At 72.4% G+C, this 461373-nt stretch carries 373 protein-coding genes, 6 tRNA genes, 1 other RNA gene, 17 pseudogenes and 1 riboswitch (1 of these 398 only partly in view); of the genes and pseudogenes, 196 read left to right on the forward strand and 201 right to left on the reverse strand.

The genetic code is table 11. The features are described from left to right. The 6 genes from ACGFYH_RS00370 to ACGFYH_RS00395 form a co-directional block, all read left to right on the forward strand. Positions 1-3910, forward strand: a 3910-nt coding sequence (locus ACGFYH_RS00370; RefSeq protein WP_393800890.1) for an Rne/Rng family ribonuclease, incomplete at its 5' end; no start/stop codon positions are given. Between the two features lie 393 nt (positions 3911-4303). Further along, a complete protein-coding gene (locus tag ACGFYH_RS00375; protein WP_393800891.1) occupies positions 4304-5419 on the forward strand; it encodes a DegT/DnrJ/EryC1/StrS family aminotransferase in 1116 nt (371 codons plus the stop codon). Then, positions 5416-6441 carry a Gfo/Idh/MocA family protein gene (locus ACGFYH_RS00380; protein WP_393800892.1) on the forward strand — a complete coding sequence of 342 codons (1026 nt, stop codon included), beginning with the start codon at positions 5416-5418 and terminating at the stop codon, positions 6439-6441. The genes ACGFYH_RS00375 and ACGFYH_RS00380 overlap by 4 nt, the downstream gene beginning before the upstream one ends. 75 nt (positions 6442-6516) lie before the next feature. Continuing rightward, entirely contained in the window at positions 6517-7800 is a 1284-nt protein-coding gene (locus ACGFYH_RS00385; protein WP_393800893.1) for a nucleotide sugar dehydrogenase, read from the forward strand. A gap of 57 nt (positions 7801-7857) precedes the next feature. Further along, the gene (locus ACGFYH_RS00390) at positions 7858-9237 is read left to right on the forward strand and encodes a glycosyl transferase (protein ID WP_393800894.1); all 1380 of its coding nucleotides are present in this window, start codon (positions 7858-7860) and stop codon (positions 9235-9237) included. Beyond that, positions 9237-11330, forward strand: coding sequence for a glycosyltransferase family 1 protein (locus ACGFYH_RS00395; RefSeq protein WP_393800895.1), 2094 nt, complete (start codon positions 9237-9239; stop codon positions 11328-11330). The genes ACGFYH_RS00390 and ACGFYH_RS00395 overlap by 1 nt, the downstream gene beginning before the upstream one ends. 112 nt (positions 11331-11442) lie before the next feature. On the opposite strand, the gene ACGFYH_RS00400 is transcribed toward ACGFYH_RS00395, so the two are convergent. After that, positions 11443-12039, reverse strand: a complete 597-nt coding sequence (locus ACGFYH_RS00400) for an acyltransferase (protein WP_393800896.1) — start codon at positions 12037-12039, stop codon at positions 11443-11445. A gap of 177 nt (positions 12040-12216) precedes the next feature. On the opposite strand from ACGFYH_RS00400, the gene ACGFYH_RS00405 reads away from it, so the two are divergent. The 4 genes from ACGFYH_RS00405 (at position 12217) to obgE (ending at position 14949) form a co-directional block, all read left to right on the forward strand. Continuing rightward, entirely contained in the window at positions 12217-12411 is a 195-nt protein-coding gene (locus ACGFYH_RS00405; protein ID WP_393800897.1) for a hypothetical protein, read from the forward strand. A gap of 394 nt (positions 12412-12805) precedes the next feature. After that, positions 12806-13126, forward strand: coding sequence for a 50S ribosomal protein L21 (rplU, locus tag ACGFYH_RS00410; protein WP_007449531.1), 321 nt, complete (start codon positions 12806-12808; stop codon positions 13124-13126). 14 nt (positions 13127-13140) lie between these two features. Then, the gene (gene rpmA / locus ACGFYH_RS00415; RefSeq protein ID WP_393800898.1) at positions 13141-13395 is read left to right on the forward strand and encodes a 50S ribosomal protein L27; all 255 of its coding nucleotides are present in this window, start codon (positions 13141-13143) and stop codon (positions 13393-13395) included. 111 nt (positions 13396-13506) lie between these two features. Continuing rightward, positions 13507-14949, forward strand: coding sequence for a GTPase ObgE (gene obgE, locus ACGFYH_RS00420; RefSeq protein WP_393800899.1), 1443 nt, complete (start codon positions 13507-13509; stop codon positions 14947-14949). Between the two features lie 27 nt (positions 14950-14976). Here the strand turns inward: obgE and ACGFYH_RS00425 are convergent, their stop codons facing one another. Together ACGFYH_RS00425 and ACGFYH_RS00430 are read right to left on the reverse strand one after the other, a co-directional pair. Continuing rightward, positions 14977-16365 carry a glycosyltransferase family 2 protein gene (locus ACGFYH_RS00425; RefSeq protein WP_393800900.1) on the reverse strand — a complete coding sequence of 463 codons (1389 nt, stop codon included), beginning with the start codon at positions 16363-16365 and terminating at the stop codon, positions 14977-14979. A gap of 138 nt (positions 16366-16503) precedes the next feature. Continuing rightward, a complete protein-coding gene (locus tag ACGFYH_RS00430; RefSeq protein ID WP_393800901.1) occupies positions 16504-17505 on the reverse strand; it encodes a CDP-alcohol phosphatidyltransferase family protein in 1002 nt (333 codons plus the stop codon). A gap of 437 nt (positions 17506-17942) precedes the next feature. Here ACGFYH_RS00430 and ACGFYH_RS00435 point away from each other — a divergent pair, with 437 nt between their 5' ends. Together ACGFYH_RS00435 and galE are read left to right on the forward strand one after the other, a co-directional pair. Beyond that, positions 17943-22352, forward strand: a complete 4410-nt coding sequence (locus ACGFYH_RS00435) for a glycosyltransferase (protein ID WP_393800902.1) — start codon at positions 17943-17945, stop codon at positions 22350-22352. Between the two features lie 7 nt (positions 22353-22359). Further along, the gene (gene galE, locus ACGFYH_RS00440; RefSeq protein WP_393800903.1) at positions 22360-23328 is read left to right on the forward strand and encodes a UDP-glucose 4-epimerase GalE; all 969 of its coding nucleotides are present in this window, start codon (positions 22360-22362) and stop codon (positions 23326-23328) included. A gap of 163 nt (positions 23329-23491) precedes the next feature. On the opposite strand, the gene ACGFYH_RS00445 is transcribed toward galE, so the two are convergent. The 3 genes from ACGFYH_RS00445 to ACGFYH_RS00455 all read right to left on the reverse strand — a co-directional run bounded on the left by ACGFYH_RS00445 (position 23492) and on the right by ACGFYH_RS00455 (position 31714). Continuing rightward, positions 23492-27085 carry a CDP-glycerol glycerophosphotransferase family protein gene (locus ACGFYH_RS00445; RefSeq protein WP_393800904.1) on the reverse strand — a complete coding sequence of 1198 codons (3594 nt, stop codon included), beginning with the start codon at positions 27083-27085 and terminating at the stop codon, positions 23492-23494. A gap of 24 nt (positions 27086-27109) precedes the next feature. Beyond that, positions 27110-29341: a CDP-glycerol glycerophosphotransferase family protein gene (locus tag ACGFYH_RS00450; RefSeq protein ID WP_393800905.1), complete on the reverse strand. Its 2232-nt coding sequence runs from the start codon at positions 29339-29341 to the stop codon at positions 27110-27112. A 222-nt stretch (positions 29342-29563) separates the two neighbouring features. Continuing rightward, positions 29564-31714 (reverse strand): hypothetical protein, encoded by a 2151-nt coding sequence (locus tag ACGFYH_RS00455; RefSeq protein ID WP_393800906.1) that lies wholly within the window; start codon positions 31712-31714, stop codon positions 29564-29566. A 207-nt stretch (positions 31715-31921) separates the two neighbouring features. On the opposite strand from ACGFYH_RS00455, the gene proB reads away from it, so the two are divergent. The 5 genes from proB (at position 31922) to ACGFYH_RS00480 (ending at position 37120) form a co-directional block, all read left to right on the forward strand. Next, the gene (gene proB, locus ACGFYH_RS00460; protein ID WP_393801498.1) at positions 31922-33025 is read left to right on the forward strand and encodes a glutamate 5-kinase; all 1104 of its coding nucleotides are present in this window, start codon (positions 31922-31924) and stop codon (positions 33023-33025) included. A 113-nt stretch (positions 33026-33138) separates the two neighbouring features. Further along, positions 33139-33672 (forward strand): hypothetical protein, encoded by a 534-nt coding sequence (locus ACGFYH_RS00465; protein ID WP_393800907.1) that lies wholly within the window; start codon positions 33139-33141, stop codon positions 33670-33672. 284 nt (positions 33673-33956) lie between these two features. Continuing rightward, positions 33957-35243, forward strand: a complete 1287-nt coding sequence (locus tag ACGFYH_RS00470) for a glutamate-5-semialdehyde dehydrogenase (RefSeq protein WP_393800908.1) — start codon at positions 33957-33959, stop codon at positions 35241-35243. 152 nt (positions 35244-35395) lie between these two features. Continuing rightward, entirely contained in the window at positions 35396-35965 is a 570-nt protein-coding gene (locus tag ACGFYH_RS00475) for a hypothetical protein (protein WP_393800909.1), read from the forward strand. Positions 35966-36049: 84 nt separating this feature from the next. Next, positions 36050-37120, forward strand: a complete 1071-nt coding sequence (locus tag ACGFYH_RS00480) for a hypothetical protein (RefSeq protein ID WP_393800910.1) — start codon at positions 36050-36052, stop codon at positions 37118-37120. Between the two features lie 51 nt (positions 37121-37171). Here the strand turns inward: ACGFYH_RS00480 and ACGFYH_RS00485 are convergent, their stop codons facing one another. Further along, on the reverse strand, positions 37172-38359 hold the full coding sequence (locus ACGFYH_RS00485; protein WP_393800911.1) for a M48 family metallopeptidase: 1188 nt from the start codon (positions 38357-38359) through the stop codon (positions 37172-37174). Positions 38360-38517: 158 nt separating this feature from the next. Here ACGFYH_RS00485 and ACGFYH_RS00490 point away from each other — a divergent pair, with 158 nt between their 5' ends. The 10 genes from ACGFYH_RS00490 (at position 38518) to ACGFYH_RS00535 (ending at position 43872) form a co-directional block, all read left to right on the forward strand. Next, positions 38518-38679, forward strand: coding sequence for a hypothetical protein (locus tag ACGFYH_RS00490; protein ID WP_393800912.1), 162 nt, complete (start codon positions 38518-38520; stop codon positions 38677-38679). 152 nt (positions 38680-38831) lie between these two features. Next, entirely contained in the window at positions 38832-38999 is a 168-nt protein-coding gene (locus tag ACGFYH_RS00495) for a hypothetical protein (protein WP_003976223.1), read from the forward strand. Between the two features lie 59 nt (positions 39000-39058). Continuing rightward, positions 39059-39751 carry a nicotinate-nucleotide adenylyltransferase gene (gene nadD, locus ACGFYH_RS00500; RefSeq protein ID WP_393800913.1) on the forward strand — a complete coding sequence of 231 codons (693 nt, stop codon included), beginning with the start codon at positions 39059-39061 and terminating at the stop codon, positions 39749-39751. Positions 39752-39767: 16 nt separating this feature from the next. Next, positions 39768-41633 (forward strand): LytR C-terminal domain-containing protein, encoded by a 1866-nt coding sequence (locus ACGFYH_RS00505; RefSeq protein ID WP_393800914.1) that lies wholly within the window; start codon positions 39768-39770, stop codon positions 41631-41633. 84 nt (positions 41634-41717) lie between these two features. Beyond that, on the forward strand, positions 41718-42164 hold the full coding sequence (gene rsfS, locus ACGFYH_RS00510) for a ribosome silencing factor (RefSeq protein WP_393800915.1): 447 nt from the start codon (positions 41718-41720) through the stop codon (positions 42162-42164). Next, complete coding sequence (locus ACGFYH_RS00515; RefSeq protein ID WP_393800916.1) at positions 42161-42832, forward strand: histidine phosphatase family protein; 672 nt, start codon at positions 42161-42163, stop codon at positions 42830-42832. Before rsfS ends, ACGFYH_RS00515 begins: the two co-directional genes overlap by 4 nt. Positions 42833-42988: 156 nt before the next feature. Continuing rightward, a tRNA-Ala gene (locus ACGFYH_RS00520) sits at positions 42989-43061 on the forward strand. A gap of 200 nt (positions 43062-43261) precedes the next feature. Next, positions 43262-43435, forward strand: a complete 174-nt coding sequence (locus ACGFYH_RS00525; protein WP_393800917.1) for a hypothetical protein — start codon at positions 43262-43264, stop codon at positions 43433-43435. A gap of 3 nt (positions 43436-43438) precedes the next feature. Next, the gene (locus tag ACGFYH_RS00530; protein ID WP_003976229.1) at positions 43439-43672 is read left to right on the forward strand and encodes a hypothetical protein; all 234 of its coding nucleotides are present in this window, start codon (positions 43439-43441) and stop codon (positions 43670-43672) included. Positions 43673-43799: 127 nt separating this feature from the next. Further along, positions 43800-43872 (forward strand) — tRNA-Ala (locus ACGFYH_RS00535). Positions 43873-43939: 67 nt separating this feature from the next. Here ACGFYH_RS00535 and ACGFYH_RS00540 read toward each other — a convergent pair. Together ACGFYH_RS00540 and ACGFYH_RS00545 are read right to left on the reverse strand one after the other, a co-directional pair. Beyond that, entirely contained in the window at positions 43940-45550 is a 1611-nt protein-coding gene (locus ACGFYH_RS00540) for an NADH-ubiquinone oxidoreductase-F iron-sulfur binding region domain-containing protein (RefSeq protein ID WP_393800918.1), read from the reverse strand. After that, positions 45547-46791 (reverse strand): cytochrome b/b6 domain-containing protein, encoded by a 1245-nt coding sequence (locus tag ACGFYH_RS00545; RefSeq protein WP_393800919.1) that lies wholly within the window; start codon positions 46789-46791, stop codon positions 45547-45549. The genes ACGFYH_RS00540 and ACGFYH_RS00545 overlap by 4 nt, the downstream gene beginning before the upstream one ends. 503 nt (positions 46792-47294) lie before the next feature. On the opposite strand from ACGFYH_RS00545, the gene leuS reads away from it, so the two are divergent. The 7 genes from leuS (at position 47295) to holA (ending at position 57462) form a co-directional block, all read left to right on the forward strand. Next, positions 47295-50189, forward strand: coding sequence for a leucine--tRNA ligase (gene leuS, locus ACGFYH_RS00550; protein ID WP_393800920.1), 2895 nt, complete (start codon positions 47295-47297; stop codon positions 50187-50189). A gap of 180 nt (positions 50190-50369) precedes the next feature. Further along, on the forward strand, positions 50370-51104 hold the full coding sequence (locus ACGFYH_RS00555; protein WP_393800921.1) for a hypothetical protein: 735 nt from the start codon (positions 50370-50372) through the stop codon (positions 51102-51104). 82 nt (positions 51105-51186) lie between these two features. Beyond that, positions 51187-52032, forward strand: coding sequence for a DegV family protein (locus ACGFYH_RS00560; RefSeq protein WP_393800922.1), 846 nt, complete (start codon positions 51187-51189; stop codon positions 52030-52032). A gap of 279 nt (positions 52033-52311) precedes the next feature. Then, on the forward strand, positions 52312-53388 hold the full coding sequence (locus tag ACGFYH_RS00565; RefSeq protein ID WP_393800923.1) for a helix-hairpin-helix domain-containing protein: 1077 nt from the start codon (positions 52312-52314) through the stop codon (positions 53386-53388). Next, complete coding sequence (locus ACGFYH_RS00570) at positions 53385-56015, forward strand: ComEC/Rec2 family competence protein (protein WP_393800924.1); 2631 nt, start codon at positions 53385-53387, stop codon at positions 56013-56015. Before ACGFYH_RS00565 ends, ACGFYH_RS00570 begins: the two co-directional genes overlap by 4 nt. Before the next feature lie 139 nt (positions 56016-56154). Then, positions 56155-56400 carry a hypothetical protein gene (locus ACGFYH_RS00575; RefSeq protein ID WP_393800925.1) on the forward strand — a complete coding sequence of 82 codons (246 nt, stop codon included), beginning with the start codon at positions 56155-56157 and terminating at the stop codon, positions 56398-56400. A gap of 72 nt (positions 56401-56472) precedes the next feature. Then, on the forward strand, positions 56473-57462 hold the full coding sequence (gene holA / locus ACGFYH_RS00580) for a DNA polymerase III subunit delta (RefSeq protein WP_393800926.1): 990 nt from the start codon (positions 56473-56475) through the stop codon (positions 57460-57462). Between the two features lie 403 nt (positions 57463-57865). On the opposite strand, the gene rpsT is transcribed toward holA, so the two are convergent. Further along, positions 57866-58132 (reverse strand): 30S ribosomal protein S20, encoded by a 267-nt coding sequence (rpsT, locus tag ACGFYH_RS00585; protein ID WP_388770081.1) that lies wholly within the window; start codon positions 58130-58132, stop codon positions 57866-57868. Positions 58133-58430: 298 nt separating this feature from the next. On the opposite strand from rpsT, the gene lepA reads away from it, so the two are divergent. The 4 genes from lepA (at position 58431) to hemW (ending at position 66395) form a co-directional block, all read left to right on the forward strand. Next, positions 58431-60299, forward strand: coding sequence for a translation elongation factor 4 (lepA, locus tag ACGFYH_RS00590; RefSeq protein ID WP_393800927.1), 1869 nt, complete (start codon positions 58431-58433; stop codon positions 60297-60299). 306 nt (positions 60300-60605) lie between these two features. After that, positions 60606-62483, forward strand: coding sequence for an AMP-dependent synthetase/ligase (locus ACGFYH_RS00595; RefSeq protein ID WP_393800928.1), 1878 nt, complete (start codon positions 60606-60608; stop codon positions 62481-62483). Between the two features lie 205 nt (positions 62484-62688). Next, positions 62689-65118, forward strand: a complete 2430-nt coding sequence (locus tag ACGFYH_RS00600) for a SpoIIE family protein phosphatase (RefSeq protein ID WP_393800929.1) — start codon at positions 62689-62691, stop codon at positions 65116-65118. A 44-nt stretch (positions 65119-65162) separates the two neighbouring features. Next, positions 65163-66395, forward strand: a complete 1233-nt coding sequence (gene hemW / locus ACGFYH_RS00605; protein WP_393800930.1) for a radical SAM family heme chaperone HemW — start codon at positions 65163-65165, stop codon at positions 66393-66395. 226 nt (positions 66396-66621) lie between these two features. On the opposite strand, the gene ACGFYH_RS00610 is transcribed toward hemW, so the two are convergent. Together ACGFYH_RS00610 and ACGFYH_RS00615 are read right to left on the reverse strand one after the other, a co-directional pair. Further along, positions 66622-67419: a DUF3097 domain-containing protein gene (locus ACGFYH_RS00610; RefSeq protein ID WP_393800931.1), complete on the reverse strand. Its 798-nt coding sequence runs from the start codon at positions 67417-67419 to the stop codon at positions 66622-66624. A 34-nt stretch (positions 67420-67453) separates the two neighbouring features. Then, the gene (locus tag ACGFYH_RS00615) at positions 67454-68188 is read right to left on the reverse strand and encodes an MBL fold metallo-hydrolase (protein WP_393800932.1); all 735 of its coding nucleotides are present in this window, start codon (positions 68186-68188) and stop codon (positions 67454-67456) included. 171 nt (positions 68189-68359) lie between these two features. Between ACGFYH_RS00615 and hrcA the strand changes: the two genes are divergently transcribed. The 9 genes from hrcA to ACGFYH_RS00660 all read left to right on the forward strand — a co-directional run bounded on the left by hrcA (position 68360) and on the right by ACGFYH_RS00660 (position 78992). Then, on the forward strand, positions 68360-69376 hold the full coding sequence (gene hrcA / locus ACGFYH_RS00620) for a heat-inducible transcriptional repressor HrcA (protein ID WP_393800933.1): 1017 nt from the start codon (positions 68360-68362) through the stop codon (positions 69374-69376). Continuing rightward, the gene (gene dnaJ, locus ACGFYH_RS00625; protein ID WP_393800934.1) at positions 69377-70513 is read left to right on the forward strand and encodes a molecular chaperone DnaJ; all 1137 of its coding nucleotides are present in this window, start codon (positions 69377-69379) and stop codon (positions 70511-70513) included. A gap of 120 nt (positions 70514-70633) precedes the next feature. Beyond that, positions 70634-71719, forward strand: a complete 1086-nt coding sequence (locus ACGFYH_RS00630) for a nitronate monooxygenase (RefSeq protein WP_393800935.1) — start codon at positions 70634-70636, stop codon at positions 71717-71719. Further along, on the forward strand, positions 71716-72465 hold the full coding sequence (locus ACGFYH_RS00635; RefSeq protein WP_393800936.1) for a 16S rRNA (uracil(1498)-N(3))-methyltransferase: 750 nt from the start codon (positions 71716-71718) through the stop codon (positions 72463-72465). The genes ACGFYH_RS00630 and ACGFYH_RS00635 overlap by 4 nt, the downstream gene beginning before the upstream one ends. A 247-nt stretch (positions 72466-72712) precedes the next feature. Beyond that, the gene (locus ACGFYH_RS00640) at positions 72713-73231 is read left to right on the forward strand and encodes a hypothetical protein (RefSeq protein WP_393800937.1); all 519 of its coding nucleotides are present in this window, start codon (positions 72713-72715) and stop codon (positions 73229-73231) included. A gap of 92 nt (positions 73232-73323) precedes the next feature. Then, complete coding sequence (locus tag ACGFYH_RS00645; RefSeq protein ID WP_393800938.1) at positions 73324-76521, forward strand: S41 family peptidase; 3198 nt, start codon at positions 73324-73326, stop codon at positions 76519-76521. A 177-nt stretch (positions 76522-76698) separates the two neighbouring features. After that, positions 76699-77052, forward strand: coding sequence for a histidine triad nucleotide-binding protein (locus ACGFYH_RS00650; RefSeq protein ID WP_393800939.1), 354 nt, complete (start codon positions 76699-76701; stop codon positions 77050-77052). Between the two features lie 15 nt (positions 77053-77067). Beyond that, positions 77068-77973 carry a ribonuclease Z gene (locus tag ACGFYH_RS00655; RefSeq protein WP_393800940.1) on the forward strand — a complete coding sequence of 302 codons (906 nt, stop codon included), beginning with the start codon at positions 77068-77070 and terminating at the stop codon, positions 77971-77973. 20 nt (positions 77974-77993) lie between these two features. After that, the gene (locus ACGFYH_RS00660) at positions 77994-78992 is read left to right on the forward strand and encodes an adenosine deaminase (RefSeq protein WP_393800941.1); all 999 of its coding nucleotides are present in this window, start codon (positions 77994-77996) and stop codon (positions 78990-78992) included. Positions 78993-79165: 173 nt separating this feature from the next. Here the strand turns inward: ACGFYH_RS00660 and ACGFYH_RS00665 are convergent. After that, positions 79166-79450: pseudogene (locus tag ACGFYH_RS00665) on the reverse strand (helix-turn-helix domain-containing protein); the annotation flags it as partial. A 125-nt stretch (positions 79451-79575) separates the two neighbouring features. Between ACGFYH_RS00665 and ACGFYH_RS00670 the strand changes: the two are divergent. The 3 genes and pseudogenes from ACGFYH_RS00670 (at position 79576) to ACGFYH_RS00680 (ending at position 82839) form a co-directional block, all read left to right on the forward strand. Continuing rightward, positions 79576-80102: pseudogene (locus ACGFYH_RS00670) on the forward strand (dihydrodipicolinate synthase family protein). Then, positions 80099-81445, forward strand: coding sequence for a glucarate dehydratase family protein (locus ACGFYH_RS00675; protein ID WP_393800942.1), 1347 nt, complete (start codon positions 80099-80101; stop codon positions 81443-81445). The pseudogene ACGFYH_RS00670 and the gene ACGFYH_RS00675 overlap by 4 nt, the downstream one beginning before the upstream one ends. A 260-nt stretch (positions 81446-81705) precedes the next feature. After that, positions 81706-82839 carry a carbohydrate kinase family protein gene (locus tag ACGFYH_RS00680; RefSeq protein ID WP_393801499.1) on the forward strand — a complete coding sequence of 378 codons (1134 nt, stop codon included), beginning with the start codon at positions 81706-81708 and terminating at the stop codon, positions 82837-82839. A 163-nt stretch (positions 82840-83002) separates the two neighbouring features. On the opposite strand, the gene era is transcribed toward ACGFYH_RS00680, so the two are convergent. Then, on the reverse strand, positions 83003-83956 hold the full coding sequence (era, locus tag ACGFYH_RS00685) for a GTPase Era (protein ID WP_393800943.1): 954 nt from the start codon (positions 83954-83956) through the stop codon (positions 83003-83005). 135 nt (positions 83957-84091) lie between these two features. Further along, positions 84092-87238: a DNRLRE domain-containing protein gene (locus tag ACGFYH_RS00690; protein ID WP_393800944.1), complete on the reverse strand. Its 3147-nt coding sequence runs from the start codon at positions 87236-87238 to the stop codon at positions 84092-84094. A gap of 546 nt (positions 87239-87784) precedes the next feature. On the opposite strand from ACGFYH_RS00690, the gene ACGFYH_RS00695 reads away from it, so the two are divergent. Together ACGFYH_RS00695 and ACGFYH_RS00700 are read left to right on the forward strand one after the other, a co-directional pair. Further along, entirely contained in the window at positions 87785-95536 is a 7752-nt protein-coding gene (locus ACGFYH_RS00695; RefSeq protein WP_393801500.1) for a ricin-type beta-trefoil lectin domain protein, read from the forward strand. Then, positions 95515-95994, forward strand: a complete 480-nt coding sequence (locus ACGFYH_RS00700) for a hypothetical protein (protein ID WP_393800945.1) — start codon at positions 95515-95517, stop codon at positions 95992-95994. The genes ACGFYH_RS00695 and ACGFYH_RS00700 overlap by 22 nt, the downstream gene beginning before the upstream one ends. A gap of 138 nt (positions 95995-96132) precedes the next feature. Here the strand turns inward: ACGFYH_RS00700 and ACGFYH_RS00705 are convergent, their stop codons facing one another. The 9 genes and pseudogenes from ACGFYH_RS00705 to ACGFYH_RS00745 form a co-directional block, all read right to left on the reverse strand. Next, the gene (locus ACGFYH_RS00705; RefSeq protein ID WP_393800946.1) at positions 96133-96486 is read right to left on the reverse strand and encodes a cytidine deaminase; all 354 of its coding nucleotides are present in this window, start codon (positions 96484-96486) and stop codon (positions 96133-96135) included. Between the two features lie 38 nt (positions 96487-96524). Beyond that, a pseudogene (locus ACGFYH_RS00710) lies at positions 96525-96693 on the reverse strand (XRE family transcriptional regulator); the annotation flags it as partial. Between the two features lie 186 nt (positions 96694-96879). After that, positions 96880-97251: an MmcQ/YjbR family DNA-binding protein gene (locus tag ACGFYH_RS00715; protein ID WP_393800947.1), complete on the reverse strand. Its 372-nt coding sequence runs from the start codon at positions 97249-97251 to the stop codon at positions 96880-96882. After that, positions 97248-98552, reverse strand: a complete 1305-nt coding sequence (locus tag ACGFYH_RS00720) for a hemolysin family protein (protein WP_393800948.1) — start codon at positions 98550-98552, stop codon at positions 97248-97250. Before ACGFYH_RS00720 ends, ACGFYH_RS00715 begins: the two co-directional genes overlap by 4 nt. After that, complete coding sequence (ybeY, locus tag ACGFYH_RS00725) at positions 98549-99046, reverse strand: rRNA maturation RNase YbeY (RefSeq protein ID WP_393800949.1); 498 nt, start codon at positions 99044-99046, stop codon at positions 98549-98551. The genes ACGFYH_RS00720 and ybeY overlap by 4 nt, the downstream gene beginning before the upstream one ends. 12 nt (positions 99047-99058) lie before the next feature. Beyond that, the gene (locus ACGFYH_RS00730) at positions 99059-100138 is read right to left on the reverse strand and encodes a PhoH family protein (protein WP_393800950.1); all 1080 of its coding nucleotides are present in this window, start codon (positions 100136-100138) and stop codon (positions 99059-99061) included. Between the two features lie 144 nt (positions 100139-100282). Next, positions 100283-101596 (reverse strand): GH1 family beta-glucosidase, encoded by a 1314-nt coding sequence (locus ACGFYH_RS00735; RefSeq protein ID WP_393800951.1) that lies wholly within the window; start codon positions 101594-101596, stop codon positions 100283-100285. Positions 101597-101653: 57 nt separating this feature from the next. Beyond that, positions 101654-101920, reverse strand: coding sequence for a protealysin inhibitor emfourin (locus tag ACGFYH_RS00740; RefSeq protein WP_393800952.1), 267 nt, complete (start codon positions 101918-101920; stop codon positions 101654-101656). A gap of 21 nt (positions 101921-101941) precedes the next feature. After that, positions 101942-103012, reverse strand: coding sequence for a M4 family metallopeptidase (locus ACGFYH_RS00745; protein ID WP_393800953.1), 1071 nt, complete (start codon positions 103010-103012; stop codon positions 101942-101944). A gap of 350 nt (positions 103013-103362) precedes the next feature. Between ACGFYH_RS00745 and leuA the strand changes: the two genes are divergently transcribed. Beyond that, on the forward strand, positions 103363-105084 hold the full coding sequence (gene leuA / locus ACGFYH_RS00750; protein ID WP_393800954.1) for a 2-isopropylmalate synthase: 1722 nt from the start codon (positions 103363-103365) through the stop codon (positions 105082-105084). A gap of 184 nt (positions 105085-105268) precedes the next feature. After that, on the forward strand, positions 105269-105964 hold the full coding sequence (locus ACGFYH_RS00755) for a TerB family tellurite resistance protein (RefSeq protein ID WP_393800955.1): 696 nt from the start codon (positions 105269-105271) through the stop codon (positions 105962-105964). Positions 105965-106133: 169 nt separating this feature from the next. On the opposite strand, the gene ACGFYH_RS00760 is transcribed toward ACGFYH_RS00755, so the two are convergent. Next, complete coding sequence (locus ACGFYH_RS00760) at positions 106134-106691, reverse strand: GNAT family N-acetyltransferase (RefSeq protein WP_393800956.1); 558 nt, start codon at positions 106689-106691, stop codon at positions 106134-106136. Between the two features lie 252 nt (positions 106692-106943). On the opposite strand from ACGFYH_RS00760, the gene ACGFYH_RS00765 reads away from it, so the two are divergent. From ACGFYH_RS00765 to ACGFYH_RS00805, 9 genes are all read left to right on the forward strand, one after another. Then, the gene (locus ACGFYH_RS00765) at positions 106944-107717 is read left to right on the forward strand and encodes an SCO2525 family SAM-dependent methyltransferase (protein ID WP_393800957.1); all 774 of its coding nucleotides are present in this window, start codon (positions 106944-106946) and stop codon (positions 107715-107717) included. Between the two features lie 54 nt (positions 107718-107771). Beyond that, entirely contained in the window at positions 107772-109616 is a 1845-nt protein-coding gene (locus tag ACGFYH_RS00770) for an SCO2524 family protein (protein WP_393800958.1), read from the forward strand. A gap of 2 nt (positions 109617-109618) precedes the next feature. Further along, on the forward strand, positions 109619-110536 hold the full coding sequence (locus ACGFYH_RS00775; protein WP_393801501.1) for an SCO2523 family variant P-loop protein: 918 nt from the start codon (positions 109619-109621) through the stop codon (positions 110534-110536). Continuing rightward, entirely contained in the window at positions 110533-111498 is a 966-nt protein-coding gene (locus tag ACGFYH_RS00780; protein ID WP_393800959.1) for an SCO2522 family protein, read from the forward strand. The genes ACGFYH_RS00775 and ACGFYH_RS00780 overlap by 4 nt, the downstream gene beginning before the upstream one ends. 1 nt (position 111499) lies before the next feature. Next, on the forward strand, positions 111500-112483 hold the full coding sequence (locus tag ACGFYH_RS00785) for an SCO2521 family protein (RefSeq protein ID WP_393800960.1): 984 nt from the start codon (positions 111500-111502) through the stop codon (positions 112481-112483). A 94-nt stretch (positions 112484-112577) separates the two neighbouring features. After that, positions 112578-113693: a hypothetical protein gene (locus ACGFYH_RS00790; protein ID WP_393800961.1), complete on the forward strand. Its 1116-nt coding sequence runs from the start codon at positions 112578-112580 to the stop codon at positions 113691-113693. Between the two features lie 146 nt (positions 113694-113839). Continuing rightward, positions 113840-115918, forward strand: a complete 2079-nt coding sequence (locus ACGFYH_RS00795; protein ID WP_393800962.1) for an MMPL family transporter — start codon at positions 113840-113842, stop codon at positions 115916-115918. 67 nt (positions 115919-115985) lie between these two features. Next, the gene (locus ACGFYH_RS00800) at positions 115986-117236 is read left to right on the forward strand and encodes a sensor histidine kinase (RefSeq protein WP_393800963.1); all 1251 of its coding nucleotides are present in this window, start codon (positions 115986-115988) and stop codon (positions 117234-117236) included. Beyond that, positions 117233-117910 carry a response regulator gene (locus ACGFYH_RS00805; protein WP_393800964.1) on the forward strand — a complete coding sequence of 226 codons (678 nt, stop codon included), beginning with the start codon at positions 117233-117235 and terminating at the stop codon, positions 117908-117910. Before ACGFYH_RS00800 ends, ACGFYH_RS00805 begins: the two co-directional genes overlap by 4 nt. 104 nt (positions 117911-118014) lie before the next feature. On the opposite strand, the gene ACGFYH_RS00810 is transcribed toward ACGFYH_RS00805, so the two are convergent. Continuing rightward, a complete protein-coding gene (locus ACGFYH_RS00810; RefSeq protein WP_393800965.1) occupies positions 118015-118209 on the reverse strand; it encodes a DUF397 domain-containing protein in 195 nt (64 codons plus the stop codon). Beyond that, entirely contained in the window at positions 118191-119024 is an 834-nt protein-coding gene (locus ACGFYH_RS00815) for a helix-turn-helix domain-containing protein (RefSeq protein WP_393800966.1), read from the reverse strand. The genes ACGFYH_RS00810 and ACGFYH_RS00815 overlap by 19 nt, the downstream gene beginning before the upstream one ends. 115 nt (positions 119025-119139) lie before the next feature. Between ACGFYH_RS00815 and ACGFYH_RS00820 the strand changes: the two genes are divergently transcribed. From ACGFYH_RS00820 to ACGFYH_RS00835, 4 genes are all read left to right on the forward strand, one after another. Then, complete coding sequence (locus ACGFYH_RS00820) at positions 119140-119346, forward strand: hypothetical protein (RefSeq protein ID WP_393800967.1); 207 nt, start codon at positions 119140-119142, stop codon at positions 119344-119346. Continuing rightward, a complete protein-coding gene (locus tag ACGFYH_RS00825; RefSeq protein WP_393801502.1) occupies positions 119346-119561 on the forward strand; it encodes a hypothetical protein in 216 nt (71 codons plus the stop codon). Before ACGFYH_RS00820 ends, ACGFYH_RS00825 begins: the two co-directional genes overlap by 1 nt. A gap of 22 nt (positions 119562-119583) precedes the next feature. After that, a complete protein-coding gene (recO, locus tag ACGFYH_RS00830) occupies positions 119584-120333 on the forward strand; it encodes a DNA repair protein RecO (RefSeq protein WP_393800968.1) in 750 nt (249 codons plus the stop codon). 120 nt (positions 120334-120453) lie between these two features. After that, positions 120454-121284: an isoprenyl transferase gene (locus ACGFYH_RS00835; RefSeq protein ID WP_393800969.1), complete on the forward strand. Its 831-nt coding sequence runs from the start codon at positions 120454-120456 to the stop codon at positions 121282-121284. A gap of 97 nt (positions 121285-121381) precedes the next feature. On the opposite strand, the gene ACGFYH_RS00840 is transcribed toward ACGFYH_RS00835, so the two are convergent. The 4 genes from ACGFYH_RS00840 to ACGFYH_RS00855 form a co-directional block, all read right to left on the reverse strand. Continuing rightward, the gene (locus ACGFYH_RS00840; RefSeq protein ID WP_393800970.1) at positions 121382-121801 is read right to left on the reverse strand and encodes a Fur family transcriptional regulator; all 420 of its coding nucleotides are present in this window, start codon (positions 121799-121801) and stop codon (positions 121382-121384) included. 62 nt (positions 121802-121863) lie between these two features. Beyond that, a complete protein-coding gene (locus ACGFYH_RS00845) occupies positions 121864-122766 on the reverse strand; it encodes a metal ABC transporter permease (RefSeq protein ID WP_393800971.1) in 903 nt (300 codons plus the stop codon). Between the two features lie 10 nt (positions 122767-122776). Next, complete coding sequence (locus ACGFYH_RS00850; protein ID WP_393800972.1) at positions 122777-123544, reverse strand: metal ABC transporter ATP-binding protein; 768 nt, start codon at positions 123542-123544, stop codon at positions 122777-122779. Between the two features lie 101 nt (positions 123545-123645). After that, positions 123646-124635 (reverse strand): metal ABC transporter substrate-binding protein, encoded by a 990-nt coding sequence (locus tag ACGFYH_RS00855; protein ID WP_393800973.1) that lies wholly within the window; start codon positions 124633-124635, stop codon positions 123646-123648. A 159-nt stretch (positions 124636-124794) separates the two neighbouring features. Here ACGFYH_RS00855 and ACGFYH_RS00860 point away from each other — a divergent pair, with 159 nt between their 5' ends. Continuing rightward, positions 124795-126177 (forward strand): glycine--tRNA ligase, encoded by a 1383-nt coding sequence (locus ACGFYH_RS00860; RefSeq protein WP_393800974.1) that lies wholly within the window; start codon positions 124795-124797, stop codon positions 126175-126177. A gap of 125 nt (positions 126178-126302) precedes the next feature. Here ACGFYH_RS00860 and ACGFYH_RS00865 read toward each other — a convergent pair. After that, positions 126303-126773, reverse strand: a pseudogene (locus ACGFYH_RS00865) (chitinase); the annotation flags it as partial. Continuing rightward, positions 126752-126942 (reverse strand): annotated as a pseudogene (locus tag ACGFYH_RS00870) (MFS transporter); the annotation flags it as partial. The pseudogenes ACGFYH_RS00870 and ACGFYH_RS00865, both read right to left, overlap by 22 nt. Before the next feature lie 191 nt (positions 126943-127133). Between ACGFYH_RS00870 and ACGFYH_RS00875 the strand changes: the two are divergent. Both ACGFYH_RS00875 and ACGFYH_RS00880 read left to right on the forward strand, forming a co-directional pair. Continuing rightward, complete coding sequence (locus tag ACGFYH_RS00875) at positions 127134-127967, forward strand: histone H1-like repetitive region-containing protein (RefSeq protein WP_393800975.1); 834 nt, start codon at positions 127134-127136, stop codon at positions 127965-127967. 15 nt (positions 127968-127982) lie between these two features. Next, a complete protein-coding gene (locus tag ACGFYH_RS00880; protein ID WP_393800976.1) occupies positions 127983-132620 on the forward strand; it encodes an HAD-IC family P-type ATPase in 4638 nt (1545 codons plus the stop codon). A 177-nt stretch (positions 132621-132797) separates the two neighbouring features. Here ACGFYH_RS00880 and ACGFYH_RS00885 read toward each other — a convergent pair whose 3' ends face one another. Further along, positions 132798-134243: an MFS transporter gene (locus ACGFYH_RS00885; protein WP_393800977.1), complete on the reverse strand. Its 1446-nt coding sequence runs from the start codon at positions 134241-134243 to the stop codon at positions 132798-132800. 108 nt (positions 134244-134351) lie between these two features. Between ACGFYH_RS00885 and dusB the strand changes: the two genes are divergently transcribed. Then, positions 134352-135518, forward strand: coding sequence for a tRNA dihydrouridine synthase DusB (gene dusB, locus ACGFYH_RS00890; protein WP_393800978.1), 1167 nt, complete (start codon positions 134352-134354; stop codon positions 135516-135518). Positions 135519-135558: 40 nt separating this feature from the next. Here the strand turns inward: dusB and ACGFYH_RS00895 are convergent, their stop codons facing one another. Then, entirely contained in the window at positions 135559-137493 is a 1935-nt protein-coding gene (locus ACGFYH_RS00895) for a CDP-alcohol phosphatidyltransferase (protein WP_393800979.1), read from the reverse strand. 480 nt (positions 137494-137973) lie between these two features. Here ACGFYH_RS00895 and ppdK point away from each other — a divergent pair, with 480 nt between their 5' ends. Further along, a complete protein-coding gene (ppdK, locus tag ACGFYH_RS00900) occupies positions 137974-140703 on the forward strand; it encodes a pyruvate, phosphate dikinase (protein ID WP_393800980.1) in 2730 nt (909 codons plus the stop codon). A gap of 250 nt (positions 140704-140953) precedes the next feature. Beyond that, a complete protein-coding gene (locus ACGFYH_RS00905; RefSeq protein WP_393800981.1) occupies positions 140954-142162 on the forward strand; it encodes an acyltransferase family protein in 1209 nt (402 codons plus the stop codon). Positions 142163-142193: 31 nt separating this feature from the next. Here ACGFYH_RS00905 and ACGFYH_RS00910 read toward each other — a convergent pair whose 3' ends face one another. Continuing rightward, complete coding sequence (locus tag ACGFYH_RS00910; RefSeq protein WP_393800982.1) at positions 142194-142652, reverse strand: LAETG motif-containing sortase-dependent surface protein; 459 nt, start codon at positions 142650-142652, stop codon at positions 142194-142196. A 187-nt stretch (positions 142653-142839) separates the two neighbouring features. On the opposite strand from ACGFYH_RS00910, the gene ACGFYH_RS00915 reads away from it, so the two are divergent. Beyond that, positions 142840-143772, forward strand: coding sequence for an oxidoreductase (locus tag ACGFYH_RS00915; RefSeq protein ID WP_393800983.1), 933 nt, complete (start codon positions 142840-142842; stop codon positions 143770-143772). A 220-nt stretch (positions 143773-143992) separates the two neighbouring features. On the opposite strand, the gene nirD is transcribed toward ACGFYH_RS00915, so the two are convergent. Genes nirD through ACGFYH_RS00930 form a run of 3 tightly spaced genes read right to left on the reverse strand, consistent with a single transcriptional unit; the run spans position 143993 to position 148250 of the window. After that, entirely contained in the window at positions 143993-144358 is a 366-nt protein-coding gene (gene nirD, locus ACGFYH_RS00920; RefSeq protein ID WP_393800984.1) for a nitrite reductase small subunit NirD, read from the reverse strand. Further along, positions 144355-146970 (reverse strand): nitrite reductase large subunit NirB, encoded by a 2616-nt coding sequence (gene nirB / locus ACGFYH_RS00925; RefSeq protein ID WP_393800985.1) that lies wholly within the window; start codon positions 146968-146970, stop codon positions 144355-144357. The genes nirD and nirB overlap by 4 nt, the downstream gene beginning before the upstream one ends. After that, a complete protein-coding gene (locus ACGFYH_RS00930) occupies positions 146970-148250 on the reverse strand; it encodes an NAD(P)/FAD-dependent oxidoreductase (protein WP_393800986.1) in 1281 nt (426 codons plus the stop codon). The genes nirB and ACGFYH_RS00930 overlap by 1 nt, the downstream gene beginning before the upstream one ends. A 166-nt stretch (positions 148251-148416) precedes the next feature. On the opposite strand from ACGFYH_RS00930, the gene ACGFYH_RS00935 reads away from it, so the two are divergent. Then, positions 148417-149199 carry a sulfite exporter TauE/SafE family protein gene (locus ACGFYH_RS00935; protein WP_393800987.1) on the forward strand — a complete coding sequence of 261 codons (783 nt, stop codon included), beginning with the start codon at positions 148417-148419 and terminating at the stop codon, positions 149197-149199. A gap of 296 nt (positions 149200-149495) precedes the next feature. On the opposite strand, the gene ACGFYH_RS00940 is transcribed toward ACGFYH_RS00935, so the two are convergent. Both ACGFYH_RS00940 and ACGFYH_RS00945 read right to left on the reverse strand, forming a co-directional pair. Then, positions 149496-150116 carry a class F sortase gene (locus tag ACGFYH_RS00940; RefSeq protein ID WP_393800988.1) on the reverse strand — a complete coding sequence of 207 codons (621 nt, stop codon included), beginning with the start codon at positions 150114-150116 and terminating at the stop codon, positions 149496-149498. Between the two features lie 119 nt (positions 150117-150235). Beyond that, the gene (locus ACGFYH_RS00945) at positions 150236-150772 is read right to left on the reverse strand and encodes a hypothetical protein (RefSeq protein WP_393800989.1); all 537 of its coding nucleotides are present in this window, start codon (positions 150770-150772) and stop codon (positions 150236-150238) included. Positions 150773-151089: 317 nt separating this feature from the next. On the opposite strand from ACGFYH_RS00945, the pseudogene ACGFYH_RS00950 reads away from it, so the two are divergent. From ACGFYH_RS00950 to ACGFYH_RS00960, 3 genes and pseudogenes are all read left to right on the forward strand, one after another. Beyond that, positions 151090-151677 (forward strand): annotated as a pseudogene (locus ACGFYH_RS00950) (NADPH-dependent FMN reductase). 110 nt (positions 151678-151787) lie between these two features. After that, complete coding sequence (locus ACGFYH_RS00955) at positions 151788-152555, forward strand: SDR family oxidoreductase (RefSeq protein ID WP_393800990.1); 768 nt, start codon at positions 151788-151790, stop codon at positions 152553-152555. A 59-nt stretch (positions 152556-152614) separates the two neighbouring features. Further along, positions 152615-153358, forward strand: coding sequence for an SDR family oxidoreductase (locus ACGFYH_RS00960; protein WP_393800991.1), 744 nt, complete (start codon positions 152615-152617; stop codon positions 153356-153358). Here the strand turns inward: ACGFYH_RS00960 and ACGFYH_RS00965 are convergent. The 3 genes from ACGFYH_RS00965 to ACGFYH_RS00975 form a co-directional block, all read right to left on the reverse strand. Next, positions 153307-154236, reverse strand: coding sequence for a LysR family transcriptional regulator (locus tag ACGFYH_RS00965; protein ID WP_393800992.1), 930 nt, complete (start codon positions 154234-154236; stop codon positions 153307-153309). The two genes, ACGFYH_RS00960 and ACGFYH_RS00965, sit on opposite strands and share 52 nt — an antisense overlap. Before the next feature lie 318 nt (positions 154237-154554). Beyond that, positions 154555-156648 carry a molybdopterin oxidoreductase family protein gene (locus ACGFYH_RS00970; RefSeq protein WP_393801503.1) on the reverse strand — a complete coding sequence of 698 codons (2094 nt, stop codon included), beginning with the start codon at positions 156646-156648 and terminating at the stop codon, positions 154555-154557. A 118-nt stretch (positions 156649-156766) separates the two neighbouring features. After that, a complete protein-coding gene (locus tag ACGFYH_RS00975; RefSeq protein ID WP_393800993.1) occupies positions 156767-157453 on the reverse strand; it encodes a vancomycin high temperature exclusion protein in 687 nt (228 codons plus the stop codon). A gap of 166 nt (positions 157454-157619) precedes the next feature. Between ACGFYH_RS00975 and ACGFYH_RS00980 the strand changes: the two genes are divergently transcribed. The 5 genes and pseudogenes from ACGFYH_RS00980 (at position 157620) to ACGFYH_RS01000 (ending at position 164723) form a co-directional block, all read left to right on the forward strand. After that, entirely contained in the window at positions 157620-158477 is an 858-nt protein-coding gene (locus ACGFYH_RS00980) for a sirohydrochlorin chelatase (RefSeq protein WP_393800994.1), read from the forward strand. A 148-nt stretch (positions 158478-158625) separates the two neighbouring features. Then, entirely contained in the window at positions 158626-159933 is a 1308-nt protein-coding gene (locus ACGFYH_RS00985) for a deoxyguanosinetriphosphate triphosphohydrolase (RefSeq protein WP_393800995.1), read from the forward strand. A gap of 213 nt (positions 159934-160146) precedes the next feature. Further along, positions 160147-161412 (forward strand): NAD(P)/FAD-dependent oxidoreductase, encoded by a 1266-nt coding sequence (locus ACGFYH_RS00990; protein ID WP_393800996.1) that lies wholly within the window; start codon positions 160147-160149, stop codon positions 161410-161412. A 29-nt stretch (positions 161413-161441) separates the two neighbouring features. Further along, the gene (dnaG, locus tag ACGFYH_RS00995; protein ID WP_393800997.1) at positions 161442-163367 is read left to right on the forward strand and encodes a DNA primase; all 1926 of its coding nucleotides are present in this window, start codon (positions 161442-161444) and stop codon (positions 163365-163367) included. A gap of 166 nt (positions 163368-163533) precedes the next feature. Next, positions 163534-164723, forward strand: a pseudogene (locus tag ACGFYH_RS01000) (RNA polymerase sigma factor). A gap of 49 nt (positions 164724-164772) precedes the next feature. Here ACGFYH_RS01000 and ACGFYH_RS01005 read toward each other — a convergent pair. The 4 genes from ACGFYH_RS01005 to ACGFYH_RS01020 form a co-directional block, all read right to left on the reverse strand. Continuing rightward, on the reverse strand, positions 164773-166701 hold the full coding sequence (locus tag ACGFYH_RS01005) for an ABC transporter ATP-binding protein (protein ID WP_393800998.1): 1929 nt from the start codon (positions 166699-166701) through the stop codon (positions 164773-164775). Next, a complete protein-coding gene (locus ACGFYH_RS01010; protein ID WP_393800999.1) occupies positions 166701-168434 on the reverse strand; it encodes an ABC transporter ATP-binding protein in 1734 nt (577 codons plus the stop codon). Before ACGFYH_RS01010 ends, ACGFYH_RS01005 begins: the two co-directional genes overlap by 1 nt. A gap of 152 nt (positions 168435-168586) precedes the next feature. Then, a complete protein-coding gene (locus tag ACGFYH_RS01015) occupies positions 168587-170041 on the reverse strand; it encodes an FGGY-family carbohydrate kinase (RefSeq protein ID WP_393801000.1) in 1455 nt (484 codons plus the stop codon). 86 nt (positions 170042-170127) lie between these two features. Continuing rightward, positions 170128-170433 carry a YtxH domain-containing protein gene (locus ACGFYH_RS01020; RefSeq protein WP_393801001.1) on the reverse strand — a complete coding sequence of 102 codons (306 nt, stop codon included), beginning with the start codon at positions 170431-170433 and terminating at the stop codon, positions 170128-170130. Positions 170434-170581: 148 nt separating this feature from the next. Between ACGFYH_RS01020 and ACGFYH_RS01025 the strand changes: the two genes are divergently transcribed. The 3 genes from ACGFYH_RS01025 to ACGFYH_RS01035 all read left to right on the forward strand — a co-directional run bounded on the left by ACGFYH_RS01025 (position 170582) and on the right by ACGFYH_RS01035 (position 170993). Further along, positions 170582-170654, forward strand: a tRNA-Asn gene (locus ACGFYH_RS01025). A gap of 5 nt (positions 170655-170659) precedes the next feature. Next, positions 170660-170732 (forward strand) — tRNA-Asn (locus ACGFYH_RS01030). 187 nt (positions 170733-170919) lie between these two features. Further along, positions 170920-170993, forward strand: a tRNA-Ile gene (locus ACGFYH_RS01035). A 191-nt stretch (positions 170994-171184) separates the two neighbouring features. Here the strand turns inward: ACGFYH_RS01035 and ACGFYH_RS01040 are convergent. Together ACGFYH_RS01040 and ACGFYH_RS01045 are read right to left on the reverse strand one after the other, a co-directional pair. After that, positions 171185-171598 (reverse strand): hypothetical protein, encoded by a 414-nt coding sequence (locus tag ACGFYH_RS01040; protein WP_393801002.1) that lies wholly within the window; start codon positions 171596-171598, stop codon positions 171185-171187. Continuing rightward, the gene (locus ACGFYH_RS01045) at positions 171595-171870 is read right to left on the reverse strand and encodes a hypothetical protein (RefSeq protein WP_393801003.1); all 276 of its coding nucleotides are present in this window, start codon (positions 171868-171870) and stop codon (positions 171595-171597) included. Before ACGFYH_RS01045 ends, ACGFYH_RS01040 begins: the two co-directional genes overlap by 4 nt. Positions 171871-172305: 435 nt before the next feature. Here ACGFYH_RS01045 and ACGFYH_RS01050 point away from each other — a divergent pair. Beyond that, positions 172306-172494, forward strand: a pseudogene (locus ACGFYH_RS01050) (GntR family transcriptional regulator); the annotation flags it as partial. 402 nt (positions 172495-172896) lie between these two features. Then, positions 172897-173328 (forward strand): annotated as a pseudogene (locus ACGFYH_RS01055) (transposase); the annotation flags it as partial. Positions 173329-173613: 285 nt separating this feature from the next. On the opposite strand, the gene ACGFYH_RS01060 reads toward ACGFYH_RS01055, so the two are convergent. The 7 genes from ACGFYH_RS01060 to ACGFYH_RS01090 all read right to left on the reverse strand — a co-directional run bounded on the left by ACGFYH_RS01060 (position 173614) and on the right by ACGFYH_RS01090 (position 184647). Continuing rightward, positions 173614-174303, reverse strand: a complete 690-nt coding sequence (locus ACGFYH_RS01060) for an ANTAR domain-containing protein (protein WP_393801504.1) — start codon at positions 174301-174303, stop codon at positions 173614-173616. A 209-nt stretch (positions 174304-174512) separates the two neighbouring features. Beyond that, entirely contained in the window at positions 174513-175958 is a 1446-nt protein-coding gene (locus ACGFYH_RS01065) for a GAF domain-containing sensor histidine kinase (RefSeq protein WP_393801004.1), read from the reverse strand. Between the two features lie 33 nt (positions 175959-175991). After that, on the reverse strand, positions 175992-177050 hold the full coding sequence (locus tag ACGFYH_RS01070; protein WP_393801005.1) for a rod shape-determining protein: 1059 nt from the start codon (positions 177048-177050) through the stop codon (positions 175992-175994). 228 nt (positions 177051-177278) lie between these two features. Continuing rightward, positions 177279-181289 carry an SAV_2336 N-terminal domain-related protein gene (locus ACGFYH_RS01075; RefSeq protein WP_393801006.1) on the reverse strand — a complete coding sequence of 1337 codons (4011 nt, stop codon included), beginning with the start codon at positions 181287-181289 and terminating at the stop codon, positions 177279-177281. Further along, on the reverse strand, positions 181289-182314 hold the full coding sequence (locus ACGFYH_RS01080; protein ID WP_393801007.1) for an AAA family ATPase: 1026 nt from the start codon (positions 182312-182314) through the stop codon (positions 181289-181291). The genes ACGFYH_RS01075 and ACGFYH_RS01080 overlap by 1 nt, the downstream gene beginning before the upstream one ends. A gap of 306 nt (positions 182315-182620) precedes the next feature. Further along, a complete protein-coding gene (locus ACGFYH_RS01085) occupies positions 182621-184291 on the reverse strand; it encodes a trypsin-like peptidase domain-containing protein (RefSeq protein WP_393801008.1) in 1671 nt (556 codons plus the stop codon). Further along, complete coding sequence (locus tag ACGFYH_RS01090) at positions 184288-184647, reverse strand: CU044_2847 family protein (protein ID WP_393801505.1); 360 nt, start codon at positions 184645-184647, stop codon at positions 184288-184290. Before ACGFYH_RS01090 ends, ACGFYH_RS01085 begins: the two co-directional genes overlap by 4 nt. A gap of 226 nt (positions 184648-184873) precedes the next feature. On the opposite strand from ACGFYH_RS01090, the gene ACGFYH_RS01095 reads away from it, so the two are divergent. Continuing rightward, positions 184874-188539 (forward strand): S8 family serine peptidase, encoded by a 3666-nt coding sequence (locus ACGFYH_RS01095; protein ID WP_393801009.1) that lies wholly within the window; start codon positions 184874-184876, stop codon positions 188537-188539. Positions 188540-188826: 287 nt separating this feature from the next. Here the strand turns inward: ACGFYH_RS01095 and ACGFYH_RS01100 are convergent, their stop codons facing one another. The 3 genes from ACGFYH_RS01100 to ACGFYH_RS01110 form a co-directional block, all read right to left on the reverse strand. Beyond that, the gene (locus ACGFYH_RS01100) at positions 188827-190197 is read right to left on the reverse strand and encodes a carboxyl transferase domain-containing protein (RefSeq protein WP_393801010.1); all 1371 of its coding nucleotides are present in this window, start codon (positions 190195-190197) and stop codon (positions 188827-188829) included. Continuing rightward, the gene (locus ACGFYH_RS01105) at positions 190190-191680 is read right to left on the reverse strand and encodes an acyl-CoA synthetase (RefSeq protein ID WP_393801011.1); all 1491 of its coding nucleotides are present in this window, start codon (positions 191678-191680) and stop codon (positions 190190-190192) included. Before ACGFYH_RS01105 ends, ACGFYH_RS01100 begins: the two co-directional genes overlap by 8 nt. 275 nt (positions 191681-191955) lie before the next feature. Next, on the reverse strand, positions 191956-192558 hold the full coding sequence (locus tag ACGFYH_RS01110) for a hypothetical protein (protein WP_393801012.1): 603 nt from the start codon (positions 192556-192558) through the stop codon (positions 191956-191958). Positions 192559-192712: 154 nt separating this feature from the next. Here ACGFYH_RS01110 and ACGFYH_RS01115 point away from each other — a divergent pair, with 154 nt between their 5' ends. Together ACGFYH_RS01115 and ACGFYH_RS01120 are read left to right on the forward strand one after the other, a co-directional pair. Then, the gene (locus ACGFYH_RS01115; RefSeq protein WP_393801013.1) at positions 192713-193486 is read left to right on the forward strand and encodes an IclR family transcriptional regulator; all 774 of its coding nucleotides are present in this window, start codon (positions 192713-192715) and stop codon (positions 193484-193486) included. Then, positions 193483-194388: an SMP-30/gluconolactonase/LRE family protein gene (locus tag ACGFYH_RS01120; RefSeq protein ID WP_393801014.1), complete on the forward strand. Its 906-nt coding sequence runs from the start codon at positions 193483-193485 to the stop codon at positions 194386-194388. Before ACGFYH_RS01115 ends, ACGFYH_RS01120 begins: the two co-directional genes overlap by 4 nt. 137 nt (positions 194389-194525) lie before the next feature. Here ACGFYH_RS01120 and ACGFYH_RS01125 read toward each other — a convergent pair whose 3' ends face one another. From ACGFYH_RS01125 to ACGFYH_RS01135, 3 genes are read right to left on the reverse strand one after another with little or no spacing between them, the layout of a single operon-like run. Beyond that, complete coding sequence (locus tag ACGFYH_RS01125) at positions 194526-195920, reverse strand: FAD-dependent oxidoreductase (RefSeq protein ID WP_393801015.1); 1395 nt, start codon at positions 195918-195920, stop codon at positions 194526-194528. Further along, positions 195917-197170, reverse strand: coding sequence for an MAB_1171c family putative transporter (locus ACGFYH_RS01130; protein ID WP_393801016.1), 1254 nt, complete (start codon positions 197168-197170; stop codon positions 195917-195919). The genes ACGFYH_RS01125 and ACGFYH_RS01130 overlap by 4 nt, the downstream gene beginning before the upstream one ends. Next, complete coding sequence (locus tag ACGFYH_RS01135) at positions 197167-197754, reverse strand: toxin-antitoxin system, toxin component family protein (protein WP_393801017.1); 588 nt, start codon at positions 197752-197754, stop codon at positions 197167-197169. The genes ACGFYH_RS01130 and ACGFYH_RS01135 overlap by 4 nt, the downstream gene beginning before the upstream one ends. 226 nt (positions 197755-197980) lie before the next feature. Between ACGFYH_RS01135 and ACGFYH_RS01140 the strand changes: the two are divergent. Next, a pseudogene (locus ACGFYH_RS01140) lies at positions 197981-198204 on the forward strand (sugar ABC transporter permease); the annotation flags it as partial. Positions 198205-198662: 458 nt separating this feature from the next. Beyond that, positions 198663-200168 (forward strand): alpha-N-arabinofuranosidase, encoded by a 1506-nt coding sequence (locus tag ACGFYH_RS01145; RefSeq protein ID WP_393801506.1) that lies wholly within the window; start codon positions 198663-198665, stop codon positions 200166-200168. Positions 200169-200179: 11 nt separating this feature from the next. Here the strand turns inward: ACGFYH_RS01145 and ACGFYH_RS01150 are convergent, their stop codons facing one another. Then, the gene (locus tag ACGFYH_RS01150; protein WP_393801018.1) at positions 200180-203167 is read right to left on the reverse strand and encodes a beta-galactosidase; all 2988 of its coding nucleotides are present in this window, start codon (positions 203165-203167) and stop codon (positions 200180-200182) included. 439 nt (positions 203168-203606) lie between these two features. Here ACGFYH_RS01150 and ACGFYH_RS01155 point away from each other — a divergent pair, with 439 nt between their 5' ends. Both ACGFYH_RS01155 and ACGFYH_RS01160 read left to right on the forward strand, forming a co-directional pair. Next, complete coding sequence (locus ACGFYH_RS01155; RefSeq protein ID WP_393801019.1) at positions 203607-204260, forward strand: DUF4360 domain-containing protein; 654 nt, start codon at positions 203607-203609, stop codon at positions 204258-204260. A 316-nt stretch (positions 204261-204576) separates the two neighbouring features. Beyond that, positions 204577-204774, forward strand: a pseudogene (locus ACGFYH_RS01160) (hypothetical protein); the annotation flags it as partial. Here the strand turns inward: ACGFYH_RS01160 and ACGFYH_RS01165 are convergent. The 4 genes from ACGFYH_RS01165 to ACGFYH_RS01180 form a co-directional block, all read right to left on the reverse strand. Further along, positions 204749-205975 (reverse strand): PucR family transcriptional regulator, encoded by a 1227-nt coding sequence (locus ACGFYH_RS01165; protein WP_393801020.1) that lies wholly within the window; start codon positions 205973-205975, stop codon positions 204749-204751. The pseudogene ACGFYH_RS01160 and the gene ACGFYH_RS01165 sit on opposite strands and share 26 nt — an antisense overlap. Before the next feature lie 183 nt (positions 205976-206158). After that, entirely contained in the window at positions 206159-207100 is a 942-nt protein-coding gene (locus ACGFYH_RS01170) for a hypothetical protein (protein ID WP_393801021.1), read from the reverse strand. 98 nt (positions 207101-207198) lie between these two features. Continuing rightward, positions 207199-208812: a DUF6801 domain-containing protein gene (locus tag ACGFYH_RS01175; protein ID WP_393801022.1), complete on the reverse strand. Its 1614-nt coding sequence runs from the start codon at positions 208810-208812 to the stop codon at positions 207199-207201. Positions 208813-208924: 112 nt separating this feature from the next. Continuing rightward, the gene (locus tag ACGFYH_RS01180; protein ID WP_393801023.1) at positions 208925-209566 is read right to left on the reverse strand and encodes a hypothetical protein; all 642 of its coding nucleotides are present in this window, start codon (positions 209564-209566) and stop codon (positions 208925-208927) included. A gap of 654 nt (positions 209567-210220) precedes the next feature. Between ACGFYH_RS01180 and ACGFYH_RS01185 the strand changes: the two genes are divergently transcribed. The 14 genes from ACGFYH_RS01185 to ACGFYH_RS01250 all read left to right on the forward strand — a co-directional run bounded on the left by ACGFYH_RS01185 (position 210221) and on the right by ACGFYH_RS01250 (position 223752). Further along, on the forward strand, positions 210221-211240 hold the full coding sequence (locus tag ACGFYH_RS01185) for an ABC transporter ATP-binding protein (RefSeq protein WP_393801024.1): 1020 nt from the start codon (positions 210221-210223) through the stop codon (positions 211238-211240). Beyond that, complete coding sequence (locus ACGFYH_RS01190) at positions 211237-212001, forward strand: MlaE family ABC transporter permease (RefSeq protein ID WP_393801025.1); 765 nt, start codon at positions 211237-211239, stop codon at positions 211999-212001. The genes ACGFYH_RS01185 and ACGFYH_RS01190 overlap by 4 nt, the downstream gene beginning before the upstream one ends. Positions 212002-212006: 5 nt before the next feature. Next, positions 212007-212813: an MlaE family ABC transporter permease gene (locus ACGFYH_RS01195; RefSeq protein WP_393801026.1), complete on the forward strand. Its 807-nt coding sequence runs from the start codon at positions 212007-212009 to the stop codon at positions 212811-212813. A gap of 1 nt (position 212814) precedes the next feature. Then, positions 212815-214071, forward strand: coding sequence for an MCE family protein (locus ACGFYH_RS01200; protein ID WP_393801027.1), 1257 nt, complete (start codon positions 212815-212817; stop codon positions 214069-214071). Then, positions 214068-215132 carry an MCE family protein gene (locus tag ACGFYH_RS01205; RefSeq protein ID WP_393801028.1) on the forward strand — a complete coding sequence of 355 codons (1065 nt, stop codon included), beginning with the start codon at positions 214068-214070 and terminating at the stop codon, positions 215130-215132. The genes ACGFYH_RS01200 and ACGFYH_RS01205 overlap by 4 nt, the downstream gene beginning before the upstream one ends. Continuing rightward, positions 215129-216172, forward strand: coding sequence for an MCE family protein (locus ACGFYH_RS01210; protein WP_393801029.1), 1044 nt, complete (start codon positions 215129-215131; stop codon positions 216170-216172). Before ACGFYH_RS01205 ends, ACGFYH_RS01210 begins: the two co-directional genes overlap by 4 nt. After that, positions 216169-217191 carry an MCE family protein gene (locus tag ACGFYH_RS01215; protein ID WP_393801030.1) on the forward strand — a complete coding sequence of 341 codons (1023 nt, stop codon included), beginning with the start codon at positions 216169-216171 and terminating at the stop codon, positions 217189-217191. The genes ACGFYH_RS01210 and ACGFYH_RS01215 overlap by 4 nt, the downstream gene beginning before the upstream one ends. After that, positions 217188-218369 (forward strand): MCE family protein, encoded by a 1182-nt coding sequence (locus ACGFYH_RS01220; RefSeq protein WP_393801031.1) that lies wholly within the window; start codon positions 217188-217190, stop codon positions 218367-218369. The genes ACGFYH_RS01215 and ACGFYH_RS01220 overlap by 4 nt, the downstream gene beginning before the upstream one ends. After that, a complete protein-coding gene (locus tag ACGFYH_RS01225; protein WP_393801032.1) occupies positions 218366-219652 on the forward strand; it encodes an MCE family protein in 1287 nt (428 codons plus the stop codon). Before ACGFYH_RS01220 ends, ACGFYH_RS01225 begins: the two co-directional genes overlap by 4 nt. After that, positions 219649-220200, forward strand: a complete 552-nt coding sequence (locus ACGFYH_RS01230) for a hypothetical protein (RefSeq protein WP_393801033.1) — start codon at positions 219649-219651, stop codon at positions 220198-220200. Before ACGFYH_RS01225 ends, ACGFYH_RS01230 begins: the two co-directional genes overlap by 4 nt. Further along, positions 220197-220922: a hypothetical protein gene (locus tag ACGFYH_RS01235; RefSeq protein WP_393801034.1), complete on the forward strand. Its 726-nt coding sequence runs from the start codon at positions 220197-220199 to the stop codon at positions 220920-220922. The genes ACGFYH_RS01230 and ACGFYH_RS01235 overlap by 4 nt, the downstream gene beginning before the upstream one ends. Positions 220923-220947: 25 nt before the next feature. Then, a complete protein-coding gene (locus ACGFYH_RS01240) occupies positions 220948-221496 on the forward strand; it encodes a hypothetical protein (protein ID WP_393801035.1) in 549 nt (182 codons plus the stop codon). Positions 221497-221543: 47 nt separating this feature from the next. Beyond that, positions 221544-222335 (forward strand): hypothetical protein, encoded by a 792-nt coding sequence (locus ACGFYH_RS01245; protein ID WP_393801036.1) that lies wholly within the window; start codon positions 221544-221546, stop codon positions 222333-222335. Positions 222336-222456: 121 nt separating this feature from the next. Further along, complete coding sequence (locus tag ACGFYH_RS01250) at positions 222457-223752, forward strand: lytic murein transglycosylase (protein ID WP_393801037.1); 1296 nt, start codon at positions 222457-222459, stop codon at positions 223750-223752. 16 nt (positions 223753-223768) lie between these two features. Here ACGFYH_RS01250 and ACGFYH_RS01255 read toward each other — a convergent pair whose 3' ends face one another. The 8 genes from ACGFYH_RS01255 to ACGFYH_RS01290 all read right to left on the reverse strand — a co-directional run bounded on the left by ACGFYH_RS01255 (position 223769) and on the right by ACGFYH_RS01290 (position 234145). Beyond that, a complete protein-coding gene (locus tag ACGFYH_RS01255) occupies positions 223769-225460 on the reverse strand; it encodes a pyridoxal phosphate-dependent aminotransferase (protein ID WP_393801038.1) in 1692 nt (563 codons plus the stop codon). 124 nt (positions 225461-225584) lie between these two features. Next, positions 225585-226733 carry an aldose epimerase family protein gene (locus tag ACGFYH_RS01260; RefSeq protein ID WP_393801039.1) on the reverse strand — a complete coding sequence of 383 codons (1149 nt, stop codon included), beginning with the start codon at positions 226731-226733 and terminating at the stop codon, positions 225585-225587. 61 nt (positions 226734-226794) lie between these two features. Continuing rightward, the gene (gene mmsB / locus ACGFYH_RS01265) at positions 226795-228039 is read right to left on the reverse strand and encodes a multiple monosaccharide ABC transporter permease (protein ID WP_393801040.1); all 1245 of its coding nucleotides are present in this window, start codon (positions 228037-228039) and stop codon (positions 226795-226797) included. After that, entirely contained in the window at positions 228036-229595 is a 1560-nt protein-coding gene (mmsA, locus tag ACGFYH_RS01270; RefSeq protein ID WP_393801041.1) for a multiple monosaccharide ABC transporter ATP-binding protein, read from the reverse strand. The genes mmsB and mmsA overlap by 4 nt, the downstream gene beginning before the upstream one ends. 32 nt (positions 229596-229627) lie before the next feature. Then, positions 229628-230734 (reverse strand): multiple monosaccharide ABC transporter substrate-binding protein, encoded by a 1107-nt coding sequence (chvE, locus tag ACGFYH_RS01275; protein WP_393801042.1) that lies wholly within the window; start codon positions 230732-230734, stop codon positions 229628-229630. Positions 230735-230874: 140 nt separating this feature from the next. Beyond that, positions 230875-231846, reverse strand: a complete 972-nt coding sequence (locus ACGFYH_RS01280; protein ID WP_393801043.1) for a hypothetical protein — start codon at positions 231844-231846, stop codon at positions 230875-230877. 119 nt (positions 231847-231965) lie between these two features. Then, the gene (locus ACGFYH_RS01285) at positions 231966-232982 is read right to left on the reverse strand and encodes a zinc-binding dehydrogenase (RefSeq protein WP_393801044.1); all 1017 of its coding nucleotides are present in this window, start codon (positions 232980-232982) and stop codon (positions 231966-231968) included. Continuing rightward, complete coding sequence (locus ACGFYH_RS01290; protein WP_393801045.1) at positions 232979-234145, reverse strand: mandelate racemase/muconate lactonizing enzyme family protein; 1167 nt, start codon at positions 234143-234145, stop codon at positions 232979-232981. The genes ACGFYH_RS01285 and ACGFYH_RS01290 overlap by 4 nt, the downstream gene beginning before the upstream one ends. Before the next feature lie 215 nt (positions 234146-234360). Between ACGFYH_RS01290 and ACGFYH_RS01295 the strand changes: the two genes are divergently transcribed. Continuing rightward, the gene (locus ACGFYH_RS01295; RefSeq protein ID WP_393801046.1) at positions 234361-235083 is read left to right on the forward strand and encodes a hypothetical protein; all 723 of its coding nucleotides are present in this window, start codon (positions 234361-234363) and stop codon (positions 235081-235083) included. A 205-nt stretch (positions 235084-235288) separates the two neighbouring features. Here the strand turns inward: ACGFYH_RS01295 and ACGFYH_RS01300 are convergent, their stop codons facing one another. Beyond that, complete coding sequence (locus ACGFYH_RS01300; protein WP_393801047.1) at positions 235289-235729, reverse strand: MarR family winged helix-turn-helix transcriptional regulator; 441 nt, start codon at positions 235727-235729, stop codon at positions 235289-235291. 99 nt (positions 235730-235828) lie between these two features. On the opposite strand from ACGFYH_RS01300, the gene ACGFYH_RS01305 reads away from it, so the two are divergent. Together ACGFYH_RS01305 and ACGFYH_RS01310 are read left to right on the forward strand one after the other, a co-directional pair. Then, positions 235829-236851: an NADP-dependent oxidoreductase gene (locus ACGFYH_RS01305; protein ID WP_393801048.1), complete on the forward strand. Its 1023-nt coding sequence runs from the start codon at positions 235829-235831 to the stop codon at positions 236849-236851. 93 nt (positions 236852-236944) lie between these two features. After that, the gene (locus ACGFYH_RS01310; protein WP_393801049.1) at positions 236945-237364 is read left to right on the forward strand and encodes an organic hydroperoxide resistance protein; all 420 of its coding nucleotides are present in this window, start codon (positions 236945-236947) and stop codon (positions 237362-237364) included. Positions 237365-237399: 35 nt separating this feature from the next. On the opposite strand, the gene ACGFYH_RS01315 is transcribed toward ACGFYH_RS01310, so the two are convergent. Beyond that, positions 237400-238557 (reverse strand): serine hydrolase domain-containing protein, encoded by a 1158-nt coding sequence (locus ACGFYH_RS01315; RefSeq protein WP_393801050.1) that lies wholly within the window; start codon positions 238555-238557, stop codon positions 237400-237402. Between the two features lie 123 nt (positions 238558-238680). Between ACGFYH_RS01315 and ACGFYH_RS01320 the strand changes: the two genes are divergently transcribed. Beyond that, positions 238681-239568, forward strand: a complete 888-nt coding sequence (locus ACGFYH_RS01320) for an EI24 domain-containing protein (RefSeq protein WP_393801051.1) — start codon at positions 238681-238683, stop codon at positions 239566-239568. Here ACGFYH_RS01320 and ACGFYH_RS01325 read toward each other — a convergent pair. From ACGFYH_RS01325 to ACGFYH_RS01335, 3 genes and pseudogenes are all read right to left on the reverse strand, one after another. Beyond that, entirely contained in the window at positions 239540-240856 is a 1317-nt protein-coding gene (locus ACGFYH_RS01325) for a pyroglutamyl peptidase (RefSeq protein WP_393801507.1), read from the reverse strand. The genes ACGFYH_RS01320 and ACGFYH_RS01325 overlap by 29 nt on opposite strands. A 465-nt stretch (positions 240857-241321) precedes the next feature. Continuing rightward, positions 241322-242296: pseudogene (locus tag ACGFYH_RS01330) on the reverse strand (aldose epimerase family protein); the annotation flags it as partial. Between the two features lie 57 nt (positions 242297-242353). Beyond that, positions 242354-243265 carry an SGNH/GDSL hydrolase family protein gene (locus ACGFYH_RS01335; protein WP_393801052.1) on the reverse strand — a complete coding sequence of 304 codons (912 nt, stop codon included), beginning with the start codon at positions 243263-243265 and terminating at the stop codon, positions 242354-242356. A gap of 257 nt (positions 243266-243522) precedes the next feature. Here ACGFYH_RS01335 and ACGFYH_RS01340 point away from each other — a divergent pair, with 257 nt between their 5' ends. Then, positions 243523-244017: a DUF3145 domain-containing protein gene (locus ACGFYH_RS01340; RefSeq protein ID WP_393801053.1), complete on the forward strand. Its 495-nt coding sequence runs from the start codon at positions 243523-243525 to the stop codon at positions 244015-244017. 75 nt (positions 244018-244092) lie between these two features. On the opposite strand, the gene ACGFYH_RS01345 is transcribed toward ACGFYH_RS01340, so the two are convergent. The 5 genes from ACGFYH_RS01345 to fasR form a co-directional block, all read right to left on the reverse strand. Continuing rightward, positions 244093-245382 carry a beta-ketoacyl-[acyl-carrier-protein] synthase family protein gene (locus ACGFYH_RS01345; RefSeq protein ID WP_393801054.1) on the reverse strand — a complete coding sequence of 430 codons (1290 nt, stop codon included), beginning with the start codon at positions 245380-245382 and terminating at the stop codon, positions 244093-244095. Between the two features lie 101 nt (positions 245383-245483). Beyond that, a complete protein-coding gene (locus ACGFYH_RS01350; RefSeq protein WP_052842858.1) occupies positions 245484-245732 on the reverse strand; it encodes an acyl carrier protein in 249 nt (82 codons plus the stop codon). 103 nt (positions 245733-245835) lie between these two features. Beyond that, positions 245836-246867, reverse strand: coding sequence for a ketoacyl-ACP synthase III (locus ACGFYH_RS01355; RefSeq protein WP_393801055.1), 1032 nt, complete (start codon positions 246865-246867; stop codon positions 245836-245838). Positions 246868-246883: 16 nt separating this feature from the next. Beyond that, complete coding sequence (locus tag ACGFYH_RS01360) at positions 246884-247813, reverse strand: ACP S-malonyltransferase (RefSeq protein WP_393801056.1); 930 nt, start codon at positions 247811-247813, stop codon at positions 246884-246886. A gap of 89 nt (positions 247814-247902) precedes the next feature. After that, positions 247903-249108, reverse strand: a complete 1206-nt coding sequence (gene fasR, locus ACGFYH_RS01365) for a fatty acid biosynthesis transcriptional regulator FasR (protein WP_393801057.1) — start codon at positions 249106-249108, stop codon at positions 247903-247905. Between the two features lie 62 nt (positions 249109-249170). Here fasR and ACGFYH_RS01370 point away from each other — a divergent pair, with 62 nt between their 5' ends. Further along, positions 249171-249827: a pirin family protein gene (locus tag ACGFYH_RS01370; protein ID WP_393801058.1), complete on the forward strand. Its 657-nt coding sequence runs from the start codon at positions 249171-249173 to the stop codon at positions 249825-249827. Here the strand turns inward: ACGFYH_RS01370 and ACGFYH_RS01375 are convergent. The 3 genes and pseudogenes from ACGFYH_RS01375 to ACGFYH_RS01385 form a co-directional block, all read right to left on the reverse strand. Next, complete coding sequence (locus tag ACGFYH_RS01375; RefSeq protein WP_393801059.1) at positions 249751-249990, reverse strand: DUF397 domain-containing protein; 240 nt, start codon at positions 249988-249990, stop codon at positions 249751-249753. The genes ACGFYH_RS01370 and ACGFYH_RS01375 overlap by 77 nt on opposite strands. 162 nt (positions 249991-250152) lie before the next feature. After that, positions 250153-250974, reverse strand: a complete 822-nt coding sequence (locus ACGFYH_RS01380; protein ID WP_393801060.1) for a serine hydrolase domain-containing protein — start codon at positions 250972-250974, stop codon at positions 250153-250155. Between the two features lie 19 nt (positions 250975-250993). Further along, positions 250994-251245: pseudogene (locus ACGFYH_RS01385) on the reverse strand (GNAT family N-acetyltransferase); the annotation flags it as partial. Positions 251246-251305: 60 nt separating this feature from the next. Here ACGFYH_RS01385 and ACGFYH_RS01390 point away from each other — a divergent pair. Together ACGFYH_RS01390 and ACGFYH_RS01395 are read left to right on the forward strand one after the other, a co-directional pair. Continuing rightward, positions 251306-251827: a MerR family transcriptional regulator gene (locus ACGFYH_RS01390; RefSeq protein WP_393801061.1), complete on the forward strand. Its 522-nt coding sequence runs from the start codon at positions 251306-251308 to the stop codon at positions 251825-251827. Then, entirely contained in the window at positions 251824-252840 is a 1017-nt protein-coding gene (locus ACGFYH_RS01395) for an aldo/keto reductase (RefSeq protein WP_393801062.1), read from the forward strand. Before ACGFYH_RS01390 ends, ACGFYH_RS01395 begins: the two co-directional genes overlap by 4 nt. A gap of 80 nt (positions 252841-252920) precedes the next feature. Here ACGFYH_RS01395 and ACGFYH_RS01400 read toward each other — a convergent pair whose 3' ends face one another. The 3 genes from ACGFYH_RS01400 to ACGFYH_RS01410 all read right to left on the reverse strand — a co-directional run bounded on the left by ACGFYH_RS01400 (position 252921) and on the right by ACGFYH_RS01410 (position 255884). Continuing rightward, a complete protein-coding gene (locus ACGFYH_RS01400) occupies positions 252921-253814 on the reverse strand; it encodes a DUF4429 domain-containing protein (protein ID WP_393801063.1) in 894 nt (297 codons plus the stop codon). Between the two features lie 66 nt (positions 253815-253880). Continuing rightward, complete coding sequence (locus ACGFYH_RS01405; RefSeq protein WP_393801064.1) at positions 253881-255101, reverse strand: alpha/beta hydrolase family protein; 1221 nt, start codon at positions 255099-255101, stop codon at positions 253881-253883. Between the two features lie 72 nt (positions 255102-255173). Further along, positions 255174-255884, reverse strand: coding sequence for a TetR family transcriptional regulator (locus ACGFYH_RS01410; protein WP_393801065.1), 711 nt, complete (start codon positions 255882-255884; stop codon positions 255174-255176). 116 nt (positions 255885-256000) lie between these two features. Here ACGFYH_RS01410 and ACGFYH_RS01415 point away from each other — a divergent pair, with 116 nt between their 5' ends. Together ACGFYH_RS01415 and ACGFYH_RS01420 are read left to right on the forward strand one after the other, a co-directional pair. Then, entirely contained in the window at positions 256001-257614 is a 1614-nt protein-coding gene (locus ACGFYH_RS01415; protein ID WP_393801066.1) for an MFS transporter, read from the forward strand. A gap of 248 nt (positions 257615-257862) precedes the next feature. Further along, positions 257863-258168 (forward strand): annotated as a pseudogene (locus tag ACGFYH_RS01420) (small hydrophobic protein); the annotation flags it as partial. Between the two features lie 388 nt (positions 258169-258556). Here ACGFYH_RS01420 and aceE (ACGFYH_RS01425) read toward each other — a convergent pair. Then, positions 258557-261313, reverse strand: coding sequence for a pyruvate dehydrogenase (acetyl-transferring), homodimeric type (aceE, locus tag ACGFYH_RS01425; protein ID WP_393801067.1), 2757 nt, complete (start codon positions 261311-261313; stop codon positions 258557-258559). 387 nt (positions 261314-261700) lie between these two features. Here aceE (ACGFYH_RS01425) and ACGFYH_RS01430 point away from each other — a divergent pair, with 387 nt between their 5' ends. The 6 genes from ACGFYH_RS01430 to ACGFYH_RS01455 all read left to right on the forward strand — a co-directional run bounded on the left by ACGFYH_RS01430 (position 261701) and on the right by ACGFYH_RS01455 (position 266261). Continuing rightward, positions 261701-262138 carry a DUF3052 domain-containing protein gene (locus ACGFYH_RS01430; protein ID WP_007449195.1) on the forward strand — a complete coding sequence of 146 codons (438 nt, stop codon included), beginning with the start codon at positions 261701-261703 and terminating at the stop codon, positions 262136-262138. 127 nt (positions 262139-262265) lie between these two features. After that, on the forward strand, positions 262266-262724 hold the full coding sequence (locus ACGFYH_RS01435; RefSeq protein WP_393801068.1) for a peroxiredoxin: 459 nt from the start codon (positions 262266-262268) through the stop codon (positions 262722-262724). A gap of 141 nt (positions 262725-262865) precedes the next feature. Then, positions 262866-263441, forward strand: coding sequence for a calcium homeostasis/redox stress adaptation protein (locus tag ACGFYH_RS01440; RefSeq protein ID WP_393801069.1), 576 nt, complete (start codon positions 262866-262868; stop codon positions 263439-263441). Between the two features lie 136 nt (positions 263442-263577). Continuing rightward, positions 263578-264153: a TerD family protein gene (locus tag ACGFYH_RS01445; RefSeq protein ID WP_393801070.1), complete on the forward strand. Its 576-nt coding sequence runs from the start codon at positions 263578-263580 to the stop codon at positions 264151-264153. A gap of 77 nt (positions 264154-264230) precedes the next feature. Next, entirely contained in the window at positions 264231-265373 is a 1143-nt protein-coding gene (locus tag ACGFYH_RS01450) for a DUF475 domain-containing protein (protein ID WP_393801071.1), read from the forward strand. Between the two features lie 150 nt (positions 265374-265523). After that, complete coding sequence (locus ACGFYH_RS01455; RefSeq protein WP_393801072.1) at positions 265524-266261, forward strand: Tellurium resistance; 738 nt, start codon at positions 265524-265526, stop codon at positions 266259-266261. A gap of 72 nt (positions 266262-266333) precedes the next feature. Here the strand turns inward: ACGFYH_RS01455 and ACGFYH_RS01460 are convergent, their stop codons facing one another. Beyond that, positions 266334-267206 carry a TerD family protein gene (locus tag ACGFYH_RS01460; RefSeq protein ID WP_393801073.1) on the reverse strand — a complete coding sequence of 291 codons (873 nt, stop codon included), beginning with the start codon at positions 267204-267206 and terminating at the stop codon, positions 266334-266336. A gap of 208 nt (positions 267207-267414) precedes the next feature. Here ACGFYH_RS01460 and ACGFYH_RS01465 point away from each other — a divergent pair, with 208 nt between their 5' ends. The 3 genes from ACGFYH_RS01465 (at position 267415) to ACGFYH_RS01475 (ending at position 272085) form a co-directional block, all read left to right on the forward strand. Continuing rightward, complete coding sequence (locus ACGFYH_RS01465; protein ID WP_393801074.1) at positions 267415-268614, forward strand: HpcH/HpaI aldolase/citrate lyase family protein; 1200 nt, start codon at positions 267415-267417, stop codon at positions 268612-268614. 64 nt (positions 268615-268678) lie between these two features. Next, on the forward strand, positions 268679-271273 hold the full coding sequence (locus ACGFYH_RS01470) for a phosphoribosyltransferase domain-containing protein (protein WP_393801508.1): 2595 nt from the start codon (positions 268679-268681) through the stop codon (positions 271271-271273). Beyond that, positions 271273-272085, forward strand: a complete 813-nt coding sequence (locus ACGFYH_RS01475; RefSeq protein ID WP_393801075.1) for an HAD family hydrolase — start codon at positions 271273-271275, stop codon at positions 272083-272085. The genes ACGFYH_RS01470 and ACGFYH_RS01475 overlap by 1 nt, the downstream gene beginning before the upstream one ends. Here the strand turns inward: ACGFYH_RS01475 and ACGFYH_RS01480 are convergent. The 4 genes from ACGFYH_RS01480 to ACGFYH_RS01495 all read right to left on the reverse strand — a co-directional run bounded on the left by ACGFYH_RS01480 (position 272003) and on the right by ACGFYH_RS01495 (position 275545). Beyond that, positions 272003-272833, reverse strand: a complete 831-nt coding sequence (locus tag ACGFYH_RS01480) for a DedA family protein (protein WP_393801076.1) — start codon at positions 272831-272833, stop codon at positions 272003-272005. The two genes, ACGFYH_RS01475 and ACGFYH_RS01480, sit on opposite strands and share 83 nt — an antisense overlap. 191 nt (positions 272834-273024) lie before the next feature. Beyond that, positions 273025-273240, reverse strand: coding sequence for a zinc ribbon domain-containing protein (locus tag ACGFYH_RS01485; RefSeq protein WP_393801077.1), 216 nt, complete (start codon positions 273238-273240; stop codon positions 273025-273027). Between the two features lie 56 nt (positions 273241-273296). Then, positions 273297-274703 carry a hypothetical protein gene (locus tag ACGFYH_RS01490; RefSeq protein WP_393801078.1) on the reverse strand — a complete coding sequence of 469 codons (1407 nt, stop codon included), beginning with the start codon at positions 274701-274703 and terminating at the stop codon, positions 273297-273299. 71 nt (positions 274704-274774) lie between these two features. After that, positions 274775-275545, reverse strand: coding sequence for a DUF4097 family beta strand repeat-containing protein (locus tag ACGFYH_RS01495; protein ID WP_393801079.1), 771 nt, complete (start codon positions 275543-275545; stop codon positions 274775-274777). A 221-nt stretch (positions 275546-275766) separates the two neighbouring features. On the opposite strand from ACGFYH_RS01495, the gene ACGFYH_RS01500 reads away from it, so the two are divergent. The 3 genes from ACGFYH_RS01500 (at position 275767) to ACGFYH_RS01510 (ending at position 277238) form a co-directional block, all read left to right on the forward strand. Then, positions 275767-275841 (forward strand) — tRNA-Val (locus ACGFYH_RS01500). A 94-nt stretch (positions 275842-275935) separates the two neighbouring features. Next, the gene (locus ACGFYH_RS01505; protein WP_393801080.1) at positions 275936-276481 is read left to right on the forward strand and encodes a DUF6153 family protein; all 546 of its coding nucleotides are present in this window, start codon (positions 275936-275938) and stop codon (positions 276479-276481) included. An 85-nt stretch (positions 276482-276566) separates the two neighbouring features. After that, positions 276567-277238 carry a DUF305 domain-containing protein gene (locus tag ACGFYH_RS01510; RefSeq protein ID WP_393801081.1) on the forward strand — a complete coding sequence of 224 codons (672 nt, stop codon included), beginning with the start codon at positions 276567-276569 and terminating at the stop codon, positions 277236-277238. Positions 277239-277337: 99 nt separating this feature from the next. Here the strand turns inward: ACGFYH_RS01510 and ACGFYH_RS01515 are convergent, their stop codons facing one another. Continuing rightward, a complete protein-coding gene (locus ACGFYH_RS01515) occupies positions 277338-277697 on the reverse strand; it encodes a hypothetical protein (RefSeq protein ID WP_393801082.1) in 360 nt (119 codons plus the stop codon). A 114-nt stretch (positions 277698-277811) separates the two neighbouring features. Here ACGFYH_RS01515 and ACGFYH_RS01520 point away from each other — a divergent pair, with 114 nt between their 5' ends. After that, the gene (locus ACGFYH_RS01520) at positions 277812-278345 is read left to right on the forward strand and encodes a GNAT family N-acetyltransferase (RefSeq protein WP_393801083.1); all 534 of its coding nucleotides are present in this window, start codon (positions 277812-277814) and stop codon (positions 278343-278345) included. Between the two features lie 4 nt (positions 278346-278349). Further along, positions 278350-278583: a DUF2277 domain-containing protein gene (locus ACGFYH_RS01525; protein ID WP_393801084.1), complete on the forward strand. Its 234-nt coding sequence runs from the start codon at positions 278350-278352 to the stop codon at positions 278581-278583. A gap of 337 nt (positions 278584-278920) precedes the next feature. Here the strand turns inward: ACGFYH_RS01525 and ACGFYH_RS01530 are convergent, their stop codons facing one another. From ACGFYH_RS01530 to ACGFYH_RS01545, 4 genes are all read right to left on the reverse strand, one after another. Next, on the reverse strand, positions 278921-279595 hold the full coding sequence (locus ACGFYH_RS01530) for a DedA family protein (protein ID WP_393801085.1): 675 nt from the start codon (positions 279593-279595) through the stop codon (positions 278921-278923). 220 nt (positions 279596-279815) lie between these two features. Next, positions 279816-280277, reverse strand: a complete 462-nt coding sequence (locus tag ACGFYH_RS01535) for a DoxX family protein (protein ID WP_393801086.1) — start codon at positions 280275-280277, stop codon at positions 279816-279818. Positions 280278-280673: 396 nt separating this feature from the next. Continuing rightward, positions 280674-282371 (reverse strand): alkaline phosphatase D family protein, encoded by a 1698-nt coding sequence (locus ACGFYH_RS01540; RefSeq protein ID WP_393801087.1) that lies wholly within the window; start codon positions 282369-282371, stop codon positions 280674-280676. Between the two features lie 88 nt (positions 282372-282459). Beyond that, positions 282460-283104 carry an HNH endonuclease family protein gene (locus tag ACGFYH_RS01545; RefSeq protein ID WP_393801088.1) on the reverse strand — a complete coding sequence of 215 codons (645 nt, stop codon included), beginning with the start codon at positions 283102-283104 and terminating at the stop codon, positions 282460-282462. Positions 283105-283525: 421 nt separating this feature from the next. On the opposite strand from ACGFYH_RS01545, the gene ACGFYH_RS01550 reads away from it, so the two are divergent. Both ACGFYH_RS01550 and ACGFYH_RS01555 read left to right on the forward strand, forming a co-directional pair. After that, positions 283526-284107 carry a TMEM165/GDT1 family protein gene (locus ACGFYH_RS01550; RefSeq protein WP_393801089.1) on the forward strand — a complete coding sequence of 194 codons (582 nt, stop codon included), beginning with the start codon at positions 283526-283528 and terminating at the stop codon, positions 284105-284107. Positions 284108-284288: 181 nt separating this feature from the next. After that, positions 284289-284954 carry an HAD family hydrolase gene (locus ACGFYH_RS01555; RefSeq protein ID WP_393801090.1) on the forward strand — a complete coding sequence of 222 codons (666 nt, stop codon included), beginning with the start codon at positions 284289-284291 and terminating at the stop codon, positions 284952-284954. A gap of 285 nt (positions 284955-285239) precedes the next feature. On the opposite strand, the gene ACGFYH_RS01560 is transcribed toward ACGFYH_RS01555, so the two are convergent. Further along, the gene (locus tag ACGFYH_RS01560; RefSeq protein WP_393801091.1) at positions 285240-285935 is read right to left on the reverse strand and encodes a peptidoglycan-binding protein; all 696 of its coding nucleotides are present in this window, start codon (positions 285933-285935) and stop codon (positions 285240-285242) included. Between the two features lie 74 nt (positions 285936-286009). Then, positions 286010-286264: a hypothetical protein gene (locus ACGFYH_RS01565; RefSeq protein ID WP_393801092.1), complete on the reverse strand. Its 255-nt coding sequence runs from the start codon at positions 286262-286264 to the stop codon at positions 286010-286012. A 593-nt stretch (positions 286265-286857) separates the two neighbouring features. Between ACGFYH_RS01565 and ACGFYH_RS01570 the strand changes: the two genes are divergently transcribed. The 3 genes from ACGFYH_RS01570 to ACGFYH_RS01580 all read left to right on the forward strand — a co-directional run bounded on the left by ACGFYH_RS01570 (position 286858) and on the right by ACGFYH_RS01580 (position 290325). Then, complete coding sequence (locus ACGFYH_RS01570; protein ID WP_393801093.1) at positions 286858-288933, forward strand: DHA2 family efflux MFS transporter permease subunit; 2076 nt, start codon at positions 286858-286860, stop codon at positions 288931-288933. Between the two features lie 166 nt (positions 288934-289099). After that, on the forward strand, positions 289100-289765 hold the full coding sequence (locus tag ACGFYH_RS01575) for a hypothetical protein (protein WP_393801094.1): 666 nt from the start codon (positions 289100-289102) through the stop codon (positions 289763-289765). A 5-nt stretch (positions 289766-289770) separates the two neighbouring features. Beyond that, positions 289771-290325 carry a hypothetical protein gene (locus ACGFYH_RS01580; RefSeq protein WP_393801095.1) on the forward strand — a complete coding sequence of 185 codons (555 nt, stop codon included), beginning with the start codon at positions 289771-289773 and terminating at the stop codon, positions 290323-290325. 9 nt (positions 290326-290334) lie between these two features. Here the strand turns inward: ACGFYH_RS01580 and ACGFYH_RS01585 are convergent, their stop codons facing one another. Then, positions 290335-290742, reverse strand: coding sequence for a DUF1992 domain-containing protein (locus tag ACGFYH_RS01585; RefSeq protein WP_393801096.1), 408 nt, complete (start codon positions 290740-290742; stop codon positions 290335-290337). Between the two features lie 95 nt (positions 290743-290837). Here ACGFYH_RS01585 and ACGFYH_RS01590 point away from each other — a divergent pair, with 95 nt between their 5' ends. Continuing rightward, complete coding sequence (locus tag ACGFYH_RS01590; protein WP_393801097.1) at positions 290838-291230, forward strand: hypothetical protein; 393 nt, start codon at positions 290838-290840, stop codon at positions 291228-291230. Between the two features lie 60 nt (positions 291231-291290). On the opposite strand, the gene ACGFYH_RS01595 is transcribed toward ACGFYH_RS01590, so the two are convergent. Continuing rightward, positions 291291-291962: an O-methyltransferase gene (locus ACGFYH_RS01595; protein ID WP_393801098.1), complete on the reverse strand. Its 672-nt coding sequence runs from the start codon at positions 291960-291962 to the stop codon at positions 291291-291293. Between the two features lie 870 nt (positions 291963-292832). Between ACGFYH_RS01595 and ACGFYH_RS01600 the strand changes: the two genes are divergently transcribed. Next, on the forward strand, positions 292833-294983 hold the full coding sequence (locus tag ACGFYH_RS01600) for a bifunctional glycosyltransferase 87/phosphatase PAP2 family protein (protein ID WP_393801099.1): 2151 nt from the start codon (positions 292833-292835) through the stop codon (positions 294981-294983). Here the strand turns inward: ACGFYH_RS01600 and ACGFYH_RS01605 are convergent. From ACGFYH_RS01605 to ACGFYH_RS01630, 6 genes are all read right to left on the reverse strand, one after another. Next, positions 294937-296619 (reverse strand): hypothetical protein, encoded by a 1683-nt coding sequence (locus ACGFYH_RS01605; protein ID WP_393801100.1) that lies wholly within the window; start codon positions 296617-296619, stop codon positions 294937-294939. The two genes, ACGFYH_RS01600 and ACGFYH_RS01605, sit on opposite strands and share 47 nt — an antisense overlap. A gap of 112 nt (positions 296620-296731) precedes the next feature. Beyond that, a complete protein-coding gene (locus ACGFYH_RS01610) occupies positions 296732-297421 on the reverse strand; it encodes a hypothetical protein (RefSeq protein ID WP_393801101.1) in 690 nt (229 codons plus the stop codon). Next, entirely contained in the window at positions 297418-297864 is a 447-nt protein-coding gene (locus tag ACGFYH_RS01615) for a hypothetical protein (RefSeq protein ID WP_393801102.1), read from the reverse strand. The genes ACGFYH_RS01610 and ACGFYH_RS01615 overlap by 4 nt, the downstream gene beginning before the upstream one ends. Before the next feature lie 14 nt (positions 297865-297878). After that, on the reverse strand, positions 297879-300107 hold the full coding sequence (locus ACGFYH_RS01620; RefSeq protein ID WP_393801103.1) for a glycoside hydrolase domain-containing protein: 2229 nt from the start codon (positions 300105-300107) through the stop codon (positions 297879-297881). Positions 300108-300323: 216 nt separating this feature from the next. Then, complete coding sequence (locus ACGFYH_RS01625; protein WP_393801104.1) at positions 300324-300533, reverse strand: DUF397 domain-containing protein; 210 nt, start codon at positions 300531-300533, stop codon at positions 300324-300326. A gap of 34 nt (positions 300534-300567) precedes the next feature. After that, positions 300568-301416, reverse strand: coding sequence for a helix-turn-helix domain-containing protein (locus ACGFYH_RS01630; RefSeq protein WP_393801105.1), 849 nt, complete (start codon positions 301414-301416; stop codon positions 300568-300570). Between the two features lie 93 nt (positions 301417-301509). Here ACGFYH_RS01630 and ACGFYH_RS01635 point away from each other — a divergent pair, with 93 nt between their 5' ends. Next, entirely contained in the window at positions 301510-301986 is a 477-nt protein-coding gene (locus tag ACGFYH_RS01635) for an ATP-binding protein (RefSeq protein ID WP_393801106.1), read from the forward strand. Here ACGFYH_RS01635 and ACGFYH_RS01640 read toward each other — a convergent pair. Then, a complete protein-coding gene (locus ACGFYH_RS01640; protein ID WP_393801107.1) occupies positions 301968-302108 on the reverse strand; it encodes a hypothetical protein in 141 nt (46 codons plus the stop codon). The genes ACGFYH_RS01635 and ACGFYH_RS01640 overlap by 19 nt on opposite strands. A gap of 334 nt (positions 302109-302442) precedes the next feature. Between ACGFYH_RS01640 and ACGFYH_RS01645 the strand changes: the two genes are divergently transcribed. The 3 genes from ACGFYH_RS01645 to ACGFYH_RS01655 all read left to right on the forward strand — a co-directional run bounded on the left by ACGFYH_RS01645 (position 302443) and on the right by ACGFYH_RS01655 (position 313632). Beyond that, positions 302443-306039 (forward strand): LamG domain-containing protein, encoded by a 3597-nt coding sequence (locus ACGFYH_RS01645; protein WP_393801108.1) that lies wholly within the window; start codon positions 302443-302445, stop codon positions 306037-306039. A gap of 131 nt (positions 306040-306170) precedes the next feature. Continuing rightward, positions 306171-313142, forward strand: coding sequence for a polymorphic toxin-type HINT domain-containing protein (locus ACGFYH_RS01650; RefSeq protein WP_393801109.1), 6972 nt, complete (start codon positions 306171-306173; stop codon positions 313140-313142). A gap of 127 nt (positions 313143-313269) precedes the next feature. After that, positions 313270-313632: a hypothetical protein gene (locus ACGFYH_RS01655; RefSeq protein WP_393801110.1), complete on the forward strand. Its 363-nt coding sequence runs from the start codon at positions 313270-313272 to the stop codon at positions 313630-313632. A gap of 82 nt (positions 313633-313714) precedes the next feature. On the opposite strand, the gene ACGFYH_RS01660 is transcribed toward ACGFYH_RS01655, so the two are convergent. From ACGFYH_RS01660 to ACGFYH_RS01695, 8 genes are all read right to left on the reverse strand, one after another. Further along, positions 313715-314047, reverse strand: a complete 333-nt coding sequence (locus ACGFYH_RS01660; RefSeq protein ID WP_393801509.1) for a tyrosine-type recombinase/integrase — start codon at positions 314045-314047, stop codon at positions 313715-313717. Further along, on the reverse strand, positions 313962-314309 hold the full coding sequence (locus tag ACGFYH_RS01665; protein WP_393801510.1) for a tyrosine-type recombinase/integrase: 348 nt from the start codon (positions 314307-314309) through the stop codon (positions 313962-313964). The genes ACGFYH_RS01660 and ACGFYH_RS01665 overlap by 86 nt, the downstream gene beginning before the upstream one ends. 63 nt (positions 314310-314372) lie before the next feature. Then, positions 314373-314999: a hypothetical protein gene (locus ACGFYH_RS01670; protein WP_393801111.1), complete on the reverse strand. Its 627-nt coding sequence runs from the start codon at positions 314997-314999 to the stop codon at positions 314373-314375. Continuing rightward, entirely contained in the window at positions 314999-315223 is a 225-nt protein-coding gene (locus ACGFYH_RS01675; RefSeq protein WP_393801112.1) for a helix-turn-helix domain-containing protein, read from the reverse strand. Before ACGFYH_RS01675 ends, ACGFYH_RS01670 begins: the two co-directional genes overlap by 1 nt. Beyond that, a complete protein-coding gene (locus ACGFYH_RS01680; protein ID WP_393801113.1) occupies positions 315223-316668 on the reverse strand; it encodes a replication initiator in 1446 nt (481 codons plus the stop codon). Before ACGFYH_RS01680 ends, ACGFYH_RS01675 begins: the two co-directional genes overlap by 1 nt. Before the next feature lie 152 nt (positions 316669-316820). After that, a complete protein-coding gene (locus tag ACGFYH_RS01685) occupies positions 316821-317570 on the reverse strand; it encodes a DUF2637 domain-containing protein (RefSeq protein WP_393801114.1) in 750 nt (249 codons plus the stop codon). A gap of 36 nt (positions 317571-317606) precedes the next feature. Beyond that, positions 317607-319004 (reverse strand): cell division protein FtsK, encoded by a 1398-nt coding sequence (locus ACGFYH_RS01690; protein WP_393801115.1) that lies wholly within the window; start codon positions 319002-319004, stop codon positions 317607-317609. Between the two features lie 186 nt (positions 319005-319190). Then, positions 319191-319544 (reverse strand): hypothetical protein, encoded by a 354-nt coding sequence (locus ACGFYH_RS01695; RefSeq protein WP_393801116.1) that lies wholly within the window; start codon positions 319542-319544, stop codon positions 319191-319193. 178 nt (positions 319545-319722) lie between these two features. On the opposite strand from ACGFYH_RS01695, the gene ACGFYH_RS01700 reads away from it, so the two are divergent. Continuing rightward, the gene (locus ACGFYH_RS01700) at positions 319723-320589 is read left to right on the forward strand and encodes a GntR family transcriptional regulator (RefSeq protein WP_393801117.1); all 867 of its coding nucleotides are present in this window, start codon (positions 319723-319725) and stop codon (positions 320587-320589) included. A 518-nt stretch (positions 320590-321107) separates the two neighbouring features. Here the strand turns inward: ACGFYH_RS01700 and ACGFYH_RS01705 are convergent. Then, complete coding sequence (locus ACGFYH_RS01705; protein ID WP_393801118.1) at positions 321108-322187, reverse strand: transcriptional regulator; 1080 nt, start codon at positions 322185-322187, stop codon at positions 321108-321110. Positions 322188-322419: 232 nt separating this feature from the next. Here ACGFYH_RS01705 and ACGFYH_RS01710 point away from each other — a divergent pair, with 232 nt between their 5' ends. From ACGFYH_RS01710 to ACGFYH_RS01725, 4 genes are all read left to right on the forward strand, one after another. Continuing rightward, on the forward strand, positions 322420-322761 hold the full coding sequence (locus tag ACGFYH_RS01710) for a hypothetical protein (protein WP_393801119.1): 342 nt from the start codon (positions 322420-322422) through the stop codon (positions 322759-322761). After that, entirely contained in the window at positions 322754-323038 is a 285-nt protein-coding gene (locus tag ACGFYH_RS01715) for a hypothetical protein (protein WP_393801120.1), read from the forward strand. The genes ACGFYH_RS01710 and ACGFYH_RS01715 overlap by 8 nt, the downstream gene beginning before the upstream one ends. A gap of 536 nt (positions 323039-323574) precedes the next feature. Further along, on the forward strand, positions 323575-324117 hold the full coding sequence (locus ACGFYH_RS01720; protein WP_393801121.1) for a hypothetical protein: 543 nt from the start codon (positions 323575-323577) through the stop codon (positions 324115-324117). Between the two features lie 310 nt (positions 324118-324427). Further along, positions 324428-324895: a hypothetical protein gene (locus tag ACGFYH_RS01725; protein ID WP_393801122.1), complete on the forward strand. Its 468-nt coding sequence runs from the start codon at positions 324428-324430 to the stop codon at positions 324893-324895. A gap of 78 nt (positions 324896-324973) precedes the next feature. Here ACGFYH_RS01725 and ACGFYH_RS01730 read toward each other — a convergent pair whose 3' ends face one another. From ACGFYH_RS01730 to ACGFYH_RS01760, 7 genes are all read right to left on the reverse strand, one after another. Then, on the reverse strand, positions 324974-325387 hold the full coding sequence (locus ACGFYH_RS01730) for a transglycosylase SLT domain-containing protein (RefSeq protein ID WP_393801123.1): 414 nt from the start codon (positions 325385-325387) through the stop codon (positions 324974-324976). 270 nt (positions 325388-325657) lie between these two features. Continuing rightward, a complete protein-coding gene (locus ACGFYH_RS01735; protein ID WP_393801124.1) occupies positions 325658-326539 on the reverse strand; it encodes an ECF transporter S component in 882 nt (293 codons plus the stop codon). Further along, complete coding sequence (locus ACGFYH_RS01740; protein WP_393801125.1) at positions 326536-328227, reverse strand: ABC transporter ATP-binding protein; 1692 nt, start codon at positions 328225-328227, stop codon at positions 326536-326538. Before ACGFYH_RS01740 ends, ACGFYH_RS01735 begins: the two co-directional genes overlap by 4 nt. Then, positions 328224-329495, reverse strand: coding sequence for an energy-coupling factor transporter transmembrane component T (locus ACGFYH_RS01745; protein ID WP_393801126.1), 1272 nt, complete (start codon positions 329493-329495; stop codon positions 328224-328226). The genes ACGFYH_RS01740 and ACGFYH_RS01745 overlap by 4 nt, the downstream gene beginning before the upstream one ends. Continuing rightward, on the reverse strand, positions 329482-330132 hold the full coding sequence (locus ACGFYH_RS01750) for an SCO2322 family protein (RefSeq protein WP_393801127.1): 651 nt from the start codon (positions 330130-330132) through the stop codon (positions 329482-329484). The genes ACGFYH_RS01745 and ACGFYH_RS01750 overlap by 14 nt, the downstream gene beginning before the upstream one ends. Continuing rightward, positions 330129-331385 carry a prenyltransferase/squalene oxidase repeat-containing protein gene (locus tag ACGFYH_RS01755; RefSeq protein WP_393801128.1) on the reverse strand — a complete coding sequence of 419 codons (1257 nt, stop codon included), beginning with the start codon at positions 331383-331385 and terminating at the stop codon, positions 330129-330131. Before ACGFYH_RS01755 ends, ACGFYH_RS01750 begins: the two co-directional genes overlap by 4 nt. A gap of 128 nt (positions 331386-331513) precedes the next feature. Further along, positions 331514-331604: riboswitch (cobalamin riboswitch) on the reverse strand. Positions 331605-331820: 216 nt separating this feature from the next. Further along, on the reverse strand, positions 331821-332486 hold the full coding sequence (locus tag ACGFYH_RS01760; RefSeq protein ID WP_393801129.1) for a TetR family transcriptional regulator: 666 nt from the start codon (positions 332484-332486) through the stop codon (positions 331821-331823). A gap of 312 nt (positions 332487-332798) precedes the next feature. Here ACGFYH_RS01760 and ACGFYH_RS01765 point away from each other — a divergent pair, with 312 nt between their 5' ends. The 3 genes from ACGFYH_RS01765 to ACGFYH_RS01775 are packed head-to-tail and all read left to right on the forward strand — an operon-like array spanning position 332799 to position 336039. Continuing rightward, the gene (locus tag ACGFYH_RS01765) at positions 332799-334208 is read left to right on the forward strand and encodes a glycosyltransferase family 4 protein (RefSeq protein ID WP_393801130.1); all 1410 of its coding nucleotides are present in this window, start codon (positions 332799-332801) and stop codon (positions 334206-334208) included. Continuing rightward, positions 334202-334936, forward strand: coding sequence for a methyltransferase domain-containing protein (locus ACGFYH_RS01770; RefSeq protein ID WP_393801131.1), 735 nt, complete (start codon positions 334202-334204; stop codon positions 334934-334936). The genes ACGFYH_RS01765 and ACGFYH_RS01770 overlap by 7 nt, the downstream gene beginning before the upstream one ends. Then, positions 334933-336039, forward strand: coding sequence for a prenyltransferase (locus ACGFYH_RS01775; protein WP_393801132.1), 1107 nt, complete (start codon positions 334933-334935; stop codon positions 336037-336039). Before ACGFYH_RS01770 ends, ACGFYH_RS01775 begins: the two co-directional genes overlap by 4 nt. Before the next feature lie 12 nt (positions 336040-336051). On the opposite strand, the gene ACGFYH_RS01780 is transcribed toward ACGFYH_RS01775, so the two are convergent. The 5 genes from ACGFYH_RS01780 to ACGFYH_RS01800 all read right to left on the reverse strand — a co-directional run bounded on the left by ACGFYH_RS01780 (position 336052) and on the right by ACGFYH_RS01800 (position 341464). Continuing rightward, positions 336052-336345 carry a hypothetical protein gene (locus ACGFYH_RS01780; RefSeq protein ID WP_393801133.1) on the reverse strand — a complete coding sequence of 98 codons (294 nt, stop codon included), beginning with the start codon at positions 336343-336345 and terminating at the stop codon, positions 336052-336054. Between the two features lie 99 nt (positions 336346-336444). Continuing rightward, on the reverse strand, positions 336445-337326 hold the full coding sequence (locus ACGFYH_RS01785; protein WP_393801134.1) for a DUF5336 domain-containing protein: 882 nt from the start codon (positions 337324-337326) through the stop codon (positions 336445-336447). A gap of 270 nt (positions 337327-337596) precedes the next feature. After that, positions 337597-338589: an N-acetylmuramoyl-L-alanine amidase gene (locus ACGFYH_RS01790; protein ID WP_393801135.1), complete on the reverse strand. Its 993-nt coding sequence runs from the start codon at positions 338587-338589 to the stop codon at positions 337597-337599. A gap of 22 nt (positions 338590-338611) precedes the next feature. After that, on the reverse strand, positions 338612-339262 hold the full coding sequence (locus ACGFYH_RS01795) for a class I SAM-dependent methyltransferase (protein WP_393801136.1): 651 nt from the start codon (positions 339260-339262) through the stop codon (positions 338612-338614). Positions 339263-339703: 441 nt separating this feature from the next. Continuing rightward, on the reverse strand, positions 339704-341464 hold the full coding sequence (locus ACGFYH_RS01800; RefSeq protein ID WP_393801137.1) for an MFS transporter: 1761 nt from the start codon (positions 341462-341464) through the stop codon (positions 339704-339706). Between the two features lie 261 nt (positions 341465-341725). Between ACGFYH_RS01800 and ACGFYH_RS01805 the strand changes: the two genes are divergently transcribed. Beyond that, the gene (locus tag ACGFYH_RS01805; RefSeq protein ID WP_393801138.1) at positions 341726-343180 is read left to right on the forward strand and encodes an MFS transporter; all 1455 of its coding nucleotides are present in this window, start codon (positions 341726-341728) and stop codon (positions 343178-343180) included. A gap of 84 nt (positions 343181-343264) precedes the next feature. On the opposite strand, the gene ACGFYH_RS01810 is transcribed toward ACGFYH_RS01805, so the two are convergent. The 4 genes from ACGFYH_RS01810 to ACGFYH_RS01825 form a co-directional block, all read right to left on the reverse strand. Then, on the reverse strand, positions 343265-343897 hold the full coding sequence (locus tag ACGFYH_RS01810; RefSeq protein ID WP_393801139.1) for a response regulator: 633 nt from the start codon (positions 343895-343897) through the stop codon (positions 343265-343267). 34 nt (positions 343898-343931) lie between these two features. Next, the gene (locus ACGFYH_RS01815) at positions 343932-345155 is read right to left on the reverse strand and encodes a sensor histidine kinase (protein ID WP_393801140.1); all 1224 of its coding nucleotides are present in this window, start codon (positions 345153-345155) and stop codon (positions 343932-343934) included. Between the two features lie 98 nt (positions 345156-345253). Next, positions 345254-345985, reverse strand: coding sequence for an ABC transporter permease (locus tag ACGFYH_RS01820; protein WP_393801141.1), 732 nt, complete (start codon positions 345983-345985; stop codon positions 345254-345256). Further along, complete coding sequence (locus tag ACGFYH_RS01825; RefSeq protein WP_393801142.1) at positions 345982-346950, reverse strand: ABC transporter ATP-binding protein; 969 nt, start codon at positions 346948-346950, stop codon at positions 345982-345984. Before ACGFYH_RS01825 ends, ACGFYH_RS01820 begins: the two co-directional genes overlap by 4 nt. A gap of 298 nt (positions 346951-347248) precedes the next feature. Here ACGFYH_RS01825 and ACGFYH_RS01830 point away from each other — a divergent pair, with 298 nt between their 5' ends. Further along, entirely contained in the window at positions 347249-348229 is a 981-nt protein-coding gene (locus ACGFYH_RS01830; RefSeq protein WP_393801143.1) for a MaoC/PaaZ C-terminal domain-containing protein, read from the forward strand. 112 nt (positions 348230-348341) lie between these two features. Here ACGFYH_RS01830 and ACGFYH_RS01835 read toward each other — a convergent pair whose 3' ends face one another. Then, positions 348342-348509, reverse strand: a complete 168-nt coding sequence (locus ACGFYH_RS01835; protein ID WP_393801144.1) for a hypothetical protein — start codon at positions 348507-348509, stop codon at positions 348342-348344. A 97-nt stretch (positions 348510-348606) separates the two neighbouring features. Continuing rightward, entirely contained in the window at positions 348607-349821 is a 1215-nt protein-coding gene (locus ACGFYH_RS01840; RefSeq protein WP_393801145.1) for a hypothetical protein, read from the reverse strand. 231 nt (positions 349822-350052) lie between these two features. Between ACGFYH_RS01840 and ACGFYH_RS01845 the strand changes: the two genes are divergently transcribed. From ACGFYH_RS01845 to ACGFYH_RS01855, 3 genes are all read left to right on the forward strand, one after another. Beyond that, on the forward strand, positions 350053-350919 hold the full coding sequence (locus ACGFYH_RS01845; protein ID WP_393801146.1) for a Nif3-like dinuclear metal center hexameric protein: 867 nt from the start codon (positions 350053-350055) through the stop codon (positions 350917-350919). Beyond that, the gene (locus ACGFYH_RS01850) at positions 350916-351659 is read left to right on the forward strand and encodes a zinc ribbon domain-containing protein (protein ID WP_393801511.1); all 744 of its coding nucleotides are present in this window, start codon (positions 350916-350918) and stop codon (positions 351657-351659) included. The genes ACGFYH_RS01845 and ACGFYH_RS01850 overlap by 4 nt, the downstream gene beginning before the upstream one ends. A gap of 95 nt (positions 351660-351754) precedes the next feature. After that, a complete protein-coding gene (locus ACGFYH_RS01855; RefSeq protein ID WP_393801512.1) occupies positions 351755-353230 on the forward strand; it encodes a bifunctional RNase H/acid phosphatase in 1476 nt (491 codons plus the stop codon). On the opposite strand, the gene eda is transcribed toward ACGFYH_RS01855, so the two are convergent. From eda to ACGFYH_RS01875, 4 genes and pseudogenes are all read right to left on the reverse strand, one after another. Beyond that, a complete protein-coding gene (gene eda, locus ACGFYH_RS01860) occupies positions 353205-353864 on the reverse strand; it encodes a bifunctional 4-hydroxy-2-oxoglutarate aldolase/2-dehydro-3-deoxy-phosphogluconate aldolase (protein WP_393801147.1) in 660 nt (219 codons plus the stop codon). The two genes, ACGFYH_RS01855 and eda, sit on opposite strands and share 26 nt — an antisense overlap. A 106-nt stretch (positions 353865-353970) precedes the next feature. After that, positions 353971-354753 carry a peroxide stress protein YaaA gene (yaaA, locus tag ACGFYH_RS01865; RefSeq protein WP_393801148.1) on the reverse strand — a complete coding sequence of 261 codons (783 nt, stop codon included), beginning with the start codon at positions 354751-354753 and terminating at the stop codon, positions 353971-353973. 35 nt (positions 354754-354788) lie between these two features. After that, positions 354789-355241: pseudogene (locus ACGFYH_RS01870) on the reverse strand (hypothetical protein); the annotation flags it as partial. After that, positions 355234-355335: pseudogene (locus ACGFYH_RS01875) on the reverse strand (MerR family DNA-binding transcriptional regulator); the annotation flags it as partial. The pseudogenes ACGFYH_RS01870 and ACGFYH_RS01875, both read right to left, overlap by 8 nt. A gap of 228 nt (positions 355336-355563) precedes the next feature. On the opposite strand from ACGFYH_RS01875, the gene rnpB reads away from it, so the two are divergent. The 3 genes from rnpB to ACGFYH_RS01890 all read left to right on the forward strand — a co-directional run bounded on the left by rnpB (position 355564) and on the right by ACGFYH_RS01890 (position 359283). Then, positions 355564-355966, forward strand: an RNA gene (gene rnpB / locus ACGFYH_RS01880) — RNase P RNA component class A. A 1251-nt stretch (positions 355967-357217) separates the two neighbouring features. Then, positions 357218-358225, forward strand: coding sequence for a glycoside hydrolase family 11 protein (locus tag ACGFYH_RS01885; RefSeq protein WP_393801149.1), 1008 nt, complete (start codon positions 357218-357220; stop codon positions 358223-358225). A 44-nt stretch (positions 358226-358269) separates the two neighbouring features. Continuing rightward, the gene (locus ACGFYH_RS01890; RefSeq protein ID WP_393801150.1) at positions 358270-359283 is read left to right on the forward strand and encodes a polysaccharide deacetylase family protein; all 1014 of its coding nucleotides are present in this window, start codon (positions 358270-358272) and stop codon (positions 359281-359283) included. A 58-nt stretch (positions 359284-359341) separates the two neighbouring features. Here ACGFYH_RS01890 and ACGFYH_RS01895 read toward each other — a convergent pair whose 3' ends face one another. Both ACGFYH_RS01895 and ACGFYH_RS01900 read right to left on the reverse strand, forming a co-directional pair. Next, positions 359342-359680: a MazG-like family protein gene (locus tag ACGFYH_RS01895; RefSeq protein ID WP_393801151.1), complete on the reverse strand. Its 339-nt coding sequence runs from the start codon at positions 359678-359680 to the stop codon at positions 359342-359344. A 284-nt stretch (positions 359681-359964) separates the two neighbouring features. Further along, positions 359965-360507 (reverse strand): DoxX family protein, encoded by a 543-nt coding sequence (locus tag ACGFYH_RS01900; RefSeq protein WP_393801152.1) that lies wholly within the window; start codon positions 360505-360507, stop codon positions 359965-359967. Positions 360508-360639: 132 nt separating this feature from the next. Between ACGFYH_RS01900 and ACGFYH_RS01905 the strand changes: the two genes are divergently transcribed. Further along, positions 360640-360966, forward strand: coding sequence for a nuclear transport factor 2 family protein (locus ACGFYH_RS01905; protein ID WP_393801153.1), 327 nt, complete (start codon positions 360640-360642; stop codon positions 360964-360966). Positions 360967-361229: 263 nt separating this feature from the next. Here ACGFYH_RS01905 and ACGFYH_RS01910 read toward each other — a convergent pair whose 3' ends face one another. Then, positions 361230-362021, reverse strand: a complete 792-nt coding sequence (locus tag ACGFYH_RS01910; protein ID WP_393801154.1) for an SDR family oxidoreductase — start codon at positions 362019-362021, stop codon at positions 361230-361232. 131 nt (positions 362022-362152) lie between these two features. Between ACGFYH_RS01910 and ACGFYH_RS01915 the strand changes: the two genes are divergently transcribed. Further along, positions 362153-363823 carry an alkaline phosphatase D family protein gene (locus ACGFYH_RS01915; RefSeq protein ID WP_393801155.1) on the forward strand — a complete coding sequence of 557 codons (1671 nt, stop codon included), beginning with the start codon at positions 362153-362155 and terminating at the stop codon, positions 363821-363823. Here ACGFYH_RS01915 and ACGFYH_RS01920 read toward each other — a convergent pair. Continuing rightward, positions 363810-364832 (reverse strand): Gfo/Idh/MocA family protein, encoded by a 1023-nt coding sequence (locus tag ACGFYH_RS01920; RefSeq protein WP_393801156.1) that lies wholly within the window; start codon positions 364830-364832, stop codon positions 363810-363812. The genes ACGFYH_RS01915 and ACGFYH_RS01920 overlap by 14 nt on opposite strands. A gap of 106 nt (positions 364833-364938) precedes the next feature. On the opposite strand from ACGFYH_RS01920, the gene ACGFYH_RS01925 reads away from it, so the two are divergent. The 4 genes from ACGFYH_RS01925 (at position 364939) to ACGFYH_RS01940 (ending at position 369405) form a co-directional block, all read left to right on the forward strand. After that, positions 364939-366315: a multidrug effflux MFS transporter gene (locus ACGFYH_RS01925; RefSeq protein WP_393801157.1), complete on the forward strand. Its 1377-nt coding sequence runs from the start codon at positions 364939-364941 to the stop codon at positions 366313-366315. Beyond that, entirely contained in the window at positions 366267-367439 is a 1173-nt protein-coding gene (locus ACGFYH_RS01930) for a serine hydrolase domain-containing protein (protein ID WP_393801158.1), read from the forward strand. Before ACGFYH_RS01925 ends, ACGFYH_RS01930 begins: the two co-directional genes overlap by 49 nt. Positions 367440-367660: 221 nt before the next feature. Then, positions 367661-368650, forward strand: a complete 990-nt coding sequence (locus tag ACGFYH_RS01935) for a small ribosomal subunit Rsm22 family protein (RefSeq protein ID WP_393801159.1) — start codon at positions 367661-367663, stop codon at positions 368648-368650. Between the two features lie 92 nt (positions 368651-368742). After that, positions 368743-369405, forward strand: coding sequence for a response regulator transcription factor (locus ACGFYH_RS01940; protein WP_393801513.1), 663 nt, complete (start codon positions 368743-368745; stop codon positions 369403-369405). Between the two features lie 37 nt (positions 369406-369442). Here ACGFYH_RS01940 and ACGFYH_RS01945 read toward each other — a convergent pair whose 3' ends face one another. After that, a complete protein-coding gene (locus tag ACGFYH_RS01945; RefSeq protein ID WP_393801160.1) occupies positions 369443-369670 on the reverse strand; it encodes a DUF6243 family protein in 228 nt (75 codons plus the stop codon). A 103-nt stretch (positions 369671-369773) separates the two neighbouring features. Between ACGFYH_RS01945 and ACGFYH_RS01950 the strand changes: the two genes are divergently transcribed. Together ACGFYH_RS01950 and ACGFYH_RS01955 are read left to right on the forward strand one after the other, a co-directional pair. Beyond that, on the forward strand, positions 369774-370427 hold the full coding sequence (locus tag ACGFYH_RS01950; protein WP_393801161.1) for a TetR/AcrR family transcriptional regulator: 654 nt from the start codon (positions 369774-369776) through the stop codon (positions 370425-370427). A 185-nt stretch (positions 370428-370612) separates the two neighbouring features. Then, on the forward strand, positions 370613-371344 hold the full coding sequence (locus tag ACGFYH_RS01955; protein WP_393801162.1) for a bifunctional DNA primase/polymerase: 732 nt from the start codon (positions 370613-370615) through the stop codon (positions 371342-371344). A 20-nt stretch (positions 371345-371364) separates the two neighbouring features. Here ACGFYH_RS01955 and ACGFYH_RS01960 read toward each other — a convergent pair whose 3' ends face one another. The 4 genes from ACGFYH_RS01960 to efeO are packed head-to-tail and all read right to left on the reverse strand — an operon-like array spanning position 371365 to position 375634. After that, a complete protein-coding gene (locus ACGFYH_RS01960) occupies positions 371365-372366 on the reverse strand; it encodes a hypothetical protein (protein WP_393801163.1) in 1002 nt (333 codons plus the stop codon). Next, positions 372326-373198: an iron uptake transporter permease EfeU gene (gene efeU / locus ACGFYH_RS01965; protein WP_393801164.1), complete on the reverse strand. Its 873-nt coding sequence runs from the start codon at positions 373196-373198 to the stop codon at positions 372326-372328. Before efeU ends, ACGFYH_RS01960 begins: the two co-directional genes overlap by 41 nt. 2 nt (positions 373199-373200) lie before the next feature. After that, positions 373201-374463, reverse strand: coding sequence for an iron uptake transporter deferrochelatase/peroxidase subunit (gene efeB / locus ACGFYH_RS01970; protein WP_393801165.1), 1263 nt, complete (start codon positions 374461-374463; stop codon positions 373201-373203). Between the two features lie 16 nt (positions 374464-374479). Next, positions 374480-375634: an iron uptake system protein EfeO gene (gene efeO, locus ACGFYH_RS01975; protein WP_393801166.1), complete on the reverse strand. Its 1155-nt coding sequence runs from the start codon at positions 375632-375634 to the stop codon at positions 374480-374482. Between the two features lie 340 nt (positions 375635-375974). On the opposite strand from efeO, the gene ACGFYH_RS01980 reads away from it, so the two are divergent. Both ACGFYH_RS01980 and ACGFYH_RS01985 read left to right on the forward strand, forming a co-directional pair. Then, entirely contained in the window at positions 375975-376619 is a 645-nt protein-coding gene (locus ACGFYH_RS01980; RefSeq protein ID WP_393801167.1) for a PhzF family phenazine biosynthesis protein, read from the forward strand. A gap of 104 nt (positions 376620-376723) precedes the next feature. Further along, positions 376724-376933, forward strand: a complete 210-nt coding sequence (locus ACGFYH_RS01985) for a hypothetical protein (protein WP_393801168.1) — start codon at positions 376724-376726, stop codon at positions 376931-376933. Between the two features lie 93 nt (positions 376934-377026). Here ACGFYH_RS01985 and ACGFYH_RS01990 read toward each other — a convergent pair whose 3' ends face one another. Both ACGFYH_RS01990 and map read right to left on the reverse strand, forming a co-directional pair. Further along, entirely contained in the window at positions 377027-377674 is a 648-nt protein-coding gene (locus ACGFYH_RS01990; RefSeq protein WP_393801169.1) for a heme oxygenase (biliverdin-producing), read from the reverse strand. 163 nt (positions 377675-377837) lie between these two features. Beyond that, positions 377838-378695, reverse strand: a complete 858-nt coding sequence (gene map / locus ACGFYH_RS01995; RefSeq protein ID WP_393801170.1) for a type I methionyl aminopeptidase — start codon at positions 378693-378695, stop codon at positions 377838-377840. A 57-nt stretch (positions 378696-378752) separates the two neighbouring features. On the opposite strand from map, the gene ACGFYH_RS02000 reads away from it, so the two are divergent. Beyond that, positions 378753-378986 (forward strand): hypothetical protein, encoded by a 234-nt coding sequence (locus ACGFYH_RS02000; RefSeq protein WP_393801171.1) that lies wholly within the window; start codon positions 378753-378755, stop codon positions 378984-378986. Between the two features lie 100 nt (positions 378987-379086). On the opposite strand, the pseudogene ACGFYH_RS02005 reads toward ACGFYH_RS02000, so the two are convergent. Both ACGFYH_RS02005 and ACGFYH_RS02010 read right to left on the reverse strand, forming a co-directional pair. After that, a pseudogene (locus ACGFYH_RS02005) lies at positions 379087-379338 on the reverse strand (MFS transporter); the annotation flags it as partial. A gap of 59 nt (positions 379339-379397) precedes the next feature. Beyond that, on the reverse strand, positions 379398-380012 hold the full coding sequence (locus ACGFYH_RS02010) for a vWA domain-containing protein (RefSeq protein WP_393801172.1): 615 nt from the start codon (positions 380010-380012) through the stop codon (positions 379398-379400). A gap of 131 nt (positions 380013-380143) precedes the next feature. On the opposite strand from ACGFYH_RS02010, the gene npdG reads away from it, so the two are divergent. Both npdG and ACGFYH_RS02020 read left to right on the forward strand, forming a co-directional pair. After that, positions 380144-380851, forward strand: coding sequence for an NADPH-dependent F420 reductase (gene npdG / locus ACGFYH_RS02015; RefSeq protein WP_393801173.1), 708 nt, complete (start codon positions 380144-380146; stop codon positions 380849-380851). Positions 380852-380925: 74 nt separating this feature from the next. Continuing rightward, entirely contained in the window at positions 380926-381126 is a 201-nt protein-coding gene (locus tag ACGFYH_RS02020; protein WP_393801174.1) for a hypothetical protein, read from the forward strand. Positions 381127-381132: 6 nt separating this feature from the next. Here ACGFYH_RS02020 and ACGFYH_RS02025 read toward each other — a convergent pair whose 3' ends face one another. Continuing rightward, the gene (locus tag ACGFYH_RS02025) at positions 381133-381930 is read right to left on the reverse strand and encodes a site-2 protease family protein (RefSeq protein ID WP_393801175.1); all 798 of its coding nucleotides are present in this window, start codon (positions 381928-381930) and stop codon (positions 381133-381135) included. 254 nt (positions 381931-382184) lie between these two features. Between ACGFYH_RS02025 and ACGFYH_RS02030 the strand changes: the two genes are divergently transcribed. Further along, the gene (locus ACGFYH_RS02030; RefSeq protein ID WP_393801514.1) at positions 382185-386183 is read left to right on the forward strand and encodes a BTAD domain-containing putative transcriptional regulator; all 3999 of its coding nucleotides are present in this window, start codon (positions 382185-382187) and stop codon (positions 386181-386183) included. 12 nt (positions 386184-386195) lie between these two features. Here the strand turns inward: ACGFYH_RS02030 and ACGFYH_RS02035 are convergent, their stop codons facing one another. From ACGFYH_RS02035 to panB, 3 genes are all read right to left on the reverse strand, one after another. Next, positions 386196-387071: an ABC transporter permease gene (locus tag ACGFYH_RS02035; RefSeq protein WP_393801176.1), complete on the reverse strand. Its 876-nt coding sequence runs from the start codon at positions 387069-387071 to the stop codon at positions 386196-386198. Then, the gene (locus tag ACGFYH_RS02040) at positions 387068-388093 is read right to left on the reverse strand and encodes an ATP-binding cassette domain-containing protein (protein WP_393801177.1); all 1026 of its coding nucleotides are present in this window, start codon (positions 388091-388093) and stop codon (positions 387068-387070) included. The genes ACGFYH_RS02035 and ACGFYH_RS02040 overlap by 4 nt, the downstream gene beginning before the upstream one ends. Before the next feature lie 408 nt (positions 388094-388501). Continuing rightward, positions 388502-389377 (reverse strand): 3-methyl-2-oxobutanoate hydroxymethyltransferase, encoded by an 876-nt coding sequence (panB, locus tag ACGFYH_RS02045; RefSeq protein ID WP_393801178.1) that lies wholly within the window; start codon positions 389375-389377, stop codon positions 388502-388504. A gap of 320 nt (positions 389378-389697) precedes the next feature. On the opposite strand from panB, the gene ACGFYH_RS02050 reads away from it, so the two are divergent. The 3 genes from ACGFYH_RS02050 (at position 389698) to ACGFYH_RS02060 (ending at position 392614) form a co-directional block, all read left to right on the forward strand. Beyond that, positions 389698-390750, forward strand: coding sequence for an endonuclease/exonuclease/phosphatase family protein (locus ACGFYH_RS02050; RefSeq protein WP_393801179.1), 1053 nt, complete (start codon positions 389698-389700; stop codon positions 390748-390750). Between the two features lie 101 nt (positions 390751-390851). Next, positions 390852-392093 (forward strand): MFS transporter, encoded by a 1242-nt coding sequence (locus tag ACGFYH_RS02055; RefSeq protein WP_393801180.1) that lies wholly within the window; start codon positions 390852-390854, stop codon positions 392091-392093. Between the two features lie 266 nt (positions 392094-392359). Further along, positions 392360-392614: a DUF397 domain-containing protein gene (locus ACGFYH_RS02060; RefSeq protein WP_393801181.1), complete on the forward strand. Its 255-nt coding sequence runs from the start codon at positions 392360-392362 to the stop codon at positions 392612-392614. A 61-nt stretch (positions 392615-392675) separates the two neighbouring features. Here ACGFYH_RS02060 and ACGFYH_RS02065 read toward each other — a convergent pair whose 3' ends face one another. Next, positions 392676-394037, reverse strand: a complete 1362-nt coding sequence (locus ACGFYH_RS02065; RefSeq protein WP_393801182.1) for a glutamine synthetase family protein — start codon at positions 394035-394037, stop codon at positions 392676-392678. A 331-nt stretch (positions 394038-394368) separates the two neighbouring features. On the opposite strand from ACGFYH_RS02065, the gene ACGFYH_RS02070 reads away from it, so the two are divergent. After that, a complete protein-coding gene (locus tag ACGFYH_RS02070; protein WP_393801183.1) occupies positions 394369-396138 on the forward strand; it encodes an NAD+ synthase in 1770 nt (589 codons plus the stop codon). A 21-nt stretch (positions 396139-396159) separates the two neighbouring features. On the opposite strand, the gene ACGFYH_RS02075 is transcribed toward ACGFYH_RS02070, so the two are convergent. Genes ACGFYH_RS02075 through ACGFYH_RS02085 form a run of 3 tightly spaced genes read right to left on the reverse strand, consistent with a single transcriptional unit; the run spans position 396160 to position 397155 of the window. Continuing rightward, positions 396160-396606 (reverse strand): VOC family protein, encoded by a 447-nt coding sequence (locus ACGFYH_RS02075; RefSeq protein WP_393801184.1) that lies wholly within the window; start codon positions 396604-396606, stop codon positions 396160-396162. Between the two features lie 34 nt (positions 396607-396640). Next, positions 396641-396895 (reverse strand): Txe/YoeB family addiction module toxin, encoded by a 255-nt coding sequence (locus ACGFYH_RS02080; protein WP_393801185.1) that lies wholly within the window; start codon positions 396893-396895, stop codon positions 396641-396643. Beyond that, a complete protein-coding gene (locus ACGFYH_RS02085; protein ID WP_361007257.1) occupies positions 396892-397155 on the reverse strand; it encodes a type II toxin-antitoxin system prevent-host-death family antitoxin in 264 nt (87 codons plus the stop codon). The genes ACGFYH_RS02080 and ACGFYH_RS02085 overlap by 4 nt, the downstream gene beginning before the upstream one ends. A 171-nt stretch (positions 397156-397326) precedes the next feature. On the opposite strand from ACGFYH_RS02085, the gene ACGFYH_RS02090 reads away from it, so the two are divergent. Next, positions 397327-400365: a bifunctional [glutamine synthetase] adenylyltransferase/[glutamine synthetase]-adenylyl-L-tyrosine phosphorylase gene (locus tag ACGFYH_RS02090; protein WP_393801186.1), complete on the forward strand. Its 3039-nt coding sequence runs from the start codon at positions 397327-397329 to the stop codon at positions 400363-400365. A gap of 121 nt (positions 400366-400486) precedes the next feature. On the opposite strand, the gene ACGFYH_RS02095 is transcribed toward ACGFYH_RS02090, so the two are convergent. Beyond that, entirely contained in the window at positions 400487-401347 is an 861-nt protein-coding gene (locus ACGFYH_RS02095; RefSeq protein WP_393801187.1) for a phosphatase PAP2 family protein, read from the reverse strand. Between the two features lie 93 nt (positions 401348-401440). Beyond that, the gene (locus ACGFYH_RS02100; RefSeq protein ID WP_393801188.1) at positions 401441-402475 is read right to left on the reverse strand and encodes a LacI family DNA-binding transcriptional regulator; all 1035 of its coding nucleotides are present in this window, start codon (positions 402473-402475) and stop codon (positions 401441-401443) included. 391 nt (positions 402476-402866) lie between these two features. On the opposite strand from ACGFYH_RS02100, the gene ACGFYH_RS02105 reads away from it, so the two are divergent. The 6 genes from ACGFYH_RS02105 (at position 402867) to ACGFYH_RS02130 (ending at position 414321) form a co-directional block, all read left to right on the forward strand. Then, positions 402867-404138, forward strand: a complete 1272-nt coding sequence (locus ACGFYH_RS02105) for an extracellular solute-binding protein (RefSeq protein WP_393801189.1) — start codon at positions 402867-402869, stop codon at positions 404136-404138. A 102-nt stretch (positions 404139-404240) separates the two neighbouring features. Next, a complete protein-coding gene (locus ACGFYH_RS02110; protein ID WP_393801190.1) occupies positions 404241-405245 on the forward strand; it encodes a carbohydrate ABC transporter permease in 1005 nt (334 codons plus the stop codon). Between the two features lie 13 nt (positions 405246-405258). Next, complete coding sequence (locus ACGFYH_RS02115; protein ID WP_393801191.1) at positions 405259-406170, forward strand: sugar ABC transporter permease; 912 nt, start codon at positions 405259-405261, stop codon at positions 406168-406170. 110 nt (positions 406171-406280) lie between these two features. Beyond that, the gene (locus ACGFYH_RS02120; RefSeq protein ID WP_393801192.1) at positions 406281-407963 is read left to right on the forward strand and encodes a glycoside hydrolase family 13 protein; all 1683 of its coding nucleotides are present in this window, start codon (positions 406281-406283) and stop codon (positions 407961-407963) included. Between the two features lie 531 nt (positions 407964-408494). Further along, entirely contained in the window at positions 408495-413909 is a 5415-nt protein-coding gene (gene pulA, locus ACGFYH_RS02125; RefSeq protein WP_393801193.1) for a pullulanase-type alpha-1,6-glucosidase, read from the forward strand. Positions 413910-413964: 55 nt separating this feature from the next. Beyond that, positions 413965-414321, forward strand: coding sequence for a 5-carboxymethyl-2-hydroxymuconate Delta-isomerase (locus ACGFYH_RS02130; RefSeq protein ID WP_393801194.1), 357 nt, complete (start codon positions 413965-413967; stop codon positions 414319-414321). Here ACGFYH_RS02130 and ACGFYH_RS02135 read toward each other — a convergent pair. Beyond that, positions 414318-415007 carry a TetR/AcrR family transcriptional regulator gene (locus tag ACGFYH_RS02135; RefSeq protein WP_393801195.1) on the reverse strand — a complete coding sequence of 230 codons (690 nt, stop codon included), beginning with the start codon at positions 415005-415007 and terminating at the stop codon, positions 414318-414320. The two genes, ACGFYH_RS02130 and ACGFYH_RS02135, sit on opposite strands and share 4 nt — an antisense overlap. Before the next feature lie 103 nt (positions 415008-415110). Here ACGFYH_RS02135 and ACGFYH_RS02140 point away from each other — a divergent pair, with 103 nt between their 5' ends. Beyond that, positions 415111-415314 (forward strand): hypothetical protein, encoded by a 204-nt coding sequence (locus ACGFYH_RS02140; RefSeq protein WP_393801196.1) that lies wholly within the window; start codon positions 415111-415113, stop codon positions 415312-415314. Here ACGFYH_RS02140 and ACGFYH_RS02145 read toward each other — a convergent pair. Further along, positions 415311-417242 (reverse strand): hypothetical protein, encoded by a 1932-nt coding sequence (locus tag ACGFYH_RS02145; RefSeq protein WP_393801197.1) that lies wholly within the window; start codon positions 417240-417242, stop codon positions 415311-415313. The genes ACGFYH_RS02140 and ACGFYH_RS02145 overlap by 4 nt on opposite strands. Positions 417243-417299: 57 nt before the next feature. Then, positions 417300-417809: a tetratricopeptide repeat protein gene (locus ACGFYH_RS02150; RefSeq protein WP_393801198.1), complete on the reverse strand. Its 510-nt coding sequence runs from the start codon at positions 417807-417809 to the stop codon at positions 417300-417302. Positions 417810-417947: 138 nt separating this feature from the next. Here ACGFYH_RS02150 and ACGFYH_RS02155 point away from each other — a divergent pair, with 138 nt between their 5' ends. Continuing rightward, a complete protein-coding gene (locus ACGFYH_RS02155; protein WP_393801199.1) occupies positions 417948-418391 on the forward strand; it encodes a hypothetical protein in 444 nt (147 codons plus the stop codon). Between the two features lie 93 nt (positions 418392-418484). Here the strand turns inward: ACGFYH_RS02155 and ACGFYH_RS02160 are convergent, their stop codons facing one another. The 6 genes from ACGFYH_RS02160 to ACGFYH_RS02185 all read right to left on the reverse strand — a co-directional run bounded on the left by ACGFYH_RS02160 (position 418485) and on the right by ACGFYH_RS02185 (position 425560). Continuing rightward, positions 418485-420029 carry a DUF1996 domain-containing protein gene (locus ACGFYH_RS02160; RefSeq protein WP_393801200.1) on the reverse strand — a complete coding sequence of 515 codons (1545 nt, stop codon included), beginning with the start codon at positions 420027-420029 and terminating at the stop codon, positions 418485-418487. 297 nt (positions 420030-420326) lie between these two features. Further along, positions 420327-420980: a LuxR C-terminal-related transcriptional regulator gene (locus ACGFYH_RS02165; RefSeq protein WP_393801201.1), complete on the reverse strand. Its 654-nt coding sequence runs from the start codon at positions 420978-420980 to the stop codon at positions 420327-420329. Then, positions 420965-422242, reverse strand: coding sequence for a sensor histidine kinase (locus ACGFYH_RS02170; protein ID WP_393801202.1), 1278 nt, complete (start codon positions 422240-422242; stop codon positions 420965-420967). Before ACGFYH_RS02170 ends, ACGFYH_RS02165 begins: the two co-directional genes overlap by 16 nt. A gap of 69 nt (positions 422243-422311) precedes the next feature. Further along, the gene (locus tag ACGFYH_RS02175) at positions 422312-423322 is read right to left on the reverse strand and encodes an SDR family oxidoreductase (RefSeq protein WP_393801203.1); all 1011 of its coding nucleotides are present in this window, start codon (positions 423320-423322) and stop codon (positions 422312-422314) included. Between the two features lie 204 nt (positions 423323-423526). Continuing rightward, positions 423527-424558 (reverse strand): glutamine synthetase, encoded by a 1032-nt coding sequence (gene glnII, locus ACGFYH_RS02180; RefSeq protein WP_393801204.1) that lies wholly within the window; start codon positions 424556-424558, stop codon positions 423527-423529. A 642-nt stretch (positions 424559-425200) separates the two neighbouring features. Continuing rightward, positions 425201-425560: an arsenate reductase family protein gene (locus ACGFYH_RS02185; RefSeq protein ID WP_393801205.1), complete on the reverse strand. Its 360-nt coding sequence runs from the start codon at positions 425558-425560 to the stop codon at positions 425201-425203. A gap of 174 nt (positions 425561-425734) precedes the next feature. On the opposite strand from ACGFYH_RS02185, the gene ACGFYH_RS02190 reads away from it, so the two are divergent. Then, positions 425735-426049 (forward strand): hypothetical protein, encoded by a 315-nt coding sequence (locus ACGFYH_RS02190; protein WP_393801206.1) that lies wholly within the window; start codon positions 425735-425737, stop codon positions 426047-426049. A 220-nt stretch (positions 426050-426269) separates the two neighbouring features. Here the strand turns inward: ACGFYH_RS02190 and ACGFYH_RS02195 are convergent, their stop codons facing one another. From ACGFYH_RS02195 to glnA, 4 genes are all read right to left on the reverse strand, one after another. Continuing rightward, positions 426270-426848 carry a hypothetical protein gene (locus ACGFYH_RS02195; RefSeq protein WP_393801207.1) on the reverse strand — a complete coding sequence of 193 codons (579 nt, stop codon included), beginning with the start codon at positions 426846-426848 and terminating at the stop codon, positions 426270-426272. 23 nt (positions 426849-426871) lie between these two features. After that, positions 426872-427786, reverse strand: coding sequence for a zinc metalloprotease HtpX (gene htpX, locus ACGFYH_RS02200; protein WP_393801208.1), 915 nt, complete (start codon positions 427784-427786; stop codon positions 426872-426874). A 61-nt stretch (positions 427787-427847) separates the two neighbouring features. Beyond that, on the reverse strand, positions 427848-428108 hold the full coding sequence (locus ACGFYH_RS02205) for a hypothetical protein (protein ID WP_393801209.1): 261 nt from the start codon (positions 428106-428108) through the stop codon (positions 427848-427850). A gap of 195 nt (positions 428109-428303) precedes the next feature. Next, positions 428304-429713, reverse strand: coding sequence for a type I glutamate--ammonia ligase (gene glnA, locus ACGFYH_RS02210; protein ID WP_393801210.1), 1410 nt, complete (start codon positions 429711-429713; stop codon positions 428304-428306). A gap of 296 nt (positions 429714-430009) precedes the next feature. Between glnA and ACGFYH_RS02215 the strand changes: the two genes are divergently transcribed. Continuing rightward, the gene (locus ACGFYH_RS02215) at positions 430010-430477 is read left to right on the forward strand and encodes an RDD family protein (protein ID WP_393801211.1); all 468 of its coding nucleotides are present in this window, start codon (positions 430010-430012) and stop codon (positions 430475-430477) included. A 121-nt stretch (positions 430478-430598) separates the two neighbouring features. On the opposite strand, the gene ACGFYH_RS02220 is transcribed toward ACGFYH_RS02215, so the two are convergent. From ACGFYH_RS02220 to lipB, 4 genes are all read right to left on the reverse strand, one after another. Beyond that, complete coding sequence (locus ACGFYH_RS02220) at positions 430599-431303, reverse strand: DUF4191 domain-containing protein (RefSeq protein ID WP_393801212.1); 705 nt, start codon at positions 431301-431303, stop codon at positions 430599-430601. A 93-nt stretch (positions 431304-431396) separates the two neighbouring features. Next, the gene (locus tag ACGFYH_RS02225) at positions 431397-431627 is read right to left on the reverse strand and encodes a hypothetical protein (RefSeq protein WP_393801213.1); all 231 of its coding nucleotides are present in this window, start codon (positions 431625-431627) and stop codon (positions 431397-431399) included. Between the two features lie 230 nt (positions 431628-431857). Further along, positions 431858-432811, reverse strand: coding sequence for a lipoyl synthase (gene lipA / locus ACGFYH_RS02230; protein WP_393801214.1), 954 nt, complete (start codon positions 432809-432811; stop codon positions 431858-431860). Between the two features lie 196 nt (positions 432812-433007). Continuing rightward, positions 433008-433808, reverse strand: a complete 801-nt coding sequence (gene lipB / locus ACGFYH_RS02235; protein WP_393801215.1) for a lipoyl(octanoyl) transferase LipB — start codon at positions 433806-433808, stop codon at positions 433008-433010. 236 nt (positions 433809-434044) lie between these two features. On the opposite strand from lipB, the gene ACGFYH_RS02240 reads away from it, so the two are divergent. Beyond that, positions 434045-435508: a regulator gene (locus ACGFYH_RS02240; RefSeq protein ID WP_393801216.1), complete on the forward strand. Its 1464-nt coding sequence runs from the start codon at positions 434045-434047 to the stop codon at positions 435506-435508. A gap of 221 nt (positions 435509-435729) precedes the next feature. Here the strand turns inward: ACGFYH_RS02240 and ACGFYH_RS02245 are convergent, their stop codons facing one another. Both ACGFYH_RS02245 and ACGFYH_RS02250 read right to left on the reverse strand, forming a co-directional pair. After that, positions 435730-437133: an NAD(P)/FAD-dependent oxidoreductase gene (locus ACGFYH_RS02245; RefSeq protein WP_393801217.1), complete on the reverse strand. Its 1404-nt coding sequence runs from the start codon at positions 437131-437133 to the stop codon at positions 435730-435732. Between the two features lie 336 nt (positions 437134-437469). Continuing rightward, positions 437470-438387: a TIGR01777 family oxidoreductase gene (locus tag ACGFYH_RS02250; protein WP_393801218.1), complete on the reverse strand. Its 918-nt coding sequence runs from the start codon at positions 438385-438387 to the stop codon at positions 437470-437472. A 72-nt stretch (positions 438388-438459) separates the two neighbouring features. Between ACGFYH_RS02250 and ACGFYH_RS02255 the strand changes: the two genes are divergently transcribed. After that, positions 438460-439002, forward strand: a complete 543-nt coding sequence (locus ACGFYH_RS02255; RefSeq protein WP_393801219.1) for a GNAT family N-acetyltransferase — start codon at positions 438460-438462, stop codon at positions 439000-439002. Here the strand turns inward: ACGFYH_RS02255 and ACGFYH_RS02260 are convergent. Further along, positions 438992-440176 (reverse strand): MarP family serine protease, encoded by a 1185-nt coding sequence (locus tag ACGFYH_RS02260; protein WP_393801220.1) that lies wholly within the window; start codon positions 440174-440176, stop codon positions 438992-438994. The two genes, ACGFYH_RS02255 and ACGFYH_RS02260, sit on opposite strands and share 11 nt — an antisense overlap. A 145-nt stretch (positions 440177-440321) precedes the next feature. On the opposite strand from ACGFYH_RS02260, the gene ACGFYH_RS02265 reads away from it, so the two are divergent. Next, on the forward strand, positions 440322-441203 hold the full coding sequence (locus tag ACGFYH_RS02265) for a peptidoglycan recognition protein (protein WP_393801221.1): 882 nt from the start codon (positions 440322-440324) through the stop codon (positions 441201-441203). A 23-nt stretch (positions 441204-441226) separates the two neighbouring features. On the opposite strand, the gene ACGFYH_RS02270 is transcribed toward ACGFYH_RS02265, so the two are convergent. From ACGFYH_RS02270 to ACGFYH_RS02300, 7 genes are all read right to left on the reverse strand, one after another. Further along, positions 441227-441748 (reverse strand): DUF4240 domain-containing protein, encoded by a 522-nt coding sequence (locus tag ACGFYH_RS02270; RefSeq protein WP_393801515.1) that lies wholly within the window; start codon positions 441746-441748, stop codon positions 441227-441229. 91 nt (positions 441749-441839) lie between these two features. Further along, complete coding sequence (locus ACGFYH_RS02275) at positions 441840-442841, reverse strand: helix-turn-helix transcriptional regulator (protein WP_393801222.1); 1002 nt, start codon at positions 442839-442841, stop codon at positions 441840-441842. 70 nt (positions 442842-442911) lie between these two features. Further along, positions 442912-445614, reverse strand: a complete 2703-nt coding sequence (gene aceE, locus ACGFYH_RS02280) for a pyruvate dehydrogenase (acetyl-transferring), homodimeric type (protein WP_393801223.1) — start codon at positions 445612-445614, stop codon at positions 442912-442914. 440 nt (positions 445615-446054) lie between these two features. Next, positions 446055-446678 carry a GntR family transcriptional regulator gene (locus tag ACGFYH_RS02285; protein WP_393801224.1) on the reverse strand — a complete coding sequence of 208 codons (624 nt, stop codon included), beginning with the start codon at positions 446676-446678 and terminating at the stop codon, positions 446055-446057. Between the two features lie 209 nt (positions 446679-446887). Next, the gene (gene sucB / locus ACGFYH_RS02290) at positions 446888-448708 is read right to left on the reverse strand and encodes a 2-oxoglutarate dehydrogenase, E2 component, dihydrolipoamide succinyltransferase (RefSeq protein ID WP_393801225.1); all 1821 of its coding nucleotides are present in this window, start codon (positions 448706-448708) and stop codon (positions 446888-446890) included. Positions 448709-448771: 63 nt separating this feature from the next. Then, positions 448772-450160 (reverse strand): dihydrolipoyl dehydrogenase, encoded by a 1389-nt coding sequence (gene lpdA / locus ACGFYH_RS02295; RefSeq protein WP_393801226.1) that lies wholly within the window; start codon positions 450158-450160, stop codon positions 448772-448774. A gap of 286 nt (positions 450161-450446) precedes the next feature. Next, on the reverse strand, positions 450447-451970 hold the full coding sequence (locus tag ACGFYH_RS02300) for a leucyl aminopeptidase (RefSeq protein WP_393801227.1): 1524 nt from the start codon (positions 451968-451970) through the stop codon (positions 450447-450449). A 246-nt stretch (positions 451971-452216) separates the two neighbouring features. Between ACGFYH_RS02300 and ACGFYH_RS02305 the strand changes: the two genes are divergently transcribed. Continuing rightward, entirely contained in the window at positions 452217-453005 is a 789-nt protein-coding gene (locus tag ACGFYH_RS02305) for an endo alpha-1,4 polygalactosaminidase (RefSeq protein WP_393801228.1), read from the forward strand. Between the two features lie 42 nt (positions 453006-453047). Here the strand turns inward: ACGFYH_RS02305 and ACGFYH_RS02310 are convergent, their stop codons facing one another. Continuing rightward, positions 453048-453830 carry an adenosylcobinamide-GDP ribazoletransferase gene (locus tag ACGFYH_RS02310; RefSeq protein WP_393801229.1) on the reverse strand — a complete coding sequence of 261 codons (783 nt, stop codon included), beginning with the start codon at positions 453828-453830 and terminating at the stop codon, positions 453048-453050. A gap of 140 nt (positions 453831-453970) precedes the next feature. Here ACGFYH_RS02310 and ACGFYH_RS02315 point away from each other — a divergent pair, with 140 nt between their 5' ends. Continuing rightward, entirely contained in the window at positions 453971-454711 is a 741-nt protein-coding gene (locus ACGFYH_RS02315; RefSeq protein ID WP_393801230.1) for a hypothetical protein, read from the forward strand. A 448-nt stretch (positions 454712-455159) separates the two neighbouring features. On the opposite strand, the gene cobT is transcribed toward ACGFYH_RS02315, so the two are convergent. Continuing rightward, positions 455160-456236, reverse strand: coding sequence for a nicotinate-nucleotide--dimethylbenzimidazole phosphoribosyltransferase (gene cobT / locus ACGFYH_RS02320; RefSeq protein WP_393801231.1), 1077 nt, complete (start codon positions 456234-456236; stop codon positions 455160-455162). 174 nt (positions 456237-456410) lie between these two features. Here cobT and ACGFYH_RS02325 point away from each other — a divergent pair, with 174 nt between their 5' ends. Beyond that, positions 456411-457130 (forward strand): class I SAM-dependent methyltransferase, encoded by a 720-nt coding sequence (locus ACGFYH_RS02325; RefSeq protein WP_393801232.1) that lies wholly within the window; start codon positions 456411-456413, stop codon positions 457128-457130. Here the strand turns inward: ACGFYH_RS02325 and ACGFYH_RS02330 are convergent. Further along, complete coding sequence (locus ACGFYH_RS02330; protein ID WP_393801233.1) at positions 457119-458318, reverse strand: bifunctional adenosylcobinamide kinase/adenosylcobinamide-phosphate guanylyltransferase; 1200 nt, start codon at positions 458316-458318, stop codon at positions 457119-457121. The two genes, ACGFYH_RS02325 and ACGFYH_RS02330, sit on opposite strands and share 12 nt — an antisense overlap. Positions 458319-458499: 181 nt before the next feature. Here ACGFYH_RS02330 and ACGFYH_RS02335 point away from each other — a divergent pair, with 181 nt between their 5' ends. Then, complete coding sequence (locus tag ACGFYH_RS02335; RefSeq protein WP_393801234.1) at positions 458500-458754, forward strand: hypothetical protein; 255 nt, start codon at positions 458500-458502, stop codon at positions 458752-458754. A 51-nt stretch (positions 458755-458805) separates the two neighbouring features. Here the strand turns inward: ACGFYH_RS02335 and ACGFYH_RS02340 are convergent, their stop codons facing one another. The 3 genes from ACGFYH_RS02340 to ACGFYH_RS02350 form a co-directional block, all read right to left on the reverse strand. After that, on the reverse strand, positions 458806-459894 hold the full coding sequence (locus ACGFYH_RS02340; protein ID WP_393801235.1) for a S1C family serine protease: 1089 nt from the start codon (positions 459892-459894) through the stop codon (positions 458806-458808). Between the two features lie 258 nt (positions 459895-460152). Continuing rightward, on the reverse strand, positions 460153-460854 hold the full coding sequence (locus ACGFYH_RS02345) for a class I SAM-dependent methyltransferase (protein WP_393801236.1): 702 nt from the start codon (positions 460852-460854) through the stop codon (positions 460153-460155). An 83-nt stretch (positions 460855-460937) separates the two neighbouring features. After that, positions 460938-461373, reverse strand: partial view of a DUF3043 domain-containing protein gene (locus ACGFYH_RS02350; protein ID WP_393801516.1) — the 3' portion only. It continues 203 nt past the right edge of the window; 436 of the gene's 639 nt are visible here — the last part of the coding sequence; its start codon lies off the right edge, out of view; its stop codon occupies positions 460938-460940.

Below are 461373 nucleotides of genomic sequence, written 5' to 3' on the forward strand. Positions count from 1 at the left end.
TGCTCGTCGTCGTGCCACGCGTGGTGTGGCTTCGGCCGCTGAGCCGGCTGTCGCCGAGTCTGCGGCCAGGGCCTCGGAGTCGGTCGAGGAGGCCGTGCCCGTCGAGGCAGAGGCCGTCACATCCGAGCCGGCCGCCGAGGATGCCGCTCCGCGGCGTGCTCGTCGTCGTGCCACGCGTGGTGTGGCTTCGGCCGCTGAGCCGGCTGTCGCCGAGTCTGCGGCCAGGGCCTCGGAGTCGGTCGAGGAGGCCGCGCCCGTCGAGGCAGAGGCCGTCACATCCGAGCCGGCCGCTGAGGATGTCGCTCCGCGGCCGCGGCGTGCTCGTCGTCGTGCCACGCGTGGTGTGGCTTCGGCCGCTGAGCCGGCTGTCGCCGAGTCTGCCGCCAGGGCCTCGGAGTCGGCCGAGGAGGCCGTGCCCGTCGAGGCAGAGGCCGAGGCCGCCGCGCCCAAGGGCCGTACCCGCCGTCGTGCCACGCGCCGCGTGTCCGCCCCGAGCGAGGCGCCCGCCGAGGCCGCCGCCGAAGCGAGCGAGCCGGTGCCCGAGGCCGCCCCGGCATCCGAGGCCGCGAACACGCCCGAGCCCGCGAAGACCACCGAGCCCGTCGAGTCCGGTGAGGACGCCGCTCCGCGCCGTGCGCGCCGCCGGTCCACCCGTAAGGCCGCCACCGGGTTCGCCGCCCCGGCGCAGAGCGCCGCCGCGGAGTCCGACGAGGCGGATGCGCCCAAGCGCCCGTCGCGTCCCGCGGTCGCCGTGTTCCGGGCGCCCGTGTTCGCGGAGCCCCAGTTCCAGACGCCCGAGCGGGCCGCGGCCGAGGCCGCCGCGGAGGCGGCCGATGCCGAGCCGGCGAAGCCGGTCGAGGAGAGCGCGGAGTCCCCGGAGGAGCAGCCCTCCGGGTCGCGCCGCCGTCGCAAGCGCCGGGGGGCCGCCGCCGAGGAGGCCGCCGAGGAGCGGGCCACCGCCGGCACCCGGGGCGGGCCCGAGGCCGGGACGGATTCCGACGCCGACGCCGACGCCGACGCCGACGCCGAGGACGAAGTGGAGGCCGACTCCGACGGGTCGGGCGAGGACCACGACGACGCCGAGGGCTACGAGGAGTCCGGTTCGCGCCGTCGCCGTCGCCGGGGCGGCCGTCGCCGCCGCAGGGGCGACTCCGCCGACGGCGACCTGACGGACGGCGAGACCGAGCACGCCGCCGCCGAGGAGGGCGAGGACACCGCCGAGCAGTCGGAGGAGGACGCCGAGGAGGGCGAGGACGCCTCCGGCGAGAGCGGTGGCTCCAGCAGCAGCCGTCGCCGCCGTCGCCGTCGCCGCCGCGCCGGGGACGGCTCCGGTGAGGCCGAGTCCTCCGACGACGACCCCGAGCGCACCGTCGTCAAGGTCCGCGAGCCGCGGCCTGCGCGGGAGAAGAACTACGAGCCGTCCGACGAGGTGCAGTCCATCAAGGGCTCCACCCGCCTGGAGGCCAAGAAGCAGCGCCGCCGGGAGGGCCGCGAGCAGGGCCGCCGGCGTGTGCCGATCATCACCGAGGCCGAGTTCCTGGCCCGCCGCGAGGCCGTCGAGCGCGTCATGGTCGTCCGCCAGCACGGCGAGCGCACCCAGATCGGCGTCCTGGAGGACGGGGTGCTCGTCGAGCACTACGTCAACAAGGAGCAGGCCACCTCGTACGTCGGCAACGTCTACCTCGGCAAGGTGCAGAACGTACTGCCGTCGATGGAGGCCGCCTTCATCGACATCGGCAAGGGCCGCAACGCCGTCCTGTACGCCGGTGAGGTCAACTTCGAGGCGCTGGGCATGGCGAACGGCCCGCGGCGCATCGAGTCCGCCCTCAAGTCAGGCCAGTCGGTCCTCGTGCAGGTCACCAAGGACCCGATCGGTCACAAGGGTGCCCGCCTGACCAGCCAGGTCTCGCTGCCCGGCCGCTACCTGGTCTACGTGCCCGAGGGCTCGATGACCGGCATCAGCCGCAAGCTGCCCGACACCGAGCGCTCCCGGCTGAAGACGATCCTGAAGAAGATCGTCCCCGAGGACGCGGGCGTCATCGTGCGCACCGCCGCCGAGGGCGCCAGCGAGGACGAGCTGCGCCGTGACGTCGAACGGCTCCAGGGGCAGTGGGAGGACATCCAGAAGAAGGCGAAGAGCGGCGGCAGCTCCAACGCGCCCACGCTGCTCTACGGCGAGCCGGACATGACCGTCCGGGTCGTGCGCGACATCTTCAACGAGGACTTCTCCAAGGTCGTCGTCAGCGGTGACGAGGCCTGGCAGACCATCCACGGCTACGTGGCCCACGTGGCGCCCGACCTCGCCGACCGGCTGTCCAGGTGGAGCAGCGAGGTCGACGTCTTCGCCACGTACCGGATCGACGAGCAGCTCGCCAAGGCGCTGGACCGCAAGGTGTGGCTGCCGAGTGGCGGTTCGCTGGTGATCGACCGGACCGAGGCGATGGTCGTCATCGACGTCAACACCGGCAAGTTCACCGGTCAGGGCGGCAACCTCGAGGAGACGGTCACCAGGAACAACCTGGAGGCGGCCGAGGAGATCGTGCGCCAGCTCAGGCTGCGCGACCTCGGCGGCATCATCGTCATCGACTTCATCGACATGGTGCTGGAGTCCAACCGCGACCTGGTGCTGCGGCGCCTGCTGGAGTGCCTGGGCCGGGACCGGACCAAGCACCAGGTCGCCGAGGTGACCTCGCTGGGCCTGGTCCAGATGACCCGCAAGCGGGTCGGCCAGGGCCTGCTGGAGTCGTTCTCGGAGACCTGCGTCCACTGCAACGGGCGCGGTGTCATCGTCCACCTCGACCAGCCGGCGTCGGCCGGTGGCGGCGGCGGTGGCGGCGGCAAGCGCCGCAAGCGGGCGCGGGCCGGGGCCGAACAGCCACACGAGCACGAGCACGAGGCCGTCGCCGGGGTCGAGACCGGTCCGACGGCGGAGCAGGAGGCGGACACCGAGTCCGAGTCCGAGGTGGCCGCCGAGGTGGCCGAGCCGGTCGCGCTCCCGGCGCCCGACTTCAGCGCGGACGAGGAGCTGTACAGCAGCGCCGCCGAGGCCGAGGCCGCCGCCACGCGTGGTCGTGGCCGGCGTCGCGCCAGTCGGCGGGCATCGGCCCCGGCCGGTGCACCCAAGGCCGCGAAGGGCGAGGCCGCGAAGGGCGAGGCCCCGACCGCGCAGGACGTCACGGCGGAGGAAGAGGTCGAGCGTCCCGTGCGGCGCGAGCCCGCCGCCGAGGTGCTGGCCGAGCCCGCGGCCGCCGAGGACGCGGTCTCCGGCGCCCCGGCCCCGGCGCCCGTGTCGGATGAGGCCGCGCCCAAGGGCCGTACCCGTCGTCGGGCCACCCGGAAGGTGTCCGCACCGGCCGGTTCCCCCACGGGAACCGAGGCCGCCGTGCTGACGGTCCCGGAGACCACGGCGTCCCAGCAGCCCGAGCAGACCGAGCAGGCACCTGAGGTCCCGGCCGCCGCCGAGGCGTCCGCGGAGCCGTCGGATACGGCCGCCGAGAGCGCCGCCCCGGCCCGTCCGCGGCGCCGTGCGGTGCGCAAGCCCACCACGTCCACCGCGTCCGAGGAGGCGGCCGTCGTGGTCGTCCCGTCGGCCGCGGCTCAGGACCCGGCCGGGCAGGCCGCGACGGTGGCGGCACCGGACGCGCAGGCCGACGGGCGGACCGACGCCGAGGAGGCCGCCCCGACCAAGAAGGCGGCGGCCCGCAAGACGGCCAAGAAGGCGACGGCGAAGAAGGCCGCCACCAAGAAGACCGCGGCCAAGAAGACGACGACCGCGAAGAAGGCCACGGCCAAGAAGGCGGCCAAGACGACGACCGCCAAGAAGGCCACGGCCAAGAAGACGGCGTCGAAGAAGACCGCGGCGGCCGCCCAGCAGGCACCGTCGTCGGTCACGGCCGACACCGAGAGCTGACGACGGCACACACAAGAAGCACAGGCACGGCGCGGGTCCCGGTATCCACCGGAACCCGCGCCGTGTCGTCGTGGGCCGCGCGATCGCCTGTCGTGCAGGTTGCCCGGAGGTGACAGGGAGGGGAACGCATGTGCACCTCCTGCTAATCTGATCGGCGGATCGGCTGCTGATCGCGGGTAGGTCGACGACGCCGGCCGATGAACACCCCGAAGCGTGTGGTGCTCGTGGCCGCCCCCGTCCCGCAAGGCATCCGGGGGCCTCCTGGGGGGAGCCGTTCGCCGTCTGCGCGCTCGGGCGATCCGAGGGGAACGTGAACGCGTCACACCGGGACGACTTCCGTTCTCCGATCCGTACAGAGTCAGTGCCGACCGGCCGCTGAAGAGGAGGATGTCGATGACCGACGCCCCTGAGTCCATCCCGGCCGCCCGGCCGGTGATCGACGAAGAGGAGATCGAGGCCGCTGTGCGTGTGCTGCGCAGCGGCAGGGTCGTGCAGGGGCCGGAGGTCGCCGCCTTCGAGGAGGAGTTCTCCCGGCTGGTGGACGGACGCCACAGCGTGGCGGTGAACTCCGGCACGTCCGCGCTGCACCTGACGCTCATGGCTCTCGGTCTCGGCCCGGGCGACGAGGTCATCGTGCCCTCCTTCTCCTTCGCCGCCTCCGCCAACGCCGTGCGGCTGGTCGGGGCCGACGTGGTCTTCGCCGACATCGAACCCGGCAGCTTCTGCCTGGACCCGGCGGCGGTCGAGGCCGCCGTCACGCCGCGGACCGCCGCCATCATGCCGGTCCACCTGTACGGGCACCCGGCCGCGATGGACCGCCTGACGCCGATCGCCGAGAAGCACGGCCTCGCCGTCGTCGAAGACGCCTGCCAGGCACACGCCGCCGAGCTGAACGGCACTCCGGTCGGCGCGTTCGGGACCGCGGGAACGTTCAGCTTCTACCCGACGAAGAACATGCACGCCCTCGAAGGCGGCATGATCACCACCGCCGACGCCCAACTGGCGCGCACCCTGCGGCTGCTGCGCAACCAGGGCATGGAGCAGCGCTACGCGAACGAGATCGTCGGCGCCAACATGCGCATGACGGACGTGGCCGCCGCCATCGGCCGGGTCCAGCTCGGCCGGCTGGCGGGATGGACGGACCGCCGCCGCGCCAACGCCGCCCACTTCGACGAGCGTCTCACCGCTCTGGCCACCCCTCCGGTCGCCGAGGGCGCGCGTCACGTCTACCACCAGTACACCGTGCGGGTCCCGGAGGGCATGGACCGGGACGCGGTGCAGGAGCGGCTCACGGCCGCCGGGGTGGGCAACGCCGTCTATTACCCCACCCCCATCCACCGGCTCAAGCCGTACTGGGAGCCGGACCAGAAGGCCGGCCGTACCTGGGACCTGCCGGAGACCGAGCGGGCCGCCGCCCAGGTGGTCTCCCTGCCGGTCCACCCCTCGCTGACCGACGCGGACCTGGCCCGCATCGTGGACGCGGTGAACACCCTGGGAGAAGCGCTGTGAGCAAGGCGAAACTGCGGGCCGGCCTGGTCGGCCTCGGATCGATGGGCCGCCACCACTGCAGAGTCCTGTCGGAACTGGACGGCGTGGAACTGGTCGCCGTGGTCGACCCGATGGGCGACAAGTTCGGCGTCGCGCGCGGCATACCGGTACTGGAGTCCGTGGAGCAGCTCATCGCGCAGGGCGTCGACTACACCGTGGTGGCCTGCCCGACCGCGCTCCACGAGGAGGTCGGCCTGCGGCTGGCCGAGGCGGGGGTGCACGCGCTGGTCGAGAAGCCGGTGGCGGACACCGTCGACGGCGCGCGGCGCCTGGTCGAGGCCTTCGAGAGCCGGGGCCTGGTGGCCGGCGTCGGGCACATCGAGCGGTACAACCCGGCGCTGCAGAACCTGCGGGCCCGCCTGGAAGCCGGCGAACTGGGCGAGGTCTTCCAGGTCGTGACCCGGCGTCAGGGCCCCTTCCCGCACCGCATAGCCGACGTCGGTGTCGTCAAGGACCTGGCCACGCACGACATCGACCTGACCGCATGGGTCACCGGCACTCCGTACGTGTCGATCTCCGCGCACACCGTCTCCAAGAGCGGCCGCCCGCACGAGGACATGGTCGCCGCCGTCGGGCAGCTCTCCGACGGCACCATGGTCAGCCACCTGGTCAACTGGCTGAGCCCGCTCAAGGAGCGGTTCACCTCGGTCACCGGCGAGCGCGGCTGCTTCATCGCCGACACGCTCACCGCGGACCTGACCTTCCACTCCAACGCGGCCGTCGCCACCGAGTGGGAGGCCCTGCAGGCGTTTCGCGGGGTCGCCCAGGGCGACATGATCCGCTACGCGATCCCCAAGCGGGAGCCGCTCCTGGTCGAGCACGAGTTCTTCCGGGACGCCGTGCTCGGCGTCTCGCACGAGATCTCCACGCTGCGGGAGGGCCTGCGGACCGTCGAGGTGGCCGCGGCCGTGCTGCAGTCCGCCGCGAGCGGTGCCACCGTGCGGCTGGACACGGCCGTCGACGCCGTGCCGTCCGGCGCCTGATCCGCAGACATCGTTACCGTCCGGGTCTCGTGTCCCGGCCCCGCAGACCGCCCCGAGAAAGAAGCACCCCCGTCCATGAACATCTGCGTAGTCGCCCTCGGGAAGATCGGCCTGCCGCTCGCCGTGCAGTTCGCCACCAAGGGCCACCGGGTGATCGGCGCCGACGTCAACGAGAAGGTCGTCGACCTGGTCAACGCCGGCACCGAGCCGTTTCCCGGCGAGCACGACCTCGACGTCCGCCTCAAGAACGCCGTCGACCAGGGGCTGCTCTCCGCTACCACCGACACCGCCGACGCGGTGGCACGGTCCGAGGCCGTCGTCGTGGTCGTACCGCTGTTCGTGGACGCCGAGGGCGTCCCCGACTTCGGCTGGATGGACGCGGCGACCAAGGCCATCGCGCAGGGCTTGAAGCCGGGCACGCTGGTGTCGTACGAGACCACGCTCCCCGTCGGCACGACCCGGGATCGCTGGGCACCGATGCTGGCCGAGGGCTCGGGTCTGACCGCGGGCGAGGACTTCCACCTGGTGTTCTCCCCGGAGCGGGTCCTCACCGGCCGCGTCTTCGCCGACCTGCGGCGCTACCCGAAACTGGTCGGTGGCATCGACGAGGCGTCCACGCGTCGGGGCGTGGACTTCTACCGGCAGGTCCTGGACTTCGACGAGCGTGACGACCTGCCGCGGCCCAACGGCGTGTGGGACCTGGGCACCTCGGAGGCGTCCGAGATGGCCAAGCTCGCCGAGACCACGTACCGGGACGTCAACATCGGCCTGGCCAACCAGTTCGCGCGCTTCGCGGACACCGCGGGCATCGACGTCAAGAAGGTCATCGAGGCCTGCAACAGCCAGCCGTACAGCCACATCCACCAGCCGGGCATCGCCGTCGGCGGCCACTGCATCCCGATCTACCCGCGGATGTACCTGTGGAACGACCCGCAGGCCACCGTGGTCAGCGCCGCGCGCGAGGCCAACGCCGCGATGCCGGCGTACGCCGTCGACCTCCTCGCGGCCGCCCACGGTGACCTGACCGGTGTCAACGTCCTGGTACTGGGCGCCGCCTACCGCGGCGGTGTGAAGGAGACCGCGTTCTCCGGCGTCTACGGGACGGTGGAGGCACTGCGTGAGCGCGGTGCGGTGCCCTACGTCTCCGACCCGATGTACACCGCCGAGGAACTGGCGGCGCACGGCCTGCCCCCGCACGAGGGCCAGACCGTGACCGCCGCGATCCTCCAGGCCGACCACGCCGAGTACCGCGAGCTGTCCGCAACCGACCTGCCCGACGTGCGCGTCCTCGTGGACGGCCGCCGCACCACGGACCCGGCCCGCTGGGAGGGCGTGCGGCGGGTCGTCATCGGGGGCTGACACCAAGCGGCACGGTCAGCCGCCCCACGCGTCACATCTCCAGCCGAGGAAGCTCTCTTGTCAACCGCTGAACCTGCACCAAAGGCGGCCGACGACCGCCCCCACCTGCTGTATTTCGCCATCGGTTTCCCGCCTGCGGCCAAGAGCTGCGTGTTCCGCATGCGGGAGACGGCCAATCAGTTCGCCTCGCTGGGATGGCGTGTCACCGTCGTCACCATCGAGGACGAGGGATGGCTGGGCGACTGCGGCATCGACCAGACGCTCACCGCGTCCGTCGACCCCCGGATCGACATCCTGAAGCTGCCACTGTCCCGGGACGACCTGGAGACCGACCTGCGCCAGTTCTCGCGGGAGCGGGCCATCGACCCGCAGCAGTGGCACACCACCATGCGGGATCAGGCGTCCGCGGTCTTCCCCGATCCCGTCTTCGGCGGTTGGCGATACCACCTCGAAGAGGCTGCGCTGCGCATCCATCGAGAGAACCCGGTGACGCTGTCCCTGGCCAGCTGCGTTCCCTATGTCCAACTGGCCGCAGTCCGGCGCCTGTACGAGGAATGCGAAGTTCCCTACGCGGTGGATTTCCGGGACGGCTGGTCCATCGACGTGGTGGACGATGTGGAGGCCTTCCCCCGGGACTCCGAGGCGGGCAAGTGGGAAGAGCGGGTGATCGCCGACGCGGTGTCCTTCTGGTGCGTCAACGATCCCATCGCCGAGCACTACCGAAACCGCTATCCCGAGCACCGCGCGCGCATACACGTCGTCCGCAACGGCTACGACGCCGACAGCGTGGATCTGCCGGCCCGGCAGCGGTCCGGTGATGAACCTCTGGTCTTCGGTCACCTGGGCACGATCAGCTTCTCGGTACGGTTGCTGGAGAAGGTCCTGGAGGCGTGGCGCGCCGCACGGGCCCGTGATCCGCTCGTCGCCTCCGCCAGGCTGGAGGTGCGCGGACACATCGGTGTCGGCGCCAACCGCGGAGCCAACAAGCACATGGAGCTGCTGCGCGAGGCCGCAGACGACGGGGTCGTGGTCGACGGGCCGGTACCCAAGGCCGAGGTGGCCAAGGTCTACGGCGGCTGGGACGCCCTGGTGCTCGTCATCCTGGGTGGCCGGCACATGACCTCCGGCAAGGTCTACGAGTACATGAGCACCGGCCTCCCGATCGTGTCCATGCATGAACGGGAGCACGACGCGTCCCATCTCCTGGACGGTCACCCCCTGTGGACCGGAGCGCACGGTCTCGACGTCGAGAAGCTGACTGAGTCCTTCTGTCGCGCCGCCCACCTCGCTGCGTCGGCCACCGACGGACAGCGCCGCGCGGCACGTGCGCACGGCGAGGCCTATGAACGTGGAGCTCTCATGAGGCCCGCGGTGCAGGCTCTTACGGAACTGGTCACGGGAGCGGCTTCCGGGGCCGGGGAGAAGGAGGAATCGTGATGGACGTGCTTGTCGTGGTGGGGCGCACGCCCAACACCGACACCCTCTCCGCGTTCGTCGCCGAGCTGAAGGAGATCGACGCACGCGTTCATGTCGTCGGTACCTTCTCCGAGCGCGCCATCGACCCCGACTGGGGGCTGGGCAGTGTGCTACGGGTGGCGACAGACGGCGCCAACCTGCACTGGCGTGCCAGGGCTCACGCGCTGGAGGCCCACCCGCACGAGCGCTTCTGGGCCTACGTGGGCGCTGACCAGAACGTACTGCGCCTGGCCAAGACCGCCGACGTGATCGTCGCTGTCGACACCAAGGCCTACTACAGCGCCTGGGAACTCGCCCGGCTCAACCCGGGGGCGCATGCGTGCGTGGGCTTTGCCGCGGCGCAGCGAACGGCGCATGCGCTGCGTGAGGGTACGGCCGAGCCGCCCCTCACCGAGCGGCGAAGCGAGCCGGACGGGGGGCGGGAGGAGCGTGCTTCGGACCTCGCCCTTCTCCTGGGCAACGAGAAGCTGCTGGGGAGCAAGGTCGGTGCGGCCCTCGCCCGGCGTGTGCCGCTTCTTCCGCTCAGCGAGAAGACCCGTATCGACATGACCCGCAACCTGGTGCTCGGTCTGTTCGCCACCAAGCGGAACCAGGCGGCGCTGGCGACCGCGTCCGCGACGGCAAGCAGGTTGCGCGATACTCGGGCACGCTCCGAGGTACTGCGCGCAGCGACCCGGCGCGCGCTGGTGCAGGGGTCCACGCCGGACACTCTGCTGGCGTCGGCCGAGGCGGACCTCGCCCACGCCGATCACTTGTACGAGGCGCAGGACCCGGCCGGCGCGGCGGAGTTCGTCAACCATGCTCTGACCACGGCCTTCCACCGGGTGGCTCACATCGATCAGCGCAAGAGCCCGCTGACCACTCGGGCGGAGGAGTTCGCCCGGCTGACCTCTGCGTCGACGGCCGCGTCCGCCGTGGCGGGGGAACGCGGCCGGGCGCGTCCGGCGGCGGAGCCGGAGCCCGGCAGGCCGCGCCGACTGCTGGTCGTGACGGACGGCAACGACAACTTCCTCGGTCTGATCAGGGACCACTACGAGTCGAATCCGGATGTCGAGCTGAGATTCCTCGACATCGCCGACCATCCCGGCATCAAACGACTCGCCGGCAACCGCCGTCGGCTCATGGAGTACCGCCTGGGTGGCGACGCGATGTACGGCTTCACAGCCGAGCAGCACCTGCGCCCCCACCTCGACTGGGCCGATACGGTCTTCATCGACTGGTGTGCCGCCGCGGCGGCGCTGTTCACCTCTGTGGACCCGGGTACCGCACGCATCGTGGTGCGGCTGCACAGCTACGAGGCGTTCTCCCACTGGCCCCGGCTGACGGACTTCTCCCGCGTCGATGACCTGGTCTTCGTCGCGGACCACATCCGTGACCTCGCTCTGGGCTCCGTCCCGGCCCTGGCCGGGCCGCGTGCGCCGCGCACGCACATCGTCGACAACGGCATGGACCTCGCGGGTTTCGCTCTCCCGAAAAGCGCCGACGCCCGCTTCACCGTGGGCATGGTGGGCATCGGGCAGGTCGCCAAGGACCCTCTGTGGGCCCTGCGTGTCATCCGGGAGCTCCGCCGCCGCGACGAGCGCTACCGGCTGGTGCTCATCGGCGGCGACATGAACACCAAGGCCAGCCGGGCGGTGGCCGCCTACGAGCGCTCCTTCCGGCGCAAGCTGACCCCGTTGGTACAGGAGGGCGCCGTCGAGCGCCGGGGGGCCACCACCGACGTGCCCGGCAGCCTGCGGGACGTCGGCGTCATCCTCAGCAGCTCCGTGCGGGAGGGCTGCCACGTCGGTGTGATGGAGGGTGCCGCCAGCGGAGCGGTCCCCGTCGTCCGCGACTGGCCCTTCTTCGCCGGGCAGAAGCACGGCGCCTCGACCCTGTATCCGGCGGACTGGGTGGTGAGCACTCCGGAGGCGGCCGCAGACCGGATCCTGGCCGTCACCGCCGACGAGGAGACGTGGTCGCAGCACTGCCGGGCGAGTGAGAAGCATGCCCTGGCCTCGTGGGACTGGCCGGTGGTGCGGGGTGAGTTCGACCGGCTCTTCGGGATCGGCTGACACCGGCGGACGCCGGTCGCCCGGAGGGCGACGCGGAGCGGCCCGTGGCCCGCAGGAGGACTCTGCGGGCCACGGGCCGCTCGCGTACGGGTGCGCGCCCGTCAGGCGCCCGTCAGGCGTCGCGCTCGGTGAGAACACCGTCCTGCTCGTCGTACAGCGCACCCGACTCCGGGCACTGCCACACTCCGGACTCCTTCTGCACGAGCTTGTGCCCGGCGCGCCCCACCCACCCGGTCTGCCGCGCCGGCACGCCCATCACCAGGGCGAAGTCGGGCACGTCCTTGGTGACGACCGCCCCGGCGGCGACCATGGCCCAGCGGCCCACGCGGACCGGGGCGACGCACACCGACCGGGCCCCGACGGAAGCTCCCTCGGCCACCGTGACGCCCACGGCCTCCCAGTCGCCGCCCCGCTTCTGCCGGCCCTCCGGGTCGACGGAACGGGGATTGTGGTCGTTGGTGAACACGGCGGCGGGGCCGACGAAGACGCCGTCGCCCAGCTCGGCCGGCTCGTAGACGAGGGCGTAGTTCTGCACCTTGACGTTGTCGCCCATACGCACACCCGTGCCGATGTAGGCACCGCGTCCGACGACGCAGCCCTCGCCGAGGCGGGCCTGCTCGCGGATCTGCGCGAGGTCCCAGACGCTGCTGCCCGCACCTATCTCGGCACTCGCGTCCACCTGCGCGCTGGGCTGGACCCTGTAGTTCACTCTTGTTCGCCTTCCGCTGTCCGGCTACGGCTGCCGAGCATACGGGGACTGGGCAGGCCGCCCCCCTCCAGCCGGTGTCGTGCACGGCGGCCTCGGCCGCCTCCCCCTCAGCCGGTCACGAGGTGATCCGTCGTCCAGAACGCGGGGACGTCCGACCAGTACCTCAGCAAGGGAAGAGTGATCTTCGAGTCTCAGCTCGGGGGTGACGTCTGGTGCGCACCCACCAACCTCGCGGAGGGGAGAACCGCGGGGTGTTACGCGCCGACGGTGCAGGTGGGCAACTGTTGGCGCACCACCAGCGCCACGGTGGAGCTCACGCTCACCAGGATGACCGCCGCGACGGCCAACGGTCAGTACGTTCCCTGCGACTGAGCTGCCCCGCGATGCCCGATGCCCGATGCCCGATGCCCGCTGATCGAAGCGGGCGGGACGCCGGCTCCGGCGTACGGCCGCGGCGTCCCCGCAGAACGCGGGTTGCGCATGGGCACGCGGAGAGGCGGGTCCCGCTTGGCACACGCGCGGAGAGCGACGAGAAGCTGCTCACGTTCCGCAGGGACGCCGTCGGTCGCACGGGGCCCGGTTTGACCCCCCTGGTCGAGACCCGTAACCTTGACCGTCGGCGTGTCGACTGACGCGTCACATCCCCGTAAACCTCTTTCCTTCCGGGTGCGGGCCCTCGCGGGCCCCGGCCGGGAGAGGCTGTCCGTGTGTCACCGGGTGGCTGGACTGCGGGGGTGCCGTTCCCGAGCGAGAGAGTGAGATCCGCGTGTACGCCATCGTGCGCAGCGGTGGTCGCCAGCACAAGGTTGCTGTCGGCGACATCGTTGAGGTTGACAAGATTTCCACCGCCCAGGTAGGCGACACGGTCGAGCTCTCGACCCTGCTCGTTGTCGACGGCGACGCTGTGACCAGCGACCCGTGGGTGCTGGCCGGCATCAAGGTCCAGGCCGAGGTCGTGGACCACCACAAGGGCCAGAAGATCGACATTCTGCGCTACAAGAACAAGACCGGCTACCGCCGTCGTCAGGGCCACCGCCAGCAGTACACGGCGATCAAGGTCACTGAGATCCCCGCGGCCGCGAAGTAAGGGACTGAGGAGACATGGCACACAAGAAGGGCGCATCGTCCACCCGGAACGGTCGCGACTCGAATGCCCAGCGGCTCGGCGTGAAGCGCTTCGGCGGTCAGGTCGTCAACGCGGGTGAGATCCTGGTCCGCCAGCGCGGCACCCACTTCCACCCGGGCGCCGGTGTCGGCCGCGGTGGCGACGACACGCTGTTCGCGCTGCAGCCCGGCTCGGTGCAGTTCGGCACCAACCGTGGCCGCAAGGTCGTGAACATCGTTCCGGTCGCCTGACCGGAAACTTTCGCGAGGCGGGCCTCACTTCCCCGAAGGGAAGCGGGTCCGCCTTTCGCGTGTTACCCAAGAGACATTCCCGGCAGTGAGCAGTAACTGGAGGCACATCCCATGACCACCTTCGTGGACCGCGTCGAACTGCACGTCGCCGCGGGTAACGGAGGCCACGGCTGTGCCTCCGTCCACCGGGAGAAGTTCAAGCCGCTCGGCGGCCCGGACGGCGGCAACGGCGGCCGGGGCGGCGACGTGATCCTCACCGTCGACCAGTCCGTGACCACGCTCCTCGAGTACCACCACTCCCCGCACCGCAAGGCCACCAACGGCAAGCCCGGCGAGGGCGGCAACCGTTCCGGCAAGGACGGCCAGGACCTGGTCCTGCCCGTGCCCGACGGCACCGTGGTCCTCGACGGCGCGGGCAACGTGCTGGCCGACCTGGTCGGCCACGGCACCTCCTATGTCGCCGCGCAGGGCGGCCGGGGCGGCCTCGGCAACGCGGCGCTGGCCTCCGCGCGGCGCAAGGCCCCCGGTTTCGCGCTGCTCGGGGTGCCCGGAGATGTCCAGGACATCCACCTGGAGCTGAAGACCGTCGCCGACGTGGCGCTGGTCGGCTACCCGAGCGCCGGCAAGTCCTCGCTGATCTCCGTACTGAGTGCGGCCAAGCCGAAGATCGCCGACTACCCCTTCACGACCCTCGTCCCGAACCTGGGCGTGGTGACCGCCGGCGAGACCGTGTACACCGTCGCGGACGTCCCCGGTCTCATCCCCGGCGCCAGCCAGGGCAAGGGCCTGGGCCTGGAGTTCCTGCGGCACGTGGAGCGGTGCAGCGTGCTGGTGCACGTCCTGGACACGGCGACGCTGGAGTCCGAGCGCGACCCGGTCTCCGACCTGGACGTCATCGAGGCCGAGCTGAGCGAGTACGGCGGCCTGGACAACCGGCCCCGGATCGTGGTCCTGAACAAGATCGACGTGCCGGACGGCAAGGACCTCGCCGAGATGGTCCGCCCGGACCTTCAGGCGCGCGGCTACCGGGTCTTCGAGGTGTCCGCGGTGGCCCACATGGGCCTCAAGGAGCTGTCCTTCGCGCTGGCCGAGCTGGTCGCCGCGGCACGTGCCGCCCGGCCGAAGGAGGAGGCCACGCGGATCGTCATCCGGCCCCAGGCCGTGGACGACGCGGGCTTCACCGTCACCCGCGAGGAGGACGGCCTGTTCCGGGTGCGCGGCGAGAAGCCCGAACGCTGGGTGCGGCAGACCGACTTCAGCAACGACGAGGCCGTCGGCTACCTCGCCGACCGGCTCAACCGCCTCGGTGTGGAGGAGCGGTTGATGAAGGCGGGCGCCCGCAACGGCGACGGCGTCGCCATCGGTCCCGAGGACAACGCGGTCGTCTTCGACTGGGAGCCCTCCGTGTCGGCCGGCGCCGAGATGCTCGGCCGCCGCGGCGAGGACCACCGCTTCGAGGCGCCCCGCCCGGCCGCCCAGCGACGCCGGGACCGCCAGGCCGAGAAGGACGAGGCGGACGGGGAGTACGAAGGGTTCGACCCCTTCGCCTCGTAGGAGACCGGCTCGCGGCGTCGTGGCCGGTCAGCCGGCGGGTACCGGCTCCGGCAGCGGCCACGTCATCGCCGACAGGTCGACCCAGCCCGGCAGCACCTCCATGCGCGGCAGCGACAGCGTCAGCACGCCGCCCTCGGAGATCTGCAGTGTGGCCACGTTGAGAGTGGACGCCGGCAGCGTCTGGAGCAGCGCGACACCGCGATGCGTGCGGGCCGGGCTCACCGCGGTGTCCAGTACGGCGCTGATGGGCGTCGTACTGGAGGTCCAACGGGACCCGAACCCGCGGCCGTCGACTGTGGCGACCGTACCGCCGAGTTCGACGCGGTCGCCGTCCAGCCGGTAGCGGGGCGGGAGGCCCTGGGCGGTGACGGCGGGGTTGAGCGGCAGTTCCCGCCACTCGCCGTCGGCCGGCCGGCTCCCCTCCAGCGGCAGCGGCCGGGGAGCGGCGAGCCGGTCGCCGAGGGAGCCCGCCTTCGCCGCCGTCTGCAGTGCGGCGTCCCGGCGGCTCGTGACGAACTCCCGCAGGACGTCGTCGCGGATGCCCTGGTAGAGCCTGTGCACGTCGGGCAGGAGCGCCGCGACATCCAGGTCGGGCGGCGCCTCGGGCAGCCTCCTGAGGAAGCCGAGATAGGTGAGGGCCGCGTAGCGCTCCATCAGCCGTCGCACCTCGGGGCCGTGCCGCGTGCCCAGGTCGAGCAGGTGCAGGTTGAGATCGAGGTGGTCGCGGTAGTTGCCCGCGTTCCGTCGCAGCGAGTCCATGATCGAGGAGCCGTCGCCGCGCTGCCGGTACACGTAGACGGGGCGGTCGAGCAGGTTCACGCGACGGGCCGACAGCAGGGCCGGGACGCTGAACCAGGCGTCCTCGAAGAGCACACCCTCCGGGAAGGCGGCCTTGGTGCGCCGCAGGAACGGCACGGAGAACAGCTTGTTCCACACGCTCGCGGAGAACACCAGGTCCGGGTGGTCGGTGATGCTCCCGACACACCGGTCACCGGCGCCGAAACAGCGCTTCCAGCGGCCGTACGGCCGCAGCGGCACATTGGTGAAATCCGCCACGACCAGGTCGGCGTCGTTGCGCCGGGCGGAGGCCAGCATGGCGGAGAGCCCGTCGGGCACCAGCACGTCGTCGGCGTCGGCGAAGGCGACATGGCCGGCACGGACCTCGCGCAGACCGCGGTTGCGGGCGGCCCCGGGACCCTTGTTCGGCTGGGTGATCAGCTGCACGTGCGGATGCCGGCCGGCGAACCCGGCGAGCAGCTCGTGGGTGCCGTCCGTCGACCCGTCGTCGACGAGGATCACCTGAGTCCGGTCGAAGCCGTCGAGGGCGGCGACCGACGCCAGGAAGGACGGCAGGTGCTCCGCCACGTTGAAACATGGCACGACGAGTGCGGCGTCGTGCGGGCGCTGGTCCGTCACCGGGGGCTCCAGTACTGGAAGTGCGGGGGAGGGCCGGCCCTTGTCGGCCGCCGGTCGCGGCCGGGTCCGGAAACACGCCGACGCCGGTCTCCGGGGTGCTGGGAGACCGGCGCGGCGGCGTACTGGTACGAGGGGGCGTCAGGCGTCGGCCGGTGCCCTCACCGCGACCTGCTCCGGCACGGTGGGCGCGGGGTCGGCCAGGATGCGGTTGTAGGAGGCCATCGCGCGCTCGAAGTCGCGGGTCGACAGCATCAGCTTGTAGATGATGGCCAGCTCGAACAGCACCAGCAGCGCGCCGGCCACGATGGTCACACCCATGATCGCGCCCACGAGCGGGCCGATGATGAACACCGCCATCTGAAATTCGATGCCGCTGACCAGGTGGGTGCGGATGCGGTGGTTGATCAGGAAGTCCCGGATCTTCGCGTAGTGCGTGAACCGGCGGAGGAACGACTGCTGCGTGACGACGCCCAGCGCGGGGGCGTCGGCCTTGCCTGCGGACGAGCCGCCCTCGGCCTTGTCCTCCTCGACGGCCTCGAAGCCCGCGGGCTCGTCCCTGGCCTCGGCGGCGATGCGCTCGGCCAGACCCTGCTGGGGCGCGGGAACCTGGGTCACCTCGGCGACCTCTTCGGCAGCCTGCCGGAGCTTGGCCCGCATACCCTGGCGCACCTTGAAGATCTGCAGCGCGTCGATGTAGCGGAGCGCGTCCAGGAACACGACGACCAGGGCCAGCCAGACGTAGGCCACCTCACCGGTACGCTCGTACTGGCCGCTCATGAGGGCGATGGCGCAGATGAGGACCCGGATGCGGTCGAAGACGTAGTCGAGCCACGCGCCGAACTCGGAGCCGTTGCCGGTGAGGCGGGCCAGCTTCCCGTCCATGCAGTCCAGGATGAAGCTGACGTGGTACACGGCCGCGCCGACGACCAGCCACAGCCACTCACCCTGGGCGAAGCAGGCCGCCGCACCTATGCCGAGCACGAGCGCCGCCCACGTTATCTGGTTCGGCGTGACCCTGGTCCACTTGGCCGTCCAGCGCACCAGCGGCGTAGCCACCGGATCGACGAGGAGGACGGTCCACCAGGCGTCCCGCTTCTTCTCAGTGCGGCGGCGCACTTCGGCGAGCGGAGGTATGTCCATGGTTGGGGGGAAGCCCTTTCGAGGGGGTCCTCGGCGAGGCACCGAGGAGCGCGCGGAGGTGGTCGGTCGTGCCGCGAGATGTCACCGCTGGGCGGGTTGGGCGCGGCCAACGATACGCCGTTCTCTCAGACTTAAGACAATGGTCTGCCGCGGATGGTTGCGGTGCTCACACAGCCCTGTGTGGTGAATCACATGTGACTGGATGATAAGCGGACTTGTGTCCGTCTTGGGGGCAAATTTTGGAGGGCTTGACACGCCCGGTGAGTTAATCTGCTCAACAGTCGGTCGCTGCCCCGCGATGCTCGGCCTTTGCCGCCCGACACGGCCTCGTGGCATGGTCCCCCGGGAGTCTCCGTGCCGCGCTGGCCGAGGTTCGAGTGGCCTCCACGGCGCGGGAGGTGTGATCTCCGACTTTCATCCCTGGTAATGGAGGCGTGATGTCCCCGCGCGTGGATGCTGTACCGAGCATCACCGTCGTCGTCCCCGCGTACAATGCCGCGGCCACTCTTGGCCGGGCCCTCGACTCCCTGGTCGTGCAGACGTGTCAGGATCTCGAGGTCCTGGTCGTCGACGACGCGTCCCAGGACAGCAGCCGGGTGGTCGCGGAGAGTTACGCGGACCGGATCCCACGCCTGAGGCTCATACCCAGGCAGACGAACAGCGGAGGCGTGGGCGCCCCCCGAAACGACGGAATCCGTGCCGCACAGGGCGAATACGTCATGTTCCTCGACTCCGACGACGAACTGCCCGTCAAGGCATGCGAGCTGCTGCTGGAATCGGCCCGGAACACCGGGGCGGACATCACCGCCGGCCGCGCCCACCGGATCAACCCGCAGCGCGGCACCACCCAGGTGTGGCAGCCCCTGCTCTACGGCGCCGACCGGAGCGTGGACGGCATCCGGAACTGGCCCGAGCTGATCAACGACCCCATCGCCGCGGCGAAGCTCTACCGGCGGGACTTCCTGCTCGGCAACGAGATCTTCTTCCCCGAGGGCCTCTTCTACGAGGACACCTTCTTCTCGGCCAAGTCCTACACGCTCGCTTCCGGGATCACCGTCCTCGCCGAGCCGGTCTACCGGTGGTATTGGGAGGACGCACAGGACGGCTCCGCCTCGATCACCAACCGGCGTGCGGAGATACGCAGCATCTCCGACCGGGTCGAGGTGCACCGGCGGGCGGACGCGTTCCTGCGCGACGCCGGTGCCGAGGAGGTCAAGACCTACAAGGACGCCCGCTTCATCAGCCATGACGTGAGGCTCTACGGCAAGGAGCTCCGCTCCGGCGACGAGCGGTACCGCACAGCCTTCCTCGACATCGTCTCGGAGTACCTGACCGAGATCGACGAGCGGGCCTACGCGCTGTGCGGGCCGCTGGACCGGGTGCGCGCCTTCTACCTCCGGCACCGGCTGGCCGACGCCGCCCTCACGGTCAGCGACTTCGAACAGCGGCGCGGCGTCATCTCCACCGACCTGGTGCGCCGGGGGGACCGCGTGTACTGGTCGGCCCGGCACGCCGATCTCCCCGGCGCGGACGAGTACCTGGACGTGACCGAACTCGGCCTGCAGGACGAGAAGTTCGAGACCTCCAAGCTGTTCAACCAGGTCACCTCCCTCGCCGCCGACGGCGGGACGGTCACGTTCGAGGGCCGGATCCTCAACCAGTTCCAGCGCATCAGGCCCGACGACGACCTGCGGCTGGCACTGCACGTGCGCGCCAAGGACACGGGCGAGCGGATCGTCGTGGACGTGCCGGACGTGCGGGTCGACGAGTCCCACATCACCTACCGGGTCTCCCTCGACAGCGGTGCGGCCGCGGCGGTTCTCTCCTCGCCCAGCCTCGTCAACCTGAACGTGCAGGTGCTGTGGGAGGGACGCAAGCACACCACGGCTATGTGCGTGCACGGCGTCGACCTCGCGCCGCTCGACCACGTGCTGAAATCCGCCGGCCTGTGGGCGGACGTCACGGGCAGCGGCAACATCGTCTGGCGCCCCGTCGGCCAGAACGTCGCCAAGACGGCCGCACGCGAGGCGCCGAGTCCGGAGCACTGGCAGTGGTGGCGTACGGGCGAGCTGCCGGCGAAGGTTCCCGCGCCCGCCGCGCCCGCCGTGAGCGTCGTGGTCTTCTGCACCGGATACGGCGACGACGCGCTGCGGGCCGCCCTGACCTCCCTCGCCTGCCAGAAGGAGTTCGGCCGGACGCAGGTGCTCCTGGTCACGGCAGGTGCCGACCCGGACACGCCGGTCGCCGTCGAGTTCGCCGACCGCTACGGCAACACGAGTGTCGTCCGTGTCGAGGACACCCGTGCCGGCCAGGACGTGCGGCACCTGGTACTCGACCGGCTGGCCGGACCGTACACGGCCTTCATGGACGGATCCGGAGTGCTTGCCGAGGGCGCGCTGACCAGGCTCCTCGCCGGGGCGGCCACGGACGACCCCGACGTCGTCGTGGCCGACACCTGGCAGGACTCGGAGGTGCTGGTCGAGGCCGACACGTTCCTACGCGGGTGCTTCACATCCGGCGACCGGACCGTCGACGGCCTCACCGACGCCCCCGAGCTGCTTTTCGCCGCCTCGCCCGGCGGCAAGTTGTTCCGCTCCGACCTGCTGCGCGAACACGGCTTCCACGTCGGGGACGGCTGGGACCTCGAACACATCACCTTCGTCGCCACCCTCCTGCTGGCCGCGCGCCGCATCCGGGTGACCGACGCGCTCGTGTACGGCGTCACCGCCGAGGCCAGGGCCGGGTTCGCCACCCGCAACCGCCTCGAGACCGCCCGGGACCTGCTGGCCCTGCACCAGTCGCTGCTGGACGCCCACGCGGCCTCGGGGCGCGAACAGCGGGCGGCGCTTCAGCGCTTCGTGGCCGGAAGCTTCCACCCGTACCTGGCGAGCCTGCCCAAGGCGGGGGTCGTCGAAGAGCTGGAGGCGCTCTTCCCGCGGCTGCGGACCCTCTACCGGGACATCCCGGACGACGTGGTCCTGGAGTACGCCGGCCCGAACGCCTCCCTGCTCCCGCACCACGCCGTGAAGGCCGGCAACATCAGGCTCTTCGCCCGGCCGTTCGAGGAGCCCCGCTTCCTGCCCGAACTGGCCGTCGCCGATCCCGTGGTCTTCCGCCGAACCGAGGGCGACGTGGACGATTCCACGCTGCTGCGCGTCGAAACCCCGTCGGCGCAGGCGGAGTCCGTCCGGGTCGTCGACGACGTGTTGCGCGTAGAGGGTTTCCTCGCGCTCGACCAGGTCGACATCGACGAGGACTTCGGCAACCGTCTGGAACTCGTGTTCACCGCGCCCGGTGGCCGGGAACGCGCCGTGCGGGCGCGGCAGGTGTACCGGCGCGACCGCTGGCACATCCGCAAGCAGCGGGACCTGTACAGCGGCTGGCGGGCCGACCTCGGCCCCGACGAGCTGTCGGCGCTGCACGGCGGCGCGTACTCCCTCTCGGTGCGACTGCACGGACCGGGCGGTTTCGTCGACATCCCGGTGACGAGCCGGCCGGCGTTCCACCGTTTCAAGGGCGTCGACCGCATCGGTGCCTTCCGCTACGAGGTGTCGGCGGACCCGGAGGGCAGGGCACACGTGAGGGTGGCCCGCGGGCGCTCGGCCGCGGGCGTCGCCGACAGGCTGCGCCGCCTGGGCCGTGAGGCCGGCCGGATCGCCGCGCGCAGGCCCGGCTGGCTGCTGCGGCTGCTCTACTGGCTCACCCGGCCCGTCCTCGCCCGCCGGAACATCTGGATCGTCGGCGAGCGCCATGACACCGCGCAGGACAACGGCCACCACTTCTTCCGCTGGGTGCGCCAGAACCAGCCCCGGCGCAACGTCTACTACGTCATCGACGCGAAGGCGGCCGACCGTGCGAAGGTCCAGGACTGCGGCAACGTCCTCGCCCTCGGTTCGCTCAAGCACCGGCTCTACCTGCTCAACGCCACGCGGCTGATATCGCCGTACGACCTGGAGGCGTATCTCGCGCCGCCCAGCATGAGCAAGGTCAACTACCTGCGCATCTTCGGCGACCTGCTGAACTACCGCCGGGTCTTCCTCCAGCACGGCGTGACCTACAACGACGTGTCGCAGTCCGCACACCGGCAGGCCACGAGCGTCGACCTGTTCGTGGCCGCGTCCGAGGACGAGGCCGCCTACATCCGCGAGGAGATGGGCTACGCGCCCGACGAGGTGCAGGCCCTTGGCTTCCCCCGGTTCGACAAGCTGCAGCCGATCGAGGGACCGCGCACCGTGCTGCTCATGCCGACGTGGCGCCGCGACATCGTGGTGCCGTCGTACAACCGCAGACTGCGGCCGCGGGTCCAGTTCGCGGCCTCGGAGTACTTCCGGTTCTTCTCGCAGCTGCTGGAGGACGAGAGGCTGCGGGCCGCGCTGGAACGCGCCGACGTCAAGCTGGAGTTCTACCCGCACTACGAGATCCGCCCGCACCTGCGCCACTTCAAGGTCGACCACCCCAGCATCACCGTCGCCGACCAGACCAAGCGTGGTGTGCAGGAGGCGATGAGGCAGTGCTCGCTTCTCGTCACCGACTACTCGTCCGTCTTCTTCGACGTGGCCTACATGGGCAAGCCCCTCGTCTACGTGCCCTTCGACGAGGACGACTTCTACGGCCGGCACTACCGCCGCGGCTACTACGACCTGACCCGTGACGGGTTCGGACCGGTGTGCCGGTCGGTGGAGGGGGCCGTCGACGAGATCGTCGCGGCGATAGACCGCGGGTTCTCGGTCGGTGAGCCGTACGCCCAGCGCGTCGAGCACTTCTTCGGCCAGCGCGACACGGAGAACTGCGCGCGCGTCTTCAGGGCCGTCGACGGGCTGGACACACGGCGCCACGGGAAGGGATGACTCAGGCATGTGGATGATCACGGGCGGTGCCGGCTTCATCGGAGCGCACGTCGTGCGCGCGATGACCGAGGGCGGCCGGCAGGTCGTGGTGTACGACGACCTCTCGACCGGCAGCCGGGCCCGGGTGCCCGAAGGTGTGCCCCTGGTGGTCGGCAGCGTGCTCGACGGGTCCCGGCTGGACGCCGCGATCCGTGAGCACGGCGTGCGGGGCGTCGTGCACGTCGCCGGCAAGAAGCAGGTCGGCGAGTCCGTGCAGCGCCCCTTCTACTACTACCGGGAGAACGTCACCGGCCTGCAGACACTGCTGGAGACGATGACCGCGAACGGAGTCGACCGGCTGGTCTTCTCCTCGTCGGCCGCCGTGTACGGCATGCCGGACGTCGACCTGGTCACCGAGGAGACCGACTGCCGGCCGCTGAGCCCGTACGGCGAGAGCAAGCTCGTGGGCGAGTGGCTCATCAACGCCGCCGCCCGTGCGCACGGCCTGCGCAGCGCCTCCCTGCGGTACTTCAACGTCGCCGGTTGTGCCGGTCCCGAACTGGCCGACACCGGCGTGTTCAACCTCGTCCCCATGGTCTTCGAACGCCTGGAGGCCGGCGCGGCACCACGGATCTTCGGGGACGACTACGCCACCCCCGACGGCACGTGCGTACGCGACTACATCCACGTCGAGGACATCGCCTCCGCCCACCTGGCGGCCGCCGTCCGGCTGGAGTCGGCGGCGGAGGGCACCGCCCTCACGCTCAACGTCGGCCGGGGTGAGGGCAGCTCCGTGAGCGAGATGGTGGACCGCATCCTCAAGGTCGCCGACAAGCGGGGCGTCGACCCCGAGGTCACCGACCGCAGGCCGGGCGACGCCGCCCGCGTCGTCGCTTCGGCCGACCGCATCCGCGCGGAACTCGGCTGGTCGGCCCGGTACGGCCTGGACGACATGATCGAGTCGGCCTGGCAGGGCTGGTGCCGCCGGCATGCGTGACTCGGCCGGCGCGTGACGGGCTCGGCGTACGGCCCGGGTCCCGGACGGGCTTCGTGACGGTCGTCCGCCCCCGCGACAACCGCAGCCGGGTCCGGCGCGGTGCCGGATCCGGCTGCCTCATAGACGACGACGCGCGGGGGAAGCCGCTCCGGGCGAGCGGTCCTCAGACCTCCCGCGCCTGCTCCAGCATCAGGTCCACGACGCGCGCCGCGGCCCTGCCGTCATCGAGTTCGCAGAACAGCCGCTGGAAACGCCGGTAGCGGTCCGCGTACTCGGCCGACACCTTGTCCAGGTCGCCCAGAGCGCTCACCAGGTCCTCCGAGGTACGAATCAGGGGGCCCGGGGCGTCGTTCTCGAAATCGAAGTAGAAGCCGCGCAGTCTGTCCCGGTAGTGCTCCAGGTCGTACGTGAAGAACAGCATGGGCCGCTTCAGGTGCGCGTAGTCGAACATCACCGAGGAGTAGTCGGTCACCAGCACGTCGGCGACGAGATACAGGTCCGCGATGTCCGGATACTCCGAGACGTCGTGTACGAAGCCGTTGCCCGCGCCGGGAATGCTGTCCACGACGTTGGAGTGCCGGCGGATCAGCAGTACGTGGTCGTCACCCAGGCGCGCGCGGGCGTCCTCCGTATCGACGCGCAGGTCGAACTTGAACTGCCCCTGCCGGTGCGACAGGTCGTCCCGCCAGGTCGGGGCGTAGAGGATCACCCGCTTGTCGGACGGCAGACCGAGCCGCTCCTTGATCTCCCGGGCGCGCTCGGCGAGATCCGGCGCGTAGAGGTAGTCGTTGCGCGGATACCCGGTCTCGATGATCTTCCCGTCGAAGCCCATGGCCCGCTTGAGGATCGGCGTGCTGAAGCGGTTGGAGGACACCAGCATCGTCCAGTTGCGGGCCTCCTGGATCAACCGCTCGTGGTACTGGGGGTCGAACTTCGGCGCCTCGATGTCCAGGCCGATCTTCTTCAGCATGGTGCCGTGCCACGTCTGCACGATCACCTGTCCCGGGCGGCGTTCCATCCAGTGCGGCAGGTGGGCGTTGGTGACGATGTAGCGGCAGCGGGCCAGGGCCTCGTACCACTCGGTGCTCCAGAACCGCACCTTGCGCGCGGTGTCGGGCAGATCCACCTGACCGTCCCGGACGAGCCACAGGTACTCCAGGTCGGCCCCCCGGCGCAGCAGCTCCTCGTGCATCGCACGCGGGGAGTCCGAGTACTGCTTGCCGTTGTAGCTGACGAACAGCACCGCGTCCCGCAGCGGCTTGCTCCGGCCCGCTTCGTACACGTCCTTGCGCAGCCGCTCCTGACGGTAGGCGCCGCGCTCCAGGACGGAGAGGTCGGACGGGCAGTGCAGTTGCGGGAAGTTGTACCAGCGGGACTCGAACTCGTACTCCCGGTCCTTGGCGGTGCCGAGCACGGGGAAGGCGCCCACGGCGAGCCGGTCGACGAGGAACGGGATGTCGTTGCCGTGGGGAGTGCGCAGGAAGAGGTTCCAACGCCCGCTCCTGAGCGGCAGCGTCCCGTCGGGGCCGGACATGGACGCGGGGGTGAACTCGGCGCTGAACGAACCGTCCGGTGACGTCCGCAGGGCCACGGTCTTCTCGTCGAACCGGTCCCGTGCCTTGACGACGAGGTCCGCTCCGTCGATGTCGGCTGCGGTCACGCCCTCAACGACATAGCGGTCACCGCTCCAGCGCACCGAGGTGATCTTCGCCTGCAAGGGGCGGCCGGAGAGCTTCAGATAGCCGTTGTGCCCCGAGACCAAAGCGATCTCGTTGCGGTCGGCGTTCTCCGCGAGGGACGCCGGAAGCCGCATCTCCCCGTCCGCGAGTCCCTCACGGACCACGGTCGAGAAACGACGCTCGCCTCCGTCGGGAGCGACCGCCACGAGCTGCGTGCTCCAGTTGCGCCGGGAGGCCGCCGCGGGGTCGGCTCCGCCGGCGGCGTTCTCCTCCTTCACGACGTCCTGGTGCTCCGGCAGCAGGGCGACGTCCCGCATGGGCACCCGCACGGTGAACGGGGTGTGCGCGCCCTCGGCCGCGCTCAGCGTGACGGGGTAGTGCAGCCGTTCGCCGCTCTTCTTGTTGGTGACGCGCAGCGAGACGCTCTCACCCTCGCCGAGCGGTACGCGGATCTCCCCGTCGATCTCGATGTCCGCGCCGGCGGCCCGGTGGCCCGTGACCAGCGCGCGTACCCGCTCGACGGTGAGCCGCAACGCTCCCCTGGCCGGTGTGGGCAGCAGGCGGAAGTTCTCGTCGAGCCACTGGTAGGGCGGGTGGTTGGCCCGCGACGGCCCCTTGACCTGGACCGCGCGCTTGCGCAGGAGACCGGAGGTGGCGATGCCGATGCCGACCCGCCAGGTGCCCTCTTCCCACTGGGAGCCCCTGCGGAGCTTGAGGGGGTCGAGGTCCGCCTCCCAGCCCGACCAGTCGTGGTTGGTGTGCCGCCCCCCGGACAGCGACGTGGCCTCCGGGACGTAGGTGTTGCGCAGCCGCAGGACCGTGGCCCTGCGGGAGCCGTCCTTCTTCAGCACGAGTATCTTGGCCGCGCTGCGCCTGCCGGCCTGGTCGATCCGATCGATCCACGCATGCCCGGCCAGCCGCAGTCGGCCGCCGTCCCAACGGATGTCCTGCAGCGGAGCGTGCAGCCTGAGATCGGGATCGATGCGGCGCGCCCTCTTCGGCAGGCGGGTGGCGGCCGTGTCCAGCACCGGGTGGTCGACGTACTTGCGGACGAGGCCGGTGATCCGCACGGCGTCACCGCGCCGCTCCGCCTTGATCAGTTCCACGAGGTCGTCCAGCGCGTGTCTGCGGACGAGCAGCCACATGATGCGGGCGGTTGCCGGCAGCTCCATGACCACGCGCGGGTCGACCTGGTCCAGGTACTTGTTGATCACACGCAGGAACTCGGCGCGGAACTCCGCGTCACCGTCCGGCAGGACGTTCAGGAAGATGCGCAGGTCGCCGGTGAGAGCGGTGTGGTCGTACGCGTGCTTCAGCTCGGCGCTCGACTCGCCGGGCCGGGAGGCGAGGAACCGGCTGACGGCCTCCACGGCCGCGGCACGGTCCCGGACGGCCTTCGGCTCGGTCCGGCGCTGGGTGATGGAGGGGGCGGCTTCGCCCTCGCGCAGCCGCCAGTAGTACGTGGGCTCGCTGATGATGTCCACGGCTTCGGCGAGGAACTGCGCCGGGAGGATCACCGGGACGTCCTCGTACAGCACGCCCTCGGGGAAGGAGAGGCCGTGCTTCTCCCAGAACGAGCGCCGGAACACCTTGTTGCAGGCTATTCGGTCGGTCAGCAGCTTCCTGTTCCGGGATATGTGCGTCCGTTTGACCGCACCGCCGGCGAGGATGCGGTGCATGGGCGACTGCCAGATCTTGGTGCTGTTGATGTGCTGGACGTTGCCCGTGACGAAATCCGAGCCGCTGTCGTCGAGACTGTCCACCATGAGCCGGTAGGCGTTCGGCGGAATCATGTCGTCGCTGTCCACGAAGGCCACGTACTCGGACCCGGGTGCCAGCCGCGTCATCCCCGTGTTCCGCGCCGCGCCGAGACCGGCGTTCTGCTTGCGGATCAGCCGGAACCGGGAGTCGCGGGCCTCGTAGTCGGCGGCGATCGAGGCCGAGTCGTCCGGTGAACCGTCGTCCACCATCAGGACCTCGATGTCGCGGAAGGTCTGCGCGGCCAACGAGTCCAGGCAGGCGGGGAGATAACGTTCCACGTCGTAGATCGGGACGATGACACTGAGCCGAGGGGCCATGGCTTGGTGCGGTTCCTTCCGTGGTCAGTCCCGCTCGACCGGTTCGAGCGCCTGGGTGGGGGCCGGGGCGTGGGAACGGTCGTCGAACGGAACGACGGGCAGCAGGCTCTCCTCACCCAGGAAAACACGTCGTACGACTCGTTCCGCCGCGTGCCCGTCGTCGAATTCGCAGAAGCGCCTGCGGAAGCCGTCCCGGCGCTTGGTCGTCTCCGGGCTGTCGTACGCGCCCGAGGCGAGCAGCCCCAGCAGTTCCGCCTGGGTGGTGGCCACCGTGCCGGGTGGTTCCCGGAGCAGGTCGAAGTAGGTGCCGCGCACCGTGGAGTAGATGTCCCAGTCGGGAACGTAGCTGATGATCGGGCGGTCCAGGACCGCGTAGTCGAACATCGCCGAGGAGTAGTCCGTGATCAGGGCGTCGGCGGCGAGGTACAGCTCCTCCACCCGGGCGTGTCCCGAGACGTCGACGACACGGCCGGTGCGGCGCGACTCGTCGACGTGCGGCGCGCTGCCGTAGAAGTAGTGGCCGCGCACCAGCAACGTCACGTCCGGACCGAGTTCACGGGCGAACCGGGCCAGATCCAGCGGGGAGGTGAACTCCGGCTGGTACTCGCGGTGGGTCGGCATGTACAGGAACGCCTTGACGCCGTCGGCCAGTCCGAGCGCGGCACGGGCCGCGCGCACGTCCTCGGCGGTGGCGTTGACGAGGACGTCGTTGCGCGGGTAGCCGGTCTCCAGCGTGGTGTACGGGCAGGGGTAGACCCGCTCCCAGATCACGGTCGAGAAGCGGTTGGCGCTGATGCTGTAGTCCCAGCGGTCGCACCGCTGAAGGAGCTCGTCGAAGTCCATGTCGGTGGAGGCCGGGTACTTCTGCTGGTCCAGGCCCATGGTCTTCAGCGGTGTGCCGTGATGGGTCTGGACGTGGATCTGGCCCACGCGCTTGACCACGGAGTCCGCGAAGTTCACGTTGTTCACGAGGTACTTGGCACGGGCCAAGGCCGCCCAGTACTCGCGCGAGCCCACACGCACCACCCGTACGCCCTTGGGCACCCGGTCCGCGTGGTCCGCGTGGACGGCCCAGACACGACGCAGGTGCGGCGCCCGCCTGGCCAGTTCGGCGTCGATGGCGGCCGGGTTGCAGGAGACGCCGCGGCTCCAGTAGGCGGAGAACAGCACCAGGCTGTCGTCGAGCGGAAGCCGGAGCTGGGACTGGTAGAAGACGCGCATCGCGCCGCTCTTGGACCGGTTGACCGCGGCGCGGACGCCCTTCTTCACCCGTTGGCGCGCCTTCACCGCGGCGAGCGCGCTCACCAGGGCCGTGTAGGCGTCGCGCTCCAGCATCGCGTACTTGTGGCCGCGACCGCCGCCCGGCCGGGTGAAGCCCTCCGGCACGCGGGCGCGGTAGTTGGCGGCCGCGCGGTGGAAGAACTCCGCCCGCGCGGTCGGCGGCAGCCGGTCCGGACGTTCCAGAATGGTCAGGTAGTGGTCGATCATCTTGCGGAACAACGATCCGCGCCACTCGGCCAGTTCCTCGTGCTCATCGAGGTAACCGAAGATGCGCTCGTACTGCTCGAAGACGTCGAAGTGCTTGCGGCTGACCGTCTTGAGGATGTTGCCGCCCTCACGCCGCTGCCGGTAGTACACACAGACCCGGTCCAGCACGGCGATCCGCTCGGCGCTGACCAGGAGGCAGAACGTCCAGGGCGCGTCCTCGTAGTAACCGGGAGGAAAGGTGAGCCCGGTACGGGCGATGAAGTCGCGTCGGTACGCCTTGTTCCAGACGATCTGGAGCAGGTCCAGCAGTTGCGGACGGTCGGCGAGGGAGAACACGTCCGGGCCCTTGTGCTCCAGCAGGTCCGCCCGCTGATTGCGGGTGACCCGGCCGTTCCAGTAGGTGCGGGCGTAGTCGTGGACGAGCAGTTCGGGATCGTCCGTGGCCCCGAGGCGGTCCGCTATCGCCGTGAGCGCACCCGGGGCCAGGGTGTCGTCACTGTCCAGGAACAGTACGTAGTCGCCCTGCGCCCTTTCCATGCCCGCGTTCCGCGCGCGGCCCAGTCCCACGTTCTCCGTGAGGTGCACCACCCGAATGCGCGCGTCGTGCCTCGCGTAGTCGTCGAGGATGGCTCCCGAACCGTCCGGCGAGCAGTCGTCGACCGCGATGACCTCGAAATCGCCGTAGTCCTGCCCGAGTACCGAGTCGAGGCATTCGGGCAGGTAGCCCTGCACCTTGTACACCGGGACGATGAGGGAGAACCTGGGCATCCTTGCAACCTGTTCGCAGGGGGAAGCTGTCCGTGCGTTGCCGCGTACCGTAGCGGGAGAGCCTGTGATGCGAGGCCAAGCGTAACGGGCCTGTTGATGGGGTATGTCCGATCTTGCCCTAACGGATCTTATGAGTATCCACACATGAACCCGGGATTCCCACAGGGCTGTTTCAACTTCTGCTCACGCCCCCGAGCCGGTCCGGCGGCGTGACGGACACTCTCAACGCCCGCCGGGCAGGGCGGTGGTGTCGCTTCCCGCCCGGGGGCCGGGTACGGAGAGGTCCGCGGCGAGGCGCTCGGCCCTGCGGGCCCGGTGGGCGCCCGCCTCCGCGCACAGGTCCCCTACCGCACCGGCGAGGCGCTCCTGGGACGGCGGTTCGGCCGGGCCCAGCAGACGCAGGGCCAACGCGGCGCGCTCCCCGGCCAGTTCGTCGAGCTCCGGATGCCGCACCGTCTCCAGCAGCGCCGCCACCCCCGACGCGTCCGGCGCCAGCACGGTCGCCGCCGCCACGGTCGGGAACGACTTGCGGAACACGTCCTCGCCCAGCGCGCTGGTGTTGGCCACCGCGTACGGCTTGCCGCTCGCCAGGAAGTCGCTGATCACGCTCGACACGTCGCTGATCAGCACGTCGGCCCGGTTGAAGCAGGCGTAGAGCGGCGGCCGGGCGTCCGTGACGACCTGGTGCTCCCAGTCGGGCAGCGAGGCCCAGTACGCCTCCTCCCACGCGGCCGTCGCCCGCCGGACCGCCGCGGCCCGCCCGGGTTCCGGCGCCGGCTGCCGCAGCATCCGTTCCACCTGGTCAGCCGCCGACCGGAAACCGGCCGCGGTGAGCCGGTCGAGCTCCGCCGCCCGCCGCGCCAGGCCGTTGGCCGCCGACGCGTCGGGGCGGGGCCCGCCCCGCTCCCGGTTCGCCGCCCGCACCAGCTCGCGGATACGCAGATCGGCGGCCCGGGCCCGCGGGTCCACCGACCCCGTCAGCGGGTGCGGCTTGTACAGCAGCCGTACGCCCGGGTCCGCGAGCAGCGCCCGCACCAGGTTCTCGCCGGCCTCGACCACCGAGGTGTTGCCGGGGTTGCCGTCCCAGCCCTCCCAGGTCGGCGCGTACAGGACGGTCGTGAACGCCCCGGGCGCGGGCGGCCCCGCGTACGGCAGCACGGTGTCCAGCTGCGGGCGGCCGATCTCCACCACGTCCTTGTCCTCGACGCCGACCTCCGCCAGCGCGTACCGCTCGCGCGCCGCGGGACCCGCCACCCACACCTCGTCGTACGCCTTGGCGTACGGGTTGCACGAGGACAGCTTGTCGCTCTCCCCGTGGTTGACGAACGCGTGCTTGATCGTGGGGATGCGCAGGACCTGCGAGGTCTTCCCGGAGTTCGAGGGGTGCAGGAGGACGCGGAGCGTGGAGTGCTCGAGGCGCATCAGCGTGGACACCTTCGGCAGGCACACCACCGGGATGTCGGTCGCCGCGATCCGCTGCACCATGAACCGCTCCCGCAGCACGATCACCGGCCGCCCCTCCAGCCGCGCCAGTGGCTCCAGCCACATGTTCGCCTGGTACGCCGAGGACGCCCCGCCCGAGAAGTACAGGCCGACCGTGGGCCGGTACTCCGCAAGCCACGCCTCGAACCAGTCGAGCACCTCCTGCTCACCCGCGGGCCGGCGCCCCGGCAGCAGCCGCAGCAGCAGCGTGCCCAGGCCCATCAGCGCGACCGCCAGGGACAGGGCGAGCCCGGCCGCCCCGTACACCGGCGCGTCGGTCGCCGCCGTCGCCAGCAGCCCGGCCGTCGCAGGCAGCCCGAAGGCCGCCAGCCGGTGCCCGGGGCGGCGCAGCAGCACCGGAGGGGCCGGGCTCAGCCGCAGTGCCGAGGCGTCGATGTTCCGGGTCACCACGGGCAGCGTCCGGGTGTGCCGGACCAGGACGGACACCGCCTGGATCGCCCAGTGCAGCGCGTAGAAGACGAGCAGACCGGCGACGAGCGGGGCGTACACCCCCTCCCGGTGCTGCTCGCCGAGGCGCAGCAGGCCCACCACGAGCAGCAGGTCCCGCAGCACGTGCCGGACCGTGACATCGGCGTGCGACTTGGCGAACAACGACACCATGCCCTGCTGCCACCGGTACAGCGCCCCCTCGGCGGCCAGCGAACCGGCGCTCGCCGCGAGCAGCAGCGGCACGTGCGGCAGCAGCGCACCGACGGCCTGCGCGGCGAAGGCGGCCGCCAGCACGCCGAGGACGAGCAGCTTCACGGCGGTCCGCCGCCCGGGCAGGCCGAAACGGAGGCCACGGGGCGGGCGGGGCAACCGGGGCAGTCGGGGGAGACGGCGGCGGGGCGGGGAAAGGGGCACTGCGGTCGCTCCAGGCTCGTCGCGCATCGGACGACCGGGTTAACGCGCGGTGACCGCCCGACGACACGCGCGTGTTGACCGCACCCGTGACGCGGCGGCACGCACGCCCCCTGTCCGCAGCCCGGAACGTGGTGCGGCGCGCGTTCGCCGTCGCGTAGATTGCCTGGCGAGCGCAGGGATCGGCGCGTGTCGACGGGAGAGGCGGACGGGGCCGTGGCAGGGGCAAGGCAGGCCGTGGGCGAGGCCCGCAGGATCGTCGTCAAGGTCGGTTCGTCCTCGCTCACCACCGCGGCGGGCGGCCTGGACGCCGACCGGGTCGACGCGCTCGTCGACGTGCTCGCCAAGGTGCGGGGCGCGGACAAGGAAGTCGTCCTCGTCTCCTCCGGCGCCATCGCCGCCGGTCTCTCCCCGCTGGGCCTGCGCCGCCGCCCCCGGGACCTGGCCCGCCAGCAGGCCGCCGCCAGCGTCGGCCAGGGGCTGCTGGTCGCCCGCTACACCGCCTCCTTCGCGCGCTACGGCGTCCGCGTCGGCCAGGTGCTGCTGACCAGCGACGACATGAGCCGCCGCGCCCACCACCGCAACGCCTCCCGCACCCTGGACAAGCTGCTGGCCATGGGCGCCTTCCCGATCGTCAACGAGAACGACACCGTCGCCACCGACGAGATCCGCTTCGGCGACAACGACCGGCTCGCCGCCCTCGTCGCCCACCTGGTCCGCGCCGACCTGCTGGTGCTGCTGTCCGACGTGGACGGCGTGTACGACGGCGACCCGGGCAGGCCGGGCACCTCGCGGCTCGCCGAGGTGCGGGACATGGCCGACCTCGCGGGCGTCGACATCGGCAGCGCGGGCAAGGCCGGCGTCGGCACCGGCGGCATGGTCACCAAGGTCGAGGCGGCCCGGATCGCCGCGGCCGCCGGTATCCCGGTGGTGCTGACCAGCACGGTCCACGCGGCCGACGCGCTGGCCGGGGGCGACACCGGCACCTACTTCCACGCCACCGGCAAGCGCTCCGCCGACCGGCTGCTGTGGCTCCAGCACGCCTCCACCCCCCAGGGGGCGCTCGTCCTCGACGACGGTGCGGTCCGCGCGGTCGTCGAGGGCCGCAAGTCGCTGCTGCCTGCCGGGATCGCCGGTGCCGAGGGCGAGTTCGCCGCGGGCGACCCGGTCGAACTGCGGGACGGCACGGGCCGGGCGGTGGCCCGGGGGCTGGTCAACTTCGACGCCAAGGAGATGCCCAGGCTGATCGGCCGCTCCACCCGGGAACTGGCGCGCGAACTCGGCCCCGCGTACGAACGTGAGGTCGTACACAGGGACGATCTGGTGATCCTGCACCCGTAATGGGTCGAAACGTCCCCGAATCAGCGGTGGACGTTCCGCAAAACCGCCCCGCGATCTCGCGCGGCCTGCTCAACTTTCCTCAGGGACAAGTCCGGCCGACCACCGGGCCGACCGTGTGCGTGAAGGAGGCCGTCGTGAGCGGAGTGCGCCCTGGGACGGCGGCGTCCCGCGGTGGTACCGCCTCCCGCGGCGGCACCGGCGCGCGCCCCGGCGGCGCCCGGGGCGCGCCCCGCGCGGCCGGCGAGGAGCGCGCCCTGACCAGCGTCGCGGCCGGTGACCGCTTCCGCGGCGAGGAGCCCGAGCACACGCCGCGCCTGTGGCACGTCACCCTCAGTGTCTCCGGCACCCGCGCCCCGCTCACCGAGGTGCGCCGGGCGCTCGAACAGCTCGCGCACGACCACCCCTTCCTGCTGACCAGCAGATACGCCGACGATCACGCGGAAATCCGGTACTGGGAGGAGGCCCGCGACCTGCACGACGCCGCCGCCGTCGCCCTGCGCCTGTGGGGCGAGCACCGGCAGACCGCGGGACTGCCGCCCTGGGAGATCGTCGGCCTGGAGGTCATCGACCGGGCCACCTACCACCAGCGCATCGCCGCCGGATACGGTCCCGCCCCGGCGACTCCCGTCGGTGTCCACCCCTTCTAGGCCACTTCTAGGCCCTGTCGTCGAACCTCCCGTCTGCCCGGCGACGTCATGCACGCACTCTCGCCGTACCGGACCCTGACCCGGGTACATCCGGTACGAGGCCCGGGACCCGGCACGCCGAGAGCACGCACCCGACGCCGCGGGGGCCGCCCTCCGGGCGGCGACGCGAGTTCGACGACAGGACCTGGCGCGTCCCGTGTACCGTCCGCCTGCCGTCCGCAACGCGTGTCTCGGGGTTCGGGACGACCCGTGGGAGGCCCTGCCGGGCCCATTACGCTTCCCTCATGACCACGCTCTCGCCGTACGACTCGATGTCACCCGTCACCCGGGCCGCCTACCGGGCCAAGTCCGCCGCGGCCGACCTCGCGCCGCTGCCGCGGGCCGCCAAGGACGACGCCCTGCTCGCCGTCGCGGACGCGCTGGAGGTCCGTACGAGCGAGATCGTCGAGGCCAACGCCCAGGACGTGGCCAAGGCCCGCGCCGCCGGGACCGGCGAGGCCGTCATCGACCGGCTCGCCCTGACCCCGGAGCGGGTCCGCGCCATCGCCTCCGACGTGCGCGACGTGGTCGCGCTGCCCGACCCGGTCGGCGAGGTCGTGCGCGGTTCCACCCTGCCCAACGGCATCGACCTGCGCCAGGTCCGCGTGCCGCTCGGCGTGGTCGGCATCGTCTACGAGGGCCGGCCGAACGTGACCGTCGACGCCGCCGCCCTGTGCCTGAAGTCCGGCAACGCGGTCCTGCTGCGCGGCTCGTCCTCCGCCTACCGGTCCAACACCGCCCTGGTCCGGGTGGTCCGCGACGCCGTGGGCGGGGCCGGGCTGCCCGCCGACGCCGTGCAGCTGGTGCCCGGTGAGAACCGCGAGAGCGTGCGCGAGCTGATGCGGGCCCGCGGTCTGGTGGACGTGCTCATCCCGCGCGGCGGCGCCTCGCTGATCAGCACGGTCGTCCAGGAGTCCACCGTCCCCGTCATCGAGACCGGCACCGGCAACTGCCACGTCTACGTCGACGCGCAGGCCGACCTCGACATGGCCGTCGACATCCTGATCAACTCCAAGGCCCAGCGGGTCGGCGTCTGCAACGCCGCCGAGACCCTCCTGGTCCACCAGGACATCGCCGCCGACTTCCTGCCCCGCGCGCTGGACGCCCTGGCGAAGGCCGGGGTCACCGTGCACGCCGACGAGCGCGTGCTGGCGTACGCCGAGGACTCCCGGGCGACCGTCGTCGAGGCGACCCCCGAGGACTGGGAGACCGAGTACCTCTCGTACGACATCGCGGCCGCCGTCGTCGACTCCCTGGACCGGGCCGTCGAGCACATCCGGCTGTGGACCTCCGGCCACACCGAGGCCATCGTGACCACCTCGCAGCAGGCCGCCCGGCGCTTCACCCAGCTGGTCGACTCCACGACGGTCGCGGTGAACACCTCCACCCGCTTCACCGACGGCGGCCAGTTCGGCTTCGGCGCCGAGATCGGCATCTCCACGCAGAAGCTGCACGCCCGCGGTCCGATGGGACTGCCGGAGCTGACCAGCACCAAGTACATCGTCACCGGTGACGGGCACGTGCGGCGCTGACCGGCTCGTCCCACCCCTGGAGCGCACGCCGGAGGCATATGTGACGGGCATGCGCCCCCGGGCGTACCCGTGAGCCGATCGGGGCATCTCACCCACCGGATGATTTTCCCCGCCGTCTGCCCAAAACGCCCCCCCAGGTCTACCCTGGAGCTGTGCCGGAGGACGTGGGGGGCGGGCCGTTCCCTGACGGCTGGGAGCCCGACGACGATCACGACCGCGGGGTGTCGGACGAAGAGTTCGCCTCCGTGGTCTTCGACGAGGCCTTCGTGCAGGCGGCCGCGGTGCACGAGCCGACCGCCGTCGAGCGTCTCCTGGCCGCCGCGCAGGCCAGAGCCGAGGCCACCGAGGCGGAGGCGGCCCGCCGCGGCCGCAGCAGAGCCGAGCGCCACGACGACGGGTACGGCGATTTCGGCCATGATCCCGACTTCTACGACCCGGACGACGACCGCGACCTCCTGGACCGCCCGTACGGCGCTCCCGCGGCCTGTGGCAAGCAGGTCCGCTGGCACCGGCCCGTCGCCTGGATGCTCGCCCTCGTGATGGGCGTGGGCATGGTCGCGCTGGCCTTCGTGGCCGTCTACCGGGGGGCGTCCTCGGGCGGCGGACCGCAGCCGGTGCCGCCCCCCGCCTCGACCGGCCCCGAACAGGGCGGCACCGCGACGCCCTCCGCCTCCGCGGACTACTCCCGGCCCGCCGTGTCGGTGATTCCGCGCAGCCCCTGACCTCCCCCGGGGCGGCGCCAAGCTGTCCCAACTTGACCTGCACCGGCGCGTTTACGCGACCTTCCGCAGACCTACCCTGAAGGTATGGCAGGGCTTGGCGATCCGCCCGGAGGAACGCCCGAGGGTGTCCCCGGAGGCGGTGAGGAAGAGTACCGATCCGTCGTTTTCGACGAATCGTTCGTGCGCGCTGCCCGGCTCCAGGAGTTCTCCGCCCAGGAGCGCATCACCGACCACGCCCCCGCCGTACGCCGCCGTCCGCCGCTGCGCCGGGCCGGACTGTCCCGGCAGGCGCTGCTCCTCGTCGTACTGATCGCCGTCGCCTTCGGCACCGCCATCTACATGGGCGTACGGCACCCGTACCAGAATCCGTCCGGGGAGCGGGCCGCCGAGCCGGTGCGGATGACCGTCGTCCCGCTCGCGCCCAGGGACCGGGTGCCCGGTGCCGACGACGCCGCCTTCCTGTACGAGCACAGCCCCGCCGCGCACTTCCGGACCGCGGCCGAGGGTATTCCGGTGCCGGGGGCCCGGCGCACGGCGCACTTCTCCGAGGACCAGGTGCTCAACGCCCTGACCACGGCCAAGAACTACATCGTCCGCTCGGCGCTCGACCCGGGCGTGCTCGGCGGCGGAGAGGTCCGCTCGGTGCGGGTGCTGCTCGACCCGGAGCAGCTCCACCAGTTCGACGAGAGCTTCGAGAAGCCCGCCGCGGACGGCCACCACGCGCCCACCGGGTGGCTGGTCCGCTTCGACCCGGCCCGGGCCGAGCTGGCCGACCCGGAGATCCGGGTGGACGGCAGTCTGCGGGTCGTGGAGAGCAACGCGTCGACCCTGGAGGTCACCACCGACCACACCATGGTGTACGCGCTGCGACCGGCGGGCGACGCCCGGGCCCAGACGTCGCTGTTCACCGTCCGGCGCGAGCTCCACTTCCGCTACGACCGGGACGACCTGCGGATGCACCAGACCCAGCTCGTCGCCTCGTACGTGCAGGCCGGGCCGCTCTCCTGCGCCGAGAACTCGGCGAACCACCTCCGCCCGCTGCTGGCCGGCCGGACGGCCGGGACCGGCACCCCCGCGGGCACCGACCCGTACGCCTCGGACAACGCCACGGCGCTGTGCGGCACCCTCGCGACGGGCGCCCAGCCGAAGGTGTGAGTGCCGGGGGCCCCGGGATCAGGCGGTGGGTGCCGTGCCGGGAGCCCAAGATCAGGCGCCGTCGCGCGGCGGGCGGTTCTGCGAGGACCCCGTACCGTCGCCACCCGGGCCCTCCGGGCCCTCGCCTCCCGGGCCCTCCGGGCCCCCGGGATCCTCCGGGCCTTCCGTGGGCCCGCCCCGTTCCCCGGCCGGTCCCGGCTGGGAGGCCGTGAAGCCGCCGAAGCCCCGCCGCATCCGGTCGCCGAGGTCACCGGCCCCGCCCGCGATGTCGTTGACCAGCTTCATCAGCGGATCCTTGGAGTTGCGCACATGCGTGGCGTAGCTGGACGCCGACTCCCGGAACGAGTCCCGGACCGAGGTGTCCCTGTCCTCGTCACGCCGCGGGTAGTGACCGTCCATGGTCCGCTGGTACTCCCGGGAGGCCGCCCACTTCTTCAGCTCGGCGGCCCGCACCGTGGTGAACGGGTGCGAGCGGGGCAGCACGTTCAGGATCTTCAGCACCGAGTCGCGCAGGTCGCCGCCGGCCTCGTACTCCTCGGCCTGGTCCAGGAACGCGTCCACGTTCATCTCGTGCAGGTGGTTGCCGCCCGCGATCTTCATCAGGCCCCGCATGGAGGCCCGCAGGTCCTGGCCGACCAGCAGTCCCGCGCGGTCGGCGGACAGCTCCGACTTGCGGAACCACTCGCGCAGCGCGGTCACGATCGCCATGATCGCCACGTTGCCCAGCGGGATCCAGGCGACCCGGACCGCGAGGGAGGTCAGGAAGAGCAGGATGGTCCGGTAGACCGAGTGGCCGGACAGGGCGTGCCCCACCTCGTGCCCGACGACCGCCCGCATCTCCTCCTCGTCCAGCAGCTCGACCAGGCCCGTGGTGACGACGATGATCGGCTCGTCCAGGCCGATGCACATCGCGTTCGGCTTCGGATCCTGGCTGACGTACATCGCCGGGACCTTCTCCAGGTCCAGGATGTAGCAGGCGTCGCGCAGCATGACGTGCAGATGGGCGAACTGGCGGTCCGAGACGCGCACCGAGTCGGACAGGAACAGCAGCCGCAGGCTCCGCTCGGGGAGCAGGCCGCTGAGCGCCTTGAAGACCGTGTCGAAGCCGCTCAGCCTGCGCAGCGCCACCAGGGCGCTGCGGTCGGCCGGATGCTCGTACGCGCGCGAGGAGATTCCGGGGAAGCGCCTGCGCTGTCTGCTCGGCACGTTCTCGTGCCCGTGGTGATGGCCGTCGGACATGTCTTCCCCCAGGTGCGTGTGTGTGGCCTGTACCTGTGCGTGGCCGGTACGTGAGTCCGCCCTTTGCGAATCCTTGTGCGGTCCTTTGCGCCCCCGGAGCAGGGCCCAGCCTAGGCGGAGATACCGTGGACGGGCAGTACGTCGAAGGAGTCCACGCCATGCAGCACATCCCCCACGCCGACCGGCTCGCCGCGGCCGCGACCGCCGCCGGGCAGCAGGGGACGGGGAATCTGCTCCGGGTCGTCCTGATCGTCATGGTGGTGGGCTGTGTGCTGACCGCGTGGTTCCTGCTGCGGGGGTACAAGCGGAAGGACGACTGAGGCGGCCCGAAGGTTCCCCGGGCCGCTCCGGGCCCCGTCCCGTCGCGCCTCGGCCACTTCCCAACGGCGGAGTCGGCGTGATCGCCCGCGAGGCGCCCGCATACGATGGGCCGACGTCTTGTCCCGCCCACACCGGATAGGTCCTGCCGAAGATGAGCCTTCCCCTCAGCGCCGCCCAGTTCGTCACCCTCGCCGCCGAGGGCGGCGAGGAGCACGGCGGCAACCACGAGAGCCTCAGCCCCTACGTCACCGGCATCGGCGCGTTCGTCATCCTGCTGCTCCTGCTGTGGATCACCACCCGGTTCAACCGCGACCGCTGAGCACGCGGCTCCGTGGGGGCGGCCGGGCCGCCCCGGGCTGGCCGGTAGGGTCTGCTCGCATGGGAGAGCACGACACGCCTACCGGCCCGGCGCACGCGCCGGCGCGCGGCACGCAGAACGCGGTGCCCGCCCGCGCCACCGGTCCGGGCAGCGGCCCAGCGTCGGGCAGGCGCCGCCTGGGCGTCATGGGCGGCACCTTCGACCCGATCCACCACGGTCACCTCGTCGCGGCCAGCGAGGTCACCGCGCAGTTCCGGCTCGACGAGGTGGTGTTCGTGCCGACCGGGCAGCCGTGGCAGAAGAGCCACCGCGCGGTCTCCGCGGCCGAGGACCGCTACCTGATGACGGTGGTCGCGACCGTCGAGAACCCGCAGTTCTCGGTCAGCCGCATCGACATCGACCGCGGCGGCCCCACCTACACCGTCGACACCCTGCGTGACCTGCGCTCCCTCAACCCGGACGCGAACCTGTTCTTCATCACCGGTGCCGACGCCCTCGCCCAGATCCTCACCTGGCGCGACAGCGAGGAACTGTTCTCCCTCGCGCACTTCATCGGCGTCACCCGGCCCGGCCACACCCTCACGGACGCCGGGCTCCCCAAGGGCGGTGTCTCGCTCGTCGAGGTCCCCGCTCTCGCCATCTCCTCCACGGACTGCCGTGCGAGAGTCGCCAAGGGCGATCCCGTCTGGTACCTGGTGCCGGACGGCGTCGTGCGCTATATCGACAAACGCCAGCTGTACCGCGGCGAGTGAGCCGAGAGGGGCACCGGTGAACGACGGATACGACGCGGGACACGGCGACGACCAGTACGTACTCGTCGGCTACGACGAGTACGGACGGCCCGTGTACCGCCCGGCCCAGGGCCACCCACAGGGCCACTTCCAGGGCTCGGGCCCGGCCCAGCCCGGCGGGCAGCAGCCGTACGACCCGTACGACCCGTACGACCCGTACGCCCAGGAGCAGGGACAGCCGGGACAGCAGTACGGACAGCAGGGCTACGGCTACGACCCGTACGCCACGGGCACCCAGCAGCCCGTCCAGCAGCCGTACGACCCCTACGGCTCCCAGGGCGGCTACGACACCGGTCAGCAGCCGCCCACGCCCGGCTACGACACCGGTCAGCAGCCCGCCACGCCCGGCTACGGCGCCTATGAGGGCCATTACTCCGGCCCGCACGGAGGCGGTCCGCACCCGCACCCGCAGTCGTCGTACGACCCGTACGACCCGTACGGTCAGGCCGCGGCCGGCGGCCGGCAGACCCGGGCCGCCGAACAGACCGCCCACATCCCGCAGCAGGCGGGCCCGCCGGAGGAGCGGGAGCCGGCGGACGCCGCCGAGGCGGCCGGACCCGGCGGGGAGTACCGGACCGAGCAGTTCGCCTTCGTCGAGGAGCCGACCGGCGATTCCGAGGACGTCATCGACTGGATGAAGTTCACGGAGAACCGCACCGAACGCCGCGAGGAGGCCCGACGGCGTGCACGCACGCGTGTCGTCGCCCTGGTCGTCGTCCTGGCGCTGGTCGCGGTCGGCGGCGTCGGCTACCTCTGGTACGCCGGGAAGCTGCCCGGACTCTCCTCCTCCTCCGACGACAAGGCGGGCGGTACGACGACCGCCGGCGCCCAGAAACGCGACGTGATCGCCGTCCATCTGCACGACACCAAGGGCGGCGGTACCTCCACCGCGCTGCTCGTGAACAACGCCACCACCGAGCAGGGCACCGCCGTACTGGTGCCCAACTCGCTCGCCCTGACCGGCGACGACGGCAGCACCACCACGCTCGCGGAGTCCGTCGACGACGAGGGTCCCGACGCGACCCGGACCGCGCTCGACTCCGCCCTCGGCACCGACATCGAGGGCACCTGGCGCCTGGACACGCCGTACCTCCAGATCCTCGTCGACCTGGTCGGCAACATCGACGTCGACACCGACGCGGACGTCCCCGACCCGGAGGCCAAGGACAAGGGCGGCGCCCCCCTCGTGCACAAGGGCGAGGGCCGGACCCTCAGCGGCAAGATGGCCGTCGCCTACGCCACCCACCGCGGCTCCGGCGAGGACGCCACCGCCCAGCTGCGGCGTTTCGGGCAGGTCGTGCAGGGCGTGCTGCGCAAGCTGTCCTCCGACCCGCAGGCCGCGACGACCACCGTCCAGACCCTCGGGATGATCCTGGACCCGCCGCTGACCGAGAAGGATCTCGGCACCTTCCTCGCCGGCCTCTCCGACCGTGCCAAGGGCGGCGACTTCACCACCGCGCTGCTGCCCGTCCAGGACGGCGGCGGGCTCAGCGCCGAGGCCGCAGACAGCGTCGTCAAGGACGTCCTCGGCGGCACCGCGAAGAGCCCCGACAAGGACGCGGCCGTCAGCGTCTCCGTGCGCAACGCCACCGGTGACGAGGACCGCACGGGCAAGGCCCGCGTCGTCCTCCTCAACGGCGGCTTCACCTTCGTCTCCGGCGGCACCGCCTCAGGCACCGAGGCCACGTCCGAGGTCGTCTACGCGGAGGCCGCCGACAAGGAGAACGCCGTCCAGGTCGCCAAGACCCTGGGACTGCCCACCGACTCCGTCACACGGGGCAAGATCTCCGCGAACGCCCGGGTCTCGGTGGTGCTCGGCCAGGACTACGAACCGGCGTCGTAGCGGGGCGGGAGGTTTCCGCGTGGGCCGCCCTCGGCGGTCGTGAGACCCTTGAGGTCAACCGACCGCCGACCCGAAAGCCAGGCAGTGACCGCGACCGACCGCTCCATCGAACTCATCAACGCCGCCGCCCAGGCGGCGGCCGACAAGCTCGCGCACGACATCATCGCCTACGACGTCAGCGACGTGCTGTCGATCACGGACGCCTTCCTGCTGGCCTCCGCGCCCAACGACCGCCAGGTCAAGTCGATCGTCGACGAGATCGAGGAGCGGCTGAACAAGGAGCTCGGCGCCAAGCCGGTGCGCCGTGAGGGCGACCGCGAGGCCCGCTGGGTCCTGCTCGACTACGTCGACATCGTCGTCCACGTCCAGCACAGCGAGGAGCGCGTCTTCTACGCCCTGGAGCGGCTGTGGAAGGACTGCCCCGAGCTGGACCTGCCCGCCGAGGCCAAGGAGACCCGCGGCAAGGCGGAGGAGCACGCCAAGCTCCAGGCCGCGGAGGAGGCGACGCGGACCGACGAGGACTGGCGATGAGCGCCACCGGCGAGGTGACGGCGGGAAAGCCGGGCCGCGGCCGGCGCGTCATCCTCTGGCGGCACGGCCAGACCGCGTGGAACGTGGAGCGTCGCTTCCAGGGCAGCACGGACGTCGAGCTGACCGGGACCGGCGTCGCCCAGGCCCGCCGCGCGGCCCAGCTGCTCGTGCACCTGAAGCCCGACGCGATCGTCTCCTCCGACCTCGCGCGCGCCGCGGACACGGCCGCCGAGCTGGCCGTGCTCACCGGCCTCGAGGTGACCCTGGAGGAGGGCCTGCGGGAGACCTACGCGGGCGTCTGGCAGGGGCTGACCCACGAGGAGATCATCGCCCGGCACGGCGAGGAGTACACGGCCTGGAAGCGCGGCGAGCCCGTGCGGCGCGGCGGCGGCGAGCTGGAGACCGAGGTCGCCGACCGCGCCGCCCCCGTGGTGCTCCGGCACGCCGAGAAGCTCGCCGAGGACGGAACCCTCGTCGTGGTCAGCCACGGCGGCACGATCCGCACCACCATCGGCCGCCTGCTCGGCCTCGAACCGCACAGCTGGGAGAGCCTCGGCGGCCTGACCAACTGCTGTTGGTCCGTCCTCGGCGAGGGCGCCCGCGGCTGGCGTCTGCTGGAGCACAACGCCGGCACGCTGCCGGAACCGGTACTCGGCGACGACGACTGATCCGGCGACTGATCCGACGGCCGGTCCGGCGACTGAGCCCGGGTCGGCGGCCCGGGAACCGGATTTCACTTTCCGGCAGGTCGCAGGCTAAAGTTCTTCTTGTTCGCCCCGCCGAGCGGAGCGAAAGAGACCATGCGGCTCCGCCGCGTGGGACCAGGGGCTATAGCTCAGTTGGTAGAGCGCCTGCATGGCATGCAGGAGGTCAGGAGTTCAATTCTCCTTAGCTCCACAACCCACGGACGAATCCCGTCCCCTTCGGGGGGCGGGATTTTTCGTCTCCGCCCTCTTGAGCAACAGGCGTCCCACAGGCGTATACGTCGGTGGGACGCCGTGTCCGGACCGGTACTCAGGCGTCGCTGACCGTATTGGCCCGGTCGTGGCAGAATCAAACGGCCGGAAGGGACCGCGGCCCGACGGGAGGGAGTGGCGATGCCTGGGAGCATCCTCGAGGAGGTCGGTCACCTCCTCGGCGGAGCGATGGCGAGGAACACGCTCACCCGTCTCAGCTGTCCCTCCTGCGGTTCCGGGCATGTGGCCCAAGTCCTCGGCGACAACGGCGGAATCTCGTACGTGTGCACGGCCTGCGGCCACAGCTGGAGCTGATCGATGGGTGCACACAGGCGGAAGTGCGACTGGTGCGGCAGCGGTACGCCCATCGTGCGCGACATGGAGCCGGTCAACCCGGACTACCAGTACTGGTGCGAGGAGTGCGCACGGGCGCTGATCATAAAAGGCGACCCCATCGAGACGTACCGCGAACTCGAGGGCGAGCCGATCTACGGACGGCTCCTCGAGGAGCACTGCACGCTCAAGCGGTTCTACTCGTTCGTGACGGCCTAGGGGCACCCTGTGGTCTGACGGCCGCACAAGAGGGTAAAACGGGCAAACCGGAAACGATTTGGTGTTGTGCCCGGCCGACCGTGTAATGTTGGCGTCGCCGCCGGGGAGACCGGGCGGCAGACGGCAAGGGGCTATAGCTCAGTTGGTAGAGCGCCTGCATGGCATGCAGGAGGTCAGGAGTTCAATTCTCCTTAGCTCCACAAGAACAGTGAACGAGGGACCCCCCGGATCAGCGATCCGGGGGGTTTTCTCGTACGCGAAGGCCGCTCAGCGGCCGATGGCCCGGCGGCCCCTGCCCTGGGACAGCACCGGCAGGTTGGTGCGCGAGGACGGCGCCTGGCCGCGGGTGTCCTCCTCGATGCGCAGGGCCAGCGCCGGGCAGCGGCGCACCGCGCGCATCGCCTTGGCCTCCGCGAAACGCGGCACCTCGGCCTGGGCGACGGTCGGGAAGCCGTCGGCGCCGAGCTCGAAGACCTCCGGCAGGATGTCCGCGCACAGCCCGTGGCCCCGGCACAGCGTCCAGTCGACGTAGATCTTCTGGCGGCTGGGGCCGTTCTCCTCCCCGCCGCCCGGGATGCCCGTCGGCGCCTTGCCGCCCTCGAAGAGCGGCAGAACTCCCTCCACGGGGCGTCCGCAGCCGTTGCCCAGGACGTGGGCGGCCAGGTCGTCCGTGAACGCCTTGACGGTCGACTCCAGGAACATCGCCGAGCCGTCCGGGTGTGAGCAGGCGCCGCGCCGCTTCACGTTCCGCGCGACCTGCTTGACCGCCTCCAGAGCGGCCGGGCCGCCGCCGTTCAGAATGTCCTCCAGGCCCCGCGCGGCGGCCGGCAGACCGAGGTAGCAGGGCCCGCACTGGCCGGCGCTCTCCTCCGCCAGCCACTGCGCCACCCGCAGCGACTCGCCCAGTGGGCAGGTGTCCTGACCGACCGGCAGGATCGCGCCCGCGCCGAGCGAGCCGCCCACCTGCTGCAGGGAGTTGCGGGAGACGATCGCCTCGTCGACGGTCGCCGCGTCGATCCACTTGCCGTGGTAGCCGCCGGTCAGCACACCCTGCGGTACCGGCGGAGCGCCGGCCAGCTGGAGGACGTAGCGCAACGGCACGCCCGTCGGGACCTCGATCACCATCGGGCGGGCGACCGACCCGGAAACGGTGAGCATGACGGTGCCCGGCTCGTCGTACAGGCCGGTGTTCCCGTAGCGCTCCGGGCCGATGCGGGCGGCGATCGCCAGCTGGGCGAAGGTCTCGGCGTTGGACAGCAGGGTCGGGGCGCCGCCGACGCCGCTCTTCGAAGCGCTGACCTTGCGGCCGGGCGGGATCGCCGGGCCGCCGTCGATGGAGCGGATCAGCGAGGCCGCCGCGCCGGTGACCATGCGCACCGGGTTGCGCTGCACGCGCGCGCGGAGGGCGGACCGGCGCCCGTTGCTCAGCCCGCGTTCGGCGAGGGCGGCCTCCATGGAGCGCTGCGTGGACTCGCGGGTGACCCCGATGACGAGCGTGCGGGCGCCCATGGCCTCGGCGCACAGCAGCGCGCCGTCCAGGATCAGGTGCGGGGCCCGGTTGATCAGCACCGTGTCCTTGCGGCAGGCCGGCTCGTCCTCGCTGCCGTTGACGACCACGACCGGCCGTACGCCGCGCTTGATCGCGGCCTCGGCGACGGAGCGCAGCTTCTTGTGGAAGGGGAAGCCCGCGCCGCCGCGGCCTCGCAGGTTGATGCGTTCGGAGAGCTGCGCGAGCTGTTCGCCGCCCAGCGGTTCGAGTGGACCGTGCACTTTGAGGTGCATCGGCAGATCCAGGCGCTCGACAAGGTCGAAGCCCGACGTGAGCTGGGGAAGCCCGACCACGCGGACCTCTGGGACGTCGGGCAGGGCCTCGTTCACTTAAAGCCTCCGGAAGGCGTGTTCCAGGGTTCGCCGGAACCCGGTGCGTCGAAGTCGTAGGACGACGACGGCGCACCGGGGCTTGGTTCAGGGGCGGGACCGCTGTTGTACGTGTCGTTCGGGTAGTACGTGTCGTAGACCGCGTTCGTCTCACGGGTGTCGTACACGTCACTCGATCCGTAGCCCGAGGAGTAGCTCGCGGTGTCCGTGTTGCCGTAGACCGGGATGGTGTGTCCCGTGTCGTTGAGCGGGTCGTAGGCCGACGGCGGCGCCTCGCCGACCGGTGGCGGCGACGGTATGGGCCAGCTGCCCGAGGTGCTGCCGCCGCCGTCCGCCACCGGCATCGCCTCGGCCGGCCGCAGGTCGGGCGGCTGCTGGGCGGACCCGGCCGGGTCGGCCGTCAGCGGCGCCCGGCGTGCGCCCGAGGGGCCGGACACGGCGCGGTAGGCCGCCGCGAAGCCGTTGGCGGGCTCCGGGGGTGTGAGCCGCTCCGCGGGCTCGTAGAGCGGGCCGGACGGGGGCGCGACGCGCGCGCGGGACGCCCCGGCGTGCTCGTAGCCGGGCAGGGCGGAGGTGTCCCGCGGCCGGTCCTCCGCCTGCTCCTCACGGGCCGGGCGCTCCCCGGTCCCCAGGAGGCCGGCGATCCGGTCGGCGGCCTTGCGCCTGACCGGGCGGGGCGCCGCGCGCAGCGCCAGGGCCGCCATGACGCCGACCACGGACAGGGCGTACAGGACCGTGAAGAGCGGCTTCGCCGCGCGACCCGCGTAGAGCCCGTGCAGCAGGGCCATGCACCAGGCCGGGTAGGCGAGCATGTGCATCGCCCGCCAGCGGGCGGCCACGGGGGCCGGGGACGCGAAGCGGTTGCGCAGGGCGCCGGTGACGCCCACGAAGATCATGAGCATGCTGGCCAGGGTGCCGAAGCCGATGAGGACGGCCCGGCCGCCGAACTCCTCGTCGTCCGTGGCCAGCAGCCCGAACGGGAGGACCGCGGCGACCCAGGTGGTGTGGTCGAGCGCCAGCTTGACCACGATGTGCACCAGCAGGAACACGACCGAGGCGACCGCGGTGGTCCGGTGCACCGCCTGGGCCAGGATCCGCTGCCGGGTGTCGAGAACGATCCGGTCCTGGGCGAGGAGTCCCCAGATCACCGAGCAGCTGAGGAAGACCAGGGAGAGGACGCCGGCGCCGAAGTCGAGGAACTGGGCGAAGGTGTCGTCCACCGTGCTGTCGTTCGTCACCACGGCATGCCTCCCCACGTCAGGGACGTGAGGGGTGGCGGCGAGCCGGTGTCGTGTGGGTGGGTCGGGGGAGGGTTCATGGGGGCAACTCCGGAGCGGTTCGGGAAAGCGGTCCCGCTGCCGCACTCTAAGTGGCGCCATACCCGCGGGTACGAGGTTTGAGTTATTGCGTTGTTATCAAACGACAGTGTGCTCGTAGTGATGTCCCCATAGTGGTTGTTACGCGAAGTAATCTTTGACCTTGGTTCAGGCCGGGCACCGGTCCCGGTGGCCGGAAGCCCGTCGCGGCCCGCTCGACGACTGCGGTACCCTGACGCCATGCGTGCCGTACGCCTTCTGCTTAGCGAGCCGCGCTGATCAGGCCCGACCCCGGTCGTAGTCCGGTGGCCGGAATCGGCGCGGCGTCCCCTCCTGTGCGAGGGGATTTTTCATTTCCCGGCAATCGCAGCCGCTGGTCATGGATGTCGCAGCCGCTGGCAGAGACGATCGATGGAGCTTTGAGGATCATGAGCGAGACGAACCCCGCGGCGACCGCCCCTGTGCCGGCGGACGCCGCGCCGCACCGCTACACGGCCGCCATGGCCGCCGAGATCGAGGCGCGCTGGCAGGACTTCTGGGACGCCGAGGGGACGTACGCCGCGCCGAACCCCAAGGGTGACCTGGCGGGCGACCCGGAGTTGGCCGCCCGGCCCAAAAAGTTCGTCATGGACATGTTCCCGTATCCCTCCGGCGCGGGCCTGCACGTGGGCCACCCGCTGGGTTACATCGCCACGGACGTCTTCGCCCGCTTCCAGCGGATGACCGGCCACAACGTCCTGCACACCCTGGGCTTCGACGCCTTCGGCCTGCCCGCCGAGCAGTACGCGGTGCAGACCGGCACGCACCCGCGCGTGTCGACCGAGGCCAACATGGAGAACATGAGGTCCCAGCTGCGCCGGCTGGGCCTGGGCCACGACAAGCGCCGCTCGTTCGCCACGATCGACCCCGAGTACTACAAGTGGACCCAGTGGATCTTCCTGCAGATCTTCGACTCCTGGTACGACGACGAGGCGCGCAGGGCCCGCCCGATCAGCGAGCTGGTCGCGCAGTTCGACTCCGGTGAGCGGGCGGTGCCCGGCGGGCGCACCTGGAGCGCGCTGAACGAGGCCGAGCGCGCCGACGTCCTGGGCGGTTACCGCCTGGCCTACGCCTCCGACGCGCCCGTCAACTGGTGCCCAGGACTGGGCACCGTGCTGGCCAACGAGGAGGTCACCGCCGACGGCCGCTCCGAGCGCGGCAACTTCCCCGTCTTCAAGTCCAAGCTGCGCCAGTGGAACATGCGCATCACCGCCTACGCCGACCGGCTGCTGGACGACCTGGACGAGCTGGACTGGCCCGAGGCCATCAAGCTGCAGCAGCGCAACTGGATCGGCCGCTCCGAGGGCGCCCGCGTCGACTTCCCCGTCGACGGCGAGCGCATCACCGTCTTCACCACCCGTCCCGACACCCTGTTCGGCGCGACCTACATGGTGCTGGCGCCCGAGCACCCGCTGGTCGAGAAGTTCACCCCGAACGCCTGGCCCGAGGGCACCCACGACGTGTGGACCGGCGGCCACGCCACCCCGGCCGAGGCCGTCGCCGCGTACCGCGCGCAGGCCGCCGCCAAGTCCGACGTCGAGCGGCAGGCCGAGGCCAAGGACAAGACCGGCGTCTTCATCGGCGCGTACGCGACCAACCCGGTGAACGGCGAGCAGGTCCCGGTCTTCATCGCCGACTACGTGCTGATGGGCTACGGCACCGGCGCGATCATGGCCGTTCCGGCGGGCGACCAGCGCGACTTCGAGTTCGCGCGCGCCTTCGAGCTGCCGGTCCGCTGCGTCGTCGAGCCGACCGACGGCCGCGGCACCGACCCCGCGACGTGGGAGGACGCCTTCGGCTCCCACGACGCGAAGATCATGAACTCGTCCAACGACGAGGTCAGCCTGGACGGCCTGGCCGTGACCGAGGCCAAGGAGCGCGTCACCGCGTGGCTGGAACGCGCCGGCGCCGGTGAGGGCACCGTCAACTTCCGCCTGCGCGACTGGCTGTTCAGCCGCCAGCGCTACTGGGGCGAGCCCTTCCCGATCGTCTACGACGAGGACGGCATCGCCCACCCCCTGCCCGCGTCGATGCTGCCGCTGGAGCTGCCCGAGGTCGAGGACTACTCCCCGCGCACCTTCGACCCGGACGACGCCTTCACCGAGCCCGAGACCCCGCTGTCCCGCAACGAGGACTGGGTCAACGTCACCCTGGACCTGGGCGACGGCCGCGGCCCGCGCAAGTACCGCCGCGAGACCAACACCATGCCGAACTGGGCCGGTTCCTGCTGGTACGAGCTGCGCTACCTGGACCCGCACAACAGCGAGCGGCTGGTCGACCCCGAGATCGAGAAGTACTGGATGGGCCCGCGCGAGGGCCTGCCGCACGGCGGCGTCGACCTGTACGTCGGCGGCGCCGAGCACGCCGTGCTGCACCTGCTGTACGCGCGCTTCTGGTCCAAGGTCCTGTTCGACCTGGGGTACGTCTCCTCGGCCGAGCCGTTCCACAAGCTGTTCAACCAGGGCATGATCCAGGCGTACGTCTACCGCGACGCGCGCGGAATCGCCGTACCCGCCGCCGAGGTCGAGGAACGCGACGGGGCGTACTACCACCAGGGCGAGAAGGTCTCCCGGCTGCTGGGCAAGATGGGCAAGTCCCTGAAGAACGCGGTCACCCCGGACGAGATCTGCGCCGAGTACGGTGCCGACACGCTGCGCCTGTACGAGATGGCGATGGGCCCGCTGGACGTCTCCCGGCCGTGGGACACCCGCGCGGTGGTCGGCCAGTTCCGGCTGCTGCAGCGGCTGTGGCGCAACGTCGTCGACGAGAACACCGGCGAGCCGGCCGTGGCGGACGTCGCGGACACCGACGTCGACACGGACACCCTGCGTGCCCTGCACAAGGCCATCGACGGCGTGCGGCAGGACCTGGAGGGCATGCGGTTCAACACCGCCATCGCCAAGGTCACCGAGCTGAACAACCACCTGACCAAGGCCGGCGGCGCGGTCCCGCGGCCGGTCGCCGAGCGTCTGGTACTGCTGGTCGCGCCGCTGGCCCCGCACGTCGCCGAGGAACTGTGGCGCAAGCTGGGCCACACCGACTCGGTCGTCCACCAGGACTTCCCGGTCGCCGACCCGGCCTACGTCGTCGACGAGACCGTGACCTGCGTCGTGCAGGTCAAGGGCAAGGTCAAGGCGCGGCTGGAGGTCGCCCCCTCCATCTCCGAGGGCGACCTGGAGAAGGCGGCGCTGGCCGACGAGAAGGTCGTGGCCGCGCTGGGCGGGGCCGGGATCCGCAAGGTGATCGTGCGGGCGCCGAAGCTGGTGAACATCGTCCCCGCGTAGGCGGTGACCGGGGACGTTCCGGCGCGCTTGAGGGCGTCCCCTACGGGCCGGGTGCGGGCAGGTTCGGGGTTCCGGCGGAACCCTGGGCCTGCCCGTTGCGTTTACCGTGGAAGAGCGGCGCGACGGGTGCCGCGCCGTGGCCCGCCGGCCCGCGGGCCGGACGCTCGGAGGAGGAGCTTCGTGGAAGCAGCCATCACAGTCTTCGTCCTGCTCTTCCTGCTCGCCGTCGTGCTGGGTGTCTACGCCACGGTGAAGGCCGTCGGGGCCGCCAAGCGCAGCGTGGACCGCGGCATCACCCAGGCCCGCCGCACGGTCGAGGACCACACACTGCGTGCCAAGTCCCTCGTCCAGACCGGCCCGGTGGGCGAGCTGGCCCAGCTGCGGCTGAGGCTGCGCACCTCCATGCGGGCCACACAGGACGCGCTGCACGCGGGCGCGGACGAGGACGAGTCCCTCAAGGAATCCGTCGCCCTCTTCGAGCGGCTCAGCGCGCACGGTTTCGAGCTGGACGGCGAACTGAGGCGCCTGGAGTCCGAGCCCGACCGCGCCACGCTCGCCGAGCACCTCCCCGCGCTGCGCGAGCGCACCGAGCGCATCACCAGGTCGGCTGAGGCCCTGCGCTGGGCGACCCGCGACCGCGCCCGCCGCTTCGCGGACGACGACCTGGACTCGCTGAGCGCACAGATCGACGTGGAGGCCGGTGCGCTGCGGCACTGGACGGAGACGGAGCCCGCCGCCGCGCCGCCGCCCTGGCCCGAGGCCCCGCCCGCCGACGCCCCGTCCACCCGGCAGACCTGGCCGGACCCTTCGGCGCAGGAGACGGCGGAGGACCACGCGCGCCCCGCCATCAGCCCGCCCGCCGCGAGCCCCGTGTACCCCTGGCAGAAGAAGGCCCGCCCGGAGAGCACCACCTGACCGCCCCGGGCACGTCCCTGTGAACGCCCGGTCGCCGGGGCCGGACTGCCGTACGGGCACCACGCCAGGTAACCTCCAGCTCATGTCCCGCCATGTCGCTATCGTCACGGATTCAACGGCCTACCTCCCGGCCCGGACGATGGAGCGGCACGGCATCACCGCGGTACCCCTGACCGTCGTCCTGGGCGACCGGGCCCTGGAGGAGGGCACCGAGATCTCGACCCGCTCCCTGGCGCAGGCCCTGCAGAAACGGCGACCGGTCACCACCTCGCGCCCCAGTCCCGGACTCTTCGCCGAGACCTACCGGAGGATCGCCGAGTCCGGCGCCGACGGCATCGTCTCCCTCCACCTCTCCGCCGAACTCTCCGGCACGCACGACGCGGCCGTCGTCGCGGCGCGCGAGGCGGCGGTCCCGGTACGGGTCGTGGACACGGGGATGATCGCGATGGCCCTCGGGTTCTGCGCGCTCGCCGCTGCGGAGGCGGCGGAGGCGGGCGGCACGGTGGACGACGCCGTCACGGCCGCCGAGAAGCGGGCCGCGGGCACCGCCGCCTACTTCTACGTCGACACCCTCGACTATCTGCGCCGGGGCGGCCGGATCGGGGCGGCCCAGGCCCTGTTCGGCTCCGCGCTCGCGGTGAAGCCGCTGCTGCGGCTGGAGGGCGGCCGCATCGAGCCCCTGGAGAAGGTGCGGACGGCCTCCAAGGCCATCGCCAGGCTGGAGGAGATCGTCGCGGACCGTGCGGGCAGCGCGCCCGTCGACATCGCCGTCCACCATCTCGCCGCCCCCGACCGGGCGTCGGCCCTCGCGGACCGCCTGCGAAGCCGGGTGCCCGGGCTGGCCGACCTGCATGTGAGCGAGGTCGGTGCGGTGATCGGGGCGCACACGGGGCCGGGGTTGTTGGGGGTCGTGGTCTCGTCGCGGTGAGTGGCGGTGGCGGTGGCGGTGGCGGTGGCGGTGGCGGTGGTGGTGGTGGGTGTGAGCGGTGGGGCGCGGTGAGTGGTGCGGTGGGGTGCGAACGGTGAGGTGGCGCGGGGAGTGTGAGTGGTGGGGCGTGGTGAGCGGCGTGGTGCGGTGGGGCTGGTTGGTGCGGTGAGCGGTGCCGTGTCACCCGTGCGGGGGCCGGAGTTTTCCACAACCCGCGGGTAGTCCCCGGGAATCGAGCATGATCATCGCGGTTGTGGCGGCGTGCCCGATCCTCGTCGCATGACTTTTCGATCACGCTCACGCACCGCGTCCGCGACCAGCGGCCCGGGCCGCGCCCCGGCCTCCGACGGCCGCCTCGGCCACCGCCGCGCCCCCGGCTCCCGCGCCCGCTCCCACGCCCGGCACGGCCGCCGGCACGCGCCCCCGGAGGAGTTGCGGCGGCGGGCGGAGGCGCTCTTCACCGAGCGCTCCAGGGGTTCGGAGCACGCCGAGCACGCCGAGCACGCCGGAGGGTCCGAGCCCCCCGAGCACGGTGGGTCGCAGGGGGAGTCGGGGAAGGGACCGCCGTCGCCCGGCGCCGGTGTCTCCGACGGCGTCGGGGTGACCTGGCGGGAGCGGACCGGGCAGGCGGTGCGGGAGCGGATGCCGGTGTGGCTGCAGACGCGCTGCGGCCTGGAGCGGCGCAGCGTGGCCGCGCTCACGGTGCTGCTCGTCGTCGCGGCGGTCGTCGCGGCGCAGCATTTCCGGACCGGTCGCACCCAGCCGGTGGCGGCACCCGAGGTGGTGCGGGAGGCGGCGGCATACGGAGCGGCGGAAGCGGGGCCGACGGCCGGAGCGCGCGAGCCCGGGGCCGAGGCGGCGAGCGCGGCCGCGACCACGGCGGGGCCCGAGATCGTGGTCGACGTCGGCGGCAAGGTCCGCGAACCCGGAGTCCACAGCCTCCCGGCCGGTTCACGGGTCGCGGACGCCCTGCGTGCCGCCGGAGGCGTGCGGCCCGGTACGAAGACCGACGGGCTGAACCGGGCCCGCTTCCTGGTGGACGGCGAGCAGGTGATCGTCGGAGCGCCCGCACCCGCGACCGGAGCGGGGGCCGGGCCCGGCGGACCCGGCGGACCCGGCGCGCCGGGCGGACCGGGCGGGGCGCCGGCGGGAGCGGCGCCCGCGGCACCGGTCGCCCTCAGCACGGCGACCGCCGACCAGCTCGACACACTCCCGGGCGTCGGCCCGGTGCTCGCCCAGCACATCATCGACTACCGCACCCGGCACGGCGGTTTCCGCTCGGTGGCCGAGCTGCGCGAGGTCAACGGCATCGGCGAGCGCCGCTTCGCCGACCTGCGGGACCTCGTGCGGCCATGAGCACGGACCCGGGCACCGACGTGAGCGGGCCGGGGCAGCCGCGTGGGCCAGGGGAGCCCACTGGCCGGGCCGTGTCCACACGTGCCTCCGTGCACGCCGCCTCGGGCCACCGGCTCGGCGCGGCCCACCCGAGGCAGGAGGGCCCCGCGGACCTGCGCCTGGTGCTGCCCGCCCTCGCGGCCTGGGCGACGGCGGCGCTGGTGTTGGACGTGCCGGTCGGCTGGGCGGTGGGCGTGGTGACGGGCAGCCTGATCCTGGCCGGGGCGCTGCTGCCGAGGTCGGCGAGGGGACGGCGGACGGCCCCCGGAGGCCCCCGCGCCGCGCTCTCCGCCGTACTCCTCTGCGTCGCCGCCTCCGCCGCCTCGGCCGCGCTGCACGGCGCCGACCTGCACAGGGGGCCCGTGCCGGAGCTGGCGCGGCGGTACGCCACCGTCACCGCCGAGGTGGAGGTCACGGCCGACCCCCGCCTCACCCGGCCGGGGGTCCGGGGCAACCGTGCCGTGCCGCCCACGGTGCTGATCGAGGCCGACGTGCGACGGGTGGCGGAGGCGGGCGGGCCGACAGCGGCCACCCGGACCCCGGTACTGGTGCTCGTCGATGTCGGCGAGGGGGACGCGAACCGCGCCTCCGAGGGCTCGGGGGCGTCCCTCGCGGCGCCCGGTGCCTCCCGCTGGCTGGCGCTGCTGCCGACGACGCGGCTCCGCGTCACCGCCCGGGCGGCGCCCCCGAGGGCGGGCGGGGACCGGATCGCCGCCGTGCTGCGAGTCCGGGCCGGCCGGCAGACACCGAAGACGCTGCCGAAGGTGGTGGCGGAGCCGTCGGGAGCACAGCGCCTGGCGGGACGGCTGCGGACCGGCCTGCGTGAGGCGACCGAGGACCTGCCGGCGGACGCGAGGGCGCTGCTGCCGGGACTGGTCGTGGGGGACACCGCGCGCATCACGCCTGAGCTGGAGGAGGCGTTCAAGGAAACCGACCTGGCGCACACGCTGGCCGTATCCGGAGCCAACTTCACCATCGTGCTCGCGCTGCTGCTCGGGCCGCCGGGACTGGCCCAGCGCAGCGAGCGCCGAGGCCTGGCCCCCCGACTCGGCCTGCACCTGCGGACGACCGCGCTGCTCGGCGGGGTGCTCGCACTCGGCTTCGTCGTCGTGTGCCGGCCCGACCCGAGCGTGCTGCGGGCGGCCGCCTGCGGGTCCGTCGCCCTGCTCGCCCTGGCCACCGGACGCCGCAGATCACTCCTCCCGGCACTGGCGACGGCGGTACTGCTGCTGGTGCTGTACGACCCCCGGCTGGCCCGCAGCTACGGCTTCCTGCTCTCCGTGCTCGCCACGGGGGCGCTGCTCACGCTCGCTCCACGCTGGAGTGCGGCGTTGCGCCGGCGCCGGGTGCCGCCCCGGCTCGCGGAGGCGCTGGCCGCCGCGGGGGCCGCCCAGGCCGTGTGCGCACCGGTCGTCGTCGTGCTGTCGGATCGGGTGAGCCTGGTCGGTGTGCCGTGCAATCTGCTGGCGGAGTTCGCGGTGGCCCCGGCCACCGTGCTCGGCTTCGCGGCACTGGCGACGGCGCCGGTGGCGATGCCGTCGGCCAAGGTCCTGGCCTGGTGCGGGGGCTGGCCGGCCGAGTGGATCGCGTGGATCGCCCGCACGGGGGCCGCGCTGCCGGGCGCGGGAGTGGACTGGCCGGGCAGCTGGCCCGGGGCGGCGCTGCTCGCCCTCCTCACGGTGGGCGTCCTGCTGGTGGGCCGGCGCTTGTCGCGGCACCCGTGGTGGTGTGGCGCCTGCGCCCTGCTGCTGGTCCTCGCGGTGGTGCAGCCGCCTCCGCTGGCCCGGGTGATCAAGGGGTGGCCCCCACCGGGCTGGCGGATGGTGATGTGCGACGTGGGCCAGGGTGACGCGCTGGTCCTCGCCGCGGGAAAGGGGACGGGTGTGGTCGTGGACGCGGGACCCGACCCGGCCCTGATCGACCACTGCCTGCGCTCCCTCGGCATCACCCGCGTCCCCCTCGTGCTGCTGACCCACTTCCACGCCGACCACGTGGCGGGTCTGCCCGGGGTGCTGCGGGGCCGCTCGGTGGGCGCGATCGAGGCAACCGCCTTCGAAGAGCCCGCTGACCAGGCCGAGTTCGTCCGCAGACAGGCGAGCGCCCGACGCATCCCCCTGCGGCACGCCGCCGCCGGAGAGCGGCGACGCTCCGGCCCACTTTCCTGGCAGGTGGTGTGGCCCCCGCCGAGCCCACCGACGGGCGTGGCGCCGGGTACGGGGGGCGGCCCCAACGACGCCAGCGTCACCCTCCTGGTGCGAACGTCGGGGATTCGCCTGCTCCTGCTCGGCGACCTGGAGCCCCCGGCCCAGCAGGAGCTGGCCCGCTCCCCGGCGGCAGCGGAGCTGGAGGGCGTCGACGTGCTGAAGGTCGCCCATCACGGCTCGGCGCACCAGCATTTCGGCCTCATACGCAAGGTGGCCCCACGCCTGGCGCTCATCAGCTGCGGTGAGGACAACACCTACGGCCACCCGGCCCCCGGCACGGTCGCGGCACTGCGCGCCCAGGGGGCGACGGTGCTGCGCACGGACCGCGACGGGGCGCTGGCCGTCGCCGGCACGGGCAGGGCGTTGCGGGTGGCGGAGGGATGAGCCGGCAGACGGTGCCGGCCCGCGGTGTCGCCGTGGCCGGGCCCGGCATCCGCATCGGCACCGATGCGCGGACCCCGCCCGTGGGCTGGCCCGGGGGACCCGCGCGCCGCCCGCTGACCGGTGTCCGACAATGACACCCGTGAGCGACGTGAGACATGTGCTGGTGCTGCCCGACCGCGACGCCGCGGAGGAGGTGGCCCGGGCACTCGGGGAGCGGTTCGGGGTCGACGAGGAACCCCGGCTCGTCCGGGACGCCCTGGCCGGCGAGGACGACGCCGAGGACGCCCAGTGGCTCGTCGTCCTGTGTGACGAGCGGGAGCTGCTCGACCCCGGCGAGCTGGACGCGTTCGCGGGGGAGTGGGAAGGCTGGCGCGAGGAGCCGTAGGCGGGGGAGCGAGGTGCCCACCGCGGTGCCGGACGGGCCTCGTTGTCACTGGTGCGTGCGATGCTTGTCCCGATGGCCAGGAAGACTGCGAATGACGACCCTCTCGCCCCGGTGACCCTTGCCGTGGGCCAGGAGGACCTCCTGCTCGACCGTGCCGTGCAGGAGGTGGTGACCGCCGCGAAGGCCGCCGACGCCGACACGGACGTACGCGACCTGACCTCCGACCAGCTGCAGCCCGGCACGCTCGCCGAGCTGACCAGCCCCTCGCTCTTCGCCGAGCGCAAGGTCGTGGTCGTACGCAACGCGCAGGACCTGTCCGCCGACACGGTCAAGGACGTCAAGGCCTACCTCGGCGCCCCCGCCGAGGAGATCACCCTCGTCCTGCTGCACGCGGGCGGCGCCAGGGGCAAGGGCCTGCTCGACGCCGGCCGCAAGGCGGGCGCGCGCGAGGTGTCGTGTCCCAAGATGACGAAGCCCGCCGACCGGCTGGCCTTCGTGCGCTCGGAGTTCCGTACGGCCGGGCGGTCGGCCACCCCCGAGGCGTGCCAGGCCCTGGTCGACGCGATCGGCAGCGATCTGCGGGAGCTGGCCTCGGCCGTGTCCCAGCTGACCGCCGACGTCGAGGGGACCATCGACGAGGCCGTCGTCGGGCGGTACTACACCGGGCGGGCGGAGGCCTCCAGCTTCACGGTCGCCGACCGGGCGGTCGAAGGACGTGCGGCGGAGGCCCTGGAGGCGCTGCGCTGGTCGCTGTCGACCGGAGTGGCACCGGTCCTCATCACCAGCGCCCTGGCGCAGGGCGTGCGGGCCATCGGCAAGCTGTCCTCCGCCCGCGGCGGACGCCCCGCCGACCTCGCCCGCGAGCTGGGGATGCCACCCTGGAAGATCGACCGCGTCCGGCAGCAGATGCGCGGCTGGACACCGGACGGTGTCTCGGTGGCCCTGCGCGCGGTGGCCGAGGCGGACGCGGGCGTGAAGGGCGGCGGGGACGATCCCGAGTACGCCTTGGAGAAGTGCGTGGTGACCATCGCCCGGGCGGCCCGTTCGCGGGGTCGGTCGTAGTCCGGGGCCTGTTCGCGGGGTCGGTCTTAGCACCGGCGCGTCCGCGTGGACGGTGGCGGAGTCCGCCCCGGCCTCGAAGGTCCGCCCCGGCCTGGGGGTCCGTCCCGGCCTCGAAGGTCCGCCCCGGCCTCGAAGGTCCGCCCCGGCCTCGAAGGTCCGCCCCGGCCTGGGGGTCCGTCCCGGCCCGGGGACCGTCACCTCCCGATCGGCCCTCCCCGCCGGGCAGATCGAAGGCCCCGGCGTCCGTCCTGGGGAAGGAAAGTCACCGGGGCCTTCGGATCAAGCTCGCGGATCCATGCCCGCGTGGCGAACGCAGGCCGCGCATGGATCCTGGGTGCCGGACGGGAGCGGATGAGAGAGGGCCCGCTCTGGGTCCTTCCGGCGATCAGACCGGATAAGGGGTTCAGCCCTTGAGAGCGCCGACCTTCTGCGCCAGCGCCGACTTCTTGTTGGCGGCCTGGTTCTTGTGGATGACGCCCTTGGAGACGGCCTTGTCGAGCTGGCGCGAAGCGACGCGCTGGTACTCGGTGGCCTTCTCGGTGTCACCCGCGGCAGCGGCCTCACGGGCCTTGCGGATCGCGGTCTTCAGAGAGGACTTGACGGCCTTGTTGCGCAGCCGGGCCTTCTCGTTCGTCTTGTTCCGCTTGATCTGGGACTTGATGTTCGCCACGAATGAGCCTCTGCAGGTTCAGGCACGAGGCCGCGAAGGTCCCGTGCCGATGATTTCTTGAAGGAGCGCCTCCCGCTGAGAGGGCAGGAGACACAGCTCCCCACGGTATCAGCGGCCCGTCGAGCCACCCAAATCAGGGCCCGGCGCCCGGCTCCGGTACCGCCTTCGGCCGCCCTCGGCCCGTCGGCAAGCCGTCCCCCACCCATCCCGGGCCCCCACCCGTGGGACGATGGAAGCTACGTATCGATCCGACCCGAGACCGCAGACACTGCGGACGCCTCAAGAATCAGGACCCTGCGTGCCCGCGATCCCCAGCCATGTGCCCGAGCCGAGCCGTACCGACCCCGCGCTGATCCGCAACTTCTGCATCATCGCGCACATCGACCACGGCAAGTCCACGCTCGCCGACCGGATGCTTCAGCTGACCGGTGTGGTCGAGCAGCGGCAGATGCGCGCCCAGTACCTCGACCGCATGGACATCGAGCGCGAGCGCGGCATCACGATCAAGTCCCAGGCGGTGCGATTGCCGTGGGCCCCCACCCACGACAAGGGCAGTACGCACATCCTCAACATGATCGACACCCCGGGGCACGTCGACTTCACCTACGAGGTCTCGCGGTCGCTCGCCGCGTGCGAGGGCACCATCCTCCTCGTCGACGCCGCCCAGGGCATCGAGGCGCAGACGCTCGCCAACCTCTACCTGGCGATGGAGAACGACCTCACGATCATCCCGGTGCTGAACAAGATCGACCTGCCGGCCGCGCAGCCCGAGAAGTTCGCCGAGGAGCTGGCCAACCTGATCGGCTGCGACCCCGACGACGTGCTCAAGGTCTCCGCCAAGACCGGTCTCGGCGTCGACGCGCTGCTGGACAAGGTCGTCGCCGACGTCCCGGCCCCGGTCGGCGTCAAGGACGCCCCCGCCCGCGCGATGATCTTCGACTCCGTCTACGACTCCTACCGCGGAGTCGTGACGTACGTCCGTGTCATCGACGGCCAGCTCAACAGGCGCGAGCGGATCCGGATGATGTCCACCGGCGCGACGCACGAACTGCTCGAGATCGGCACCAACTCGCCGGAGATGCTCTCCGCCGACGGTCTCGGCGTCGGCGAGGTGGGATACCTGATCACCGGCGTGAAGGACGTCCGCCAGTCCAAGGTGGGTGACACGGTCACCAGCCAGTACAAGGGTGCGGAGGAGGCGCTCGGCGGCTACAAGGACCCGAGGCCGATGGTCTTCTCGGGGCTGTATCCGCTGGACGGCTCCGACTACCCCGAGCTGCGCGAGGCGCTGGACAAGCTCCAGCTCAACGACGCCGCCCTGGTCTACGAGCCGGAGACCTCGGCCGCCCTGGGCTTCGGCTTCCGCGTCGGCTTCCTGGGCCTGCTGCACCTCGACGTGATCCGTGAGCGGCTGGAGCGGGAGTTCGGCCTCGACCTCATCGCCACCGCGCCCAACGTGGTGTACCGCGTCATCCTGGAGGACGGCACCGAGGTCGACGTCACCAACCCGAGCGAGTTCCCCGAGGGGAAGATCAACGAGGTGTACGAGCCGGTCGTGCGCGCCACCATCCTGGCGCCGACCGAGTTCATCGGCTCGATCATGGAGCTGTGCCAGACCCGGCGCGGCACCCTGCTCGGCATGGACTACCTCTCCGAGGACCGGGTGGAGATCCGCTACACCCTGCCGCTCGCGGAGATCGTCTTCGACTTCTTCGACCAGCTGAAGTCGAAGACGCGCGGCTACGCCTCGCTGGACTACGAGCCCACCGGCGAGCAGACCTCCAGCCTGGTCAAGGTCGACATCCTGCTGCACGGCGACAAGGTGGACGCCTTCTCGGCGATCACCCACAAGGACGCGGCGTACGCGTACGGCGTGCGGCTCGTCGCCAAGCTGCGCGAGCTGATCCCGCGCCAGGCCTTCGAGGTGCCCATCCAGGCCGCCATCGGCTCCCGGGTGATCGCCCGCGAGACCATCCGCGCCATCCGCAAGGACGTCCTCGCCAAGTGCTACGGCGGTGACATCTCCCGGAAGCGGAAGCTGCTGGAGAAGCAGAAGGAAGGCAAGAAGCGGATGAAGATGGTGGGTTCCGTGGAGGTTCCGCAGGAGGCCTTCATCGCGGTCCTGTCCAGTGATGAGAGCGCGGGGTCGGGCAAGGGCAGGAAGTAGCCGCCACCCCGTACCCCAGTCCGGGCGAAGCGGGCGCCGAGGGGCCCGTCGTACGAAAGTGCGGCGGGTCCCTTCGCATGTCACGGGCAGGCATCTGTAGGAAGTGACAGGGTGCGGACTCTTACGTCGGGGCCGGTCGCCCTTTACTCTGATGCCTGCCCCTTAGTTACTCGTGAGTTAAACAAGTGATCGGGCAACGGTCCGAGTCACCGCACAGCACCGTCCGAACACCGCCCGAGAGTGAACCAGCCGCACCTGAGCCAGCCGCAACGAGCCAGCCGCACCGTCGCGGGCCCGGAGGATGTCGTGAGCGACACACAGACACTGATCGAGAACCGTCCCCCCTCCGTGGCGGGACTCTTCCTGGAGCGGGTGGCGGCCACGCCGGACGCCGAGGCGTACCGCTACCCGGTGCCGCCGGCCTCGGGCGAAGGCCCCGACGAGTGGAAGTCACTCACCTGGGCGCAGGCCGCCGAGCGGGTCCACGCGATCGCCGCCGGCCTGATCGAGCTGGGCGTGCAGCCGGAGCAGCGGGTGGCGCTGGCCTCCTCCACCCGGCTGGAGTGGATCCTCTCCGACCTCGGCATCATGTGCGCGGGCGCGGCGACCACCACGGTCTATCCGCAGACCAACGCCGACGAGTCGGCGTACATCCTCTCCGACTCCGAGAGCCGGGTGCTGGTCGCGGAGGACGCCGCACAGCTGGCCAAGGCGAAGGAGAAGCGGGCGGAACTGCCCGACCTCACCCACGTCGTCGTGATCGACCCGACCGGCGCCGACACCGCCGAGGACTGGATCCTCACCCTCGACGAGCTGGAGCGCCGGGGCGCGGCCCGCCTGGAGCAGGACCCCGAACTGGTCAGGAAGCGGGTCGGCGCGCTCACCAAGGACCAGCTCGCCACCCTCATCTACACCTCCGGCACCACAGGCCGGCCCAAGGGCGTCCGCCTGCCGCACGACTGCTGGTCGTACATGGCGAAGGCGATCGCCGCGACCGGCCTGGTCACCAAGGGCGACGTGCAGTACCTGTGGCTGCCGCTCGCGCACGTCTTCGGCAAGGTGCTCACCTCCGGCCAGATCGAGGCCGGTCACGTCACCGCCGTCGACGGCCGCGTCGACAAGATCATCGATAATCTGCCGACGGTCCAGCCGACCTACATGGCGGCCGTGCCCCGCATCTTCGAGAAGGTCTACAACGGCGTCGCCGCCAAGGCCCGCGCGGGCGGCGGGGCCAAGTACAAAATCTTCCAGTGGGCCGCCGACGTCGCCCGCGAGTACGCCAAGGTCACCCAGGACAACTTCAAACGCACCGGCACCGCGAGCGCCCCCGCCGGCCTGCGCGCCAGGCACGCCGTCGCCGACAGGCTCGTCTACGCCAAGATCCGCGAGGCCTTCGGCGGCCGTCTGCGCGCCTGCGTCTCGGGCTCGGCGGCCCTCGCCCCGGAGATCGGCTACTTCTTCGCCGGCGCCGGCATCCACATCCTGGAGGGTTACGGCCTCACCGAGTCCTCGGCCGCGTCCTTCGTGAACCCCGGCGAGGCCTACCGCACCGGTACGGTCGGCAAGCCGCTGCCCGGCACCGAGGTGCGCATCGCGGCCGACGGCGAGATCCTGCTGCGCGGCCCCGGCATCATGGAGGGCTACCACAAGCTGCCCGAGAAGACCGCCGAGGTGCTGGAGGCCGACGGCTGGTTCCACACCGGCGACATCGGCGAGCTGTCGCCCGACGGCTACCTGCGCATCACCGACCGCAAGAAGGACCTCATCAAGACGTCCGGCGGCAAGTACATCGCGCCCGCGGAGGTCGAAGGGCAGTTCAAGGCGGTCTGCCCCTACGTCTCCAACATCCTGGTCCACGGCGCCGACCGGAACTTCTGCACCGCGCTCATCGCCCTCGACGAGGTCGCCATCACCGAGTGGGCCAAGAAGAACGGCCTGGCGGGCAAGCCGTACGCGGAGATCGTCGCGGCGCCCGCGACCGTCGAGATGGTCGACGGTTACGTCACGCGGCTCAACCAGGGCCTCCAGCGCTGGCAGACCATCAAGAAGTACCGTCTGCTGCCCCGCGACCTCGACGTCGAACACGGCGAGATCACCCCCAGCCTGAAGCTGAAGCGGCCGGTGGTGGAGCGGGAGTACAAGCACCTGATCGAGGAGATGTACGAGGGTTCGCGCGAGGCGTAGCGCACGGCGCGGCACTGTCCGTGCGGTGGATGTTCGAAGACGTCCGGTTTCCGATCGGTTTCCGGACGTCTTCGCGCGTTCGCCTAGCACGGTTCTCACCCGTGGCGGCCCACTTCGGTAACTCGGCGCTTATGGGCGGGGCCGGTCTGTCACTCTGTCGGCAATGACTGCGAGGGATTCGCGCGAACTGCCCGGGGAGACGTGCATGGGGGCCATTCCGATGCAGCGGGAGACCGCCTCCCGCGCAGGCGCGGCGCCCGCGCACACCGCTGGGGTATCCGCCCCGGAGTGCGCGCGGGCGCAGGTGTCCCTGCTCGGCAGCTCCCTCGCGCCGGGTGCCGCCCGTGAGATGGTGCGGGCCGCGCTCGCCGACTGGTCCGCGCTCGGGGTGCCCGGCACGGAGCAGCTGACCGAGCACGTCGCCGCCGACGCCCTGGTCGTCGTCAGCGAGCTGGTCACCAACGCCGTGGTGCACGCCGGCACCGACGTCGAGGTGGGCCTCCGGGTGGAGGAGACCGGCACCCTTGTCGTCGAGGCCACTGACCAGCACCCCTCCCGCGCCCCGAGGTGCGGGGACCACGAGACGCCGCACGATTCCGCGGAGTACGGGCGCGGCCTGCGGCTCGTCGCCGCCCTCGCGGAGGCCTGGGGCATCACGTACCGCCCGGGCACCAAGACGGTGTGGGCGCGTCTGCCGGCCGACGGTGCGGGGACCGCCGCCGGCACGTGGGCCGCCGACGGCGCGGGCGCCGCTGAGGGCGCCGTGCCGGGCACCAGTGCCGGGTTCGCCGGGGGCGACGGCGCTGCGGGGTTCGGTGGGGGCGACGGTGCTGCGGGGTTCGGTGGGGGCGACGGTGCCACGGGGTTCGGTGGGGGCGACGGTGCTGCGGGGTTCGGCGGGGGCGGTGCTGCTTCGGGGGCCGGTGGGTCGGCCGGCGCCGCGGGGGCCGACGGGGCTCCCGGGACTACGGACCAGGTGGAGGCGTACGAGGCGGGGCGACCCGGGGTACGCCCCGCCGAAGCGTCGGTCGTCCGTCCGCCGACGGAGGACGCCGGAGACTGTGACCGGCCGGGTGGCGCAGACCGGCAGGACGGAGCGGACCGGCCGGGTGGCGGGGACCGGCAGGACGGAGCGGACCGGACGGATGGCGGGGACCGCCCCGGCGGACCGGATCGGCGGAGCGCGGCAGACCGGGTGGACGCGGCAGACCGGGTGGACGCAGCGGGCCGGCCGGGCGGAGCGGACCGGGCCGGCGGAGCGGGCGGTCCGGAGGGCCGGGGCGACGTGTCCGGGGCCGGCCGGCGTGGTGTGCGGGACCGGGAGTGGCTGGGCCGGGGCGCGCTGTCGTTCCTCGCCGAGGCCTCCGACCTCCTGGCCGGGCAGCTCGACGAGGATCTGGTCGCCTCCCTCACCGGCCAGCTGATCGTGCCCCGGCTCGCCGACTGGTGCGGGGTGTGGCTGGAGGACGAGTCGCTGGGCCGGGGCGCCTGGAGCGACGACCCCGGCGCGGCCGTGGGCGCACGGCTGGCCCGCGTGTGGCACGCCGGGGAGGGGCACCTCGACGAGCTGCGCGCGGCACTGGAGAAGGACCCGCCCCGCCCGCGCGACCCGTGGCGCTCAGGTCCGGTCGGCCACCCCTGGCCCGGCGGGGCACTCGGCCCGGACGGCACGCACGGCGCCGCGCTCGCCTACCGTCTGGTCGCCGGCGGCAGGCCGCTGGGCACCCTGGTCATCGGGCGGGCCGGCGACTCCGGCTTCCCCGACGAGATCACCGGCCTGGTCGAGGATCTCAGCCGCCGGGTGGCGCTCGCCATCGGCGCCGCCCGCCAGTACGCGCGGCAGGCCACCATCAGCGCCGTCCTGCAGCGCGGCCTGCTGCCCGGCGCCGTCGCCGAGATCCCCGGCGTGCGCAGTGCCCTCGTCTACGAACCGTGCGACAAGGGCGGCCCCAGCGGAGACTTCTACGACCTCTTCCCGGCCGGGGACGGCCGCTGGTGCTTCGCCGTGGGCGACGTCCAGGGCAAGGGCCCCGAGGCGGCCGTCGTCATCGGGCTGGCCCGGCCCTGGCTGCGGCTGCTGGCCCGCGAGGAGTACGGCGTCCCCGACGTCCTGGACCGCCTCAACCAGCTCCTGCTCGACGACGCCACCGAGGCCGCCGACGCCGCCGCCCGCGCCCTGGTCGCCGCCGGCGGCCCACCGGTTGCCCCGGGCGACGGACCGCAGACCCGCTTCCTGTCCCTGCTCTACGGCGAACTGGCCCCCTTCGAAGGCGGCGTCCACTGCACCCTCGCGTCGGCCGGACACCCGCTGCCGCTGCTCCTCGCACCCGACGGCGCGGTGTGCGCGGTCGCGCGCCCGCAGACCCTGCTCGGGGTGGTCGAGGACGCGACGTACACCAGCGAGACCTTCGAGCTGCGGTCCGGCGACACGCTGCTGTGCGTCACGGACGGGGTCACGGAGCGGCGCAGCGGCTCCCGCCAGTTCGACGACGGCGACGGGCTCGCCGCGGCGCTGGCCGGGTGCGTGGGCCTCGACGCCGAGCTGGTCGCCGAGCGCATCAGGAGGCTGGTGCACGACTTCGGGCCCCGGCCTCCGGAGGACGACCTGGCGCTGCTGGTGCTCCAGGCTCAGTGAGCCCACGGGCGGGGGACGCGCCCGGGTGCGGGACAATGGAACGCATGCCCTCCGCACTCCCCGACGGCGAGCCCGTCCCCGCCGACGGCGCCCTGCCCGCGCCCGCGCTCGCCGGGGCCGCCGACCGCCCCCTCGGCTTCTACCTGCACGTGCCGTACTGCGCGACCCGCTGCGGCTACTGCGACTTCAACACCTACACCGCGACCGAGCTGCGCGGCACCGGTGGCGTTCTCGCCTCCCGCGACAACTACGCCGAGACGCTCGCCGACGAGGTCCGCCTGGCCCGCAAGGTGCTCGGCGACGACCCCCGCGAGGTCCGCACGGTCTTCGTCGGCGGCGGTACACCGACGCTGCTGGCCGCCGGTGACCTGGTGCGGATGCTGGGAGCGGTCCGGGACGAGTTCGGCTTGGCGCCGGATGCCGAGGTGACGACGGAGGCCAACCCCGAGTCGGTCGACCCGGCGTACCTCGCCACCCTCCGCGAGGGCGGCTTCAGCCGGGTCTCGTTCGGCATGCAGAGCGCGCGGCAGCACGTCCTGAAGGTCCTGGACCGCACCCACACCCCGGGCCGCCCGGAGGCCTGCGTCGCCGAGGCCCGCGCGGCGGGCTTCGACCACGTCAACCTCGACCTGATCTACGGCACCCCCGGCGAGTCCGACGACGACTGGCGGGCCTCGCTGGACGCGGCGCTCGGCGCCGGACCCGACCACGTCTCCGCGTACGCCCTGATCGTGGAGGAGGGCACGCGGCTCGCCCGGCGCATCCGGCGCGGCGAGGTCCCGATGACCGACGACGACGTGCACGCCGACCGGTACCTGATCACCGAGGAGACCCTGTCGGCGGCGGGCTTCGACTGGTACGAGGTGTCGAACTGGGCCACCTCCGACGCGGGGCGCTGCCTGCACAACGAGCTGTACTGGCGGGGCGCCGACTGGTGGGGTGCGGGACCGGGGGCGCACTCCCACGTGGGTGGCGTGCGGTGGTGGAACGTGAAGCACCCCGGCGCGTACGCGGCGGCACTGGCGGCGGGGAGGTCGCCGGGCGCCGGGCGGGAGATCCTGACGGACGAGGACCGGCGTGTGGAGCGCGTCCTGCTGGAACTGCGCCTGCGGGAAGGAGTCCCGCTGTCGTTGCTGCGGGAGGCGGGGCTCGTGGCGTCGCGGCGGGCGCTGTCCGACGGGCTCCTTCAGGAGGGGGCGTACGAGGCGGGGAGCGCGGTGCTCACGCTGCGCGGGCGGCTGCTGGCGGACGCGGTGGTGCGGGACCTGGTGGACTGACCGGTCCTTTCTCGCCCCCGCCGCCCCTTCCCCGTTCTCGTTCCCGCCGCCCTTCCCCATTCCCGGCGGTGCCGCGCCCCAGACCGCCTCGGCCTGAACGGCTGCGCCCCAGACCTGGCCTCGGCCTGAACGGCCGCGTCCCGGACCCCGCCCCGTCCTCGAACGGCCTCGGCCTCGGCCTCGAGCGCCGGACGGGCTGGATCGAGCCCGTCCGGCGTTCGAGGACTCACGCCGTCACGAAGTCGATCAGTTCCTCCACCCGCCCGAGCAGCTCCGGCTCCAGGTCCTTGTACGAGCCGACCCGCGCCAGGATCGCCTGCCACACCGCGCCCGTCTCGGACGGCCACCCCAGGGCCCGGCACACCCCCGTCTTCCAGTCCTGCCCGCGCGGCACCCCGGGCCAGCCGTCGATCCCCACCGACGACGGCTTCACGGCCTCCCAGATGTCGATGTACGGGTGACCGACGACCAGCGCGTGCTCGCTCGTCACCGCCTCCGCGATCCGCCACTCCTTCGACCCCGGCACCAGGTGGTCCACCAGGACCCCCAGCCGCGCGTCCGGACCCGGCGCGAAGTCGTCCACGATCGACGGCAGGTCGTCCACGCCCCCCAGGTACTCCACGACCACGCCCTCGACGCGCAGGTCGTCGCCCCACACCTTCTCGACCAGCTCGGCGTCGTGCCGCCCCTCGACGTAGATGCGCCCGGCGCGGGCCACCCGCGCGCGGGCGCCGGGGACGGCGACCGAACCGGACGCCGTACGGGAGGGCCGCACCGGCCCGGAGGACGGCCGCACCAGCGTCACCACCCGCCCCTCCAGCAGGAAGCCGCGCGGTTCCATCGGGAAGACCCGGTGCTTGCCGAAGCGGTCCTCCAGGGTCACCGTGCCCGCCTCGCAGCCGGTCACCGCGCCGCAGAAGCCGGTGCCTGGCTCCTCGACCACCAGGCCGGGATCGGCCGGGACCTCGGGAACGGGCTGCGGTTTCTTCCACGGAGGGGTCAGGTCGGCGGAGTACTGGCGCATTCTGACGACGATACGAGGAGTCCGCGCGCCGTGATCAGCGCGACACGCCGAAACGGGCGGCCAGCGCGTCCCGTTGGGCCCGGACGAAGCCCGCGTCCACCACCGCTCCGTGACCGGGAACGTACAGCGCGTCGTCACCGCCCAGGCCCAGCAGCCGGTCCAGCGCGGCCGGCCAGCACGCCGGTACGGCGTCGGGGCCCGCCTGCGGCTCACCGGACTCCTCGACCAGGTCGCCGCAGAACACGACCGCACGGGCGCCCGGCACCAGCACCGCGAGGTCGTGACCGGTGTGCCCGGGTCCCACCTCGGCCAGCAGCACCCGTCGGCCGCCGCCCAGGTCGAGCGCGCGCTCGCCGCGGACCTCGTGCCGGACGGGGACGAGCGCGTCGGCCGCCTCCCGCGCCGACCGGGCGTCCAGCCCCTCCGCCACCGCGTCCGAGCGCAGTGCCTCCCGCCCGTGTCCGCCCGGCGCGAACAGCGCGTCCGTGCCCACCGCGCCGTACACCTCCGCGCCCGCGAACGCCGCGGCGCCGAGGACGTGGTCGAAATGCGGGTGGGTCAGCGCGAGATGCGTCACACGGCGGCCGGCGAGCCGCCGCGCTCCCTCGCGCAACCGGGCGCCCTCGTCCAGGCTCGACCCCGCGTCGACCATCAGCGCCGCGTCCGCCCCGACGACCAGCCCGGCCGTGCAGTCCCACCCCGGCAGCCTGCACCGCCCCACCCCGTCCGCCAGCCGCTCCCAGCCCAGCTCTTCCCAAGTCACCGTCACGGCGACGACGCTAACGGCAACGCACCGGCCTTGCCGGGGGCGTACCCCACGGCCGTACACTGGCCCGGGGAAGTCTGGCACTCGCGCGCCGTGAGTGCCAGGACTGACAGTGGTACAGGCAAGGCGGGACCGGCCGGACGCCGGCCGGACGACAGCTGGAGGTGCGCGCGGATGCTCAGTGAACGCAGGCTCCAGGTGCTGCGCGCCATCGTCCAGGACTACGTCGGCACCGAGGAGCCGGTCGGCTCCAAGGCCCTCACCGAGCGGCACAACCTCGGCGTCTCCCCGGCCACCGTGCGCAACGACATGGCGGCCCTGGAGGACGAGGGGTTCATCGCCCAGCCGCACACCAGCGCCGGGCGCATCCCGACCGACAAGGGCTACCGGCTCTTCGTCGACAAGCTGGCCGGCGTCAAGCCGATGACCGGGCCCGAGCGGCGTGCCATCCAGAACTTCCTGGAGGGCGCCGTCGACCTCGACGACGTGGTGGCCCGCACGGTGCGGCTGCTCGCGCAGCTCACCCGGCAGGTCGCCGTCGTGCAGTATCCGTCGCTGACCCGCTCGACCGTGCGGCACGTGGAGCTGCTCTCGCTCGCGCCCGCGCGCCTGATGCTCGTGCTGATCACGGACACCGGCCGGGTCGAGCAGCGGATGGTCGACTGCCCGGCGCCGTTCGGTGAGACGTCGGTGGCGGATCTGCGGGCGCGGCTCAACAGCCGGATCGCCGGGCGCCGTTTCACCGACGTGCCCGGCCTGGTCGAGGACCTGCCCGAGGCATTCGGGGCCGAGGATCGCGGTACGGTCTCCACCGTGCTCTCCACTCTCCTGGAGACGCTGGTCGAAGAGAACGAGGAGCGGCTGATGATCGGCGGCACCGCCAATCTGACCCGCTTCGGGCACGACTTCCCCTTGGTGATCCGGCCCGTACTCGAGGCGCTGGAGGAGCAGGTCGTGCTCCTCAAGCTGCTCGGTGAGGCGAAGGATCCGGGCGTGACCGTCCGTATCGGTCATGAGAACGCCCACGAGGGACTCAACTCCACGTCCGTCGTGTCGGTGGGCTACGGTTCGGGCGGCGAGGCGGTTGCCAAGCTCGGCGTGGTCGGACCGACCCGCATGGACTACCCGGGAACGATGGGAGCGGTACGCGCAGTGGCACGGTACGTCGGACAGATCCTGGCGGAGTCGTAGGTGGCCACGGACTACTACGCCGTACTCGGCGTGCGCCGCGACGCTTCCCAGGACGAGATCAAGAAGGCGTTCCGGAGGCTCGCCCGCGAGCTGCACCCGGACGTCAACCCCGATCCGAAGACCCAGGAGCGGTTCAAGGAGATCAACGCCGCCTACGAGGTGCTGTCGGACCCGCAGAAGAAGCAGGTCTACGACCTCGGCGGCGACCCCCTCTCGCAGGCCGCCGGCGGTGGCGCGGGCGGCTTCGGCGCGGGTGGCTTCGGGAACTTCTCGGACATCATGGACGCGTTCTTCGGTACGGCGTCGCAGCGCGGACCGCGTTCGCGCACCCGCCGCGGCCAGGACGCGATGATCCGCATCGAGGTCGAGCTGGACGAGGCCGCTTTCGGTACGACCAAGGACATCCAGGTCGACACCGCGGTCGTCTGCAACACGTGCAACGGCGAGGGCGCGGCGCCCGGCACCAGCGCCCAGACGTGTGACATGTGCCGCGGCCGCGGTGAGGTCTCGCAGGTCACCCGGTCCTTCCTGGGCCAGGTCATGACCTCCCGCCCCTGCCCCCAGTGCCAGGGCTTCGGCACCGTCGTCCCGACCCCGTGCCCCGAGTGCGCGGGCGACGGCCGGGTCCGCTCCCGGCGCACCCTGACCGTGAAGATCCCGGCCGGTGTCGACAACGGCACCCGGATCCAGCTCGCGGGCGAGGGCGAGGTCGGCCCCGGCGGCGGTCCCGCCGGTGACCTGTACGTCGAGATCCACGAGCTGCCCCACTCGACCTTCCAGCGCCGCGGCGACGACCTGCACTGCACGGTCACCATCCCGATGACGGCGGCGGCCCTCGGCACGAAGGTGCCGCTGGAGACCCTCGACGGCATGGAGGAGGTCGACATCCGCCCGGGCACCCAGTCCGGCCAGTCGATCCCCAAGCACGGCCGGGGCGTCACCCACCTGCGTGGCGGCGGCCGGGGCGACCTCATCGTCCACGTCGAGGTCATGACCCCCGGCAAGCTCGACCCCGAACAGGAACGCCTCATGCGTGAGCTGGCCAAGCTCCGTGGCGAGGAGCGTCCGACGGGACAGTTCCAACCCGGGCAGCAGGGGCTGTTCTCCCGGTTGAAGGACGCGTTCAACGGGCGCTGAGCCCGGTGTCCGGAAGGCCCAACGGGCCGTCGCCGGGCTCTTCACGAGGCGGATGCTTCTGGCGTATGCCAACGGAAGCCCGGATTCGGACTTGTGCGGAGGACGTGACAACATGCCGTCATGTCCTCCGCACTGACCGATCTTTTCCCCTACCCGATCGTGCAGGCGCCCATGGCGGGCGGCGTCTCCGTGCCACGGCTCGCGGCCGCGGTGTCCGAGGCGGGAGGGCTGGGATTCCTGGCCGCCGGGTACAAGACCGCGGACGGGATGTACCAGGAGATCAAGCAGCTGCGGGGGCTGACGAACCGCCCTTTCGGCGTCAACCTCTTCCTGCCGCAGCCGGAGACGGCCGACCCCGCCGCCGTCGGTGTCTACGCCCACCAGCTGGCCGGTGAGGCCGCCTGGTACGAGACGGAGCTCGGCGACCCCGACAGCCCCCGCGACGACGGCTACGACACCAAGCTCGCCGTACTGCTGGACAACCCCGTGCCGGTGGTGTCCTTCCACTTCGGCGTCCCGAGCCGCGAGGCCGTCGACGCCCTGCACCGGGTGGGCACCTTCGCCCTGGTCACCGCGACCACCGTGGAGGAGGCGCGGGCCGTCGAGTATGCCGGCGCCGACGCCGTGATCGCGCAGGGCACCGAGGCCGGCGGCCACCAGGGCACCCACCGGGACAACCCGGACACCGGCGGCGCCGGAACCGGACTGCTGTCGCTGGTCGCCCAGGCCCGGGAGGCGGTGAGCCTGCCGATCGTCGCCGCAGGCGGCATCATGCGCGGCGGCCAGATCGCCGCCGTCCTCGCGGCGGGCGCGAGCGCGGCCCAGCTCGGCACCGCCTTCCTCCCCACCCCCGAGTCCGGCGCGCACGCCCCGCACAAGCAGGCACTGACCGACCCGCTGTTCGTCCGCACCGAACTCACCCGCGCCTTCTCCGGCCGCCCCGCCCGCGCCCTGGTCAACCGCTTCCTGCGCGAGCACGGCCCCTATGCCCCCGCCGCCTACCCCGAGGTGCACCACCTCACCGCGCCGGTGCGCAAGGCGGCGGCGAAGGCGGGCGACGCGCAGGGCCTGGCGCTCTGGGCGGGACAGGGGCACCGGATGGCCCGCGAACTGCCCGCGGGACAGCTGGTGGAGGTACTGGTGGCCGAACTCGCCGCCGCCGGGACAGCGTTGTCGGACTACGCGACGGGAGGCGGCGCCCGATGACGGCACCGGTGTTCGTGGTCGGCTCCCTGCGCCCGGAGGACCTGCCCGCGGGGGAGTACGTCCTCGACGGCCCCGAGGGGCGGCACGCCGTCTCCGTGAAGCGGCTGCGGGCCGGTGAGGACGTCGTCCTCACCGACGGACGCGGACGCCGGGCCGAGGGCGTGGTCAAGGCCGCCGAGGGCAAGGACCGGCTGGTCGTCACCGTCGTGGACGGCGTGCGCGAGGAGCCCGCGGAGCAGCCCCGCATCACCGTCGTCCAGGCCCTGCCCAAGGGCGACCGCGGCGAGCTGGCCGTCGAGACGATGACCGAGGTCGGGGTCGACGCGATCGTGCCCTGGGCGGCGTCCCGGTGCGTCACCCAGTGGAAGGGCGAGCGCGGCCTGAAGGCGCTCGGCAAGTGGCGGGCGACGGCCCGGGAGGCCGGCAAGCAGTCCCGCCGGGTCCGCTTCCCCGACGTCGCGGACGCGGCGACGAGCAAGCGGGTCGCCTCACTTCTGGCCGACGCCGCGTTCGCCGCCGTACTCCACGAGAGCGGCGAGGAACCGCTGTCCGCCGTCGAACTCCCCACCGGTGGCGACATCGTGCTGGTGGTCGGCCCCGAAGGGGGCGTGTCCCCCGAGGAACTGGCCCTCTTCGCCGCGGCCGGTGCCAAGCCCTACCGGCTGGGCCGCAGCGTCCTGCGCACCTCCACCGCGGGCACCGCCGCGACCGCCGTACTCCTGGCCCGCACCGGCCGCTGGTCCTGACGGCCCCGGCCGCCGGCCCCCGTCAGCCGTCCGCGGTGTCGGCCGGGGCGACGGCCGCCGGGAACAGCTCCCAGCCATCCGGTTCGCCCGTCGCCGCCCCGTTTCCGCCCGTGGCTCCGCGGGCAGGTGGTCCGTTCGTCCGGGACGAGCCTGCGCCGCCCGCGGTCGTTGCCCACCCGTCCGCGGTCGTGAGGAGTGGCCGTATGCGCCCTACCGCCGGTCCCGCACCGGTGGCACGCTGCCCTCCATGGGGGCATTGAGACGGATTCGGCGCGTGGCTCCGGTGGTCGTCGGCTCGGTCGTCGCCGTCGGCGGTGTCGTCGCGTGCGAGCCGGGCGGCCTGAGCTCCGCGTCGGTCGCCTACACGACCGACCGGACCGTGACCCGCGAACTGGAGCGGCAGAAGGCGGAGGTGCGCTGGCTCACCTGCACCGCCTCCTACGGCGACAAGGGCACCACCGCCTCGGCGGCCGAGAACACCGTCGCCTCCGTCCACTGCGAGGGGAGGACGGACACCGGCAAGGACATCACCGTCGACGGCAAGGTGACCCGGGTCGTCAACGGCGCCTGCGTACGCGGGAACCTGACCGCCGAGGTGGACGGCGAGGAGTGGTTCCGCGTCAAGGGGCTGGGCAACTGCGACGCCACGAGCGCCCCGCCCGACGGGAACCGGCCCTCCCCGCACGGGCCGGGCCCCACCGTGACCGTCACCCGCACCATCTGGTGCCCGGACGACCCGCACTGCCGGCCGGTGGAGGGCAAATAGCCCGGAGGGAGGTGCACGATCACCGGCCGCCCTCGGCCGGGAAGTGATCCAAACCTCTGTCGGCGGGCCGTGCCGCTGCATAGGGTGAGGGGGTGACACAGCCCGCAGCGCCTGCCTACCTCCGCTTTCCGCACCCGCACGGCGAGTTGGTCGCCTTCACCGCCGAGGACGACGTGTGGCTCGCCCCGCTCGACGGCGGCCGGGCCTGGCGGGTCAGCGCCGACAACGTGCCGGTGAACCACCCGCGGATCTCGCCCGACGGCACCACGGTCGCCTGGACCTCCACCCGCGACGGCGCTCCCGAGGTGCACGTCGCGCCCGTCGACGGCGGCCCCGCCCAGCGCCTCACCCACTGGGGCAGCGTCAGGACCCAGGTACGCGGCTGGACCGCCGAGGGCCGGGTCCTCGCCCTCAGCACCCACGGTGAGGCCAGTCTGCGCCGGACCTGGGCCCGCGCCGTCCCGCTCGACGGCGGACCGGCCACCACCCTGCCGTACGGGCCCGTCGGTGACGTCGCGTACGGGCCGCACACCGTGCTGCTGTCCACGCCGATGGGCCGCGAGGCCGCCTGGTGGAAGCGCTACCGGGGCGGCACGGCGGGCAAGCTGTGGATCGACGCCGAGGACGACGGCGAGTTCGTCCGGCTGCACGCCGACCTCGACGGCAACATCGAGTACCCCTTCTGGGCGGGCGACCGGATCGCCTTCCTCTCCGACCACGAGGGCACCGGCGCCCTCTACTCCTCCCTCGCCGACGGCTCCGACCTGCGCAGGCACACCCCCCTCGACGGCTACTACGCCCGGCACGCCGCCGGCGACGGCACCCGCGTCGTCTACTCGTCCGCCGGTGAACTGTGGACGCTGGACGACCTCGACGGGGCCGAGCCGCGCCGGCTCGGCGTCCGGCTCGGCGGCGCCCGCGTCGACCTCCAGCCGTTCCCGGTCAACGCCGCCCGCTGGTTCGGCTCCGCGTCCCCCGACCACACCGCGCGCGGCAGTGCCGTCGCCGTACGCGGCGGCGTGCACTGGGTCACCCACCGTGCCGGACCGGCCCGCGCGCTGGCCGTGACGCCCGGCGTCCGCACCCGGCTGCCGCGCACCTTCCGCGCCGACGGCGAGGAGTGGGTGGTGTGGGTGACGGACGCCGAGGGCGACGACGCCCTGGAGTTCGCGCCCGCCACGGGACTCGCCCCGGGCGCCACCGCGCGGCGCCTGGCCGCCGGGCAGCTCGGCCGGGTCCTGAATCTCGCCGTGGCCCCCGACGGCAGCCGCGTCGCCGTCGCCTCGCACGACGGGCGGGTCCTGCTCGTCGAGCGCGAGAGCGGCGAGGCCCGCGAGGTCGACCGCAGCGATCACGGCGACGCCTCCGGCCTCGTCTTCTCGCCCGACTCGTCCTGGCTCGCCTGGTCCCATCCCGGCCCCGACCCGCTGCGCCAGCTCAGGCTCGCCAACACCACCGACCTGTCGGTGAGCGAGGCGACGCCGCTGCGCTTCAAGGACTACTCGCCGGCCTTCACCCTGGACGGCAAGCACCTCGCCTTCCTCTCCACCCGCTCCTTCGACCCGGTCTACGACGAGCACGTCTTCGACCTCGCCTTCGTCGAGGGCGCCCGGCCCTACCTGATCACGCTCGCCGCGACCACCCCCTCGCCCTTCGGTCCGCAGCGCCACGGCCGCCCCTTCGAGACCCCGGACCGCGAGGAGACCCCCGACAGCGAGGGCACCCCCACCACCCGGATCGACATCGAGGGCCTCGCCGACCGCATCGTGCCCTTCCCGGTCGAGGCCGCCCGCTACTCCCGGCTGCGCGCCGCCAAGGACGGCGTCCTGTGGCTGCGTCACCCGCTCACCGGAGTCCTCGGCGCCTCCCGCGCCAACCCGGAGGACCCGGACCCGAACACCGAGCTGGAGCGGTACGACCTCGCCCAGCAGCGCGTCGAGCACCTCGCGGGCGACGCCGACCACTTCGAGGTGAGCGGCGACGGCAAACGGGTGCTGCTGTGGACCGACGGGCGGCTCAAGGTCGTCCCCAGCGACCGGCGGGCCTCCGGCGACGAGGACAGCGACACCAACATCACCGTCGACCTGGGCCGGGTCCGGCAGACCGTCGAACCGGCCGCGGAGTGGCGGCAGATGTTCGACGAGACCGGCCGCATCATGCGGGACCACTTCTGGCGGTCCGACATGAACGGCGTCGACTGGGACGGCGTCCTGGACCGCTACCGGCCCGTCCTCGACCGCCTCGCCACCCACGACGACCTGGTCGACCTCCTGTGGGAGGTGCACGGCGAACTCGGCACCTCGCACGCCTACGTCACCCCGCGCGGCGCCCACGGCTCCGGCGCGCGGCAGGGCCTGCTCGGCGCCGACCTCTCCCGCCACGAGGACGGCACCTGGCGCATCGACCGCGTCCTGCCCTCGGAGACCTCCGACCCCGACGCCCGTTCCCCGCTCGCCGCACCCGGTGTCGCCGTGCGCGCCGGGGACGCGATCGTCGCGGTCGCCGGACAGGCCGTCGACCCGGTCACCGGGCCGGGACCGCTGCTCGTCGGCACCGCCGGCAAGCCGGTCGAGCTGACCGTCTCGCCGTCCGGCGGCGGAGAGGTGCGGCACGCCGTCGTGGTCCCGCTCGCCGACGAGGAGCCGCTGCGCTACCACGCCTGGGTCGCCGACCGCCGCGCCTACGTCCACGAGAAGTCCGCCGGCCGGCTCGGCTATCTGCACGTCCCGGACATGCAGGCGCCCGGCTGGGCCCAGATCCACCGCGACCTGCGCGTCGAGGTGATCCGGGAGGGCCTGGTCGTCGACGTCCGCGAGAACCGCGGCGGGCACACCTCCCAGCTGGTCGTGGAGAAGCTGGCCCGGCGGATCGTCGGCTGGGACCTGCCGCGCGGCATGCGGCCGACCAGCTACCCGCAGGACGCGCCCCGCGGGCCGGTCGTCGCCGTCGCCAACGAGTTCTCCGGCTCCGACGGCGACATCGTCAACGCCGCGATCAAGGCGCTCGGCATCGGGCCGGTCGTCGGCGTCCGCACCTGGGGCGGCGTCATCGGCATCGACAGCCGCTACCGGCTGGTCGACGGCACGCTGATCACCCAGCCGAAGTACGCGTTCTGGCTGGAGGGTTACGGCTGGGGCGTGGAGAACCACGGCGTCGATCCGGACGTCGAGGTCCCCCAGCGCCCGCAGGACCACGCGGCGGGCCGCGACCCTCAACTGGACGAGGCGGTCCGGCTCGCGCTGGCGGCGCTGGAGGAGACTCCGGCGAAGACCCCGCCGGCCCTGCCCTGAGCGCGGGCGGTCGGGCCCGCCGCGGCGGGTGGCGGCCCGGCGGAACGGGGTGCCGCCCGCGTCCGCCCGCGCCGCCCCCGGGACGCCTTCCAGGGCGTGCGGGCGCTGGAGGGGGACGCCCGGCCGCGGCCCGGTGGATACGATGCCCACAGAAGATCACCACCGTAAGGAGCCCCCATGACGGGTGAGCCACAGGACGACTGCCTCTTCTGCAAGATCGTCGCAGGCCAGATCCCCGCGACGATCGTCCGCGAGACGGACACGACCGTCGCGTTCCGGGACATAAACCCCCAGGCCCCCACCCACGTCCTGGTGATCCCCAAGGCCCACCACAAGGACGCCGCCGCGCTGGCCGCCGCCGCCCCGGAGCTGGCCGCCGACGTCCTGCGCGAGACCCGGGCCGTCGCCGACGACGAGAGGCTGGACAGCTACCGCACCGTCTTCAACACCGGCGGCGGCGCCGGTCAGACCGTCTGGCACGCGCACGCCCACGTCCTCGGCGGACGCGGTCTCGAATGGCCCCCCGGATAGGCCGGGACAGGCACCGTGTCCGTACGTGAGCTGGTCGTCCTCGGCACCGCGAGCCAGGTCCCGACCCGGCACCGCAACCACAACGGCTACCTGCTGCGCTGGGACGGCGAGGGCATCCTGTTCGACCCCGGCGAGGGCACGCAGCGCCAGATGCTGCGCGCCGGGGTCGCCGCCCACGACCTGAACCGGATCTGCGTCACGCACTTCCACGGCGACCACAGCCTGGGCCTCGCCGGTGTCATCCAGCGTGTCAACCTGGACCGGGTGCCGCACGAGATCACCGCCCACTACCCGCGCTCCGGCCGGCGCTTCTTCGAGCGCCTGCGGTACGCCACCGCCTACCGCGAGACCGTCGCCCTCACCGAGGCGCCGGTCGACACGGACGGACCCCTGGCGGTCACCCCCGCCTACACCCTGGACGCCCACAGGCTGTCCCACCCCGTCGAGTCGTACGGCTACCGGCTCACCGAGCCCGACGGCCGCCGCATGCTGCCCGACCGCCTGGCCGCGCACGGCATCAAGGGCCCCGACGTCGGCCGCATCCAGCGCGACGGCTCGCTGAACGGCGTCCCGCTCGACGAGGTCAGCGAGACGCGCCGCGGCCAGCGGTTCGCGTTCGTCATGGACACCCGGCTGTGCGAGGGCGTGCAGGTCCTCGCCGAGGGCTGCGACCTGCTGGTCATCGAGTCCACCTTCCTCGACGAGGACGAGGCCCTCGCCACCGACCACGGTCACCTCACCGCAGGTCAGGCGGCCCGGGCCGCCCGGGACGCGGGCGTACGGCACCTCGTGCTGACCCACTTCAGCCAGCGCTACCCGGACCCCGGGGAGTTCGAGCGGCAGGCGAGGTCGGCCGGTTACGCGGGCGAGCTGACCGTGGCCCGCGACCTCACCCGCGTCCCGGTTCCGAAACGTCGGTGAAACCGCCGTACGATGCTGCGATGCCCCTGCCCAAAGCTGAACTGCACCTCCACATCGAAGGCACCCTGGAACCCGAGCTGGCCTTCGCGCTGGCCGCCCGCAACGGCGTGTCCCTGCCGTACGCGGACGAGGACGCGCTGCGCGAGGCGTACCGCTTCGAGGACCTCCAGTCCTTCCTGAACCTGTACTACGGGCTGATGGCCGTCCTGCGCACCGAGCGGGACTTCGAGGACCTCGCGAACGCCTACCTCGCCCGCGCCGCCGCGCAGGGCGTCCGGCACGCCGAGATCTTCTTCGACCCGCAGGCCCACCTGGCCCGGGGCGTGGAGATGGGCACGGTCGTGGAGGGGCTGTGGCGGGCGCTGGGCCGCAGCCGGGAGAACCACGGCGTCTCGACCCGGCTGATCCTCTGCTTCCTGCGCGACGAGTCCGCCGAGTCGGCCCTGGAGACGCTGGACGCCGCCAAGCCGTACCTGGACCGCATCACCGGCGTCGGCCTGGACTCCGCCGAGGTCGGCCACCCGCCGGTCAAGTTCCGCGCGGTGTACGAGGCGGCCGCCGCCCTCGGGCTGCGCCGGGTCGCGCACGCGGGCGAGGAGGGACCGCCCGAGTACGTCACCGAGGCCCTGGACGTCCTCGGCGTCGAGCGGATCGACCACGGGCTGCGCTCGGTGGAGGACCCGGCGCTGGTCGAGCGACTGGTGCGCGAGCGCGTCCCGCTCACCCTGTGTCCGCTGTCCAACGTGCGGCTGCGCACGGTCGACACCCTCGCCGGCCACCCGCTGCCCGCGATGCTCGACGCGGGCCTGATGTGCACGGTCAACTCCGACGACCCGGCCTACTTCGGCGGCTACGCGGGCGACAACTTCGACGCCGTACGCGCGGCCCTCGGCCTGACCGAGGACCGGCTGCGGGAGCTGGCCCGCAACTCCTTCCTCGCCTCGTTCCTGGAGGACGACGAGGACTTGCGGGCGCGCTGCCTGGCCGAGGTGGCGGCCTACGAGTTCCCCGCCGCGTAGCCGCCGCGCGCCGGGCTCAGCCCGGCCCTGACCCCGGTGCGGCCGCCTGCCGGGGGTCCCGAGGTGTCGTAGGCGCCCTGGACGGCCCTGGCCGGGGCCTCCACGTCGGTCTCCACGACCGGCTGCTCCACGGCGCCGACCTCGGGCACCGCACCGCTGGGCGTGCCGGTGGCGGCGGCGACCAGCGCGGCCGGGTCGAGGTAGCTGGTGCCGGTGAGCAGGGCGTGGGTGCCGATGCCGTACAGCGAGCCGGTGGAGTCGGTGCGCACCCAGCCGCGTGAGATCAGGGTCCGCAGCAGTGCGTACATCGAACTGCGCGGCACCCCCAGCCCGGCCGCCAGCTCCCGGAGCCGCGCCGGGCGGTCCCCGCGCGCGGCCAGCACCTCCAGCAGCTCCACCGTGCGCGCCGCGGACTTCACCTCACGGACGCCGCCTGCCGCGCCCCCGGTCTCGGACATGTGCCGATCGTAGACGGAGGCCCCTCGGCCCATTGACGCCCGACGGTCACCTACCTAATCTCCATCTTCATACGTGGATGACATCTACATACGGAGACCGTCGAGGGGCAGCGAGGCCAGTGGAGATGAGGCGCGTGGACCCCGGCACCGGCACCGGCACAGGCACCGACCGGGCGGCCGTGGTCCGGCGGCTGGCGCGGGGCATGGCGACGCGCGTGCTGTCCTTCCCGCTGACCAGCTTCCGCGAGGACGGCTCCCTCGATCCCGACGGCTGCCGGGCCCACGTCGCCGAGCGGCTCGCCGCCGGACCCGGCGCCCTCTTCCCCGCCCGCGGCACCGGCGAGTTCATCTCCCTCGACGAGGACGAGCACCGGCGGGTCGTCACCATCGCCGTCGAGGAGACGGCCGGGCGGGTGCCCGTCCTCGCCGGAACCCCGGCCGGCAGCTGCCGCGCGACTTGCACCTGCCCTTCGTCGAACTGCGCGACCGCGTCCCCGGATACGGGGTGTCCCTCGTGAAGGCGGCGGCCCGGCCGCGCGGTTGCCCGGTGGGCCCCGCGCGCGCCCCGCTCACCGACCTCACGGCCGCCGAACCGGCCGCACCGAAGACCCCGCTCACCGCCGGACTCGACCTCGTAGGAGCCACCCTGTGACCCGCGACCTCACCATCACCGCCGTCCGCCTCACGCCGATCCTCGTCGCGGACCCGCCCCTGCTCAACACGCAGGGCGTGCACCAGCCGTACACCCCCCGGCTGATCATCGAGGTGGAGACCGCCGACGGGATCACCGGCGTCGGCGAGACCTACGGCGACACCAAGTACCTGGAGCCGGCCCGCCCGTTCGCCGAGAAGCTGGTCGGCCGTCAGGTCAGTGACCTCAACGCCCTGTTCGTCCTGGCCGACGAGGTGGCCGTCGACTCCGCACGGGTCTCCGGGCAGGTCGACGTCGGCGGGCTGCGCGGCGTCCAGACCGCGGACAAGCTGCGCCTGTCCGTCGTCTCCGGCTTCGAGGTCGCCTGCCTCGACGCCCTCGGCAAGGCGCTCGGCCTGCCCGTGCACGCCCTGCTGGGCGGCAAGGTGCGCGACGCCGTCGAGTACAGCGCGTACCTCTTCTACAAGTGGGCCGCCCACCCCGAGGGCGTGGCGTCGGAGAAGGACGACTGGGGCGCCGCCGTCGACCCGGCCGGCGTGGTCGGGCAGGCCCGTGCCTTCACCGAGCGGTACGGCTTCACCTCCTTCAAGCTCAAGGGCGGCGTCTTCCCGCCCGACGAGGAGATCGCCGCGATCAGGGCCCTGGCCGAGGCCTTCCCCGGGCACCCGCTGCGCCTGGACCCCAACGGCGCCTGGTCCGTGGAGACCTCGCTACGGGTCGCCGCGGAACTCGGGGACGTCCTGGAGTACCTGGAGGACCCCGCGCTGGGCACCCCGGCCATGGCCGAGGTCGCCGCGGGGACGGGAGGTGCGGCGCGAAGCGCCTCGGGCAAGGGTGGTGGTGGGCGACGGGCGGGCGTGCCGCTCGCCACCAACATGTGCGTGACGACGTTCGCCGAGATCCCGGAGGCGTTCGCCAAGGGCGCCGTCCAGGTCGTGCTCTGCGACCACCACTACTGGGGCGGGCTGCGCAACACCCAGCAACTCGCCGCCGTCTGCCGCACCTTCGACGTCGGGGTGTCCATGCACTCCAACACCCACCTCGGCATCAGCCTCGCCGCCATGACCCATGTGGCGGCCACCGTGCCGAACCTCCACCACGCCTGCGACTCCCACTACCCCTGGCAGTCCGAGGACGTCCTCACCGAACGGCTCACCTTCGACGGCGGCAAGGTCACCGTCTCCGACGCCCCCGGCCTCGGCGTGGAACTCGACCGCGACAGGCTGGAGTTCCTCCACCGCCGCTGGCGCGACGACGACGGCACGCTGCGCGACCGCGACGACGCGGCCGCGATGCGGATCGCCGCCCCCGAGTGGGTCACCCCGCCCGTGCCCCGCTGGTGAGCCGCCGGTCCCCCCTTCCCCTGCCGCGACCGTAGCCGCCCGTGTCCGCGGTGCCACCCGTCCCGAAGCGCGGCACCGGAGAGCCCCGGGCGCCGCCCGCAGCGCGCACTCCGGACCGGCCACGGCCTGACACCGCACGCCGGGCACCGCCGGACAGCCGGTGGCGTGGTGCACACTGGCGGGGTCCGCACCATGCCAGGGAGCGCACCGTGACAGCGTCCACCGTGTCCACCGCGTCCGACGTGCCCGCCATGCCCGTCATGCCGGCCGACGAGAGAACGCACCGCCACACCCAGAGCGAGGGACCGCACCGCCGGCCCGAGGCCGATCCCCTCGCCGCCCTGCGCACCCCGCAGGACCCGCCCTGGGACGTGTACCTGACGGGCACCGTCTTCCTCGACGTCGTCTTCACCGGGCTCGACTCCGCCCCGGTGCGCGGGACCGAGTCCTGGGCACGCGGGATGGGGTCGAGCCCGGGCGGCGTGGCGAACATGGCGACCGCGCTGGCCCGCCTCGGCCTGCGCACCTCGCTGGCCGCGGCCTTCGGCGACGACCACTACGGCGACTACTGCCGGGACGCGCTCGCGCAGGGCGAGGGCATCGACCTGTCCACGTCCCGCACCGTGCCCGGCTGGCACTCGCCGGTGACGGTCTCGATGGCGTACGAGGGAGAGCGCACGATGGTCTCCCACGGTCACGAGCCGCCGCCCGGGGAACCGTCCCCCGACTGCCCGCCGCGCGCCCGCGCCGCCGTCGCCTCCCTCACGCCCGGCGTCCGGGCCCCCTGGATCGCCCAGGCCGCCGCGCGCGGCACCCGCGTCTTCGCCGACGTCGGCTGGGACGACACCGGCGCCTGGGACCTGGCCGGGCTGCCCGACCTCGCGCACTGCGAGGCCTTCCTGCCGAACGCGCAGGAGGCCATGCGCTACACCGGCGCCACCTGCCCCCGCGCCGCCGCGCACGCCCTGACCGCGCACGTGCCGCTCGCGGTGGTCACCCTCGGCGCGGACGGCGCCTACGCCGTTGACCGGCGTACGGGGGAGAGCGCCGAGGTGCCGGCCATCGAGGTGGAGGCCCTGGACCCGACCGGCGCGGGGGACGTCTTCGTCGCCGGGTTCGTCACCGGCACCCTGGCAGGCTGGCCGCTCGCCGACCGCCTGGCCTTCGCCGGGCTGACCGCCGCCCTGTCCGTCCAGGAGTTCGGCGGCTCGCTGTCGGCGCCGGGCTGGTGCGAGATCGCCACCTGGTGGCGCAAGGTCCAGTCGGTCGAGGGCCAGGACCCGACGGCCCTGCGCCGCTACGCCTTCCTGGCCGGCCTCGTCCCCGACGTCCCGCCCGGCTCCTGGCCCCTGCGCCGCGCGGTCCCGACCATCGGCTTCCGCCGCCCGGCCTGACCGGAGCCCCTCAGAAGCCGAGCCGCCACAGCCGCCTGTCGCGCCGCCAGTCCTCGGCGACCTTCACGTGCGGGTCCTGGCTGCGTCGATGTGCGGCCGCCGCCGCGTGGCGGGCGTGTTGTCCGGTCCGGGAGCGCCGACGTGTGGCAGCCGGTCGGGCCGGTCAGAACCCGAGGCGCCGCAGCTGCTTCGGGTCGCGCTGCCAGTCCTTGGCGACCTTCACGTGCAGGTCCAGGAAGACCGGCGTGCCGAGGAGCGCCTCGATCTGCTTGCGGGACTTGATGCCGACGTCCTTCAGTCGCTTGCCCTTGGGGCCGATGATGATGCCCTTCTGGCTGGGGCGCTCGATGAAAACGTTGGCGTGGATGTCCAGCAGGGGCTTGTCGGCGGGCCGGTCCTCACGCGGCAGCATCTCCTCGACGACCACCGCGATGGAGTGCGGCAGCTCGTCCCGTACGCCCTCCAGCGCGGCCTCCCGGATCAGCTCGGCCACCATGACCTGCTCGGGCTCGTCGGTCAGATCGCCCTCGGGGTAGAGCGCGGGGCCCTCGGGCAGCATCGGGGTGAGGAGGTCGGCCAGGAGGTCCACCTGCTGGTTGGCCGTGGCGGACACCGGGACGATCTCCGCCCAGGTGATGCCCAGCTCCTTGCCGAGCTGGTCGATCGCGATCAGCTGCTCGGCCAGGGTCTTGGAGTCCACCAGGTCGGTCTTGGTGACGATCGCGACCTTCGGGGTCTTCCTGATCCCGGCCAGCTCCTTGGCGATGAAGCGGTCACCGGGGCCCAGCTTCTCGTTCGCCGGGAGGCAGAAACCGATGACGTCCACCTCGGCCCAGGTCGCGCGGACCACGTCGTTGAGCCGCTCGCCCAGCAGCGTGCGCGGCTTGTGCAGCCCGGGGGTGTCCACCAGGATCAGCTGAGCCTCCGGGCGGTGCACGATGCCCCGTACGGTGTGCCGGGTGGTCTGGGGGCGGTTCGAGGTGATCGCCACCTTCTGCCCGACCAGAGCGTTCGTGAGGGTGGACTTGCCCGCGTTGGGGCGGCCCACGAAGGAGGCGAAGCCGGCCCGGTGAACAGCCTCGGCCGGTTCTTCGGATGACTGGGTACGAACGCTCATGGCGCCCATTGTCCCTGATCCGCGAAGCCCCGCCGTACCACGGTCGCCCCAGGGCTCGCGCACCGTGGGAACGGCCGAGCCCGGCCGCCTCCGGAGGGGGAGGGGCCGGGCTGGGCAGGCGCGATGGCGGTGGAGTCAGCCGAAGGCCTTGACCGCGTTCCAGTCCACGGTCAGGACGACCTTCACCGCTCGGTTCGTGTCGGTCCTGGACGGGTAGTAGACGCGCGTCTGGCCGTCGGAGCCCAGGCGGGCCCAGAGGTCGGGGATGCCGTCGCCGCTGACGTCGGGGATGCCGATGGCGGTCGGCACGTTGGACTCGGTCCAGCCCGAGCCGTAGGGCACGTCGCCGTCGAGGGACCCGGCGGCGAGCTTGAGCGAGACGAGGTCGACGCTGCCGCTGACCGGACCGGGCTTGCCGTGCCGGACGTACATGTTGCCGTTGTCCAGGTTGCGCCAGAGCAGGTCGGGGGTCTTGTCGCCGTTGATGTCGGCGACATTGACGATCTCCCGCCGCGCCCAGGCGTCGTCGTTCATCAGCGTGGCCGTCTGGAAGGCGGCACCGGTGTATCCGGACAGTGTCCAGAACTCGGCGCCGGCCCGCAGGACCAGATCGGGGTGCCGGTCGCCGGTGATGTCGCCGACCGCCTTGATCTGCGTCCAGGTCGACGGGGCGGGGACGCCCGCGGGCAGCCGGACGCTGATCCGCTCGCCCACGTCGAAGCTGCCGTAGCCGTCACCGGGGTAGAGCCAGAACCGGCCGTCCGGGGTGACGGCGAACAGGTCGGTGGCGCCGTCGCCGGGGTAGGTGTCCGCGTAGTGGGTGATCAGCGAGGACTTGCCCGTGGCCGGGTCGTACCAGTGGTTCGGCGGGTGCAGCTTCGCCTCGGACGAGTTGTCGTCCTTGGTGTAGGCGGCGCCCAGGCAGCCGTACAGTTCGCCGCCCTCGTTGCCCACGCAGTTGAACAGGTTGCCGTTGGCGTCCACGATCAGCAGGTCGGGGACCCCGTCGCCGCCCGTGTCACCGGGTGCGTCGGCGGTGTCCCGCGGTGGTACGTAAAAGGTGTAGTCGGAGCGGACGCTCCGGTTGCCGTACGCGTCGTAGGCGTACACGTTGAGCCAGTTCGGACCGGCGTGCGGCGGCTTCAGGGCGGGCAGGGTGGCCTTGCCGGAGGCGTCCGCCGTCACGTAGACCCAGTCCAGGCCCTCGATCGCGTACTGGAACTTCGCCGCGCCCGCAGAGGTGAAGGTCACCGAGCCGGCCGATCCGAACTTGACCTTCGACCAGGTCTCGCCGTTGGGGGTGGCCTGCGGGAAGTCGGCGCTCTCGATCTCGGGTTGCGGCGGTGCCGTGGCGTCGATCGTGAACCGGCAGGGCTCGGTACCCGGTGGGAAGTACGTGGAGGCCGCGTCGTCGCTGTCCACGGCGCGCACGTCCCACGAGTAGGTGGTCCTGTCCGCCAGGGACGCGGTGGAGACGACCAGCCTGGCGGTGCCACCGGAGTCCGGCGTCCTGTTGTAGGTGACCGGGGTTCCGCCGGTCTTCCAGAAGCGGAACTGGAGCTTCTCCAGGTTGCCGTCCGGGTCCTTGGCGTTCGCCGAGATGGTGATGTCGGTCTTGCCGATGGTCACGCCCGCGCCCGGGGCCGGCGAGCAGGCGCCACCGGGCGACGTCTTGCCGCCGGTGGGCTCGCCCGGCTTGCGGTTGTAGTCGACCGTCAGTGTCGCCGAGGTCGCCCGGAACTTCCGCCAGGTCTGCGTGTCCGACTCGCTGGTGGCCCGCATGCCGAAGGTGATGTTCGACCAGCCGTTGGTCGCACCCTTCTGGGCGGCGGCGTCCACGTCGAACGACTCGTACTCGTCCGGGCAGGAACTGGAGGACCAGCCGTGCGCGAACGACTGCTTGGCGAGCCGCGTGGCCCAGCTGGGCTGCTTGTTCCACGTCGTACCGGAGGAGATCGCCCCGGTCAGGTAGAACTGGAACTCTCGCTTCGTGCAGGACCAGGAGTGGTTGTTGAGCACCTTGAACTTCGCGTCGGAGACCGTCGCGCCCTTCAGGCTGCTGCTGAACTTCATGCGCCAGAAGGAGCGTGCGGTGCCGTTCGTCTCGTCCTCGTGGCCGACGCGGGCGTCCGAGGTGCCGGAGCTGAAGTTGGTGCCGTTCCAGAAGCTGGTGTTCGGGTACGGCCTGTACGCCACCGTCCACGCCTGCCAGGAACCGTTGAGGGTCGGGTCGACGAACACCGGGAAGCGGGTGTCCGCGCCGGTGAGCAGGTCCGACTCGCCCAGGCCGAGGTCCATCCGGGCCGACTTCGTCCGGTCGCCCGCCAGGCGCACCCGCAGCTGGGTCTGCCGAGCCCCGGGCTCGATGCCGCTCAGCCCGGACAGCTTCAGAACGTCGGCCGGCGTGGCGACGGAGGTGCGCTGTTCGCTCTCGGGCAGCTCGGGATCACGGCCGCTCGAGTCCCAGGCGAACGGCGTCGGAACGGAGCCGATCTCCTTGCCCGCGCCGTCGAGCACCATCACGCGGCTGCCGTCCTCGGCGTACTGGAACACGGCCGTGCGGGAGCGCAGCCCGTAGGAGACCTTCGTCAGCGCCTGGCTGCGCGCGGCCTCACGGTTCTTGACGATCAGCAGCTGGGCGAACCCGCCCTCCTCCCGCGCCACCAGGAGCAGGTCGACGCCCGGCAGAACCTCCGGGTACAGGGCCCTGGGGCCGTCCAGCACCGGCTCGGGCAGCTCGCCCGGCCAGGTGTAGGCGACGGTGTGGCCGTCGATGTCCAGTTCCGCCAGCACGGTCTCCCGCGCGGCGGGCCCGCCGGCCAGCGGCACCCGCGCGTAGGAGCGGTCCGCGCGGTTCTTCCCGCCGGGGGTGCCGCTGGAGAACCGCACGGGCATCGCGGGGTTGGCCGGGCGGACACCGAGGGTGTCACCGGCCTTCCCGGTCCGCCGCAGCCGGTTGTCGATCGGTGCCCACGCCCCCTCGGCGTTCTTCACCCGCTTGGGCAGCGCGGTCATCTCGGTGCGCATCTTGCCGTCGGGCAGCGCCCAGGTCCGCGAGGTGGCGGTGGTCGCCGTGTCGACGAGCACCTGCTTGCGGGTGCGCCGGGCCTCGGACACGGCGGCGGCCTCGTCGCGGGGGCCGGTCGCCGCGGGTTCGGCGTCCGCGGACCGGTTCGCCTGTGGGGCGGGTGAGTCGTCGGGCAGCCACCACGGCAGCAGGGTGGCGGTCAGGGCGGCCAGGACGAGGCCGAGGGTGAGGGTCAGCCTGGTGCGCGTGCGCACGAAAGGGCTGAGAAAACGGGGCGGCGCGGACACGGCGGTGGTCACTCCCGTGTGGACCAGGCGGATGGGGGCAGCACGGACGGCCCCGGACGGCGGGCCGCGGGGCATGGGCGCGCACACGATCACATGATCCGCACGAGCCGTCCATGTATGAATAATTTATGAGTTTGTTACGACCATTCCGTGACCATGAGTGATCGGGATTCGGGTGCCGGATGTACGGCTTTTGATCACCTGTTGTGTGGCGAAGAGTACGGTTTCTCGCCGTACATCTAGCCAGTCACGAAAAGTGATGTTCTGACGCGACATCAGGTGTGCTGCGCATCACAGCAACTGAGTGCGGGGTCGATTTATCGATCTTGAAGCCTGAGGCGCTCCTGTCAGAGGGTGCGGGCACATTCGTTGCCTGGGTGGGAGTCGCCGCGCATGCGTGCTCAGAGTCCGCTGTCCTGGCCGGGGCGTAGGCGCCCGGCCCTGACTGAGTCACAACGACGGCGCCGGCGGCACGGCCGCGCGGTGACCGTCCTCCTGTTGTCCTCGACGCTGATGGTCACAAGCCTCAGCGCGGAGGCATGGGCGGTACCGGGCCCCGGCATGAGCCGCGAAGAGGCCGTCGACCTCCCCGACCTGCCGGAGAACGCCTCCGTCGACGGGGACGAGGAGGCGGAGAAGAACCTCACGACCGCCGACGTCGTCCCCGTCGACCCGTACGCGCCGACCGCCGTGACGCCCTGGACGGAGAGCAGCGGCACCGCCACCCTGGCCGCGGACGCCGCCGCCGGCACCACGGTCCCGGTCTCGGGTGGCCTGCCCGTCGCGGTCGGTGTGCCCGAGGGAACCGATGCCGCCGCCGTCGCCGGTGACTGGAAGGTCGACCTGGCCGCGCCGTCCGCGTCCCAGGAAGCCGGCGTCTCCGGCCTGATCATGCAGGTCACCCCGCCGGCCACCGCCGACCCGGCCGCACAGGTCGCGCTCGCCGTCGACACCACCTCCTTCGCCGACCTCTACGGCCCGCAGGCCGCCGACCGCTTCGGCCTGGTGCTGCTGCCCGAGTGCGTACTGACCTCTCCCGACAGCGGGGACTGCGCCGCCGAGGGCGGCGCGCAGACCATGTCGGGCAAGGCCGGCGACAAGGCCGAACGGCTGCCCAGCACGGTCGAGGTGGTGCCCGCGAAGGAGGCACCCACCAAGGCGAAGAGCCCCCGTAAGGCCACCACCCACAAGATCCTCACCGGTTCCGTACCGGTCGCCGACCTGCTCGGCGCCGAAGCGACCGCCGGGCAGACCCCCGGGTCCGCCTCGAAGCCGTCGGGTGCCTCCGCCCGCACGGCATCAACCCGCACCGGCGCCCTCCAGGCGGTCGACGCCTCCGGCCCCCAGGTGATCGGCGCCATGGACACCGGAGCCTCGGCCGCCGGCGACTACACCGCGACACCGCTGCTGACCTCGGGGTCCTGGTCCGCCGGAGCCTCCTCCGGCGCCTTCACCTACGGCTACCAGGTCCAGGTCCCCGAGACCGCGGGCGGCCTGATGCCGAAGATCGCGCTGGGCTACTCCTCGCAGTCCGTGGACGGGCGCACCTCCGCCACCAACAACCAGGCATCCTGGATCGGCGACGGCTGGGACTACAACCCGGGCTCCATCACCCGCACCTACGCCAACTGCCGCCAGGACTCCAAGAAGGCCGGGTCCAACAACGCCAGCCACCGCACCGCGGACCTGTGCTGGGGCTCGCAGAACGCCACCCTGTCGCTCGGCGGCATGACCACCGAGCTGGTCTGGGACAAGGACCAGAACAAGTGGTTCACCGCCAACGGCGACGGCGCGAAGGTTGAGCGCATAGAGGACCCCGCCACGCACAACGGCGCCAGGAACGGCGAGTACTGGGTCGTCACCACCCGCGACGGCACCCGCTACCACTTCGGGCTGCACGAGCTCCCCGGCCACACCGAGGGCAAGCCGGTCACCGACTCGGTGCTGACCGTTCCGGTGTACGGCAACCACCCGGGCGAGGACTGCTACAAGGCAGGTGACTGGGCCGGCTCCTGGTGCAAGCAGGCCTGGCGCTGGAACCTCGACTACGTCGAGGACGTCCACGGCAACGCGATGTCCCTGTGGTGGAAGACCGAGCAGAACTACTACGCCCGCAACTTCAACTTCAAGGCCCCCGTCCCCTACGACCGCGGCGGATACCTGACCCGCATCGACTACGGCCAGCGCAAGGACAGCATCTTCTCGGCCCCCGCCCCGGCCCGAGTCAACTTCACCGTCGACGAACGCTGCTTCACCGAGGGCTCACTGACCTGCTCCGAGGAGAACTTCACCGACAAGGACCCGGGCAAGTACCGCATCTGGTACGACACTCCGGCCGACCTGCGGTGTGCCTCCGGCAAGACCTGCTGGAACGCCGGCCCCTCCTTCTGGAGCCGGACGCGCCTGAAGGAGATCCAGACCTCCGCCCAGCGGCGCACCGACACCGACACCCGCCAGGTCGTGGACCGGTACAAGCTCGAACAGAGCTTCCCGGTTCTGAAGACCGGCCCGAACACCGCGCTGTGGCTGGAGTCGATCCAGCGCACCGGCTTCGCCCGCAACGGCTCCACCGACGACAGCGTCGCGCTCAACGCCGTCCGCTTCGAGTCCAACGCGGACGACATGCCCAACCGGGTCATGCGGCCGAACGACCCGCGCCCCGGCTTCTCCCGCCTGCGCATCGCGCGTGTCATCAACGAGTACGGCGGCGAGACCGTCGTCACCTACAAGCCGGCCACCGGCGACTGCGCCACCGGAACCGGACTGCCCGGCAAGTCGGACACCGCCGCGCTGAAGTCCAACACCCGCCTGTGCTATCCGCAGTTCTGGAGCCCCGATCCCGAGGACGAGGAGATCGACTGGTTCCACAAGTACGTCGTCGACTCCATCGAGGAGCTGCCCAACGTCGACGGCTCCTTCGGCACGCGCACGGCCTACCAGTACAAGAACGCCGGCTGGAAGCTCGCCCAGTCGGAGTTCACCAAGAAGTCCACCCGCACCTACTCCCACTTCACCGGGTTCGAGCAGTCCACGGTGATCACGGGCACGGACGAACCGGTCATCGGCAGCAAGAAGTCCAAAGCCGTCACCCGCTACTTCCGCGGCATGGGCGACACCGTCCCGGTGAAGGACATCACCGGCGCCGAGATCGCCAAGGACCGCGAGGCATTCGCCGGCCGCATCGCCGAGGAACTGACCTACACCCACGCCTCCGACGCCGACACCGACTGGCTGTCCCGCGGCGTCACCGTCCCGGCCGCCACCGAACTGGGCAGGCGCGACCGCGACGACGGCCTGGACCCGCTGCGCGCCTGGCGCGTCACGGAGCCCAGGGAGCTCGCGTACACCAAGTCCTCCGGCACCGGTGACGACGACCGCACCCAGCGGGTCGTCGAGACGAAGACGGAGTACGAGTCGACGCACGGCCTGCCCACCCAGGTCGAGTCGCTCGGCGACACCGGCAGGCCGGGCGACGAGTCCTGCACCCGGATGGAGTACCTCCACCACCCCGGCAAGAACCTCATCGGCCTGACCAAACAGGTCCTGGTCTCACCCACCACCTGCGCGAACGCCGACTTCTCCGACCTGTCCACACTCAGCGGCGCCACCCGTACCGCCTACGACGGCACGGGCTACGGCACCGCGCTCGCCGGCACCACCCGAGGCCTGGCCACCGAGACCTGGTCCCTCAACGGCGCCGGCACCGGCTTCCAGACCAACGGCACCAGCCAGTTCGACGCCGTCGGCCGCGTCGTCAAGCAGACCGACCCGGACGGCGAGTCCGGCACGATCACCTACACGCCGGCAACCGGCCAGGTCTTCGAGGTCACCGAGACCAACGCCGTCGGCCACACCCAGAAGCAGGTGCTGGAGCCGGGCCGCTCCACGACCCTGAAGACCACCGACGCCAACGGGCACGTCAGCGAGGCCAAGTACGACCCGCTGGGCCGCCTCCTGGAGGCCTGGGGCCCGGGCCGCACCCCGTCCAGCTCGTCCGTCCCGGACTTCGAGGCCGTCTACACCGTCCCCGAGTACGAGCCGGAGAATCCGGACCGCAAGCCCCCGTTCGTCACCAGCCACACCCGCGGCCACAACGACCGCGTGGAAACCTCCGTCACCCTCTACGACGGCCTCGGCCGCGTGCGGCAGACGCAGGAGGAGGCGGACGGCGGCGGTCACCTGATCACCGACACGCTCTACAACAGCTCCGGTGAGATCTGGCAGACCAGGAACGCCTACCTCACCCACGAGGCGAAGCCGGGCGAGCTGTTCACCCCGCTCGCCGACACGGCCGTCCCCAACATCACCCGGTACACCTACGACGGACTCGGCCGCGTGCTGGAGGAGACACCGGTCCTGAAGGTCATGGACCCCGAGACCAAGGAGGCCACCTCCCAGCCGGTGCCCGCGAAGGCGACCCGCTACGAGTACGGCCAGGACTGGTCCGAGGTGATCAACCCGGCCGGGACCTCCTCCTACCGCGTCTACACCGACGCCCTCGGCCGCACCGCCCGCGTCGACACCTTCAACTCGGCGCCCAGCGGCTTCACGTCGATGCGGTACGCGTACGACAACCGCGGTCAGCTGGTGAAGGCGACCAACTCGGCCGATCCCACGCACCCGTACACGTGGACGTACGACCACCGCGGCCGGCAGACCAGCGCCACCGACCCGGACACGGGTACCACCCGCACCACCTACGACCACCGCGACCGGACGCTGACCACCACCAACGCCCGCGGCGTCACCGTCTGGAACGGCTACGACGTCCTGTCCCGCCCGACCCAGCAGCGCCTGGACAACGCCACCGGCAAGCTGCTCGCCGACATGGGCTACGACTCGGCCCCCGGCGGCAAGGGCATGCCGGCCACCGCCACCCGCTACACCGACGGCCAGGCCTACACCCAGCGCGTCAACGGGTACACCAAGGACTACGACCCGACCTCGACCACGCTGACCCTGCCGCAGACACTGGCCGACACCTGGGGCCTGAAGACCTCCTACACCTACGGCTACACCTACAACGACACCGGAGCCCTCGAGGAGGCCTCGCTCCCGGCCGTCGGCCGCTTCGACGCCGAGAAGCTCGTCGTCCGCTACAACAAGTACGGCAAGCCCCTCTCGGTCTCCGGCAAGGACTGGTACGGCGCCGAGACCGTCTACGACTCCTACGGCCAGGTGCTGCGCTCGACGCTGGGCGCCCAGCCGTACCGGGTGTGGACGCAGAGCTCGTACGACGAGTCCACCGGTGAGCTGAAGGAGCAGTCGGTCTACCGCGAGCAGCGCGGTGACCAGAGCGTGGTCGCCGGCCACCTCGTCTCCAACCGCTCCTACGCCTACGACCCGTCGGGCAACGTCACCTCGGTCCGCGAGCACTCGGACGGCATCGCCGAGCGCCAGTGCTTCGTCTACGACCCGCTGGGCCAGCTGAAGACGGCGTGGACCGCCGAGGACCAGACCACCTGCGCCGGCCCGGAGAACAGCGACGGCACCCTCAACGTGGCTGCGGGCAAGGACGGTTCGGGGTACTGGCAGGAGTACGAGTACGACCTCGCCGGCAACCGCACCAAGCTGACCGAGAAGGACCTCACCGGAGCCACCGCCAAGGACGCCACGACCACCTACTCCTACGGCAAGGCCGACGGCACCCAGCCGCACACGCTGACCAAGGTGTCGAAGGCCTACACCACGCCGCAGGGTGCCCAGGTCAAGGCCGAGGCCGAGCGCCTGTACGAGCTGACCGGCGAGACCAAGTCCGTCACCTCCCTCGAGAACGGCGACAAGCAGGAACTGACCTGGACGTACGACGGCAGGATCGACCGCATCAAGGGCCAGGGCACCGGCGGTGCGACCCCGTACATGGGTCTGGCCGACAAGTGCCTCGACCTCAAGAGCGGCACGGCGGCGGCCGGACAGCCCATCCAGCTGTACTCCTGCAACGCCACGGTGGCACAGAACTGGCACTTCACGCCGACCCCGGGAACGGCCCCGACCGACCCCGACCGGGGCACGATGGTCGTCCACGACGACTGGTGCGTCCAGCCCGTCGGCAGCACGGCCGGTGCCGCCGTCCAGCTCCAGAAGTGCGACGGCTCGGCCGCCCAGGAACTGAAGCGCGACACCTCCGGCCGGCTGACCCACCTCGCGTCGGGCCTCTGCCTCGCGGTCAAGGACGCGAACTCGGCGGACTCGACACCGATCGTGCTCGCCACCTGCGGCACGGACAAGGCCGAGCAGCAGTGGTCCGCCCAGAACGACACCCGCTACGTCTACGGACCCGACGGCGCGCAGCTGCTGCGGATCAAGGACAGGCAGGCGACTCTGTACCTGGGCGAGGCCGAGGTGACCGTCCGTCCGGGCGGCGCCCTGGTCCACACCCAGCGCACCTACTCGGCCCCCGGCGGCGCGGTCATGCGCTACGCCAACGGCAACGGCAGCGAGGCCCTGGTCGCGCTGGCCGGTGATCACCAGGGCAGCACCTACGCGGAGGTCGCCCTCTACGGCGACATGGCGGTGCGCATCCGCAAGCAGGACCCGTTCGGCAACCAGCGCGGCACCGACACGGTCGGCAACGACCTGCAGACCCACTCCGGGTTCCTGGGCGCCACCCGCGACGACGCCTCCGGCTACCAGCCGCTGGGCGCCCGGCTCTACGACCCGGTGGTCGGACGCTTCCTGTCCGCGGACCCGGTGCTGGATTTGAACGACCTGCTCCAGTCCAACGGTTACACCTACGCGCACAACAACCCGGTGACGATGTCCGACCCGACGGGTCTGGCCATCTCCCTGACCGCTTCCGAGCGGACCGCGGCCCTCGTGGGAGCGGGACTGTCGGCGGCGCAGGTCTCCCAGGCGCAGTCCACCATGGGCAAGTCCCTGACCTCGGTGATCCTCGGTGCGGCGTGGAGCACGCTGAAGGACTTCATCGGCATCAGCGACGCCATGGCCTGCTTCGGCGGTGACATGTGGTCCTGTGCCGGCATGGTGATCGGGGCGATCCCGTGGTTCAAGGCCGGCAAGATCCCGGGTGTCCTCAAGGCCATCGACCGCACCATCGACGCCATCCAGGTCTTCCGCAAGGCGAAGAAGGCGGCCCAGGCCGTCCTCAAGGCCGCGAAGGCAGCAGAGGCGGCGGCGCTCAAGGCCAAGAAGCTCGCGATCGAGAAGGCCAAGAAGGAAGCCGCGCAAAGAGCCAAGAAGAAGGCGGCCGAACAGGCGAAGAGAACCGCCGACAAGGCTGCGGCCCAGGCCAAGAAGACCGGCAACGCCGTCCAGAAGCGGGCCCAGGCCAAGGCGGCCCCGAAGGTCTCGTCGGTCAGCAAGTCCTCCGGGGGCGGCAAGAAGGCGGCCTCGAAACCGGGCGGCAACGCCGGCGGCTCCTCCCGCAGCAAGGGCGGCAGCAGCGGAAGCGGCGGCTCCGGCAAGGCCGACGGCGGCTCGTGCCCGATCAACAACAGCTTCGTGCCGGGCACCCGCGTCCTGATGGCCGACGGCACCACGAAGCCGATCGAGCAGGTCAAGGCCGGCGACAAGGTCGTCGCCACCGACCCGAAGACCGGCGAACGCCGGATCGAGACGGTCACCGCCGAGATCAAGGGCGAGGGCCTGAAGCACCTGGTCAAGGTCACGATCGACACCGACGGCAAGGCGGGCACGAAGACGGCCCAGGTCACCGCGACCGACGGCCACCCCTTCTGGGTCCCCGAACTGGGCAAGTGGCTCGACGCCACGGACCTCCGCTCCGGCCAGTGGCTCCAGACCAGCGCGGGCACGCACGTCCAGATCACCGCGGTACAGCGCTGGACGAGCCCCGGGGCGACGGTCCACAACCTGACGGTCGGAAACGTCCACACGTACTTCGTGCTGGCGGGCCCGGCTCCGCTCCTTGTGCACAACTGCGGTGGATCACAACCGGGGCATTCCGATCTTTGCCGGTGCGACCCAGAGAAGCCCCGCAGCGAGGTCGTCCTGGACACGGACTCGTTCGAACAGGCCAGAAACCAGGCGCTGGACATCGTGGGGCCCATCGACACCGGTTCGTGGCAGCGCCGGCAGGGGACAATGGAGTCCGCGGTCGACACCTTCGGCAGGGATACCGGGTTCACCGCGACCAGCGGTGGGGAATACAGGTCGTTCCGCCTGGACACCGACGACAGAATTGGCCCGCACATCAATGTGATGACAGGCAAGGGCGCGTCGGTCCGAAAGTGGGCGATAAGGTTCCCTGGCGGGAGCATCTCGACGTGGTTGAGGCGGAACGTATGACCGACGGTAGTTCCTATGGAAGTCATCCGGAATACCTTCCGGACTTCATGAACGACCCCGGATGCGCCGACGGTCGGCAGGTGGTGAAGCTGAATCTCGCCGAGAACCGCGCACTGACGGCGGGGACGCTGAGCAGATTTCAGGCTGCCACCGGGGACGTGATCGACTTCGAGTTCACTCCGTTCGAAGAGCGCCTCTGGTGGGACGATGAGGAGCACTGGACGCGGATGGCGGCGGAGCTGCTCTCCTCGTACGTACAACGCGGTGAGCGGATCGCCGTCATCTGGGGCAACTACCTGATGCCGACCGTGACGATGCCTGCGGATGTCGCGGTGCGACATGCGCGGGACATCCTGGACGCCGGGCCGCATTTCTGGATCCATCCGCTCGGCGGTTCGGTGCTCATCGAATGTCTGATGGATGGACAGGTGACGATCGTGACGATTCCGTTAGACTGAGTACAAGACCCGCGAGAACGCCCCGCCGGGAATTGGCGGGGCGTTTCTCGCGAATTTTCACACGCGGCGCTCGTCATGTGATGTGCCGTTCGCCGTGGGTACAGCCACAATGCCTTCCGGCAAAGCGGAGCGGCGAGGTCAGCCCGCGCTCACCGTCCCCCGCACCGTCCCATCGGGCGAAGCCACCAGCACCGGCGTCTTCGGACCGCCCAGATCACGCACCGCTGCCCGGTCCTCCTCCGACGCCGACTCCGCCTCCGTCACCACCGCCGCAGCCTCCAGCGACGTCGCGCCGGACGCCACCGCCATCGCCACCGCCGTGCGCAGGGCGCTGAGCTTCAGGGAGTCCAGCGCGACGGTTCCGGCGACGTACGTGCGGCCGGTCTCGTCGCGTACGGCGGCGCCCTCGGGGACGCCGTTGCGGGCGCGGGCCGAGCGGGCCAAGGTGACGATCTTGCGGTCCTCGGGGTCGAGGTCGGGAGTCTCGGTCATGGGGTGAGCATACGGAGCCCCGCCCGGCGCCCGCCCGCTCACCCCGCCACCGGGTACATCACCCCGCGCCGGCCCTCCGGCGAGGCCGGCCACTCGGGCTTCGCCGCGGTGTTCGCCTCGTCCAGCGGCGTGTGCGGCACGACGGTCAGGGCGTGCGGGTACCTGGAGCGCCGTCGACTCCGGGCTGAGCGGGCCGACCAGGGGGAGACCACCTCCTCGCGGCGCACCCCCGGCGTCCGGCGCCGCGACCCCGCCGGACCGCGACCCGCCGGACCGCGACCCCGCCGGACCGTGGCCCCGCCGGACCGTGGCCCCGCCGGACCGTGGCCCCGCCGGACCGTGGCCCCGCCGGACCGTGGCCCCCTCGGACCGCGGCCCCGCCGGACGGCCGGCTCAGGGGCGGTCGAGGCGGAGCCGCTCCGTGCGCGGTAGACCGGCGACCACCAGGTCGTACGAGTCCTCGACCAGCTCCCGGACGACACGGTCCGGGAGCCGCCCGCCGGGTCCGCCGTCCACCGTCACCGTGTTCCAGTGCCGCTTGTTCATGTGCCAGCCCGGGACGATCAGGCCCGGGTGCTCGCGCCGCAGCCGGATCGCGTCGTCCGGGTCGCACTTGAGGTTGACCGTGAGCGGGCGCCCGTCCAGCGAGGTGAGCGCGAACATCTTCCCCAGCACCTTGAAGACCGAGGTCTCCGGATTGAAGGGGAAGTCCTCCACCGCGGCGTTGAAGGACAGACACAGGCCACGCAGTTCACCGGGGGTCATTCCGACACGGCCTCCTCGGCCGGCTTCGCCGCGGCCACCGGCTCCACCAGCACCGTCACGATCTTGTTCCGGCGGCCCGCGGCGGTCTCCGCCGTCAGCCGCAGCTCACGGCCGTCGGGCAGCTCGACGATCGACGACGCCCCGGCGATCGGCACCCGGCCGAGTGCCTTCGCCAGCAGACCGCCCACCGTCTCCACGTCCTCGTCGTCGTACTCGTCCAGGCCGTACAGCTCGCCCAGGTCGCCGATGTCGAGGCGGGCGGTGACCCGGAAGCGGTTCTCGCCCAGCTCCTCGACGGGCGGCAGCTCCCGGTCGTACTCGTCGGTGATCTCGCCGACGATCTCCTCCAGGATGTCCTCGATGGTGACGATGCCGGCCGTGCCGCCGTACTCGTCGATGACGACGGCGACGTGGTTGCGTTCCTTCTGCATCTCGCGCAGCAGGTCACCGGCGTTCTTGGTGTCGGGCACGAAGGACGCCGGGCGCATCGCGGTGGAGACCAGGTCGCTCTCCGCGTCCCGGCTGATGTGCGTCCTGCGGACCAGGTCCTTCAGGTACACGATGCCGACGATGTCGTCCTCGCTGTCCCCGGAGACCGGGATCCGCGAGAAACCGGAGCGCAGGGCGAGGGTGAGGGCCTGCCGGATGGTCTTGTAGCGCTCGATGACCACGAGGTCGGTGCGCGGGACCATGACCTCCCGCACGAGCGTGTCGCCCAGCTCGAACACCGAGTGCACCATGCGGCGCTCCTCGGCCTCGATCAGGGACTCCTTCTCGGCGTAGTCCACCAGCGCCCGCAGCTCCGCCTCGGAGGCGAAGGGGCCCCGGCGGAAGCCCTTGCCGGGGGTGAGCGCGTTGCCGATGAGGATGAGCAGCGACGGGATCGGCCCCATGATCCGGGCCAGCGGCACCAGCACGTACGCCGCGGCCGTCGCCGTGTTCAGCGGATGCTGGCGCCCGATGGTGCGCGGCGACACCCCGACGGCGACGTAGGAGAGCAGCACCATCACCGCGATGGCGATCACCAGCGCCTCGCCGGTGCCGTCGAACTGCCGCAGACAGCCGTACGTGACCAGCGCGGCGGCCGCCATCTCGCAGGCGACGCGGACCAGCAGCGCCACGTTGAGGTAGCGCGTCGGGTCGGCGGCGACCTTGGCGAGCCTCTCGGCGCCGCGCCGCCCGGACCGTACCGCCTCCTCGGCGCGGAAGCTGGAGACCCGGGCGAGCCCCGCCTCCGCGCAGGCGGCGAGCCAGGCCACCACCACCAGGGCGACGGCACCGGCGACCAGCGGGAAGCTCATGAGACCGTCGGGGCCGGGGACGGGCCGGTCAGCCCCTTCTCCGCACGCCAGCCGTCCACGATGGCGGCCTGCAGACCGAACATCTCGGCCTTCTCGTCCGGCTCCTCGTGGTCGTACCCGAGCAGGTGCAGTACCCCGTGGACGGTCAGGAGCTGGAGCTCCTCGTCCATGGAGTGCTGCGTCGGCGCCTCGGTGCCCTGCCTGGCGGCGACCTCCGGGCAGAGCACGATGTCGCCGAGCAGCCCCTGCGGCGGCTCGTCCTCGTCCTTCGACGGCGGCCGCAGCTCGTCCATCGGGAAGGACATCACGTCGGTGGGGCCGGGCAGGTCCATCCACTGGATGTGCAGCTGCTCCATGGCACCGGCGTCCACGACGATCACCGAGAGTTCGGAGAGCGGGTGGATGCGCATCCGCGCGAGCGCGTAGCGGGCGATGTCGAGGATCGCCTGCTCGTCGACCTCGGTTCCGGACTCGTTGTTGACGTCGATCGACATGGTGGTGCTGGTCTACTTCCCCTTGGCCTTGGCACCGCTTCTCGGTGTCCGGCCGCCGTTGTGGCCGCCGTTCTCGGTGCCGTTCCTGCTGTCGTACTGCTCGTAGGCGTCGACGATACGGCCCACCAGCTTGTGCCGGACGACGTCGTGCGACGTCAGCCGGGAGAAGTGGACGTCCTCGACGCCCTCCAGGATGTCCTGCACCTGCCGCAGGCCGGACTTCGTGCCGCCCGGCAGGTCGACCTGCGTCACATCACCCGTGATCACGATCTTCGAGTCGAATCCGAGCCGGGTCAGGAACATCTTCATCTGCTCGGGGCTGGTGTTCTGGGCCTCGTCCAGGATGATGAAGGCGTCATTGAGAGTGCGGCCCCGCATGTACGCCAGCGGGGCGACCTCGATCGTCCCGGCCGCCATCAGCCGCGGGATCGAGTCCGGGTCGAGCATGTCGTGCAGCGCGTCGTACAGCGGGCGCAGATACGGGTCGATCTTCTCGTACAGCGTGCCCGGCAGGAAGCCGAGCCGCTCGCCGGCCTCGACCGCCGGGCGGGTCAGGATGATGCGGTTGACCTGCTTGGACTGCAGGGCCTGCACCGCCTTGGCCATCGCCAGGTAGGTCTTGCCGGTGCCCGCGGGGCCGATGCCGAAGACGATGGTGTGCTTGTCGATCGCGTCGACGTACCGCTTCTGGTTCAGCGTCTTGGGGCGGATCGTGCGGCCGCGCGAGGACAGGATGTTCTGCGTGAGCACCTCGGCCGGGGTCTCCTGGCCGTCGCTCTCCCCGTTCTCGCTCGCCTTGAGCATGGCGATCGAGCGTTCCACTGCGTCCTCCGTCATCGGCTGCCCCGTGCGCAGCACCAGCATCATCTCGTCGAACACGCGCTGTACGAGGGCGACCTCATGGGTGTCGCCGACGGCGCTGATCTCATTGCCCCGGACATGGATGTCGGCCGCCGGGAAGGCCTTCTCGATCACACGCAGGAGGGAGTCTCCGGAGCCCAGTACGGTCACCATGGGGTGCTGGGCGGGGACGGTGATCCGTGCGCTCGCCTGTCCCTGCGCGGGGGTGCGGGATGCGGGTGTCTGAGTCATGGGCCGGCGCTCTAGGCCTGCTCGTCCTCCTCTGCGGCGTGTGCCGCGTGACGGGTGTGTCTGCTGACTCCAGCGTACGACTCCCCGCCGACAGCACCGAGGGTTTTATCCGACCGGCGCACCCGGCGTCGTCCCCGCCCGTCGTCACCGTCCGCGGCGCACCAGGTCCCGGAACCAGCCGTACGACGCCTTGGGCGTGCGCTCCAGCGTCGTGAAGTCCACGTGGACCAGTCCGAAGCGGCGGGCGTATCCCTCGGCCCACTCGAAATTGTCCAGCAGCGACCACACGAAGTAGCCGCGCACGTCCACGCCCGCCTCGATCGCCCGGTGCAGGGCGCGGACGTGCCCGTCGAGGTAGGCGATGCGGGCCCGGTCGTCCAGGCCCTCGTAGGAGCAGCCGTTCTCCGTGATCACGACCGGCGGGAGCCGGTCGCCGTAGCGGTCGCCCAAGCCGGTGAGCAGCTCGGTCAGCCCCTCCGGGACGACCGGCCAGCCGAAGTCCGTCAGCGGCCGGCCCTCGATCCCGCGCACCGAGAAGGGCAGTTCGGCCGGGAGCGTCACCCCGCCGAACTCGATCTCCGCGCCCTGCGGGGCGCCCACCCGCGTCGGCGCGTAGTAGTTCACGCCGTACCAGTCCAGCGGCTCGGCGATGATCCTCAGGTCGGCGTCGGTCCTCCCGGCGGGACCGGGCATCAGCTCACCGATGCCCTCCGGGTACCGCCCGGTCAGCAGCGGGTCGCAGAACATCCGGTTCAGCAGGACGTCGTAGAACTCCGCCGCCTCCCGGTCGGCCGGTTCGTCCGAGGCGGGCCAGGTGGGACCGTGCGAGTTGGCGATGCCGACGTCCGTGGCGCCCAACGCGCGCAGCGCCCGTACCGCCAGACCGTGCGCCAGCAGCTGGTGGTGGGCGGCCGGCAGGGCGTCGAACAGCAGTCGGCGGCCGGGGGCGTGCACGCCCAGGGCGTGGCCGAGCAGGGTGTGCTCGGCGGGCTCGTTGAGGGTGATCCACTTCTCGACCCGGTCGCCCAGCCGCGCGGCGACGACCGACACGTACTCCGCGAACCGTGACGCCGTGTCCCGCTCCAGCCAGTCCAGGCCCGCCGGCAGGTCCCAGTGGAAGAGCGTCGGCACCGGCCGCACGCCCGCCGCGCACAGCTCGTCCACCAGGCGGTCGTAGAAGTCGAGACCGCCGGGGGAGCCCACCCGGGGCCACGAGACGGAGAAGCGGTACGCGTCCACGCCGAGATCCGCGAGCAGGGCCACGTCCTCGCGGTAGCGGTGGTAGTGGTCGCAGGCCACCGCCGCCGTCGAGCCGTCCTTCACCCGTCCGGGTTCGGCCGTGAAGGCGTCCCACACGGACGGCCCCCGCAGCTCGGCCGCGCCCTCGATCTGGTGCGCGGACGTGGACACCCCCCACAGGAAGCCGGCCGGGAAGCGCGGCATCGCGTCAGTCGCCATGCGCGGATCATCCGTACCCCCATGGAAGCAAGTCAACTCCCGTGCGCGACAACCGACTTACGCCCCCTCCTTCAGCACCCGCGAGATCAGCGCGCGCTGCTCGTCCGTCAGCCGGGGATCGGCCGCGTACACCGTCTTCCCGTCCACCGTGAGCTGGTAGCTGAACCCGTCCGGCACCCCGACCGGCGGTGTGCCCCGGCCGTCGGCGACCGCCCGCTCGGCCAGGGCGTGCCACTCGGCCGCGTCGGGGCGTCCCGAGGTCTCGACCTCCGCGTGGCGTTCGATGCCCGCGAAGCCTCCTGTGCGCCTCACCTGAATTCGCATGGGACCGTGTCTAGTACGGAACTACAGCGTCCGCACCCCGACCTGCTCCCAGGCCTTGCGCACCGCCTCCAGCTCCTCGGCGTCGCCGTAGCGCTCCCGGGCGGCCTTCAGGGTCAGCGTCGCGAAGTCCGCGAACAGCGCGTCCTGGGCCAGCTCGCCGCCGGTCAGCACGTCGTACCAGATCTGCCCGGCCCGCTCCCAGGCGTGCCCGCCGAGCGCGGTGGCGAGGAGGTGGAAGGCGTGGTTGGGGATGCCGGAGTTGATGTGCACGCCGCCGTTGTCGCGGCCGGTGCGCACGAACTCCTCCATCGTCGCGGGCTGCGGGTCCTTGCCGAGCACGTCGTCGTCGTACGCCGTGCCCGGCGCCCTCAGGGAGCGCAGCGCCTCGCCCGTCACGCGCGGGGCGAGCAGCCCGGCGCCGATCAGCCAGTCGGCCTCGGCGGCGGTCTGCCCGAGCGCGTACTGCTTGACGAGGGAGCCGAAGACGTCGGACACCGACTCGTTGAGGGCGCCGGGCTGGCCGTAGTAGGTCAGGTTGGCGGTGTGCTGGGTGACGCCGTGGGTCAGCTCGTGGCCGATCACGTCCAGGGCGATGGTGAAGTCGAGGAAGATCTCCCCGTCCCCGTCGCCGAAGACCATCTGCTCGCCGTTCCAGAAGGCGTTGTTGTACTCGCGGTCGTAGTGCACGGTCGCCTTCAGCGGCAGCCCGTCGCCGTCGACGCTGTTGCGCCGGTACGCCTTGAGGAAGTGCTCGAAGGTCGCGCCCAGGCCCGCGTAGGCGCGGTTGACGGTGGCGTCCCGGCCGGGTTCCTCGCCCTCGCCGCGCACCCTGCGGCCCGGCAGGTCGGTGCCGTGCCGGGCGTCGTGGACCGTGCGCCGCGGCTTCTCGGGCTCGGCGTCGGCGGGCGGGACCACGGTGGGGGCGCCGATGACCGTGGTCAGGCCGCGGCGGGTGCGCTCGAAGGCGTCGCGCTGGAGGGTGCGGCGGGCGGGCCCGGCGAGCACGGGGTCGGCGTTCCGGGCGAGCCGGTCGAGGACGTGGGGCGGCACGATGGTGCAGAAGACGGGCTGGAAGCCCCCGTATGTCGTCATGTCCGGCACTTTCGCACTGGGTGACCGCGCTGTCACCACCCGCAACCATGATTGGTGAAAAGCGTCGTCAAGGCGGTCTCGGTGCCGGCCGCGAGTGGTATACGGCACTTTTTGTCCCGGTTCCCTCCGTGGTCCCGCATACTGATACGGACCCGCGTGACCGGCGTGACTCGGCTAAGGTGCTGGGCATCATGCGATTCGGGCTGCTTCTCCTTAGCTGCCGCGGCGAGGGCCTGTAGAGGCCGACTCCCTCCCCGCGGAGCTCGGTGGTGCCGTCGGCCGTCCTTCCGGACACGCGGACGTCGCGGACACCGCCGAGACCGCGGACATCACGAGGAGCCCCCGCCATCATGGCCAACCGCCAGCAGCCCAGCCCCATGCCGACCGCCAAGTACCGCGGCTACGAGCAGGTCGGCATCGCCGACCGCACCTGGCCGGACCAGCGGATCACCGCCGCCCCCCGCTGGCTCTCCACCGACCTGCGTGACGGCAACCAGGCCCTGATCGACCCCATGTCGCCCGTCCGCAAGCGCGCCATGTTCGATCTGCTGGTCAAGATGGGCTACAAGGAGATCGAGGTCGGCTTCCCGGCGTCCGGCCAGACCGACTTCGACTTCGTACGCTCCATCGTCGAGGACCCGGACGCCATCCCGGACGACGTCACCATCTCCGTCCTGACCCAGGCCCGCGAAGACCTGATCGAGCGCACGGTGGAGTCCCTGAAGGGCGCCAGGAGGGCCACCGTCCACCTGTACAACGCGACCGCCCCCGTCTTCCGCCGGGTCGTCTTCCGCGGCTCGCGGGACGACATCAGGCAGATCGCGGTCGACGGCACCCGCCTGGTCATGGAGTACGCCGAGAAACTGCTGGGCCCCGAGACGGAGTTCGGCTACCAGTACAGCCCCGAGATCTTCACCGACACCGAGCTGGACTTCGCCCTGGAGGTCTGCGAGGCGGTGATGGACACCTACCAGCCCGGTCCCGGCCGCGAGATCATCCTCAACCTGCCCGCCACCGTGGAGCGTTCCACGCCGTCCACGCACGCCGACCGCTTCGAGTGGATGGGCCGCAACCTGTCCCGCCGCGAGTACGTCTGCCTGTCCGTCCACCCGCACAACGACCGCGGTACGGCGGTGGCGGCGGCCGAGCTGGCGCTGATGGCCGGCGCCGACCGCATCGAGGGCTGCCTGTTCGGGCAGGGCGAGCGCACCGGCAACGTCGACCTGGTCACCCTGGGCATGAACCTGTTCTCCCAGGGCGTCGACCCGCAGATCGACTTCTCCGACATCGACGAGATCCGTCGCACGTGGGAGTACTGCAACCAGATGGAGGTCCACCCGCGCCACCCGTACGTGGGCGACCTGGTCTACACGTCCTTCTCCGGCTCCCACCAGGACGCCATCAAGAAGGGCTTCGACGCCATGGAGGCCGACGCGGCCGCCAGGGGCGTCACCGTCGACGACATCGAGTGGGCCGTCCCCTACCTGCCGATCGACCCCAAGGACGTCGGCCGCTCCTACGAGGCGGTCATCCGCGTCAACTCGCAGTCCGGCAAGGGCGGCATCGCCTACGTCCTGAAGAACGACCACAGCCTGGACCTGCCGCGCCGGATGCAGATCGAGTTCTCGAAGCTGATCCAGGCCAAGACGGACGCCGAGGGCGGCGAGATCACGCCGACGGCGATCTGGGACGTCTTCCAGGACGAGTACCTGCCCAACCCCGGCAACCCCTGGGGCCGCGTCCAGGTGGCCAACGGGCAGACCACGACCGACCGCGACGGCGTCGACACCCTCACCGTCGACGCCACGGTCGACGGCGCGGAGACCACCCTGGTCGGCACCGGCAACGGACCGATCTCGGCGTTCTTCGACGCGCTGCAGGGCGTCGGCATCGACGTACGGCTGCTGGACTACCAGGAGCACACGATGAGCGAGGGCGCCTCCGCGCAGGCCGCCTCCTACATCGAGTGCGCCATCGGCGACAAGGTGCTGTGGGGCATCGGAATCGACGCGAACACCACGCGCGCCTCGCTGAAGGCGGTCGTCTCCGCCGTCAACCGCGCAACTCGCTGACCAGCCGAATCAGTGGTTTGAGGTCCCGCTCGCCGGAAAACGGCGGGCGGGACCCCGTCATATACCGGCCATATATCTGCGGGGGTCACGGAAAGGTCTCGTCCTGGGTACTGACTCCACGTCGGTGGTGTGGCTAACATCACGCCAGCGCGACGATGCTGTCGCGCCGTTACGGAGGTGCGACGTGCTGCCTGAACGGGGACGAAACAGCCGAGCTGCCCGGCTGCCACGCATCCTGGGCACCCGCACCGCGTGGACACCCGTCGGTGACGGCGAGTTCTTCTGCCCCGGCTGCGGCGGTGACCGCAACTACACGCGGCTCACCGGCCGCCGCCGCTTCACCCTGCTAGGCGTTCCCGTACTGCCGCGCGGCGAGTCCGCGCCGACCGTCGAGTGCGCGGCCTGCCGCCGCCACTACGGCACCGACATCCTCGACCACCCGACCACCACCCGCTTCTCCGCGATGCTCCGCGACGCCGTCCACACCGTCGCCCTCGCGGTCCTGACCGCCGGCGGCACCTGCTCCCGCACCTCGCTGGAGACCGCGGCCGTCGCGGTGCGCGCGGCCGGCTACGAGGACTGCACCGAGGACCGGCTGAACGCGCTCGTCGAGGCGCTGGAGGCGGACACCGGCCGGGTCCGCGGCGAACCCTGCGTGCCGGGCCTGGCGATAGAGCTGCACGAGGCGCTGGACCCGCTGGCCCCGCACCTCGCCGCCGTCGGCCGCGAGTCGATCCTGCTCCAGGGCGCCCGCATCGCCCTGGCCGACGGCCCCTACACCCCCGCCGAACGCGACGCCCTGGCCACGGTGGGCGCGGCGCTGACCATCTGCTCCGACGACGTGACCCGCCTCCTGGAGTCGGCGGGCACGCCCTCCTAGGTCCTGTCGTCGAACTCGCGCCGTCGCCCGCAGGGCGGCCCCGCGGCGTCAGGTGCGTGCTCTATGGCGTGCCGGGTCCTGGGCCTCGTACGGGATGTACCCGGGTCAGGGCCCGGTACGGCGAGAGTGCGTGCATGACGTCGCTGGGCAGACGGGAGTCTCACGAGGCCTAGTCCGGGCCGGGACTCCCGGGCAGGTCCAGGCGCATGATCTGGCGGTGCATGCCCGGCCCGAAGTAGTCCGGACGCAGGCCGCCGTCGGGTTCCTCCGGGCGGAAGCCCAGGGAACGGTAGAGGAAGATCGCGGCGAGGTTCGCCGGCTCCACCGTCAGCCGGACCATCCGGATGCCGTCCCGGCGCAGCCGGTCCAGCACCTCCGTCATCAGCTCCCGGCCCAGTCCGTGGCGGCGCCGGTCCCGCGTCACGCACAGGCCGAGTATCCAGCTGTCCGCGCCGAGCGCCCGGGTGGCGGCCAGCACATAGCCGCGCAGCCGGCCCGTGCCGTCGTCGAGGACCAGGAAGTGCTCCTCGTACATGTCGAAGAGCTGACGCAGCAGGAACCCGGGATAGGCGACCTCCCGGAAGACCTCCTCGTCCAGCCGCCGCAGTTCCGGCAGATCGGCCTCCTGTGCCGTGCGCAGGACCAGCGGTCGCCCGTCCGGTTCCGAGCCGGGTCGCGTGAGCTGGTCGGGGCGGTCGAGGGAACGTTCCAGCGGTTCGGCGGTCATGCAACCCCCAGTCGGACGTGCGTCAACTCGTCGGCATCGGCGCCGTGCACACGAAGGGATGGGGTCTCATGTGGCGGCGGGTGTCTGCTTCTGGCTAGAGTGAGCGTCCAACTTGCCGCATGCAAGGGCGAGTTAGGGCGTGCGACCATGCGCCCGACGTGCGCCGGTCGGACGCGGATGGCGTATTCCCCCGCTGTCTCGAGGCATCCGGGTCACCTACCGTGAACACACTGGGGATGTGTCCGAAAGCGAATGGAACGCGGCAGGGTGACTATGGATCGCAACGCCGACGCGCCTTGGTCGAAGTTCGATCCGGAGGCGTACGTCGACAACAACTACCGGAAGCCGCTCGAAGTCGACCTGCTGATCGTCCGGTTGCTGCGTGACCACTTCACCCGTTGCTTCTCCGGGGCCGTACCCGGACCGGTGCGCGGTGTCGACGTCGGCGCCGGCGCGAATCTCTATCCCGCGCTGTCCATGCTGCCCTGGTGCGAGAAGGTGCTCCTGCTGGAGTACGCGCACCCGAACGTCGAATACCTGGAGAAGCAGGTCTCCCCGGGCGGGTACGACACCGCGTGGGACGCCTTCTGGGAGGTGCTGCGCGAGGCGCCCGCCTACCGCGCCGTCGAACCGAGGGCCCTGGTCAGCGAGATCGTCCGGGTCGAGCGCGGCAACCTGTTCGACCTCGAGGACGGACACCGGCGCTGGGACCTCGGCACGATGTTCTTCGTCGCCGACTCGATGTCCGAGTGCCCCGAGGAGTTCCACCGCGGCGTGCGCTGCTTCATGAACGCGCTCGGTGCGGGCGCGCCGTTCGCCGCCGCGTTCATGAAGGAGTCGGTCGGCTACCGCGTCGGCGAACACGACTACCCGGCCTACCGGGTGAACGAGGACCGGGTCAGGCAGAGCCTGGAACCGTTCACCGGAGAGCTGGAGATCCACGATCTGCACCACATGGTGCGGCCGGGTCACGAGGGAATGCTCCTCGCCCTGGGACGGCGCGATGCGGAGATTGCCACCCCGTAGGAACGGGGACCATGCTGAACACAGGGCACCGAGATCTGTACGAGGGGTGCGGGGATGCAGATCAAGCCACGCCAGCACCTGCTGGACATCTGGCAGGCCATGGCCCGTCACTCGTTCGACGAGGGGAAGCTCGTCCGGGGGGACACCGACGGACTGAGCAGCGTCGCGGACGCCGAGCGCCTGCTCTGCCTGCTCTATCCGGCCACCGAGGTCCCCGCCTTCCGGCTCGACCAGCCGGACACCACCGAGCGTGACGTCCTGCGCGCCCTCGACCGGGTCGGCAGCCGGCTGGAGATCCCGCCCAACCTGATCGCCGCGCTGACCCAGTTCATGCGCACCCACACCGGGAACGACGACAGCCCGACCTTCGCCGGCGGCCACTACTTCCGGCCCTCCGAACCCGACGGCGAGATCACCCACGACCAGGCCCAGCTGGGCGTGGTGGACTCCTACTCCATGTCCGTCACGCTCTGCCTCGCCACCCTCGGGTTCCTCAAGGTCTACGAGGGCACCACGACCCGCCCCGAGGTGCGCAAGGCCGTCGCCGAGCTGAGGGACGCCACCAACATCCGGCTGACCGCCGCGATGATCAGCCTGCTGCGCTCCTTCACCGTCAACGTCTTCGACGCCGAGTCCGAGCAGGGCCGGCGGCTGATCCAGGTCATCGGACAGGGCGGGCTGTCCGACCGGCTCGTCCTCCAGCAGTTCTCCCGGCGGTTGCGCCCCCTGCGCGCCACCATCATCGAGAGCATCTCCAGAGGCATCCAGGTCGACGAGGGCATCCGCGACGAGAGCCAGCTCTTCGAGTGCGGCTGGGCCTGGGGCATCGTCAAGGACGCCCCCGAGATCGGCGACCTGAACACCCCCGCACCCGGCCAGCCCGACGGCATCGCCGACCGGCTGCCCTACGTGTACTTCACCGTCGCCGCTCTCGACGGCATCCAGGACCTGTTCTCCGACCGCACCCTCACCCTCGGCCTGCTCGACGAGGACCAGCAGAAACTCGCCGAGATGCTGCGCCTGCGCTGGGAACTCAGCCAGCAGTACTGGTCCGCGATCGCCCGCTTCGGCACCGACCGCTGGCCGCTCGAGGACCTGCCCTGGCAGACCACCGGCCTGCGCCTGGAGTCCGAGTACTTCTCCCTGACCGTCGCGGCCATCGTCGTCCACGACCTGGTCCGCCGGAAGGCCACCGACGACGACCTCACCCGCACCGTCGCCGTCATGGAACGCCTCGCCGACCGGGGCCGCGTCACCAGCCGCATGACCAGACGGGACACCACCATCCGGCTGCACAACCCGGGCGTCACCATGCCGCTCGCCGGGTCCGAGCGCTCCGGAGGCCGGCTGCTGTGGCGGATGACCGACTTCTCCGCCCAGCTCCTCAAACGCAGCATCCAGCTCGCCGAGCTGTCCCGGAACATCGGCGCCCAGGACCGGCTGCTGCGCCTGGCGGAGCAGACCTTCGAGCACCTGTGGTCACGGCGCATCGACGACGAGGACGGCGCCGGTCTCTGGGACAACGTCCGGGCCGTCTACCCCGAGTCGCAGGACGTCGCCCTGCGCCTGTCCTGGAGCATCACCGAACGCGTCACCGAGTGCCTCGTCGCCGCCCGCAACCTGTACGAGCAGCAGCCCATCCGCAGCCCCGAGCTGGCCGAAATGGCCCGCGGACTGCTCAGCGAGGCCACCCACCTGTTCGGCAAGGAACAGCTGGAGGCGTCCGCCGCCGCCGACGGAAGCAGAGCCCGCGCCATGCGCAGCATCGAGAGCCGCCTCGACCACGCCCGCAGCCTGGTCGACGAGCGGCCCGCGACCGCCTTCGCACTGGCCCTGCCCGTGCTCCGGGAACTCGACACCCTGGCCCAGGCCAGGGGCGCCGCCGCGCAGGAGGTGTGAGCGTGCTCGTCTTCGCCGCCTCCGACAAAGGAGGCACGGGACGCTCGGTGACCAGCGCCAACCTGGCCTACCAGCGCGCCCTCACAGGCGACCACGTGGCCTACGTGGACTTCGACTTCGGCTCGCCCACCGCCGCCGCCGTCTTCGACGTGCCCGGCGCGATGCGCGGCACCGAGGAGCACGGTCTGCACTCCTACCTGGAGGGCGAGACCGCCGAGCCGGTCAGGATCGACGTCTGGCGGCAGACCGAGCACCCCCTGCTGCGCGCCCGCCCCAACCAGTCCGGCCGCCTGGTGCTGTTCCCCGGCGACGCGGGCGGCGGCGAGTTCGCCACCGGCGAGGAATCCCTGGAGCGCTGCATCGACCTGCTGCTGAAGCTCAACGGCGAGTTCGACGTCACCGTCGTCGACCTCAGCGCCGGCCGCAGCTACGCCGTCGACATGGTCCTCGCGGCGACCGCCCACGCCCGGATGCGCAACGTCCCCTTCCGCTGGCTGGTCTTCCACCGCTGGACCCGCCAGCACGTCATCGCCGCCTCCGGACTCGTCCACAAGGACCACGGCATCATCGGCGGCGGCGTCGAACGCGGCCACGACGAGGACACCCTGCGCGCCGCCATCCGCTTCGTACGGGCCGCCGTCCCCGACCCCGAGTCGCCGCTGTGGTCCCAGGGCTCGCCCGCCCAGGCCGCCTGGATGCAGGCCTGCGACGAGGCACTGCGCCGGCTCGCCGCCGAGCACCGCATCGGCGACAGCGTCGTCCTCGGCGTCGTACCGCTGGAACCCATACTCCAGTGGCGCGAGCAGCTGATCACCGAGGAGGACGTCCTCTCCACCCAGATCGCCAACAAGGAGACCCTAGAGGCGCTGGAGGAGATCGCCCGGCGCCTGACCGACGACTCGCACTGGGGGCGGCCGTGAGCGACGCGGTGTTCCGCGAGACCGCCGCCGAACCGCGCACCCGGTCGGTGCCGCTGGCCCACCTCTCCCTGGAGCTGGGCCACCTCTACATGGAGGACTTCGAGGCCGGACCGGAACGGCTGCGCGCGCACTTCGCCGAAGTGCGCCCCTGGGTGGAGGCGGCCCGCACCGCCGCCGCCCGGGCGGGCGGAAAACGCGCCCGGATCAGCACCTGCTTCCTCGTCGACGACTACTTCAGCCGCTTCTCCACCCCCGCCGAGGTCGTCCCCATGCTGCTCGCGGAGGCCGAGCGGGCCGGGCTGAGAGTCGACTACCTGGCCCGCGAGTCCGGCTGCGCCGTCACCGGCAAGGTGCCCGTCGCGGAGGCGGTGGCCGGCCGTATCGTCGAGTCCCCGCCGCCCGGCAGCTACGGCCTGCGCCCGCCCGCCGCCCAGACCGGCTGGCTCGCCAACGGCGAACGCAGCCCCGTCGCCCGCGCCCCGCAGGCCATGAAGCGGGCCGTCGCCTGGCAGCCGCCCCGGGAGACCGCGGCCCGCCGCCACTCCGTCTTCCTCGACGTCGAACTGTGGAGCGACGACGCCGACGGGCAACGCACCTGGTCCTGCCCCTTCCTCGCCGCCGTGTGGCAGCTCGCCCGCCTCGGACTGCTGCGCAACGAGGGCGAGACCGTCCTCGTCCCCCAGCCGTACGCCCCCGCCGCCGGATTCCCGGACGACTGGGACGAACTGCCGTCCCTGCTACGGCTCGACGACCGCGCCGCCCCCTTCGCCGCCTACCGCACCTGCTCGGTACTGCCGGGCCGTTTCCTCCCCGTCGAACACGCCGTCCGCGTGATCCTCGACCAGATCGAGGTCGACCCCGGCGCCCTGACGCAGGTCGCCGAACGCTCCGGCCGCGAACGCGTCCCCGTCCCCGACTCGGTCGCCGACCGCGTCTCCTACGTGTACTACGCGGGGCTCTGACATGGCGCCGCGGCAGAGCAGCACTCCGCGCGCCGCACTCGCCTGCGGCGAGGTCCGCACCTGCCTGCTGCCCGCCCGGCAGGCCCTCGACATCCGCTCCGCCGCCCAGCTCCTCGGCCTGCGCGCCGACGAACGCGTGCTGCTCTCCGAGCGCCCCGGCCTCTACGCGCGCTCTCCCGACACCCTCACCGGCGTCGACTGCCCGCTGCCCAGCGCCAACGGTGCCCGGATCCGCGCGGTCGGCACCGTCACCGCCCACGCCGCGCTCACCGAGGGCCGCGTCCTGCAGACCTCCGCATACTGCCGGATCCCCGCAGGCGGACCCGACCAGCGGCGGCCGTGGGGCGAGTACCTGGTGCGGCCCGGCATCGTCGAACCACTCGGGAGACTCCCCCACGAGGCGGTCGCGCGGGGCGTCCTCGGAGGCCCACGCCACGGCGACCTCGACATCGGGCTGATCGCCGGCGGACTGCTCACCCGGCTGCTGCGCCACCCCCTGCTCGACCAGCGCCCGCCCTTCAGGTCCCGCCCCACCCGGCTGCGCTGGGCGGCGCTGCCCGCCGAGCCGGGCGAAGGACCCGCCGTCGAGCGGTTCACCCTCGCCGAGGACGAGCTGCGCACCGTACGCCTGCGCGTGCCCGAGGGCACCGCCGCGGCAGGCCTCGCCGCGCTCTGCGACGACCTGGCCCTGCACGACTGGCTGCTCACCACCGTCGTCCGCATGCTCGACGGCCTCCGCCTGGGCGCCGGAGCGGCACAGGACGCCGGTGCCGTGGTGCGGACGCTGCGCCCGGCCGTCGACCATCTGCTGCACCTGTGGATGCCGCGCGCCCGCGTGACCGCCGAACTGGCCGCGCTGTGGGACCCGCTGGAGGAGCGCCCCGGCTTCACCCGGCAGTGGCAGACCCTGGTGCAGCGCATCCGCGACCAGCTCACCCTGCACGCCATACCCGTACCCCACCGGGAGGTGGAACCGGCCCCCTGACCGGCGCCCCGGCCCCCAGTGGCCCCGGCACCCGCCCCGCACGCACATCCCCGCACCCCTATCCGACGCGCATCCCAACGGGGGGAGAAGCGAGATGAGCACGGCACAGTCACCCCGACCCGACGACCCGCCCCGCACGACGAACCCGATCGACCCGAGGGGGGAGTCCCCCCGGGCGCGCGTGCTGCTGATCGCCCTCGTCGTCGGCGCCCTCTTCTGGAGCGTCACGACGCTGCTCGCCCCGGACGACGGCACACTGCGGCAGTTCGTGTCCGCGGTGCTCTGTGCCGGCGCGGCGGCAGCCGTCCAGTACGTCCTCGGCCTGGCCCCGCGCCCGGGACAGCAGCGGCTGGAGGAGCACACCCACCGGGTGGAGAGCGCCCTGGCGGAGAACACCGCCGCCGTACGCGACGGTCTGAACCGGTACGACGACGAGCTGAAGTCGGGCCTGTCCCGGCACACCGAGGACGTCAAGCAGCTGGTCGAGACTCACGTCACCCAGGTCGACCACCGGGCCGCCGAACCCGGTCGTCCACTGGACCCGGTCCGTATCGACAGCGTCCCCGACCTGGCCAAGGGCTTCGCCGACGTGCTGCTGCCCAGCCCCTCCATCCTGCACACCTTCGTCCACCTGGAGATGTCCCGGGTGGTCGGCCACATGGCGGACCTCACCAACCTGACCGCCGAGTGCCCCGGCGAGAACCACGACTGGATGCTCACCCTCACCCGGGCCGCCGAGCGGTCCATCCTCGCCACCAGCACCTCCGTCGACCGGGAGTTCTGGAGCAGCGAGCCCGCCGGCCGCTACCTCGACGCCCAGCAGGCGGCCATCGACGAGCAGGGCGTCGCGGTGCGCCGCCTGTTCCTGCTGGAGAGCGCCCGCGAACTCGACGACCGGCTGCTGCGCCTGTGCGAGGAGCAGGAACTGCGCCGCATCGACGTACGCGTGGCGGTCCTGCCCGAACTGCCCCCGCACCTCCAGCGCGGCACCACCAACGACTTCATCCTCTACGACGAGGAGGTGTCGTTCGAGATCGAGCAGGACCTGCGCGACGTCAACATCCGCACCCGGCTCACCGCGCGCCAGGACTACGTACGGGACCGGCTCAAGCGCTTCAAGGAGCTCTGGGACGCGGGCATGGGCCTGCGCGAACTGGAGGTGCGGGTCGACGACGAGGAGGACGGCAACTGGATGGTCGACCAGGCGTGACGGCCGCCGTACTCCCCGGGGAGTAACGACGGCTGCGCGTCACCCCGGGCAGTAGCCGCCGACTCGCCCTCAGGCCCGACGCGTTCGCGTCCCGCTGCCGGAAGTCTGGAGACCGACCAGACATCCACCGGAGGGAGGCCCGTCGGATGGGGGCCGTAAGGACAAGCGCGGGGCGGCGGCGGGCCTTGCCGTGGCTGGTGCTCGGGCTGTGGATCGCCGTCCTGGCGATCGCCTCGCCGTTCGCGGCGAAACTCGGGGACGTGCAGCACGACCGGGCCGTCGACTACCTTCCGGCGAGCGCGGACTCGACACAGGTCGCCAGGATCCAGGACCGGCTGCCGGGCGGCGAGGCCACCGAGATGGTCCTCGTCTACCACCGCGACGCCGGACTGACCGCCGCCGACGAAGCCACCGCGGCCGAGCAGCTCGCCGAGATCGCCGGCGCGCACGAACTGACCGGCCGCCCGGCGGGCATCCCGTCCAAGGACGGCACCACCCTCGTGTACCCGGTCGCCTCCAACGAGCCCGGCCAGGACGAGAAGGCCCGCGACGCACTCGTCAACGACGTACGGGACATCGCGCGGGGCGGCGACGGGCTCGGCGTCGAGGTCGGCGGCGCGGGCGCGCTCGCCACCGACGCCGCCGAGGTCTACGACTCCCTCGACGGCCCCCTGCTCTACACCACCGCCGCGGTGGTCGCCCTGCTGCTGATCCTCATCTACCGCAGTCCCTTCCTGTGGCTCGTCCCGCTCGCCGTCGCGGGAATCGCCGACTACCTGTCCATGGGCGTCGCCTACGGCCTCAACCAGTGGTTCGGCACCGCGGTCTCCGGCCAGAGCAGCGGCATCATGACCGTCCTCGTCTTCGGTGTCGGCACCGACTACGCGCTGCTGCTGGTCTCCCGCTACCGCGAGGAACTACGGCGCGCCGAGCGGCCGTACGACGCCATGCGCGCCGCCCTGCGCGGCTGCGGCCCCGCCGTGCTCGCCTCCTCCGGCACCGTGGCCGCCGGGCTGCTGTGCCTGCTCACCGCCGACCTCAACTCCAGCCGGGGCATGGGCCCCCTCGGCACCGTCGGCGTCCTGTGCGCGCTGGCCGCCATGCTGACCCTGCTGCCCGCGCTCCTGGTCCTGCTCGGCCGCCGCGTCTTCTGGCCGCTCGTGCCCCGCCACGGCAGCGCGCCCAAGGCCCGCAGATCGCTGTTCACCGCGATGGGCAGCTCCGCCGAACGCCGGCCGCGCACCGTCCTGGTGGGCGGCGCCGTCCTGCTCGGCGCGCTGGCGCTCGGCTCGTTCGCCCTGCCCGGCAGCCTCAAGCAGGAGGACTCCTTCACCACCAGGCCCGAGGCGATCGCGGCCATGGAGACCCTCGCCGCTGCCTACCCGGAGCGCGGCACCCAGCCCATCACCGTCATCGCCCCCACCGGCCGGGCCGACGCCGCCCTCGCCGAGATCCGCGGCACCCGCGGTGTCGAGAACGCCGAAACCGGCCGCAGCGGCGGAGGCTGGACCGAGCTGACCGTACTGGCCTCCGCCCCGCCCCAGTCGGCCGCCGAGACCGCCACCATCGAGGCCCTGCGCGACAAGCTCGACGGCTCCTACGTCGGCGGCCCCAGCGCCCAGCAGATCGACCTGGAGGACACCAACGCCCGGGACACCACGATCGTCGTGCCCATCGTGCTGCTGTCGGTCCTGCTGATCCTCACCGTGCTGCTGCGCTCCCTGGTCGCGCCGCTGATCCTGGTCGCCGCCGTCGTCGCCGTGTGGGGCGCGGCCGTCGGCATCGGCGGTCTCGTCTTCGAGCCCCTCTTCGGCTTCGAGGGCACCGACCCGGGACTCGGGCTGCTCTCCTTCGTCTTCCTGGTCGCCCTCGGCGTCGACTACGGCATCTTCCTGATGCACCGGATGCGCGAGGAGGCCCTGAAAGGCGCCGAACCCACACAGGCGGCCCTCTCGGCGCTGCGCACCACCGGCGGCGTCATCGCCTCCGCGGGACTGGTCCTCGCGGCCACCTTCGCGGTGCTCACCAGCATGCCGATGGTGCAGCTGGTCGAGCTGGGCTTCGTCATCGCGGTCGGCGTCCTGCTCGACACCTTCCTGGTCCGCACCTACCTGGTCACCAGCGCGAGCGTCGCGCTGCGCCGCCGGGTGTGGTGGCCGGGCCGGCTGTCCCGGAAGCCGGAACGGCCCGCGCCGGACGGCGACCGGGAGCCGGTCGGTGTCTGAACCGCCCGACGACCGGAGCGCGCCCCTCCCCTCCCGGCGGGGCGCGCGGGTCACGGAGTATGGAGGCGTGCAGGCAACCACCGAGGCAGCGTCCCGTCCCCGCGTCGGCGAGCGGATCATCGCCGCGATCAACCGCGACCCGCGCACCGCCCCGCACGGCACCCGCAACGACGTCGTGCTGGCCGCCGCGCTCCTCACCGTGGCCGCCTGCCTGGCGCTGTCCACGGACGAGGGCCGCCGCCCGGACGCGGTGGGCTGGACGCTGCTGGTCGCCGCGCACCTGCCGATCGTGTGGCGCCGCCGCCGTCCGCTGCTGGTGCTCGCGACGGTGGTGGCCCTCGTCGGCCCCTACCACGCGATGGACAACAACCACGCTGCGGCCGCCCCCGCCTCCTACGTCGCCCTGTACACGCTCGCCGTCACGGGCCGTCCCCTGCGCACCGTCGTGACCGGCGTCGCGGTCCTCACCGTGTCCGTGAGCGTCATGCTCACCGTCAACACCCACCAGGCCCTCGAACTGATCCGTATCTCCGGCTGGGTCGTCGCCATCCTCTTCTGCGGCATCGACATCCGCTACTACCGCCAGTACGTCGCCGCCATAGTGGAGCGCGCCGAACGCGCCGAACGCACCCGCGAGGAGGAGGCGCGGCGCCGTGTCGCCGAGGAGCGCCTGCGCGTCGCCCGGGACCTGCACGACCTGCTCGCGCACAGCATCACCCTCATCGGCGTGCAGACCTCGGTCGCCGCCCACGTCCTGACCGCCGACCCCGGGCGCCTGGACCGGACGGCCGTCGCCAAGGCCCTCGACGACATCGCCGAAACCTGCCGCACCGCGCGCGGTGAACTGCGCACCACGCTGGAGGTGCTGCGGGAGCGGGGCACCGCCGACGCCCGCGGGCCCCTGCCCGGGCTGCACGGCCTGTCCGACCTGGCGGAGAGCGCCCGGCTCGCCGGTGCACACGTGGACCTGGCGGTGAGCGTGGGCGACGTCCCGCCCGCGGTCGGTGCCGCCGCCTACCGCATCACGCAGGAGGCGCTGACCAACGCCGTACGCCACGCGGGGCCCGAACCGTCCGTCCGCGTCGACGTGCGCGCCGAGCCGGGCGTCCTGCGCCTGTCCGTCACCGACGACGGCACCGGACCCGACTCCGCGGGAACTCCGGGCTTCGGCCTTCTCGGCATGCGGGAGCGGGCCCGCAGCGTGGGTGGCACACTCGACGCCGGACCACGGGAGGGCGCCGACGGCTTCGAGGTGACGGCCGTACTGCCGACTCCCGCCACGCCCCTGACGACCCTGACCTCGGAGAGAGCCGGATGACCATACGCGTGCTGCTCGCGGACGACCAGAACCTCGTCCGCGCGGCGTTCGCCCTGCTCGTGGCCTCGGCCCCCGACATGGAGGTCGTCGGCGAGGCAGGCACCGGCCGCCAGGCGGTGGACCTGGCCCGCACCGAACGCGCCGACCTCGTCGTCATGGACGTGCGCATGCCCGACCTGGACGGCATCGAGGCGACCCGGCTGATCGCGGCCGACGAGGACCTCGCGGGGGTACGGGTGCTGGTCCTCACCACCTACGACACCGACGAGAACATCGTGGAGGCGCTCCGCGCGGGTGCCTCCGGATTCCTGGTCAAGGACACGAAGCCGGCCGAACTCCTCGACGCCATCCGCACGGTGACGGCGGGTGACGCCCTCCTCTCGCCCGGCCCGACGGCCCGCCTGATCGAACGCTTCCTGCGCAGCCCCGCGACGCCGGTGGCGGGCGAGGCCGGCCCCGACTGCCTGTCGGACCGCGAACGCCAGGTACTCACCCTGATCGCCCGCGGCCTCAACAACACGGAGATCGCCGACGCGCTGGGACTGAGCCCGCTGACGGCGAAGACCCACGTCAGCCGCATCATGGGCAAGCTGGGCGTCCGGGACCGGGCGCAACTGGTGATCGTGGCGTACGAGTCGGGGCTGGTGACCCCGGGCACGGCTCAGCGGCGGTAGAGGCCCGCCTCCGGCCGCCGCCCCGGTGGCCGGGAAACGGGAGACGGTGGTGCCCCCTTCGCCGCGTTCGGGCAACTCCCTGAAACGGCCCGGCGGCCCGGGGTCTACCCCGCCACATCCCTGACGAACGCGGACCAGGCAGCCGCCCCGACGACGATCACCGGGCCACCGCTCACCTTGCTGTCCCGGACGGGCACGATGCCGGGGACTCCGTCGGTGACTTCGAGGCAGTCGCCGCCATTGCCGTCGCTGTAGCTGCTCTTGCGCCAGCGTGCGTGGTTCAGCTCGTACTCGCGCATCGTCTGTGGTCCTCCACCGCCGACTTGATCCGGGCCAGGGACGCCTCTGGTGACAGTGCGGCGGCCCTGATCAGATCGTATGCCGAGCGGATCCGCTGCACCACGGGCGGATCGTCCAGGAGGGTCCCCGAATACACGGCTTCTGTATAGACCGTTGGGGGAGCGTCCTCGAACTCCATGAGCTTCAGCGACCCCGTCATGGCCGGGTAGGCGCCGGCAGCCAGCGGCAGCACCTGCACAAGTACCGTGCGCGCCTGCGCCAAGGTGGCGACGTGTTCCAGTTGCTCGGCCATCGCCAAGGGCCCACCGACAGGGATGCGAAGCACACATTCGTGCAGGACCACCCAATACACGGGGCGTGTGGCGTCCGCGAGGATCCCAGCCCGATCCATGCGACCGGACACCTTCTCCTCGATGTACTCGTCCGGCGCGAAGGGGTTCATGGCGAGCGTGACCGCCCGCGCGTAGTCCGCCGTCTGCAGCAGCCCGGGCACCAGCGCCGGGGCGAACTCGCAGATCGTCGTCGCCAGCCCTTCCAGTTCCGCCACCTTCGCGAAGTAGTCCGCGTACCGGGGATCGTCAATCAGCTTCCGGCACAGGCGCTCGAAAATACCGTCGGTTTGTAGCGACTCGTCGATCCGCTGGGCCACATCCAACTGCGGCTTCCGAATTGCCTGTTCGAACTGACCGATGTAACCGCCGGACACGAATACGCGTGCCCCCAGCTCTACTTGGGTGATTCCGGCGTCCTCTCGCCGCCGTTTCAGTTCCGTTCCGAAGAACTCCCACGCGGCTTGCCGTGAACCATTGGCCATAACCAACCCCCATGTACTGAACCGCACTTGTAGTGCGCATACTCCTGCCGAGTGTAGGCACGTCGAGGCATTCTGGGGACACGAAGAGTGAAACCGTAAAGAAAAGGGGAGCACGGTGGAAGAACGGCACTCGGCGCTCTGCGTCGAAGGAGCGGAGGACACGGTGAAGGAATTGCGCGCGGCGCTCGCGGAGGCGGGAATTACTCTTCCCTCCCTCGGGGTCGACCCGGTGAGTCTTGCGCGGGAGGCACCCTGTCCGCTCGTCGAATTGGGGCGGTGTTCCGTCGAGACCGCGCAGCGGCTCGCGGCGGTGCTGCGGTGATCACGCCGTCCGTCGGGACCTATGCCGTGGACACCCGCAGTGGGCGGGTCGGGATCGTGATGGGGCACGAGGGGCCGTACGTGCAGATGCGGCCGTACGGCGGGGGCAGGGAGTGGGACGCCGAGCCGGGTGACGTACGCCACGCCACTCCGTCCGAGCGGCTCAGCGCGGCGATGGCGTACACCAACGCCCGAAGCCGGGGCGAGGTGCCTTGAAGGATGCGCGAGAATGGGCGCCATGAGTCTGTTCCGCGACGACGGCATCGTGCTGCGCACCCAGAAGCTGGGTGAGGCGGACCGGATCATCACGCTGCTCACGCGCGGTCACGGACGCGTACGCGCCGTGGCGCGGGGGGTGCGGCGGACGAAGTCGAAGTTCGGAGCGAGGCTGGAGCCGTTCTCGCACGTGGACGTGCAGTTCTTCTCGAAGGGCAGCGAGCTGGTCGGGCGCGGGCTGCCGCTGTGCACGCAGAGCGAGACGATCGCGCCGTACGGTGGCGGGATCGTGACCGACTACGCGCGGTACACCGCGGGGACCGCCATGCTGGAGACGGCCGAGCGGTTCACCGATCACGAGGGCGAGCCGGCGGTCCAGCAGTATCTGCTGCTGGTGGGTGCGCTGCGGACCCTCGCCCGGGGCGAGCACGCGCCCAACCTCGTCCTCGACGCCTTCCTGCTGCGCTCCCTCGCCGTGAACGGTTACGCCCCGACCTTCGGGGACTGCGCGAAGTGCGGTCTGCCCGGTCCGAACCGGTTCTTCTCGGTCGGCTCGGGCGGCTCCGTCTGCGCCGACTGCCGGGTGCCCGGCAGCGTCGTACCCTCGCCGCAGGCCCTGGTACTGCTCGGGGCGCTGCTCACGGGGGACTGGGGGACGGCGGACGCGTGCGAGCCGCGGTACGTCCGGGAGGGCAGCGGACTGGTGTCCGCGTACCTGCACTGGCACCTGGAGCGCGGCCTGCGCTCCCTGCGGTACGTCGAGAAGTCCTAGAAGGACCCGGCAAGGACAGCGAACACAGCAGGAACAGCAGGAACAGCAGGAACAGCAGGAACAGCAGGAACAGCAGGAACAGCAAGAGCGCCAAGAACGGTTCGAGGAGACGAGAGACACATGGCCGTACGCGGGATCCTGGGGCGGCAGCGCCGGGAGTACAGGACGCCGGAGCCGCATCCGTCCGGCGCGCGGCCCCCGGGGCTCGGTGAGCTGGTTCCGGAGCATGTGGCGATCGTCATGGACGGCAACGGACGCTGGGCCAAGGAGCGCGGGCTGCCGCGCACCGAGGGGCACAAGGTCGGCGCCGAGCAGGTCATGGACGTCCTGCAGGGCGCCATCGAGATGGGCGTCGGCAACATCTCCCTGTACGCCTTCTCCACCGAGAACTGGAAGCGCTCGCCGGACGAGGTGCGCTTCCTGATGAACTTCAACCGCGACTTCATCCGCAAGTCCCGTGACACCCTCGACGAGCTGGGGGTGCGGGTGCGCTGGGCGGGGCGGATGCCCAGACTGTGGAAGTCGGTGGCCAAGGAGCTCCAGGTCGCGCAGGAGCAGACCAAGGACAACGACAGGCTCACGCTGTACTTCTGCATGAACTACGGCGGACGCGCCGAGATCGCCGACGCGGCGCAGGCCCTCGCGCGGGACGTGCGGGCCGGGAAGCTCGACCCGTCGAAGGTGGACGAGAAGACCCTCGCGAAGTACCTGTACTACCCGGACATGCCGGACGTGGACCTGTTCCTGCGGCCGAGCGGGGAGCAGCGGACGTCCAACTACCTGCTCTGGCAGAGCGCGTACGCCGAGCTGGTGTTCCAGGACGTGCTGTGGCCCGACTTCGACCGGCGCGACCTGTGGCGCGCCTGCCTGGAGTTCGCCTCCCGGGACCGCCGCTTCGGCGGTGCCATCCCGAACGAGGAGCTGTTGGCCATGGAAGGCCGCACCGAATAATCCGGCCCGTCCCCGCCCTTCAGCCCCTCCGGCGTTCGGGGACGAGGCCGTTCAGGCAGGAACAGGGGCCCGGGGCGCAGCCCCGGCCCTGAACGGCTCAGCCGCCGGAGGCACCCGCGCAGTCGGCGCAGGTGCCGAAGATCTCCACCGTGTGCGCGACGTTGACGTAGCCGTGCTCGGCGGCGATGGCCTCGGCCCACTTCTCCACCGCCGGGCCCTCGACCTCGACCGCCTTGCCGCAGGTGCGGCAGACCAGATGGTGGTGGTGGTCGCCGGTGGAGCAGCGGCGGTAGACGGACTCGCCGTCGGCGGTGCGCAGGACGTCGACCTCGCCGGCGTCGGCGAGGGACTGCAGGGTGCGGTAGACCGTGGTGAGCCCGACCGAGTCGCCCTTGTGCTTGAGCATGTCGTGGAGCTCCTGAGCGCTGCGGAACTCCTCGACCTCGTGGAGAGCCGCCGACACGGCGGCCCGCTGCCGGGTGCTGCGGCCCTTCACGGGCGGTCCAGCGGTCGTCACCGGATTCCTCCTCACGTCTTCGCGGCTTGCCGGGCCATTGTGCCAGCCCGGTTCACCCGCGGTCAGACGCCGACCTCGTCGGCGGCCCCCCGGGTGGCCGGAATCTTGCACTCCGCCGGTTCGGCGGCGGGCCCCGCCGCTGCGACGGCCCGCGCGCGTCGCCGGGCCAGCGGCGCCGCCAGCATGGTCAGCAGGACGAACGCGCCGATGGTGAGCAGCACGATCGTCGCGCCGGGCGGCACGTCCTGGTAGTACGACGTGACGGTGCCGCCGATCGTCACGGTCACGCCGAGCGCGACGGCGATCGCGAAGGTGGCGGCGAAGCTGCGGGTGAGCTGCTGCGCGGCGGCCACCGGGACCACCATCAGCGCGGAGACCAGCAGCAGCCCGACGACGCGCATCGCGACCGTCACCGTGACCGCCGCCGTGACGGCCGTCAGCAGGTTCAGCGCGCGCACCGGCAGGCCGGTGACCCGGGCGAACTCCTCGTCCTGGCTGACCGCGAACAGCTGGCGCCGCAGGCCGAGGGTGACGAGGACCACGAAGGCGGCCAGCACGCAGATCGCGGTGACGTCGGACTCGCTCACCGTCGACAGGGAGCCGAAGAGGTACGAGGTGAGGTTGGCGCTCGAGCCGGTCGGCGCGAGGTTGATGAACATGACGCCGCCGGCCATGCCGCCGTAGAAGAGCATGGCGAGGGCGATGTCGCCGCGGGTCCTGCCGTACCAGCGGATCAGCTCCATGAGGACCGCGCCGAGGACGGATACCAGGGTCGCCATCCACACCGGGGACCAGGAGAGCAGGAAGCCGAGGCCGACGCCGGTCATCGCCACGTGGCCGATGCCGTCGCCCATGAGGGCCTGGCGGCGCTGGACGAGGTAGATGCCGACGGCGGGGGCGGTGATGCCGACCAGGACGGCAGCCAGCAGGGCCCGCTGCATGAAGGCGTAGTTCAGGATTTCCATGGGTGCCTTCTCAGCTCAGCAGTCCGGTGCGGATCGGTTCGGCGCCCGCCGGTGCGTGCGGGTGCACGTGGTCGTGGCCGGGCAGCGCGTGCTGGCCGACCGCCTCGGGCGGCGGGCCGTCGTGCAGGACGCAGCCGTCGCGCAGGACCACGGCCCGGTCGATGAGCGGCTCCACCGGGCCCAGCTCGTGCAGGACGAGGAGGACCGTGGTGCCGGCCGCGACCTGCTCCCTGAGCGTCTCGGCCAGCACCTCCTGGCTGGCCAGGTCGACGCCCGCCATCGGCTCGTCCATGATCAGCAGTTCGGGTTCGGCGGCGAGTGCCCGGGCGATCAGTACGCGCTGGTGCTGACCGCCGGAGAGGGCGTTCACCGAGTCCTTGGCCCGGTCCGCCATGCCGACCAGGCCGAGGGCACGGCGTACGGCCTCGTGGTCTGCCTTGCGCAGGATGCCGAAGCGGGTCCGGGAGAGCCGGCCCGAGGAGACGATCTCGGTCACCGTGGCGGGGACGCCGCCCGCGGCGGTGGTGCGCTGCGGGACGTAGCCCACGCGTGCCCAGTCGCGGAAGCGGCGCCGCGGGGTGCCGAACAGCTCGATCTCCCCGGCCGTCACCGGCACCTGGCCGATGACGGCGCGCACGGCCGTGGACTTGCCCGAGCCGTTGGCGCCGAGCAGCGCGACGACCTCGCCGCGGCCCACGGTGAGATCGATGCCGCGCAGGACGGGGCGTGAGCCGAGTTCGGCGCGGACGCCGTGCAGCGAGATGACGGGCTCGGTCATGCCACCCTCCGGTTGTTCGGGTTGTTCGGGTTGTTCGGGTTGTTCGGGTTGTTCGGGTCGATCCGGTCGAACGTATCGATCGAGTCGGTTGTTCCGGTCGGTCACTTGGCGTTCAAGGCCGTCCGCAGGGCCTTGAGGTTCGCTTCCATGACCTGGATGTAGTCGTCGCCGCGGGACTTGTCGGTGATGCCCTCGATCGGGTCGAGGACGTCCGTCCTGAGGCCCGCGTCCCTGGCGACCGTCTTCGCGGTCCTGTCGCTGACGAGCGTCTCGTAGAAGACCGTGGAGACGCCGTCCGCCTCGGCCATCTTCTCAAGGTCCTTGATCCGGGCCGCGCTGGGCTCGGACTCGGGGCTGAGGCCGTTGATGGCCTCCTCGGTCAGGCCGTAGCGCTCGGCGAGGTAGCCGAAGGCGGCGTGCGTGGTGATGAAGACCTTGGTCTTCGTGTCCTTCAGCCCCGTCTCGAACTTCGTGTTCAGCCCGTCGAGCTTCCCGACCAGGGCCGCGGTGTTCTTCCTGTAGTCGGCGGCGTGCTCGGGGTCGGCCTTCTCGAAGGCCTTGCCGACGCCCTCGGCGACCTCGGCGTACTTGACCGGGTCGAGCCAGATGTGGGGGTCCTTGCCGCCCTCCTCGCCGTGGTCGTGGCCGTGCTCGTCCTCGGCGTGCTCGTCCTCGTGCTCGTGCTCGGCCGCGTGGCCGCCGACCTCGGAGCCGTGCTCCTCCAGGGTGGTGAGCGTGGTCGCGTCGATCTTCGTCTTGGCGCCGGACTGGGTGATGGCCTCGTCGACGGAGGGCTGCAGGCCCTTGAGGAAGAGGGCGGCGTCCGTCTGCTCGAGCTGGGCGCGCTGCTTGGCGCTGATCTCCAGGTCGTGCGGCTCCTGGCCGGGCTCGGTCAGACTGGTGACGCTGACGTGCTCGCCGCCGATCTGGTCGGCGAGGAAGGCCATGGGGTAGAACGACGCGACGACGTCGAACTTGTCCGTGTTGCCCGCCGCCGAGCTGTCGCTTGAGCAGGCGGAGAGGGTCCCGAGACCGAGCGCGGCGGCTGCGGTGACTGCTATGCCGGATATGTGGCGTCGACGTACGTTCATGACTCTCATTTTCAACAAATATGGAAACCGTTGTCAACAAGCGGTCGACTCCGCGAGGGGAGGCCCCGATTTGGCCGAGGGGCTGTCCACGCCGGTAACCTGAGGCATTCTCTGGAAGCATCTCGCTTCGTCGCCCGTCGTCGTAATGAAGAGAGCACCGTGGCCGCCGACAAGATCGACACCATCGTCAGCCTGAGCAAGCGCCGTGGCTTCGTATTCCCCAGCAGTGAGATCTACGGCGGTCAGCGCGCCGCCTGGGACTACGGTCCGCTGGGTGTCGAGCTCAAGGAGAACCTCAAGCGTCAGTGGTGGCGCTACATGGTCACCTCGCGCGAGGACGTCGTCGGTCTCGACTCCTCCGTGATCCTGGCCCCCGAGGTCTGGGTGGCCTCCGGTCACGTCGCCACCTTCACGGACCCGCTCACCGAGTGCACCTCCTGCCACAAGCGGTTCCGCGCGGACCACCTGGAGGAGGCGTACGAGGAGAAGAAGGGCCGCGCCCCGGAGAACGGCCTCGCCGACCTCAACTGCCCCAACTGCGGCAACAAGGGCACCTTCACCGAGCCCAAGCAGTTCTCCGGTCTGCTCTCCACCCACCTCGGCCCCACCCAGGACAGCGGTTCCGTCGCCTACCTGCGGCCCGAGACCGCCCAGGGCATCTTCACCAACTTCGCCCAGGTGCAGACCACTTCGCGCCGCAAGCCGCCGTTCGGAATCGCCCAGACGGGCAAGTCCTTCCGCAACGAGATCACGCCCGGCAACTTCATCTTCCGCACGCGCGAGTTCGAGCAGATGGAGATGGAGTTCTTCGTCAAGCCGGGCGAGGACGAGAAGTGGCAGGAGTACTGGATGGAGCAGCGCTGGAACTGGTACACCGGCCTGGGCCTGCGTGAGGCGAACATGCGCTGGTACGAGCACCCGGCCGAGAAGCTCTCCCACTACTCCAAGCGCACCGCCGACATCGAGTACCGCTTCCAGTTCGGCGGCAGCGAGTGGGGCGAACTGGAGGGTGTCGCCAACCGGACCGACTACGACCTCTCCTCGCACGCGAAGGCCTCCGGCCAGGACCTCTCCTACTACGACCAGGAGGCGGGCGAGCGCTGGACGCCGTACGTCATCGAGCCGGCGGCCGGTGTCGGCCGGGCGATGCTCGCCTTCCTGCTCGACGCGTACATCGAGGACGAGGCCCCGAACGCCAAGGGCAAGCTGGAGAAGCGCACCGTGCTGCGTCTCGACCCGCGGCTGTCCCCGGTGAAGGTCGCCGTGCTGCCGCTGTCCCGCAACCCGGAGCTGTCGCCGAAGGCGAAGGGGCTCGCGCAGGCACTGCGGCAGAACTGGAACATCGAGTTCGACGACGCCGGTGCGATCGGGCGCCGGTACCGGCGCCAGGACGAGATCGGGACGCCGTTCTGCGTCACCGTCGACTTCGACACGCTCGACGACAACGCGGTGACCGTGCGGGAGCGGGACACCATGAAGCAGGAGCGTGTGTCGCTGGACCAGATCGAGGGGTACCTCGCCTCTCGGCTGGTCGGGTGCTGATCGTTCGTTCCGGCTGACGTACCGGGGACCGGCCCCCTGGAGGTCCGGTCCTTCGCCCGCCCCTCACCCGACTCGGTCGGGTGAGGGGCGGGCGTTCGGCGTTCTTGTGCGGCTCGGTTCGGGCGTCAGCGGCCCTGCAGTGCCTTCACGTTGTCGCCGAAGGTCCAGTTCCTGGAGCCGTCCCAGTTGAGCGACCAGGTCATCAGGCCCTTGAGGGAGCCGTGGTAGTGGTTCCAGGCCTGGGCCACCAGGGACGGCGACAGGTGGCCGCCGCCCGCGCCGGGCTGGGCGGGCAGGCCCGGGACCTGCTTCTCGTAGGGCACCCGGATCGTGGTGCCCTGGATGACCAGGCCCTTGTCCAGGCAGTCGGTCTGGGCGGTGAAGCCCCGCACCGTGCCGGCCGGGTAGGAGTCGCCGGAGCAGCCGTACATGCTCCCGTTGTAGTACTGCATGTTCAGCCACCACAGCCGGCCGTTGTCGGCGTACTTCTTGACGATCGGCAGGTACGCGCCCCAGATCGAGCCGTAGGCCACGCTGCCGCCGGTGACGTAGGCGGTCTCCGGGGCCATCGTGAGGCCGAAGCCGGCGGGCATGCGACCAGACCGAGGCCGGGCCAGGAGCGCCACACGGCCAGTGTCATCGGGGCCGGGCCCAGCCGACCGGCCCTCGGAGGGCGGCGCCCGCCGGCACGACGCGTGTGCCGTAGCGGGCGACCAGCCGGGGACCGGCGAGGGAGAACAGGAAGAACACCACCGCGAGCGGCGCCGCCCCGGACGGTGACGTACGCACCCGCCGACGAGGTCTCCCGGGAACGGCTGGAGAAGCCGCCCGCGATCGCTCCGGAGCGCGCGCCGACGCCGTCCGGGTGAGTGCCCGAAGTGCGGGAACCCGGAGAAGTGCGGAAGGTGAGGTTCCGAGGGTTTCCCCACAGCACGACAGGGCGAGGACGAACAGTCATGGCTGAGCAGAAGTCGGCGCGGACGCTCCCGCAGCCGTTGCACGCGGCCGCTTCGGTGGTGCGGAAGGTGCCGGGCGCCGGGACGGTGGGCAGGGCCGCCGAGGGTGCGCTGGACAGGATCGGGGCCGTGTCGCCGCGCGGGCGACGCGTGCTCGTGTACACGGGGGCCGGGGTACTGGGCGTCGCCGGGCTGGTGGAGTGGCCGGTGGCCGCCACCGGGGCGGCGGTGGCCTGGCTGACGCAGTCGCGGGGGCGGCAGAACGGTGGCTCCGGCTCCCCCGCGTCCGGGAGCGGGGACGTGGCCGGGTCCGGCGTGGCCGCCCGTTCCGCCGCTGCCAAGAAGACCACCGCAGAGGCGAACGCGGCGCGTACGACCGCGGCCGGGACGGCCGGGACGGCACCGAGCAGAACCGCCGGAACCGCCAGGGCGGCCAGGACGGCCTCCGCCGGCCGGACCACCGCGGAGAAGTCCACCGCGAGGAAGTCCACCGCGGAGAAGACCGGCCCCGGGACGGCCACCGCGAGGAAGTCCACCGCGAGGAAGTCCACCGCGGAGAAGACCGGCCCCGGGACGGCCACCGCGAGGAAGTCCACCGCGAGGAAGTTCACCGCGGAGAAGACCGGCCCCGGGACGGCCACCGGAAAGAAGGCTTCCGGAGGGAAGAGCACGGTGAAGAAGAGCACGGCGGACAAGACCGCGTCCCCCACCCGGGCGAAGAGCCGGTCCGGGACCAAGGCGTCGCCCAGTCGCCCCTCGTCCTCGACCTCGTCCTCCTCCTCGGCCGGGGGCCGGAGCCGCAAGACGGCCGCCGCCTCGCGCAGCGGCAAGTAGGACTGAGGCGCAGCGATGGCCGGTGGACTGCTGACGCGTCCCCAGAACGCCGTCACCGGATTCGTGCTGGCGGGTCCACGGCTGCTCGCGCGCGGCACCGCGCCCGCCGTGGGGGCCGCGGCCGGCGCGGCGGCGGGCACCGCCCGGGCCGGTGTGCGCGGCGCCGACTTCGCGGCGCGGGCGGCACGGGTCGCCCGCGCCGCGCTGCCGGGCGGCGCCCGGGAGTGGCGGGCCGGACCCCGGGCGCACCTCGCGCTCCGGCCGGCCGCGACGGACGAGGTACGCCGGGCGGGCGGCACCGAGCGCGTGGCGCGACGGGTGGCGGCGGCCCTGGCCGAGCACCCCGACGTGCTGCTCGCCTACTGGGACACCGGTCTCGCCAGACTGGTGGTGACCGCGACCGAGGACGCGCTCACCGACCGCGTCGTGGACCGGGCCACCGAACTCGCCGAGCACCACGGACTCACCCGGGCGGACCAGCCGGGCCGGCCGGATCGGCGGGAGCGGCGGGACGGGGACGACGACCCGGTGGACGAGCCGGACCATCCCGGCGCCCCGGCCTCGGTGCGTGTCGCGGCGGCCGCCCTCGGGGCCGACGTGCTGGGCATCGCCGCCGCGGTGACCGGCGCACGCCTGCGACTGCCGCCCACGCCCCGCCTGGTCACCGCCGTCGCGACACTGCTGCGTGAGAACCCGGCCTTCCGCGCCTGGCTGCGCGAGCGGCTCGGCGACCACCGTATGGACGTGGCGATGGCCGCCGCCAACGCGGCCGTCCACGGTGCCGGACAGAGCCCCACCTCGCTGGTGCTCGACGGGGCGCTGCGCGTCTGCCAGTTGACGGAGGCGGTGGCACGCGGTGCCGCTTTCGAGGTCGTGCACGACCGCTTGTGCGTTCCGGGCCGGGGCAGCCTGCCCGCGGCACCCTCCCTGCGCCCGCCGCCGCGCAGCTCCCCGGCCCAGGACTACGCCGCCCACGCCTCGGCGGGCAGTGTGGCGGGCGCCGCCGCGACCCTGCTGGTCAAGCACGAGGTGGCCGAGGCGGCGGAGGCGGTGCTCGCCGGTTCGCCCAAGGCCGCGCGCTACGGGCCCGCCGCCTTCCACGCCGTACTGAGTGCCGCGCTGTCCCGCACCGGCGTGCTGGTGCGCGACCCCGGGCGGCTGCGCCAGCTGGAGATGGCCCGCACGGTCGTGCTGCATCCCAGCGCGTTGCGGGTGCCGGACGCGGGCGCGGACCCCTGGACCGAGGACGTGCTGGACGCGGCGCGGCGCGCGGGCCTGCGCGTGGTCATGGTCGAGGACCCGGCGCTGGCCGACTTCACCGGGCTCGCCGACCAGGTCGTCGGCGCCCGGCGCCCGCTCGCGGACGTCGTGGCCGAACTGCGCGGCGAGGGCGGCGTCATCACCGTCGTACGGCCGCTGCCCGGCGACGACGGGACCGTGTCGGCCGGGCTGCTCGCCGGGGACGTGGCGGTCGCGCTGGCCGACGCGGACTGCCCGGTCGCCTGGGGCGCGGACGTGCTCGCACCCCAGGGACTGGCCGACGTGTGGCGGGTGCTGCGGGCGGTGCCCGCGGCTCGTGCGGTGGGGAGCCGGTCGCAGACACTGGCCCGGTCGGGGGCCGCGCTGTCCGGACTGCTGGTCGCGGTCGGCGAGGCGCGCGGCAGGAGCGAGGGCGGCGTGTCGTCGCTGCTGGGGATGCGGCACGCGCCGGTGGACGCGGGCGCGGCGCTGGCCCTGGTGTCCGGTACGCGTGCCGCGCTCGGCGTGGCGATGGCCCGCGCCCCCCGCCCCCGCGCCCGGGTGGCGTGGCACGCGCTGGACCCGGACGACGTACGGGAGAGGCTGGAACGGGAGCGCGAGCCCGAACCGACCGCCGTGGAGCAGGCCACGGCCCGGCTGCGGGCGGCCGCCGACCGGGCGGGCCGGGTACGGGTGCTGGCCCCGGCCCGCTGGTCGTGGCAGCTGGCCCGCGCCGTGCGCGGGGAGCTGGACGATCCGCTCACCCCGGTGCTGGCGGTCGGCTCGGCCGCCTCCGCGATCCTCGGCTCGGTCGTCGACGCGCTGCTCGTGGTCGGCGCGCTGGACCTGAACGCGCTGGTCGGCGGCTTCCAGCGGCTGCGCGCCGAACGGGCGCTGTCCGGGCTGCTGGCGGATCAGAAACAGAAGGCCCGCCTCGCGGAGGACCCCGCGGCGACGGCCGGGCGGGCCGGACCCGACGGAGTGGCGGGGGAGTACGCGGGCACCGGGCGGTCCGGCGACGGCGGCGCCCCGGCACGCGGCGCGGGGCCCGGCCGGGACGGCGGGAATCCCCCGGTCCCCGCCGCGGGAATCCCGTCGCGGAGCGTCGGTGCCGAGGTGCCGGACGGGGAGAGCCCGCAGAGGGGCACCGGAGAGGCCGCCGGGGTGGCCGCCGGGGAGCCCTCCGCGGAGGCCGAGCCGCGCATCGTGGACGCCGCCCGGCTGCACCCCGGCCACGTGATCGAGCTCAAGGCCGACGACGTCGTGCCCGCCGACGCCCGGCTGCTGTGGGAGGACGGTCTGGAGGTCGACGAGTCCGCGCTGACCGGTGAGTCGCTGCCGGTGGACAAGTGCGTGGACCCCGCGCCCCGCGCCCCCGTGGCCGAGCGGTACTGCATGGTCTTCGAGGGCACGACCGTGGTGGCCGGGCGGGCCCGGGCCGTCGTCGTCGACACCGGCGAACACACCGAGGCGGCGCGGGCGGTCGCGCTGGCGGCGCGTACGCCGTCGGCGGCCGGAGTCCAGGCGAGGCTCCAGGAGCTGACCCGCAAGGCGCTGCCGCTCACGCTGGCGGGCGGGGCAGCGGTGACCGGTCTGTCGCTGCTGCGCGGGGCCCCGATCCGGCAGGCCGTCGCGGGCGGCGTGTCGGTGGCGGTGGCCGCGGTGCCCGAGGGGCTGCCGCTGGTGGCGACGGTGGCGCAGCTCGCGGCGGCCCGCCGGCTGAGCCGCAGGGGCGTCCTCGTGCGCACCCCGCGCACGCTGGAGGCGCTCGGCCGCATGGACACCATCTGCTTCGACAAGACGGGCACCCTCACCGAGAACAGGCTGCGGCTCTCGCGCGTCGCGGGCGCCGACGGCACGGTCCGCCGGGTGGGCGACCCGGACGCCGCCGACGCCGTACGGATCGCCGCGCGCGCCTGTCCCCGGCTCAACGGCGACGGTACCCGGCCCACCCACGCCACCGACGAGGCCGTCCTGGACGCGGCCGGGGACGACCCGCGGTGGACGCAGAAGGAGGGACTGCCCTTCGAGACCTCCCGCGGCTACGCCGCGGCCGTCGGACACGAGAACGGGAGCGGGGGCGGCGGGCGGGACGGGGCCGGCGGTCCCGCGGTACTGGTGGTCAAGGGCGCCCCGGAGACGGTGCTCCCCGCCTGCGCGAACCTGCCGGACCATGCCTGGGAGACGGCGCAGCGCCTGGCCCGCGACGGGCTGCGCATCATCGCCGTGGCCTCCCGCCCCCTGCGCCGGGGCGAGAACGCGGCCGACGTCCTCGAACAGCAGCCTTCGGGGCTGGAGTTCACCGGACTGCTCGCGCTGGCCGACGTGGCCCGCGAGACGTCCCCGGCGCTGGTGCGCGGGCTGCGCGAGGCGGGCGTACGGCCCGTGGTGCTGACCGGCGACCATCCGCAGACCGCCCACGCCATCGCCGTCGACCTGGGCTGGCCCGAGGACGCGGTCGTGGTCACCGGCGACGAACTCGCCGCCGCCGACCGCACGGAGCGCTCCCGGATGCTGCGCGACGCGGACGTGGTGGCCCGGGTGGCGCCCGAGCAGAAACTCCAGGTCGTCGAGTCCCTGCGGGACGCCGGAAGGGTCGTCGGCATGGTCGGCGACGGCGCCAACGACGCCGCCGCGATCCGGGCCGCCGACATCGGCGTCGGCATCAGCGCCCGCGGCTCGGCCGCGGCCCGCAACGCGGCCGACCTGGTCGTCACGGGCGACGACCTGCTGGTCCTGGTGGAGGCGGTGCGGGAGGGCCGGGCGCTGTGGCACAGCGTCGCCGACGCCATCGCCATCCTGATCGGCGGCAACGCGGGCGAGGTCGGCTTCGGCATCCTCGGCACGGTGCTCAGCGGCACCGCCCCGCTGTCCACCCGTCAGATGCTGCTGGTCAACCTCTTCACCGACCTGTTCCCCGCGATGGCGGTCGCGGTGACGCAGACCGGGGACCCGGAGCAGGAGAAGGCCGACGCGGGGGCGCCGCTCGGTACGGCGGTGCTGGGCGAGCCCCTGATCCGCCAGATCCGGCACCGGGCCCTGACCACCGCGCTCGGGGCGACCGCGGCCTGGCTGTTCGGCCGCTTCACGCCGGGCACGGAGCGCCGCTCGACGACCATGGCCCTGTGCGCGGTCGTCGGCACCCAGCTCGCCCAGACCCTCGCCGACCGCCGCGACAGCCGTCTGGTCCAGGTCACGTCCCTCGGCTCCGCCGCCGCTCTGGTCGCCCTCGTCCAGACCCCGGGCGCCAGCCGCCTCTTCGGCTGCACCCCGCTGGGCCCGGTCGCGTGGACGGGCGTGGCCGCGGCGATCGCCCTGGCGCTGGCGGGACAGCGGGCGTTGCCGGGGGTGGAGGACGCGGTGACGAAGTACTGGCCGACGCTCGCGGAACGGCTGCCGCGGGCGGTGCGCTGAGGCGGGAGCGTCAGCCTGCCGCGGGCCCGGCGGCCTGGCGGCCCGGCGGCCCGGCGGCCCGGAGCCGGAACGTCGGGCGGGCGGAGCCGCCGTCAGCCGATCACCGGCGCATCGGCCTCGCACGCCAGTGCGCGGGTTCCGTGGCCACCAGTGGATTCCCACCAGTGGGCTACGGCGTCACGTCCCCACCCGCGCCGCGTCCCGCACCTCAGGCGACCGAAGGCGTTCCGCCGTCCGCTCGGCCGTCCGGTGGGCCCAGCGGCCGCTCGTGACGGCGCCCAGGACGAGGACGGCGAGGCCGCAGGCGGCCAGGATCCACCAGCCGGGGCGGGCGGCGGAGACGAAGGTGTCGCGGTACGACGACGCGCCCACCCCCGTCGCCAGCACCGCGCCGACCACCGCGACGCCGAGCGTCTGGCCCAGCTGGCGGCTGGTGGAGGCGACGGCCGCGGCGACCCCGGCCTGGGCGCGGGGCATGCCGGAGACCGCGGTGTTGGTGATGGGGGCGTTGACGAAGCCGAAGCCGACGCCGAACAGGACGTAGCCGACGAAGCGGGTGACGTCGGAGGTCTCGGCCCCGAAGGCGGCGAACAGCACCCCGCTCAGGGTCAGCGCGCCGCCCGCGATCAGCAGCGGCAGGCGCGGCCCCCGGCTGCCCACCAGCCGCCCGGACAGCGGGGCACACAGGAAGGTCGGGACGGCCATCGGCAGCATCCACAGGCCGGCCTCCAGGGCGCTCAGCCCGCGCACGTTCTGCAGGTACAGCGTGGACAGGAACAGGAAGCCGCCCAGCGCGGCGAAGGCGCTGATCGCTATGGCGGTGGCCCCGCTGAACGGCGCCGACCGGAAGAAGCGCAGCTCGATGAGGGGCTCGGCGCGACGGGGCTCGTGGAGGAGCAGGCCGAGCAGCGCGGCGAGCGCCAGCGCGGCAAAGGGCAGCACGGTGGTGAGCCCGGCGTTCGGCGCCTCGATGATCGCGTACGTCAGGGAGCCGAACAGCACGATCACCATCAGCTGGCCCAGCGGGTCGGGGCGGCGGGCCTTCGGCGCCCGGGACTCGGGGACGAAGCGGAGGGTGAGGAGGAGAGCGGCCAGGCCCACCGGGAGGTTGACCCAGAAGATGGAGCGCCAGCCGACCGACTCCACGAGTACGCCGCCCACCAGCGGACCGGCGGCCATGGATATGCCGACGACCGCGCCCCAGACGCCGATCGCGCGGGCGCGCTCGCGGGGGTCGGTGAAGGTGTTGGTGATGATCGACATGGCGACCGGGTTGAGCATCGAACCGCCCACCGCCTGCATCATCCGGAAGACGACCAGCGAGGACAGGTCCGGCGCCACCGAGCACAGCAGCGAACCGAGGGTGAAGATCACCAGGCCGGTCATGAAGACCCGCTTGCGGCCGATCCGGTCGGCCGTGGAGCCGGACAGCATCAGCAGCGCGGCCAGCACCAGCGTGTACGCGTCGATCGCCCACTGGAGACCGGACGTGCTCGCGTGCAGGTCACGCTGCATGGAGGGGAGGGCGACGTTGAGGATCGTGTTGTCGATGCTCACGATCAGCAGGCTCATGCAGCAGATGGCGAGCACGAGCATGCGTCGGCGATGGGTCAGCTCGGGCATGGACTCCATCGTACGCCCACTTCGATAGTGCGGCTAACTAATGACCTGTGCAGGTTCTTTGTCCACAGGGCGCGACGGGTACCGCCCCGCGTGCGTGACAATGGAGCAATGTCCACGCTCACCACGCCCGCCCCCGACACCATCGCCGCGCCGTTGCGGATCGGCCCGCACACCGTCGCGCCCCCCGTGGTGCTGGCCCCGATGGCCGGGATCACCAACGCGCCGTTCCGCACCCTGTGCCGGGAGTTCAGCGGCGGCAAGGGCCTGTTCGTGAGCGAGATGATCACCACCCGGGCGCTGGTCGAGCGCAACGAGAAGACCATGCAGCTGATCCACTTCGACCCGGCCGAGACCCCGCGCTCGATCCAGCTGTACGGCGTCGACCCGGTGACCGTCGGCAAGGCCGTCCGCATGATCGCGGAGGAGGACCTCGCCGACCACATCGACCTGAACTTCGGCTGTCCCGTGCCCAAGGTGACCCGCAAGGGCGGCGGCTCGGCCCTCCCGTACAAGCGGAACCTGCTGCGCGCCATCGTCCGCGAGGCCGTGACCGGCGCCGGTGACCTGCCCGTCACCATGAAGATGCGCAAGGGCATCGACGACGACCACCTCACCCACCTCGACGCCGGCCGCATCGCCGTCGAGGAGGGCGTCACCGCCATCGCCCTGCACGGCCGCACCACCGCCCAGCACTACGGCGGCACCGCCGACTGGGACGCCATCGCCCGCCTCAAGGAGCACGTCCCGGAGATCCCCGTCCTCGGCAACGGCGACATCTGGTCCGCCGAGGACGCGCTGCGCATGGTTCGGGAGACCGGCTGCGACGGCGTCGTCGTCGGGCGCGGGTGCCTCGGACGGCCGTGGCTCTTCGCCGACCTGGTCGCCGTCTTCGAGGGGCGCACCGACGCCTTCGTACGCCCCACCCTGCGCGAGGTCGCCGACGTGATGGTCCGGCACGCCACGCTGCTGGGGGAGTGGATCGGCGACGAGGCGCGCGGCGTCATCGACTTCCGCAAGCACGTCGCCTGGTACCTCAAGGGCTTCGCCGTCGGCTCCGAGATGCGCAAGCGGCTCGCCGTCACCTCCTCCCTGGAGGCCCTGCGCGCCGGCCTCGACGAACTCGACCTCGACCAGCCCTGGCCCGCCGGTGCCGACGGCCCCCGCGGCCGCACCTCCGGCAACAACCGGGTGGTCCTGCCCGACGGCTGGCTCAAGGACCCGTACGACCGCGCGGGCGTCGGCGCGGACGCGGAGCTGGACACCTCCGGCGGCTGACCGAGGGCTGACCGGCCACGGCCGACCGGTCCGTGGCCGGTCAGCCCTTCGTGGGGTGCGGCGTCGAGCCGTACGCCGTCAGGAAGCGGTCGCGGAAGGAACTCATCTTCCACACCGGGGCGTCCCGGGCCGGTTTGAGCCCCTCCGTCCAGTTCCAGTCGTCGATCGCGTCGAGCACCTTCGGGTCCTTGGCGACGATCGACACCGGGACGTCCCGGCTCGCCCCGTCGCCGCTGACGCGGGCGAGCGGCTGGTGGTCGCCGAGGAAGACGAGGACGGTGTCGTCGGTGCCGTAGCGCTCCAGCCACTGGGTGAGGCTGGTGACCGAGTACTGGATCGACTTGCCGTACTCCTCCTTCGAACGGGCGGAGTCGGCGATGACGTCGGACGCCTTCACTCCCGACGCCTCGATGCCGTCGTACACCGACCCGTCGCCGACCTCGTCCCAGCCGACCATCTCCGGGATCGGTGCCCAGGGCTGGTGGCTGGAGGTGAGGATGACCTCGGCCATCAGCGGCCTGTCGCGCTTCCTGCCGTGCTCCAGGCGCTGGAAGGCCTCCAGCGCGTACTGGTCGGGCATGGTCGACCAGCTGAACTTCGGCCCCCGGTAGCCCATCTCGAACGCGTCGTAGACCTTGTCGAGGCCGTACCACTTCGACTCCGGCCAGGCCTTCTGCACCCCGGGCATGAACCCGGCCGTGTCCCAGTCGCCGGTCTTCTCGAACGCCTTGGTGAGGGTGAGGTGGTCGCCGGCCGTGACGGTGCGGTAGCGCTGCTGGTTGTCCACCCACAGGCCGGACAGGAAGGTGGAGTGGCCGAGCCAGCTGCTGCCGCCGTACGTCGCCGAGGTCAGCCAGCCGCTGCGGGCACCGAAACCCGCCTTCGCCAGCGCCGCGGTGCTCGCGTCCAGTGTCCGGTCGACACCCGGTGCCATCACCGGGTCCTCGATGGCGCTGCGGCCGTAGCTCTCGATGAACGTGAAGACCATGTCCTTGCCGCGCAGGTCCGGCACCAGCTGCTCGCCGGGCGTGGCGCCGAAGCGGTCCGCCTTCGCCTCGTCCGCGAAGGCCGCCTCGTCCCGCAGCGTGTCCACGACCCGGTGCGCCTGCGCCTGGACCGCCCCGGAGGCGCTCCTGGTGGCGACCGGCACGCCGAAGGTCTGCACGCCCAGGGCCGCGCAGGTCATCCACACGGTGGCCGCCATCAGCGCGCCCCGCGCCGCCCGGTCCCGGTGCGCGGCGAGCAGTTCGCCGAGCCGGACCGCCGCCAGCGCCATGAGCGCCGGCAGCAGGACGACCAGCGCGGCGGCGCCCACGGCGGCCCAGGCCGCCGCCGCCCCGCCCATCGAGTCCGCCAGGTACGACTGGGCGTCGTCGAGCAGACCCCAGTCCAGGACGAGGTTGAAGCCCCGGCCCAGGTACTCGGTGAAGCCCATGTCGAGCAGGTTCAGCACGGTCAGTGCGCCGAGGGCGGTCCCGAACACCGCCGCCGCCACCAGGCGCGGCACCCTGGGCAGGCAGAGCAGCAGCACCGCGGCGATGACCGCCTCCGCCGGGATCCGCGCGAAGCGGTTGGGCTCCAGGGCGACGAAGGTGTTCGGCAGCAGCAGCGCGCCGAGCACGACAACGGCCGCGAGGGCCGTCGTGGTCCGGCGCACGACCAGGGCGGCGAGCGGGCGCCGGGTGTGCCAGGCGCGCCAGTGCGCGAGGCGGGTGGGTACGACGCCCTCGTACGGTTTCGTCTGCGGGGCCGTCTCCGGCCCGAGGGGCTCCGCCGGTTTCCCGGCCCTCCCGGGCCCGGTCGCCTCTCCGGGGTCGTCGGGCTCGACGTCGTCGGGCCCGGCCGGTTCGCCGGGCTCCTGAGGGCGACCGGTGCCGTCGGTGGTGCCCGCCTCACCGGTCTCGCCGGACCCACCGGGTTCGTACGGCTCCTCTGCCGGGGTCGGTGACTGGCGAAAGCGCGTGAAGACGGGCACCCGAAGGTCCTTCCGTACGAATCCCGGTGGACGGCGGGCCCGGCGAGGGGGCCGAGCCCGCCGCAGTGTCGTACGTCCGCGGTGGGCGGTCCGTTCACCGGTCCGCATGGTGAAATCCCGCGGTCTGTGGCAGCGTGATTCTCGCCACCTCTGATAGGAGCGACGCTCAGATGAGCAAATCGTGCGCGACTCTACTTCTCCAAGGTGTGGCACTGAGTGCCATGTGCTGATCGTTCATCGACCGAACTCAAACGTACAGTCAGGCGCTCAGGCGAGCATGAATCAATGGGTTCGAGCGTTCGTATGTTCAAGAAGTGAAAACACTGGTGACTGGTCGCTTGCCAAGCCTTGACTTTCGATCCACTGGCGGACGAGTGGTTACAGGCACATGACGGGCAAGTGGACGTACCCATGGGCCTTTGATCTGGGTACATTCCTCGCCGTCAGGGCAGCCACCGCGTCCTCGAGGAGTCGAGACCCGTGTCGGAGAACAAAGATCCCCAGGTAGCGAACACGGCGAAGTTCGTTTACGACTTCACCGAGGGCAACAAGGAGCTCAAGGACCTCCTCGGCGGCAAGGGTGCCAACCTCGCCGAGATGACCAACCTGGGTCTTCCGGTCCCTCCCGGTTTCACGATCACGACCGAGGCCTGCAAGACCTACCTCGACAGCGGCGAGGAGCCCGCGGCGCTGCGTGACGAGGTGAGTGCGCATCTGGACGCCCTCGAAGAGAAGGCGGGCAAGAAGCTCGGCCAGGCCGACGACCCACTCCTCGTGTCGGTGCGGTCCGGAGCCAAGTTCTCCATGCCCGGCATGATGGACACGGTCCTCAACATCGGTCTCTCCGACAAGTCGGTGCAGGGCCTGGCCCAGCAGGCCGGCGACGACCGGTTCGCGTGGGACTCCTACCGCCGGCTGATCCAGATGTTCGGCAAGACCGTCCTGGGCGTCGACGGGGACCTCTTCGAGGAGGCGCTGGAGGCGGCGAAGACGGCCAAGAAGGTCGCGGTCGACACCGAGCTGGAGGCCGCCGACCTCAAGGAGCTCGTCACCAAGTTCAAGAAGATCGTCAAGGCCGAGGCGGGCCGCGACTTCCCGCAGGGCCCGCGCGAGCAGATGGACCTCGCCATCAAGGCCGTCTTCGACTCCTGGAACGGCGAGCGCGCCAAGCTCTACCGCCGCCAGGAGCGCATTCCGCACGACCTCGGCACCGCCGTCAACGTCTGCTCCATGGTCTTCGGCAACCTCGGCCCCGACTCCGGCACCGGCGTCGCCTTCACCCGCGACCCCGCCTCCGGCCACCAGGGCGTGTACGGCGACTACCTCCAGAACGCCCAGGGCGAGGACGTGGTCGCGGGCATCCGCAACACCGTCGCACTGGCGGAGCTGGAGTCGATCGACAAGAAGTCGTACGACCAGCTGATGCAGATCATGGAGACGCTGGAGAACCACTACCTGGATCTCTGCGACATCGAGTTCACCATCGAGCGCGGCCGGCTGTGGATGCTCCAGACGCGCGTCGGCAAGCGCACGGCGGGCGCGGCCTTCCGCATCGCCACCCAGCTCGTCGACCAGGGCCTGATCGACGAGGCCGAGGCCCTCCAGCGGGTCAACGGCGCCCAGCTCGCCCAGCTGATGTTCCCGCGCTTCGACGACGAGGCGAAGGTCGAGCAGGTCGGTCGGGGCATCGCCGCCTCGCCGGGCGCGGCCGTCGGCAAGGCCGTCTTCGACTCGTACACCGCCGTCAAGTGGTCCCGCTCCGGCGAGAAGGTCATCCTGATCCGCCGCGAGACCAACCCGGACGACCTGGACGGCATGATCGCCGCCGAGGGCATCCTGACCTCGCGCGGCGGCAAGACCTCCCACGCGGCCGTGGTCGCGCGCGGCATGGGCAAGACCTGCGTCTGCGGCGCGGAGGAGCTGGAGGTCGACACCAAGCGCCGCCGGATGACCGTGCCCGGCGGGCACGTCGTCGAGGAGGGCGACGTCGTCTCCATCGACGGCTCCTCCGGCAAGGTCTACCTCGGTGAGGTACCGGTCGTGCCTTCGCCGGTCGTCGAGTACTTCGAGGGCCGGATGCACGCGGGCGCCGAGGACGCGAACGAGCTGGTCGAGGCCGTGCACCGCATCATGGCCTTCGCCGACCGCAAGCGCCGGCTGCGGGTGCGCGCCAACGCCGACAACGCCGAGGACGCGCTGCGCGCCCGCCGTTTCGGCGCCCAGGGCATCGGCCTGTGCCGCACCGAGCACATGTTCCTCGGCGACCGGCGCGAACTGGTGGAGCGGCTGATCCTGGCCGACACGGAGGCCGTGCGCGAAGAGTCCCTGAAGGAGCTGCTGCCGCTCCAGAAGCAGGACTTCGTCCAGCTCTTCGAGTCGATGGACGGCCTCCCGGTCACCGTCCGCCTGCTCGACCCGCCACTGCACGAGTTCCTGCCCGACATCACCGAACTGTCGGTGCGTGTCGCGCTCGCCGAATCCCGTCAGGAGCCGCACGAGAACGAGCTGCGCCTCCTCCAGGCCGTGCACCGGCTGCACGAGCAGAACCCGATGCTGGGCCTGCGCGGCGTCCGCCTCGGGCTGGTCATCCCCGGTCTGTTCACGATGCAGGTCCGCGCCATCGCCGAGGCCGCGGCCGAGCGCAAGGCGGCCAAGGGCGACCCGCGCGCCGAGATCATGATCCCGCTGGTCGGCACCGTCCAGGAGCTGGAGATCGTCCGCGAGGAGGCCGACCAGGTCATCGCGGAGGTCGAGGCGGCCACCGGCGCGAAGCTCAAGCTGTCGATCGGCACGATGATCGAGCTGCCGCGCGCCGCGCTGACGGCCGGCCAGATCGCCGAGGCCGCGGAGTTCTTCTCCTTCGGCACCAACGACCTGACCCAGACCGTGTGGGGCTTCAGCCGCGACGACGTCGAGGCCAGCTTCTTCACCGCCTACCTGGAGAAGGGCATCTTCGGCGTCTCCCCGTTCGAGACCATCGACAAGGACGGCGTCGGCGCCTTGGTCGCCGCCGCCGCGAAGGCCGGCCGCGCCACCCGCCCCGACCTGAAGCTCGGCGTCTGCGGTGAGCACGGCGGCGACCCCGAGTCGGTCCACTTCTTCCACGAAGTGGGTCTGGACTACGTCTCCTGCTCCCCGTTCCGGATTCCGGTGGCCCGCCTGGAGGCCGGGCGGGCGGCGTCGCGGTCGAAGGGCAGCGACCACCGGTAACCCCCGAAGGGGTCCTCGGGCCCCGGAGCCGCCGCCCGTCACCCGACCACCCTCACCGATCGGCGGCGGCTCCGGACCACGGGAAAAGGCGGCACCCTGTGCGGGGGTGCCGCCTTTCGCGTGTCGTCCGGCCCGTCTTCTGTGACGCGTTCGACGGTGTGAATCGCTCTGTGGCGAGCAGCAGCAAGCTGTCGAGGAAGTTCGAGAGCCGTGCCAGCGGACAGCGGCCGACGCCCGGAACGGTGGTTGGATGACCCAGACGGAATACAGGGAACCGGCCGGCTCGACCGCCCCGGGCGGGTCCGGGGGCGCAGTCGCCTCCGCGGTGCCCGGTCCGCGGACCGGCGCCGAGGCGCGGGTCGCCGCGGCCGGCCCGCCCGTCCGCGGGAACCGGCTCGCGGCACTCGACGGGCTCCGGTTCCTGGCGGCTCTGTGCGTGGTCTTCTTCCACTTCGTCGGCCAGGTGCCCGTCACCATGGAGACCATCTGGGGCCGCCCCGTCGACACCGTCTTCCCCGGGTCGCACGCGTACTTCGCCTACGGCCGGCTCGGTGTCGAACTGTTCTTCCTGATCAGTGGCTTCGTCATCTGCATGAGCGCCTGGGGCCGCACCCCGCGCGACTTCTTCATCTCGCGCGTGACCCGGCTGTACCCGATGTACTGGGTGGCCATCGGGGTCACGGCGTGCGTGGTCTACTTCGCCGACAGCCCGTTCGGGCGGCCGCACCCGCGCGTGATCTTCGCCAACCTGACGATGCTCCAGACGCCTCTCGGCGTGGACAACCTGGACTCCGTCTACTGGACGCTCTGGCCCGAGCTGTGCTTCTACCTCACCTTCGCGGTCGTGGTGTGGAAGGGCCTGACCTACCAGCGCGTGGTGATCTACTGCGGACTGTGGACGGTCGCCGCGGTGCTGGCCCCCGGTGCCGACATCCACCTGCTCACGCTGCTGGTGAACCCGCCGTCCGCGCCGTACTTCATCGCGGGCATGGCCTTCTACCTCATGTACCGCTACCGTCCGACCCCGCTGCTGTGGGGCATCGTCGCCATGTCGTGGCTGTTGGCGCTGCACTATCTGCTGACACCCGGCGGGGGCCGCCTGAACTGGGACGCCTGGCAGCCGGGGCGTGGCTGGCTGATCCTGGTCATCACGGTGTTCTTCCTGCTGATCGCCGCCGTCGCCCTCGGCCGGACCAGCCGGATCCGCTGGCGCGGGCTGACCGTCGCGGGCACGCTGACCTTCCCGCTGTACCTGCTGCACGACGCCATCGGCGTCAACATCCTGCACCGCTTCGGCGACCGGGCGGACCCGTGGGCCGTGGTCGGGGCCACCGTCGCCGCCCTGGTGGCGGTGGCCTACCTCGTGCAGCGGTTCGTCGAGCGCCCGGTGGCCCGGGCCGCACGGCGCCGGCTGAGCAGCGCCGCCTTCAGCCTCAGACCGCCGGAGCCCCGCCGCTGAGCGGACGGCGCCCCGGCGGCCGTACGCCGGATCAGCCGGCGCCGTCGCTCCGGCGCCGGCGCGTGACCAGCATCAGTCCACCGCCGGCGAGCACGACGACCGCGCCGCCCGCCGCGATGTACGGCGTGTCGTCGTCGCCGCCGGTCTCCGCCAGGTCGGGGCCCTGCCGCCCGGCGGCCTCGTCCCCGCCGCCCGCCTCGCTCCCGGAGCCCTTCCCGCTCCCGGAGCCCGCCGCGTCGTCGGTGTCCTCGTCACCGGCGGGCACGAAGCCGGCGGGCGGGTTGTCGCAGCCCACGCCGTCCTTGTCGCGGTCCAGGTGCGCGCCGTAGTGCTCGTCACCCTTCGGGATGTCGGAATAGCCGGCGTCGTACGCCTCGGTGCAGTTCTCGAACGGGTGGGCGCCGTCGTGCGCCTGGGCGGCGGCGGCCGGCAGGGCGGCCAGGGCGAGCGCGGCGACGGCCACGGCGGCGGGCTTGCGGAGCAGGTTCATCGAGAGTCCCGGAATCGGTGTGGTGTGGATGCGTGGATATGAGGTGACGAAGCTATTGAGCCGCCCGGGACGTGGTGGCGATATGAAGGACTCGTGATGCGAACGTGACGTGACCGGACGGTAGCTCTCCGTTCAGGGGTGCCGGGCGCGTACGGTGAGACGGTCCGGACCAGGGAAGGAGCCGCGGATGACCGGCTGGACCACGGGTGACATCCCCGACCTGGACGGGCGCGTGGCCGTCGTCACCGGAGCCAACGGCGGCCTCGGCTACGTCATCGCCCGGGAACTGGCGCGCAAGGGGGCGTCCGTCGTGCTCGCCTGCCGCAGCGAGGCACGCGGGAGCGCGACCGTGCAGCGCCTCCTCGGCGAGGTGCCCGGTGCCGCCGTCGAACCGGCGCGGCTGGACCTGGGCGACCTGGCGTCGGTCCGGGAGTTCGCCTACGGGCTGCCGTACGAGCGGGTCGATCTCCTCGTCAACAACGCCGGGGTGATGGCGCTGCCCCACGGGACGACGGTGAACGGCTTCGAGACCCAGTTCGGCGTCAACCACCTGGGCCACTTCGCCCTCACCGGGCTGCTGCTGCCCACCCTGCTCGCCACGCCCGGCGCCCGGATCGTGACCGTCTCCAGCTTCCTGCACGCGCTGGCCAGGGTCGATCCGCGCGACCTCAACAACGTCCGGCGGTACGGTCGCTGGAGCGCCTACGCCCGCTCGAAGTCCGCCAACCTGCTTTTCACCCATGAGCTGGCGCGCCGGCTCGCTGCACGGGAGGGCGCCCGGGACGTGCGCGCGGTCGCCGCCCACCCGGGATACGCCAACACCGGCCTGCAGACCGCCGGGCCCCGGGCCGAGGGGCGCAGGCTCGCCGAACGGCTCGCGCGGCTCGGGAACCGGGTCGTCGCCCAGTCCGCCGAGGCGGGCGCGCTGCCCGTGCTGTACGCGGCGACCGCCCCCGGCGTCCCCAACGACTCCTTCACCGGCCCGTCCTTCGCGATGTGGCGCGGGACGCCCGCACCGTCCTGGCGGGCGTCCTGGACCACCGACGACGCGATGGGGGAGCGGCTGTGGGCCGCCTCCGAGCGGCTGACGGGCATCACCTACGAGGCGCTGAGGCGCTGAGGCACTGAGGCACTGATGTCCCGGGCGCCCGGGTTGTCCGGCCGCCGTCCACCACCAGGTCGGTGCCCGGACCGCGCCTGTGCGCCCGAAGGAGGAGGCACTGTTCACGATCGCGCCGCCGCCCGGCACGAAGACCGGGACAGGGGCGGGCGGGGCGGGCAGCGGCGGGCAGCGGAGGGCCGGGAAGGGCCGGGAAGGGCCGGGGAGGAGATCAGGCCGGTCAGGCGGCCTTCACCTCGTACGTCTCCACCCGCATCGCCTCGTCGTCCAGGCACTCCCCGGTCGTGAGGTCGAAGCGCTGCTTGAGGAGCGGGGAGGCGACGAACGGGCGGCCCCGGTGGGTGCCGGTCAGACCCCGGGAGAGGACCGCCGCGCCGGTGAACGGGTCCCGGTTGTCGATGGCGTACAGCTCCCCGTTCCGGTCGCGGAACAGGGCGACCTGGCCGCCGTCCGGCAGCAGGGCCGCCACGCCGCGGCCCGGGAGCAGGGCGCCGAGGTCACAGGCCGTGAACCAGTCGTCGGTCAGCCGCAGCCGGACCTTGAGGTCGGTCGTCTCGGGCGCCGGGGACTCGGGTGCCAGGGTCATCGCCGGGTGCTTCCTTCCAGGAGGTCGTCTTCCGAGGGGCGCTGCAGGCCGATGTTCAGCAGCGGCAGGTCGGGCTTCATCTGGTCGCGCTCGGGCACGAAGCCCACGACCGGGTCGGGAGTGCCGGGCGCGTTCACGAAGGACACGAACCGGGCCAGCTTCTCGGGGTCGTTGATGGTCTCGGCCCACTCGTCGCGGTAGTGCGAGACGTGGGCCCGCATCAGGGACTCCAGCTCGTCGCAGATGCCGAGCGAGTCGTGCACGACGACGTCCCGTACGTGGTCCAGGCCGCCCGGGACGCGCTCCAGCCAGGTGGAGGTGCGCTCCAGTTTGTCGGCGGTGCGGATGTAGAACATGAGGAACCGGTCGATGAGGCGGACCAGTTCGGCGTCCGAGAGGTCCTGCGCGAGCAGGTCCGCGTGGCGCGGGGTGGCGCCGCCGTTGCCGCCGACGTACAGGTTCCAGCCGTTGGAGGTGGCGATCACGCCGAAGTCCTTCGACTGGGCCTCCGCGCACTCACGGGCGCACCCGGAGACCGCCGACTTGAGTTTGTGAGGGGACCTGAGTCCCCGGTAGCGCAGCTCCAGGTCGATCGCCATGCGCACCGAGTCCTGGACGCCGTAGCGGCACCAGGTCCGCCCCACGCAGGACTTCACCGTGCGCAGAGACTTGCCGTACGCGTGCCCGGACTCGAAGCCGGCGTCCACCAGCCGGGCCCAGATCACCGGGAGCTGCTCGACGCGGGCACCGAACATGTCGATGCGCTGACCACCGGTGATCTTCGTGTAGAGCCCGAAGTCGCGGGCGATCTCGCCGATGACGATGAGCTTCTCCGGGGCGATCTCGCCGCCGGGGATGCGCGGGACGACGGAGTAGGAGCCGTTGCGCTGGAGGTTGGCCAGGAAGTGGTCGTTGGTGTCCTGGAGCGCGGCCTGCTCGCCCTCCAGGACGTAGCCGCTCGCGCCGATCGCCGGGGCCAGGGAGGCGATGACCGAGCCGACCGCCGGCTTGCACACCTCGCAGCCCTCACCGCCCCGCGCGTCCTCCCGGCCGTGCCGGTCGAGCAGCTCACGGTAGGAGGTGATCCGCAGGGCGCGGACGATCTCGTACAGCTCCTCCCGGGTCTGCGCGAAGCAGCCGCACAGGCCCTTGTCGACCTCGACGCCGCTCGCCTCCAGCTCGGCGGTGACCAGCCGGCCGAGCACCTTGACGCAGGAGCCGCAGCCGGAACCGGCCCTGGTGCACTTCGTCACCTCGGGCACGGTCGTGCACCGGTGGTCGGCCACCGCCCCCCTGATGGCGCCCTTGGTGACGTTGTGGCAGGAGCAGATCACGGCGTCGTCGGGGAGCGCGGACGGACCCAGCTGGGCCGGGGCCCCGACGCCGGCGGGCAGTACGAGGGACTCGGGGGAGACCGGCGGAACCGACCCGGTGAAGGCGCGCAGCGTGCCGTACGCCTCCGCGTCGCCGACCAGGATGCCGCCGAGCAGGGTGCCGTCGCGGCCGACGACCAGCTTCTTGTACAGACCCGCGCGGGAGTCGGAGTAGACGACGTCCAGGCAGTCCCCGGCCGTGCCGTGCGCGTCGCCGAAGGACGCCACGTCCACGCCGAGCAGCTTCAGCTTGGTGGACAGGTCGGCGCCGGTGAAGGACGCCTCCTGGGCCGCGATGGTCGCGGCGGCCGTCTCCGCCTGCTCGTACCCGGGCGCCACCAGCCCGTACACCCGCCCGTCGGCCGCCAGGGCGCACTCGCCGATCGCGAAGACGCGCTCGTCGGTGACCGTGCGGCACCGCTCGTCGACGCTGATGCCGCCGCGCTCGCCGACCGCCAGCCCGCAGTCGCGGGCGAGCTGGTCGCGGGGGCGGACACCGGCGCTGAACACCACGAGGTCGGTGGCGAGTTCGGAGCCGTCGGACAGCTTCATGCCGGTGACGGCGCCTGACGCGTCGTCGACCACGATCTCCTGTGTGCCGACGCCCGTGTGGACGGACAGGCCCATGTCCTCGATGGTGCGCAGCAGCGCCGCGCCGCCGCCCTCGTCGACCTGGACCGGCATCAGGCGCGGTGCGAACTCCACGATGTGCGAGGCGAGTCCGAGTCCCTTGAGCGCGCCCGCCGCCTCCAGGCCGAGGAGCCCGCCGCCGACCACCGCACCGGTCGTCGCGGCCTTCGCGTACTCCTCGATGGCCAGGAGGTCCTCGATCGTCCGGTAGACGAAGCAGCCCTCGGCGTCCTTGCCGGGCACCGGCGGGACGAACGGGTAGGAGCCGGTGGCCAGGACGAGCACGTCGTACTCGACGACCAGCCCGGACCGGGCGGTCACCTCGCGCGCGGCCCGGTCGATCGTCTCCGCCGGGTCCCCGACGCGCAGCTCGATGCCGTGCTCCTCGATGAAGGCCGGGTCGGTCATCGACAGGTCCCCGGGGGTCTTCCCCGAGAAGTACGAGGTGAGCCTGACCCGGTCGTAGGCGGGGCGCGGCTCCTCGCACAGGACGACCACACGGTGGGTGCCGGTCAGGCCGCGCTCGGCCAGCGCCTCGAGGAAGCGCTGGCCGACCATGCCGTGGCCGACAAGCACGATCGTCGGGGTGAGCCCCGGGGTGGCGGTCATCAGGAGCCTCCGTCATTGGTGAGCAGGTGGAGCAGGGGGCCGCCGTCGGACGGGAGCGGCTCTGCTCCCTCCCAGGCGCGCGCCAGCGCGCCGACGGTGCCGAGTTCGCCGACCAGGACACCGCCGACCAGCCGGTCGTCACGGACGACGACCTTGCGGTAGGTGCCCCGGGTGGCGTCGGCGAGCTGCACGACGTCGTCGCCGGGGCGGGGGTCGGTCTCGCCGAACGCGGCGAGGTCGAAGGGGCTGCCGGGCCCGGCGCGGTGCGGGCCGGTCCCGGTGAGGGGAGCGCTGGCCCCGGTGAGGGGCGCGCCGGTCCCCGTGAGGGTGAGCCGGGTCAGTGCGCGGGTGCCGGTGTAGCGGGCGGTGCCGCTGCCGGCGAGCAGTCCGGCCAGCGCGCCGGCCTGTTCGAGGGCGGGAGCGGCCAGCCCGTACACGCGTCCCGCGTGCTGGGCGCAGTCGCCGACCGCGCGGATGTGCGGGTCCGAGGTACGCAGCTCGTCGTCGACGAGGATCCCCTTGCCGACTCCGAGCCCCGCGTCCTGTGCGAGCCCGGCCCGAGGGCGGACCCCGCACGCGAGCACGACCAGGTCGGCGCCGAGGGCGTACCCGTCGCCCATCTCCACCGACCGCACCGCCCCGCCGACGCTCCGTACGTCCCGCACCCGGCACTCGGTGTGCACCTCGACGCCGAGGTCCTCCAGATGGCGCCGGACGAGCGCGGAGGCCGCCGGGTCGAGCTGCCGCTCCATCAGCCGCTCGGACTGCTGGGCCAGGACGACCTGGGCGCCGCGTACGGCCAGCGCACGGGCGGCGGACACGCCGAGGAGCCCGCCGCCGATGACGACCGCCCGCGCTCCCGGGCGCACTGCCTTCGACAGCCCCAGGCAGTCGTCCATCGTCCGGAACGCGTGCACGCCCTCGGGCAGCTCGTGGTCCGGGGTGAACAGGCCGCGCAGGGGCGGCAGCACGGCGTTGGAGCCGGTGGCCAGGACCAGGGTGTCGTACGCGATCACGGACCCGTCGGCGCACCGCACGGTCCGCCCGGCCCGGTCGATGCCGGTGACCCGGCCGCGCACCAGCCCGGCGGGCGCCGGCAGGGCGATCACCTCGGGGCTGTACCGTCCGGCCAGCACCTCGGCGAGCAGCACCCGGTTGTACGGGCGGTGTTCCTCGTCGCCGACCAGCAGCGCGGGCGTGCCCAGCTCACCGAGCCGCCGGGCGAGCGCCACGCCCGCGAGTCCGGCGCCGATCACCACCACACGCGTTTTCGAGGTCATGGCATCGAGAGTGCGGTGCGGGTGTTACCCGTCCGCATCCCTTCTGTTTCCCACGGGGAACGCTGCCCTCAGCGGGTGCGGCCGGTCCGTGTGAGGGGTGGCGGGAACCTCAGAAGTCCCTCATCTCGATGGACGGCACATCCATCCCGTCCATAGGGTCGCGATCATGCCCGACATATCGCTGACCACGGTCGTCCTGCTCTGCCTCGCCGCACTCGCGGCCGGCTGGATCGACGCCGTGGTCGGCGGCGGCGGGCTCCTGCTGCTGCCCGCACTGCTGCTCGGCCTGCCCTCCGGCACCCCGGCCGCGCACGCGCTGGGCACCAACAAGGCGGTCGCCATCGTCGGTACCACGGGCGCGGCGGTGACGTACGCCCGCAAGGCACCGGTGGACGTGCGCACCGCCGTACGCATCGGCTTGGCGGCGCTCGCCGGATCGTCCGGCGGGGCGTTCTTCGCGGCCGGGATGAGCACCGAGGTGCTCAAGCCGGTGATCATGGTGGTGCTGCTCGCGGTCGCGGCCTTCGTGATCCTGCGCCCCGCCTTCGGCACCGCGCCCGCCACCGGCCCGGCGACCCCCCGCCGGATCCTCGCCGCGATCGGCCTCGCGGGCCTCGGCATCGGCTTCTACGACGGCCTCGTCGGCCCGGGCACGGGGACGTTCCTGGTTCTGGCCCTCACCGCCGTCCTCCACCTCGACCTGGTGACCGCGTCCGCCACCGCCAAGATCGTCAACTGCTGCACCAACGCGGGCGCCCTCGCCACGTTCGCCTGGCAGGGCGCGGTCCTGTGGCAGCTGGCCGCCCTGATGGCCGTCTTCAACCTGGCCGGCGGCATGTTCGGCGCGCACACCGCCCTCAAGAAGGGCAGCGGCTTCGTCCGCGTCGTCCTGCTGACGGTGGTGTTCGCCCTGGTGGCGAACCTGGCGTGGGAGCAGTGGGTGGCGTAGACCGGCCGCGCGAGCCCGGCGGTCGCCGCCCACAGGCGGCGTTGTCGATCACGGGCGACGGGCGTACCCCGGTCCACGCGGGCGGGTTGAGCACCGGCACCGCCTCACCCGGGTGGCCGTGACCTGTGACGGCCACGTCGACTTCCACTCGGTGTGGCTCCTCACCCGCGACGACGCCGCGTTCCGGGGCGGTGGCCGACGACCGGGGCGGGCGACGACCGGGGCGGTCCTCGACGTCGGCGGCGAGGGCGGTCCTCCCACGCTCGCGGTCGGTCCCTGGAGCCGGTCGGCGCGGCTCAGCGGCCGCCCGTCAGGTGGGCGTACACGACGACGTTGCCCTGGTAGCCCGTCGTACGCGAGTAGGCCCCGCCGCAGGTGATGACACGCAGCTCGGGCCGGTCGGCCGCGCCGTACACCCTCTCGTCGGGGAAGTCGTCGGCGGCGTACACCTCCACCGCGTCCACGGTGAACACCGCGATGCCGCCGTCGCGCCGGTCGACCTCGATCGTGGAGCCCTTCTTCAGGGCGCCGAGGCGGTAGAAGACGGCGGGGCCCTCTGCGTTGTCGACGTGTCCGGCGACGACCGCGGTGCCCGTCTCGCCCGGGGTGGTGCCGGCCTCGTACCAGCCGGCGAGGTTCTTCCTCTCGGCGGGCGGCACGTCCAGGCTGCCCGTCCGCGTCAGGCCCAGGCCCGTCAGCGGGGCGTCCACGCCGATCGCCGGGATGCGGACGCGGTCCGGCGGGGAGGGGGGCAGGGCCGGTGCGGCGGCGCCCCGGTCGGCCCGGCCGGTGCGGGCCTGCGCGGCCGACGGCTGCGGCGGGGCCTCGGCGGAGGCGTCGCCCAGCAGGAGCCACGCACCCGAGCAGAGGGCGGCCGCGGTGACGGCCGCTATCGCGGTGTCCTTGCCCCTGGGCATGACGTCCCCTCTCCCTCGCGTCCTGAAAGGTCCCCTGCCCCCTCCGGGCCGCGAGGGGCGTCGGACCCGGAGGGGGTGGGGAAGTGCGGTACCGGCGGACGGGCAGCGGAGGGTGCCCGTCAGATCCCGTCGCCTCTCGCCCGGCGATGCAGGAGCCAGGTACCGCCCGCGGCGGCGACGGCGAGAGCCGCCACGCCGGCCGCGGTCTGCACGGGATCGGGGCCGAGTGCGCCACCGACCCCCGTCTTCACGCTTCCTCTGGGGTACACCTGCTCGGCGGCCGAGGTCAGCGTGACCACCAGGTCGCCCGTCACCCGCCGTTCGTCGTCCCCACAGGTCGCGACGATCTCGTACGTCCCCGGCTGCGCGCTGGGCGGCACCTCGAAGTGGCCGCTCGCCTCGCCCTGGCCGGTGCCCGGCGCCAGCGGGAAGGCGCCCGCGCCGACCGCGCTCGCGTCACCCGCCGCCGAGCCGCCCTTGCCGCACGCCGGGGTGGTCACCACCGCCCGCTCGCCCGGCACGACCGAGGACGGAAACACCGTCAGACCGCCGCCGGCGGTGCCGGGTTCCCCGGCGTACACCGGGACCGCGGTGGTCAGACCGACGGCCGCGGCGGCGAGCGCGGTACCGGTCAGCAGGCGGGCGGTACGTCGCATCGCTGCTCCTTTGAGCTCTTCGGTGGACCCTGCCCTACCGAGGAAAGTGGCACCGGAGCCGGCCCGCCCCCCGAGAACGCGCGGGCAATGGGATGAACGGGTGTCGCCCGCACTCCCGGACGCCCGGCACCGGACAGCGTCTGGGCAGGTCACGGGCGTGTGGCGGGCAGGTCCCGAAAAGATCCGGAGGGGCACGGGACGCGGGTGTGAACGGGTGACCGGTGCCTCCGAACGGGCCCTCCGAACGGCCCCTCCGAACGGGCCCTTGGGCCTCGCGGTTTGACCTCGAGCAAGGTTGAGCCACCAGGCTCTCCCGCGTGAACACCACGACCGCACCCCTGCGTGTGACCCTGCTCGTCGGCAGCAACCGGCACGGCCGCTTCGGCCCCGTCGTCGCCGACTGGCTCATGAACACCTGGAGGCCCACGACGACCTGGTCCCGGAGGTGGTGGACGTCGCCGGGACCGAGCTGCCCGCCACCTTCGCCCGGACCCCGGAGGCGAGTGCCGCACGGGCGGAGATCACCCCGGAACTGGCGGACGCCGACGCGTTCGTCGTGCTCACCCCCGAGTACAACCACTCGTTCCCGGCGGGTCTGAAGAACGTCATCGACTGGCACTTCACCGAATGGCGGTCCAAGCCCGTCGGCCTCGTCTCCTACGGCGGTCTGTCCGGCGGCCTGCGCGCCGCCGAGCACCTGCGCCAGGTCTTCGCCGAACTGCACGCCGTCACCGTCCGCGACACCGTCTCCTTCCACAACGCGGGCGTGTCCTTCGACGACGAGGGCGGGCTCAGGGACCCCTCGGGGCCGCACGCGGCGGCCAAGACGATGCTCGACCGGTTGGTGTGGTGGGGGGCAGGCCCTGCGGGCGGCGAAGGAGAAGCGGCCCTACGACGACGCGTGATCCGCCATAGGAGCTTCCTATGGCAGCCGCTGCAATTTCGTCTTTGCTTCCCTTCAATTTCCGGATCTACCGTGTGGGGGTAATCATGCGAACGTGAAAGGGACAACGCCATGGCCGTGAAGGAAAACGCTCCGGAGAACAGGGAACTCGCTGGAAAGCGGGCCCTGGTCACCGGCGGTACGCGCGGAATCGGAGCGGCGATAGTCGGCAGGCTTCTGGACGCCGGTGCCGAGGTGATCACGACCGCCAGGTCGGCGACGGGCTCGGCGCCGGAGGGGGCGGGCTTCGTGCAGGCGGACGTGCGGACCCCCGCCGGAGCGGAGGCGCTCGCCGGGGCCGCGCGGGAGGCGCTCGGCGGGGTGGACATCCTGGTCCACAACGCGGGCGGGGCGCGGCCCCACAAGGACGGCCTGATCATCCCCGACGAGGAGTGGCTGGACACGCTGAACCTGAACCTCCTCGCGTCGGTCCGGCTGAACTCGCTTCTGGCACCGGGCATGCGGGAACGGCGCTCGGGGGCGATCGTGCACATCTCCTCGGCCGCGGTCGCGCCCCCGGCACCCCCGTTCCTGCACTACCAGGCGGCGAAGGCGGCGCTGGACAACTACAGCGCCGGACTGGCCGCGACGCTGGCCCCCTCCGGCGTCCGGGTCAACACCGTCAGTCCCGGCCGGACCTCCACCCCGGGCGGCGAGGAGACCCGGGAGTACTGGGCGGGTCTCGACGCCGGACCGGGCGCGACCGGCACCGCCCCGCTGGGACGCGACGGCCTGCCCGACGACATCGCCCACGCGGTGCTGTTCCTCGTGTCCGACCGGGCGGGCTGGGTGACCGGGACCAACCTCGCCGTGGACGGCGGGGAATATCCCAGGGGCTGACACCTGAAAGAAAGTGAAACTGGAAAAGCCGAAGAGTCTGCAAAATAAGGGACCCGGAAATGGGTAAGTACAGCAACAAGAATGCCGTGATCACGGGTGGCGGCAGTGGAATGGGTTTCGCGATGGCGGAACTGCTGGTGGCCGACGGGGCCCGCGTCGTGATCACCGGCCGTTCCGCGGCCACGCTCGACACCGCGCGGGAGCGGCTCGGCGAGAACGCGGTGGCCGTCCGGGGCGACGTGGCCTCACTGTCCGACCTGGACGCCCTCGCCGGCCGGGTGAAGACCGAACTCGGCACGGTCGACGCTCTGTTCGCCAACGCCGGCGTCGCGAACCTCACGCCCTTCGGATCGACGACCGAGGAGGCGTACGACGAGCTGTTCGCGATCAACGTCAAGGGCGCCTACTTCACTGTGCAGAAGCTCGCCCCGCTTCTCAGCACGGGCGCCGGCGTCGTCCTCACCACCTCGGTCGCGAACGTCATCGGCATGGTGGACACCAGCGTCTACGCGGCGGGCAAGGCGGCGCTGCGCTCGATGGCCCGCAGTCTCTCCCGTGAGCTGCTGCCGCGCGGGATCCGGGTCAACGCGGTCAGTCCGGGCCCCGTCGACACGGGAGCCCTGGACGCGGCGATGAGCGCGCAGGAGGCCGAGCGGTTCAAGGCGGAGCGGGTCGCGGACAATCCGATGCGGCGTTTCGGCACCCCCGACGAGATCGCCCGGGCCGCCGCGTTCCTCGCCTTCGACGCCACCTACACGACCGGCGCCGAACTCGCCGTGGACGGAGGTGCCACCCAGCTCTGAGCGAACCTGTACCAGGTCTCCTGGCGCAGGAACTCGAGCAGGGCCGTCTCCGCCGGGCCCGCGCCGGGCCGGACCGCGGCGACGACGGGCTGGGACACGACCGGGGACAGCGGGCGCACGAGGTGCTCGTGCCCCGGGGGCACGGCGGAGGCCGGGACGAACGTGACCCCCAGCCCGTGAGCGGCCCAGCGCACGGCCGTCGCCGTCTGGGAGACGCGGGCGACCGTGGTCGGGGCCAGCCCGTTGTACCGCAGCACGTCCACCAGTACGCCGTCGAGCGCGCTGTTGGGGTCGAACCGCACCCACGGCTCCCGCTCCAGGTCACGCAGCGCGACCCGGTCGGCGGCGAGCTGAGGGTGCCCGGCGGCCAGCACCACGACGAACTCCTCGTCGCCGAGGTGGTGGCCGTCGTACAGGCCCTCCTCGCACGGCCCGGCCATCAGGGCGAGGTCTATCACGCCACCGCGGGCCAGCCGCTCCAGCTCGGTGGGGTTCGGCTCCTCGAAGACGGTGACCTCGAGGCGTGGGAAGCGGCGGCGCAGCGCGGCCAGGGCGCCCGGCAGCTGCCGCGTGCCCAGGCCCATCTGCACCGCGACCACCAGCTCGCCCACCAGCTCGTCGGCGCCGGCCCGGGCCGTCGCCCGCGCCCGCCGCTCCGCGCTCACCGCGACCTCCGCCTCCCGCAGGAACGCGCGGCCGGCCACGGTGGGCACGAGACCGGTCGGCGTGCGGGAGAACAGCTCCACGCCGAGGTCCCGCTCCAGGCCCCGGATCTGCTGGGACACCGAGGGCTGAGCGACGCGCAGCACCTCCGCCGCGGCCGTCACCGAGCCCTGCTCGGCAACGGCCAGGGCGTACTCGAACTGTCGGAGGCTCATCGGCTGCCGTCCCCTCGTTCCCTCGCTGCGACGGCCGCGGTCCGCGCCGCGGTCTCGCCGCCAGCGTAGGCGAGCGCGGCCTGAAGACGGGTCGGCCGGGAGGCGTCGGCCCACGTTCACCGCGCTCCACGCCGCGCCGGCCGCGGCGGACGCGTCACTGCCGGTGCCGGAGGGGGCGCCGGCCGCCCGCAGGGTGGCGGCGGGGGCGCCCGCGTAGCCGTGGACGAGGTCGTGCAGACCGCCGGTGCCCGGCCGCGGCCCGGCTCGGGAGGAGCGGGCGGCTGATCCAGGGCGGGGATGTGGCCGGTGCGGTGACGGCTACCGCGGCACCGTCTCCACCCGCACCGCGCACACCTTGAACTCCGGCATCCGCGAGGTCGGGTCCAGTGCCGGGTTGGTCAGCGTGTTGGCGCGGCCCTCGCCCGGCCAGTGGAAGGGCATGAACACGGTGTCGGGCCGTATGCCGGTGGTGACGCGGGCCGGCGCCACCGCCCGCCCCCGCCGGGACACGACCGCCAACGGGTCCCCGTCGGCCGCTCCGAGCCGCGCCGCCAGTCGCGGGTGCAGCTCCACGAAGGGGCCGGGCGCGGCGGCGTTCAGCTCGTCCACCCGCCGGGTCTGCGCGCCGGACTGGTACTGCGCCACCACCCGCCCCGTGGTCAGCAGTACCGGGTACGCGTCGTCCGGTTCCTCGGCGCTCGGCCGGTGCGAGACGGGCACGAACCTCGCCCGCCCGTCGTCGGTGGCGAACCGGTCGAGGAACAGGCGCGGGGTGCCCGGGTGGGACACGGTCTCCTCGTCCTGGGGCGCCGGGCACGGCCAGAACACCCCGTTCTCCCGCGCCAGCCGCCGGTAGTCGATCCCGGAGTAGTCCGCCGGGCCGCCCGCGCTCGCCCGGCGCAGCTCCTCGAAGACCTCCTCGGGCTCGGTCGAAAACCCCTTCTCCACGCCGAGCCGGGCGGCCAGCTCGTGCAGCACCTCCAGGTCGCTGCGGACCCCGTCCGGCGGGGTGATCGCACGCCGCCGCAGCAGCACCCTCCCCTCCAGGCTGGTCGTGGTCCCCGACTCCTCCGCCCACTGCGTCACCGGCAGGACGACGTCCGCCAGCGCCGCCGTCTCGGAGAGCACCACGTCGCACACGGCCAGGAAGTCCAGCGACCGCAGCCGCTCCTCGACGTGCGCCGCGCGGGGCGCCGACACCACCGGGTTGGAGCCCATCACCAGCAGCGCCCCGATGTCCGTGCCCAGCGCGTCCAGCAGCTCGTACGCACTGCGCCCGGGACCCGGCAGCGAGTCCGGGTCCACGCCCCACACCTGCGCCACATGCCGCCTTGCCGCCGGGTCGGTCAGCTTGCGGTAGCCGGGCAACTGGTCGGCCTTCTGGCCGTGTTCACGCCCGCCCTGCCCGTTGCCCTGCCCGGTCAGACAGCCGTACCCCGACAGCGGACGCCCCGCCCGCCCGGTCGCCAGGCACAGGTTGATCCATGCGCCCACCGTGTCCGTGCCCTTGGCCTGCTGCTCGGGCCCGCGCGCGGTCAGCACCATCGCCGCCTCGGGCGCGCAGAACAGCCGCACCGCCTCCCGCAGTTCGGGCACGGACACGCCCGTGATCCGCTCCACGTACTCCGGCCAGTGCGCCATCGCCGCCGCCCGCGCCTCCTCCCAGCCGGCCGTGCGCTCCTCGACGTACCGCTCGTCGACCCGCCCCTCGGAGACCACCAGGTGCAGCATGCCCAGCGCGAGCGCCAGGTCGGTCCCGGGCCGGGGCGCGAGATGCAGGTCGGCCTGTTCCGCGGTCTTCGTCCGCCGCGGGTCGACGACGATCAGCGTGCCGCCGTTCTCGCGCAGTTCGGTGAAGTACCGCAGGGACGGCGGCATCGTCTCCGCCGGGTTCGACCCGACGAGGATCACGCAGCCGGTCTTCGGGATGTCCTCCAGCGGGAACGGCAGCCCCCGGTCGAGACCGAACGCCCTCGTCCCGGCCGCCGCGGCCGACGACATGCAGAACCGCCCGTTGTAGTCGATCTGCGAGGTGCCCAGCACCACCCGGGCGAACTTGCCCAGCGTGTACGCCTTCTCGTTGGTCAGCCCGCCCCCGCCGAACACCCCGAGCGCGTCCGCGCCGCGCTCCGCCCGCGTGCGGGCCAGGTTCCCGGCGATCCGGTCCAGCGCCTCGTCCCAGCGGGCCGGCACCAGCGCACCGCCGCTCGACCGCACCAGCGGCGAGGTCAGCCGCGCCCCCGACGCGAGCACCGCCGGCGCCGTCCGCCCCTTGCCGCACAGCGCGCCCCGGTTCACCGGGAAGTCCGCGCGCTCGCTCACCTCGACGGTCCCGTCGGCGGCGGGCGTCAGATTCATCCCGCACTGCAGGGCGCAGTAGGGGCAGTGCGTGGGCGTGGCGGTCTTCCGCATGCCGGTGTTCTGCATGCCGCCCAGCGTGCGTCGTCCGTGTTACGCGACCGGGCGGCGCTCTGTTACACCGCCGGGACGGTGACCTCCCCGCCGCCCTCCGGCCGCGGTGAGGGACGCGTCACCCGGCGTCGGCGAACGCCCGCGCCACCCCCGGCTCCCTCGGCCCGAGGAAGTGCGGATCCGGCTCGAAGACCGCGTCCAGCACCGCCCTGCCCGCCGCGAGGATCTCCCGGGCGCCCCCGTAGTACCAGGTCACGTCGTGCTTGTCGTCGACCCCGACGCCGTACGACGTCACCCCAGCCTCCTGGCACAGCGCCACCGCCCGCCGGATGTGGAAGCCCTGGCTGATCAGCACGGCCCGGTCCACCCCGAAGATCTTCTTCGCGCGCACGCAGGAGTCCCAGGTGTCGAAACCCGCGTAGTCGCCGACGATCCGCCCGTCGGGCACCCCGTGCCGCACCAGGTAGGCCCGCATGGCGTCCGGCTCGTCGTACTCCTCGCGGCTGTTGTCCCCGCTCACGAGCACCACCTCGATCCGCCCCGCCCGGTACAGCTCGGCCGCCGCGTCCAGCCGGTGCGCGAGGTACGGCGACGGCTCCCCGTCCCACAGTCCGGCGCCGAAGACGACGGCGACCTCGGTACGGGGGACGTCGGCGGTGCCGCGCAGCCGGTCGTCCGCGACCAGGTGCGGCCACGTCGCGGGCAGCAGCGCCAGCACGCACCCGGCCATGGCCGCCTGGACCAGTCTCCGCCGCCCCCTGCGGGTGCGCGGCAGACGCGGTCGGCGAAGTCCCGGTCGGCGCATCGGACGGTCCCTCCCCTGTCGGTCCCCGTCATCAGGGACGTCCGGGCGCACCGTCCGGTTCATCCGGCACCGCTCACACGGGGCGGGCGGTGCCGCGCGGACCGACGGAAAGCCCCTGTGACACCCACGCAACGGGGAGGCAACGTCCGGCCGCCACCCTCGGTGCATGACGGCGACGACGGCGACGACGGCGACGACGGTGACGAGCGGGACGAACAGGACGGTGACGAGCGCGACGAACAAGTGGAGCACGGCGGCCGCCGGCCAGAGACCGGCCCTGGTCGTCGTCGCCCACGGCAGCCGCGACCCGCGCGCGCTGAGCACCGTGAGCGCCCTCCTCGACCGGGTCCGCGCCCTGCGCCCCGCCCTGCCGGTGCACCTCGGCCACATCGAGCTGAACGCCCCCCTGCTGCCCGACACGCTGGCAGCCCTCGGCGACGGGGAGGCCAGGGAGGCCGTACTCGTCCCCCTCCTGCTCAGCCGCGGCCACCACGTGGGACGCGACATCCCCGAGATGGCCGCCGAGTCCCCGGCCCGCACCAGCGTCGCCGCCCCGCTCGGCCCGCACCCCCTCCTCGTGGACGCCCTCCACGCCCGCCTTCTGGAGGCCGGCTGGCCCACCCACGCGGGGTCGGACCACGCCGTCGTCCTCGCCTCCGCCGGCTCCCGCGCCCCGGACTCGGCCACCGACACCGCCCGCACCGCGGCCCTCCTCGCCGCACGCCTGGGCGTCCCGGTGCTCCCGGCCTACGCCTCGGCGGCCTCCCCCACGGTCCCGGAGGCGGTACGCGTCCTGACGGCCAGGGGCCACCGCCGGGTGGCCGTCGCTTCCTGCTTCACAGCCCCGGGCCGCTTCGCGACGGAGTGCGCGGCAGCGGCGCCGTGGATCGCGTCGGCCCCGTTGGGCACCCACCCGGCGATGGCCCGGCTTCTGCTCCACCGCTACGACGAGGCAGTGAAACCGGTCACAGGCAGCGCCTCGATACGCCGGGCAGCGCCAAAATCCTTTGGTAGGGCTATCTAGCGAAGCCCTACCGGAGGCGCGGGCCCTGCCGATGTGCGGCCCGCCGCGTGGGCGCGACCAGCCACAGACGGCCCGCAGCCGCGCGACTACAGAACCCGGCAGACGCATCCGCACCCCACCTGTCACACCTTCCGCTTACTGTCATGACATGGAAGGCACCGCACCCCCCACCCCGTACGACCCCACGTCAGTGGCCCGCTACGCCCCCGAGCCGGACAAACGCCCCGGCCGCACCGCCTTCCAGCGCGACCGCGCCCGTATCCTGCACTCCTCCGCCCTGCGCCGCCTCGCCGGCAAGACGCAGGTCGTCGCGCCGGGGGAGGGCAGCTCCGTCTGGGACGCCAGCCCCCGCACCCGCCTCACGCACTCCCTGGAGTGCGCCCAGGTCGGCAGGGAACTCGGCGCCGCCCTCGGCTGCGACCCGGACCTCGTCGAGGCGGCCTGCCTCGCCCACGACCTCGGGCACCCGCCCTTCGGGCACAACGGGGAACAGGCGCTCAACGCGTTCGCCGAGGACTGCGGGGGCTTCGAGGGCAACGCCCAGTCGCTGAGGCTCCTCACCCGCATCGAGCCCAAGCGCTTCACCGAGGACGGCTCCGTCGGCCTCAACCTCACCCGCGCCACGCTCGACGCCGCGACGAAGTACCCCTGGCCGCGCGGCGGCCACCCCACCGACCCGGCCTCGTCCAAGTTCGGCGTGTACGACGACGACCGGCCCGTCTTCGACTGGCTCCGCGAGGACGCGCCCGGCACCCGCACCTGCTTCGAGGCGCAGGTCATGGACTGGGCCGACGACGTGGCGTACTCCGTGCACGACGTCGAGGACGGCCTGCACGCCGGCCACATCGACCCGGACTGCCTGCTCGCCGGCCCCGAGCGCGAGGCCGTCTTCGAGGTCGCCGTCGGCCGCTGCGTCCCGGCCGGCACCGACCACGCCGAACTCGCCGCCGCCCTCGACCGCCTCCTCGCGCAGGACTGGTGGCCGCACGGCTACGACGGCTCGGCGGTCGCCCAGGCCCGCCTGAAGGACGCCACCAGTCAGCTCATCGGCCGCTTCTGCCTCGCCGCCGAGGCCGCCACCCGGGCCGCCTGGGAGCACCGCCCGGGCCGTCCGGGCACCGGGGAAGGCGGCGGCCGGCTCACCCGGTACACCGCCGAGCTGGTCGTCCCCCGCGAGACCCGCATGGAGTGCGCCGTCCTCAAGGCGGTCGCCGTCCGCTACGTCATGCAGCGCGTCGAGCAGAAGCGGCTCCGCGCCGACCAGCGGATCGTCGTCGCCGAGCTGGCCGAGGCACTCACCGCCCGCGCCCCCGACGGCCTCGACCCGCAGTTCCGCACCCTGTTCGACGGCGCCGCCGACGACCGGGCCCGCAAACGGGTGATCGTCGACCAGATCGCCTCCCTCACCGACACCTCGGCCCGCTCGCTTCACGCCCGTCTGACGGGGCATCCATGAGACTGGCGGCGGGACGGGTGTGATCCGGCATGCCCCGGGCGCCCGCAACGCGGTACCCGGGCGCCCGCAACGCGGTACCCGGGCGCCCGCAACGCGGTACCCGGGCGCCCGAAACGCGGCATTCCGTGGCCCGATCGGGTCACTGCCCCTTCCCGCACCACGCCACGTGCGGGACGCTCGCATGTGGCGGCACCCTGACGAGGAGGCAGACAAGTGGTCGACGCGGATCAGACATTCGTCATCGTCGGAGGCGGCCTGGCGGGCGCGAAGGCGGCCGAGACACTCCGCACGGAGGGGTTCACCGGCCGGGTGATCCTCATCTGCGACGAACGCGACCACCCCTACGAGCGCCCCCCGCTGTCCAAGGGCTACCTCCTCGGCAAGGAGGAGCGCGACAGCGTCTTCGTGCACGAGCCCGCCTGGTACGCGGGGCACGACATCGAGCTGCACCTCGGCCAGACCGTCGTCGCCGTCGACCGCGCCGCCAGGACCGTCCACTACGGCGACGACGGCACCCACGTCACGTACGACAAGCTGCTCCTCGCGACCGGCGCCGAACCCCGCCGCCTCGACGTCCCCGGCACCGACCTCGCGGGCGTCCACCACCTGCGCCGCCTCGCCCACGCCGAGCGCCTCAAAGGCGTCCTCGCCTCCCTGGGCCGGGACAACGGCCACCTCGTGATCGCCGGCGCGGGCTGGATCGGCCTGGAGGTCGCGGCCGCGGCCCGCGAGTACGGCGCGGAGGTCACCGTCATCGAGCCGGGACCCACCCCGCTGCACGGCGTCCTCGGTCCCGAGCTGGGCGCCGTCTTCGCCGAGCTGCACGAGGCGCGCGGCGTCCGCTTCCGCTTCGGTGTGAGGCTGACCGAGATCGTCGGCCAGGACGGCATGGTGCTGGCCGCCCGGACCGACGACGGCGAGGAGCACCCGGCGCACGACGTGCTCGCCGCGATCGGCGCCGCCCCGCGCACCGCGCTGGCCCGGGCCGCCGGGCTGGAGATCGCCGACCGGGCCCACGGCGGCGGCATCGTCGTCGACGACCACCTGCGCACCTCGGACCCCGACGTCTACGCGGCCGGTGACGTGGCCTCCTTCCACCACGCCCTCTTCGACACCAGCCTGCGCGTGGAGCACTGGGCCAACGCCCTGGGCGGCGGCCCGGCCGCCGCCCGCGCGATGCTCGGCAGGGGCCTCGCCCACGACCGGGTGCCCTACTTCTTCACCGACCAGTACGACCTGGGCATGGAGTACTCCGGCTGGGCGCCCGCCGGGACGTACGACCAGGTGGTGATCCGCGGGGACGCGGCCAAGCGCGAGTTCATCGCCTTCTGGGTGAAGGAGGGCCGGGTGCTGGCCGGGATGAACGTCAACGTGTGGGACGTCACGGAACCCATCCAGCAGCTGATCCGCTCGAAGGCCCGCGTCGACACGGAGGCGCTGGCGAACCCGCGTGTACCGCTGGAAAGCCTCGTCGCCTAGCTGTCGTACCGTCGCCGTAGACTTCACGCGTGGCAGGACGGATCAACGACGAGGACGTGAAGGCGGTACGGGACGCGGTCCCGATCGACGCCGTCGTCTCGGAGTACCTCCAGCTGCGAGGCGCGGGCGGCGGCAACCTGAAGGGGCTGTGCCCGTTCCACGACGAGAAGTCGCCGTCCTTCCAGGTCAGCCCGAGCAAGGGGTTCTTCCACTGCTTCGGCTGCCAGGAGGGCGGCGACACCATCACGTTCGTGATGAAGATCGACCACCTCACCTTCTCCGAGGCGGTCGAGCGCCTGGCCGGCCAGGCCGGCATCACCCTGCGCTACGAGGAGGGCGGGTACAACCCCGCCCACCAGCGCGGCGAGCGCATCCGCCTGGTCGAGGCCCACAAGATCGCCGCGCAGTGGTACGCGGAGCAGCTGGCGACCGGCTCCGAGGCGGACACCGGCCGCGCCTTCCTCGCCGACCGAGGTTTCGACCAGGCCGCCGCCCAGCACTTCGGCGTCGGCTACAGCCCCCAGGGCTGGGACCACCTCACCCGCTTCCTGCGCGGCAAGGGCTTCAGCGACAAGGAGCTGGTCCTCTCCGGCCTCGCCCAGGAGGGCCGCCGCGGCCCCATCGACCGCTTCCGGGGCCGGCTGATGTGGCCCATCCGCGACATCGGCGGCGACGTCGTCGGCTTCGGCGCCCGCAAGCTCTACGAGTCGGACAACGGCCCCAAGTACCTGAACACCCCCGACACGGCGATCTACCGGAAGTCCCAGGTCCTCTACGGCATCGACCTCGCGAAGAAGGACATCGCGAAGGCGTCCCGCGCCGTGGTCGTCGAGGGCTACACGGACGTCATGGCCTGTCACCTCGCCGGAGTGACCACCGCCATCGCCACCTGCGGCACGGCCTTCGGCGGGGACCACATCAAGATCCTCCGCCGGCTCCTCATGGACAACGGCTCGGCCCGCGTGATCTTCACCTTCGACGGCGACGCGGCCGGCCAGAAGGCGGCCCTGCGCGCCTTCGAGGACGACCAGAAGTTCGCCGCCGAGACCTACATCGCCATCGCCCCCGACGGCATGGACCCCTGCGACCTGCGCCTGGCCAAGGGCGACGACGCGGTCGCCGACCTGGTCGAGCCGCGCACCCCGCTGTTCGAGTTCGCCCTCCGCCAGACCGTCTCCCGCTACGACCTGGACACCCCGGCCGGCCGCGCGGCGGCGCTGGACGAGGCCGCCCCGGTCGTCGCCCGGATCAAGAACAGCGGCGCCCAGCACGAGGTGGCCGTGCAGCTCGCCGGCATGCTCGGCATCCTCGACACCCAGTTCGTGGTCCGGCGGATCTCCCAGCTGGCCCGGTGGTCCCGTGACCGCGGCGGCAAGGGCCCGGCCGCCCCCGAAGGCCGGTCGCGCGGCGGCCCGCAGCAGCACACCGCCCCCGTCCAGGCGTCCCCCCGCGGCCCTGCCCTCAACCTGCGCAACCCGGTCTTCGCCACCGAACGCGAACTCCTCAAGCTCGCCCTCCAGCGTCCCGAGCTGGTCTCCCCGGCCTTCGACGCGTACGGCGTCGACGAGTTCACCGCCCCGCCCTACGCCGCCGTACGCGAGGCGATCACGGAGGCGGGCGGCGCCGAGTCCGGCGTCCAGGACCCGCAGGGCTACCTGGTCCGGGTCCGCGAGGCCGCCCCCGACGACGCCGTCCGCGCCATGGTCACCGAGCTCGCGGTCGAGGCGATCATGCTGCACCGCGGCGTGAAGGACGTCGACGAGGTCTACGCGGGCGCCCAGCTGGTCACCGTCCGCCGCCGGGCCGTCGAGCGCCGCATCCGCGACATCACCGGCCGCCTCACCCGCCTCTCCGGCCACGGCGACCCCGCCGAACTGGCCGCCGTACAGAACGAGCTGTGGGTCCTCCAGCAGTACGACCAGAACCTGCGCGTGCACGGCGCCGCCGCCCTGTAGACCCGGCCCCGGGTAACCGCGCGGTCACGGACCGGACGCAAAAAGTCACCGCACGCCCCTCGTGGCGGCGATGTGTCGTACCCCACACTGGGGGCGGTTACTGAGTCCTCGGAGCGCGGCCGATCCGTCCCGGCGGGTCGCCGGACCCCGCGGCCGCGTTCCACGCGTGCGGGACGGACAGCGGCGAGCGAGCCGACTCCGCCCCCGAAGTACCGCCGCCGGCCCCCGCCGGCCGCGTCCATCCTGGAGGTCGCCCCCGTGCAGACCCAGACCCTCACCCAGACCGGCACCGGTACCGGCGGCGCGGAGCCGGACGCGGAGCGCGGTGTCCTCGTCGCGATGCCCGCGCAGCCCGGTGCCGGGCCGGCCGAGCACCACCCCGGCGACCCCGCGGACGTACCCGGGCCCGCCGAGCCGCCGCCGCCCACCCGCACGGAGTCCGGCGGACCCTCCTCCGACCTGTTCCGGCAGTACCTGCGCGAGATCGGCCGGATCCCGCTGCTCACCGCGGCCGAGGAGGTCGACCTCGCCCGGCGTGTGGAGGCCGGGCTGTTCGCCGAGGAGAAGCTGCGGCGCACCCCCGACCTGGACAGCCGCCTCGCCTCGGACCTGGACCGGATCGTCGTCCTGGGGCGGGTCGCCAAGCGCCGTCTGATCGAGGCGAACCTGCGGCTCGTGGTGTCCGTGGCCAAGCGGTACGTCGGGCGCGGCCTGACCATGCTCGACCTGGTCCAGGAGGGAAACCTGGGGCTGATCCGGGCCGTCGAGAAGTTCGACTACGCCCGGGGCTACAAGTTCTCCACCTACGCCACCTGGTGGATCCGCCAGGCCATGTCCCGCGCCCTGGCGGACCAGGCCCGCACCATCCGCGTCCCCGTCCACGTCGTGGAGCTGATCAACCGGGTCGTCCGCGTCCAGCGCCGCATGCTCCAGGAACGCGGCTACGAGCCGACCCCGCAGGAGGTCGCCGCCCACCTGGACCTGCCCGCCGAGCGCGTCGGCGAGGTGCTGCGCCTCGCCCAGGAACCGGTCTCGCTGCACGCGCCGGTCGGCGAGGAGGACGACGTCGCCCTCGGTGACCTGATCGAGGACGGCGACGCCGCCAGCCCCGTCGAGTCGGCCGCGTTCCTGCTGCTGCGCCAGCACCTGGAGGCGGTGCTCTCCACCCTCGGCGAACGCGAACGCAAGGTCGTCCAGCTCCGCTACGGCCTGGTCGACGGCCGTCCCCGCACGCTGGAGGAGATAGGCCGCCTCTTCGGCGTGACCCGGGAACGCATCCGCCAGATCGAGTCCAAGACCCTCGGCAAACTCCGCGACCACGCCTACGCGGACCAGCTGCGGGGCTACCTGGACTGAGCCGGGGCGCCGCCCCCGCGGCGGCGGCGCCCCGGCGCCGGCCCCCCCCTCAGTCCACCTCGGCCACAGCCTGCGCGAACTGCGCCTTGTACAGCCGCGCATAGGCCCCGTCCGCGGCCAGCAGCTCCGCGTGCGCCCCCTGCTCCACGATCGCCCCGTCCTCCATCACCAGAATCGTGTCCGCGTCCCGGATCGTCGACAGCCGGTGCGCGATCACGAACGACGTCCGCCCGTGCGCGAGCTTGGCCATCGCCTTCTGGATCAGTACCTCAGTCCGGGTGTCCACGGACGACGTCGCCTCGTCGAGCACCAGGATCACCGGGTCGGACAGGAAGGCCCGCGCGATGGTGACGAGCTGCTTCTCACCCGCGCTCACCCCCGTGCCCTCGTCGTCGATCACCGTGTCGTAGCCGTCGGGCAGCGTCCGTACGAACCGGTCGGCGTGCGCGGCCCGCGCGGCCTCCTCGATCTCCCCGCGGGTGACCTCCCGCGACGCCCCGTACGCGATGTTCTCCGCGAGGGTGCCGCCGAACAGCCAGGTGTCCTGGAGCACCATGCCGATACCGGCCCGCAGCTCGTCCCGGGACATCTTCGCTATGTCGACGCCGTCCAGGGTGATCCGCCCGCCGGAGACCTCGTAGAACCGCATCAGCAGGTTGACCAGCGTCGTCTTGCCGGCACCGGTCGGGCCGACGATGGCGACCGTGTGGCCCGGCTCCACCTTCAGCGACAGGTCCTCGATCAGCGGCTTGTCCGCCTCGTAACGGAAGGAGACGTGCTCCAGCTCAACCCGCCCGCGCAGGTCCTCCGGCCGGGCGCCCGGGATCGGGTCCGTCGACTGCTCCTCGGCGTCGAGGAGTTCGAAGATCCGCTCCGCCGACGCCACGCCCGACTGCACCAGGTTCGCCATCGACGCGACCTGCGTCAGCGGCATCGAGAACTGCCGGGAGTACTGGATGAAGGCCTGCACGTCGCCGATGGACAGCGTGCCCGAGGCGACCCGCAGGCCGCCCACCACCGCGACCAGCACGTAGTTGAGGTTGGACACGAACATCATCAGCGGCTGCATGATCCCGCTGTTGAACTGGGCCTTGAACCCGGCCTCGTACAGCGCGTCGTTCTGCTCGGCGAACTGCTTCGCCGACTCCTCCTGCCGCCCGAACACCTTCACCAGCGCGTGCCCGGTGTACATCTCCTCGATGTGCGCGTTCAGCTGCCCGGTCGAGCGCCACTGCTGCACGAACTGCGGCTGCGACCGCTTGCCCACCCGCGTGGCCACCACGAACGACAGCGGCACGGTCACCAGCGCGACCAGCGCCAGGATCCAGGAGACGTAGAACATCATCGCCAGTACGCCGATGATGGTGAGCAGCGAGTTGATCAGCTGGCCCATCGACTGCTGGAGCGTCTGCTGGATGTTGTCGATGTCGTTGGTGGCGCGGCTCAGCACCTCACCGCGCCGGCGCTCGTCGAAGTACGACAGCGGCAGCCGCGACAGCTTCGTCTGCACGTCCTCGCGCAGCCGGAACATCGTGCGGTTGACCGCCCGGTTCACCAGCCGCGTGGCCACCGCCATCAGCAGTCCGGCCACCGCGAACGTCGCCAGCGCCAGCAGCAGCACCTCGCCCACCGCACCGAAGTCGATGCCCTGGCCCGGTGTGAAGTCGGTGCTGCGGAGCATGTCGGCGACGTTGCCGTCACCGCGCTCCCGCATGGAGTCCAGGACCTGTTCCTTCGTGGCCCCGGACGGCATGTCCCGACCGACGATGCCCGCGAAGACCAGGTCGGTGGCCCGGCCGAGGATCTTCGGCCCGACCACGCTGAGGCCGACGCTGACGACCACGCACGCCAGCAGCGTGAACAGCGTCGTCCGCTCCGGCCGGAACTGGGCGACCAGCCGTCTGCTCGACCCCTTGAAGTCCATCGATCGCTGGTCGGGGCCTCCCCCGGCCATCATGCGACCCCCAGGCCCTGCCATCAGGCAGCCTCCGCTTCCGTCAGCTGGGAGAGCACGATCTCCCGGTAGGTCTCGTTGTCCGCCATCAGCTCGTGGTGCCGGCCCACGCCGACCACCCGCCCCTCGTCCAGCACGACGATCCGGTCCGCGTCCCGGATGGTCGCCACCCGCTGCGCCACGATCACCACGGTCGCCTCGGCCGTCACCCGGCCCAGCTCGGCCCGCAGCGCCGCGTCGGTGGCGTAGTCGAGGGCGGAGAAGGAGTCGTCGAAGAGGTAGATCTCCGGGCGCTGGACCAGCGTCCGGGCGATGGCGATCCGTTGACGCTGGCCGCCCGACACGTTGGTGCCGCCCTGCGAGATCGGCGCGTCCAGCCCGCCCTCCAGCTCGGAGACGAACCCCTTGGCCTGCGCCACCTCCAGCGCGTGCCACAGCTCCTCGTCGGTGGCGTCCGGATTGCCGTAGCGCAGGTTGGTCGCGACGGTGCCCGCGAAGAGGTACGGCTTCTGCGGCACCAGGCTCACGACCTTGGCCAGCGTCTTCGGGTCGACGGTCCGCACGTCCACCCCGTCGACCAGCACCTGGCCGTCGGTGGCGTCGAAGAGGCGGGGGACCAGCCCGAGCAGGGTGGACTTGCCGCTGCCGGTCGAGCCGATGACGGCGGTCGTCTCGCCCGGCCTGGCGACCAGCTCGATGTTCCTGAGCACCGGCTCCTCGGCGCCCGGGTAGCTAAAGCCCGCCCCCCGCATCTCCAGGTGCCCGTGCCGGCGCAGTCGCGTGACCGGCGCCAGCGGCGGCACCACGCTGCTCTCGGTCTCCAGGACCTCCTGGATGCGCTCGGCGCACACCTCGGCGCGCGGCACCATCATGAACATGAAGGTGGCCATCATCACGGACATGACGATCTGCATGAGGTAGGCCAGGAACGCGGTCAGGTCGCCGATCTGCATCCCGCCGTCGGCGATCCGGTGGGCGCCGAACCAGACCACCGCGATCGACGACAGGTTCACCACCGTCATGACCACCGGGAACATCAGCGCGAGCAGGTTGCCGGTGCCCAGCGCCACCTCGGTGAGATCGGCGTTGGCCTTCCGGAAGCGCTGCTGCTCGTACTCGTCCCGCACGAAGGCGCGGATGACGCGGTTGCCGGTGATCTGCTCGCGCAGCACCCGGTTCACCGTGTCCAGACGCACCTGCATGGCCCGGAACAGCGGGCGCAGCCTCCGCACGATCAGCGTGACGCAGATCGCCAGCACCGGCACGACCCCGACCAGCACCCCGGAAAGCGGCACATCCAGGCCGAGCGCCATCACGATGCCGCCGACGCACATGATCGGCGCCGACACCATCAGCGTGAACGACATCAGGGCCAGCATCTGGACCTGCTGCACGTCGTTCGTCGTCCGTGTGATCAGCGAGGGCGCGCCGAAGCCGCCGACCTCGCGGGCCGAGAAGGACTGGACCCGGTCGAAGACGGCACCCCGCAGGTCCCGGCCGAGGGCGGCCGCGGTGCGCGCGCCGTAGTAGACGGCACCGATGTTGCACACCACCTGGGCGAGCGAGATGCCGATCATCAGGGCGCCGTAGCTCAGGATGTAGCCCGAGTCACCCTTCACCACGCCTTCGTCGATGATGTGGGCGTTCAGGGTCGGCAGGTAGAGGGAGGCGCAGGTCTGCAGGAACTGCAGTGCCACCAGCAGGGCGATGGGCTTCTTGTAGGGCCTGAGACAGGTCCGCAGCAGTCGTATGAGCACGCTCGGTCTCTCGGAGTCGGCGAAAGGAGCGGGGTTGGTTGCCCCTGGCCCCTATCGTCGGACACTCCACCAGCGTTACCTCAACCGATTAACCCAAGAGCGCGGCAAATTCCGGCCGTACGAGCGGCACCCGGCCCGCACGGCCCCGCACGTCACACGCGCAGCGCGCCGGGGTGCGTCTGCTCCCGCACCGACACGAACTGCTGGCGCACGGCCTGCCCCACCGCCAGTTCCTCGCCCGGCTCCAGCACCTGCGCCACCGCGCCCTGCCAGACCGGGGGAGTGCGCGGGTCAAGCGTGCCCCGGGAGGCGCCCAGCGCCCAGGCCGCCTGCCGGGCCGAGCCCAACGCCGCGTAGTCCGCGGGCTGCGGTACGACGACCTGCGTCCCGAACAGCGCGGGCGCCGCCGCCTGCACCGCCGGCAGCTCGGCCGCCGCGCCCAGCAGGAACACCCGCCGCACGTCCACGCCCCGGCCGCGCAGTACGTCGAGGGCGTCGGCCAGACCGCACAGCATGCCCTCGAACGCGGCCCGCGCCATGTGCTCCGGCTTCATCGACTCGCGCCTGAGTCCGGACAGCGTGCCGGCGGTGTGCGGCAGGTTCGGCGTCCGCTCGCCCTCCAGGTAGGGCAGCAGCACCAGCCCGTGCGCGCCGGGTGTCGACTTCGTCGCCAGCTCGGACAGGCTCTCCAGGTCCGGCACGCCGAGGAGTTCGGCGGCGCCGCGCAGAGCCCGTACGGCGTTCAGGGTGGTGACGACCGGCAGGTGCATGCCGGTGGCGTCCGCCAGGGCGGTGATCATCCCGGACTGGTCGACGAGCGGCTCGGTGTGCACGGCCATCACGGACCCGGAGGCGCCCAGCGACACCACCGCGTCGCCCAGTCCGATCCCGAGCCCGAAGGCGGCGGCCTGGGTCTCGCCGGTCCCGGCGGAGATCAGCAGCCCCTCCGGCGTCGTACCGGCCGCCTCGGCCGGGCCGATCACCTCGGGCAGTACCACCTGATGACCGAGGGCCAGCTCGACCAGATCCGGCCGGTAGGCACCGGTCGCCGCCGACCAGTAGCCGGTGCCGGACGCCCCGCCCCGGTCGGTGGTCCGCCGGACCGGCCGCCCGAGCAACTGCCACACCAGCCAGTCGTGGGCCTGGAGCAGTACGGCGGTCCGCGCGGCGGCCTCCGGTTCGGTCCGCGCCAGCCAGCGCAGCTTGGTCACGGGCTGTGCGGTCTGCGGCACCGAGCCCACGGCCTGCGCCCACGCCTCACGCCCGCCGAAGGCGTCGATCAGGTCGGCCGCCGCCACCTGGGAGCGCTTGTCGCCGCCGACCATGGCGGGGCGCACGGTGTTGCCCTGGGCGTCCAGCGGCACGACCGAGTTGGTCTGCGCCGACACGCCGATGGCCTGCACGCCTTCGAGCAGCCCGCCGCCGGCCGCCTCCCCGAGGGACAGCAGCCAGGCCTGCGGATCGACGTCAGTGGGCCGGCCCCCGCCCTCGGGGCTCTCCAGCGGGTGCGGCGCATAGCCCTGGCGCAGCACGGCACCCGTGTCCGCATCACAGACCACGATACGAGTGAAATCGGGCGAACTGTCCAACCCGGCGACTATCCCCATGCCCGAAATTCTGCCGCACCGGATGCGGTGTCCGTACCCGGCGGGGGCACAGGGCCCGGCAGAGGAGCGGGCACAGGGACGGGGCCTCAGGTGTTGCTGGTGCCCCAGTCGTCGGGACCACTGCCGTTGGTGCCGCGTTCCCGCAGGGAGCGGACCCGGTGGGCCACCGAGTCGGGCACCCGGTCGCCGACCTTGTCACTCACCACGTGGTACGCCTTGTCGGCGAAGTGCCGGCCCTGCTGGGCCGCCGACTCCGCCGTGTTGCGTACGGCCGGGTTCTGCGCGACCTGCCGCGCGGACCTCCGCAACTGCTCGTAGCGGTCGCGCCCGGCCTTGGTCCCGAGCACGTAACCCACCGCTAGCCCTACGACGAACGTGAGCCGGTAACGCATGGCGGCCATCCTTCCCTTCACTGGCTCCGGGGTGCTGGAGAGTACCGATTGGCGGAGCACCCCCCTGCTTGCGCTAATGTATGTGTCGCAGCGAGCGCGCGCCCCCTGGCGAATACCCAGGCAGACGCGTTCGATGCGATCGAGACCTTCCTCGGTAGCTCAATTGGCAGAGCAGCCGGCTGTTAACCGGCAGGTTACTGGTTCGAGTCCAGTCCGGGGAGCTCGATCCTCCGTAGCTCAATTGGCAGAGCAGCCGGCTGTTAACCGGCAGGTTACTGGTTCGAGTCCAGTCGGGGGAGCGCGGTGAACGAGGACCCTTCGGGGTCCTTTTTCATGTGCCCACACGACCCGGGAACCACGCGGCACGCTGCGGAGTCCTCAAGGTCATGGAGGCAGCCGTGGAAGCCGACCATCCGAGGCAGGAGATCGTATGAGCGGCTATGCTGCGGCAGACGGCGCGCACACCTGTACGCGACACGCCGCTATGGGGCGGTAGCTCAGCCGGTTAGAGCAGCGGACTCATAATCCGTCGGCCGTGGGTTCGAGTCCCACCCGCCCCACTCATGCGCCCTGCCGCAGGAACGTTCTCACCTGGACCGGGGCATGAAACCTCGTCGGGCCGGGCACCCTCCGCTCGTCACAGAGATCGCTAGCCGGCCCGCTGCTGGCCCGAGAGATAAACGATCAAGACGTGAAGCGGCCCCGTACGGCGACGGGGACGTCGATCCGGGGCCGCGGTCGGGAGTTCGCCTCAGGCGCGCGCCCGGACGATGAGGGTGCCGATCGTCCGGTTGCCGGGTGGCGCGGCCAGGACCGTTGCGTCGACGTCGGTGAAGCCGTGCTCCTTCAGCAGCCGCTCCCATGCATCGGGCTCGTAGTCCCACCGCTTCACAACGAGCGGGTCTTCGTCAGCGCCGCGCGGGATGTACGAGGCCTGGCAGCCGTAGCAGCCCTCCACCGGCGGCCGCTGGGAGAAGACCAGCCTGCCACCCGGGCGCAGCCGCTCGCGGATCGCGGGCAGCAGCACCGCGGGGTCGGTGAACCAGACGGCGCCGTACACCGTGTGGTCGATGGTGATGCGGCGGGCGAGCCGCTCGGTCACCTCAGGGCCGACGAGGGCGGCCGGGTCGGTGGTGCCCACGGGACGCTCTAACGCGATGGTCACGTCTTCCTCCTGTTGTGGACGTCACCTCCGGGCGGAGGCGTCTGGCCCGCCCGCTGGTAGAGGGCGGGAGTCTGGGTGAGGCGCGAGGGCCCGCAGCCCGACAGGGGTGGGCAGGCGAATACCTCGGCGCTGAGGTCGTGGACGCCGGAGCGGCCCTCGGCTCGGCCGATGGACACGCCGCCTGTCGTGGCGAGGGAGGCGCCGCACAGGACGCAGGCCCAACCGGCGTACTGCGCCCACGGCAAGGCGGTGGCGGCGGGCAGGTCGGTCATCACCGTCGGCCTCCCAACTGCCCCCACAGCCCCGCTCGTCCGTGGTGAGCCCGGCCCAACTGCACAGGCCGGCCAGGATCGACCAGCCGGGCCCGTGGCTGTTGATGAGGGGGAGCGGGCCGGGACCCTCCGCGGTGATGCGGATGCGGGCGCCCGCCGTGGAGAGCGTCATCTCAACGACGGGGGCGCCGGAGCCGAGGACGGCGACGAACAGTTCGTCGGCGATGAGCGGGGCGTCCGGGTGCTCGACGCGGCCACGGGTCCAGAGGCGGACGTGGGGCGCCTCGATCGGCTCCCCTTTGAATGCCTTCTGCCGCGTGTGACCCGATTCGGGCATGGCTGTACCCCGCAGACGGTGGTTATCTGCGTACGGATAGTACTTATCTGTACTCGGATTGTCGCCGAGTTGGCGCTGGTCAAGAGGGAGGGGAGAGTATGTGTACTCAGATTGACGCGACCACTTGGAACGGTGGTACGGCAGCGGCACAGCCCGAGTACCTGCGCATCGCCGCTGAGCTGCGGCAGCGCATCGCCTCCGGCCAGCTCGCCCCCTGCGACCAGCTGCCGACCCTGCCCGCCCTGTGTGCGTCATATGGCGTATCCGAGACCACCATCCGCAACGCGCTCCGGCTCCTCGCCACCGAGGGGCTGATCGAGACCCGGGCCCGCGCCGGCACTCGCGTCCGGCCGCGGCCTCCGATCCACCGCATGGCCGCCGACCGCTACCGGTCCACGCCCGGCGCGGAGTCCACACCGTACACACGGGACCAGGGCATCGGCTGGTCCGAGTACCGGCTCGACAAGCGATTCGAGCGGGTCAAGGCCGCCGCCGACCTGGCGGGCCTGTTCGAGTGCGAGGTGGGTGAGCGACTCCTCGCGCGGCACTTCGTGTTCCACGACAACGACCAAGCCACCCAGATGAGCACCTCCTACGTGCGCTGGTCAGACGTTGCCGGGACCCCGGTCGCGGACCCGATCAACGAGCCCTGGCCTGGCGGCACCCGGGCGCAGCTCGGCAGTCTCGGCATGGAGTCACTGCGTTCGGCGGACGGACTCGAACTCGTCCGGTCCGTGGCCGAGCGGATGCTCCAGGAGCTGATCGAGGCCGAGGCGACGTCGAGGATCGGCGCGGAGTGGAACGAGCACACCGAGACACGCACCGCGCTGCGCGACGGGCACCGCGACAAGACGCTGACTACGCAGGCCGGTGACCTGGACCTGGCCATACCCAAGCTGCGCTCGGGCAGCTTCTTCCCGAGCCTGCTGGAGCGTCGCCGCCGTATCGACCAGGCCCTGTTCGCCGTCATCATGGAGGCGCACGTCCACGGGGTGTCCCCCCGCTCGGTCGACGACCTGGTCAAGGCACTGGGAGCAGACAGCGGGATCTCCAAGAGCGAGGTCTCACGGATCTGCGCGGACCTGGACACCCAGCTGACCGCGTTCCGCGGCCGGCCCCTGGAGGTCGTCCAGGTCTTCCCCAACGACGACTCGCTGCTGCGGCTGGTCACCGCCGTGCTCTTCGAGATGCACGACGAGTGGATCGCCTTTCCCCGCCGCTACCTGCCCGAAGGAGGGCGTGGTGTGCGGCACGTCCGGCACGTCCGGTTCGTCGTCGCGTTCAGCCCTCGGCCTGGGACGGGGTCGGCTCGCTCTCGCTCATCGGGTTCCTCCTCCTGCCGGGCGGGTCGCGGGCCGGGTACCCCGTCCGGGGGGCCGGCACCACCGGACGACGCGTCCGCCTGCTCAGCGTCCGAGCCGGCTCAAAGCCGTCCGCAGGGCCCTGCGGACCTCCGCCGGCGGGGGCGGTCCGTCGCCCTCGGTACTGGCGGTCACCGCCGCCGCGACCGTGTGCAGCTTCGTGTTGGACAGCTGGGACGCCTCCCGCAGGATGTGCCACGCCTCGTCCGACGTACAGGCGTGCAGCGCCATCAGCACGCCCCGCGCCTGGTCGATGACGGGGCGGGAGGCGATCGCCCGGCGCAGTTGGGTCACCTCCTGCTGGAGGACGTGCAGCCGCTCGGCGGAGGCCCCGGCGGTCCCCGGTGGCTCGGACTCCGACTCCGACTCCGACCGCGGCCGGTGGGCCGTGGTGCGCAGGGGGTCGGTGGTGTCCAGACCGGCCAGCGCGAGCACCCGCAGCGGCTGGCCGTGCCAGTTCGTCGCCGTCACCGGTACCGCCTGCCGGTGGCTGTAGCCGCCGAGCTGGTCCAGGAAACGCAGCCCGGCCGTGTCCATGAACACCACGTGGCGCATGTCCAGGTCGACCCGGTCGACGTCGGCCGGCAGCGCGGCCAGAGCCTCGGCGAGAGTCTCCGCGCACCCCTGGACGAGCTCTCCCCGCGGGACGAGCAAGGCCCGGCCCGCCTCCACCCGGCGCTCGATGGCCAGAGTGGCCGGCTCGCCCGTCAAGCCTGGTGGTGCCGCTCGGGTCATGTCACCGCCCTGTCCGTCTCGTCGGTTCCCGGCAGACGTCCGCGACGTCGTGGGGGCCTCGTCGACCCCGTCACTTCGTGCGCCTGCCCCTCGGAAAACGGACTACACCCGGGTGCGGGGAATGGCCGGCCCAAGGGTGGGTAATGGAGCTGCCCCACCTCCACGGTCCGGTCTCCCACCTCCACGGTCCGGTCTCCCGCCCCGTCCGCTCACAGGGGCGCCCACCACGTGACCGTCGTCCCCCGCCCCTCGCACCCGCCGCCCTCGCTCTCCCCGGCGCCCGCGCCGTCGTCGAAGACCCTCAGGCGCACCCCGTCCCGGCCCTCCGGCGACGTGGCGGGGGTCTCGACGGTGACCTCGACGCGGGAGACGCCCGTGCGGGCGGACGCGTCGGCCAGGGCGTCGCGGAGGGCGGTGAGGAGGCGGTCGGCGACCCGGTCGGGTACGCGGGTGTCGACGGCGCCCCCGAAGTGCGTGGACGGCACGGCACCGAGCCGGGCGGCGGCGGAGGCGGTCTCCCGGAGCACCCGGACGCGCAGTCCGGCCGGCGGGCCGGCCGGGGGCTGCTGCAACGCGAAGATCGCCGTACGGACCTCCTGGACCGTGGACCGCAGTTCGTCCACCGCCCGTACCAGGATGCCGCGCACGTCCTGCGCGCCGGGCCGGCGCTGCGTGGACTCCAGCATCATGCCGGTGGCGAACAGCCGCTGCACCACCAGGTCGTGCAGGTCCCGGGCGATGCGGTCGCGATCCTCGTAGACCGCGAGCCGCTCCCGGCCGCGCCGGGCATCCGCCAGGACGAGGGCGAGCGCCGCCTGCGAGGCGAACTGCGTCGCGAGCAGCCGTTCCACGTCCGTGTACGGGCGCGCGCCGCGACGCCGGGGCAGGGCGAGGGTGCCGATCAGACGGCCGCTCGCCCGCAGGGGCAGCATCATGCTCGGCCCGAACCGGTGCCGTACGTGTGTGGTCATGCGCGGGTCGGTCGCCGAGTCGGCGATGAACACCGGCTCGCCGCCCAGAAGCTGCTCCAGGACGGGGCTGCCCGGCGCGATGGTGGCGCCGACGATGCCGTCCGGGTCGTCGGGCGTCGAGGCGGTCACGATCTCCATGCCGCCCTCGGCGGTCGGGTGGAGGATGACGCCCGCGCAGGCGCCGGCGAGCAGCCGGGCCCGTTCGGCGACCGTGGTCAGCGCGTCCTCGGCGCCCTCCTCGGTGAGCAGTGCGGTGGTGACGGCCGCCGTGCCCTCGATCCAGCGCTCCCGCTGCCGGGCCGTCTCGTACAGCCGGGCGTTGCCGATCGAGATACCGGCCTGCGTGGCCAGGACCCGCAGCAGCTGCTCGTCCTCGACGGTGAACGGGCCCGCACCGGGCCGCCCGGCCAGCCGCAGCTCGCCGAACTCCTCGTCGCGCACGTGGATCGGCACCCGCAGCAGGGGCGCCGTCTCCGGTACGGGGTGCGGGCCCGGGGTGCGGACCTCGGCGAGGCCGCCGCCCTCGGCGGGGTGCGCGACGACCAGGGCCGCGCGCCCGGCGCCGGTCAGTTCGGCGGCGCCGTCCACGAGGTGCTGCAGGACGCTGCGCAGATCGAGGGCGGTGCCGACCCCCAGCACGGCTTCGAGGAGACGCGTCAGCCGGGGCGCGGGCTGCGCGGTCATCGGTCCGGCTTCCCCGGCTTTCCCGGCGGCGGATCAGTCGGACGAGGCCGGGTGCAGCGCCAGCGGCGCCACCCGGCCCTCCAGCATGCTGCCGAGTCCCTGGACCGCGCACACGTCGGGCCGCTCCGCGATGTGCACCGGCATGCCCGTGGCCTGACGCAGCATCTGGTCGAAGCCCGGCAGCAGCGCGCTCCCGCCGACCATCATGATCCCGCGGTCTGCGAGGTCCGCGACCAGGTCGGGCGGGCAGTCCCGCAGCACCTTGCCGATGCCGTCGAGTACGGCCGTCAGCGGCGTCTGGATGGCGTTGCGCACCGTGGCGGTGTCGACCCGCACACTGCGCGCCAGTCCGGTCGCCACGTCCCGTCCGTGGATCTCGGTGGACGCGGGCCCCTGCGGGGTCAGCCCGTTGCCCGACAGGGCGAGCTGCAGCGGGCGTACGGACTGGCTGGGCAGCACCAGCTCGTGCTGATGGCGCAGGAGCTGCACGATCGCGTGGTCCACGGCCTCGCCGCCGACCGGGACGCGCACGGCGGTGACGATCGAGCCGAGGGAGAGGACCGCGACCTGCGTGGCGTGCGCACCGCACACCATGATCATGGTCGCCTCGGGCTGCTCCACGGGCAGTCCGCAGCCGACCGCCGCCGCGATCAGCGTGTCGACGAGTTCCACCCGGCGCGCGCCGAGCCCGACCAGCGTCTCGATCGCCGCCCGCTGCGCCAGCGGATCGGCGTCGTGCGGTGTACAGGCGGCGGCGCGCAGGCGGGGCTTGCGGCGCAGGGCGCGGCGGACCCGGTCGCCGAGCAGGTGCCGCAGCATGCGCTGGGCCATCTCGATGTCGACGACCGTGCCACCGGATACGGGCCGCACCACGCGGATGTAGCTGGGGGTGCGGCCGGTCATCTTCTCCGCGAACTCGCCGACCGCGATGAGCGCGCCGGTGCGGGTGTTGACCGCCGCGGCGGACGGCTGGTCGACGACGAGCCCGGCACCCTTCACATACACGCGGGTCCGTGCCGCACCGAGGTCGACGGCGAAGTGGCAGCGGCGCAGCGCCTCCAGACTGGCGGTACTGGCGGTACTGGCGGTCATGGCGATTCCTCCCGAGAGCGCGGACCGTGCGGGGCCGCCCGGTGGCCGGCCTCTTAGGGACCGATCGTGCGCGGCGGCGGTGGCGGGCGCCCGCTGGAGAGGGCCGGGCGGGGGGCCGCTGAACGGGGGGCCGGTCGACGTCCCCTTGCGTATGCCGGCGTGGTGGTCCGTACGCCGGCGTGGTGGTCCGTACGCCGGGCGTCGTGGTCCGTACGCCGGCGTGCCGGCTCAGGGGCTGTCCGCCGCCCCGGCGCCCACCGTCCCGCCGACCAGGCGGTACCAGCCGGTGTCGTCGGCCAGCGGCCGGAAGAGGTCCGGGGGGAAGGCGGGCCCGTCCTGGCCCTCCTCGCAGACCTCGTCGTAGTACAGGGAGTCGGACAGGGCGACGACCGCCTGCGCCGGTGAGGCGTCCAGGGCGGCGCCGACCGACTCGGCGTCGGCGCGGCCCAGTGACTGCTCCCCGGCCCCGCCCAGCCTGAACTCCACCTGCCAGAACTCCACCCGCAGCCGCAGGCCGGCCAGACGTGCCAGCCGCCCGGGCAGCCCCTCGACGGTCGCCCTGAGGAGCGGGGCGGCCTCCGTCCGTGGTGCCAGCAGCACGAGCAGGCCACCCCGGTCGTCGAGGAGTTCGTGGGCGGCGCCGTCCATCCCGCTGTCGGCCAGCAGATCCGTGACCACGCGGTGCAGGGCCGCGCGGGCGTCATGATCCGCCGGGCCGTCGGCGAGGGCGTACCGGGCACAGTTGCGGAAGTCGGTGTCGAAGTCCGTGCCGAAGCCGGTGCCGAAGTCGTCCCCCGCCTCCTCTTCTCCCCCGACCGCCCTTTCCCCGGCCCCCTCCTCCCCGACCACCCTTTCCTCGACCGTCTCCTCCCCGTCCGCCGGGATCTGCGATCCGTCCTGATCCGCGTCCTGATCCGCGTCCTGGTCCGCGTCCTCGGCCGGGTGGTCTCCTCCCGCACCGGGCCCGACGAGTACGCCGTCCCGCTCCTCCTCCGCGCGTGCCTCCGGCTCGCCCGGCAGGGACGTCCACAGGTCGTCCTCGGTGGGGAAGGGGCCCTCCGGCAACTCGTCCGGAGCGGCCACGACGGTTTCCGGGCCGTCCCGGTCCCGGGGCCGCTGCCCGTACTCCGGCCACGGCGCGTCGTCCTCCGGCCCGGCGTGCTCCTCACGCAGTTCCCGGCCCAGCGCGGTCAGGGCCGGACTGCGTCCTCCGGACAGCTCGTACTCCTCGTACACCTCCAGGGCCTCCTCGCCCCGGCCCTGGCGGCGCAGCGCGATCAGGTACAGGCGGCGGAAGTCCTCCCGGTGCGGGTGGGCACGCAGCAGGCCGGCCAGGTCGGCGGAGGCCCGGTCGTACTCGCCGAGGGCCAGGTCGAGTTCGGCGCGCTTGGTGTGCAGCGCGAGCCGGAGTCGCAGCAGGCGGGTGCGGGCGGTGCGGGCGGCGGGGCCGGGCACGTCCGCGAGGGGCTCGGCGTCGCCCCACAGCGACAGCGCCTCGGTGACCAGGCCGTGGGCCTCGGCGAGCGCGCCGTCCAGCCGGGCCGCGTCGGAGCGCCGTACCAGCTCGTCGCAGCGCACCAGGTCCAGCTCGTCCGCGCTGGTGTGCAGGGCGAAGCCGTGGGCGGGTCTCGCCAGGACGCCCGGGCCCAGAATCCGCGCGAGCCGACTCGCCAGCCGGGTCGTCTCGTCCCGCGGGTCGCGCGGCTCGTTGCCCGGGTCCCACAGCCCCCACCGCAGCTCCTCGTGCGTCACCGTGCGGCCGTGCTTGAGGAGCAGCATCGCGAGGAGCGCGCGCACGTCCGGCGGCAGGCTGGGGGAGCCGTCCGGCAGGGTGACGCGCAGTGGCCCGAGCGCCTGGTAGCGGCGCCGCGTGTATGTCGCGGCGGCCTGGGCCGGCAACCGCGGGTCCGTGAGGAGCCGCAGGCCCTGGGCCTGTGCCGCGGGTGAGGCGGACATCATCAGGTCGAAGGCGTGCGCGTAGTGGATGCGCATGGCGCCGAGCGACCGGTCGAGGCGGCGGGAGTCGATCGGGACGGTCAGGTGCGAGGTTCCCGACGTCAGCAGCAGCAGAACCTCGCACAGGGCCCGCAGGTCCGCGGACCGTCCCGGCGGGCCCGAGGTGCGCCCCGGTTCGAAGAGGCTGAGCCGGACCGTGCCGTCCGGCAGCAGGACCACCCGGGACGTCTCCAGGCCGCCGTGCGTGACGCCCGCCCGGTGCAGGGCGGTGAGCGCCCGCGCCAGCTGCGCCCCCACCGACACCGTCAGCGGCGGCGGCAACCGCCGGTCGTCCGACCGGGTGAGGACGTTGAGCGCTATGCCGTCGAGGTGCTCCATGACGACGTACGGGACGTCGTCCTCGACGCCGGCGTCGAGGACGGTCACCACGTTCGGGTGGGTGACCCGCGTGAGTCGGCGCGCGTCCCGCAGGAAGGTGCGGCGCGAGGCGGGGTCGGGATCCGCGTCGTGCAGCCGGATCGCCACCGTCCGGTTCGTTCCGGTGTCCTCCGCCAGCCACATCCTCCCGGTCGGTGCGAGCCGGCGCGTCGGCCGGTAGCGCGCGCCCAGGGCCGCCGGGAAGGGTGACGGCACCGCCGGCCGCTTCCGCGCGGCCAGCTGCCGGGCGCTCTCCCGGCTGATCGCCGCGAACGACTCGCTCCCGTCGGCCCGCTCGGTGCCCGTGGGGGACGGGATCAGCGCACGGAACTCGCCGGGTGCGCGTCCGGCCCGTTCGTCGATCAGGCCGCCGGTGCGCAGCAGTAGCTCGTGGGTGCGGTTGCGGGCGGTGCGGGGCAGCCCGCGCAGCAGGAGGTCGCGCACGCCGGGGCGGAAGACGTAGGAGCCGGGCGGTCCGGCGACCGTGGTGAGCAGTCCGCCGAGGATGACCTCCGCCAGGTGCTGGGGCCGCGGGTCCGGCTCGACCGCGGCCTGCACCAGCCGCATCACGGGCAGGTCGGGCCGCCCGAGCGCGAGGTGGCCGGCCAGCCGGTAGGCCTGCGGGGACGCGTTGGCGCGAAAGCGCAGGACGAGTTCCTCGGCCGACAGCCGCGCCACGTCGGCACGGTCGTCGGCGTCGGCCGGCAACGGGCGGTGCAGCGCGGCGGCCGCGCCCGGGTACCGGGTGCCGCCCGGGCTCGCGACCAGGGCGGCCCAGTTCGCCAGCCACTCCGGCCCCGGCTCCAGCACGGGGATGTGCACCGCCCGCTCGGGACCGCGGGGCGCGGTGCCGTCGTACGGCGTGAAGTCGAGCGAGGCGCTGGGCGCGGCCCGGTGCGGGGCCGACAGCCGGCCCGGGACCGGCGGCAGGGCGGTGTCCCGCCACAGCTGCTCGGGCAACGGCTGCAGGACGGCCAGGGGCGTGCGGTGCGCCCAGCGGCGCAGTGTGCCGAACCACCGGGTGCCGGCCGGGCCCTCGCGCCACTGCGGCCCCATGCAGTCGCTGACCAGCAGCATGACCGTACGGCCGTCGGCGGGGACCTGGGCTCCGTCGCCGCGGACGGTGCCGTCGGCCTCCGCGCGGTGCAGGGTGACGGTGCGGAAGACGCCCGACTGGGCGAGCGCGGCGTGCAGTTCGCGTACGAGGGGCTGCCAGACGGGCATCGTGGGGCCCGCGTCGTGCACCAGGTGCAGGCGCAGCCACCGCTCCCGTACGGGGCGCAGTACGGGCAGCCACCACTCGGGCCCGGCGCCGAGGCGCGCGATGCGGTCGGCGGTCGCGGCCTCGTCCACCTCCTGGCCCGCGGGAGCGTCGGTACGGCGCTTCAGCGGGCGCAGGGAACGCTGCAGCGCCAGCGTGTGGCGCAGCATCGGCGGTGCGGGGGCGAGCAGGGCGCTGTGCGGCTGTGCCGCCGAGGTGCCCGGGGCGGGGGCCGGGGACGGCAGGCGCAGGGGAGTGCGGGGGGCCTCGGCGGGCACGGGGGGTCCCACCGCCCCCTCGCCCCGGGGCCGGTGACCCTGCCGCGGCCCACGGTGCTCGTGCCGGGCCTGCCGCCGGTTCCTTTCCGCGTCCAGTGCCCGCTGCTGTTCGGGGGCGGCTTCATGAGCGGCCCGTGGTGGCCGCGCGGGCCGCGCCCCGGACGCCGGGCCGTCCGGCGGGTCCTGCGCCGGGGGCTCCATGTGTCCGGCCAGCCAGAGGAGTTCGGCCAGCTCCAGGGGGGTCGGGCGGTCGCCGGAGGCCGCCCGGCCGAGGATGTCGGCCAGGCGGGGCAGGGGTTCCGGTGAGCCGGGGCGGTCGGCGGGCATCAGAAGGCGTCGGCCTGCGGGGACCTGCCCAGGTACGGCATCAGCTGCTCGGCCAGCCCGTCCAGGGAATCGGCGCCCAGGCCGGAGGAACGGGCCAGGTAGATGGCGTTGAGCAACTGGTCCGTGGCCAGTTCACCGCTGCCCACCCGGGACAGGAACCGGTCGATCAGCTGCCGCGCGTATCCGTCCGGCTCGCCCAGGTGGGCGCGGACGATCTCGGCGAGGTGGTCGTCGTCGGGCTGCCGCAGGCGCAGCGAGACACAGCGGCGCAGGAAGGCCGGGGGGAACTCGCGCTCACCGTTGCTGGTGAGGACGACGAAGGGAAAGGCCTTGCAGCGGACCCGGCCGCGCTCCACCGGTACCCGCCGGTCCGTGCCGTCGATCAGTACCTCGGCGTGTCCGTCGGGGGTGTCCCCGGAGGCCCGGACGAGTTCGGGGATCTCGTACTGGCCCTCCTCCAGGACGTGCAGCAGGTCGTTCGGCAGGTCGAGGTCGCCCTTGTCGATCTCGTCGATGAGCAGGGCGCGCGGGCGTGCGTAGGGCAGGAGGGCGGTGCCGAGCGGGCCGAGGCGCAGGTGGTCCTCGACGCCCGTGGCGGCCGCGGGGGTGTCGGGCCGCTGCGTGGTGTGGCGCGCCGCGTACAGGCGGGAGAGCGGGTCGTAGGTGTAGAGGCCGTCGCCGAGCGTGCTGCGGCTGGTGATGTTCCACCTGAGGACCGGGCCGAGCCGCAGTTCACGGGCGACCGCGTAGGCGAGGGACGACTTCCCGGTGCCGGGCGGCCCGGTGACCAGCAGCGGGCGCCGCAGGTACAGGGCCGCGTTGACCAGCTGCACCGTCTGTTCCGTGGCCTGGTAGGTCGCGGCGCGGTGGGCGCGGTCGGGCGAGACGGCCGGGGAGCCGGCGTCCGCGTCGGGCGGGTCGAGCACCGGCCCACCGTCGAAGTCCCGCCAGGGCGGGGGCGGGGGCAGCCGGGCGATGCCGTCGTGGGGGGCCGGTGCGCCGGTGTAGACGGGCCACAGGGGCATGGGTTCTTCTCTCCGGGCGATCGGTGCGGCGTGCGGTCGGGCGGTGGCGGCGGTGGTTCGGTGGCGGGGTTGTTCGGTGGCGGGGGCGGCTCGGTGGGCGGTGGTGATTGGGTGGCGGTGGTCGTCGGGCGGCGGTGGCGGGCGGTTCGGCGGGGTGGTGGGTGGTTCGGTGGTGGTGGTCGTCGGGCGGCGGTGGTGGGGGGTTCGGTGGTGGTGACGTGCGGTTCGGCGGGGTGGCGGGTGGTTCGGTGGTGGTGGTCGTCGGGCGGCGGTGGCGGTGGGCGGCTCGGGGCAGTGGCGGGTGGTTCAGCCGACGGGGGAGTGGAGCAGGGCGGGGGGCTCGGCGAAACAGCGGGGGTCGTCCCACAGGAGCTGGAGGTCCCGCGCCCAGTGCCCGTCCGGGTCGTCGGCCGCGTCCGCCGTCTCGCGCAGCTCCCTGACCAGGCGGGGGAGCTCGGCCGGGGGCACGCCCGCCACGGACAGGGCCAGCTCGTCGAGGAACGCCGTGCCGTAGCAGGGGCCGTCGGTTCCGTCGGGGCCGTCGTGTCCGTTGCCGTGACAGCCGCGGCGCGACCACAGCAGCACGGGGACCGGGACGTTGAGACCGACCTCGAAGTACTCCGGCGCCGCGCTGGGCGGGGTGGCGAAGCCGGCCAGTTCCGCGTCGTCCCGCAGCCGTTTGCGCAGCCCGGCCGGCCGCTCCCGGGTACCGCAGTCGACGCGGTGGAGGGTGGCGCCCGGACTGCCCCCCAGCCGGTCCCACTTCTTCCGCAGCTGGTGGCGGAGCCGTCCGCTGCGGTGCCGGGAGCGGTCGGTCACCACGAGCGGGTACGCGCAGCCCAGCGGCGTGGAGTCGTCCTCCCCGCACTCCCAGTGCGCCACCGGTTCGTTCAGCCACTCGCGCGGGAGCACGAAGGTGAGCAGTTCGTCGGCGCCGGGGTCGAGCTGGGTGAACGCCTCGTCGACGCGTTCCTGCACGAAGGACCGCACCGCGCCACGGGCCAGCCGGCGCGAGCCCACCGGGCGGCGCTGCCCGTTCCGGTAGGCGGACACCTCGACGGTGACCCGGTCGGCGCCCGCCCCGCTGTGGTCGATCTCCACGACGATGGGCGACCAGGTCGCGGCGCGCGGCGGCGGGGCGTGCAGCAGTTCCTCCAGCCGGTCGGCGAACCGGGCCACGGCCGCCGGGTCCGGCACCTCCCACTGCACGTACGCGGCGGCCTCCCGCAGAGAGGCGAAGCCCCCTTCCGGGAGCGGCGGGTCGAACGCGTCCATGGCGGAGACGTACAGCCGGTCCGGCTCGCGGCCCAGGCCGGTCTCCTCGGCCCGGCGCACCAGCGCGTACAACCGCCTGCGGGCGTCCGCCCGGTGGCCGGGGGTGGGCACCAGCTCGCCCAGCTCCGGCCAGTAGCGCGCCATGACCTCGACCGGCAGCATCCTGCCGACCCGTACGTCCCTGGCACCGGCGACGGCGGCGACCATCCCGGCGACCGTGCCGTCGGCCAGCGTCAGCGCCGCGCCGCTGAACCCGGCCGCCAGCGGCTGCCCGTGCCCCGTGAGCGCCTCCAACTGGACCCACTCGTCCGAGATGAGCGGTCCCGGCAGGGCGCGGTAGGAGGCGAGCATGCCCTCGTCGTACCCCTTGGGGAAGCCGTACGCGATCAGTTCGGGGGCAGGAACGGTCCGCTCCGTGCCCGGCCGGGCGAAGACGGCCGGGGTGAGCGGCACCTCCCGGTCCAGGTCCAGTACGGCCAGGTCGCCGAGGTCGGCGGCGCCGTCCCGCCAGCCGCCGTGCACGGCGACCGTGCCGGACAGCTCGCCCACCGCCCGGCGTCCCGGGAAGGTCACCGTCACGGGCGCGCGGTCGGCCCACCTGACGACATGGGCGCAGGTGAGCAACCGCCGGGCGGAGACGAGGAATCCGGCGCCGACCTCCCTGCCGCACTCGACCCGGGCGTGCCACGCGGCACCGCTCATGACAGCGCGGCGGCGTCCGGGGCCCCGGGGCCCGTCGGGGACGGCTCCGGCGACCAGCTCAGCTTCACGACCAGATGGCCCTCCGCCGAGCCCTTCGCGATGACCGCGCCGGCCTCCGCGCTCAGCTTCACCCCGAACTCCAGCTCCACCGAGTCGGGCCTGAGCGTGCCGTCCCGGAAGACCCGCAGCGCGGCCGCGGCCGCCGCCCGCACGCCGTCCAGCGAGTCCTCGAAGGTGCGGGCCGCCCGGGCCGGTCCGTCGCCGCGCGAGACCAGCCGCGCGCCGTCCTCGTCCTCGACGCCCTCGACGACCACCCGTACGCCGTCCTCGGTCCTGAACTCGACCAACCCGTCCATGACGCCGCTCGCTCCCCGTGTGCCGTACGTGTCCGTGCGCATCACCATTGTGACGGACGGTACTTGGCCGTGTCCCGCCTTCCCCCGCCGGTCCGTCGAGCCACTGGCGGAAAGCCGCCGGGGCGACTAACCGCCGCGTCCACCCAACTCCCTTGCCACACAGACCCCCTGAGACTGCTCACAGCACGCGTCACAGCACTCTACGACGACACGAAGAGAGACGTGGATGAGCACAGGACCAGTCAGACGCCGGGCGGCCCTCCTGTCGGCGGGGCTCGTGATCGCGCTGCTGCCGGCCGGGACGGCGGCGGCGCAGGAGCCGCCCCCGGGCCCGGCGCACCCCCGGGCCGCCGCCGCACGCACGGCCACCGCGGCCGGCGCGGACCGCACCGTCACCCTCGTCACCGGCGACCGGGTGACCGTCACCGCCCTCGGCGGCGGCCGCGAGACCGTCACCGTCGAGCGGCCCGAGGGTGCCGCGGGTGCCGTGCACACCCGCAGCCGGGGCGGCCGGACCACCGTCGTACCGGACGAGGCCCTGCCGTACCTGCGCGAGGGCAGCCTCGACGAACGGCTCTTCGACGTCGGCGAGTTGCTGGCGCAGGGGCTTGCCGACAGCGAGACCGGCGAGCTGCCGCTGATCGTGACCTACGACCAGGGCGTACGTGCCGCCACCCCGAGGGGGACCGAGCGGACGCGGGCGCTGCCCAGCGTGCGCGGGGCCGCCGTCGAGGCGGGTAAGGGGCGTGCCTTCTGGCGGGAATTCACCCGCGGCGGCGCCGGCGTCGCGGGGGTGTGGCTCGACGGCCGGGTCAGCGCCGCCATGGCCGAGTCCAACGCGCAGATCGGCACCCCGGAGGCCTGGCAGGCCGGGCTGACCGGCAAGGGCGTCACCGTGGCCGTGCTGGACAGCGGCGTCGACGCGGGCCACCCCGACCTCGCGGGGCGGATCGCCCGGAGCCGGAGCTTCGTACCCGGGGAGGAGGTCGCCGACCGGTACGGTCACGGCACGCACGTCACCTCCACCGTCGGCGGCAGCGGCGCGGCCTCCGACGGCAGGGAGAAGGGCGTCGCCCCCGGCGCCACCCTCGCGGTCGGCAAGGTCCTCGACGACGAGGGCTACGGCAGCGAGTCCGCGATCATCGCCGGCATGGAGTGGGCGGCCCGGGACGTGGCTGCCGACATCGTCTCCATGAGCCTCGGCTCGACCGAACCCAGCGACGGCACCGACCCGATGGCCGAGGCCGTCAACACCCTCTCCCGCGAGACCGGCGCCCTGTTCGTCGTCGCGGCCGGCAACACCGGCGCGCCGTCCTCCATCGGCTCGCCCGGCGCGGCCGACGCCGCCCTCACCGTGGGGGCCGTCGACTCCGCCGACCAGGCCGCCTGGTTCACCAGCGCCGGGCCCCGTCACGGCGACAACGCGCTCAAGCCCGACCTGTCGGCCCCGGGCGTCGGCATCCTCGCGGCCCGCTCCCGGCTCGCGGCGGGCAGCGGCGACTACACCGGCATGGACGGTACGTCGATGGCGACGCCGCACATCGCGGGGGTGGCCGCCCTGCTCGCCGAGGAGCACCCCGACTGGACCGGCGCGCGGCTCAAGGACGCGCTGATGTCCACGTCGGAGGAACTGGACGCCTCCGCCTACCAGCTGGGCGCGGGCCGGGTCAGCGTGCCGGACGCCGTCGGCGCCGACGTCACCGCCACCGGCAGCGCCGACCTCGGCTTCCACTCCTGGCCCCAGGAAGCCGGCAAGCCGGTCACCAGGACCCTCGCCTACGCCAACTCCTCCGACACGCCGGTCGGGTTGAGGCTGTCCGTGCGGGGCGCCCCCGGGGGCGTCGCCACGCTCGCCGACACCGCCCTCACCGTGCCCGCCCACGGAACCGCGTCCACCACCGTCACCGGGGACGGTTCCAAGGCGCCCGCCGGCAGCACCAGCGGGCGGATCGTGGCGGCCGACGCGAGCGGAACGCCCCTCGCGCACACCGCGTTCGGGCTGGTGAAGGAGGACGAGCGGTACACGCTCACCGTGCACGTCAAGGACCGGGCCGGTGCTCCCGCCCCGGCCGATCTGACCGTCCAGCACCTCGCCGAGGGCGTCGACCCCGTCCCCGCGCACGTCGGTGACTCCGGCACCCTGAAACTGCGGCTCGCGCGGGGGACGTACAGCCTGACGTCCTTCCTCGACGTGCGCGGCGGCCGGGGCGCCGACTCGCTCGGGCTCGGCTTCATGGCCGCCCCGGAGGTCGTCCTCGACCGGGACCGCGCGATCACCCTGGACGGCCGTGAGCTGCGCGAGATCCGTGCCGACGTCGGCCGGCACACCGAGACCCGGCAGCTCCTCATGGAGTACGACCGCGACGCGAACGGTTCCGACCTGTTCGGCGCCGTCCAGGTGCCCCCGACGTACGACAGCGTCTTCGCCGCGCCCACCGGGAAGGTCACCGAGGGCGACTTCGAGTACCGGACCGTGTGGCGGCTCGGCAAGCCGCTGCTGGAGGTGAAGGGGATCGGCGAGGCCGTCGTGCAGTCCGGCGGCACTCTGACCGAGGGCCGCAGCCGGCTGCCGCTGGTCGATGTCGGGGACGTCGGGGACGGCCCCTTCCCGGACGGCGTACGGGGCAGGGCGGTCCTCGCCGTGCTCACCGAGGGCACCGAACCGGCGGCGCTCGCCCGGGCCGCGCAGGACGCGGGCGTCGAGGCGCTGTTCGTGACCGACGACGCGCCCGGACGGCTGACGTCCTGGTGGGGCACCGACGACAACGCCGACCGGCCGCTCCAGATCGCCACGGTCGACACGGCCGACGCCCGCCGGCTGAGCGCGGCCGGCCGGGTCGACATGACCGGCACCCGGAACACGCCCTACGTGTACGACCTCTCCGAGGGGCACCGGGGCGCCGTGCCCGACCGGGACCTCACCTTCGAGCCCGGGCACGGCGACCTCGCGGTGCTGCGGACCAGGTACCACGGCGGCGAACCCGCGAGCGGCGGCGAGTTCCGGTACTCGATCACCGGCACCTTCCCGATCGGCCTCGGCTTCCGGGAGCGGATCGACTACCCCGCCGAACGCACCGAGTACGTGTCCACCGGGCCCGGCCAGCTGTGGCACGAGACCGTGACGAGCGCCGGTGACGCGCTGGAGGAACGCGGCGGACTGGTCCGGTACCGGGGCGGCTCGCGCGCGGAGCTGAACTGGTTCAAGCCCCTGTGGCACCCCTACCTCGGCACCGGGCTCGGCTGGGGACAGCAGCGTTCCGGGAACCGGCTGCGGTTCAACGCACCCGGCTGGGGCGACTCCGGCCCCGATCACACCGGCTTCGGTGACGTGTGGAGCGAGGGCGGCGGGATGTCGCAGACCACGTCGGTGTACCTGGACGGCGAACCGGCCGGCCGGGGACCGGGTTCCACCGCCTACGTGTGGGACGCGCCGGCCGACGCGCACACGTACCGGCTCGTCACCGACACCGCGCTCGACGCCGCGCGTTGGCCGCTCGCGACGAGGGGCCACGCGGAGTGGACCTTCCGTTCGGCCGCCACTTCGGAGGACCGGTGGACGTTCCTGCCCCTGATCAACCTCTCCTTCGACGTGGACACCGGCCTCGCGGGCGAGGTGCGCGGCGGAGGGCGGCTACGGGTCGGTTTCGGCGCCGCGTACGTGGCGGGCGCCCCGGACACCGGCACGATCGGCGGCGGGAAGCTGGAGGTGTCGTACGACGACGGCAGGACCTGGCGGCAGGTCCGGCTGCGCGGCGGTGCCGGGGAGGCGTCCTGGCACGGGACGCTGGACGTGCCGCGCGACGCCGGGCACGTCTCGCTGCGGGCTTCGGCGAGCGACGGCCGGGGTGGCTCGGTCACCCAGGAGATCGTGCGGGCGGTGGCCGTGCGGTAGCCCACGCGGCCGTGCGGTGGACGCCTCCGGGCGTCGGCACGCGGACGGCGCCGCCTCCCTGGGACGGGGAGGCGGCGCCGCCGGGGTTCTCGGACCGTCAGACCAGCAGGCCGACGAAGTGGACGAGGCCGGCGAGGACGTCGGTGAGAAGGTTCATGATCGTGCAGCTCCTTGCGCTGTGCGGGTGTGGGACCCGTTGGCACCCACGGGGACTACTCGGGACATGTGCGTCGGCTACGTTCTGCAGCCCGTCGCTCGCACACCGTGAGTATCGTGGGTCCCTGCAGTCACATACGCTTTTCAGAGCGGCGATCACCTGTTCCAGGGAACAACTGCTCGCTTGTTCGGATCACGCCAAGTTCCGCCAAGTCCTGGGGAGTCAGCCGCAGTTGGCCGGCCGTCGCCTCCACCTCCGTCGGCGGGCGCTTCAGGATCGCGGCCGCGTGCTCCGGCGCGATGACGGAGAAGTAGCTGTCCGGGGTGGCCCAGGTGCCGCCCGGCGCGGCCAGCGCCAGCGCCCCGCCCGAACCGCCCTCGCCGATCAGCAGCGTGGTGACCGGCGTGCGCGCCGAGGCCACGGCGCCGAACAGGCCGGCGATCGCCGGACCCGCCCCCTGCCGCTCCGCCTCCGCGTCGTTGGCCGCGCCCGGGGTGTCCACCAGGGTCAGCACCGGGATGCCGAGCCGGTCCGCGAGGCCGATCAGCCGGGTGGCGGTGCGGTACCCGGCGGGCCGGGTCGCCGTGCCCGTCTGGGCCGCGTACGCCACCGTCCGCCCCGCGTGCTCGCCGAAGCCGCAGAGCATGCCCTCCGGGTCGGTGCCGCCGCAGCGGTCACCGGACAGGGCGACGCGGTCGGTGAAGTAGGCCTCCAGGTACGCCCCGGCGCGCGGGCGTCCGGGGGCGCGGGCCCGCCGCACCGCGTCCCAGCCGCCGGCCGGCAGGTCCCTCGCGCCCAGCGGCTCCGGCACGGGCGCCGGGTCGCCGGACGGCGCCGTCAGCAGCCGCAGCCACCGCCCCAGCGTCGCGCGCAGCTCCCCGGGCGGTACGACGGCGTCCGCGCTGCCCGCCGCCACCTGCGCCTCGGCCGTGTACGCCGCGGGGTCGGCGTCCGGCGGCCGGACCCGGGAACCGGCGAAACCGACCTGGGCGCCGGGCAGGGCGAGGACCACGTCGGCGCCCGCGCCCAGCGTCGCCCAGCCGCCCCCGGTCGCCGGGTCCCGCACCACCGCGATCTGCGCCAGCCCGGCCTCCCGGGTGAGCGACGACTGCCGGGCCACCCGCTGCAGCTGGGTCAGCGCGAGCATCCCCTCCTGCATCCGGCTGCCGCCGGTGGCGACCAACGGCACCACGGGCAGCCGGTGCTCGCGGGCGTACCCGTACGCCGCCTCCAGCCGGTCGCCGGTGGCGCGGCCCAGCGAGCCGCCGAGGAAACCGAACTCGAAGGAGAGGAGCACGGCCGGGGTGCCCTCGACCCGGCCGGTGCCGCAGACGACGGACTCCGCCTCACCGGTGCGCTCGGCGGCGCGGGCCCGGGAGGCGTCGTAGCCGGGCCAGCCGAGCGGGCCGTCGGGCCGGGACTCGCCGTCAGGATGCGGGAGTTCGGCGAAGTCGTCGGTGAGGAGGGCCAGGAACTCCCGCGCGCAGAGGCGCTCAGCCACGGTCCAGCGCCCGCTTCATGATCTTCCCCAGGTCGTTGCGGGGCAGCGCGTCGAGGTGCCGGACGGCACGGGGCCGCTTGTGCGGGGCGAGCCGGGCCGCGACATGGTCGGCCAGCGTGTCGAGGGCGGGCGGCGAGGCGGGGTCGGCCGGCACGATCCACGCCACGATCCGCTCCCCGAGATCCGGGTCGGGCTCCCCGGTCACCGCGGCCTCCCGCACCCCCGGGTGTTCGAGCAGCGCGTTCTCGATCTCCCCGGCCCCGATCTTGTAACCGCCGCTCTTGATCAGGTCGGTGGCCTTGCGGCCGACGATGCGGACACAGCCGTCGCAGTCGCGCACCGCCATGTCGCCGGTGCGGAAGAAACCGTCCCCGGTGAAGGCGGCGGCCGTGGCGTCCGGGCGGTTGAGGTACTCGGTGAACAGGTTCGGGCCGCGCACCTGGATCTCGCCGACGCTCTCCCCGTCGAACGCCGTGACCGGCGTGCCGTCCTCCTCCACGAGCCGCAGCTCCACACCGGGCAGCGGCACGCCCACCGTCCCGGCGCGCGGCTCGCCGCCGGCCCGGACGCCGGGCCGGGCGTCCCGGGGTGTCCACCGGGACGAGCACAGCATCAGCGTCTCGGTCATGCCGTACCGCTCGATGACCCGGCGGCCGGTGGCGGCGGCGATGCGCTCGTGGTCGTGCACCGGCAGCGCGGCCGACCCCGACACCAGCAGCCGGGCACCGGCGAGTGCCTTCGTCAGCTCCGGATCGCCGGGGAGCGTCTCGGCGATCCGGTGGTACATCGTCGGCACCCCGAACAGCATGGTCGCGCCGTCGTTCAGTTCCCGCGCCACGCCCTCGGTGGAGAACCTGCCCAGGTGCCGCACGGACCCGCCGCGCCGCAGCGGGCCGAGGATGCCCAGGACCAGCCCGTGCACGTGGAACAGCGGCAGCCCCTGCACCAGCACGTCGTCGCCCGTCCACCGCCACGCGTCGGCGAGCGCGTCCAGCGTCGTCGCGAGCGCGCGCCGGGGGAGGACGGCGCCCTTGGGCGGTCCGGTGGTGCCGGAGGTGTAGACGACGAGCGCGGGGTCGCCGTCGTCGGCGCGGTCCTCGGGAACGGTCCCGCGGGCCCGCACGTCGACGTCCACGCGCTCCAGGGCGCCCAGGGCGGGCGGGAGTCCGACGCCCGGGGGCGCCAGGACGAGTGAGGGCGCGCTGTCGGAGAGGATGTGCGCGAGTTCCCCGTCGCCGGACTTCGGGTTGAGCGGCACGGCGGGGACCCCGGCAAGCAGCGCCGCCACCACGGCGACCGCGGTCTCCATCGCCGGGGCCGCCCAGACCGCGACCCGGCCGGCGGCACCGACCCTCCCGGCCGTGGCGCCCGCCGCCGCGGCGAGTTCCGCGTACGTCAGGGAGCGCTCGCCGAACCGTAGCGCGGGCCGGTCGGCCGGAGCGCCGGCCGGGGCGGGGGAGAGGGCCGGGAAGAGAGAGGACACGCTTCGTACTCCTTAGCTGTGCTGCTCACGGTTGGCGGTTGTCCGCCGGTGGTCCGGGTGGGTCCACCCGAAGCCGGGGCACGACCGGTACGAGCCGGCCCGGCCGCCCTCGCCGCTCCCCGGCCCAGCACCGGGCGGTCCCGGGCGCGGTCGCCGCCCGGGAGCCCCGGCGGGCCGCCACCGGGACGCGCCGCCACGTCCGCACGGTCGCCGAGGTCCGCCTGCCGCACCGGGATGTCGAGGACGAGCGCTGAGCGGGCCCCGCGGCGCGCGGGTCACCCGCCGGCCGCCGTGCGCTGGAGCAGGCCCCAGGTGAACTCCGCGACCACCTGGTGCCGTACGCCGTCCCGGTCCGGGGCGGCGAAGGCCAGCCCCCACCGGGTCGGGGCCGAGCCCTGGAGCGGCCGGGCGGGCGCGAAGGCGCGGGCCGCCTCGTCGACCGTGCAGGACCAGGGCGTCAGGTCGTCCAGCGTGCGCAGCTGAGGCGCCTGTGCGCCCGGGGCGCGGACCAGCCACTCGTTCCAGACCACGCCCCCGTCGGCGACGAGCACCTCGAAGCGCAGGCCGGGCCACAGAGGCAGCGCCCACTGCCGGGCCTCGCACTCCAGGTCGCCGATCCGGCGGGGTGTCGCCGACTCGGGTGCGCCGAGGACGGAGCGGTACCGGGCGGCGGCCGAGCGGGACCGCGGGGAGCGGAGCATCGCCTGCCAGCGCCGGTTGGCCTCGCGCATCCGGGCGACCGAGGCGCCCAGCTCGCGACGGGCGTCCTCCACCGGGCCGGGGTTGTGGTCGGCCATGCGGCGCAGCAGCACCAGTTGGAAGTCGAGCGGGGTGAACGGTCCTGCGGGCCGCTTTCCGGTGGGCGGGGGCGAGGGCATGACCACCATCGTGGACCATGGACGCGGCGCCCGCCCATTGCCCCGGGAAAGACGGTGCGGATAGCCTGTGTTCGCCATTCCGATCGTCTGTTGAAATCTCGAACATCGAGGTTCTCGACCGCAGGCGCCTGAGACACCTAGGGAGGGGGCCGACATGGGACGCCTCGTACCAGCCGTGACCCGGGCTCTCGACATACTGGAGCTCTTCCTCGACGGGGACGGCACGCTCTCCGCCCCCGACATCGTGCGCCGCCTCCAGCTGCCGCGCACCACCGTGCACGAGCTGGTCACCACGCTCGCCGCCCGAAAGTACATCGTCCCGGTCGCCGGGCAGCCCGGACGGTACCGGCTCGGTGTGCGTCCGTACCAGCTCGGCGCCCGCTACGCCGAGCACCTCGACCTCGCCGCGGAGGGCCAGCAGGTCGCCCGGACCGTCGCCGAGACCTGCGACGAGACGGTGCACGTGGCGATCCTCGAGGACACGGACGTCATCTACATCGCCAAGGTCGACTCCACGCACGCGGTGCGCATGGTGTCCGCCGCCGGCCGCAGGCTGCCCGCCCACTGCACGTCCGTCGGCAAGATGCTGCTGGCCTCCCTCCCCGAGCCGGAGGTCGCCGCACGCTTCCCCGACGGCGCCGAGCTGGCCGCGATGACCCCGAACAGCATCACCGACCCCGCCGCCCTGCGCGAGGCACTGGCCGCGATCCGCGAGCGCGGCACCGCGGTGGAGAGCCGCGAGTCCAATCCGGACGTCTCCTGCGTGGCCGCCCCGGTCCGCGACCGCACGGGCCGCGTGGTCGCCGCGCTGTCGATCTCCGTGCCCATGATCCGCTGGAGCGAGGAGCGCCGAGCCGAACTGGAGCAGCTCGCCGGCAAGGGCGCCGCCGACCTCTCCGAGCGGCTCGGTCACCGGAGCGCGGCATGAGGGCGGCCGGCACGGCCTTCGAGGTGGCCGTCCACGAGGAGGCGGTTCTCGGCGAGGGGCCCGCCTGGGACCCGGCGACGGACCGCCTCCTGTGGATCGACGTCCTGAACTCCCGCGTCCACACCTACGACCCGGCCACCGGCCGGCGCACCCTGCGCCGCACCGACCAGCACGTCGGCGCCGTCAGGCCCCGCGCGGGCGGCGGCCTCGTCCTCAACCTGCGGGACGGGGTCGGCCTGCTCGACCCCGACGACACCTTCCGCTGGCTGCACCGGGAACCCGTCCCCGGCCGCCGCGCCAACGACGCCGCCGTCGCCCCCGACGGCAGCCTCTGGGCCGGCACCATGCGCTACGACGAGGCGGCCGGCGGCGGCACACTGTCCCGGGTCACCGGGGACGGCACCGCCGAGGTCCTTCTCGACGACGTGACGGTGAGCAACGGCACCGGCTGGAGCCCCGACGGCCGGCTGATGTACTACGTCGACACCCCGACCCGCCGCATCGACGTCTTCGACGTCCGTGACGTCCGTGACGTCCACGACGACGCCCGTGGCGCCGGTGCCGCCGGGGGCGGCCGGATCACGGGGCGCCGTCCCCTGGCCGTGATCGAGGACGGCGCGGGCTTCCCCGACGGCCTGTGCGTCGACGCCGACGGCTGTGTGTGGGTCGCCCTGTGGGACGGCGCCGCGGTACGCCGCTACACCCCGTCCGGCGAGCTGGACCGGGTGATCACCCTTCCGGTGCCCCGCGTCACGGCCTGCGCCTTCGGCGGCCCGGACCTCACCGACCTCTACATCACCACGGCCCGGGTGGGTCTGCGGGCCCCGCACCCGCTCGCGGGTTCGCTGCTGGTGGTGCCGGGCGCGGGGCGGGGGGTGGCGCAGCCGGCGTTCGCGGGGTGACGGCGGTTGCGCGCGGGACGGGTCCGCGGGGCCTTCCTCGGGTCGGCGAAGTCTTCCTCGGGTCTGCGGGAGCTTCCTCGGGTCCGTGGGGTCTTCCCCGGGTCCGCGGGAGCTTCCTCGGGTCCGCGGGAGCTTCCCTAGGTCATCCCGGCGGCCGCCCGCTCGCGTCCCGTCAGCGGTGGCCCGCTCAGTGCCGGTTTGAGCGGACCGGCCGCCGCGGCCAGTACCACGCTCGGCGTCAGCAGGGTGTGGGCGCCCCGCTCCAGAGCCATCACGTCCGTCACCCGGCGGGCGACGCGGCCGTTCCCCGTGGCGGTGTGGGCGAGCCGCCCGACGTAGGCGGCCGCCAGCCGCTCCCGCGGTGACGGCCCGCCCTGCACGGCTCCGGGGAAGAAGACGTCCTGTCCGACCGACAGGTCCCACGCGGCGTTCGCCGGCCGTGCCACCGCCCGTTGCGCCGACCGGGCCAGGCCCGGGGCACCCCAGCCGGACCGGGCGAGCACCGAGCGCAGTGCCAGCGCGCTCTGCGCGGCCACCGACATCCCGTGCCCGTAGACCGGGTTGAAGGCCGCCAGCGCGTCGCCGAGTACGACGAGGTTCTCCGGCCACGCGGACATCCGCTCGTAGAAGTGACGGCGGTTGGCGGTGGTACGCGTGACCGACGCCTCGCTCAGCGGCTCGGCTCGTGCCAGCAGCTCGCCTATCACCGGATGGCGCAGTTCCTTGTGGGCGTACCGCTCGAAGTCCCCGGCGTCGCCGGTCGGTTCACCGCCCCGGGTGCCGTACAGCGTGACGAGCCACCGTCCGTCCTCGACGGGCAGCAGCACGCCACCCCGTCCCGGCCCCCAGGACCGGGGGTCCGGCTGCACGTTGACCACCGGGAAGCCGTCCCGGGCGCCCTCCGGTGCCCGGTACAGACGGCTGGCGTACACGACGCCCGCGTCCACCTGCCGGGTCCGGGCGGCCGGAAGCCCCAGTTCCGCCAGCCAGTGAGGGGCGCGCGAGGCACGTCCGGTGGCGTCGACCACCAGACCGGCGCGCAGGGTGCGCTCCGCGGCGTCGTGCGCCCGCACCCGCACTCCCGTCACGGCGCCGTTCGCGCAGTCGAGCCCCAGCGCCTCGGTCCGTTCGACCACCTCGATCCGTTCGTCGGCGCGCACCAGCGACCTCACGGTGGCGTCCAGCAGATCGCGGGTGCACAGCAGCATGTGGTGCGACTCGCCCCACCGCCGGTACCAGCCCCGGGGGGAGAGCACCACCATGTCCGTGGTGACGGGCAGCCGGTGCGCCCCCGCCAGGCGGAGCCGGCCGGTGACTCCCGGCAGGAGTTCCTCCAGCGCCAGCGCCCCGCCCGACCACAGTTGGTGGGCGTGCCGGGCCTGGGGGAGTCCCCGGCGCGGTCCGGGGCCGCAGGGCAGCGCGTCGCGCTCGACCACGGTGACCCGGCCGGCGTAGGGGGCCAGGGCGCGGGCGGCGAGCAGGCCGGCGAGGGAGCCGCCCAGGACGACGGCTCCGGTGGTGCGTTGGCTCATGTGCGGGCGCTCTCTGTGGGGGCGGTCGCACGGGCGCGCACCGCCTCGATCTCGTCGGTCCTGCGCAGTGCCCGGGAGGTGGCCCCGATCTCGTGGAGCAGGTCGGTGCTGTCCGCCTCGCCGGTGCCGTCCTCGCGTTCCTGCGGGCGCCGGCCGTTCTCCACGGCGTCCAGGATCGCCACCGCCGCGGCCAGGGCCTCGGCCCGCTCCGGCGGGAAGCCGAGGGAGAGGGCGGCCTCGTAGGACCTGCGGCGCAGAGCCCCGTCGATCTGCCGGGACAGGGGGAGCAGCGCGTCCCGGATGAACGTCTCACGCCGGATGAGGCGCAGTTCCGGCGTGGAGCGGACGACGAAGGGCATGCCGGCACTCTCCACCGACCGCATCAGGTGGTACAGCGGCCGCAGATCGCGGTGGGCCCGCCTGACCAGCCGGCGTTCGTGCAGGTACTGACCGGCGTGCGGGAGGATGAAGCCCAGCGCGATCACGATGGCGGACAGACAGGCGACGGGTGGCGCCAGGTCGGTGCTCAGCCAGTCCGCGTCGCGGCCGCTCCAGCGGGCCGCGACGGCGGTGAGCTTGGCGGCGTCGAAGACCAGGTTCAGCGCGTAGCCGGCACCGAGGAACATCAGCCCCCAGCGCAGCCAGGCGTCGAGGCCGTCGGTGCGCACCCAGTTCCAGATCAGCCAGGAGGTGATCAGGACGGCCACGGTGTGGGCGAGCAGGTAGAGCAGGATCTGCTCGCGCATGAACGGCGTGGTGGCGTAGTACGTGTCCAGGTCCCGCAGGCGCTCCACGGGCGCGTCGGCGAGGGCGAACAGCACCCACAGGGCGACGATCACTCCGGAGTAGAGGCAGATCACCCAGCGCATGGCGCGCCGCGTGACCGCCGCGCGGTCGGACAGCCCGTTGCGCCAGGTGATGATCAGCAGCAGGCAGGACCCGCAGAAGGCGGTCAGCAGGGAGTACACCCACGGCGCCGAGATGTTGGGTACGCCCGTGACCCGGTTGGTCCAGGCGATGGTCGAAGGAGCGGCGAACACGAACACCGCGCAGGCGAGGACCAGCAGACCCCCCACCGCGCGCAGCAGCGGGTCCCGCCAGAGCCGGATGACGGTCGGCAGCTTGATGGCCAGCGCGGCGGTCAGGATCGCCGCCGGAATCCAGAAGGAGATGTACAACTCGCTCAGCACGGCGGAGGGTTCGAGCGCCGAGCGGACGACGGCGCCGCTCGCCGGGAAGGCCGCAGTCACCGCCTCGCACCTCCCCGTCCGCGGTAGCCGAGCGATCTCTGCACCGGGCTGGGGGGACCGTCGTCCGCCCGTCCGGGCAGCAGGCTTCGGCAGGCGGCGGCGAGCCGGTGCCCGAAGTCGTCGGCCTCGGCCTCGTCGTCCTGCCGGGAGCCGTCGCGGGCGGCCGCCACCAACGCGGTGTCGGTCCAGCCGGGCCGGCCGGCCAGGGCGCGGACGGCGGTCGTGCCGACACCGTGGTGGTGGCGGTGGCCGGCGTACAGGTGCCACAGCTCGTGCCCCAGGATGACCAGTTGCTGCAGGGACTCCGCCTGCTCCTCGACGATGACCAGGTCTCGGTCGTGGAACTCCACCCACAGCCCGGTGACCGCGAGTTCGTCCGGGAACCGTTCGAAGCGCAGCTCGACCGGTCGCCCGGCGCGGCGTGCGGCCATCTCCGCGCACAGCGCGTGGCACAGGTCCCGCACGTCCCGCGGTGGGCGGGGCTTGGCCCTTACGCCGTCGGCGAGGTCCGCGGCCAGGGCGCGGGCGGCACGGCCGCGTGGGCGTCTGGGCGCCGCGGCGGTCCACGGGCGCACATCCGCCATGCGCATCGCCGCCCCCTTCCGGCATCCGTCCCGAGCCATCAGAGGCTACGCGTCCGAGTGTGTCCGCGTCATGTGTTCCCGTGACGGTTGTTCGAGACGCAACGATCAGAGGTTCCTGAAAGTCCTGCGCGACCCATTGACGCGTCCACCGCACGACCCTACGGTCCCGTTCGAAGTTGCGAGCGTCATCCGATATATCGAACGACGGTAGATGGGGCAGGGCATGATCCTCGCGTCGCTCCAGGTCTTCGACCAGGCCGTCGTGATGCGGGCCTTCGGTCCCGGTCCGGAGGAATCGACCGCGCCTTCGTGCAGTACACCCTCGAACAGGGCTTCACCAGCTACCGCGTGGGCTACGCCTTCGCGGCCTCCGTCATCTTCCTCGCGCTCGTCGCGGCCGTCGCCCTCGCCCGGATGTGGCTGCTGCGCAACCGTGAGGAGGACGGCCGACGACCACCGCCGCGGCGCCGGCGCGCACCCGGCCCCGCCACGCCCGGACACCCGGCCAGATCGTGCTCACCGTCCGTCCCCGGCACGGCCGTCTCCGCGGTGCTCCCCGCCCCGCACGCCCGGGCCCTGTTCACCTCGCCCGAGTCGCAGACCGAGGCCGTCGAGGCGCCGACGCACCGGCTGCCCGAGGACTGGACGGGCCAGGCCTGGAAGGCCCTCTCCGAGACCGGCGAGTGACCGACAACCCCGGCCTGATGACCATGCCGAACGGCATCGCGACCGTCATGAACTCCTACGGCGTCCGGTGGGCCCAGCTCATGGCCGGCGGTCTCATGGCCGGCCTGCCGCTGACCGTCGTCTTCGTCTTCTCCCGGCGCCAGATCGTCGGGGGCGTCGCCCACACGGGCTCGGCCGGCCAGTGGACCGAGCCTCCACCGAGCCTCCTTCGAAAGGACACCATGCGTACCGCCCGCTTCACCCTCGACCCCGCCTTCACCGTCGGCGAGGTCAGCCCCCGTCTCTTCGGCTCCTTCGTCGAACACCTCGGCCGCTGCGTGTACACCGGCATCTTCGAACCCGGCCACCCCACGGCGGACGCCGAGGGCCTGCGGCGGGACGTGCTGGACCTCGTCCGGGAACTGGGTGTCACCGCCGTGCGCTACCCCGGCGGCAACTTCGTCTCCGGCTACAAGTGGGAGGACTCGGTCGGCCCGGTGGAGGACCGCCCGCGCCGCCTCGACCTCGCCTGGCGCTCCACGGAGACCAACCGCTTCGGCCTCTCGGAGTACATCGCCTTCCTCAGGAAGGTGGGCCCCCGGGCCGAGCCCATGATGGCCGTCAACCTCGGCACCCGAGGCGTCGCCGAGGCCCTCGAACTCCAGGAGTACGCCAACCATCCCGCCGGCACGGCGCTCTCCGACCTCCGCGCCGAGCACGGCGACAAGGACCCCTTCGGCATCAGGCTCTGGTGCCTGGGCAACGAGTTGGACGGCCCCTGGCAGACCGGCCACAAGACCGCCGAGGAGTACGGCCGCGTCGCCGCCGAGACCGCCCGCGCCATGCGCCAGATCGACCCGGACGTCGAACTCGTCGCCTGCGGGTCCTCCGGACAGTCCATGGACACCTTCGCCGAATGGGAGGCGACGGTCCTGCAGGAGACCTACGACCTGGTCGACCACATCTCCCTGCACGCCTACTACGAGCCGCACGACGGGGACGTCGACTCCTTCCTCGCCTCCGCCGTGGACATGGAGTCCTTCATCGAGAACGTCGTCGCCACCTGCGACCACGTCGGCGCCCGCCTCAAGTCGAAGAAGAAGATCAACCTCTCCTTCGACGAGTGGAACGTCTGGTACATGGCCAAGACCGAGGCGGAGGTGAGCGTCCTGGACTGGCCCGAGGCTCCCCGCCTGCTCGAGGACAACTACAGCGTCCTGGACGCGGTCGTCTTCGGGTCGCTCCTGATCGCCCTGCTCCGGCACGCCGACCGCGTCACCGTGGCCTGCCTCGCCCAGCTCGTCAACGTCATCGCCCCGATCATGACCGAGCCGGGCGGCCCGGCCTGGCGCCAGACGACCTTCTTCCCCTTCTCCCAGGCCTCGGAGTACGGCCGCGGCGAGGTCCTCGACGTCCGGGTGGACTCCCCGACGTACGAGACGGACAGGTACGGCGAGGCCGACCTGCTGCACGCCACCGCCGTGCGCGGCGAGGACGGTTCGGTCACCGTCTTCGCCGTCAACCGCTCCCGCACCGGGACCCTCCCGCTGGACGCCGCCCTGAACGGCCTGGAGCTGACGGAGGTCGTCGAGCACAGCGCCCTCGCGGACGCCGACCCGGACGCCCGCAACACCCTCGCCGAGCCCGAGCGGGTCGTCCCGCACCCGGTGGACGGAACGGCCCTGAGCGGCGGCAGGCTGACCGCCGCCCTGGAGCCGCTGTCCTGGAACGTGATCCGGCTGCGCTGAGCCGGTCCGGGTCAGCCGCGGCGCCGGCCGGGGGAGGGGACGGGCTTCACCGGCACTCCCCCGGCCGCGCCGCCCAGCAGCTTCAGGCGCACCGTGCCGGGCCACGGCGCCGTGCCGCCGTCGGTCAGGACCGCGAGGGCCAGGGTGTTGGCGGCGGCACGGGTACGCAGGATGCCGTTCGGCAGGACGAAGGTGTGCGGCGCGCCCGTGCGGCCGCCCACGTACTCGCCCATGTTCCAGCCGTTCAGGAACACCTGGACGCGGCGGTCGCGGCGGTCGCGGTCCCGGTCGTCGTCCCGGTCGTCGCCGAGGACCAGACCCACCGAGGCGTCGACCTCCGGCGGGACGTCCAGCCGGAACGCGGTCCGGTACCAGGTCACGCCCTGGCGCCGTTCCTCGCGGGAGGCGGACGCCGAGGACACCCGCTCCCAGCGGTCGTCGTCGTAGCCGGGCAGATGCCAGCCGTGCCGTTCCCCGTACAGGCCGCCGGTGTTGAGCGGTCCGCGCACGGGGTCGGGGGCGGCCGCGCCCATGATCCGCCAGCGCACGTCGGGCGACGCGCCCTCGAAGCGGGCCGCCGTCAGCCCGCGGGCCGCCCGGTAGGCCCCCTGGGCGTGCTGGGTGCGCCGGACCAGGACGGACAGGACGGACGGGGTGCCGTCGCCACGCCGCTCGCGCAGCGTCTCGCGCAGGGCGGCCGGCAGGGGGAAGTCCGCCGTGGCCGCCCAGGTGCCCTTCCCGTCCGCCCCGGCCTTCGCATGCGCCCCGGCCTTCGCATCCGTCCCGGCCTTCGCATGCGCCCCGGCCTTCGCATCCGTCCCGGCCTTCGCATGCGCCCCGGCCTTCGCATCCGTCCCGGTCTCCGTACCCGTCCCGGCCTTCGCATGCGCCCCGGCCTTCGCATGCGCCCCGGTCTCCGTACCCGCCCCGGTCTCCGTACCCGCCCCGGTCTCGTGCGGCCCCGTCCGGTGGGTGCCCAGCGGCTCCCCGTCCAGCCAGGCCATCAGCAGCCCGTGCGCACCCGTGCTGTAGGAGAGGGACACCGATTCCAGGCCCGAGGCGCCGCCGAGACGGCCCCGGTACCAGACGTCGCCGTAGTGGAAGCCGTAGTCGTCGGCGAACAGCACGGGCTGCCCTTCCGGGACCGGGGTCGTGCTGGGCGACGTGCGCCGGTCGGCGACCGTCCACCCCCGGTCGCCGTAGTCGGGCCGGGACTCGGGGTTCTCCTCCCGCCGCCGCCAGCCGTCGAGTGCGGGCAGCACCAGTCCGGGCACGCCGGGCAGCGGCCACACGGCCATCAGACTCTGGGCGCGGCCCAGGGAGCCCTCCACCACCGTGCCGTTCCAGGTGACCCGGGTGATGCCGCGCGGCGCCCACACCTCCAGCTCGCGCTCCTCGACGGTGTCTCCGGTCAGCCGGATCGTGGCACCGTCCAGGGCGGCCTCGCGCAGCAGCTCCGGTCCCCGCACCAGCACCCGGCCCGACGGGGTCTCGTACGGCCACAGCCGCAGCGAGGCGGCGTCGTCGGCGAAGAGCAGCAGCAGGGTGCGGTCGGACTCGCCGCCGCGCACCCGCACCCGGGTCAGCCGGTCCTCCTTCAGCGGCACCATCACATGCAGCTCGCCGTGGTCGAAGGCCCAGGCCGCCTCCTCGTCCAGCCGGGTCGGCCACGGCTCGTCCGGACAGTCCAGGACCAGGTGCGCCGTCTCGCCGGCCCGCCCCACGAACGCGGCGATGTCCAGCCGCCCGACGCTCATGGACAGCATCGGCTGCACCGTGGCGTACGCGAGCTTGCGCCCCGCGCCCAGGTGGAGCCCGGTGGCGAGCAGCTTGGCGTCCCGGGCGGGCACGGTGACCTCGACGTCGGTCCCGCCCATCGGCAGGGTCGAGGTGACGTCGGCGGCGGAGTCGTTGCGCAGGAAGTACGCGTGGGCGCCGGTGTCCGGGTTGGCCAGGTGCCGCACCCGGACGCGGGCGTCCGCGGCCCGGACCGCCGGTGCCTCGTCCATCCGGGTGAAGTCCGGGATGTGGCGCAGAAGGTGGCCGAGCTGATGGAGCGGGGCGAGCTTGTCCGTCGGCCTGCGCGCCTCGTCGATCGCCGCGGTCGGGTCGTACGTGGGTGAGGGCGCGGAGGGCGCGGGCAGCCAGCCCCACGAGGTGCCGCCGAACGCCATGTGGACGTTGTGCAGCGTGCTCCCGTGCGCCAGGCGCGCGAGGTGGACCCGTCGTGCCTCGGCGGCGTCCCGGGTCCGCGCGGGCTCCTCCCAGGCCAGCGGGGCGCCGGCGTGCAACAGCGGCACCTCGATGCCGTCGGCGCGGATCCTCTCGTACAGGTGGTCCAGGCCGGCGCGCTCGGGGGTGTCGGCCCGGTAGAGCAGGACCGTGCCGGTGCCCCGGGTGAACTGGTGCCGGGCGGCCACGGCGTTGACCCGGCTCAGCCACTCGTCGGCGTGGCGCAGATACGCGGGGTCGGTGGTCCCGGCCCGGCCCTCGACGGCCGTCAGCCAGCCGGGCAGGCCCCCGGCGTCCACGTCCGCGCCGATGTACGGGCCCGGAGCGAGGACGACGTACAGACCGCACCCGGCGGCCGTGCGCAGGAACAGGTCGAGGTCGCGGACGCCGGTGAAGTCGTAGGCGCCGGGGGCGGAGGAGTGCTGGTTCCAGGCGAGGCGGACGCTGACCGCGTTGTGGCCGTACGCCCGCATCTTCTGCAGCACGTCCCGCCACAGGGACGGGCTCGGCAGCCGGAAGGGGTGCATCTCGCCGGACCACAGCGCCAGCCGCCTGCCGTCCACCAGCAGGGAGTACCGGTCCAGGGCGACCCGGTGGCGCACCCCGTCGGCGTCGGGCGGCCCGGGTGGCGGCCCGGTGGGCACGGGGCCCGGAGCGCCGGAGCCGGGCAGCGCCGCGCTGTTCACGCTGCCGCCGAGCGCGAGGCCGAGGACGGTGGTGCCCGCGAGGGCGCTGAACGCTCGTCTGCTGAACCTGCTGAGCTCCAAGGGAGCCTCTCCTGTTGCCTGTACTTCCGGTCCCGCCACCTGCGCGGGCCCGCCCGTGCCGGGCCATTGTCCCAGCGGACGCCCCCAGGGCGGGCATGAGGTTCCCGGCGCGTGCGGAGTACGCGGTACGGGCGGCGCCGGAACCGGCCGTCCGGCAGGACGCTCCCCCCGGTCAGGACCCGGTCGGGACGGGAGACGTGGCCCGCCGCGCAGGAGATTCCGTACACATTTCTGGAGGGGGCCCCGGGGGCCCGCGGCGCGGCGGCGTCGTCGGGAGCCGGATGGGAACCGGCCGGTGTGAATGGCCGGGGGAGCATCTGTCGGCACCCGGCGGGGCTCCCTACGATGCGATCGTTCCGTGAATGTCGTGTGCACGACACGTGTAGATGGCGGACACATTCAACCACATCCACCCCCCACCGACCGGGATGGGAGACCCATGGCCACCGGCCTGCTCCTGAGCGGCACGATCGCCGCGCTCCTCACCTCCGTGCTGCCCGCGCAGCACCAGTCCTCCGGCGGGTTCGAGGACCCGCCGCCGGACAAGATCGTCATCAAGGTCGCCACGGTGAACGGCTCCGGCTGTCCGCAGGGCACGGCGGCGGTCGCCGTCTCCGAGGACAACACCGCGTTCACCGTCACGTACAGCCACTACCTCGCCCAGGCGGGCGGCGGCTCGGCGCCCACCGACTTCCGCAAGAACTGCCAGCTCAACCTGCTCGTCCACGTCCCGCAGGGCTTCACCTACGCCGTCGCCAGCGCGGACTACCGCGGCTTCGCCGCCCTCCGGCCCGGCGCGAAGGGCACGCAGCGGGCCTCGTACTACTTCCAGGGCTCGCCGAACACCGAGTACCGCACCCACCCCTTCAGCGGCCCGTACGACGACAACTGGCAGGCCACCGACAGCACCGACTGGGCCCAGCTGGTCTGGGCGCCCTGCGGAGTCCAGCGCAACTTCAACATCAACACCGAGCTGCGGGTGAGCACGGGGACGTCCGACCCCGGCGAGGTGAGCTTCATGACGATGGACTCGACGGACGGCGACATCAGCACCGTGTACCACCTGGCGTGGAAGGAGTGCCCGGAGTCCTGACCCGGCCGTCCGCGGTCACCCCGCGGCGTACGGCCCTGCGCCGGTCCGGCCCGGCGGTCGAGGCCCGACGGGCGCAGGGCCCCCTCGGCACGGTCCAGCGGCGCGGCCGGGGCCTGCTCGCCCCGCGCGCACGTGGACCGGGCGACGCTCACCGGCACCGGCACCGGCACGGCGGGCGGCCGCCCGCCCGCCGGCACGAGTTCACCGGTGCGCCATCCGCGGCACCGGGGGCGCTCAGGGCGTCGACAGCCGCTGCCGCGCGGACCGTTGACGCGCAAGGGGTTCGACTCTACGTTCCCGCCCGAAAGGGCGATCGATGTTCGACATGCGGAACGGACAGGAGGAGCGCCCCGCCCTCGTCCCCTCCACGGCGTCGGCGTACCCCAACCCGGGCCGGGTCACCGGCTCCGTCGTCACCCACGACCCGACGATGATCCGGACCGCCTCCGGCCAGTACCAGCTCCACGCCACCGGCGGCGGCATCAGCATCAGGACGCCCCCGGACCGCACCGCCCGTCGTGGCTGCGCAGGTGGAGCGAGCGGAGGGCCACCTCGAGGGCGAAGCGGTGGTCGGGGTCGGCGAGCCGGTCGCCCAGATAGGCGTCCAGCGTCCGCAGGCGGTAGCGGACGGTCTGGGCGTGCACACCCAGCATCTCGCCGACCTGCTCCGCGGGCGCCCGGGTGGAGACGTGGACGCGGAGGGTCTCGACGAGCCGGTCGCGCCGCTTGGCCGGCAGCTCGTCGAGCGGGGCCAGTTCCCGGGCCGCGACACGGTCGACGAGGGCGGAGTCGGACAGCAGCCACAGGGTCGTCAGATGATCCTCGCAGCGGATCAGCGGGGCGTCGGGTATGACATCGTCGTCGACGAGCTGAAGCACACGGCGGGCCCAGCGGACGGAGTCGGCGGCCTGCGCGATCGGTACGGTCAGGCCCACCGCGGCGCGGGTGCCTGCCAGGGCCGTACGGATCATGTCGAGGCGGGCGGCGGTGAGGTCCCCGGGGACGAGCAGGTGCGGCTGCGGTATGTCCAGGTCGGCGAGGACATCCCGGTCGAGCGCCGCCTGGATGTGTTCCGGTGCCGGGGGGTCCAGGGCGACGAGGAAGCAGGACCGGGGCAGCTCCCAGGCGGCGGCCTTGCACAGTTCAGCGACGGTCGTCCGGGGCAGCGGCGAGGCGGTCAGCAGGAAGTGCAATAACTGTCTTCGTAACGCGGACTCCTCCGAGGCCGCTCGCTCCCGCACCTCCGCGTATCCCTCGCGGGTGATCGTCTCCAGTTCCTCGACATAGGCGAAGAGGGCGTCGGCGAAGGCGAGGATCAGTGCGGGGGAGAGGCTGTGCTGCCGTCCCAGGGTCTTGGCCCGGCGCAGAGCGATGCGGGCGCCGAGCCGGTAGGCCCCCTGCAGGACCTCCAGGTCGCGTCCCTCGTAGGCCTCCACCCGGCCGAACCTGCGCAGCAGTTCGTCCCGCAGTTCCGAGCTGCTGCCGGGATCGGCCACACGGTCCACGAAGGCGGTCAGGGCCTGTTCGACGCCCTGGCGGATGGCGTCCCCGTCCGGACCGTTGAGCAGCCTGCCGTACACCGGGTAGCTGCGGGTGACCTCGGTCCGTATCTCGTTCAGCAGCCCCGGCAGCAACGGTCGCATGAAGGCCGCGAACTTCTTGGGGAGGGGGTCGAGCGGTTCACCGAGCACCGACGGACGCGCGATTGAGGGCATGACTGTTCCCTTGGTCTGCGACGTGTCCGGTGGGGCGGCCGGCCGGGCCCCGCACGCGTCGGGCGGCACCCGGACCGGTCCACTGGGTGTTCACCGGCTTGGCAAGCCGACGGTAAATCAACTTCTTTGTGGTGTACATCTCGTGGGGAGGAATCGTGCCACCCTTGTGTGGGCCCGTGGCCGCTACTTGACGGCGGAGTGCCAGTTCTCCGCCAGGACCTTGCCGGCGTCGGGGGCGACGGTCCCCGGCGCGTTGAGGCCGGTGAGGTGGGTCCGGGTGTCGGAGAGGGTCAGGCTGTTGTTCCCGGCGGCCGAGGGCAGCCCGGTCTTGGCGTTGACCGCGGCGTTGATCAGACCCACGTTCAGGCCGCAGCCGGTCGCGCCGGGCACCGCGAAGGTGCTGTCGTTCTGGGTGGCGCCGGTGAGGTCGATGCGGCTCATCTCGCCTGCCGCGTCCGCGGTGCCGTCGCCCCGGAAGAAGGACATGCCGAACTCCGGGAAGGTGCGGTTCTCCGGGCGCAGCACGATCGGATTCGCGGCCGTTCCGATGTAGCAGTTGCCGCCGAGGAGCGGGTTCTCCAGGTGGATGCGGACCGGCAGGGCGACGATGGGCATGTCCGTGAGGACGCCCGCGGTCTGGTCGAAGGCGTAGGGCGCGCCGACGGACTCCATGGTCGCGGTGATCCTGTTGAGGCCGGAGTTCTCCAGCGACCTGCAGATGCCCGTGATCACGAAGATGTCGCTCGGGCACATCAGGCCGAGCAGTCCACCGGGCACGGCGGCGGGCTCGGCGACCAGCGCGCCGGAGGCCGGGGCGACCACGCTGCTGGTGCCGTCCGCGTTCTGGACGACGCCGATCTGGAGGTTCGTCTTGCCCGTGACCACGGTGGTGTCGCCCAGCTTGATGGAGCCGCTGGTGGAGGTGGACACCACGCACTGCGGGGTCTTGTCGAAGCCGTCGGCGGCCAGCATCGCCGGGGCGTCCACGGGACAGCGGGTGGAGGGGGCCCACCCGCCGTTCAGCGCGGGGTCGGCGGCCGTCGCCGTGCCGAGGGAGGCGAAGGCGCCGAGTGCCGTCAGCGCGGACACGGTGGCGAGCCGGGTGCGGGTGGAGATCGGGAGCATGGTGGTGGCCTTCCGTGGAGGTGGGGGTGCGGGGGAGGGAGGGTGCGGGGGAGGGAAGGTGCGGCGGGCCGGGGCAGGGCGGACGGAGGTGGGCCTCCTCAGCGCTCGGCGACGGGAATCTCGTAGGGCTGGAGGTCCTCCGTGCACTGGCCCTCGTTGGTCGGGCTCGGGAACACCGGGGCGGCGATCGCGCACGTCTGGCCCTGGATCTGCTTGACGAGGTTGCCGGGACCGGAGACGGAGGCGGTGAGCAGCCGGTCGAGGTCCTCGCCGGCGGTGCCGCAGCCGGTGAAGGCCGGGATGGCCGTCTCGCCGGACAGCGCGCCGCCGCTGAGGAGCAGGTAACCGGTGGCCTGCTGGCCGATGATCTGCTCGCCCCGGCCGTACAGCACCAGGTGGTCACCGGGATGGTTCGCGGGGTCCGGGTCGACGGAGGTGAGTGACTTCTCGGTCCGGCACCCCGGCCCGACATCCAGCGGCGTCCCGTTGACCTCCAGGTCGATCACGTGCAGGACCAACGGGGCCCGGACGTAGGTGTCCGTGATCGTGGTGAAGTCGGTGAGGCGCATCCTGATGCGGGAGTCGATCCTGATGGGGCCCGTCTGCTCCAGCACCATGGTGGCCTTCACGGGGGCGAAGTCGAAGGACAGGAGAGTGCTCGGGAACGGCGGTGTCCGCTCGTGTCCCCGGTAGTGGAACCTGGCGTACGACACGGTGTCGAAGATGAGGTAGTCCGGGTCCGGAGGCCCCATCACGGGGACCCCCTGCTCGATCAGCACGCAGGCGGGCGGGAGGTACGCGGCGCCCTTCATCTTCGTCACGTTGGCGTAGCCGGTGACGTAGGCGTTCAGCGACACGTCCGTGGGCGGGTGCTGCTCGTCGTAGCGGCACGGTGGTACGTCGCCGCCCGTGGCGGTGCCGGGCGAGTTCTCCAGCACCTTCGGCGACCGCTCCCCCTGCCGCTCCTCCCGCTGGCCCCCCGGCCCGTCCCGCCGCCCGGCCCCGGCCGGGGGTTCGGAGGCGCCGGCGGACCCGGACGGGGACGGCGAACCGCCCGGTCCAGGGCCGCCCGTGCCGACCGGCACGGTGGCCAGCAGCCCTTGGTCCGGCGCGTCCTCGGCCAGGGCGCAGTCGACGGTCAGCGAGCCGGGGTCCCCGGCGGCCGCGCCGGAGGCGGCCGGGTCCGCCGCGCCGAGGGCCAGGTCGATCGCGAGGGCGCCCGCGGAGAACGTCAGGTCGCCGTCGCCCCGGCCGGCCACCGAGGGCACGTCGCCCTTCGAGACCAGCGTCAGCGGTCCCGACGCGGGCAGCGGGACGGGCTCGGCGCCGCCCCGCCAGGTCGCCGTGGCCGCGGCCGCGTTCTGGGTGACGCCCACGGCGAGCCGGGTCGCCGCCCGCACCTCGGCCGCATGGCGCGCGGTGAGGTCCGCGACCGCCTCCGCCGGCAGCTCCACGGTGGTGGTGACGCCGGACGGCGAGAACGCCTCGCCCGCCCCGGCCCGCTTGGGAAACTTGGCCGATATCCGCACCGTCGCGGGCAGTTGCCCCGAAGGAAGGGCGCAGACGTAGGGGAGTTCGGCCTCGGCCTCCTGGGTGCCCGTGGCGGAGGCCGTGGTCGGGACGAGGGCGGCGAGCACGACGAAGGCGGCGATGGAGGTGGTCCGGGCGCGGACCCGGGGTGGCCGCGGTGCGGCGGCTCGTGGGGCTTTCATGCGACTCCGCTCGGATGGCTCGGACGAAGAGGGCCGGTGCCGGGGAGGCGTGGCACACAGCCCGCGAACGCCCGGCCGGGGTGCCGGCCGGGCGGACGTGCGCGGCGGCGGCCTACGGGTTGGAACCGACGATGGTCGGGATGGCGTTCGTGCTCTTCACCTTGACGGCGTAGTTGCCCCTGAAGGTGGGCTTGGTGGCCGGGGTGACCACCGCGCCGCAGTTGACCGGTGCGGGGCTGCCGGCGACCGACAGGTCACCGGCGGCACTGCTGACGGCCAGGACGCCGGTGGAGTTGGTGTAGGTGGCCGAGGCCTTGCCCTGCACCGTGAACTTGCAGGCACCGGCGGTCACCTGCGCCTTGACGTTGCCGATGTAGCCCTTGGTGACCCCCGTCGAGGCGTTGTAGTCCACCGCGATGACGTCCCAGGGGGTGACCGAGGTGGTGGTGACGTTGCCCAGGACACTGGTGCACGGGGAGGTGGACGAACCGAAGGTCATGGTGGTGATGTCGGCGACGTCCCCGGGGTTGCCGGTGGTGCTGTTCATCACGCCCTCCGCGCCCGAGACCGTGCAGGTCATCGGGATGGTGGCGGTCAGTACGATGTTGCCGGCGTTCGTGGCCTTGAACGAAGCCGGCGCGGGCGTGACGGTCCACACCGTGGAGGGCACCGCCGTGGACGGGCCGACGGCGAGGCCCAGCGCCGACGCGGCCGCACACACCACGATGGCCGACCTTCTCGTGTTCTTCTTCATGGCTTGGGACTCTCCTTGAGGGTTGACCGGAAGAGAGCCACGACGTTACTTGCGGGAAACTTAGCCGAACAATGCGGTAGTCCATGATTCTTTCAAAAGTGGGACCAGCTGTTTCCGGGGTGAGTGATCGGTGGTTGCCCTTACTCACGTGACGCCAAGTCCGGTACGTGTGAACGGAGCCGGTGACGTTCACCGCGGCGCCCTGCGCGCGGGGCCGTGATGCTCACCTGTTGACACATTACCGAGAGGTTTTTGTGACTTCCCTGACAGGTTCCGGATGGCCGAAGTCGCCATCCCGGAAAACTCCGATTCCGGTGTTGCCCACCGAGGTTACTCGGCCGTAACGTGCCGGTGTGGTGCTCGGTTCCAGGCCGGTGGCCCCCGTCGGCCGGAGCCATGACGGACGCTTTTCGGCCCGCCCTCCCGTCGGGCCGGGGTGCCCGTCGGCAGGGTCCCGCGGCTCCACACCCCCCGGGCCCGCGAGACCCTGCCCTGTCTCCCCGGAGACAAGTGCGGGGACGGCGTGTTGTCTGCGCGGTGACAAGTTCGGCGGGGTTGCCGGAGATCCGTGCCGCACCCGTTGTCAGGGTCCTCCGCACCGACTTAACGTGCGGGCCCGCAGCGCGTTTCCGATTGACGTCCGCTGGAGGTGATATGGGAATCGAAGTAGTGGTCGAAGGTCTGACCAAGTCCTTCGGTAAGCAGAGCATCTGGCGAGACGTGTCACTCACTCTTCCGGCCGGAGAGATCAGCGTGATGCTGGGCCCGTCCGGCACTGGTAAGACCGTTTTCCTGAAGTCGCTCATAGGATTGCTCAAACCCGAGAAGGGCCGTGTCCTCATCAACGGAGTGGACATGGTGAACAGCCCGGAAAGGGACATCTACGAGACCCGTAAAATGTTCGGCCTCATGTTTCAGGACGGGGCCCTCTTCGGGTCCATGTCCCTTTTCGACAACATCGCCTTCCCGCTGCGTGAACACACCCGCAAGAAGGAGTCCGCGATCCGCCGCATCGTGATGGAGCGGATCGAGGTCGTCGGACTGCTGGGCGCGGAGGGAAAGCTTCCGGGAGAGATCAGCGGCGGCATGCGCAAGCGGGCCGGACTGGCCCGCGCGCTCGTACTCGACCCGCAGATCATCCTGTGCGACGAACCGGACTCCGGCCTCGACCCGGTCCGCACCGCCTACATCTCCCAGCTGCTGATCGACCTGAACGCGCAGCTCGACGCGACGATGCTGATCGTCACCCACAACCTCGACATCGCCGCCACCGTCCCCGACAACATGGGGATGCTCTTCCTGCGCGAACTCGTCGCCTTCGGCCCGCGCGAGGTGCTGCTCACCAGCGACGAACCGGTCGTGTCCCAGTTCCTGGGCGGCCGGCGCGAGGGCCCCATCGGGATGTCGGAGGAGAAGGACGCGGCCACCCTCGCCGCCGAGGCGAGTGCCGCCTCCGCCGCCTCCGCCGCCCCCGCCGCGCCCCGGACGATCGTCCCGCAGCTGGAGCCGTCGCCCGGCCTCCCGGCGCGGCAGGCCGTCGCCCGGCGGCGTGAGCGTGTCATGCGCATGATCGACACGCTGCCGCCCGCCGCGCGCTCCGCCATCCGGGAGACCTACGCGAAGCACTCGGAGGCGGCCACCCTGCCGATGCCCGCCGCCGGGAGCGGCGCGTGATCACCGGTGCGCTGCGGCAGACCGGCCGGCTCTTCGCGCTCGCCGCCGAAGTCGTCCGTGCCGTCTTCCGAAGACCCTTCCAGTTCCGGGAGTTCGTCGAGCAGTTCTGGTTCGTCGCGAGCGTGACCATCCTGCCCGCCGCCCTCGTCTCCATCCCCTTCGGCGCCGTCATCGCCCTCCAAGTCGGCTCCCTCACCGAACAGCTGGGAGCCCAGTCGTTCACCGGAGGCGCCAGCGTCCTCGCCGTCGTCCAGCAGGCGAGCCCGCTCATCGTCGCCCTGCTGATCGCCGGCGCCGGCGGCTCGGCCATCTGCGCCGACCTCGGCTCCCGCAGGATCCGCGAGGAACTCGACGCGATGGAGGTCATGGGCGTCTCGCCGGTGCAGCGTCTGGTCGTGCCCCGGGTGCTGGCCGCCATGGGAGTCGCGGTCCTGCTCAACGGCCTGGTGTCCGTCGTCGGCATCCTCGGCGGCTACTTCTTCAACGTCGTCATGCAGGGCGGCACCCCCGGCGCCTACCTCTCCAGCTTCTCCGCCCTCGCCCAGCTGCCCGACCTGTACGTCAGCGAACTCAAGGCGCTGGTCTTCGGGTTCATCGCGGGCATCGTCGCCGCCTACCGGGGTCTCAACCCGCGCGGCGGCCCCAAGGGTGTCGGCGACGCCGTCAACCAGTCCGTCGTCATCACGTTCCTCCTGCTCTTCTTCGTGAACATGGTGATGACGGCCGTCTACCTCCAGATCGTCCCGCCGAAGGGAGGCTGAGGCGGATGGCCTCCCCGCTCGTCCGGCTCGACCGCTCCGGCGACCAACTGCTGTTCTACGTCCGGGCACTGCTGTGGATCCCGCGGACCCTGCGCCGCTACCTCAAGGAGGTGCAGCGCCTGCTCGCCGAGGTGGCCTTCGGCTCCGGCGGTCTCGGCGTCATCGGCGGCACCATCGGCGTGATGATCGCGATGACGCTCTTCACCGGCACCGTCGTCGGACTCCAGGGCTACGCGGCCCTCGACCAGATCGGCACGGCCGCGTTCACCGGATTCGTCTCCGCCTACTTCAACACCCGCGAGATCGCCCCCCTCGTCGCCGGACTCGCCCTCTCCGCGACCGTCGGGGCCGGTTTCACCGCCCAGCTCGGCGCCATGCGCATCAACGAGGAGGTCGACGCCCTGGAGGGCATGGGCATCCGCTCCATGCCCTACCTGGTCACCACCCGCATCATCGCCGGCGTGGTCGCCATCGTCCCGCTCTACGCGATCGGGCTGCTCTCCTCCTTCATCGCCTCCCGCTATGTGACCGTCCTGTTCAACGGGCAGTCCCGGGGGACGTACGACCACTACTTCAACCTCTTCCTCTCCCCGACGGACGTGCTGCTCTCCGTACTGAAGGTGCTGATCTTCAGCGTGATGGTGATCGTCGCCCACTGCTACCACGGCTACCGCGCCTCGGGCGGGCCCGCCGGTGTCGGCGCCGCCGTCGGCCGGTCGGTGCGCAACGCCATCGTGCTGATCAGCGTCACCGACTTCTTCCTGTCGCTGGCCCTGTGGGGCGCGACCACGACCGTGAAGGTGGCGGGGTGAGATGAGCGGACCACGAGAGCACACGCTGCGCCACCGGCTGGCCGGGGTGGTGTTCGTGCTGGTGCCCGCCCTGCTGATCTGGCTGGCCGTCGCCGTCTACGACAAGGAGTTCACCGAGTCCGACCCGGTGGTCGTCGAGACCGGCAGCGTCGGCAACCAGATGCACCCGGGCGCCGAGGTGAAGCTGCGCGGCGTCGTCGTCGGCGAGGTCCGTGCCATCGACGCCACCGGCGGCGGGGCCCGGATCACCCTCGCCATGAAGCCCGGGGCGCTGGACGACGTACCGGCCGACGTCCGCGCGCAGATGCTGCCGACCACCCTGTTCGGCGAGCGGTTCGTGGCCCTCGTACCGCCCGAGAACCCCTCGGCCGAGCCCCTGGCCGCCGGGGCCGTCGTCCCCCAGGACCGGTCCGCGAACGCGATCGAACTCCAGCAGGTGCTGGACGACGTCCTGCCGATGCTCACCGCCGTCCAGCCGCAGAAGCTCTCCTCGACCCTGTCGGCCGTCTCGCAGGCCCTGGAAGGGCGCGGCGAGCGGCTCGGCGAGACGCTGAGCCTGCTGGACGAGCACCTGGCCGAGTTCAACCCCAGCCTGCCCGCCCTCAACCGCGACCTCAGGGAACTCGTGAAGGTCAGCCATGTCTACGCGGACGCGGCGCCCGACATCATCACGGCGCTCACCGACTTCACCACCACCAGCGGCACCCTCGCCGAACAGGAGGCCGGACTCGCCGCCACCCTCGGTGCCACGACCCGGACGGCCGAGGACACGACGGCCTTCCTGCGCAAGAACGAGGACAACATCATCCGGCTCGGCGCCACGAGCCGGCCCACCCTGGAACTGCTCGCCGAGTACTCCTCGGCCTTCCCCTGCACCCTGCGCACCCTCGCCGAGTTCGTCCCGGCCATGGACAAGGCGCTCGGCAAGGGCACCGACCGGCCCGGCATCCACGTCGACGTCACCACCGTCACCTCCCGCGGCGCCTACCGCCCCGGCCGCGACACCCCGGCGTACGACTCCGGCGGCGGGCCCCGCTGCCCCTCCGTGCCCTACGTCGGCCCGCTGCCCCGGCCCACCGCACGGGCCGCCACCGACGCGGCCGACCAGGACCTCGGGCCCGCCAACTCCCCGTCGGAGAACGACCTCGTCAACGAACTCCTCGCCCCCGCCGCCGGTGAGAGCCCCGGTGACCTGCCCGACTGGAGCAGCCTGCTCGTCGGCCCCGTCTACCGCGGTACGGAGGTGACCCTCGGATGACCGGGACCGACCACGCGCACACCCGGCGCAGCCCGCTGACCGGGCCGCTGCTCAAGTCCCTCGTCTTCGTGGTGGTCACCGCCCTCGCCACGACCGTACTGGGCCTGAGCGTCGCCGGCACCGGTGTCGACTCCGGCACCCGCACCAGCACCTACAAGGCCCTGTTCACCGACGTCACCGGACTCGTCGAGGGCGACAGCGTGCGGATCTCCGGAGTGACGGTCGGCGAGGTGACCGACGTACGCGTCGTGCACCGGCGCACCGCGCAGATCACCTTCACCGTCCGGGAGGACCGCAGACTGCCCCGGTCGACCACCGCCGCCGTGAAGTACCTCAACATGGTCGGCCAGCGCTACGTCGCCCTCGGCCGCGGCAGCGGCGATCTCACCGGAACCCTCCAAGAGGGCGGCACCGTCCCGCTCGACCGCACCACGCCCGCGCTCGACCTGACCCTGCTCTTCAACGGCTTCAAACCGCTGTTCGAAGGACTCTCGCCGAAGGACGTCAACGAACTCGCCGGGTCGATCGTCCAGGTGCTCCAGGGCGAGGGCACCACCGTCGACAGCCTGATCCGCCACATCGGCTCGCTCGGGACCACCGTCGCAGCCAAGGACAAGGTCATCGGCCAGGTCGTCGAGGACCTCACCACCGTCCTGGACACCCTCAACGACCGCGAGGACGGCTTCGACGACCTCGTCGTCACCCTCCGTGAACTCGTCACCGGCTTCAACGAGGACCGCGAACCCCTCGGCAAGGCCGTCGCGGCCATGGGCGACCTGACCACCGTCACCGCCGGCCTGTTAGCGGACGGGCGGGAGCCCCTCAAGAGGGACATCCGCGAACTGGGCCGGCTCTCGACCAGCCTCGGCGAGCACACGCCGCAGATCGAGGACTTCCTCGAACGGACCCCCGCCAAGATGACCGCCCTGTCCCGACTGTCCTCCTACGGATCGTGGTTCAACCTCTACCTCTGCGAGGCGCGCGTGAGCGGAGTGACCACCTCCGACGGCTCCGAACCGCCGACCGGTGTCGCGATCACCGAATCGAGGTGCCGCGGATGAAGCGTCCGCACGTCAAACCGGTCAAGGAACGCGACCCCGTCGCCGTCGGCGTCGTCGGGCTGCTCGTCCTCGCCGTGATCGCCCTCCTCGTCTACCACGTGGACCGGCTGCCGCTCGGCGGCGGCACCACCTACAGCGCCGACTTCTCCGAGGCGGCGGGCCTGGACGAGGGCGACGAGGTGCGCATCGCGGGTGTCAGGGTCGGCCGGGTCACCGGCGTCACGCTCGACGGTGCCAAGGTGAAGGTCCGCTTCGAGGTCGAGGACGCCTGGCTCGGCGACCGCACGACCGCCGCCATCGCCATCAAGACCGTCCTCGGCGACAAGTACCTGGCGCTCGACCCGCTCGGCTCCGGCCGGCAGGACCCCCGCAGCCGCATCCCGCTGGCCCGCACCACCTCCCCCTATGACGTGACCCAGGCGTTCCAGGACCTCAGCGGCACCGTCGACGACATCGACACCCGGCGGCTCGCGGAGAGCTTCGAGACCATCTCCGACACCTTCGAGGACTCCCCGCCCCACGTGCGCAAGGCCGCCACCGGCCTGTCCGACCTGTCCAGGACCGTCTCCGAACGCGACACGGAACTCTCCGAACTCCTCAAGGGCAGCGCCAGGTTCACCAAGACGCTGAAGGACAGGAGGTCCAGCTTCGAGACCCTCATCGAGGACGGCGGCTCCCTGCTCGGCGAACTGAGGGACCGCCGCGCGGCCATCAGCGCCCTGCTCAAGGGCAGCCAGGACCTCGGTACCGAACTCGGCGGCCTCGTCGAGGACAACGAGAAGCGGCTCGGCCCCACCCTCAAGGCCCTCGGCCGCGTCACCGCCGTCCTGGAGAAGAACAACACCCAGCTCGGCAAGACCCTCGCGCTGGTCGGCCCGTACTACCGCCTGGTCGGCAACACCCTCGGCAACGGCCGCTGGTTCGACAGCTACCTGTGCGGTGTCGTGCCCCGCGACTACCTGCCCGAGACCTCCCGGCCCGGGACCGGATGCCTGCCGCCGAAACAGCCGGCGGCGGCCCGGGGGAGTGGTGAGCGATGACCCGGGGCCGAAAGATCCTCACCGGTGTGCTCGCCCTCGTGGTGCTCGCCGCCGGCGGCCTGGTCGCCGCCGGGGCCCTCGAAGCCGACGGAACCCGCGTCACCGCCTACTTCGACCGCGCCGTCGGCGTCTACGCCGGTTCCGACCTGCGCATCCTCGGTGTACGGGTCGGCGAGGTGGAGTCGGTGCGGCCCGAGGGCACCAGGGTCCGCGTCGGCCTCCGCCTGGACGACGGGGTCAAGGCCCCCGAGGGCGCGCGGGCCGTCGTCGTCGCGCCGAGTGTCGTCGCCGACCGCTACGTGCAGCTCACCCCCGCCTACAGCCGGGGCCCCGCCCTCGCCGACGGCGCCGTACTGCCCGCCTCCCGCAACCACGTCCCCGTCGAGATCGACCAGATCTACGACTCGATCACCGAACTCGGCGACGCCCTCGGCCCGGACGGCGCCAACTCCGAGGGGGCCCTGTCCGGACTGCTGAAGACCGGCGCCGACAACCTCGACGGCAACGGCGAGGCCATCGGCGACAGCGTCGAGGAGTTCGGCAAGGCGGCCAGGACCCTCGACGGCAGCAGCGGCGACCTGTTCAGGACGCTCAGCAGCCTCCAGACCTTCACCACCATGCTGAAGAACAAGGACACCGACGTGCGCACCGCGCAGGAACGCCTGGACGAGGTCGTCGGCTTCTTCGCCGACAACAAGGACGACCTCACGGGTGCGCTGAAGGAACTCGGCAAGGCCCTAGGCCAGGTCAAGACCTTCATCGAGGACAACCGGGGCGAGCTGAGGAAGAACGTCGACCGGCTCGTCCCCATCACCCGGACCCTGGTCGAGCAACGGGCCTCGCTGGCCGAGGCGCTGGACGTGGCACCACTGGCCGCGGGCAACATCGTCAACGCCTACGACCCCGACACCCGCACCCTCGACGGCCGCGCCGACCTCAACGAGATCAGTATGGGCGGTCCCCTGCTGCCACTGCCCGTGGCCGGTGCGGCCGACGGGCAGAAGGGAGACGGCCGATGAAGCGCGGCACGTTCACCGCGGGCCGGGCCGCCGGGCTCACCGCGGGCTCACTGATCGCCGTAGGTCTCGCCTTCGCCCTGACCCTCGGCGGGCTCACGGTCGTACCGAGCGGCTTCGACGGGATCGAGGACCTGCCGCTGCCGGGCGGCGCCGACCTGGGCGACCACCCCTACACCGTCACCGCGGAACTCCAGGACGTGCTCAGTCTGGTCCCGCACTCCGCGGTGCGCGTCAACGACGTCGCCGTCGGCCGGATCACCGGAATCGAACTCGGCGAGGACGACTGGGCGGCCCGCGTCACCATGGAGATCAACGGCGATGTGCGGCTGCCCGCCGACACCACCGCACGGCTCGAACAGTCCAGCCTGCTGGGCGAGAAGTACATCCAGCTCGCCGCACCCGCCGACGGGAGCGGAGGAGGCCGGCTGACCGACGGGAGCGTCATCCCGCCGGCCCGCACCGGCCGCAGCACCGAGGTCGAGGAGGTGTTCGGCGCGCTGTCCCTGCTCCTCAACGGCGGCGGCGTCAACCAGCTCAAGACCATCACCCGGGAACTCGACTCGGCGCTCGGCGGCCGCGAACCCGAGGTCCGCTCCGTGCTGAAGCGGGTCAACACCCTGGTGAGCGATCTCGACGACCACCGGGGAGACATCACCGACGCCCTCGACGCCGTCAACCGGCTCTCCTCGACCCTCGCCACCCGCAAGGAGGACGTCGGCACCGTCCTCACCGACCTCTCGCCCGGACTGAAGACGCTGGAGAAGCAGCGCGGCTCGCTGCTGACCATGCTGCGCTCCCTCGACACGCTCTCCGGCGTCGCCGTCTCCACGATCAACGCGAGCAAGGACGACATGATCGCCGACCTCAAGGCCGTCGCGCCGACGCTGAAGGCGCTCGCCGACGCGGGCACGGACCTGCCCGACTCGCTCCAGGTGCTGCTGACGTACCCGTTCACCGACGAGGTGCTGCGCGGAGTGAAGGGCGACTACCTCAACGCGTACCTGAGCATGACCGCCGTACCGGGGACCGAGGTGATCCCGCCGCTGGTGACCGAGGGCACGCCTTCTCCGTCCGCGTCCGCGACGGTGTACGGCGGGGCGGGCCCGGCCGCGCGGAAGGGGCCCGCCTCGCCGCTGCCGCTGCCCTCCGTGTCCGGGTCCGGAGGTGGGAGCAGGTGATCACCCCCGCCGTACGGCTGAAGAACCTCGCCTTCCTCCTCGTCGCCGTCCTCGCTCTCTCGTTCCTCGGCATCCGCTATGCCGACCTCGGCCGGTACATCGGCGTCGCCGACTACTACACCGTCGACGTGCGACTCCCGCACACGGGAGGCCTGTTCACCCACTCGGACGTCACCTACCGGGGTGTCTCGGTGGGCCGCGTCGGCCCGATCGGCCTCACCGCCGAGGGCGTCGTCGCCGAACTGCGCATCAGGAAGTCCGCCCCCCGCATCCCCGCCGACACCAAGGCCGTGGTCGCCGGGCTCTCCGCCGTGGGCGAGCAGTACATCGACCTGCGGCCCGAGAGCGACGGCTCCCCCTACCTCGCCGACGGCACCCGCATCGAACAGGCCGACACCCAGGTGCCCGCACCCGTCACCGACGTCCTCACCAGCGTCGACGACCTCGTGAGGTCGGTACCGCTGGAGGACCTGCGCACGGTGGTCGACGAGTTCGGCAAGGCCTTCGAAGGACACGGCGACGACCTCCAGGTGCTGCTCGACAGCGGCAGCGACTTCGTCAGGGCGGCCGACCGCGCCCTGCCGTCCACCACCCTGCTCATCGACGACGGCGAGACCGTCCTGCGCACCCAGGCGCAGGAGGCCGTGGCCATCCGCGACTTCGCCGCCGGGGCGAAGGAGCTGGCCGGCGCCCTCAAGGGCTCCGACGCCGACCTGCGCCGCCTCCTCGCCGTCACCCCCGATGCCGCCACCCAGGTCAGCGGCCTGCTGCGGGACCTCGACCCGAGCCTCGGCGTCGTCCTCGCCAACCTCCTCACCACCTCCGAGGTCGCCGTCACCCGGCAGCGCGGCATCGAGGAACTCCTCGTGAAGTACCCGGCGGCCGTCGCCGCCGGAGCCACCGCCGTCGACGGAGGGAAGCTGAACCTCGGCATGGCCGTCACCTTCTTCACCCCCCTGCCCTGCACCGACGGGTACGGCGGTACGCGCTACCGCAACGGCCTCGACCTCGGTACGGCGCCCGCCCTCAACACCGGCGCGGCCTGCACCGCACCGGCCGCGAGCGGGTCGAACGTGCGCGGCTCGGCGAACGCCCCGAAGGGCGGCGCGGTACCCGACCCGGCCAGGCCCGGCACCCTGCCCTCGGGCAGCGCCGGAACCGGAACCCCGAAGGGCGGCGGTGCCGCGGCTCTCCCCGGCGCACTCGCCCTGCCGGGACAGAGCGGCGAGGCACCGGCCGGCCTCACCGGTCTCCTCGCCCCGGCCACCGGGAGCACGCGATGAGGCGGGCCCGGGTCCTCACCGCGGCGGGGCTCGCGCTGGCCCTGGGCCTGAGCGGCACCGGCGCGTGGACGTACGCGCGGGCACGCGCCGACGACTCGCTCGCGTACGGCAGGGAGCGGGACGAGGCGCTCGCCGACGGGCGGAAGGCCATCGCCGTACTCACCTCGCTCGACGCCTCCACCCGGCAGCGGGCGGAGCGGAGTGTCGGGAACTGGCGCGCCGTCTCCACCGGGCCGCTGCGTGAGGAACTCGGCGGCACCGAGGCCGGGACGGGAGCCTCGGCGCGCGCCACGGTCACCGAGGCCGCCGTCACCGCGCTCGACACCCGGTCCGGCACGGCCGAGCTCATCGCCACCGTGCGCGTCGAGGTCACATCCGCCGGGACGCACAAGCCGGCCACCGACCGCAAGCGCCTGGAGGCGGTCCTGGCCCGCACGGGCGAGGGGGAGTGGAAGGTGAGGGCGCTGAGCGCCGTACCGGTCACGGAGGAGCAGGCCACGAAGGGCGCGAAGGGCGCGACAGGTACTGAGGAGGGCGGGGACCGATGACGCCGACCTGGCCGCCGCGCGGGGGCGGCCGACCGGAGCCCGGCACGGAGGCGGCCCCGGCGGACGAGTCCGCGGGGAGGGGGAGCGGTCACGAGTCCGCGGGGAGGGGCAGCGGTCACGGGCCCCGGCCCGCCGGGGACGCGACCGGCGACGCCCCCGCCCGCCGCCTGCCGGGCGCGCGGGTGCGACGGGCCGTGCTGGCCGGAACCGCCGCGGTCCTCGTCCTCGGCGGCTGCGGCTTCTTCTACGCGGCCCACCAGCTGAGGTCGGCCGCACCCGCCCGGAACCACGCGCTCACCGACACCGAGGCCACCTCCCGCGTCGCCGGAGACATCGGCGACGCCCTCGCCCGGGTCTTCTCCTACACGCCGGACGGCACCGCGGCCGCCGAGCGCTCCGCACGCACCGTCCTCGACGGCCGCGCCGCCCGCCAGTACGAGACCCTCTTCGCCCGGGTCCGCGGCGACCTCACCGAGCAGCGCGTCACCCTGAGCACCCGGGCCGTCCGCACCGGAGTGATCGAACTCGACGGCGACAAGGCCCGCCTGCTGGTCTTCCTCGACCAGACCTCCCACCGCGGCCGGAGCGAGAACGGGAGCGAAGGCAAGGGCGAGAGCGAGAGCAGGCGCGACGACGAGGCCACCACCGCGGCGGCCCAGCTCACGGTCACGGCACGGCTCGAGGACGACCGGTGGCGGATCGTCGACATCAAGGCCCGCTGACATGCGCGGCAGACGGGAGCACCCCATGAAACGCGCGGTCCGCGTCCTCCCCGGAGGCCGTCTCCGGACACTGCCGGCCCTCGCCCTCGCCCTCACCCTCGTCGCCGGCGGCTTCGCGGCGTGGGCGGGCCAGGACTGGTACCGGGCGGCCCACGACGAGCAGGCCACGTACGCCGCGCAGCGGGACGCGGCACTCACCGCGGGGGAGCAGGCCGTGCAGAACCTGAACACGCTCGACCACCGTGAGCTGAAGCGGGACCTCGACCTCTGGGAGTCGTCGACGACCGGCGAACTGCACGAGCAACTGGCGTCCGGGCGTGCGGAGTTCGCCGACCGGGTGCAGGAGGCGAAAACGGTCAGCACGGCCCGGGTGCTGTCGGGCGCCGTCACCGAACTCGACGACCGCGCCGGCCGCGCCCGGGTACTGGTCGCCCTGCGCGTCACCGTCAAGGCGTCCGGCGGAGCGAAGACCGACAAGGACAGCCGCATGCTCGGCGAACTCACCCGCACCCACGGTCGGTGGAAGCTGAGCGCTCTGGGCCAGGCACCCGTGGGCGGCACATCGGCCGGCTGACCGGTCCCGTACCGCAGAAGCGGCCGCAGCGAGGAGGACACCGCACCATGCCGACGACCCGTCACCACATCAACCGCCAGCGGCGCCGCCGGGCCCGCGAGACCCGGCCCGCGGTATCCGCCGGGCCCCCGGAGGCCACGGGAGACCGTACCGGTCCGCGCCGTACGGCCGTCCCGACGCGCACCGACGCCGTCGGCACCCCGCGGCCGTCCGCCGCGCGGAGGGCCGAGCCGGACCCGGCCGGAGACGCGCGGACCACCCGGACCCGGCCGCGCCGCCCCACGGGCCTGGGTGTGCTCTGCGCGCTGACGGTGCTCCTCGGCGCCTTCGCGGGCTGGGCACACGCGCGGGCCGAGGCGCTCAGGACCGAGCCCGCGCGGAGCAACACCGCACTCACCGACGTCGCCCGCACCAGCGAGATCAAGGGACAGGTGGCCAAGGCCGTCGACCGGCTCTTCTCCTACGACCACGCCGACCCCGGCGCGCTCGACAAGGCCGTGCGTGACCTCCTGACCGGCAAGGCCGTCGGCCAGCACCGGGACCTGCTCGCCGACGTCCGCGAACGGGCCGACGCACAGAAGGCGGTGATCACCACGACGGTCACCGAGAGCGCGGTCGAACGGATCGACGGCGACCGGGCCCGGGTCCTCGTCTACGCCGACCAGAGCAGCGTCGCCACCGCCGGGACCACGGCGGGGGAGGGGGAGGGGGACAAGGCCGGCAAGGGCGAGAGCGCCGCGAAGGACGAGGGCGTGTACGCGGCGGCCATGCTCGCCGCCGAGGTCGTGCAGCGCGACGGACGCTGGCTCGTCTCCGCCATCGACACCTTCGGCCGCTGAGACCGCGCCTGCCGGCACCCGCGTCCCGCCTCCCGGCCCGGCCCTCCCGTGCCAGGCCCCGCCTCCCGCTCTCCGCTCTCCGACCTCCGCACCTCCGACGGATCCGACAGGAGTGACGACCATGTCCGTACGCCGTGCCCGACGCCTGTACGCCGGCCGGGGCCGCAGGGGACTGCGAACGACCGCCCTCGCCGTGGCGGCCATGGCGGCCCTCACCGCCTCCCAGGCCCCCGGCCTCACCGGGGAGGCGGAGGGCCCCCGCACCGGGCCGGTCGCCGACACCCTGAGCCCGTGGACGCCGGGCGGCCCGTTCGCCGGGCTCGCTCCGCCGGGTGACGGCTCCTACCACACCGAACTCCCGCCCCTGGTACCGCGGAACGGCACGCCGGCCGCTCCGGTGCCCGGGCGGGAGGACCTGCGCGTCCAGTCGGGCATCCCGGCCACCGTGCTGCGCGCCTACCGAGCCGCCGAGACCACCGTCGGCAGGACGGACCCGGGCTGCCGGCTGCCCTGGGAACTGCTCGCGGCGATCGGCAAGGTCGAGTCCGGCCAGGCGCGCGGCGGCGCGGTCGACCGGAACGGCACGACGCTGGGCCGCATCACCGGGCCGCCCCTCAACGGCCGGGGCTTCGCCCTGATCCGGGACACGGACGGGGGCGTCCACGACGGGGACGCGGTCTACGACCGGGCGGTGGGCCCGATGCAGTTCCTGCCGTCCACCTGGGCCCGCTGGGGCGCGGACGGCAACGGCGACGGCCGGGCCGACCCGGACAACATCTTCGACGCGGCGCTGGCGGCCGGGCACTACCTGTGCGCCGGCGACCGGGACCTGGGCCGGGCGGCGGACCTGGACCGGGCGGTCCTCGCCTACAACAACTCCCGCACCTACCTGGAACTGGTCCGGCACTGGCTGGAGTTCTACAGCCGGGGAGTCCACACCGTCCCGGACGGCAAGGGCGTCGTCCCCAGAAGCCCCGGCGCGGGCGGCGGCACCCCGGCGACAGAACCCGTCGACGGGGAGAACGGCGGCAAGGGCGGCAAGGGGGACGGCGGCGCGGGCGGCGGGAACGAGGGCGGCGGCATCGTCATCGGCCCGGACCCGAGCACCACGCCGGGCGGCCCCGGCCCGTCCCCTTCGCGTTCCGTGCCGTCGACCAGTCCGCGCCCGACCTCCCCGGCGGAGCCCCCGGCCGGCCAGGAGCCCTCCACACCGCCCGGTGGGACCCCCACCGGGAGTCCCACCGGGTCCCCGGCACCGTCGCCGGACCCGACCGGCCCGAGCCCTTCGCCGACGGCCACGGACGGCTGCTCCCCGGAGCCGGGCACCCCGTCCCCCGACCCCACGGCCTCCCCGACCGGCTCACCCTGCCCGACCCCGTCGACCACCTCCGCCACCGCGACCACCTCGACCGAGTAGGCGCGGCCGGCCGGGCTCAGCCCGCCCGGCCCATCCCCGCCGCGTTCGGCCACCCGGTCGCCGGGACCGACTCCAGGCCGTTGGTGCCCCGGACCTGAGCGGCCGTGAGGCCACCGCGGGCCGGGACGCCGGGCGGGGTGGGTCCGGTGGGCGGCGGATACGAGGCGGCCGGCGCCGGAACCGGGGCGGGCACGGGCTGCGGGGCGGGCACGGGCTGCGGGAACGGTGCCGGCTGGGGGACCGGCATCGCTCCGGGGTACGGCGCTCCGGGATACGGCACCGGCTGGGGGGCCGGGGCCGGTTGCGGGCCCTGCTGGGATGCCGTCGGCACCGGCACCGGCACCGGCACCGGGCCGAAGGCGGCCGCCGCCGGAGCGACGGGCACCGCGGCGGGGAGCGGCATGCCGGTGCCGGTGCCGGCGGTGGGGGCCGGAGCGGCGGGGAGCTCCGGGACACCGGCACCGGCGGTCTGGGGGGTGAGGGCGCGCATGCCGGACCCGTTGGTCTCGTTCATCAGGCGGTCCACCGCCGCCGTGCCCGAGCTGTAGCCGGTCCCCGCGGCCGGCTCGGGCACGGCGGTCTCCCTCCCGGACCCGTAGAGCACCTGGCCCAGGCCGGACACCAGGCGACGCACGTCCGCCTGGGGACGCACCACGAGACGCAGGAAGCGGCTGGACGAACCGATCTTGTTGCCGCACTCACGGACCAGGACCCGGTGCTCGGTGAGCATGCGGTCCCGGACGACGGTGCCCTCCGCGCCCACGGGCAGGCGTACGAAGAGGAAGTTGCCCTGGGAGGGGTAGACGGTCAGGCCGGGCAGCGCGGACAACCGGCCGGTCATCTCCAGCCGGTCGCGGCGCACCTGGCGCAGGCTCTGCGCGTACTCGGCACCGTGGTCGCGCAGCATGAACACCACGTGCTCGGCTAGGGAGTTGAGGTTCCACTTGGGGAGCATGGCGCGTATCCGGCCCGCGAGCGCCGGGTTGGCGACGAGGTAGCCGAAGCGGATGCCGTGCAGCCCGAAGTTCTTGCCGAGGCTGCGCAGCACGACGACGTTGGGGCGCAGCATCGCCTCCTGGACCACGCTGGGTTCGTTCTCGGCGTCGGCGAACTCCAGGAACGACTCGTCGATCACGAGGAGGTCCCGGTCCGCCATCGCGTCCATGAACCGCACCAGCGCCTGCTTGTGCAGATAGCCGCCGTCGGGGTTGTTGGGGTTGCAGATCACCACGGTCCGGGTGCCCCTGGCCCGGATGAACTCGGCGTACCGGGCGAGGTCGAGGGCGAAGCCACCGGCCTCCTGGAGCGGGAACATGTCGACCCGCTTGCCGGTCTCCATGGGCTGGTCGGTCCAGCGGCCGAAGGTGGGGACGGGCACGGCGAGGGACTCCCGGACCAGCAGGTGGTCGATCCAGGTGATCAGTTCCGTGGAGCCGTTGCCCATCGCCACGCACTGCGGCGGGAGCTGGAGCAGACCGCACAGCTCGGCGGTGATGGTGTCGGCGCTGCTCGGGTAGTACGTGATGATGTCGCGCAGCCGTCCGGCCATCTCGTCGAACATCGCCGGGGTGGGGAAGTACGGGTTGCAGGGGATGCAGAAGTCCACCGGCCCGGCACCCGCCGCCTCGCCGCTCTCCCGCGTCAGCGCCGCCATCGACGGGCTGTGCGCCGCGGTGCTGCGGAACAACGAGGTGACGTTGCCGGACAAGTGGACCTCCGTAGGTGGGCGGCCCGTGCGGGGGACACGGGCCGCCCCTACATACGGCGGCGCGCGGGGCACCGTTCAACGCGTGTGAAGAAAGTGTGTCCACACGCTCGCGCGCCCCCGTACCTCACGCGTCGAACGAGTGCACCGTCGACGTCCGGTAGGTCTGCCCCGGCCGCAGCACCGTCGACGGGAAGGACGGCTGGTTCGGCGAGTCCGGGAAGCGCTGCGTCTCCAGGCACAGGGCGTCGCCCTGGCGGTAGAGGGAGCCGCCGGTGCCGGTCAGGGTGCCGTCCAGGAAGTTGCCCGAGTAGAACTGCAGGCCGGGCTGGTCGGTGGCGATGCGCAGGGTGCGGCCGGAGGCACGGTCGCGCAGGGTGGCGATGCGCTCGGGCCGGTCGGTGATCCCCTTGTCGAGGACCCAGTTGTGGTCGAATCCCTTGGCGGTGACCAGCTGCGGGTGGGCGTCCCGGATGTCCCGGCCGATCGGCTTGGCCCGGCGGAAGTCGAAGGGCGTGCCGGACACCCGCGCCAGCTCGCCCGTGGGGATCAGACCCGCGTCGGTGGGGGTGAAGCGGGAGGCCGCGATCGACAGCTCGTGGTCCTCGATCGTGCCGCTGCCCTCGCCGGCCAGGTTCCAGTAGACGTGGCTGGTGAGGTTGACGACGGTGGCCTTGTCGGTGGTGGCCTCGTAGTCGATGCGCCAGTCGCCGCGCCGGGTGAGCGTGTACGTCACCTTCGCCTTGAGCGTGCCCGGGTAGCCCATCTCGCCGTCGACGCTGGTGTAGTGCAGTACGAGGCCCACGTCGGGGCCCTCGGTGAACGGCTCGACGTCCCACACCCGCTTGTCGAAGCCCTGGGCGCCGCCGTGCAGGGTGTTCTCGCCGTCGTTGACGGAGAGCTGGTAGGACTTGCCGTCCAGGGTGAAGCGGCCCTTGTCGATGCGGTTGCCGTAGCGGCCGATCAGGGCGCCGAAGTAGGGGCTGGAGGCGACGTAGTCGTCGATGTTGTCGAAGCCCAGGGCGACGTTCTCGTGGCGGCCCCGGCGGTCGGGTATCTCCAGGGACTGGACGATTCCGCCGTACGAGAGGACCCTCATCCGCGTGCCGCCGTTCTCCAGCGACCAGCGGTACACCTTCGTGCCGTCGGCGAGCCTGCCGAAGAGCTCCTTCACCGGCTTCCTGCCTCCCGTGGCGTGTGCCGTGCCGCCCACCGTGGCGGCGGCGATGCCCGCGGCCGCGGCGGATGCCATGACCGTGCGTCTGCTCAGTTCCATTGCGGCTCCTGTACTTCCGTGAAAGAAGCGGGCCCCGCCTCTCGGGTGGGGCCCGGATGACCTACGAACCGACCTTGCGCTTGTTCCACACGTCGAACCCGACCGCTGCCAGCAGTACCGCGCCCTTGATGACCTGCTGCCAGTCGGTGCCGATGCCGACGAGGTTCATGCCGTTGTTCAGCACGCCCAGGACCAGACCACCGATGATCGCGCCGAGGACCGTGCCGACGCCGCCGCTCATCGACGCGCCGCCGATGAACGAGGCGGCGATGGCCTCCAGCTCGAAGTTGAGGCCCGCCTTGGGCGAGGCCGCGTTGAAGCGGGCGGCGAAGACCAGACCCGCCAGGGCCGCGAGCATGCCCATGTTCAGGAAGACCAGGAAGGTGACCTTCTTGTCCTTCACGCCCGACAGCTTGGCCGCGGGCAGGTTGCCGCCGATGGCGTAGATGTGGCGGCCGATGATCGCGTTGCGCATCAGGTAGCCGAAGCCGACGACCAGCACACCCAGGATGAGCAGCACGACCGGGGCGCCCCTGTAGCTGGCGAGCAGCAGCGTGACGACGAGGACGGCGGCGACCAGGGCGACCAGCTTGAGCAGGAACAGCTTGGCCGGCGGCACGTCGAGCGAGAACTCCTGCTGCCGCTTGCGGTCGCGGACCTCCTGGTACACCACGAAGGCGATGAGGGCGAAGCCCAGCAACAGGGTGAGATTGTGGTAGTTGGTGTTCGGGCCGACCTCGGGCAGGAAGCCGTTGGCGATCTTCTGCAGGCCCTTCGGGAAGGGGCCGAGGGTCTGGCCCTTGAGGACGATCTCCGTGAGACCGCGGAAGAGCAGCATGCCCGCCAGGGTCACGATGAACGACGGTATGCCGAGATACGCGATGAAGAAGCCCTGCCAAGCGCCCGCGGCGGCGCCGATCGCCAGGCACAGCACCACCGCCAGCGGCCAGGGCAGATCGTTCCGCACCATCAGGACGGCGGCCGTCGCCCCGATGAACGCCGTCAGTGAGCCGACCGACAGGTCGATGTGGCCCGCGATGATGACGAGCATCATGCCGATGGCGAGGATCAGGATGTAGCTGTTCTGCAGCACCAGGTTGGAGACGTTGCGCGGCAGCAGCAGGTCGCCGTCGGACCACACCGCGAACAGCACCACGATCAGGCCGAGGGCCATCAGCATGCCGTACTGACGCATGTTGCGGCGCATGCCGTCGAGCATCAGCCGCAGCAGGCCGTCGCCGGAGGCCGGGGCCCCTTTTCCGGGCGGTGCCGGGGCCGGGGTCTTGTCGGTCACGTCCGTGCTCATCGGGTTACCTCTTCGTCCTTCTTGTCCTTCGTCATCCGACGCATCAGTGCTTCCTGCGAGGCCTCGGCCCGCGAGAACTCACCCGTCAGCCGCCCCGCGGCCATCGTGTAGATGCGGTCGCACATGCCGAGCAGTTCCGGCAGCTCGGAGGAGATGAAGACGACCGCCTTGCCCTCGGCCGCCAGCCGGTCGATGACCGTGTAGATCTCGTACTTGGCGCCCACGTCGATGCCGCGCGTGGGCTCGTCCAGGATCAGCACCTCGGGACCGGCGAAGATCCACTTGCTGAGGACGACCTTCTGCTGGTTGCCGCCGGACAGCTTGCCCACCGGCTCGAAGACGGTCGGCGCCTTGATGTTCATGGACGTGCGGTAGCCCTCGGCGACCTGCCGCTCGCCGTGCTCGTTGACGACACCCCGCTTGGACACCTTGCCGAGCGCGGTCAGCGAGATGTTCCGGTTGATGGTGTCGATGAGGTTGAGGCCGTAGTGCTTGCGGTCCTCGGTGACGTACGCGATGCCGTGCTTGACCGCCTCGGGGACGGTCCTGGTACGGATCTCGGTGCCGTCCCTGAGGACCGTGCCGCCCGCGTGCCGGCCGTAGGTGCGGCCGAAGACGCTCATCGCCAGCTCGGTGCGGCCGGCGCCCATGAGTCCGGCGATGCCGACGATCTCGCCGCGCCGCACCTCGATCGAGACGTCGTCGACGACCTTGCGCTGCTGGTCGAGGGGGTGGCGCACGGTCCAGTTGCGGATCTCCAGGGCCGGGGCGGCACCCTCCTCGGGCTGGTGCGGGGTCCGGTCCGGGAAGCGGTTCTCCAGATCGCGGCCGACCATTCCGCTGATGATCCGGTCCTCGGTCGTCTCCGCCGCCTTCACGTCGAGCGTCTCGATGGAGCGCCCGTCGCGGATGATCGTGACCGAGTCGGCGACCCGGCGGATCTCGTTCAGCTTGTGCGAGATGATGATCGAGGTCATGCCCTGATCCTTCAGCTGAAGGATCAGGTCGAGCAGTTTGCCGCTGTCCTCGTCGTTGAGCGCCGCCGTCGGCTCGTCGAGGATGAGCAGCTTCACCTTCTTCGACAGCGCCTTGGCGATCTCCACCAGCTGCTGCTTGCCCACCCCGATGTCGGCGACCCGGGTCTCCGGGTGCTCGTCGAGACCGACCCGGCGCAGCAGTTCGGTGGCGTGCCTGAGGGTGTCGTTCCAGTTGATCAGTCCGCGCTTGGCGTGCTCGTTGCCGAGGAAGATGTTCTCCGCGATGGACAGATACGGCACCAGCGCCAGCTCCTGGTGGATGATCACGATGCCGTGCTGCTCGCTCGCCCGGATGTCCTTGAACCGGCAGGTCCCGCCCTCGAAGAGGACGTCCCCCTCGTAACTGCCGTGCGGATGGACTCCGGAGAGGACCTTCATCAGGGTCGACTTGCCGGCGCCGTTCTCACCGCAGATGGCGTGGACCTCGCCCTGGCGAACGGTCAGCGTGACGTCCGACAGCGCTTTGACACCGGGAAAGGTCTTGACGATCGAGCGCATTTCCAGGACGGGTCCCGCCATGGTCGTGCCTTCCAATCCTTGAGGGGGCCCGGTTACTTGAGGTCGTTCTCGGTGTAGTAGCCGCCGTCGATGAGCACCTTCTCGTAGTTGCCCTTGTCGACGCTGACCGGCTGCAGCAGGTAGGCGGGGACGACCTTGGCGCCGTTGTCGTAGGACTTGGTGTCGTTGACCTCGGGCTTCTTGTCGTTCAGGACCGCGTCGACCATGTTCGAGGCGACCTTGGCGAGCTGGCGCAGGTCCTTGTAGACGGTCTGGGTCTGCTGGCCCGCGATGATCGACTTCACCGAGGCGATCTCGGCGTCCTGGCCGGTGACCACCGGCATGGCCTTGTTGCCGGAGCCGTAGCCGTCCGACTTCAGGGAGGAGAGGATGCCGATGGAGATGCCGTCGTAGGGCGAGAGCACCGCGTCCACCTTGGCGCTGCGGTAGCTGGACGTCAGCAGGTCGTCCATGCGCTTCTGCGCGGTGCCGCCGTCCCAGCGCAGGGTGGTGACCTGGTTGAGCGCGGTCTGCTTGGACCGGACGACCAGCTGGCCCTTGTCCATGTAGGGCTTCAGGACGTTCATCGCGCCCTGGAAGAAGTACTTGGTGTTGTTGTCGTCGTTGGAGCCGGCGAACAGCTCGATGTTGAAGGGGCCCTTCTTGCCCGACTTCAGACCGAGCTTCTCGGCGATGTAGCCGCCCTGGAGCTCGCCGACCTTCTCGTTGTCGAACGAGGCGTAGTAGTCGACGTTCTCCGTGCCGAGGATCAGCCGGTCGTAGGAGACGACCGGAATGTCGGCCTCCTTGGCCTGCTGCAGGACGTTGCCGAGGGACTTGTTGTCGATCGCGGCGATGATCAGGGCGTCCACCCCCTGCGTGATCATGTTCTCGATCTGCGAGACCTGCTGGTCCGGGTCGTCCTCGCCGTAGACCAGCTTGGTCTTGTAGCCCTTGCCCTTCAGCTCCTTCTCGACGTTGGCGCCGTCGGCGATCCAGCGCTCGGAGGACTTGGTCGGCATGGCGATGCCGATGGTGGCGTCGCCGCCGCCTCCCTTGTCGTCGCTGCCGCCGTCGCTGTTCTGGCCGCAGGCGGTCAGGGCGAGGGCGAGCGAGGCGGCGGAGGCTGTGGCGGCGAGTGCGGCTCTGCGGTTGCGCATGGTCATCATCCTCGATGTGGGTCAGGACTCGGTCCGGTGGTGCCGGTACGCCGGTGGCGCTGAGGGTGGATCGACCGAGAGGCGGGTGTGTGGGATTGTGCGCGGTCGTGTCTTGTTTTGTGAAGGGAGTTTCCGGAACGTTATGACGAGATCTCGAACCGGTTGAGCGACCCCGGCAGTCGGGTGCCGAGGGGCGCCATGTCCCCGTCCGCCCCGTGCCGGGCGAGCAGGTCGAGGGCGAGCCGGCCGCGCCGCACCCGTTCCTTGGCGGTGGCCAGCGTCAGTTCCCGCAGGTGGTGGCCGTACGGATAGATCCCCGGCGCCTTGGCGAGGCCGAACTTCAGATACAGCGGGGCGCCCCGCCGGATCAGCTCGGCGACCTCGTACATGCGCACATAACCGCCCAGGTCGTCGGGGGCCTCGATGTACATGTCCATGGGCGCGGCCGAAACCCGTCGTATTTCGGTCAGGTGATCCGGTGTCAGGTCGCTGGGGACGTTGATGGAGTCCGCGCCGAGCCGCTCGTACACCGCGTACGAGGCCGGGTTGACCGGCCCGACGAGCGCCGAGAGCTTGAGCGTGGTGTCGGCGGGGACCAGGCCGGCGCTCCGGGCCCGGTGCAGCGTCCACAGCACGCCCTCGTCGGCGACGAGCAGGCACTTGACGCCCAGCTCCGTGGCGCGGACCGCGTCCTCGACGCACCCGGCGACCGCGTCGTGGCCGCGTGCCCGAAGGCCCGCGCCGCCCGAGTCGGTCCGGGTGGAGCCGCCGATGTCCCAGGTGCCGCGCGGGCCGGTGAACAGGCAGAGTTCGATGTCGCGTTCGGCGGTGGCCTCGACCATTTCGGTGATCTCGGCGTCGGTCAGCATCCACACGCCGCTGCCCTGGCTGATCCGGTGGATCGGCACGTCCAGCCGCGAGGACTCCTTCAGGACCACCCCCAGCGCCTCCGGTCCCTCGCAGGAGGGGATCTCGGCGCGCCAGCGGCCACCGCCCGGGAAGGAGTGCGGTGAGGCGTCGGCGGGATCGGGGGCGGGCGCGGCCAGGCCGAGGGCGGAGAGCACGGGCTCACCGGCCCTGCGTGCGGCCGCCGTGGCGGAAGCGTCGGTCACAAGCTGTCCTTAGTGTTCGGTATGTCGGACGAAGTTCGCGGCTTTGGGCGCGAGACGCTCCGTCGGTGGGTGCACGCCGGTACGGAGGCCGTCAGGTCGCCCCCGCGCCGGCGTACGGCTCAGGGGCGGGCGTCGGGACGCAGCAGCACCTTCCCGACCTTCGGGTCGCCTGAGCCCACCAGCTCGATGGCCTCGGAGAACTCCGCGAGCGGCAGTTCGTGCGTCACCAGCGGCCGCGGGTCGAGCAGGCCGGCCGCGAAGACCCGCACGGTGTGCGCCCACGCGTCCGGCGGCGCCCCGAAGACGGTGTGCACCTCCAGCTGCCGTACGACCAGGTCGGTGGGGTCGAGACCGTCGGCGCCGGGCGCCGGGATGCCGGTCAGCACCAGCCGGCCGCCCCGGCGCGGCAGCGCGGCGGCCGTGCGGGCGGCGTCCGCGGACCCGGCGGTCTCGATCACGACGTCGAAGTCGTCCGGGAGCGGCCGGTCCTTCGTGCGGAAGTCCGTCGCGCCGAACCGCCGGGACAGCGCCTCCCGGTCCCCGCGCGTACCGACGACCAGCAGCTCGGCGGGGGACGCGGCGCGCAGGAACTGCACGGCGAACATGCCGAGCGTGCCGGTGCCGACGACGGCGACCCGCTCGCCCGGCCGGGCGTTCGCCTTCAGCGCGGCGGCGGCGATACAGGCCGCGGGCTCGAGCAGGGCGGCGGCGGTGAGGTCGGCGTCGTCGGGCAGCACGTGCAGGAGCCGGGCGGGCAGGGTCAGCGTCGGGGCCATGGCACCCGGCCGGGTGAACCCGGTCTCCTCGTACCCCGCCGTGCACAGCGTCGTCTCGCCCGCGTGACAGCGGTCGCACACCTGGCAGTTGCGGAAGCCCTCACCGACCACCCCGCGTCCGGTCAGCGACGCGGGCACCCCGGCGCCGACCCGCTCCACGGTCCCGGACCACTCGTGACCGGGGATGAGCGGGTAACGCACGTACCCCTCGGGCCGGTTGCCCTGGTAGACCTCGCGGTCGCTGCCGCAGATCCCGGCGGCGTGCACCCGCACCAGCGCCTCGCCGGGGCCCGGCTCTCGCGGCTCGTGCGGAACGAGCCGGTGCACCCCCGGCGCCTCGACGACGACCGCGCCGCTCATGCCCCGGTCCCCTTGGGCCTGCGCTGCTCCCAGCCCTCGGCCCACAGGTCGAACCGCGCCTGCTGCTGCGGGAACTCGGCCGCCGCGTCGGTGTCCAGCTCGACCCCGAGACCGGGCGCGTGGGAGAGGTGGAAGCACCCGTCCTCCGGGTCCACCCGCGGGGCGCCCTTCACGACCTTCTTGATCTCCGCGTCCGCGAAGTCGTTGAAGTGCTCCAAGATCTTGAAGTTCGGGGAGGTGAACCCGACCTGGAGGGAGGCGGCGGTGAGCACCGGACCGCCCACGTTGTGCGGCGCCACCAGCATGTAGTGGGTCTCGGCGGTGGCGGCCAGCTTGCGGGTCTCCCAGATGCCGCCGATGTGACCGACGTCGGGCTGGATGATGTCCACCGACTGGTCCTCGAACAGCTCGCGGAACTCGATCCGGTCGTGGATGCGCTCACCGGTGGCGACCGGGATCTCCACCTTCTCGGCGACCTTCCGCAGCGCCTTGAGGTTCTCCGGCGGGACCGGCTCCTCCAGCCAGGCCGGCTTGAAGGGCGCCAGTTCACGCGCGAGCCGGACGGCGGTGGAGGGCGAGAACCGGCCGTGCATCTCCAGCATCAGCTCGGCGTCGGGCCCGATGGCGTCCCGCACGGCCTCGATCAGCGACACGGCGTAGTTCGTCTGCCGCTGGTCCAGCTCGAAGTGCCCGGTGCCGAACGGGTCGATCTTCAGCGCCCGGTACCCGCGCTCCATGACGCCCTGCGCGGCCTTGTGGTACGCCTCCGGGGTCCGCTCGGTCGTGTACCAGCCGTTGGCGTACGCCTTCACCTTGTCGGTGACCTTGCCGCCCAGCAACTGCCACACCGGCACGCCGAGGGCCTTGCCCTTGATGTCCCAGCAGGCCATCTCGACGACGGCTACGCCGGACATCACGATCTCGCCGGCGCGGCCGTAGTCGCCGTACTTCATGCGACGGGTCAGGTCCTCGACAGCGAACGGGTCGGAGCCGAGAATGTGGTTGACCTCGGCCTCCTTCAGATAGCCGACGAGGGCGTCGGTGTGCCCCAGCATCCGGGTCTCGCCGACTCCGGTGATGCCCTCGTCGGTGTGCACCTGGACGTATGTCAGGTTGCGCCACGGCGTCCCGACCACGTGTGTGCTGATTCCGGTGATGCGCACGGCGGCTGCCCTTCGCTCTGTTCGGTATTTCGTCACTCGTTCGAAATGCTGGCGTGACAGTAAGGACGGGGTGCTCGGAGTGTCAATGGGTCGGACACATAACGGTTTCGACAGTTTCGAAAGTCGGGGAGGACGCGCTCCCGGATGCTTTCCCACACAACCTTCACAGGCGCCCCTAGGAACGCACCCGTCCCGGAACTTAACCTTCCCGCGTCATGGACTACTGCCACCCGTGCCGACGGCACCTCAACGGCGCCCTCGCCTGCCCGGGGTGCGGCACGCCCGCCGAAGAACCACCCGTGCCCGCAACACATCTGACGGCGGGTGAGGAAGTCCCGCCGCGGTCCGCCGGGGCGGCGGACGCGGCCGGCGGGACACCCGACGACGGTTCGCCCGGCACCCGGTCCGGCCGCCGTGACCGCAAGGCCGCGGCCCACCGCAGGCGCCGCCGCAGGACCCTGCTCGTCGCCGCGGGCTTCGCCCTGGCGGCCGGCGGACTGAGCCTCGCCGAACTCGGTACGGACGCCCAGCACTCCCCGGAGAAGCCGGCGGCGGCGGGTGGCGAGACGACGGACGGCGAGTCGGGACGGGAGGCGGGGGCGGCGTCGGCGGCACCGGCCGACAGGACTACGGGAACGACCGCGGCGTCCGGCACCCCGTCCGACGGCGCCTCCCCCTCGGCCTCGGCCTCGGTGTCGGCCTCGGCGTCCGCGTCGGCCTCCGCGTCCCCGGGCGCCCAGGAGTCCACACCGGCGGACGCGTCCGACACCGCCGAAGTCTACCGCCCGCCGGCCCCGGACCCCACCCGGCCCGCGGACCCGGACCCGTCCTCCCCCGAGTCGAACGACCCGCCCCCGACGACGACCCCCACCCCCTCGGACACACCGGACCCCACCCCGACGGACACCTGCGACCGCTTCCTGTGGTGGTGCACCTAGGCCCCGTCGTCGAACTCCCGTCTGCCCGGCGACGTCATGCACGCACTCTCTCCCTACCGGCCCTGACCCGAGTACATCCGGTACGAGGCCCGGGACTCGGCACGCCGAGAGCACGCACCCGACGCCGCGGGGCCGCCCTCCGGGCGACGACGCGAGTTCGACGACAGGACCCAGCCCGGCCGGCGGCGACGGCGGGACCGGTCCCTCAGCCCTCCAGCATCCTTCGCAGCGCGTCCCGCAGGGCGATCCGCTCCCCGTCCGACAGTCCCGCCAGCGGCTCCCGCGCGAACCGCAGCGACTCCCGCAGCCCCCGCGCCACGCGGCGCCCCTCCTCCGTCGCCGCCGCGACCTTCACCCGCCGGTCGCCGGGGTCGGGCCGCCGTTCCACCAGCCCCCGCGCCTCCAGCCGGTCCACGATCCCCGTGACGTTCGACGGCTCGCACCTGAGCTTCTGGGCCAGCTTCCGCATCGGCAGCGGCTCCAGTGACAGCAGGCTGAGCAGCTTGGCCTGCGCCCCGGTCAGGGCGCGCTGCGCGGCCGCCTCCTCGTAGTCGGCGCTGAAGCGGGCCACGACCTCGCCGATCAGCTCGACGACTTCACGGGTGAGAGCGTCGGGTCGGCGGGTGGTGTCGCGTGGTGTGGCCATGGAATCCAGGGTACTCATTTGTTTGACAACCTGAAATGTTCAGTCGCATGGTTGTTTCAGAACCTGAAATATTCTCGGAAGTCCCAGGAAAGGTGCCCCATGACCGACTCCCCCGCCCTCCCCGCCGTCAACCGCGCATGGCACCTGGTCACCCGCCCGGTCGGCTGGCCGAAGCCCGAGGACTTCGCCCTGGTGGAGGCGGAGGTCCCCGCCCCGGGCGAGGGCCAGGTGCTGGTGCGCAACCTGTTCGTCTCCGTCGACCCCTACATGCGCGGCCGCATGAGCGCCGCCAAGTCCTACGCCGCCCCCTACGAGCTGGGCAAGCCCATGCTGGGCGGCGCGGTCGGCGAGGTCGTCGCCTCCGACGCCGAGGGCCTCGCGGTCGGCGACCACGTGCTGCACGGCTTCGGCTGGCGCGAGTTCGCCGCCGTGGACGCGAAGAACGCCGTCAAGGTGGACCCGCGGGCCGCGCCGCTGTCGGCGTACCTCGGTGTGCTCGGCATGACGGGGCTGACCGCCTACGCCGGTCTGCTGCGGGTCGCCGCCCTGAAGGAGGGCGACACGGTGTTCGTCTCCGGTGCGGCCGGTGCCGTCGGCAGCCAGGTCGGGCAGATCGCGAAGCTCAAGGGCGCCGCCCGGGTCATCGGCTCGGCCGGCTCGGCCGAGAAGGTCGGGCTGCTCACCGACGAGTACGGCTTCGACGCCGCCTTCAACTACAAGGACGGGCCGGTGAGCGAGCAGCTGCGCGCCGCCGCCCCGGACGGTGTCGACGTCTACTTCGACAACGTGGGCGGCGACCACCTGGAGGCCGCCATCGGCTCCCTCAACCTGAACGGCCGCATCGCCATCTGCGGCGCGATCTCCGTCTACAACAACACCGAGCCCGCCCCCGGCCCGAAGAACCTCGCCCGCCTGATCCAGACCCGAGGCCGCATCGAGGGCTTCCTCGTCGGCGACCACTACGACCTCCAGCCGAAGTTCGTCGAGGAGGTCGGCCCCTGGGTCCGCTCCGGCGAGCTGAAGTACCGCGAGACGGTCGTCGAGGGCATCGAGAACAACCTGGAGGCCTTCCTCGGCGTCCTGCGCGGCGACAACACCGGCAAGATGATCGTCAAGCTCTGACTTCACTGCACTTCCGGCATGCGGTAACGTCTTTCCGAAATTCGTCGTGATCGTGGGCGCGAGTCACGGCGGACCGAGCAGGAAGACAACCGCATGCCGATTCAGCAGTCCGAGGTCCTCTACACCGCCGTAGCCACCGCCGAGAACGGCCGCGACGGACGGGTGGCCACCGATGACGGCAAGCTCGACGTCGTCGTGAACCCGCCCAAGGAGATGGGCGGCAACGGTGCCGGCACCAACCCCGAGCAGCTGTTCGCCGCCGGGTACAGCGCCTGCTTCCAGGGCGCGCTCGGCGTCGTGGCCCGCCAGGAGGGTGCCGACGTCTCCGGCTCGACCGTCACCGCGAAGGTCGGGATCGGCAAGAACGGCGACGGGTTCGGGATCATCGTCGAGATCTCCGCCGAGATCCCGGCGCTCGACGCCGCCACCGCGCGCTCGCTGGTGGAGAAGGCCCACCAGGTCTGCCCGTACTCGAAGGCCACCCGCGGCGACATCACGGTGACGCTCGTCTGACGGAACCCGTTACGGCGGTGCGCGCGCGGCGGTGCTCAGCACGCGAGCGCCGCCGTGTGCACCGCCGCCACCAGCCGCTGGTTCTCCGGCGCCGCCCCGCCCGGACGGACGGAGCGCCGCCGGGTGTACCCGTACGCCAGACCGCCGGCCGGGTCCGCGAAGGCCTGGCAGCCGCCCGCACCGCTGTGCCCGATCGTCCCGGCGCCGAGGAACGGGTGCCAGACGTCCGCCGTCGCCTGGAAGCCGAGACCGTACGACCCGTGCGTCCGCGTCACCAGGTCGTGGCCCACCGAGTGGAACTGCCCGAACTCCGCCACCGTGTCCGGCTTCAGCAGCGCTGCCCTGCTGTCCAGCTCACCGGTCGCCGCCGCGTACATCCCGGCCAGGCCGCGCGCCGATGCCACACCGCCCACGGAGGCCGGTCCCGCGGCCCGGACGACGGGCTCGTTGGGCAGGGTCGCCAGGTCGGTGGGGTGCGCCGTGTTGCGGTTGAAGGCGATGGCGGCCAGGGTGCGCGGCCCGTCCGCCGGTGAAACGGACGACGCCTCCCGGACCGGAGCGGGGACCGCCGGCCCGGCCGTCCGGAAGCGGTGGTCGAGCGCGGCCGGCAGGCCCAGATGGAAGTCCAGGTGATGCGGGGCGCGCACCCGTTCCTCGTAGACCTCCTGGAGGGTGTGCCCCGTGGCCCGGCGCACCACCTCGCCCACGAGGGCGCCCAGGACCAGCGCGTGGTACCCGAAGGCCGTGCCGGGACGCCAGTACGGACGCTGGTCGGCGAGACGCTCCGCGATCACCCGGTCGTCGGCCAGCTCGGCGGTGGTGAACCCGGTGTCCGTGCCGATCACGCCCGCCCGGTGCGCGAGCAGGTCGCGCAGCGTCAGCGCGTCCTTGCCCTCGGCCGCGAACTCCGGCCAGTAGTACGTCACCCTGCGGTCCAGCTCCAGCGTGCCCTCCTGCACCAGCAGGGCGGCCACCAGGTGTGCGGCGCCCTTGGTGGCCGAGTGCACCCCGTACAACGAGTCCGCGTCGGCCGAGTCGGCGCCGCAGGCCCACAGGTCGACGACCCGGCGGCCATGGAGGTAGGCGCACAACTGGCCCTCGTAGTCCGGCAGTTCGCCTGCCACCACCGCCGCGAACTCCTCCCGTACCGCCTCGAAGCCGTCGGCGACGGTGCCGTGGATCCCCTGCGTCATCCGCTTCTCCTCACCCGCTCGCCGGTATGGCCCCTGGTCCTGTCCCGATCGGTACGGCGGGACGAGCGTGTTCGACTCAATCGGGGCGTGGGGGTGTCGGCGGCGACCGGTAGAGTTCTGCCCATGCGCGATCTTGGGGCGGGATTCGGCCATCTCCTGAAGGGCCAGCGCTGGGTGGCCCGGCACGGCAGGAGCTACGGCTTCGGGCTCGTCCCGGGGCTGATCACCCTGGTCCTGTACGTGGGCGTGCTGATCGCGCTCGCGCTGTGGGGCGAGGACTTCGTCGGCTGGGCGACCCCCTTCGCCGACGACTGGCCGAGCCCGTGGCCCGGCCTCTTCCGCGGCTTCCTCACCGCCGTCCTGTTCGCCCTCGCCCTGCTCCTGGCCGTCCTCACCTTCACCGCGGTCACCCTGCTGGTCGGGCAGCCCTTCTACGAGGCCCTCTCCGAGCGCGTCGACCGCGACGTCTCCCCGGACGGCACCGCCCCCGAGTCCGGCCTGCCGCTCTGGCGCGAGCTGTGGATCTCCGGCCGCGACAGCCTGCGGATCCTCGTCCGGGCCGCCGTGTGGGGGGTGCTGCTCTTCGCGCTCGGCTTCGTCCCGGTCGTCGGCCAGACTGCGGTCCCGGTGATCGGCTTCTTCGTCACCGGCTTCTTCCTCACCGAGGAACTGGCCGCCGTCGCCCTCCAGCGCCGCGGGGTCGAACTGCGCGACCGCCTCGCCCTCCTGCGCTCCCGCAGGATGCTGGTCTGGGGCTTCGGCACCCCGCTGGGCGTGTCCTTCCTGGTGCCGTTCGTCGCGGTGTTCCTGATGCCCGGCGCGGTCGCGGGCGCCACGCTCCTCGCCCGCGAACTGCTGGGCGAGGAGACCCGCGACGGCCACGACCCGGCCGACGGCGGCCCGGCCGACGGCGGCCCGGCTGAAGGCGGCCCGGCCGACGGCGGCCCGGCTGAAGGCGATCCGGCCGACGGCGGCCCGGCGGTCAGCTCCGGTCCGGCCCCGACGCGCTGACCGCCACGGTCACGATCGCGCGCGTCTGCGCCACGATGTCGAGGCGGTTGCGCACGAACGCCGGATCGGTGACCGTCCCCGTCCCCGGATCGGTGTTCCCGGCCCCGAACCGCAGGACCGGTGTGTGCACGTGCCCGCCCGGCAGCGCGCCGTGCAGGCCGAGCCGGTCCCGCAGCAGCGTCGCGCGGTAGGCGATCTCGTTGGAGAGGTAGTCCCCGCCGCCTCCCGCCCGGGCCGTAGAACCCGGTGTGGGGCCGTCCGGCCGTACGACCGGCTCGCCGCCGCCCGCCGGGATCTCGGTCACGCTCGTGTGGTCGTACACGGGGAAGCGCCCGGTGTCCGCGGCCGTGATCGCCGCGTAGGGCAGCGTGGTCGTCGTCCACTGCGGCTGCGAGGCCGGATCGGCCACGGGGACCGTCTCCGTGCGGGAGACGTCGTCGTTGTCGGGGAAGCCGCCCCGCCAGGCCCCGTTGGTCCGCTCCACGTCGAACCGCCCGACCCGGCCCTGGCTCACGGTGGTGAACAGGTCCACCCTCGGCAGATACGGCCGCAGCGCCCGCTCCACCGCCCCCTGCGCGAAGTCCCGCCAGCGCACCGGGAACACGGCCGTCTCCACCCGCGCGGGACCGTCCGGGGTGTCGATCACCGTGCCGTCCAGCGCGAGCGCGACGGCGCCGGACGGGTTGGAGATCCGGATGTCGCGGTCCAGGGTGAAGGGGTCGAAACCGGTGAGCAGCACCCGCTTCATCCCCTTGCCGTGCCCGTCCCCGTCACGCCCGTCACGCCCGCGCCCGTCACGCGGCAGGCGGATGTCGCCCTGGCCGCGCGAGGCGCGCTCCAGCTCCCTCAGCAGCGCGGCCCGCTGCCGCCCGCTCAGCCCGAACCCGGGCTCCCAGGCGCGCAGTTCCCGCGTCATCCCGAGCCGCGCCCAGTACAGCGGCCGGTCGTCGTCCCGGCTGAGGTCCCCGCGGGCCGGGCCGCGCCCCTGCGCCCGGTCCACGGCGCGCCGCCACAGCGCCGTGCCCTCCCGTGCCACGACGGCTCGTGCCCGGCGATAGGAGTCCGCCCGCCCGAGTCCGCGGGCGAACGCCGGTGCCGCCGCGGCGAATCCGGAGCGCCGCAGGATCTGCCGGGGCACGTCCCCGTCGAGCCGCCGCTCCTCTACGGTCGGCGAGGGGGCGGTGCCCGCCGGGGGTGCGGCCGTGGCCGTCGCCGCCGTCGTGGGGGCGGTGAGTCCCGCCACCAGGGCCAGTCCGAGTACGCCGATCCGAACACGTATGGGGGTCAAGGGAGACCAGGTCCTTCCGTCGCCGTGGGGGTGCGCTGCCGGACGGCGGAAGTATCGCGTGACGGGAGTGACCCGCGCTACGGCGCGGCGACCGGCTCGTAGGTGTTTGTGAAGGGTTCGTACGCATTGGTGGACGGACGCTCGATCGCGGACCGCCAGGTCACCGCGACGATTACCGTCTGACCCCGGGACGTCCGCGAGGGCGTGCCCCCGCGAACAGCCCCGGTCCGGGACCTGACGGCCGGGCCGGGGCTGAGCGGCGGACGCGGCACGACGCCCGCCCCTCCTCGCTGGGCCCTGTCGTCGAACTCCCGTCTGCCCGGCGACGTCATGCACGCACTCTCGCCGTCCCGGGCCCCGAACCGGGTACATCCGGTACGAGGCCCGGGACCCGGCACCGAGAGCACGCACCTGACGCCGCGGGGCCGCCCCCGGGCGACGACGCGAGTTCGACGACAGGACCTGGCGCACCGAGAAGCCGTACACCGTCGCCGAGCGGAAGACCTCGCCCGGCCGCAGCACCGTGCCCGGGAACCCGGGCCGGTTCGGGGAGTCAGGGAAGTGCTGCGTCTCCAGCGCGACGCCGTCGCCGGGGGCGAAGGGCTCGTCCAGGTGGTCGGCGGTGTACAGCTGCAGTCCCGGCTCGGTCGTCGCACCGTGAGCACCCGCCCCGACGCCGGGTCGTACAGCTCGGCGACCTCCTCGGCGGCGGCGGTCACGCCCTTGTCGAGGACGAAGTTGTGGTCGTGGCCCGAGCCGACCTTGCGCGCCCGCCGGAAGTCGAAGCGCGTGTCCGTCACGTCCTCCAGGGCGCCCGTGGGGATCAGGCCGGCGTCGACCGGCGTGATCCGGGAGGCGGCGAGCCGCAGTGCGTGCCCGCCCGCGTGCCCGGAGCCGCTCAGGTCGAAGTAGCTGTGGTTCGTCGGGTTCAGTACCGTCGGCGCGTGCGTGACCGCCTCGTACGCGATCCGCAGCGCGCCCGGCTCCTCCTCCGGCGTGTACGTGGCCGAGACCTCCAGGCGGCCCGGGAAACCCTCCTCGCCGTGCGGGGACACCCGGCTCAGCCGGACGCCGTGCCCGCCGCCCCCGACGGGGCTCACGTCCCAGACCCGCTTGTCGAAGCCGCGCGCGCCGCCGTGCAGCGAGTTCGGCCCGTTGTTGAGCGTCGGCGCGTACGACCGCCCGTCCGGCGGGAAACGGCCGCCCGCGGTTGGCGTACCGCCCGACGAGCGCGCCGAAGTGCGGCTGCGGATGCGACACGTATCCGTCCAGGTCCGCGAACCCGAGCACCACGTCCGCGGTGTTCCCGTCCCGGTCCGGCACCTCGGCCGACTGCACGATCCCGCCGTACGACAGGACCCGCACCCGCACACCGGCCCGCTCCAGGGTCCAGCGGTGCACCGCGGTGCCGGCGGAAAGGGTGCCGAAGAGTTCGCTCATGTGCGGAGCTCCAGGACATGCGCCGGTCATGCCCAGGTCGGACCGGGTCGAGCCGGGTCACGGCGTCTTCGCGGTGACGGCGCGGTACGCGATCTCCGCCAGCCGGGCCTGGCCGTCCACACTCGGGTGGAACCAGTCCCAGTGGCTCAGCTGGCCGGTCCCGAACCGGTACGCGTGGACCGCGCCGTCGTCGGTGCGGCACCGCCGGTCCCTCGCGCAGACCTCCCGCAGCACCTCGTTGTAGGCCTCCACCCGGTCCCGCACGGTGTTGCGCCGCGAAGTCGCCGCCGAGTCCAGGGAGTCCGCGTCACCCAGCATCGACGGGCACAGGCCCAGCCTCCACACCTGCCTGCCCAGCGGGCTGGTGCGCCCCTGCGACCACAGCCGCTTCAGATCCGGGATGCTCGACACGTACACCTGCGCCTTGGGCAGCTTCGCGCGCAGGGTGGCCATCGCCTCCTCGAACTGGGTCCGGAAGTCCGCCACCGGCGTCATCGCCGAGGTCGTGGCCCGGCACGCGTCGTTCGCCCCGGCCATCACCGCGACCAGCTGCGGCTCGCGCTTCGCCGCCCGGGTCACCTGAGCGGTCAGGTCCGCCATCCGGGCCCCGGTGACCGCGTAGTTCCAGCTCCGCTCGGCCGCCTCCGCCTTCCCCAGCAGCCGTACGGCGAGTGAGTCGACCTCGGCGCTGGTGCCGGTCGCCCACGACACCTCCGGGCAGTCCGACAGGACCGCACAGGCGTCGAAGCCGCGCGTGACGGAGTCGCCCACGGCGGCGACCGACGCCGGGCTCGTGTCCCAGACCGGGGCCGGCTTCGGCCCCTTCGACGCGCTGCCGGAAGGCGCGGGGGAGCCGCCGCCCGCGGCGTCGCAGCCCGCCGCGCCCAGGACCGCGGCGGTCAGGACGGCGAGCGCGACACGCGCACGGCGACGGCCGCGCCGCGTCCCCCGGTCCGTCGCTCGGCCCATACCGGTCCCACCCCTCGCCTCGTGCCTCCGACATCCTCAACCCATGACACCGCGCCAGGGTTCCCGAGGGCGGCGATGCGACGGCTCACACCCGTACAAGCGTCCTGCCGGGTGAATGACGGAGATTTGTCGGCAGCGGGACCGACGGTACGTCACACTCCTTGCCCTGTCGCACGGTAGCCTCGCCCTCAACGTGACCCGCCCGGTCACAACCGTTCCACCCGTTCCGAGATGTCCCGCTCAGCCCGGAGGTTCCGGTGACGACACGTGGAGTCCTGTACGTGCACTCCGCGCCGCGCGCGCTCTGCCCGCACGTCGAGTGGGCCATCGCCGGAGTGCTCGGCACGCGCGTCGGCCTCGACTGGATCCGGCAGCCCGCCGCGCCCGGCACCTGGCGCTCGGAGTTCTCCTGGCAGGGCCAGGCCGGCACCGCCTCCAAGCTCGCCTCCGCACTGCGCGGCTGGCAGCTGCTGCGCTTCGAGGTCACCGCGGAACCGTCCGCGAACGCCGAGGGCGAGCGCTACAGCTGCACTCCCGACCTCGGCATCTTCCACGCCGTCACCGGCATCCACGGCGACATCATGATCCCCGAGGACCGGCTGCGCGCCGCCCTGGTCCGCTCCCGGCGCGGCGAGACCGACCTGGAGTCGGACATCGCCAAGCTCCTCGGCAAGCCCTGGGACGACGAACTGGAGCCCTTCCGCCACGCGGGCGAGGGCGCCCCGGTCCGCTGGCTGCACCAGGTGGTGTGACGGCGCCCCGCCCCGTACGCAGGTGGAGGGCCCCCACCGGCCGGTGGGGGCCCTCCACCTGCGTACGGCGGTCGCTCAGACCGTGCGGAACGCCAGGACCACGTTGTGCCCGCCGAAGCCGAACGAGTCGTTCAGCGCGGCGATACGGCCCTCGACCGGCAGCTTCCGGGCCTCTCCGCGGATGATGTCCGCGTTGGCCTCGGCCTCGGGATCGAGGTCGTCGACGTTGATCGTCGGCGGCGCCACCCGGTGGTACAGGGCGAGGACGGTCGCCACCGACTCCACGCCGCCCGCGCCACCGAGGAGGTGGCCGGTCATCGACTTGGTGCTGGAGACGGCCATGTGGTCGACGTCGTCGCCGAGGACCTTGCGCAGCGCCTTCAGCTCGGCGATGTCACCGGCCGGCGTCGAGGTGGCGTGCGCGTTGACGTACACGATCTCGGCCGGGTCCACGTCGCCCCGGTCCAGCAGGTTCTGCAGGGCGGCCGAGATGCCGCGGCCCTCCGGCTCCGGCTGCACGATGTCGTGGCTGTCGGCGGAGATGCCCTGGCCGACCGCCTCCGCGTAGACGCGGGCCCCGCGCGCGGCGGCGTGCTCGGCGGACTCCAGGACGAGGACGCCGGCGCCCTCACCGAGGACGAAGCCGTCCCGGCCCGTGTCGAAGGGGCGCGAGGCACCCTGCGGGTCGTCGTTGTTCTTGGACATCGCCATCATGTTGCCGAACGCGGCGATGGGCAGCGGGTGGATCGCCGCCTCCGTGCCACCCGCGACGACGACGTCGGCGCGGCCGGTGCGGATCATCTCGATGGCGTAGCCGATGGCCTCGGCGCCCGAGGCGCAGGCGGAGACCGGCGTGTGCACGCCCGCGCGGGCGCCCACGGCCAGGCCCACGTTGGCGGAGGGGCCGTTCGGCATCAGCATGGGGACGGTGTGCGGGGAGACGCGGCGGACGCCCTTCTCCTTCAGCACGTCGTACTGGTCGAGCAGGGTCGTCACGCCGCCGATGCCGGAGGCGATGACCGCACCGAGGCGGTCGGGGTCGACGTGGGCGGCCCCGTCGTCCGCGGCGCCCTCGCCCGCCTTGCCGGAGTATCCGGCGTCCTTCCAGGCCTCCTGGGCCGCGATCAGCGCGAACTGCGCCGAGCGGTCCAGACGGCGGGCCTGCGGCCGCGGGATGACCTCGGAGGGGTCCACGGCCGCAGACGCGGCGATACGGACCGCCTGGTCGGCGGCCCAGTCCTGCTCGAGGGGCTTGACGCCGGACCTGCCGGCGACCAGTCCCTCCCAGGTCGAGGCTGCGTCGCCACCCAGCGGTGTGGTTGCGCCGATACCGGTGACGACCACGGTGCGATTGGTCGAGCTCACGGGAATTCTTTCTCCAACGGGATACGGATTCGTACGGCGCCACCGCCGGGTGGCGGGGCAGTCTGCCCGGGTACCCGGGCCACGGCCCGGGTACCGGCGGATCAGGCCTGGTGGTCGAGGATGTACTTCGTCGCGTCGCCGACGGTCTTGAGGTTCTTGACGTCCTCGTCCGGGATCTTGACGTCGAAGCGCTCTTCGGCGGCGACGACGACCTCGACCATGGACAGGGAGTCGACGTCCAGGTCGTCGGTGAAGGACTTGTCCAGCTGGACGTCCTCAACCGGGATGCCGGCGATCTCGTTCACGATCTCCGCGAGACCGGCGACGATCTCTTCCTGAGTGGCGGCCATGATGGCGCTCCTTCTTTGTTGTCCAGAGGGTGTGGCGGCCCGCCGCGTCGGCGGCGGGTGTTGCTGCTCTCCGTTCCGGACCGCATGATCCGGCACGGAGTGCCTAGGGGAGCGTAACGACCGTCGCGGCGTAGACGAGACCCGCCCCGAAGCCGATGACGAGCGCGGTGTCACCGCTCTTCGCGTCGCCGGTCGCCAGAAGCCGCTCCATGGCGAGCGGAATCGAGGCGGCCGAGGTGTTGCCGGTGGTGCGGATGTCACGGGCGACCGTGACGTGCTCCGGCAGCTTCAGTGTCTTCACCATCGAGTCGATGATCCGCACGTTGGCCTGGTGCGGGATGAAGACGTCCAGGTCGTCCGGGCTGATCCCGGCCGCGTCCAGCGCCTGCTGCGCGACCTTCGCCATCTCGAACACGGCCCAGCGGAACACCGCCTGGCCCTCCTGCGTGATCGCGGGAAACTTGACGTTGCCCTCGCTGTCGTGGGGCAGCCCGGAGACGTCGCCGCTCCTGAACCGGTCCCAGGAGACCGTCTGCTTGATCGTCTCGGACTTGTCGCCCTCCGAACCCCAGACCGTCGGTCCGATCGCCGGCTCCCGGGACGGGCCGACCACGACCGCGCCCGCGCCGTCGCCGAACAGGAAGGCCGTGGCCCGGTCCTCCAGGTCGGTCAGGTCGGACAGCCGCTCCACGCCGATGACCAGGACGTACTCCGCCGAACCCTCGACGACCATGCCCTTGGCCAGGGTCAGGCCGTAGCCGAAGCCCGCGCAGCCCGCCGAGATGTCGAAGGCCGCGGCCCGGTGGGTGCCGAGCCTGTCGGCGATCTCGGTGGCGATGGCCGGGGTCTGGCTGAAGTGCGACACGGTCGAGACGACCACGGCGCCGATCTGCGCGGCGTCGATCCCCGCGTCCGCGATCGCCTTGCCGGACGCCTCGATCGACATCGTGGCGACGGTCTCCTCGGGGGAGGCCCAGTGCCGCGTCTCGATGCCGGAGCGCGAGCGGATCCACTCGTCGGACGAGTCGATCTTCTCGAGGATCACCTCGTTCGGCACCACCCGGGTCGGGCGGTAGCCGCCGACGCCGAGGATGCGCGCGTACGGGGCGCCCTTGCTGGGCTTGATCTTCGACATGCTCTCGCGCTCCTTGTCAGGCCTGCTGGGTGTGCTCGGCGACGAGCTCGCGGGCCGCGTCGAGGTCGGCCGGGGACTTCAGGGCCAGCGTCTTCACGCCGGGCAGCGCCCGCTTGGCCAGCCCGGTCAGCGTGCCGCCGGGGCACACCTCGATGAGCGCGGTGACGCCCAGCTCCTTGAACGTCTCCATGCACAGGTCCCAGCGGACGGGGTTGGCCACCTGGCCCACCAGCCGCTCGAGCACCTCGGCGCCGGTGGCGACGGCCCGACCGTCCTTGTTGGAGACGTACGTCACGTCCGGGTCGGCCGGCGTGAGCGCCTTCGCGGCCTCGGCGAGCTTGTCCACCGCGGGTGCCATGTGGCGCGTGTGGAACGCGCCGGCCACCTTGAGGGGGACGACCTTGCGGACACCCTCGGGCTTGTCCTCGTTCAGCGCGGCCAGCTGCTCCATGGTGCCGGCCGCCACGATCTGACCGGCGCCGTTCATGTTCGCCGGGGTCAGACCGAGCTTCTCCAGGTGCGCGACGCTCACCTCGGGGTCGCCGCCGAGCAGCGCCGACATGCCGGTCTCGGTGACCGCGGCGGCCTCGGCCATGGCCAGCCCCCGACGGCGTACGAGGGTCAGCGCGGCGGTGTCGCCGAGGACGCCCGCGAACGCGGCGGCGGTGATCTCGCCGACACTGTGACCCGCGACGGCGCCGGGCGCGAGGCCCGCCATGTCACCGAGTGCCGCGGCGGAGAGGATTCCGGCGGCGACCAGCAGCGGCTGGGCGACGGACGTGTCACGGATCTCGTCCGCGTCGGCCTTGGTGCCGAAGTGGGCGAGATCGAGTCCGATGGCGTCCGACCACGCGGCGACGCGGTCAGCGGCACCGGGGAGGGCGAGCCAGTCGGTCAGAAAGCCGGGCGTCTGGGCGCCCTGGCCGGGAGCGACGAGTACGAGCACTCTCACACTCTCTCTTGAGGACGGCCGGGACCGCCCGTGGGGACAGGGACGAAGAACACGAGCGGGTTTTGTGGAACCCGCACAAAATCCTAGAGCTGCGGATCTCCATCGGCCAGACGCCCCAGGATGAGCGCGATCCGCAGGGTGAACGCAGACCGTACATCAGAGGGTGACCATCCGGTGACGTCAGTCACACGTCGCAGCCGGTAGCGCACGGTGTTCGGGTGAACGAAGAGCATCCGGGCGGCGCCCTCCAGACTGCTCGCCTGTTCGAGATAGACGCTGAGCGTCTCCAGCAGCGCCGCCCCCGCCTCCTCCAACGGTCTGTAGATCTCCTCCACCAGTTGCTCACGGGCCGAGGGGTCGGAGGCGATCGCGCGCTCCGGCAGCAGATCGTCGGCGAGCACCGGGCGCGGGGCGTCCTGCCAGGCGGTGGAGGCCTTGAGGCCGGCGGCGGCGGCCTGCGCGGACCGGGTCGCGGCCAGCAGGTCGGGCACCACAGGACCGGCCACCACCGCACCCTGCGCGAACGGTCCGATCAGCGACTTCGCCACCGCCAGCGGATCGTTGCGGCCCCCGGCGATGACCACCAGGCGGTCCCCGAGCACCCCGGTCAGTACCTGGAGCTTGGCGTGCCGGGCCGCGCGCCTGATGGCCTCCACGGTCAGCTCGGAGTCCCCGTCGGGCGCGGTCCCCAGCACGACACAGACATGCTCGGGCGAGTTCCAGCCGAGGGCGGCGGCCCGGGACACGGCCCCCTCGTCGGCCTCGCCGCTGAGCACGGCGTTCACCACCAGCGACTCCAGCCGCGCGTCCCAGGCACCCCGTGCCTCGGCGGCCTGCGCGTACACCTGGGCGGTCGCGAAGGCGATCTCCCGGGCGTACACGAGCAGCGCCTCGCGCAGCACCGACTCGTCGCCGGGGGCGGCGACCTCGTCGATGGCGGACTCCATCACCTCGATGGTGGTCCGCACCATCTCCACGGTCTGCCGCAGGGTGATCGCCCGGGTCAGCTCGCGGGGCGCCGTGCCGAAGACGTCGGTGGAGATGGCCTGCGGGGCGTCCGGCCGCCGGAACCACTCGGTGAACGCGGCGATGCCGGCCTGGGCGACCAGCCCGATCCAGGAGCGGTTCTCCGGTGGCATGGCCCGGTACCACGGCAGTGTCTCGTCCATGCGCGCGATGGCCTGTGCGGCGAGCGATCCGGAGGACTGCTCCAGCCGCTTCAGCGTCGCGGTATGCGGGTGGGCGGGCTGGACGGGGGTGTCGGGCTTGCCGGTTTCGGGTTCGGGCACGGGGACAAGACTGCCTTATCGGAACGGGCGCACGTGCCGCCGGGTCTACGGTGGACGTCGTGATGGACGTACGGCGCGCCGACGAGCGCTACCCGGGAGGCGACCCGGCGGCGGGCATCGAGTCGCGGCACGCCTTCTCCTTCGGCCCCCACTACGACCCCGGCAACCTCCGCTTCGGAGCGCTGATCGCCTGCAACGAGGAGCGCCTCGCCCCCGGCGCCGGCTTCGACGAGCACCCGCACAGCCACACGGAGATCGTCACGTGGGTGGCGCAGGGCGAGCTGACCCACCGCGACAGCACCGGCCACGAGACGGTGGTCCGCGCCGGGGACGTCCAACGCCTCAGCGCGGCGGGCGGCGTCCGCCACGTCGAACGCAACGACGCCGTTGTCCCCCTGGCCTTCGTCCAGACGTGGCTGGCCCCGCGCGAGCCCGGCGGCGACCCCGCCTACGAGATCGTCCACGGCATCGCCGACTCCACCCCGTACGCCGTCCCCGAGGCCGGCGCGATGCTCCACGTACGCCGCCTCTCCCCGGGGGAGCGGACGGCGGTGCCGGACGGGGCGTACGTGTACGTGCACGTGGTCCGCGGCGAGGTACGCCTCGACGGCGAGGAGCTGGCCGCGGGCGACGCGGCCCGCGTCACTGATGCCGAGGGGGTGGAGGCGGTGGCGGTGACGCGGGCCGAGCTGCTGATCTGGGAGATGGCGGCGCGCTGACACTCACGGGGCCGGGGAAGCGGCCAGGTCGGCGGGTCCGTGAACGGACCCGTTCGTCGGCCGACGGGCGTCGTGCGGACTGCCGCAGGCCGTTGACGAACGTCTGCCATGCGGGTGCACCCACGGTCACGACCGGACCGGCCGCATTCCTGCTGTCTCGCACGGGGACGGAGCCGACGGCTGCCCGGAGTCGCCGGTACCGGCCTCCGGGGACGCGCTGGAGGAGGGCGGGCGCGGGCTCGTGATCGTCGAGGCGGTGACCGACCGGTGGGTGTCACGCCGCACCCCGGCGGGCGGCGGGGCAAGGCGGTGTGGTTCGAGTGCGTCAGCCGCGCGGTTCCGCCAGCACCGCGTCCGTGAAGGGCGGCCACGCCTCCACCGCCCACGGCCCGAACGCCCGGTCGGCGAGGGCCACGCAGGCCAGGGAGGCGTCCGGGTCGATCCACAGGAAGGTACCGGACTGGCCGAAGTGGCCGAAGGTGCGCGGGGAGGAGGAGGCGCCCGTCCAGTGCGGGGACTTGGCGTCGCGGATCTCGAAGCCGAGGCCCCAGTCGTTGGGGTTCTGGTGGCCGTAGCCCGGCAGGACGCCCTTCGTGCCCGGGTACTGGACGGTCATCGCCTCGGCGACCGTGCGCGGGTCGAGGAGCCGTGGCGCCTGCACCTCGGCGGTGAAGCGGAGCAGGTCCTCGACCGTGGAGACGCCGTCCTTCGCCGGGGAGCCGTCGAGGGAGGTGTGCGTCATGCCCAGCGGCTCCAGCACCGCCTGCCGCGCGTACTCGGTGAACGGCATGTCGGCCGCCTTGGCGATGTGCTCGCCGAGCTGCTCGAAACCGGCGTTGGAGTACAGCCGGCGCTCCCCGGGCGCGGACGTCACCCGGTGCTCGTCGAAGGCCAGGCCCGAGGTGTGCGCGAGCAGGTGGCGGACCGTGGAGCCGGGCGGCCCGGCGGGCTCGTCCAGCTCGATCGCGCCCTCCTCGTACGCCACCAGCGCCGCGTACGCCGCGAGCGGCTTGGTGACCGAGGCGAGCGGGAAGCGGTGCGTGGCCGGGCCGTGGGTCCCCAGGACGGTGCCGTCGGCCCGTACGACGCCTGCCGCGGCGGTGGGGACCGGCCAGTTCTCGATCAACGCGAGGCTCTTCAAGGACATGCCACCGAGCCTAAGCGGCTCAGAGGCGCAGTCGCATGGAGGGGGCGGTGTCGCGGGTGAGGCCCATCGACGCGTACAGGGGCTCGGCGTCGGGGGAGGCGGTGAGCATGACGTGCCCCGCGCCGCGCTCGCGGGACCACTCCAGCAGCTCGTCCACGCACGCGCGGGCGTAGCCGCGGCGCCGGGCGTCCGGGTCGGTGGCGACGCTGAAGGCGTAGCCGATCAGGCCGCTCGGCGAACGGTCGGAGCCGCCGATCCGGTATTCCAGCGTCCGGGGCTTTCCGCCGGGTCGCTTGCCTGGAGTGCACTCCAAGGTCATAGCGTGGATGCCATGACGGTGATGCAGACCACGGCCGAGACCCTCGGGCCGAACGCCACCAAAGACGCCACCGAACACGCCACCAAAGACGCCACCGGAACAGACATCTGCTCCGCCCCGCCCCGGTGCCACTCGCGCCCCGACGGGCAGGACCGCTACACCATCAGCGAGGTAGTCGCCTTCACCGGGCTGACGGCCCACACGCTGCGCTGGTACGAGCGGATCGGCCTGATGCCGCACATCGACCGCTCGCACACCGGGCAGCGCCGCTACAGCAACCGCGACCTGGACTGGCTCGACTTCGTCGGCAAGCTGCGCAAGACCGGCATGCCGGTCGCCGACATGGTGCGGTACGCCGAGATGGTGCGCGAGGGCGAGAGCACGTACCTGGACCGGCGGGAACTGCTGGAGGCGACCCGCCGCGACGTGCTGACGCGCATCGCCGAACTCCAGGAGACCGTCGCCGTGCTCGACCTGAAGATCGGCTTCTACGGCGACGCCGGACGCACCCGTGAAGGAGAGAGGAACGCATGACCGACAGCAGGATTCCGACGGCACGGCTCGGCGACGGCGGCCCGGAGGTGGGTGTGCAGGGCCTCGGCTGCATGGGCATGAGCTTCGCCTACGGCCCCACGGACACCGACGCGTCGCGGGCCACCCTGGAACGGGCGCTGGAGCTGGGCGTCACGCTCTACGACACGGCCGACGCGTACGGCGCGGGCGAGAACGAGCGGTTCCTGGCGCCGTTCTTCAAGGCCCACCGCGACGAGGTGGTCGTGGCGACCAAGTTCGCCCTGTCGATCCCGCCGGACGACCCCGCCAGGCGGATCATCCGCAACGACGCGCCGTACGTCCGCGAGGCCGTCGAGGCGAGCCTGCGCCGCCTGGACGTCGATGTGGTCGACCTCTACTACATGCACCGGCGCGACGCGAACGTGCCGATCGAGGAGACCGTCGGCGTCATGGCCGACCTCGTCCGCGAGGGCAAGGTCAAGCACCTCGGGCTGAGCGAGGTGACGGGCGACGAGCTGCGGGCCGCGCAGACGGTGCATCCGATCGCCGTCGTGCAGTCGGAGTGGTCGCTGTTCAGCCGGGACATCGAGGCGGGCGTGGTGCCGGCCGCCCGTGACCTGGGCGTGGCCCTCGTGCCGTACTCGCCGCTCGGCCGGGGCTTCCTCACCGGTTCCTTCGCCGACGCCGAGCGGGACCTCACGGACGGCGACTTCCGCCGGCAGCAGCCCCGCTTCACCGGCGACAACGCGGCGGCCAACGCGGCCCTGCTCGCCCCGGTCCGCACCCTCGCCGAGGCCCACGACGCCACCCTCGGCCAGATCGCCCTGGCCTGGGTCCACCAGCGTGCGCAGGTCCACGGGCTGCCGGTGATCCCGATCCCGGGCACCCGGAAGCCGACGCGGGTGGCGGAGAACACGGCGGCGACGAGGATCGTCCTCACCGACGCGGAGCTGTCCTCGCTGGAGCCGATCGCGGAGAAGGTGGCGGGCGACCGCTACGCGGACATGACGTTCACGTCCGCCGGACGGGAGTAGACCGCCAGGGGCGCGGGGAACCGCGCGCCCAGCCACAACGGGCCCGCACCCGAAGACGGGAGGGAATCCCGGCGCAGGCGTCACAGCTCCGCCAGCAACTCCGCCTTCTTCGACGAGAACTCCTCGTCCGTCACCAGCCCCTGCTGATGCAGCTCTCCCAGGTGCCGGATCCGCTCGGCGATGTCGGCGGGGTCCCGCCGCGGCGCCGGCACCGGAACCGGCACCTGGGTGCTCGCGCCCCGCTCCCGCACCGCCGCCAGCACCGCCGCGGCGAACGGCAGTGACTCGTGCACCGGCCCGTATCCGAGCCCGAACACGACCGCCGCCGGATCCTGGTCGGCCTGGGGGACGGCCGAGGCGGTCGAGGCTGCCGAGGCGGCGGAGACGACCGAGGCCTCGGCGTCGCGCGGCAGCAGCCGCAGGTATCCGTCGAACATCTCGGGAGAGCGCCACTCCACCCCGCCCAGGTCGGCGACCGGGAAGCTCTGGTCGCCGGCCTTCCACTTCGCCGACGACGCGCCCGTCCAGGACCACCGGAAGGACACCGCCTTCCCGTCGAAGGCCGCCTTCCCGTCGTACGCCTTGAAGTGCAGCGGTGTCTCGGGCGCGGCCACCAGGTACCGCTCGGCCCTGCCGGCCCCGGTCAGCAGCGGACGCAGCTCGTCGGCGTAGTACTCCGCGAGGGTCTCCCGCTCGGCGGGCAGCACCAGCCGGTAGGGGTCGCACCCCTCCTTCAGCTGCCCGGCCGCCGCTTCCATCAGCGGATCGGCGCCCGGACGCGGTTCGACGCGCAGCACGACGGTGCCGCGTCTGCCGGGCGTGAGCGTCACGCCGGCGATCGCCTCCAGGGGGACACGGCGTTCCCCCAGCGCTTGGAACAGCTTGGGTGTTCGAATCCCCCGTTCGTAGCGGATGAGCACGGAGTCGGACTCGAACTCCCAGGCGGCATGAAATCCGGCCAGTACGTCACCCATGCGGCTCATCGTATGCGGCACGAGCCTCTCCGTCCCCTCTCCGCGCAAACCGGGATTTCTCCGCCTCTACGCGCGTCCGGCCGCCGTCGCCCCGGACAAACCCGCCCGGCATGTGTCGTCTTCTCCGGCGCAGGCGACCGTGCGGTATGCGCCAACGCCGATCCCCGCGAAGTTGCGCAGGCTGTCCGTGCCGGGGACGAAGTACCCGCCGTGCCCCCGGGCACCCCGGGCGGACAGCACCCGTGCCCCGAACGCGGCGGACACCGGATCGGCGCCGTGCCCGAGGCCGCCGACCTCCAGGTACGGCACGTCCTGGATCCAGTCGTCGGCGTCCCGCATCGCCCACACACGGGCGGAGGTGTGCAGGCGGGAGGCGTTCTCGGCGCGCATGCCGGGACTCCCGGCCACCGCTATGTCGGTCACCCGGCCGGGCAGCGTGCCGGCGGCGAGGCCGCACACCACCGAGCCGTAGCTGTGGCAGAACAGCGAGACGGGCGCCCGGCCGGGCAGCGCCCGCAGCAGCGCCTTCAGCCGGACGGCCCCGCGGACGGCGCGGGTCGCCGTGGCCGCCTCCATACCGAGGCCGCTGGGGGAGGTGTAGTCGGCCCACGCGATCACGGCCGTGCCGGTGCCGGGGCTCGCCGCGTGCTCGGCCGCGTACAGCGACTCGGCCATGCCGACGGGGGCCGCGTACCGCTTGCGGTCGGTGCGCTGGAAGGTGAGCAGTTCGGTGTCCACACCGGGCACCACGACGGAGACGCGGTCGGCGCGATCGAGGTCCCCGAACACCTCGGCGACCCTGCCGGAGCCCGCCGGATCGAAGGCGAGGATGTGCCGGCCGGGGGCGAGCAGCGACCCGTAGCCGCGCATGCGCCGGCCGGCCTCGCGCTGCCCGGCCGGGGACAGGCGCTTGTCGTGCATGCGTGTGTGCTCCTTGGACCGTGCCTTCCCCAGCGCGGATCGGTTGGCGAGGTAGCGCAGTGGGACGGGGGCGCCGTTCATGTTGCCTACGGCCAGGGGATACCGGCGGGCCAGGCTCGCGCGCTGCCCTTCGGTGAGCGAGGCGAAGAAACGGGCCAGCCGGGCGGGAGCGGCCTGGGCGTCGGGCAGCGGCCGTCCGTCGATCCGGCCGTGCTCCCAGGCCGTGACCGACGCCTCGAGAGCCGTGGGCCCCCGCTGGTTGCGCAGAGCGGTCCAGCCGGTGGTCGCCAGCATCACGAACACCACGGCCAGGGCGAGCAGTGCGCGCCAGACGTTCAGCTGCGGGGAGGTGTCGAAGGAAGTCACTGGGAGGACACCCTAGGAGAACGGAACGGCCCCGCGTGAATCCAGTGACACGGATCACGTTTCGTTGCGGCGTTACGGGGTTGGGTCCACCGGGTCGGCGGTGAGGGGGCGGCCGCGCCAGTTCCCGGCGAGCGCGGGCGCCACCTGATCCAGGTAGGAGGCCGTCAGATCCCGCAGTGCCGCCAGACTGGCGTCGTCCCGCGCCGACCAGATCCGCTCGGTCACCCGCATCACCGCCCCGAAGACCGCCACGACCACCCGGGGCCGCGGGTCCGCGTCCACGTCCAGGCCCTCGCGGCCGGCGACGATGCGGGCGATCTCCTCCTCGAGCTCCGTGGCGCGCCGCAGATGGGCGGCGAGCAGCGCGGGCGTCGACTCGATGACCCGGTAGAAGCGCATGTGCAGCTCGAGCGGGATCAGCTGCTCGACGGCCCCGCCGATGGTGCTCCAGCTCTCCACGAGGGCCAGGCGCAGCGCGTCCAGGGGCGCCTCCTCGGGCGGGCGCGCGCGCACGGACTCGACGAAGCGCGACTCCGCGAGCCGCGACACGAAGAAGGCCGCGTCCTCCTTGGAGGCGAAGTAGCGGAAGAAGGTGCGCTGGGAGACGTCGGCGGCCTCGGCGATGTCGTCGACGGTCGTCTCCTCGTAGCCGCGCGTGGTGAACAGTTCGAGGGCCGAGCGCAGGAGCAGGTCCCGGGTGCGCTGCTTCTTGAGTTCGCGCAGGCCCGGACGGGGAGCCGCCGGTGCGGTCTCCGCCGTCGCCGACGTGTCGGCCACCTTCAAGAGTTCTCTCCTTTTCGTACGGTTTCCGCAGTTCAGGCTAGCTGAGGATGTCCTGTCAGCGACTGACTCGTGAATCGGTTTGTCAACTGTCAGTGGCTGTCATTATTCTCAACGGTATGACTAGTCAGACCACCCTCGACAAGACGGGACCGGGGGACGAACCGTCCCCGTCGGGCTCGGCGCCGGCCACGGGTCTGCGCGGCCATCCGTGGGCCACCCTCGTCACCGTCGCGGTCGGGGTCATGATGGTGGCCCTGGACGGCACCATCGTGGCGATCGCCAACCCGGCCATCCAGGACGACCTGGACGCGAGCCTCGCGGATGTCCAGTGGATCACCAACGCCTACTTCCTCGCCCTCGCGGTCGCCCTGATCACCGCGGGCAAGCTCGGTGACCGCTTCGGCCACCGGCAGACCTTCCTCATCGGTGTGGCCGGCTTCGCCGCCTCCTCCGGCGCCATCGGGCTGTCCGGCAGCATCGCGGCGGTCATCGTCTTCCGCGTCTTCCAGGGCCTGTTCGGGGCGTTGCTGATGCCGGCCGCGCTCGGCCTGCTGCGGGCCACCTTCCCGGCCGAGAAGCTCAACATGGCCATCGGCATCTGGGGCATGGTCATCGGCGCCTCCACCGCGGGCGGCCCGATCCTGGGCGGCGTGCTGGTCGAGCACGTCAACTGGCAGTCCGTCTTCTTCATCAACGTGCCGGTGGGCATCCTCGCCGTCGTACTCGGCGTCATGATCCTGCTGGACCACCGGGCCGAGAACGCGCCGCGCTCCTTCGACGTCGTCGGTATCGCGCTGCTGTCCGCCTCGATGTTCTGTCTCGTCTGGGCCCTGATCAAGGCCCCGGCATGGGGCTGGGGCGACGGCAAGACGTGGGTGTTCATCGGTGTGTCGGTGGTGGGCTTCCTCCTGTTCTCCGTCTGGGAGACCAAGGTGAGGGAACCGCTGATCCCGCTGGCGATGTTCCGCTCGGTGCCGCTGTCGGCCGGTGTGGTCCTGATGGTCCTGATGGCCTTCGCCTTCCTGGGCGGCCTGTTCTTCGTCACCTTCTACCTGCAGAACGTGCACGGCATGAGCCCGGTCGACGCCGGTCTGCACCTGCTGCCGCTCACCGCCATGATGATCGTCGCCTCGCCGGTGGCCGGTGCCATGATCACCAAGGTCGGCCCGCGCATCCCGCTGGCCGGCGGCATGACGTGCACCGCGATCGCCATGTACGGCATCTCCACGCTGGGGACGGACTCCGGCACCGGTGTCATGTCGGTCTGGTTCCTCCTGCTGGGCCTCGGCCTCGCGCCCGTCATGGTCGGCGCGACCGAAGTCATCGTCGGCAACGCCCCGATGGAGCTCTCGGGTGTGGCCGGCGGCCTCCAGCAGGCGGCGATGCAGATCGGCGGCAGCCTCGGCACGGCGGTACTGGGCGCCGTGATGGCCTCCAAGGTCGACAACGACCTGGCCGGCAACTGGGCGGACGCGGGACTGCCCGAACTGACGCCGGAGCAGGCCCACAAGGCCTCCGAGGCGGTCCAGGTCGGCGTCGCCCCGGCGCCCGAGGGCACCCCCGCCCAGATCGCCGGAAAGATCGCGGACGTCGCCCACGACACCTTCATCTCCGGCATGAGCCTGGCCTCGCTCGTCGCCGCGGGCGTCGCGGTGGTGGCGGTGTTCGTCGCCTTCCTCACCAAGCGCGGTGAGAACGCGGAGGCGGGCGCGGGCGTGGGCCACATCTGATCCGCGCCGGTCCGCGCCCGTGACGTCGTCGATCCCGCCACCGGTTCGTCCATCAGGGTGACAGGGACCGCGAACCCTCCCCTTCGCCGGGCGCCGCAGGTCACAGTGGGTCAAGTCCTCCGCAGGGCATGGAGGGCGAGAGGCTGCGGCGCGCTGCCGGAGGGGGGCGGCGCGCAGGCAGCACCTTCGAGGCAGGCATGACACGCCGTGCGGGGGTACCCGAACTCCACGAGGAGTCCGGGGAGTTGATGATGGCGAGCTTCGGACAGGGTTCGCGCGGGCACCCCCGCTCACGTGGCCGGACGTGGTCACGGACCGGGCCGGATCGCGCGACGCTCGCAGTCGTCGGAGCCGTCTGCGCGGTCGCCGGTTTCTTCGTGCCGGGTATCGTCCTCGGCCCCGCGGCGATCGTCTGCGGCCGGCTCGCCATGGGCCGCGGCCGGGCGGGTTCCCGCTCGGTACCGGCCGTGGTCGCCCTGGTCCCGGGAGCCATCGACACGCTCCTGGCCCTCATCCGGCTCGTCGGAACGGCAATCCCCGGCTACGGCGTGTTCCGGGCCCTGCCGTCGAACTCCCGTCTGCCCGGCGGCGTCATGCACGCACTCTCGCCGTACCGGGCCCCGACCCGAGTGCATCCCGTTACGAGGCGCAGGACCCGGCACGCCGAGAGCACGCACCCGACGCCGCGGGGCCGCCCTCCGGGCGACGACGCGAGTTCGACGACAGGACCCAGCCGTACCGCGGCATCACCCGTCGCGCGGATGTTCCCACCCCCGTCCTTCGCCGGACGGGGGTGAGGCGCCTGCGAGGGCCCTCACGGACGGGGCGGGCAGCGTCCGCGCGTCGACCGCGAGGGCCTGCCGCGTACGGGCGGCCGCGGGAGCGGGCCGCGTACGACCGGCCGGTCCACGGCCGCCGACCGGCGTACGCCCCGCCCCCGCCCTACGCGTCCCCGCCGGCCACTCCCGGGTCCGCCGCGGCCACGTCGAGCAGCCGGTAGCGGTCGATCGCCTGCTTCAGCGCCGACCGGTCGACCTTCCCCTCGCGGGCCAGCTCGCTCAGCACGCCGACGACGATCGACTCCGCGTCGATGTGGAAGAACCGCCGCGCGGCCCCCCGCGTGTCCGCGAAGCCCCACCCGTCCGCGCCCAGCGACTGGTATGTCCCCGGCACCCATCGCGCGATCTGGTCCGGCACCGACCGCATCCAGTCGGAGACCGCCACGAACGGGCCCTGCGCGCCGGCCAGCTTCCGCGTCACGTACGGGACCCGCTGCTCCTCCTCGGGGTGCAGCAGGTTGTGCTCCTCGCAGGCCACGGCCTCGCGCCGCAGCTCGTTCCAGGAGGTCGCCGACCAGACGTCGGCGCGCACGTTCCACTCCTCGGCGAGGATCCGCTGCGCCTCGACGGCCCACGGCACCGCGACCCCGGACGCCATGATCTGCGCGGGGATGGAGCCGCCCGTGCCCTCGCTGAAGCGGTGGACACCCCGGAGGATGCCCTCGACGTCCACGTTCTCGGGCTCGGCCGGGTGCCGGATGGGCTCGTTGTAGACGGTGAGGTAGTAGAAGACGTCCTCGCCGTGCGGGTGCCGCTCGTCGCCGCCGTACATCCGGCGCAGCCCGTCCTTGACGATGTGCGCGATCTCGAACCCGAAGGCCGGGTCGTACGCCACGCACGCCGGGTTGGTCGAGGCCAGCAGCTGCGAGTGGCCGTCCGCGTGCTGGAGGCCCTCACCGGTCAGAGTCGTGCGTCCCGCGGTCGCGCCCAGCACGAATCCACGCGCCAACTGGTCACCCATCTGCCAGAACTGGTCGCCGGTGCGCTGGAAACCGAACATCGAGTAGAAGACGTACACCGGGATGAGCGGTTCGCCGTGCGTGGCGTAGGCCGAACCGGCCGCGATCAGCGAGGCCGTGCAACCGGCCTCGGAGATGCCGTCGTGCAGCATCTGCCCGGTCGGCGCCTCCTTGTAGGCGAGCAGCAGGTCCCGGTCCACGGACTCGTACTGCTGCCCCAGCGGATTGTAGATCTTCGCACTCGGGAAGAAGGAGTCCATGCCGAACGTGCGGTACTCGTCCGGCGCGATCAGCACGAACCGCTTGCCGATCTCCTTGTCCCGCATGAGGTCCTTCAGTAGGCGCACGAAGGCCATCGTCGTCGCGATGGACTGCTGACCCGACCCCTTCTTCACGGTCGCGTACGTCTTGTCGTCCGGCAGTGGAAGCGGCTTCGACCGTACGACCCGGGTCGGCACGTACCCGCCGCAGCTCAGGCGCCGGTCGTGCATGTACTGCATCTCCTCGGTGTCCCGGCCGGGGTGGTAGTACGGCGGTGGGCCGGACTCCAGCTCCTTGTCGGAGATCGGCAGGTGCAGCCGGTCACGGAAGCGCTTGAGGTCGTCGACCGTCAGCTTCTTCATCTGGTGCGTGGCGTTGCGGCCCTCGAAGTTCGGGCCCAGCGTCCAGCCCTTGATCGTCTTGGCCAGGATGACCGTCGGCTGGCCCTTGTGCTCCAGCGCCGCCTGGTACGCCGCGTAGATCTTCCGGTGGTCGTGACCGCCGCGGCCCAGGTGCAGGATCTGGTCGTCGGTCATGTTCTCGACCATCGCGCGCAGCCGGTGGTCGTCGCCGAAGAAGTGGTCGCGGATGTAGGCGCCCGACTCGGTGGCGTACGTCTGGAACTGGCCGTCCGGGGTCGTGTTCATGCGGTTGACCAGGACACCGTCGCGGTCCTGGGCGAGCAGCGGGTCCCAGGTGCGGTCCCATACCAGTTTGATCACGTTCCAGCCGGCGCCGCGGAAGACCGACTCCAGCTCCTGGATGATCTTGCCGTTGCCGCGCACCGGGCCGTCGAGGCGCTGGAGGTTGCAGTTGACCACGAAGGTCAGGTTGTCCAGGCCCTCGCGGGCGGCGATGGAGAGCTGGCCGAGCGACTCGGGCTCGTCCATCTCGCCGTCGCCGAGGTAGGCCCACACGTGCGAACGCGAGGTGTCCGCGATCCCGCGGGCGTGCATGTAGCGGTTCATGCGTGCCTGGAAGATCGCGCCGATCGGACCCAGGCCCATGGAGACCGTCGGGAACTCCCAGAAGTCCGGCATCGACCGCGGATGCGGGTACGACGACAGCGCGTTCGGCGCCTTGGACTTCTCCTGGCGGAAGCCGTCCAGGTGCTCCTCACTGAGCCGGTCCAGCAGGTACGCGCGCGCGTAGATGCCGGGCGAGGCGTGCCCCTGGAAGAAGACCTGGTCGCCGCCGTCGCCCTCGTCCTTGCCCCGGAAGAAGTGGTTGAAGCCCACGTCGTAGAGGGAGGCGGAGGAGGCGAAGGTCGCGATGTGACCTCCGACGCCGATGCCGGGCCGCTGTGCGCGCGAGACCATGACGGCGGCGTTCCAGCGGGTGGCGTTGAGGATCTTGCGCTCGATCTCCTCGTTGCCGGGGAAGAACGGCTCGCTCTTGGTCGGGATGGTGTTGACGTAGTCCGTGCTGCGCATCTCGGGCACGGCCACGCGCTTCTCGCGGGCCCGCTCGATCAGTCGCAGCATCAGATAGCGGGCCCGCTCCCGGCCGCGCTCGTCGACGGCGGCGTCGAGGGAGTCGAGCCACTCCTGGGTCTCCTCGGGGTCGAAGTCAGGAACCTGACTCGGAAGGCCGCCAATGATGATCGGACTGCGATCACTGCGATCGGATGCGGAAGCCACGCTGTTCCTTCGCTGTAAGAGGGCCGTTTTTCCGGGTGTCTGCGCCGATTCCCCCACTGGTTCCCCATCGTGTACCTCGCGGGGGCCGTCGTCATCTGTACCGTGGGGTAACCGGTTCTCCCATGAGGGCCGGGGGCACGTTCATTCGAGTCTCGTACCCACACAGGGTTCCCAAATACGCAAACGGGGCAGATAGGTGTGGTGTACGTCACCTTCGGGCTGAACGGCATGGCTGGAGTTGCGGCGACACGGCCGGGATCGTCACCGTTTCGGCGGTCCCGGACGCCGGGTACTTGCGCGATCCGTCCCGCCCGTGTGGACTACGGCCAAGCTTCGCGCACGCGCGTGGCTGAAGACACCTACCGAAACATGATCAGGAGGCAACCCGTGAGCGCGACCGCGGACCACGCGGAGGAGCGGACGAACCCTGCCGCCAGGCTGGGGTTCCAGCCCGGGCAGGTGGTCCAGGAGATCGGCTACGACGACGACGTCGACCAGGAGCTCCGCGAGGCCATTGAGGGCGCCGTCGAGGGCGAGCTGGTGGACGAGGACTACGAGGACGTGGCCGATGCCGTCGTGCTGTGGTTCCGTGACGACGACGGCGACCTGACGGATGCGCTGGTGGATGCCACCACGTACATCGAAGAAGGTGGCTCGATCCTCCTTCTCACGCCGAAGACCGGCCGTGACGGTTACGTCGAGGCCAGTGACATCTCGGAAGCCTCGACGACCGCCGGACTGACGGCGTCCAAGAGCGTCAGCGTCGGAAAGGACTGGAGCGGCAGCCGACTGGCGACGCCCAAGGCCGCCAAGTCCAAGCGGTAGCCCGCCGGGCTCCGCGAGAACCGGACCCTCCGGACGGGCCGACCGCCGTCGGTCCGTCCGGAGGGTCCGGCATGGTTCCTGCGTAGGGTGTTCCCAGCGAACCACCCTCGGAAGGGACGAACGGGACATGGCGATCCAGGTCGGCGACAAGGCCCCCGACTTCGAACTCAAGGACAACCACGGCAGGGCCGTGCGGCTGTCCGACTTCCGCGGCCGGAAGAACGTCGTGCTGCTCTTCTACCCCTTCGCCTTCACCGGTGTGTGCACCGGCGAGCTGTGCGAGGTGCGCGACAACCTGCCGCAGTTCTCCGACCGTGACACCCGGGTGCTCGCGGTCTCCAACGACTCCATCCACACCCTGCGGGTCTTCGCCGAGCAGGAGGGCCTGGAGTACCCGCTGCTGTCCGACTTCTGGCCGCACGGCGAGGTCTCGCGCGCCTACGGCGTCTTCGACGAGGACAAGGGCTGTGCCGTCCGCGGCACCTTCATCATCGACCGGGAGGGCGTCGTGCGCTGGACCGTGGTCAACGGCCTGCCGGACGCCCGTGACCTGAGCGAGTACGTGAAGGCGCTCGACGCCCTGTGACCGGCGTCCGCTGAGCGACACCAGGTGATTTTGTCGGCTCCAGGGCCTGCGGGGGGCGGGAACCCGTCACTAGGATCGAACCGTTGATCCGATATCCACGCACTACGGGGCACCCCGCCCCTGGACACCAATGGAGGACTCGTGGGAGTCAGCCTCAGCAAGGGCGGCAACGTTTCGCTGACCAAGGAGGCCCCCGGCCTGACCGCGGTCATCGTCGGTCTGGGGTGGGACATCCGCACCACGACCGGCACCGACTTCGACCTCGACGCCAGCGCGCTGCTGCTGAACAGCGGCGGCAAGGTCGCCAGCGACGCGCACTTCATCTTCTTCAACAACCTGAAGAGCCCGGACGGATCGGTCGAGCACACCGGCGACAACATCACCGGTGAGGGCGAGGGCGACGACGAGCAGATCAAGATCAACCTCGCCGGGGTCCCCGCCGACATCGAGAAGATCGTCTTCCCGGTCTCGATCTACGACGCCGAGAACCGCCAGCAGTCCTTCGGCCAGGTCCGCAACGCGTTCATCCGCGTCGTCAACCAGGCCGGCGAGACCGAGATCGCCCGCTACGACCTGAGCGAGGACGCCTCGACGGAGACCGCCATGGTCTTCGGCGAGCTGTACCGGCACGGCGCGGAGTGGAAGTTCCGCGCCATCGGCCAGGGCTACGCCTCCGGCCTGCGCGGCATCGCCCAGGACTTCGGCGTGAACGTCTGAGCGACCGGATCACCGGGGCGACGGCCCCGGCCGTCCGGCGAGGCCACGGTCTCGATACGTCCGGCGCCGCACGGTTCACGTGCGGCGCCGGACGCGCAGGAAATCCAAGATCATCACCCGGGGAGGGACCATCACCATGGGCGTCACGCTTGCCAAGGGCGGCAACGTCTCCCTGTCCAAGGCCGCACCGAACCTCACACAGGTACTGGTCGGGCTCGGCTGGGACGCGCGTTCCACCACCGGAGCACCCTTCGACCTCGACGCCAGCGCACTCGTGTGCAGCAGCGGCCGGGTGCTCGGCGACGAGTGGTTCGTCTTCTACAACCAGCTCAAGAGCCCGGACGGCTCGATCGAGCACACCGGCGACAATCTCACCGGCGAGGGTGACGGCGACGACGAGTCGCTGCTGGTCGACCTCTCCAAGGTGCCCGCCCACTGCGACAAGATCGTCTTCCCGGTCTCGATCCACCTGGCCGACGAGCGCGGCCAGGCCTTCGGCCAGGTCAGCAACGCCTTCATCCGGGTCGTCAACCAGGCCGACGGCCAGGAACTGGCCCGCTACGACCTCAGCGAGGACGCCTCCACGGAGACCGCGATGATCTTCGGCGAGCTCTACCGCTACCAGGGCGAGTGGAAGTTCCGTGCGGTGGGGCAGGGGTACGCGTCGGGGCTTCGGGGCATCGCTCTAGACTTCGGAGTCAACGTTTCGTAAAGCCGAGTACGGCGCGGGGGAGCCCCTCCTCCCAGACTTCGTCTGGGAGGTACCCCCAACACACGATTGGGGAGCCAGTGCTTCTGAAAACCTTCGGCTGGTCGTTCGCGGTCACCGCGCTCGGCCTGGTCGCGGCGGTCTTCTACGGGGGGTGGACCGCCTTCGGCATCGTGGCGATCCTCTCCGTCCTGGAGATCTCGCTGTCCTTCGACAACGCGGTGGTCAACGCCGGAATCCTGAAGAAGATGAATGCCTTCTGGCAGAAGATCTTCCTCACCGTCGGCGTCCTCATCGCCGTCTTCGGCATGCGTCTGGTGTTCCCGGTCGTGATCGTGGCGATCAGCGCCCAGCTCGGACCGATCGAGGCCGTCGACCTCGCGCTCACCGACAAGGACCGCTACCAGGAGCTGGTCACGGACGCCCATCCGTCGATCGCCGCCTTCGGTGGCATGTTCCTCCTCATGATCTTCCTCGACTTCATCTTCGAGGACCGGGACATCAAGTGGCTCGCCTGGCTGGAGCGCCCGCTGGCCAAGCTCGGCAAGGTCGACATGCTGTCGGTCTGCATCGCCCTGATCGTGCTGCTCGTCTCCGCGATCACCTTCGGCGCCCACGCCCACCAGCACGGGGGCGCACACGCCGACAAGGCGGAAACCGTCCTCCTCGCGGGCATCGCCGGGTTGATCACCTACATGATCGTCGGTGGTCTCTCCGGCTACTTCGAGGACAGACTCGAAGAGGGAGAGGAACGCGAGCACGAGGAGGAAGAGGCCGCCGAACGCGCCGGAAAGCCCAAGTCGGCCGTCAAGCTGGCCGGCAAGGCCGCGTTCTTCATGTTCCTCTACCTCGAGGTCCTGGACGCGTCCTTCTCCTTCGACGGCGTCATCGGCGCCTTCGCCATCACCAACGACATCGTCCTGATGGCCCTCGGCCTGGGCATCGGCGCCATGTACGTCCGTTCGCTCACGGTCTACCTGGTCCGCCAGGGCACCCTCGACGACTACGTCTACCTGGAACACGGCGCCCACTACGCCATCGGCGCCCTCGCCGTCATCCTGCTGGTCACCATCCAGTACCAGATCAACGAGATCATCACCGGCCTCGTCGGCGTCGTCCTGATCGGCTGGTCCTTCTGGTCCTCCGTGCGCCGCAACAAGGCCCTCGCGGCGGCCGGCGGAGACGGCGACCAGGAGAGGGCGGAGGTCTCCTCCGGGGTGTGAGTCCCCTGACTGCCGGGCCGGGTGCGCCCCCGGTGCGCCCGCACCCCTGGTGTGAACCCGGCCCGGACGAGGAACGCTCTGAGCGGGGCGGCCGACGAGGACGACTCCTCGGGGCCGCCCCGTCGGCGGTCGAGTGAAGGTGGGGCGGGAATGGGCTTCTTGGACGGGCTGTGGCGCGGCCGGGAGTCCGAGTTCGACTCGGGCAGCGCGGCGACCAACTCCATACAGCTGACCAAACGGCACAGCCAGGTCTCCCTGACCAAGCAGGGCGCGGCGACCGGCAATCTGCGCGTCAACCTCTCCTGGCGGATGCGGACCTCCGACATCATGGGCACCCAGCGGGAGAGCCTGCTGCGGCACCCCCTCAAGGCGCTCAGACCCCCGGAGGTCGTCGGCCACAGCCAGAGCATGGTCAACGTCGACCTCGACCTCGGCTGCCTCTACGAACTCCAGGACGGCACCCGCGGAGTCGTCCAGCCGCTCGGCGGCTTCCTCGGCGACGTCAACGCCCCGCCGTACGTCAAGCTCAGCGGCGACGACCGGTTCGGCTCGGCCTCCGGCGAGACGATCTACGTCAACCTCGATCACAAGGACGCCATCAAGCGCCTGCTGCTCTTCGCCTACATCTACGACCAGACCCCCGCCTTCGACCGGACGCACGCCGTCGTCACGCTCTACCCGAGCAACGGTCCCCGCATCGAGATAGGCCTCGACGAACGCCATCCGCAGGCCCGGTCCTGCGCCGTGGTGATGATCGAGAACGTCAAGGACGAGATCTTCGTCCGCCGCGAGGTGAAGTTCGTGTACGGCTTCCAGGGCGAGCTGGACCGGCTGTACGGCTGGGGCCTGCAGTGGGGCCGGGGCTCCAAGAGCAAGGCGGAGCGATGAGCCCCGCCCCGGCCCCCCGGCGCCTCACGCGGCACGACCGCCGGTCCGTCACCCGCCGGGTCTCCGGGACGGTTACCGTCCGACGAACTGCGGTCCCTGCGGAGGCAGCCGGAAGTCCGGATCGGGTGCATCGGTGACCGGCTGCGGATAGCCGTAGGCGGGCTGGGTCGGCGGCGGCTGCTGCGGATAGCCGTACGTGGGCTGGGCCGGCACGCCGGTGGGCTGTTCCGGCGGCAGCGGTCGCGAGGCCGTCGGGAGGGGCTGCACGGTCGTCGGCTCGTCGGGACCGACCACCGGCGCAGCGGACACGGGCCGGGCGGGCGCGGGCCGGTCGGTCGCGGGCCGGGACGGAGCCGACGGTGCCGGTCCGGGCCGGCGGGCCGACATGGGGTCGTCCGCACCCTCCGACTCGTCCACCGAGATGCCGAAGTCGGTCGCCAGGCCCTTGAGCCCGTTGGAGTAGCCCTCGCCCAGCGCCCGGAACTTCCAGCCGTCCCCGCGCCGGTACAGCTCGCCGCAGATCAGGGCCGTCTCCTGGCCGGTCTCCGGGTGGACGTCGAAGTACGCCAGCGGCTCCCCGTCGGCCGCGGCGTCGTGCAGCAGGATGCGCAGCGACCGGACCCGGTCGAAGGCCACGCCGTCCGCCGAAGCGACCAGCAGGATCCGGCCCACGGAGGACTCGACCCCGGAGAGGTCTGTCTGGATCGTGTCGGTCAGATCCTCCGCGACCCGCTTCTTGCCGAGCCGCCAGACCTGGCCGGAGGGATGCCGGGGCTGGTTGTAGAAGACGAAGTCCTCGTCGGAACGCACACGGCCGTCCGGCCCCAGCAGCAACGCGGAGGCGTCGACGTCGGGAACCCCCTGCCCGGGTGACCAGCGCAGCACGGCGCGTACCGTGGTGGCTTGCAGCGGGACGTTCGACCCCTTCAGCATCGCGTGCGTCATGCCGTCATCCTGCCCTCTCGGTCCTGATCACGACAACGCGGGGGCGGGTACTCGACCCGTGTCCGCCGGCCCCGGGTCGCCGTCGCCGACATGGCCGGGTTACCTGGAATTCATGCCCGGTGGGAACCTCGGACATGGATACGTACGTACTATTACCGGCCACCTTTCGAAGATTCACGGGCCGCCCAGACACCACGGGGGAGTTCACATGCGTCATTTCGGCCAGATAGCCCCTGCTGTGCGTAAGCGTCTCTTTCACCAGGAGCCCTGCTCCTTCACGGCGGACTCCCCGGCCCGGCTGCTGGCCGCGGCGCTGGGCGCCACGCTCTACAGCCCGGCCACCCGGCCGAGCCTCGCCGACGACGTCCTGAAGCAGGGCGCGCGCGGCCTGGTTTCGATGGTGCTGTGCCTGGAGGACTCGATCGACGACGCCGACGTGCCCGTCGGCGAGGCGAACCTCGTCCACCAGCTCACGGAACTGGCGGAACTCCCCCAGGCTCGCGGCCCCGCTCGAGCAGGGGGGACCCCCGTCGCCGTCCCCCTGCTGTTCGTCCGGGTCCGCACACCCGAGCAGATACCCGACCTCGTACGGCGTCTCGGCCCCGCCGTACGGCTGCTGTCCGGGTTCGTGCTGCCGAAGTTCACCGAGGAACGCGGCATACCCTTCCTGGAGGCGCTCTCCGCCGCCGAGGCCGCCGGCGGCCGCAGGCTCTTCGCCATGCCCGTGCTCGAGTCCCCGGACCTGCTGTACCGGGAGTCCCGGGTGCAGACGCTGGAGGGCATCTTCCGCGCGGTCGACAAGTACCGGGACCGGGTCCTCGCCCTGCGGCTCGGCGTGACCGACTTCTGCTCCTCCTACGGACTGCGCAGAGGCCCCGACATGACGGCCTACGACGTCCAGATCGTCGCCTCCGTGATCGCCGACGTGGTGAACATGCTCGCCCGCGCCGACGGCACCGGATTCACGGTGACGGGGCCGGTGTGGGAGTACTTCCGCGTCCAGGAGAGGATGTTCAAACCGCAACTGCGGCAGAGCCCCTTCCTCCAGGGACAGGCCGTCGAACTGCGTCAGAAGCTCATCGAGCACTCGATGGACGGCCTGCTGCGCGAGATCTCCCTGGACCGGGCCAACGGCCTGCTGGGCAAGACCTGCATCCACCCCTCGCACGTGCTCCCCGTGCACGCGCTGTCCGTGGTCAGTCACGAGGAGTTCAGCGACGCCCAGGACATCCTGCGGCCCGAACGGGGCGGTGGAGGCGTGATGAGGTCCGCCTACACGAACAAGATGAACGAGGTGAAGCCCCACCGCGCCTGGGCCGAGCGGACACTGCTGCGGGCCGAGATCTTCGGGGTGGCGAACGAGGACATCGGTTTCGTGGAACTGCTCGCCGCGGGCCTGTCCGACTGAACGCGGGAAATCCATGACCGACGCCGGGCTCCGGGCCGCGGTGGACAACGGAAGGCACGAGTACATGACCGAGAGGGCGCACGCCGAGGAGCGTGCCGGAGTCTGGTCCGGCAGCTGGGTCGCCGAACGGCTCGGTGTCGAACTGACCGGCGACGACACGCTGACCGGCCTGCTGGGGCTCGCCCTGCGCCGCAACCCCAAGCGGGCGCACCTGCTCGTCTCCAACGTGCTCGGCAAACACGTCCCCCAGTCGCCCTCCGTCGTGTACGGCCACGGTGTCGCCCTCGGCCGGCGCGTCCGCGACCTGCTCGGCACCGAGGCGGCCGCACGCGCGGTCGTCCTCGGCTACGCGGAGACCGCCACCGGGCTCGGCCACTGCGTCGCCGACGGCCTGGGCCCCGCCGCGTACCTGCACTCCACCCGCCGTCCGGTCACCACGGTCGCCCGGGCGGGCGGCTTCGAGGAGTCCCACTCCCACGCGACCTCCCACCTCCTGCTGCCGGAGGACCCGGCGCTGCTGGCGGGGGACGGGCCGCTGGTTCTCGTCGACGACGAGTTCTCCACCGGCAACACGGTGCTCAACACCGTCCGTGCCCTGCACGGGCGCTACCCCCGCAAGCGGTACGTCGTGGTGGCCCTGGTGGACATGCGCTCACCCGCGGACGCAGGCCGGCTGGAGGACTTCGCCCGGGAGATCGGCGCCCGCGTCGACCTGGTGACCACCGCCTCGGGCACGGTCCGACTGCCACCGGGCGTACTGGAGAAGGGGCAGGCACTGGTCGCCCGCCACGAGGCGCCGACCGCGGAGCCGACAGAGCCGGCTCCGGAGCCGACCGCGGTGCCGACGGCGGCGCCGACCGCGGAGCTGACCGCGGAGCCGACAGAGCCGGCTCCGGAGCCGACCGCGGTGCCGACGGCGGCGCCGACCGCGGAGCCGACCCGCCCGGTTTCGGCCGCGGCGTCGCCCGGCTCCGTCGAGCGCGTCGAGCTGCGCTGGCCCCGGGACGTGCCCGACGGCGGACGGCACGGCTTCACCGCCGCCCACCGGGACCGGCTGGAGGACGCGCTGCCCGGCATGGCGGCGCGGATCGCCGAGGCGCTGCCCGCCGGCGCCCGCCGCGTGCTCGTCCTCGGCTTCGAGGAACTCATGTACGCCCCACTGCGACTGGCCCACGCGCTGGAGCGGAGCGCCGGCATCGACGTGCGCTACTCCACCACCACCCGCTCACCCGTCCTCGCGGTCGACGACCCCGGCTACGCCATACGCACCCGGCTGGTCTTCCCCGCGCACGACGACCCGGCCGACGGCCCCGGCGAGCGCTACGCCTACAACGTCGCCGGCGCCGGCTTCGACGCCGTCGTCGCCGTCGTCGACTCCGCCGCCGACACCCCCGCGCTGCACGCCCCGGACGGACTGCCGGCCCGGCTCGCCGCCCACGTCCCGCACGTCCTGCTCGCGGTCGTCCCGTCGTACGTCCCGCACGCCTGCGAAAGGCCCCCCATGCTGCCCGAGCCGCTGCGCGGCCCCGACTTCTCCTCGTACGCGCCCGACGAGGTCGGCTGGCTGCTCCAGGACCTCTCGGACGTGACGCTGGAGGCGCCGACCGAGGAGCGCGAGGAGGCGATCCAGAGCGGCGGCGCGCACTACGCCGAGTCGCTGCCCGTGGAGTACCAGCCCAGCGAGCAGTACCAGGAGCTGTTCCACGCGGCGCTGGAGACGTCCGCCGCCCGGCTGGCGCGCGCCGTCGGCGCCGTCACCGAGCTCGTGCTCGCGGAGCGGTCGCCCCGCCCCGTCCTGGTCTCCCTCGCCCGTGCCGGTACCCCCGTCGGCGTGCTGATGCGCCGCTGGGCGCGGTTCCGGCACGGTCTCGACCTCCCTCACTACGCCGTGTCGATCGTCCGGGGCCGCGGTATCGACGCCAACGCGCTGCGCTGGCTGGCCGGCCACCACGACCCCGCCGACGTCGTCTTCGTCGACGGCTGGACGGGCAAGGGCGCCATCACCCGCGAACTCGCCGCCGCCCTGCGCGACTTCGAGGACTCCGACGGCGTCACCGGCTTCGACCCGGAGATCGCCGTACTGGCCGACCCCGGTTCCTGCGTCCGCACCTACGGCACCCGTGACGACTTCCTCATCCCCTCCGCCTGCCTCAACTCCACCGTCTCCGGCCTGATATCCCGCACCGTGCTCCGCGCCGACCTGGTCGGCCCGCACGACTTCCACGGCGCGAAGTTCTACCGCGAACTCGCCGGCGCGGACCTGTCCCCGGCCTTCCTCGACGCCGTCTGCGCCCACTTCCCGGACGTGACCGACACCGTCGACGCCAGGGCGAAGGACCTCCTGTCCGCCGACCGCACCCCCACCTGGGAGGGCTGGGCCGCCGTCGAGCGCATCAGCGAGGAGTACGGCATCCACGACGTGAACCTCGTCAAGCCCGGCGTCGGCGAGACCACGCGTGTGATGCTGCGCCGGGTCCCGTGGAAGGTGCTGGCCCGGGCCGGCGCCGGCGCCGACCTGGACCATGTGCGCCTGCTGGCCGAGCAGCGGGGCGTGCCCGTGGAGGAGGTCGCCGGCCTGCCCTACACCTGCGTCGGGCTGATCCACCCCCAGTACACGCGGGGCGCGACCGGTGCCGACGGCAGGGCGGTGGCGCTCTGATGCCGGTGCTCGTCGCCAGCGACCTCGACCGCACGCTCATCTACTCCGCGGCCGCGCTCGGACTGACCATGCCCGACCTGAGGGCACCCCGCCTGCTGTGCGTGGAGGTCTACGAGAGCAGACCCCTGTCCTACATGACCGAGACGGCGGCCCGGCTGCTGACCGATCTCGGCGACACGGCGGTCTTCGTGCCGGCCACCACCCGGACCCGCAAGCAGTACCAGCGGATCAACCTCCCCGGCCCCGCGCCGAAGTACGCGATCTGCGCCAACGGCGGCCACCTGCTGGTGGACGGCGTCTCCGATCCCGGCTGGCACGCCCGGGTGACCGCACGGCTGGCCGACGAGTGCGCCTCGCTGGCCGAGGTCCGCGACCACCTGACGAACACCGCCGACCCGCTGTGGGTGCGCAAGCACCGGGTCGCCGAGGACCTCTTCGCCTACCTGGTGGTCGAACGCGAACTCCTGCCGGAGGACTGGGTGAAGGAACTCGCCGTGTGGGCCGAGAACCGCGGCTGGACCGTGTCCCTCCAGGGCCGCAAGATCTACGCCGTCCCCGAGCCGCTCACCAAGAGCGCCGCCCTGCACGAGGTCGCCCGCCGTACCGGTGCCGAACTCACCCTCGCCGCCGGTGACTCACTCCTCGACGCCGACCTGCTGCTCGCCGCCGACCACGGCTGGCGCCCCGGCCACGGCGAACTGTCCGACTCCGGGTGGGCGGCTCCGACGATCAGCGCCTTGCCCGAGCGCGGCGTCCTGGCCGGTGAGCGGATCCTTCGCGAGCTCCTGCGCGCGGCGAGCCCGGCCCGCTGACCCCGTTGTCCGCACCCCCGGCGCCCTCCCCGGTGCCGGGGCCGCCTTCGTCGCCGGCGGGCGGCCGGACGTCCTGCCGTTCGCCTCCTCCGCCACCCCGCCCGCGGTGGCCGGCGCCCGGCCGCAGCAGACGCGTGCAGATGAACACCAGCAGCGCCAGGGCCGCCGCCGCGAGGATCACCTTCGAGTACGTGGCGGCGATTCCCGAGACCTTGGACCAGTTGTCCCCCAGCGCGTAACCGGCGAGCACGAACACGGTGTTCCAGATCGCGCTGCCCAGCGTCGTCAACGCGAGGAAGACCGGCAGCCGCATGCGCTCCACGCCCGCCGGCACCGAGATCAGGCTGCGGAAGACGGGGATCATCCGGCCGAAGAACACCGCCTTGGTCCCGTGTCTGAGGAACCACGCCTCCGTCTTCTCGATGTCGGAGACCTTCACCAGCGGCAGCTTCCCCGCGATCGCCACCGTGCGGTCCCGGCCGAGCAGGGCACCGATCCCGTACAGGGCGAGCGCGCCGATCACCGAACCCGCGGTCGTCCACAGCAGGACGGCGATCAGGTTCATCCGGCCGGAGCTCGCCGCGAACCCGGCGAGCGGCAGGATCACCTCGCTCGGCAGCGGAGGGAACAGATTCTCCAGAGCGACGGCGAGACCGGCGCCCGGCGCGCCGAGGGCGTCCATGAGGTCGTTGATCCACTGCGGTGCCGCACCGCTGTCCGCGGCCGGCTGCGCTGTGATGGCTGTCATGACGACCACGCTAGGAAACTCCGGCTGAAGGGATCCTGAGGAAGACAGCGGGACCCCACGTGCTGGACGGCATACGCGACCCCGGTTCGTTCGTCCTGGGCGGCCTCTACGGCTTCTTCCCCGTGTTCCTCGCCGTGCGGGGATTATGCGGCGTGGGTCCGCGGGGGCCGCGTACGAAGTGAACCGGGCCCTCAGCCGCAGCAGCCGCCACCGCAGCAGCCGCCGCCACCGCCGCCCGCGGAGGGTGCCGGCGCGGCGGCCGAGCCGCCGACCGCGACCGTCGACAGCAGCTTCACCGTGTCGTCGTGGCCCGCCGGACAGGCGGCGGGAGCGGAGGACTCGGCCATGGGACGGCTCAGTTCGAAGGTGTCGCCGCAGCTGCGGCAGCGGTACTCGTAGCGAGGCATGCGCACAGATTAACCGGCACGGCCGGGTGGCCGCCCCGGGTGGCCGTCCTCGGTGGTCAGTGACCGGTTCCGCGCTCCTCGCGGATCCGGGTGACCACATGGGCCACCGTCTGCCGGACCGCTTCCGTCTCCGTCAGGAAGTGCCAGTAGTCGGGGTGCCGGCCCTCCAGCGTGGTGATCGCCCGTTCCAGCCGGGCCACGGCGTCGTCCAGGGGGCGTGCGTGCCGGGGCTCGGGGGTGCTGCGCCCGGACATGGCAAGCCGCTGGGCGTCGCGGATCGCGAAGCGGGTGCGCTCGATCTCCTGCTGCGGGTCCTTCTGCACGGCGTTGAGCTGCCGCAGCCGGTCACCGGCCGCCGAGACGGCCTCGTCGGTCGAATTGAGCAGCGCCCGCACCGTCGACAGCAGGGCGGTGGCGTCGGGCCAGCGCTGTTCGTCGCGGGCGGTGTGTGCCTCGGCCAGTTTCCGCTCGGCCTGCCGGACCGATTCGGTGGCCTGGTCCGGCACATGCTGGAGATCCTGCCAGCAGGCGGCGGTGAACCTGCGCCGCAGCTCGCTCAGCACCGGCTCGACCTGTTCGGTGCGGGTGGTCAGGGCCTGGGCGCGGGTACGCAGGGAGACCAGGCGGTGTCCGATCTCGGCGGCGCGTTCGGGCAGCCGCTCGGCCTCGGCGCGGACCGCCTCGGCCGCACGGGTGACCTGTTCGGCGCGCTCCAGGGTCTGGGGCACTCCGTGCTGTCCCGCGCCCTGGTTCAGCCGGGTCAGCTCCGGGCCGAGGGTGGCGAGACGGGTGGCGAGGTCGTCCGCCTCCAGCCCGGACCCGCGTGCGGTGTCCAGGGCGTCGGAGGCGGCTAGCAGGGCCTGCCGGGCGCGTTCGACGGCGGGTGCCAGCCGGGCCAGCTGGGTCTCGGCCTTGCCGAGCAGCGGGCCGAGCCCCTCGGCGAAGCGGTCCAGTTCCCGCTTGACCCGGCCGAGCTCGGTCCTGGCGGCGGTCAGTTCGGTGCGGGCGCGGGCGGCGGCCGACGCCTCCAGGTCGTCCCGGTCCAGGTCGTGGGCGTCGACGGCGCTGATGTACTGGCGGCTGACCTCGTCGATGCGCCGGCCGAGTGCCTCGAAGTCGGTGACCGCCCGCCCGGCGGCGGGGGAGGAGTCGACGGCCGCGATCGTCTCCACCGAGATCCGCAGGTCCCGCTGGGCGGTGTCCAGCTCGTAGAACGCGTCCGCCGCGTCGTCCTTCGCGGTCTGGGCCTCGGCCCGCTGGCTCTCGGCGCGCCCGCCGCCGAACCAGCGCCGGGTACCGCCCCCGGCGAACGCGGCGGGCAGTACGAGCGCGGCGAGCAGGGGCAGACCCAGCAGGGCGAGCGCGTCGCGGGCCGCGCCGGGCGTGCGGCGGCCCGAACGGTGCGGCGGGCGCCGGGCACGCGTCACCATCGGCGAGTACGGCTGCGATGGTGTCGCCGTCACATCCCTCTCCCGTGTCGTCCGTCCTGCCCGGGTTCATTCTCCCACCCGTAAGGGACGAACACACGGGCCGGTCAGTTCGCGGTTCGGACCGTGACTTCGCCGTCACCGGTCCGGGCGTTCACCACATGGGTACTGGCGTCGTCACGCGGCACGGACACGTCGACCCCGCCGTCACCGGTCTTCGTCGACACCCTGTACGTGGCCCGGGGCAGGGTGATCGTCACGGAGCCGTCGCCGCTGCGGGACTCCACCAGGTCCGGGACGGTTCCGAGTACGAGACGGACGGACCCGTCGTCGGTGTGCGTGTCCACCCGGCGCGAGGAGACCTCCGCGTGCACCGAGCCGTCGCCGGTGCGCAGGTCCAGCGGCCCGGAGGAGTCGGTGACGTGCACGGAGCCGTCACCGGTACGGATGTTCAGCGCGTCCTCGAACCCGCTCGCCCGCACGCTGCCGTCCCCGTCCTCGACCTTGACGGCGATGCCCCGCGGCACCTCGACGCGGTGCTTGGCCGCGCAGTCGGCGACCACACCGGAGCAGTGCATCCGCAGGACGAGCCTGTCACCGTCCATCGTCCAGGTCGCCTCGGGATCCGAGCCGACGGCGACCGACCCGGAGAACCACCGGGTGACCTCGATCTTCCCGGACGCGTGGTCGTCCGAGGCGACGATCTCCAGGGCGGAGTCGTCGGAGTCGACGGTGAGCGTGCCGCCCTGGAGCGCGAACGACCGGTGCTCGGGGTCCTTGTCGTCCGAGGCGGAGGCGCAGGCGCTCAGGCCCGCGACGAGAACGGCGAGGGCGCCGACGGCGGCGAACGCGCGGACGGGAACGGTACGGGCGGGCATGGCGATCTCCCCCTGGGACGGACGACGAGGTGCCGCGCCCGGGGCCCTCCGCGGTGGCGGAGACCCTTCTCGGCGGGACTCTTGGACCGTACGGAGCACGCGGCCCCCGCCGGAATCCGGGCCACTACCGGATCGAGGGTGGGGACAACCCCCGGCCGGAGCACGTCGCCCACACGTTTGCCGGGCAGCGCGCCGGGCCATGTAGGCTGTCGACTCGTCCTGGGCGCGTAGCTCAGGGGTAGAGCGCCTGCCTTACAAGCAGGATGTCGGCGGTTCGAAACCGTCCGCGCCCACCAGGACCGGCGCCGTCGTCGGAGTGGAGGCCCCCGGAGATCATCTTCCGGGGGCCTCTCACGTGCGCTCCTCCCCGGCCTCCCTAGGATGAGGTCCGTGAGGAGTCCCGAGCAGTACGTCCAGCAACCGCCGGCGCGGTGGTGGCAGGCCGTGTGCGTGCTCGGGCTGCTCGCCGGGCTGCTGGGCATGCACGGGCTGGCACCCGGCGGCGGCCTTCCCGCGCACTCCGCGGGGCCCTCCCACGCACCCTCGGCACCGTCCGCGCCACCCGGGCCGACGGCCGCGGACCCGCACACGGCGCCGACGGCGACGGGGCCGCCGGCCGCGGACCCGTACACGGCGTCGACGGCGACGGTCGCGGACACCGGCCTGCCGGCGGCGCCGTCCGCGCCGGTGGCCGCCGGCGCGGCACACGCCGGGTGCCCCCAGAACGAGGGCTCCTGCGGCGGCGGACATCTCCGGCACGCCGACGTGGTGTGCGCGTCCGGCGCGGTGGGTGACGGGCCGGCGCTGCCGGCGCCCCTTCCCGACCCGGTCCCCGTCGTGGTGTGCGACGGGATCGTGCGCGCGTACACGGCCGGGGCACCGGACGGTGCGCGGGCACCGCCGTCCCTCGCCGAACTCCAGCTCCTGCGGATCTAGACACCGCCCCTCCGCACACGCGCGGCCCGGCGCGGCGCGGTGCACCGGCATGTCGATTTCCTTCCTTCACCGCAGGAGTTCACCCATGAACAACATCCGTACCCTGACGCGCCGTACCGCCCTGGTGGCGGCGACGGTCACCGCCGCGCTCGTCCTCGCCGCCTGCGGGGGCGACAGCGACGGTGACCGTGCTCACGAGGGCCCGCACGGTTCCGCGTCCGCGAACGCCGACTCCGCGGGCACCGCCGGGGACCAGGCCGGCGAGAACGCGCACAACGCCCAGGACGTCACGTTCGCGCAGGGCATGGTCCCGCACCACCGGCAGGCGCTGGAGATGGCGCGGCTGGCCGCCGACCGGTCGGCGTCGGCCGAGGTCGAGGACCTCGCCGCACGCATCGAGAAGGCACAGGACCCGGAGATCACGACCATGACCGGCTGGCTGACGGCCTGGGGCGAGGAAGTGCCGGGGCCGACGGCGTCGACCGGCTCGATGCCCGGCATGGATCACTCGGCGCACTCGGGCATGCCCGGGATGATGGACGGCCAGGACATGGCGGAGCTGGAGAAGGCCACGGGCCGGACCTTCGACACGAAGTTCCTGACCATGATGGTCGAGCACCACGAGGGCGCCGTCGAGATGGCCGGGGACGAGAAGGCCAAGGGCCGCTACGCCCCCGCCAAGGCTCTGGCCGACGACGTGGTCACGGCGCAGAACGCCGAGATCAGGGAGATGGACAAACTCCTCGGCGAGGACTGACACGGCAGGAACGCGGCAGCGACCGGCGCGGCAGCGACCGGCGCGGCGGGGGCGCGGCCGTACTCGGCCGCCTCACGAGCCCCGCCCGGGTGACGCTCCTCAGGCGTCCCCGGGCGGGGTGTCCGGGAGCGGGGCCGCCTCATGGGCGCGTTTCAGTTCCGAACGTGCGCTCACCTGGTCGGAGCCGGTCATCTCCGACCAGTAGCGATGGGTGCTGACGAAGACGGCCAGCTCGCGCTCGCGCTGCCGGAGCTTCTCGACCTCGGCCTGTTGGTCCGCCGACCAGCCGGGCGAGGCCGGGCGTTCGACCTTGCGCCAGCCGTTGTCGTCGCTGAATCCGTCGAGCGGCTCGACGGACCAGGGAAGTCTCTTCAGCAGGGCCGACAGCTCGGCCCGGACCTGATGCAGTTCCTCCTGACCGGCGAGGAGATCACTGGGGAAATCATAGGTCGTAGCCACGCCTCAATGATACGCCTGTTCGATTTTGAGGCGCGCGTTCCCTTCGGTGGTTCACGCGAAAGGGTGGCTCCGCGGCCGGGGCCGACTGTCAGCCCCCTGGCCTACCGTGAACACATGGATGGTGTGGGCGAGCGGACCGGAACGGGCGGGGAGCGGGTGAGCCTGGTCCCCTGGGCGGAGGACGACCTGTGGCTGCTGCGCAGGACCAACAGTCCGCGGATGACGGCGCACCTCGGTGGCCCGGAGACCGAGGAGCAGCTCCTGGTCCGCCACCGGCGGTACGTGAAGCTGGAGCCCGGGCGGATGTACCGGGTGATATCGGCGGACGGGGGTGAGACCGTCGGGTCCATCGGGTACTGGCAGCGGACCTGGCGGGACACCGAGGTCTGGGAGACCGGGTGGGGGGTGCTGCCGGAGTTCCAGGGGCGGGGGCTGGCCGTGCGGGCGGCCCGTGCCGTACGGGAGGCGGCCCGCGCCGCCGGCCCCCACCGGTATCTGCACGCGTTCCCGAGCGTCGGCCACGCCGCTTCCAACGCGGTCTGCCGAGGAGCCGGGTTCACCCTGCTCGGGCAGGCCGACTTCGAGTATCCGAAGGGCCACTGGATCAGGTCGAACGACTGGCGGGTGGACCTGGAGAGGGGAGACTGAGGTCATGTGCCGCAGCATCAAGACCCTGCGTCCGCCCGTGCTGGCCGAGGAGGCCACCGAGGACGAGATCAGGGCCGCCGCCCTTCAGTACGTACGCAAGGTCTCCGGGTTCCGCGCGCCCGCCGCGCACAACCAGGAGGTCTTCGAACGGGCCGTCGAAGCCGTCGCAGAGGCCACGGCCGAACTGTTGGCCGACCTGGAGATACGCGGAGGCGCCGGGGCACGGCGGGCCTCCTGACACCGTCCCGTCCGGCCGCGCGGGCCGACCCCCTGCCGTCGCCCGGGCGCGTCGGACGACGCCTCCGCCCGCGCGCCCCGCGCGACGCCGCCGCGGGGACGCCTTGACGGGTGTCGCAGCGCAGAGGCCCCGACCGACGCCTCCGCGTCATGCGCCTCACCCGACGCCCCCGCGTATGCGCCATGCGCCATGCGCCATGCGTCACGCGGCCACGCGTCTCGGCCGGGCGGTTCCTGGCGCCCGGCCGGCGGCCGCTCGGCAGCGGCCGCCGCACGAGCGGACGGAGGACGGGCGGACGGCGGGCGGGCCCCTCGCCCGCTCCGCTGCGAAGTCTCGGTCACGAAGCCTCGGTCGTCCGGGGCTGGCGGCGCATCAGGTATCCCGCGCCCGCCCCCGCGCCGAACAGCGCCATCAGTGACACGCCCGCCGCCAGCCAGGTCGCGCCCAGCCACTGGCCGCCGAAGTAGCCGAGGGCGACGCTGTAGGCGGCCCAGGCCAGTCCGGCCAGGGCCGACCAGGGGAGGAACTCGCGGACCCGGCGATGGGCCGCCCCGGCGACGAGCGAGACGACCGAGCGGCCGGCGGGGGCGAAGCGGGCCAGGACGACGAGGGCACCACCGCCGCGGGCGAGGGCGCCGCCGAGACGTTCCTGCGCGGTGGTCAGCCGCCGGGAACGGGCGATCGCGCGGTCCAGTCGTGCCCCGCCGCGCCAGGCGAGGCGGTAAACGGCCAGGTCACCGATGACGGAGGCGGTCGCCGCGCAGAGCGTCAGGACAAGGATGTCGGGGACGTTCTGCGGAACCCGCCCGGCGGCCGCCGCTCCCGAACCCGCGGCCGCCGCCGTGGCCGCCGTGATCACCAGGACACCGCTCGGCAGCACCGGCAGGAAGATGTCGAGGAGCACCGAGACGGCCACCAGCGCGTAGATCCATGGGCTGCTGACCAGCGCTCCGATACTTCCCAGACTCTCGACCACCACAACTCCCCGGTACTCCCCCGTGGGCCAGACCATGCCGCGAGACGCGGGGACGGCAGGAGCGGCCGATGACAGCCATACAGCGTACGCCCGGGGTGTGACACAGGGTTCACAGGGGGCTTGTGTGCTCAACACGGGGCGTTCACCCGGACGGTGACCACGGGCCCACGCACCTTGCCGGGCGCGGCAGCGGCGCCCTTCCGGCGGAGAGCCGCTGCCGCGCCCGGCGAGCAACCGCCGGGGCGGCCCGGTCCGGTCAGGCCGCGACCGGCGTCTGGCGCTCCGGGGCGGAGCGCTCCCGCTCGGACGTGCGCCGGGCGAAGAGCCGGTCCAGGCCGAAGGCGCCGGAGCCGGTGAAGGCGAGCAGCAGGAAGGCCCAGCAGAACATGGCGGGGGCCTCGCCGCCGTTCTCCAGCGGCCACAGGGCACCCGGCTGGTGCACCTTGAAGTACGCGTAGGCCATCGAGCCGGAGCAGACGACGGCTGCCGGGCGGGTGCCGAGGCCCAGCAGGACGAGGCCGCCGCCGACCAGTTGGATCACGGCCGCGTACCAGCCCGGCCAGGTGCCCGCGTCGATCGTGCCGCCGGACCCCGCGGCGCCGCCGAGGACGCCGAAGAGGGAGGCGGCGCCGTGGGAGGCGAAGAGCAGACTGACGACTATGCGAAATCCGCCGAGTACGTAGGGCTGGGCGCCGGCGCTGGTGAGGCGTGCGGACATGCGGGGGTGCTCCTTCGGTCGGCCGGCCGGGGCGGGGCCGGTGGGGGGACGGAACCGAGTGGGCTGCCCACGTTAGGTGAGCCTAATGAGTACTTGCAAGTTCAACATTTAGCCATGACCTGACGTGCGGTCACCTTCACGCCGCCGTCCCCGCTCCAGGTGGGAGCGCTCCCATACTCGCGGCACCGGCCGCCCGTGTGACTTGATTCATACCCGGCTCCGCCCCCGCGGTCCATGCCCCGGCCAGTGCGACCCGGTCCGGGACCATCCGCGGCGGACCGCCCGACCGGTCCGACGGTCCGGCCGCTCCGACGGTCCGACCGACCGGCTTCCGCCGGCTTCCGTCCGCTTCCGTGGGATCGGTCTGCTTCCGTCGGCTGCGACGGAAGCCCTCGGTTACGTCGGCCGGGTCAGCTCCCGGTCCGTGATCACCCGCAGTGCGCTCGTCCCGTCCCGCTTCGCCCGGGCCTGTTCCAGGCGCAGCCGCGCCGACCGCCCCCGCAGGGTGAGGGTCATGATCTGGTTGCCGAACCACGGGCCGCCGATCCTGCGCCAGCTCACCGCCGGCGGCGCGCACCGTCCGTGCCGGGCGATGCGCCGCCCGAGGGCACGCGCCGGAGCGCTCCAGCCGAAGCGGAAGCCGAGGCGGATCGAGAGCGGCACCGAGTTGTGGACGGGGGAGCAGGTCAGCTGTGCCACCCGCGCGTCGGGCACCCGCCCCGGCCACGAGGGCTCGGCCACATAGGCGTGGTGGACGTCGCCCGACAGCACGCTCACCGTCGCGGGCGCCCCCGCTCCGGTACCGGCCTCGGCGATCAGCTCGGCGAGGGCGCCGAAGGACGCGGGGAACGCGGACCAGTGCTCCAGGTCGGCCCCGCGCCGGATCCGCTCTCCGCGCCGGGCCCAGCGCTCGCCCCGCTCGCCGCCGCACATCGCGGCGTTCCACGCCTCCACGTCGTGCACCAGGTGGGGCAGCAGCCAGGGCAGGGAGGTACCGATCAGCAGATGGTCGTACGGACCGCGGCCCTCGCCCTCCGGTCCGCCGTCGCCTTGGCCCTCGGGCCCGCCCTCGTCCCGTCCCTCCATGATCTGCTCGCGCAGCCAGGCGGCCTCGCCCGGGTTGAGCATCGAGCGGTCGTCCTCCTCCAGGACGCGGGCCGCGCGGGAGTCCACCATCAGCACCCGGGTGCGGCCGAAGTCGCGCCGGTAGCTCCAGCGGACGGAGTCCGGGTCGGTGTCGGCCCGCGTGGCGAACGCGCGCAGGGCGGCGGTGCCGTCGGGGGTCTCGCGGACGGCCGCGTAGAGCGGGTCGGCGGCAAGCTCGTCGGGGGAGAGGTTGCCCAGCTGCTGGTACACCCAGTAGGACATCAGTCCGCTCAGCAGCCGCTCCTGCCACCAGTCGGTGGCCCGCATGTCGGCGAGCCAGGCGGCGGAGGTGTTCCAGTCGTCGATGACGTCGTGGTCGTCGAAGATCATGCAGCTGGGCACGGTGGACAGCAGCCAGCGCACCTCGGGGTCGAGCCAGGACTCGTCGTAGAGGCGCGTGTACTCCTCGTAGTCGGCGACCTGGTCGCCCGGAGGCCGGTCCAGGTCACGGCGCCCGGCGAGCCACCGGCGCGTGGCGTCGGAGACCTCGTCGGCGTAGACCTGGTCCCCGAGCAGCAGCAGTACGTCCGGTCGCGCACCCTCGGGGGCGCCCGCGATACGGGCGGAGAGGGTGTCCAGCGCGTCCGGGCCCACCGGGTCCTTCCCGCCGGCGGGCGGTGCGGCCCAGCGGCAGGAGCCGAAGGCGATGCGCACGCCGTCCTCGTCCGCGGGCGTGGCGATCACCGAGGGCGGGAAGGGCGAGTCGGGCGGCGGCCACACGCTCGCCCCGTCGAGGAGCACCTCGTACTCCGTGGTCGTACCGGGGGTCAGGCCGCTGACCGGGACCAGGGCGTAGTGGTGGCCCGCGATCTGGAAGGTACGGGCCGTGCCCCGGGCACCGTCGGCGCAGCGCACCTCGGCGGTGCAGGGGCGGGCCGTCTCGACCCAGACGGTCGCGCACGCACCGTCGGTGTACCTCAGCAGTGGGCCCAGGCGCAGGTCCGCCATGATGATCCTCTCCTCCGTCGACCCGTACGGTACGGAACGACGGAGGCCGGTGGGGAGGTTCCGCGCCGGACAGTTGCCGGACGGGGCGTCAGCAGTTCGCGAGGTAGCCCTGCAGGGCCGACTTCTCGGCGGAGTCGACCGAGAGGTCGTAGTAGTACTTCACCTGCACCCAGGCGCGGGCGTACGTGCAGCGGTAGGCGCTGCGCGAGGGCATCCAGGTGGCCGGGTCCTGGTCGCCCTTGGACTGGTTGACGTTGTCGGTGACCGCGAGGAGCTGGGGGCGGGTCAGGTCGTTGGCGAAGGACTGGCGGCGGGAGGTGGTCCACCTGCCCGCCCCGGAGTCCCAGGCCTCGGCGAGCGGGACCAGGTGGTCGATGTCGAGGTCGGAGGCGGCGGACCAGCTGGCGCCGTCGTAGGGGGAGTACCAGCTGCCCCTGGTGGCCGCGCAGGACGAGTCGGTGACGACGCCGGAGCCGTCGCGCTTGAGGACGGTCTCGCGGGTGTTGCAGGTGCCGGACTGCGTGATCCAGTGCGGGAAGAGGTCGCGGTCGTAGCCGGTGCGGTTCTCGGTGGCCACGGTGAGGGAGGCGAGGTAGGCGCGGGCGGTGGCGGCGCTGACCGGGGCGGGGAGGGCGGCGGAGGCGGCCGGGCCGTCGAGGAGCCCGGCGGAGGCTATGAGCCCGGTGAGCGCGGTGAGCAGACCGAGTCGTCGACGCGCGTAGAACTTCGGCATGCGAACTCCCTGTGAGGTGTGGGGTGTTGGGACGCGGGCAGGGGGATGCTCGCGACGCCGCATGGCGCACAGGTGTGCGGTCGGTAAGAAGTTAGTGACGTGTGCATGGCACGTCTATACGCGCGGCGGGACTTTCGGCCCTCGGGGCCGCGCGCGGGCTCGCGTACTATGGACGGCGCAGAAGGGGAGTAGCTCTTCGCCGGACCGTCGACATACTGCTCAGCTCGTCTGAGCCGGCGCCCGGAGGCAGGCCTCGCACGCGGGGACCGGCCAGCGAGACCTTCGGCAAGCAGTGCACGCCCGTGCCGTACGGCAGGGGTGGATCCGTGTGCTGCCGTGCCGGGGTGTCTTGCGTCGCGGAAGTCGTGAAGTCCGCGCAACCAGCACTCTCGGCGGGGCGGCCCCGACCGATTGAGGAACCTTGATCAGCCTGACCGTGACGGCGCTCGTCTTCGGTGTCGTCTTCCTCGCCGAGCTGCCGGACAAGACCGCGCTCGCCGGCCTCGTCCTCGGCACCCGCTACCGCGCCTCGTACGTCTTCGCCGGCGTGGCCGCCGCCTTCCTGCTGCACGTCGTGCTCGCGGTCGCGGCCGGAAGCGTGCTGACCCTGCTGCCCCAGCAGGTCGTGCACGCGCTGACCGGTGTGCTCTTCCTGGGCGGCGCCGCCGTGCTGCTGATGAAGAAGGACGACGAGGACGAGGAGGTCCGCAAGCCGGAGGACCAGTCCTTCTGGAAGGTCGCCGGAGCGGGATTCATGCTCATCCTGGTCGCCGAGTTCGGCGACCTGACGCAGATCATGACGGCCAACCTCGCGGCCCGCTACGACGACCCGCTCTCCGTCGGCCTCGGCGCGGTGCTCGCGCTGTGGGCGGTGGCCGGGCTGGGCATCGTCGGCGGAAAGGCCCTGATGAAGCGGGTGCCGCTGCGGCTGATCACGAAGGTCGCGGCGCTGCTCATGCTGGGCCTCGGCGTGTGGAGCCTGTGGGAGGCGATCGCCGGCTGAGCGCGGCCGGCGCGGCGGCGGGCCGGGGACGCGAGCCGAACGGCGCGTGAACATGCGGGCGGGCGGGTGGCGCGATCCCCGGCCCGTTTTGTACCGTGGGTGAACAAAGTGGCTCCCGTCCGTGCTCCCTGACCGGCTCGCGGGGCCGCCGTGTTTCCTCCCCGCGCCTTGGAGTCTGCCGATGACGGCCACCGCCACCACCGTTCTGCCCGCCCGTGCCCTGCTGCTCGACATGGACGGCACCCTCGTCAACTCGGACGCCGCCGTGGAGCGCGTCTGGCGGCGCTGGGCCGACCGCCACGGACTCGACGGCGACGAGGTCATGAAGGTCGTCCACGGGCGGCAGGGCTACGCCTCGATGGCCCTGCTGCTGCCGGACCGGCCCATGGAGCGGAACCACGCCGACAACGCGCGCATGCTCGCCGAGGAGACCGCCGACACCGAGGGCGTCGTCGCGATCCCCGGCGCGCCCGACTTCCTCGCCTCGCTCCGCGGCCTTCCGCACGCCCTGGTGACCTCGGCCGACGTGGCCCTGTCCACCGCCCGGATGGCCGCCGCCGGGCTCGCGCAGCCGCACGTCAGGGTCACCGCCGAGTCGGTCGGTGCCAGCAAGCCCGACCCGGAGGGCTTCCTCAAGGGCGCCGCCGAACTGGGCGTCGCCCCCGCCGACTGCATCGCCTTCGAGGACTCCGGGGCCGGGATCACGGCCGCGCGCGCCGCCGGGATGCGGGTGGTGGGGGTCGGACCGCGTGCCGGGTTCCACGGGCCGGACGTGGTCGTGGAGGACCTGACGCGGGTGCGGGTGGAGGCCGATCCGGACGGCACCCTGAGCCTGCACATCGGCTGACGGCCGCCGGGGCCTGTCCGGCGACGGATCGGGTCGGGGGAGAGCGACGGCGCCTGACCGGCCCCGGTGAGCGGGGTCCGGCCCGGTGCGTCCACGCGCGAGGTGGAGGAGCGCGTCGACGCGATGGGGCCCTGCCGCGCGGGTGAAGCCGGCGTGGGCGAGACGGCGGCCGGCGCCGACGTCGGCGTTCGAGGCAGCGGAGACGTGCCGGGCCCCGCGTCTGCGACATGGTCTGCCGGACAGGCTCCACGGCCCCGCGGCCGCGGCACCGTCCGTCGGCGGGTTCTACGGCTCCCGCGTCTCCGACTCCAGCCTGCGCCGGGTGTCCGGTCCGTAGACGCCGGATTCGTCGGAGTGGATGCCGCGCCACCACTGGTAGGTGCGGACCGAGTCCTCGACCCGGTGGTCGTAGGTTCCGTCGATGTCGCCCGTGTAGAAGTGCGCCTCATTCAGACGCTGCTGCAGTTCGGCGACCTCCGGGCCGCGGTCGCCGGGGTGCAGCTCGGGACTGCCGCCGAGGTCGCGGTCGTCGTCCTCGGGCTCCCGCGGGGCGTCGTCGGCCGGTGCGGTCGTGGTCCGCGTCGGTTCGGCCGACCGGGACGGCGTGGGCGAGGCACTCGGCGCCGACGGGGACGGCGAGGCCGAGACGCTCGCGGACGCCGACGCGGAGAGGGAGGCGGAGGGGGAAGGGGAGGCGGACGCCGAGAGGACCGGCGAGGCGGAGGGCGCGCTCGGTCCGGCGCTCGGCGCGGCCTCGCCGGCCGACGCGTCCGGCACCCCGGCCCGGACCTCGTCCGGCAGTGCCCCGTCCCGCGACGGGGTCTCGTAGGAGAACAGCCCGCTCGCGTACCCCGCAGCGCCCGCCACGACCACGAGCGCGCCCGTGACGCTGAGCAGTACGCCCTTGTGCCGCCTGCGCGGTGTCCGTCCGCCGCCGTCCGCACGGTCCGGGCCGCGCCCGCCGCCCGTGCCGGGGCCCACGGTCGGCGGGCGCGTGGTGGCCGAGGTCTCGAACAGGCGGAGGTCGTGCGTGCCGGGTGAGCCGGGCGAGGGGGTCAGGGGTGCCGGCAGTGCGGGGGCCGCCGCCGTGCCCGCGCCGGGCGCCGCCGCGGACGGACCGGCACCGGCACCGGCTCCGGGTCCGGCAGTACTTTCAGGACCGGCACCGGCTCCGGGTCCGGGTCCGGCAGTACTTTCAGGACCGGCACCGGCACCGGCTCCGGGTCCGGCAGTACTTTCAGGACCGGCACCGGCACCGGCTCCGGCAGCACCTGCAACACCGGCACCGGCTCCAGGGGCGGCACCGGCATCGACGGCGCGCAGCGTCATGGTGGCGTCCGGGTCGGACGTGGGTGTGCCAGGCCCCTCTCCCGGCTCCGCCCTCGCTCGCGCCCCCGCCCCCGCCCCCGCGGGAGTGGGAGCCGCCCCGTCGGACGGGGGTGCGACCGGGCGCCCGCCGGGCGAACCCGACGAGCCCGCCGCCTCCCGAGGGTCCCCGGCCGTCCCGTCCAGTTCGACGTACGGCCGTATGCGCAGCGGATCGAAATCCTCCGCCGCTGCCACCTGGGCCGTACGCGCGTCGCGCAGCGCGTCGGACGCCCGGGTTCCGCAGGCGCAGGACGGCGTGTTGTCCGCCGCTCTGGGCGTGCCGCACTCCGGGCACTCGGTACCTCCGGGCCGCTCCTGCGGCGGTTCCTTCTGCTGCTCCACGCGTTCGTCCCTCCCCTCGGGGAACTCCCCTCGCGAACTCCCCTCGCGAACTCCAGAGAGTATGCAGATCTGCTCCACACTTCCGCGCACACGCCCCCCGGAAGGCGGTCTTCCGCAGGACTGAAACGGCCGAATCCGGTCACACCGACCAGGATGGACGTGCGCGACCGCACGAGACACCTGTGGAGGGCACATGGCCGGAGAGGTGCGCGAGGCGAACGACCCGGCGCGGTCCGCGGCACCGGGGGAGCGGGAGCAGGTCTCCAGCGGCGTACTCGTCTCCATCGGAGCCCTGCTCCTCGGGATGCTGCTCGCCGCGCTCGACCAGACCATCGTGTCGACGGCGCTGCCGACCATCGTCAGCGATCTGGGCGGCCTCGAGCACCTGTCCTGGGTGGTCACCGCCTATCTGCTGGCGGCGACCGCCGCGACCCCGCTGTGGGGCAAGCTCGGCGACCAGTACGGACGCAAGAGGCTCTTCCAGCTGGCGATCGGGATCTTCCTGGTCGGTTCCGCGCTGTGCGGCATCGCGCAGAGCATGTCCGAGCTGATCGCCTTCCGCGCCCTGCAGGGCCTGGGCGGCGGCGGGCTGATGGTGCTGTCGATGGCGATCGTCGGCGACCTCGTACCGCCCCGCGAACGCGGCCGCTACCAGGGGCTGTTCGGCGCGGTCTTCGGCGCTACCAGCGTGCTCGGGCCGCTGCTCGGCGGAGTCTTCACCGAGCACCTCAGCTGGCGCTGGGTCTTCTACATCAACCTGCCCATCGGCATCGTCGCGCTCGCCGTGATCGCGGCGGTCCTGCACATCCCGCGCCGGGCCGCCCGGCACGTCATCGACTACCTCGGCACCCTCCTCGTCGCCTCCGTCGCCACCTGCCTGGTCCTCGTGGCCTCGCTCGGCGGCACGACCTGGGCCTGGGACTCCCCGCAGATCATCGGGCTCGCGGTGCTCGCGGTCGTTCTGGCCGCCCTCTTCGTGACCGTGGAACGCCGGGCGGCCGAGCCCGTCCTGCCCCTCGAACTCTTCCGCGTCCGCACCTTCACGCTCTCCGCCGTCATCAGCTTCGTCATCGGCTTCGCGATGTTCGGCGCGATGACGTACCTGCCGACGTTCCTCCAGGTCGTCCGCGGCGTCACCCCCACCATGTCCGGTGTGTACATGCTGCCGATGGTGTTCGGCCTGCTGCTGTCGTCGACCGTCTCCGGGCAGATCGTCAGCCGTACCGGCCGCTGGAAGGTGTTCCCCGTCGCGGGCACCGCCGTCACCACCCTCGGGCTGCTCCTGCTGCACCAGCTCGACGAGAACAGCGCCACGGCCGAGATGAGCGCCTACTTCTTCGTCTTCGGCCTGGGCCTCGGCCTGGTGATGCAGGTCCTCGTCCTCATCGTGCAGAACGCCGTGGCCTACGAGGACCTGGGCGTCGCCACCTCCGGCGCGACCTTCTTCCGGTCCATCGGCGCGTCGTTCGGCGTGGCCATCTTCGGCACGATCTTCGCGAGCCGTCTCGGCGGGCAGCTCGCGGACGCCTTCCGGGGGGCCGCCCTGCCGCCCGGCGTCTCCGTGGACACCCTCAAGGCCGACCCGCGCGGCATCGGCGCCCTGCCGCCCGCGCTGCGCCCCGGGGCGATCCACGCCTACGCCTCCTCCATCACCGACGTCTTCCTGTACGCCGCCCCTGTCGCCCTCGTCGCCTTCTTCCTGGCCTGGTTCCTGAAGGAGGACCGGCTGCGCGGCTCGGTCACGGCGCCGGACGCCACGCAGACCCTCGCCAGCAACCCGGTGGAACGGTCCTCGCACGACGAGGTGTGCCGCGCCCTGTCGGTACTCGGCACCCGGGAGGGCCGCCGGGAGATCTACCGCAGGATCACCGTACGGGCGGGCTACGATCTGCTGCCGGCGTCCAGCTGGATACTGCTGCGGGTCAGGAAGTACGGCCGGGTCGAGCCGGCCCAGCTCGCGGAGCGCAGCCCCGTCCCCCTGGCCACCGTGATGGCGGCCGCCCGCCAGGTGGAGGAACGGCACCTTGCCGTCCGTGAGGGCCCCGACCTGGTCCTCACCGGCCGGGGCCGCGAGGTCGCCGGGCGGCTGGCGCTGGCCCGGGAGGAATCGCTCGCCGAACTGCTCGGCGACTGGTGGGGTCCGGACCGCCCGACCGACCTGGTGCGGCTCGTGAGGGAGCTGACCGGTGAACTGTGCGGCTCGGTGCGCGAACGCCCGCACGAGGGGCACGCAGGGCGCGAGGGACGCGCGACGGCACCGGTCGGCTGAGTCCCGCCGGGGTGGATCCCGGCCCGGCGCCTGGACGGACGAGTGCGTATTTTCCCACCGATAGGCCGTCGGCGCGCGCTGTACGCCGTTTGAGCGCGGACTCCGGGGCAACCCGAACGGCGAACCGGCCCGTTCGGAGGCCGGGTCGAAAACCCGGAAGGCACTCATGTCCACAGGCGTGATCATCGCTTTGATCGTGATCGTGGCGGCCGTGCTCGTCGTCGCGGCCGTTCTCGCCCTTCGCGCTCGGGGCCCCCAGCACGGCGGAAGCCTGAAGCGCCGCTTCGGGCCCGAGTACGACCTGGCCGTGGCCCGGCACGACGGCGACACCAAGGCCGCCGAGCGCGAACTGGCCGAACGAGTGCGGCGGCACGGGTCGCTGCGCGAACGGCCCCTGGAGCCCGCCGAGCGCGAGCGCTTCGAGGCGCGCTGGACCGCGGCCCAGGAGCGCTTCGTCGACTCCCCGCGCGAGGCGGTCGCCGAGGCGGACCGGCTGCTCGCGGAACTCGCCGGCGCCCGGGGCTTCCCCGACGGCGGACAGTACGAGGAGCAGCTCACGGCGCTGTCCGTGCACCACGCCCACCACGTCGAGGGCTACCGCCGCGTGCACCGCGTGACGCACGCGCGCGTGGACGACGCGGCTGAGGGCGGCACGGGCACGGAGGAGATGCGCGAGTCAATGGTCGGGGCCCGCGCGCTGTTCGAGGCTCTGGTGCGCCCGGCCCGCCACGACGGCGCCCGGCACCGTCCCGGGGCCGACGGCGACGCACAGGAACCCGCCCGCGAGCACCGCACCTGGTCGCTCAACAAGCGCCAGCCGAAGGAGAGTTGAGGCACATGTCCGAGGTGACCCGGCAGCCCGGCGGCATCCCCGTCGAGCGTGACAGGCAGACCCCCGACGCCCGCGGCGAGACCGCGCCGGGCACGGACCGTACGGCCGGTACGCCCCCGGTGTCCGAGGCCCGCGGCGAGACCGTCCCGGGCACGGACCGTACGGCCGGCGCGCCCCCGGCACCCGAGGCCCGCTCCGGCCGCCTGTCGGACGCCGCCGAACCCGCGTCCGGCCCGCGGACCAAGGGCACCGCGGCCACGGCCGCCACCCCGGGGAGCGAGCTGCTCCCGCACGAGGAATGGGACAAGCTCGGTCAGCGGCTGCACCAGGCGGTGGCCGGATTCGTCGACGCGCCGCGCGCCTCCGTCGAGGAGGCCGACCGGGTCCTGGAGGAGATCACCGCCCGTTTCACGGACGCCGTGACGCACCGCCGCCGGACCCTGCGCACGTCCTGGCAGGACACCGGAGAGGACAGCGGCGCCGTCAGTACGGACACCGAACAACTCCGCCTGGCCCTGCGGGACTACCGCGAGCTGGCGGACCGCCTGATGCGCCTGTGACGACGGGCTTCACCGCTCCGCCCGGCCCTCCCGCCACTGCCGTACGACCTCTTCGACGTCGTAGGGCTTCAGACCCAGCGGGGGGCCGGGCGGCGGCTTGAACATGACGTCGCGGATCTTGACGTTGATCTCCTCGACGATACGGCGGACCACCCGCTCCGACGGTGCCTTCGCCGCCGCCTCCAGGGCGTCCTCCGCCTCCTTGCGCAGGGCCAGCGTGGGCGGCAGTACGGAGAAGCCCTCGCGGGCCATCTTCCGCTTGACCCACCACATTTCGTCGTAGGTGCCGTCCATCTCGCCGGGCAGTGGCTTGCCCACGCCGGGCAGCTCGGCGAACTCGCCGCGCGCGTCCGCGTCTCGAATCTGTTTGTCGACCCAGGACTCGAAGTCGACGCCAGGTGGCTTTCGCTCGGTCATGAACCCATTGTGCCGGACACCGCGGCGACACCCGATCTATCATGCGGCGGCGACAAGCCACGGACGGACGTCCTGAGGTCTGCGAAGGAGCGCACGTGCTCGAACTCACCATGGCCGCCGTCACCGCGGCCGACGCGGGTGCCACGGCCGGGATGCAGATGGCCGACGCGCCCAGCGAGCCGGAAGCGGTACTGCGGGTGGGCCGGGACAAGTCCGTGTGCCGGCTGTCGACGCCGGACGACTGGCTGTTCGTCTCGCGGGTCCACCTGGAGTTCCGCTGCGGCCCGGCCGGCGTGTGGAGTCTGACCTGGCTGCGCGGCTCCCAGCCGGACCCCTCCTCCGAGGTCCGGCTCACCGTCGGCCCGCACTCGCAGGCGCTGGCGTACGGCGACACCGTGCCGCTGCCCGCGGGCGGCAGCGGCGAGGTCGTGGTCCAGGACCGCGCGGAGCCGCGCAGCGTCAACGTCGGCTTCTACCACGAGGTGTAGGGCGGCGAGCCATGCGCCGCGGACGACACCGGGCACGGCGCCCGGCACACCGGCCGGCGCTCAGGCCAGTACGCGTGCCAGTGCGAACCCGTCGTACCCCTTGCTGCCGACCGTCTGGACCGCGGTGCCGCTGAGCCGCGGGTGGCTGCCGATCAGTTCCAGGGCGGCGCGGGTGCCGCGTACGTCGTCGCCGGTGTCGGCGGCGTCGGCCACGCGGCCGCCGCGGACCACGTTGTCGATGACGATCAGGCTGCCGGTGCTGGTGAGTCTCATGGCCCACTCGAGGTAGCCCGGGTTGTTGCCCTTGTCGGCGTCGATGAAGACCAGGTCGAAGGGCGGCGGGTTCTCGTCGGCGAGCTTCGGCAGCGACTCCAGGGCCGGGCCCACGCGCACGTCGACGAGGGAGCCGAGGCCGGCGCGGGCGATGTTGCGGGTGGCGACCTCCGCGTGCCGGCCGCTGTACTCCAGCGTGACCAGGCGGCCGTCGGCGGGCAGGGCGCGGGCCAGCCAGATGGTGCTGTAGCCGCCGAGGGTGCCGATCTCCAGGATGGTGCGGGCGCCCTGGACCTGGGCGAGGAGCTGGAGGAGCTTGCCCTGCGTGGCGGTGACGTTCACCGGCGGCAGCCCGGCGGCGTCGCTCTCCTCGCGGGCGGCCTCCAGCGCGGCGTCGTCGGGCGCGAGGTGGGTGGTGAAGTAGGTGTCGACGTCGTCCCAGAACCGCGACTCGTTCATGCCGGTGCGCACCCCGTGTCTTCCCGTCGGTCTACTTAGCGCTTCTAAGTAGTTGCGCTAACGAATATAGACGCGGAGGTGCGGGCACCGCAGTTCTTTCTCGGAGGCGTGTTCCGGCCCCCGACCCCCGCCCCGGCCCCCGGGCCCCGCCCCGCCCCGGCCCCCGGGCCCCGCCCCGCCCCGGCCCCCGGCTCCGGCAGCGGACGCCCGGCCGGCCCCGTCGTCAACCACACCGCCACGCCACCGACCACGGCCGCGGCCGTCATGTGTACGCGGGCGTCATCATGCTGCCCGTCGCCCCGATCGGCGCCGGCATCACCGGCGGCGCCGTCCCGCCGGACGGGGACACCGCGGTGTGGAGGCCGGTGGACGGCGAGCCGTACCGCATCCGCGTGGGGAACGGAGCCCGCCCGCTCCCGGCAAGGACGGGGACGGGGACGGGGACTGGGACTGGGACGGGGACGGGGACGGAGTCGCCACGACCCGCACGGCGGCACTGCCGCCGGGCCGGGAAAGAACCTGCGGCACTCGGTCGCGGGCGGAAAACCGGCCATAGGTGCTGATGCTCCGTTTACGCCCGGTATGCTTTCCGTTGCGCAGTGCGCCAAATGACGTACACGCAGGCAGATCCGGTGCGACGTGCGGCGTTCCCGGCCCCGTGACCTGTGGTCCTTCTCGCTCTCACGGGAGGCGCCCACGGCACCCCCGCACTATCGTCGTCCGAACGATCGCGGGCGGCTGTCAGGCGGAGCGGGGCCGCCTGCGTCTCCTCCCGGGGGTGGTGCGAGCCTCATAGGGTTCGCGAGAACGACACACCGCGTACACGAGCGCGGTGCGTACGGCACGAACGGGGCGGGAGGCCGACGAGGCGTGGCGAATGCGGAGCACAGTGGGCGACCGGCGGAGCCCTTCGGAGCCCCGGACGCCGACTCGGCCAGAGCACGGCTGCGCGTCGCACGCCTGGGCCTGTGGCTGGTCGCCGCCGTCCTGGCCGTACGACAGGTGGCCTCGGTCCTCGGCACCCCGCGCGGAGAACGCCTGACGGACCTGGAGACCTGGGTCGGCGAGCACGGCGTCCTGCACGTGGAGGGGTCCCTCTACGACTCCACGCGGTTCACCGGCACCCCCTTCGTCGGCCTCGTCCTCAAACCCTTCACGCGCGCCGCCGAGCAGGCCCTCGGCTGGGGCTGGACCTTCGGCTCGCTGCTGCTGGTCGTGGCCCTCGGCCTGGTCGCCGCCCGCGCCCTGCCCCGGCCGGTCGGACGCCGTACGGCGCTGCTGGCGGCGCCGGTCGCCATCAGCCTGCTGATGCTGTCGCTCCCGGTGCGCAACGCGCTGTGGCTCGGCCAGACCAGCATCATCCCGGTCCTCCTCGTCCTGCTGGGCTGCTTCGCCGTGCGCGGCGCCCAGGGCGACCGGGTGGGCGGCGTGCTGATCGGCGTCGCCGCCGCCTTCCAGCCGACCGTCCTCCTCTTCGTCCCGCTGCTGTGGTTCACCGACCGCGGACGCGCGGCCGTGTCGACCGGGATCACGTTCGTCGCCTGCACGGCCGTCGCCTGGGCCGCCATGGCGCAGGACTCGTACACGTACTGGGTCCACCACATGGCCGGCGTGGGCCTGGGCGGCGAGGCCGACGACCTCGCCAACCAGTCGCTGCACGGCGCCCTGCTCCGCCTCGGCCTGAACGGCCCCCTGGAGATCACCCTCTTCCTCACCCTCGGCGCCGCCGTCGCCGTCCTCGCCCTGCGCCGCGCCGTGCGCTACGCCCGCGACGGCCAGCTGCTCCTCGCGGTCGCCGTCACCGGCTGCGCGGCCGTGGCCGTCTCCCCGGCCACCTGGCAGCACCAGCTGCTGTGGGTGCTGCCCGCGGTCGTCGGCCGGGTCGGCAAACGGGCCTCCGACCGGTACGTGTGGCCGGTCGCCGTCGTCCTGGTGATGACGCTGCCCGCGAAGATGATGCTGCCGAACATGGCGGCCCTTTACCCGCTGCGCGACAACGTCGTCCTGCTCGCCGCGCTGGCCGCGGCCGTCGCCGTGCCCTTCCTGCCGCGCACCTCGCCGTACTTCGACGCGCCGGTCCCGACACGTACCGCGCCGCCGGTCCCGACCCGCTTCAGGCACGTCCCGCTGCTGCCGTTCCTGCGCCGGGTCCTCACCCGCCCCAACCTGCTCCTGGAGCTGCTCCTCATCCGGGTCACCTACGCCGCCTACTCCCGGGTCCGCCTCGCGGCGACCGGCGGCAGCAACTCGGCGGGCCGCGCCCGCGCCGAGGAGCACGGCGCGCAGATCCACGACGTCGAGCGCTTCCTGCACATCGACATCGAGCACGCGATCAACCACGCGGTGGTCAAGGTCGGCTGGCTGCGGGACTTCTTCGACTTCTACTACACGTCGTTCCACTTCGTCGTCCCGCTGACCGTCCTCGGCCTCCTGTACTGGCGCCGCCCGGTCGACTACCGCTGGGCCCGCGCCTCCCTGGGCTTCGCCACGCTGCTGGCCCTGGTCGGCTTCTGGCTCTACCCGCTGGCCCCGCCGCGGCTCATGCCGGGCCTCGGGATCATCGACACGGTGCACGGCGTGCAGGACTTCACGAAGCCGGACTACGGCACGCTGACGCACCTCACCAACCAGTACGCGGCGATGCCGTCGCTGCACTTCGGCTGGTCGCTGTGGTGCGGGGTGGTGATCGCGGTCATCGCGCCGAGGGTGTGGATGAGGGCCCTGGGGCTGCTCCACCCGCTCTTCACCGTCTCGGCGATCGTGGCGACCGGCAACCACTGGGTCCTGGACGCGGTGGGCGGCGCCGCCGTGGTCGCGGCGGGCTTCGGACTGACGTACTGGTTCCAGGGGCCGAGGGCCCGGACGGTCACGGCCGCGGCCGACGCCGACGGACCCCCGGCTCCGGTCTCCGTCAAGGGCGCCGCCGTCCCCGCCCCGCCCCCGGCGCGGGACACCGCCCCGCCCGCCGCAGGCCTCAGCAGCCGTCCCCCGGGCCCGGCGAAGGACCGTACCGGGAGCTGAGCCGGTACTCGCCCGGCGCCCGGACGGTCAGCCGGGTGAACTCGCCGTCCCGTGCCAGGCACCCGCCGTCGCTGCGCAGCCACGGCGACCAGGCGACCCGCACGGTCACCGCGCCGGGCCGTTCCACACGCAGCACCAGTTCGGCACCGGTGGTGGACACGACGGTGCCGGGCGCGGCGACGAGCGGTACGGCGTCCCGCACCCGGTAGACCCTCCAGTGCGGGTCCTGCCAGACGGGCTCGAGCCACTCGGGCCGCAGCTCCGGGTCCCGCACGAGCGCCGCCTCGGCCGCCGCGGGGCCGTCCGGCCTGCCGAGCGGGAGGACGACGAAGCCGACCGCCCAGCGGTCCAGCCAGTCCCGGTAGGTGGCCGCGGAGAAGGTGCCGTCGTAGAAGAGGCGCCCGCGTTCCACGTCGAGCTGCCGGTTCCAGCCGCGGGCCATGTTGACGTGCGGGGCGAGTGCGGAGGCTTCGCGGTGGTTGCGGGCGGGCACCACCTCCACCCGCGTGCGGTCGGCGCCGAGCCCCTCCAGCGCGTCCACGACACCGTCCGTTTCGGCGGCCCAGGCCGGCACGACGGTGGACACCCTCAGATCGTCGACGGTCTTCTTCCCCACCCACCCCACGGAGTAGACGAGCGCGACGGCCAGCAGCCCCGGCAGCAGTCGCCCCGGCAGCAGTCCCGGCAGCAGCCGCCGCGGCCCGGTCGCGGGGACCGGGCGAGGGACGGAGAGCAGAGCGGCCAGCAGCACGGCGGGTGCGAACAGCTCGGCGAAGCGCTCGACGTTCGTGCCGACCGGCGAGGCGACGAGATACGTCAGCACGGTCCCGGACGCGTAGACGGCCCCGCCCCGCCGGGCGACCCGCCAGGTACGAGGGGCCAGCACGGTGACGGCGAGGCCGAGCACGACCGGCGGCCACAGGCGGACCGCCGGCATCGGCTGCTCCCCCGTGAAGGGGAACAGCAGCGTCGTCAGCCCGACGACGGCGGCCGGGGGTATGAGAAGCACGAGGGCGCGTCCCCCATCCCGGACGAGCAGGAACGCGGCCCCCACGACGGCCAGGAACAGCCCGGCCACCGGCGAGGCCATCGTGGCCAACACGGCGTACCCCGCGGCGAGATACAGCCGCCGCTCCCGCACGAGCGGCACACAGGCCGCCAGCGCGAAAGCGACCCCGAGGGCGAACGTGGCCCGCCCCGAGGCGACGTCGCACCACAGCGCGAGCGAGGCGAGCAGCGCGGGCCACACGGGCCGGCGCACCCCGCCCCGCACGATCAGCACGGCCGCGAGCCAGGAGGCGGCCAGCCCCGACACCACGCTGACGGTGCGCACGCCGAGCACGGCCATCAAGTACGGCGAGACGACGCTGTAGTTGGCGGTGTGCGTGCCGCCGTACCAGAACAGCCCGTACGCCGAACCCCCGTGCCGCGACGCGAAGCCGGCCCACGCCTCCTGGGCGGCGAGGTCGCCGCCGCCGGTGGCGAGAAACGCCCACCACACCGCGTACAGCGGCACGGTGGGCAGCGTGGCGAGCAACGGGACGCGATGCCGGTGCCCGAAGGCGCGCAGGGCGTCGGCCGGGCGTCTCTCCCGGTGCTGTTCGGGTCTGAGGAGGGTGAGTTCGGCAGGGGCCACGGTCGGGGGTTCCGTTCGGTGTCGTCAGGTGTGCACGTCATGAGGGCACGTGCGTAGACGAGAAATCGAACAGAAACGTTGACCGGGCCCCGGCCCGAACGCCGCGCCTAGCTCAGACGGTGCCGGAACCGGCTCCCTTGCCGGGGGTCCAGTCCCATTCCACGATCTTCTCGGCGAGCTTCGGCAGCCTGTCGTCACCGGGCTTGACGTCGATGTAGAACAGCGCCTCGTCCGGGTGCTTGTCGTCGCCGCCCCAGCGGACCACACCCCCGCACTCGGAGAGGATGTCCCGGATCGCCGCCAACTGCTGCGGGAAGAAGCCGCCCCGCACCCCGGACGGGTAGGAACCCGGCCGGATCTGCACCGCCGTACCGGACGCCTGGTTCGACTCGGCCATGCCCTTGCGGACCCCGGAGGGGTGGCGCCAGCCGGTCACGTCCCCCTGGCGCAGTTCGTCCACCTCGTAGTGGAAACGGCGGATCACATGGACCAGCACGGTCTCGACGTCTCCCATGCGGACCCGGACACCGTCGACCGGAAGGCCCGGTACGGGTCTGGTGTAGACGTGACCGCGGTTGTCCGCGGTCTTCTCCATCTCCCATCCGTTCCGCGACGGGACGCCGCTCAGAACGCGCTTGTTGCGCTCCTGCGCCTTCCGTACCGACTCGCGGAGCTTGTCGGGCTCCGGGCCCGCCGGCTGCGCGAGGGCGGGGGAGGAGAGCAACTGGGTGCCGACGACGGTGCCCGCGGCCAGGAAGGCGGCACGGCGCAGGACGTGTCGGCGGGACAGGGGGGTGGTCACGTGTGGGTGCCCTTCTTGTGGTGTGCGATGACGAGCCAGGTCAGGACGAGCGCGCAGATTCCGAGCAGGAGGGTCGCGGGGTTGAGGTAGGACGGGATGACCGCCTCGGTCACCCGCCCGTCACCGGTCCGGCACCCGAAGTGCAGCGGCACGAAGGTCGGTGCGTACCCGGTGACCCTGCCGTCGACGGCCTTTGCGCAGGCCTCGGCCTGGGCGTGGTCGTCGAGGAAGAACAGGTGGAGGAGCCCCCAGGTGTACATGCCGACCGTCGCGTCCCACGCCAGCGCGGTCGCAGGACCGAGGAGCGTCGTGCCGTTCCGGCGGGCGCGCACCAGGCCGGTGACCACCCGCACGGTGAGCCACACCACGGCGGTGACACCGGCCAGGATCAGCAGCAGCAGGATGGCACCCTCGTGCTCGGCGTAGGGTTCGTCGCCTGACATGTGCCGTACTCCTGTCAGAGGTTGCGGGAGATGGAGTTGTACTTCTCCATCACGTAGTAGAGCCCCATCCTCTTCTTGGCCTCCTCGTAGGCGACGTCGCCGGGGCCCTGGTAGCGGCGCAGGACCTCGTAGATCTCCTGGTCCGTGTAGTTCAGGGTGGGCTGGCGCAGGGCCGGCGAGTCGTCGTCACCGCCGGGCTTGCCGTCGATGTCCCAGCGGTGGATCAGCGCGACGCTGGTGAGGGCGTACGTCTCGCTGTCGTACGCCTGCTTCCACGCGTTGTACTTGTCCTCGTCGACGGACACGTCCCGGCGCGGCTGACCCGATCCGTACCCCTTGTCGAGCGCGTGGTTCCAGGCACCGATGAGGGTGACGGCGCGCTGCTTGGCGATGCCGGTGGAGGTGTCCCTGATGTACTGCCGGGTCGTGTTGAAGGCCAGGATGACCGCGGCCCAGGCCGCCTCGTCGTCCGGGGAGATGTGCCGCATCTCCCAGTAGGCGGTGGTCTGGATCAGCGCCTTGCGCATGTTGTGCCGGTTCGACAACTCCGTGATCAGGTCGTCGTGCGCGGTGACGGTCCGCTCGAAGCACTTCCAGTGCTGGTAGGACCGCAGGCCCCCGTCGAGGGGAAAGCCGAGGGACTCCATGTACTTGCCGACGTCGGTCTCCATGGCCGTGGTGACGTCGGGGCTGAGACGGGTGTCGGGCTTGACGGCGCGGGGAGCGTCGAACGACCCCTGGCCGCTGTCCCGTCCGGAGGCGATGTTGACGTCGATGTTGATCGCTCCGCTGCCGGAGCCGACGGTCTTGGTGACGATCTGGTCGTAGGCCCAGTTCGCGGGCAGCGGGTAGCCGAAGTTGCCGGAGAACCCGGAGGACATGTCGGAGACGAACGACGCCGAGGCGTGGCCGGCGTCGGAGACGCGGGTGCACACGTTGCGCGGGCCGTAGACGCCGACCGTGTACCGGTTGCCGTCGTCGCGCATCGCGTCCTCGATGCCCTTGAAGTGCGGCAGGACGCTGTCGGTGACCTCGTAGTCGTACGCGTCGAAGTCGACGGCGAAGAAGATCCTGGTTCCGGACTTGAACCCGTGGTCCAGGGCGGCGTTGATCGCGGCCTGGCCCGCGGCGCGCCCCAGCGGGTAGCTGAAGTCGCTCGCGCCCCGTCCGAAGGTCTGGTAGATGGGAAAGCAGCGCATGCCCTCGTCGGCGATGGTCTGCAGTTCCCCGGACTGGATCTCCTTCTCGGGCACCGCGCCGCCGCCCGGTACGGGGTTGGTGAGGTAGCGCCCGATGACGGTGATCCCCTCCGCCTTGAGGGCCCTGGCCCGGTCGGGGGTGACCCGGGTGACGCCGTCGCAGGCGGAACCCTCGCGGTCCTGGTCGCCGTAGGACACCAGCAGCGAGGCCCAGGTGGAGAAGTCGCCCTGCCCCGTCACCGGGAGCCTGGCGAACGACTGGAACGAGCGGACCGCGTCGGCCAGGGCGGAGGTGAAGGTGCCGCCGAACGACACGGCCCGCTGGTTGAGCAGCATGCCGGCACTGAACAGCTGCACCCAGGTGCCCGACGAACCCACCGACAGGGTGTGCGCCTTGATACCGGCCTTGGTGCCGGGGCCGAAGTTGCCGTTGGCGACGCCGTCGGCCATGCCGATCGTGTACTGGACCGCGTAGAGCATGGCCGTGGCGACGGTCCTGGAGTGGTGCCCGTCGCAGGGGACGATGTAGAAGTCGCGGCGGTTGACGAACTCGCCGTTCATCCACTGCTGGACGGCCCTGATCTGCTCGGAGCCGCCGTTGACGGTGACGTACGGGTCCATGTTCAGCAGGCCCTTGAAGACCTTCGGGACCACGTCGCCGCCGGGGTAGGCGAAGTCGACACCCATGTCCGACTTCAGCGAGAGCACCGAGGCCTGGACCCGTTCGCTGTACGTGCCGTCGATTCCGCCGCCGTCGTACCCCTTGCAGTACAGACCGGCCTGCACGATCCGGACGATGTTCTCGGGGGCGCCCGAGGCGTGGATGTTCGGGTACTTCGACTGGAGCGTGGAAAGCGTCCCGGGCCCGAAGTTGTTCGACAGGCCGGAGATGCCCAGTTCGTACTGGAGCGCCCGGGTCAGGGCGTACATCACGGTCCAGCTCGTCTGGCCGTTCTCGTCGAGCCGCGATATGCCCAGTGTGGCACCGTTGTCATACGTGGTGTTGATGAACTGCTGCGCTGCGCGCACCATCTCGTCAGCCATGGGCCGGCTTCCTCTCGGTCGGAGGGCGCCGCCACCCGAGCCCGAGTGAGGCCGCGCTCGACCGGCGCCGGTCGGGCAGAGGTGATGCGTGCCCGCCGCGGTCGTGTGTCAGGGATGGCCTGATGTGAGTGCCTGAGGCGCACACACTGTAGGCATACGGTGATCACGAGGTACAGGGATCGGCTCATGGTTGGCGCAATTGCGCACGCCGGCGCGTCACTTGTCGGCGGCGCGGGCCCAGTCGACGAAGCTGGCGAAGGCGGCGGGGGCGAGGGTGAGGACCGGGCCCGCCGGGGTCTTCGAGTCGCGCACGGCGACGGCGGCGTGGCGAGTCGGCAGGGCGGCGACTTCGAGGCAGTTGCCGCCCTGGTCGCCGCTGTACGACGACTTGCGCCAGGTCAGTCGGCCGGTCGGGGCGCACTCCACGCACTGGCCGCCTTGGTCGCCGCTGTAGCTGGACCTACGCCACCGGATCCCCGTCAGAGTCGCGTTGCTCTCCATAGCGTTCCTCCATCAAGCGCCGGATCAGCCCCGCCGAGTCTCTGAGGGAGAGTGCGGATGCCTGGAGATGATCGTATCGGAGTGAGCAGTCCTTGACGGTGTTCGGGTTGGCGGTCGGATGCCCGCTGCCGTACCCCTCGGTGTAGATGATGGGCGGGTCGCCCGCGAAGCGGTAGATGTCGAACGAGCCCTGGAGTCCCGCGTGCGCGCCCGCTGAGTAGGGCAGGATCTGGACGTTGACCCGCGGGTTGGTTTCGAGGGCCAACAGGTGGGCCAGTTGCTCCCGCATGGTCTCCCGGCCGCCCATCTCCTGGCGCAGCGCGCATTCGCCGAGCACGGCCCAGAAGACCGGCGGCTCGTCCTTCTCGAAGATCTTCTGACGCGCGATCCGCACCGAGGTCCGATCGTCGAGGTTGCTCTGGTCCAGCACGCCGAGGACGGCGCGCGCGTAGGCTTCGGTCTGCAGGAGACCGTGAACCATGTGCGTGTCGAACGAGTAGATCTCGGTGGCCCGGACCTCCAACTCGGCCACCTGTTGGAACCAAGCCGGTACCTGACTGCGCATCACCAGGTCGACGAGCCGGGACAACAGCCCGCCCGTGCCCAGCGCCGCGTCGACCCGCTCACTGAACTCCGGCGTCGGAACCTTCCGCGCCGTCTCGATCTGCCCCACCAGCGAGCCGGTGTAGTTGACGATGTCCCCGAGCTGCCGTTGGGTGAGCCCGGCCGCCTCCCGGTGGCGGCGCAGCTCGAAGCCGTAGTAGTCGAGCGGCGAGGCGCCCGGGTCCAGGACGTTGATGTGAGTCACGCAGAGCCCCCTTCGCACACAACTCGGTCCACCGCGGCACCGGTTGTATCCATCCGGTAGCCCACGGTAGTCGACCGACGTCAGGCTCGTGCCGTGAACGAATACTTTCCCTCCGTCCTCGTGGGCCACTGCGCGAACCAGTACCGGATGAGCTTCACGGCCGGTGCCCACTCGGCCCGGCACGTCCGGCGCATCGTCCGTTCGTACCTGCGCGAGTGGGACCTGGCCGAACTGGCCGACGCGGTGGAACTCGGTGTGACCGAGCTGCTGGCGAATGTCGTGCGCCATGTCCCGGACCGCCGCTGCACGCTGCTGTTGCTGCGGCAGATGGGCGGGGGAGGGGGCGGGGACGGGGACGGGCGCGGGGTCCGGGTGGAGGTGGCGGACGGCAGCCCTCGGCAGCCCGTACCGGCCGCGCGGGTGAGCGACGACGCGGAGTGCGGCCGGGGGCTGGTGCTGCTGGACGCGGTGGTCGACAAGTGGGGGGTGGGGCCGGGCCCCGGGGGCGGCAAGACCGTGTGGTTCGAGTGCGGGGGCGGCTCCGTACCGGCTCAGGTCAGGGACTCGTGAGAGGAAACGACGACCCCGTACATGCCGGCGATGGTGGCGAGGGCGCCCAGCGTCATACCGGCCACGCCGATCCACAAGGTCCCCGTCGCACCGAGCGCGGAACCGGAGGAGTAGCAGTTCACGGGGGTTGGGGCTGCCGCTGGGGCGATCGCTCGCAGAGGCCGTCCAGTTGATGTTGATCTTTAAGCGTCACAAATGAGATCAGAGCGTAACTGATCTTGGTGCAACCATCAGTAAACGTAGCGTTCGTCACACAACGTTCCGGAACTTGACGCGGCGTTGTCCGCTTTCAGCCCGTTGACGTGGCGTTCTGTCGAGGGATTAGTTACTTCCGGCAACTCTTGTAGACGTCATGGGTGGGGTGTGGCGGGAATGTGGACCCGGTTGCGAGGCAGGACGGCGGGCCTGGCCGCGGTGGCTTGTGCGGCGGTGATCGCTTCGGTGGTGCCGGGGTCAATGGCCTACCCGGTCGACGGCGAACCGTTGGCCGCGGCGTCGTTGTCCGAGGGGCAGCGGGCCCTTGCGGCGGCGCAGGAGTCCGGTCAGCGGGTCGAGGTCACCGGGGAGCGCACGGAGCGGACGACGGTCTTCGCCAACCCGGACGGTGCGACGTTCACGCTGGAGGAGTCGGTGGTTCCGGTGCGGGTGCGGGAGCCGGACGGTGGCTGGAAGGCGCCGGACGCGACGCTGGAGAGGCGATCGGACGGGACGGTGGCGCCGAAGGGTGCCGCTGTGCAGATGGTCCTGTCTGGTGGCGGTGACGCCGGACCGCTCGCACGGATCGAGGACGAGGGCCGGTCCCTGGCGCTGAACTGGGCGGGTGAGCTGCCCGCTCCCAGCCTGGACGGTTCCCGTGCCGTGTACCCGGAGGTGCTGCCGGGTGTCGACCTGCAGGTTGCGGTGACGCCGGAGAGCTTCCAGCCCGTCTTCGTGGTGAAGACTCCCGAGGCGGCGGCCAGTGACGAACTGGAACGGCTCACCTTCGGCCTGAAGACCAGCCACCTCACGGTCCGCGAGGGCGCGGTCGGCAGCCTGGCCGCGGTCGACGGCAACGGCACCACCGTGTTCAAGGCGCCGCCGGCGAGGATGTGGGACTCGGCGGGGCAGAACGCGGCCGACGGGGGCGTACAGCCCCAGCTGATGACCGCGGACACCACCTCGCCCGCCGAGCCCTCGGATCCGTCGGAGACGGCGCCGTCCGGTTCGGGTCTGGAGCCGGGCCAGGGGGACACGGTGGCGCGGATGGATGTCGAGGTGGGCCAGGGCGAGCTGTCGGTGATTCCGGACGCGGACATGCTGGCGACGTCCGATGAGAGCGCTTTTCCCCTCTTCATCGATCCCGCTGTGAGTCTGAACGAGTCGGAGCGCACGCTGCTGCGCAGTGACGGCTACGAGTCCTACGGCTGGGGCAACGGCGGTGACGGAGATGGCAAGGGTGTCGGCCGGTGTGGCAGTTGGAAGGTCTACTACTGCGGACCAGGCTACGTGCAGCGTCTGTACTTCGAATTCTCGCCGTCGAGCCTGAAGGGCAAGAGGGTGCTGGATGCGACGTTCCGGGTGACGGAGCCATGGGCCTTCCAGTGCGATCCGCGTACGGTCGACCTGATCAGGACCACCAACATTTCCTCGTCCACCACGTGGTCGTCCCGGCCGAAGGAGCTGGACAAGATGGTGGACCGTACGGTGTCGGCCGGAAGAGGGTCCGCCTGTGACCCGGACTCTCCCGACGCGAAGATCGAGTTCAACGACGCCGCCGACGAGAGCGACGAGAATCTCACCGCGACCGTGCGGAACTTCGCGGCCGGCAAGTTCTCCCGTCTGACCCTGGAGCTGAGTGCCAGGGACGAGTCGGACACGTCTGCGTGGAAGCGATTCCGCAACGACGCGACTTTGGACGTGGACTTCGTCGGCCTGCCGGACACTCCTACAGGCGTCGGAGTCCAGGGTGGCGGCACCAGCACGGCCCCGGTGTGCGAACGCAGCGCCGCCGATCCGGCAAGGGTCTCCGATCCCACCCCGACGCTCATGGCCACCGCCCAGACCAAGCAGGGCGGAGAGAAGGAAGCCCAACTGCGCGTCTACTTCGACCTCGACGTGTACAACACCGACAAGACGTGGACGGACGTACCTCCGGGCAACGGTGAACTGAGGCCCTCCACGGGTTACGCGGCCGACAACCGCGCGCTGACGCTGATGTGGTCGAAGCTGACTGACGGCAAGCTGTACCGGCTACGCGTGTCAGGCCGGTCGTACTACAACGGCGGTTCAAGCTATATTCAGGGCCCGTCCTCCGACGGCTACTGCTACTTCCGCATCGACTCCACCGGGCCCGAAGCCCCGCAGGTCACCGTCGGCTCCCCCTACACCCCGTGTGTGAGCAACAACTGCGCACCGGGCGGCGGGCCGGGCGAAGGGGCCACGTTCACGTTCCGGCCCGGCACCGGGGACGCGGACAACGTCGCCTACCAGTACAAGCTGTCCTCCGGGGCCGCCTGGTCCGGCGAGCTGAAGGGCTCGACCGCCTCGGCGGTCATCACGCCGCCGCGTGCGGGTCTGTACCGCGTCTATGTGCGGGCCAAGGACACGGTCGGGCGCTGGGGCGCGCAGTCCGTGACCGACTTCCTCGTCGACGCCGGCGACGATCCGGTCGGCCGGTGGCACTTCGCCGAGACCAGCGGGGCAGCCGCCGATTCCGCGACCGCCGACGGCGCCGACGACGCCACCCTGGCGGGGGCGGCGGTACGCGACGACCGCGGCCGACGCGGCCTCATCACGCACGACAGCGACGACCGCCCGCTGGACACACCGGTCACGGACCAGGGCCTGTCCGTGGACGGCAGCACGGGCTATGCCAGCACCGCGGGGCAGGTCCTGGAAACCCGGGCCTCCTACACGTTGTCCACCTGGGTGCGCCTGTCGGAGACCCCTACCCGCAACCTCACCGTCCTGTCCCAGGACGGCACCCACCGCAGCCCCTTCTACCTCGGCTACGAACACGCGGCCGACGCCTGGGCGTTGCGAGCGGTCAGTCAGGATGCCGCGGTCGGCAGTGGCTGGACCTACCAGCAGGCGTCGGCGTCCGTCTCGCCGGCCGTAGGGGTCTGGACCCACCTGACAGGTGTGTACGACGCCCAGGCGCAGGAGATCCGGCTGTACGTCAACGGCATTCTCCATGACCGTGCCCCGTACGCGACAGCGTGGGCGGCGAGCGGATCCCTGCAGATCGGCCGCACCCGGTGGTCCGACACGTACACCGACTACTTCACGGGCAGCATCGACGAGACCGCGGTCTGGCAGCGGGCCCTCACTCCGACGGAGATCGCCGACGAGGCAGCCCTCAGCAACTCGCCGGGGCACGCCGCGGTGGAGCTGGTCGCCGACTGGTCAGCCGACCAGGGCAGTGGCAGCAGCGTCCTGGACACCACCTCGGGATACGGCAGAACCCTGGCACTGACGGGCGGGGCGGCACTGGACGGGGAGACCGTCGTCCTCGACGGCGTCGACGACGCAGCCGTCGCGCCCGGACCACTGGTCGACGACACCGGCTCGTTCACGGTCACCGCCCTGGCGGCGCTCGACTCGGACAAGCTCCTGGCCAAGCCGGTCGGTTACACCGGCCAGGTCCTCGGGCAGCGGACCGCGGACGGCTCGGCTTGGGGGATCTGGTTCGAGCGGGGCGAGGACAAAACCGTCTGGGACGAAGAGGTGGGAGAGAAGACCGTGCCGACGGGCTCCTGGCGCTTCGGCCGATTGAACGCCGACGGCACATTCAGCGCAGTCGCCTCCAGCGAGGCAGCGGTCATGGACAGCATGGTGCGACTGACCGGTGTCTTCGACGCCCGGGCAGGAACGATCAGTCTCTATCTGAGCGCGACCGTCAACGGGGAGCCGCAGGCCTTCACGGCCAAGGTGGGCTCGGGGGACTTCGCCCTCGGTAAGGGCTTCAGTGAAGGCGCTTGGCGGCATTTCCTGCCGGCGAGTATCGCCGAGGCACGGGTATGGGCCGGCGCGATGGCCTCCTCGGAGCAGATCGGCGAGACCGTGGGCGACTGACGGGGCGAGGGGGTGCGGGCAGCCGCCGACGTGGCCGCCCGCACCGACGAGGAATGCGGCAGATCCGACGGCTGCATGCGCACGGCGTGCGGGACTTCTTGGACTCAGGGAATTTGGTGGGGCGGACAACCATGGCATTTGGCATAGGCACCTCAAGGCAGCAAGGCGGGGGGACCGCACGCCGCAGGGGCCGGCTGCTCGCGCAGTCGCTGGCTCTGGCGCTCCTCGTGCCCACCGGTCTGGCGCAGGTGGCGCAGGCCGTGGAGACAGGCGGTCTGGGGCGTCCCGACACGCCCAGGACACCATCGACCAAGGTCGAGGAGTTCGACGGACCCGGTGCGAAGAAGGCACGCGCCAAGGTCGCCAGGGAACGCAAGGCCAACGCCGAGCAGGCCGAACAGGCCACCGGAGAGCGCAAGGCCGACTGGCCGGACCGCGGGGCCGCGACCCTGACGCTCAAGCGCGGCGCACAACGCGCTGCCGCACCGGCCGGTGTCCCCGTCACCCTGGCACCGGCCGCCCCCGTGACGCAGCAGCGTGCCTCGACTGTTCCTGCGGCCGCGGGCAGTACGCAGGTCCGGGTGCTGGACCAGAAGGCGGCCCGCAGGGCAGGCGTCACCGGTGTCCTCCTGACGGCTGCGGCGCAGACCCCGGGTGCGGCACGTCTGACGGTCGACTATTCGGCGTTCGCCTCGGCGATCGGCGGTGGCTGGTCGCAGCGCCTGAGGATCGTCCGGCTCCCGGCCTGCGCGCTGACGACCCCGGACAAGGCCGAGTGCCGCAAGCAGACGCCGCTGCCGACGGACAACGACCTCAAGCACCAGACGGTCTCGGCGAAGACCCTGCTCGCCGAGGCGGACCAGGACGGACCCTCCACCCAACTCCTGCGCCGGCCCGACAGCGCCACCAGCACGACCGGTGGCGCCACGGTGCTGGCGGTGACCGCCGCCTCCGCGGGCTCGGGCCAGTCGCCCAAGGGGGCGGGTGACTACTCGGCGACGAAGCTGTCGGAGTCCTCGTCCTGGCAGGCGGGCGGCAACGCCGGCTCGTTCACCTGGTCCCACGACTTCACCATGCCGCCCGCCGCGGCCGGCCCCGTACCGCCCCTGTCCCTGTCCTACGACTCGGGCAGCGTCGACGGCCGCACCGCCACGACCAACAACCAGACCACCACGGTGGGCGAGGGCTTCACGCTCACCGAGTCCTACATCACCCGCACGTACGGCTCCTGTGACGACGACGGCCACGACGACGTCTACGACCAGTGCTGGAAGTACGACAACGCGAGCCTGGTCCTGAACGGCAGGTCGACCCGCCTGGTCAAGGACGACGACAGCGGCAAGTGGCACCTGCAGGACGACGACGCCTCCACGGTGACCCGCTCCACGGGCGCCGACAACGGCGACGACAACGGCGAGTACTGGACCGTCATCACCGGCGACGGAACCAAGTACGTCTTCGGCAGGAACAGACTCGACGGCGCCGATACCCAGCGCACGAACTCGACGTGGACGGTCCCGGTCTTCGGTGACGACTCCGGCGAGCCCGGCCACAGCGGCGGCGACGCCTTCGCCGACCGCGCGCTGACCCAGGCCTGGCGCTGGAATCTCGACTACGTCGAGGACACCCGCGGCAACGCGTCCACGTACTGGTACACCAAGGAGTCGAACTACTACAAGAAGAACAAGGCGACCAAGGCCGACACCCCCTACATCCGCGGCGGCTACCTCACCCGCATCGAGTACGGCCTGCGCAAGGGTGCCCTGTTCACCGACAAGCCGGACGCGAAAGTCACCTTCACCCACGCCGAGCGCTGCACCGCCTCCGACTGCTCCAGCCTCACGAAGGACACCGCGGAGAACTGGCCGGACGTGCCGTTCGACGCGATCTGCACCAGGGACGACGACGAGTGCGACGCCGCCGGCCCGTCCTTCTTCACCCGCAAGCGCCTGACCGGCATCGACACCTTCTCCTACAACGCCACCAGCAGCGCGTACGACCCGGTGGACTCCTGGGCCCTGACCGAGAAGTACCTGGACGGCGGTGACATCGGCGACAGCTCCGACCAGGTCCTGGCCCTGACCTCGCTCCGGCGGACCGCGAAGGCCGGCGACACGGCCATCAAGGTCGACCCGATCACCTTCACCTACCAGATGCGGCCCAACCGGGTCGACGCCACGGACGACATCCTTCCCCTGACCCGCCCGCGCATCTCCACCGTCACCTCGGAGACCGGCGCGATCACCGAGGTGACTTTGACGTCGCCGGAGTGTGTGCGCAGCGAGGTCCTGGGCGCGGCGCCGGACTCCAACACCCGCTCCTGTTACCCGCAGTTCTGGCACATCAACGGATCCGAGAACGCGTCGATCGACTGGTTCCACAAGTACCGCGTCACCGCCGTCGGTGTCCACGACGCCGCCGCCGCGAATCCGGCCGTGGAGTACGCCTACTCCTACAGTGGTGCAGCCTGGCACTACAACGACGACCCGTTCACGCCGAACGACGAGCGGACCTGGTCAGACTGGCGGGGCTACCGCCAGGTCACCGCCTACACCGGTGCCGTCGGCACCACCCGCTCCAAGACCGTCTCCCTCTACATGCAGGGCATGCACGGCGACAAGAAGAAGGACGGCACCACCAAGTCCGTCACCGTGCCCCCGCTGCTCGACACGGATGTCGACTTCTCCGCCGCCTACGACCGAGACCGGTACAAAGGTGTGCTGCGCCAGCAGGTCACCTACAACGGCAGCCAGCCCGTCAGCAGCGTCTTCAAGACCTACTCCTACAAGAACACCGCCACCCAGACGGTCCCGGACGCCGCCGACCACACCGCCCTGTGGGTACGCAACTCCTCGACATACGCCAGCACCTACCTCACCGGGTCCCAGACCTGGCGCACTCATGTCACCGGTCAGAAGTACGACGCCCTCGGCATGGTGTACTCCGCCGACGACTTCGGCCAGAAGGACATGAGCGGCGACGAGACCTGCACCCGCACCTGGTACGCCCGCAACCCGGACGTGGGTATCACCAGCCTGGTGTCCCGCACCCGCACCGTCGCCAGGACGTGCTCGGTCGCCGACACCAGCCTGGACCTGCCCGCCACCAGCGCGACATCCGGTGACGTCCTGGCCGACACCGCGGCCGTCTACGACGACGAGGACGCCACGACCTGGCTGGCCACCCAGAAGCCCACCGAGGGGCAGGCGACCTGGACCGGCCGCGCCACGGGCTACACGGCCACCGCCGCAAGTGACGGGCAGCGCCTGCCGTCCGGCTGGCAGACCACCGCCGCCACCACCTACGACGCCCTGGGCCGCCCCGTCACCGTCACCGACACCGCGGGGCACAAGGTCTCCACCGCCTACACGCCCGCCGACGCAGGACCGCTGACCAGGACGCTGTCGACCGATCCCAAGGGCTACCGCTCGGCGGTCTACCTCGATCCGCGTCGCGGCCAGGCCCTGCGCAGTTACGACATCAACGCGAAGAAGACCGCGCAGAGCTATGACGCACTGGGCCGTGTGACAGCGGTATGGCTGCCCAACCGAGACCCCGCCAACCAGAGCCCCAGTGCGAAATTCACCTACCACCTCGACAACACCAAGCCCTCCTGGGTGTCGACCTCGACGCTGACCAACGCCCTCGACACCTACAACACGAGCTACGCGCTTTACGACTCGCTCCTGCGGCCCCTGCAGACCCAGACTCCGACCCCAGAGGGCGGGCGGCTGCTGACGGACACGCGGTACGACACTCGCGGCCTGGCCTATGAGACGTACGCGGACATCTTCGACACCACCAGCACCCCCAACGGCACCTATACGCGCGCCGAGTACGGCCGGGCACCCCAGCAGACGGAGACCGTCTTCGACGGCGCAGGCCGGCCCACCACCAGCACCCTGTACGTCAACGGTGTGAAGAAGTGGGCCACCACCACCAGCTACACCGGCGACTCCACCGCCACCACCGCCCTCGACGGCGGCTCCGCACAGCGCACCATCACCGACATCCGCGGCCGCACCACCGAAACCCGCGTCTACGCCGGCGAAAGCCCCGCCGACAGCGACTTCGGCACCGGCCCCGGCGCCGCCTACACGTCCACGACGTTCACGTACGCCCTCGACGGCCGGCAGCAGACCATCACCGGCCCGGACAAGGCCACCTGGTCCTACGGCTACGACCTGTTCGGCCGCCAGACCAGCACCGGCGACCCCGACAAGGGCAAGGCGACCACGCAGTACAACGCCCTCGACCAGGCCATCAAGGCCACCGACTCACGCGGCAAGTCGATCCTGAGCGCCTACGACGAACTCGGCCGCCCCACCGGAACCTGGGCCGGCTCGAAGACCGACGCCAACCAGCTCACCGGCTACACCTACGACACCCTCCTCAAGGGCCAGCCCACCGACTCCACCCGTTACGTCGGCGGCAGGAACGGCGCCGCCTACACCCAGGCCGTCACGGCCTACGACACTCTGGGCCGCGCCACCCGCACCGAACTGCGCCTGCCCGACAGCGACCCCTTCGTCAAGGCCGGCCAGTCGGCCACGCTGGCGTTCGAGACGGACTACAACATCCCCGGCCAGGTCCAGCGGACCAGGGAACCCGCGCTCGGCGGCCTGCCCGGCGAGAGCACCGACTACAAAAACGACCGCCTGGGCAACCTGACGGCGATCGGCACCTACCTCACCGACGTCGACTACTCGGCCCTGGCCCAGCCGCAGACCCTGACCCTGGGCAACGGCGACACCCACATCTACATCGCCAACACCTACGAGGCGGGCACCGGCCGCCTGACGCAGAGCTACACCCAGGACCAGACCCACCCCTACCGGCCACAGGACCTCACCTACACCTACGACCAGGCCGGCAACGTCACCCGGGTCCAGGACAACACCACCCTCGGCGGCACCAGCGCCCCCGACACCCAGTGCTTCACCTACGACGCCTACCAGCGCCTGACCGAAGCCTGGACCCCCGCCTCCCAGAAGTGCACCGACACCCCTGACGCCACCGCACTGGCGGGCCCGGCCCCCTACTGGACCAGCTACGCCTACAACACCGCGGGCCAGCGCACCACCGAAACCGAGCACACCAGCACCGCCACCACCAAAACCACCTACTGCTACACGAACGCCGACCAGCCCCACACCCTCACCGGCACCACCACCGGCACCGACTGCACCAACCCCGAGCGCACCTACACCTACGACACCACCGGCAACACCACCCGGCGCCCCGGCGGCACCGACCACACCACCCAGAACCTGACCTGGTCGGAAGAAGGCAAGCTCGCCCACCTCACCGAGGGCGACCAGTCCACGGACTACCTCTACGGCGCCGACGGCACCCTCCTCATCCGCACCACCGAAAACGGCGAACGCGTCCTCTACGCCGGCGCCACCGAACTCCACCTCCGCGCCGACGGCACCACCTGGGCCCAGCGCTACTACGCCGCCGGCGGCATCACCGCCGCCATGCGCTCCAACCAGACCGGCACCATCAAGGACACGTACTTCGTCAGCGACCCCCACGGCACTGCCGGCCTGGCCATCAACCGGGACAGCACCCAGACCTTCACCAAGCGCTACACCACCCCCTTCGGCGAAGACCGCGGCAAACCCCTCTACGGCCCCTGGCCCGACGACAAGGGCTTCCTCGGCAAAACCCGAGACACCAACACGGGCCTCACCCACATCGGCGCCCGCGAATACGACCCCACCATCGGCCAGTTCATCAGCGTCGACGCACTGCTGGAAACCGGCAAGGCTCAGACACTCAACGGCTACAGCTACGGGGCACAGAACCCCCTCACCTTCTCCGACCCATCAGGCCTGGGCCTCGCATGCGGTGGAGCCGGCGGAGCATCAGAGGGCTGCCCCACACGCCCCGACGGCTCCAAGGGCAACGGGCGACCCAACGAAGCTGTCTCGAAACCGCCCGCAAATTGGGTCAACGAAGGTCTTGGCGGTGCGGGTGCGGCAGACCTCGATAACGACGGTCAAATTACACTGCTTCCCGATCTCTTCATCCCCAGCACGACCAAAGACCTGCACAGATTTGTTCAGGCTTTCTATGCTCAACTTGAGCAAAACTCAACGTATGGAATCGCCTCCAACGCGAACCGTCAAGGCGATTGGTACACCCAGCAAACAATCAGCGAAGCCCTCATGGATGCCTGCTATCGCACCCACTGCTCGAATTGGAAGAAAGTCTTCGCGTCTTACATGAAGATGACCGTGGCGGCAGGGCTGGCGGAAGGCGGACTGAGTAGGGGTGTAGGCCGGGGTTCCAAGGTCGGAGGTTGCAAATGCTTCCTGGCCGGAACCGACGTCCTCATGGCTGACGGGCAGACGAAGGACATCGAAGATATTCGGCCTGGCGACGAGGTCATGGCCAAGGATCCGGAAACAGGAAAAGAAGGTCCGAGAAGGGTCGCTCGCCTCATCCGGACCGAGGACGACAAGCACTTCAACGTCCTGTCCATAGCAACAGAAGACGGCGTCGAGAACCTTACAGCCACCTACGAGCACCCGTTCTGGTCTCCATCAGAGGGCACCTGGATCGAAGCCGGCGAACTCACACCCGGCACGACACTCCTCACCGACGATGGCAACACCGTCATCGTCACCGGCAACCACGCCTACACCAGCCACGCCACCACATACAACCTCACCGTCGACGACCTCCACACGTACTATGTGCTGGCGGGGGCGACGCCGGTACTCGTTCACAATTCTGGGGGATGCCCAACTGGGGCCCCGCGCTCTGCGGACGGCAAGTTCTCGAAGCGTAATGGCGAGCCTGGGCGTGATGGTGCTGCGGATGAAGCAAACGCCTGGGATCAGCTGGAAATGGACGGCGCAGTGGTCATGCGCAGCGAAACTGCAGTTTCTGCACCAGGAATGCGAGTCCGCAAGTATGACGGCACGGTTGAGATCAACGGTCAGTGGTATGGAATAGAGGTTAAGGGCGGAACTGCCAAGAAAAATCCTCAGCAACGGCAATTCGATGATTGGCTCAATACGCCTGGCAATGCGGTCGCAACTAGCGATGGCCGAACGCTTGTCGGGGTCCATGATGTGTGGATAGATCGGTAGAGCCAGTGGGGTCGACCCGGACGATCGGGTCGACCCCGCAAGGCGATCTGGCCGGACTGCGGTACCGTATCCGCAGCTCAGTGCTGTGAGTCGGACCCGGCTCGCGACTTCGGGAGAGATGCTGACGATGAGTTTCGATCTGATTTTTTGGTATCAAGAAGTGGCCCCGACATCAGGGGAGGCCGCTCAGATCTACGATCAGTTGACGGATGGAGTTACCGGTATCGTCGAAGAGAGTTCGGCTGTCGAGGACTTCTACCGAGCTGTGATCTCCGAATTTCCAGACCTAAGTGAAGAAAATATGGAGGAGTCTCCGTGGGCCTCTCCTCTCTACGTCACTGGAGAGTGCGTAATTGTCGCCATCTCTTGGTCGCGTTCCAGTGAAGTCTCTTCGGTGCTTCTCGACTTGGCGTCGACGCACGGGCTGACTGTGTATGACCCCCAGGATCAAGTGGTCTACGGAATTTCCGGAGACAGCTCAAACCGCTGATGAATTGGGGGAGGAGCGCATACTGCGGAGAGCGCGTCAGTTGCCGCTGTACAGGTGCTTGACGGCAACGGTGACGGCAACGTCAGCGGACGACGGCTGCGGCTGGTGGGTCGTCGGGGTTGTTGCCGGTGGGGCAAAGGGCGTTGCCGAGGGTGCCGATGGCCTGGCGTTGGAGGCGGAGTCGGACGTGAGCGTAGACGCCGGCGGTGACGCCGATGTGGGCGTGACCGAGGAGTTCCTTGATGACGACGAGGTCGACGCCCTGTTCCAGGAGCAGGGTGGCGGTCGAGTGGCGGAGATCATGGAAGCGGATCGTCCGCAGTCCGGCGCTATGGAGGAGACGGCGGAAGCGGCGGGTGAGGTTGCCGGGGTCGAGCGGCCTGCCCTTCGGGGGGGGTGAAGACGAGCCCGATATCCGTCCAGCCCACTCTGGCCGCCTCGCGCTCCTCCAGTTGCAGATCCCGGTGGATCTTGAGGGAGCTGATGCACTCGGTGGGGAGGGCGATGCGGCGTTCCGAGGCGAGGGTCTTGGTGTGCAGGATGGTCAGGCCCTGGCTGCGGGTGCGCTGGAGGGAGCGGTGGACGGTGGCGGTGCCGCCGTCCAGGTCGAGGTCTTCCCAGTGGAGGCCGAGGAGTTCGCCTTTGCGGAGTCCGGTGCGCAGGGCGAGTTCGTACAGCGCATGAAGCCGGTCGTCGCCGGCCGACTGAAGGAACTTCCGGGCTTCGGCGGCGGTGAGGGGCTAGAAGCGCCGGGGGCGGGGCGTGGTCGTCTTGACGTTCCGGGCGACGTTGCGCGGCAGTTCGTCCTCGCGGACGGCGTGTTCCAGGGCTGACTTGAGGACCGCGTGGACATACGTCACGGTCAGCGGTGACAGCCGCTTCTCACAGCACTGGCCGATGGCGCAGCAGGACCGCCGGTCGGTGTCCCGTCCCTGGGCGCAGCACTGGCAGGTGGTGCGGAGGCCGTCGAGGAAGGTGCGGACGTCGCGGGTGGTGAGCCGGGCGAGCTTCTTGACGCCGAGGCCGGGGTTGAGGTGGAGGCGGATGGCGGCGGCGTAGCGGGTGTGGGTGTTCTCCCGCAGGTGGTGAACGGCGACGCCGTCCAGCCAGTACACGAGGTAGGCGCTCACGGTGCTGTCGGCCGCCGCGACAGGGAGGCCGCGGTTGCTGGCGGCGATCTTCTCGGTGAGCTTTGTCATCGCGTCTTTGCGGGTAGCGCCGTAGACGCGGACGCGCTTGCGGGTGTTGCCGGGGGCGAGGACATATCCGGCGGCTTCCCAGCGTCCGTCCTTGCGCTGGTAGACGGTTCCGTCGCCGTTCGCCCGGGCACGGGAGCGGCGGGACGAAGCGGGGCGGGGTGTGGTCATCAGGCGGCGTCCTGTTCCATGCGGGTGCGGATGAAGTCGGTGAGGGCGTGGGCAGGGATACGGCGGGCGCGGCCGAGGGTGATCGAGGCGAGCTGGCCGGTGCGGAGAAGGTCGTAGACGGCGGAGCGGCCGAGCTGGAGGCGGGCCATCACCTGGGGCACCGTGAGCAGATCCAGCACCGGGACCGCTTCCGTGCGGAGGACCGCGAGCGGAGGCGAGGCCATCAGCAGCCCCCTTCGGCCGTGAACCGCCGTTCCAGTTCCCTGCGGTGCCATACCGAGGCGGCGAGGAGGCTCGCGCCGGGGCTGTAGCCGGAGCCGAGGTAGTTCCAGTGGCCGACGACGAGCGTGGTTGTCGGGTCGGGTTCGGGGAGGCCGGCGTGGGCGCGGGCCTGTTCGGTGCGCCAGGCGCGGCGGGCGTCGCGTAGCGCGCCGAGGGTGACGGAGTAGCGGCGGGATTTGGTGGAGAAGTGGCCCCGGAAGCCGAGCATGTGGGCCCACTTCCAGAGCTTGAGTTCGGAGAACTCGGGCAGCTTGCCCAGTTCCCAGCAGGTGCGGATCATCTGCCGGACGTGCCGGGCGACGGCGAGCCGGGGCAGTGGGCGGGCCTGTCCGGTGCCGTCGCAGGCGGGGCAGGGGATCGGGGTGCCGTGGGGTAGGAGGGTTGCGCCGCGTCCCTGGCAGGGGCGGCAGTACAGGGCGCGGTCGAGGGTGCCGGAGGCGTCGGCGGACTTGGTGGCGTACTTCGCCACGTAGGCGGCCACGGCCTGGTCGCTGAGTTCGCTGTCGGTGCCGAAGGCGGCGATCTCGGTGACGTCGAGTTGCTGGCCCCAGGAGAGTTCGCGTTCCCCGATCGCGTCCGAGGTGATGGAGATGCGGGCGCGTGGTGCGGCGGAGCGGATGGCGTCGGTGAGTACGGCGGCGGTGGCGTAGGGCGGTGGGGGCTGGGTGTTGCCGTCCGGGCCGTCGAGGCGGATCACGGCGTGGAAGTGGACCAGGCCGCGCTTCTGGTACTCGGCGACCTTGGCGAAGGACACCCGAAACGCCGCGCGGGCGGCCTTCTGCGTGATGCCGAGCCGGGTGGCGAGTTCGCGGCGCAGGTAGGTGGTGAAGCGGGCCCACAGGGCTCCGGCGTGGGCGTTGAAGAGGATCGCACCCGTGTAGTCGTACGTTGCCGGGTTCAGTGGCGTCCCGATCAGGGCGTCGGAGGGGTCGTGGATCTTGCGGCAGCGGCAGGGGCGGATGTCGCCGCCGGGGTTGGTGGGGCGGTTGTGGACGGGTCCGAAGGAGGGGGCGGTGAGGGTGGCGAACACGCGGGGGTGGGTGCGGACGGTGTCGGGGACGGTCTTGCCGCCGGAGAGGCCGGCGCGGATGAGGTGGTAGGTGTCGGCGGCGTAGAGACGGGAGCAGGCCGGGCAGCGGGAGGAGCGGCGGTTGCCGCACGTAGTGAGCAGGCTGCCCGTGGGCTCCTCGGCGGAGTTGTAGGAGCGCAGCACCTCCCCGGTCGTGGCATCGACGGTGGTGCTCTGGCCGGTGAGGCGGACGGGTTCGGTGCAGCCGCCGAGGTGTTCGATCTGCTGCTGTGCACGGTCGAAGTCGGGGTGGTTGACGAGGTGGAGCAGGTCCCGTACGGCGGGGCTTGCCACGTGGCGCAGGTCCAGGGTGACCATTCGGGGCGTGTCCCTTCTGTTCGGGTGGGGTGGCCCCGAGCAGCAACCAGCCAGGCGAAGAGGCGTGTGGGTGCTGCTCGGGGCATGACGAACCAGGCTCAGGGGCGGGCGTGGGGTCGAGCGAGGGAGATGCGGCCGGTGAGGGCCGGGGCTCAGAGCTGAGCGAGTGCGGCGGTGGCCACTGGCAGGGCGACGCCCATGCGAATCCCCAACTGAGCTGCTGTGATCGGCGCTTCGTGATCAGCGCGGTGGGTCTCAGCGATGCGCCGGGCCGCGTCCATCAGGGCGGCCGGCAGGGCCGGGCCGGAGGTGGGTCGAGCCATCTTGGCGACGGTGACGGGCAGAGCGGCGGTCGGATCCGGGGCGGGCTGCGGTTCCTCGGCCGGGGCGGAAACGACATCCGGGATGAGGGTTGGGGGTGCTGATTCGGGGACGGGTGCTTCGTCGGGCACCGGGTTGGAGGCAGAAGCGGGAGTGTCCTCCAGGTGCGGGGTGGGACGGGTGAGGGTATGGAACTGGGCGAGGAAGGCGGGGCCGACGTGGCCCCAGCCGAGGAGCAGGAGCGGGGCAACGGTGTCCAGGCAGGCCCGGCCGTAGCGTCCGGCCAGCAGCGGTTCGGCAGTGTTCAGCGCGAGGGTGAGCAACCCGCACAGGTGAAGCAGCCGGGTACCGGCCCGCAACTCCGCCTTGGGCACTCCGCGCAGAGCCAGGAACCGCAGGGCGATCAGGAGTCCGACGACCGACAGGTCCACCATGGGCGCAATCAACGGGGCGATCGGGCGGGGGACGCCGAGGCGCAGGGCGAGTGCCCAGACGTTGCCGAAGGAGAAGACGAAGGCCAGGGTTGCGATGACCGCCATGACCACGGTCACGGTGCGCCGGGTGAACCGTTCCTCCGCCATTATCTCAACCTCCTTTCTGGCACGGGCCGTTCAGGATCATTTGGTGAGCGAGGGGGAGGGCAGGGGTGTTGCCGTCCGGCCGGTCGTACGGAGGAGGGCGTCCAGGAGGAGGTCCGGGTCGGCGGTCAGGTGCGAGGTGTTCTCGGCGACGCGGGCGGCGTCGGCGTCGGAGACGTAGGGGGTGCGGATGCGGGTGTAGCCGGGGCGGCCCTGCATCGCCATGACCGCGACGCCGACGTAGGCGGGGTCCTGCAAGGTGACCGGGCTGGCGTCCGGCCAGTTGCGGATGTCCTCACCCAGCGCAGCCACCGCGGCCTCCACGGTCTTCTGCGCGAAGGACAGCCCGATGGGGCACACGTCGCGGATGAAGGTCGGGATGGCGTCGCCGGTGGTCTTCTGGCTGATCAGGATCACCAGGATGCCGACGCTGCGACCCTTCTTGACCAGGTCCTCCACGAGCCGGGCATTCTCCGCAGTCAACGCGCCAAGACGTTTCGTCGTCGGGTCGCTGCCCTTGTACTCGCGGAAGTACGTGTGCGCCTCGTCGATGATCAGGACCGTGAGCGGCCACTCAGGGGAGGGTCCGACGTGCCACATGTTCTTCACGCCCAGCACGTCACGGATGGTCGCCGAGCGCCGCTTGCGCAGTTCCACCAGGCGCTTGAACAGTGCGTTCGCCTCGTCCAGGTCGTCGCCGCAGAACGCGAACATCCGCTTGACCAGGTCGGCGTAGTCGCCTTCCGAGGCCCGCGACACCTTCCCGTCGGCCCCCGCGAGCTGCACGGCGGCCGACGGTGCGAAGTCGCAGACGAACTTGTTGACCCCCGAGGTCTTACCCGCGCCCGGGACGCCGGCCACCGTCACCCCGGGCACGTTCGCCAGGGACACGCACACCTGCGCGGCGTACTCGTCCACGCCCAACTCCCAGCGCGTCAGGTCCGCGAGTGGGCGGCCGGTGGGCCGGTGCTCAGTCGGGGTGGTCAGCGGGTCGGAGCGCACGCCCCGGATCACCACCCTGCCGGGGCCGTCCGGCAGCACGGAGACCCGCGTGCACCGCCAGGCATCGGCCAGGAACCGTGCCGACTTCTGGTACTCCTCCAAACCGACCTGCGGCAGCGTCCGCGCCCGCACGATCACGCCGAACTGGTCGGGCTTGACCTTGATCTTCGGAGTCAGCACCCTCGGCGCGGGCGGGGGACTGTCCTTCTGTGCGGTGATCTGCGCCAGCAGGGTCGGGGTCTTGTCGGTGACCGTCAGCCCGGCCATCCGCGCGAGGCGTACCCAGCCCCAGCGCACCCGCACGGCCTGCCGCATGCTGACCCGCGTGCCCTTGTCCGCACGGACGTAGCGCACGACCGTCACCAGCAGCCACACGCCGACCAGCGTCGTGGCGATCGGCAGCGCGTACGAGGCGTATCCCGTCACGGCTTCCACGTCAGACCCCCTCTTCGCGTATCAGGCGGAGCACGTGGGCCAGGTCCAGGCGGGCCGCCCGCTCCGGGCTCAGGCCGAGCAGATCGAGCCCAGCGGCCGAGACGGCGAACGTGGCCCTTCCCTCGGTCCCCGGCAAGGGCCGGAGCGGGGACAACGCCCGCTCCGGCGCACGGTGTTCGAGGCGATTCACTGGGTCGCCTCCACCGTCACCAGCTCCAGGCGGGCGGCCCGGTAGGCGACGCCGTCGGAAAGCTGCCCGTTGAAGATCCGCGCCCACGGGGTCGCGAACAACTCCACCGGCCGCACCATTGCCCCCGGCTTCAGCCCGGCGGCCAGGCCGGTCTCCGGGACGGTGATCTTCAGGACTTCGGCGCGGCCGTCCTCCATGAGCATCACGGTCACCGTGTACAGCGACGCGCCGGTCTCCCGGTCGGTGGCGACCTCCCCGGTCTGCTGGTCCTTGATCTTCAGCGCCGGTTCGGTGCCCGCAATGCACACCGCCGACGGCAGCAGGGCAACGCGAATACGAGTCATGACCATGCCATCACACCCCTTGTTCGGTGGAGCCGCTTGATCGACTCGCCATGAGCATAAGGAGATGATCGTAGAACTTGCAACCCCGATGAAGTTGTGACTTCGGTGAGGTGGATGGGCGGCCAGGCGGGAAACACAGCGATCTACCTGTAGCGGCCTACCGGGCAGGCGATACCGTGGGGTCATGACCCTGCCCTTGGACGAGGACTCCCGACCGCCGTATCTCCAGGCAGCTGGCGCCCTGCGGGACGCGATCCTGACCGGCGAGTTCACGTCGGGCGAGCGCCTGCCCTCGGCGAACGTGCTCGGCGAGCGGTTCGGCGTCTCCAGTTCCACCGTCCAGAACGCCCTGCGGGTCCTCAAGCAGGAAGGGCTGGTCTACTCCCAACTCGGCCGGGGCAGCTTCGTGCACTCGACGGCCAGCGGAAGCGATACCCCGGCCGCCCCAGACGCGGACGAAGAGAAGTCGGGCCCGGATTGGCCGGCCGATCTCATCCGCAACGACGACGGCCGCCCGCCCTACGTCCAGGTTGCCGACTTCCTCCGCCGCGACATCGCGGAAGGCACCTACCCTCCAGGCTCCCAGCTCCCGCCCGCCCGTGAGATCCAAGAGCGCTTCCAGGTAGCCAACTCCACCGCGCAGAACGCCTACCGAAGCCTCAAACAGGAAGGGCTCGTGTACTCGGTCAAGGGCCGCGGTGTCTTCGTGCGCCAGGCCCCGGAGCCGGGAAAGCACCACGGGCCGATCACGAACTACCTGCTACGGGAGGAGATCGCCCGCGAGGCCCGCGCAGCCGCCGCCGACTTCGCCGACCTCACCGATGACGAGCTGCTGGCACGGGAAGCAGAGCTCGACCAGCGATGGGTCACGATCCGTGAGGAACACCAGCGGATCTTCAACGAGCGCCGGAAGGTCAAACGCGAGACGAGCCGACGCGGCTTGTTCCTGTCACCGCTCCATGACGACGACGCCGACTCGGACGCGTCGCCGCGCGAGAAACTCGAAACAGCACTGGCCGAATCGAAGAAGCGCCGGCAGCAGCGCCCCTGACGGTCAGCCTGGCACCTCGGCCAGAAGCGGTGACAGGGAGAGCTGTTCAGAGTTTCTTTACTTGATCAAGGCGGTCCGCTGACGCGGCCCGCGCGCGCTCCGGCCCTGCGGGGCCGCCGCCCGCTCCTGTCTCCGCCCCGCTGGCGACGGCCCCGCCGGTCCGGGCGCGCAACAGGCAACACAGCGAACCACTTCCGGGGCTCTGCCCCAGACCCCGGCCCTCCCTCCAAGGGGGCAGGGGGCCGTGTGCGCGTGCGGCTTCGTCGTGGTGAAGGGTCGCGGGTCGCGGGAGGGGGCCCTCGCCGCCCGGTCACCGGAGGCGTACCAGGAACCCCCGGGGGCCGCCAAGGCCGAGCGCACGCGTCACGATGTGAGCCTTGGCGGCCCCCGGGGAACCCTGGCACGGCGAAGCTGCCCGACCGACGAGGGACCTCTCCCGCTCAGGCCAGGTTCCTGCCGGATGCCTCGGCGCTGGCCAGTGTGCGGGTTTCCTCTATGCCGTGGTGCGCCAAGGGTGGTCAGGACGCCAGTAGTTCGGCGACTTCCGGCACGTCTCCAAAGGCCCGTAGGCGGTCCAGCACGATCCGCGCGCGCTCTGCTGTCCGTTCGCTGCCGCTCTGCCCCAGGGTGAGCATGCGGCTCGTTGTCTCGGCGGCGGCCTCGGGCTCATTGGCGTCGGCGTAGGCCACAGCCAGCCACGAAAGGTATAGCGCCAACTCCCTGGCGTGGCTGGCGTCGTAGCGTCCGAGAACGTCCGTCAGCAGCGGTACGGCGCGCAGCGGCCGCCGCAGCTCGGTATAGACGCGGGCCTCCATGACCTGCAATTCCCCGGCGTCCATCCAGTACAGGTACGACGGCGACGCGGTGCCGGCCGAGTCCTCGGCCAGAGCCTCGGCCGCTTCTCCCAGGGCGGTCATCGCCGGGCGGTCCTGCCCGGCCCGGGTATGCGCCCAGGCCACGCGGTCCAAGTACAGCGCGCGAGCCTTTGGCGGGGCGTCCGGACCGGCGCCCTCCAGCGCGGCGCGGGCCAGTCCGACCGCGTCGGCAGTGTGCCCGGTGTTGCTCCACTGGTAGGCCAGCGAGCCCGCAACGTTCGCGGACAGCACGCCGTCCCCGGCGGCCTGCGCGGCGCTCATGCCGAGCCGGTAGATGCGCTCTGCCTCGGCATGTTCTCCAGCGTCGGAGGCGACCCACCCGGCGATCTGGGCCAGCTCCGCAATGACTCGGAGTAGTTCACGGCCGACTTCTTCGGTATGCGCGCTCTCGCGGTAGAGCTTCACCGCCGCGCGCAGCTCGCGCAGGGCGGGGCCGATCAGATCCTTGCCGTACACGACGTCGTCGGCCAGCCGCAGTCCGTGGACCCGCTGGGCCAGGTCAGCCACTTGCCCGGCCCCGATCCGGCGGCCTGTGCGGGCACGCAGTGGGGACAGCGGGTCGCCCTCAGGCAGGAAGTCGGCCACGGACCGTACATGCGCCGCGGGCTCGACAGGCGCAACAGCCTTCGCGGCTTCCAGCATCTCGCGCGGAACCTCCAGCACCCGAGCGAGGAACGGCAGCCACTCGCGCGGGGATCGCGTCCCGATCTCCCAGCGGGACACGTCATTTCGTGTCGGAGGAACGCGCCCAGGAGCAGCCTCAGCCAGCGCCTCGGCGAGTCGCCCCTGACTCCACCCACGCGCCAGACGCAGCCGCCTAACCAGTTCCCCGACCGTCTCCCGCACCAGACCAGCTTGGCAGACAGCAGGGCAGACACGCTGGCTACTCCCAAAGGCTCACACCAGCGAGACCGTGATCAGTAGCCACGAGTCGAGCCGAGGATAGGGAATCAGGATGGCCGAGCGAGCGACACAGCAGCCCGGAGGCACCAGGGCAGAGGGGCCGCGACTGCTGCCGTGGACCACCCAGAACGGGCACCCCTGTTACCTGAGCACCGACGGCCAGGGCTACCTCGCCAACCTCGCCGACAACATCGAAGCCATACAACTGGGCATGGGCGAGGACCTGCTGGAATACGCCCGAGACGCCATGGCCCCTGACGCGAAGGTCTTGTCGGCGACCGAATACCGCTGGCTGGCCCGCCGGCTGACCGAAGCCCTCTCCGACGCGCTCAGGGTCGCCGACTCACGCGGTCAACGCCTCCCCGACCGGGCAGAGGTGACCGAGGATGCCTGACTCCGTGCACACCGACGCGCAGTCCCGTGGGGCGCGAGGACGCTACCGATTCCGCGAGTACCACGTGACCACCGTCCCCGACCCCATGGCGCTGCCCGTCTACAAGGCGCTCTGCGTCACCGGCGAGGAACACAACTGCGGAGCCGAATCCGGCACCCTGCACGACGCTGACGAACTGACCCGCTGGATCGCTGAACACTGCGCCCAGACCGGCCACCAGCACTACGAGCAGACCGTCCGAGCCATGCTCCGTGCCGAGCCCGGAGCATGGCAGTAAAGTCCCCCTGCCTGAGCGCGGCGGCCAGAGCTCCTGACGGCAGTAGCGACGGCAACACGCACGGATTCCCCCGCACAACCACGGACACCAGCGGAACCCGAAACCGCCGCTGATCTGCGAATTCGCAGATAGAGAGGGGCCGCGTAGCACACGTACTATGTGCTCGCTGGTCAGACGCCGGTCCTCGTTCACAACAGCGACTGCTGGACCTCATCGAAATACGAGGACACCACAGAACCCAAGGCCCGCATGAAGAATGTGCGGACTGATGTCGGTCCTACGAAGTTCGGAGAGAACCTTGAGGCTAACGGATGGACTCGCCTCGAAAGGGGGCCGAACGTTGAATATCGGAAGGATGGGGCACGGTACTTCCTGCGAAGCAAGGCCAAGACTGTCGAAGGTTGGACAGCGGACTACTACAGGCCAGGATCAAAGAAGGCCGACATCAAGATCAGACTGGGAGATGACTGATGCTGGGCGAGGGGTCGATCATGCCGGGCCGTGACGGGTATCGTGCCATCAGCTCCCGTAGCGCCGTGACCTTCGACCTTGAGGCCAGGTTCCCTGACCAGGTTTTCAGGGAGAGCGCGCGGGACTCGTTGTTCTGTGAGTTCGACGTGGTTCTCGCTCCGGAAATCTGGCCAGCGCTCTGCACGATGGCCCGTTGGCACGGAGACGATCATATCGAAATGCTGGTTCTCGAGCCTGGCTGTGACGATTTCTATGTCCCCGAAGGGCTGGGATATCCGGCGGTGTCTCTGCCCGTCGGGGCTAGTGAGGACGATTATTGGGCTGCAATCGGCTTCGAGCCGGATGGCGACGCCCTGGGTTCGATCTCGGTCTCGGCTAATGTCGTCGCGCTGACCGGAGCATCCGCAAAGTGGGGGTGCTGGGGTGAAAGGGGCCCTGAGGTGGCGGTATTCCAGGGGTTTCCCGACGCAGCCGCGCGCAGCGAATGGTGCGCTCGATTTGGCCCCTTCCTGGACGTATCAGGTGCGTTGGAGTCGTATCTTCCGATGGCTTTCGGTGGGCGGCCTGTTCCGGACGCGTACGCCGCATCCCTGACCGCCAACTATTGACATCCGAGCGGTAGACGGCCGTAACGTCACGGAGCGGCCGCCGGAGTCGATCCGGCCCAGGCGCTGAGCAATGTACGGCAGTACGCTTGCCCGGACCTGAAGCCCCGTCAGGTGTGTCCTGGCGGGGCTTCTGCGATGGGTGACGGCAGCAGTTGACGGCAACGTCAGCGGACGAGGGCGGCGCAGGGCGGCGGGTCGTCGCTGTCCGCACTGACCGTCTTGGCGACCGTTGGCCCGTCGAGCGCGGTGCTGGGGGTGTCGATGGCGTTGTGCTGGAGTCCGGTTACGAGGGGAGGACCGGGGTTCCGTGATGGTCGTCAGTTATGTCCTGTCCGAGGATCCCGTGGTGCTTCGTGAGCAGCGGAGGATGAACCTGGCCAAGGCGGATCTGGTCGACTTGTGTTACTCCTGCTGCGGGGGTGATCTCACGCTCCGGGTCGACGGTGTCGACTTCAGCATCGTGACCGGGGGCGGGGTGCAGATCCTCGACTTCGCCGTGGAGTTCTTCACCGTCGGCCGTTCCGTGGCGACGGGCGAGTCCGGGCGCATCGAGTTCGCTGGAATGGCCGACGAGATCTATGTGACGCCCACCGGGGAGTCGGTCGAGATCAGCTCCAACTACGCGGAAGGCGTCGCACGGGTGACACGGCAGGAGTTCGTGCGAGCAGGGCGTACCTTCCTGGCGAAGGTACTGACCGACCTGGTGGCCCGGTATCCGGAACTGAGGCGCAACCGAGGGATCAGGAAGGCGGGAGCCTGGGTGGGCTTGGCTGTCTGAGGACCGTCGACGCACGAAGGCGACGGCCCCGGGGATCAGGGGGTCGCCGCCTTCGGTATGAGGGGGAGCGGGGTGGGGTCAGTACCAGCCGTTGGACTGCCAGAAGCTCCAGGCGTCGCAGGCGCTGCCGTAGCGGTCCTTCATGTAGTCCAGGCCCCACTCGATCTGGGTGGCCGGGTTGGTCTTCCAGTCGGAGCCCGCCGAGGCCATTTTCGAGCCCGGCAGGGCCTGGACCAGGCCGTAGGCGCCGCTGGAGGCGTTGGTGGCGTGGAGGTTCCAGCCGCTCTCGTGGTCGACGATCTCCGAGAAGCACCGGTACTCGGCCGAGTCGCCGATCATCTTCTTCGCGGTCGCCTGCGCCGAGGAGCCCGGCGTCGCGGCCTGGGCGGGCCCGGCGGCGACCAGCGAGCCGCAGGTGGCCGCGGCCAGGGCGGCGCCCGCGAGGGCCTTCTTCGGGGTGGCGGCGGAACGGAGGAGGACAGCGGCGGTCAACTGAGGGCCTTTCTTCGGGGACAGGGGCGTCGGCGCGCCTTCGGCCGGGTCCGCATGGTGTGCGGCGGCGGGGCACGTGTCGGCGCCGCTGCCCGGGAGGGCGTCGGCGCCTGGCGACCCGTCCAGAGAAACAGGCGGTTCCGGTCGTCCGCAATCGTCCCTTTTGCTATGCGTGGTCGTAGGTGAGGGCGGCGATGCCCGGCTGCGGTGCCCTGCGGCCCTCCACCGGCCCGGGCCTCGCCTACGTAGCCGCCTCGTAGGTGAACCACGTCACGTGGGGCGGCTCACCTCGCCGGCCTCCTCGAACGTGACCGGCGTCTCGAAGGCCGCCCTGCGGGTCGCGCGGCGCAGCGCCTTGAGGACCGGGGTGCCGAGGGCCAGGATCAGCACGACCGTCATGGCGGCGCGGCCCCCGTCCCAGCCCAGCGACGTGGTCAGGCAGTAGGCGAGGAAGCGGGCCAGGTTGTCGGGGACCGACGCGCCCGGGTCGAAGGCGATGTTCGAGGCGAGCGTGTTCATGAAGGTCCAGCCCGCGAGGTTCATCACGGTCCCGTACGCGAAGGCCGCCAGGAAGCCGTACGCGGCCAGCATGAGCAGCTCCGCGCGGCCGCGCAGGCGGTCGGGGCCCGGCAGCAGGCCCGCGCCCATCGTGAACCAGCCCATCGCCAGCATCTGGAACGGCATCCACGGCCCCACCCCGCCCGTGAGCAGCGCGGACGCGAACATCGTGACCGACCCGAGGACGAAGCCGAAGCCGGGGCCCAGGACCCGGCCGCTGAGGACCATGAGGAAGAACATCGGTTCCAGGCCGGCCGTCCCCGCGCCGATGGGGCGCAGCGCGGCGCCCGCCGCGGCCAGGACGCCGAGCATCGCCACCGCCTTCGGGCCGAGGCCCGACTCCGAGATCGTCGCCGCCACCACCGCCACCAGCAGGACCAGCACGCCCGCGAACAGCCACGGCGCGTCCTGCGCGTGCGCGTTCAGCGAGGCGTCCGGCGGGGCCAGGAACGGCCACCCGAAACCCGCCACGCCCACCGCGCCCACCAGGACCAGCGCGGCGACGGAACGCGGGCCCAGGCGGACCGCGCGGGCCTGCCGGTCACGAGAACGGTCACGAGAACGGTCGCGGGAGACGGCACGGTTTGCGGTCATGACAGGGCCTCCCGCACCTGCGCCACCGTCAGCCACTTCCTCGGCGCCAGCACCTTGGCGACCTGCGGGGCGAAGGACGGGGAGGCCACCACCACGTCCGCCGCCGGGCCGTCGGCGATCACCTCGCCCTCCGCGAGCAGCACGACCCGGTGGGCCAGTTCGGCGGCGAGTTCCACGTCGTGCGTGGCCAGGACGATCGCGTGGCCCTCGGCGGCCAGGCCGCGCAGGATGCCGGCCAGCCGGGCCTTCGCCGCGTAGTCCAGGCCGCGCGTCGGCTCGTCCAGGAGGAGGAGGGGAGGGCGGGCCGCCAGGACAACGGACAGGGCGAGGGTGAGGCGCTGGCCCTCCGAGAGGTCCCGGGGGTGTGTGTCGTCCGTGACGCCGGGGAGCAGCTCCGCCAGCAGGGCGCGGCAGGTGCCGGGGGCCGCCTCCGCGTCCCGGTCGGCGGCCGCGCACTCGGCGGCGACCGTGTCGGCGTACAGCAGGTCCCGCGGCTCCTGCGGGACCAGACCGGCCCGGCGTACGAGATCACGGGGCGCGGTGCGGTGCGGCACGGCGTCGCCGGCCCGGACCGAACCGGCGGACGGCTCGACCAGGCCCACGAGCGCGGAGAGAAGGGTCGACTTGCCGGCACCGTTGCGGCCCATCAGGGCGACCGTCTCGCCGGGGGAGACGGTGAGGTCGACGTGGCGCAGGGCCTGGACGCGGTCGCGGCGCACGGCGAGGGCACGGACCTCGGCGGCGTACGGGGAGGGAGCCGAGGGGGTCCGCGGAGGTGTCCTGCGGCGGCGCCAACGGGAGGCCGCGGGCCGCGGGGCGGGCGGCCCCGGGAGCGGGGCGGACGGCGGCGGCGTGCGGTCCGGGATCTCCCGGTCGGCCAGGCGCTCGCGCAGTGGAGCGGCGCGGCGGCGGGCGTCGCGGATCGTCAGCGGCAGCGGGGACCAGCCCGCCAGCCTGCCCAGGCCCACCACCGGCGGGTACACCGGGGACACGGCCATCACGTCCGCCGGGGAGCCGAGGAGCGGCGGCTCCCCCGGGGCCGGGAGCAGGACGACCCGGTCGGCGTACTGGATGACCCGCTCAAGGCGGTGCTCGGCCATCAGGACCGTCGTACCGAGGTCGTGGACCAGGCGCTGGAGTACGGCCAGGACCTCCTCCGCCGCCGCCGGGTCCAGGGCGGAGGTCGGTTCGTCCAGGACCAGCACGTCCGGGTGCGGGGTGAGGACCGAGCCGATGGCGACGCGCTGCTGCTGGCCGCCGGAGAGCGTGGCGATCGGGCGGGACCGGAGGCCGGACAGGCCCAGGAGGTCGAGGGTCTCCTCGACCCGGCGGCGCATCACGTCGGGGGGCAGGCCCAACGACTCCATGCCGTAGGCCAGTTCGTCCTCGACGGTGTCCGTCACGAAGTGGGAGAGCGGGTCCTGGCCGACCGTGCCGACCACGTCGGCGAGTTCGCGCGGCTTGTGGGTGCGGGTGTCGCGGCCCGCCACGGTGACCCGGCCGCTCAGCGTGCCGCCGGTGAAGTGCGGGACGAGGCCCCCGACGGCGCCGAGGACGGTGGACTTGCCGACCCCGGACGGACCGGCGAGCAGGACGAGTTCGCCTTCCGGGACCTCGAAGTCCACGCCCCGGACGGTGGGTTCGGCCGCACCGTCGTAGGTCACCGATACGTCCTCGAAGCGGATCACGACGGCTCCTTCACGGCGGTCCTCACGGACGCCTTCACGGCGGTCCCGGGTGCGGGGGTGACGAACGCCGGGAGCAGGCCGACGAGTACGGCCGCCGCGGGCCACAGCGGGAGCGACGGCGCCACCAGCGGGACCACGCCCGGGTGCAGCGCCGCCGGGTCGCGGGCCGCGGCGAGGAACAGGAGCGCCGCGACCGCCGCCCCGGATGCGGTGACCAGCCAGGCGCGGGCGTCCCAGCGGTCCGGGCGGTAGCGGGTGCGGACCGTCCGCCGGCCGCCGAGCCACAGGCCCGCGACGGCGGCGGCGACCCCGGCCAGCAGCACGGGGATGCCGTACGTGCCGCCCGCGGCGGTCAGCAGCCCGTAGGTTCCCGCGCAGACGCCGAGCAGGCCGCCCAGGGTGAGGGCGGCGGTGGTACGGCGCACGGGGGCCGGGACCTGGGCGGTACGGCCGTAACCGCGGGCGTCCATCGCGGCGGCGAGGGCCACGGAGCGTTCCAGGGCGCCCTCCAGCACCGGGAGTCCGACCTGGAGCAGACCGCGTACGCCCCTGTCGGGCCGGCCGCGCAGCCGGCGGGCGGCGCGCAGGCGCTGGACGTCGGCGATCAGGTTCGGCGCGAAGGTGAGGGCCACGACGACGGCGACGCCCATCTCGTACAGGGCGCCGGGGAGGGACTTGAGCAGGCGGGAGGGGTTGGCGAGGGCGTTCGCGGCGCCGACGCAGATGAGGAGGGTGGCCAGCTTCATCGCGTCGTACAGCGCGAAGGCGAGGCCCTCCGCGGTGACCCGGCCGCCGAGGCGGATGCCCTGCGCCCAGTCGGGGAGGGGGACTTCGGGGAGGGTGAGGAGGGTGTGGGTGCCGGGGATGGGGGAGCCGAGGACGGTGGTGAACAGGAGGCGGATGAGGAGGACGGCGAGGGCGAGTTTGACGAAGGCGCCGTAGGAGCGGGCCCAGGGGGCGTGGGGGCGGCGGGTGATGACGACGTAGGCGGAGACGGTGATGAGGAGGGCGAGGAGGAGGGGGTTGGTGGTGCGGGTGGCGGCGGTGCCGAGGGCCAGCGCCCAGAGCCACCAGGCGCCGGGGTGCAGGGGCTCGCGGTGCCGGTGGGGGGCGGGGGTGCCGGCCGGCGCGTGCGGGGCGCCGCCCGCGTCCGCCCTCCCCCACGCCCGGCTTCGCGCGCGCCGGGGGAACCCCGTCGCCCCGGAGGCACGCCTGCCCGCGGGGCGCGCGGGAGGAGGGCCCGCAGGGGCGGGGTCAGTCGGTGGCATTTCCGCGCCGCCTTGCTTGCCAGGCGCCTGCGGCGGCCAGGGCGGCGATCACCGCGATGCCCGCGATGAGGCCGACCGAGGGGCCCCCGCCGCCCGAGGTGTCGTTCTTCTCCGGGGCGGCCGTCGGGTCCCGCTTCCGCGACACCTGCTCCCCGCACCCCGACTCCGGATACCCCGCGATCGCGCACAGCAGGGCGTTGGTGTCGTAGCGGAGGGGGCCCGCGACGGCGGCCAGGGCGTCGGCCGTCGTCGCGTCGGGGGAGACCCGGGCGCAGGCCGTGCGCGGGGCGGGCGGGGTCTCGCCGGACGGGGCGTCGGGGGCCGTACCGAAGTCGAGGACCAGCGCCACCCGCTTGCCGCCCTCCTCGGCCGGGGTCTTCGCGCAGATCGAGGCGAAGTCCGCCGCGCCGCGCGGCTGGGCCGCGTCGCCCGAGTTCTCGCTCACCGAAAAGCGGAAGCCCTGGACGTCGCCGTCCAAGGGGCGGGCCAGTGACGGGCCCTGGGTGGCGTAGACCCATGTCCCGCCCTCGCGGTCCCAGAAGGACCAGTAGCGGTATCCGGCGGCCTGCGCCTGGCCCGCACCTCCGATCAGCAGGAACGCGGCGAGGAAGAGGAGGACGAAGCGACGGGGGGTCACGGCTGCTGCTTCTTGTTGCGGTTGCTGAGCAGGAAGCCGATGCCGATACCGAAGACCAGGCAGACGCCGACGAACCACCAGACGCCGAAGGGCGAGTCGTCCTTCTTCCCGTCCTCGGCCCCGTCCGTGGCCTGGTCGCTCGTGGTGGCGGTGTCGCTCGCCGCCATCCCCTGCGGTGCGGGGCCCGTCGCGTTCAGCAGCTCGACCAGGTCCGTGCCCCCGAAGTCGCGCGGGTCGGTGCCCGTGGCGTGGGCGGCGAAGATCAGCTGGGCGTAGGCGGCCGGGCCGCTCTGCGCGGCCCACTTCGCGGCGTTCTTCTTCAGCCAGGCCAGCGGCTCGGCCGCCTTGTCCGCGCCGCCCCGTGCGGCGAGGGCGACGACTGCGTCGGCGGTGTTGCCGTAGTCGGGCTGGTCGGCGGAACCGCCGAGGGCGGACGTGAGGTGGCCGTCCTCGGCGACGGCGTCGGCGAGATACGCGGCGCCGTTCGCGGCGGCCCGCTCCCGGGTCGGCGCGTCCGTGTCGGCGCAGGCTGCGGCGTCGGCCTTCTTGCCGGCCTCGGCGACCAGACCCCTGCCGAGCGCGCCGAGGACGCCGGCGGCGGTCGCGTCCGCGTTGGCGAGCAGCTTGCCGTCCTTGCCGGGCTGGAAGGCGAAGGCGCCCGCGCCCTTGTCCTCGGCGCAGGGCAGGGCGAACGTAAGCAGGGCGTCGTACGGGGACCTGCCGCCCTTCTCGACGTCCTCGGGGTCCGTCTCCGTGGCGGTCAGGGCGCCGATGACGACGGAGGTGGAGTTGGCGTCGCTGGGGGTGCCGGGGCTGTAGCCCCAGCCGCCGTCCTTGTTCTGTACGGACTTCAGCCAGCCGAGGGCCTCCTCGACGACGTCGCCGTGGCCGCCGACGGCCCACAGTGCCTGAACGGCGGCGGCCGTGCTGTTGGTGTCGACCATGGTCTTGGCGTCGCAGGCCCCCGCCGGGTCGGCGCGGAAGGGGGCGAAGGCGCCACTCGCGCACTGCTGGCCGGTGAGCCACTCCACGGCCTTCGACGACGGGATCAGGCCCGCCGTGTCCTGCGCGAGCAGAGCCAGGGACTGGCGCCAGACGCCGTCGTACTGGGGGTCGGTGGTGCCGAACAGCCCGGGCGGGGGGGCCGGGGAGGCGGACGGCGACGGATCGGCGGCGACCGCGGGCGCGGTCGCGGCGCCGATCACGGCTATGGCGGCCAGAGCCGCGGCGCTGCAGCGACGGCGGACGTTCATGAGCGGCGGGTGCCTTTCCCTGTGCGGGGCCGGGCAGCACGGGGCACCCCCGGCGGCTCGGCCCCGTATGCCTCGACGGTGCCCGTGCGCCGGCGGCGCCGGGCACGTGAGCCTGTCACGTCCGTGCGGGGCAGTCCGGCTCACCGTCCGGGAGTCCTCGCGGGGCTCGGCGGGCGGCTCACGGTTGCGGGTCAGCGCCGGAATTGCACCGGCTTCCCCCCGTACGGGTGATGACGACGCCGCCACTTTACCCGGCGGCCGGACACGCGCCGAGGGGCGGCCGGACGACGGGGGCGGCCGGACGACGGGGCGGCCGGGGGACGAGGCGGCTGGGGGACACGTTCCGGGCATGCGGACGGGGAGGCTGGTCGGGACGGGACGCACCGCCGACGTGTACGCGGCCGGCGCGGGGTGGGTGCTGCGACGCGACCGCGCTCAGCGCCGCGTCGCGGTGGCCCCCGGGCCCGTCTCGGACTCAGGCTCCGTCAGGTCGATCAGCCGGCACACCGTCTGGATGTCCACCCGCACCTGGGCGAGGGAGGTGCGGCCGGCGAGCCAGGTGATCAGGGTCGAGAGCCAGGTGTGCTCGATGACACGGACCGCGGACAGCTGCCCGGGGGTCGGGTCCGCCAGGCCGCCCATCGCGTCCAGGATGATCGCGGTGGTCTGCCGGGAGACCTGGTCGACCTCCGGGGAGACGCTGCGGTCGGCGAAGGTCAGGGCACGGGCCATCGCCTCCGCCAGCCGGGGTTCGCGCTGCAGCGCGCCAAAGGCCCGCATCAGGGTCTGCGCCACCCGGTCCGCGGCCGTCTCACCGGTGGGCGGGCTCTTGCGCAGGGTGCCGTGCAGCCGCTCCAGCTGGTCGTGCATGGTCGCGACCAGCAGATGCACCTTGGACGGGAAGTACCGGTACAGCGTGCCGAGGGCGACCTGCGACGACTCCGCGACCTCCCGCATCTGCACCGCCTCGAAACCGCCCCGGCAGGCCAGCCGGGCGGTCGCGTGCAGGATGCGGTGGCGGCGCTCCCGCTGCCGCTCGGTGAGGGGCTGGGCGGTGGGGCGGGACACCGAACCGGACGTCTCCGCTGCCGGGTTGTCCATCCTGGTCACCTTCTCCCCCGAGTTCTCCCACAAGCTCCGGTCTGGTGGTCCCGGTTGCCGGTTGCCGGTTGCCGGATGTCGAGTGCTGAGTGCCGAACGCCGAATCCCTGCGTCCGGTTCTCGCCCGGGCCCGGTGCCACGGTGTGCCGTGCCGTGCCCTGGTGTGCCGTGGCGTGAATCACCTGATCCACTCGTCACAGCGTCCCTACCTGCCGGTAGATTCGGAGCCTCTGACGATCAAGTCTGAAACTTGTTCTAGATTAACGTCCCGACGTAGTGTCGCGGGACAGCGCAGTGAGAAGGGGGCCCAGAGTGACCGCCGAGGCCAGTCAGACGGGTCCCCGTCCGGAGCCCGCCGCCGACGGGTTGGGACCGCTGCGCATCGCGCTCCTCACCTACAAGGGGAACCCGTTCTGCGGCGGCCAGGGCGTCTACGTCCGCCACCTCTCCCGCGAACTGGCCCGCCTCGGCCACCGCGTCGAGGTCATCGGAGCCCAGCCCTACCCCGTCCTGGACGACGGCCCCCTCGTCGGCACCCGGCTGAGCCTCACCGAGCTGCCCAGCCTCGACCTCTACCGCCAGCCCGACCCCTTCCGCACGCCGAAGCGCGGCGAGTACCGCGACTGGATCGACGCGCTCGAGGTCGGCACCATGTGGACCGGCGGTTTCCCGGAGCCCCTGACGTTCTCGCTGCGCGCCCGCCGCCATCTGCGCGCCCGCCGCGGCGACTTCGACGTCGTCCACGACAACCAGACCCTCGGCTACGGCCTGCTCGGTGACGTGGGCGCACCCCTCGTCACCACCATCCACCACCCCATCACCGTCGACCGGCAACTGGAGCTCGACGCCGCCGGGAGCCGCAAGCGCCGCTGCTCCGTGCGCCGTTGGTACGCCTTCACCCGGATGCAGAAGCGCGTCGCGCGCCGCCTGCCCGCCGTGCTCACCGTCTCCGGCACCTCCCGCCAGGAGATCGTCGACCACCTCGGCGTGCGGGACGACCGCGTCCACGTCGTCCACATCGGCGCCGACACGGACCTGTTCTCGCCCGACCCCTCGGTGCCGCGGGTGCCGGGCCGGATCGTGACCACGTCCAGCGCCGACGTGCCGCTCAAGGGCCTGGTCTTCCTCGTCGAGGCACTGGCGAAGGCGCGCACCGAGCACCCCCGGGCCCACCTCGTCGTCGTCGGCAAGCGGCCCGCCGAGGGGCCCGTCGCCCAGGCGATCGAGCGGTACGGCCTCGAAGGCGCCGTCGAGTTCGTCAAGGGCATCTCGGACGCCGAACTGGTCGACCTGGTGCGTTCGGCGGAGGTCGCGTGCGTGCCGTCGCTGTACGAGGGGTTCTCGCTGCCCGCCGCCGAGGCCATGGCGACCGGCACGGCGCTGCTCGCCACCACCGGCGGGGCCGTCCCGGAGGTCGCCGGACCCGACGGGGAGACCTGCCTCGCGGTGCCGCCGGGCGACGCGGACGCGCTGGCCGCCGGAGTGAACCGGCTGCTCGGCGACCGCGAACTGCGGGCCAGGCTGGGCGCGGCCGGACGCGAACGCGTGCTGCGGCACTTCACCTGGGCCCGCGCGGCCGAGGGCACCGTGGCCCGTTACCGCGAGGCCATCGGCCGCCGCCCCTCCGGCACGACCGCCCGGAGGGCCGTGCCCGTGACCGCGAACCCGACCCCGACCACCGGTGACACCGGCGTCTACCCCGAAAGCAGGGCCACGTGCTGACCGTCGACTTCTCCCGGTTCCCGCTCGCCCCGGGCGACCGCGTCCTGGACCTCGGATGCGGCGCCGGCCGGCACGCGTTCGAGTGCTACCGGCGCGGGGCGCGGGTCGTCGCGCTGGACCGGAGCGCGGAGGAGATCCGTGAGGTCGCCAAGTGGTTCGCGGCGATGGAGGAGGCCGGTGAGGCCCCGGCCGGCGCCACCGCCGCCGCGATGGAGGGGGACGCGCTCGCCCTGCCCTTCCCGGACGAGTCCTTCGACGTCGTCATCATCTCCGAGGTGCTGGAGCACATCCCCGACGACAAGGGCGTCCTCGCCGAGATGGTCCGCGTCCTCAGGCCCGGCGGGCGCATCGCGGTCACCGTGCCGCGCTACGGCCCCGAGAAGGTCTGCTGGACCCTGTCCGACGCCTACCACGAGGTCGAGGGCGGCCACATCCGCATCTACCGGGCCGACCAGCTCGTCGCCCGCATCCGCGAGGCGGGCCTCAAGCCGTACGGCACCCACCACGCGCACGCGCTGCACTCGCCGTACTGGTGGCTGAAGTGCGCGTTCGGCGTCGACAACGACAAGGCGCTGCCGGTGCGGGCGTACCACAAACTGCTGGTGTGGGACATCATGAAGAAACCGCTGGCGACGAGGCTCGCCGAGCAGGCGCTGAACCCGCTGATCGGCAAGAGCTTCGTGGCCTACGCGACCAAGCCGCACCTGCCGCCGGTGGACGCCGCGTGACCTCGTCCCGCAGGCCCGGCACGTCCGGCGCGCCCCGCACTCCTCGTCCGGAACACCTCGTCCTGCCAGGCGTCCTCACCGACGCCGAGGCCGCCGCGACCGTCCGCGGCATCCTCGCCGTACAGCGCGCGGACGGCGCCATCCCGTGGTTCCGCGGCCACCATCTCGACCCGTGGGACCACGTCGAGGCGGCGATGGCCCTGGACGCGGCCGACGAGCACGAGGCCGCCGGGCGGGCGTACGCGTGGCTGGCCCGGCACCAGAACCAGGACGGCTCCTGGTACGCCGCCTACGCCGACGGGGACTTCGCCGACGTCACCGACCGCGGCCGGGAGACCAACTTCGTCGCCTACGTCGCGGTCGGCGTCTGGCACCACTACCTCGCCACCGGCGACGACACGTTCCTGGACCGGATGTGGCCCGTCGTCCACGCGGCCGTCGAGTTCGTGCTGCGCCTCCAGCAGCCCGGCGGGCAGATCGGCTGGCGCCGCGACGACGACGGCACCGACACCACGGACGCGCTGCTGACCGGCAGCTCCTCCGTGCACCACGCGCTGCGCTGCGCGCTCGCCATCGCCGAACTGCGCGAGGAGCCGCAGCCCGACTGGGAGTTGGCGACGGGTGCGCTGCGGCACGCCATCCGCCGCCACCCGGAGCGGTTCCTGGACAAGGGCCGCTACTCGATGGACTGGTACTACCCGGTGCTGGGCGGCGCGCTGACCGGTACCGAGGCCAGGTCCCGCATCACCGAGAGCTGGGACCGTTTCGTGGTCCCGGACCTCGGTGTGCGCTGCGTCGTCCCCAACCCGTGGGTGACGGGCGGGGAGTCGGCCGAACTCGCGCTCGCCCTGTGGGCGGTGGGCGAGTCCGACCACGCCCTGGAGATCCTCCAGTCGATCCAGCACCTGCGGGATCCGGACAGCGGCCTGTACTGGACGGGGTACGTCTTCGAGGACGACGCGGTCTGGCCGCGCGAACTGACCACCTGGACGGCCGGTTCCCTGCTCCTCGCCGTCGCCGCGCTCGGCGGCCACGAGGCCACCTGCCGGGTCTTCGCCGGCGACCGTCTGCCGCGGGGGCTCGACCCGGACTGCTGCGTCTGACGCCGGCCGGCGTCAGTGCCGGTGGAGACGGTTGGCGATGGCGTGGCCGATGAAGAGGTAGACGACGGCGGCCAGTCCGTAACCGGCGACGACCCGGGCCCAGGCCTCGTCGAAGGTGAAGAGGTCGTGCGACCAGCCGGCCAGCCAGTTGGCCGCGTCATGGACGAACTGCACCAGGTCGTTGGCCCGGTTCGCGTCCAACAGGTACATCAGGATCCACAGTCCGAGGATGAAGGCCATGATGTCCACGATCACCGCGACGGCCGTTCCGGCGGAGTTGGAGCCACTACGACTTCGAGGGGACATGTACTCCGTCTGGCCCCGCAAGCGTGTTTGAAACCTACGGCCCCTCGCCCGGAAGGACCGGTGGGCGAGGGGCCGTTGTGGTGGAACGGGCGGGCCGGGTCAGCCGCGCTGGATGCCCGAGGTGTCCTGCAGGACGCCGCGGCGGCCGTCCTGCGTCTGGGCGACCAGGTTGGCGCCGCGCTGCTCGACGGCCAGGTACCAGGTGCCCGGCGCCAGCTCGGCGATCGGCGACGGGGAGCCGTCCTCCGCGAACAGCGGACGCGGCACCGGCACGGCGAACCAGAACGGGGAGAAGTCCCCGGCCGGCTGCGCCTGCGCCTGGGCCTGCTGCGGAGCCTGCTGCTGGCCCGGCTGCGCCTGAGCCTGCTGCGGCTGGCCCGGCTGGGGCTGGCCGCCGAAGGGTCCGGGCTGACCGGGCTGACCGGGCTGGCCCGGCTGGCCGCCGTACGGCTGCTGCTGGGCGCCCGGGTAACCGTAGCCACCCTGGGGCTGGCCGCCGTAGGGCTGCGGAGCGGCCGGACGGGCGGCCGGGATCAGGGAGCCCTTGAGAGCGGGGAGGAGCGGCGTGGCCACGGCCGCGGCGGCCATGACCAGCGTGGCGATGAGGGCGAGGATCAGGCCGATGCCGGCCCCGATGCCGTCCACACCGCCGTCGTTGTCGAACGCGCCCGACGGGTCGAAGACGTTGCCGAGCGCGCACCAGGCGGCGAACACCGTGAACGCGATGCCGAACGGGCCGAGGTCGAGGCCCGCCACCTTCTTCGGCTGCGGCAGGGCGCGGGCCACGACGACGAGCGCGGCGCCGATGACGCCCGCCAGGACGACACCGAGCACGACCGGGCCACTGCCCCACAGGGAGGGGATGTCGGCGCTGTCCGGGGCGCCGTCGATCGAGTAGATGTCGAGGAACGACGCGATCAACAGCAACACCGCTGCTCCGATCACCACGCCGTCGCCTCGAGTGAGGGAGCGGATATTCACTTCAGGTCCTTCGTAGGTCGTCTCGTCGTCGGTAGAGGCGTCGCTGTCACGATGGCGCCGAAAAGGTTCCGGTGTGAAGCGCGGGGGTGGCCCCTCATCGTAGGGACGACCCTATCGTTGCTCCGACGGGGCTGTCCCTTGGGATCAGCCGCGGATCACCACTCGCGCGGGAAACCCACGATCCCGTTACTCAGGTAGGCGGCGCGGGCGGCACCGCAGTGCGAGCGCAGCGCCTGCTCCTGTCCGGCATGTCGGAGGGCTCCACGTCGTCTACTTCCTCAGAAAGCTCGCAAGGCCGTCCGAGATCCCTTGCGCCGCCTTCTGCCGCCAGCTGCCGCTGGTCAGCAGGGCCGCGTCCTCGCTGTCGCGCATGTTGCCGCACTCGATGAACACCTTGGGAACCGTTGACAGGTTGAGGCCGCCCAGGTCCGTGCGTGTGACCAGACCGGTGCCGTCACCGAGGTAGTTGGAGGGCGCGGTGCCCGTGACCCGCACGAAGCCGCCCGCGACCCGCTCGCCCAGTTCGGCGGAGGGCGCCACGATCGCGCGGGTGTCGGCGGCGCCGTCGTGCACCGAACCCGGCAGGATCACGTGGAAGCCGCGGTTGCCGGCCCCCGACCCGTCGGCGTGGATCGAGATCGCGGCGTCGGCGTGCGCCTCGTTGCCGATCCGGGCCCGCTCGTCCACGCAGGGCCCGTACGAACGGTCGCCGTCCTGCGTGAGCTTCACGGTCGCGCCCTGCTTCTCCAGCAGGGTGCGCAGCCGGTGGGCCACGTCGAGGGTGAACTTCGCCTCGGGCCAGCCCGCCTCGGTGGCCGTGCCCGTCGTGTCGCACTCCTTCCAGTGCGTACCGACGTTCACCTTGCGGTTGATCTCGGTGGCGTGCTGGAAGTTGGCGGTGTTGTGTCCGGGGTCGATCACGACGACCTTCCCCCCGAGGGGGCCGGAGGCCGCGGCGGGCGCGGACTTCGAGGCGGACGCGGACGGCTTCGCCGTGCCCGGGGCAGAGGCGTCCGCGGGCTCTTCGCCGTCGTCGCCCGCGGACGCTTCGGGGCCGCCGGAGGACGGTGCCGTCGACGTCCGTACGCCGCCCGCGTGACCGGCGCCGCCACCGCCCCCGTCGCCCTGGCCGCCTACCGCCGCGTACACCCCCCACCCGAGCAGCGCCCCGGGCACCAGCGCGGCGACCGCCACGGTCAGCGGGCGGCGCAGCGGGGAACGGCGGGGCTGGGAAGTTTCGAAGTCCGGGCCTGTGTACGACACGTCAGCGACTCTAACCGGGCCCTCAGATCCCCGTGCCCGTTCGCCGCAGGACGCGCAGCGAGTCGGTCACGGAGACCTCGGTGAACGCGCCGGACGCGAGGGCCCTGAGGTAGACGCGGTACGGGGCCTGGCCGGTGAACTCGTCGGCCGGGTCCGGGAAGACGTCGTGGATGACGAGGAGTCCGCCGTCGGCCACGTGCGGCGCCCAGCCCTCGTAGTCGGCGTTCGCGTGCTCGTCGGTGTGGCCGCCGTCGACGAAGACGAGGCCCAGCGGGGCGTTCCAGACCGCCGCCACCTGGGGCGAGCGGCCGACGAGGGCGACCACGTGCTCCTCCAGGCCGGCCCGGTTCAGGGTGCGGCGGAAGGCGGGCAGGGTGTCCATCACGCCCAGCTCCGGATCGACCGTCCCCGGGTCGTGGTAGTCCCAGCCCGGCTGCTGCTCCTCGCTGCCCCGGTGGTGGTCGACGGTGAGCGCGGTGACCCCGGCCCGGCGGGCCGCGTCGGCGAGCAGGACGGTGGAGCGCCCGCAGTACGTGCCGACCTCCAGCAGCGGCAGCCCGAGCCCGCCCGCCTCCACGGCTGCGGCGTACAGCGCACGCCCCTCGTGCGCGGGCATGAACCCCTTCGCGGCCTCGAAGGCGGCCAGGACGTCGGGGGCGGGTGCCGCGGACATGCGGGTCCTCTCGGTGGTGCGGATGTGCCGTTTCGTGGCCCGGGTGCGCCGGTGCCCCACATGCTGCCGCACCCCCTGCCGCACGGTGCGACAGGGGGTGCCGGGACCGGTGCGTGCGGGCCGGGCGGGGCCGTCCCGCCCGGCGGGGGCGGGCCGGGTGGTCCCCACCCCGCTCGGCGGGGGGCGGGCCGGGTGGGGACCCTCTCGCCCGGCGGGGGCGGGTCGAGCGGGGGCTCTGCCGCCCGGTGGGGACAGGCCGGGTGGGGACGGCCGTTTGGCCCGGTGGGGGCGGGTCGGGCGTGGACGGTCGTCTCGTCCGGTGGGGGCGGGTCGGGCGTGGACGGTCGTCTCGTCCGGTGGGGGCGGGTCAGGCGGGGACGGTCGTCTCGTCCGGTGGGGGCGGGTCAGGCGGGGACGGTCGTCTCGTCCGGTGGGGGCGGGTCAGGCGGGGACGGCCGTCCCGCCCGGCAGGGACAGGTCCAGGTCGACCGGGCGGTCGCCGCCGTGGGTCGCCGCGTGGGCGAGCGGGGCGTGGCCCGTGGCCCGGGCGGCCAGCACGTACGGGCCCCCGGCGGGGACGGCGAGGGTGTAACTGCCGTCACCGGCGGAGAGGGTCGCACCCGCCTGGCGTCCGTGCCGGTCGATCAGCGTGACCTTGGCGCGGGCCACGGGGGCGCCGTCGGCGGCCAGCACCCGGCCGCGGAAACCGTGCGGGGGCTCCCCGGCTCCGGCGAGCGCCTGCTCGGCGCGGGCCAGGTTCGCGTCCTCCTCGCTGCTCGCGCGCAGCTGTGTGACCGCCGCCGGGCTGCGGCGCGGAAGGAAGAAGGCCAGCGCCAGGCCGGCCGCGACCGCGGCGGTCGCGATCAGGAAGGAGACGCGGAAGCCGTGCATGGTGGGGACGGCGACGCCGCCGACATCGTTCGCCGTGTTGGCGAGCACCATGCCGATGACGGCGCTCGACACCGACGTACCGATGGACCGCATCAGGGTGTTGAGGCCGTTGGCCGCACCCGTCTCCGAGGCCGGGACCGCGCCGATGATCAGCGCGGGCAGCGAGGAGTAGGCGAGGCCGATGCCCGCGCCGATCAGCACCGAGGTGACGACGGTCTGCCAGGCGGCGTTCATCAGGCCGAGGCCACCGGCGTAACCGGTCCCGATGATCACCAGGCCGGCGATCAGCGTCGTCCGCGGACCGTAGCGGGCGGACAGGCGGGCGTACACCGGCGCCGTGAACATCATCGTCAGGCCCAGCGGGGCCACGCACAGGCCCGCGACGACCATCGACCGGCCGAGGCCGTAGCCGGTCTCGGAGGGCAACTGGAGGAGCTGCGGCAGGACGAGCGAGATGACGTAGAAGGAGACGCCGACCATGATCGAGGCGAGGTTGGTGAGCAGCACCTCACGGCGGGCCGTGGTGCGCAGGTCGACCAGTGGGGCCGCGACGCGCAGCTCCATCAGGCCCCACAGGAGCAGGACCACGACGGCGGCGGCGAACAGGCCCAGCGTGGTGGGCGAGGACCAGCCCCAGTCGCTGCCCTTGGTGATCGGCAGCAGGAAGAGGATCAGGCCCGCGGTCAGGCCGAGCGCGCCCGGCAGGTCGAAGGAGCCCTTGGCGCGCAGCGGGGACTCCGGTACGACCAGGAGGGTCAGGGCGATGGACAGGACACCGAGGCCCGCGGCGCCGTAGAACAGGGAGTGCCAGTCGCTGTGCTGCGCGACCAGGGCCGCGGCGGGCAGCGCCAGGCCGCCGCCGACGCCGATCGAGGAACTCATCAGCGCCATCGCCGAGCCGAGCCGCTCACGGGGCAGCATGTCGCGCATCAGGCCGATACCGAGGGGTATCGCGCCCATCGCGAACCCCTGGAGCGTACGGCCGACGATCATCGGGACCAGGGCGTCGGTGAACGCGCTGACCAGCGCGCCGACCACCATCACCGACAGGCTGACGATCAGCATGCGGCGCTTGCCGAACAGGTCGCCGAGCCGGCCCATGATCGGCGTGGCCACGGCTCCGGACAGGAGCGTGGAGGTCAGCACCCAGGTGGCGTTGCTGGGCGTGGTGTCCAGAAGTCGGGGCAGGTCCTTGATGACCGGGACGAGCAGGGTCTGCATCACCGCGACGACGATGCCCGCGAAGGCGAGCACCGGGACGGTGGCCCCGCTCGCTCGACGCACGGGCTCGTCGGTCGTCGTGTGGGACATGGGGTGGGGCCTCCAGGCCGGAAGTCGGCACATGCGTGTGCGGTCGTGGTGTGTGCAGGATGAACCTCGTGCGCCGGGGCGACTATTCCGTTGCTTCGAGTCCCTAACTAATTCTTGACCTTCTCTTGGGAACACGCCTACGCGCGGTTCACCGGCCGGCCGCCTGGGTCTTTGGTCCCAGGACGGCCCAGGACGGCCCGAAACGGACCGGGGACCAAATGCCGATGCAAGGGGCCCGCCCGGGTTGAGACCATGACACCTATGCTCGAAGCCACCGGTACCTCCAACGCCGCCCGGATATCCCCGCGCCGCACCCCACCGACCTGGCTGGTCGTGGCGCTCGCCTGCGCCGGACAGTTCCTGGTCGTGCTCGACGTGTCCGTCGTCAACGTCGCCCTGCCCTCGATGCGCACCGACCTCGGGCTGAGCGCGCAGGGCCTCCAGTGGGTGGTCAACGCCTACGCCATCGCCTTCGCCGGGTTCATGCTGCTGGGCGGCCGGGCCGGCGACCTGTACGGGCGCAAACGGATGTTCCTGGTCGGGCTGGGGCTCTTCACGCTGGCCTCGCTGGGCGGCGGCCTCGCCCAGGAGGGCTGGCAGCTGCTCGCCGCACGGGCCGTGCAGGGACTCGGCGCGGCCGTACTCGCTCCCTCGACGCTCACGATCCTCACCGCCGCGGTGCCGGAGGGCGCGGCCCGGGCCCGCGCGATCGCGACCTGGACCGCCGTGGGCGCCGGGGGCGGCGCCGCGGGCGGCCTGGTGGGCGGCGCCCTGGTGGACGGGCTGTCCTGGCGCTGGGTGCTGCTGATCAACGTGCCGGTGGGCGCGGTCGTGCTGGCCGGCGCCGCGCTCTGGCTGACCGAGAGCCGGGGCGGCCGTCGCCGTCGCCTCGACCTGCCGGGCGCGCTGCTGGTGACCGCGGGGCTGGCCACGCTGGCCTACGGCATCTCGCAGACCGAGTCCGAGGGGTGGGCGGCGACGGCGACGCTGGTGCCGCTGCTCGCGGGGCTCGCGCTGCTCGGGCTGTTCCTCCTCGTCGAGGCGCGGACGACGGCGCCGCTGATGCCGCTCGGACTGCTGCGGCTGCGGCCGGTGGCGTCGGCGAACGTGGCGATGCTGGTGTCCGGCTCGTCGATGTTCTCGATGTGGTTCTTCATGACCCTGTACGCGCAGAACGTGCTGGGCTACTCCCCGCTGGAGGCCGGTCTCGCCCTGGTGCCCAGTTCACTGGCGGTCGTCCTCGGCTCGAAGGCGGCCCCGCGGTTCATGCCGGTGATCGGCGCCCGGAACGTCGCCGTCCTGGGCACGCTCGTGGCGGCCGCCGGCTTCGGCTGGCAGTCGACGATGACCGCGGACGGCGGCTATGTGACCGCGATCATGATCCCCGGTGTGCTGATGATGCTGGGCGCGGGCATGGCGGCCACCCCACTGGCCTCGCTGGCCATCTCCGGCGCGGCGCCCGGGGACGCCGGGCTGGTCTCCGGACTGATCAACACCTCCCGGACGATGGGCGGTTCGCTGGGACTCGCGGTGATGTCGACGATCGCGGCGGCCCGGGCCGGGGGAGAGCACGCCGGGCCGGTGGCACTGACGGACGGCTACGCGCTGGTCTTCCGTACGGCGGCGGTCGTGCTGGTCGCCGCGGCCCTGCTGATGTGGACGTGGCTGCCGGCGGGGAGGCCGAAGGCCGAACCGGTGGCACGCGGTACGGACTGAGCGCCCCGGAGGGGCGCGGGGAACCGCGCGAGCGACCCCGGCCGGTCCGCGGCCGGCGAACCACCCCGCCCACCGGGGACACGTTCACAGCCAGCCCTGGCGACGGGCCTCGCGCAGGGCCTCCGTGCGGTTGCGGGTGGCGGTCTTGCCGATGGCGGCGGAGAGGTAGTTGCGGACCGTGGACTCGGAGAGGTGCAGGGCCGCGGCGATGTCGGCGACCGTCGCGCCGTCCGCCGACGCCCGCAGGACGTCGCACTCCCGGGCGGTGAGCGGACTGGGCCCCGCACTGAGCGCGGCGGCGGCGAGCGCGGGGTCGACGACCGTCCCGCCGTCCAGCACCCGGCGGATCGCGTCGGCCAGCCCTTCCACCGGGCCGTCCTTCACCAGGAAACCGGCGGCACCCGCCTCCATGGCCCGCCTGAGGTACCCGGGGCGGCCGAACGTGGTCAGGATCAGTACCCGGCAGCCGGGTGCCCGCTCCCGCAGCTCGGCGGCGGCGTCCAGGCCGCTCAGGCCCGGCAGTTCGATGTCGAGGAGGGCGATGTCGGGGCGGTGCGTGAGCGCGGCGCCGAGGATCTCGTCCCCGGCCGGCACCTGCGCGACCACCTCGATGTCCTCCTCCATCCCGAGCAGCAGCGCGAGAGCGCCCCGCATCATGCCCTGGTCCTCGGCGAGGAGGACGCGGATGGGGTGGGCGCGGGGCGTCTCGTCGGTCACGGGGCAAGATTAGGGGCAGGCGTGCCGCGCGCAGCTAGACCGGTGCGCCCACCGGCCTTTCCTCCTCCCGTACCGGCAGCTCCGCCGTCACCGAGAAGCCGCCCCGTGGCTCCACCCCCGCCGTCAGCGAACCGCCCGCCGTGGAGAGGCGCTCCGTGAGGCCGGTCAGGCCGGTACCCGGGCCCTGGGTGGGGCCGGCGGCGCCCGTGCCGTTGTCCGTGACCGTCAGCCGGACCCGCTCCCCGCTGCCCGACACCGCGATCTCGCACCGGCTCGCCCCGCTGTGCCGTACGACGTTGGTGACCGCCTCCCGCACCACCCACCCCAGCAGCGCCTCGGTCTGCGGAGGCAGCGGCGGGCCGGAGCGGCGGACCACCGGCTCCACGTCCGCCGCGCTCAGCGCCGAACGGGCCCGGTCCAGTTCGGTCCCGAGGCTGCCTTCCCGGTAGCCGGTCACCGCCTCGCGGACCTCGGTCAGCGCCTGGCGGCCGACCGACTCGATGTCCGTGATCTGGGTCAGGGCCGCGTCCAGGTCGCGGTGCGCCAGCCGCCGGGCGGCCTCCGACTTGACCACGATGACCGACAGGGTGTGCCCGAGCAGATCGTGCAGGTCCCGGGAGAACCGCAGCCGTTCCTCCGCCACCGCCCGGGTGGCCAGTTCCTCCCGTGCGGCGCGCAGTTGCCGTACGGCGTCGGACAGGCTCAGGATCGCGGCCGTCACCATCGTCGAAAGGAAGGTCCCGTAGCCGATGTTGAGGCCGTTCCAGCCGTCCTTGACGCCGGCCACCGCACCCGCCGCCACCGCGAGCGACCAGCCCCACCGGCCCAGCCACCGGCCGCGCAGCGCCGCCCCCGCGGCCAGGCCGAGCAGCGGGAAGAACAGCAGCCAGCTGCCGCCGTAGGCCAGGGCCAGACCGCAGGTCAGCAGCGCCATGGCGGCCAGCGCCAGCCGCGTGGACAGCGACTCGCGCAGCTCCTTGGCGAAGGAGCGGAACGCGACGTAGACGTAGAGCGAGTTGAAGACGAGCAGTCCCGCGCCGCCGATCCAGGGGTTGGACGTCTGCCCCTGGAAGATGTTCGCCAGGCTGCCCAGCCCCATCAGCAGCCACGGCAGCAGCGTGAAACCGGTGGGCGGCGGACCGACCCGCTCCGGCTGCTCGCCGCGGTCGGACGCCCCGGACCGCTCGGACTGGCGCGCCAGCTGCCACGCGTCCAGCCGGCACGAGATCCTGCGCAGCCGTCCTCGGGTCCCGGTCATGACCGTCGGCTCCCTTCCACTTCCGTCGCTCGCCGTCGCTCGCCGTCTTCCGGTGTCTCCGGTGACTTCGATGGCTTTCGCCATCACTCGTCCGACGCTCAGGTGCTTTCCGCGCCGCGCCGGTAGGACAGGACGGCGTACGCCCCGAACACCAGCAGCCACGCCGCCAGTACGAGAATCCCTCCCGCCGGTGGCGCGTGCCCCGTGGCGACCGAGGTGCCCAGCTGCGCGAAGCGGTTGGTCGGGGTGTACGCCGACACCGTACGCAGCCACTCCGGGAACAGCGCGAGCGGGAACCACAGGCCGCCGAGCACCGCCAGCCCCAGATTGGCCACCATGTTCGCCACGCCCGTGGTCTGCCCGGTCAGCCGGTAGCCGTTGCCCAGCCCCAGCAGGGTGAACGGGACCGACCCCAGCCAGAGCAGCAGCGCCAGCGCCGCCCACTGCCACACCTCCAGCCGTACGCCGTTGATCAGACCGCCCGCGGCGAGCACGGCCGCGATCGCGGGCAGCACGGTGACCGAGGCCGTCAGGGCACGGCCCACGACCACCTGGTGCGAGGGCATGGGAGTCACCCTCAGCTGCCGCAGCCAGCCGATCGCCCGGTCCTCCGCGACCCCGCCGCCGGTGTTCAGCGCCGAGCCGACCGCGCCGTAGGCGGCCATACCGACCATCGCGCCGGTCTTCCACTCGCCCACGTCGCCGCCCCCGAGGTTGGTGAACAGGAGGTACATGAGCACCGGCATGGCGACGCCGCCGACGACGAAGCCGGGATCGCGCAGCGTACGGCGGGTCTCCAGCCGCAGATAGTCCCTCGTCGCGCCGCTCATCGCACGTTCTCCCTCTCCCGCTCCCCGCCCATGGGCGTCGCCACAGGCGTCGTCGTCACAGGCGTCGCCTCCCCTGTCGTGAGGGCCAGGAACGCGTCGTCCAGGGAGGCGGGGGCGACCTCCAGTCCGCGTATCGCGCCGAGTTCCGCCAGGGCGATCACGGTCGCGTCGGAGTCCTCGGTGCGCAGCAGCGCCCGGTCTCCGCGGACCTCCGTCGCGCACACCCCCGGCAGCAGCTTCAGGTCCCCGGTGGGCCGGCCGGCCAGGTCGAAGGAGACGCGGCTGCCGCCCGCCGCCCGGCGCAGCCCGTCGCCGGTGCCGTCCGCGACGACGCGCCCCCGGTCGACGACCAGGATCCGGTCGGCGTGCGCGTCGGCCTCCTCCAGGTAGTGGGTGGAGAAGAGGACCGTGCTGCCGCGCCGGGCGTACGCCCGCATCGACTCCCAGAAAGCGTGCCGGGCCTCCACGTCCAGGGCGGCCGTCGGCTCGTCCAGGACCAGCAGATCGGGTCGGCCGGCCAGCGCGACCGCGAACCGCACGCGCTGGACCTGCCCGCCGGACAGCCGGTCCACGCGCCGCCCGGCCAGCTGGGTGATCCCCGCCAGCTCCAGGGCCTGCCCGACGGGCATCGGCGCCGGATAGCGGCCGGCCACGAAGGCGACCAGCTCGCCCACGGTGACCCGGGGCACCGCCCGTGCCTCCTGGAGCATGGCCCCCACCCGCCCGGCGCGCACGGCGCGTTCCGGAGGGCCGCCGAACAGCTCCACCGTGCCCGCGTCGGGCGGGCAGAGGCCGAGCAGCAGCGCGATCGCCGTGGACTTGCCCGCGCCGTTGCGGCCGAGCAGCGCGACCGTCTCGCCGCGCTCGATACGCAGGTCGACGCCGTCGACGGCGCGGACGTCGCCGTAGGCCTTGGCCGCTGCCGTGAAGGAGACGGCGGGGGTGGTGCCCTCTGTTGGTCCCATGCCGGAGACGCTACGGAGCCGGCGGGGACGGGCGGCAGATGCGGTTGTCCACAGTCCGGCAGGACAAATGTCACGGGTGGCCGGTGTCCCGTACGGTCGGGGCTGTCCGTGACCGCCGTCGTGACCGGGTCGTCGTGACCGGGTCGCTGTGCCGGGTCACCGTGCTCAGGTCGCTGAGACCGGGGCGTCGTGGCCGGGTCGTCGTGATCAGGTCGCTGTCACCGGGTCGCCGTGACCGGGGGGCGTCGTGACCAGGTCACCGTGCCCCGGTCGCCGTGACCGGAGGAGCAGGAGGGCCATGCCCATCGACGCAGCCGGGGCGCTCGCCGCCGCGCCCCGGGTCCGCGAGATCGCCTGGAACCACAAGGACGTCCAGCTCTACCATCTGGGCATCGGCGCCGGACGGCCCGCCACCGACCCCGCCGAGCTGCGCTACACCCTGGAGTCCCGGCTGCACGTCCTGCCGAGCTTCGCGGCGGTGGCCGGCGGTGGCACCCCGGGCGTGATCGGCGCCCTGTCCGCGCCGGGTGTCGACGTCGACCTCGCCCACGTCCTGCACGGCGGGCAGAGCCTGCGCCTGCACCGGCCCGTTCCGGTGCGGGGCCGGGCGAGCGCGGCCTCGCGCGTCGTCGCCGTGTACGACAAGGGCACGGCGGCCGTCCTCGTCCTGCGCACCGACGTCTCCGACGCCGACGGGCCGCTGTGGACGGACGAGGCCGAGGTCTTCGTACGCGGGGAGGGCGGCTGGGGCGGCGAGCGGGGCCCGTCCGGACGTCCCTCACCACCGCCCGCCGAGCCACCGGACCACGTCGTCGAACGGGCCCTGCGCGAGGATCAGGCGCTGCTCTACCGGCTCTCCGGGGACTGGAACCCCTTGCACGCCGACCCGGAGTTCGCCGCGCGCGCCGGCTTCGAACGGCCCGTTCTGCACGGGCTGTGCACCTACGGCGCCACGCTCAAGGCGGTCGTCGACACGCTGCTGGACGGTGACGTGACCAGGGTGCGCGAGTACCGCACGCGGTTCGCCGGGGTGGTGTACCCGGGGGAGACGCTGCGGGTGCGGATGTGGCTGCCGGCCGGGTCGGAGAACGGCGGGCCGGACGAGACAGACGAGTCGAGTAAGAACAGGGAGACGAGTAAGAACAGGGAGACGAAGGAAGCGAAGGAAGCGAAGGAGACGAAGGAGACGCAGAAGACGAAGGAGGCGAGGGTGGCCGTCAGCGCCGTCGAGCGGGATGACGCGCCCGCCCTCGCCGGCACCGTCGTCCGGTACGCATGACGACAACGGCCCCGCCCGCCGGATGCGACGAACGGGGCCGGAGCCGCTTGCTTTCGTGTACGCCTGTGCCTGTGCCTGTGCCTGTGCCTGTGCCCGTGCCTTGTCCGTGCCGTCAGGCGGCCGTCTCGGACTCCTCGGCCGGCTTGCGGTGGCGGCCCCGCGGAGTCACCACGCCCTCCTGGCTGGAGACCGGTCCACGGTGCTTGCCGTGGCCGGTGCCGGTCTCGGAAACATCGGCACCTGCGACCCGCATCGGCCGGTTCGTGCTGGTGTCGTTCATCGGAAGGAATTCACCCCGTCAACATGATCTTTCCTGCAGCCGGGTGAGTCTAACCGGCACGCCTCGGGCCGAATCCAGACGGCCGCGCCAACCGGGACTACTTCGTTACAAGCCGTGCCAGTGGGGCCTGTTGGAGCGGTACGGGGCGCGGCGGAGCGGGCGTCGGAGCGGGTGTCGCAGGGCCCGTCGCGCCGAATTCGCCGGGGTCGCCCGGAGCCGATTCCTCCGCATGGTCGGCGCCCGCGGCACCCCCCACGCCCGGCACCCGCCCGCCCCCCGCGTCGGCTGCGGCCAGCCGGGCCACGCCGCACGGCATGCGCGGTGTGGAGCACGGCAGACGCAACTCCCCGTCCGGGGTCCACAGCCCCGCACCCGTCAGCCAGCCCTCGGGCGCGGGAAGATGACGCACCTTCCGTTCGGCGGGCCGCCACACACCCACCCAGCTCCCGAACGCGCCGTCCACGCGCAGCGCCACCGCGCAGCGTTCCGGAGTCAGCACCTGCCCCGGCTGGATGGCGAACGGCGTCACGACGCAGTCCGGCAGCCGCAGGCACTCCGGGAAGCGCACCGGCAGCGTGCTGCCCAGTACGCCCCAGCCGAGCCGCTCCTGCCCCGGCGAGGGGGCGTCCGAGCGGATCAGCACCAGTCCGCTGTCGGGGTCGGCCAGCAGCATCCGGTCGTCGCTGTCCGCGGCGATCTGCAGCAGCGGTGAGACCTCGCCGCCCCGCTCCAGGTCCACCACGACCGCCTTGGTCCGCCCGCCGGTCTCCCGGTCCACGGCCAGTATCCGGCCCGTGCGGTCCAGCCAGACCCCGCCCGAGCAACGGCCGGGGATCTCGGCCACCCGCTCGGGTCCGAAGGCGGCGCCCGCGACCTGCCACAGCACCGACGAGCGCGGGCCGACCGTGAGGGCGTACGCCTGCTCGCCGTCCGGGGCGGGCGGCAGCAGCCGCACACCGGTGGTGTCCGCCGGGCACTCGACCGCGCCGAGCGGCAGCTCGCCGGTGCCGGGCCCGGTCGGGTACAGCAGCGAGAAGACGTGCCGGCCGCCCGCAACGCGATGGACAAGGACCCGCCCGTCGGCCATCGGCTGCACCTCGGTGCCGGGCTCCTCGGGCTGGTTGCCCGGCAGTGGCACCGCGTAGGGCTCGTGGCCGTCCAGGGTCCAGCGCTCCGGGTACCAGGAATCGCCGCTCTCCCCGCTCCGGGCGAGGCGCGCGGCGTAGGCGCCCTCCGCGGTGATGCTGCAGCCCGCCCGCGGCGCCCCACCGTTCCCGGGGTCCGCCGAAGGCTCGATCACACAGGCCGTCATCGTTCGGTCACCTCCGGTGACGAAAGTAGTTTTCGTACGCACGGGCGGGGGCCGGCTGCGGCTCCCGTCACACATACGTGTGGCACAGGAACGATTCGCCTGAGGGAAGAGAGGGGTATGTGCTGTGCGGACCGGGTCGGCCGCGGGGGGCGGGGGGCGGGCGTCGGCGGGGCCGAAGGCGTGTGCCCGCTGCGGGTACAACGGCCAGAACCTCCAGGTAGCCTTGCATGCGTGCCCCGTCTGTCAGAAGTCATCGCCGCGCTGGACAACCTGTGGCCCGCCGAGCGGGCCGAGTCCTGGGACGCGGTCGGCACCGTCGTGGGCGATCCCGGCCAGGAGGTCGCCCGGGTCCTGTTCGCCGTCGACCCCGTGCAGGGGATCGTCGACGAGGCGGTGAAGCTGGGCGCCGACCTGCTCGTCACCCATCACCCGCTCTATCTGCGCGGGACGACGACGGTCGCGGCGTCCACCTCCAAGGGCCGCGTGGTGCACACGCTCATCAAGAACGACATCGCCCTGCACGTCGCCCACACCAACGCCGACACCGCCGACCCGGGCGTCTCCGACGCGCTGGCCGGCGCCCTGGACCTGCGCGTCGTACGGCCCCTCGTGCCGGATCCGAGCGACCCCGGGGGCCGTCGCGGCCTGGGCCGGGTGTGCGAGCTCGAGCATCCGCTGACCGTCCGCGAGCTCGCCGCCCGCGCCGCCGAGCGGCTCCCCGCCACCGCGCAGGGCATCCGGGTCGCCGGCGACCCGGAGGCGGCCGTGCGCACGATCGCCGTCAGCGGCGGCTCAGGCGACAGCCTCTTCGACCACGTACGGGCGGCCGGTGTCGACGCCTTCCTCACCGCCGACCTGCGCCACCACCCCGCGTCCGAGTTCATCGCGGAGCGCGCCCACAGTCCCCTCGCGCTGCTCGACGCGGCGCACTGGGCCACCGAGTGGCCCTGGTGCGAGCTGGGCGCGGCCCAGCTCGACGAGATCTCCGACCGCAACGGCTGGGACCTCAGGGTCCACGTCTCCGAAACGGTCACCGACCCCTGGACCGCCCGAGCGGCGTCCACCCCGACCTCTGAAGCAATGGGAGCCCCCAACTGAAAGCCGCGCCCGCCGACCAGATCCGACTCCTCGACGTCCAGGGTCTCGACACGCGCCTCCAGCAGCTGGCGCACAAGCGCCGGTCCCTGCCCGAGCACGCCGAGATCGACTCGCTGACCAAGGACCTCACCCAGCTGCGTGACCTGCTCGTGGCCGCGCAGACCGAGGAGAGCGACTGCGCCCGCGAGCAGACCAAGGCCGAGCAGGACGTGGATCAGGTGCGCCAGCGTGCCGGCCGCGACCAGCAGCGCCTGGACTCCGGGGCCGCCACCTCCCCGAAGGACCTGGAGAACCTCCAGCGCGAGATCGCCTCGCTCGCCAAGCGCCAGGGCGACCTGGAGGACGTCGTCCTGGAGGTGATGGAGCGCCGCGAGTCCGCGCAGGAGCGGGTCGCCGAGCTGACCGAGCGGGTCGGCGCGGTCCAGGGCAAGATCGACGACGCCACCGCACGCCGGGACGCGGCCGTCGAGGAGCTGGACGGCGAGGCGGCCTCGGTGGCCAAGGAGCGCGAGGTCATCGCGGGTTCGGTCCCCGACGACCTGCTGAAGCTCTACGGCAAGCTGCGCGAGCAGCAGGGCGGCCTCGGCGCGGCCAGGCTGTACCAGCGCAGCTGCCAGGGGTGCCGCCAGGAACTGGCGATCACCGAGCTGAGCGAGATCCGCTCGTCGGCACCCGACACCGTCGTCCGCTGCGAGAACTGCCGTCGCATCCTGGTGCGCACGGCCGACTCCGGGCTGTGAGGGGCCGGTTCGGTGGCTGATCGGTGGGAGATCCGGTGACCGGCCCTTCGAACGGATCGGTGACCGGATCGGTGCGCGGATCCGTGCCCGGACCGGTGTCCGGTCGGGCGCGGGAGTTCGTGGTCGAGGCCGACGGCGGGTCGCGGGGCAACCCGGGACCCGCGGGCTACGGCGCGGTGGTGCTGGACGCGGCGACGGGGGAGACGCTCGTCGAGGCGGCCGAGTACCTCGGGGTCGTCACGAACAACGTGGCCGAGTACCGGGGCCTGCTGGCCGGCCTGCTCGCGGCGAAGGAACTGGACCCGGACGCCACCGTGCACGTCCGGATGGACTCCAAGCTCGTCGTCGAGCAGATGTCGGGCCGCTGGAGGATCAAGCACCCCGACATGAAGCCGCTGGCGGCCGAGGCGGCGCGTGTCTTCCCTCCCGGGCGCGTGACCTACGAGTGGATTCCCCGCGCGAGCAACCAGCACGCCGACCGCCTGGCCAACGAGGCGATGGACGCGGGGGCGCGCGGCGCCCGGTGGTCGCCCGCCGAGTCCACGGCGGTCCTGGACGCGGGCGGCGCCGCCGGACGTGCGGCGCGGGCCCGCCGTACCGGGGACGAGCCGACGGCCGCATCCGCCGGGACCGGTGACAGCACCGGGACCGGTGACGGCGGCGGTGACGGTGACAGCACCGGGACCGGCGACGGCGGCGGTGACGGTGACAGCGCCGGGACCGGTGACGGTGCCGGCGCGGAGACCGTCGGCGGGAACGGCGCGGCCGCGGGCGAGCGCGTCGCGCAGGTGGCCCGGACCGGCGACGAGACCGCCACGCCGCCCGGCACGGTGGCGAGAGGCGGCGCCGCCGTCTCCGGCGCGGCTGCCACCGCGCAGGCGTCGGCCGCCGCCGATGTGCGGGCCGCGAAGACCGTGGCCTCGCCCGGCTGGGGACCCCCCGACATGGGCGCCCCCGCCACCTTCGTCCTCCTGCGGCACGGGGAGACGCCTCTCACCCCGCAGAAGCGGTTCTCCGGGAGCGGCGGCAGCGATCCGTCCCTGTCGTCCGTCGGCCGGGAGCAGGCCGAGAAGGCCGCCGCGAGCCTCGCCCGGCGCGGCACGGTCCAGGCGGTCGTCGCCTCGCCCCTGGCCCGCACCCGCGAGACCGCCGGCATCGTCGCCGCCCGCCTCGGTCTGGAGGTGGCCGTCGAGGAGGGACTGCGGGAGACCGACTTCGGCGCGTGGGAGGGGCTCACCTTCGGCGAGGTGCGCGAGCGGTATCCCGACGACCTGGACGCCTGGCTGGCCTCCCCGGAGGCGGAACCGACCGGCGGTGGCGAGAGCTTCGCGGCCACCGGTGCCCGGATCTCCGCCACCCGCGACAAGCTCGTCGCGGCGTACGCGGGCCGCACGGTGCTGCTGGTCTCCCACGTGACGCCGATCAAGACGTTCCTGCGACTCGCCCTGGGCGCCCCGCCCGAGTCGCTGTTCCGGATGGAACTCTCGGCGGCGTCGCTGTCGGCGGTGGCGTACTACGCGGACGGCGGCGCGAGCGTCCGCCTGTTCAACGAGACGTCCCACCTGCGCTGAGCGCGGCCGCCTCGCGGGCCAGCGCCTCGACGCGCCCCCAGGCCCGGCCGGCCACCGCGTCCTTGGGCAGCATCCAACTACCCCCCACACAGCCGACGTTGGGCAGCTCCAGGTACTCCGGCGCGGAGGCCGGTCCGATACCACCCGTCGGACAGAACCGGGCCTGCGGCAACGGAGCGGCGAGCGCCTTGAGGTAGGCGGTGCCGCCCGCGGCCTCGGCCGGGAAGAACTTCATCTCCCGCACCCCGCGCTCCAGCAGCGCGACCACCTCCGAAGCGGTCGACACCCCCGGCAGGAACGGCACCCCGGACGCCCGCATCGCCTCCAGCAGCACGTCCGTCCACCCCGGGCTGACCAGGAACCCGGCCCCGGCCGCCACGACCTCCCCCACCTGCTCCGGCGTGATGACCGTGCCCGCGCCGACCACCGCGCCCGGCACCTCACCGGCGATCGCCCGGATCGCGCCGAGGGCCGCCGGCGTCCGCAGCGTCACCTCGATCGCGGGCAGCCCGCCGGCGACGAGCGCCCGGGCGAGCGGCACCGCGTCGGCGAGGTCGTCGACGACCACGACGGGCACGACGGGCGCGAGATCCAGTACCGAGGCGGCGGGGGAGGAGGGCGGCGGAGAACTCATGCCCTCATCGTGCCGCCGCAACGCACTCTCTGCAATCAGCGTTGCAAGAGGCGCAACAGAGGAGAGGGCGAGGAGAGGGAGTGGCGAGACAGAGGAGGGCGCGGGCTCAGTGGACCTCGTCGACGAGCACATCCAGCGACCAGGGTTTCCCCGCCCTCCCGGGCGCCTCCGTCTCCACCTCGTACCCCAGGTCGCGCAGCGCCTCCACCAGCTCGGCCGGCCCTTCGGGCGCGATCCCGGACGCGAGCAGACCCCGCACGATCCGCCCCTTGGTCGCCTTGTTGAAGTGGCTGACCACCTTCCGGGTCGGCGCGTGCAGCACGCGTACCGTCGCCGTCCGCGAGGCGACCTCGCCCTTCGGCCTCCACGCCGCCGCGTACGCCGACGAGCGCAGGTCCAGCACCAGCCGCCCGCCGGCCGCAGCGGGCAGCACCTCGGTCATCGGCGCCCGCCAGTGCGCGCCCAGTGCCCCGAGCCCGGGCAGCTTCACGCCCATCGAGCACCGGTAGGAGGGGATACGGTCGGTCACCCGCACGGCACCCCACAGCCCCGAGAACACCAGCAGCGAACGCGCGGCCCGCTTCCTGGCGGCGGCGTCGAGGGAGGCCAGGTCCAGGGCGTCGTACAGCACGCCGGTGTAGATCTCCCCGGCCGGCCGCGTGCCCGCCGTCAGCAGCTCCACGTTCTTGGCGACCTCGCCGCGCAGCCCCTCGCTCAGACCGAGCACCTCGCGCGCCTTCTCCTCGTCGCCGGCGCACAGCTCGACCAGCTCGCCGAGGACGGCCTCCCGGGCCGCGGTGAGCCCCGGCAGGGACAGCGACCCGGTCTTCAGCGGGGCACCCCGGCCGGACGCGGCCTTCCCCTCGGACGGCGGCAGCAGGACAAGCACACGTACTCCTTCGCTCTGAGCCAGCGGGCTCCCGGTCAGGGTACGGCGTGCCCCTCCCGCGCCTGCTCGACGGCCCGTACGAGACCGCCTGGGTCGTCGGCGTGGCAGCGCACTACGCGCACCTCGCGCCTACGGGACCGCCGGAGTCGTCGGCGTGGCAGCGCACCACGCGCACCTCGCGCCGCCGCCCGAAAAAGGTCACGTGGGCGACGGGCTCGGCGAGGGCGACGGTGACGGAGGTCTGCGCGCCCACGGCGAGATCCAGCTCGCCGTCCCTCGGCTCGTGCTCCGCGCGCAGCTCAACGCCGGACGGGGGCGATCCGCTCCAGCGGTATCCGTACGTCGGCGTGCACGGCCCGGCGGACCCACAGCGTGCCGCCCGCCACGTCCGGGAGGTGCGGGTGGACGACGGACGCGGCGTGCAATCCGATGACGAGGACGACGGTGTACACGTCCAGGACCAGCACCACGTGGTGCGCGGTCGGCCAGGCGCTCCGGCTCGGGCAGCAGGCCCTGACGGTGGCAGTGCCGCACGGTCCGCGTGGTGACGCCGACGGTGTCGGCGAGTTCTCCGATCCGCATGACCTCAGTAGAAACGTTGGCGTTGCGGCAGGGGCAAGCGTGGTGAGTCCGGCTTCTGACGCAGGGCGTGATCGTGTGCCACGAGCAAGGGGGAGTTCGTTGTGGCGCCGCCGCCGGACGGGGATCACGAGGACCACATCAACCCGACATCGACCTGGACACAGCCGACTTCCTCTGAGGCCGTCCGCAGGCCACCCCCACGCCCGGTACCATGGTCCGGACGGCAGACGAGCCGGGCGGGCGGCCGCGTGGAGTCCCTCACAGGACTTCCCGAGGAACGTCCGGGCTCCACAGGGCAGGGTGATGGCTAACGGCCACCCGGGGTGACCCGCGGGACAGTGCCACAGAAAGCAGACCGCCGGAGGCTTCGGCCCCCGGTAAGGGTGAAACGGTGGTGTAAGAGACCACCAGTGCCCAGGGCGACCTGGGCAGCTAGGTAAACCCCACCCGGAGCAAGGTCAAGAAGGAAGCGCCTCGGTGCTTCTGCGCGGACGTTCGAGGGCTGCCCGCCCGAGTCCGCGGGTAGACCGCTGGAGGCCGGTGGCAACGCCGGTCCTAGATGGATGGCCGTCGCCGGAAGGCCCGCGAGGACCTTCCGGAACAGAACCCGGCGTACAGCCCGACTCGTCTGCCGCTCTCCCCCCACCAGGGCTGCCGCGGCACGGCAGGACGGTGGGAGCGCCCCCGGAAACGACCCCGCCGCCGGGGCGAGCAAGTGCTCGAAGCACACCACGCGGTGGTCCGCGAGGGCGACACCGTCACCGTGACCTTCCGGCAGGGTGAGTGGACGGTCGCGACCAGCGGAGCATGCCCATGACCGGACCGGCCGGTTACGAAGTGGAGACCGACCGGACGCTGGACTTCGCGCGCCAGTGCGAGGTGGACCCCGAGGTGCCCTTCGCCACGCTGGTGACGCGCCTGGCGGACACGGCGGGACGCACCCGTCCTCGCCGTAGGGGAGGCGAAGACCTTCAAGGCGGGCGGGGACGGCCGGGTCCAGCTGCGGATCAACGACGGTGAGGGGTGCCTGGACGACAACACGGGCCAGGTCAGGGTGGTAGGGGAGATGAGCCACCGGCCCTGACCGGCGCGGGCGGAGCCGGCGGCCGTACGCGGCAACCTCCGCGAGGTCCACCGCCGGATTCCCTGACGAGCCGTCCTCCGAACCCGATGGTTCCGGCATTGGCACCCCCGAGGAGCGAGCGCTGCGGGCCGCACAGAACCGCACCGCCCTGTGCGAGCGGGACGGCTGCAACCCGGGCGAGAGTGAACTGCTGGCGCTCGACGCGGAACCGGACCGGCGGCTGGCCGAGGCCGGGGCGAGGTGATCACTGCCCGGCGACGCCCCGGACGACGACCGGCCCCCGGGCGCGGACGATCCGTGCGCCTCGTCGACGTAGACCCTGAATGCCGCCCGCGTTCGCCCTCGTCGGCGCCCGCAGCGGACGTACCGAGTTCGAACGGGTGGACACCGGAGTCAGCTGGTACGCCGGCTACATCCAGCGCTGCCTCGACTTCGTCGAGGGTCGGCGAGAGCCTGGGCGATCAGGGTCGGATCACGCAGGGTCACCGGGGAGACGCTCGGGCCGGGGCGAACGCGTTCGACGCGCACCCGTTGCCGCCAGCGCCTGCGGTCGTCCTGAGAGCAAGGCGTCGAAAATTTCGAAGCTGTGTATGTGATTTTCTGATGCTTCTCACGCACTCCCCTTGTTGTGCGTGAGTGGCGATGAGTGAATCGCCATTGAGCTGCACTTTTCCATACCTGTCAGGGCTTTGGTGATCTCGAAGGTTTCGAAACTTCTACCGAAACTGTTGACGCTTGACGGGTGCAGGCCAACACTGGCGCCGTTGTCCGAACCCCCGCAGGAGAGGAACGCCTCCCATGAACCTGCTCGTGCAACCGCGGCGCCGCAGACGAGGTCTCGTCACCTTGCTCATCAGAAGCGCCTGGGCCGTCGCCCTCGCCGCGCTGGCCGCGCTGATGCTCCCGGGCACCGCCCAGGCCGACACGGTCGTCACGACCAACCAGGAGGGCACCAACAACGGCTACTACTACTCGTTCTGGACCGACAGCCAGGGCACCGTCTCCATGAACATGGGGTCCGGCGGTCAGTACAGCACCTCGTGGAGCAACACCGGCAACTTCGTCGCCGGCAAGGGCTGGGCCAACGGCGGGCGCAGGACCGTGCAGTACTCGGGCAGCTTCAACCCGTCCGGCAACGCGTACCTGGCGCTCTACGGGTGGACGTCGAACCCGCTCGTCGAGTACTACATCGTCGACAACTGGGGCACCTACCGGCCCACGGGTGACTACAAGGGCACCGTGACCACCGACGGAGGCACCTACGACATCTACAAGACGACCCGCTACAACAAGCCCTCCGTCGAAGGCAACCGCACCTTCGACCAGTACTGGAGCGTCCGGCAGTCCAAGCGGACCGGCGGCACCATCACCACGGGCAACCACTTCGACGCGTGGGCGCGGGCCGGGATGCCGATGGGCAGCTTCAACTACTACATGATCATGGCCACCGAGGGCTACCAGAGCAGCGGTAACTCCAACATCAACGTCGGCGGCACGGGCGGCGGCGGCGGTGGCGGCGGCGGTGGCGGTGGTGGCGGCGGTGCTTGTACCGCGACGCTGTCCGCCGGGCAGCGGTGGGGCGACCGGTACAACCTGGACGTGTCCGTCAGCGGGGCGAGCGACTGGACGGTGACGATGAACGTGCCGTCGCCGGCGAAGGTCATGTCGACCTGGAACGTCAGCGCGAGCTATCCCAACGCGCAGACGCTGACCGCCAAGTCGAACGGCAGCGGGAACAACTGGGGCGCCACCATCCAGGCCAACGGCAACTGGACCTGGCCCTCGGTCTCCTGCAGCGCGGGCTGACGGCATCCGGAACGAGGAACGAGGAGTGAGGAGGATCCACTCGTATGCGTACCAGACCACGTCCGTCGACGCGCCCCTTGCGTAACCTGGCCGCCGGCGTGGCCGTCACCGCCCTGGCCGCCGCGGGCACCGTCGTGGCCGGCGCCGCTCCGTCCCAGGCGGCGGCCTGCGACGGCTACGTCGGGCTCACCTTCGACGACGGCCCCTCCGGCAGCACCCAGGCCCTGCTCAACGCGCTCAGGCAGAACGGGCTGCGGGCCACCATGTTCAACGAGGGCCAGTACGCCGCCCAGAACCCGTCCCTGGTCCGGGCGCAGGTCGACGCCGGCATGTGGGTCGCCAACCACAGTTACACCCACCCGCACATGACCCAGCTCAGCCAGGCCCAGATGGACTCGGAGATCTCCCGGACCCAGCAGGCGATCGCGGGCGCGGGGGGCGGGACGCCCAAGCTGTTCCGGCCGCCGTACGGCGAGACCAACGCGACGCTCCGGTCGGTCGAGGCCAAGTACGGGCTCACCGAGGTGATCTGGGACGTCGACTCGCAGGACTGGAACAACGCCAGTACCGACGCGATCGTGCAGGCCGTCTCCCGGCTCGGCAACGGCCAGGTCATCCTCATGCACGACTGGCCCGCCAACACGCTCGCGGCCATCCCGCGCATCGCGCAGACCCTGGCGAACAAGGGGCTGTGCTCCGGCATGATCTCGCCGCAGACCGGCCGCGCGGTCGCCCCCGACGGCGGCAGCGGCGGCGGGGGAGGGGGCGGTGGCGGTGGCGGTGGTGGCGGTGGTAGCTGTACCGCGACGCTGTCCGCCGGGCAGCGGTGGGGCGACCGGTACAACCTGGACGTGTCCGTCAGCGGGTCCAGCGACTGGACGGTGACGATGAACGTGCCGTCGCCGGCGAAGGTCATGTCGACCTGGAACGTCAGCGCGAGCTATCCCAACGCGCAGACGCTAACCGCCAAGTCGAACGGCAGCGGGAACAACTGGGGCGCCACCATCCAGGCCAACGGCAACTGGACCTGGCCCTCGGTCTCCTGCAGCGCGGGCTGACCAGGCCGCCGGTCCGCACCCGTGACCGACTCCCACGGGTGCGGACCTCCGTGCGCGCTCACGTGCCCGGGGAACGCCCCGCCACCCGTGCCAGGTGCCGGCCGAAGACCTCGCGGGCCTCGGGCGTCAGGGACCGCAGCGCCACCATCGCCGTGATCACGACGTCGCACAGCTCCGCCTCCACGTCGTCCCAGGTGTGCGTGACGCCCTTGCGCGGGTTCTGGCCGGTCGCGCCGATCACCGCCTCGGCGACCTCGCCGACCTCCTCCGACAGTTTCAGCATGCGCAGCAGCAGGCCCTCCCGGCCGCCGACCGGCTGGTCGGCCTCCAGCCACTTCCACAGGGCGTCGATCGTGTTCCAGGTGTCGACGGGCGCACCGCCGGAGTCGTCCTTCATACCGCGCAGCCTGCCACGGCGGTCATGGCGGTCACGATGGCCACCTCGGCCCCGGTGGCCACGCGGGTCACGGGGGCCAACGGCGGTCACGGCAGTCACGGCGGCCAAAGGCCATCACCTCGGCCACGGTGGCCACGCGGGTCACGGAAGCCAAAGGCGGTCACGGCAGTCACGTCACGGCGGCCAAGGCCATCACGGTGGCCACCTCGGCCACGGCGGCCACGCGGGTCACGGCGGCCAACGGCGGTCACGGCGGGCCCGCGCAGGGCCGCGGGACCGGTGCGTCAGTCGAACAAGGGCTCCTGCCGCCCCTCCGCCGCCCTGCGCAACCGCTTGTTCCGCGCCCCCACGATCGCCGTCGTGGCGGCCGCGGTCGCCGCGAGGGCGGCGGGGACCATCCAGTTCCGGTTGACCGCGTGGCCGAGCGCGTGGTCCAGCGAGAGGCGGCCGGGGCCCGTGACCGCGAGGCCGGCGGCCGTCAGGCCGAGGGACGCCGCGTACTCGAGGCCGCCGGCCTGGGCGAAGAAGCCGTTCGGGGCGTGCACCGCCGCGGCGCCCGCCATCGCGCCGGCCGCCGCCGCACCCGCGGCCGGGGTGGCCAGGCCCAGCGCCAGCAGCGCGCCGCCGCCCGCCTCCGCCAGGCCCGCCGCGGTGGCGCTGGCCCGGCCCGGCGCGTAGCCCATGGCCTCCATGGCCTGGCCGGTGCCCTCGATCCCCCCGCCGCCGAACCAGCCGAGCAGCTTCTGCGCGCCGTGTGCGGCCAGAACGCCGCCGGTACCCAGGCGGAGCAGCAGCAGCCCGAGATCACGTCGGTCACCACACTTCACGTCGACTCCCTCGCAGACAGCGGCGGCTCATCTCCCCACCGTCGCCCCTCCGCGGCGCCCGGGCCCCTCGCGGCGGCCGTTCGGGTGGTCGGCCGGGTGGCGGGGGTGCGGAGCCGGTGTGACGCTGCCGCCATGACGATTCAGACCACGCGACTCAGCGACCCGGCCGTCCGCGCCTTCGTCGCCGCCGTCAACGCCCACGACCGCGAGGCCTTCCTCGCGCTGCTCGCGCCGGGCGCCACCATGGCCGACGACGGAGACGACCGGAATCTCGCCCAGTGGATCGACCGGGAGATCTTCTCCTCCAACGGGCACCTGGAGGTCGACAACGAGTCGAACGGCGGTCGCGCCCTCATCGCCCGCTACCGCAACGACACCTGGGGCGAGATGCGCACCCGGTGGGACTTCACCGTGGACGAGGAGGGGCGGATCGCGCGGTTCGAGACCGGGCAGGCCTGAGTCGCGCGCACACGGGCCACGCGGCAGTCGTTCCGCCCACCGGTGCGCATCCCGCGGTCACAGCGGGATCCACCCCCTGCCGGTGCGGCGGAACGGCTGCCGCCTCCCCCTCGGTGTGGCCTGTGGAGCATGACGGAAGGCATTACGCCAACTGTGAAGCTCTGGTGAAGGAGAGTTGAGCACACATCCGCCACCGGCTGCAATATCGCGGACTGTGAAAATCCGATGGTGTGGATGACCGCGGGAGCGCCGGCCCGCCGTGCTCAGCCACGCCCCACGTACGGCATCGCCGTCGCCATGACCGTCGCGAACTGCACGTTCGCCTCCAGCGGCAGCTGAGCCATGTGCCGCACCGTGCGCGCGACGTCGGCCACGTCCATCACGGGCTCGGGTGCCGTCTCCCCGTTGGCCTGGAGCGCGCCGGTCCGCAGAGCGGCCGTCATGTCGGTCGCCGCGTTGCCGATGTCGATCTGGCCGACCGCGATGCCGTAGGGCCTGCCGTCCAGGGACAGCGACTTGGTCAGGCCCGTCAGCGCGTGCTTGGTCGCCGTGTACGCCACCGAGTGCGGGCGCGGGGTGTGCGCCGAGACCGAGCCGTTGTTGATGATCCGGCCGCCCTGCGGGTCCTGCTCCTTCATCTGCCGGTACGCCGCCTGCGCGCACAGGAACGCCCCGTTGAGGTTGGTGTCCACCACGTGCCGCCAGGCCTCGTAGGGCAGTTCCTCGACCGGTACGCCGCCAGGACCGAACGTCCCGGCGTTGTTGAACAGCAGGTCCAGTCGCCCGAACCGGTCGCGTACGGCGCCGAACAGGGCCGCGACGTCCTCCGGGCGTGACACGTCGGCGCGGACGGTGAGCGCCGTGCCGCCGCCCGCGGGTGCCGCCGCGGCCGTCCGGGCCAGCGGCTCGGGGCGGCGCCCGGCCAGGGCCACCGACCAGCCGGCGTTGAGCAGTTCGACGGCGACCGCCCGGCCGACGCCGGAGCCGGCGCCCGTGACGACGGCGACCTTCCGCGCGCCGGTGCTTTCCTCGGCGGTGGTTCTCACGGTGTTCATGAGTCGGCAGCGTACGGGTCGCGGAGCATACGGAACTCATCCGTCCGACATGCGATCGCCATGTCCGCGCCAAGCCCGGGTCGTCCCCGGCCCTTCGAATTCCCTTGCAACCACCGCAAGGGGAGGAACGGATGACACCCGCGAACCACCAGGACCCGGCCCGGGTCCAGGCTTCGTCACAGCCCTCGCACGCGCCCGAACTCCGCGCCGCCGCCCGCGGCCTGGGCCGCCGGCGCTTTTTGACCGTCACCGGCGCCGCCGCCGCACTCGCCTTCTCCGTGAACCTGCCGGCCGCCGGCACCGCGAGCGCCGCCGAACTGGACCCCGCGCAGCTCTCCGACGACCCCTTCACACTCGGCGTCGCCTCGGGCGACCCGCAGCCCGGCTCCGTCCTGCTGTGGACGCGCCTGGCACCCGCCCCGTACCAGGCCGACGGCGGACTGCCCGCCAAACGCGTCGACGTGAGCTGGGAGGTGGCCCTGGACGAACGGTTCCGCCGCGTCGTCAGAAGAGGCCGGGCCACCGCCCACCCCGAGTTCCACCACACCGTGCACGTCGAGGTCGACCACCTCGCGCCCGGCCACGTCTACCACTACCGCTTCCGCGCCGGCCGCTTCCTCAGCCCGGCCGGCCGCACCCGCACCGCGCCGCCGCGGCACAGCCGGGTCTCGGACCTCACCTTCGGCCTGGTCTCCTGCCAGCGCTACGACCAGGGCTACTACACCGCGTACAAGCACCTGGCCCAGGAGGACGTGGACGTCGTCTTCCACCTCGGCGACTACCTCTACGAGTACGCCGTGAACGCCACCGGCGGCTCCCGCGCCTACCCCGCGGGCACTCTGCCCGCCCACTTCGACCACGAGACGGTGACGCTGGAGGACTACCGCCTGCGGTACGCCCTCTACAAGTCGGACCCCGACCTGCGCGCCGCGCACGCCGCGCACCCGTTCATCGTCACCTGGGACGACCACGAGACCGAGAACAACTACGCCGACCAGACCCCGGAGAACAGTGTCCCGGCGGAGGAGTTCCTCATCCGCCGGGCCGCCGCCTACCGGGCCTACTGGGAGAACATGCCGCTGCGCCGCCCCCAGCTGCCGGACGGTCCCGACCTCAGGCTCTACCGCCGCCTGCACTGGGGGCGGCTGGCCCAGTTCGACGTGCTCGACACCCGCCAGTACCGCTCGAACCAGGCGTACGGCGACGGCTGGCAGTTCCCCGGCCCCGAGTCGGAGAACCCGAGCCGCACGCTCACCGGCGACGCCCAGGAGCGCTGGCTGATCAACGGCTGGCACCGGTCGGACGCCCTGTGGAACGTGGTGCCCCAGCAGGTCACCTTCTCGCAGCGGTACAACACGACCGCCACGCCGTCCAAGGTCTCCATGGACTCCTGGGACGGTTACCCGGCCTCCCGCGAGCGCGTCCTGGCCGGCGCGCGGGCCGCCGGGATCGAGAACCTCATGGTCCTCACCGGCGACGTGCACGTCTCCTACGGCTTCGACATCAAGCGCGACTTCTCCGACCCGGACTCCCCGACCCTGGGCACGGAGATCGTCACCACCTCCGTGACCAGCGGCCGCGACGGCTCGGAGAAGCCGTCCAACTGGGACACCCTCATGACCGCCAACCCTCACCTGAGGTTCTTCAACGGGCGGCGCGGCTACGCGACGGTGTCACTGGGCCGCGAGTCGGCGCGCGCCGACTTCAAGACCGTGTCCCACGTGAGCACCGAGGGCGCGCCGCTCACGACCGCCGGGTCCTTCGTGACCGAGGTGGGGGAGCAGGGGCTCAAGCCGGCGTGACGACCGGCTCCTCCGCCTCTCCCGGGTAGCGGACGCCGACGCGGTCCCGGATCGCGTCGAGCGTCCGCATCACGGCCAGCGTGCCGTCGAGCGGGACCAGCGGGGACTCGGTCTCCCCGGCGCGTAGTGCCCGCATCACCTCCCGGGCCTCGTGCTTGAGGCTGGAGCGGGGCCCGTCGGCCGGGTCGGCCCGGAACTCCTGCGGGTCCCTGCCGTCCCGGTGCAGTACGAAGTGGTCCGGGAAGAAGAAGCCGTACGGGACGTCGATACGGCCCTCGGAGCCGGTGACCGACGCGGAGTTGGGCGTACCGCCCGTGATGGAGCAGTGCACCGACGCGAGGGCGCCGCTCGCGTAGGAGAGCAGCGCACCCGTCTGGAGATCGACGCCCTCGTCCGAGAGCACCGCGCGCGCCGCGATGTCCGACGGCTCGCCGAGCAGCAGCTGCGCGAACGACACCGGGTAGACACCCAGGTCGAGCAGCGCGCCGCCGCCCTGCGCGGGGTCCCGGAGCCGGTGCGCGGGCGGGAAGGGGCCCGCCAGTCCGAAGTCGGCCTGGAGGCTGCGGACCTCGCCGATTGCGCCGTCGTCGACCAGCGCCTTCAGCCGCCGCACCAGCGGGTTGCAGTACATCCACATCGCTTCCATCAGGAAGCCGCCGTTTCCGCGGGCGAGCGCGACCAGCTCCTCCGCCTCGCGCAGGTTCAGCGTGAACGGCTTCTCGCACAGCACGTTCCGGCCCGCCTCCAGGCACAGGCCGGCCGCGGTCCGGTGCGCCGAGTGCGGGGTCGCGACGTACACCACGTCGACGTCCTCGTCCCGCGCCAGCGTCTCCCAGCCGCCGTAGGCCCGCGGTATCCCGAACCGCTCCGCGAACGCCTTCGCAGGCGCCTCCGTCCGCGAGGCCACCGCCACGACCTCCGCGTCCGGCAGATCGACCAGATCCGCCGTGAACGTCGCCGCCATCCCACCGGTCGCCAGAATCCCCCAGCGCACCTTCTGCCCGGTCACCGCTGACACCCTGCCCCACCCTCGCTCAGGTTCGTTCGAGTCTGTTCGTTCAAGTGCGTACGAGCTGAGAGCATAGGCGGCGGATCTGCAGAAGAGGGAGGGGCTCATGCCCGAGCGCGGGCCGTCGATACCGCACGAGTCACCGGACATGACAACGACGCGAACGGCGCGAACAGCGCGAACGCAACAGACTTCGCAGGTGGGGACCGCGAAACCCGTACGGGCGGCCGGACCGGGACCGGCCGGCCGCCCGCTGCCCGCCGCCCGCCGCACCGGTCTGCTCGTCACACTCATCCTCGGCAGCCTGACCGCGACGCCGCCGCTGGCGATGGACATGTACCTCCCCTCGCTCCCGGAGGTCACCCGGTCCCTGCACGCGCCCGCCGCGACCGTCCAGCTCACGCTCACCGCCTGCCTCGCCGGCATGGCCCTCGGGCAGATCGTGGTCGGCCCGATGAGCGACAAGTGGGGACGCCGGCGCCCGCTGCTGGGCGGACTCGCCGTCTACGTCGTCGCCACCGCCCTGTGCGCCTTCGCGCCCACCGTCGAACTCCTCGTCGCCTTCCGGCTGGTGCAGGGCCTCGCGGGCGCCGCCGGGATCGTCATCGCCCGCGCCGTCGTACGCGACCTGTACGACGGCGTGGCCATGGCCCGCTTCTTCTCCACCCTCATGCTGATCTCCGGCGTCGCGCCGGTCGTCGCGCCGCTCATCGGCGGGCAGATCCTGCGCGTGACGGACTGGCGGGGCGTGTTCGCCGTCCTCGTCGTGGTCGGCGTGGTGCTGGGCGCGATCGTGTGGGCGAAGCTGCCGGAGACGCTGCCCGTCGGGGAACGCCACGCGGGCGGCGTCGGCGACACCCTGCGAGCGATGCGCGGCCTGCTCGCCGACCGGGCCTTCACCGGGTACATGCTCGCGGGCGGCTTCGCCTTCGCCTCGCTGTTCGCCTACGTCGCGGCCTCGCCGTTCGTCATGCAGGAGATCTACGGAGCCTCTCCGCAGACGTTCAGTCTGCTGTTCGGGCTCAACTCCGTCGGCCTCGTCGTGGTCGGCCAGGTCAACGGCAAGATCCTCGTCGGACGGGTCCGTCTCGACCGGGTGCTCGGGCTCGGCCTCGTCGTCGTGATCGCCGCCGCGACCGCGCTGCTGCTGATGTCCCTGGGCGTCTTCGGCGAGGTCGGACTCGTGCCGGTCGCCGCCGCGCTGTTCGTGCTGATGTCCGCGATGGGCATCAGCCTCCCCAACACCCAGGCCCTCGCCCTGATGCGGGTCAGGAAGTCCGCCGGCTCCGCCTCCGCGCTGCTCGGCACGTCCTCCTTCCTCATCGGCGCGGTCGCCTCCCCGCTCGTCGGGATCGCGGGGGAGGACACCGCGGTCCCGATGGCCGTCGTCCAGCTGGTGGCCGCGGTGGTGGCGCTCGGCTTCCTCGTGACCATGTGCCGCCCCACGGCCGGGCGCACCGCCGGGCAGGGAGCGGACAACTGAGCGCGCCCAGACTGCGCAGCGACACCCCGGAGCGGGCCGGACTCGACCCCGGGCAGCTCCGACGTGTCGTCACCCAGGTGCACGACCTCACCACCGGCGAACGCCCCTGGGCCGCTGGCGCCGTCGTGGCCGTCGGACGCGGACCCGTGCTCGCCGTCGAGGCGGCGGCCGGCTGGGCCGTGCGCTACGCCTCCTACGACCCGCGCACCGACACGGGCGTGGAACTGCCGGCGGACTCCCGGGTGCCGGCGACCGTGGACACGCCCTTCGACCTCGCGTCCCTGACGAAGCTGTTCACCGCGGTCGCCGCCGTGCAGCAGATCGAGCGGGGCACACTCGGCATCGACGCGGAGGCCGGCGCCTACCTTCCGGACTTCCGGGCCGCGGCCCGGCACCGCGTCACCGTACGGCAGCTGCTCACCCACACCTCCGGGCTGAGGCCCGAACTGCCGCTGTACGACTGCGCCGACGACGCGGAACGGCTGCGGCGGCTGCGCGCCGAGCCGCCCGTGGGGGTGCCCGGCACGTACTGCTACTCGGACCTGAACACGCTGCTCCTCCAGCAGGTCCTGGAACGGATCACCGGCCGCGCCCTCGACGTCCTCGTCCGTGACGGGATCACCCGGCCGCTGGGCATGACGGCGACGCGCTTCGGACCGTGCCCGGGCGCGGCCGCCACGGAGGACCAGCGGCGGCCGTGGGCCAAGGCGGACCGGGGGATGCTGCGCGGGGTCGTCCACGACGAGAACGCGTGGGCGCTGGGCGGGGTGGCCGGGCACGCGGGGCTGTTCTCGACGGGCCGGGACCTCGCGGTGTTCTGCCGGGCGCTGCTCGCGGGCGGCTCCCACGGGCCCGCGCGCATCCTCGGCCCCGACTTCGTGGAGCTGCTCCTGACCGCACCGGGGCTCGGCTTCGCCCTCGACCAGCCGTGGTTCATGGGCGAGCTGGCGGGGCGCGGTGCGGCCGGACACACCGGCTTCACCGGCACGATGCTGGTCCTCGACCGGGCGACGGACACCTTCGCGATCCTCCTCGCCAACACGGTCCACCCACGCCGCCGCGCCCCGGCCAACGGGCCCCGCGCGGCGCTGTGCACCCGGGTGGCGCGGGCGGTGCGGGTCTGAGAGTGCCCGCTCCCGCCCCCGGCCCTGGGCGGTCGTGTCTCCTCCGGTGTCCGAGCGGCCGGGAGGCGCCCCGCGACGAGTGTGCCCAGACGCGGGTCGACGTCGCGGTGGTCGTCGACGTCGTAGCCGCCGTCGGCCGGACCGCGCATCCGCCCCGCCCCGCGTCCGCGCGGGGTGGCCTGGGAACGCCGGTCCCCCGGGCCGCCTCGTACAATCGCCGGGTGAACGCCCCCGCCGCCCCCGCCGACACCCTGCGGGCCGCCCTCGCCGACCTCGTCGACGGGCTGCCTCCCCGGCAGGCCGGGCAGGCCGTGGAGCGGCTGATCGCCAGTTACCGCGGGGACACCCCGACCGACGCCCCCATCCTGCGCGACCGCGCCGACGTCGTCGCCTACGCCGCGTACCGCATGCCCGCGACCTTCGCCGCGGTGCGCTCGGCGCTGGCCGCGTTCGCCGAGGCCGTACCGGGATGGGCGCCCGGCAGCCACGTGGACGCGGGCGGGGGGACCGGCGCCGCGACCTGGGCCGTCAGCGACACCTGGGACGGGGCGCGTCCGGTGACCGTGCTCGACTGGGCCGAACCCGCGCTGGCCCTCGGCCGGGAGATCGCCGCCTCGCTCCCGGCCCTGCGCGACGTCCGCTGGCAGCGCGCCCGGATCGGAGCGGCGCTCACCCTCCCGGACGCCGATCTCGTCACCGTCTCCTACGTACTCAACGAGCTGACCGCTTCCGACCGCGCCGCCCTCGTCGACACCGCCGCCGGTGCCGCGCGGGCCGTGGTGATCGTGGAGGCCGGTACCCCCGCCGGTTACGCCCGCGTCATCGAGGCCCGCGACCGGCTGATCGCCGCCGGGTTCCACGTCGCCGCGCCCTGTCCGCACAGCGCCGCCTGCCCCATCGTGCCGGGCACGGACTGGTGCCACTTCGCGGCCCGCGTCAGCCGCTCCTCCCTGCACCGGCAGGTCAAGAGCGGTTCCCTCGCCTACGAGGACGAGAAGTTCAGCTACGTCGCCGCCACCCGGCTCCCGGCCTCCCCGGCCCCCTCACGTGTGGTCCGGCGTCCGCGGCTGCGCAAGGGCCAGGTCCTGCTCGACCTCTGCGAGCCCGACGAGCAGCTGCGCCGCCGCACGGTCACCAAGCGCCACGGCGACCTGTACAAGGCCGCGCGCGACGCGGCCTGGGGCGACCCCTGGCCGGCCGGGGACGACTGACGGCGGACCGTCAACCCCGCCGCCGAGTAGGGTCACCGGCGGCCCGACGACCTGGAAGTGGACCTCCCGTGGAACGTGAAGCGCACCGCGCCCTGCGGATCGTGATCGCCGAGGACGATCCGCTGCTGCGCGAGGGCCTGGCCCTGCTGCTGCGCGCCGAGGGGCTCGACGTGGTGGCCACCGCGGACACCGCCGAGTCGGTGCTCCGGGCCGTCGACGAGCACGAACCCGACGTGGCCATCCTGGACGTGCGCATGCCGCCCACGCACACCGACGAAGGGGTCCGCGCGGCCGTCGAGGCGCGGCGGCGCCGTCCCGCGCTCGCCGTCCTGGTGCTCTCCGCCTACGTGGAGCAGTCCTTCGCCACCGACCTGCTGACCGGCGGGGTGGGCGGCCTCGGCTACCTGCTCAAGGAACGCGTCGGCCGGGTGGAGGAGTTCATGGACGCGCTCGGCCGGGTCGCGGGCGGCGGCACCGCCATCGACCCGGAGGTCGTCGCCCAGCTGTTCACCCGGACCCGCCAGGACACCCGCCTGGAACGCCTCAGCCCCCGCGAGCGCGAGGTGCTCGCCCTGATGGCCGAGGGCCTGGGCAACAGCGCCATCGCCGGACGGCTCGTGGTCACCGACGGCGCGGTGCACAAGCACATCCGCAGCATCTTCGCCAAGCTCGACCTCTCCCCGGCCGACCAGGTCGACCGGCGGGTGGCGGCCGTCCTGCACTACCTGGAGAACGCGCGGGCACAGCCCCGCTGACGTCCCCGCCGACCGCCGGCCCCCCGACGCCCTGGGCTCATGACGCCTCACCGGGGGCGTCCGTCCCCCACCGGTCCTGTCGCCGCTCCCGCCGTCCCTCCTGCCGGCCTTCCCGCAGTGAGCGCAGCAGCTCCCGCTTCTGGGCCTGCGGGGACAGGCCGCCGCCGACGCGGCCGGTCCGGTCGCCGCCGCGCAGGGCGGTGCGGCCGAGCTTCCGGCGCGTGCCGCCGACGCCCAGCACGTTCCCGTTTCCACCTCGGGTCATGGATCGTCACCCTTCAGCTCAGAAAACGAGACGGTTCGTCTCGCGTTGCGTGTCTCCACTGTCGGCGAGACGGGCCGTCTTGTCAACCTGATAGCTTCGCACCATGGCCACCCAGAAATCCGCCCGCACCGCGACTCCCGCCTCCACGAGGCCGCACCCGGACGCCACCCGGCGCAGCCAGCGGTCCCGCCAGGCCATCTACGACGCCGCCCTCGCCCTGATCGGTGAGGTCGGCTACCCCAAGACCACCATCGAGGGCATCGCAGCCCGCGCCGGCGTCGGCAAGCAGACGATCTACCGCTGGTGGTCCTCGAAGGCGGAGGTCCTGCTGGAGGCCTTCCTCGACCTGGGCGAACAGGCCATCGAGGCGCAGGGCCAGGAGGCGGCGTACGCCATTCCGGACACCGGTGACATCGCCGCCGACCTCAAGGCCGTGCTGCGCGCCACCGTCGACCAGCTGTACGACCCGAAGTTCGAGGCGCCCTCCCGTGCGCTGGCCGCGGAGGGCCTCGTCAACGAACAGCTCGGCCGGGAGTTCGTCGCCAAGCTCCTGGAGCCGTCGCTGCAGCTCCATGTCGACCGCCTGCGCGCCGCCCAGGAGGCGGGCCAGGTGCGACCGGAGATCGACCCGCGCATCGCGCTGGAACTCTTCGTCTCGCCGCTCGCCCAGCGCTGGCTGCAGCACACGGCACCGGTCTCCTACGCCTACACCGACACACTCGTCGACTACGCGCTCCACGGACTCGCCCCCCGGTGACCGGAAGAACCCTGACAGCGGCCCTGACCGGCAGCCACTGACCGGCAGCCCCTGACGGCAATCACTGGCCGGCGACCCCGGTAAGGAAGGCTGACCAGGGGAGTCCGTCCCTTCGCGGCCCCGAAGCGCGAAATGGTGCGACCATAGGGCATGCTGGTGCGCACGACGGCGAGGCAAGGGGATAGATGAGCGCGGAGTTCGGCGGTCGGAGCGGCCTGCAGGGCAAACTCTCCTCGTGGCTGCGCGGACGCCGCCCCAGGGAGGCCGCCGGTGACGGTGGCCGTGAGGACCTGCTGCTCGCCGCCGCCGGTGCGGGGCTGCCCCTGGCCCCCGCCGCGCACCCCGCCGGATACCGTTGCTCGTGCGACCGCGTGGGCTGTCCCACCCCCGCCAGGCACCCGGTGTCGTTCGCGTGGCAGACGCAGTCCACCACCGACCGTGCGCAGATCGAGCGCTGGACCCGGCACCAGCCCGAGGCCAACTTCATCACCGCGACCGGCATGGTGCACGACGTCCTGGACGTGCCCCTGGAGGCCGGCCGCGAGGCGCTCCGGCGGCTGCTCGACGCCGGTGTCGAGGTCGGCCCGGTCGCCGAGAGCGACGACGGCCGCATGCTGCTGTTCACCCTCACCCGCGGTACCCCCGAGGACGAGGACGAGTGGTGGCCCTGCGAGCTGGACTGCCACCCCGAGACCATGGACGAGCACCCCGGGCTGCGCTGGCACTGCCGGGGCTCCTACGTCCTCGTACCGCCCGCCCGCCTGCCCGGCGAGCACCGCTCGGTGCACTGGGTGCGCGGCCCGGAGCACCCGCTGCCGGACCCGCTGACCCTCCTGGAGACCCTCACCGACGCCTGTGCCCGGCACACCGGTGAGGACAGCGACCACGCGGGCGCCGCCTGGCCCCTGCGCCGCTGAGGCCCCCGAACGGGCCGGGTCTACTCGCCCTTCCCCGACGTCAGCCCCTGGACGCGCCCCAGCACGGACACCTGCCCGTTCCCCGAGCCGTCCGCCGGGTCGAGCGCGACCTCGTTGGAGACGAACTCCATCGTCAGCGACTGCTTGATCTCGCCGTCCGTCAGCGCCAGCACGTCCCTGTTCGGCGTCGGCACGGACGCGCCCCGGGCGGCGGTCTGCTTCTCGAAGTGCCGCGTGGTGAAGAACACCAGCGCCCCGCCGTCCTTCGTACGCAGCGCCAGCGGCGCGTAGTCGCCGTTCGTCAGCGGCTCGTCGATGTACTGCGTGACCAGGCCGGGGCGGATCGACCGCTTCTCGCGCGACTCCCGCCAGGAACTGGTGTGCACGCCGTCCGCGAAGGTCTTCCCGCCGTCCTTCAGATACGTCGAGTAGCCCTTGCTCAGGCCGGCCGGCGGGACACTCACGTCGGTGGAGTTCGCCGGCACGGCCTCGGCCCAGCCGGCCTGGTCGGTCCTGAACCCGGGCACCTTGGCGGGGGCGACCAGCGTCAGGTACGCCGCCTGCCAGGTCTCGTCCAGACCGTCCCGGGTGAAGACCAGCAGCCAGCGGGCCGTCCCGCCCTTGTTGGCCCTGGTGTTTGCGACGAACCAGCGCGGCCAGCCCGCCTTCTTCGGGATCGTGAACTGCGCGTCGGTCAGCTCCAGCGGCGTGTGCGCCGGATTGCCGTCCGGGCTGTTGGCCCGGCCCGCCTTCAGCCGCGCCGAGTCGATGGCGGCCAGGGCGCCCGTGGTGTGGTCGGCGTCCAGGGAGGCGTCGTACGCCTCGTCGGCCTTGTTGTACGCGGCGGTGAACCGCTCCAGCGCCTTCGCGGCCTCGGCCCGGGTGGCCGCCGGGAGCACCTCGCGCTCACCGTGCACCACCACGCATCCGCTCGCCGTCAGCGACAGAGCGGTCGCCGAGGCGGATACGAGCGCGCACTTCTCAAGCCTGCGGGGCCTTCGAGGGCCGTGATCCCTGCTCATCAGGTTCCTTCACCTTCCCCTTCCCGGAGGCGAACCCTACCGGGGCGAGGAAGAGCGCGAGCGTCGGGACCAGGTACAGCAGCCACACCGTGACCTGGAGGACGGTCGGGTCCGGCTGGAAGTTGAACACGCCCTTGAGCAGGGTGCCGTACCAGCTCGACGGATCGACGGTGTCACTGACGTCGAAGGCCAGCCTCGTCAGCCCCGGCACGAGGTCGGCCTCCTGCAGGTCGTGCACGCCGTACGCCAGGACGCCCGCCGCCACGACGACCAGCATGCCGCCGGTCCAGGTGAAGAACCTGGCCAGGTTGATGCGCAGCGCGCCCCGGTAGAACAGCCAGCCGAGCAGGACCGCCGTGGCCAGCCCCAGAGCCACGCCGATCAGCGGGCGCGGGGTGCCGTCGCTCGCCGCGTGCACCGACGCCCACACGAACAGGGCCGTCTCCAGGCCCTCCCGGCCGACCGCCAGGAACGCGGTGGCCACCAGCGCACCGGTGCCCATCGCGAGGGCCGCGTCCAGCCTGCCGTGCAGCTCCGCCTTCAGGTGCCGGGCGGTGCGCCGCATCCAGAAGACCATCCACGTCACCAGGACCACCGCGAGGATGGACAGCGAACCGCCCAGCGCCTCCTGCGCCTTGAACGTCAGCTCCTGCGAGCCGAACTCCAGCGCGCAGCCGAAGCCGAGCGCCATGAGGAGCGCCACGCCGATACCCGCCCAGATGGGCTTCAGGGCGTCCCGGCGGCCCGTCTTGACCAGATAGGCGATGAGGATGCAGACGACGAGAGAGGCCTCCAGGCCCTCGCGCAGTCCGATGAGGTAGTTGGAGAACACGGTTACGCCTCCTTGCCGAACAGCGTGCTGCCCCACCAGTCGTCCGCGTCACGGACACCGGGCGGCACGGCGAAGACCGCCGAACCCACGTGCTGGACGTACTCGTTGAGCGCGTCCGACGCCAGGTTCCGCTGGACGGGGATGAAGCCGGTGCGGACGTCGCGCTGGTAGGCGAGGAAGAACAGGCCCGCGTCCAGGCGGCCCAGGCCGTCCGTGCCGTCGGTGAAGGAGTAGCCGCGGCGCAGCAGCGTCGCCCCGCCGTTGGAGTCGGGATGCGCCAGCCGCACGTGCGCGTCGGGCTTCATCGCCTTCAGGAACGGCTCGTCACGCTCCTTGGCCTTGCCGACCGGGGCGCCCTCCCTCTTGTCGCGGCCGAACACGTCCTCCTGCTCCTGCAGGGAGGTACGGTCCCAGGTCTCGATGTGCATGCGGATGCGCCGGGCGACGAGATACGAGCCACCGGCCATCCAGTCCGAGCCGTCCTTCCCGTCCACCCACACGAACTTCGCCAGCCGGTCCCGCTCCGTGCCCGCGATGTTGCGGGTGCCGTCCTTGAAGCCCAGCAGGTTGCGCGGCGTCTGCTCGTCGGGCGTCGTCGAGGACGTCTTGCCGAAGCCGAGCTGCGACCAGCGCACGACGACCTTGCCGAAGCCGATCCGGGCGAGGTTGCGGATCGCGTGCACGGCGACCTGGGGGTCGTCGGCACAGGCCTGGACGCACAGGTCGCCGCCACTGCGGGCCCGGTCCAGGTTGTCGCCCGCGAACTTCGGCAGGTCGACCAGCGCCTCGGGACGCCGGTCGCCGAGGCCGAACTTGCCGAACAGGGAAGGCCCGAAGCCGATGGTGAGGGTCAGCCGCGACGGCCTGAGGCCCAGCGCCTCGCCGGTGTCGTCCGGCGGAGCCTCGGCCAGTCCGCCGTAAGCGCCCTCGCCCACCGCGTGACCGGCGGTCATCCTGCGCGCCGCCGCCGTCCACTCCTTGAGCAGCGCGACGAACGCGGCGCGGTCCCCGGTCGTCACGTCGAACGCCGCGAAGTGCAGCCGGTCCTGCACCGGCGTGGCGATGCCCGCCTGGTGCGCCCCGTGGAAGGGGACGGCGGAGCCCGCGCCGTCAGCGGCCGGGCCCACGCCGTCGCCGGCCCGGTCCATCGCCACCGCCCCGCCGGCGGCCGCGGCGGCGCCGAGCGCGAGGCCCGCACCGCCCCAGCCGATCAGTGCCCGCCGGGACGGGGCGGGGGTGGGCCCGGGGAGATCGGTGTCCGTCATCGTCGCCTCTCCGCGCCTACTTGGTGACCACGGCGGCGGCGAGCTTGGACAGCGGCTCCGCGAGCGCGTTGACCGCGTCCGACAGCTCCTTGCGGTCCGCCTTGCCGACCTTGTCGTACGAGGTGAAGTCGTACGACGAGGTGTCCGGACGGTACCGGTCCAGCAGCTTGTCCAGCGCGGCGAACTGCCGGTCCAGCTCCGTCGTCAGCGCCGCGTCGTTCTCCTTGGCGACCGGCTTGAGCAGCGCGTACGACTTCTGCGCGCCCTCGACGTTGGCCTTGAAGTCGACCAGGTCGGTGTGCGAGTAGCGCTCCTCCTCGCCGGTGACCTTGCCGGTGGCGACCTCGTCGAGGAGTTCCTTGGCGCCGTTCGCCATGGAGGTGGGCGTGATCTCGGCCTTGCCGACCCGGTTCTGCCAGTCCTTCAGGTCGGTGACGAGCGTGCCGGCGAGTTCCTTCTCGCGGTCGCCGATCTCCTTGTCCTGCCACAGCGCCTTCTCCAGGCGGTGCCAGCCGGTCCAGTCGGTCGCCGGGTCCTGGCCCTCCTCCAGACCGTCCTCGCGGACGTCGACCTTCGGGTCGATGTCGCCGAAGGACTCCGCGACCGGTTCCGTGCGCTCCCAGCCGATGCGGGAGGGGGCGTACGCCTTCTTCGCGGCCTCCAGGTCACCGGCCCGGACGGCCTTCGCGAACGCCTCGGCCTTCGGCAGGGTCTCGTCGGCCTGCTGCTGCACGTACTGGCGGTAGGCGGCCACCGCCTCGTCCAGACGCGGGTCCCGCTCGGTGGCCTTGCCGCCGGTGGCCTTGACGTCCTGACGGATGCCCTTGCCCTTCATGCCGGGCTTGCAGGCGATCCGGTAGTCGCCGGGCTTCACCTCGGCGGTGACCCGCTGCTTGGTGCCGGGGCCGATGTTCTCCCGCTCGGTGACCACCCGGTCGTCGGGGAAGAGCAGGTAGACCTCGGTGACCTTGGAACCCTTGTTCTCGACGGCGAGTTCGACGTGACCGGCCGGGAACTCCGACTTCGACACCTCGCACTTGTCGTCCGTGGCCGTCACCGTGATGACGTGCTCACCGTCCTCGGCGCCGCTCTTCTCCGTGCAGCCCGTGACGGCCGCCAGGGTCGCTGCGGTGGCGACGGCGGTGACGACGGAGAGTCTGGCGGCTCGCATGCGGGCTCCAAGGGATGGCCGAAAGTACGCGTGACGGACCCCACAGGAAGGTGAGGCTGCCCTAACATACCTAAGGATTTCCTTAGTAAAACCCGCCCATACGGTGATCCGAATCTCATGGACGGTGTATGAGCACGGGCCGGTCACGATGACTCAACGCGGTGCCCATGGGGAGGTCAAGAGCGAGTCAAGGACGGGTGCCGCGTCGCGCCGGACGGCACGGGGTGCGGCACCGAGCGGCACGGGGTGCGGCACCGGGCGGGGACGGCGCGAGCCGCGGCCGCGGCGGCTCCGCGGCCATGCCCAGGTGGCCCACCGCCCGCGATGCTTGAATGCCCGGGTGACTGACTACGACGTACTGCGCGTCTTCTGTGCGCCGAACGGCGGATACGGCAACGAACTGGGCGTCGTCCGGGACGGATCCGTGCTGCCGGAGCCCGGGCGGCGGCAGGAGTTCGCCGCCGGGATCGGCTTCAGCGAGACCGTGTTCGTCGACGACCCTGAGCGCGGCGTCGTCGACATCTACACGCCCACCCTGCGCCTGCCGTTCGCCGGCTACCCCTGCGTGGGCGCCGCCTGGCTGCTCGACGTGCCCGAACTCGTCACGCGGGCCGGAGTGGTGGGCGCCCGGACGGACGGGGAGTTCAGCTGGATCGAGGCTCGCCCAGAGTGGGTCCCGCCGCGCACCCTGCGCCGGTACGCCACCGTCGCGGAGGTCGACGACCTGGCGGTGCCGCCGCCGGGGGAGTGGATCTACGCCTGGGCGTGGCAGGACGAGGCGGCGGGACGCGTGCGGGCGCGGGGCTTTCCGGGGCGGGACGACGGTATCGAGGAGGACGAGGCGACCGGGGCGGCGGCGCTGCTGCTGACCGCGCGGCTGGGGCGCGCCCTCAACATCACGCAGGGTGCCGGTTCGCAGATCCTCACGGCGCCGCAGCCCGAGGGCCGGGTCGAGGTCGGCGGGCGGGTGCGCCTGGAGCGGTGAAGGACACCCCGTATCGCACCCCCGTACGGGTGGAACAGCGTGTGCGCGCGGTGGTGAGGGGGGACCTCTGGGGCTGACCGCTCAGTCCCCGCGAGAGGAAACCCATGCGCATCCGCTCTGCCCTTGCCACGGTCCTGCTGACCGCCGCCATGACCGCCGGCGGCGCGGCGACCGCCACCGCCTTCGACGGCCCCCTGCACGGTGACGAGGACGCCACCTGCAGCCCGTACTTCGGCGCCATCACCACGGACAGCACCGGCGACCTGTACTTCGGCGGCATCAACTGCCGCAGCGACGACTACGACATCGACTGAGACCGGCCGCGGCAGTCGCGGTAGTGCGGCGGTCCCCTCGCGGCCTCGGGCCGGGAGGGGACCGCCGTCCTTCGCGCGTCGTGCGCGTCCCGCTCAGGCGGACAGCGGGAACTCCTCGCCCAGCGCCCGGAAGACCGCCGTGTTCAGCGCGAAGGCGCGCTTGCACTCGGCGACGACCCGCTGCTTCTCCAGATCGTCGGCGCGGAAGCCGTCCAGCAGTTCGCGGTACTCCCGCTTGAACGCGGCCGGGTTGGAGATCCCCTCGAAGACGTAGAAGCGGACCCCGTCGCCCTTCCTGGCGAAGCCCCACGTCCGCTCGGCCCTGTCGCGGATGATCTGCCCGCCCGACAGGTCGCCGAGGTAGCGCGTGTAGTGGTGGGCGACATACCCGCCGGGCCACCGGTCGGAGCACTCGCGTACCCGGGCCGCGTACGCCTCCGTCGCGGGCAGAGCGGCCAGCCCGGTGCGCCAGTCGGCTCCGCGCAGATGGGCCAGGTCCCGCTCCAGGGCGGGCAGCCGCAGCAGCTCGGGCCGGACGAAGGGCCCGGCCACCGGGTCCGACGCCAGCCGTCCGGCGCCGGCCTCCAGGGCTTCGTAGACGAACCACAGCTGCTCGGTGTAGCGCGCGTAGGCGTCCACGCCGAGCCGGCCGCCGAGCAGGTCGCTCATGAAGGTGGAGGTCTCCGCCTCCACGTGCTGCTCGTGGGAGGCCGTGCGGATGAGGGTCGAGAAGGAGTCCATGGGACCGATTTTCTTTGGTTAGGCTTACCTAAGTCAATATCCTTCCCGACTCATCGTCGGCAAAGATTCCGACAGGCTGTCGGTAAAACCCTACCCCGTACGGCACGCGAAAGCCCGCCCTCCGAAGAGAGCGGGCTCATGGTTCATGAGGTGCGGGCAGGCCTCAGGGCAGCGTCAGGATCTCCGCCCCCGAGTCCGTCACCACCAGCGTGTGCTCGAACTGCGCCGTCCGCCTGCGGTCCTTCGTCACGACCGTCCAGCCGTCGTCCCACATGTCGTACTCATGGGTCCCGAGCGTCAGCATCGGCTCGATCGTGAAGGTCATCCCGGGCTGGATGACGGTCGTCGCGTGCGGGCTGTCGTAGTGCGGGACGATGAGCCCCGAGTGGAACGACGTGTTGATCCCGTGGCCGGTGAAGTCCCGCACCACCCCGTACCCGAACCGTTTGGCGTACGACTCGATGACCCGGCCGATGATGTTGATCTGCCGCCCCGGCCTGACCGCCTTGATCGCGCGGGCCAGCGACTCCCGGGTCCGCTCGACCAGCAGCCGGCTCTCCTCGTCCACGTCGCCGACCGGGTACGTCGCGTTGTTGTCGCCGTGCACCCCGCCGATGTACGCCGTCACGTCGAGGTTCACGATGTCGCCGTCGCGCAGCACCGTGGAGTCGGGGATGCCGTGGCAGATGACCTCGTTGACCGAGCTGCACAGGGACTTGGGGAAACCCCGGTAGCCGAGCGTCGAGGGGTAGGCGCCGTGATCGCACATGTACGCGTGCGCCACCCGGTCCAGCTCGTCCGTCGTCACGCCGGGCGCGATGAGCTTGGCGGCCTCCTCCATCGCGCGCGCCGCGATCCGGCCGGCCACGCGCATCGCCTCGACCGTCTCGGGCGTCTGCACCTCCGGCCCGGTGTACGGCGCCGGCGCGGGTCTGCCGACGTACTCGGGCCGGCGGATGTTTCCGGGTACGGAACGGGTGGGAGACAGCTCCCCTGGTACGAGCGGTGACTGGCCAGACATGCGGCGAGTCTAACCAGCGGGCATGGGGGAACATGTCGGTGGCGAGAGGAGCTGTCCATGGCCCTGTTCAAGAAGCGCACGGTCGGCAAACCGGGCGAGTGGTACTACTGCCTGGAGCACCAGAAGGTCGAGGAGGGCCCGGACTGTCCGGGGAAGGACCGCTTCGGGCCGTACGCCTCCCGCGCGGAGGCCGAGCACGCGATGCGGACCGCCCGCGAGCGCAACCTCGAGTGGGAGAACGACCCCAGGTGGCACGACGCCTCCTCCGCGGGGCGCACGGACGAGGAGTGACCGACCGCTCGGACCGGTCACCCGCTCGGGCCGAGGGCCGTCCGGGCCGGTCACCCGCTCGGGCCGGTTCCCGCTCGCGCTGATGGCCCGCTCGGGCCGATCACCCGCTCGCGGCATCGGCTGCGCGCTTCTCGCGCAGCCGCACCGCGTGCTCGTTCGTCCGCACGTCGTACGTCATCATCGTCGGCAGGCACAGCGCCGGCAGCCCCACCGCGCCCGCGCACAGCAGTCCGCCCGACCACACCGACGCCCGCACCCGGGCGAGCGCGGCCGTGCCGCCCGCCCTGACCCGGCCGAGCTGCGGGCCCACCGAGTACGACAGCAGCTCGATCCCGGCGAGCCGGCCGCGCAGTCCGTACGCGCCAACCGGGCTTCCCGGTGGCCGTCACCGGCCGGACGAAGGGTCGGGCGTCACCAGCCGGACGGCGGCGGGGCCGTCAGATGGTCGGCCAGGCGGGAGAGGCGGTCCCGGAAACGGCGGCGGCCCCGGGGCGGCGGCACCGCGTTCTCCCCGGCCGACGCGCTGACCAGGTGCTGCACCGTGTCCAGGTCGAGCTCGGCGCCGTCCGGCACGGTCAGCGCCTCGTGCGCCATGGCGACCAGCTCCCGCTCGTCCGGGGCGCGGCCGGTACCCAGCGCCAGCACCGTCGCCCCGGCCCGGCGGGCGTCGTGCACCCGCTCCAGGAGCCGGGCGCCGGGGTCGTCCGGCGTCACCACGAGCAGCGTCTCCCCGCGCCGGGCCGCCGCCAGCCGCCCGAGCCCCACCGCGAGGTGCGCCGGGTCCGACGGGCGCGCGTCGTGCCGTACCAGTGTGGGCGCCAGCTCCGGCGTCCCCGACCAGGCGGCCTCGTCCACCAGGTGCGCCGCCAGGTGCCAGGGCTCGTGCTCGGCGGTGCCCACCAGCAGCAGACCGCCGCCGTGCGGCACCACCGAGCCCCGCAGCGCACCCGCGAACCTCCGGGTGGCACCCAGCCATTCGGTTCCGGCGAGCACTTCCCGCAGCAGCGCGACCCGTACGGCGTCCATGCGGTCGCATCCTGCCGCAACCCGGCCCGCCCGGTCCGCCGTTCGCCCCGGATTCACCCGGCCCGGGGACCGCCTCCCACCGCCCGGCACCCGTATCCGTGCGCCGGCCGGGGCGGACGTAGGGTCGGCCCATGACCTCTACCGACAGTGCTGCACAGAAGGCCCCCGCCAAGGACCCCTGGGACCTGCCCGACGTCTCCGGGCTGGTCGTCGGCGTGCTCGGCGGCACCGGCCCCCAGGGCAAGGGCCTCGCCTACCGCCTCGCCAAGGCCGGCCAGAAGGTGATCGTCGGCTCGCGCGCCGCCGAGCGCGCCGAGGCCGCCGCCGAGGAGATCGGCCACGGCGTCGAGGGCGCCGACAACGCGGAGACCGCCCGCCGCAGCGACGTCGTGATCGTCGCCGTGCCGTGGGAGGGCCACGGCAAGACCCTCGCATCCCTGCGCGAGGAACTGTCCGGCAAGCTCGTCGTCGACTGCGTCAACCCGCTCGGCTTCGACAAGAAGGGCGCCTACGCGCTCAAGCCCGAGGAGGGCAGCGCCGCCGAACAGGCCGCCGCCCTGCTGCCCGGCAGCCGGGTCGCCGCCGCCTTCCACCACCTCTCGGCGGTGCTCCTCCAGGACCCGGAGACCGACGAGATCGACACCGACGTGATGGTGCTCGGCGAGGAGCGCGCCGACGTGGAGATCGTTCAGGCCCTGGCCGGGCGCATCGCCGGCATGCGCGGCGTCTTCGCCGGGCGGCTGCGCAACGCCCACCAGGTCGAGTCCCTGGTCGCCAACCTGATCTCCGTCAACCGCCGCTACAAGGCACACGCCGGGCTCCGCCTCACCGACGTGTGAGGCGATGGGGGACACTGGTGGGTGCCGCCAGTACCGCAGCACCCGCACGTGTCCCCCCGACAGGAGCCCGCCCCATGCCCCGCCTCGCCCTCTACGCCCTGGCCGTCTGCGTCCTCGCCGTGGCCGCCGCCGTCGTCTCCTTCGTGCGGGGCAGCGTGCTGATCGGCGTCGTGTGGATACTGCTGTCGGGGCTGTCGTCCAACATGTGCTGGTACTACGTCAAGCGCGGCCGGGACGCCCGCCGCGCCGCGTCGTCGACGTCAGTCACCGGCTGAACGGCGTCAGCCGCCCGGCGTGCACAGCGGGTCGGTCTGCCAGAAGCGGTACAGCTCGAAGCCGCAGTACGTGTCGACCTCGCCGATCCCCAGCCCGCCCAGGAGCGCGTCGATCACGTCGAAGAACACGCCGTTGAGTGCCGGGATCCACAGCAGCGCGAACACGATCAGCAGCCCGAACGGCGCGAGCGGCTCCACCTGCCGCCGCACGTTGTACGACAGCCACGGTTCGATCACCCCGTAGCCGTCCAGGCCCGGCACCGGCAGGGAGTTCAGGATCGCGGCCGTCACCTGGAGCAGGGCGAGGAAGGCCAGCGCCAGCCGGAAGTCGCGCGGCACGCCGTCCAGGGCGTCCAGCCAGAAGGGGGCCGTGCACACCGCGGCGAACAGCACGTTCGTCAGCGGGCCCGCCGCCGAGATCAGACTGTGCCGCCACCGCCCGCGGATCCGCCCGCGCTCGATGAAGACGGCACCGCCCGGCAGCCCGATCCCGCCCATGATCACGAAGAGGACGGGGAGCACGATGCTCAGCAGGGCGTGGGTGTACTTCACCGGGTTCAGCGTGAGGTAGCCCTTGGCTCCGACCGAGATGTCGCCGCTGTGCAGCGCGGTGCGGGCGTGCGCGTACTCGTGCAGGCACAGGGACACGACCCACGCGGCCGTCACGAACAGGAACACGGCCGGCCCCGGCTGTTCGGCGAACCCGGTCCAGGAGGCCCAGCCGGTGACCGCCGCGACGGCGACGATCCCGAGGAAGACGGGACTGATCCGCCGGTCACTGGGGCGGGCGGTGGCGGTGGACATGGAACTCCCTGGCTGTCGGACACGCGGGGCACCTGCGGGACTGCCCGACCGTACCGGGCGCACGGGGAGAACGTCTCGCGGGTGGCGGTCGGTTCCGGGAAGCGGCCTGGTCCGACGGGCCCTCTCCTGCGGGTGCCGCGGGTGCCGCGGGTGCCGCGGGGGCTTCGCGGGCTGCGGGGGCGCGGGGGCCGTCGCGGGGGGTGCCGCGCCGTGCGGTCGGAACCCCGTGACCGGCTCCGACGGCAACGGGGACAATAGAGCCCGTGCGCTATCGCATCCTCGGCACCACACAGGTACTCCGTCCCGACGGCACGGCCGTCCCGCTCGGCGGGGCGCGGCTGCGCGCCTTGCTGACCGTGCTCGCCCTCCGGCCCGGCCGCACCGTCCCGGCGGGGCTGCTGGTGGAGGAGGTGTGGGCCGGGGACCCGCCCGCCGACGCCCCGGGCGCGCTGCAGGCGCTGGTCGGGCGGCTGCGCCGGGCGGTGGGCGCGCAGGCGGTGGCCTCGGCGGCGGGCGGCTACCGGCTCACCGCCGCGCCCGCCGACGTCGACCTGTACCGCTTCGACCGGCTCGCCGGTGAGGGCACCCGCGCGCTCGCCGACGGCGACCCCGCCAAGGCGGCCGCCGTGCTCGACGACGCCCTCGCGCTGTGGCAGGGCCCCGCCCTCGCCGACCTGCCCGACCGCACCGCCGAGGCGGCCCGCTGGGGGACCAGGCACCTGGACGCCCTGCGCGCCCGCCACACCGCCGCCCTGGATCTCGGAGAGGCCGAGCACTCCCTGCCCGAGCTGATCGCCCTGTGCGACGGCCACCCCCTGGACGAGCCCCTCCAGGCCCTGCGGCTGCGCGCCCTGCGCGACACCGGCCGCACCGCCGAGGCGCTGGCCGCCTACGAGGCCGTACGCCACCTGCTCGCCGACCGGCTCGGCACCGACCCGGGGATCGAACTACGGTCACTGCACGGCGAGTTGCTCGCGCCGGCGGCCCCGGCGACGGCCCCGCCCCCCGGCCGGCCCGTGCCACCGGGCACGCCGGCGACCCCCGCCGCCCCGGGACCTGCGCTGCCCGGCGCCCGCCCGGAGCCGGACTCGGCTGCGTGGCCGGGTGCCGGTTCGGGGCGCGGGGTGTCTGGTGCCGGTTCGGGGTCGGGTTCGGGTTCGTCCGAGGCGCGTGGGCCGTCGGCGTGGCCGGGTGCCGACCGGGAGGACGGGGCGCCGGGTGCCGGTCCGGGGTCGGGCTCGTCCGCGTGGCCCGGTGCCGATCCGGGGCACGAGGCACCCGGCGCCCGCCCGGGGCCCGGCACGTCCGTGCCACCCGGCGCCCATCTGAGGCCTGGCACGGCTGGGCCAGACGGGACCGGGGCTTCCGGGGTGTCCGGGACGGTTGGGGCGGACGGGGCCGGGACCTTCGGGGCAGCATCCGGGACGGCTGGCGCTGCGGAGACTGCGGGGGCTTCCGGGGTGCCCGGGGCCGCTGGGGCAGACGGGGCCGGGACTTCCGGGGTGTCCGGGACGGCTGGGGCTGCGGAGACCTCCGGGACTTCCGGGGAATCCGGGACCGCCGGGGCCGCGGAGACTGCCGGGGCCTCCGGGGCAGGAGAGACCGCCGGGACTCTCGCGGCTGCCGGGACACCTTGGGCAGCCCGCCCCTCCGCGCCGCCCCACGTCACCGCGCCCGCCGGCGCGTCCCGCACCTCCGTGCCAGCGCCCGCCTCCCGCCCCCGGGGCAACCTCCGGGCCCGGCTCACCTCCTTCGTCGGCCGGGACACCGACCTGGAGGCCCTGCGCGCCGACCTGGCGACCGCACGTCTCGTCACGCTCCTCGGACCCGGCGGCGCCGGCAAGACCCGGCTGTCGCAGGAGGCCGCCGAGGGCGCCGGTGACATGGCGCCGGACGGCGTCTGGCTGGCCGAGCTGGCCCCCGTCGACGACCCCGCCGACGTACCGGAGGCCGTCCTGACCGCCGTCGGCGCCCGCGAGACCGTGCTGTACGGCGCCGGTGCCGAGGAGATGCGGGCCGTCACCGCCTCCGACCGGCAGGCCACCGCCGTCGAGCGGCTCGTCGAGCACTGCGGCAGGCGCCGCATGCTGATCGTCCTCGACAACTGCGAGCACGTCGTCGACGCCGCCGCCCGCCTCACCGAGGAACTCCTCGCCCGCTGCCCCCGCCTGACCGTCCTCGCCACCAGCCGCGAACCCCTCGGCGTACCGGGCGAGTCGCTGCGGCCGGTGGAGCCGCTGCCCGTACCGGCCGCGCTGCGGCTGCTCGCCGACCGGGGCGCCGCCGCCCGCCCCGGCTTCCGCGTCGACGCGGACGACGGGACCGCCGCCGCCTGCGCCGAGATCTGCCGTCGCCTGGACGGCCTGCCGCTGGCCATCGAACTGGCCGCGGCCCGGCTGCGCATGCTCACCCCGCGTCAGATCGCCGACCGCCTCGACGACCGCTTCCGTCTGCTCACCCTGGGCAGCCGCACCGTCCTGCCCCGCCAGCAGACGCTGCGCGCGGTGGTCGACTGGTCCTGGGACCTGCTCGACGAGGACGAACGGGACGTGCTGGGGCGGCTGTCCGTCTTCGCGGGCGGCTGCGACCTCGCCGCCGCGGAGGCCGTGTGCGGACCCGCCGCCCTGGACTCGCTCGGCTCCCTCGTCGACAAGTCCCTCGTCGTGGCCGCGCCCGTGACCGACCGGCGCAATGGCGACGGCATGCGCTACCGGCTCCTGGAGACCGTCGCCGAGTACGCCGGTGAGCGCCTCGACGAGACCGGCGGCCGTACCGCCGCCGCCCGCGCCCACCTGACGTACTACCGCGAACTCGCCCGCACCACCGACCCGTTGCTCCGCGGCCCCGAGCAGCTCGCCGCCATCGAACGGCTGGAGCGCGAGTACGAGAACCTGCGCACCGCCCTGCGCCACGCCGTCGCCGAGCGCGACGAGCAGGAGGCGCTGTGCCTGGTGCTGTCGCTGGTCTGGTACTGGCAGATGCGCGACCTGCGGGTGGAGGCCCGGAACTGGTTCACCGAGGTCATGGCGCTCGGCCCCGACCCCTTCGCCGAACCGGTCCGCCCCGCCCGGCCGGTGTGGGAGCGGTGCACGTCCGCCCCGCCCCCGATGACCGGCGAGGTCCTCGCCGAGGCCCGGCGCGGGGTGCACCTGGCCCATCTGGCCTGCATGGACACGGAACTGGACGCGTGGCAGAACCCGCGGGCCCAGCGGAAGCTGCGCGCCATCACCAGGACCTACGAACCCGGCATGCCGCAGACCTGCGCCAGCCCCGCCCTGTTCTGGTTCTTCGCCGTGATGTTCACCGGCGACCTGAAGCGGCTGCGCGAGATCGTGGACGCCACCGTGCGCACCTGCCGCATGACCCCGGGGTACGAGTGGGAGCTGGCCGGTGCCCTGCAGATGCGCGCCCAGATGCTCGCCAACCGCTCCGACTGGGCGGGCGACGCGACCCGCGACGCCGACGAGTCGCTCGCGATCTACCACCGCCTCGGTGACGCCTGGGGCATGGCCGAGGCCCTCTCCGGGCGCGCCGAGGCCCGGGAACGAACGGGCGAGTACCGGCTCGCGGCCGCCGACTACCGGACCGCGGCCGAACACGCCGAGCGGCTCGGCGCACACGCCCAGGTGAACGTCCTCGACGCCCGGCTCGGCAGTGTGCTGCTGGAGGCGGGCGACGCCGAACAGGGCGAGCGCATGCTGCGCGACGTGATCGACCGCACGGCTGGGACGGGCCACAACGGCGCGATGCCCGCCGCCCGGCTGTTCCTCGCCGGGTGGCTCGGCATGACCGGCCGCACCGCCGAGGCGGGCGAGCAGCTGCGGCTGCTGCGCGAGGAGTTCGCCATCGCCCACTTCGTGGTCTTCGACGCCTTCATCCTCGCCTCGGAGGCATGGATCGCCACGCTGGAGGGCCGGCACGAGGAGTGCCTGGCCAAGGTCCGCCAGTCGCTCCAGCACGCCGATGACCCGCTGTCCACGGCCATCGCCCCGCACATGCGCTCCGTCTACCTGACCATCGCCGCGACGGCACTGGCCCGCGTGGACGGCGGACACCGGGCCGCGGACGGTGCCCGGTGTCTCGGCGCCGGCGCCGCGATGCTGCCGCCGGCCCACGTGCCGACGGGCCTGGAGCGGGACGCGTGGGCGCGGGCCGTCGAGCGGGTCCGCGAGGTGCTCGGCACCCGGGCGTACGAGGCCGCGTACGCCGAGGGCGGCAGCCTCTCCCCCGAGGAGGCCGCCGCCCTCGTCTGACGCGTCCGTGGCTCAGCTCTTGGTGCGGAACTTGTGGATGGCGATCGGCGCCATCACCGCCGTCAGGCCGGCCGACCAGCCCAGCGTCACCCACAGATCGTGCGTGACGGGGCCGCCCACCATCAGTCCGCGTGCGGTGTCCGCGAGGGAGGACAGCGGGTTGTAGTCGGTGAACGCCCGCAGCCAGCCCGGCATCGAGTCGGTCGGCGCGAAGATCGACGAACCGAACTGCAGCGGCATCAGCACCAGGAAACCCATCGCCTGTACGGACTGCGCGCTCTTCATGATCACGCCGAGGGTGATGAACACCCACATCAGCGCCGAGCCGAAGACCGCGGACAGTCCCACCGAGGCCAGCAGGCCCGCCCAGTCGGTGATGTCGAAGCCGACGAGGACGGCGACGACCATGAGCACCGCGGTCGCGGACAGCATCCGCAGCAGCTCCACGGCGATCTTCGCGAACAGCACCGAGCCGCGGCCGATCGGCAGGGACCGGAAACGGTCCATGACACCGGAGTTGAAGTCCTGGTTGAACCCGGTGCCGACACCCTGGGCCATGTTCATGCCCATCATGGCCATCAGGCCGGGGATGACGTACTGCACGTACGCCTGCTGACCGCCGCCCAGGGACTGCCCGATGGAGCCGCCGAACACGTACACGAACAGCAGCGTGAAGACGATCGGGAAGAGAACGGCGTCGAACATCGACTCCGGGTCCTGCCGGATCCACAGCAGGTTGCGGCGGATCAGCGCGCTGGTGTGCCGCAGGTGCGCGCGCGGGGTGATCCGGGCGTCGGGGGCGACCCGGGTGTCCGGGGCGAAAGTGGTCGGAGGGGCGGTGGGCGGCGCCTCGTCCAGGGTGGGGGCGGGCGACGGGTGGGCGCTCATACGGCGGCCTCCTCGCGGGCGTCGGTGGGCGCGGGGTCCTGCGGGGCACTGGCGCGGTGGCCGGTGAGGGACAGGAAGACCTCGTCCAGGCTGGGCAGTTCGGTGGTGATGGAGGCGATCGTGATGCCGCGCGCGGTGACCGCGCCGACCACGGCGGTCAGCTGCTCGTCGCTGAGGATCGGCACCAGGACGGAGCCGGCCCGTGCGTCGACCGTGGAGTTGGCGAGCCCGGTGATGCCCAGCTCGTCCAGGAAGGCGGCGAGTGGGCGCAGTTGCAGCGGATCGGCCGGGCGGACCCGCAGGGTGCGGCCGCCGACCTTGGCCTTCAGCTCCTCGATGCCGCCGTTCGCGATGACCTTGCCGCGGTCCACGACGGTCAGCTCGGAGGCGAGCTGCTCGGCCTCCTCCATGTACTGGGTGGTGAGCAGCACGGTGACGCCGTCGCCGACCATGCGCTTGACCTCGTCCCACACCTCGTTGCGGGTGCGCGGGTCCAGGCCGGTGGTGGGCTCGTCCAGGTAGAGGACCGCCGGACGCCCGATCATGGACGCCGCCAGGTCCAGGCGCCGCCGCATGCCGCCCGAGTAGGTGGCCGCGGGCCGCTTGCCGGCCTCGGTGAGCGAGAACCGCTCCAGCAGTTCGTCGGCCCGGGTGCGCGCCTCCTTGCGGGGCAGGTCGAGGAGCCGGCCGATCAGGTAGAGGTTCTCCCAGCCGGGGAGCTTCTCGTCCACGGACGCGTACTGCCCGGTCAGGCCTATGACCCGGCGCAGCTGCCGCGGTTGCCGTACGACGTCGTAGCCGACGACGTGCGCCTGACCGGCGTCGGGGGTGATGAGGGTGGACAGGATGCGCACGAGGGTGGTCTTGCCGGCGCCGTTCGGCCCGAGCACGCCCCGCACGGTGCCTTCGCGCACGTCCAGGTCGACGCCGTCCAGCGCCTTGGTCTCGCCGTAGTGCTTGACCAGTCCCCGCACGGTGACCGCGCTGCCCCCGGCCCGGGGGCTGTCGTCGATTCGCTTCATGCCCCGGACGATGGCAGTGGCCGCCGACAAACCACCGACATTCCACCGACAGCCGCCCGGCCCCACCGACATTCCACCGACAGCCGCCCGGCCCCGCCGACATCCCGCCGACATCCCGCCGGCAGGAACACGGGACGGCGGGCCGGGCCCGGGCAAACCACCGGCCCCGCCGACGGGGGAAGATCGGCGGGGCCGGTGTCGTACCGCGGTGGCCTGCGGGTGGTGCGCGCCGGGTCCTGTCGTCAAAGTCGCGTCGTCGCCCGGAAGGCGGCCCCGCGGCGTCGGGTGCGTGCTCCCGGCGTGCCGGGTCCCGGGCCTCGTACGGGATGTACTCGGGTCAGGGCCCGGTACGGCGACAGTGCGTGCACGACGTCGCGGGGCAGACGGGACTTCGACGACAGGGCCTGGCTAGTGGACGGAGTGCTCGTCCTGCGGGAACGTCCCGCCGACGACGTCCTCGGCGTACGCCTTCGCCGCGTCGCCCATGACCTTGCGCAGGTCGGCGTACTGCTTGACGAACTTAGGCATCCGGCCGCCGGTCAGCCCGAGCATGTCGGTCCACACCAGCACCTGGGCGTCCGTGTCCGGGCCCGCGCCGATCCCGACCGTCGGGATGTGCAGCGTCCGGGTGACCTCGGCGGCCAGCTCGGCCGGCACCAGCTCCAGGACGACCGCGAAGGCGCCCGCGTCCTGCACCGACTTGGCGTCGCGCAGCAGCTGCTGGGCCGCCTCCTCGCCCCGGCCCTGCACCCGGTAGCCCATGGAGTTCACGGACTGCGGGGTGAGACCGATGTGCGCCATCACGGGGATGCCGGACTCCACGAGCAGTTCGATCTGCCGGTGCGAGCGCTCGCCGCCCTCCAGCTTCACCGCCCCGACCCCCGCCTCCTTGACCAGCCGGGTCGCCGAGCGCAGCGCTTGGACCGGGCCCTCCTGGTAGGAACCGAAGGGCAGGTCGCCGACGATCAGGGCACGGCCGGTGCCCCGTACGACGGCGGCCGAGAGCATGGTCATCTCGTCCAGCGTGACGGGCACGGTGGTCTCGTAGCCGAGGTGGCAGTTGCCCGCGGAGTCACCGACGAGCATCACCGGGATGCCGGACTCGTCGAAGACGGACGCGGTCATCGCGTCGTACGCGGTGAGCATGGGCCACTTCTCGCCGCGCTCCTTGGCGGCGGTGATGTCCCGGACGGTGATACGGCGGTTGATCCTGCCCCCGTACAGCGCCCTGCTCCCGTCCCCGGGGGTGCGCTGCGGCGTCTGGGCAGCCGAGAGCTGCGTCATGGAAACGGCTCCTTCATGTCATCTCGAGGCACCCTGACGGCGTCCCCGGACCTCTTCCATGGTGGCACCTGTGGCCCCCGACGGCTAGGGGACCCCTGCCACCGGACCCCGTCACGGGCCAGGGCGGGACTCATGGGGTCGAATGTGCCCGTCGTGTCACAGAGTCGCCCGTCCCGGCGTCCTTCGGAACTCCGCGGGGCGGCCCGTACGTCCTCCTGCCCGTACGGCCGTCGAAGGACGACGGGATCGGAACCGATCATCCCCTATGGTGCTGAGTCACAGGGGGCGACGGTGTGCACAGCGGGCAGTGAGGCAACGGTATGGCGCAGCAGGCGTACATGACGGAGACGGACAACGGCGACTCGGGCCCCGAGCGCCGGCGGACCCGGATTCGGCGCCTGTTCGACCGGGCGGTCACCGGCTGGCGCGGGGACCGGCGGATCTGGCGCCGGGGCCTGATCACGGCGGCCGTCGCCATCCTCCTGGCCGTCGTCATGGCGGCCCACTCGCACATCCCGAACGCCATCGGCAACCTCGGCAGCCTCACGGAGACCTTCCTGCCGTGGTTCGGCCTGCTGATCCCGGTCCTGCTGGTGATCGCCCTGGCCCGCAAGTCGGCGACGGCGCTGATCGCGCTGGTGCTGCCGGTGAGCGTGTGGCTGAACCTCTTCGGCGGCCTGCTCTTCGACAAGACCGGCACCGGCGGCGACCTCACGGTGGCCACGCACAACGTCAACGCCGGCAACGCCGACCCGGCCGGCACCGCCCGCGCCGTGGCCGCCGCCGGTGCGGACGTGATGGCCCTGGAGGAACTGAAGGCGTCCGCCGTACCGACGTACGAGAAGGCGCTGGCGGCGAAGTACCCCCACCACGCGGTCGTCGGCACCGTCGGACTGTGGAGCAAGTACCCGGTGAGCGGCGTGCGGGCCGTCGACATCCAACTGGGCTGGAAGCGCGCGATGCGCGCCACCGTCGCGACCCCCTCCGGGCCGGTCGCGGTGTACGTCGCCCACCTGCCCTCCGTACGGGTGAAGCTGGAGGCCGGCTTCACCGCCCGGCAGCGCGACAAGAGCGCCGACGCCCTCGGTGAGGCCATCGCCGACGAGGAGCTCCCCCGCAAGATCCTGCTCGGCGACCTCAACGGCACCATGAACGACCGCTCGCTCACCGCGATCACCTCGCAACTGCGCTCCCCGCAGGGCGCCGCGGGCGACGGCTTCGGCTTCAGCTGGCCGGCCTCCTTCCCGATGGCCCGCATCGACCAGATCCTGGTCACCGGCGTCGAACCCATGACCAGCTGGACCCTCCCGGCGACCGGCAGCGACCACCTTCCGATCGCCGCGCGTGTGAAGGTCGACACAACGGCTTCCTGAAATTCGTCTGCGGAATACCTGCCCTGAGAGGCTTTGTTCCGTACGGGAACATACAGTCGTCACTCCCGTACGCACTCCGCTCTCGAAAGGCGAGACTCTTCATGCCCCTGGCCCTGCTCGCCCTTGCCGTGGGCGCCTTCGGCATCGGTACCACCGAGTTCGTGATGATGGGCCTGCTGCCCGACGTCGCGGACGACCTGGACATCTCCATTCCCACCGCCGGTCACCTCGTCTCCGCCTACGCGCTCGGCGTCGTCATCGGCGCCCCGCTGCTCGCGGCGGTGACGACGCGGATGTCCCGCCGCGCCGTCCTGATCGCCCTGATGGCGCTCTTCGTGACCGGCAACGCGCTGTCGGCCTTCGCCCCCGGCGAGACCTCCCTCCTCGCCGCCCGCTTCGTCAGCGGCCTGCCGCACGGCGCCTTCTTCGGCGTCGGCGCGGTCGTCGCCACCGGCATGGTGGCCCCGGAACGCAAGGCCCGCTCCGTCTCCCTGATGTTCCTCGGCCTCACCGTCGCCAACATCGTGGGCGTCCCCGCGGCCACCGCCGTGGGCCAGCAGCTCGGCTGGCGGGCCACCTTCCTCGGCGTGAGCGCGATCGGCGTGGCGGCGATAGCGGCGCTGGCCGTCCTGATCCCCCGCGACAGCGCCCCCGCCCCCACCAACGGCCTGCGCGGTGAACTGGCCGCCCTGCGCTCCCTGCCCGTCTGGCTGGCCCTCGGCACGACGGTCGCGGGCTTCGGCGCGCTCTTCGCCGCGTACAGCTACATCGCACCGATGCTCACCGCTGCCGCCGGGTTCGCCGAGACGAGCGTGACGCTGCTGCTCGCCCTGTTCGGCGTCGGCGCCACCGCGGGCAACCTGCTGGGCGGCCGCCTGGCCGACCACTCCCTGCGCGGCACCCTCTTCGGGGGGCTCGTCTCCCTGGTCGCGGTGCTGGCCCTGTTCCCCCTGCTGATGCGTACGCCGGTCACGGCGGCGGCATCGGTCGCTCTGCTCGGCATGGCCGCCTTCGTCACCGGCTCCCCGCTCCAGCTCATGGTGATGGAGAAGGCCGCGGCGGCCCCCTCCCTCGCCTCCTCCGCCAACCAGGCCGCCTTCAACCTGGCCAACGCCGGCGGCGCCTGGATCGGCGGCCTCGCCCTGGCCGCCGGATTCGGTGCCACCTCCCCGGCGACGGCGGGCGCGGCCCTGGCCGTCCTCGGCCTCGCGGTCGCGGGCACGGCGTATGCCGTGGACCGGCGGCGCGCCGTCATCGTCCCGGCGCAGGGGCGGGAGCGTGTGGTGGCGGGGCACGTGCCGGCACCCGACGGCGCCGCGCCCCACGTCGGAGTGACGGAGTGACCGTTCCCGTCACTCGGCGCGGCCCGCCCCTCCACCGTGACGCCCGCCGCGACACGACGCGTACGACGGAGGGGCGCGGACGCCGGAGAACGGCGAGACGGACGAGCCGGGTTGGGAGGCCGACCCGGACGACGACGAGTTCGGCAACCGTCCTGTCATCGACCCCGGCGACTGCGCATCCTCGGACTGCGCTATGGCATCATCCGGGCCGAGGCGCTGACCGCCCGGGAATCAACGGCGTTCGTCGAACAACTGCTGGGGGAGACGTGCGCCGCAAGGACACGTCCCAAGACGTCACCGACCTGACCCGGTTCACGAGCAGCTACAGCGACAGCAGCGACCCCAACGACTGCGTAGAGGTAGCCATGACCCCCGCCACCATCCACATCCGCGACTCGAAGCGCCTTGAGGGACCCTGCATGGCCACTGCGTCGACGGCATGGACGGCGTTCGTGGCCTGGCCCCACGTGTCGCACCAGCCAGGGCAAGGCGCTGAGCCACTACCTCGGGCACAGCGATGAGGCGCGGTGGGGCCGACGGTCCGCGACCAGTCGGCCCGCCCGTCGCAGCAGCGTGGACCGCCTACAGCACCGGCAGCGACTTCCGCAGCTCGAACGCCGTCACCTGCGACCGGTACTCCTCCCACTCCTGCCGCTTGTTGCGCAGGAAGAAGTCGAAGACGTGCTCGCCGAGGGTCTCGGCGACCAGGTCGCTGCGTTCCATCAGGGCGAGGGCCTCGCCCAGGTTCTGGGGGAGGGGCTCGATGCCCAGGGCGCGGCGTTCCGCGTCGGAGAGGGCCCAGACGTCGTCCTCGGCGCCCGGCGGGAGTTCGTAGCCCTCCTCGATGCCCTTGAGGCCGGCGGCCAGCAGGACGGCGTAGGTCAGGTACGGGTTGGCGCCGGCGTCGATGGAGCGGACCTCGACGCGGGCCGAGCCGGTCTTGCCGGGCTTGTACATCGGTACGCGGACCAGGGCCGAGCGGTTGTTGTGGCCCCAGCAGATGTAGGACGGGGCCTCGCCGCCGGCGCCGGCGGTGCGCTCGGTGCCGCCCCAGATGCGCTTGTAGGAGTTCACCCACTGGTTGGTGACCGCCGAGATCTCGGCGGCGTGGCGGAGCAGGCCCGCGATGAAGGAGCGTCCCACCTTGGAGAGCTGGTACTCCGAGCCGGACTCGTAGAACGCGTTGCGGTCGCCCTCGAAGAGGGAGAGGTGGGTGTGCATGCCCGAGCCCGGGTACTCCGAGAACGGCTTCGGCATGAAGGTGGCCTGGAGGCCCTGCTCAAGGGCGACCTGCTTCATGACCAGGCGGAACGTCATGACGTTGTCGGCGGTGGAGAGCGCGTCGGCGTAGCGCAGGTCGATCTCCTGCTGGCCGGGGGCGCCCTCGTGGTGGGAGAACTCCACCGAGATGCCCATCGACTCCAGCATGGTGATCGCCTGGCGGCGGAAGTCCATGCCGATGTTCTGCGGGGTGTGGTCGAAGTAGCCGGAGTTGTCGGCGGGGGTGGGGACCGAACCGTCGACCGGCTTGTCCTTCAGCAGGAAGAACTCGATCTCCGGGTGGGTGTAGAAGGTGAAGCCCAGGTCGGAGGTGCGGGCCAGGGCGCGCTTGAGGACGTAGCGCGGGTCCGCGAAGGACGGTGAGCCGTCCGGCATGAGAATGTCGCAGAACATGCGGGCCGTGCCGGGGGCCTCCGCGCGCCACGGCAGGACCTGGAAGGTCGACGGGTCCGGCTTGGCGATCATGTCGGACTCGTAGACCCGGGCGAAGCCCTCGATCGCGGAGCCGTCGAAGCCGATGCCCTCGTCGAAGGCCTGCTCCAGTTCGGCCGGGGCCACGGCGACGGACTTGAGGAAGCCCAGCACGTCCGTGAACCACAGGCGTACGAACCGGATGTCGCGCTCCTCGAGCGTCCGGATCACGAACTCCTGCTGCTTGTCCATCTTCCGCTTCCCCATCCTTGCTGGTCAGGCCGCCTGTCTCCGGTACGGCGGGAGGCGGTCGGGCACCTGAGCATCACACCACAGTGCCGTTACGTACGCGTTGCGGACCTCCACCGGCCGGCCCACCCCGTGACCGCAGCGTAGAGGCCACCTGTTCGATCGGGCCATTCCGGAGATCCGGCCGACCAGCGACCCGCTGGCCGCAGGGGGCGCGAAGCCTCGGACGTGAGGCCCTGGAAGGCCGCGGACGTGCGGTCCCGTGAGGCCGCGGACATGAGGCGGAAACCGGTACGTCACCCCATTGCGTCGTTCTGACGATTACACTGGACGCGTGCCTCGACTACGACTCGCGCTGAACCAGATCGACTCCACCGTCGGCGACATCGACCAGAACGCGGAGTCGGTCCTCCGCTGGACCCGGCACTCGGCGGAGCGGGGGGCGCACCTGGTGGCGTTCCCCGAGATGATGCTGACCGGGTATCCGGTGGAGGACCTGGCGCTCAGGCCGTCCTTCGTGGAGGCCTCCCGTGCCGCTCTGCGCTCCCTCGCGGGGCGGCTGGCGGACGAGGGCCTGGGCGGGCTGCCGGTGGTCGTCGGCTACCTCGACCGTTCCGCGACCGCCCAGCCGAGGTACGGCCAGCCGGCCGGCGCCCCGCAGAACGCGGCGGCCGTACTGTACGGCGGCGAGGTGGCGCTGAGCTTCGCCAAGCACCACCTGCCGAACTACGGCGTCTTCGACGAGTTCCGCTACTTCGTGCCCGGCGACACCATGCCCGTCGTACGGGTGCGCGGCGTCGACGTGGCGCTGGCCGTCTGCGAGGACCTGTGGCAGGACGGCGGCCGGGTGCCGGCCACCCGCTCCGCGCGGGCCGGACTGCTGCTCTCCGTGAACGCCTCCCCGTACGAGCGGGACAAGGACGACACCCGCCTCGAACTGGTCCGCAAGCGCGCCCAGGAGGCCGGTTGCGCCACCGCCTACCTCGCCATGACCGGAGGGCAGGACGAGCTGGTCTTCGACGGCGACTCGATCGTCGTCGACCGGGACGGGGCCGTCCTGGCACGGGCGCCGCAGTTCTCCGAGGGCTGCGTGGTCCTGGACCTCGACCTTCCGGCCGCCGGGGCGGAGCCGCCCACGGGCGTGGTGGACGACGGACTGCGCATCGACCGGGTGGTGCTGTCCGGGGAGCCCGCGGCGGGGGAGCCGGTGACCGCCGGTGAGCCGTGGCTGTCCGGAGGGCGGGCCGAGCCGCTGGACGACGACGAGGAGGTCTACTCGGCACTCGTCACCGGACTGCGCGCCTACGTCACGAAGAACGGCTTCCGCTCCGTGCTGATCGGGCTGTCCGGCGGCATCGACTCCGCGCTGGTCGCGTCGATCGCCTGCGACGCGCTCGGCGCGGGGAACGTGTACGGCGTCTCGATGCCGTCCAGGTACTCCTCGGGGCACTCCAAGGACGACGCGGCCGAGATGGCCCGGCGTACCGGCCTGAACTACCGCACCGTGGCGATCGAGCCGATGTTCGACGCGTACATGGGTGCGCTGGGCCTGACCGGACTGGCGGAGGAGAACCTCCAGTCACGGCTGCGCGGGACGCTGCTGATGGCGATCTCCAACCAGGAGGGCCACCTGGTCCTGGCCCCGGGCAACAAGTCGGAGCTGGCGGTCGGCTACTCGACGCTGTACGGCGACTCGGTGGGCGCGTACGGGCCCATCAAGGACGTGTACAAGACGTCGGTCTTCCGCCTCGCCGAGTGGCGCAACCGCGCGGCCCGGGACCGCGGCCGGACCCCGCCGATCCCCGAGAACTCGATCACCAAGCCGCCCAGCGCGGAGCTGCGGCCCGGCCAGGTCGACACGGACTCGCTGCCGGACTACCCGGTACTCGACGCGATCCTCGCCCTCTACGTCGACCTCGACCGGGGTGCGGACGAGATCGTCGCCGCCGGGTACGACCGGGACCTGGTGACGAGGACGCTGCGCATGGTGGACACCGCCGAGTACAAGCGGCGGCAGTACCCGCCGGGGACCAAGATCTCGGCCAAGGGCTTCGGCAAGGACCGCCGCCTGCCGGTCACCAACCGCTGGCGGGAGGCCGGCTGAGGCGGCGGACCGCCGTACCGGCTAGCCCCGGTGCTTCGGGTCCGCCAGCACCTTGTGCAGCGGCTCCGCCCCACGGCGCCGGTACTCCTGGACCGCCCAGCCGTTGCCGTCCGGGTCCTTGAAGTACATGAAGGTGGCGCCGTCGTCCGGCGCGTACTGCACCGGCTCCGAGACCTCCAGGCCGCGTCCGGTCAGCTCCGCGTGGGCCGCCTTGATGTCGGCGACGCACAGCTGGAGGCCCTGGTACGACCCCGCTTCCGGCCGGGTCTGTCCCTGTCCCATGTCCCAGATGGCGTCACCGAGGGCGATCGAGCAGCCGGAGCCCGGAGGCGTCAGCTGGACGATCCGCATCCCCGGCATGACCTCCTGGTCGATGTCGACGTGGAAGCCGACCTTGTCGCGGTAGAAGTCCCGGGCGCGGTCGATGTCGGTGACGGGGAGCGGGATGACTTCGAGCGTGAAGTCCATGGCATGGCTCCTTGGGCTTTCGTCGGTCACAGGGTCAGTAGTGGTAGCGCGCCTGCACGATGACCAGCACGTCATCGGTGGGCTTGTACACAAGACGGTGCGTGTCGTCGATGCGCCGTGACCAGTAGCCCGACAGGTCGCCCTTGAGCGGCTCCGGCTTGCCGATGCCCTTGAAGGGGTCACGGGTGATGTCGGTGATCAGTTTGTTGATCCGCTTGGTCACCTTCCGGTCGCTCTCGGCCCAGTGGACGTAGTCCTCCCAGCCGTGGGACGTGAAAGTGATCCTCACGCCCGCTCCGCGTCCGGGTCGATCAGTTCGCGCCGCCGTGCGTCGCCCGCCTCGGCCTCCGCGATGGAGTCGAGCAGGCGGCGAGCGTTCCTGGGTGAGCGCAGGAGATGCACCGTCTCCGTCCACGCCGTGAAGTCCTCCTCGGACATGAGCACGGCGTTCCCCTTGCGGGAGGTGATGTGCACCGGGGCGTGGTCCTCGTTGACCTGCTCTATCAGCGGGAACAGATTCTGACGGGCTTCGCTGGCGGTAATGGACATACCGGAGCCTCCCTTCCTCGGCTTGTACAAGATATCGTACGAGTCCGGGAAGGTCCACCGGAGAGAGCGGGGGGCTCCCCGGCGCCCGCGCGCCGTTCCCCGGCTACGCTCACCTCGTACGACCTTGATCCCGCGGGGCCCACGGGCCCCGCAGTCCGACAGGAGGCCGAGATGACGGCGCCGGGGCGCAGGAGCAGTACCTTCACGCGGCTGCTGCGGCACGGCTTCACCGATCCCTCGGCCGCGGAACGGCTGCTGGACGGCGCGGAGCTGGCGGAGCTGCGCGCCGACCCCGTCCTGCTGGAGGCGCTGGGCGCCACCGCCGACCCGGACCTCGCCCTGCGCGGACTGGTGCGGCTCCTGGAGGCGCAGCCCGGCCCCACCGCCCGCCAGGAGCTGCTGGACACCCTGATAGCGGCCAAGCCGCTGCGCGACCGTCTCCTGGGGGTGCTCGGTGCCTCCGAGGCGCTCGCCGACCACCTCGCCCGGCACGCCGGGGACTGGCAGGCCCTGGTCACCTACGAGCCGCGCGACCTGCACCGCGGCGTCGAGGAGTTCGAGCGCGGGCTCGCCGAGGCCACCGACCCGGTGTCCCTGCGCGTCGCCTACCGGCGCTGCCTGCTGTCCATCGCCGCCCGCGACGTGTGCGGCACCATCGACATCGCCGAGACCGCCGCCGAGCTGGCCGACCTCGCCACCGCCACGCTGCGCGCCGCCCTGGCCCTCGCCGAGGCCGCCGCGCCCGAGGATGCCGCGCGGTGCCGGCTGGCGGTGATCGCGATGGGCAAGTGCGGCGGACACGAGCTGAACTACGTCTCCGACGTGGACGTCATCTTCGTGGGTGAAGCCGCAGAAGCCGCAGAAGGCACGGGAGGCGCGGCAGGCGCGGAGGGCAGCACGGACGCCGACGAGACGAAGGCGCTGCGTGCCGCGACCTCGCTCGCCTCGCACATGATGCGGATCTGCTCCGAGACGACCGTCGAGGGCTCCATCTGGCCCGTCGACGCCAACCTCAGGCCCGAGGGCCGCAACGGCCCGCTGGTACGCACCCTCAGCAGCCATGTCGCCTACTACCAGCGCTGGGCCAAGACCTGGGAGTTCCAGGCGCTGCTCAAGGCCCGCCCGGTGGCCGGCGACCCCGGCCTCGGCGCCGAGTACGTCGCCGCCGTCGAGCCCCTGGTGTGGCAGGCGGCCGACCGCGAGAACTTCGTCCCCGACGTGCAGAAGATGCGCCGCCGGGTGGTGGAGAACATCCCCGTCGCCGAGGTGGACCGGCAGCTCAAGCTCGGGCCCGGCGGCCTCAGGGACGTCGAGTTCGCCGTGCAGCTCCTCCAGCTGGTGCACGGGCGGGCGGACGCCTCCCTGCGCAGCGGCACCACGCTGGACGCCCTGGAGGCCCTCGCCGCGGGCGGCTACGTCGGCCGCGCCGACGCCGCCCAGCTGGACGAGGCGTACCGCTTCCTGCGCTCCATGGAGCACCGCATCCAGCTGCACCGGCTGCGGCGGACCCACCTGGTGCCCGAGGACGAGGCCGACCTGCGCCGCCTCGGCCGCTCCCTGGACCTGCGCACCGACCCGGTGACCGGGCTGCTGCGGGCGTGGCGGCGGTACGCCTCCGTCGTACGCCGGCTGCACGAGAAGCTGTTCTACCGGCCGCTGCTCGACGCCGTCGCCCAGCTGGCGCCCGGCGAGGCCCGGCTGAGCCCGGAGGCGGCCCGCGAGCGCCTGGTCGCCCTCGGGTACGCCGACCCGGCCGCCGCGCTCCGGCACCTGGAGGCGCTGGCGTCCGGCGTCACCCGCAAGGCGGCCATCCAGCGCACCCTGCTGCCCGTGCTCCTGGGCTGGTTCGCCGATTCCGCCGACCCGGACACCGGACTCCTCAACTTCCGCAAGGTCTCCGACGCCCTCGGCAACACACCCTGGTACCTCAGGCTGCTGCGGGACGAGGGCGCCGCGGCCGAGAACCTCGCCCGCGTGCTCTCCGCCGGGCGCCTCGCCCCCGACCTGCTGATGCGGGCCCCCGAGGCCGTCGCCCTGCTCGGGGACGGTGCCGCCGGGGGACTGGCGCCGCGCGGACGGGCCCAGCTGGAGCAGGAGATACTCGCCGCGGTCAGCCGTGCCGACGGCGCCGTACAGGCGGTCACCGCGGCGCGCGGAGTACGGCGCAGGGAGCTGTTCCGTACGGCCGCCGCGGACATCGTCGGCTCCTACGGCACCGAGGCCCGGCCCGTGGAGGCCGACCCGGGCGCCCTGGTGGACCTGGTCGGCGGCGCGGTGTCCGACCTGACGGCGGCGACGCTGGCGGGGACGCTGCGGGCGGTCGTACGGGAAGGGTGGGGCGACACGCTGCCGACCCGGTTCGCGGTCATCGGCATGGGCCGCTTCGGCGGGCACGAGCTGGGCTACGGCTCGGACGCCGACGTGCTGTTCGTGCACGAGCCCCGCGACGGGGTGGACGAGCGGGAGGCGGGCGACGCGGCCAACAAGGTCGTCACCGAGATGCGGCGCCTGCTCCAGGTGCCGAGCGCCGACCCGCCGTTGCTCATCGACGCCGACCTGCGGCCCGAGGGCAGGTCGGGGCCGCTGGTGCGCACCCTGAAGTCGTACGCGGCCTACTACCGGCGCTGGTCGCTGGGGTGGGAGTCGCACGCGCTGCTGCGGGCCGGGTTCGTCGCCGGTGACGAGGACCTGGGACGGCGCTTCATCGAGCTGGTCGATCCCCTGCGGTACCCGGCGGACGGGCTCGGAGAGGACGCCGTACGGGAGATCCGGCGGCTCAAGGCCCGGATGGAGTCCGAGCGGCTGCCGCGCGGGACGGACCCCAAGCTGCACGCCAAACTGGGGCCGGGCGGCCTCTCCGACGTGGAGTGGACCGTGCAGCTGATCCAGCTGCGGCACGCGCACGAGGTCTCCGGGCTGCGCACCACCCGCACGCGCGCGGCACTGGCCGCGGCACGCGACGCCGGGCTCGTCTCGGCGGAGGACACCGACATCCTCGACGAGGCGTGGGTCCTCGCGACGCGGGTGCGCAACGCGGTGATGCTGGTCCGCGGCCGGGCCGGAGACACCTTTCCGACCGACCCGCGCGAGCTGGCGGCCGTGGGCCGCTACCTGGGCCACGGCTCCGGTCACGCGGGCGACATGCTCGACGAGTACCGCCGTACGGCGCGCAGGGCACGGACGGTGGTGGAGGAGCTGTTCTACACGTGACGCCCCCGGCCGGCGCCTCCCGGCCGCGGGCAGCCGTGCCGCCGGGGCACGGGCGGGCGCAGGCGGCACCCCGTCGCACCCGGCCGCGGACCCGCCCCCACCGGGCGCCTGCCCCGCGCCCTCACGTCCGCGTGGGCGACGAAACCCCGGGCCGCGCGGCGACCGGTACCACCCGGGGCAGCGCGTAGGGCAACCGCCCGTACCAGGCGGCAGCGACCGCGAACCCGAACCCCAGACACAGCACACCCCCCACCGCGTCCAGCCAGAAGTGGTTGGCCGTCGCCACGATCACCACCAGCGTGAGCGCCGGATACACCAGCCCCAGCACCCGCACCCACGGCACCGAGGCCAGCGCGAAGACCGTCAGCCCGCACCACACCGACCACCCGATGTGCATCGAGGGCATCGCCGCGTACTGGTTGGACATGTTCTTCAGGTCCCCGGACGCCATCGACCCCCATGTCCGGTGCACCATGACGGTGTCGACGAAGTGGCCGCCGTTCATCAGGCGGGGCGGGGCGAGCGGGTACAGGTAGTAGCCGGCCAGGGCGACGCCCGTGGTCGTGAAGAGGACCAGCCGGGTCGCCGCGTAGCGGCCGGGGTGGCTGCGGTAGAGCCACACCAGTACGCCCAGGGTCACCACGAAGTGCAGGGTGGCGTAGTAGTAGTTCATGCCGACGACCAGCCATGTCACCGAGTTCACGGCGTGGTTCACGGACTCCTCGACGGCGAGGCCGATTTGCCCCTCGACGCGCCAGATCCAGTCGGCGTTGCGCAGCGCCGCCGTCCGCTGTTCCGGCACCGCGTTGCGGACCAGGGAGTACGTCCAGTAACTGAGCGCGATCAGCAGGATCTCGAACCGGAGGCGGGGGCGGCGCGGGGTGCGAAGACGGCGCACGAGGCCCTGCCCCGTCGTCCCGGGTACGGGGTGCGGAACGCCGTCCTGAAGGCGTTCCCGAGTCCTCGCGGTCGCGTCACCCATAGGCGTGAAGTCTGCCAGAAAAGCCGTCTTCCACCGATCATCCCCCGGTCCGGCCGGGCCCGCATCCGGCCCGGACCGAAACCCCGGCGGGGATCAGGACCGGTTGCGCTCGCCCGGTGCCGACGCCGTCGAGCCGCGTACCACCAGCTCCGGCATGAACACGAACTCGCTGTGCGGTGCCGGGGTCCCGCCGATCTCCTCCAGCAGCGTGCGCACCGCCGCCTGCCCCATCGCCGGGACCGGCTTGCGCACCGTCGTCAGCGGCGGGTCGGTGAAGGCGATCAGCGGAGAGTCGTCGAAGCCGACGACCGAGACGTCCTTCGGCACGTCCAGGCCCAGCTGCCGGGCCGCGCGTATCGCGCCCAGCGCCATCATGTCGCTGGCGCAGACCACCGCCGTGCAGTCCCGCCCGATGAGCGCGGTGGCCGCCGCCTGGCCGCCCTCCAGGGTGTAGAGCGAGTGCTGGACCAGCTCCTTCTCCACGGTCTCCGCGCTCAGCTCCAGCTGCTCCTGGACGCTGCGGACGAAGCCCTCGATCTTGCGCTGCACCGGCACGAACCGCTTCGGTCCGAGGGCCAGCCCGATCCGGGTGTGGCCCAGGGAGACGAGGTGCGTGACCGCGAGACTCATCGCGGCCCGGTCGTCCGGGGAGATGAACGGCGCCTGCACCTTCGACGAGAAGCCGTCGACGAGGACGAACGGCACGCCCTGCGCGCGCAGCCGCTCGTAGCGCTGCATGTCGGCGGTGGTGTCGGCGTGCAGCCCCGAGACGTAGATGATTCCGGCGACCCCGCGGTCGACCAGCATCTCGGTCAGCTCGTCCTCCGTGGAACCGCCCGGCGTCTGGGTGGCGAGGACCGGCGTGTAGCCCTGGCGCGTCAGGGCCTGGCCGATGACCTGGGCCAGCGCCGGGAATATGGGGTTCTCCAACTCCGGGGTGATCAGGCCCACCAGGCCCTCGCTGCGTTGCCGCAGCCGGACCGGGCGCTCGTAGCCCAGCACGTCGAGAGCGGCGAGTACGGACTGGCGGGTGGTGGCGGCGACGCCCGGCTTCCCGTTGAGGACCCGGCTGACGGTCGCTTCGCTCACCCCCGCCTGGACGGCGATGTCGGCAAGCCGTGTGGTCACAGGGGTGGACTGTACCGGTCGGCCGCCGCCTTGCACACCGGTCGGGCGCCGTGGGCGGCCTGTTGGACGGCCCGTAGGACGGCCCGGCCCGGGCTGCTGCGTCATCGCGCTCCCTCATGAATGTGGCGGCAAGAGCTTGCAGAGTCTTGCACAACCGGCCCGATACCGCTCGTCCCCTGTAAACAAGCGTCTCACGACGGTCGCCAAGAGGTCACGTCCGGATAACTTCGAAGCTCTCTTGCACTTTTTTGCTGCAAGACCTTTCGCCGTGCTTGCAACGCTGTTACGTTCACGTCGCTCGGCGGCGGCAACGACGCGGCCGGCAGTGGCGGGAGCGGCGGACGGGCCCGCACCCTGCACCACACGGGCTTTTCACCCTCAAGGAGAACTCATGCGGCGTGGCATAGCGGCCACCGCGCTGGTGGCGTCCCTCGCTCTCGCGGCGACGGCGTGCGGCGGGGACGGCGACAGCGACAGCGAGTCGGGCGGACCGGTCACCATCACTTACTGGGACACCTCCAACGCGACCAACGAGGCGCCGACCTACCAGGCCCTGGTCAAGGAGTTCGAGGCCGCCAACAAGGGCGTCAAGGTCGACTTCGTCAACGTGCCGTTCGACCAGGCCCAGAACAAGTTCGACACCGCCGCCGGCTCCAAGGGCGCCCCGGACGTGCTGCGCTCCGAGGTCGGCTGGACCCCCGCCTTCGCCAAGAAGGGCTTCTTCCTGCCGCTGGACGGCACCGAGGCCCTCGCCGACCAGGACAAGTTCCAGCCCAACCTGATCGAGCAGGCCGGGTACGAGGGCAAGACCTACGGCGTGCCGCTGGTCACCGACACCCTCGCCCTCGTCTACAACAAGGCACTCTTCGAGAAGGCCGGCGTCGCGGTCCCCGAGAACTGGGACGACCTGAAGAAGGCCGCCGCCACCATCAAGGACAAGACCGGCGTCGACGGCTACTGGGCCTCCACGGCCGGCTACTACGCCCAGCCGTTCCTCTACGGCGAGGGCACCGACACCGTCGACGCCGAGGGCAAGAAGATCACCGTCGCCTCGCCCGAGGCGAAGAAGGGCTACGGCACCTGGCTGAGCCTGTTCGACGGCAAGGGCCTGCACAAGGCCGACACCACCGCGGACGCCTACGCCCACATCCAGGAGGCGTTCGTCAGCGGCAAGGTCGCCTCGATCATCCAGGGCCCGTGGGAGATCACCAACTTCTACAAGGGCTCCGCCTTCAAGGACAGGGGCAACCTCGGCATCGCCACCGTCCCGGCCGGCACCACCGGCAGGGCGGGCGCCCCGACCGGCGGCCACAACCTGTCGGTCTACGCCGGTTCGGACCGGGCGCACCAGGAAGCGGCGCTGAAGTTCGTGCACTTCATGACCTCGGCGAAGTCCCAGGAGACCGTCGCCCTGAAGAACTCCACGCTGCCGACCCGCGACGACGCCTACACCGACAAGGTCAAGGCCGACCCGGGCATCGCCGGCTTCCAGACGGTCCTGCCCGCCGCCCGGCCGCGCCCGGCGCTGCCTGAGTACAGCTCCCTGTGGACGCCGCTCGACGACGAGCTGCCCCAGATCGCCGGCGGCAAGAAGTCCCTGGACGAGGGGCTGGGCGACGCCGAGACCGCGATCGCCAAGCTGGTTCCGGACTTCAGCAAGTAGCTCCACCCGACCGCCGGGCCCCCGCACTGGGGGAGGGGCCCGGCGGTCACCGGCCGTGCGCCGCACCCCTGACCTTCCTGATGCTCCCGAAGGTGTCGAACCATGACAGTCACCATCGACCGCGCGACCGGCGAGCGCCGCGGTGACCGCACCCCGCGGCCCGGCCTCGGCCGGCGTCTGAAAGACGGCTACCAGAAGCACTGGTACGCCTACGCCATGATCGCGCCGGTGGCCGTCGTGATCGGCGTCCTCGTGCTGTACCCGCTGGGATACGGCCTCTACCTCACCCTCACCGACGCCAACAGCCTCAACACGGGCCGCACGATCGGCGTCAACGAGATCGAGGCCACCTACCGGTTCATCGGCCTGGACAACTACGCCGACATCCTGTGGGGCCCGACGGCGTACGACCGCTTCTGGTCGCACTTCATCTGGACCATCGTGTGGACGGCGGTCTGCGTCGGCCTGCACTTCTTCATCGGGCTGGGGCTCGCCCTGCTGCTCAACCAGAAGCTGCGCGGCCGCACCTTCTACCGGCTGCTCCTGGTCCTGCCGTGGGCCGTGCCCACCTTCGTCACGGTCTTCGGCTGGCGCTTCATGCTCGCCGACGCCGGCATCGTCAACTCCGCCCTGGACTGGCTGCACCTGCCCACACCGGCGTGGCTCGAGGACACCTTCTGGCAGCGGTTCTCCGCGATCATGGTCAACACCTGGTGCGGTGTGCCGTTCATGATGGTCTCCCTCCTCGGCGGCCTGCAGTCCATCGACAACAGCCTGTACGAGGCCTCCGAGATGGACGGCGCCAACGCCTGGCAGCGGTTCCGCTACGTCACCCTGCCCGGCCTCAGGTCCGTCAGCTCCACCGTCGTACTGCTCGGCGTCATCTGGACCTTCAACCAGTTCGCCGTGATCTTCCTGCTGTTCGGCAACACCGCCCCCGACGCGCAGATCCTCGTCACCTGGGCGTACCAGCTCGGCTTCGGGCAGCAGCCGCGCGACTTCGCGCAGTCCGCGGCCTACGGCGTCCTGCTGCTGGCCATCCTGATCGTCTTCACCTCCTTCTACCGCCGCTGGCTGAACCGCAATGAGCAGCAGCTCGCGAACTGAGGCAGGAGCCGCCATGAGTACAAGCACCGCGCCGGCCGAGGCCCCGGCCCAGCAGGTCACCGCGTCCACCGCGCAGCAGCGCAAGGTGCGTGGCCGCGGCGAGCGAAGCCGCGCCGCGTCCCTCGCCTCGCACGGCGTCCTGACGCTCGCGAGCCTCGTCGCGCTCTTCCCGGTCGCCTGGCTGGTCTTCCTGTCCCTCGGTCCCGACAAGAACGACTACCTGCACCCCGGGCGCATCTGGTCGAAGACGACCTTCGACAACTACGCGTTCGTGCTCCAGGACACCAACTTCTTCGACTGGCTGAAGAGTTCGCTGATCGTCTCGCTGGGCACCACGGTCATCGGCGTCATGGTCGCCGCCACCACCGGCTACGCGGTCTCGCGGATGCGCTTCCCCGGCTACCGGAAGCTCATGTGGGTCCTGCTGGTCACCCAGATGTTCCCCATCGCGGTACTGATCGTGCCGATGTACCAGATCCTGTCCGAGCTCCAGCTCATCGACAACTACCTCGGCCTGATCCTCGTCTACTGCTCGACCGCGGTGCCGTACTGCGCCTGGCTGCTCAAGGGCTACTTCGACACCATCCCGTTCGAGATCGACGAGGCCGGGCGCGTCGACGGGCTGAGCCCCTTCGGCACCTTCTTCCGGCTGATCCTGCCGCTGGCCCGGCCGGGCCTCGCGGTCGCCGGTTTCTACAGCTTCATCACGGCCTTCGGTGAGGTCGCCTTCGCCTCGACGTTCATGCTCAGCGACACGAAGTACACCTTCGCCGTCGGACTGCAGAGCTTCGTCAGCGAGCACGACGCGCAGCGCAACCTGATGGCGGCCACCGCCGTACTCGTCGCGATACCCGTCTCCGCGTTCTTCTACCTCGTGCAGAAGAACCTGGTGACCGGCCTCACCGCCGGCGGCACGAAGGGCTGACAGCCCGCCCCGGAAAACGTCCGGCCGCGGTGCCCATCCGACCCCGCCGCACCGCGGCCGGCCGCCTCTTCCCCGCCCTGCCTCCCACTCCGCTACGTACCAAGGACGACATGAGCCAGCAGCACTCCGCCGCACCGGCCCCCACCTCCGCCGTCGCCACCGTGTCCGAGCGCCGCGACTGGTGGCGGGACGCGGTCATCTACCAGGTGTACCCGCGCAGTTTCGCCGACAGCAACGGCGACGGCATGGGGGACCTGGAGGGTGTCCGCACCCGCCTGCCGTACCTGCGCGACCTGGGCGTGGACGCCGTGTGGCTCAGCCCCTTCTACGCCTCCCCGCAGGCCGACGCCGGTTACGACGTCGCCGACTACCGGGCCGTCGACCCCATGTTCGGTACGCTCCTGGACGCGGACGCGCTGATCCGCGACGCGCACGCGCTGGGGCTGCGCGTCATCGTCGACCTGGTGCCCAACCACTCCTCCGACCAGTACGAGTGGTTCAGGCGCGCCCTCGCCGAAGGCCCCGGCTCCCCGTCGCGGGACCGCTACCACTTCCGCCCCGGCAAGGGGAAGAACGGCGAACTGCCGCCCAACGACTGGGAGTCCATCTTCGGCGGTTCCGCCTGGACCCGGGTCACCGAGCCCGACGGCACGCCGGGGGAGTGGTACCTGCACCTCTTCGCCCCGGAGCAGCCCGACTTCAACTGGGAGCACCCGGCCGTCGGCGACGAGTTCCGCTCCATCCTGCGGTTCTGGCTGGACATGGGCGTGGACGGCTTCCGCGTCGACGTCGCCCACGGCATGGTGAAGGCCGAGGGCCTGCCCGACCTGGGATCCCACGAGCAGCTGAAGCTGCTGGGCAACGATGTCATGCCGTTCTTCGACCAGGACGGCGTCCACGACATCTACCGGCAGTGGCGCCTGATCCTCGACGAGTACAGCGGAGAACGCATCTTCGTGGCCGAGGCGTGGACCCCGACCGTCGAGCGCACCGCCAACTACGTCCGACCCGACGAGCTGCACCAGGCCTTCAACTTCCAGTACCTGGGCACCCACTGGGACGCCCGGGAACTGCGCACGGTCATCGACCGCACGCTCGACGCGATGCGCCCGGTCGGTGCCCCCGCCACCTGGGTGCTGTCCAACCACGACGTCACCCGGCACGCCACCCGCTTCGCCAACCCGGCGGGTCTGGGCACCCAGATCCGGCTGGCCGGGGACCGTGAGCTGGGCCTGCGCCGGGCCCGCGCGGCCACCCTCCTCATGCTGGCCCTGCCCGGCTCGGCCTACGTCTACCAGGGCGAGGAACTGGGCCTCCCGGACGTCGTCGACCTGCCCGACGAGGTCCGCCAGGACCCGGCCTACTTCCGGGGCGCCGGCCAGGACGGCTTCCGCGACGGCTGCCGGGTGCCGATTCCCTGGACGCGCACGGGGTCGTCGTACGGCTTCGGGGACGGCGGCAGCTGGCTGCCCCAGCCGGCGGGCTGGGGCGAGCTGAGCGTCGAGGCGCAGACCGGCGAGGCCGGCTCGACCCTGGAGCTGTACCGCACCGCGCTGACCCTCCGCCGCGAGCGGGCCGACCTGGGCGCGGGCGACGCGGTCGAGTGGCTGCGCGCTCCCGAGGGCGTCGTCGCCTTCCGGCGCGGGGAGTTCGTGTGCGTCGCCAACACCACCGGCGAGTCGGTGGCGATGCCCGCGTACGGGCGGGTGCTGCTGGCCAGCGGTGAGATCACCGAGGCGGCCGGCGAGGCGAAGGTGCCGGCGGACACGACGGTGTGGTGGACGCGGGCCTGACGATCCCGTTCCGCACTGCCGAAGGGCCCGCCGCTCCCGCCGGGGAGTGGCGCTCCACCCACCCGGGAAGAGGTGGAGCGGAGATTCGGGCGGCAGGCCGTCGGACACTCGCCGGACGGTCGGGACGGCTGGCTGAACCGGATGCCGCGAAGGCGTGCCGACCGCAGGTCGGCCGGCACGGTGCGGGCAACGCTCCACCGGCCCTGTCCCGGCCGCGTCGAAGCGGAGCTTGCGTGGGTCGTCGCGCGACTTCGCACGGCCCTGGGCGGCCACCCTCCCCGAAACGCGTGAGCACCCACCGGGCAACTGTCACTTGAGCGCTCAGACGAGCGGCACGAGGACAGCACCCGTCCAGGTGCTCACGCTGCGCGGCGACGCCGTGTCGCTTGCTCGGCCGCGGCCGCCTTCCGCGCGAGGATCGTGAAAATTGTTTCTGCCACTTTCATGACCCTTGCCGCAAGTCTTGCGGCAGCGCTACGGTCTCGCCGGGGTCGGACCCGATCGAGCCGTCAGCGCAAGGAGTTCACGCCCGTGATACCGAGATGGCCGGTGCCTGTCGCGCGCCGTACCGCACGAATGAGACGGGTCGCGGCCGTCACCGTGACCGCGCTCGCCGCCGCCCTGCTTCCCCCTCTTGCCGCGCGGGCCGGCACCCCGCCCGCGCCCCCGTCCGACGCGAAGCTGGCGAAGACCGCCGCACGCCACGACCTGACCCGTGAGCAGTTCTACTTCGTCCTGCCGGACCGTTTCGCCAACGGGGACGCCGAGAACGACCGCGGCGGCCTGACCGGCACCCGGCTCACCACCGGCTACGACCCCGCCGACAAGGGCTTCTACCAGGGCGGCGACCTCAAGGGCCTGACCGACCGGCTCGACTACATCAAGGGGCTGGGCACCACCTCCATCTGGATGGCGCCCATCTTCAAGAACCAGCCCGTGCAGGGCACGGGCAAGGACGCCTCCGCGGGCTACCACGGGTACTGGATCACCGACTTCACCCAGGTCGACCCGCACTTCGGCACCAACAAGGACCTCGAAAACCTCGTCTCCGAGGCCCACGCCAAGGGCATGAAGGTCTTCTTCGACGTCATCACCAACCACACCGCCGACGTCGTCGACTACGAGGAGAAGTCCTACGGCTACCTCTCCAGGGGCGCCTTCCCCTACCTGACCAAGGACGGGAGGCCCTTCGACGACGCCGACCACGCCGACGGCTCCCGCCGCTTCCCCCGCGTGGACGACGACTCCTTCCCGCGCACGCCGACGGTCCCCGCCGCCAAGAAGAACCTCAAGGTCCCCTCCTGGCTCAACGACCCGGCGATGTACCACAACCGGGGCGACTCCACCTGGGCCGGTGAGTCGGCCACCTACGGCGACTTCTCCGGCCTCGACGACCTGTGGACCGAACGCCCCGAGGTCGTCGGCGGCATGGAGAAGATCTACCAGCGGTGGGTGAAGGACTTCGCCATCGACGGCTTCCGGATCGACACCGTGAAGCACGTCGACATGGAGTTCTGGACCCAGTGGGCGACCGCGCTGGACGCCTACGCCGCGAAGAAGGGCCGCGACGACTTCTTCATGTTCGGCGAGGTCTACTCCGCCGACACCTCCGTCACCGCCCCCTACGTCACCCGGGGCCGCCTGGACTCCACCCTGGACTTCCCCTTCCAGGACGCGGCCCGCGCGTACGCCTCCCAGGGCGGCAGCGCGCGGAAGCTCGCCTCGGTCTTCGGCGACGACTACAAGTACACGACCGACAAGGCCAACGCCTACGAGCAGGTCACCTTCCTCGGCAACCACGACATGGGCCGCATCGGCACCTTCCTCGAGCAGGACGACCCGAAGGCCACCGACGCCGAGCTGCTGCGGAAGGACCGGCTCGCCAACGAGCTGATGTTCCTCAGCCGCGGCAACCCGGTGATCTACTACGGCGACGAGCAGGGCTTCACCGGCGCCGGCGGCGACAAGGACGCCCGCCAGCCGATGTTCGCCTCCCGCACCGCCGACTACCTCGACGACGACCAGCTCGGCACCGACCGCACCCACGCCGAGGCGGCATACGACACCGGAGCACCGCTCTACGAGCAGATCAGTGCTCTGGCCCAGCTGCGCAAGGCCAACCCCGCCCTCGCCGACGGCGTCCAGACCGAGCGCTACGCGGCCGACGGCGCCGGCGTCTACGCCTTCTCCCGCACCGACGCGAAGACCGGCACCGAGTACGTCGTCGCCTTCAACAACGCCGACGCCGCCAGGACGGCCGCCTTCCCCACCGGCTCGGCCGACATGACCTTCCGCGGCCTCTACGGCACCGACGGCGACGTGGAGTCGGGCGCCGACAAGAAGGTCACGGTCACCGTCCCGGCACGGTCGGCCGTCGTCCTCAAGGCCGCCGGCGGGCTCGCCGAGCCCGCCGCCGAGCCGACGATCCGCCTGACGGCCCCCGCGCCCGGCGCCACCGGCACCGTCGAGCTGACCGCCGACGTCGAGGGCGGACAGCTCAACCGCGTCGTCTTCGCCGCCCAGAGGGGCGACGGCGAGTGGCGCACCCTCGGCACCGCCGACCACGCCCCCTACAAGGTCACCCACACCGTCGACGCGGACACCCCCGCCGGCACCGCGCTGCGCTACAAGGCCGTCGTCGTGGACTCGGCGGGCCGCACGGCGAGCGCCACGGCCGCGTCCACGACCGGCACCCCGCCCGCGGAGGAGATCCCCGCCGCCGCGTCCCGGGACTACGCGATCGTCCACTACCAGCGCGAGGACGGGAACTACGACGACTGGGGCCTGTACGCCTGGGGCGACCTCGCCGACGGCGAGGCCACCACCTGGCCCGGGACCCACCCCTTCGCCGGCCGGGACGCCTACGGCGCCTTCGCCTACGTCAGGCTCAAGCCCGGCGCATCCGACGTGGGCTTCCTCGTCATCGACAAGGACGGCGACAAGGACGTCGCCGCCGACCGCACCATCGACGTCACACGGACCGGCGAGGTGTGGATCGAGCAGGGCAAGGAGCAGGTCGTCACCGAGCGGCCCGAGTACCCCGCCCAGGACACCACCAAGGCCGTACTGCACTACCACCGCGCCGACGGCGACTACGACGGTTGGGGCCTGCACGTCTGGGGTGACACCGCGGCCCCCACCGACTGGGCGAAGCCGCTGACGCCGGTGAGGACCGACCCGTACGGCGCGGTCTTCGAGGTGCCCCTCACCGAGGACGCGAGCAGCCTCGGCTACATCCTCCACAAGGGCGACGAGAAGGACCTGCCCACCGACCAGGCCCTGGACCTCGGGGCCGACGGCCACGAGGTGTGGCTGGTGAGCGGCCAGGAGAAGTACCTGCTGCCGCAGCCCGCGGGCGCCGCGGCGGCCGTCGACCTCACCGCCGCCAAGGCGGTCTGGATCGACCGGAACACCGTCGCCTGGAACGGCTCCGAGGGCGCCGCCTCCACCCAGCTGCTCGCCTCCCGCACCGGCTCGATCACCGTCCGGGACGGCAGGCTCACCGGCGCCGACCAGCAGTGGCTCCGCCTGACGAAGTCGGCGCTCACCGACGCCCAGAAGGCGAAGTTCCCGCACCTGAAGGAGTACACCGCCTGGTCGGTCGACCCGCGCGACCGCGACCGGGCCCGCCAGGCACTGCGCGGCCAGGTCGTCGCCTCCCAGCGCACCGCCACCGGCGCCCTGCTCGCGGCGACGGGAGTGCAGCTCGCCGGCGCCCTGGACGACCTGTACGCCGCCGACGCCACCGGGGCCGAGTTCGGCCCGGCCTTCCGCCACGGCCGCCCCACGCTGTCCGTGTGGGCGCCGACCGCGCAGGACGTTGCCCTGGAGATCGGCGGCCGCACCGTCCGGATGCGGCGCGACGACGACAGCGGCGTCTGGTCCGTCACCGGCCCGAAGTCCTGGAAGGGCAAGGCCTACCGGTACGCCGTGAAGGTGTGGGCGCCCACCGCGGGCAAGGTCGTCACCAACAAGGTCACCGACCCCTATTCCCTCGCCCTGACCACCGACTCCGAGCGCAGCCTCGTCGTCGACCTCGCCGACCGCAAGCTCGCTCCGCGCGGCTGGGACACCTACGACAAGCCGAAGGCGGTGCCGCTGAGGGACGCACAGATCCAGGAGCTGCACATCCGCGACTTCTCCGTCGCCGACCCGACGGCCGACGCGGACCACCGGGGCACCTACCTCGCCTTCACCGACAAGAAGAGCGACGGCTCCGAGCACCTGCGCGCACTGGCGCGGGCCGGCACGTCCTACGTGCACCTGCTGCCCGCCTTCGACATCGCCACCGTCCCCGAGAAGAAGTCCGACCGGGAGACGCCCGACTGCGACCTCGCCTCCTACCCGGCCGACTCCGGCCGGCAGCAGGAGTGCGTGACGAAGACCGCCGCCGGCGACGCCTTCAACTGGGGCTACGACCCGTACCACTACACGGTCCCCGAGGGCTCCTACGCCACCGACCCGGACGGCACCGAGCGCACCGTCGAGTTCCGGAGGATGGTCAAGGCCCTCAACGAGGACGGCCTGCGCGTCGTCATGGACGTCGTCTACAACCACACGGCCGCGAGCGGCCAGGCGGACACCTCCGTCCTCGACCGGATCGTGCCCGGCTACTACCAGCGGCTCCTCGCCGACGGCTCGGTCGCGAACAGCACCTGCTGCGCGAACACCGCCACCGAGAACGCCATGACGGGCAAGCTCGTCGTCGACTCGATCGTCACCTGGGCCAAGGAGTACAAGGTCGACGGCTTCCGCTTCGACCTCATGGGCCACCACCCGAAGGCCAACATCCTCGCGGTCAGGAAGGCGCTGGACGCGCTGACCCCCAGCAAGGACGGCGTCGACGGCAAGAAGATCATCCTGTACGGCGAGGGCTGGAACTTCGGCGAGGTCGCCGACGACGCCCGCTTCGTCCAGGCCACCCAGAAGAACATGGCCGGCACCGGCGTCGCCACCTTCTCCGACCGGGCCCGCGACGCGGTGCGCGGCGGCGGTCCCTTCGACGAGGACCCCGGCGTCCAGGGCTTCGCCTCCGGCCTCTACACCGACCCCAACTCCTCGACGGCCAACGGCACCGAGGCCGAGCAGAAGGCCCGCCTGCTGCACTACCAGGATCTGATCAAGGTCGGTTTGACCGGCAACCTCGCCGACTACGCCTTCACCGACAGCGGCGGCAAGCAGGTCAAGGGCTCCGAGGTCGACCACAACGGCGCCCCCGCCGGATACGCGGCGGCACCCGGCGACGCCCTCGCCTACGCCGACGCGCACGACAACGAGTCCCTGTTCGACGCGCTCGCCTTCAAGCTGCCGAAGGACACGTCCGCCGACGACCGGGCCCGCATGCAGGTCCTCGCCCTGGCCACCGCCGCACTCTCGCAGGGCCCGGCGCTCTCCCAGGCGGGCACCGACCTGCTGCGCTCCAAGTCCCTGGACCGCAACTCCTTCGACAGCGGCGACTGGTTCAACGCCCTGCACTGGAACTGCGCCGACGGCAACGGCTTCGGCCGGGGACTGCCGCCGGCCGCCGACAACCAGGACAAGTGGCCGTACGCCAAGCCCCTGCTGGGCGCGGTCGAGGTCGGCTGCCCGCAGATCACGGGCACCTCGGCGGCATACCGGGACCTGCTGAAGATCCGTACGGGGGAGACGGACTTCTCCCTCGCCACGGCGGGGCAGGTCCGGTCCCGGCTCTCGTTCCCGCTCTCCGGCAAGGACGAGACACCCGGCGTGATCACCATGAGCCTCGGTGACCTCGTGGTCGTCTTCAACGCCACGCCCCAGCGGCAGAAGCAGCGCGTCCGGGCGGTGGCCGGGACCGGCTACCGGCTGCACCCGGTGCAGGCGGCGGGCGCGGACGCGGTGGTGAAGGGGTCCTCGTACACGGCGAGGACCGGCACGTTCTCCGTGCCGGCCCGCACGGTCGCCGTGTTCCGGCGGGCCGGCTGAGGGCCGCGGGACTGCGGTTAGGGTGAGCCCTGCTGTTCACGCAACGGGAGGGCTCATGCCGCAGATCACCGTCGACTACTCCGACCGGCTCGCGGGCGACTTCGACCGGCCCGCCTTCGCGCGGGCCCTGCACGAGGCCGTCGTCGAGATCGCGGACGCCAGGCCGCCGGCGTGCAAGACGCAGTTCCGCCGCACCGAGGACACCACGGTCGGCCCGGACGCCGAGGGCCACGCGGTCGTGCACGTCACACTCGGGCTGCTCGCCGGCCGAACCGACGAAACCAAGGCCCGTCTCACCGAGGCCGTCCTGGAACTGCTGCGACGGTACGCCGAGCCGGGCGACGGCCTCACCCTGCACGCCTCCGCCGAGGTCCGCGACCTGGACCCGTCGTACCGGAAGTCCGAGAACTAACCGGCGAGTCCCACGAGCCGGCCGATCAGGTCCCCGAAGGGGCCGTCGGCCGGCTCGTCCGCGACGACGCGGCGCATCAGGGCGCCCATCTCCTCGTCGTAGGCGGCGCTCACCGCCACCAGCGCGGCGAAGTCGTGCACGAGCTGTGTCTCCAGCTCGGCGCGCGGGATGCGGCGCCCGTCCAGCCAGAGCAGCGCCGTCGACTCGGCGAGCGAGATCCAGGAGCGGACCACCAGTTCCAGGCGCGCGGGCGGATCGGTGACGTCCAGGTGCGAAAGGATCTGGACATACGCGGCCTGCCGTACGGAGTCCACGAGCGCGTTGGCCGTGGACGAGCCGACCGCCGGTCCGCCGCGCATCAGAGCCGAGAAACCCGGGCCGTGCTCGTCGACGAAGTCGAAGTAGCGGCCCATGACCCGCAGCAGCCGCGCGCCCAGCGGACCCTGGCGCGGCTCGGCGAACCGGGCCGCCAGATCGTCCGAGGCACGCTGCAACGCGGCTTCGTACAGGCTGAGTTTCCCGGGAAAGTAGTGATAGACGAGCGGGCGCGAGATGCCCGCCGCCGACGCTATCTCGTCGATGGAGACCTCGTCGGGCGAGCGGCGGCTGAACAGATCGAGCGCGACGCCGATCAACTGCTGCCGCCGCTCCTCGACGCCCATTCTGCGGCGCACCCCGGTAGCCATACGAACACCTTACCGATTGAATCCGGCCTCAGAACGGGCCGGACCGGGCATCGGTGTTCACATGCCGGGCACGAGCCGCGTACCCCGGCACCGGGACACGCGGATGAGCATCGAGTCGCCGCGTTCCGACCTCCACGGCCGCCATCAGGCCCTCGGGACCGCAGCAGCAGACGGCCGCGCCCTCCGGAAGGTCCGCGAGGATGGCGCCGACGCCGGGCCGCCGCCCGTCCTCGTCCTCGGCGACCAGCACACCGTCCGGGTACTTGTCGACGCCAGGGTCGGCCAGGGCTGTCCCCGCCGGGTCTAACGCAGCCCGCCGATCGTCCGCCCGTTCTCCAGCGTGCCCTGCAGCTCCGCCCGCGCCCCCTGCTCGGCCTTCGCCGTGAGCAGGTTCCCGTCGGCGGAGTCCTCGATGCCGCCCGTCGCCTCGATCGACGCGGTGTCGCGGCTGCCCGCGGCGAGCAGGTACCAGTGCCCGCCCTCCGACTTCCACAGCACCCCGGCCAGCACCTGCGGGTCGCGCCCGCCGCACGCCGGCACGTCCTGTGCCTTCGCGGCCACCGCGCCCTGCGCCCCGCCCGGCGTCCGGAACTGCGCCAGCACCCGGGCCCCTTCACCGCGCCAGGTCTCCGCCCGGGTGCACACCCACGCACCCGACCCCGTCGCGTCGGGCAGCGGCTGTGACGCGAACTCCCAGGCGTTCACCGACCGCACTCCCTGCCCGCGCACCGCGCCCAGCGAGCAGGCGTACGGCGCCCAGGTGCCCAGTGCCCTCGCACCCGAGGCGTCCTTCACCGCACCGGGGCGCCCGGTGGTGAGCCGGGCCGGCACCAGCTCGCCGAGGTCGGTCACCACCCGGGTGTCCGAACCGTCGGTCAGCTCCAGCACGTTCCACGACGTACACCCGCCGGACCGCTGCTGCGCCGGGCTGGCCAGCGGGGACGTCACGCCGTCGGTGAGCGTCAGCCGCTTGGCACCGGAGCCCGGCCGGACGAGATCGCGCCCGGCCGCCTTCGTCACCCAGGGCGCCGTCAGATAGCGCACGTTCCCGTCGGCCCGGCCCAGGACCACCGCGGTCGCCGCGGCCCGGCCCGCCCCGTCGGTCCGCGCGAAGTCCAGGGCGGCACCGGCCGTCCCGTCCTTCGGCTCGGCGTACCGGACCAGGCGCAGACCGTCGTGCAGGATCACCACCCGCGCGTTGTCGACGTCCCCGGCGTACAGCAGCTGCGGCGGACCGGCCGGGCCGCCGGTCAGGGTCCCCGGCGTCGCGGACACCCCCACGCTCTCGCCGGGCCGGGCCCAGACGGCCAGGGCGCGGCGCAGCAGCTCCTCGTCGTCGGTCAGGCCACCGCGTGCCGGCCACACCGAGAAGTCCGTGCGCGCGGACGTCTCCCACGCGGCGGGCGCGACCTTCGTGAGCCTGCCGGGATCGAGGGCGGCCTCGGCCGCCGGGTTTCGCGCGTAGGGCGGGGCGGCGGCGCCGTCGGGGCCCCAGCCGTCACCGGGCAGGCCCAGCAGCGCCCCGCAGACCACCAGCGCCGCCCCGGCGACCAGCGCGGCCTTCATGTGCTGCCGCCGACGCAGCAGATCGGTCGGCCGGGCCTGCAGCGAACAGGGGTCGAACTCCGGGGAACCGAGCAGCCCGTACTGGCCCGGCACCCCGTCGGCCTCCCGCAGCGCGGCGTCCGCGTCGGCGACCCCGGCGGCCCGGAGCAACTGCCGCACACCGCCCTCCGGGAGCTTCTCCAGACCGCGCAGCGCGTACGCCGCCCGGCCCGGACCGGAGAGCGCGGCCAGCCGCTGGTCCAGAGCGAGTTCGTCGGCGCCGCCCGAGCGCGGGAAGAGCTTGAGGCCCCGCACGTGGGGCAGCAGCGGCGGCAGCTGGGACCGCTTGGGCCACGCCCGCCGTCGCAGCGGGAGCCCCGCCTCCAGCGCCGCACGCACCACCCGGAGCCGGACCAGGGCGTAGCCGGGGTCGACCTCGCGGCCGGTGGACTGGGCCGGGATCACCGCGGTCGTCGTCCGGTTCCGGGGCAGGGCGCGCTGGGTGAGGGCGTGCGCGGTCAGGACGCGGCGGCCCCGGCCGAGACCCGGCGGCAGCACCAGATAGGCCAGCCGGGCCAGGCGGGGATAGTGCTCGACGAGCGCGGCCTCGGCCTGCTCGACGTCGACGACCGGGTCGGCAGAGGAGGCGGAGGACGGTGCGGGGCGCGGGGCGACATCCTGTGGCTGCACGTTCTGCAGAACGAGCGAAACGGGTGTTGGTCACCGTATGGCCCGTCACCCGACGGCCTAGTCCTCCGGCTCCACCAGCAGCCGTGCGTAGTTCGCCATCGACCGCTGGTAGCGGGGCAGATGGGGCGCGAGCGCGCCGAGCACCAGGGACAGGCCCTCACGGTCGCGGCCCATGCCCGACAGGCACAGCGCGAGCGTGGCGCGCACGGCGTCGTCCAACTCGTCGGAAGGTGCCACCAGTTCGGGTGACAGCAGCATCACGCCCTCCTCCGGGTGCCCGGTGTTGCGCAGAGAGCCGGAGAGCTGGATCTTCGCCCGGCGCCCCTTGTAGGGGCTGGCCTCGCTCAGCCCGCGCTCCAGCGCCTCGCGGTACAGGGGCACGGCCCGGTCGGAGTGGCCGGTGGAGTCCCAGGCACAGGCCCGCTCGAACAGGCCGAGGGGACTGTCCGCGGGCAACTCGTCGGCGAGGGCGTCGATCGCGGCGCGGAAGCCGGCGGCGTCCTCCTCGGCCCAGCCGTCGAATGCCGCCCAGGCGGCCGTCACGCGTTCTTCCCAGTCCTGGTCCACGACGCCACTCTCGCACGGTGTCCGGCCGAGAGCACCCGGGTCCCCGCTGAGTACTTCGCGCCGCTGGCCCGTATCGATGGCCAGAGCCCCTCGCCGGGGCTCCGTGCGGCATGTCGCCGGAACGGACCGGAGGAACAGATGAGGCTGACCCGACCGATGCTCGCGCCTGCGGCCGCCCTCGCGGCCGTACTCGCGCTGACGGGCTGCGGCGCCGACGGGAACGGCGAGGCCGCCGTGCCGAAGACCGCCACCGGCAGCCTGGAACACCTGGCAGCCGAGGCGGAGTGCGCCCCCGACATGCAGACCGACGCCGACACCATCCGCCAGGCCCTGTGCGGGAAGGGCGACGAGAAGTACGTCCTCGCCACCTTCTCCACCGACCGCGGCCAGCGCGAGTGGATCAACACGGCCAAGGACTACGGCGGTTACTACCTCGTCGGCCGCAAGTGGGTCGCCGTCGGCCACGAGGACGTGGTGGCGGACCTGCGCGGCCGGCTCGGCGGCACGCTGGAAGAGGGCACCCGGCACGGCGGCGGCGGCCGCTCGGCGGGGCACGGCGAACACGCCGGGCACAGCGGCTGACCGGACGCGCGGGAACACGAGGAGGGCCGGTGGCGGGGATCCGCCACCGGCCCTGTCGCGGCTACCGGGCCGCCCGGCTACCGGGCCGCCGGACTACTGGCAGTCCTCGCCGCGGTTGATGCAGTCGACCACCTCGTTCATCAGGTCCTCGTCCATGACGTTGATGAAGTCGTTGTGATCGGTGATCGGCTTGTGCAGCTGCTCGGGGAATCCGTCCACCGCGTACGGGTTGCGGACCTGACCGTTCTCGATGGTCGGGGCGGGCACGTCGTACACCAGGCGGACCTGAAGCTGCGGAATGGCCTGGAAGCCGTTCGGGCAGCTGCCGTCCTGCTGGACGAAGGCCACGTGGTCGCGGTGGTTGGCGCTGTCGATGTTCTGGCCGTCCCAGCAGCTCTGGAAGTTCGAGGTGCGCACGACCTGACTGCCCTCGGGGCAGAGTACGTACTTGTCGGTCACCTGCCTGTCCTCGAAGCCGGTGCAGCTGAACGAACTGTTGGCGTTGGCGACGCCGTTGGTGAACGCCTTGGCGTCACCGGTGATGACGCGCAGGAACTTCGGCATCGCGACGACGTCGCTCCGCTGGTTGCCCACGAACCTGATCTCGGCCTGCGCGGCTTTGAGGATCTTTCCGACGTTGCCCTCGGCGCCACCGCCCAGGTCGCCCGCGTCGAACTCCTGCGTACCGTCCTGGAGGCGCAGCACCGGCCAGTAGTAGGTGGACTTGTCACCCTGGTTCTGGCACGAGGTGTCGGCGGCCGCGAGGTCCTCGTCGCTGGAGAAGGCGTTGTTGTCCTGGTTGCCGACGTAGTCGTGGGTGTGGTGCGCGCCGTTGTCGACACCCGGGGCCACGATCAGGTTGTCGCTGTTGAACAGGTTGTTCTCGTTCACGCCGCAGACCGCGGTGAACGAGCCCGTGGAGCCGCCTTCCCCGTTGGCGGCGAACCCGTTCTCCAGGTCCCGTGAGCCGGGCTCGACGTCGTTGATGTCGACGAAGTCGTCGGCGAACGGCCCTGCGGCCCCGTTGCCGTTGTCGCCCTGATTCTGACCGTCGCCCTGACCCTGGTCCTGGCCGCCGTCGCCCTGGCCACCGTTGTCCTGGTCGCCCTGACCGTTGCCGTTGCCGTTGCCGTTGCCGTTGCCGTCGTCGCCGCCGCCGTTCGGCTGGTCGGCCATCATGCCCTTGCACTTGGCGAGGCGGTCGAGTCCGTCGGGAGCGTTGCCGCCCACCCGGCGGATGTTGATCCCGATCCGCTCGAGGGCGGCGGTCCGCTTGGACTTGAGCGGCCCGAGAATGGCGTTCTGGACGAAGTTCGCGTCACCCGACTGGGCTCGGCGCGTCGACGCGAGGCGTGCGTAGGCCTCGGTGATCTGCTTGTCGAGGTTCGCCAACTCCTTGTCGACCCCGGCACGTGCGCGTCCCGGCACGCGGCGCAGCTTCTGGCCGACGTCCGGACACTGGATCGTGGCGATCTGCGCGCCCGCGGACCTGGTCCGGTTGTGCGAGGGGCCCGACTCGTGTGCCGAGGCGTAGAAGTTGGCCCAGACCAGCCCGCCCCCGCCGACCGCCAGGGCCGCCGCCCCGGCTACGACCTTGGTGGCCAGCGGTGTACGGCGCTTTCTTGTGTTGCGTCCCATCAGTCTCCTAGCGAGGGGCCCCGGCCGCGGCCGAGGGGGGTGCGTCGCTGTGCTCTGGTGATTTGTGGTTTGTCCCACACGGGGTCGGTTCGGGCTGGACCGCAGTCCTCGGGCTGGAAGCCCACCACCTCGGCGGTGGGCGGAGTCCCGGAACTCCTCCGACTCGCTGAGGAGTGCCGGGCGCTGAACGCCCGGCCAAAGGGGAGCGGCTCCCTTGAGTACGGGAGCCGCTCCGGGGTTGTTCACCTGTCTCGGGAATTGCTGTGTCCGGTGAGGCGGAAGGGACGCGCGAACGGGTCAGCGGCCGCGGTCCAGATAGGCCAGAACCGCCAGTACCCGGCGGTTGTTGTCGTCCGAAACCTCCAGGCTCAGCTTCGCGAAGATGTTCGCCGTGTGCTTCGCGATGGCCCGCTCCGTGACGACGAGTTGGCCGGCGATCGCCGCGTTGGTCCGGCCCTGCGCCATCAGCTCCAGCACCTCCCGCTCGCGGGGCGTCAGCCGCTCCAGCGGCCGGTCCTCCGCCGCGCGCCGGCTGAGCAGCTGCTGGATGACCTGCGGGTCCATCGCCGTACCGCCCGCCGCCACCCGCCGTACGGCGTCCACGAACTGCTCCGCGTCGAACACCCGGTCCTTGAGCAGGTACCCCACCCCGCCGCTCCCGTCGGCCAGCAGCTCGCGCGCGTACAGCTGCTCCACGTGCTGGGAGAGGACCAGCACCGGCAGTCCGGGCCGGTTGCGGCGGGCCTCCAGCGCGCACTGCAGGCCCTCGTCGGTGAGCGTGGGCGGCAGGCGTACGTCGACCACGGCGACGTCCGGCTCCAGTTCGGCCAGGGCCCGGGACAGTTCGGGGCCGGTCCCGACGGCCGCGGCGATCTCGAAGTCGTGGGCCTCCAGGAGCCGGACCAGCCCGTCGCGCAGCAGGAACAGGTCTTCGGCTAGGACAACGCGCAAGGGATCTCCATGGTGACCATGGTGGGGCCGCCCGCGGGCGAGCTGACGGCCAGGACGCCGTCGAATGTACCCAGTCGCCGCTCCACCCCGGCCAGGCCCGAACCCGCTCCGATCGCCGCGCCGCCCTTGCCGTTGTCCGTGACGGAGACGCGCAGTCGCCCCTCGTCGTGGTGCAGGTCGATCCAGATCCGGTCGGCGCCCGAGTGCTTCACGGCGTTGGTGAGGATCTCGCTGACCGCGAAGTAGGCGGCCGACTCCACGGGCGCCTCGGCGCGGCCGGACAGGTCCACGTCGGCCTCGACGGTGACGGGCAGCCGTAGCGCCAGGGCGCGCACCGCGTCGCCCAGGCCGCGTTCGGCGAGCACCGGCGGATGGATGCCGCGCACGAGTTCGCGCAGTTCGGTCAGGGCGTCGGCGGAGGACTGCCGGGCCCGCGCGAGCAGCTCCCGGGCCTTCGCCGGGTTCTTCTCCAGCAGTGCCTCGATGGTGCCCAGGTCCATGCCCATGGCGACCAGCCGGGCCTGCGCCCCGTCGTGCAGGTCGCGTTCGATGCGGCGCAGTTCGGCGGCGGAGGTGTCGACGGCGTCGCGCCTGGTCTCGGTCAGGACGCGCACCCGCTCGGCGAGTTCGCCCCGGCCGTACCCGAGGACCGCGCCGGTGAGCCGGAAGTGGGCGTGCAGCGCGAGCGGGGCGAGCCGGAGGCCGGCGAGGAGGAGCACGGCACCCAGCACGGCGGCGTAGAGGGCGGAGGTCTGGTCGGTGACCTTGACGAAGCCGTACCAGTACCCGTCGGGCAGCACCCGCCACAGTCCGGCCGCGAGGGCGAAGCCCTCCAGCGCGTAGAGCGGCAGCACGAAGGCCGGCAGCGCGGTGACGAAGCCCGCCGTCATGTCGACCGGCAGCCAGCAAAAGTCCCGCCAGGTCGCCGGGTCACGGAGCATCCCGGAGGTGCGGACCCACGGACTGGCGCCCTCGGGCAGCGGCCGGTACGCCCGCGCTGTCCGGACCCCGCCCCACTCGGCGGCGAGCAGCCGCCGCAGGTCCGCGAACGCCCGCACCCCCGTCAGCACCCACGGCGTGGTGATGACGCCCACGCCGATCGGGACGAGGGCGAGGGACACGAGGGTCAGGCACAGGCACACCACCGCGCCGGGCAGGGAGAGGAACGCCAGTGCCAGCCCCCGCACGGCCGACAGCGCCACGTCCCGCGTCCGCGTTCGTGCCCGTGTCGGCCCTGTGCCGCTCTGCGTCTCGATGCTCATGCCGTCAGTCTCGTGGAGGCGACGGCGCGGGGCACTGGGCCGGGCACCCCGGTCGGGGGGTGGTGCCGGCTACACCCCGCCGGGTCCGTCACAGGCGAGGACCCTCGCCTCCGTCTCCGGGTCCAGTCCGACAGGTGGCCGGTCCGGGCGCTGGGGCGCGGTACCGCCGATGGCCCGCAGCCAGGCCCAGGTGTCCGCCACCGTGTCGTCGGCCGGGCGGCAGGCGAGGCCCGCCGCCAGGGCCCGGGAGACGTCCGCGCTCTGCAGGGCGTCGTGCAGGTCGCTGCCCGGTGGTGTCCACACCGGCAGCCTGCCCCACGGCTCTATGCCGGCGGCGAGGACGGTCTCGGGCGCGGTCCAGCGCAGCTCCGCCGCGCCACCCGTGGCCGTCGCGCAGGCGTCGAGCAGGCCGCCCATGGTGGTGTGCCCGGGCGGCGAGGCCAGGTTGTACGGTCCGCTCAGCTCCCGCTCCACCGCGCCGAGCACCCAGTCGGCGAGGTCGCGTACGTCGATGTACTGGAGGGGCAGGTCCCGCGGGCCCGGCGCGAGGACCGGGCCGCCGCGGGCGACGCGGTTCAGCCACCACGGCAGCCGGCCGATGTTCTCGTACGGGCCGAGGATCAGCCCGGCCCTGACGAGTACCGAGCGGTCCGCGCCGAAGGCGTCCAGGACGGCCAGCTCGGCGCCCCGCTTGTCCCGGGCGTAGTCGCTCTGCCCGGCGTCGGCCGAGGCGCCCTCGACGAGCGGGGCGTCCTCGGTGTACCCGGCGGGCGGGGCCCAGGCGTAGACCGAGCAGCTCGACACGTACACGTAGCGTCCGGCGCGGTCCCGCAGCAGCCGCGCCGCGTCCCGGACCGCGCGGGGCGCCGCCGACCAGGTGTCGACGACGGCGTCCCACGTCTCCTCGGCAAGGGCGGTGAGCCCGTCGGGCGCGGTGCGGTCGCCGTGCAGCGCCCGCACTCCGGGGGGCGGGGCGTGCCGTCCGCGGTGCAGGACGGTCACCTCCCAGCCACGGCCGAGCGCCGCCTCGGCCACGGCCCGCCCCACGAACTCCGTACCGCCCAGCACCAGTAGCCTCATGCCGCCACTGTGCCCGGTGCGGCGGCCGGAGGGGACGCCCCTTCGCCGGCAGCAGAGAGTCGGTGCCCCGCGGGGACGCCGCACCGGCGTGAAGCGGGTGCCGGCTCGGTCACTGCTCCAGCCGTTCGCGCCCTTCCCGGAGGGGCGCCCACACCAACAGCGTCCGCGACGGTGGCCGCCCCTCCGGGAGCGAGCGGGGCCGGGTCAGACCTGGCCGGCCTTCTCCAGCGCCGTGCAGCAGGTGTCGACGAGCAGGCGGGTCACCACGTACGGGTCGACGTTGGCGTTGGGCCGGCGGTCCTCGATGTAGCCCTTGCCGTCCTTCTCGACCTGCCACGGGATGCGCACCGAGGCGCCGCGGTCGGAGACGCCGTAGGAGTACTCGTTCCACGGGGCGGTCTCGTGCAGGCCGGTCAGGCGGTCGTCGATGCCGGCGCCGTAGTTCTTGACGTGGTCCATCGGCTTGGAGCCCTCGCCGAGCGACTCGGCCGCGGTGATGATCGCGTCGTAACCCTCGCGCATCGCCCTGGTGGAGAAGTTGGTGTGCGCGCCCGCCCCGTTCCAGTCGCCCTTGACCGGCTTGGGGTCCAGGGTGGCGGAGACCCCGAAGTCCTCGGCCGTGCGGTAGAGCAGCCAGCGTGCCACCCACAGCTGGTCGGAGACCTCCAGCGGCGCCAGCGGGCCGACCTGGAACTCCCACTGGCCCGGCATGACCTCGGCGTTGATGCCGGAGATGCCGAGACCGGCCCGCAGGCAGTTCTCCAGGTGGGCCTCGACGATGTCGCGGCCGAAGATCTCGTCCGAGCCGACACCGCAGTAGTAGCCGCCCTGCGCGGCCGGGAAGCCGCCCTCGGGGAAGCCGAGCGGGCGGGCGCCCTTGAAGAAGGTGTACTCCTGCTCGATGCCGAAGACCGGCTCCTGCGCGGCGAACCGCTCGGACAGCCCGGCCAGCGCCGCGCGGGTGTTGCTCGGGTGCGGGGTCATGTCCGTGTCCAGGACCTCGCACAGCACCAGGATGTCGTCGCCGCCGCGGATCGGGTCGGGGCAGGAGAAGACCGGCTTGAGCACGCAGTCCGAGGAACTGCCCTCGGCCTGGTTGGTGGAGGAGCCGTCGAAGCCCCAGACCGGCAGGGCGCCCAGGCCCGCGGGGGCGTCCGTGAGGATCTTCGTCTTGGAACGGAGCTTGGCCGTCGGCTCGGTGCCGTCGATCCAGATGTACTCGGCCTTGAAGGTCACGGGGCAACATCCTTCGGGGTGGGTCCGGGCGCACTCGCGGGTGCTGCGGCGCTGGGGCGGCCGGGCGCCGCGTCCACTGTCGTGCAGCGTGTCAACGGGCGATTTCCCGACCATTGCCCGTGTGTGAACCCCGTGTTACCCGCAGTCGTTGTGGTGCGGCGCACGCGACGGTGCCGGGGTCGTCGGCGTCCGGGCCGACGGGGCCGCCTCCGAGGCCGCCTGCCGAATCCCGCCGCCCGGCCCCGGCTTCCTCCGCCGCCTCGGCGCCTTCCTCGCCGGGCCGGGTGACTGACCTTCAGTCAACCTCAGCCGACCTTCAGTCAACCTCAGCCGACCTTCAGTCGACCCTCAGCCGACCTTCTCGATCAGCGCCCGCCTGATCAGGAACTTGCCCTCCTCCCGGACCAGTTCGAAGGCCGCGTCCCCTGAGCCGGCGCCGAGACGAGGACGGCGCCTGTCGCCGCGATCACCACCGACCGGGTGCGGCGACCGCGTCCGCGGCGCTGCTCGGCGGCGTCGTACGGCCCGTGTCGCCCGTGCGGCAGCCGCTGCCCGTGCCGCGGTTCTTGATCATCGTGGGTCATGGCGGCGCAGGGTGACAGCGTGGACCGCCAGAAGTCCCGGCGCCCGACAAGCCATCACCTACCGCGACAGAGCATCCCGAACAGCCTCGTCGGTGCGGCCGACGACGGCCGTTCCGTCGTCCGCCGTGATGATCGGGCGCTGGATCAGCCCGGGGTGTTCGGCGAGCGCGGTGATCCAGCGGTCGCGCGACGCCCCGTCACGGGGCCAGTCCTCCAGGCCGAGTTCCCTGGCGGCCGCCTCCCGGGTGCGGGTGATGTCCCACGGTTCGAGTCCGAGCCGGGTGAGTACCTCGCGGATCTCGTTCGCGCTCGGTACGTCGTCCAGATAGCGGCGGACGGTGTAGTCGGCCCCCTCGGCGTCGAGCAGACTGATCGCACTGCGGCACTTCGAACAGGCCGGATTGATCCAGATCTCCATGCCGCACACGGTAGCCGGACGGGTGCGAGAACTCGTTCACCACGTGTGTCACAGCGACCCCGAAAGCCTTGTGGTCAGGGGCTTTTGTCAGTGGTGGGCGGTAAAATAGAAGCAGTGTTCGAGGGTGTCGCCGGGAGGTCCGGACGGCACCCTGACCGCGACAGGAGGATGCCCGTGCCCGCTGCCGCACTGAAGCCGAAGCCGTTGCCCACCCAGTCCACCGCCAAGCGGCCCGTCCTGCTCGACCTGCCGTACGAACCCGTGGAGAAGCGTCCGCTGCCGGCGGGCCGTCCCCGCGAGTGGTACGTCACGCACAACCGCCGGCTCAAGGCGATGCGGCTCGCCATCGCCCTGCTCGACTCCGGCGTCCACCTGCCCAACCAGGCGCGCAACGAGCGGATAAGGAGTGCCGCGCTGGCGATCGGCGTTCATCCGCCGTCGGACACGACGTGCCACATGGTGCGGGCGTTGATGCGGTACTCGCGGTGAGCGGGGCGCCGGGTGCCGTTTCCTTCCCGGCGCCCGGCGTCCGCGTCGCCGTCGCCCGGGGGCCTGCCGCCCCCGGGCCCCCGCCTCGGCCCGAACGCCTCGCCCTCGGACGCCGGGCCGGCTGGGCGTGCCCCACGGAACCGAGGAACAGAGGAACAGCGGCGTCGACTGCGGCCCGACAGCGCTTGCGCCAGTGGTCCGTCCGGGCCGTCCGCGGCCGTCAGAGTCCGGGCGCGCCCCACACGGGGAACCAGCGGCCCAGGTCGCCCTCCACCGGCAGTTCCCCGGCGAGCACCGCCCGTATCCGCAGCTCCAGCGCGTTGTCCCGCTGCTGCCGCTCACCGGGCAGGGGCGCGAAGGGGTAGAACGTGCCGCGCTTGTAGAGGTAGACCAGCGCGAGCCGCCGCCCGTCGTCGTCCACGAAACCGGCGAGGGAGCACAGCAGCCGGGGGCCGAAACCGCCCGCCTCCAGGATGCTGTTCACCGCGTGCAGGTCGTTCACCAGCACCGGCAGCTCGCCGGGGGAGCGGTGCGAGACGAGCCAGGAGTAGCCGTAGGAGTCGTGGGTCGGCTCCACCGGAGTGCGCCCGGCGTCCGCGTCGAGCAGGGCGCGGATCTCCCGGTGAGTGCGCTCGAAGGCGGCGCCCTCGACCGTCGCGAAGCACACCGCCCCCCGCCCGGTCGGCCTGAACCCGGCCGCGGCCTCAAGGCCCACCGCCGCGGAGGGCAGCGCGAAGAGCCGGTCGAGGTCGGGCCCCACGGCCCTGGACCGGCCGAGCAGGATGTCCAGCAGTCCCATGCCCGTGTCCGCCTTTCCGGGCCTCAGGTCTTCCCCGGGGCCGTCGGCTCACCCAGTTCGGCGGAGATCCGGCCCAGCTGGTCGAGCCGCTGCTCCAGGCTGGGGTGAGTGGCGAAGAACCGGCCGAGGCCCGGCTCGGCGCCGAAGGCGGGGGTGAAGTAGAACGCGTTGAAGGCCTGGGCCGTGCGCAGGTCCTTGGTCGGGATGCGGGCGATGTCCCCGGTGACCTTCGTCAGAGCCGCCGCCAGGGCCGAGGGACGCCCGGTGAGCAGGGCAGCGGCCCGGTCGGCCGCCAGCTCCCGGTACCGGGACAGGGCCCGGATCAGCAGGAAGCTGAGCGCGTACACGGCCGCGGAGACGCCCATCACGATCGCCAGGACGGCCAGGGTGTTCTGGTCCCGGCGTCCGCCGAAGAGCTGGGAGTAGAAGGCGAAGCGCACGACCAGCCCCGCGATCACACCGAGGAACGACGCCACCGTGATCACCGCGACGTCCTTGTGCGCCACGTGCGACAACTCGTGCGCGAGCACGCCCTCCAGCTCCGCGGGCTCCAGCCGCCGCAGCAGCCCGGTGGTGACGCACACCACCGCGTTGTCCGGATTCCGGCCGGTCGCGAACGCGTTCGGCATCTCCATCCCCGACACGGCGACCACCGGCTTCGGCATGTCGGCCATGGCCGACAGCCGGTCCACCACCCCGTGCAGCTCCGGATACTCGTCCCGCTCCACGACCCGGCCGCGCATCGCGAACAGCGCGATCCGGTCGGAGAACCAGTACTGCGCCCCGAGCACCGCCGCCACGATCACCACGACCAGTACCCAGGACTTGAGCAGCGCGATCAGCGCGGCGACGAACCCCACGTACAACAGGCCGAGCAGGAACAGTGTGATCCCCATGCGCACGGTCAACCGCCGGTCACTCCGGAAGCGGCTCTGCATGTCTCCACCACCTCGCAGTCGGGCACTCGTCCCGCTGTCCAGTGTGCACCCGGCGAGGGCTCTAGTAGGGCGCCCGGAAGTTGAGGTAACCGAGCAGTACGATCACCGCGGCCACACAGCCGAGCACCACGGCGGTGGACACCCACGACGACCGGCGCCCGGAGCCCACGTGCTCGGGGTCGGCACGGAAGGGGACCGGTCCGGGCGGATTCTCCTTCCAGCGCGCGTCGAGCATCCTGGCGCGCGCGGAGGGCTCCTTGTGCTCGGCGCCGTCCGCCCACCTCAGGTCGTACTCGCGCTCCTCGTCGTCCCGCTCCGGCATCTCCGGCACTCCTCCCCGTCCCCTGACTCGAACAGCCGTGTCAGTAGACATGATCCCGGTACGTCCTCGCCCTGTGAAGGGTTTTCGGCCACACGCGACGGCGCCCCCGCTCCCGGTGGACGGGAACGGGGGCGCCGGACGGCCCGGGCGCGGACCGGTCGGGCAGCCGGTCGGCCGGGCGGCCGACCGGGTCGATCACACGTCGAAGTACATCTCGAACTCGTGCGGGTGCGGGCGCAGCTGCAGCGGGGCGATCTCGTTGGCGCGCTTGAAGTCGATCCACGTCTCGATCAGGTCCGGCGTGAACACGTCGCCCTGGAGGAGGAACTCGTGGTCGGCCTCCAGGCGGTCGAGGACCGCACCGAGGGAGGTCGGGACCTGCGCCACGTTCGCGTGCTCCTCGGGAGCCAGCTCGTAGAGGTCCTTGTCGATCGGCTCGGCCGGCTCGATCCTGTTCTTGATGCCGTCCAGGCCCGCCAGCAGCAGGGCCGAGAACGCCAGGTACGGGTTGCCGGAGGCATCCGGGGCGCGGAACTCGACCCGCTTGGCCTTCGGGTTCGAGCCCGTGATCGGGATACGCATCGCGGCCGAGCGGTTGCGCTGCGAGTACACCAGGTTCACCGGCGCCTCGAAGCCCGGCACCAGACGGTGGTAGGAGTTCACCGTCGGGTTGGTGAAGGCCAGCAGCGACGGGGCGTGCTTGAGGATGCCGCCGATGTAGAAGCGGGCGGTGTCCGAGAGGCCGGCGTAGCCCTGCTCGTCGTAGAAGAGCGGCTCCCCGCCCGTCCAGAGCGACTGGTGGACGTGCATGCCCGAGCCGTTGTCCCCGAAGATCGGCTTCGGCATGAAGGTCGCCGTCTTGCCGTTCTTCCAGGCCACGTTCTTCACGATGTACTTGAAGAGCTGGAGGTCGTCCGCGGCGGCGAGCAGCGTGTTGAACTTGTAGTTGATCTCGGCCTGGCCGGCGGTGCCCACCTCGTGGTGCTGGCGCTCGACCTGCAGGCCGGACCGCTCCAGCTCCAGGGAGATCTCGGCACGCAGGTCGGCGAAGTGGTCGACCGGCGGGACCGGGAAGTAGCCGCCCTTGTAGCGGACCTTGTAACCGCGGTTGTCCTCCACCGCACCGGTGTTCCAGGCGCCGGCCTCGGAGTCGATGTGGTAGAAGGACTCGTTCGCGCTGGTGGCGAAGCGGACGGAGTCGAAGACGTAGAACTCCGCCTCCGGACCGAAGAACGCGGTGTCGGCGATACCGGTGGAGGCGAGGTAGGCCTCGGCCTTCTTCGCCACGTTCCGCGGGTCGCGGGAGTACTGCTCGCCCGTGATCGGGTCGTGGATGAAGAAGTTGATGTTGAGGGTCTTGTCCCGGCGGAACGGGTCGACGCGCGCGGTGGACAGGTCGGGGCGCAGGGACATGTCCGACTCGTGGATGGCCTGGAAACCGCGGATCGAGGACCCGTCGAAGGCCTGCTCGTCGTCGGGGTCGAACGCCGCGGCGGGCAACGTGAAGTGCTGCATGACGCCCGGCAGGTCGCAGAACCGGACGTCGACGAACTTGACGTCCTCGTCGGCGATGAACTTCTTGACGTCGTCGGCGTTCTGGAACATCCAGTCTCCTCCTACTCCCGACCGTCCCGCCGGGGTGGTAGATCGTTCGTGCGGCCAGTGCGGGTGGCACACGCTTCCTCGACCCTAGGGACGGGTGATTTCTCGGGCGTGACCCATTTGTTTCGCAGAAGTTAACCGGCTCCGCTCCAGCCTAGGCCTCATCCTGGCCCGTCACACCCGGCCGTACGCCGTCCCGCGCCCCCGCGTACGCCTCTCCCGTTCCCGTCGGCCCCACCGCTCCCACCGCTCCTACCCCTGTGTCAAGCGGTCATATACGGGCGCAGTACCTTGGACGGGTGGACAACAGGCAAGCAATCGGATCGTGGCTCTCCGGCCCCCGCGCGGCCGTCGAAGAGGCCGGCGCCGACCTCGGACACCGCGGCGAGCAGCTCGGTCTGCCCGAGGAGGGACCGGGCTCGATCGCCCGTCCGGGCAGGCGGCTCGGTGCGCTGGCCGTCGACTGGGCCCTGTGCTCCCTGATCGCATACGGCCTGATCACGGGCAGCTACGGGCAGACGGCGAGCAACTGGGCCCTGCTGATCTTCTTCGTGCTGAGCGTACTGACCGTCGGCACGGTCGGCTTCACCCCGGGCAAGCGCCTCTTCGGCCTGCGGGTCGTGGACCTCGCCACGGGCCGCCCCAGCCCCGTGCGCGCCCTGCTGCGCTCGGTCCTGCTCTGCCTCGCCCTCCCGGCGCTGATCTGGGACCGCGACGGCCGGGGCCTGCACGACCGGCTGGCGCGCACCGTCGAAATCCGGATCTGACCCGCGTCACGGACGCGCGTACGACGCCGGTACGGCGAGGGGGCGGCCCGGTCACTCGGGCCGCCCCCTCGCCGTACCGGCGTTCCGGAGTCGCCGTACCGGCGTCCGGACTCCTACGGGGTCAGCGCTGCCTGGGGTTGCCGCCCCTGGGCATGCGCATGCCCTTCGGCATCGGACCCTTGGGCAGCGGCATGTTGCTCATCAGGTCGCCCAGCGCGCGCAGCCGGTCGTTGGTCACGGTGACCTGCGGGCCGCTCAGGACGCGGGGGAGCTTGAGCATGGTCGTACGAAGCTTCTTCAGCTCGACCCGGCCCTCACCGGAGCCCACGAGCAGATCGTGCACCGGCACGTCGGCGACGATGCGGTTCATCTTCCTCTTCTCGGCCGCGAGCAGGGACTTCACCCGGTTCGGGTTGCCCTCCGCGACCAGCACGATGCCGGCCTTGCCGACCGCGCGGTGCACCACGTCCTGGTTGCGGTTCATCGCCACCGCGGGTGTCGTCGTCCAGCCCCGGCCGATGTTGTCCAGCACGGCCGCCGCCGCGCCGGGCTGTCCCTCCATCTGCCCGAAGGCCGCTCGCTCGGCCCGGCGCCCGAAGACGATCGCCATCGCGAGGAAGGCGAGCAGCACGCCCAGGATGCCTGCGTAGATGGGGTGACCGATCAAGAAACCGATCGCGAGGAGGACACCGAAGACGACGATGCCGACACCCGCGAGCACAAGACCGATCTTCTTGTCGGCCTTGCGGGTCATCTTGTAGGTCAGAGCGATCTGCTTCAGTCGCCCGGGATTCGCAGCGTCCGCTGCAGGTTCCTTCCTCGCCATGGCAGGAAGTCTACGTGCCCCGGAAGGCGCCGACGACGGCAGTGTCCGGCGCGGGCGGACAGGACGGAGACCGGGGCGGGGCCGGGGGTGCGGTCAGGGGCGGCCGGCGACGGACTGCCGCAGCGCGCGCTCCGTCTCGATCCGGTCCTTGGCGCGGCGGCGGTCCTCCAGCACGGAGGTCCAGGCGTTGCGCCGGGCGGTGCGCTGGCCGCCGCTCATCAGCAGCGACTCGACGGCCCGCAGGGCGGTGGCGAACGACGGGATGGCGGTGGCGTGAACGGCGGTGGCACGCACGGCGGTGGCGCGAACGGGCGCGGCCTGCATCGTGGAGGTCCCCTCGGTACGGCTCCGGTTACGGAGACGGGTGTACGTGGTGTGATACCAGGGTCACTGACTGGTGTTACCAGGACGTGACCCGCCGGTCAAACGGACATGAAGGCCCGACGCCGCGCCCCGCAACGGGCTCGCGGCCCCGACCGGTGCCCTCATCAGCGAGGACGGTCGGAGCCGCGGCGTATCGGCCTTTACCGGCCGGTAGTGACTTGTGCGGGAGTTCACACGGTGGCGGACCGGCGCTGCTCCATGGCCATTCCGTAGAGCCGTCCGGCCCGGTACGACGACCGGACCAGCGGGCCCGACATCACACCGGAGAAACCGATCTGCTCGGCCTCCTCCTTCAGCTCCACGAACTCATGCGGCTTGACCCAGCGCTCCACGGGGTGGTGGCGCACGGACGGGCGCAGGTACTGCGTGATGGTGATCAGCTCGCAGCCGGCCTCGTGCAGCTGCTTCAGTGCCTCGCTGATCTCCTCCCGGGTCTCGCCCATGCCGAGGATCAGGTTCGACTTGGTGACCAGGCCGTAGTCGCGGGCGTCGGTGATGACCTTCAGGGAGCGCTCGTAGCGGAAGCCCGGGCGGATGCGCTTGAAGATCCGCGGGACGGTCTCCACGTTGTGCGCGAAGACCTCCGGACGGGAGTCGAAGACCTCCCGCAGGAGCTCAGGAACCGCGTTGAAGTCGGGGGCGAGCAGCTCCACCTTGGTGCGGCCGGCCTCGCGGTCCGCCGTCTGCTGGTGGATCTGGCGCACCGTCTCCGCGTACAGCCACGCGCCGCCGTCGGGGAGGTCGTCGCGGGCGACGCCGGTGATGGTGGCGTAGTTCAGGTCCATGGTGACCACGGACTCGCCGACGCGGCGCGGCTCGTCGCGGTCGAGCGCCTCGGGCCTGCCGGTGTCGATCTGGCAGAAGTCACAGCGCCGGGTGCACTGGTCGCCGCCGATGAGGAACGTCGCCTCGCGGTCCTCCCAACACTCGTAGATGTTGGGACAGCCGGCTTCCTGGCAGACCGTGTGCAGGCCCTCGCTCTTCACGAGGTTCTGCATCTTGGTGTATTCGGGGCCCATTTTCGCCCGGGTCTTGATCCACTCGGGCTTGCGCTCGATGGGGGTCTGGCTGTTGCGGACCTCCAGGCGCAGCATCTTGCGTCCGTCGGGTGCGACTGCGGACACGACCGGCTCCCTAGCGTTTGATTCTTCGGCGTTCTTCAGGGTACGCCCGTTGAATTGTTGGTCGGCGTTGGTGCCGGTCTCGCTGGGGGCTGCCGCTCCCGGGCCCCCGCCCCGGCCCTGGGCGGGCCATGTCCTCAAGCGCCGGACGGGCTGATTCCGTGCCTTCTCCGTCACGGCGGTGCCGGACGGGCCGGACTCATGCCGCCGGTGTCTTCTCGATCGGCCTCGGCTTCGGGTCCGCGTTCTCCAGGACGTCCCGCAGGTGGCGCTCCACCACGGGGAGGACCTCCCCGATGGTCACGTCGCGGCCGAGTTCGTCCGCCAGCGAGGCGACGCCCGCGTCGCGGATGCCGCAGGGGATGATCCTGTCGAACCACTTGTTGTCGGGGTTCACGTTCAGCGCGAAACCGTGCATCGTGACGCCCTTGGCGACCCGGATGCCGATCGCGGCGATCTTGCGGTCCTCGCGGCGCTGGCCCGCGTTGGACGGGGCGTACTCGGGACCGTTGAGCCGGGGGTCGAACTCGTCGTCGGTCAGGCGGGGGTCGAGGTCCAGGGAGAGGCCGCCGAGGGCCGGGCGCCGCTCGACCGGGTCGCCGAGGACCCAGACGCCGCTGCGGCCCTCGACCCGCGTGGTCGCGACGCCGAACTCGGCGCAGGTGCGGATCAGGGCCTCCTCCAGGCGACGGACGTGCGCCACCACGTCCACCGGACGCGGGAGCTTCTGGATGGGGTACCCCACCAGCTGGCCGGGGCCGTGCCAGGTGATCTTGCCGCCGCGGTCCACGTCGATCACCGGGGTGCCGTCCAGCGGGCGCTCGCCGTCCTCGGTACGCCGGCCGGCGGTGTAGACCGGCGGGTGTTCGAGGAGCAGCACGGTGTCGGGGACCTCGTCGACGAACCGTGCGGCGTGCACCCGGCGCTGTTCGTCCCACGCGTCCCGGTACTCGACGCGTTCGGCACCGAACCCCATGCGGACGAAGCGCAGCTCACTCACGGCACGTGCCTCCCTGAAAGGTGGTAAGGCACGAAGCGTGCCCATGCCACTGTACGACCGCCCGGTCGTCGTCAGCCGGGCGGGCAATCCTCACACGATCGGATGAATGCCGCGCGAACTGTGCGATCGGGCGCTTACTCTCCGCTACATTCACGCCGTTCACGAGGCCATAAGGGCTGCTCACAGGCGCTCCGGGCACATCGAACGGCCCGGAAGGCAGGAGACCGCACCGCACCATGACGGAACGACCCGCGCAGCGCACCCCCAACCGCCAGCTCGCCGCGCTCATCGCCGAAGCGGGGTTCTCGAACGCGGGTCTCGCGCGTCGCGTCGACCAGCTCGGACTCGAACACGGCCTGGACCTGAGATACGACAAGACGTCCGTCACCCGGTGGCTGCGCGGCCAGCAGCCCCGCGGCACCACCCCGGCCCTGATCGCCGAGGTCTTCACCCGGCGCCTGGGCCGCCGCCTGACCGCCCAGGACCTCGGCCTGGACGCCTGCGCGCCCGTCTACGCGGGGCTGGAGTTCGCCGGGAGCCCCGACGAGGCGATCGACATCGTCGGCGGACTGTGGCGCAAGGACTCCGGCAGCCACGCCGAACTGCGGAAGATCGCCTTCACTCCGGCCGGGCTCGTCGTGCCCAGCCGCGACTGGCTGATCGGCCGGGCCGACGAGAAGGTCGCCCGTACCGAGGTGCCCGTCCGCATCCCCGCGCAGGGGCGTCCCCTGACGCCCAGGCTCGCCGTCCCGCTCGACCCGTCCCGGCGCCGGGCCCCGGCCGAGCGCGGCCCCGGCCAGAAGGTCAGCGGCGGCGACCTCGCGGCGCTGCGCTCGGTCGGCGAGCTGTTCCGCAGCCTCGACGACCGGTACGGCGGCGGGCACGCCCGCCAGGCCCTCGTGCGCTATCTGGAGCACGAGCTGGAGCCGATGCTGCGCGGCACCTACGGCGAGCAGACCGGCCGCCGCCTCTTCGCCGCCGCCGCCGACCTGACCCGGCTCGCGGGCTGGACGTCGTACGACATCGCCGCGCACGGCCTCGCCCAGCGCTACTTCGTGCAGGCGCTGCGGCTGTCGCAGGCGGCCGGGGACCGGGCGTACGGCTCGTACGTGCTGGTCACCATGAGCCGGCAGGCCGTCTATCTGGGCCACGGGCGGGAGGCCGTACAGCTGGCGCGGGTGGCGCAGCAGGGGGTCGGGACCTCCGCTCCGCCGGTCGTCCAGACGCTGCTGCACGCCGCCGAGGCGCGGGCGCACGGCCTGCTCGGCGAGGTGCGGGCCTGCACCGCCGCGCTGGTGCGGGCCGAGCGGGCGCTGGAGGCCGCCCGGCCCGGCGACGAGGTGCCGCACTGGGCGCGCTTCTTCGACGAGGCGCAGCTCGCCGACGAGTTCGGGCACTGCCACCGCGACCTGCAGCAGTTCCGCGCCGCCGCCCAGCACGCGGAACGCTCGCTGCAGTTGCGAGCCCCCGTCTACGCCCGCAGCCGGCTGTTCTGCCGGGTCGTCCTCGCCACCGCCCGGCTCGGCCTCGGTGAACTCGACCAGGCCTGCCAGCTGGCCGCCGAGGCGGCCGGCCAGGCGGCCGAGATGCGCTCGGTGCGGGCCGCGGAGTACGTCCGCGACTTCGAGCGACGCCTGGAGCCGTACCGCGACGCGGCCCCGGTACGGGGGTACCGGGACAGGGTGGCGGCGCTGGGGTAGGCGAGGTGCCTCGGGTCGCCCCGGCCGAGGGTCTCGGCTCCGCCCGGGCGGCGGGCCCGGGCTCCCGGGGGCCGGCGGGGCTGTCGTCGTCGGCTCCGTCGTGTGCATGGGGCGGCCAGGGCCCGCCGGGTCGAGGCGCTCAGGCTGCCTGGACCGCAGGCTCCCGGCCCGCCCGGCCCGGTTCCGCCCGAGGGCTCGGGCCGCCCGGGGCGGAGAGGGTGTCAGGCCGCCCGCGCCGCCCCCGCCGTCTCCGCCGTGTGCATCGGTCTGCCCGCGCCCAGGTCCGTCAGGATCGCGGCCGAGGCCCGGTGGCCCGAGTGCAGCGCGCCCTGGGCGGTGCTGGTGTCGCGGTGGTCGCCGCACACGTACAGCCCGGCCAGCAGCCGTACCGGCCTGCGCGGGTCGTGCGGCGGGCGCATCGCGGGCACCGCCTCGGGCGTGTGGTGGACGGCGAGGGTCTCCCAGCGGGTCGTCGGGGTGCCGTAGAGGCGGGACAGGTGGATGCGTACGGCGGTGTCGAGGTCGGGCGGGGGAGGGCCCAGGACCGTCGACGAGACGAGGGCGCGTCCGGCGGGCGCGCGGGACGGGTCCACCTGGCTGACCAGCGCCGTGTGGGCGACCGGACCGCCCCGGTCGGCGTCGAGCAGCAGGGACGCGCCGGTCGCCGGCGGTTCGTCGGTGGTGTGGTGGACGACCGTCACCCGGTGGAAGTCCGGCACCCTGAGACCCGGGAGCAGCTCGGCAGCGGCCCGGGCGTCGGTCGCCACCAGGACGGCCCGGCAGCGGATCACGCCGTGCTCCGCTGTGGTCACGGCGTTGGTCGCCACCGAGGTGACGCGCACTCCGGTGTGCACGGTGCCCGGCGGCAGCGACCGGGCCATGTGCTCCGGCAGGGCCTCCGCGCCGCCCTCGGGCAGCGCGAGCCGCCCGCCGGCGAAGGCACGCAGCGCGAGGTCAGCGCACCGGCTGGAGGTCGTCAGGTCCGGGTCGCACAGCAGGGCGGCGAGCAGCGGACGCAGAAAACCGTCGATCGTGCGGGCCGGCAACCCGCGCGCCGCCAGGGCCACTGCGGCGGGCAGCTCCGGGCGGGCCAGCAGCCGCTCGGCCGGGGTGTGCGCGAGCCGGGCCAGTGCGGCACCGAGCCGGGCCTGGTCGACGGCGGTGCCGAGCGGGGCGCCGGCCCGGGTGCGGGGTGTGCCGGCGGGCCTCCCGGACGCGCCGGACGCGTGGATCGGGCGCCGGGGCGCGGGCATCGCGCGGGGAGCGCTCGCGAGGGCGCGCACCGCATGGAGTGCGCCCCGTGCGCTCCGCATGCCCGCCGGGGTGCCCGCGCGGTGGTGACGGCCCTCGCTGTGCAGCAGGACCCCGGGGGCGAAGGGCAGCAGCGCGAGGCCGTCGAGCCCGGGGGTGCGGCGCAGTTCGGGATACGCCGTGGACAGCAGCTGTCCGATTCTGTCGAGCCGGAAACCGTCGACCTTCTCGGTGGCCATCCGGCCCCCCACCGTGGGGGCGGCCTCCAGGACCGTGGTCGTCACTCCGGCGCGGGTCAGCCGTTGCGCCGCGGCGAGTCCGGCGATCCCGGCCCCCACGACGACGACGTCCGCCTGGTAAGCGGGCTCAAGCACGTGCCCCTCCTCGAGGTTGCGCGGCCGCTGGAGACGTCATGCCCCCAACAGCCTTGAGGGATACCCGAGTTCGAGACGAGGTTAGGTCCCGTAACGGTCAACGGGAGTCGCACGGAGGCAGCACACGGTCGCACGGCGGTCGCACCCGGGGGCGATACGGCCGCCATGTGGTCGCCGGGCGGTCGGCGCGCGGTCCGCGGGCGGTCGGCGCGTGGTCGGCATGCGGTCCGCAGGCGGTCGGCGCGCGGTCCGCGCGCGGTCGGCAGGCGAGGGGCACCCGGACGGCGGGTGCCCGGACGGCGGGCGCCCCGGTATGCGTCGGAGGCGACGGAGAACCTACAGCGCCGCCCGGATCGCCCCGTCGATCTCCGGGAACGCGAAACGGAAGCCCGACTCCAGGAGGCGGGCCGGGAGGACCCGGGCGCTGCCGAGGACGTCGCCCGCCATCTCGCCGAGTACGGCACGCAGGACCGGTGCCGGGACCGGGAAGGGGGTCGGGCGGTGCAGCACCCGCCCCATGGCCACCGTGATCTCACGGTTCGTCAGCGGCCGCGGTGCGGTCAGGTTGAACGGGCCGGACAGGTCGTCGCGGTCCAGGAGGTGCCGGATCGCCGCCACCTCGTCGTGCAGTGCCACGAAGGACCAGTACTGCGACCCGTCGCCCAGCCGTCCGCCGAGCCCCGCCCGGAAGAGCGGGAAGAGCCGGCCCCAGGCGCCGCCCCCGCTCGCGACGACCAGCCCGGTCCGCGTGAACACCGTCCGCACCCCCGCCTCCCGGGCGGGGGCCGCCGCCGCCTCCCACTCCACGCACAGGGAGGGCAGGAAGCCCTCTCCGGGGGGCACGCTCTCGTCCACGGCCCGGTCGCCGGTCTCCCCGTAGAAGCCCACGGCGCTGCCGTTCACGAAGACGCGCGGCGGCCGCTCCATCGAGGCGACGGCCTCCGCGAGCGCGGTCGTGCCGTGCACCCGGCTGCTGCGGATGCGCGTCTTGTACGCGTCGGTCCAGCGGCGGTCGCCCACCCCGGCCCCGGCCAGATTGACCACGGCGTCGCAGCCGTCGAGTCCGGCCGGGTCCACCCGCCCGTTCTCGGGGTCCCACCGGACCTCGTCCGCGCCCCCGGGCGCGTGCCGTACCAGGCGCACCACCTCGTGCCCGTCGGCGGTCAGGGACCGCACCAGTGCGCTGCCGATGAGACCGGAGGCACCGGCCACCACGATGCGGGAACGTGCCTCGCCCAAGCGTCCGTCGTCCATGCGCCCATCCTGCCGGGTGGCCCCGGAGAATCCCCGGACCCGACCCCGCCACCGCGTCGTACAGTGATCGGCATGTCAGCCCCGCACATACGTCGCGCCAGGTCCGAGGACGAGGAACCGCTGCGCCGGCTCGACCGCGCCACCTGGTCCCCCCTGCACGCCGTCTCGCCCCCGCCCGGACCGGACGAACCCTTCTTCCGCCCGCACTCGGGGCCCGGCGACCACCTCGTCGCCGAACTCGACGGCGCCGTCGTCGGCTACGTCCGCCTCGGCCTCCCCACGGAGCTGGCCTCCAACGCCCACGTCCGCCAGATCCGCGGGCTCGCCGTCGCCGACGCCGCCCGCGGGCAGGGTGCCGGGCGCGCCCTCGTCCGCGCCGCCGTCGAGGAGGCCCGGCGCCTGGGCGCCCGACGCGTCACCCTGCGCGTCCTCGGCCACAACACCGCCGCGCGCGGGCTCTACGAGTCCGAGGGCTTCGTCGTCGAGGGCGTGCAGCCGGAAGAGTTCCACCTCGACGGCGCGTACGTCGACGACGTGCTGATGGGCAGGTCGCTGACCGCGCCGGACGGGCGGGCCGGGGAGCCCGCGCCGGACGGGCCCGCGCTCACGAGGTGACCGGCTCGCCCGTGTCCACCGCCTCCGTGGCGTCCGCCGCGCTCCGTGCCTCGGGGGCCACCTCGCCCGCCGTCAGCACGTAGCCGGTCTCGGCGTCGGAGGTGGACCGGGCGAACACCACGCCGTACACCCGGCCGTCGGGGGTCAGCAGCGGTCCACCCGAGTTGCCGGGGCGGACCGTGGAACGGACCGAGTAGATCTCCCGGGTGACGTTCTCGTCGTGGTAGATGTTCTGGCCGGTGGCGCGGATCCGGTTCGCCACCGTCGCCGCCCGCAGATCCAGGGCGCCGTCCTGCGGATAGCCCGCGACCACCGCCGCGTCGCCGCGCGAGGCGTCCTCGTCGAACCGCAGCACCGGCGCGCTCAGGTCCGGGACGTACAGCACGGCCACGTCCTTGTCCGGGTCGAACAGCACGACCCGCGCCTCGTACGCCCGGCCCACCCCGCCGACCCGCACGCTCGGGTCGTCGATGCCGGCCACCACATGGGCGTTGGTCATCACGTGCTCCGGCGCGTACACGAAGCCGCTGCCCTCCCGGCCCTGGGTGCCCGCGACGCCCTCGACCTTCACCGTGCCGAGCTTGGCCGCCCTGGTGGCCGCCGCCGTGACACTGTCGCCGGAGGGCTCGGAGACCTCGGCGGCCGACTCGTTCTCGAACGGGTTGAAGACCTGCGGGAAGCCCGCGTCGGCCAGCGCGGACGTCGCGCCCGAGAACCACGCCGGGGTGGTGTCCGGCATCACCCGCTGCACCGCGCCCAGCACCGACGAGTCCCGGATCGCCGAGGTGAGCAGCGAGGACGAGGACGCCGCCAGGACGCTCGCCGCCACCCACGCCACGATCAGCGCGGCCGCCGCGTTCGCCACCGCCCCGCCGGCCCCGTCGGCCACCCGGAGCGGACCGGCGTCCAGTTCCCGGCGCAGACGCAGCGCGGGACGCCCCGCCAGCTCGTGGCCGGCCACCGCGGGCAGCAGCACCGTGACCACCGCGGTCGCCGTCGCCGCCGTCGAGCCCGGCGCCACCAGGTCCGTCACCCAGGGCAGAAGCCACACGCCGAGCGCCGCGCCGCCCACGAAGCCGGCCAGCGAGACACAGCCGGCCACCAGTCCGCGCCGGTAGCCGGACACCGCGTAGACCAGCACCACCAGCACCACCAGGATGTCGAGCAGGTGCACGCGAACCACCTTTCCACCGGGTCCCGGACCCTCAGTACGTGCCTGCCGGGCCGATGATCAGCCTGAGACGCACCGCTGTCCGAAAAGCGGCCGCCCGCGCGAGCGAGTATGCGTGGTCAACCGTGAAACGCCGCGGACCGGGACGATGGTTCCACCGGGTGGCACAGCACACATCGCGGACGAAGCGGATCCGCCGGACAGTGGGACCATGCCAGTCTTCCGAGGACCGCGCCGGGCCCCGGAGCGACGTGCCGCCCCCGCACCCGGTGCCGCCCGCGTGCCGGCCGCGGTACGGGCGCTGTTCGGTGCCCTGCCCGGGCTGGCCGCGGTCGCCGCGCTCTTCCTGTGCGCGAACGGCGTGGAACGGGCGGCCGGCACGCAGGCCGGACCGGCCGCCGTCACCGACCGGTACGCCGCACCCCGCCCCGACATCGTGCCCCGGTCGGCCTGGCTGGGCGACGCCGCCCGTGAGCAGCCCGCCCCGCGCTACGACGACAGAGTCCTCGCCGTCTTCGTCCACCACACGGACACGCCGAACGGCTACGACTGCGCCGACGTGCCGGCCATCCTGCGCGGCGTGTACCAGGGTCAGACCGGCGCCAGGGACTGGGACGACATCGGCTACAACTTCGTCGTCGACCGCTGCGGCACCGTCTACGAGGGCCGGGCCGGCGGCGTCGACCGCCCCGTCACCGGTGCCCACACCCAGGGCTTCAACCACCGCACCACCGGGATCGCCGCCCTCGGCACCTTCACCGCCGGGGTGCCCGTGCCGGACGAGCTGACCGACGCGATCGCCGCCGTGGCCGCCTGGAAGCTGGGCGAGACCGGCACGGACCCGCGCGCGAAGGTCGCCCTGGTCTCCAGCAACGGCCTCAGCCGGTACGCCGCGGGCGCCACCGCGACCCTGCCCGCCGTCGCGGGCCACGACGACGGCTACCAGACCACCTGCCCGGGCGCGGCCCTCACCGCCCGCCTCGGGGACATCAGGGACGCGGCGGCCCGCCTCCAGGGCCGCTCCGGCTGACCCGCGGCACGCGTGCGGGCGCCTCAGTCCGGCCCGAACCTCGCCCACAGACGGGGCAGGCGCTCGGCGAGGGCCCGGTCGTCCTCCAGGTCGACCGGTGTGCCCAGCGGTTCCGCGGGCGCGGGCGCGATGCCCAGGTCCGGGGCGACGGTGCCGGTGAGCTGCTCGTAGGCCTCGTCGGCCGCGTAGCCCAGCTCCTCGCCGTCGCCGTCCAGCTCCTCGTCGAAGTCGTCCAGCAGCTCGGCGAGCGAGTCGGGCTCGTGCACCGCGCCCTCGTATACCTCACGGCCCTGGCCGATCAGCCAGCACCGGAAGAAGTCGAAGGCGTCGTCGCTCGCCCCGCCCAGCAGCACCCAGGCGGCAGCCCACAGGTCCCAGACGCAGGCGCGGTTGTACCGGGCCTCGAAGTGGCGGGCGAAGTCGAGCACCAGGTCCGGGTCCATGCCGAGCAGCCGTTCCACGAGCAGGTCGGCCTGGTCCTCGGGATCACCGTCGGCGCCCTCCCGGGCGGCGTCGATCAGCTCCCAGAACTCCGTCTCGTCCATCACGGGTCCAGCATCGGCCCTGGAGGGGGCGGACGCACGCGGAGTGCGGCGGATCGTTATGCGGGGCGGCGAGACGCGGCCCGGCCCGGCGTCACGTGCCGGCGGGGCCCGCGTCGGCGTACAGCTCCGCCAGACGCCGCGCGTCCCGGGCGAACCGTTCTCGCAGACTCCCCGGCGCCAGCACCTCCACCTCCGCCCCCAGCCCCGTCAGCTGGGTGTGCGCGACCTCCTCGGACTCCACGGGCAGCGTCACCGTCACCCAACCGTCCGCGTCCGGGGCGTCCGCGGCCCGCAGCGCGTCCCGGGCGGACAGCGCGTCCACGGCGTACGTCAGCGCGCGCACGCCCCGCTCCGACAGCCGCACCACGACCTCGGACCGCAGGACCGACCGCGCGAACTGCGCGGCCCGCTCCGCCCAGAACGCGGGCAGGTCGAAACCGTCGTCCCGCTCGAAACGCTCCTCGCCCGCCTCCACCGCCGTGAACCGGTCGACGCGGTACACGCGGAAGGACCCGCCGCCCTCCTCCCGCGCGACCCTCGCGCACAGGTACCAGACCCCCGCCTTCAGCACCAGGCCGTACGGCTCCAGCTCGCGGACCACCTCGCCCGGCCCGCGCCGGTAGCGCGCGGCGATCGGCCGGTCGTCCCAGACCGCGTCGGCGACCGCGGGCAGCAGCTCGGGCGTGCGGGGCTCGTGGAACCAGTTCGGCGCGTCCAGGTGGAACCGCTGGGCCGCGGTACGGGAGGCGTCCCGCAGCGAGGGGAGCAGGGCGGCCGACACCTTCAGGCGGGCCGCCGAGGCCGCGTCCTCCAGGCCCATCTCTCGCAGCGCCCCGGGGACTCCGGAGAGGAACAGCGCCTCCGCCTCACCCCGGGCCAGCCCGGTCAGCCGGGTGCGGTAGCCGCCGATCAGGCGGTAACCCCCGGCCCGCCCCCGCTCCGCGTACACCGGCACGCCCGCCTCCGACAGCGCCTGCGCGTCCCGCGTCACGGTCCGCTCCGACACCTCCAGCTCCCGGGCCAGCTCGGCCGCGGTCATGGTCGGGCGGGACTGGAGGAGCAGCACCATCTTGATGAGGCGGGCAGCGCGCATCCCCACATGATGCAGGAGACGCGGAAGGCCCCCGCCGCGGCGGGGGCCTCCTCTCACGTCGTGCCCGGCGCTACAGGCCGTAGCGCTCGCGCGCCTCCTTCACGGCCGTCGCCTTGACCTCGCCGCGCCTGGCGAGCTGGGCCAGGGCCGCGACCACGACGGACTCGGCGTCGACACCGAAGTGGCGGCGGGCGGCCTCACGGGTGTCCGACAGACCGAAGCCGTCGGCGCCCAGCGAGGACCAGTCCTGCTCGACCCACTGCGCGATCTGGTCGGGGACCTGGCGCATGTAGTCGGAGACCGCGAGGACCGGGCCCTCGGCGCCCTGGAGCGCCCGGCGGACGTACGGCGTCCGCTCCTCGCCGCGCAGCAGCGCCGCGTCCGCGTCCATCGCGTCCCGGCGCAGCTCCGTCCAGGAGGTCGCCGACCACACGTCGGCGGCCACGCCCCACTCCTCGGCGAGCAGCCGCTGCGCCTTGAGCGTCCAGTGGATCGCCGTACCGGAGCCGAGCAGCTGGATGCGCGGGGCGTTCGCGGCCGGGGTCAGACCCGCCGACTCCGCCGTGTTGAAGCGGTACAGGCCCTTGACGATGCCTTCGTCGACACCGGCGCCGGACGGCTTGGCCGGCTGCGGCATCGGCTCGTTGTAGACCGTCAGGTAGTAGAAGACGTTCGGGTCCTCGCCCGGGGCCGCCTCGCCGTACATGCGGCGCAGACCGTCCTTGACGATCGTCGCGATCTCGTACGCGAACGCCGGGTCGTACGACAGCGCGGCCGGGTTGGTCGCCGCGATGGCCGGGGAGTGGCCGTCCGCGTGCTGCAGGCCCTCACCGGTGAGGGTGGTGCGGCCCGCCGTGGCGCCGACGAGGAAGCCGCGGCCGAGCTGGTCGCCGAGCTGCCACATCTGGTCGGCCGTGCGCTGCCAGCCGAACATCGAGTAGAAGATGTAGAACGGGATCATCGCCTCGCCGTGCGTCGCGTACGACGTCGAAGCGGCGATGAAGTCGGCCATCGAACCGGCCTCGGTGATCCCCTCGTTGAGGATCTGGCCGTTCTCGGCCTCCTTGTAGTACATCAGCTGGTCGCGGTCGACCGGCTCGTACGTCTGGCCCTTGGGCGAGTAGATGCCCAGCGACGGGAAGAGGCTCTCCATGCCGAAGGTGCGCGCCTCGTCGGGGACGATCGGCACCCAGCGCCTGCCGGTCTCCTTGTCGCGGACCAGGTCCTTGACGAGGCGGACGAAGGCCATGGTGGTGGCCACGTTCTGCGTGCCGGAGCCCTTGTCGAAGGAGGCGAACGCCTTGTCGGCGGGCGCGGGCAGCGGCGCCAGCGGGTGCACGCGGCGGGCCGGGGCCGGACCGCCGAGAGCGGCGCGGCGCTCCTGGAGGTAGCGGACCTCGGGGGAGTCGGCGCCCGGGTGGCCGTAGGGGACCACGCCGTCGACGAAGTCGCTGTCCTTGACCGGCAGGCCGAGCAGGTCGCGCATGTCCTTGAACTCGTCCACCGAGAGCTTCTTCATCTGGTGGTTGGCGTTCTTCGACGCGAAGCCGGTGCCGAGGGTGTGGCCCTTGACCGTCTGGGCCAGGATCACGGTCGGCGCGCCCTTGTGGGCGAGCGCGGCCCGGTACGCGGCGTAGACCTTGCGGGACTCGTGGCCGCCGCGCGAGTAGTGGAAGCACTCGAGGATCTTGTCGTCGGACAGCAGCTTCGCCATCTCGACGAGCGCCGGGTCCTTGCCGAAGAAGTCCTCGCGGATGTAGGCGGCGTCGCGCGTCTGGTACGTCTGCACCTGCGCGTCCGGTACCTCGCGCAGGCGGCGTACGAGCGCGCCGGTGGTGTCGAGCTGGAACAGCTCGTCCCAGGCCGTGCCCCACAGCGACTTGACGACGTTCCAGCCGGCGCCGCGGAACTGGGCCTCCAGCTCCTGCACGATCTTGAAGTTCGCGCGGACCGGACCGTCGAGGCGCTGCAGGTTGCAGTTGATGACGAAGGTCAGGTTGTCCAGGCCCTCGCGGGAGGCGAGGGTGAGCGCGGTGGTGGACTCCGGCTCGTCCATCTCGCCGTCGCCGAGGAACGCCCACACGTGGGAGTCGGTCAGGTCCTTGATGCCGCGGCTGGTCAGGTAGCGGTTGAACCGCGCCTGGTAGATCGCGGAGATCGGCCCGAGGCCCATCGAGACGGTGGGGAACTCCCACAGCCACGGCAGCCGCCGCGGGTGCGGGTAGGACGGCAGGCCGTTGCCGCCGGACTCGCGGCGGAAGTTGTCGAGCTGCTCCTCGGTGAGCCGGCCGTCGAGGAAGGCGCGGGCGTAGATGCCGGGGGAGGCGTGGCCCTGGACGTAGAGCTGGTCGCCGGAGCCGTCACCCTCCTTGCCCTTGAAGAAGTGGTTGAAGCCGGTCTCGTAGAGCCAGGCGGCGGAGGCAAAGGTGGCGATGTGGCCGCCGACGCCGTACTTGCTGCCGCGGGTCACCATCGCCGCCGCGTTCCAGCGGTTCCAGGCGGTGATCCGCTGCTCCAGGGCCTCGTCGCCGTCCACGGTGGGCTCGTCGGCGGTCGGGATGGAGTTGACGTAATCCGTCTCGAGGAGCTTCGGCAGCGCGAGGCCGGTGCCCTCGGCGCGCTCCAGTGTGCGGCGCATCAGGTACGCGGCACGGTGCGGCCCGGCCGCCTGGGTGACGGCGTCCAGGGAGGCCTGCCACTCGGCGGTCTCCTCGGGGTCGCGGTCCGGGAGCTGGTCGAGCTCGCTCGGCTGGATGGCTTCGGGGTCGGTCATGTCGCCGCCTTCCTCAGTCGAAGGGGGTTCCCTCATCGGCAAGGGTTCGGGGGTGCCCTAGGTCTTTGGCAGGACAGGGCTGGGCTCTGTGGTGGAAGCCCGAAGTGACTGTAACCCCCTGATCGATGATCGATCAAAGGGTTGAGGGGCAAAAACTCTTGATCACGAGAAAGTCGGCACCGCGTGCCTCCGGCAGTGGCACGCGGTGACGGTCCTGTCGGGGGTTTGCGCAGGTGAGGCGGGGTCGGCGCGGATGAGCCCGGGGGTCAGGCGGCGTCGCGTCCGCGGGCGCGACGTGGCTGATCGCGCCCACGCGGCGGAGCCGCGTGTCGAACAGAATCCCGCGCCCCCCGGGGGCGGGGGGAACAGCGCGAAATCAGGGGGTATGGGGGCGCACCCCGGGGAGGGCCGGAAGGGAGGAGGGGGCGGGGGCGGGGCGACTAGGGGCGAGGGGCGCAGCCCAGGACGTGTGCCTTGACGATTTCCGGGATCCGCGGATCCCGGCGCCGGAACGCCGCGACCAGCTCCTCGTGCTCCTCCGCGTAGGACTGCTGCACCGTCCCCAGCCACCGTATCGACAGCGCCGTGAACACCTCGATCCCCAGCCCCTCCCACGTGTGCAGCAGCACGGAGTTGCCGGCCGCCCGCACCAGCTCCCGGTGGAAGCCCACCGTGTGCCGCACCTGGCCCGTGCCGTCGGACACCCGGTCGGCCTCGTACAGCGCGGCGACATGCGGTTCGAGGGCCGAGCAGTCCACGGCCAGCCGGTCCGCCGCCAGCTCCGCCGCGATGGCCTCCAGGCCCGCCCGGACCGGGTAGCTCTCCTCCAGGTCGGCGGCGGTCAGATTCCGCACCCGCACGCCCTTGTTCGGCGCCGACTCGATCAGCCGCAGCGACTCCAGCTCCCGCAGCGCCTCCCGCACCGGCGTCTGGCTGACCTCCAGCTCGGTGGCGATCCGACGCTCCACGATCCGCTCGCCCGGCTGCCAGCGTCCGCTGATGATCCCTTCCAGGATGTGCTCGCGGATCTGTTCGCGCAGCGAGTGGACGACGGGCGCGGTCATGAGAGCTCCTTCGGGAGAGGGCCCCTTCGGCCCCCTGGGGCGATCGACGCTTAGACAATACGGCCGCCAGGGCGGGCGGGAAGGGCGCACGGGGGCGCTTTGACGCAGGTGAGACGAGACTTACACGGCGTGCCCCGGCCCGGACACGGCGGTGCCCCCGCCCGGAAAGCTCCGGGCGGGGGCACCGTACAGGCCCACTGGGGAGGTGACTACAGGCCGAGCTCGACCTCGAACTCGCCCGCCTCCAGGATCGCCTTGACCGCCGTCAGGTAACGGGCGGCGTCGGCGCCGTCCACCAGACGGTGGTCGTAGGACAGGGTCAGGTACGTCATGTCGCGGACGCCGATGACCGGGCCGTCCTCCGTCTCGATGACGGCCGGACGCTTGACCGTGGCACCGATGCCGAGGATGGCGACCTGGCCCGGCGGCACGATGATCGTGTCGAACAGCGCGCCGCGCGAACCGGTGTTGCTGACGGTGAAGGTCGCACCGGCCAGCTCGTCCGGGCTGATCTTGCTGGCCCGCACCTTGCCCGCCAGGTCGGCGGTCGCCTTGGCGATGCCGGCCAGGTTCAGGTCACCGGCGTGCTTGATGACCGGGGTCATCAGGCCCTTCTCGGAGTCCACCGCGATACCGATGTTCTCGGTGTCGAAGTAGGTGATGGTCCCCTCGGCCTCGTTGATCTTGGCGTTGATCGGCGCGTGCGCCTTCAGCGCCTGGGCCGCGGCCTTGACGAAGAACGGCATCGGCGAGAGCTTGACGCCCTCACGCGCCGCGAACGCGTCCTTGGCACGGGCGCGCAGCTTCATCAGGCGGGTGACGTCGACCTCGACGACCGACGACAGCTGGGCCTGCTCGTGCAGCGCCTTGACCATGTTGTCGCCGATGACCTTGCGGATGCGCGGCATCTTGACGGTCTGGCCACGCAGCGGGGAGACCTCCAGGGCGGGGGCCTTCTTCGCGGCGGGCGCCGCGGGGGCGGCCGCGGCCGGAGCCTGGGCCTTCGCGGCCTCGGCGGCGGCGACGACGTCCTGCTTGCGGATACGGCCGCCGACGCCGGTGCCCTTGACGGTGGACAGCTCGACGCCGTTCTCGGCGGCGAGCTTGCGCACCAGCGGGGTGACGTAGGCACCGTCGTCCACCGGCCGGGCGGCGGCCGGGGCAGCCGGAGCGGCGGCCGGGGCCGGGGCCGGCGCGGGCGCCGGGGCGGCGGGCTGCGGGGCGGGAGCCGCCGGAGCCTGCGGGGCGGGAGCGGCAGGAGCCGGGGCCGGTGTGGGCTCGGGAGCCGGGGCCGGTGTGGGCTCGGGAGCCGGAGCCGGAGCCGGAGCCGGAGCCGGAGCCGGGGTCGGAGCCGGAGCCGGCTCGGGCTGGGCGGGGGCGGCCGGGGCCTCCTGGGCGGGAGCGGCACCCGCCTCGCCGATGACGGCGAGCTTTGCGCCGACCTCGGCGGTCTCGTCCTCGCCGACCACGATCTCCAGCAGCGTGCCGGAGGCGGGGGCCGGGATCTCGGTGTCGACCTTGTCGGTGGACACCTCGAGCAGCGGCTCGTCGGCCTCGACGCTGTCGCCGACCGACTTCAGCCAGCGGGTGACGGTGCCCTCGGTGACCGACTCGCCGAGCGCGGGCAGGACCACGTCCGTGCCCTCGGCGGAGCCACCGCCCGCGGAGGCGTCGGCGGAGGGAGCGGGCGCCGGGGCGGCCTGCTCGGTGGAGGGGGCCGCCGGGGCGGGCTCGGGGGCCGGCTCGGCGACCTGCTCGGCCTGCGGGGCCTCCTCGGCCGCCGGGGCGCCGCTGCCGTCGTCGATCAGCGCCAGCTCGGCGCCGACCTCGACGGTCTCGTCCTCGGCGACCTTGATGGAGGACAGCACGCCGGAGGCGGGGGCCGGGATCTCGGTGTCGACCTTGTCGGTCGAGACCTCGAGCAACGGCTCGTCGGCCTCGACGCGCTCACCCTCGGCCTTCAGCCAACGGGTGACGGTGCCCTCGGTGACGCTCTCGCCGAGCGCCGGAAGGGTTACGGAAACCGCCATGGTTTCGGTTGCTCCTTACGAATTGCGGAAGTCTGTGTCGTCGCGCCCAGTGACCGGGAGAGGTCAGTCGTGGGAGTGCAGCGGCTTGCCGGCCAGCGCGAGGTGGGCTTCCCCCATCGCCTCGTTCTGCGTCGGGTGGGCGTGGATGAGCTGCGCGACCTCGGCCGGCAGCGCCTCCCAGTTGTAGATCAGCTGCGCCTCGCCGACCTGCTCGCCCATCCGGTCGCCGACCATGTGGACGCCGACCACGGCACCGTCCTTGACCTGGACGAGCTTGATCTCGCCCGCGGTCTTCAGGATCTTGCTCTTGCCGTTGCCCGCCAGGTTGTACTTCAGAGCGACGACCTTGTCCGCACCGTAGATCTCCTTGGCCCTGGCCTCGGTGATGCCGACGGAGGCGACCTCCGGGTGGCAGTACGTCACCCGCGGCACGCCGTCGTAGTCGACCGGGACGGTCTTCAGGCCGGCGAGCCGCTCCGCCACCAGGATGCCCTCGGCGAAGCCGACGTGCGCGAGCTGGAGGGTGGGAACGAGGTCACCGACGGCGGAGACGGTCGGGACGTTGGTCCGCATGTACTCGTCGACGAGGACGAAACCGCGGTCCATGGCGACCCCGGCCTCCTCGTAGCCCAGGCCCTGCGAGACGGGGCCGCGGCCGATGGCGACGAGCAGGACCTCGGCCTCGAACTCCTTGCCGTCGGCGAGGGTGACCTTGACGCCGTCCTGGGTGTACTCGGCCTTCTGGAAGAAGGTGCCCAGGTTGAACTTGATGCCCCGCTTGCGGAAGGCGCGCTCCAGGAGCTTGGAGCTGTTCTCGTCCTCGACCGGGACGAGGTGCTTGAGGCCCTCGACGACCGTGACGTCGCTGCCGAAGGACTTCCACGCGGAGGCGAACTCGACGCCGATGACACCGCCGCCCAGGACGATCGCGGACTTCGGCACGCGGTCGAGCTTGAGAGCGTGGTCCGAGGAGATGATCCGGTCGCCGTCGATCTCCAGGCCAGGCAGCGTCTTCGGCACGGAGCCGGTCGCCAGCAGGACATGGCGGCCCTGGACGCGCTGGCCGTTGACGTCGACGGAGGTGGGCGAGGACAGCCGGCCCTCACCCTCGATGTAGGTCACCTTGCGGGAGGCGACCAGACCCTGCAGGCCCTTGTAGAGGCCGGCGATCACATCGTCCTTGTACTTGTGCACGCCCGCCATGTCGACGCCCTCGAAGGACGTCTTGATGCCGAACTGCTCGCTCTCGCGGGCCTGGTCGGCGATCTCGCCCGCGTGCAGCAGGGCCTTGGTGGGAATGCAGCCGTTGTGCAGGCAGGTGCCGCCGAGCTTGTTCTTCTCGATCAGGGCGACGTCCAGGCCCAGCTGTGCCCCGCGCAGGGCCGCGGCGTAACCACCGCTGCCACCGCCGAGGATCACTAGGTCGAAAACGGTGCTGGCGTCGTTCGCCACGTCACGTCCTCCATGCATGTGCGCCACGCCGGTCTCCAGTGACCGGTCGGCGGCGGGTGTCCGGCCGCTCATTGTTCTCGGCCCTTGGGTGGGCCCTGTCCTGCCGGGCTCCATCTTCGCACTTGTGGGAGACGAACGAGACGTGGGGCCCGGGGTGTGAGACGACCCACGTTCACCTGTCACCAGGGTGGGGGAGACGCCCGAGGGGCGCGGGGAACTGCGCGACGAGCCACAACGGACCCGCGGTCGACGCGGTCACCCGCACCCCCGGGCACTCAGGCGTACGTCACCCGAGATCGCCGAGGGCGACCCGCTCGGCGACCCGCACCAACGTCCGCACCGCCGTACCCGTGCCGCCCTTCGGCGTGTACCCGAACGGCCCGCCCTCGTTGAAGGCCGGACCCGCGATGTCCAGGTGCGCCCAGGTGATGCCCTCGCCGACGAACTCGCGCAGGAACAGACCGGCCACCAGACCGCCGCCCATGCGCTCGCCCATGTTCGCGATGTCCGCGGTCGGCGAGTCCATGCCCTTGCGCAGGTGCTCCGGCAGCGGCATCGGCCACGCCGGCTCGCCGGCCTCCTCCGCCGCCTCGTGCACCGCGGAGCGGAACGCGTCGTCGTTCGCCATGATCCCGTACGTGCGGTTGCCCAGCGCCAGCATCATCGCGCCGGTCAGGGTCGCCACGTCGATGATCGCGTCGGGCTTCTCCTGTGAGGCCGCCCACAGCGCGTCGGCGAGCACGAGCCGGCCCTCGGCGTCGGTGTTGAGCACCTCCACCGTCTTGCCGCTGTACATGCGCAGCACGTCGCCCGGACGCGTCGCGGAGCCCGACGGCATGTTCTCGGCCAGCGCCAGCCAGCCGGTCACGTTGACCTGCAGGCCGAGCCGCGCGGCGGCGACGACCGCGGCGAACACGGCGGCGGCGCCGGCCATGTCGCACTTCATCGTCTCGTTGTGCCCGGCCGGCTTCAGCGAGATGCCGCCCGAGTCGTAGGTGATGCCCTTGCCGACGAAGGCGAGGGACTTCGTCGCCCTGGACGAGGTGTACGTCAGCTTCACCAGCCGCGGACCCGACGCCGAACCGGCGCCGACGCCCAGGATGCCGCCGTAGCCGCCCTTGGCGAGCGCCTTCTCGTCGAGCACCTGCACCTTGATGCCGTGCTCCTTGGCGGCGGCCTGCGCGACCGCCGCGAAGGCCTCCGGATTGAGGTCGTTCGGCGGGGTGTTGACCAGGTCGCGGGCGCGGTTCAGCTCCTCGGCGACGGCCGCGGCACGCTCGATCGCGGCCTTGTACGCCTTGTCGCGGGGCTTGCCGCCGAGCAGCGCGGCCTCCCCCAGCGGGGCCTTGCCGTTGCCCTTGGCGTCCTTGCCGTTCTCCTTGTAGGCGTCGAAGGAGTACGCGCCGAGCAGCACGCCCTCGGCGACGAGGCCGGCGTCGGCGGCCTCGGTGAGGGGGAGGGCGAAGGCGGCCTTCTTGGCGCCGGCCAGGGCGCGGGCTGCCGCGCCGGCGGCCCTGCGCAGCGCCTCGGCGTCGAAACCGGCGTCCTTCCCGGGCTCGGCGCCCAGGCCCACCGCCACCACGACGGGGGCCTTGAAGCCGGATGGCGCGGGCAGCTTCGTCACCTCGCCTTCGGCGCCGGACGCACCGAGGGTCTCCAGGACACCGGCGAGCCGGCCGTCGTACGCCTTGTCCACGGCCTCGGCGCCCGGTGCGACGGACGGGCCCTTGGCGCCCTTGGCGACACCGATCACGATCGCGTCGGCCCGGAGGCCCGGCGCCGCGGCGGTGGAGAGAGTGAGAGCAGTCACGGTGGTGAAATCTCGCTTCCGTATGAAGTCTTGTGTGGCCGAATGCGGGTGGGTCGACCGGGCCCGACACCCGACCCTAGATCCCTCCTGCGATGCGGTCCTCGCCCGGGCAGGCGAACACTCGGCACGAGCCTACGCTCGCGCCCGGCCGCGCTCCCTCCCGCGGTGCCGCGGTTTCCCGTGCGGTGCCCTCGATGGGAGATCATTCCCGGGTACCACTCCGCCCCCGCACTCTGGAGCACCTACGTGAGACGCCCGGTCCTGTCGACAGCCCTCCTCCTCCCGCTGCTCGCGGCGTGCTCGCCGGCCCCCGGCGACGACGAGGCAGCCGGCCCCGGCCACTGGCGCCCGGCGCCCGGCACCGCCTGGCAGTGGCAGCTCAGCGGCAGGCTGGACACCTCCGTCGACGTGCCGGTCTACGACATAGACGGCTTCGACCACACCAGGTCCGCGGTCGCCGGCCTGCACGACGACGGCCGCAAGGTCATCTGCTACGTCTCCACCGGCGCCTGGGAGGACTTCCGCCCCGACGCCGGGGACTTCCCGGAAGAGGTACTGGGCCAGGGCAACGGCTGGGAGGGCGAGCGGTGGCTGGACATCCGCGCGACGGACGTCCTGGAGCCGTTGATGGCCGAACGCCTCGACATGTGCCGCGAGAAGGGCTTCGACGCCGTCGAGCCGGACAACATGGACGGCTACCGGAACGCGACCGGCTTCCCGCTCACCGCCGACGACCAGCTCCGCTACAACCGGCTGATCGCCGAGCTCGCCCACGACCGCGGGATGGCGGTCGGCCTGAAGAACGACCTGGACCAGATCCCGGAACTGGTGGACGACTTCGACTTCGCCGTCAACGAGCAGTGCGCCCAGTACGGCGAGTGCGCCGACAACCAGCCGTTCATCGACGCGGACAAGGCGGTCTTCCACGTCGAGTACGAACTGCCGACGGAGCGCTTCTGCGCCGACTCCCGTGAGCTGCGGCTCAGTTCGATGCTGAAGAAGTACGAACTGGGTGCCTGGCGCGAGGCCTGCTGAGCCCTCGCCTCGTCCCCGGGCCTTCCTCCCCCGCGTCCCGGCTCAGCCGAGGACCAGCACCACCAGCGACGTCGTGGCCGCCGTCTCCGCGACCCCGCCGAAGACGTCGCCCGTGACGCCGCCGAAGCGGCGGACGCAGTGCCGCAGCAGGAGTTCGGCGACCGCGACGGCGCACACGACGGCGAGCGCCGTGCGCAGTACGTCGTACGGGCCCAGGTACGCGCCCGCCGCCGCGCCGGCCAGCGTGACGGCCGCTGCCGCGCCCAGCGCCCCGCCGGCCGGGACCACCCCGGCGACCGCCGCGCCCAGTCCCTCCGGCCGGGCGGCGGGCACCCCGGCGCGGGCCGCCGTCGTGAGCGCCAGCCGCGCGGCGGTCGCCGACACCACGGCGGCGAGCGCGCCCCGCGCCCACGAGCCGTCGTAGGCCTGTGCGAGGGCGGCCACCTGCGCCAGGAGCGTGAACAGCAGGGTGAGTACGCCGAACGGTCCGATGTCCGACTGCTTCATGATCCGCAGGGCGTCCTCGGCGGGCTTGCCGCTGCCCAGCCCGTCGGCGGTGTCGGCCAGGCCGTCCAGGTGCAGTCCGCGGGTGAGCACGGCGGGCACGGCGGCCGTGGCGACCGCGGCGAGCGGGGTTCCGGCGCCCAGGGCCAGCAGCAGGAGCCCGGCGCCCGCGGCGGCGACGCCGACGGCCAGCCCGGCCAGCGGCGCGCACAGCATGCCGCCGCGTGCCGCGTCCCGGTCCCAGCGGGTCACCTCGACCGGGAACGCGGTGAGGGTGCCGAAGGCGAAACGGAGGCCGTCGGGGGAGGGGAACCTGAGCACCGGCGCAGACTACCCGGCGGCCGGCAGGGCGCTGACGGCGCCCGGGGACGCTGCGTCATCCGGGGGACAACCCCCGGACCCCCGGCCGGATCGGCGCAAGCGGCCCGGCTGTGCCGGGCGTATCACCGTAACGTGCGCACATGGGAGATTGGTGGCAGCGCAACATCGTGGAACCCGGCAAGCTGCCGCTGCTCCTCGCGCTGGCGGCGTTCGTGCTGACGTTCGTGGTCACCCGGATCGTCACCCGTCTGATCCGGGCGGGCAAGGGCCCCTTCGGCAACGTCGAGGCGGGCGGGGTGCACATCCACCACGTCGTCCCGGGAATCGTGCTCACCGTCGTCGGCGGCTTCGGTGCGGTCGCCGGAGGCCGGCACGGGTTCGGCTCCGCGCTGGCGGCGGTGGTCTTCGGCATCGGGGCGGGGCTGGTCCTGGACGAGTTCGCGCTGATCCTGCACCTCGACGACGTCTACTGGACCGAGGCGGGGCGCAAGAGCGTGGAGGTCGTGGTGCTCACCGCGGCTCTGGTCGGGCTGGTCCTCGCCGGGTTCACGCCCTTCGGTGTCGACGGCATGTCCCAGGACGAGTTGCAGGACCGCGCGAACGTCATCGCGACCGTCGCGGGGAACTTCCTGTTCTCCCTCCTCGCCCTGGCCAAGGGGAAGGCGCGGCTCGCGATCTTCGGTGTCATCGTGCCCGTCGTGGCCCTGGTCGGCGCGGTCCGGCTGGCCCGGCCCGGGTCGCCGTGGGCCCGCCGCTTCTACACCCGCCGCCCGCGCGCCCGTGCCAGGGCCCGGCTGCGCGCCTACCACCACGACCGCCGCTGGTCCGGCCCGCGCCGCGTCGTCCAGGACTGGATCGGCGGCCGCCCGGACCCGCGGTGACGATGCGGGTGCCTGCGGCGCCTGCGCGGATGCGGGTGCGGTGGGGTGCCTGCGGTGCCTGTGGGGGCGCGTGCGGCGCCTGTGCGGGTGCGGGTGCCTGCGGCGTCTGCGGTGCCTGCGCGGGTGCGGGTGCGGTGGGGTGCCTGCGGGGGTGCGTGCGGCGCGGCTGCGCGGGGTGCGTGCGGCGGCTGTGCGGGTGGGGTGGGGTGCCTGCGGCGTCTGCGGTGCCTGCGCGGGTGCGGGTGCGGTGGGGTGCCTGCGGGGGTGCGTGCGGCGCGCCCGTGCGGGGTGCGTGCGGCGCCTGTGCGGGTGCGTGCGATGTCTGTGCGGGTGCGGGTGCGGGTGCGGGTGCGGGTGCGGTGCGGTGACGATGCGGGTGCCTGCGGCGCCCGTGCGGCGGCTGTGCGGGTGTGTGCGGCGCCCGTGCGGGTGGGGTGGGTGCCGGGTGTCAGGCGCCCTCGGCCGGGTCCTCGTTCCCGTCGGAGACCTGCGGCAGCTCCGCGGCCAGCGCAGCCGCCGCCTGCACCAGGGGCAGGGCCAGCAGACCCCCCGTGCCCTCGCCCACCTTCACGCCCTGGGACAGCAGCGGCTCCAGGGCCATCCGGTCGAGCGCCTTGGCCTGGCCCGGCTCCCCGCTGTCGTGCGCGGCCAGCCACCAGTCGGGCGCCCGGAAGGCGACCCGCTGCCCGACCAGCGCGCACGCGGCCGTCACGACGCCGTCCAGGATCACCGGCACCTTCCGCACCGCGCTCTGCAGCAGGAAGCCCGTCATGGCGGTGAGGTCCGCGCCGCCGACCGTGGCGAGCAGCCGCAGCTGGTCGCCGAGGACGGGCCGCGCGCGGCGCAGCGCGTCGCGGATCGCCGCGCACTTGCGCATCCAGGCCAGGTCGTCGATCGGCAGCCCGCCCCGCCCGGTGACGACCGACGCGTCCGTCCCGCACAGCGCCGCGACCAGTACGCCCGCCGCCGTCGTCCCGCCCACGCTCACGTCGCCGAGCACCACCAGGTCCGTGCCCGAGTCGGCCTCCTCGTCGGCCACCGCCACCCCGGCCAGGAAGGCGGCCTCCGCCTCCTCCGGGGTCAGCGCGTCCTCGATGTCGATGCGTCCGCCGCCCCGCCGCACCCGGTGCCCCGCGACCCCGGCCGGCAGCGTCCCGGGGTCGCAGTCCAGGGCCATGTCGACGACGCGTACGGGTACGCCGAGGCGCCCGGCGAGCACCGACACCGGCCGCCCGCCCGCCAGCACCTCGCGCACCAGCTCACCGGCCCCGCCCGCGGGCCGTGCCGAGACGCCCAGTTCGGCGACCCTGTGGTCCCCGGCGAAGAGCACCACCCGGGGCCGTTCGACGGGCCGTACGGGTACGGCGGACTGCGCCGCCGCCAGCCACTCGCCCAGGTCGTCGAGGCGGCCCAGCGATCCGGGCGGCACGACCTGACGCTCCCGGCGCGCCTCCGCGTCGCGGCGTACCCCGCCGTCGGGGCGCTCGATCAGGTCGGTGAAGTCGTCGAGATTCAGCGAGCTCATTCGCCGAACAGTACCGGCCCCGGTCGAACGCCGAGGAGGGCCCGCGGGGAGCGCGCCCGGGCGGCGGCGTTGCGCCCCGGATCGCGGTCACCTACGTAACGTTTTGCCTGGATTGTTGTACCTGCCTCTCGTACGTCCCCCTCGTACGTCCTCGTCTCGCGTCGGGAGCCGCCCATGTCCGCACCCCCCGCCCCCTCGGTGCCTCCCGTGCCCCCGTACGGGCCGTACCGCGAGGACTGCCCGTGGTGCGGCTCGCGGCGGCTGCGCGGCCGGCCGCGCGGTGACGGGCCGCGGCAGGGCGCCCCCCACCGGTCCGTGCTCGCGCGGTGCTCGGACTGCCGGCACGTCTTCCACAACCCGTTGCTGACGCCCGGCCCGGAACACCCCGCGGTCAGGGCCGGTGCCCGGCTGAGACACGGCCTGGCCGCCCGCGCACTGATCCGCCACTGTCCCGAGCCCGAGAGCTGGCTGGACGTCGGCACCGGCGACGCCGACTTCCCGCACACCGCCCGTACGCACTTCCCGTACACCTCGTTCGACGGCCTGGACCCCACCCGCCGTGTGCTGCGGGCCCGTGCCGCCGAGCGGGTCGAGGAGGCGTTCGTCGGCCGGCTGACGGACCCGCACATCGCGGCCCGGCTCCGGGGCCGCTACGACGTCGTCAGCCTCTTCCAGCACCTGGAGCGTGTTCCGGACCCCCGGGCCGAACTGTGGGCCGCGCTGCGGGTGCTGCGGCCCGGCGGGCATCTGCTCGTCGACGCCGCCGACCCGCGCCGCCTGCTCCTCGGGCACCCCGTGGGACTGAGCGCCGAACTCGTGGCCCGGGGCTGCACGGTCCTCACCGGCAGCCGCGCCCACCGCGTCATCGCGCGCAAGGACGCGTCAGCCCCGTAGCACCAGCGCCTGGCCCGCCACCACCAGCAGCACCTGCTCGCACTCGGCCGCGAACGCCGCGTTCAGACGTCCGAGTTCGTCGCGGTAGCGGCGGCCGGAAGCCGTGGCCGGGACGATGCCAGAACCCACCTCGTTCGACACCGCCACGACCGTGCGCCGGGTGGCGCGGACCGCCTCCGTCAGCTCCCGCACCCGGGCCCCGAGCGCCCGTTCGCCGCCGTCGGCCCACTCCGCGTCGTCCCATGCGCCGACCGTGTCCATCGCGTCCGTCAGCCACAGCGACAGGCAGTCGACCAGGAGGGGCGGTCCCTCGCCCGTCAGCAGCGGCACCAGGTCGCAGGTCTCGGCGGTACGCCACGACCCCGGGCGCCGCTCGCGGTGCGCGCGGACCCGGGCCGTCCATTCGGCGTCCCCGCCGCGGGAACCGCCGGTGGCCACGTAGAGCACGCCGGGGAAGGACTCCAGCCGGCGCTCGGCCTCCACCGACTTCCCCGACCGGGCACCGCCCAGCACGAGGGTGCGCCGCGGTACGTCGGGCACGTGCTCGTAGGAGCCCACCGTCAGCGTCGTGCCGTCCGGCACCGCCCGCGCGCCGGCCGCCGCGAGACGCCGCGCGGACTCCCGGCCCGGCGGCACGTCGTGGTCCAGGTGGACGGCCACCACGTCCGTCGTCGGGCCCGCCGCGCCCACCGCCCGCAGCTTCGCCAGTGCGTCCGGCCGCCCCACGACGTCCGCCAGGATCAGGTCGTACGGCTCCGCGGGCTCCCCCAGACCGGCGGGCGCGCCGCCCGGCGGCACGTACAGGAGCCGCCCGCCGTCCGGCCCCGTCACGGCGTACCCGGTGCCCGGCGCGTCCAGTGCCACCGCCCGTACCCGGTGCCCGGTCAACAGCGCCAGCTCCCGCCCGTCCGGCACCCGGCCCGGCTGCGGCAGCCCGGCGGGCACCTCCACGGCGGGGCCGTCGTGCGGGTGCGAGAGCAGCACCTGCCGTACGCCGGCCAGGGAGCGCCCGGCCCGGGCCGCGGCGAACGCGTCACCCGGCGTCAGGTCGAGCAGCAGCGCCCCGTCCACCAGCAGCGCGGTCGCCGCGCGCGCGTGCTCGCCCTGCGCCGCGGCACAGGCCGCGCAGGGACAGTCGGGGCGGGGGAGTCCCGCGGGGGCACCGGTGCCGAGCAGAGTCACGTCCACGCACCGATTTTCACCGGTCGCCCGGCGACATGCGCGCCCGAGCCCCCCGCGGGGCGTGCGACGGGGCCGTTCTCGTCCCCGGGTCTTCTACGGCCCACCCGGCTCAGCGCATAGGCTGCGCTCGGAGGCCGGACCAAGATCCGGCTTCCGCTCTGCATGTGCTCACATCTTGGAGGCGTACATGGCGGCATGGACGTGGCGGTTCGAGACGGCCGGCGGGACGGAGGTCCAGCCCGCGGTGCAGCCGGAGGAGTTCACCACGCAAGGGGACGCCGAGTCCTGGATCGGGGAGCACTGGAAGGACCTCCAGGAGGGCGGGACCGACCAGGTGCGGCTCTTCGAGGACTCCACCGAGATCTACGGCCCGATGAGCCTGCACGCCGAGGAGGCGGAGGCGGAGGCCGAGGCGGAGACGGAGGCGGAGGCCGAGGCCTGAGGGGCCGGGGCCGGGCGGGAGGCCGGGCGGACGGGGGCGGCTCCGCCCCCGTCACTGCTCGCCGAGCGCCACCTCCACGGTGCGCTCGTCGCCGCCCCGGGTGTACGTGACCTTCGTCCGGTCGCCCGGCCGCATCGACGCCAGCGCCTCGGCCAGTGAGGTGAGGGTGGTGATGTCCGTGCCGCCCAGCCCCACGATGACGTCCCCCGACCGCAGTCCCGCGTCGTCGGCGGCCCCGCCGTCGCTCACCTCGACGACGGCCACCCCGGCGGGCCGGTAGCCGCGGTCGACGACCGTACGGGCGGTGATGCCCAGCGCGGCCCGGCCCGAGTCGGTGACCCGGCCGTCCTTGATGATCTGTCCGGCCACCGTCGTCACCATCGACGCCGGGATCGCGAAACCGATGCCGGGCGCCGCGCTGTCGCCGAGACCCGGGTCGGTCGCCGCCAGCGTCGGGATACCGATCACCTGCCCGTCGAGGTTCACCAGGGCGCCCCCGCTGTTGCCGGGGTTGATGGCCGCCGACGTCTGCACCATGTTGGCGATGGTCGCGCCAGTGCCGCCCCCGCCGCTGCCCTCCGTGACGGTCCGTCCGGTCGCCGACACGATGCCCTGCGTCACGCTGGAGGACAGGCCGAGCGGCGAGCCCATCGCCAGCACGATCTGCCCGACCTCGACCTTCGCGGAGTCCCCGAAGCGGGCCGCCTTCATGCCGTCGGGAACCTTGTCCAGCTTGATGACGGCCAGGTCCTGGTCCGGGTAGGAGGAGACGAGCTTCGCGGCCAGGGCACCCTCGCTGCGGGCGGTCGTCACCCGGAAGGACCTGTTGTCCCCGACGACGTGCGCGTTGGTGACGACATGCCCCTTGTCGTCGTAGACGATCCCCGAGCCCAGCGAGTCGCCCGCCTGGAGCTGCACGACCGACGGCAGTACGTCCTCGATCACCCGTTCGTAGTCCGCCTGCAGGCCGCCGACCGCGCGCGGCGCCGCGGCCTGCGCCGTGTCGCCCTCCCGTGCGCTCCCGGCACCCCGGTCGGTGCCCGGACCGGCGCCGGAACAGCCGGTCGCGAGCAGCAGGGAGCAGGCCAGCGCGGCCGCCGGAGCGGGCAGCCGGGGACCACGCGTACGGGAAGCGTCCATGCCCCGAGTCTCACCGCGTACCGGAAGCCCGGCCCCCGGTGAACACCCGAACGGGCGCCGGAGCCGGGGGCGGTCCCCGCGTCGCGGGCCCTGTCGTCGAAGTCCCGTCTGCCCGGCGGCGTCGTGCACGCCCTCTCGCCGTACCGGGCCCTGACCCGGGTACATCCGGTACGAGGCCCGGGACCCGGCACGCCGAGAGCACGCACCCGACGCCGCGGGGCCGCCCTCCGGGCGACGACGCGAGTTCGACGACAGGACCTAGCCCCGCACCCCGCACAGGTGGAGCAGCGCCGCGACCGCGCGGTACGGGTCCGTCCGGCCGGCCCGCTCCTCGGCGGCCAGCAGGGTCTCCAGGTCGTCCGGGACCGGGATGTCGTCGGGCGCCGTGTCGGTGAAGACCCGTACGCCGTACCAGGTGTGCAGCGGGGCGCCGATGCCCGCGAGCTTCGCCGTCAGCGTCGCCAGCCGGTCCGACCGGACGTCGGGGCCGAGGCGGTCGCGGTAGTCGGTGGTGTCGAAGGCGGCCAGCGCGTCGGCCCACCGCCCGGACAGGCCCGGGCGCAGTGCGAGCGCGTCGCCGTTGCACACCAGGAGCGACAGCAGTCCCCCCGGTGCGAGCATCCGGGCCAGTCCCGCGAGCAGTGGATCGGGCTCCTCGACGTACATGAGCACGCCGTGGCACAGCACCACGTCGAAGCTGCCCGGCAGGAAGTGCACACCGGTGTCCCGGCCGTCCCCCTCGACGATCCGCATCCGCTCCCGGATGCCCTCCGGCTGCCCGGCCAGCGCGTCCCGCGCGGCGGCGATCATCGTGGCGTCCCGCTCCACGCCGGTCACCTGGTGCCCGGCCCGTGCCAGCCGCAGTGCCTGGGTGCCCCGGCCCATCCCGACGTCGAGCACGCGCAGCCGCCTGCCCACGGCGAAACGCCCGGCCATCTGCTCGTCCAGCTGCCGGGCCACCAGCTCCTGCCGCAGGACGTCGCGAAGCCCGGACAGCCCCGCTGTCCAGGCCTCGGCCGCACCCCCGGCGAACGGCGTCGTGCTCAGGGCCGCTCCCCGCGCTTGACCTGCGGCTTCGGCAGCCGGAGCCGGCGCATCTGGAGCGAGCGCATCAGCGCGTAGGCGACCGCGCCGCGCTTGCGCTCGTCGGGGAAGCGCTCGGCGAGCCGCTTCTTCAGCCGGAAAACGGTGACGATCGAGTCCAGCACGATCAGCACGATCACGACCAGCCACAGCAGCAGCGCGATGTTCTGCAGCGAGGCCACCCGGATCATGCTCAGTACGAGGATGACCACGGCCATCGGCAGGAAGTACTCCGCGATGTTGAACCGCGAGTCGACGAAGTCGCGCGCGAACTTGCGGACCGGGCCCTTGTCGCGGGCCGGCAGATACCGCTCGTCGCCCTTGGCCAGCGCCTCGCGCTGCCGCGCCATCGCGGTCCGGCGCTCCTCGCGCTGCCGCTTGGCGGCGTCCTTGCGG

Source organism: Streptomyces sp. NPDC048392 (genome assembly GCF_043200575.1).
In the GTDB taxonomy this organism is placed as follows: domain Bacteria; phylum Actinomycetota; class Actinomycetes; order Streptomycetales; family Streptomycetaceae; genus Streptomyces.

Excerpts from the sequence above, each read along its gene's own strand:
- ACGFYH_RS01355 (WP_393801055.1), bottom strand. The coding sequence starts at position 246,867 with ATGTCGAAGATCAAGCCCAGCAAGGGCGCCCCGTACGCGCGCATCCTC.
- rpmA (WP_393800898.1), top strand. The coding sequence starts at position 13,141 with ATGGCACACAAGAAGGGCGCATCGTCCACCCGGAACGGTCGCGACTCG.
- ACGFYH_RS02075 (WP_393801184.1), bottom strand. The coding sequence starts at position 396,606 with ATGGACTTCACGCTCGAAGTCATCCCGCTCCCCGTCACCGACATCGAC.
- ACGFYH_RS01250 (WP_393801037.1), top strand. The coding sequence starts at position 222,457 with ATGTCCGTACGCCGTGCCCGACGCCTGTACGCCGGCCGGGGCCGCAGG.
- cobT (WP_393801231.1), bottom strand. The coding sequence starts at position 456,236 with ATGAGCTCGCTGAATCTCGACGACTTCACCGACCTGATCGAGCGCCCC.
- ACGFYH_RS01320 (WP_393801051.1), top strand. The coding sequence starts at position 238,681 with ATGCGCGATCTTGGGGCGGGATTCGGCCATCTCCTGAAGGGCCAGCGC.
- ACGFYH_RS02010 (WP_393801172.1), bottom strand. The coding sequence starts at position 380,012 with ATGGACGCCGTACGGGTCGCGCTGCTGCGGGAAGTGCTCGCCGGAACC.
- mmsB (WP_393801040.1), bottom strand. The coding sequence starts at position 228,039 with ATGAGCACGGACGTGACCGACAAGACCCCGGCCCCGGCACCGCCCGGA.
- ACGFYH_RS01175 (WP_393801022.1), bottom strand. The coding sequence starts at position 208,812 with ATGAAAGCCCCACGAGCCGCCGCACCGCGGCCACCCCGGGTCCGCGCC.
- ACGFYH_RS01570 (WP_393801093.1), top strand. The coding sequence starts at position 286,858 with ATGGCCGGAGAGGTGCGCGAGGCGAACGACCCGGCGCGGTCCGCGGCA.
- ACGFYH_RS01710 (WP_393801119.1), top strand. The coding sequence starts at position 322,420 with ATGGCCGAGCGAGCGACACAGCAGCCCGGAGGCACCAGGGCAGAGGGG.
- ACGFYH_RS02065 (WP_393801182.1), bottom strand. The coding sequence starts at position 394,037 with ATGGACAAGCAGCAGGAGTTCGTGATCCGGACGCTCGAGGAGCGCGAC.
- ACGFYH_RS01370 (WP_393801058.1), top strand. The coding sequence starts at position 249,171 with ATGGACGTACGGCGCGCCGACGAGCGCTACCCGGGAGGCGACCCGGCG.
- ACGFYH_RS01120 (WP_393801014.1), top strand. The coding sequence starts at position 193,483 with ATGAGGGCGGCCGGCACGGCCTTCGAGGTGGCCGTCCACGAGGAGGCG.
- ACGFYH_RS02110 (WP_393801190.1), top strand. The coding sequence starts at position 404,241 with ATGACAGTCACCATCGACCGCGCGACCGGCGAGCGCCGCGGTGACCGC.
- ybeY (WP_393800949.1), bottom strand. The coding sequence starts at position 99,046 with ATGTCGATCGACGTCAACAACGAGTCCGGAACCGAGGTCGACGAGCAG.
- ACGFYH_RS01960 (WP_393801163.1), bottom strand. The coding sequence starts at position 372,366 with ATGAGCAGGGATCACGGCCCTCGAAGGCCCCGCAGGCTTGAGAAGTGC.
- ACGFYH_RS01800 (WP_393801137.1), bottom strand. The coding sequence starts at position 341,464 with ATGTCCCACACGACGACCGACGAGCCCGTGCGTCGAGCGAGCGGGGCC.
- ACGFYH_RS01235 (WP_393801034.1), top strand. The coding sequence starts at position 220,197 with ATGACGCCGACCTGGCCGCCGCGCGGGGGCGGCCGACCGGAGCCCGGC.
- ACGFYH_RS02175 (WP_393801203.1), bottom strand. The coding sequence starts at position 423,322 with ATGAGGCTACTGGTGCTGGGCGGTACGGAGTTCGTGGGGCGGGCCGTG.
- ACGFYH_RS00740 (WP_393800952.1), bottom strand. The coding sequence starts at position 101,920 with ATGCGAATTCAGGTGAGGCGCACAGGAGGCTTCGCGGGCATCGAACGC.
- efeO (WP_393801166.1), bottom strand. The coding sequence starts at position 375,634 with ATGCGAGCCGCCAGACTCTCCGTCGTCACCGCCGTCGCCACCGCAGCG.
- ACGFYH_RS01820 (WP_393801141.1), bottom strand. The coding sequence starts at position 345,985 with ATGAGCGGCGCGACGAGGGACTATCTGCGGCTGGAGACCCGCCGTACG.
- panB (WP_393801178.1), bottom strand. The coding sequence starts at position 389,377 with ATGACGCAGCTCTCGGCTGCCCAGACGCCGCAGCGCACCCCCGGGGAC.
- ACGFYH_RS02220 (WP_393801212.1), bottom strand. The coding sequence starts at position 431,303 with ATGGCGAGGAAGGAACCTGCAGCGGACGCTGCGAATCCCGGGCGACTG.
- ACGFYH_RS02255 (WP_393801219.1), top strand. The coding sequence starts at position 438,460 with ATGTCAGCCCCGCACATACGTCGCGCCAGGTCCGAGGACGAGGAACCG.
- ACGFYH_RS00765 (WP_393800957.1), top strand. The coding sequence starts at position 106,944 with ATGGAACGCGGCAGGGTGACTATGGATCGCAACGCCGACGCGCCTTGG.
- ACGFYH_RS02055 (WP_393801180.1), top strand. The coding sequence starts at position 390,852 with ATGCCCCTGGCCCTGCTCGCCCTTGCCGTGGGCGCCTTCGGCATCGGT.
- ACGFYH_RS01245 (WP_393801036.1), top strand. The coding sequence starts at position 221,544 with ATGCCGACGACCCGTCACCACATCAACCGCCAGCGGCGCCGCCGGGCC.
- ACGFYH_RS00445 (WP_393800904.1), bottom strand. The coding sequence starts at position 27,085 with ATGGCCCCTCGGCTCAGTGTCATCGTCCCGATCTACGACGTGGAACGT.
- ACGFYH_RS01020 (WP_393801001.1), bottom strand. The coding sequence starts at position 170,433 with ATGCGTTACCGGCTCACGTTCGTCGTAGGGCTAGCGGTGGGTTACGTG.
- ACGFYH_RS01230 (WP_393801033.1), top strand. The coding sequence starts at position 219,649 with ATGAGGCGGGCCCGGGTCCTCACCGCGGCGGGGCTCGCGCTGGCCCTG.
- ACGFYH_RS02135 (WP_393801195.1), bottom strand. The coding sequence starts at position 415,007 with ATGGCTACCGGGGTGCGCCGCAGAATGGGCGTCGAGGAGCGGCGGCAG.
- ACGFYH_RS01400 (WP_393801063.1), bottom strand. The coding sequence starts at position 253,814 with ATGGGTGACGTACTGGCCGGATTTCATGCCGCCTGGGAGTTCGAGTCC.
- ACGFYH_RS01165 (WP_393801020.1), bottom strand. The coding sequence starts at position 205,975 with ATGCCCTCAATCGCGCGTCCGTCGGTGCTCGGTGAACCGCTCGACCCC.
- ACGFYH_RS01585 (WP_393801096.1), bottom strand. The coding sequence starts at position 290,742 with ATGACCGAGCGAAAGCCACCTGGCGTCGACTTCGAGTCCTGGGTCGAC.
- ACGFYH_RS01485 (WP_393801077.1), bottom strand. The coding sequence starts at position 273,240 with ATGCCTCGCTACGAGTACCGCTGCCGCAGCTGCGGCGACACCTTCGAA.
- efeB (WP_393801165.1), bottom strand. The coding sequence starts at position 374,463 with ATGACGGACACCGATCTCCCCGGGCCCACCCCCGCCCCGTCCCGGCGG.
- ACGFYH_RS02340 (WP_393801235.1), bottom strand. The coding sequence starts at position 459,894 with ATGGACGCTTCCCGTACGCGTGGTCCCCGGCTGCCCGCTCCGGCGGCC.
- recO (WP_393800968.1), top strand. The coding sequence starts at position 119,584 with ATGAGTCTGTTCCGCGACGACGGCATCGTGCTGCGCACCCAGAAGCTG.
- ACGFYH_RS00915 (WP_393800983.1), top strand. The coding sequence starts at position 142,840 with ATGACCGGCTGGACCACGGGTGACATCCCCGACCTGGACGGGCGCGTG.
- ACGFYH_RS00705 (WP_393800946.1), bottom strand. The coding sequence starts at position 96,486 with ATGACCGAGACTCCCGACCTCGACCCCGAGGACCGCAAGATCGTCACC.
- ACGFYH_RS00635 (WP_393800936.1), top strand. The coding sequence starts at position 71,716 with ATGACGGCACCGGTGTTCGTGGTCGGCTCCCTGCGCCCGGAGGACCTG.
- ACGFYH_RS00375 (WP_393800891.1), top strand. The coding sequence starts at position 4,304 with ATGACCGACGCCCCTGAGTCCATCCCGGCCGCCCGGCCGGTGATCGAC.
- ACGFYH_RS01745 (WP_393801126.1), bottom strand. The coding sequence starts at position 329,495 with ATGCCACCGACTGACCCCGCCCCTGCGGGCCCTCCTCCCGCGCGCCCC.
- ACGFYH_RS01685 (WP_393801114.1), bottom strand. The coding sequence starts at position 317,570 with ATGGCGGAGGAACGGTTCACCCGGCGCACCGTGACCGTGGTCATGGCG.
- ACGFYH_RS01905 (WP_393801153.1), top strand. The coding sequence starts at position 360,640 with ATGACGATTCAGACCACGCGACTCAGCGACCCGGCCGTCCGCGCCTTC.
- ACGFYH_RS02225 (WP_393801213.1), bottom strand. The coding sequence starts at position 431,627 with ATGCAGGCCGCGCCCGTTCGCGCCACCGCCGTGCGTGCCACCGCCGTT.
- holA (WP_393800926.1), top strand. The coding sequence starts at position 56,473 with ATGGCCAGGAAGACTGCGAATGACGACCCTCTCGCCCCGGTGACCCTT.
- glnA (WP_393801210.1), bottom strand. The coding sequence starts at position 429,713 with ATGTTCCAGAACGCCGACGACGTCAAGAAGTTCATCGCCGACGAGGAC.
- nirB (WP_393800985.1), bottom strand. The coding sequence starts at position 146,970 with ATGACCGCCACCCCGGGGCTCACCCCGACGATCGTGCTTGTCGGCCAC.
- ACGFYH_RS01575 (WP_393801094.1), top strand. The coding sequence starts at position 289,100 with ATGTCCACAGGCGTGATCATCGCTTTGATCGTGATCGTGGCGGCCGTG.
- ACGFYH_RS01620 (WP_393801103.1), bottom strand. The coding sequence starts at position 300,107 with ATGGCTGACGAGATGGTGCGCGCAGCGCAGCAGTTCATCAACACCACG.
- ACGFYH_RS01205 (WP_393801028.1), top strand. The coding sequence starts at position 214,068 with ATGACCGGGACCGACCACGCGCACACCCGGCGCAGCCCGCTGACCGGG.
- ACGFYH_RS00450 (WP_393800905.1), bottom strand. The coding sequence starts at position 29,341 with ATGCCCAGGTTCTCCCTCATCGTCCCGGTGTACAAGGTGCAGGGCTAC.
- ACGFYH_RS00680 (WP_393801499.1), top strand. The coding sequence starts at position 81,706 with ATGCCGGCCGACGAGAGAACGCACCGCCACACCCAGAGCGAGGGACCG.
- ACGFYH_RS01650 (WP_393801109.1), top strand. The coding sequence starts at position 306,171 with ATGGCATTTGGCATAGGCACCTCAAGGCAGCAAGGCGGGGGGACCGCA.
- ACGFYH_RS01195 (WP_393801026.1), top strand. The coding sequence starts at position 212,007 with ATGGCCTCCCCGCTCGTCCGGCTCGACCGCTCCGGCGACCAACTGCTG.
- ACGFYH_RS01655 (WP_393801110.1), top strand. The coding sequence starts at position 313,270 with ATGAGTTTCGATCTGATTTTTTGGTATCAAGAAGTGGCCCCGACATCA.
- ACGFYH_RS01700 (WP_393801117.1), top strand. The coding sequence starts at position 319,723 with ATGACCCTGCCCTTGGACGAGGACTCCCGACCGCCGTATCTCCAGGCA.
- ACGFYH_RS01555 (WP_393801090.1), top strand. The coding sequence starts at position 284,289 with ATGACGGCCACCGCCACCACCGTTCTGCCCGCCCGTGCCCTGCTGCTC.
- ACGFYH_RS00985 (WP_393800995.1), top strand. The coding sequence starts at position 158,626 with ATGGAAGGCACCGCACCCCCCACCCCGTACGACCCCACGTCAGTGGCC.
- ACGFYH_RS00470 (WP_393800908.1), top strand. The coding sequence starts at position 33,957 with ATGACCACGCTCTCGCCGTACGACTCGATGTCACCCGTCACCCGGGCC.
- ACGFYH_RS01390 (WP_393801061.1), top strand. The coding sequence starts at position 251,306 with ATGACGGTGATGCAGACCACGGCCGAGACCCTCGGGCCGAACGCCACC.
- ACGFYH_RS00790 (WP_393800961.1), top strand. The coding sequence starts at position 112,578 with ATGAGCACGGCACAGTCACCCCGACCCGACGACCCGCCCCGCACGACG.
- ACGFYH_RS00805 (WP_393800964.1), top strand. The coding sequence starts at position 117,233 with ATGACCATACGCGTGCTGCTCGCGGACGACCAGAACCTCGTCCGCGCG.
- ACGFYH_RS01725 (WP_393801122.1), top strand. The coding sequence starts at position 324,428 with ATGGTCGTCAGTTATGTCCTGTCCGAGGATCCCGTGGTGCTTCGTGAG.
- ACGFYH_RS01260 (WP_393801039.1), bottom strand. The coding sequence starts at position 226,733 with ATGGAACTGAGCAGACGCACGGTCATGGCATCCGCCGCGGCCGCGGGC.
- ACGFYH_RS00940 (WP_393800988.1), bottom strand. The coding sequence starts at position 150,116 with ATGCCCAGGGGCAAGGACACCGCGATAGCGGCCGTCACCGCGGCCGCC.
- mmsA (WP_393801041.1), bottom strand. The coding sequence starts at position 229,595 with ATGGCGGGACCCGTCCTGGAAATGCGCTCGATCGTCAAGACCTTTCCC.
- ACGFYH_RS01890 (WP_393801150.1), top strand. The coding sequence starts at position 358,270 with ATGCGTACCAGACCACGTCCGTCGACGCGCCCCTTGCGTAACCTGGCC.
- ACGFYH_RS01335 (WP_393801052.1), bottom strand. The coding sequence starts at position 243,265 with ATGGGCCGAGCGACGGACCGGGGGACGCGGCGCGGCCGTCGCCGTGCG.
- ACGFYH_RS01950 (WP_393801161.1), top strand. The coding sequence starts at position 369,774 with ATGGCCACCCAGAAATCCGCCCGCACCGCGACTCCCGCCTCCACGAGG.
- ACGFYH_RS01315 (WP_393801050.1), bottom strand. The coding sequence starts at position 238,557 with ATGACGCAGGGGATCCACGGCACCGTCGCCGACGGCTTCGAGGCGGTA.
- ACGFYH_RS01615 (WP_393801102.1), bottom strand. The coding sequence starts at position 297,864 with ATGTCAGGCGACGAACCCTACGCCGAGCACGAGGGTGCCATCCTGCTG.
- ACGFYH_RS00660 (WP_393800941.1), top strand. The coding sequence starts at position 77,994 with ATGCCCCTGCCCAAAGCTGAACTGCACCTCCACATCGAAGGCACCCTG.
- ACGFYH_RS01580 (WP_393801095.1), top strand. The coding sequence starts at position 289,771 with ATGTCCGAGGTGACCCGGCAGCCCGGCGGCATCCCCGTCGAGCGTGAC.
- ACGFYH_RS01715 (WP_393801120.1), top strand. The coding sequence starts at position 322,754 with ATGCCTGACTCCGTGCACACCGACGCGCAGTCCCGTGGGGCGCGAGGA.
- ACGFYH_RS01015 (WP_393801000.1), bottom strand. The coding sequence starts at position 170,041 with ATGGGGATAGTCGCCGGGTTGGACAGTTCGCCCGATTTCACTCGTATC.
- hemW (WP_393800930.1), top strand. The coding sequence starts at position 65,163 with ATGCCCTCCGCACTCCCCGACGGCGAGCCCGTCCCCGCCGACGGCGCC.
- ACGFYH_RS02000 (WP_393801171.1), top strand. The coding sequence starts at position 378,753 with ATGGCCCTGTTCAAGAAGCGCACGGTCGGCAAACCGGGCGAGTGGTAC.
- ACGFYH_RS02250 (WP_393801218.1), bottom strand. The coding sequence starts at position 438,387 with ATGGACGACGGACGCTTGGGCGAGGCACGTTCCCGCATCGTGGTGGCC.
- ACGFYH_RS01070 (WP_393801005.1), bottom strand. The coding sequence starts at position 177,050 with ATGACCGCCAGTACCGCCAGTACCGCCAGTCTGGAGGCGCTGCGCCGC.
- ACGFYH_RS01240 (WP_393801035.1), top strand. The coding sequence starts at position 220,948 with ATGAAACGCGCGGTCCGCGTCCTCCCCGGAGGCCGTCTCCGGACACTG.
- ACGFYH_RS02195 (WP_393801207.1), bottom strand. The coding sequence starts at position 426,848 with ATGGGACTGCTGGACATCCTGCTCGGCCGGTCCAGGGCCGTGGGGCCC.
- ACGFYH_RS01675 (WP_393801112.1), bottom strand. The coding sequence starts at position 315,223 with ATGGCCTCGCCTCCGCTCGCGGTCCTCCGCACGGAAGCGGTCCCGGTG.
- galE (WP_393800903.1), top strand. The coding sequence starts at position 22,360 with ATGTGGATGATCACGGGCGGTGCCGGCTTCATCGGAGCGCACGTCGTG.
- ACGFYH_RS01895 (WP_393801151.1), bottom strand. The coding sequence starts at position 359,680 with ATGAAGGACGACTCCGGCGGTGCGCCCGTCGACACCTGGAACACGATC.
- ACGFYH_RS01215 (WP_393801030.1), top strand. The coding sequence starts at position 216,169 with ATGACCCGGGGCCGAAAGATCCTCACCGGTGTGCTCGCCCTCGTGGTG.
- ACGFYH_RS01535 (WP_393801086.1), bottom strand. The coding sequence starts at position 280,277 with ATGTCCGCACGCCTCACCAGCGCCGGCGCCCAGCCCTACGTACTCGGC.
- ACGFYH_RS01075 (WP_393801006.1), bottom strand. The coding sequence starts at position 181,289 with ATGCCCGCCGACCGCCCCGGCTCACCGGAACCCCTGCCCCGCCTGGCC.
- ACGFYH_RS01180 (WP_393801023.1), bottom strand. The coding sequence starts at position 209,566 with ATGAAGAAGAACACGAGAAGGTCGGCCATCGTGGTGTGTGCGGCCGCG.
- ACGFYH_RS01220 (WP_393801031.1), top strand. The coding sequence starts at position 217,188 with ATGAAGCGCGGCACGTTCACCGCGGGCCGGGCCGCCGGGCTCACCGCG.
- map (WP_393801170.1), bottom strand. The coding sequence starts at position 378,695 with ATGTCTGGCCAGTCACCGCTCGTACCAGGGGAGCTGTCTCCCACCCGT.
- npdG (WP_393801173.1), top strand. The coding sequence starts at position 380,144 with ATGACCTCTACCGACAGTGCTGCACAGAAGGCCCCCGCCAAGGACCCC.
- ACGFYH_RS00530 (WP_003976229.1), top strand. The coding sequence starts at position 43,439 with ATGGGTGCACACAGGCGGAAGTGCGACTGGTGCGGCAGCGGTACGCCC.
- ACGFYH_RS02205 (WP_393801209.1), bottom strand. The coding sequence starts at position 428,108 with ATGCCGGAGCGGGACGACGAGGAGCGCGAGTACGACCTGAGGTGGGCG.
- ACGFYH_RS00855 (WP_393800973.1), bottom strand. The coding sequence starts at position 124,635 with ATGAACGTACGTCGACGCCACATATCCGGCATAGCAGTCACCGCAGCC.
- ACGFYH_RS00930 (WP_393800986.1), bottom strand. The coding sequence starts at position 148,250 with ATGACCTCGAAAACGCGTGTGGTGGTGATCGGCGCCGGACTCGCGGGC.
- ACGFYH_RS02025 (WP_393801175.1), bottom strand. The coding sequence starts at position 381,930 with ATGTCCACCGCCACCGCCCGCCCCAGTGACCGGCGGATCAGTCCCGTC.
- ACGFYH_RS01465 (WP_393801074.1), top strand. The coding sequence starts at position 267,415 with ATGCGTCATTTCGGCCAGATAGCCCCTGCTGTGCGTAAGCGTCTCTTT.
- ACGFYH_RS01565 (WP_393801092.1), bottom strand. The coding sequence starts at position 286,264 with ATGCCGGTGCCGCCCCTGGAGCCGGTGCCGGTGTTGCAGGTGCTGCCG.
- ACGFYH_RS01990 (WP_393801169.1), bottom strand. The coding sequence starts at position 377,674 with ATGGACTCCTTCTCGACCCTCATCCGCACGGCCTCCCACGAGCAGCAC.
- ACGFYH_RS00640 (WP_393800937.1), top strand. The coding sequence starts at position 72,713 with ATGGGGGCATTGAGACGGATTCGGCGCGTGGCTCCGGTGGTCGTCGGC.
- hrcA (WP_393800933.1), top strand. The coding sequence starts at position 68,360 with ATGCTCAGTGAACGCAGGCTCCAGGTGCTGCGCGCCATCGTCCAGGAC.
- ACGFYH_RS01080 (WP_393801007.1), bottom strand. The coding sequence starts at position 182,314 with ATGCCCCTGTGGCCCGTCTACACCGGCGCACCGGCCCCCCACGACGGC.
- ACGFYH_RS01305 (WP_393801048.1), top strand. The coding sequence starts at position 235,829 with ATGACCGACTCCCCCGCCCTCCCCGCCGTCAACCGCGCATGGCACCTG.
- ACGFYH_RS00395 (WP_393800895.1), top strand. The coding sequence starts at position 9,237 with ATGGACGTGCTTGTCGTGGTGGGGCGCACGCCCAACACCGACACCCTC.
- ACGFYH_RS00630 (WP_393800935.1), top strand. The coding sequence starts at position 70,634 with ATGTCCTCCGCACTGACCGATCTTTTCCCCTACCCGATCGTGCAGGCG.
- ACGFYH_RS00885 (WP_393800977.1), bottom strand. The coding sequence starts at position 134,243 with ATGCCCGAGCTGACCCATCGCCGACGCATGCTCGTGCTCGCCATCTGC.
- ACGFYH_RS01760 (WP_393801129.1), bottom strand. The coding sequence starts at position 332,486 with ATGGACAACCCGGCAGCGGAGACGTCCGGTTCGGTGTCCCGCCCCACC.
- ACGFYH_RS00525 (WP_393800917.1), top strand. The coding sequence starts at position 43,262 with ATGCCTGGGAGCATCCTCGAGGAGGTCGGTCACCTCCTCGGCGGAGCG.
- ACGFYH_RS02105 (WP_393801189.1), top strand. The coding sequence starts at position 402,867 with ATGCGGCGTGGCATAGCGGCCACCGCGCTGGTGGCGTCCCTCGCTCTC.
- ACGFYH_RS00815 (WP_393800966.1), bottom strand. The coding sequence starts at position 119,024 with ATGGCCAATGGTTCACGGCAAGCCGCGTGGGAGTTCTTCGGAACGGAA.
- ACGFYH_RS00975 (WP_393800993.1), bottom strand. The coding sequence starts at position 157,453 with ATGCGCCGACCGGGACTTCGCCGACCGCGTCTGCCGCGCACCCGCAGG.
- ACGFYH_RS01525 (WP_393801084.1), top strand. The coding sequence starts at position 278,350 with ATGTGCCGCAGCATCAAGACCCTGCGTCCGCCCGTGCTGGCCGAGGAG.
- ACGFYH_RS02140 (WP_393801196.1), top strand. The coding sequence starts at position 415,111 with ATGAGCATCGAGTCGCCGCGTTCCGACCTCCACGGCCGCCATCAGGCC.
- ACGFYH_RS02085 (WP_361007257.1), bottom strand. The coding sequence starts at position 397,155 with ATGTCCATTACCGCCAGCGAAGCCCGTCAGAATCTGTTCCCGCTGATA.
- ACGFYH_RS01185 (WP_393801024.1), top strand. The coding sequence starts at position 210,221 with ATGGGAATCGAAGTAGTGGTCGAAGGTCTGACCAAGTCCTTCGGTAAG.
- ACGFYH_RS01520 (WP_393801083.1), top strand. The coding sequence starts at position 277,812 with ATGGATGGTGTGGGCGAGCGGACCGGAACGGGCGGGGAGCGGGTGAGC.
- ACGFYH_RS01350 (WP_052842858.1), bottom strand. The coding sequence starts at position 245,732 with ATGGCCGCCACTCAGGAAGAGATCGTCGCCGGTCTCGCGGAGATCGTG.
- ACGFYH_RS01445 (WP_393801070.1), top strand. The coding sequence starts at position 263,578 with ATGGGCGTCACGCTTGCCAAGGGCGGCAACGTCTCCCTGTCCAAGGCC.
- ACGFYH_RS02325 (WP_393801232.1), top strand. The coding sequence starts at position 456,411 with ATGTCCGCACCCCCCGCCCCCTCGGTGCCTCCCGTGCCCCCGTACGGG.
- ACGFYH_RS01795 (WP_393801136.1), bottom strand. The coding sequence starts at position 339,262 with ATGTCCGCGGCACCCGCCCCCGACGTCCTGGCCGCCTTCGAGGCCGCG.
- ACGFYH_RS01495 (WP_393801079.1), bottom strand. The coding sequence starts at position 275,545 with ATGCCCGCCCGTACCGTTCCCGTCCGCGCGTTCGCCGCCGTCGGCGCC.
- ACGFYH_RS01380 (WP_393801060.1), bottom strand. The coding sequence starts at position 250,974 with ATGTCCTTGAAGAGCCTCGCGTTGATCGAGAACTGGCCGGTCCCCACC.
- ACGFYH_RS01125 (WP_393801015.1), bottom strand. The coding sequence starts at position 195,920 with ATGAGCCAACGCACCACCGGAGCCGTCGTCCTGGGCGGCTCCCTCGCC.
- ACGFYH_RS00495 (WP_003976223.1), top strand. The coding sequence starts at position 38,832 with ATGAGCCTTCCCCTCAGCGCCGCCCAGTTCGTCACCCTCGCCGCCGAG.
- ACGFYH_RS01455 (WP_393801072.1), top strand. The coding sequence starts at position 265,524 with ATGGGCTTCTTGGACGGGCTGTGGCGCGGCCGGGAGTCCGAGTTCGAC.
- ACGFYH_RS00515 (WP_393800916.1), top strand. The coding sequence starts at position 42,161 with ATGAGCGCCACCGGCGAGGTGACGGCGGGAAAGCCGGGCCGCGGCCGG.
- obgE (WP_393800899.1), top strand. The coding sequence starts at position 13,507 with ATGACCACCTTCGTGGACCGCGTCGAACTGCACGTCGCCGCGGGTAAC.
- ACGFYH_RS00610 (WP_393800931.1), bottom strand. The coding sequence starts at position 67,419 with ATGCGCCAGTACTCCGCCGACCTGACCCCTCCGTGGAAGAAACCGCAG.
- ACGFYH_RS01210 (WP_393801029.1), top strand. The coding sequence starts at position 215,129 with ATGAAGCGTCCGCACGTCAAACCGGTCAAGGAACGCGACCCCGTCGCC.
- ACGFYH_RS02335 (WP_393801234.1), top strand. The coding sequence starts at position 458,500 with ATGGCGGCATGGACGTGGCGGTTCGAGACGGCCGGCGGGACGGAGGTC.
- ACGFYH_RS01780 (WP_393801133.1), bottom strand. The coding sequence starts at position 336,345 with ATGTCCCCTCGAAGTCGTAGTGGCTCCAACTCCGCCGGAACGGCCGTC.
- ACGFYH_RS00565 (WP_393800923.1), top strand. The coding sequence starts at position 52,312 with ATGACTTTTCGATCACGCTCACGCACCGCGTCCGCGACCAGCGGCCCG.
- ACGFYH_RS01840 (WP_393801145.1), bottom strand. The coding sequence starts at position 349,821 with ATGACGGCCTGTGTGATCGAGCCTTCGGCGGACCCCGGGAACGGTGGG.
- ACGFYH_RS01115 (WP_393801013.1), top strand. The coding sequence starts at position 192,713 with ATGGGACGCCTCGTACCAGCCGTGACCCGGGCTCTCGACATACTGGAG.
- ACGFYH_RS01540 (WP_393801087.1), bottom strand. The coding sequence starts at position 282,371 with ATGGCGGACCTGCGCCTGGGCCCACTGCTGAGGTACACCGACGGTGCG.
- ACGFYH_RS01530 (WP_393801085.1), bottom strand. The coding sequence starts at position 279,595 with ATGGTCTGGCCCACGGGGGAGTACCGGGGAGTTGTGGTGGTCGAGAGT.
- ACGFYH_RS00935 (WP_393800987.1), top strand. The coding sequence starts at position 148,417 with ATGCCCGACATATCGCTGACCACGGTCGTCCTGCTCTGCCTCGCCGCA.
- ACGFYH_RS01955 (WP_393801162.1), top strand. The coding sequence starts at position 370,613 with ATGAGCGCGGAGTTCGGCGGTCGGAGCGGCCTGCAGGGCAAACTCTCC.
- ACGFYH_RS01670 (WP_393801111.1), bottom strand. The coding sequence starts at position 314,999 with ATGACCACACCCCGCCCCGCTTCGTCCCGCCGCTCCCGTGCCCGGGCG.
- ACGFYH_RS01395 (WP_393801062.1), top strand. The coding sequence starts at position 251,824 with ATGACCGACAGCAGGATTCCGACGGCACGGCTCGGCGACGGCGGCCCG.
- ACGFYH_RS00385 (WP_393800893.1), top strand. The coding sequence starts at position 6,517 with ATGAACATCTGCGTAGTCGCCCTCGGGAAGATCGGCCTGCCGCTCGCC.
- ACGFYH_RS02315 (WP_393801230.1), top strand. The coding sequence starts at position 453,971 with ATGGGAGATTGGTGGCAGCGCAACATCGTGGAACCCGGCAAGCTGCCG.
- ACGFYH_RS01595 (WP_393801098.1), bottom strand. The coding sequence starts at position 291,962 with ATGAACGAGTCGCGGTTCTGGGACGACGTCGACACCTACTTCACCACC.
- ACGFYH_RS01815 (WP_393801140.1), bottom strand. The coding sequence starts at position 345,155 with ATGACCGGGACCCGAGGACGGCTGCGCAGGATCTCGTGCCGGCTGGAC.
- ACGFYH_RS01735 (WP_393801124.1), bottom strand. The coding sequence starts at position 326,539 with ATGACCGCAAACCGTGCCGTCTCCCGCGACCGTTCTCGTGACCGTTCT.
- ACGFYH_RS02170 (WP_393801202.1), bottom strand. The coding sequence starts at position 422,242 with ATGAGCATCGAGACGCAGAGCGGCACAGGGCCGACACGGGCACGAACG.
- ACGFYH_RS01885 (WP_393801149.1), top strand. The coding sequence starts at position 357,218 with ATGAACCTGCTCGTGCAACCGCGGCGCCGCAGACGAGGTCTCGTCACC.
- ACGFYH_RS00965 (WP_393800992.1), bottom strand. The coding sequence starts at position 154,236 with ATGAGCCTCCGACAGTTCGAGTACGCCCTGGCCGTTGCCGAGCAGGGC.
- ACGFYH_RS02275 (WP_393801222.1), bottom strand. The coding sequence starts at position 442,841 with ATGCGCGCTGCCCGCCTCATCAAGATGGTGCTGCTCCTCCAGTCCCGC.
- ACGFYH_RS00695 (WP_393801500.1), top strand. The coding sequence starts at position 87,785 with ATGGTCACAAGCCTCAGCGCGGAGGCATGGGCGGTACCGGGCCCCGGC.
- ACGFYH_RS01295 (WP_393801046.1), top strand. The coding sequence starts at position 234,361 with ATGGACTACTGCCACCCGTGCCGACGGCACCTCAACGGCGCCCTCGCC.
- ACGFYH_RS00945 (WP_393800989.1), bottom strand. The coding sequence starts at position 150,772 with ATGCGACGTACCGCCCGCCTGCTGACCGGTACCGCGCTCGCCGCCGCG.
- ACGFYH_RS01945 (WP_393801160.1), bottom strand. The coding sequence starts at position 369,670 with ATGACCCGAGGTGGAAACGGGAACGTGCTGGGCGTCGGCGGCACGCGC.
- ACGFYH_RS00430 (WP_393800901.1), bottom strand. The coding sequence starts at position 17,505 with ATGGACATACCTCCGCTCGCCGAAGTGCGCCGCCGCACTGAGAAGAAG.
- ACGFYH_RS00490 (WP_393800912.1), top strand. The coding sequence starts at position 38,518 with ATGCAGCACATCCCCCACGCCGACCGGCTCGCCGCGGCCGCGACCGCC.
- ACGFYH_RS00880 (WP_393800976.1), top strand. The coding sequence starts at position 127,983 with ATGGCCGGTGGACTGCTGACGCGTCCCCAGAACGCCGTCACCGGATTC.
- ACGFYH_RS01155 (WP_393801019.1), top strand. The coding sequence starts at position 203,607 with ATGGCCACCGGCCTGCTCCTGAGCGGCACGATCGCCGCGCTCCTCACC.
- chvE (WP_393801042.1), bottom strand. The coding sequence starts at position 230,734 with ATGCGCAACCGCAGAGCCGCACTCGCCGCCACAGCCTCCGCCGCCTCG.
- ACGFYH_RS01545 (WP_393801088.1), bottom strand. The coding sequence starts at position 283,104 with ATGCCGAAGTTCTACGCGCGTCGACGACTCGGTCTGCTCACCGCGCTC.
- ACGFYH_RS01145 (WP_393801506.1), top strand. The coding sequence starts at position 198,663 with ATGCGTACCGCCCGCTTCACCCTCGACCCCGCCTTCACCGTCGGCGAG.
- ACGFYH_RS01085 (WP_393801008.1), bottom strand. The coding sequence starts at position 184,291 with ATGAGCGGTGCCGCGTGGCACGCCCGGGTCGAGTGCGGCAGGGAGGTC.
- ACGFYH_RS00785 (WP_393800960.1), top strand. The coding sequence starts at position 111,500 with ATGGCGCCGCGGCAGAGCAGCACTCCGCGCGCCGCACTCGCCTGCGGC.
- ACGFYH_RS00910 (WP_393800982.1), bottom strand. The coding sequence starts at position 142,652 with ATGAACCTGCTCCGCAAGCCCGCCGCCGTGGCCGTCGCCGCGCTCGCC.
- ACGFYH_RS00960 (WP_393800991.1), top strand. The coding sequence starts at position 152,615 with ATGGGTAAGTACAGCAACAAGAATGCCGTGATCACGGGTGGCGGCAGT.
- ACGFYH_RS00480 (WP_393800910.1), top strand. The coding sequence starts at position 36,050 with ATGGCAGGGCTTGGCGATCCGCCCGGAGGAACGCCCGAGGGTGTCCCC.
- ACGFYH_RS00560 (WP_393800922.1), top strand. The coding sequence starts at position 51,187 with ATGTCCCGCCATGTCGCTATCGTCACGGATTCAACGGCCTACCTCCCG.
- ACGFYH_RS01925 (WP_393801157.1), top strand. The coding sequence starts at position 364,939 with ATGCCCGAGCGCGGGCCGTCGATACCGCACGAGTCACCGGACATGACA.
- ACGFYH_RS02120 (WP_393801192.1), top strand. The coding sequence starts at position 406,281 with ATGAGCCAGCAGCACTCCGCCGCACCGGCCCCCACCTCCGCCGTCGCC.
- ACGFYH_RS00875 (WP_393800975.1), top strand. The coding sequence starts at position 127,134 with ATGGCTGAGCAGAAGTCGGCGCGGACGCTCCCGCAGCCGTTGCACGCG.
- ACGFYH_RS01470 (WP_393801508.1), top strand. The coding sequence starts at position 268,679 with ATGACCGAGAGGGCGCACGCCGAGGAGCGTGCCGGAGTCTGGTCCGGC.
- ACGFYH_RS00970 (WP_393801503.1), bottom strand. The coding sequence starts at position 156,648 with ATGCGGAAGACCGCCACGCCCACGCACTGCCCCTACTGCGCCCTGCAG.
- ACGFYH_RS00770 (WP_393800958.1), top strand. The coding sequence starts at position 107,772 with ATGCAGATCAAGCCACGCCAGCACCTGCTGGACATCTGGCAGGCCATG.
- nadD (WP_393800913.1), top strand. The coding sequence starts at position 39,059 with ATGGGAGAGCACGACACGCCTACCGGCCCGGCGCACGCGCCGGCGCGC.
- ACGFYH_RS02185 (WP_393801205.1), bottom strand. The coding sequence starts at position 425,560 with ATGGAGATCTGGATCAATCCGGCCTGTTCGAAGTGCCGCAGTGCGATC.
- ACGFYH_RS01090 (WP_393801505.1), bottom strand. The coding sequence starts at position 184,647 with ATGGACGGGTTGGTCGAGTTCAGGACCGAGGACGGCGTACGGGTGGTC.
- leuA (WP_393800954.1), top strand. The coding sequence starts at position 103,363 with ATGGCCAACCGCCAGCAGCCCAGCCCCATGCCGACCGCCAAGTACCGC.
- ACGFYH_RS01065 (WP_393801004.1), bottom strand. The coding sequence starts at position 175,958 with ATGACCGCGCAGCCCGCGCCCCGGCTGACGCGTCTCCTCGAAGCCGTG.
- ACGFYH_RS01285 (WP_393801044.1), bottom strand. The coding sequence starts at position 232,982 with ATGAGCGGCGCGGTCGTCGTCGAGGCGCCGGGGGTGCACCGGCTCGTT.
- ACGFYH_RS02040 (WP_393801177.1), bottom strand. The coding sequence starts at position 388,093 with ATGAAGCGAATCGACGACAGCCCCCGGGCCGGGGGCAGCGCGGTCACC.
- ACGFYH_RS01005 (WP_393800998.1), bottom strand. The coding sequence starts at position 166,701 with ATGGCAGGGCCTGGGGGTCGCATGATGGCCGGGGGAGGCCCCGACCAG.
- ACGFYH_RS02115 (WP_393801191.1), top strand. The coding sequence starts at position 405,259 with ATGAGTACAAGCACCGCGCCGGCCGAGGCCCCGGCCCAGCAGGTCACC.
- ACGFYH_RS02095 (WP_393801187.1), bottom strand. The coding sequence starts at position 401,347 with ATGGGTGACGCGACCGCGAGGACTCGGGAACGCCTTCAGGACGGCGTT.
- ACGFYH_RS00850 (WP_393800972.1), bottom strand. The coding sequence starts at position 123,544 with ATGACCGAGCCCGTCATCTCGCTGCACGGCGTCCGCGCCGAACTCGGC.
- ACGFYH_RS01695 (WP_393801116.1), bottom strand. The coding sequence starts at position 319,544 with ATGGTCATGACTCGTATTCGCGTTGCCCTGCTGCCGTCGGCGGTGTGC.
- ACGFYH_RS01805 (WP_393801138.1), top strand. The coding sequence starts at position 341,726 with ATGCTCGAAGCCACCGGTACCTCCAACGCCGCCCGGATATCCCCGCGC.
- ACGFYH_RS01645 (WP_393801108.1), top strand. The coding sequence starts at position 302,443 with ATGGCCTACCCGGTCGACGGCGAACCGTTGGCCGCGGCGTCGTTGTCC.
- ACGFYH_RS01915 (WP_393801155.1), top strand. The coding sequence starts at position 362,153 with ATGACACCCGCGAACCACCAGGACCCGGCCCGGGTCCAGGCTTCGTCA.
- ACGFYH_RS02035 (WP_393801176.1), bottom strand. The coding sequence starts at position 387,071 with ATGAGCGCCCACCCGTCGCCCGCCCCCACCCTGGACGAGGCGCCGCCC.
- ACGFYH_RS01825 (WP_393801142.1), bottom strand. The coding sequence starts at position 346,950 with ATGGGACCAACAGAGGGCACCACCCCCGCCGTCTCCTTCACGGCAGCG.
- leuS (WP_393800920.1), top strand. The coding sequence starts at position 47,295 with ATGAGCGAGACGAACCCCGCGGCGACCGCCCCTGTGCCGGCGGACGCC.
- era (WP_393800943.1), bottom strand. The coding sequence starts at position 83,956 with ATGAGCGTTCGTACCCAGTCATCCGAAGAACCGGCCGAGGCTGTTCAC.
- ACGFYH_RS00455 (WP_393800906.1), bottom strand. The coding sequence starts at position 31,714 with ATGCGCGACGAGCCTGGAGCGACCGCAGTGCCCCTTTCCCCGCCCCGC.
- ACGFYH_RS01200 (WP_393801027.1), top strand. The coding sequence starts at position 212,815 with ATGAGCGGACCACGAGAGCACACGCTGCGCCACCGGCTGGCCGGGGTG.
- ACGFYH_RS01170 (WP_393801021.1), bottom strand. The coding sequence starts at position 207,100 with ATGCTCCCGATCTCCACCCGCACCCGGCTCGCCACCGTGTCCGCGCTG.
- ACGFYH_RS01480 (WP_393801076.1), bottom strand. The coding sequence starts at position 272,833 with ATGACAGCCATCACAGCGCAGCCGGCCGCGGACAGCGGTGCGGCACCG.
- ACGFYH_RS00735 (WP_393800951.1), bottom strand. The coding sequence starts at position 101,596 with ATGGCGACTGACGCGATGCCGCGCTTCCCGGCCGGCTTCCTGTGGGGG.
- ACGFYH_RS01060 (WP_393801504.1), bottom strand. The coding sequence starts at position 174,303 with ATGACCCGAGCGGCACCACCAGGCTTGACGGGCGAGCCGGCCACTCTG.
- ACGFYH_RS00795 (WP_393800962.1), top strand. The coding sequence starts at position 113,840 with ATGGGGGCCGTAAGGACAAGCGCGGGGCGGCGGCGGGCCTTGCCGTGG.
- ACGFYH_RS01510 (WP_393801081.1), top strand. The coding sequence starts at position 276,567 with ATGAACAACATCCGTACCCTGACGCGCCGTACCGCCCTGGTGGCGGCG.
- ACGFYH_RS02090 (WP_393801186.1), top strand. The coding sequence starts at position 397,327 with ATGACGGCGCCGGGGCGCAGGAGCAGTACCTTCACGCGGCTGCTGCGG.
- ACGFYH_RS02020 (WP_393801174.1), top strand. The coding sequence starts at position 380,926 with ATGCCCCGCCTCGCCCTCTACGCCCTGGCCGTCTGCGTCCTCGCCGTG.
- ACGFYH_RS02270 (WP_393801515.1), bottom strand. The coding sequence starts at position 441,748 with ATGGACGAGACGGAGTTCTGGGAGCTGATCGACGCCGCCCGGGAGGGC.
- ACGFYH_RS01045 (WP_393801003.1), bottom strand. The coding sequence starts at position 171,870 with ATGACCGACCTGCCCGCCGCCACCGCCTTGCCGTGGGCGCAGTACGCC.
- ACGFYH_RS01460 (WP_393801073.1), bottom strand. The coding sequence starts at position 267,206 with ATGACGCACGCGATGCTGAAGGGGTCGAACGTCCCGCTGCAAGCCACC.
- ACGFYH_RS02050 (WP_393801179.1), top strand. The coding sequence starts at position 389,698 with ATGGCGCAGCAGGCGTACATGACGGAGACGGACAACGGCGACTCGGGC.
- dusB (WP_393800978.1), top strand. The coding sequence starts at position 134,352 with ATGTCCACGCTCACCACGCCCGCCCCCGACACCATCGCCGCGCCGTTG.
- ACGFYH_RS02160 (WP_393801200.1), bottom strand. The coding sequence starts at position 420,029 with ATGGGACGCAACACAAGAAAGCGCCGTACACCGCTGGCCACCAAGGTC.
- eda (WP_393801147.1), bottom strand. The coding sequence starts at position 353,864 with ATGAGTTCTCCGCCGCCCTCCTCCCCCGCCGCCTCGGTACTGGATCTC.
- ACGFYH_RS01435 (WP_393801068.1), top strand. The coding sequence starts at position 262,266 with ATGGCGATCCAGGTCGGCGACAAGGCCCCCGACTTCGAACTCAAGGAC.
- ACGFYH_RS00810 (WP_393800965.1), bottom strand. The coding sequence starts at position 118,209 with ATGCGCGAGTACGAGCTGAACCACGCACGCTGGCGCAAGAGCAGCTAC.
- sucB (WP_393801225.1), bottom strand. The coding sequence starts at position 448,708 with ATGGCGGTTTCCGTAACCCTTCCGGCGCTCGGCGAGAGCGTCACCGAG.
- ACGFYH_RS00600 (WP_393800929.1), top strand. The coding sequence starts at position 62,689 with ATGGGGGCCATTCCGATGCAGCGGGAGACCGCCTCCCGCGCAGGCGCG.
- ACGFYH_RS00720 (WP_393800948.1), bottom strand. The coding sequence starts at position 98,552 with ATGAGCTTCCCGCTGGTCGCCGGTGCCGTCGCCCTGGTGGTGGTGGCC.
- ACGFYH_RS00745 (WP_393800953.1), bottom strand. The coding sequence starts at position 103,012 with ATGACGACATACGGGGGCTTCCAGCCCGTCTTCTGCACCATCGTGCCG.
- ACGFYH_RS02240 (WP_393801216.1), top strand. The coding sequence starts at position 434,045 with ATGACGGAACGACCCGCGCAGCGCACCCCCAACCGCCAGCTCGCCGCG.
- ACGFYH_RS00955 (WP_393800990.1), top strand. The coding sequence starts at position 151,788 with ATGGCCGTGAAGGAAAACGCTCCGGAGAACAGGGAACTCGCTGGAAAG.
- ACGFYH_RS00845 (WP_393800971.1), bottom strand. The coding sequence starts at position 122,766 with ATGGAAATCCTGAACTACGCCTTCATGCAGCGGGCCCTGCTGGCTGCC.
- ACGFYH_RS01680 (WP_393801113.1), bottom strand. The coding sequence starts at position 316,668 with ATGGTCACCCTGGACCTGCGCCACGTGGCAAGCCCCGCCGTACGGGAC.
- ACGFYH_RS01835 (WP_393801144.1), bottom strand. The coding sequence starts at position 348,509 with ATGAACGACACCAGCACGAACCGGCCGATGCGGGTCGCAGGTGCCGAT.
- ACGFYH_RS01310 (WP_393801049.1), top strand. The coding sequence starts at position 236,945 with ATGCCGATTCAGCAGTCCGAGGTCCTCTACACCGCCGTAGCCACCGCC.
- ACGFYH_RS00435 (WP_393800902.1), top strand. The coding sequence starts at position 17,943 with ATGTCCCCGCGCGTGGATGCTGTACCGAGCATCACCGTCGTCGTCCCC.
- ACGFYH_RS01830 (WP_393801143.1), top strand. The coding sequence starts at position 347,249 with ATGCCCATCGACGCAGCCGGGGCGCTCGCCGCCGCGCCCCGGGTCCGC.
- ACGFYH_RS00980 (WP_393800994.1), top strand. The coding sequence starts at position 157,620 with ATGACGGCGACGACGGCGACGACGGCGACGACGGTGACGAGCGGGACG.
- ACGFYH_RS00715 (WP_393800947.1), bottom strand. The coding sequence starts at position 97,251 with ATGACCCCCGGTGAACTGCGTGGCCTGTGTCTGTCCTTCAACGCCGCG.
- ACGFYH_RS01415 (WP_393801066.1), top strand. The coding sequence starts at position 256,001 with ATGACTAGTCAGACCACCCTCGACAAGACGGGACCGGGGGACGAACCG.
- ACGFYH_RS02285 (WP_393801224.1), bottom strand. The coding sequence starts at position 446,678 with ATGACCGCGCCCGTCGTCCACTCGCTGCGCGAACAGATCCGCGAGCAC.
- ACGFYH_RS01755 (WP_393801128.1), bottom strand. The coding sequence starts at position 331,385 with ATGAACGTCCGCCGTCGCTGCAGCGCCGCGGCTCTGGCCGCCATAGCC.
- ACGFYH_RS02155 (WP_393801199.1), top strand. The coding sequence starts at position 417,948 with ATGAGGCTGACCCGACCGATGCTCGCGCCTGCGGCCGCCCTCGCGGCC.
- ACGFYH_RS00905 (WP_393800981.1), top strand. The coding sequence starts at position 140,954 with ATGACCCAGACGGAATACAGGGAACCGGCCGGCTCGACCGCCCCGGGC.
- ACGFYH_RS01475 (WP_393801075.1), top strand. The coding sequence starts at position 271,273 with ATGCCGGTGCTCGTCGCCAGCGACCTCGACCGCACGCTCATCTACTCC.
- ACGFYH_RS01985 (WP_393801168.1), top strand. The coding sequence starts at position 376,724 with ATGCGCATCCGCTCTGCCCTTGCCACGGTCCTGCTGACCGCCGCCATG.
- ACGFYH_RS01110 (WP_393801012.1), bottom strand. The coding sequence starts at position 192,558 with ATGCCCTCGCCCCCGCCCACCGGAAAGCGGCCCGCAGGACCGTTCACC.
- ACGFYH_RS00835 (WP_393800969.1), top strand. The coding sequence starts at position 120,454 with ATGGCCGTACGCGGGATCCTGGGGCGGCAGCGCCGGGAGTACAGGACG.
- ACGFYH_RS01910 (WP_393801154.1), bottom strand. The coding sequence starts at position 362,021 with ATGAACACCGTGAGAACCACCGCCGAGGAAAGCACCGGCGCGCGGAAG.
- ACGFYH_RS00570 (WP_393800924.1), top strand. The coding sequence starts at position 53,385 with ATGAGCACGGACCCGGGCACCGACGTGAGCGGGCCGGGGCAGCCGCGT.
- ACGFYH_RS01095 (WP_393801009.1), top strand. The coding sequence starts at position 184,874 with ATGAGCACAGGACCAGTCAGACGCCGGGCGGCCCTCCTGTCGGCGGGG.
- ACGFYH_RS00485 (WP_393800911.1), bottom strand. The coding sequence starts at position 38,359 with ATGTCCGACGGCCATCACCACGGGCACGAGAACGTGCCGAGCAGACAG.
- ACGFYH_RS01135 (WP_393801017.1), bottom strand. The coding sequence starts at position 197,754 with ATGGCGGATGTGCGCCCGTGGACCGCCGCGGCGCCCAGACGCCCACGC.
- ACGFYH_RS00650 (WP_393800939.1), top strand. The coding sequence starts at position 76,699 with ATGACGGGTGAGCCACAGGACGACTGCCTCTTCTGCAAGATCGTCGCA.
- ACGFYH_RS01300 (WP_393801047.1), bottom strand. The coding sequence starts at position 235,729 with ATGGCCACACCACGCGACACCACCCGCCGACCCGACGCTCTCACCCGT.
- ACGFYH_RS02265 (WP_393801221.1), top strand. The coding sequence starts at position 440,322 with ATGGTTCCACCGGGTGGCACAGCACACATCGCGGACGAAGCGGATCCG.
- nirD (WP_393800984.1), bottom strand. The coding sequence starts at position 144,358 with ATGACCCTGGCACCCGAGTCCCCGGCGCCCGAGACGACCGACCTCAAG.
- aceE (WP_393801223.1), bottom strand. The coding sequence starts at position 445,614 with ATGACCGACCCCGAAGCCATCCAGCCGAGCGAGCTCGACCAGCTCCCG.
- ACGFYH_RS00760 (WP_393800956.1), bottom strand. The coding sequence starts at position 106,691 with ATGACCGCCGAACCGCTGGAACGTTCCCTCGACCGCCCCGACCAGCTC.
- htpX (WP_393801208.1), bottom strand. The coding sequence starts at position 427,786 with ATGCAGAGCCGCTTCCGGAGTGACCGGCGGTTGACCGTGCGCATGGGG.
- ACGFYH_RS00730 (WP_393800950.1), bottom strand. The coding sequence starts at position 100,138 with ATGACTCAGACACCCGCATCCCGCACCCCCGCGCAGGGACAGGCGAGC.
- ACGFYH_RS02130 (WP_393801194.1), top strand. The coding sequence starts at position 413,965 with ATGCCGCAGATCACCGTCGACTACTCCGACCGGCTCGCGGGCGACTTC.